This window comes from Mesorhizobium sp. G2-6-1 (assembly GCF_055809095.1).
The window spans coordinates 518,369-979,741 of sequence record NZ_CM147896.1; the positions used below are offsets into that span (position 1 = coordinate 518,369).

405 protein-coding genes, 1 tRNA gene and 37 pseudogenes (2 of these 443 only partly in view) are annotated in these 461,373 nt (G+C 56.2%); 195 read left to right on the plus strand and 248 right to left on the minus strand.

Features of this window, described 5'->3' with window-relative positions:
* The 3 genes from AC0L7S_RS02455 to AC0L7S_RS02465 all read right to left on the minus strand — a co-directional run.
* Positions 1-122 carry the start of a hypothetical protein gene (locus tag AC0L7S_RS02455; protein ID WP_473472912.1) on the minus strand. 181 nt of this gene lie to the left of the window's left edge, so the window shows 122 of its 303 coding nt (coding positions 1-122); it begins with the start codon at positions 120-122; its stop codon lies off the left edge, out of view.
* Between the two features lie 62 nt (positions 123-184).
* On the minus strand, positions 185-1,204 hold the full coding sequence (locus AC0L7S_RS02460; RefSeq protein WP_473472913.1) for a phage major capsid protein: 1,020 nt from the start codon (positions 1,202-1,204) through the stop codon (positions 185-187).
* Between the two features lie 15 nt (positions 1,205-1,219).
* On the minus strand, positions 1,220-2,392 hold the full coding sequence (locus tag AC0L7S_RS02465) for a hypothetical protein (protein ID WP_473472914.1): 1,173 nt from the start codon (positions 2,390-2,392) through the stop codon (positions 1,220-1,222).
* Positions 2,393-2,452: 60 nt separating this feature from the next.
* Here AC0L7S_RS02465 and AC0L7S_RS02470 point away from each other — a divergent pair, with 60 nt between their 5' ends.
* Complete coding sequence (locus AC0L7S_RS02470; protein WP_473472915.1) at positions 2,453-2,644, plus strand: hypothetical protein; 192 nt, start codon at positions 2,453-2,455, stop codon at positions 2,642-2,644.
* Here the strand turns inward: AC0L7S_RS02470 and AC0L7S_RS02475 are convergent.
* The 7 genes from AC0L7S_RS02475 to AC0L7S_RS02505 all read right to left on the minus strand — a co-directional run bounded on the left by AC0L7S_RS02475 (position 2,634) and on the right by AC0L7S_RS02505 (position 7,945).
* Positions 2,634-2,939: a hypothetical protein gene (locus AC0L7S_RS02475; RefSeq protein WP_473472916.1), complete on the minus strand. Its 306-nt coding sequence runs from the start codon at positions 2,937-2,939 to the stop codon at positions 2,634-2,636. The genes AC0L7S_RS02470 and AC0L7S_RS02475 overlap by 11 nt on opposite strands.
* Positions 2,936-3,148, minus strand: coding sequence for a hypothetical protein (locus AC0L7S_RS02480; RefSeq protein ID WP_473472917.1), 213 nt, complete (start codon positions 3,146-3,148; stop codon positions 2,936-2,938). Before AC0L7S_RS02480 ends, AC0L7S_RS02475 begins: the two co-directional genes overlap by 4 nt.
* Before the next feature lie 186 nt (positions 3,149-3,334).
* Positions 3,335-5,701, minus strand: coding sequence for a hypothetical protein (locus AC0L7S_RS02485; RefSeq protein WP_473472918.1), 2,367 nt, complete (start codon positions 5,699-5,701; stop codon positions 3,335-3,337).
* Positions 5,702-5,730: 29 nt separating this feature from the next.
* Entirely contained in the window at positions 5,731-6,012 is a 282-nt protein-coding gene (locus AC0L7S_RS02490) for a hypothetical protein (RefSeq protein ID WP_473472919.1), read from the minus strand.
* Complete coding sequence (locus tag AC0L7S_RS02495; protein ID WP_473472920.1) at positions 6,009-7,073, minus strand: hypothetical protein; 1,065 nt, start codon at positions 7,071-7,073, stop codon at positions 6,009-6,011. Before AC0L7S_RS02495 ends, AC0L7S_RS02490 begins: the two co-directional genes overlap by 4 nt.
* A 282-nt stretch (positions 7,074-7,355) precedes the next feature.
* Positions 7,356-7,613: a hypothetical protein gene (locus tag AC0L7S_RS02500; protein ID WP_473472921.1), complete on the minus strand. Its 258-nt coding sequence runs from the start codon at positions 7,611-7,613 to the stop codon at positions 7,356-7,358.
* A 137-nt stretch (positions 7,614-7,750) separates the two neighbouring features.
* Entirely contained in the window at positions 7,751-7,945 is a 195-nt protein-coding gene (locus AC0L7S_RS02505) for a hypothetical protein (protein ID WP_473472922.1), read from the minus strand.
* A gap of 116 nt (positions 7,946-8,061) precedes the next feature.
* On the opposite strand from AC0L7S_RS02505, the gene AC0L7S_RS02510 reads away from it, so the two are divergent.
* The 4 genes from AC0L7S_RS02510 to AC0L7S_RS02525 are packed head-to-tail and all read left to right on the plus strand — an operon-like array spanning position 8,062 to position 9,131.
* A complete protein-coding gene (locus AC0L7S_RS02510; RefSeq protein ID WP_473472923.1) occupies positions 8,062-8,469 on the plus strand; it encodes a hypothetical protein in 408 nt (135 codons plus the stop codon).
* A gap of 12 nt (positions 8,470-8,481) precedes the next feature.
* Entirely contained in the window at positions 8,482-8,739 is a 258-nt protein-coding gene (locus tag AC0L7S_RS02515) for a hypothetical protein (protein WP_473472924.1), read from the plus strand.
* On the plus strand, positions 8,736-8,945 hold the full coding sequence (locus AC0L7S_RS02520; protein ID WP_473472925.1) for a helix-turn-helix domain-containing protein: 210 nt from the start codon (positions 8,736-8,738) through the stop codon (positions 8,943-8,945). The genes AC0L7S_RS02515 and AC0L7S_RS02520 overlap by 4 nt, the downstream gene beginning before the upstream one ends.
* A 57-nt stretch (positions 8,946-9,002) precedes the next feature.
* Complete coding sequence (locus tag AC0L7S_RS02525; protein ID WP_473472926.1) at positions 9,003-9,131, plus strand: hypothetical protein; 129 nt, start codon at positions 9,003-9,005, stop codon at positions 9,129-9,131.
* Positions 9,132-9,633: 502 nt separating this feature from the next.
* On the opposite strand, the gene AC0L7S_RS02530 is transcribed toward AC0L7S_RS02525, so the two are convergent.
* The 11 genes from AC0L7S_RS02530 to AC0L7S_RS02580 all read right to left on the minus strand — a co-directional run bounded on the left by AC0L7S_RS02530 (position 9,634) and on the right by AC0L7S_RS02580 (position 15,255).
* A complete protein-coding gene (locus AC0L7S_RS02530) occupies positions 9,634-10,158 on the minus strand; it encodes a hypothetical protein (protein ID WP_473472927.1) in 525 nt (174 codons plus the stop codon).
* Positions 10,139-10,327: a hypothetical protein gene (locus AC0L7S_RS02535; RefSeq protein WP_473472928.1), complete on the minus strand. Its 189-nt coding sequence runs from the start codon at positions 10,325-10,327 to the stop codon at positions 10,139-10,141. The genes AC0L7S_RS02530 and AC0L7S_RS02535 overlap by 20 nt, the downstream gene beginning before the upstream one ends.
* Before the next feature lie 3 nt (positions 10,328-10,330).
* Complete coding sequence (locus tag AC0L7S_RS02540) at positions 10,331-10,831, minus strand: GcrA family cell cycle regulator (protein WP_473472929.1); 501 nt, start codon at positions 10,829-10,831, stop codon at positions 10,331-10,333.
* Complete coding sequence (locus AC0L7S_RS02545; RefSeq protein ID WP_473472930.1) at positions 10,831-11,232, minus strand: helix-turn-helix domain-containing protein; 402 nt, start codon at positions 11,230-11,232, stop codon at positions 10,831-10,833. Before AC0L7S_RS02545 ends, AC0L7S_RS02540 begins: the two co-directional genes overlap by 1 nt.
* Before the next feature lie 212 nt (positions 11,233-11,444).
* Positions 11,445-11,879: a hypothetical protein gene (locus AC0L7S_RS02550; RefSeq protein ID WP_473472931.1), complete on the minus strand. Its 435-nt coding sequence runs from the start codon at positions 11,877-11,879 to the stop codon at positions 11,445-11,447.
* Complete coding sequence (locus tag AC0L7S_RS02555) at positions 11,806-12,198, minus strand: hypothetical protein (protein WP_473472932.1); 393 nt, start codon at positions 12,196-12,198, stop codon at positions 11,806-11,808. Before AC0L7S_RS02555 ends, AC0L7S_RS02550 begins: the two co-directional genes overlap by 74 nt.
* Entirely contained in the window at positions 12,195-12,500 is a 306-nt protein-coding gene (locus AC0L7S_RS02560) for a hypothetical protein (protein ID WP_473472933.1), read from the minus strand. The genes AC0L7S_RS02555 and AC0L7S_RS02560 overlap by 4 nt, the downstream gene beginning before the upstream one ends.
* Positions 12,497-13,897, minus strand: a complete 1,401-nt coding sequence (locus AC0L7S_RS02565) for a DUF4942 domain-containing protein (protein ID WP_473472934.1) — start codon at positions 13,895-13,897, stop codon at positions 12,497-12,499. The genes AC0L7S_RS02560 and AC0L7S_RS02565 overlap by 4 nt, the downstream gene beginning before the upstream one ends.
* Entirely contained in the window at positions 13,897-14,034 is a 138-nt protein-coding gene (locus AC0L7S_RS02570) for a hypothetical protein (RefSeq protein WP_473472935.1), read from the minus strand. Before AC0L7S_RS02570 ends, AC0L7S_RS02565 begins: the two co-directional genes overlap by 1 nt.
* Before the next feature lie 42 nt (positions 14,035-14,076).
* The gene (locus tag AC0L7S_RS02575; protein WP_473472936.1) at positions 14,077-14,415 is read right to left on the minus strand and encodes a hypothetical protein; all 339 of its coding nucleotides are present in this window, start codon (positions 14,413-14,415) and stop codon (positions 14,077-14,079) included.
* Between the two features lie 534 nt (positions 14,416-14,949).
* The gene (locus tag AC0L7S_RS02580; RefSeq protein ID WP_473472937.1) at positions 14,950-15,255 is read right to left on the minus strand and encodes a hypothetical protein; all 306 of its coding nucleotides are present in this window, start codon (positions 15,253-15,255) and stop codon (positions 14,950-14,952) included.
* Between the two features lie 199 nt (positions 15,256-15,454).
* Here AC0L7S_RS02580 and AC0L7S_RS02585 point away from each other — a divergent pair, with 199 nt between their 5' ends.
* From AC0L7S_RS02585 to AC0L7S_RS02640, 12 genes are all read left to right on the plus strand, one after another.
* Positions 15,455-16,324, plus strand: a complete 870-nt coding sequence (locus AC0L7S_RS02585; RefSeq protein ID WP_473472938.1) for a hypothetical protein — start codon at positions 15,455-15,457, stop codon at positions 16,322-16,324.
* Between the two features lie 39 nt (positions 16,325-16,363).
* Positions 16,364-16,708 (plus strand): helix-turn-helix domain-containing protein, encoded by a 345-nt coding sequence (locus AC0L7S_RS02590; RefSeq protein ID WP_473472939.1) that lies wholly within the window; start codon positions 16,364-16,366, stop codon positions 16,706-16,708.
* A 532-nt stretch (positions 16,709-17,240) separates the two neighbouring features.
* The gene (locus AC0L7S_RS02595; protein ID WP_473472940.1) at positions 17,241-17,534 is read left to right on the plus strand and encodes a hypothetical protein; all 294 of its coding nucleotides are present in this window, start codon (positions 17,241-17,243) and stop codon (positions 17,532-17,534) included.
* 104 nt (positions 17,535-17,638) lie between these two features.
* The gene (locus tag AC0L7S_RS02600; protein WP_473472941.1) at positions 17,639-17,842 is read left to right on the plus strand and encodes a hypothetical protein; all 204 of its coding nucleotides are present in this window, start codon (positions 17,639-17,641) and stop codon (positions 17,840-17,842) included.
* Positions 17,839-18,006, plus strand: coding sequence for a hypothetical protein (locus AC0L7S_RS02605; protein WP_473472942.1), 168 nt, complete (start codon positions 17,839-17,841; stop codon positions 18,004-18,006). The genes AC0L7S_RS02600 and AC0L7S_RS02605 overlap by 4 nt, the downstream gene beginning before the upstream one ends.
* Before the next feature lie 38 nt (positions 18,007-18,044).
* Positions 18,045-18,785, plus strand: a complete 741-nt coding sequence (locus AC0L7S_RS02610; RefSeq protein WP_473472943.1) for a hypothetical protein — start codon at positions 18,045-18,047, stop codon at positions 18,783-18,785.
* 301 nt (positions 18,786-19,086) lie between these two features.
* Positions 19,087-19,887 carry an ERF family protein gene (locus tag AC0L7S_RS02615; RefSeq protein ID WP_473472944.1) on the plus strand — a complete coding sequence of 267 codons (801 nt, stop codon included), beginning with the start codon at positions 19,087-19,089 and terminating at the stop codon, positions 19,885-19,887.
* Entirely contained in the window at positions 19,884-20,519 is a 636-nt protein-coding gene (locus AC0L7S_RS02620) for a lambda exonuclease family protein (protein ID WP_473472945.1), read from the plus strand. The genes AC0L7S_RS02615 and AC0L7S_RS02620 overlap by 4 nt, the downstream gene beginning before the upstream one ends.
* Positions 20,519-20,812, plus strand: coding sequence for a hypothetical protein (locus AC0L7S_RS02625; protein WP_473472946.1), 294 nt, complete (start codon positions 20,519-20,521; stop codon positions 20,810-20,812). The genes AC0L7S_RS02620 and AC0L7S_RS02625 overlap by 1 nt, the downstream gene beginning before the upstream one ends.
* A gap of 54 nt (positions 20,813-20,866) precedes the next feature.
* A complete protein-coding gene (locus AC0L7S_RS02630) occupies positions 20,867-21,451 on the plus strand; it encodes a hypothetical protein (protein WP_473472947.1) in 585 nt (194 codons plus the stop codon).
* A gap of 183 nt (positions 21,452-21,634) precedes the next feature.
* Positions 21,635-22,093, plus strand: coding sequence for a NinB/YbcN family protein (locus tag AC0L7S_RS02635; protein WP_473472948.1), 459 nt, complete (start codon positions 21,635-21,637; stop codon positions 22,091-22,093).
* On the plus strand, positions 22,093-22,269 hold the full coding sequence (locus AC0L7S_RS02640) for a hypothetical protein (protein WP_473472949.1): 177 nt from the start codon (positions 22,093-22,095) through the stop codon (positions 22,267-22,269). Before AC0L7S_RS02635 ends, AC0L7S_RS02640 begins: the two co-directional genes overlap by 1 nt.
* On the opposite strand, the gene AC0L7S_RS02645 is transcribed toward AC0L7S_RS02640, so the two are convergent.
* Positions 22,254-22,451, minus strand: coding sequence for a hypothetical protein (locus tag AC0L7S_RS02645; protein ID WP_473474387.1), 198 nt, complete (start codon positions 22,449-22,451; stop codon positions 22,254-22,256). The genes AC0L7S_RS02640 and AC0L7S_RS02645 overlap by 16 nt on opposite strands.
* On the opposite strand from AC0L7S_RS02645, the gene AC0L7S_RS02650 reads away from it, so the two are divergent.
* The 13 genes and pseudogenes from AC0L7S_RS02650 to arsB all read left to right on the plus strand — a co-directional run bounded on the left by AC0L7S_RS02650 (position 22,374) and on the right by arsB (position 32,350).
* Positions 22,374-22,631: an HNH endonuclease gene (locus AC0L7S_RS02650; RefSeq protein ID WP_473474146.1), complete on the plus strand. Its 258-nt coding sequence runs from the start codon at positions 22,374-22,376 to the stop codon at positions 22,629-22,631. The two genes, AC0L7S_RS02645 and AC0L7S_RS02650, sit on opposite strands and share 78 nt — an antisense overlap.
* Positions 22,632-22,793: 162 nt before the next feature.
* The gene (locus tag AC0L7S_RS02655; protein WP_473472950.1) at positions 22,794-23,018 is read left to right on the plus strand and encodes a hypothetical protein; all 225 of its coding nucleotides are present in this window, start codon (positions 22,794-22,796) and stop codon (positions 23,016-23,018) included.
* Entirely contained in the window at positions 23,015-24,046 is a 1,032-nt protein-coding gene (locus AC0L7S_RS02660) for a hypothetical protein (protein ID WP_473472951.1), read from the plus strand. Before AC0L7S_RS02655 ends, AC0L7S_RS02660 begins: the two co-directional genes overlap by 4 nt.
* On the plus strand, positions 24,039-24,602 hold the full coding sequence (locus AC0L7S_RS02665) for a hypothetical protein (protein WP_473472952.1): 564 nt from the start codon (positions 24,039-24,041) through the stop codon (positions 24,600-24,602). Before AC0L7S_RS02660 ends, AC0L7S_RS02665 begins: the two co-directional genes overlap by 8 nt.
* Entirely contained in the window at positions 24,599-24,961 is a 363-nt protein-coding gene (locus AC0L7S_RS02670; RefSeq protein WP_473472953.1) for a hypothetical protein, read from the plus strand. Before AC0L7S_RS02665 ends, AC0L7S_RS02670 begins: the two co-directional genes overlap by 4 nt.
* Positions 24,962-25,187: 226 nt before the next feature.
* Entirely contained in the window at positions 25,188-25,496 is a 309-nt protein-coding gene (locus AC0L7S_RS02675; RefSeq protein ID WP_473472954.1) for a hypothetical protein, read from the plus strand.
* A gap of 407 nt (positions 25,497-25,903) precedes the next feature.
* On the plus strand, positions 25,904-26,947 hold the full coding sequence (locus AC0L7S_RS02680) for a site-specific integrase (protein WP_473472955.1): 1,044 nt from the start codon (positions 25,904-25,906) through the stop codon (positions 26,945-26,947).
* Positions 26,947-27,126: a hypothetical protein gene (locus AC0L7S_RS02685; RefSeq protein ID WP_473472956.1), complete on the plus strand. Its 180-nt coding sequence runs from the start codon at positions 26,947-26,949 to the stop codon at positions 27,124-27,126. The genes AC0L7S_RS02680 and AC0L7S_RS02685 overlap by 1 nt, the downstream gene beginning before the upstream one ends.
* A gap of 435 nt (positions 27,127-27,561) precedes the next feature.
* Positions 27,562-28,350: a class I SAM-dependent methyltransferase gene (locus tag AC0L7S_RS02690; protein ID WP_473472957.1), complete on the plus strand. Its 789-nt coding sequence runs from the start codon at positions 27,562-27,564 to the stop codon at positions 28,348-28,350.
* Between the two features lie 41 nt (positions 28,351-28,391).
* Complete coding sequence (locus AC0L7S_RS02695; protein WP_473472958.1) at positions 28,392-29,837, plus strand: hypothetical protein; 1,446 nt, start codon at positions 28,392-28,394, stop codon at positions 29,835-29,837.
* A 570-nt stretch (positions 29,838-30,407) separates the two neighbouring features.
* Positions 30,408-30,761 (plus strand): ArsR/SmtB family transcription factor, encoded by a 354-nt coding sequence (locus AC0L7S_RS02700; RefSeq protein ID WP_473472959.1) that lies wholly within the window; start codon positions 30,408-30,410, stop codon positions 30,759-30,761.
* Positions 30,761-31,288: an arsenate reductase ArsC gene (locus AC0L7S_RS02705; protein WP_473472960.1), complete on the plus strand. Its 528-nt coding sequence runs from the start codon at positions 30,761-30,763 to the stop codon at positions 31,286-31,288. The genes AC0L7S_RS02700 and AC0L7S_RS02705 overlap by 1 nt, the downstream gene beginning before the upstream one ends.
* 1 nt (position 31,289) lies before the next feature.
* Positions 31,290-32,350 (plus strand): annotated as a pseudogene (gene arsB, locus AC0L7S_RS02710) (ACR3 family arsenite efflux transporter).
* Between the two features lie 92 nt (positions 32,351-32,442).
* Here the strand turns inward: arsB and AC0L7S_RS02715 are convergent.
* A complete protein-coding gene (locus AC0L7S_RS02715; RefSeq protein ID WP_473472961.1) occupies positions 32,443-32,592 on the minus strand; it encodes a hypothetical protein in 150 nt (49 codons plus the stop codon).
* 249 nt (positions 32,593-32,841) lie between these two features.
* Here AC0L7S_RS02715 and AC0L7S_RS02720 point away from each other — a divergent pair, with 249 nt between their 5' ends.
* Together AC0L7S_RS02720 and AC0L7S_RS02725 are read left to right on the plus strand one after the other, a co-directional pair.
* Complete coding sequence (locus tag AC0L7S_RS02720) at positions 32,842-33,288, plus strand: TadE/TadG family type IV pilus assembly protein (protein WP_473472962.1); 447 nt, start codon at positions 32,842-32,844, stop codon at positions 33,286-33,288.
* Positions 33,288-35,060 carry a TadG family pilus assembly protein gene (locus tag AC0L7S_RS02725; RefSeq protein WP_473472963.1) on the plus strand — a complete coding sequence of 591 codons (1,773 nt, stop codon included), beginning with the start codon at positions 33,288-33,290 and terminating at the stop codon, positions 35,058-35,060. Before AC0L7S_RS02720 ends, AC0L7S_RS02725 begins: the two co-directional genes overlap by 1 nt.
* A gap of 19 nt (positions 35,061-35,079) precedes the next feature.
* Here the strand turns inward: AC0L7S_RS02725 and bglA (AC0L7S_RS02730) are convergent.
* The 10 genes and pseudogenes from bglA (AC0L7S_RS02730) to AC0L7S_RS02775 form a co-directional block, all read right to left on the minus strand.
* Positions 35,080-36,707 (minus strand): annotated as a pseudogene (gene bglA / locus AC0L7S_RS02730) (beta-galactosidase BglA).
* Positions 36,704-38,764, minus strand: coding sequence for a glycogen debranching protein GlgX (glgX, locus tag AC0L7S_RS02735; RefSeq protein ID WP_473474147.1), 2,061 nt, complete (start codon positions 38,762-38,764; stop codon positions 36,704-36,706). Before glgX ends, bglA (AC0L7S_RS02730) begins: the two are co-directional and overlap by 4 nt.
* Positions 38,761-40,389, minus strand: coding sequence for an alpha-D-glucose phosphate-specific phosphoglucomutase (locus AC0L7S_RS02740; RefSeq protein ID WP_473472964.1), 1,629 nt, complete (start codon positions 40,387-40,389; stop codon positions 38,761-38,763). The genes glgX and AC0L7S_RS02740 overlap by 4 nt, the downstream gene beginning before the upstream one ends.
* Before the next feature lie 3 nt (positions 40,390-40,392).
* Positions 40,393-41,838: a glycogen synthase GlgA gene (gene glgA / locus AC0L7S_RS02745; protein ID WP_473472965.1), complete on the minus strand. Its 1,446-nt coding sequence runs from the start codon at positions 41,836-41,838 to the stop codon at positions 40,393-40,395.
* 4 nt (positions 41,839-41,842) lie between these two features.
* The gene (glgC, locus tag AC0L7S_RS02750) at positions 41,843-43,108 is read right to left on the minus strand and encodes a glucose-1-phosphate adenylyltransferase (RefSeq protein ID WP_473472966.1); all 1,266 of its coding nucleotides are present in this window, start codon (positions 43,106-43,108) and stop codon (positions 41,843-41,845) included.
* A gap of 19 nt (positions 43,109-43,127) precedes the next feature.
* Entirely contained in the window at positions 43,128-45,341 is a 2,214-nt protein-coding gene (gene glgB / locus AC0L7S_RS02755; protein WP_473472967.1) for a 1,4-alpha-glucan branching protein GlgB, read from the minus strand.
* A gap of 92 nt (positions 45,342-45,433) precedes the next feature.
* Positions 45,434-47,854, minus strand: coding sequence for a glycogen/starch/alpha-glucan phosphorylase (locus tag AC0L7S_RS02760; protein WP_473474148.1), 2,421 nt, complete (start codon positions 47,852-47,854; stop codon positions 45,434-45,436).
* Between the two features lie 324 nt (positions 47,855-48,178).
* Positions 48,179-48,961 carry an ATP-binding cassette domain-containing protein gene (locus tag AC0L7S_RS02765; RefSeq protein WP_473472968.1) on the minus strand — a complete coding sequence of 261 codons (783 nt, stop codon included), beginning with the start codon at positions 48,959-48,961 and terminating at the stop codon, positions 48,179-48,181.
* Positions 48,961-50,043, minus strand: a complete 1,083-nt coding sequence (locus AC0L7S_RS02770) for an ABC transporter permease (RefSeq protein ID WP_473472969.1) — start codon at positions 50,041-50,043, stop codon at positions 48,961-48,963. The genes AC0L7S_RS02765 and AC0L7S_RS02770 overlap by 1 nt, the downstream gene beginning before the upstream one ends.
* A 154-nt stretch (positions 50,044-50,197) precedes the next feature.
* The gene (locus AC0L7S_RS02775; protein ID WP_473472970.1) at positions 50,198-51,229 is read right to left on the minus strand and encodes a substrate-binding domain-containing protein; all 1,032 of its coding nucleotides are present in this window, start codon (positions 51,227-51,229) and stop codon (positions 50,198-50,200) included.
* A gap of 371 nt (positions 51,230-51,600) precedes the next feature.
* Between AC0L7S_RS02775 and AC0L7S_RS02780 the strand changes: the two genes are divergently transcribed.
* The 3 genes from AC0L7S_RS02780 (at position 51,601) to AC0L7S_RS02790 (ending at position 55,245) form a co-directional block, all read left to right on the plus strand.
* Positions 51,601-52,827, plus strand: a complete 1,227-nt coding sequence (locus AC0L7S_RS02780) for an ROK family transcriptional regulator (RefSeq protein WP_473472971.1) — start codon at positions 51,601-51,603, stop codon at positions 52,825-52,827.
* 127 nt (positions 52,828-52,954) lie between these two features.
* A complete protein-coding gene (locus AC0L7S_RS02785) occupies positions 52,955-53,878 on the plus strand; it encodes a carbohydrate kinase family protein (RefSeq protein WP_473472972.1) in 924 nt (307 codons plus the stop codon).
* Between the two features lie 224 nt (positions 53,879-54,102).
* Positions 54,103-55,245 carry a DegT/DnrJ/EryC1/StrS family aminotransferase gene (locus AC0L7S_RS02790; protein WP_473474149.1) on the plus strand — a complete coding sequence of 381 codons (1,143 nt, stop codon included), beginning with the start codon at positions 54,103-54,105 and terminating at the stop codon, positions 55,243-55,245.
* Between the two features lie 76 nt (positions 55,246-55,321).
* On the opposite strand, the pseudogene cysQ reads toward AC0L7S_RS02790, so the two are convergent.
* From cysQ to cysD, 3 genes and pseudogenes are all read right to left on the minus strand, one after another.
* Positions 55,322-56,145, minus strand: a pseudogene (gene cysQ, locus AC0L7S_RS02795) (3'(2'),5'-bisphosphate nucleotidase CysQ).
* The gene (cysN, locus tag AC0L7S_RS02800; protein ID WP_473472973.1) at positions 56,123-58,060 is read right to left on the minus strand and encodes a sulfate adenylyltransferase subunit CysN; all 1,938 of its coding nucleotides are present in this window, start codon (positions 58,058-58,060) and stop codon (positions 56,123-56,125) included. Before cysN ends, cysQ begins: the two are co-directional and overlap by 23 nt.
* Before the next feature lie 2 nt (positions 58,061-58,062).
* A pseudogene (gene cysD, locus AC0L7S_RS02805) lies at positions 58,063-58,974 on the minus strand (sulfate adenylyltransferase subunit CysD); the annotation flags it as partial.
* A gap of 448 nt (positions 58,975-59,422) precedes the next feature.
* Between cysD and AC0L7S_RS02810 the strand changes: the two are divergent.
* Complete coding sequence (locus AC0L7S_RS02810; RefSeq protein WP_473472974.1) at positions 59,423-60,673, plus strand: O-antigen ligase family protein; 1,251 nt, start codon at positions 59,423-59,425, stop codon at positions 60,671-60,673.
* 4 nt (positions 60,674-60,677) lie between these two features.
* On the opposite strand, the gene AC0L7S_RS02815 is transcribed toward AC0L7S_RS02810, so the two are convergent.
* From AC0L7S_RS02815 to AC0L7S_RS02880, 14 genes are all read right to left on the minus strand, one after another.
* On the minus strand, positions 60,678-61,241 hold the full coding sequence (locus tag AC0L7S_RS02815) for a glycosyltransferase (RefSeq protein WP_473472975.1): 564 nt from the start codon (positions 61,239-61,241) through the stop codon (positions 60,678-60,680).
* On the minus strand, positions 61,175-61,939 hold the full coding sequence (locus AC0L7S_RS02820; protein ID WP_473472976.1) for a glycosyltransferase family 4 protein: 765 nt from the start codon (positions 61,937-61,939) through the stop codon (positions 61,175-61,177). Before AC0L7S_RS02820 ends, AC0L7S_RS02815 begins: the two co-directional genes overlap by 67 nt.
* Positions 61,939-63,600, minus strand: a complete 1,662-nt coding sequence (locus AC0L7S_RS02825; protein WP_473472977.1) for a heparinase II/III family protein — start codon at positions 63,598-63,600, stop codon at positions 61,939-61,941. The genes AC0L7S_RS02820 and AC0L7S_RS02825 overlap by 1 nt, the downstream gene beginning before the upstream one ends.
* A 248-nt stretch (positions 63,601-63,848) precedes the next feature.
* The gene (locus AC0L7S_RS02830) at positions 63,849-65,210 is read right to left on the minus strand and encodes a DUF2793 domain-containing protein (protein ID WP_473472978.1); all 1,362 of its coding nucleotides are present in this window, start codon (positions 65,208-65,210) and stop codon (positions 63,849-63,851) included.
* Between the two features lie 293 nt (positions 65,211-65,503).
* Positions 65,504-66,619, minus strand: coding sequence for a glycosyltransferase (locus tag AC0L7S_RS02835; RefSeq protein WP_473472979.1), 1,116 nt, complete (start codon positions 66,617-66,619; stop codon positions 65,504-65,506).
* Complete coding sequence (locus tag AC0L7S_RS02840) at positions 66,574-67,200, minus strand: hypothetical protein (RefSeq protein ID WP_473472980.1); 627 nt, start codon at positions 67,198-67,200, stop codon at positions 66,574-66,576. The genes AC0L7S_RS02835 and AC0L7S_RS02840 overlap by 46 nt, the downstream gene beginning before the upstream one ends.
* Positions 67,201-67,222: 22 nt before the next feature.
* Positions 67,223-68,446: an oligosaccharide flippase family protein gene (locus AC0L7S_RS02845; protein ID WP_473472981.1), complete on the minus strand. Its 1,224-nt coding sequence runs from the start codon at positions 68,444-68,446 to the stop codon at positions 67,223-67,225.
* A gap of 27 nt (positions 68,447-68,473) precedes the next feature.
* Complete coding sequence (locus AC0L7S_RS02850) at positions 68,474-70,483, minus strand: heparinase II/III domain-containing protein (protein WP_473472982.1); 2,010 nt, start codon at positions 70,481-70,483, stop codon at positions 68,474-68,476.
* 11 nt (positions 70,484-70,494) lie between these two features.
* The gene (asnB, locus tag AC0L7S_RS02855) at positions 70,495-72,522 is read right to left on the minus strand and encodes an asparagine synthase (glutamine-hydrolyzing) (protein WP_473472983.1); all 2,028 of its coding nucleotides are present in this window, start codon (positions 72,520-72,522) and stop codon (positions 70,495-70,497) included.
* 36 nt (positions 72,523-72,558) lie between these two features.
* A complete protein-coding gene (locus AC0L7S_RS02860; RefSeq protein WP_473472984.1) occupies positions 72,559-74,685 on the minus strand; it encodes a bi-domain-containing oxidoreductase in 2,127 nt (708 codons plus the stop codon).
* Positions 74,682-75,950, minus strand: coding sequence for a UDP-N-acetyl-D-mannosamine dehydrogenase (wecC, locus tag AC0L7S_RS02865; protein WP_473472985.1), 1,269 nt, complete (start codon positions 75,948-75,950; stop codon positions 74,682-74,684). The genes AC0L7S_RS02860 and wecC overlap by 4 nt, the downstream gene beginning before the upstream one ends.
* The gene (gene wecB, locus AC0L7S_RS02870) at positions 75,947-77,074 is read right to left on the minus strand and encodes a non-hydrolyzing UDP-N-acetylglucosamine 2-epimerase (protein WP_473472986.1); all 1,128 of its coding nucleotides are present in this window, start codon (positions 77,072-77,074) and stop codon (positions 75,947-75,949) included. The genes wecC and wecB overlap by 4 nt, the downstream gene beginning before the upstream one ends.
* A 192-nt stretch (positions 77,075-77,266) precedes the next feature.
* Positions 77,267-77,830 carry a sugar transferase gene (locus AC0L7S_RS02875; RefSeq protein ID WP_473472987.1) on the minus strand — a complete coding sequence of 188 codons (564 nt, stop codon included), beginning with the start codon at positions 77,828-77,830 and terminating at the stop codon, positions 77,267-77,269.
* Positions 77,827-78,813, minus strand: a complete 987-nt coding sequence (locus AC0L7S_RS02880) for an NAD-dependent epimerase/dehydratase family protein (RefSeq protein ID WP_473472988.1) — start codon at positions 78,811-78,813, stop codon at positions 77,827-77,829. The genes AC0L7S_RS02875 and AC0L7S_RS02880 overlap by 4 nt, the downstream gene beginning before the upstream one ends.
* Before the next feature lie 163 nt (positions 78,814-78,976).
* Here AC0L7S_RS02880 and AC0L7S_RS02885 point away from each other — a divergent pair, with 163 nt between their 5' ends.
* Positions 78,977-80,917: a polysaccharide biosynthesis protein gene (locus tag AC0L7S_RS02885; protein WP_473472989.1), complete on the plus strand. Its 1,941-nt coding sequence runs from the start codon at positions 78,977-78,979 to the stop codon at positions 80,915-80,917.
* 132 nt (positions 80,918-81,049) lie between these two features.
* On the opposite strand, the gene AC0L7S_RS02890 is transcribed toward AC0L7S_RS02885, so the two are convergent.
* Positions 81,050-81,643, minus strand: a complete 594-nt coding sequence (locus tag AC0L7S_RS02890; RefSeq protein WP_473472990.1) for a biotin transporter BioY — start codon at positions 81,641-81,643, stop codon at positions 81,050-81,052.
* Between the two features lie 119 nt (positions 81,644-81,762).
* On the opposite strand from AC0L7S_RS02890, the gene AC0L7S_RS02895 reads away from it, so the two are divergent.
* Positions 81,763-82,671, plus strand: coding sequence for an MBL fold metallo-hydrolase (locus tag AC0L7S_RS02895; RefSeq protein WP_473474150.1), 909 nt, complete (start codon positions 81,763-81,765; stop codon positions 82,669-82,671).
* 52 nt (positions 82,672-82,723) lie between these two features.
* Here the strand turns inward: AC0L7S_RS02895 and AC0L7S_RS02900 are convergent, their stop codons facing one another.
* The gene (locus tag AC0L7S_RS02900; RefSeq protein WP_473472991.1) at positions 82,724-83,509 is read right to left on the minus strand and encodes a DUF1499 domain-containing protein; all 786 of its coding nucleotides are present in this window, start codon (positions 83,507-83,509) and stop codon (positions 82,724-82,726) included.
* 175 nt (positions 83,510-83,684) lie between these two features.
* Entirely contained in the window at positions 83,685-85,313 is a 1,629-nt protein-coding gene (locus AC0L7S_RS02905) for a fatty-acid--CoA ligase (protein ID WP_473472992.1), read from the minus strand.
* 172 nt (positions 85,314-85,485) lie between these two features.
* Here AC0L7S_RS02905 and AC0L7S_RS02910 point away from each other — a divergent pair, with 172 nt between their 5' ends.
* Positions 85,486-85,842, plus strand: a complete 357-nt coding sequence (locus AC0L7S_RS02910) for a hypothetical protein (RefSeq protein WP_473472993.1) — start codon at positions 85,486-85,488, stop codon at positions 85,840-85,842.
* 78 nt (positions 85,843-85,920) lie between these two features.
* On the opposite strand, the gene ppdK is transcribed toward AC0L7S_RS02910, so the two are convergent.
* Positions 85,921-88,584 (minus strand): pyruvate, phosphate dikinase, encoded by a 2,664-nt coding sequence (gene ppdK, locus AC0L7S_RS02915; RefSeq protein WP_473472994.1) that lies wholly within the window; start codon positions 88,582-88,584, stop codon positions 85,921-85,923.
* 204 nt (positions 88,585-88,788) lie between these two features.
* Here ppdK and AC0L7S_RS02920 point away from each other — a divergent pair, with 204 nt between their 5' ends.
* Positions 88,789-89,124, plus strand: coding sequence for a VOC family protein (locus AC0L7S_RS02920; RefSeq protein ID WP_473472995.1), 336 nt, complete (start codon positions 88,789-88,791; stop codon positions 89,122-89,124).
* Between the two features lie 112 nt (positions 89,125-89,236).
* A tRNA-Gln gene (locus AC0L7S_RS02925) sits at positions 89,237-89,311 on the plus strand.
* Positions 89,312-89,470: 159 nt separating this feature from the next.
* Here AC0L7S_RS02925 and AC0L7S_RS02930 read toward each other — a convergent pair.
* The gene (locus tag AC0L7S_RS02930; protein ID WP_473472996.1) at positions 89,471-89,893 is read right to left on the minus strand and encodes a MerR family transcriptional regulator; all 423 of its coding nucleotides are present in this window, start codon (positions 89,891-89,893) and stop codon (positions 89,471-89,473) included.
* Positions 89,894-89,957: 64 nt separating this feature from the next.
* On the opposite strand from AC0L7S_RS02930, the gene AC0L7S_RS02935 reads away from it, so the two are divergent.
* Positions 89,958-90,689: a cation efflux transmembrane domain-containing protein gene (locus AC0L7S_RS02935; protein WP_473472997.1), complete on the plus strand. Its 732-nt coding sequence runs from the start codon at positions 89,958-89,960 to the stop codon at positions 90,687-90,689.
* A gap of 407 nt (positions 90,690-91,096) precedes the next feature.
* Here AC0L7S_RS02935 and AC0L7S_RS02940 read toward each other — a convergent pair whose 3' ends face one another.
* On the minus strand, positions 91,097-92,149 hold the full coding sequence (locus AC0L7S_RS02940; protein ID WP_473472998.1) for a phosphotransferase family protein: 1,053 nt from the start codon (positions 92,147-92,149) through the stop codon (positions 91,097-91,099).
* Positions 92,150-92,234: 85 nt separating this feature from the next.
* Positions 92,235-93,487, minus strand: a pseudogene (locus AC0L7S_RS02945) (acyl-CoA dehydrogenase family protein).
* Positions 93,488-93,688: 201 nt separating this feature from the next.
* Here AC0L7S_RS02945 and AC0L7S_RS02950 point away from each other — a divergent pair.
* Positions 93,689-94,417, plus strand: a complete 729-nt coding sequence (locus AC0L7S_RS02950; protein ID WP_473472999.1) for a TetR/AcrR family transcriptional regulator — start codon at positions 93,689-93,691, stop codon at positions 94,415-94,417.
* A gap of 103 nt (positions 94,418-94,520) precedes the next feature.
* On the opposite strand, the gene AC0L7S_RS02955 is transcribed toward AC0L7S_RS02950, so the two are convergent.
* Positions 94,521-96,839: a DUF3604 domain-containing protein gene (locus AC0L7S_RS02955; protein WP_473473000.1), complete on the minus strand. Its 2,319-nt coding sequence runs from the start codon at positions 96,837-96,839 to the stop codon at positions 94,521-94,523.
* A 430-nt stretch (positions 96,840-97,269) separates the two neighbouring features.
* Here AC0L7S_RS02955 and AC0L7S_RS02960 point away from each other — a divergent pair, with 430 nt between their 5' ends.
* From AC0L7S_RS02960 to AC0L7S_RS02975, 4 genes are all read left to right on the plus strand, one after another.
* Positions 97,270-97,836, plus strand: coding sequence for a flavin reductase family protein (locus AC0L7S_RS02960; RefSeq protein WP_473473001.1), 567 nt, complete (start codon positions 97,270-97,272; stop codon positions 97,834-97,836).
* Positions 97,837-98,375: 539 nt separating this feature from the next.
* The gene (locus AC0L7S_RS02965) at positions 98,376-99,824 is read left to right on the plus strand and encodes an NAD-dependent succinate-semialdehyde dehydrogenase (RefSeq protein WP_473473002.1); all 1,449 of its coding nucleotides are present in this window, start codon (positions 98,376-98,378) and stop codon (positions 99,822-99,824) included.
* A gap of 74 nt (positions 99,825-99,898) precedes the next feature.
* Positions 99,899-101,140, plus strand: a complete 1,242-nt coding sequence (locus AC0L7S_RS02970; RefSeq protein WP_473473003.1) for an aconitase X — start codon at positions 99,899-99,901, stop codon at positions 101,138-101,140.
* Positions 101,140-101,553 carry an aconitase X swivel domain-containing protein gene (locus AC0L7S_RS02975; RefSeq protein ID WP_473473004.1) on the plus strand — a complete coding sequence of 138 codons (414 nt, stop codon included), beginning with the start codon at positions 101,140-101,142 and terminating at the stop codon, positions 101,551-101,553. Before AC0L7S_RS02970 ends, AC0L7S_RS02975 begins: the two co-directional genes overlap by 1 nt.
* A 101-nt stretch (positions 101,554-101,654) precedes the next feature.
* On the opposite strand, the gene AC0L7S_RS02980 is transcribed toward AC0L7S_RS02975, so the two are convergent.
* Together AC0L7S_RS02980 and AC0L7S_RS02985 are read right to left on the minus strand one after the other, a co-directional pair.
* Positions 101,655-102,617 carry a LysR substrate-binding domain-containing protein gene (locus AC0L7S_RS02980; RefSeq protein WP_473473005.1) on the minus strand — a complete coding sequence of 321 codons (963 nt, stop codon included), beginning with the start codon at positions 102,615-102,617 and terminating at the stop codon, positions 101,655-101,657.
* Positions 102,618-102,659: 42 nt separating this feature from the next.
* On the minus strand, positions 102,660-103,703 hold the full coding sequence (locus tag AC0L7S_RS02985; protein ID WP_473473006.1) for an LLM class flavin-dependent oxidoreductase: 1,044 nt from the start codon (positions 103,701-103,703) through the stop codon (positions 102,660-102,662).
* Positions 103,704-103,992: 289 nt separating this feature from the next.
* Here AC0L7S_RS02985 and AC0L7S_RS02990 point away from each other — a divergent pair, with 289 nt between their 5' ends.
* From AC0L7S_RS02990 to AC0L7S_RS03040, 11 genes are all read left to right on the plus strand, one after another.
* Entirely contained in the window at positions 103,993-104,832 is an 840-nt protein-coding gene (locus AC0L7S_RS02990; RefSeq protein ID WP_473473007.1) for an extracellular solute-binding protein, read from the plus strand.
* On the plus strand, positions 104,829-105,047 hold the full coding sequence (locus AC0L7S_RS02995; RefSeq protein ID WP_473473008.1) for a hypothetical protein: 219 nt from the start codon (positions 104,829-104,831) through the stop codon (positions 105,045-105,047). Before AC0L7S_RS02990 ends, AC0L7S_RS02995 begins: the two co-directional genes overlap by 4 nt.
* 279 nt (positions 105,048-105,326) lie before the next feature.
* Positions 105,327-106,271 (plus strand): aminotransferase class IV, encoded by a 945-nt coding sequence (locus AC0L7S_RS03000; RefSeq protein WP_473473009.1) that lies wholly within the window; start codon positions 105,327-105,329, stop codon positions 106,269-106,271.
* Between the two features lie 20 nt (positions 106,272-106,291).
* The gene (locus tag AC0L7S_RS03005; RefSeq protein WP_473473010.1) at positions 106,292-107,053 is read left to right on the plus strand and encodes an SDR family NAD(P)-dependent oxidoreductase; all 762 of its coding nucleotides are present in this window, start codon (positions 106,292-106,294) and stop codon (positions 107,051-107,053) included.
* Between the two features lie 57 nt (positions 107,054-107,110).
* Positions 107,111-107,281 (plus strand): hypothetical protein, encoded by a 171-nt coding sequence (locus AC0L7S_RS03010; protein WP_473473011.1) that lies wholly within the window; start codon positions 107,111-107,113, stop codon positions 107,279-107,281.
* Between the two features lie 53 nt (positions 107,282-107,334).
* Positions 107,335-108,171: an LLM class flavin-dependent oxidoreductase gene (locus tag AC0L7S_RS03015; protein ID WP_473473012.1), complete on the plus strand. Its 837-nt coding sequence runs from the start codon at positions 107,335-107,337 to the stop codon at positions 108,169-108,171.
* A complete protein-coding gene (locus tag AC0L7S_RS03020; protein WP_473473013.1) occupies positions 108,168-109,301 on the plus strand; it encodes an ABC transporter ATP-binding protein in 1,134 nt (377 codons plus the stop codon). Before AC0L7S_RS03015 ends, AC0L7S_RS03020 begins: the two co-directional genes overlap by 4 nt.
* Positions 109,301-110,200 carry an ABC transporter permease gene (locus AC0L7S_RS03025; RefSeq protein ID WP_473473014.1) on the plus strand — a complete coding sequence of 300 codons (900 nt, stop codon included), beginning with the start codon at positions 109,301-109,303 and terminating at the stop codon, positions 110,198-110,200. The genes AC0L7S_RS03020 and AC0L7S_RS03025 overlap by 1 nt, the downstream gene beginning before the upstream one ends.
* The gene (locus tag AC0L7S_RS03030) at positions 110,190-110,993 is read left to right on the plus strand and encodes an ABC transporter permease (RefSeq protein WP_473473015.1); all 804 of its coding nucleotides are present in this window, start codon (positions 110,190-110,192) and stop codon (positions 110,991-110,993) included. The genes AC0L7S_RS03025 and AC0L7S_RS03030 overlap by 11 nt, the downstream gene beginning before the upstream one ends.
* Positions 110,994-111,079: 86 nt before the next feature.
* A complete protein-coding gene (locus AC0L7S_RS03035) occupies positions 111,080-111,841 on the plus strand; it encodes an SDR family oxidoreductase (RefSeq protein WP_473473016.1) in 762 nt (253 codons plus the stop codon).
* Between the two features lie 62 nt (positions 111,842-111,903).
* Positions 111,904-112,650 (plus strand): SDR family oxidoreductase, encoded by a 747-nt coding sequence (locus AC0L7S_RS03040; protein WP_473473017.1) that lies wholly within the window; start codon positions 111,904-111,906, stop codon positions 112,648-112,650.
* Positions 112,651-112,821: 171 nt separating this feature from the next.
* Here AC0L7S_RS03040 and AC0L7S_RS03045 read toward each other — a convergent pair whose 3' ends face one another.
* The 6 genes and pseudogenes from AC0L7S_RS03045 to AC0L7S_RS03070 form a co-directional block, all read right to left on the minus strand.
* Positions 112,822-113,781: an ABC transporter permease gene (locus AC0L7S_RS03045; protein WP_473473018.1), complete on the minus strand. Its 960-nt coding sequence runs from the start codon at positions 113,779-113,781 to the stop codon at positions 112,822-112,824.
* On the minus strand, positions 113,765-114,706 hold the full coding sequence (locus AC0L7S_RS03050) for an ABC transporter ATP-binding protein (protein WP_473473019.1): 942 nt from the start codon (positions 114,704-114,706) through the stop codon (positions 113,765-113,767). The genes AC0L7S_RS03045 and AC0L7S_RS03050 overlap by 17 nt, the downstream gene beginning before the upstream one ends.
* Positions 114,703-115,935 (minus strand): NEW3 domain-containing protein, encoded by a 1,233-nt coding sequence (locus tag AC0L7S_RS03055; protein WP_473473020.1) that lies wholly within the window; start codon positions 115,933-115,935, stop codon positions 114,703-114,705. The genes AC0L7S_RS03050 and AC0L7S_RS03055 overlap by 4 nt, the downstream gene beginning before the upstream one ends.
* Positions 115,936-117,710: 1,775 nt before the next feature.
* Positions 117,711-121,167 (minus strand): annotated as a pseudogene (gene smc, locus AC0L7S_RS03060) (chromosome segregation protein SMC).
* A gap of 57 nt (positions 121,168-121,224) precedes the next feature.
* Positions 121,225-121,950, minus strand: a complete 726-nt coding sequence (locus tag AC0L7S_RS03065; protein WP_473473021.1) for a DsbA family protein — start codon at positions 121,948-121,950, stop codon at positions 121,225-121,227.
* Between the two features lie 132 nt (positions 121,951-122,082).
* Positions 122,083-122,579, minus strand: a pseudogene (locus AC0L7S_RS03070) (DUF721 domain-containing protein).
* Positions 122,580-122,639: 60 nt separating this feature from the next.
* On the opposite strand from AC0L7S_RS03070, the pseudogene mutY reads away from it, so the two are divergent.
* Positions 122,640-123,745: pseudogene (mutY, locus tag AC0L7S_RS03075) on the plus strand (A/G-specific adenine glycosylase).
* 11 nt (positions 123,746-123,756) lie between these two features.
* Positions 123,757-124,368 (plus strand): HAD family hydrolase, encoded by a 612-nt coding sequence (locus AC0L7S_RS03080; protein WP_473474151.1) that lies wholly within the window; start codon positions 123,757-123,759, stop codon positions 124,366-124,368.
* Positions 124,369-124,448: 80 nt separating this feature from the next.
* Here the strand turns inward: AC0L7S_RS03080 and AC0L7S_RS03085 are convergent.
* Positions 124,449-125,581, minus strand: a pseudogene (locus AC0L7S_RS03085) (DNA methyltransferase).
* A gap of 163 nt (positions 125,582-125,744) precedes the next feature.
* On the opposite strand from AC0L7S_RS03085, the pseudogene AC0L7S_RS03090 reads away from it, so the two are divergent.
* Positions 125,745-126,433, plus strand: a pseudogene (locus AC0L7S_RS03090) (HAD family hydrolase).
* A gap of 279 nt (positions 126,434-126,712) precedes the next feature.
* Here AC0L7S_RS03090 and AC0L7S_RS03095 read toward each other — a convergent pair.
* Positions 126,713-127,306 (minus strand): hypothetical protein, encoded by a 594-nt coding sequence (locus AC0L7S_RS03095; RefSeq protein WP_473473022.1) that lies wholly within the window; start codon positions 127,304-127,306, stop codon positions 126,713-126,715.
* 128 nt (positions 127,307-127,434) lie between these two features.
* Between AC0L7S_RS03095 and thrC the strand changes: the two genes are divergently transcribed.
* From thrC to AC0L7S_RS03115, 4 genes are read left to right on the plus strand one after another with little or no spacing between them, the layout of a single operon-like run.
* Positions 127,435-128,832: a threonine synthase gene (gene thrC / locus AC0L7S_RS03100; RefSeq protein ID WP_473474152.1), complete on the plus strand. Its 1,398-nt coding sequence runs from the start codon at positions 127,435-127,437 to the stop codon at positions 128,830-128,832.
* Positions 128,833-128,846: 14 nt separating this feature from the next.
* Entirely contained in the window at positions 128,847-130,136 is a 1,290-nt protein-coding gene (locus AC0L7S_RS03105; protein WP_473473023.1) for a M16 family metallopeptidase, read from the plus strand.
* Between the two features lie 14 nt (positions 130,137-130,150).
* Positions 130,151-130,747, plus strand: coding sequence for a GNAT family N-acetyltransferase (locus AC0L7S_RS03110; protein ID WP_473473024.1), 597 nt, complete (start codon positions 130,151-130,153; stop codon positions 130,745-130,747).
* A 2-nt stretch (positions 130,748-130,749) separates the two neighbouring features.
* Positions 130,750-133,638: an EAL domain-containing protein gene (locus AC0L7S_RS03115; protein ID WP_473473025.1), complete on the plus strand. Its 2,889-nt coding sequence runs from the start codon at positions 130,750-130,752 to the stop codon at positions 133,636-133,638.
* On the opposite strand, the gene AC0L7S_RS03120 is transcribed toward AC0L7S_RS03115, so the two are convergent.
* Positions 133,629-134,237, minus strand: a complete 609-nt coding sequence (locus AC0L7S_RS03120) for a YqgE/AlgH family protein (RefSeq protein ID WP_473473026.1) — start codon at positions 134,235-134,237, stop codon at positions 133,629-133,631. The genes AC0L7S_RS03115 and AC0L7S_RS03120 overlap by 10 nt on opposite strands.
* Before the next feature lie 224 nt (positions 134,238-134,461).
* Between AC0L7S_RS03120 and AC0L7S_RS03125 the strand changes: the two genes are divergently transcribed.
* From AC0L7S_RS03125 to AC0L7S_RS03140, 4 genes are all read left to right on the plus strand, one after another.
* Complete coding sequence (locus AC0L7S_RS03125; RefSeq protein ID WP_473473027.1) at positions 134,462-135,268, plus strand: protein-disulfide reductase DsbD domain-containing protein; 807 nt, start codon at positions 134,462-134,464, stop codon at positions 135,266-135,268.
* A 185-nt stretch (positions 135,269-135,453) separates the two neighbouring features.
* Entirely contained in the window at positions 135,454-135,786 is a 333-nt protein-coding gene (locus AC0L7S_RS03130; protein WP_473473028.1) for an ArsR/SmtB family transcription factor, read from the plus strand.
* Positions 135,773-136,252 carry an SRPBCC family protein gene (locus AC0L7S_RS03135; protein WP_473473029.1) on the plus strand — a complete coding sequence of 160 codons (480 nt, stop codon included), beginning with the start codon at positions 135,773-135,775 and terminating at the stop codon, positions 136,250-136,252. Before AC0L7S_RS03130 ends, AC0L7S_RS03135 begins: the two co-directional genes overlap by 14 nt.
* A gap of 562 nt (positions 136,253-136,814) precedes the next feature.
* On the plus strand, positions 136,815-137,300 hold the full coding sequence (locus tag AC0L7S_RS03140) for a redoxin family protein (RefSeq protein WP_473473030.1): 486 nt from the start codon (positions 136,815-136,817) through the stop codon (positions 137,298-137,300).
* A gap of 32 nt (positions 137,301-137,332) precedes the next feature.
* Here AC0L7S_RS03140 and rnhA read toward each other — a convergent pair whose 3' ends face one another.
* The 11 genes from rnhA to coxB form a co-directional block, all read right to left on the minus strand.
* Positions 137,333-137,770 (minus strand): ribonuclease HI, encoded by a 438-nt coding sequence (gene rnhA, locus AC0L7S_RS03145; RefSeq protein WP_473473031.1) that lies wholly within the window; start codon positions 137,768-137,770, stop codon positions 137,333-137,335.
* Positions 137,767-138,729: a homoserine kinase gene (locus AC0L7S_RS03150; RefSeq protein ID WP_473473032.1), complete on the minus strand. Its 963-nt coding sequence runs from the start codon at positions 138,727-138,729 to the stop codon at positions 137,767-137,769. The genes rnhA and AC0L7S_RS03150 overlap by 4 nt, the downstream gene beginning before the upstream one ends.
* 16 nt (positions 138,730-138,745) lie before the next feature.
* Positions 138,746-139,756: a 4-hydroxy-3-methylbut-2-enyl diphosphate reductase gene (ispH, locus tag AC0L7S_RS03155; protein WP_473473033.1), complete on the minus strand. Its 1,011-nt coding sequence runs from the start codon at positions 139,754-139,756 to the stop codon at positions 138,746-138,748.
* Positions 139,757-139,870: 114 nt separating this feature from the next.
* Positions 139,871-140,602 carry an SURF1 family protein gene (locus tag AC0L7S_RS03160; RefSeq protein ID WP_473473034.1) on the minus strand — a complete coding sequence of 244 codons (732 nt, stop codon included), beginning with the start codon at positions 140,600-140,602 and terminating at the stop codon, positions 139,871-139,873.
* On the minus strand, positions 140,599-140,985 hold the full coding sequence (locus tag AC0L7S_RS03165) for a DUF983 domain-containing protein (protein ID WP_473473035.1): 387 nt from the start codon (positions 140,983-140,985) through the stop codon (positions 140,599-140,601). Before AC0L7S_RS03165 ends, AC0L7S_RS03160 begins: the two co-directional genes overlap by 4 nt.
* Positions 140,986-141,140: 155 nt before the next feature.
* Positions 141,141-142,022, minus strand: coding sequence for a cytochrome c oxidase subunit 3 (locus tag AC0L7S_RS03170; RefSeq protein ID WP_473473036.1), 882 nt, complete (start codon positions 142,020-142,022; stop codon positions 141,141-141,143).
* A 1-nt stretch (position 142,023) separates the two neighbouring features.
* Complete coding sequence (locus tag AC0L7S_RS03175; protein ID WP_473473037.1) at positions 142,024-142,650, minus strand: cytochrome c oxidase assembly protein; 627 nt, start codon at positions 142,648-142,650, stop codon at positions 142,024-142,026.
* Between the two features lie 8 nt (positions 142,651-142,658).
* On the minus strand, positions 142,659-142,817 hold the full coding sequence (locus AC0L7S_RS03180) for a hypothetical protein (RefSeq protein ID WP_473473038.1): 159 nt from the start codon (positions 142,815-142,817) through the stop codon (positions 142,659-142,661).
* A gap of 5 nt (positions 142,818-142,822) precedes the next feature.
* Positions 142,823-143,767: a heme o synthase gene (locus AC0L7S_RS03185; RefSeq protein ID WP_473473039.1), complete on the minus strand. Its 945-nt coding sequence runs from the start codon at positions 143,765-143,767 to the stop codon at positions 142,823-142,825.
* 78 nt (positions 143,768-143,845) lie between these two features.
* Positions 143,846-145,492 carry a cytochrome c oxidase subunit I gene (ctaD, locus tag AC0L7S_RS03190; protein ID WP_473473040.1) on the minus strand — a complete coding sequence of 549 codons (1,647 nt, stop codon included), beginning with the start codon at positions 145,490-145,492 and terminating at the stop codon, positions 143,846-143,848.
* Positions 145,493-145,529: 37 nt separating this feature from the next.
* Positions 145,530-146,399 (minus strand): cytochrome c oxidase subunit II, encoded by an 870-nt coding sequence (gene coxB, locus AC0L7S_RS03195; protein ID WP_473473041.1) that lies wholly within the window; start codon positions 146,397-146,399, stop codon positions 145,530-145,532.
* Between the two features lie 385 nt (positions 146,400-146,784).
* Here coxB and AC0L7S_RS03200 point away from each other — a divergent pair, with 385 nt between their 5' ends.
* Positions 146,785-147,303, plus strand: a complete 519-nt coding sequence (locus AC0L7S_RS03200) for an invasion associated locus B family protein (RefSeq protein WP_473473042.1) — start codon at positions 146,785-146,787, stop codon at positions 147,301-147,303.
* A gap of 80 nt (positions 147,304-147,383) precedes the next feature.
* Positions 147,384-148,795: pseudogene (gene tldD / locus AC0L7S_RS03205) on the plus strand (metalloprotease TldD).
* A gap of 34 nt (positions 148,796-148,829) precedes the next feature.
* Here tldD and AC0L7S_RS03210 read toward each other — a convergent pair.
* From AC0L7S_RS03210 to aroC, 12 genes are all read right to left on the minus strand, one after another.
* On the minus strand, positions 148,830-149,342 hold the full coding sequence (locus AC0L7S_RS03210; RefSeq protein WP_473473044.1) for an RES family NAD+ phosphorylase: 513 nt from the start codon (positions 149,340-149,342) through the stop codon (positions 148,830-148,832).
* Positions 149,335-149,724: an antitoxin Xre/MbcA/ParS toxin-binding domain-containing protein gene (locus AC0L7S_RS03215; RefSeq protein WP_473473046.1), complete on the minus strand. Its 390-nt coding sequence runs from the start codon at positions 149,722-149,724 to the stop codon at positions 149,335-149,337. Before AC0L7S_RS03215 ends, AC0L7S_RS03210 begins: the two co-directional genes overlap by 8 nt.
* Before the next feature lie 89 nt (positions 149,725-149,813).
* Positions 149,814-151,055 (minus strand): class I SAM-dependent RNA methyltransferase, encoded by a 1,242-nt coding sequence (locus AC0L7S_RS03220; protein ID WP_473473047.1) that lies wholly within the window; start codon positions 151,053-151,055, stop codon positions 149,814-149,816.
* Positions 151,052-151,831 carry a TlyA family RNA methyltransferase gene (locus AC0L7S_RS03225; RefSeq protein ID WP_473473048.1) on the minus strand — a complete coding sequence of 260 codons (780 nt, stop codon included), beginning with the start codon at positions 151,829-151,831 and terminating at the stop codon, positions 151,052-151,054. Before AC0L7S_RS03225 ends, AC0L7S_RS03220 begins: the two co-directional genes overlap by 4 nt.
* Positions 151,832-151,872: 41 nt before the next feature.
* On the minus strand, positions 151,873-152,169 hold the full coding sequence (locus AC0L7S_RS03230) for a hypothetical protein (RefSeq protein ID WP_473473049.1): 297 nt from the start codon (positions 152,167-152,169) through the stop codon (positions 151,873-151,875).
* Positions 152,170-152,339: 170 nt separating this feature from the next.
* On the minus strand, positions 152,340-154,253 hold the full coding sequence (gene dxs, locus AC0L7S_RS03235) for a 1-deoxy-D-xylulose-5-phosphate synthase (RefSeq protein WP_473473050.1): 1,914 nt from the start codon (positions 154,251-154,253) through the stop codon (positions 152,340-152,342).
* 78 nt (positions 154,254-154,331) lie between these two features.
* Entirely contained in the window at positions 154,332-155,252 is a 921-nt protein-coding gene (locus AC0L7S_RS03240; protein WP_473473051.1) for a pirin family protein, read from the minus strand.
* Between the two features lie 111 nt (positions 155,253-155,363).
* Complete coding sequence (locus AC0L7S_RS03245; RefSeq protein ID WP_473473052.1) at positions 155,364-155,615, minus strand: exodeoxyribonuclease VII small subunit; 252 nt, start codon at positions 155,613-155,615, stop codon at positions 155,364-155,366.
* A 2-nt stretch (positions 155,616-155,617) separates the two neighbouring features.
* On the minus strand, positions 155,618-156,544 hold the full coding sequence (locus AC0L7S_RS03250; protein ID WP_473473053.1) for a histone deacetylase family protein: 927 nt from the start codon (positions 156,542-156,544) through the stop codon (positions 155,618-155,620).
* 87 nt (positions 156,545-156,631) lie between these two features.
* Positions 156,632-157,597, minus strand: coding sequence for a hypothetical protein (locus AC0L7S_RS03255; RefSeq protein WP_473474153.1), 966 nt, complete (start codon positions 157,595-157,597; stop codon positions 156,632-156,634).
* A gap of 100 nt (positions 157,598-157,697) precedes the next feature.
* Positions 157,698-158,798: a 3,4-dihydroxy-2-butanone-4-phosphate synthase gene (ribB, locus tag AC0L7S_RS03260; RefSeq protein WP_473473054.1), complete on the minus strand. Its 1,101-nt coding sequence runs from the start codon at positions 158,796-158,798 to the stop codon at positions 157,698-157,700.
* 38 nt (positions 158,799-158,836) lie between these two features.
* Positions 158,837-159,937, minus strand: coding sequence for a chorismate synthase (gene aroC, locus AC0L7S_RS03265; RefSeq protein ID WP_473473055.1), 1,101 nt, complete (start codon positions 159,935-159,937; stop codon positions 158,837-158,839).
* Between the two features lie 202 nt (positions 159,938-160,139).
* Between aroC and AC0L7S_RS03270 the strand changes: the two genes are divergently transcribed.
* Positions 160,140-160,403: a DUF1344 domain-containing protein gene (locus AC0L7S_RS03270; RefSeq protein WP_473473056.1), complete on the plus strand. Its 264-nt coding sequence runs from the start codon at positions 160,140-160,142 to the stop codon at positions 160,401-160,403.
* Positions 160,404-160,426: 23 nt separating this feature from the next.
* Here AC0L7S_RS03270 and AC0L7S_RS03275 read toward each other — a convergent pair whose 3' ends face one another.
* The 4 genes from AC0L7S_RS03275 to AC0L7S_RS03290 all read right to left on the minus strand — a co-directional run bounded on the left by AC0L7S_RS03275 (position 160,427) and on the right by AC0L7S_RS03290 (position 163,727).
* The gene (locus AC0L7S_RS03275; protein ID WP_473473057.1) at positions 160,427-161,017 is read right to left on the minus strand and encodes a histidine phosphatase family protein; all 591 of its coding nucleotides are present in this window, start codon (positions 161,015-161,017) and stop codon (positions 160,427-160,429) included.
* Positions 161,018-161,308: 291 nt separating this feature from the next.
* Positions 161,309-162,121: an enoyl-ACP reductase FabI gene (gene fabI, locus AC0L7S_RS03280; RefSeq protein ID WP_473473058.1), complete on the minus strand. Its 813-nt coding sequence runs from the start codon at positions 162,119-162,121 to the stop codon at positions 161,309-161,311.
* 105 nt (positions 162,122-162,226) lie between these two features.
* On the minus strand, positions 162,227-163,159 hold the full coding sequence (locus tag AC0L7S_RS03285; RefSeq protein ID WP_473473059.1) for a DnaJ C-terminal domain-containing protein: 933 nt from the start codon (positions 163,157-163,159) through the stop codon (positions 162,227-162,229).
* Positions 163,160-163,256: 97 nt separating this feature from the next.
* Positions 163,257-163,727, minus strand: coding sequence for an RT0821/Lpp0805 family surface protein (locus tag AC0L7S_RS03290; protein WP_473473060.1), 471 nt, complete (start codon positions 163,725-163,727; stop codon positions 163,257-163,259).
* A gap of 142 nt (positions 163,728-163,869) precedes the next feature.
* Between AC0L7S_RS03290 and pdxH the strand changes: the two genes are divergently transcribed.
* Positions 163,870-164,487: a pyridoxamine 5'-phosphate oxidase gene (pdxH, locus tag AC0L7S_RS03295; RefSeq protein ID WP_473473061.1), complete on the plus strand. Its 618-nt coding sequence runs from the start codon at positions 163,870-163,872 to the stop codon at positions 164,485-164,487.
* A gap of 24 nt (positions 164,488-164,511) precedes the next feature.
* Here the strand turns inward: pdxH and AC0L7S_RS03300 are convergent, their stop codons facing one another.
* Positions 164,512-165,264, minus strand: a complete 753-nt coding sequence (locus tag AC0L7S_RS03300; RefSeq protein ID WP_473473062.1) for a crotonase/enoyl-CoA hydratase family protein — start codon at positions 165,262-165,264, stop codon at positions 164,512-164,514.
* 19 nt (positions 165,265-165,283) lie between these two features.
* A complete protein-coding gene (locus AC0L7S_RS03305) occupies positions 165,284-167,059 on the minus strand; it encodes an acyl-CoA dehydrogenase (RefSeq protein WP_473473063.1) in 1,776 nt (591 codons plus the stop codon).
* Positions 167,060-167,346: 287 nt separating this feature from the next.
* Here AC0L7S_RS03305 and AC0L7S_RS03310 point away from each other — a divergent pair, with 287 nt between their 5' ends.
* A complete protein-coding gene (locus tag AC0L7S_RS03310; protein WP_473474154.1) occupies positions 167,347-168,639 on the plus strand; it encodes a glycoside hydrolase family 25 protein in 1,293 nt (430 codons plus the stop codon).
* Here AC0L7S_RS03310 and arsC read toward each other — a convergent pair whose 3' ends face one another.
* Together arsC and purD are read right to left on the minus strand one after the other, a co-directional pair.
* Positions 168,640-169,053 (minus strand): arsenate reductase (glutaredoxin), encoded by a 414-nt coding sequence (arsC, locus tag AC0L7S_RS03315; protein WP_473473064.1) that lies wholly within the window; start codon positions 169,051-169,053, stop codon positions 168,640-168,642.
* Complete coding sequence (gene purD / locus AC0L7S_RS03320; RefSeq protein ID WP_473473066.1) at positions 169,050-170,327, minus strand: phosphoribosylamine--glycine ligase; 1,278 nt, start codon at positions 170,325-170,327, stop codon at positions 169,050-169,052. The genes arsC and purD overlap by 4 nt, the downstream gene beginning before the upstream one ends.
* A 138-nt stretch (positions 170,328-170,465) precedes the next feature.
* Here purD and ubiA point away from each other — a divergent pair, with 138 nt between their 5' ends.
* Complete coding sequence (gene ubiA / locus AC0L7S_RS03325; protein WP_473474155.1) at positions 170,466-171,449, plus strand: 4-hydroxybenzoate octaprenyltransferase; 984 nt, start codon at positions 170,466-170,468, stop codon at positions 171,447-171,449.
* Positions 171,450-171,455: 6 nt separating this feature from the next.
* On the opposite strand, the gene AC0L7S_RS03330 is transcribed toward ubiA, so the two are convergent.
* The 3 genes from AC0L7S_RS03330 to AC0L7S_RS03340 form a co-directional block, all read right to left on the minus strand.
* Complete coding sequence (locus tag AC0L7S_RS03330) at positions 171,456-172,022, minus strand: DUF6101 family protein (protein WP_473473068.1); 567 nt, start codon at positions 172,020-172,022, stop codon at positions 171,456-171,458.
* Between the two features lie 181 nt (positions 172,023-172,203).
* Positions 172,204-173,634, minus strand: coding sequence for an FAD-binding oxidoreductase (locus AC0L7S_RS03335; protein WP_473473069.1), 1,431 nt, complete (start codon positions 173,632-173,634; stop codon positions 172,204-172,206).
* 9 nt (positions 173,635-173,643) lie between these two features.
* Positions 173,644-174,615 carry an L-threonylcarbamoyladenylate synthase gene (locus AC0L7S_RS03340; protein WP_473473070.1) on the minus strand — a complete coding sequence of 324 codons (972 nt, stop codon included), beginning with the start codon at positions 174,613-174,615 and terminating at the stop codon, positions 173,644-173,646.
* Between the two features lie 158 nt (positions 174,616-174,773).
* On the opposite strand from AC0L7S_RS03340, the gene AC0L7S_RS03345 reads away from it, so the two are divergent.
* Positions 174,774-175,484, plus strand: coding sequence for a hypothetical protein (locus AC0L7S_RS03345; protein ID WP_473473072.1), 711 nt, complete (start codon positions 174,774-174,776; stop codon positions 175,482-175,484).
* A 14-nt stretch (positions 175,485-175,498) separates the two neighbouring features.
* Here AC0L7S_RS03345 and glyS read toward each other — a convergent pair whose 3' ends face one another.
* From glyS to AC0L7S_RS03365, 4 genes and pseudogenes are all read right to left on the minus strand, one after another.
* The gene (glyS, locus tag AC0L7S_RS03350; RefSeq protein ID WP_473473073.1) at positions 175,499-177,973 is read right to left on the minus strand and encodes a glycine--tRNA ligase subunit beta; all 2,475 of its coding nucleotides are present in this window, start codon (positions 177,971-177,973) and stop codon (positions 175,499-175,501) included.
* A gap of 107 nt (positions 177,974-178,080) precedes the next feature.
* Complete coding sequence (locus AC0L7S_RS03355; protein ID WP_473473074.1) at positions 178,081-179,067, minus strand: glycine--tRNA ligase subunit alpha; 987 nt, start codon at positions 179,065-179,067, stop codon at positions 178,081-178,083.
* A gap of 76 nt (positions 179,068-179,143) precedes the next feature.
* A pseudogene (locus AC0L7S_RS03360) lies at positions 179,144-180,920 on the minus strand (tetratricopeptide repeat protein).
* A 398-nt stretch (positions 180,921-181,318) separates the two neighbouring features.
* Complete coding sequence (locus AC0L7S_RS03365) at positions 181,319-182,335, minus strand: polyprenyl synthetase family protein (RefSeq protein ID WP_473473075.1); 1,017 nt, start codon at positions 182,333-182,335, stop codon at positions 181,319-181,321.
* Between the two features lie 159 nt (positions 182,336-182,494).
* Between AC0L7S_RS03365 and AC0L7S_RS03370 the strand changes: the two genes are divergently transcribed.
* The 6 genes from AC0L7S_RS03370 to moaB all read left to right on the plus strand — a co-directional run bounded on the left by AC0L7S_RS03370 (position 182,495) and on the right by moaB (position 186,169).
* Positions 182,495-182,719, plus strand: a complete 225-nt coding sequence (locus AC0L7S_RS03370) for a putative signal transducing protein (protein ID WP_473474156.1) — start codon at positions 182,495-182,497, stop codon at positions 182,717-182,719.
* Positions 182,716-183,507 (plus strand): tRNA1(Val) (adenine(37)-N6)-methyltransferase, encoded by a 792-nt coding sequence (locus tag AC0L7S_RS03375; RefSeq protein ID WP_473473076.1) that lies wholly within the window; start codon positions 182,716-182,718, stop codon positions 183,505-183,507. Before AC0L7S_RS03370 ends, AC0L7S_RS03375 begins: the two co-directional genes overlap by 4 nt.
* Before the next feature lie 71 nt (positions 183,508-183,578).
* Positions 183,579-184,442, plus strand: coding sequence for a S49 family peptidase (locus AC0L7S_RS03380; RefSeq protein WP_473473077.1), 864 nt, complete (start codon positions 183,579-183,581; stop codon positions 184,440-184,442).
* 83 nt (positions 184,443-184,525) lie between these two features.
* Positions 184,526-184,708, plus strand: a complete 183-nt coding sequence (locus AC0L7S_RS03385) for a hypothetical protein (protein WP_473473078.1) — start codon at positions 184,526-184,528, stop codon at positions 184,706-184,708.
* Between the two features lie 50 nt (positions 184,709-184,758).
* Positions 184,759-185,634: a 4-(cytidine 5'-diphospho)-2-C-methyl-D-erythritol kinase gene (locus AC0L7S_RS03390; protein ID WP_473473079.1), complete on the plus strand. Its 876-nt coding sequence runs from the start codon at positions 184,759-184,761 to the stop codon at positions 185,632-185,634.
* A complete protein-coding gene (gene moaB / locus AC0L7S_RS03395) occupies positions 185,621-186,169 on the plus strand; it encodes a molybdenum cofactor biosynthesis protein B (protein WP_473473080.1) in 549 nt (182 codons plus the stop codon). Before AC0L7S_RS03390 ends, moaB begins: the two co-directional genes overlap by 14 nt.
* A 205-nt stretch (positions 186,170-186,374) precedes the next feature.
* On the opposite strand, the gene AC0L7S_RS03400 is transcribed toward moaB, so the two are convergent.
* The 3 genes from AC0L7S_RS03400 to AC0L7S_RS03410 form a co-directional block, all read right to left on the minus strand.
* Complete coding sequence (locus AC0L7S_RS03400) at positions 186,375-187,235, minus strand: C40 family peptidase (RefSeq protein WP_473473081.1); 861 nt, start codon at positions 187,233-187,235, stop codon at positions 186,375-186,377.
* A gap of 10 nt (positions 187,236-187,245) precedes the next feature.
* Positions 187,246-187,596, minus strand: a complete 351-nt coding sequence (locus AC0L7S_RS03405) for a MarR family winged helix-turn-helix transcriptional regulator (protein WP_473473082.1) — start codon at positions 187,594-187,596, stop codon at positions 187,246-187,248.
* Positions 187,597-187,669: 73 nt separating this feature from the next.
* The gene (locus tag AC0L7S_RS03410; protein ID WP_473473083.1) at positions 187,670-189,034 is read right to left on the minus strand and encodes a leucyl aminopeptidase family protein; all 1,365 of its coding nucleotides are present in this window, start codon (positions 189,032-189,034) and stop codon (positions 187,670-187,672) included.
* Positions 189,035-189,766: 732 nt separating this feature from the next.
* Here AC0L7S_RS03410 and AC0L7S_RS03415 point away from each other — a divergent pair.
* Both AC0L7S_RS03415 and AC0L7S_RS03420 read left to right on the plus strand, forming a co-directional pair.
* Entirely contained in the window at positions 189,767-190,522 is a 756-nt protein-coding gene (locus AC0L7S_RS03415; RefSeq protein WP_473473084.1) for a hypothetical protein, read from the plus strand.
* 888 nt (positions 190,523-191,410) lie between these two features.
* Positions 191,411-192,187 (plus strand): tetratricopeptide repeat protein, encoded by a 777-nt coding sequence (locus AC0L7S_RS03420; RefSeq protein WP_473474157.1) that lies wholly within the window; start codon positions 191,411-191,413, stop codon positions 192,185-192,187.
* A gap of 229 nt (positions 192,188-192,416) precedes the next feature.
* On the opposite strand, the gene AC0L7S_RS03425 is transcribed toward AC0L7S_RS03420, so the two are convergent.
* The 8 genes from AC0L7S_RS03425 to AC0L7S_RS03460 form a co-directional block, all read right to left on the minus strand.
* The gene (locus AC0L7S_RS03425; protein ID WP_473473085.1) at positions 192,417-193,436 is read right to left on the minus strand and encodes a type II secretion system F family protein; all 1,020 of its coding nucleotides are present in this window, start codon (positions 193,434-193,436) and stop codon (positions 192,417-192,419) included.
* Between the two features lie 33 nt (positions 193,437-193,469).
* Positions 193,470-194,483, minus strand: a complete 1,014-nt coding sequence (locus AC0L7S_RS03430) for a type II secretion system F family protein (RefSeq protein WP_473473086.1) — start codon at positions 194,481-194,483, stop codon at positions 193,470-193,472.
* Positions 194,484-194,512: 29 nt separating this feature from the next.
* Positions 194,513-196,069, minus strand: coding sequence for a CpaF family protein (locus AC0L7S_RS03435; RefSeq protein WP_473473087.1), 1,557 nt, complete (start codon positions 196,067-196,069; stop codon positions 194,513-194,515).
* 29 nt (positions 196,070-196,098) lie between these two features.
* Positions 196,099-197,388 (minus strand): CpaE/TadZ family protein, encoded by a 1,290-nt coding sequence (locus AC0L7S_RS03440; RefSeq protein ID WP_473473088.1) that lies wholly within the window; start codon positions 197,386-197,388, stop codon positions 196,099-196,101.
* Positions 197,389-197,411: 23 nt separating this feature from the next.
* Entirely contained in the window at positions 197,412-198,149 is a 738-nt protein-coding gene (locus AC0L7S_RS03445) for a CpaD family pilus assembly protein (protein WP_473473089.1), read from the minus strand.
* A gap of 14 nt (positions 198,150-198,163) precedes the next feature.
* Positions 198,164-199,690 (minus strand): type II and III secretion system protein family protein, encoded by a 1,527-nt coding sequence (locus tag AC0L7S_RS03450; protein ID WP_473473090.1) that lies wholly within the window; start codon positions 199,688-199,690, stop codon positions 198,164-198,166.
* Positions 199,687-200,502 carry a Flp pilus assembly protein CpaB gene (cpaB, locus tag AC0L7S_RS03455; protein WP_473473091.1) on the minus strand — a complete coding sequence of 272 codons (816 nt, stop codon included), beginning with the start codon at positions 200,500-200,502 and terminating at the stop codon, positions 199,687-199,689. The genes AC0L7S_RS03450 and cpaB overlap by 4 nt, the downstream gene beginning before the upstream one ends.
* A 203-nt stretch (positions 200,503-200,705) precedes the next feature.
* Positions 200,706-201,224, minus strand: a complete 519-nt coding sequence (locus AC0L7S_RS03460) for an A24 family peptidase (protein WP_473473092.1) — start codon at positions 201,222-201,224, stop codon at positions 200,706-200,708.
* 280 nt (positions 201,225-201,504) lie between these two features.
* Between AC0L7S_RS03460 and AC0L7S_RS03465 the strand changes: the two genes are divergently transcribed.
* The 13 genes from AC0L7S_RS03465 to AC0L7S_RS03525 all read left to right on the plus strand — a co-directional run bounded on the left by AC0L7S_RS03465 (position 201,505) and on the right by AC0L7S_RS03525 (position 214,377).
* The gene (locus AC0L7S_RS03465) at positions 201,505-201,921 is read left to right on the plus strand and encodes a pilus assembly protein N-terminal domain-containing protein (RefSeq protein ID WP_473474158.1); all 417 of its coding nucleotides are present in this window, start codon (positions 201,505-201,507) and stop codon (positions 201,919-201,921) included.
* 164 nt (positions 201,922-202,085) lie between these two features.
* Positions 202,086-202,673, plus strand: coding sequence for a TadE/TadG family type IV pilus assembly protein (locus AC0L7S_RS03470; RefSeq protein WP_473473093.1), 588 nt, complete (start codon positions 202,086-202,088; stop codon positions 202,671-202,673).
* Positions 202,666-203,334 carry a TadE/TadG family type IV pilus assembly protein gene (locus AC0L7S_RS03475; RefSeq protein WP_473473094.1) on the plus strand — a complete coding sequence of 223 codons (669 nt, stop codon included), beginning with the start codon at positions 202,666-202,668 and terminating at the stop codon, positions 203,332-203,334. The genes AC0L7S_RS03470 and AC0L7S_RS03475 overlap by 8 nt, the downstream gene beginning before the upstream one ends.
* A gap of 116 nt (positions 203,335-203,450) precedes the next feature.
* Entirely contained in the window at positions 203,451-204,692 is a 1,242-nt protein-coding gene (locus tag AC0L7S_RS03480) for a phosphopentomutase (RefSeq protein WP_473473095.1), read from the plus strand.
* Positions 204,685-205,575, plus strand: a complete 891-nt coding sequence (gene mutM / locus AC0L7S_RS03485; RefSeq protein ID WP_473473096.1) for a bifunctional DNA-formamidopyrimidine glycosylase/DNA-(apurinic or apyrimidinic site) lyase — start codon at positions 204,685-204,687, stop codon at positions 205,573-205,575. Before AC0L7S_RS03480 ends, mutM begins: the two co-directional genes overlap by 8 nt.
* 36 nt (positions 205,576-205,611) lie before the next feature.
* The gene (locus AC0L7S_RS03490) at positions 205,612-206,385 is read left to right on the plus strand and encodes an enoyl-CoA hydratase (protein ID WP_473473097.1); all 774 of its coding nucleotides are present in this window, start codon (positions 205,612-205,614) and stop codon (positions 206,383-206,385) included.
* Positions 206,386-206,546: 161 nt separating this feature from the next.
* Complete coding sequence (gene rpsT / locus AC0L7S_RS03495) at positions 206,547-206,813, plus strand: 30S ribosomal protein S20 (protein WP_473473098.1); 267 nt, start codon at positions 206,547-206,549, stop codon at positions 206,811-206,813.
* Between the two features lie 803 nt (positions 206,814-207,616).
* Complete coding sequence (gene dnaA / locus AC0L7S_RS03500) at positions 207,617-209,158, plus strand: chromosomal replication initiator protein DnaA (RefSeq protein ID WP_473473099.1); 1,542 nt, start codon at positions 207,617-207,619, stop codon at positions 209,156-209,158.
* Positions 209,159-209,355: 197 nt separating this feature from the next.
* The gene (gene dnaN / locus AC0L7S_RS03505; RefSeq protein WP_473473100.1) at positions 209,356-210,474 is read left to right on the plus strand and encodes a DNA polymerase III subunit beta; all 1,119 of its coding nucleotides are present in this window, start codon (positions 209,356-209,358) and stop codon (positions 210,472-210,474) included.
* A gap of 260 nt (positions 210,475-210,734) precedes the next feature.
* A complete protein-coding gene (recF, locus tag AC0L7S_RS03510; RefSeq protein WP_473473101.1) occupies positions 210,735-211,907 on the plus strand; it encodes a DNA replication/repair protein RecF in 1,173 nt (390 codons plus the stop codon).
* 29 nt (positions 211,908-211,936) lie between these two features.
* On the plus strand, positions 211,937-212,707 hold the full coding sequence (locus tag AC0L7S_RS03515; RefSeq protein ID WP_473473102.1) for a molybdopterin-synthase adenylyltransferase MoeB: 771 nt from the start codon (positions 211,937-211,939) through the stop codon (positions 212,705-212,707).
* A 6-nt stretch (positions 212,708-212,713) separates the two neighbouring features.
* The gene (locus tag AC0L7S_RS03520; RefSeq protein WP_473473103.1) at positions 212,714-213,967 is read left to right on the plus strand and encodes an aconitase X; all 1,254 of its coding nucleotides are present in this window, start codon (positions 212,714-212,716) and stop codon (positions 213,965-213,967) included.
* Positions 213,964-214,377, plus strand: coding sequence for an aconitase X swivel domain-containing protein (locus AC0L7S_RS03525; RefSeq protein WP_473473104.1), 414 nt, complete (start codon positions 213,964-213,966; stop codon positions 214,375-214,377). The genes AC0L7S_RS03520 and AC0L7S_RS03525 overlap by 4 nt, the downstream gene beginning before the upstream one ends.
* A 12-nt stretch (positions 214,378-214,389) precedes the next feature.
* Here AC0L7S_RS03525 and AC0L7S_RS03530 read toward each other — a convergent pair whose 3' ends face one another.
* The gene (locus tag AC0L7S_RS03530) at positions 214,390-215,391 is read right to left on the minus strand and encodes a 2-hydroxyacid dehydrogenase (protein ID WP_473473105.1); all 1,002 of its coding nucleotides are present in this window, start codon (positions 215,389-215,391) and stop codon (positions 214,390-214,392) included.
* Positions 215,392-215,551: 160 nt separating this feature from the next.
* On the opposite strand from AC0L7S_RS03530, the pseudogene AC0L7S_RS03535 reads away from it, so the two are divergent.
* Positions 215,552-216,108, plus strand: a pseudogene (locus tag AC0L7S_RS03535) (SH3 domain-containing protein).
* Positions 216,109-216,201: 93 nt separating this feature from the next.
* Here the strand turns inward: AC0L7S_RS03535 and irrA are convergent.
* Positions 216,202-216,627 (minus strand): iron response transcriptional regulator IrrA, encoded by a 426-nt coding sequence (gene irrA, locus AC0L7S_RS03540; RefSeq protein WP_473474159.1) that lies wholly within the window; start codon positions 216,625-216,627, stop codon positions 216,202-216,204.
* Positions 216,628-216,880: 253 nt separating this feature from the next.
* Between irrA and fabA the strand changes: the two genes are divergently transcribed.
* From fabA to AC0L7S_RS03560, 4 genes and pseudogenes are all read left to right on the plus strand, one after another.
* The gene (fabA, locus tag AC0L7S_RS03545) at positions 216,881-217,399 is read left to right on the plus strand and encodes a 3-hydroxyacyl-[acyl-carrier-protein] dehydratase FabA (RefSeq protein ID WP_473473106.1); all 519 of its coding nucleotides are present in this window, start codon (positions 216,881-216,883) and stop codon (positions 217,397-217,399) included.
* 21 nt (positions 217,400-217,420) lie between these two features.
* Positions 217,421-218,640: pseudogene (gene fabB, locus AC0L7S_RS03550) on the plus strand (beta-ketoacyl-ACP synthase I).
* Between the two features lie 11 nt (positions 218,641-218,651).
* Positions 218,652-219,470 carry an enoyl-ACP reductase FabI gene (fabI, locus tag AC0L7S_RS03555; RefSeq protein ID WP_473473107.1) on the plus strand — a complete coding sequence of 273 codons (819 nt, stop codon included), beginning with the start codon at positions 218,652-218,654 and terminating at the stop codon, positions 219,468-219,470.
* Positions 219,471-219,553: 83 nt separating this feature from the next.
* A complete protein-coding gene (locus tag AC0L7S_RS03560; protein ID WP_473474160.1) occupies positions 219,554-221,104 on the plus strand; it encodes a putative bifunctional diguanylate cyclase/phosphodiesterase in 1,551 nt (516 codons plus the stop codon).
* 54 nt (positions 221,105-221,158) lie between these two features.
* Here AC0L7S_RS03560 and AC0L7S_RS03565 read toward each other — a convergent pair whose 3' ends face one another.
* The 23 genes and pseudogenes from AC0L7S_RS03565 to lepA form a co-directional block, all read right to left on the minus strand.
* Positions 221,159-222,169, minus strand: coding sequence for a class I SAM-dependent methyltransferase (locus tag AC0L7S_RS03565; RefSeq protein WP_473473108.1), 1,011 nt, complete (start codon positions 222,167-222,169; stop codon positions 221,159-221,161).
* A 164-nt stretch (positions 222,170-222,333) separates the two neighbouring features.
* Positions 222,334-224,481, minus strand: coding sequence for a polyribonucleotide nucleotidyltransferase (pnp, locus tag AC0L7S_RS03570; protein WP_473473109.1), 2,148 nt, complete (start codon positions 224,479-224,481; stop codon positions 222,334-222,336).
* 276 nt (positions 224,482-224,757) lie between these two features.
* Complete coding sequence (gene rpsO / locus AC0L7S_RS03575) at positions 224,758-225,027, minus strand: 30S ribosomal protein S15 (protein ID WP_473473110.1); 270 nt, start codon at positions 225,025-225,027, stop codon at positions 224,758-224,760.
* Between the two features lie 254 nt (positions 225,028-225,281).
* Positions 225,282-226,250, minus strand: a complete 969-nt coding sequence (gene truB / locus AC0L7S_RS03580) for a tRNA pseudouridine(55) synthase TruB (RefSeq protein WP_473473111.1) — start codon at positions 226,248-226,250, stop codon at positions 225,282-225,284.
* A complete protein-coding gene (gene rbfA / locus AC0L7S_RS03585) occupies positions 226,250-226,660 on the minus strand; it encodes a 30S ribosome-binding factor RbfA (RefSeq protein WP_473473112.1) in 411 nt (136 codons plus the stop codon). The genes truB and rbfA overlap by 1 nt, the downstream gene beginning before the upstream one ends.
* Positions 226,661-226,861: 201 nt before the next feature.
* Positions 226,862-229,422 (minus strand): annotated as a pseudogene (infB, locus tag AC0L7S_RS03590) (translation initiation factor IF-2).
* The gene (locus AC0L7S_RS03595) at positions 229,419-230,069 is read right to left on the minus strand and encodes an RNA-binding protein (protein ID WP_473474161.1); all 651 of its coding nucleotides are present in this window, start codon (positions 230,067-230,069) and stop codon (positions 229,419-229,421) included. Before AC0L7S_RS03595 ends, infB begins: the two are co-directional and overlap by 4 nt.
* Positions 230,070-230,101: 32 nt before the next feature.
* Entirely contained in the window at positions 230,102-231,700 is a 1,599-nt protein-coding gene (nusA, locus tag AC0L7S_RS03600) for a transcription termination factor NusA (RefSeq protein WP_473474162.1), read from the minus strand.
* Positions 231,701-231,745: 45 nt separating this feature from the next.
* Entirely contained in the window at positions 231,746-232,378 is a 633-nt protein-coding gene (gene rimP / locus AC0L7S_RS03605; protein WP_473474163.1) for a ribosome maturation factor RimP, read from the minus strand.
* Positions 232,379-232,526: 148 nt separating this feature from the next.
* Positions 232,527-233,223 (minus strand): annotated as a pseudogene (gene trmB, locus AC0L7S_RS03610) (tRNA (guanine(46)-N(7))-methyltransferase TrmB).
* A 122-nt stretch (positions 233,224-233,345) separates the two neighbouring features.
* Positions 233,346-234,508 (minus strand): annotated as a pseudogene (gene metK, locus AC0L7S_RS03615) (methionine adenosyltransferase); the annotation flags it as partial.
* A gap of 139 nt (positions 234,509-234,647) precedes the next feature.
* Positions 234,648-235,069, minus strand: a pseudogene (locus AC0L7S_RS03620) (helix-turn-helix domain-containing protein).
* 142 nt (positions 235,070-235,211) lie between these two features.
* A pseudogene (gene lnt, locus AC0L7S_RS03625) lies at positions 235,212-236,803 on the minus strand (apolipoprotein N-acyltransferase).
* A 193-nt stretch (positions 236,804-236,996) separates the two neighbouring features.
* Positions 236,997-238,070, minus strand: coding sequence for a hemolysin family protein (locus AC0L7S_RS03630; protein ID WP_473474164.1), 1,074 nt, complete (start codon positions 238,068-238,070; stop codon positions 236,997-236,999).
* 28 nt (positions 238,071-238,098) lie between these two features.
* Positions 238,099-238,584 carry an rRNA maturation RNase YbeY gene (gene ybeY / locus AC0L7S_RS03635; RefSeq protein WP_473474165.1) on the minus strand — a complete coding sequence of 162 codons (486 nt, stop codon included), beginning with the start codon at positions 238,582-238,584 and terminating at the stop codon, positions 238,099-238,101.
* A 45-nt stretch (positions 238,585-238,629) separates the two neighbouring features.
* Positions 238,630-239,622, minus strand: a complete 993-nt coding sequence (locus tag AC0L7S_RS03640) for a PhoH family protein (protein WP_473474166.1) — start codon at positions 239,620-239,622, stop codon at positions 238,630-238,632.
* A gap of 86 nt (positions 239,623-239,708) precedes the next feature.
* Positions 239,709-241,130, minus strand: coding sequence for a tRNA (N6-isopentenyl adenosine(37)-C2)-methylthiotransferase MiaB (miaB, locus tag AC0L7S_RS03645; RefSeq protein ID WP_473473115.1), 1,422 nt, complete (start codon positions 241,128-241,130; stop codon positions 239,709-239,711).
* A gap of 43 nt (positions 241,131-241,173) precedes the next feature.
* Entirely contained in the window at positions 241,174-241,983 is an 810-nt protein-coding gene (gene olsA, locus AC0L7S_RS03650; protein WP_473473118.1) for a lyso-ornithine lipid O-acyltransferase, read from the minus strand.
* Positions 241,984-242,101: 118 nt separating this feature from the next.
* Positions 242,102-242,596 (minus strand): GNAT family N-acetyltransferase, encoded by a 495-nt coding sequence (locus AC0L7S_RS03655; RefSeq protein WP_473473119.1) that lies wholly within the window; start codon positions 242,594-242,596, stop codon positions 242,102-242,104.
* A gap of 52 nt (positions 242,597-242,648) precedes the next feature.
* A complete protein-coding gene (gene tsaB, locus AC0L7S_RS03660) occupies positions 242,649-243,326 on the minus strand; it encodes a tRNA (adenosine(37)-N6)-threonylcarbamoyltransferase complex dimerization subunit type 1 TsaB (RefSeq protein WP_473473120.1) in 678 nt (225 codons plus the stop codon).
* Positions 243,327-243,463: 137 nt separating this feature from the next.
* Positions 243,464-245,638 carry a malate synthase G gene (locus tag AC0L7S_RS03665; RefSeq protein WP_473473121.1) on the minus strand — a complete coding sequence of 725 codons (2,175 nt, stop codon included), beginning with the start codon at positions 245,636-245,638 and terminating at the stop codon, positions 243,464-243,466.
* Between the two features lie 206 nt (positions 245,639-245,844).
* A complete protein-coding gene (locus AC0L7S_RS03670; protein ID WP_473473122.1) occupies positions 245,845-246,216 on the minus strand; it encodes a hypothetical protein in 372 nt (123 codons plus the stop codon).
* A 153-nt stretch (positions 246,217-246,369) separates the two neighbouring features.
* Positions 246,370-248,175: a translation elongation factor 4 gene (gene lepA / locus AC0L7S_RS03675; RefSeq protein WP_473473123.1), complete on the minus strand. Its 1,806-nt coding sequence runs from the start codon at positions 248,173-248,175 to the stop codon at positions 246,370-246,372.
* A gap of 216 nt (positions 248,176-248,391) precedes the next feature.
* Between lepA and AC0L7S_RS03680 the strand changes: the two genes are divergently transcribed.
* From AC0L7S_RS03680 to AC0L7S_RS03695, 4 genes are all read left to right on the plus strand, one after another.
* Positions 248,392-249,075 carry a DUF1223 domain-containing protein gene (locus tag AC0L7S_RS03680; protein ID WP_473473124.1) on the plus strand — a complete coding sequence of 228 codons (684 nt, stop codon included), beginning with the start codon at positions 248,392-248,394 and terminating at the stop codon, positions 249,073-249,075.
* 92 nt (positions 249,076-249,167) lie between these two features.
* Positions 249,168-249,521 (plus strand): pentapeptide MXKDX repeat protein, encoded by a 354-nt coding sequence (locus AC0L7S_RS03685; protein ID WP_473473125.1) that lies wholly within the window; start codon positions 249,168-249,170, stop codon positions 249,519-249,521.
* Positions 249,522-249,919: 398 nt separating this feature from the next.
* Positions 249,920-250,576, plus strand: a complete 657-nt coding sequence (gene msrA, locus AC0L7S_RS03690; RefSeq protein ID WP_473474167.1) for a peptide-methionine (S)-S-oxide reductase MsrA — start codon at positions 249,920-249,922, stop codon at positions 250,574-250,576.
* Between the two features lie 97 nt (positions 250,577-250,673).
* Positions 250,674-251,978 carry a glucoamylase family protein gene (locus tag AC0L7S_RS03695; RefSeq protein WP_473473126.1) on the plus strand — a complete coding sequence of 435 codons (1,305 nt, stop codon included), beginning with the start codon at positions 250,674-250,676 and terminating at the stop codon, positions 251,976-251,978.
* A gap of 15 nt (positions 251,979-251,993) precedes the next feature.
* Here AC0L7S_RS03695 and AC0L7S_RS03700 read toward each other — a convergent pair whose 3' ends face one another.
* Both AC0L7S_RS03700 and AC0L7S_RS03705 read right to left on the minus strand, forming a co-directional pair.
* Positions 251,994-252,998, minus strand: coding sequence for a cytochrome d ubiquinol oxidase subunit II (locus AC0L7S_RS03700; protein ID WP_473474168.1), 1,005 nt, complete (start codon positions 252,996-252,998; stop codon positions 251,994-251,996).
* Between the two features lie 11 nt (positions 252,999-253,009).
* The gene (locus AC0L7S_RS03705) at positions 253,010-254,371 is read right to left on the minus strand and encodes a cytochrome ubiquinol oxidase subunit I (protein ID WP_473473127.1); all 1,362 of its coding nucleotides are present in this window, start codon (positions 254,369-254,371) and stop codon (positions 253,010-253,012) included.
* 205 nt (positions 254,372-254,576) lie between these two features.
* On the opposite strand from AC0L7S_RS03705, the gene AC0L7S_RS03710 reads away from it, so the two are divergent.
* Together AC0L7S_RS03710 and AC0L7S_RS03715 are read left to right on the plus strand one after the other, a co-directional pair.
* Positions 254,577-255,503, plus strand: coding sequence for an ABC transporter ATP-binding protein (locus AC0L7S_RS03710; RefSeq protein ID WP_473473128.1), 927 nt, complete (start codon positions 254,577-254,579; stop codon positions 255,501-255,503).
* Complete coding sequence (locus tag AC0L7S_RS03715) at positions 255,500-256,261, plus strand: ABC transporter permease (RefSeq protein ID WP_473473129.1); 762 nt, start codon at positions 255,500-255,502, stop codon at positions 256,259-256,261. The genes AC0L7S_RS03710 and AC0L7S_RS03715 overlap by 4 nt, the downstream gene beginning before the upstream one ends.
* Positions 256,262-256,317: 56 nt before the next feature.
* Here AC0L7S_RS03715 and AC0L7S_RS03720 read toward each other — a convergent pair whose 3' ends face one another.
* The gene (locus tag AC0L7S_RS03720; protein ID WP_473473130.1) at positions 256,318-258,321 is read right to left on the minus strand and encodes a PhoX family protein; all 2,004 of its coding nucleotides are present in this window, start codon (positions 258,319-258,321) and stop codon (positions 256,318-256,320) included.
* 185 nt (positions 258,322-258,506) lie between these two features.
* Here AC0L7S_RS03720 and AC0L7S_RS03725 point away from each other — a divergent pair, with 185 nt between their 5' ends.
* The 3 genes and pseudogenes from AC0L7S_RS03725 to AC0L7S_RS03735 all read left to right on the plus strand — a co-directional run bounded on the left by AC0L7S_RS03725 (position 258,507) and on the right by AC0L7S_RS03735 (position 261,361).
* Entirely contained in the window at positions 258,507-259,211 is a 705-nt protein-coding gene (locus AC0L7S_RS03725; protein ID WP_473473131.1) for a phosphatase PAP2 family protein, read from the plus strand.
* Positions 259,212-259,301: 90 nt separating this feature from the next.
* A pseudogene (locus tag AC0L7S_RS03730) lies at positions 259,302-259,555 on the plus strand (helix-turn-helix domain-containing protein).
* 90 nt (positions 259,556-259,645) lie between these two features.
* Positions 259,646-261,361 (plus strand): SulP family inorganic anion transporter, encoded by a 1,716-nt coding sequence (locus tag AC0L7S_RS03735; protein ID WP_473473132.1) that lies wholly within the window; start codon positions 259,646-259,648, stop codon positions 261,359-261,361.
* Positions 261,362-261,417: 56 nt separating this feature from the next.
* Here AC0L7S_RS03735 and AC0L7S_RS03740 read toward each other — a convergent pair whose 3' ends face one another.
* Positions 261,418-262,221, minus strand: a complete 804-nt coding sequence (locus tag AC0L7S_RS03740) for a C40 family peptidase (RefSeq protein WP_473473133.1) — start codon at positions 262,219-262,221, stop codon at positions 261,418-261,420.
* 40 nt (positions 262,222-262,261) lie between these two features.
* The gene (locus AC0L7S_RS03745) at positions 262,262-262,735 is read right to left on the minus strand and encodes a CYTH domain-containing protein (RefSeq protein WP_473474169.1); all 474 of its coding nucleotides are present in this window, start codon (positions 262,733-262,735) and stop codon (positions 262,262-262,264) included.
* A gap of 125 nt (positions 262,736-262,860) precedes the next feature.
* Here AC0L7S_RS03745 and AC0L7S_RS03750 point away from each other — a divergent pair, with 125 nt between their 5' ends.
* The 5 genes and pseudogenes from AC0L7S_RS03750 to AC0L7S_RS03770 all read left to right on the plus strand — a co-directional run bounded on the left by AC0L7S_RS03750 (position 262,861) and on the right by AC0L7S_RS03770 (position 267,050).
* The gene (locus tag AC0L7S_RS03750; RefSeq protein WP_473473134.1) at positions 262,861-263,556 is read left to right on the plus strand and encodes a CerR family C-terminal domain-containing protein; all 696 of its coding nucleotides are present in this window, start codon (positions 262,861-262,863) and stop codon (positions 263,554-263,556) included.
* 3 nt (positions 263,557-263,559) lie between these two features.
* Positions 263,560-264,512: pseudogene (locus AC0L7S_RS03755) on the plus strand (HlyD family secretion protein).
* Complete coding sequence (locus AC0L7S_RS03760; protein ID WP_473473135.1) at positions 264,509-265,429, plus strand: ABC transporter ATP-binding protein; 921 nt, start codon at positions 264,509-264,511, stop codon at positions 265,427-265,429. Before AC0L7S_RS03755 ends, AC0L7S_RS03760 begins: the two are co-directional and overlap by 4 nt.
* Positions 265,426-266,568: an ABC transporter permease gene (locus AC0L7S_RS03765; protein WP_473473136.1), complete on the plus strand. Its 1,143-nt coding sequence runs from the start codon at positions 265,426-265,428 to the stop codon at positions 266,566-266,568. The genes AC0L7S_RS03760 and AC0L7S_RS03765 overlap by 4 nt, the downstream gene beginning before the upstream one ends.
* Positions 266,569-266,675: 107 nt before the next feature.
* Positions 266,676-267,050, plus strand: coding sequence for a hypothetical protein (locus AC0L7S_RS03770; protein WP_473473137.1), 375 nt, complete (start codon positions 266,676-266,678; stop codon positions 267,048-267,050).
* A gap of 36 nt (positions 267,051-267,086) precedes the next feature.
* Here AC0L7S_RS03770 and AC0L7S_RS03775 read toward each other — a convergent pair whose 3' ends face one another.
* The gene (locus AC0L7S_RS03775) at positions 267,087-267,407 is read right to left on the minus strand and encodes a hypothetical protein (RefSeq protein ID WP_473473138.1); all 321 of its coding nucleotides are present in this window, start codon (positions 267,405-267,407) and stop codon (positions 267,087-267,089) included.
* A 298-nt stretch (positions 267,408-267,705) separates the two neighbouring features.
* Between AC0L7S_RS03775 and mbfA the strand changes: the two genes are divergently transcribed.
* Positions 267,706-268,689: an iron exporter MbfA gene (gene mbfA, locus AC0L7S_RS03780; RefSeq protein ID WP_473473139.1), complete on the plus strand. Its 984-nt coding sequence runs from the start codon at positions 267,706-267,708 to the stop codon at positions 268,687-268,689.
* Between the two features lie 237 nt (positions 268,690-268,926).
* On the plus strand, positions 268,927-269,073 hold the full coding sequence (locus AC0L7S_RS03785; RefSeq protein ID WP_473473140.1) for a hypothetical protein: 147 nt from the start codon (positions 268,927-268,929) through the stop codon (positions 269,071-269,073).
* Positions 269,074-269,173: 100 nt separating this feature from the next.
* Here the strand turns inward: AC0L7S_RS03785 and cysK are convergent, their stop codons facing one another.
* Positions 269,174-270,154: a cysteine synthase A gene (gene cysK, locus AC0L7S_RS03790; RefSeq protein WP_473473141.1), complete on the minus strand. Its 981-nt coding sequence runs from the start codon at positions 270,152-270,154 to the stop codon at positions 269,174-269,176.
* Between the two features lie 614 nt (positions 270,155-270,768).
* On the opposite strand from cysK, the gene AC0L7S_RS03795 reads away from it, so the two are divergent.
* The 4 genes from AC0L7S_RS03795 (at position 270,769) to AC0L7S_RS03810 (ending at position 274,203) form a co-directional block, all read left to right on the plus strand.
* Positions 270,769-270,993, plus strand: a complete 225-nt coding sequence (locus tag AC0L7S_RS03795; RefSeq protein ID WP_473473142.1) for an aa3-type cytochrome c oxidase subunit IV — start codon at positions 270,769-270,771, stop codon at positions 270,991-270,993.
* An 85-nt stretch (positions 270,994-271,078) separates the two neighbouring features.
* Positions 271,079-272,374: a Re/Si-specific NAD(P)(+) transhydrogenase subunit alpha gene (locus tag AC0L7S_RS03800; RefSeq protein ID WP_473473143.1), complete on the plus strand. Its 1,296-nt coding sequence runs from the start codon at positions 271,079-271,081 to the stop codon at positions 272,372-272,374.
* Positions 272,374-272,796 carry a proton-translocating transhydrogenase family protein gene (locus AC0L7S_RS03805; protein ID WP_473473144.1) on the plus strand — a complete coding sequence of 141 codons (423 nt, stop codon included), beginning with the start codon at positions 272,374-272,376 and terminating at the stop codon, positions 272,794-272,796. The genes AC0L7S_RS03800 and AC0L7S_RS03805 overlap by 1 nt, the downstream gene beginning before the upstream one ends.
* Positions 272,797-272,802: 6 nt before the next feature.
* The gene (locus AC0L7S_RS03810; protein ID WP_473473145.1) at positions 272,803-274,203 is read left to right on the plus strand and encodes an NAD(P)(+) transhydrogenase (Re/Si-specific) subunit beta; all 1,401 of its coding nucleotides are present in this window, start codon (positions 272,803-272,805) and stop codon (positions 274,201-274,203) included.
* A 165-nt stretch (positions 274,204-274,368) separates the two neighbouring features.
* On the opposite strand, the pseudogene gyrB reads toward AC0L7S_RS03810, so the two are convergent.
* Both gyrB and AC0L7S_RS03820 read right to left on the minus strand, forming a co-directional pair.
* A pseudogene (gene gyrB, locus AC0L7S_RS03815) lies at positions 274,369-276,842 on the minus strand (DNA topoisomerase (ATP-hydrolyzing) subunit B).
* A gap of 164 nt (positions 276,843-277,006) precedes the next feature.
* Positions 277,007-277,582 carry an NADPH-dependent FMN reductase gene (locus tag AC0L7S_RS03820; protein ID WP_473473146.1) on the minus strand — a complete coding sequence of 192 codons (576 nt, stop codon included), beginning with the start codon at positions 277,580-277,582 and terminating at the stop codon, positions 277,007-277,009.
* A gap of 287 nt (positions 277,583-277,869) precedes the next feature.
* Here AC0L7S_RS03820 and AC0L7S_RS03825 point away from each other — a divergent pair.
* Positions 277,870-279,235: pseudogene (locus AC0L7S_RS03825) on the plus strand (cytochrome P450).
* Positions 279,232-279,525 carry an acylphosphatase gene (locus tag AC0L7S_RS03830; protein WP_473473147.1) on the plus strand — a complete coding sequence of 98 codons (294 nt, stop codon included), beginning with the start codon at positions 279,232-279,234 and terminating at the stop codon, positions 279,523-279,525. The pseudogene AC0L7S_RS03825 and the gene AC0L7S_RS03830 overlap by 4 nt, the downstream one beginning before the upstream one ends.
* A 6-nt stretch (positions 279,526-279,531) precedes the next feature.
* Here AC0L7S_RS03830 and AC0L7S_RS03835 read toward each other — a convergent pair whose 3' ends face one another.
* The 7 genes from AC0L7S_RS03835 to rph all read right to left on the minus strand — a co-directional run bounded on the left by AC0L7S_RS03835 (position 279,532) and on the right by rph (position 284,574).
* Entirely contained in the window at positions 279,532-279,909 is a 378-nt protein-coding gene (locus tag AC0L7S_RS03835; RefSeq protein ID WP_473473148.1) for a YraN family protein, read from the minus strand.
* Positions 279,902-280,774, minus strand: coding sequence for a 16S rRNA (cytidine(1402)-2'-O)-methyltransferase (gene rsmI / locus AC0L7S_RS03840; RefSeq protein ID WP_473473149.1), 873 nt, complete (start codon positions 280,772-280,774; stop codon positions 279,902-279,904). The genes AC0L7S_RS03835 and rsmI overlap by 8 nt, the downstream gene beginning before the upstream one ends.
* A gap of 332 nt (positions 280,775-281,106) precedes the next feature.
* Entirely contained in the window at positions 281,107-281,544 is a 438-nt protein-coding gene (locus tag AC0L7S_RS03845; RefSeq protein WP_473473150.1) for an EamA family transporter, read from the minus strand.
* A gap of 63 nt (positions 281,545-281,607) precedes the next feature.
* Positions 281,608-282,771, minus strand: coding sequence for a radical SAM family heme chaperone HemW (gene hemW, locus AC0L7S_RS03850; protein ID WP_473473151.1), 1,164 nt, complete (start codon positions 282,769-282,771; stop codon positions 281,608-281,610).
* Positions 282,768-283,415 carry an RdgB/HAM1 family non-canonical purine NTP pyrophosphatase gene (gene rdgB, locus AC0L7S_RS03855; RefSeq protein ID WP_473473152.1) on the minus strand — a complete coding sequence of 216 codons (648 nt, stop codon included), beginning with the start codon at positions 283,413-283,415 and terminating at the stop codon, positions 282,768-282,770. Before rdgB ends, hemW begins: the two co-directional genes overlap by 4 nt.
* Positions 283,415-283,840 (minus strand): VOC family protein, encoded by a 426-nt coding sequence (locus AC0L7S_RS03860; RefSeq protein WP_473473153.1) that lies wholly within the window; start codon positions 283,838-283,840, stop codon positions 283,415-283,417. Before AC0L7S_RS03860 ends, rdgB begins: the two co-directional genes overlap by 1 nt.
* 17 nt (positions 283,841-283,857) lie before the next feature.
* On the minus strand, positions 283,858-284,574 hold the full coding sequence (gene rph, locus AC0L7S_RS03865) for a ribonuclease PH (RefSeq protein WP_473473154.1): 717 nt from the start codon (positions 284,572-284,574) through the stop codon (positions 283,858-283,860).
* Between the two features lie 133 nt (positions 284,575-284,707).
* Between rph and hrcA the strand changes: the two genes are divergently transcribed.
* From hrcA to AC0L7S_RS03880, 3 genes are all read left to right on the plus strand, one after another.
* Positions 284,708-285,793 (plus strand): heat-inducible transcriptional repressor HrcA, encoded by a 1,086-nt coding sequence (gene hrcA, locus AC0L7S_RS03870; protein ID WP_473473155.1) that lies wholly within the window; start codon positions 284,708-284,710, stop codon positions 285,791-285,793.
* 45 nt (positions 285,794-285,838) lie between these two features.
* Entirely contained in the window at positions 285,839-286,036 is a 198-nt protein-coding gene (locus AC0L7S_RS03875; RefSeq protein WP_473473156.1) for a hypothetical protein, read from the plus strand.
* Between the two features lie 158 nt (positions 286,037-286,194).
* Positions 286,195-287,538 (plus strand): PQQ-dependent sugar dehydrogenase, encoded by a 1,344-nt coding sequence (locus AC0L7S_RS03880; RefSeq protein WP_473473157.1) that lies wholly within the window; start codon positions 286,195-286,197, stop codon positions 287,536-287,538.
* 24 nt (positions 287,539-287,562) lie between these two features.
* Here AC0L7S_RS03880 and AC0L7S_RS03885 read toward each other — a convergent pair whose 3' ends face one another.
* The 3 genes and pseudogenes from AC0L7S_RS03885 to AC0L7S_RS03895 all read right to left on the minus strand — a co-directional run bounded on the left by AC0L7S_RS03885 (position 287,563) and on the right by AC0L7S_RS03895 (position 294,473).
* On the minus strand, positions 287,563-288,339 hold the full coding sequence (locus AC0L7S_RS03885; protein WP_473473158.1) for an N-acyl amino acid synthase FeeM domain-containing protein: 777 nt from the start codon (positions 288,337-288,339) through the stop codon (positions 287,563-287,565).
* A 181-nt stretch (positions 288,340-288,520) separates the two neighbouring features.
* A complete protein-coding gene (locus AC0L7S_RS03890) occupies positions 288,521-290,830 on the minus strand; it encodes a putative bifunctional diguanylate cyclase/phosphodiesterase (RefSeq protein WP_473473159.1) in 2,310 nt (769 codons plus the stop codon).
* Positions 290,831-290,993: 163 nt separating this feature from the next.
* Positions 290,994-294,473 (minus strand): annotated as a pseudogene (locus tag AC0L7S_RS03895) (indolepyruvate ferredoxin oxidoreductase family protein).
* A 660-nt stretch (positions 294,474-295,133) separates the two neighbouring features.
* Here AC0L7S_RS03895 and AC0L7S_RS03900 point away from each other — a divergent pair.
* Positions 295,134-295,718 carry a TRAP transporter small permease subunit gene (locus AC0L7S_RS03900; RefSeq protein ID WP_473474170.1) on the plus strand — a complete coding sequence of 195 codons (585 nt, stop codon included), beginning with the start codon at positions 295,134-295,136 and terminating at the stop codon, positions 295,716-295,718.
* Positions 295,718-297,438, plus strand: a pseudogene (locus tag AC0L7S_RS03905) (TRAP transporter large permease). Before AC0L7S_RS03900 ends, AC0L7S_RS03905 begins: the two are co-directional and overlap by 1 nt.
* 188 nt (positions 297,439-297,626) lie before the next feature.
* Here the strand turns inward: AC0L7S_RS03905 and AC0L7S_RS03910 are convergent.
* Positions 297,627-298,736: a TRAP transporter substrate-binding protein gene (locus AC0L7S_RS03910; protein ID WP_473473160.1), complete on the minus strand. Its 1,110-nt coding sequence runs from the start codon at positions 298,734-298,736 to the stop codon at positions 297,627-297,629.
* Positions 298,737-299,023: 287 nt separating this feature from the next.
* Here AC0L7S_RS03910 and AC0L7S_RS03915 point away from each other — a divergent pair, with 287 nt between their 5' ends.
* Positions 299,024-299,797, plus strand: coding sequence for a gamma-glutamyl-gamma-aminobutyrate hydrolase family protein (locus AC0L7S_RS03915; RefSeq protein ID WP_473473161.1), 774 nt, complete (start codon positions 299,024-299,026; stop codon positions 299,795-299,797).
* Between the two features lie 33 nt (positions 299,798-299,830).
* Here AC0L7S_RS03915 and AC0L7S_RS03920 read toward each other — a convergent pair whose 3' ends face one another.
* The 3 genes and pseudogenes from AC0L7S_RS03920 to AC0L7S_RS03930 all read right to left on the minus strand — a co-directional run bounded on the left by AC0L7S_RS03920 (position 299,831) and on the right by AC0L7S_RS03930 (position 301,561).
* The gene (locus tag AC0L7S_RS03920; protein ID WP_473473162.1) at positions 299,831-300,874 is read right to left on the minus strand and encodes a LacI family DNA-binding transcriptional regulator; all 1,044 of its coding nucleotides are present in this window, start codon (positions 300,872-300,874) and stop codon (positions 299,831-299,833) included.
* A gap of 43 nt (positions 300,875-300,917) precedes the next feature.
* Positions 300,918-301,031 (minus strand): annotated as a pseudogene (locus tag AC0L7S_RS03925) (EamA/RhaT family transporter); the annotation flags it as partial.
* Between the two features lie 59 nt (positions 301,032-301,090).
* Positions 301,091-301,561: a MarR family winged helix-turn-helix transcriptional regulator gene (locus tag AC0L7S_RS03930; RefSeq protein WP_473473163.1), complete on the minus strand. Its 471-nt coding sequence runs from the start codon at positions 301,559-301,561 to the stop codon at positions 301,091-301,093.
* Between the two features lie 262 nt (positions 301,562-301,823).
* Here AC0L7S_RS03930 and AC0L7S_RS03935 point away from each other — a divergent pair, with 262 nt between their 5' ends.
* A complete protein-coding gene (locus AC0L7S_RS03935) occupies positions 301,824-302,915 on the plus strand; it encodes a CobW family GTP-binding protein (RefSeq protein WP_473473164.1) in 1,092 nt (363 codons plus the stop codon).
* A 7-nt stretch (positions 302,916-302,922) separates the two neighbouring features.
* Positions 302,923-303,897, plus strand: coding sequence for a WD40 repeat domain-containing protein (locus AC0L7S_RS03940; RefSeq protein ID WP_473473165.1), 975 nt, complete (start codon positions 302,923-302,925; stop codon positions 303,895-303,897).
* A gap of 221 nt (positions 303,898-304,118) precedes the next feature.
* On the opposite strand, the gene AC0L7S_RS03945 is transcribed toward AC0L7S_RS03940, so the two are convergent.
* The 4 genes and pseudogenes from AC0L7S_RS03945 to AC0L7S_RS03960 all read right to left on the minus strand — a co-directional run bounded on the left by AC0L7S_RS03945 (position 304,119) and on the right by AC0L7S_RS03960 (position 308,554).
* Positions 304,119-305,387, minus strand: coding sequence for a glycerate kinase type-2 family protein (locus AC0L7S_RS03945; RefSeq protein WP_473473166.1), 1,269 nt, complete (start codon positions 305,385-305,387; stop codon positions 304,119-304,121).
* On the minus strand, positions 305,384-305,899 hold the full coding sequence (locus tag AC0L7S_RS03950; protein ID WP_473473167.1) for a heme-degrading domain-containing protein: 516 nt from the start codon (positions 305,897-305,899) through the stop codon (positions 305,384-305,386). Before AC0L7S_RS03950 ends, AC0L7S_RS03945 begins: the two co-directional genes overlap by 4 nt.
* Positions 305,900-306,009: 110 nt before the next feature.
* Positions 306,010-307,322: pseudogene (gene guaD / locus AC0L7S_RS03955) on the minus strand (guanine deaminase).
* 14 nt (positions 307,323-307,336) lie between these two features.
* Positions 307,337-308,554 (minus strand): urate hydroxylase PuuD, encoded by a 1,218-nt coding sequence (locus AC0L7S_RS03960; RefSeq protein ID WP_473473168.1) that lies wholly within the window; start codon positions 308,552-308,554, stop codon positions 307,337-307,339.
* Between the two features lie 137 nt (positions 308,555-308,691).
* Between AC0L7S_RS03960 and AC0L7S_RS03965 the strand changes: the two genes are divergently transcribed.
* Complete coding sequence (locus AC0L7S_RS03965) at positions 308,692-309,612, plus strand: LysR family transcriptional regulator (RefSeq protein ID WP_473473169.1); 921 nt, start codon at positions 308,692-308,694, stop codon at positions 309,610-309,612.
* Between the two features lie 124 nt (positions 309,613-309,736).
* Complete coding sequence (gene dps / locus AC0L7S_RS03970; RefSeq protein ID WP_473473170.1) at positions 309,737-310,225, plus strand: DNA starvation/stationary phase protection protein Dps; 489 nt, start codon at positions 309,737-309,739, stop codon at positions 310,223-310,225.
* Here dps and xdhC read toward each other — a convergent pair whose 3' ends face one another.
* The 4 genes from xdhC to uraH all read right to left on the minus strand — a co-directional run bounded on the left by xdhC (position 310,226) and on the right by uraH (position 315,424).
* On the minus strand, positions 310,226-311,128 hold the full coding sequence (xdhC, locus tag AC0L7S_RS03975; RefSeq protein ID WP_473473171.1) for a xanthine dehydrogenase accessory protein XdhC: 903 nt from the start codon (positions 311,126-311,128) through the stop codon (positions 310,226-310,228).
* A 62-nt stretch (positions 311,129-311,190) separates the two neighbouring features.
* A complete protein-coding gene (gene xdhB / locus AC0L7S_RS03980) occupies positions 311,191-313,554 on the minus strand; it encodes a xanthine dehydrogenase molybdopterin binding subunit (protein ID WP_473473172.1) in 2,364 nt (787 codons plus the stop codon).
* Positions 313,555-313,564: 10 nt separating this feature from the next.
* The gene (gene xdhA / locus AC0L7S_RS03985; RefSeq protein WP_473473173.1) at positions 313,565-315,046 is read right to left on the minus strand and encodes a xanthine dehydrogenase small subunit; all 1,482 of its coding nucleotides are present in this window, start codon (positions 315,044-315,046) and stop codon (positions 313,565-313,567) included.
* A gap of 3 nt (positions 315,047-315,049) precedes the next feature.
* Positions 315,050-315,424, minus strand: coding sequence for a hydroxyisourate hydrolase (uraH, locus tag AC0L7S_RS03990; protein ID WP_473473174.1), 375 nt, complete (start codon positions 315,422-315,424; stop codon positions 315,050-315,052).
* Positions 315,425-315,608: 184 nt separating this feature from the next.
* Between uraH and puuE the strand changes: the two genes are divergently transcribed.
* The 10 genes and pseudogenes from puuE (at position 315,609) to AC0L7S_RS04040 (ending at position 327,223) form a co-directional block, all read left to right on the plus strand.
* Positions 315,609-317,042 (plus strand): allantoinase PuuE, encoded by a 1,434-nt coding sequence (puuE, locus tag AC0L7S_RS03995; RefSeq protein WP_473473175.1) that lies wholly within the window; start codon positions 315,609-315,611, stop codon positions 317,040-317,042.
* A gap of 11 nt (positions 317,043-317,053) precedes the next feature.
* A complete protein-coding gene (locus AC0L7S_RS04000; RefSeq protein WP_473473176.1) occupies positions 317,054-317,917 on the plus strand; it encodes a bifunctional allantoicase/(S)-ureidoglycine aminohydrolase in 864 nt (287 codons plus the stop codon).
* Positions 317,914-318,420: an ureidoglycolate lyase gene (locus AC0L7S_RS04005; RefSeq protein WP_473473177.1), complete on the plus strand. Its 507-nt coding sequence runs from the start codon at positions 317,914-317,916 to the stop codon at positions 318,418-318,420. Before AC0L7S_RS04000 ends, AC0L7S_RS04005 begins: the two co-directional genes overlap by 4 nt.
* Positions 318,417-319,010, plus strand: a complete 594-nt coding sequence (locus AC0L7S_RS04010) for a nucleoside deaminase (protein WP_473473179.1) — start codon at positions 318,417-318,419, stop codon at positions 319,008-319,010. The genes AC0L7S_RS04005 and AC0L7S_RS04010 overlap by 4 nt, the downstream gene beginning before the upstream one ends.
* A 93-nt stretch (positions 319,011-319,103) precedes the next feature.
* Positions 319,104-321,086, plus strand: coding sequence for a CocE/NonD family hydrolase (locus AC0L7S_RS04015; RefSeq protein WP_473473180.1), 1,983 nt, complete (start codon positions 319,104-319,106; stop codon positions 321,084-321,086).
* Between the two features lie 154 nt (positions 321,087-321,240).
* Positions 321,241-322,831, plus strand: a pseudogene (locus tag AC0L7S_RS04020) (ABC transporter substrate-binding protein).
* Positions 322,832-322,846: 15 nt separating this feature from the next.
* Entirely contained in the window at positions 322,847-323,806 is a 960-nt protein-coding gene (locus AC0L7S_RS04025; protein WP_473473181.1) for an ABC transporter permease, read from the plus strand.
* 215 nt (positions 323,807-324,021) lie between these two features.
* Positions 324,022-324,609: pseudogene (locus tag AC0L7S_RS04030) on the plus strand (ABC transporter permease); the annotation flags it as partial.
* Positions 324,610-324,699: 90 nt separating this feature from the next.
* On the plus strand, positions 324,700-326,325 hold the full coding sequence (locus tag AC0L7S_RS04035; protein WP_473474171.1) for an ABC transporter ATP-binding protein: 1,626 nt from the start codon (positions 324,700-324,702) through the stop codon (positions 326,323-326,325).
* A 58-nt stretch (positions 326,326-326,383) separates the two neighbouring features.
* Positions 326,384-327,223, plus strand: coding sequence for an alkaline phosphatase family protein (locus tag AC0L7S_RS04040; RefSeq protein ID WP_473473182.1), 840 nt, complete (start codon positions 326,384-326,386; stop codon positions 327,221-327,223).
* A gap of 7 nt (positions 327,224-327,230) precedes the next feature.
* On the opposite strand, the gene AC0L7S_RS04045 is transcribed toward AC0L7S_RS04040, so the two are convergent.
* The 7 genes and pseudogenes from AC0L7S_RS04045 to bcoG all read right to left on the minus strand — a co-directional run bounded on the left by AC0L7S_RS04045 (position 327,231) and on the right by bcoG (position 335,055).
* A complete protein-coding gene (locus AC0L7S_RS04045; RefSeq protein WP_473474172.1) occupies positions 327,231-328,172 on the minus strand; it encodes an alpha/beta hydrolase in 942 nt (313 codons plus the stop codon).
* Between the two features lie 36 nt (positions 328,173-328,208).
* Positions 328,209-328,991 (minus strand): carnitinyl-CoA dehydratase, encoded by a 783-nt coding sequence (locus AC0L7S_RS04050; RefSeq protein WP_473473183.1) that lies wholly within the window; start codon positions 328,989-328,991, stop codon positions 328,209-328,211.
* Positions 328,988-331,119: pseudogene (locus AC0L7S_RS04055) on the minus strand (acetate--CoA ligase family protein). The gene AC0L7S_RS04050 and the pseudogene AC0L7S_RS04055 overlap by 4 nt, the downstream one beginning before the upstream one ends.
* Positions 331,120-331,174: 55 nt before the next feature.
* The gene (locus AC0L7S_RS04060) at positions 331,175-332,338 is read right to left on the minus strand and encodes an acyl-CoA dehydrogenase family protein (RefSeq protein WP_473473184.1); all 1,164 of its coding nucleotides are present in this window, start codon (positions 332,336-332,338) and stop codon (positions 331,175-331,177) included.
* A gap of 3 nt (positions 332,339-332,341) precedes the next feature.
* Complete coding sequence (locus AC0L7S_RS04065; protein ID WP_473473185.1) at positions 332,342-333,433, minus strand: 3-hydroxyacyl-CoA dehydrogenase NAD-binding domain-containing protein; 1,092 nt, start codon at positions 333,431-333,433, stop codon at positions 332,342-332,344.
* Positions 333,430-334,059: an HD domain-containing protein gene (locus AC0L7S_RS04070; protein WP_473473186.1), complete on the minus strand. Its 630-nt coding sequence runs from the start codon at positions 334,057-334,059 to the stop codon at positions 333,430-333,432. The genes AC0L7S_RS04065 and AC0L7S_RS04070 overlap by 4 nt, the downstream gene beginning before the upstream one ends.
* A gap of 78 nt (positions 334,060-334,137) precedes the next feature.
* A complete protein-coding gene (gene bcoG, locus AC0L7S_RS04075; RefSeq protein WP_473473187.1) occupies positions 334,138-335,055 on the minus strand; it encodes a 3-dehydrocarnitine:acetyl-CoA trimethylamine transferase BcoG in 918 nt (305 codons plus the stop codon).
* Positions 335,056-335,129: 74 nt separating this feature from the next.
* Here bcoG and AC0L7S_RS04080 point away from each other — a divergent pair, with 74 nt between their 5' ends.
* Complete coding sequence (locus tag AC0L7S_RS04080; protein ID WP_473473188.1) at positions 335,130-336,110, plus strand: GlxA family transcriptional regulator; 981 nt, start codon at positions 335,130-335,132, stop codon at positions 336,108-336,110.
* 2 nt (positions 336,111-336,112) lie between these two features.
* Here the strand turns inward: AC0L7S_RS04080 and AC0L7S_RS04085 are convergent, their stop codons facing one another.
* The 3 genes from AC0L7S_RS04085 to AC0L7S_RS04095 all read right to left on the minus strand — a co-directional run bounded on the left by AC0L7S_RS04085 (position 336,113) and on the right by AC0L7S_RS04095 (position 338,813).
* A complete protein-coding gene (locus AC0L7S_RS04085) occupies positions 336,113-336,319 on the minus strand; it encodes a hypothetical protein (protein WP_473473189.1) in 207 nt (68 codons plus the stop codon).
* Between the two features lie 263 nt (positions 336,320-336,582).
* The gene (xylB, locus tag AC0L7S_RS04090) at positions 336,583-338,037 is read right to left on the minus strand and encodes a xylulokinase (RefSeq protein WP_473473190.1); all 1,455 of its coding nucleotides are present in this window, start codon (positions 338,035-338,037) and stop codon (positions 336,583-336,585) included.
* A gap of 152 nt (positions 338,038-338,189) precedes the next feature.
* A complete protein-coding gene (locus tag AC0L7S_RS04095; protein ID WP_473473191.1) occupies positions 338,190-338,813 on the minus strand; it encodes a LysE family translocator in 624 nt (207 codons plus the stop codon).
* Between the two features lie 270 nt (positions 338,814-339,083).
* Between AC0L7S_RS04095 and AC0L7S_RS04100 the strand changes: the two genes are divergently transcribed.
* The 3 genes from AC0L7S_RS04100 (at position 339,084) to AC0L7S_RS04110 (ending at position 341,867) form a co-directional block, all read left to right on the plus strand.
* A complete protein-coding gene (locus AC0L7S_RS04100; protein ID WP_473474173.1) occupies positions 339,084-339,770 on the plus strand; it encodes a L,D-transpeptidase in 687 nt (228 codons plus the stop codon).
* 208 nt (positions 339,771-339,978) lie between these two features.
* Complete coding sequence (locus AC0L7S_RS04105; protein ID WP_473473192.1) at positions 339,979-341,145, plus strand: diphosphate--fructose-6-phosphate 1-phosphotransferase; 1,167 nt, start codon at positions 339,979-339,981, stop codon at positions 341,143-341,145.
* Complete coding sequence (locus AC0L7S_RS04110) at positions 341,145-341,867, plus strand: MBL fold metallo-hydrolase (protein ID WP_473473193.1); 723 nt, start codon at positions 341,145-341,147, stop codon at positions 341,865-341,867. Before AC0L7S_RS04105 ends, AC0L7S_RS04110 begins: the two co-directional genes overlap by 1 nt.
* Positions 341,868-341,903: 36 nt before the next feature.
* On the opposite strand, the gene AC0L7S_RS04115 is transcribed toward AC0L7S_RS04110, so the two are convergent.
* Positions 341,904-343,352 (minus strand): aldehyde dehydrogenase family protein, encoded by a 1,449-nt coding sequence (locus AC0L7S_RS04115; RefSeq protein WP_473473194.1) that lies wholly within the window; start codon positions 343,350-343,352, stop codon positions 341,904-341,906.
* A gap of 551 nt (positions 343,353-343,903) precedes the next feature.
* Between AC0L7S_RS04115 and AC0L7S_RS04120 the strand changes: the two genes are divergently transcribed.
* From AC0L7S_RS04120 to AC0L7S_RS04130, 3 genes are all read left to right on the plus strand, one after another.
* On the plus strand, positions 343,904-344,113 hold the full coding sequence (locus AC0L7S_RS04120) for a DUF680 domain-containing protein (RefSeq protein WP_473473195.1): 210 nt from the start codon (positions 343,904-343,906) through the stop codon (positions 344,111-344,113).
* 181 nt (positions 344,114-344,294) lie between these two features.
* Entirely contained in the window at positions 344,295-344,630 is a 336-nt protein-coding gene (locus AC0L7S_RS04125; RefSeq protein ID WP_473473196.1) for a hypothetical protein, read from the plus strand.
* 97 nt (positions 344,631-344,727) lie between these two features.
* Positions 344,728-344,937, plus strand: coding sequence for a DUF680 domain-containing protein (locus AC0L7S_RS04130; RefSeq protein WP_473473197.1), 210 nt, complete (start codon positions 344,728-344,730; stop codon positions 344,935-344,937).
* 100 nt (positions 344,938-345,037) lie between these two features.
* Here the strand turns inward: AC0L7S_RS04130 and AC0L7S_RS04135 are convergent, their stop codons facing one another.
* The 5 genes and pseudogenes from AC0L7S_RS04135 to AC0L7S_RS04155 form a co-directional block, all read right to left on the minus strand.
* Complete coding sequence (locus AC0L7S_RS04135) at positions 345,038-346,150, minus strand: ABC transporter ATP-binding protein (RefSeq protein WP_473473198.1); 1,113 nt, start codon at positions 346,148-346,150, stop codon at positions 345,038-345,040.
* Between the two features lie 33 nt (positions 346,151-346,183).
* Positions 346,184-347,853 (minus strand): annotated as a pseudogene (gene bglA / locus AC0L7S_RS04140) (beta-galactosidase BglA).
* Positions 347,854-347,856: 3 nt separating this feature from the next.
* The gene (locus AC0L7S_RS04145) at positions 347,857-349,011 is read right to left on the minus strand and encodes a carbohydrate ABC transporter permease (RefSeq protein ID WP_473473199.1); all 1,155 of its coding nucleotides are present in this window, start codon (positions 349,009-349,011) and stop codon (positions 347,857-347,859) included.
* Position 349,012: 1 nt separating this feature from the next.
* Positions 349,013-350,025 (minus strand): annotated as a pseudogene (locus AC0L7S_RS04150) (carbohydrate ABC transporter permease).
* A 477-nt stretch (positions 350,026-350,502) separates the two neighbouring features.
* Positions 350,503-351,858, minus strand: a complete 1,356-nt coding sequence (locus AC0L7S_RS04155; RefSeq protein ID WP_473473200.1) for an ABC transporter substrate-binding protein — start codon at positions 351,856-351,858, stop codon at positions 350,503-350,505.
* A gap of 355 nt (positions 351,859-352,213) precedes the next feature.
* Here AC0L7S_RS04155 and AC0L7S_RS04160 point away from each other — a divergent pair, with 355 nt between their 5' ends.
* On the plus strand, positions 352,214-353,239 hold the full coding sequence (locus AC0L7S_RS04160; protein ID WP_473473201.1) for a substrate-binding domain-containing protein: 1,026 nt from the start codon (positions 352,214-352,216) through the stop codon (positions 353,237-353,239).
* A gap of 37 nt (positions 353,240-353,276) precedes the next feature.
* On the opposite strand, the gene AC0L7S_RS04165 is transcribed toward AC0L7S_RS04160, so the two are convergent.
* Positions 353,277-353,777: a glycosyltransferase family protein gene (locus tag AC0L7S_RS04165; RefSeq protein ID WP_473474174.1), complete on the minus strand. Its 501-nt coding sequence runs from the start codon at positions 353,775-353,777 to the stop codon at positions 353,277-353,279.
* Between the two features lie 194 nt (positions 353,778-353,971).
* Here AC0L7S_RS04165 and AC0L7S_RS04170 point away from each other — a divergent pair, with 194 nt between their 5' ends.
* The gene (locus AC0L7S_RS04170; protein WP_473474175.1) at positions 353,972-355,126 is read left to right on the plus strand and encodes a PA0069 family radical SAM protein; all 1,155 of its coding nucleotides are present in this window, start codon (positions 353,972-353,974) and stop codon (positions 355,124-355,126) included.
* 75 nt (positions 355,127-355,201) lie between these two features.
* Here AC0L7S_RS04170 and AC0L7S_RS04175 read toward each other — a convergent pair whose 3' ends face one another.
* From AC0L7S_RS04175 to AC0L7S_RS04225, 11 genes are all read right to left on the minus strand, one after another.
* Positions 355,202-355,831: a ribonuclease HII gene (locus tag AC0L7S_RS04175; protein ID WP_473473202.1), complete on the minus strand. Its 630-nt coding sequence runs from the start codon at positions 355,829-355,831 to the stop codon at positions 355,202-355,204.
* A 185-nt stretch (positions 355,832-356,016) separates the two neighbouring features.
* Positions 356,017-356,508 (minus strand): F0F1 ATP synthase subunit B, encoded by a 492-nt coding sequence (locus AC0L7S_RS04180; RefSeq protein ID WP_473473203.1) that lies wholly within the window; start codon positions 356,506-356,508, stop codon positions 356,017-356,019.
* Between the two features lie 10 nt (positions 356,509-356,518).
* Entirely contained in the window at positions 356,519-357,118 is a 600-nt protein-coding gene (locus tag AC0L7S_RS04185; protein ID WP_473473204.1) for a F0F1 ATP synthase subunit B, read from the minus strand.
* Between the two features lie 63 nt (positions 357,119-357,181).
* Positions 357,182-357,406 (minus strand): F0F1 ATP synthase subunit C, encoded by a 225-nt coding sequence (locus AC0L7S_RS04190; protein ID WP_473473206.1) that lies wholly within the window; start codon positions 357,404-357,406, stop codon positions 357,182-357,184.
* Positions 357,407-357,472: 66 nt separating this feature from the next.
* Entirely contained in the window at positions 357,473-358,231 is a 759-nt protein-coding gene (locus AC0L7S_RS04195; protein ID WP_473473207.1) for a F0F1 ATP synthase subunit A, read from the minus strand.
* A gap of 68 nt (positions 358,232-358,299) precedes the next feature.
* A complete protein-coding gene (locus AC0L7S_RS04200) occupies positions 358,300-358,701 on the minus strand; it encodes an AtpZ/AtpI family protein (RefSeq protein WP_473473208.1) in 402 nt (133 codons plus the stop codon).
* A 231-nt stretch (positions 358,702-358,932) separates the two neighbouring features.
* Positions 358,933-360,117 carry a cell wall hydrolase gene (locus AC0L7S_RS04205; protein WP_473473209.1) on the minus strand — a complete coding sequence of 395 codons (1,185 nt, stop codon included), beginning with the start codon at positions 360,115-360,117 and terminating at the stop codon, positions 358,933-358,935.
* Positions 360,118-360,427: 310 nt separating this feature from the next.
* Positions 360,428-361,867: a ribosome biogenesis GTPase Der gene (der, locus tag AC0L7S_RS04210; RefSeq protein ID WP_473473210.1), complete on the minus strand. Its 1,440-nt coding sequence runs from the start codon at positions 361,865-361,867 to the stop codon at positions 360,428-360,430.
* Between the two features lie 3 nt (positions 361,868-361,870).
* Positions 361,871-362,536 carry a tetratricopeptide repeat protein gene (locus AC0L7S_RS04215; protein WP_473473211.1) on the minus strand — a complete coding sequence of 222 codons (666 nt, stop codon included), beginning with the start codon at positions 362,534-362,536 and terminating at the stop codon, positions 361,871-361,873.
* A gap of 167 nt (positions 362,537-362,703) precedes the next feature.
* On the minus strand, positions 362,704-363,963 hold the full coding sequence (gene sbmA / locus AC0L7S_RS04220) for a peptide antibiotic transporter SbmA (RefSeq protein WP_473473212.1): 1,260 nt from the start codon (positions 363,961-363,963) through the stop codon (positions 362,704-362,706).
* Positions 363,964-364,074: 111 nt separating this feature from the next.
* A complete protein-coding gene (locus AC0L7S_RS04225) occupies positions 364,075-365,235 on the minus strand; it encodes a YbfB/YjiJ family MFS transporter (protein WP_473473213.1) in 1,161 nt (386 codons plus the stop codon).
* A 213-nt stretch (positions 365,236-365,448) separates the two neighbouring features.
* On the opposite strand from AC0L7S_RS04225, the gene AC0L7S_RS04230 reads away from it, so the two are divergent.
* Together AC0L7S_RS04230 and AC0L7S_RS04235 are read left to right on the plus strand one after the other, a co-directional pair.
* Positions 365,449-366,648 (plus strand): aminopeptidase, encoded by a 1,200-nt coding sequence (locus AC0L7S_RS04230; RefSeq protein ID WP_473473214.1) that lies wholly within the window; start codon positions 365,449-365,451, stop codon positions 366,646-366,648.
* Positions 366,649-366,657: 9 nt separating this feature from the next.
* Positions 366,658-367,020 (plus strand): DUF488 domain-containing protein, encoded by a 363-nt coding sequence (locus tag AC0L7S_RS04235; RefSeq protein WP_473473215.1) that lies wholly within the window; start codon positions 366,658-366,660, stop codon positions 367,018-367,020.
* A 12-nt stretch (positions 367,021-367,032) separates the two neighbouring features.
* Here the strand turns inward: AC0L7S_RS04235 and AC0L7S_RS04240 are convergent, their stop codons facing one another.
* The 3 genes and pseudogenes from AC0L7S_RS04240 to deoC form a co-directional block, all read right to left on the minus strand.
* The gene (locus tag AC0L7S_RS04240; protein ID WP_473473216.1) at positions 367,033-367,386 is read right to left on the minus strand and encodes an ArsC family reductase; all 354 of its coding nucleotides are present in this window, start codon (positions 367,384-367,386) and stop codon (positions 367,033-367,035) included.
* Positions 367,387-367,513: 127 nt separating this feature from the next.
* A pseudogene (locus tag AC0L7S_RS04245) lies at positions 367,514-369,888 on the minus strand (aldehyde dehydrogenase family protein).
* Positions 369,889-369,900: 12 nt separating this feature from the next.
* Positions 369,901-370,908 carry a deoxyribose-phosphate aldolase gene (gene deoC / locus AC0L7S_RS04250; protein ID WP_473473217.1) on the minus strand — a complete coding sequence of 336 codons (1,008 nt, stop codon included), beginning with the start codon at positions 370,906-370,908 and terminating at the stop codon, positions 369,901-369,903.
* A gap of 738 nt (positions 370,909-371,646) precedes the next feature.
* Between deoC and AC0L7S_RS04255 the strand changes: the two genes are divergently transcribed.
* Complete coding sequence (locus AC0L7S_RS04255) at positions 371,647-373,002, plus strand: glutamine synthetase family protein (protein WP_473473218.1); 1,356 nt, start codon at positions 371,647-371,649, stop codon at positions 373,000-373,002.
* A gap of 352 nt (positions 373,003-373,354) precedes the next feature.
* On the opposite strand, the gene AC0L7S_RS04260 is transcribed toward AC0L7S_RS04255, so the two are convergent.
* Together AC0L7S_RS04260 and AC0L7S_RS04265 are read right to left on the minus strand one after the other, a co-directional pair.
* Complete coding sequence (locus tag AC0L7S_RS04260; protein ID WP_473473219.1) at positions 373,355-374,107, minus strand: helix-turn-helix transcriptional regulator; 753 nt, start codon at positions 374,105-374,107, stop codon at positions 373,355-373,357.
* An 84-nt stretch (positions 374,108-374,191) separates the two neighbouring features.
* Positions 374,192-374,521: a hypothetical protein gene (locus AC0L7S_RS04265; RefSeq protein WP_473473220.1), complete on the minus strand. Its 330-nt coding sequence runs from the start codon at positions 374,519-374,521 to the stop codon at positions 374,192-374,194.
* Positions 374,522-374,787: 266 nt separating this feature from the next.
* On the opposite strand from AC0L7S_RS04265, the gene AC0L7S_RS04270 reads away from it, so the two are divergent.
* Genes AC0L7S_RS04270 through AC0L7S_RS04295 form a run of 6 tightly spaced genes read left to right on the plus strand, consistent with a single transcriptional unit; the run spans position 374,788 to position 381,063 of the window.
* Positions 374,788-376,104 (plus strand): polysaccharide biosynthesis/export family protein, encoded by a 1,317-nt coding sequence (locus tag AC0L7S_RS04270; protein WP_473473221.1) that lies wholly within the window; start codon positions 374,788-374,790, stop codon positions 376,102-376,104.
* A gap of 28 nt (positions 376,105-376,132) precedes the next feature.
* Positions 376,133-377,011, plus strand: a complete 879-nt coding sequence (gene rfbA, locus AC0L7S_RS04275) for a glucose-1-phosphate thymidylyltransferase RfbA (RefSeq protein ID WP_473473222.1) — start codon at positions 376,133-376,135, stop codon at positions 377,009-377,011.
* Positions 377,008-377,571: a dTDP-4-dehydrorhamnose 3,5-epimerase gene (rfbC, locus tag AC0L7S_RS04280; RefSeq protein WP_473473223.1), complete on the plus strand. Its 564-nt coding sequence runs from the start codon at positions 377,008-377,010 to the stop codon at positions 377,569-377,571. The genes rfbA and rfbC overlap by 4 nt, the downstream gene beginning before the upstream one ends.
* 13 nt (positions 377,572-377,584) lie before the next feature.
* The gene (gene rfbB / locus AC0L7S_RS04285; protein ID WP_473473224.1) at positions 377,585-378,652 is read left to right on the plus strand and encodes a dTDP-glucose 4,6-dehydratase; all 1,068 of its coding nucleotides are present in this window, start codon (positions 377,585-377,587) and stop codon (positions 378,650-378,652) included.
* A complete protein-coding gene (gene rfbD, locus AC0L7S_RS04290; protein ID WP_473473226.1) occupies positions 378,649-379,533 on the plus strand; it encodes a dTDP-4-dehydrorhamnose reductase in 885 nt (294 codons plus the stop codon). The genes rfbB and rfbD overlap by 4 nt, the downstream gene beginning before the upstream one ends.
* A 9-nt stretch (positions 379,534-379,542) precedes the next feature.
* On the plus strand, positions 379,543-381,063 hold the full coding sequence (locus AC0L7S_RS04295) for an O-antigen translocase (RefSeq protein WP_473473227.1): 1,521 nt from the start codon (positions 379,543-379,545) through the stop codon (positions 381,061-381,063).
* Between the two features lie 129 nt (positions 381,064-381,192).
* Here the strand turns inward: AC0L7S_RS04295 and AC0L7S_RS04300 are convergent, their stop codons facing one another.
* From AC0L7S_RS04300 to AC0L7S_RS04325, 6 genes are read right to left on the minus strand one after another with little or no spacing between them, the layout of a single operon-like run.
* A complete protein-coding gene (locus tag AC0L7S_RS04300; protein WP_473473228.1) occupies positions 381,193-382,383 on the minus strand; it encodes a DegT/DnrJ/EryC1/StrS family aminotransferase in 1,191 nt (396 codons plus the stop codon).
* Positions 382,380-383,354: an NAD-dependent epimerase/dehydratase family protein gene (locus AC0L7S_RS04305; protein ID WP_473473229.1), complete on the minus strand. Its 975-nt coding sequence runs from the start codon at positions 383,352-383,354 to the stop codon at positions 382,380-382,382. The genes AC0L7S_RS04300 and AC0L7S_RS04305 overlap by 4 nt, the downstream gene beginning before the upstream one ends.
* The gene (locus tag AC0L7S_RS04310; protein WP_473473230.1) at positions 383,344-384,072 is read right to left on the minus strand and encodes an acyltransferase; all 729 of its coding nucleotides are present in this window, start codon (positions 384,070-384,072) and stop codon (positions 383,344-383,346) included. The genes AC0L7S_RS04305 and AC0L7S_RS04310 overlap by 11 nt, the downstream gene beginning before the upstream one ends.
* Complete coding sequence (locus AC0L7S_RS04315; RefSeq protein WP_473473231.1) at positions 384,065-385,195, minus strand: DegT/DnrJ/EryC1/StrS family aminotransferase; 1,131 nt, start codon at positions 385,193-385,195, stop codon at positions 384,065-384,067. The genes AC0L7S_RS04310 and AC0L7S_RS04315 overlap by 8 nt, the downstream gene beginning before the upstream one ends.
* The gene (locus tag AC0L7S_RS04320) at positions 385,192-386,229 is read right to left on the minus strand and encodes a Gfo/Idh/MocA family protein (protein WP_473473232.1); all 1,038 of its coding nucleotides are present in this window, start codon (positions 386,227-386,229) and stop codon (positions 385,192-385,194) included. The genes AC0L7S_RS04315 and AC0L7S_RS04320 overlap by 4 nt, the downstream gene beginning before the upstream one ends.
* Positions 386,226-386,732 (minus strand): acyltransferase, encoded by a 507-nt coding sequence (locus AC0L7S_RS04325; RefSeq protein ID WP_473473233.1) that lies wholly within the window; start codon positions 386,730-386,732, stop codon positions 386,226-386,228. The genes AC0L7S_RS04320 and AC0L7S_RS04325 overlap by 4 nt, the downstream gene beginning before the upstream one ends.
* 347 nt (positions 386,733-387,079) lie before the next feature.
* On the opposite strand from AC0L7S_RS04325, the gene AC0L7S_RS04330 reads away from it, so the two are divergent.
* Positions 387,080-388,384 (plus strand): glycosyltransferase family 4 protein, encoded by a 1,305-nt coding sequence (locus AC0L7S_RS04330; protein WP_473473234.1) that lies wholly within the window; start codon positions 387,080-387,082, stop codon positions 388,382-388,384.
* A 2-nt stretch (positions 388,385-388,386) separates the two neighbouring features.
* Here AC0L7S_RS04330 and AC0L7S_RS04335 read toward each other — a convergent pair whose 3' ends face one another.
* Positions 388,387-389,358 carry a glycosyltransferase family 2 protein gene (locus tag AC0L7S_RS04335; protein WP_473474176.1) on the minus strand — a complete coding sequence of 324 codons (972 nt, stop codon included), beginning with the start codon at positions 389,356-389,358 and terminating at the stop codon, positions 388,387-388,389.
* A gap of 387 nt (positions 389,359-389,745) precedes the next feature.
* Between AC0L7S_RS04335 and AC0L7S_RS04340 the strand changes: the two genes are divergently transcribed.
* Positions 389,746-390,546, plus strand: coding sequence for a right-handed parallel beta-helix repeat-containing protein (locus AC0L7S_RS04340; RefSeq protein ID WP_473473235.1), 801 nt, complete (start codon positions 389,746-389,748; stop codon positions 390,544-390,546).
* Here the strand turns inward: AC0L7S_RS04340 and AC0L7S_RS04345 are convergent.
* The 6 genes from AC0L7S_RS04345 to AC0L7S_RS04370 all read right to left on the minus strand — a co-directional run bounded on the left by AC0L7S_RS04345 (position 390,500) and on the right by AC0L7S_RS04370 (position 399,723).
* On the minus strand, positions 390,500-391,291 hold the full coding sequence (locus tag AC0L7S_RS04345) for an FkbM family methyltransferase (RefSeq protein WP_473473236.1): 792 nt from the start codon (positions 391,289-391,291) through the stop codon (positions 390,500-390,502). The genes AC0L7S_RS04340 and AC0L7S_RS04345 overlap by 47 nt on opposite strands.
* A gap of 247 nt (positions 391,292-391,538) precedes the next feature.
* Positions 391,539-392,861, minus strand: coding sequence for an O-antigen ligase family protein (locus AC0L7S_RS04350; protein ID WP_473473237.1), 1,323 nt, complete (start codon positions 392,859-392,861; stop codon positions 391,539-391,541).
* Between the two features lie 457 nt (positions 392,862-393,318).
* Positions 393,319-394,644, minus strand: a complete 1,326-nt coding sequence (locus AC0L7S_RS04355; RefSeq protein WP_473473238.1) for an HlyD family type I secretion periplasmic adaptor subunit — start codon at positions 394,642-394,644, stop codon at positions 393,319-393,321.
* A 38-nt stretch (positions 394,645-394,682) separates the two neighbouring features.
* Positions 394,683-396,611 (minus strand): type I secretion system permease/ATPase, encoded by a 1,929-nt coding sequence (locus AC0L7S_RS04360; RefSeq protein ID WP_473473239.1) that lies wholly within the window; start codon positions 396,609-396,611, stop codon positions 394,683-394,685.
* Positions 396,612-396,718: 107 nt separating this feature from the next.
* Positions 396,719-398,188 carry a right-handed parallel beta-helix repeat-containing protein gene (locus tag AC0L7S_RS04365; protein ID WP_473473240.1) on the minus strand — a complete coding sequence of 490 codons (1,470 nt, stop codon included), beginning with the start codon at positions 398,186-398,188 and terminating at the stop codon, positions 396,719-396,721.
* A 596-nt stretch (positions 398,189-398,784) separates the two neighbouring features.
* The gene (locus AC0L7S_RS04370; RefSeq protein WP_473474177.1) at positions 398,785-399,723 is read right to left on the minus strand and encodes a glycosyltransferase; all 939 of its coding nucleotides are present in this window, start codon (positions 399,721-399,723) and stop codon (positions 398,785-398,787) included.
* A gap of 386 nt (positions 399,724-400,109) precedes the next feature.
* Between AC0L7S_RS04370 and AC0L7S_RS04375 the strand changes: the two genes are divergently transcribed.
* Both AC0L7S_RS04375 and AC0L7S_RS04380 read left to right on the plus strand, forming a co-directional pair.
* Positions 400,110-401,357, plus strand: a complete 1,248-nt coding sequence (locus tag AC0L7S_RS04375; RefSeq protein ID WP_473473241.1) for a hypothetical protein — start codon at positions 400,110-400,112, stop codon at positions 401,355-401,357.
* A gap of 10 nt (positions 401,358-401,367) precedes the next feature.
* Entirely contained in the window at positions 401,368-402,171 is an 804-nt protein-coding gene (locus AC0L7S_RS04380; protein WP_473473242.1) for a WecB/TagA/CpsF family glycosyltransferase, read from the plus strand.
* A 246-nt stretch (positions 402,172-402,417) separates the two neighbouring features.
* On the opposite strand, the gene AC0L7S_RS04385 is transcribed toward AC0L7S_RS04380, so the two are convergent.
* From AC0L7S_RS04385 to AC0L7S_RS04400, 4 genes are all read right to left on the minus strand, one after another.
* Positions 402,418-403,353 (minus strand): ExeA family protein, encoded by a 936-nt coding sequence (locus tag AC0L7S_RS04385; RefSeq protein WP_473473243.1) that lies wholly within the window; start codon positions 403,351-403,353, stop codon positions 402,418-402,420.
* Between the two features lie 15 nt (positions 403,354-403,368).
* Complete coding sequence (locus AC0L7S_RS04390; RefSeq protein WP_473473244.1) at positions 403,369-404,337, minus strand: CpsD/CapB family tyrosine-protein kinase; 969 nt, start codon at positions 404,335-404,337, stop codon at positions 403,369-403,371.
* Positions 404,321-405,874, minus strand: coding sequence for a GumC family protein (locus AC0L7S_RS04395; RefSeq protein WP_473473245.1), 1,554 nt, complete (start codon positions 405,872-405,874; stop codon positions 404,321-404,323). The genes AC0L7S_RS04390 and AC0L7S_RS04395 overlap by 17 nt, the downstream gene beginning before the upstream one ends.
* Positions 405,875-406,149: 275 nt before the next feature.
* Positions 406,150-406,515, minus strand: a complete 366-nt coding sequence (locus tag AC0L7S_RS04400) for a hypothetical protein (protein ID WP_473473246.1) — start codon at positions 406,513-406,515, stop codon at positions 406,150-406,152.
* 230 nt (positions 406,516-406,745) lie between these two features.
* Here AC0L7S_RS04400 and AC0L7S_RS04405 point away from each other — a divergent pair, with 230 nt between their 5' ends.
* Both AC0L7S_RS04405 and AC0L7S_RS04410 read left to right on the plus strand, forming a co-directional pair.
* On the plus strand, positions 406,746-407,669 hold the full coding sequence (locus AC0L7S_RS04405; protein WP_473473247.1) for a glycosyltransferase family 2 protein: 924 nt from the start codon (positions 406,746-406,748) through the stop codon (positions 407,667-407,669).
* Positions 407,670-408,166: 497 nt separating this feature from the next.
* Positions 408,167-408,850 carry a sugar transferase gene (locus AC0L7S_RS04410; protein ID WP_473473248.1) on the plus strand — a complete coding sequence of 228 codons (684 nt, stop codon included), beginning with the start codon at positions 408,167-408,169 and terminating at the stop codon, positions 408,848-408,850.
* Between the two features lie 156 nt (positions 408,851-409,006).
* On the opposite strand, the gene AC0L7S_RS04415 is transcribed toward AC0L7S_RS04410, so the two are convergent.
* On the minus strand, positions 409,007-409,837 hold the full coding sequence (locus AC0L7S_RS04415) for a LuxR C-terminal-related transcriptional regulator (protein ID WP_473473250.1): 831 nt from the start codon (positions 409,835-409,837) through the stop codon (positions 409,007-409,009).
* Between the two features lie 968 nt (positions 409,838-410,805).
* Between AC0L7S_RS04415 and AC0L7S_RS04420 the strand changes: the two genes are divergently transcribed.
* On the plus strand, positions 410,806-411,528 hold the full coding sequence (locus AC0L7S_RS04420) for a Crp/Fnr family transcriptional regulator (RefSeq protein WP_473473251.1): 723 nt from the start codon (positions 410,806-410,808) through the stop codon (positions 411,526-411,528).
* A 161-nt stretch (positions 411,529-411,689) separates the two neighbouring features.
* Here AC0L7S_RS04420 and guaA read toward each other — a convergent pair.
* The 3 genes and pseudogenes from guaA to AC0L7S_RS04435 all read right to left on the minus strand — a co-directional run bounded on the left by guaA (position 411,690) and on the right by AC0L7S_RS04435 (position 414,489).
* A pseudogene (guaA, locus tag AC0L7S_RS04425) lies at positions 411,690-413,253 on the minus strand (glutamine-hydrolyzing GMP synthase).
* Between the two features lie 139 nt (positions 413,254-413,392).
* Positions 413,393-414,010 (minus strand): 5'-methylthioadenosine/S-adenosylhomocysteine nucleosidase, encoded by a 618-nt coding sequence (locus AC0L7S_RS04430; RefSeq protein ID WP_473473252.1) that lies wholly within the window; start codon positions 414,008-414,010, stop codon positions 413,393-413,395.
* A 20-nt stretch (positions 414,011-414,030) separates the two neighbouring features.
* On the minus strand, positions 414,031-414,489 hold the full coding sequence (locus AC0L7S_RS04435) for a PaaI family thioesterase (protein WP_473473253.1): 459 nt from the start codon (positions 414,487-414,489) through the stop codon (positions 414,031-414,033).
* A 282-nt stretch (positions 414,490-414,771) separates the two neighbouring features.
* Here AC0L7S_RS04435 and AC0L7S_RS04440 point away from each other — a divergent pair, with 282 nt between their 5' ends.
* From AC0L7S_RS04440 to AC0L7S_RS04450, 3 genes are all read left to right on the plus strand, one after another.
* The gene (locus AC0L7S_RS04440; protein ID WP_473473254.1) at positions 414,772-415,212 is read left to right on the plus strand and encodes a DUF3995 domain-containing protein; all 441 of its coding nucleotides are present in this window, start codon (positions 414,772-414,774) and stop codon (positions 415,210-415,212) included.
* 114 nt (positions 415,213-415,326) lie between these two features.
* Positions 415,327-416,094, plus strand: a complete 768-nt coding sequence (locus AC0L7S_RS04445; protein ID WP_473473255.1) for a class II aldolase and adducin N-terminal domain-containing protein — start codon at positions 415,327-415,329, stop codon at positions 416,092-416,094.
* Between the two features lie 135 nt (positions 416,095-416,229).
* On the plus strand, positions 416,230-416,601 hold the full coding sequence (locus AC0L7S_RS04450; protein ID WP_473473256.1) for a hypothetical protein: 372 nt from the start codon (positions 416,230-416,232) through the stop codon (positions 416,599-416,601).
* 50 nt (positions 416,602-416,651) lie between these two features.
* On the opposite strand, the gene AC0L7S_RS04455 is transcribed toward AC0L7S_RS04450, so the two are convergent.
* On the minus strand, positions 416,652-417,284 hold the full coding sequence (locus tag AC0L7S_RS04455; protein ID WP_473473257.1) for an HAD family hydrolase: 633 nt from the start codon (positions 417,282-417,284) through the stop codon (positions 416,652-416,654).
* Positions 417,285-417,544: 260 nt separating this feature from the next.
* Here AC0L7S_RS04455 and AC0L7S_RS04460 point away from each other — a divergent pair, with 260 nt between their 5' ends.
* A complete protein-coding gene (locus tag AC0L7S_RS04460) occupies positions 417,545-418,501 on the plus strand; it encodes a sugar-binding transcriptional regulator (protein ID WP_473473258.1) in 957 nt (318 codons plus the stop codon).
* A 37-nt stretch (positions 418,502-418,538) separates the two neighbouring features.
* Here AC0L7S_RS04460 and AC0L7S_RS04465 read toward each other — a convergent pair whose 3' ends face one another.
* From AC0L7S_RS04465 to AC0L7S_RS04495, 7 genes are all read right to left on the minus strand, one after another.
* Entirely contained in the window at positions 418,539-419,198 is a 660-nt protein-coding gene (locus AC0L7S_RS04465) for an NrsF family protein (RefSeq protein WP_473473259.1), read from the minus strand.
* Positions 419,195-419,845 carry a sigma-70 family RNA polymerase sigma factor gene (locus AC0L7S_RS04470; protein ID WP_473473260.1) on the minus strand — a complete coding sequence of 217 codons (651 nt, stop codon included), beginning with the start codon at positions 419,843-419,845 and terminating at the stop codon, positions 419,195-419,197. The genes AC0L7S_RS04465 and AC0L7S_RS04470 overlap by 4 nt, the downstream gene beginning before the upstream one ends.
* A gap of 82 nt (positions 419,846-419,927) precedes the next feature.
* A complete protein-coding gene (locus tag AC0L7S_RS04475) occupies positions 419,928-420,449 on the minus strand; it encodes a DoxX family protein (RefSeq protein WP_473473261.1) in 522 nt (173 codons plus the stop codon).
* Positions 420,446-421,249, minus strand: a complete 804-nt coding sequence (locus AC0L7S_RS04480; RefSeq protein WP_473473262.1) for an HvfC/BufC N-terminal domain-containing protein — start codon at positions 421,247-421,249, stop codon at positions 420,446-420,448. Before AC0L7S_RS04480 ends, AC0L7S_RS04475 begins: the two co-directional genes overlap by 4 nt.
* Positions 421,236-422,120, minus strand: coding sequence for an MNIO family bufferin maturase (bufB, locus tag AC0L7S_RS04485; RefSeq protein WP_473473263.1), 885 nt, complete (start codon positions 422,118-422,120; stop codon positions 421,236-421,238). The genes AC0L7S_RS04480 and bufB overlap by 14 nt, the downstream gene beginning before the upstream one ends.
* A gap of 68 nt (positions 422,121-422,188) precedes the next feature.
* On the minus strand, positions 422,189-422,533 hold the full coding sequence (locus tag AC0L7S_RS04490; protein WP_473473264.1) for a BufA1 family periplasmic bufferin-type metallophore: 345 nt from the start codon (positions 422,531-422,533) through the stop codon (positions 422,189-422,191).
* 309 nt (positions 422,534-422,842) lie between these two features.
* Positions 422,843-423,649 carry a sterol desaturase family protein gene (locus AC0L7S_RS04495; protein WP_473473265.1) on the minus strand — a complete coding sequence of 269 codons (807 nt, stop codon included), beginning with the start codon at positions 423,647-423,649 and terminating at the stop codon, positions 422,843-422,845.
* A 307-nt stretch (positions 423,650-423,956) separates the two neighbouring features.
* On the opposite strand from AC0L7S_RS04495, the gene AC0L7S_RS04500 reads away from it, so the two are divergent.
* Both AC0L7S_RS04500 and AC0L7S_RS04505 read left to right on the plus strand, forming a co-directional pair.
* Entirely contained in the window at positions 423,957-424,781 is an 825-nt protein-coding gene (locus AC0L7S_RS04500) for a DUF547 domain-containing protein (RefSeq protein WP_473473266.1), read from the plus strand.
* Positions 424,771-425,538, plus strand: coding sequence for a TVP38/TMEM64 family protein (locus AC0L7S_RS04505; RefSeq protein WP_473473267.1), 768 nt, complete (start codon positions 424,771-424,773; stop codon positions 425,536-425,538). Before AC0L7S_RS04500 ends, AC0L7S_RS04505 begins: the two co-directional genes overlap by 11 nt.
* A gap of 40 nt (positions 425,539-425,578) precedes the next feature.
* Here the strand turns inward: AC0L7S_RS04505 and AC0L7S_RS04510 are convergent, their stop codons facing one another.
* Positions 425,579-426,235: a CDP-alcohol phosphatidyltransferase family protein gene (locus AC0L7S_RS04510; RefSeq protein WP_473473268.1), complete on the minus strand. Its 657-nt coding sequence runs from the start codon at positions 426,233-426,235 to the stop codon at positions 425,579-425,581.
* On the opposite strand from AC0L7S_RS04510, the gene AC0L7S_RS04515 reads away from it, so the two are divergent.
* The 6 genes from AC0L7S_RS04515 (at position 426,221) to AC0L7S_RS04540 (ending at position 431,569) form a co-directional block, all read left to right on the plus strand.
* Positions 426,221-426,415: a hypothetical protein gene (locus AC0L7S_RS04515; RefSeq protein ID WP_473473269.1), complete on the plus strand. Its 195-nt coding sequence runs from the start codon at positions 426,221-426,223 to the stop codon at positions 426,413-426,415. The two genes, AC0L7S_RS04510 and AC0L7S_RS04515, sit on opposite strands and share 15 nt — an antisense overlap.
* Before the next feature lie 154 nt (positions 426,416-426,569).
* Entirely contained in the window at positions 426,570-427,916 is a 1,347-nt protein-coding gene (locus AC0L7S_RS04520; protein ID WP_473473270.1) for a dihydrolipoyl dehydrogenase family protein, read from the plus strand.
* A 92-nt stretch (positions 427,917-428,008) separates the two neighbouring features.
* The gene (locus tag AC0L7S_RS04525) at positions 428,009-429,226 is read left to right on the plus strand and encodes an ABC transporter substrate-binding protein (RefSeq protein WP_473474178.1); all 1,218 of its coding nucleotides are present in this window, start codon (positions 428,009-428,011) and stop codon (positions 429,224-429,226) included.
* Entirely contained in the window at positions 429,223-429,420 is a 198-nt protein-coding gene (locus AC0L7S_RS04530) for a hypothetical protein (protein WP_473473271.1), read from the plus strand. Before AC0L7S_RS04525 ends, AC0L7S_RS04530 begins: the two co-directional genes overlap by 4 nt.
* A complete protein-coding gene (locus tag AC0L7S_RS04535) occupies positions 429,402-430,922 on the plus strand; it encodes an ABC transporter permease (RefSeq protein ID WP_473473272.1) in 1,521 nt (506 codons plus the stop codon). Before AC0L7S_RS04530 ends, AC0L7S_RS04535 begins: the two co-directional genes overlap by 19 nt.
* On the plus strand, positions 430,919-431,569 hold the full coding sequence (locus AC0L7S_RS04540) for an ATP-binding cassette domain-containing protein (protein ID WP_473473273.1): 651 nt from the start codon (positions 430,919-430,921) through the stop codon (positions 431,567-431,569). The genes AC0L7S_RS04535 and AC0L7S_RS04540 overlap by 4 nt, the downstream gene beginning before the upstream one ends.
* 49 nt (positions 431,570-431,618) lie before the next feature.
* Here the strand turns inward: AC0L7S_RS04540 and AC0L7S_RS04545 are convergent, their stop codons facing one another.
* Together AC0L7S_RS04545 and AC0L7S_RS04550 are read right to left on the minus strand one after the other, a co-directional pair.
* A complete protein-coding gene (locus AC0L7S_RS04545; protein WP_473474179.1) occupies positions 431,619-433,673 on the minus strand; it encodes an FAD-dependent oxidoreductase in 2,055 nt (684 codons plus the stop codon).
* Between the two features lie 14 nt (positions 433,674-433,687).
* Positions 433,688-435,254 (minus strand): annotated as a pseudogene (locus AC0L7S_RS04550) (trimethylamine methyltransferase family protein).
* Positions 435,255-435,349: 95 nt separating this feature from the next.
* On the opposite strand from AC0L7S_RS04550, the gene AC0L7S_RS04555 reads away from it, so the two are divergent.
* The 10 genes and pseudogenes from AC0L7S_RS04555 (at position 435,350) to AC0L7S_RS04600 (ending at position 448,768) form a co-directional block, all read left to right on the plus strand.
* A complete protein-coding gene (locus AC0L7S_RS04555) occupies positions 435,350-436,252 on the plus strand; it encodes a LysR substrate-binding domain-containing protein (RefSeq protein WP_473473274.1) in 903 nt (300 codons plus the stop codon).
* A gap of 149 nt (positions 436,253-436,401) precedes the next feature.
* Complete coding sequence (locus AC0L7S_RS04560) at positions 436,402-438,390, plus strand: oxidoreductase (RefSeq protein ID WP_473473276.1); 1,989 nt, start codon at positions 436,402-436,404, stop codon at positions 438,388-438,390.
* 331 nt (positions 438,391-438,721) lie between these two features.
* Positions 438,722-440,032, plus strand: coding sequence for an ABC transporter substrate-binding protein (locus AC0L7S_RS04565; RefSeq protein WP_473473277.1), 1,311 nt, complete (start codon positions 438,722-438,724; stop codon positions 440,030-440,032).
* 96 nt (positions 440,033-440,128) lie between these two features.
* Positions 440,129-441,001 carry a carbohydrate ABC transporter permease gene (locus tag AC0L7S_RS04570; protein WP_473473278.1) on the plus strand — a complete coding sequence of 291 codons (873 nt, stop codon included), beginning with the start codon at positions 440,129-440,131 and terminating at the stop codon, positions 440,999-441,001.
* A 15-nt stretch (positions 441,002-441,016) separates the two neighbouring features.
* Complete coding sequence (locus AC0L7S_RS04575; RefSeq protein ID WP_473473279.1) at positions 441,017-441,841, plus strand: carbohydrate ABC transporter permease; 825 nt, start codon at positions 441,017-441,019, stop codon at positions 441,839-441,841.
* A 169-nt stretch (positions 441,842-442,010) separates the two neighbouring features.
* A pseudogene (locus tag AC0L7S_RS04580) lies at positions 442,011-443,008 on the plus strand (ABC transporter ATP-binding protein).
* A complete protein-coding gene (locus AC0L7S_RS04585; RefSeq protein ID WP_473473280.1) occupies positions 443,009-443,779 on the plus strand; it encodes an L-iditol 2-dehydrogenase in 771 nt (256 codons plus the stop codon). It abuts the pseudogene before it with no gap.
* Between the two features lie 39 nt (positions 443,780-443,818).
* Positions 443,819-445,297, plus strand: coding sequence for a mannitol dehydrogenase family protein (locus AC0L7S_RS04590; protein ID WP_473473281.1), 1,479 nt, complete (start codon positions 443,819-443,821; stop codon positions 445,295-445,297).
* A 303-nt stretch (positions 445,298-445,600) separates the two neighbouring features.
* Entirely contained in the window at positions 445,601-447,187 is a 1,587-nt protein-coding gene (locus AC0L7S_RS04595) for an FGGY-family carbohydrate kinase (RefSeq protein ID WP_473473282.1), read from the plus strand.
* A gap of 186 nt (positions 447,188-447,373) precedes the next feature.
* Positions 447,374-448,768: an MATE family efflux transporter gene (locus tag AC0L7S_RS04600; RefSeq protein WP_473473283.1), complete on the plus strand. Its 1,395-nt coding sequence runs from the start codon at positions 447,374-447,376 to the stop codon at positions 448,766-448,768.
* A 140-nt stretch (positions 448,769-448,908) separates the two neighbouring features.
* Here AC0L7S_RS04600 and AC0L7S_RS04605 read toward each other — a convergent pair whose 3' ends face one another.
* The 9 genes and pseudogenes from AC0L7S_RS04605 to speB form a co-directional block, all read right to left on the minus strand.
* Complete coding sequence (locus AC0L7S_RS04605; RefSeq protein ID WP_473473284.1) at positions 448,909-449,688, minus strand: carbon-nitrogen hydrolase family protein; 780 nt, start codon at positions 449,686-449,688, stop codon at positions 448,909-448,911.
* On the minus strand, positions 449,685-450,482 hold the full coding sequence (locus AC0L7S_RS04610; RefSeq protein ID WP_473473285.1) for an ABC transporter permease: 798 nt from the start codon (positions 450,480-450,482) through the stop codon (positions 449,685-449,687). Before AC0L7S_RS04610 ends, AC0L7S_RS04605 begins: the two co-directional genes overlap by 4 nt.
* Complete coding sequence (locus tag AC0L7S_RS04615; RefSeq protein WP_473473286.1) at positions 450,479-451,333, minus strand: ABC transporter permease; 855 nt, start codon at positions 451,331-451,333, stop codon at positions 450,479-450,481. The genes AC0L7S_RS04610 and AC0L7S_RS04615 overlap by 4 nt, the downstream gene beginning before the upstream one ends.
* Positions 451,330-452,367 (minus strand): ABC transporter ATP-binding protein, encoded by a 1,038-nt coding sequence (locus AC0L7S_RS04620; protein WP_473473287.1) that lies wholly within the window; start codon positions 452,365-452,367, stop codon positions 451,330-451,332. The genes AC0L7S_RS04615 and AC0L7S_RS04620 overlap by 4 nt, the downstream gene beginning before the upstream one ends.
* Before the next feature lie 168 nt (positions 452,368-452,535).
* The gene (locus tag AC0L7S_RS04625) at positions 452,536-453,624 is read right to left on the minus strand and encodes an ABC transporter substrate-binding protein (RefSeq protein ID WP_473473288.1); all 1,089 of its coding nucleotides are present in this window, start codon (positions 453,622-453,624) and stop codon (positions 452,536-452,538) included.
* A gap of 75 nt (positions 453,625-453,699) precedes the next feature.
* A pseudogene (locus tag AC0L7S_RS04630) lies at positions 453,700-454,346 on the minus strand (amino acid ABC transporter permease).
* Positions 454,343-455,011: an amino acid ABC transporter permease gene (locus AC0L7S_RS04635; protein WP_473473289.1), complete on the minus strand. Its 669-nt coding sequence runs from the start codon at positions 455,009-455,011 to the stop codon at positions 454,343-454,345. The pseudogene AC0L7S_RS04630 and the gene AC0L7S_RS04635 overlap by 4 nt, the downstream one beginning before the upstream one ends.
* Before the next feature lie 4 nt (positions 455,012-455,015).
* A complete protein-coding gene (locus AC0L7S_RS04640) occupies positions 455,016-455,819 on the minus strand; it encodes a transporter substrate-binding domain-containing protein (protein ID WP_473473290.1) in 804 nt (267 codons plus the stop codon).
* A 90-nt stretch (positions 455,820-455,909) separates the two neighbouring features.
* The gene (speB, locus tag AC0L7S_RS04645; RefSeq protein ID WP_473473291.1) at positions 455,910-456,971 is read right to left on the minus strand and encodes an agmatinase; all 1,062 of its coding nucleotides are present in this window, start codon (positions 456,969-456,971) and stop codon (positions 455,910-455,912) included.
* Between the two features lie 199 nt (positions 456,972-457,170).
* Between speB and gcvA the strand changes: the two genes are divergently transcribed.
* The 4 genes from gcvA to AC0L7S_RS04665 form a co-directional block, all read left to right on the plus strand.
* A complete protein-coding gene (gene gcvA / locus AC0L7S_RS04650) occupies positions 457,171-458,127 on the plus strand; it encodes a transcriptional regulator GcvA (protein ID WP_473473292.1) in 957 nt (318 codons plus the stop codon).
* A 173-nt stretch (positions 458,128-458,300) separates the two neighbouring features.
* A complete protein-coding gene (gene pncB / locus AC0L7S_RS04655) occupies positions 458,301-459,605 on the plus strand; it encodes a nicotinate phosphoribosyltransferase (protein ID WP_473473293.1) in 1,305 nt (434 codons plus the stop codon).
* 27 nt (positions 459,606-459,632) lie between these two features.
* Positions 459,633-461,078 (plus strand): hypothetical protein, encoded by a 1,446-nt coding sequence (locus tag AC0L7S_RS04660; protein WP_473473294.1) that lies wholly within the window; start codon positions 459,633-459,635, stop codon positions 461,076-461,078.
* 156 nt (positions 461,079-461,234) lie between these two features.
* Positions 461,235-461,373, plus strand: partial view of an ABC transporter substrate-binding protein gene (locus tag AC0L7S_RS04665; protein WP_473473295.1) — the beginning only. The gene runs 1,163 nt beyond the window's last position; only the first 139 of its 1,302 coding nucleotides appear in the window; the start codon lies at positions 461,235-461,237; its stop codon lies beyond the right edge, outside the window.

Here is a 461,373-nt window from a genome sequence, read left to right on the forward strand (position 1 = left end):
TCTGTGCCATTGACTACGGTGCCGATTGCGGGCGTCGGTGTTGATGCATTGTCATCGTAGTAGGGCTTTGCCCCGACATACGAGAGGTCGATCCCTAATGAGGGGGTGATATTGGTAGCCATTATGGCCTCCTGAAGTTGAATATAGAGGGGGAAGAGCGGGCCGATTAAGCCCGCTCTATAGGTCACGATGCCGGATCAGAGTCGTAGAAGCGCCAGGAGAACAACGGGTTGTTGTTCGTAATTTCGCCCATCCAACCAATGTATTGCGCAATTGCGTCTTGATTGATCGGCTTCTGGCCATCGCCTTCGAACAGTTTGTCAAAGTTCCGGTTCGCGTTGTAGCGAACGCGGAATGCGTCAGTGTCGATACCGAAGGTCGTATTGGCAGGCATGGACGAGCCGATGCCACCCGCGAGGACGATTTCAGCCGTCTTGCCGCCACCAACATATTCCAGCGATGAGAAGCCAAGCTTGGCAAGCGAGCCTTCCTTCTGAATACGCTGGACCGCAACCGTTGCCGCGTCGTATGCCTCGTAATGCTCCGGCGACATGAGCAACAGATCAGCATGGCGACGGCCACGCGAACGCTGTGTCATGATGCGGTTGAGGAAAGGGCGGACGGTCGTGGAATTGACCTGCGTGCCGATAGTCGTTGCGAACGTGTCCGCATCGAATGTCGAAGTACGCCAGATGGCGTTATCCGCACGGCTGATGCCACCGTAAGTGCCAGAGTTGGTGACAATCGGAATGACGACAGCCAAGCCATTGATGGCCTTACCACCGTTTGCAGTGCCATCACCGAAAGCAGCGGTTTCCCAACCATCTTCCAGTGAACTTTCAGCAGCCTCGATATAGCTGCCCATCACGTCCATGACCTGATTTTCACCCTCGTTGTTGAGGATTTCTTCCATGGTCAGGGAGATCGGAACAGCGCCCATTTTCGGCGTGAAATACGCATCATTGAACAACTCAATGGGCGGATTGTTGAGGAAATCGTATCCCGAGTACCATTGCATGTCCTGCTTGTTGATTTGCAGGGTTTCACGAATGCGAGGGCCGGAATACGAGCGCCACAAGCCCTTGCGATTGAGAACGGCAAGTAGCGGGTTGGAGTTGGAAACAAGGTCCTGGTAGCCTCTGGAGCGTTCCTCCAAGGCCATCGAAAGCACCTGCTGATAGTGCTGGACGGGATTGATAGACATGGTTTTGGTTCCTTGTTAGCCTGCGCGGGCTTTGGCTCGCTTCAGTGCTTCTTGGATTGAGGGTGCGGGGCCTCTCCGAACATCCGGGTCTGAGCCAGCTGTGGGAGCGCCTGAAATGGATTTTTGCCCTGCCGGGTTGAGCGGACGGGCCTCTGGTACACTTGCCGGGATGACCGGCGCGGGAGCCTGGGTTGGAGCGGGGTTGAGCCGCTCTGCAAGTTGATAGGCTTCCGAAAGGTCTTTGGTTCGGCCTGAGTTCAGGAAGAATGCAATATCTTCCGAAAGGTCGTCGAACCTTGGATGCTCTTTGGCGAATGCTTCCACCTGGTTTAGCGTGGCTGCATTGCGCTGTTGCTCGAATGTCTGTGTTACATTGCCAACCTGCTGCTTAAGTGCTGCAAGTTCGCTTTTGAGGCTGGAAATCGTGCTTTCCTGCTGGCCCTGCACCTGATCGGGCGTCTGGCCCATGATGTGAGCCGCTAGTGCGCGCAACGGGATGCCGAAGTGGTCCGCTACCTTCTGGAAGCCTTCAACCGGGTCACGTGAGAACGCATTTTCGATATCAACGACGCGTTCGAGCGATGCCTTGAGATTGCCGCCATTCTTGCGGGCTATTTCGTCAAACTGTCGGACCTGCTCGTAAGCCTCGGAATCGGCCTTGTATTTCTGATGCCCCTGCTCAAGTTCACGGATAGCGCGGTGAACCTCGGCCTTGACGGGTTCCGGTGCGGTTTCCCATGCGGCCTTTGCATCGGATGAAAAGCGCGTCGGGGCTTCCCTATGCGGGCTGTTCGTGTCAACCGGCTTAGCGTCTGGTTCTGCTGCCTTTAGCTCTTTCGTGGCAAACTTGCCATCCTCCGAGCGTGTTCGGTCCTCAGTCTTTGGCTCTGTCTTGGCCTCCGGTTTGTCCTCAACTTTTGCGTCGGGCTTGGCCTTTTCAACCGGCTTGGGCTCCGCCTTCGGTTCGGCTGCGTCCTTGGCCTTCAGTGCCTCGTTGGCCTTGCGTATCGCCTCATTGGCGTTCTTCGATGGTTCGGCCTTCGCGTCTGGCTTTATTTCTGCTGCGGGCTGCTCTGCAACAGGCGTTTGCGATCCTAGCGGGTTCGGCATGTCAACGGGCGGTGTAATAGGCGCGCCAGTGCTTTCGACGGGCGCGTCTGCGCCGCCGCTAATTGCAGCTTCGGTCATTTCGAGGTTTCCTTGTCTGAGAAGGTGCTGTAGAATTGGCGGCTAGGTTTGGAGAGCCAAATGGACGGAATTGACAATATGCTGCGGGCCGCCGAAACCGCATTGAAGAGCGATACGGATCGTCTATTCTTTCCCAATGGTAGACATGAAGCTTACGAGCGCATCACTCGCTTGTGCGAACTGTCCCCCGAAAACATAGGTGAAGGCCCGATTGACCGGACGCCTAACCCTTGGTGGCGAACTACCCGCTGACCTGGGCCGCTGCCTTTTCGAGTGATTGCCGAATAGCCTTGCGATCCGGCTTTGCCTTGGTCTTGGGCCTCAGTCGTGCCGGGTCATTTCCGACTTCCAGATAACCACCAGCTTTATTAGCGCGACGCCATGCTGACTTGCTGGTGTATTCCTTGCCATCGAATGGATGGACGCCAGATGGCATTGAATCGCTGACGATATGAGGGCATGACAGGCCAGAACGCGTCTTTACCGGCTCATGCACTTTGCGATAGACTTGACGGCCATCCCCTGCGTCTACCCATTGATAGCTCATGACAGCACAATCGCCGTTACAACGCCGCCTGCAACCGTTAGCGTGGCCGTGTCTGTATATGTGCCAGTGACAGGAACAACCAATGCCTGCCCGTCACTGACGGCCGCAATGGTAGTCCCACCAACGAGCGTGACAGGCGCGCCGCCAACAGCGTTGGTAACTGGCGTTCCTGCATTGGTGATGGTTACGGGAAGAGCTGAGACTGCCATTCTACGCGCTCCCTTTTAGGATTTTCACGATCGCCGGGTTGAGTGGGGTTCCCGGTTCAGGTTCTTCGGTTTGCCAATCGGTGAATTTTCTGAGGGAAATCATGTCCCCACGATTCAAATCCTCCGCAAGAACACAAACCAGGCTTCCCTCTTCGTCTCTGCATTCAGTCCCTTTGGAAATCATTTTCATGCCGCTCCCTTTTGTTGGTCCTGTTTGGCTTTCTGTGCCATTTCAGCCTGCTTCTTCGCGTCCTGTTCGGCCTGATGATCTGCCATCTGCTGCGGGGAGAGCGTTATGCCAGCCTGTGCGGCCATCTGAGCCTGCCCTTCGGGTGGCAAGTCCTTGAACGCGATGCTTTCGGACGGCGGCTTGTGTTCGGCCTGTGCTTCCGGCTCCGGTGTCTGGAGTGCAGCGAGTTCAATCTCACGAATGCGAAGGTCTATTGCGCCCTTCTGCATGTCCTGATTATGTTTCAGCAGATCTTGCCTGCCCTTGGCGTTGAGATTGGCAATCGTAATATCAGACTGGACCTTCTTGCTCTCAGCGTCTTGCTTGGCGGCTTGATCTTTCAACCCTGCGTCGTGTTCCGCCTGCCTAGCTTTCAAGTCAGCGTCAGCTTGTTTCGCCTGCTTATCAAGTTCAACACGCTTCTGCTCGATCTCGGTCTTGGCCTTGGCTTCTTCCGCTGCCGGGTCAGGGCGTGGCTGGCTTGCTTGTGCCGTCATTTCGTCAACGGCCTCATCAATCTTGCCTTCCAACTCACGACCCGCTCTGAATGGTGCCATTGCAAATTTCAGCACCTCACCGAAAAGAGGCGCGGCTTGTGGCATCATCTGGATCATTGGGCCAAATTGCTGGATCATACCGCCAAGAGCCTGGACAAACTCTGTCCTTGCCTGTTTCTCCGCGTTCTCATCCGGTTGAATGGTTGAATCTGTCTCGATATCCAGAACGAACGGGCGTAGCTTCTGATCTTTCAGGAACTTCATCACCTGCTCGATGGTGACTGTCTCGCTGGCCTTTTGTGCCTTCTCCTTCAATTGGTCTAGCTGCTGCTGTGTCTGCTGCTGTAGTTGCTGGACCATCTGTTGCGCCTGCTCAGGGTTAGCCTGTGCCTGCTGCATCATCTGTGGATCGGACTTGGCCTGTTTGAATTTCTCGTCAGCCTGCTTCTTGATCTGCTCTGCCTGATCGGTGAATGCCTTTATCTGCTTGGCAATGTCGGCATCGGATGGGATTTCCATTTGCGACATATCAAGCAACGTCTGCTTGGAGAAGTTCTCCGCCATGATCTCCGCGGCAATGCGAACCAAATCACGGGCAATGCGAACCAATTCCGTCTGTTTGTCACGAATGCGGACAGAACCATATTGGCTCTTGAGTTGTTGCGCTCCAAGCGTCTCGCTGGCCTCTGTCGAGCCGCGCATGATATCCGATAGGCCCATGATCTGGTAAACATCGTCAATCAACTGCTTGCGAAGTTCGACCAGACCTTGAAGCGTCGTGCCAATCATGTCGATAGGTAACCACACGATCAGTTCGTTACTTCCCGACCCAAATGCGGCGAAATTGTTGATCGGGACCATAACCTGACGATCATCACTCGACTTGATCGCCGCTTCGATAGCGTCGCCAGCCTCTCCATTGCCAGCCGCATAGAAGCCACGGACCTTGAGAGCCTGCGAAAGCGCACCAATGCGGCCCGTCAGTTCGTTGATTTCCTCCAACTGATCCTTGTAATACAGCATGTCAGGAACAGGGACGAGTGAACCACGCTGTACAGTGGCGTAGGCTGGCCGTGGGCAAGGAAAGAAGCCTTCCAGTCTCAAATGTGGCTTGCCGCTATCCAGAACCTTGTCGCAGCCCTTGGCGACCCATACGACTTTGTTGTGCGTCTTGGACCAGATTTCCCAAACCTTGGCCTTTTCGCGGTTATCAGCTCCCCCACGCTCTTTATCGTCCTTCTGGACCGCGTATTCAGCATCCTTATAAGCATCGCCAGATGTGGCCTCGAAACGGTCCTTCATGGCGTCTTGATCGAGATAGGATGCTCCTGCTACCCACCCGACTTCACGCCAATTGCGGGCAGGATCGTGCAGGAAATCGCGACGGTTCTTGAAGTCAATGCAAATCTGCTCATAGTCGGTTTCGCTTTCCGACTTCGTTTCATATCTGACCCAGGCTGCACCGCGCGCCAGAATGTCCAGATCATCACGGATCAGCATCATCACGCTGTCAATGTCGGCCTTGTCGAAGCCAACGACACTTGCACGCTCTAGCAACTCTGACGAAGTGCGGTAGAGTGGGCGACGGTCCTTGAATTTTGGGACAACAACAGGCACAGGAGGCCGGGCATAGATCGACGGGCCTAAAACCTGCACATTGGCCCAAAATAGCTGGAACTCGCGGCTTCGGTCTATTGCTGATAGACGCTTTAGGTCTGCATACAGCTTGTCAATGTTGTCGCAACGGGCGTTATAGTCCTCGAATGCCGTCTTGGCATCTTCGAGCAGATTGAGCCAAGGCTTCGAGTCCTTTGGTTCGATCGTCACATCATATTCTAGATCGGGGGTGGCAACCATCAGTCGATAACCGCCCATATTGGATACGAATATGACGGCCTTTCTTCGGACCCCGCTACATGGTGCAATCCATGCTCTTCAGCGCGCATCAATTCCGCAGTGGCAATATGCGCCTTGTTTTGAAAAAACTCGACATCTCCATCGTAGGCTTCCCCCTTCATGTGGCCCCTAATGGCAATTAGATAATACCCGATACCCCCGCCAATAATCTTAACGCCATTTTCACGGATCATTAGTTCGCATTCGCTTGGCTCGTATCCGCGTGGATCGTCTTCGGTCATATGCGAATCCTCCCCTGCTTGGGCTCGGGTGGTGGCGGTATCTGATACTGGCCGGGCGGCGGAACACGCCTGATCTCAACCGCAGGCTCTGGAACAATCCGCCATGACAGCGAGAGGTATCTAAAGGCATCGGCCAAATGGCTAGACCAGTCGTGGACTTCGCTAGCCTTGAAAGCCTTCTTTTCGTCGTCCCACTCACGCCGGTATTGCTCTAAGGCAGACATGCCAGGATCTTCACATCGCGGGTGAAACACACACCGCGCCAGCGTTTGGCGGGCAGCGTTCACACCATCCAGTTTCGTTGCATTTGGAACTAGTTCGGGCTTTAGATTGTAATCGCGCATTGTCTCAACGCGCGTTCTGCCCGTTCCCCATTCCTTGACCTTGGCGTCATGAGGCACAAAATCAAGGCCGAGTTTCCAGCCCATTTCCTCGTGCTTCTTGTGTACTACATCCGCGTAGTGGTCGAGGCCAACGCCGGAAGCCGTGTAACAGTCCAGAATGAACACTTGAGCGCCAACAACCTGGAACCACCAGATTGACGTATCGTCTCGGACACCAATATCCCAAGCCCTATGAACTGGCTTGCCGGGGATAGGCTCAATTTCTGATATTCTGCCTTCTTTGCGAACCGCAACCATTTCGCGGGCATAGAACGCACCGAGAATCGCAGCGTTGAAGCTGCACTCATATTCCTGCTCGAATTGAGCGCGGCCTATATCCTCGCCATAAAGCGCAATGTATTCGGCGCGGCTTTCAATCAGTTGTTCCGGCGACAATGCGCCCGTGTCATGAACCGTCGAGACTTCTGCAAACCAACGTGGGTTTTCTTTCGCCATCTGGTACATGGCGTGTGCATGGTTTCGACCGCGTGGCGTTGTAATGAACGCTGCCGCCCCGCCATTTTCCTCAAGCATTGGCCTGTGATAAGCCCATGCAGAAGGGTTAGCCAAGGCCCATTCAGAATAGGCAATTGCGACAGGACCAGCGCCAACCGTGGCGTCATACCGGTCTGACCCAATTATCTGCCATGTTGACCCGCATTTGAGGCGGATGAACATTTCAGTGTCATTCGTGTTGTCCCTGATTTCGGGGGGAATGCTTCGTCAATCCGCCGCTTGCCTGTATTGGCGTTAATCGCCGTCCAGATAGCTTTTCGGCCCTGATTATATTCGGGCAGGCAATGCCAATATGAACCAACCCGCTTGTGTGCCAACTCGCAAAAGGCGCTAAGGACGATCTCATCCTTGCCCCATCGACGGTGAGCAATCTCGATAGCCCTGGCTGACGGTGTGTTGACGAGATATTCATGGAATGCGCGCTGATAGCCGCGCACACGGCGCTCAATTTCCATTCTTCTCGTAGATGGTCCTGAAAACGATCTCCGCAGCCTTCTCCCCGCTTGGATCAGTCAACGCAACAGACGCCAAATCTGGCAGCACCTTTTTCATCAATGCAACGCCAGCACTTACCTGCGTGGCCGACATTTCTCTCTGGCCAACCACATGCTCAATAAGCGCGTTGAGTATGTTGCTGTTTTGGATTTTAACCCGGTGTTCATCCGACATGCGGAAACCAGGCTTTCGGCCTCTTGTCGCCATTATTGTTCTCCCCGGTCTGAGCGGGTGCGTTGGGTGTGTTTACCTACACCCTTGATGAGTTAGAAATTCGCGATATTCGCAGGGCTGTGTTGCGCAGGCTGTAAGAGTAAGAAGCGCAAGGAGGATGAGCGAACGCATCAATGTATCGACACCAGTTCATAGTCATCGCCCATCATGTCGCAGATCATGCGCATGGCTTCGTCTTGTGAATGTGGCGCATGAAGGCGGTAGATGTCGCCAAGCATGTCGCACAGATGGTCAACGCCATGCTCTCTGGCGAAGTCAGCACATTGTCGCGCTAGGACTTCATCTGCTTTGGTTGTGTCTGACATTGGGCCATCCCGTCCACAAATACCCGCCCGGCCAATTCGCAAAATTATTTTGCATTATGTGTTGACATACGCCAAATGATTTGGCATATTGAACTCATCAACAAGGAGATACGGACATGACCAAGGCAGTTTTCAAACCGATCGAACGCTCAACCGCACAAGCACTGGCCGACTTCGTATGCGCGAAAAACCTAAACCAGTCGATTGAAGTTAATGGCGAGTCCTATCGGCTGGAATACATCAGCCGCAATTCAAGCCAGTTTTTCAAGTCGCGCGGCCTTAGTGCATATTTCCGCGTCGGGCGCTCTATCGTTCGCATTTCGGATCATTGGGCTAAAACACAAGGTTATGAACGCAGCCGCAAGCTGAATTGCATTTCGATCAGTGGCAAGCAGTGGGAATTGAGCGGATACGCTGAAAAAATTTACTCCACATGGAACGCTGGCCGCTTCTCATGGGAATTGATTGCCGGTCGCTGCGGCCTGTCGTCGCTTAACAAGACATGCGACCATTTCACCGCGTAAAGGAGGTTCACAGTGAACGTTTACCCAATCCCGGAATCATTGGCCGAAAAATACCACGGCTGCGGCCCGGCACTAGCTGCAATCTCAGAAGACGGAACGGTTATCGATATTCGCTATATTCGCGACCTGATTCCCTCATTCGATGGCGAAGTATCGTCAATTGAATCAGTCATAGGTGACCACCGGGTCGGCAGCGCGTCATTGAAACTCGCTAAACTCGGCAATGTTTCGGTCGGCATGGTATCAGCGTGGGAGTTCTGCGAATTATGACACCTGAACAATTTGCACAAGCAGTCCAGACACTACAGGCCAGCGAGATAATTCCCGATGGACACGGCTGGAAAACCGCCCTCGCCAAGCGTTTAGGCGTTACCAGGACAACAATCGATAATTTCGAGAGGGCAGGCACAAAACAGGTTCAAACCGATTATGCTATTTCCGCTCTGGTGGCAGGTTTAGAACCTCACGGCTCTTGAAGGGAGGCTGTGGCTTGTTGGTGCTGTGGGGTTTGCCCGCTACTGGCTTCCGCTGACATGAATGTTCTTGAGGTGTCGGTGCGCTTGAACGGGCAATTGCTTCAGGATGGGCGGGGCCTGCCACTTGAACCCCGCAAATCGCTCATTGGCTACGGCAGGCAGAATATCACCGTGTCACCGTCCTGAACTTGTTGCCGCATTTAGCGGCGAAACTCATCGACGCGCTTTGCGCCATTGTTCATTTATGACACGAAGTTTCAGGCAAATCAACCCTCGTTTCGATACCGTAACGAATTTTTATCGAATTTCGATATTATATCGGAATGATGGTATCTCACCACGAATGACCGTTATCTGTTGCATTCCTACCGCGTTTAAATCAACCGCCGCGTCAAATCGGATTGGAGGGCTATCGCGCCTCGACGCATAAACTAATTCGGCGGCTTCTTTTAGTTTCGAAGGGTACGCACGCGCTAATTCCCGCGATATGCATTTGATGGCGTAATCTATGTGGTCACCGTTACTCACGAATTCCTCAAAAGCCCGCGAATAAGCATTCCCCGCCTGTTGGGCCGCCAGCCGACGCCCTCTTTCGGAAACGGCCAGTTCGCCGGAGAGACACTCAACCTCCTGCCTGTGCGCGCGCTTCTGATTCCGCCCGTATCTCTTTGCCATTTTCATCATCCTTTCACCGAAACACCTTTCGAAGCGCGGCAATGCATTCCTTGATCTGATCCAGGCTATCACCCACCTGGTTATCGAAGAACGCGACACCGTGAAACGTCATTCTTGCCCGGCTATCTGCCTTGGCGAGTGCGGCAATCCAGTCTTCGTACTTATCCCGCGCGCGCAATGCCTGTTCGGGAGAGACGTCACCGCCTAGCCCTTTTGCCGCGAGATAGTCCATTGCCTTCGGAAACGGCTGGAAAGGATTGACGATTGCCATGTGGCGGGCAACGATCTGAACATAATCGTCGCATACCTCTACATCGACCAGATCAATATGGTGGCGGAGGTATAGCCTGCCGATCTCATAGCCTGCCAGCCTATCACCTGCTTGTGCCAATGTCAGGCCGTGCTGGCGCATTCTCGCCTCGATAGTCTGAGCCTTGCGCTCGGACACGGTTTCACGCTGCAATCGCCCATTAGGCTCCCGCATCCCGGCTTTACGTGCCCTGCCCTTGCGCTGCGCTCTAGACTTCGCTTTCGCCATGTTGGTTCCCCGTGTTTGCCGCCCGTTCCCGCTCGGCACCGCGCTTTTCTGCCGCGAGAATGAAGTTGGCTATATGCTCAACGCTGCTGTTGCTCTCCCATGTGACTTTGCCGCGTAGTTCTCTCGCAATTTCCCATATGTCTTGAGGAATGCCGCTGATGTTGCTCATCACCTAAGCTGCCATTCTCGATCGATCATCAGCCCGCTCATTGACGCGAACCAGCCGGATAGACTGGCGATTGTGGCAATCGCAGTAGGTGCCTTGAGACGGTAAACCGCAGAATAAATACAGATCACCCTTGGCCGGGCTATTGATCGGCCACTTGCACCGGCCATGCTCAAGCATCATCATGCTCATTCCTGCTGTGTGAACCTCGTTTGCAGGGAATACAGGCTCTGGAAGCGGCTCCGACCCTCCCGGCTCATTGAATATGGATGGTGAGACAATGACGCGGCGTTGCTTGGTGGCGGGCTGGCGTGTGTTGGCTGTCTTTGTCTTGCGTTGGCCCGGAGACCGGCTGAATCCGATAGCCTTCAATTCCTTGCAACGTTGCACCCTGCCGATGACAGCATTGCGGGTAACGCCCATGATTGCGCCGATTTGAGCCGCCGATAGCCCTTCACGAAGCAACTCGGCCAATTGCGCGTCTTCCTTTGGTGTCCAGAATTTCATTATGCCGCTTCCTTTCCCTGCTTTCGATACCAAGCCGACAAAGCCGCGTTGCGCTTGCGAAGCCTGTGCAGGTTGTAAAACACGACAGGATCTGCACCGGACCTTTCCTGGTGCGCTGCTATTCCGTGCAGGACGGTTGAATGTTCTCGGTCGAACCACTTGCCGATCTGAGTAGAAGAAAGCGAAGGTTTCTCTGCCTTGATGAGATACATGGCTTCGTTGCGGGCATGGACGACAGGGAAACACCTGGCAGACGACGCTATTTCCGTGATGTAGATATTGGTACGGCTTGAAACATCCTTGAGAATTTCGCGTGCCCATTCCGGCATTCCTCGACGGCGAAACATCATCAGGCCCGACACCCGTAGCTTTTCCCGTTCAACATACGTGATTCCGCTCATTTCTAGCTTCCTTTGATATGGATTGCTCAGGCCGAGGCGTCGGCTGCGTTGTTCTGTGATCCAGCGCAGGACGACAGGCTCTTGGACCTGATAGCATCGGGCGATTCTCATGGTGTCGAAGCCATGACAAAACCGGCGATAGGCTGTCCTTGCCCGCTTTGGAGTGTCCAGCCCACGTTCGGTAATGTCTTTGCCTGCGTATGGAATGAGGCTCATGACGCCACCTTCGGCCCGTAAATCGTGGCGAGTGCCGCAACCCATGTCGCGCCAGCCGGAACCTGCTTGGCAGCACTCATTTTGCGAAATTCGTCATATGAGACGTTTTCCTCAATGACGGGATAGCCAGCCCATTCAGTGCGTGCCTTCTGTTTTCTAATCTCGTATGGAGCCATAGGGCCGCGACGAAAGACAGGTGCGGCAATGCGTGGGCGCGATTGCAGTTCGATTGCCTCATGTCGCTTGCGGGCTTCGCTGGCAAATTCTGCTACCGAAGGTGCAAACCGCTTGTTCTGCCCTTCGACCTGCCCGGCTGTGTATCTCTGTGATGTCTCAACGATTGCTCGATCTGACAATTCAGCCGTTGCCCGTTCCAGTGAGGCGATGAGCGTGTCCGGGTCCGACGAGCCTTGAGGGAAAGAGTTCAACATTGCTGCCAGTTCCAGTTGCGTGCGTTGCTCCATTGAGCCTGTCCCTTGCTACGTCGATGAAATTGCGCCGCCCGGCAGCGCGCTTTTGAGGAATGTCACGCATCCATTCGATGTTGAAGCCTCGCCAGCACCGCTCAATCATGATGTCAGCGGCTTCGTTCGGATCGCTCCATTCTGAAAGCCGCTTTGCTAAAAGCTTTGCTGCGTATGGTGTGAGCGGCACCTTCTTGGAGACGCGTCGGAATTCCTCGACTGCAATGGCGTGTTCTTCATCCAAGACGGCCATGAGATTGGCGATTATCTCTGTGGCTTTGCTCATGCTGCCCTCGCTGTCTTGCTGGCTATGTCGATAAACCAGTCATAGGCGTCCTGACTGCTGCGAAGCGTGACAACCGCAGGACCGCGCCATCCGTCCGCAAAGTCTTTCTGGTTCTTGTTCAATGATTTGCCGTAGCCCCTGGCCCCGGTTTTGCATTCAACCAGCCAGCAAAAACCGCGAAACCCCACGATCAAATCCAATGGCTTGTCTGTGATAACCACGCTGCAACCGCATTCACGGAGAGCGTTGACGATCTCGGGCTCACTGGCGTCGCGGCGTGTTGCGTAGCGGTTGAGGCTCATGCCGCAGCCTCATTGGACAGTGGGGACGCTTCCCGGTTGACTTGTGCAGCCATCTTCAAAAGCCCGGTAGGGACATTTGTACCGGCTTCCGCAAAGCTTCCGACAGGCAGGTCGTACCAGTCGCCCTTTAGCTCTTGATGATCATACCAAGCCGTTGCGGGGAGGATTGAAACCAACGTGCCGCCAAGCTTCAAGAATTTCAGCGCATGGCGAATGTGCTTGATGTAGTGGCGACCGTAGAAGGGTGGGTTCATCACCACAAAATCAAACTCAGGCTTGGCCGGTTGATCGAGGAAATTTGCCGTCAGGACATTGTGACCCTTGGCTCTCGCTTCCGCTGCCCGCCCCGAATGGTATTCAATGCCAAAGACGCGATGGCCGTATTTTCTGATGGCGTCCATAATGCGGCCATCACCGCATGAAGGCTCTAGAATGCGAAAAGGTTCTGGTGGATTGTTGCGCCACTCGCTCAGATTAAACACGCCCGCGAACTCAAGCGCCTTGGCGATTACGATTTCTGGAGACCAGTAGAATTGCAGGTCTTTTGCAACCGCCGTGCTAGCTTGTGGCTTGGCGTTTTCTTCCTCAGCGTCTGGTAGGACTTCGCCGTAATATTCAGCCAATGCCCGGTTGATATCGGTTAGCGTGTTTGGCGAGAAGAACACATGCGCGTTGCCGTTGGCGAACTTGCGAATCCACAATCCACGGTCTAGCGTCTTGTAGCTTTCGATCTTTCCATATCGTTCCGGCGCGTCATAAACGCGGCCATCTAGGGTCGCGTCTTCGCCACGACGATGGGCAACGTTTATTGCGTTGAACTCGTCCCGGTCCATTAACGCCTGACCGCGATAGGCCGCGAGAGCATTCACAATATCGCGCAGCTTATCCCGGCCATAGCTTCCGCTAAAGTCTCCGAAACTCGACAGGATCAACCTCTTGGGTAAACCCTTAACGCCAATCTTCACCTTGGAATGCGATTTGTAAGCGGGATCTAGATCGGCAAAGACTTCCGCCAGACCGCGCAGGATATGATGACGCGGGCGTTCGAGATAATCGCCAAACGTCGCCTTGGCATTGTCGAATGTCAGTTCTGGCGGGTCTGCCAGCGTTCGCTCAAACAATTTCTTGTCTTTTGCACTGGCAATGAGATCGATCTGTAGACGGTTGTAAATCGCCTTCCATCCAGACGACAGAAGATTTTTGCGGATTTCGTTTGCATGTAGATAAGCCTTCCCACGCAATACCGGGTTGACATATGTACCTCCGACAGTCCCCGCCATTTCTACCGCCGTGCAAGCAGTTTCGTAGCCCTTGATCACCTCGTCCACGTTGGCGGATTTCCTGTCATATTCTTCAATGAGATCAGATACAGGACGTTGTTTGGCGATCCCGCTCATCAGCCGAACACCCAATATGCAAGCAGTCCGAACACAGCCAGATCAGCCAATATGGCAAACCAGAATAGTGCGCGGCTAACTGCCGGGGATTCCGTGCGTTCAATAGGTTCGTAGTCGAGGGGAGGCATGGCGTTCATGGTTATTCACCTCTCAGTTCTGGTGCTAACGCTTCCGCCCAATCAGCGCGGCGCATTCCCACCTTCATCCAATGTCGCGCAATCATCGCCCGAACTGTCCACGGCAAGCACAGCCTCAAGATGGACAAGACGGCGACGAAGGGTTTCGTATTCATTCCGGGCTTCCTCAATCTTTGCCTCTCGCAAGGCGTCCTTTTCTTCGCCGTCAACTCGGGTGGCTTTGCCTTCCCAAAGTTGGCGGATGCGTCTCAACTTCAGTTTCTTTTCGACGCGCCCCTTCATGAAGTCATAAGCAGCTATTTGAGCCGCCTTGACGCTTCCATACCGTCGAGGATCGAATACCTCCGGCAAGTTATTTTGCATGAACGCTGTGTCACTCATTGACTTACTCTTGTCACTCTTTGACAACACTTTGTCTGTTCCTTCTGTCACAGTTGGAGCCATGACAGAGAAAGACAAAAATACTTTTGAAAGCTTTGGACAGGCCGCGCACCGCCTCCTGCAAGATTTGGATGCGCGTCGAAATACGGTCCCCGGACACCGCAAAGGGCCGGTTGAAATTAAGCCGGGAGAGAAAGGCAGGGAGGAGCGTGCCTCTCGATCTCCCGGCATCCGCGCTGGGAGCCAACGCGAATTTGAATGGAGGGGCGGACAGTCGGGCTTTGGGGTTTGCATTTTTGAGGGTTCCACGATTGCCGACTGCCCTGTCTCGGGCGGTATCGTGGCACCAGATCGCGCTCGCCGCTTTCGCTTTGCTACGCCCCGAGGTGTTCATATTTCCATCCGCAGCCGCAGCGGTAGACTGGACGGGAGCCGTGTCAGTTCCCTTATCTCCCGTCCAGTCGTCAGGCCCGCCGCAAACTGTAATCGTGTTGCTTGGGATATATGCTTTTGAGCCTTTGAAGGGGGTCCAGATCATGCGTCTGCCCCTTTCTTGGAGCCTTGAAGCATGGCTGTAAAAATGGCGATGGAGGTCTTGCGGGTTTGGACTTTGCGGAAGCGGCTTGGCTCATACCCTCGCTCAATCTTGTAGAACGGATGGATATCATTGACGACCTCCACAAGTGTAAGGCCAATTTTCCCATTGGCGGGATGCACCCAAAATTCCCGGATCGTGTAGATGCCGCCCTTGACCAGAGGTTTATGGGCGATGCCTCCGGCATTTACAGCACTCACGCACACAACCTTGTCGCCAACTTTCCAGTCGAGGTATTGGCTCATGCCACGCGCTCCTGCTTGGGAGATTGCGCCGTCTCACCGATTTCTGGCCCGCCGTCACGGAATGGAAGCGGACCGCACCGGCGACATTGCGAGGTTTTCCGATTGTTGATTTGCAACGTGGAAAGGTTGTTGCCGCACTTGGGGCATTGGATGGAAAGGCTCATGCCGCACGGCCTCCCTCAGCCAGTTTGCGGTTATCATGGAAAAGCTTGTGGCAAGCCGCGCATATCGCGATCATGTCTTGCGCGTTTTCATTACCACGCCGGAGGTATGTTCTATGGTGGACGTGAAGCTTGCTGGCGGACGCACAGACTTGGCATTTGAAGCCAGCGCGGCGGATTACGTCCCTGCGCCGTCGCGACCATTCATCTGTTCCGAGATATTCCTGATAAGGCATCCAACGCAGCGTTTCGATCTGCTGGCGTTGTTCCTCATACCGCTCGTGCTGCTCCCGATATTCTTTGATCTGGTTCTTTCGGTAGCAATTTTTGCAGCGATGAGGGCGCTGCTTTCCGTAACGACGCGGTGCCGCATCCTGTATTTCGGAATTTGCTTTTGCTCTGGAAGTGACAACGCAAGCAGCACCGCAATCTACGCACCGAATATTGAGCGTGGCCGTCCCTGCTTTCTTGCAAACATGCGATACACCTGCACCAAGCCCGTGCTTCTCGATGATGTCTGCAATCGGCAGTTTTGTCAGCCAGTAGTCACGAGCAAGCGGCGTATCGAGATCAGGCGTTACGCGCCCCATCCATGCGGAAGCGTCGTCAAAGGTATTCATCCAACCCGCTCCTGTATGGAGCCAAAAATGTCAGGACGTAGAATGTACCTTGGGATGCCTGTGACGCGCTCAATCTCTCCCAGCCGCTTTACTGGTACAGGAGGATTCCCGCGCTCCCAACGCATGACCGTAGATTTGTCTACGGCTGGCGAGAACAACATTCCGAACTGCTCAAGGCTCATACCGGAATGGGCGGCGCGATACATCGTGATTGGTGATTTGTTTTTCATCGTGATTATTTTGTTGCATAAGTTGCAACCTATTGCAAGCGCCTTTGTTGCAACTTGATTTAACGCCGTGCTTTTTAGCAGTTGGTAATGTTGCACCATGAGCAACCCGACCAGAATTCACGCCGATAAAACGCCGATCCGCGTCCATTTTATCGTTGAGTGGGCTGAGAAGAGGCAACTGAAACAGGCCGACATAGTACGGGAGATCGGCGCGGATAAGGGCTTAGTGTCCCGATGGTTCGATGGAACCGTCCCGAAGGTTGATTACCTGGAGAGGCTTGCCGCTCTATTTGGGACAACCGTACATGGAATTTTCCGCCACCCCGATGACGATTGGCTGGCGCGGTTTTTCCATGACAAGACAGAAGAGCAGCGAGACAAGGCAATCGAAATGCTCAAACTGCTTTTCCGGGATGGCAACCAAACAGGGACTAACGGCTAGACGATCGGCTTATACGGAGCGCCGTTTTTCAACAGTAATGCCTTCCATCCCTTGGGTGAGGGCCATGGAACGCCCCATTTTTCGAGCGTCGCCTTCGTCCACCCGCCGTTTTCAGTTTGCTCAGCCAGTATATCTTATTCTGTTACCTGTTTCATAATCTTAACTGCACTCGCTTATCCGGTGTATCTGGCAAAGACCCCCAACCCCCCATGGGACTAAACCCATGAAGGACTTGGAGAATATTGCCACTCTGCACTGCGCATAGAGCCGTACGTAGAGCTGGCAGAACGCCTCTCGGCTAATCCGTCCTGTGTTTCCGAGCGGCACCTTAGGATGATCTAACCCCGCGCCGTCGCTCCCCTTACCCGTGAGCCTTAGCGGCCAAAATCGGAACGACACGCCCTTATCGCGCGTGATTCGATTTCGTGCAACAAAATAATTGCAACTTGTGCAACTTTCTTTCTCAATGTCCCTTGCGTGTGGTTGCAGCTTGTGCAACATTACCCCTACACAAACACGTAGGGAGCAGACAATGAACCAGATTGCACGCGGCGCATCAGTCAATGACATGTATCTCGTCGTTGACTTGGAAGACCGTTTCCAGGCTTCGCTTTGCTGTGGCGAACAGGAAGCCCGTAAGATCATCGACAACTTCCCCGATCCGCAGAAGCTACGTGTCCACCGCGTAACGATTGGCGAAATGGCCCGCAACGTCACTGGCGATTTCATCCAGAGCCAAGACGAGATCGAGGAAGAAACCCGCCACAACCAATACGAGGCCCGCGCATGGCAACGCCATTGCGACAGCCTGCGCTCGATTCGCTGAAAGGGCAGCGTAATGCTCACCCACCTTATCAACCACCACCCCCGCCTTATGTCCGCGCTTGTATTGGCGGGTGTCCTTGTAACGCTTCTGCTTGAGGTTCCGTCATGAGCGAACACCAGCTTAACTTGCCGTGGCGATTCGAAGGCAGCACCGTTTACGACAGCATCGGTATCCCTGTGGCTGTCGCGCTCAACTACACCAGCGTCCTTCGCGTAAATCCTGACGGCAAGACTTTCAACACTTCCGAATACGCAGGTCCGATACGGGCAGACGCTATTTGTCGGGCAATGAACGAGGCCCAATCATGAGCGCGCCTCAAGCAGCAGAGGACGCCCGCGAGGAAGCCACCAGGTGCGCGCGATACGTCAAGATTTGCCTCGATGCTGGCGAAATAGAACACGCCTACGAACTGCTTGAGAAGCGCACCCACTATGCGCGTCTCGCTCTGGAACTGGAAAGGAAAGTCGCATGAATACCCACGTCCAAACCGAACCCACCGACATTTCAGTAGTGGTTGCCGAAAACCCTGTGTCCGTTTTGATTGATGAGAAAGTCTATTCGAAATTCTACGAGCACATCAAGTCTGAAACCGATGCGTTCAAGCCCGACATCAGTACGGTGTCCAGTCGCAAAGAAATCGCGTCACTAGCTTATAAGATAGTTCGCACCAAGACGGCCATTGACGCTGCGGGCAAAAAACTCAACGAAGATGCCCGCGCCAAAATAAACGCAGTTGATATCCAGCGTCGCAAAATTCGAGGCGAATTGGACAATCTCGCTGTGTCCGTGCGCAAGCCACTTACTGAATGGGAAGAAGCTGAGGACCAGCGTGTCAACCGCATCAAGGATATGATCTTTCATATCGAGGAATGCGGGAAAGGCATCATCGGCGGCGAGCCGCAGCCTTTTGGTGTCCTATTTCACGAACTGAAAGAAAAGGTCGTCATTGACGAAACGTTCGGCGAGTTTGCCGAACAGGCCCAGGTCGCAAAACGTATCGCCCTAGACAGACTCAATGCTGCATACGAAGCCCACCAGAAGGCGGAAGCAGACCGTATCGAATTGGATAAACTTCGCGCCGAAAAAGATGAGCGCGAAAAGGCAGAGGCGGCGCGGCTTGAAGCCGAACACGTCGCCGCCGAACAGGCGCGCGAGGAGAGGAAGAAGCGGAGCGCGCTGAGCGTCAGGCGGCAGACCAGAAAGCCCGCGAGGATCGCGCCGCACAAGCTGCGCGGGAACAGGCCGAACTAGAGGCCAAGCAGGCTATCGAGCGCGCCGAACGCGAAAAGGCGGACGCAGTTGCTAAGGCAGAAGCCGAAGCAAAGGCGGTCCGTGAACAAGCCGACCGTGAACAGCGCCAACGTGAAGCGGAATCAAAGCGGCATGCCGAAGAACAAGCCGCACGTGATGCCGACAAGGCACACAGGTCGTCGGTGATGAAGGTCGCAAAAGAGGCAATCGTGGCCTGCGGCGCTGACGAAGAAACGGCCAAGAAAATCGTGCTGACCATCATCGCCGGAGAAATACCCAGCATCACATTGAGGTTCTAATCATGAGCACTGTATCAAACGCACTGACTGTTGACCACGAGCCAAGGCAGGAAGTCGCGTCTGCACCTTCGGTTGAAATGGCCCCGGTTTCAGAATCGGCGGCAATCTTTAAGATCATCGAACGCGCCGCGCGTGATCCGAATGTTGATTTGGACAAGATGGAACGTCTTATGTCCATGCGTGAGCGTGAATTGGACCGCGTTGCAAAAACCGCATTCAACGACGCCATGCAGGCCGCACAATCTGAAATGCCTCAAGTCGTGCGTGACGCTGCCAACGATCAGACGCGTTCACGTTACGCCAGGTATGAGACGATCAGCGAGGCCATGCAGCCGGTTATTACCAAGCATGGGTTTTCCCTGTCATTCGGTGAGGCCGACTCTCCAAAGGAAAACCACCTTCGCATTGTCTGTGACGTGTCGCACCGCGACGGCTTCACCAAGCAATATCACGCCGACATTCCTTTCGATAATGTAGGCATGAAGGGTAACGCGAATAAGACTGCCACTCATGCCTTTGGCTCGACCATGAGTTACGGAAAGCGGTATCTCAAGACGCTGATTTTCGACGTTGCCGTGAAGAACGAGGACGATGACGGCAATCGCGCCGGAGACAATGGCGCGACTATCACACCTGAACAGCGCACCGAATTGCAAGAACTGATCGAAACGCTTGGCTGGAATGTCCCCGGCTTCTGCGAATGGGCGAAGATTGACGCGTTGCCCAATCTGAATGCCTCGCAATTCCCGAAAGCCAAGCAGGCCCTTGAAACCAAAATCCAGCAGAAAGGGGCCGCGAAATGAGCGTCAAGATCATAAATTGTGAACAGGGCACAAGTGAGTGGCATCAGGCCCGAGCTGGTATTCCTACCAGTTCCATGTTCGCAACCGTGATGGCTTCTGGCCGTGGTGGTGGAGAGAGCAAAACCCGCGCCAAATACATGCGCCAGCTTGCCGGTGAAATCATTACCGGACAGCCAATGGAAAGCTTTTCCAATGCGCACATGGAGCGCGGTCACGAAATGGAGCCGGAAGCGCGTGATCTGTACGCCTTCGCAACGGATACACAACCGGAGCAAGTCGGGTTTATCCGCAACGGGCAAAAAGGCTGCTCGCCTGATTCATTCGTCGGCATCAATGGAATGCTTGAGATTAAAACCAAGCTGCCTGATTTGCTCATTGAGTGCATCGAACGTGGCGAGTTTCCTCCGGAACACAAGGCGCAATGCCAAGGCGCGCTTTGGGTGGCAGAACGCGAGTGGATAGACATTATCGTCTACTGGCCCGCCATGCCGGTTTTTATCAAACGCGCATATCGCGACGAAGCTTACATTTCCGAAATGTCCAAGGCCGTTGACGCCTTCAATTCGGACTTGGCGGCGCTGGTTGATCGCGTTCGCTCCTACACACAGACAAGCCAGAAGGAAGCCGCATAATGTCCGAACGTCTCGACGCTATCATTGCCCGTGAATACGAAGATCGCGATGGCAACAAGAAAAGTTCATTCACGAAAATAGGCGTGGCGTTCCCCATGAAGAACGGCGGCTATTCGGTAACGCTTGAAGCCTTGCCTCTCCCGACAATGGGCGAACGTGGCTTGGAAACGCGCATTCTCCTGATGGTTCCAAAGCCTCGCGACGACAAGCCAGCACAGCGCCAGAAATCCTATGCAGAGCAAAGCGGTGGCGGGCAACCGGGCCGTGAATTGGACGATGAGATCCAATTCTAAATGTCCTGGAAATAACCCGCAGCATCCTCCCTGCTGCAATGCGAGAGACTGGCCATGAAAATCATGTGTGACCACTGTGGAAAGGAAGCAGACAAACCGACAGGCGCGGTCAATCGCGCCCGCCATCGGGGTTTGTCGATCTACTGCGGTCGCGTATGCGCGGGCCTTGGGCGCAGGAAGGGCAAGACCAAGGCTCAATACGTCGAAGCCAAGCGCATTTATGACATGGAGTATCGCCGCAAAAACCGGGTGATGCTCAAGGCCAAAAAGGCCGAATATTTCCGTCGCACCTACGATCCGGCATCAGCCGCCGCCGAGCGCCGGAAGCGGATGGCGGCTCATGTCGAATACTGCCGCCGTCCAGAGTACCGAGAATGGAAACGAGATTACGACCGCCGATATCGCGCGGTCAAAGGGTACGGCGAATTTGCCGACTGCTTTCTTCTTGTTCTGGACATTCGCACCGAGTGCCTAAGCCAACAATCCGATTACGAAATCCGCATGTCCAAAGGGACGTTCGGCAAAACCCAGAAAAGGAAACGCGACTATGCAAGATATATCCGCAAAGAACCTGAAATCGGCCCTTTGGGACACATTGAACTCCGTCAAGGACGGCAAAATGGAACCGTCACAGGCTGACAGCATTGCCTCTCAAGCCCGCGAAATTCTGCGCACCACGAACACACAGCTTCGCGTAGCGCAGCAAGCTAAGCGCCCTGTGGCGGTGGATGTGATCGCCTTCGCGGAAAATTGAACCCAGCATCGCAATGCGCCTGCCCGATTGAGCGAATGCGTACGGGCAGGCAATACGAGGGAAATAAGATGGTTCAGAGATCGGTTAAAAACCCCGATGAACTGATGCTACTCAAGCGTTACCTTGATGGCCGAAAGCGTCCTTTCACGGTTGAAGTCACCGAAGGCCGTGATCGTTCGACTGAACAGAACCGCCTTGCATTCAAATGGTATCGCGAGATCAGCGACCAGACGGGCGAGGACCAGGAAGACGTTCGCGCGCGGTGCAAGATGGAAATCGGCGTTCCAATCCTTCGGGAAGCCCATGAGAAATTCAGAGGCACCTACGACCGGCTAATCCGGCCCCTTTCTTATCCCGAAAAGCTGGAACTTGTCCGCGTTACCGAGCTGCCAGTCACCAGACTGATGAACGTCGAACAGATGAGCCGGTACATGGATATCGTGTTTCGCCGCCATGCCGAAATGGGCGTGGTTCTGACGATCCCACCAGACAGATACGCATACGACCCGGAAAGGAAGGCAGCGTGATGACAACCATTCGCACGATACTCATGGACGAAGTTCGCTCGCTTGCTCCCAACGCGAGGGGACGCAGGGCATTTGAAAAGGCACTCCGCAAGGCCACTAATCTTGAGCTTATCGCGGCAACGGGAGTAAAGCCCCGCATTCGCGTCAAGGCCCATCGTGGTCAAGTGGTGGCGTAATGCCTCGCCATGAGTTCCCCCGCAAAGTCAAACAGGCCGCTATCGAGCGCGCCGCGGGCAAGTGCGAGAAATGCAAAGTCGCGCTCAAGAAAGGCGAGGCTGAGGTGGATCACATACTCCCCGACATTTTGGGAGGTGAGCCGATCCTCGCTAATGCGCAGACGCTTTGTAAAACATGCCATTCAGCGAAAACCGCCGACGATATCCGCCGCACTCGCAAGGCAGATCGAGCCAGAGACAAAGCCTCCGGTGCCGTTCGTCCTTCCTCATCGCTCTCTACACGCGGAAAGATCAAGGAGCCGAAGACGCTTTCAAAGCCTCTCCCTCCCCGCCGCTCTTTATACAAGGAAGCTATTTCATGACTGATCGCCCGCATTGGGACAGCCAATTCCGAGAAACGGAATGGGAACGGCAAGAACGCCAGCGCAAGATGAGAAAACAACGGCGCGATGAAGGCAAGTGTTGGCAGTGCGCCAAGCCCGTTGCCGAATGTAACTGCCCAAACATTAAGCACGAGGCTCATCATGACTGACACAACCGAACTGGAAGAACGGCTGCGGGCGTGCGCTGATGACGTCATGTGGGCAGATCACGCCGAGATACCAAAGCGGTGGTGTTCTGAAGCCGCCGACGCCCTCGCCAAGCAGCGCGAGGACATAGCAAAGCTGGTGGCTGCGTTGGAGAGAATACCGCGTTTATTGGACGACGCTTTCCGCACCACCCTGTCCGAGATTGGAGACGCGAAATGAGCCTGAATGAAAAAGCACTGGAAGCGGCAAGACAGGCGCACCTGCATTCCCGCGCTGCTGACGAACAACATGGCGACCACCTCAAAGCAGCCATCACCGCCTATCTCGCACAGGTTAATGAGCCGGTGGCGGTGAAGGCGTTAAGATGGAGTGAGTGTCGTGCATTAGGTGGTGGAACAAAACTTATTGCCAAGGATTTTTTCGGTAATGAATTTATCAGGCTGGATAATCCATCTTGGAGAACCGCAAGCGAAAGCGAAATCGAAACCTTCAAGGAAAAAACGCAAGCTCGTTATGATGCCGCCATCCGCTCCGCACTGGTAGCCACCCCCGCCGAGCCATTCCAGCAACGTGTTAAGCCTTGGATGGACGCATGTTTTGGTGAGAAAATCAGTAAAGACATAACCGAACGAAATCACCGATTTCTTGAGGAAGCCTTGGAACTCGTTCAGTCGACTGGCTGCACACAGAGCGAGGCTCATCAGCTTGTCGATTACACATTCAACCGCCCCGTTGGGGAGGCACCCCAAGAGATAGGCGGTGTGATGGTAACGCTGGCTGCGCTGTGTCTTGCCGTTGGGGAGGACATGCACCAAGCAGGGGAAACAGAACTTGCCCGCGTATGGACGAAGATTGAGAAAATCAGGGCCAAACATTTGGCAAAGCCCAAACACTCTCCCTTGCCCGAACACGCAGCCACGCCCGTCGAGCGCCCCGCGCCTGATGTGGTCGGAGAAATAGCTGCCGAGCGTAAGAGACAGATGGAGATTGAGGGGTGGACTTCCGACCACGACGATCAACACTCGTGGAAAGAAATGGCGATGGCCGCAGCATGCTACGCAAACGCGGATACAGTTGGCAGCGTTCGCCGAGGAAATGGAACACCAATCGGTTGGCCTTGGGCTGTTCCCTGGTGGAAGCCCACCACTCACCGCAGAAATCTGATCAAAGCAGGTGCATTAATCGTTGCAGAGATCGAACGTCTTGATCGCGCTGCCCTCGCATCACAGGAGGCTGACCGTGGTTGAGAGATACGATGCTTCTTCGATAATGATGTCTATAGATAATCTTCGTCTCAAACCTTCCGAGGACGGGCAGTGGGTGAGCCATGACGACTACGCAAAACTTGAGCGCGAGAACGCGGAACTGCGGGCGGAAATAGCCAAAGGCAAGGAGCAAAGCACGTATTTCAACACGCTCCACACAAACGAGTATCGCGCAGCCGAGCGCCGCATAGCCGAATTTGAGGCTGCGCTGACACGCATAAAAGGCATGGACAGCCATATCAACGCGACACCGCGTGGCAATCGAGAAGTTGCTATGGGCGAGTTTGCCAAAATAGCTGACGCCGCCCTCTCCGGCTCCGGTGATAGTGGGTGGCGGGACATATCGAGCGCGCCGAAGGACGGAACTGAAATCCTCGGTCTCTGGACATACCCCTACGATGGCGATGATACACCAACCCGTGGGGTTAAGGTTATAGCTTGGGAAGACGGATGGGCTGATGAGAGCGGGAAGTTTTCCGAGGGCGTGTTTGCCCTCTGGCATCCACTCCCACCTCTCCCACAGGAGCCACGCAAATGAACGCCAGAGACACGATTGCGCGGGAATTGCCATTCGCTGAAGCAATGACTGACGAAAATAAACTATCTTACGCGGGCGATATTATCGCTGCCCTAGCCGCCTCCGGCTTCACCATCGTTCACAAGGATGATGAGCGCAGAGTTTCTTTTGAAGAAGTCGCAAAGTGGCACGATAAACTAGCCCGCCAATGCCTCCAAGCATCGAAGGACGACCCGCGATTGAATGCCGACGACAGGCATCGAGCATTTGACGCGCACAAACACCACGCGGGAAGTGCGGCAGCGGTCAGAAACAAAATGTCTGATGAGCGACGTGCCGCCCTCCGCGCTCTTATCAAGGAGGACGCGAAAGATGAGTGAAGATATTGCTTTCGGATGGGCTGCAATAGCCCCGGATTGGGGAAGCCCACCAAATTTCATACATGTTTCAAGTGCAAGTTTCATATGCGCTGACGCTCGTGAATATATCGGAAAAGCATGGGCGCATGATGGGGAGACACCCTCCCAGGGATGGAAGCGCGCTTATCGCGCTGGTTGGCGTGTACGGCGCGTGTCTGTGCGGTTGGCATGATGGAGAACGCCCGCCATGACTAACCTCATAGCCAAGCTGGAAGGACTGACGGAGCCAAGCCGGGAAGTGGACGCGGAGATTGCTGCGTTTTTCCATCTGAAGCAACTTACCGGGCGGCTCGACGAATGGATAACCGATCCTCCGTTTACCTCCACCCTCGATGCTGCTGTTTCCCTATGTGAGCGGGTGCTGCCGGGGCAATTGGAGACGGTGTTCAAGGCCGCGTTTGACGCATGGGCGTCCGATAAATTGAAGGCCGAGGATTTCCCGCGATACGTGCTTCTCGCACTTCTCCGCGCCAAGGAGGCACAAGATGCTAAGTGAGGCGCAGAAGTTGTCGCTAGAATACGCTGCATGTGCTGAAGGCGGGTGGCCACGCGCAAAGGCGAGTGAAAGGTCTTGGGCTATCCGCTCCTACCGATCACTGGAAAGGAGGGGATTTGTCTGCGAGATAACCAACGATGCGGCTATTGTCAGGGGAGAATTGCGTTTGCATTTTGTGGCAACCCCAGCCGGTCGCGCAGCGATAGAGGGGAAAGAATGACACGGCCTCTGCGTTCTGACTTGGTGGACGACGATCCCATTACGCTTTCGGAAGCAAGTGAACTTCTGCGGGGGAAGGTATCGGTTAGCGCCTTGCGCGCCGAAATCAGGAGAGGCAACTTGTCAGTTGAGCGGATAGGCAAGAACCTGTTTACTACGCCCGCCGCAATCCGCGATATGAGGGAAAAATGCCGCGTCATGCCGAGCCGCCAAGACTCTACCTCCGAAAAGACCGTGACGGAAGCGTCTGGATCATCCGCGACAACGGCAAAGACCGACGAACTGGCTGCGCTGAAAGCGAGCGTGACCGCGCTGAAATCCGGCTCGCTGAGTACCTTGCGCAAAAGCACACCGCGCGGCCATCGGTCGGCGGCAAGTCCGATACCGTTTCCCTCGCGGAAGTAATGCGGGTTTATGTCATGGAACATGCGCCAACCGTAGCAGACCCCGCCCTTGTCGCCCGGCATATCGAGACGCTTGCGCCGTTTTGGGCAGAAAAGACGGTTGCCGGCATCAAGGGTTCATCGTGCCGAGCATATGCGCAAGGACGCACACCCGCTATGGCAAGACGGTCGCTTGAGACATTGCGCGCCGCTGTGAATTATTTTCACAAGGAATACGGGCTAGACCCGGTCCCCGCGTTCACCATGCCGCCCAAGCAGCGAGCGCGTGAAAGGTGGATGACGCGAGACGAGGCCGCGCGGCTGCTTTGGATCGCCCGCAGGACGCCACACCTTGCCCGATTCATTCTGATAGGGCTTTACACAGGAACGCGCTCAGGGGCTATCCTTGGCTTGAAATGGATGGCCTCAGTCGATAGCGGATGGATCGACATGGATGCGGGGATAATGCACAGGGCAGGAAGCAGGCAGCGCCAGACGAACAAGCGTCAGCCGCCTGCGGCACTCCCGCCGCGCCTCATTGCCCACCTGAAACGTTGGGAGGCGATGGATGGGAATATCCGACACGTCATTCACTGGAACGGATCAAGCGTCCAGTCGGTGAAAAAGAGCTTTAGATCAGCAAGGAGAAGTGCAGGGCTTGACGATGGTGTCATCCCGCATTGCCTACGGCATACATGCGCAACGTGGCTGATGCAGTCCGGTGTAGAAGCTTGGCAAGCAGCGGGATTCCTGGGGATGACCGTCGAGATGCTGGAAAGGACGTATGGTCACCATTCGCCTTCGTTCCAGAAAGCGGCGTCGAATGCAATTGCGGCAAGGAGAGTATGATGCAAACACCGCGCGAAATGTTAGAAATCCGGCTCCAAAACTTGGTTGGCCCGGTGGTTGGCATCCAGATTGTCAGCCAAGAAAGTTTGGTCGCAATGTATGATGCCGAGTTAACCCTGCGCACAGAAACCGCACAGAAACAACCGAACTCGACTGAAACGATAGTGAACGAAACGTAGACATACCGCGGCTATGACACGAACAAACCATATGATAATATCGTTCGGGACGACGGGGTCGCAGGTTCGAATCCTGCCACTCCGACCAGTAAATTCCGTAGGTTATCAACTCTTCAAATCTGGCACCCCACAGAGATATCGCTCTTTGCGACAGTGAGCGCCACTATTGCTGGGCCTTATGCCATCGACGTCAACGCTGGTCGTATTGGCCTTCTGCACCTTCGCCATCTTCCGCCCGGTAATCTATTCGATCAACGCAAGCGAAATCGCCGCACCGGATGGCACGTTAGTCATGGTTTTCCTTCACAATTTGGGTTGCAGCGCAATTGAAACGCGATCTTAACGCGTGTATCACTAATCTATATTAGTATTAGCGTGGGGTAACATAGTGACTTCTGAAATTAGCTATGACGCCAAGGCGCAAGCTCAGAAGACTTGGGGGCCTCTCCAACTGGGCATACCTCCGCTGTCGGGCATCAACCTGGAACCGACGAGTTTTTCGAAAAGGCGCGACATTTCAGGGACACCATTGAACAAGACTGGCTTGAGGATGTCGTGCCGTTCAAAGATATGGCAGACAAACGTGTTCTCGAAGTGGGCTTTGGCCCCGGCTATGATGCGTTGAAATTCATGGAACATGATGCCGAGTATTCCGGCATCGACATTACCCCTGAAAACGTCGATCGAACCAAAACCCATTTGCAAAAATTCGGTTTCAAACCAAACGTGGTGCAAGGGGATGCGGAAGCCCTGCCCTATGACGATGCTTCGTTCGAGATTGTCTATTCAAATGGGGTGCTTCACCACGTTCCCGATATGGCGAAAGCATTTAGAGAAGCAAACCGCGTCCTCGAGCCAGGAGGAACCTTCTACGTAATCCTCTATCACAAGCGGTCAGTCTTTTACCTTCTATCAGTGGTGGGCGTCCATTTCTTGACTGGTGGTTTCCTTCGAGAGAGCCTTGCCGCAAGACGCTCGAGGATAGAATTTACAAACGCCGAAGCGGCACCACTTGTGAACGTTTACTCCCGCTCGGAGTTGACCACCATCCTGTCCTCCGCTGGATTCAACGTAGTTCGAACGTCTGTCCGAAAACTCACTTGGGATGAATTGCCTGGGGCCAGTAAGCTTGGCCGGCTTTATCGCAGCGTCCCAAAATCCGTTTACGACGCGATCGGGAAATATGCAGGCTGGTATGTCATCGCCGAAGCTACGAAAGTTTAGATCATCCGTTTTTTTTGCATTGTTGCGGGAATGTTGAATTGTTGAATTGCTTTAAATGCAACCTGGCTAGAAATAGTCAGATTTATATTTTTATAGGATTGTATTTTGTAACCACTGTCGTTGGCAACATCATCTATTTGACCCCGTTCGGGATGGCTTGGCCGGCGCATTCCATATCGAATTTCTCATGGCAAAATTTCAACGTGACATTTGGGGCTGGCTACTGGATTTTGCTCCTTTTCCCGTTGGCAATGGTCCCTGCAATCGCACTTCCAGTCAGTGCTGGCATCAAACCGGTAGCGAAAACTGCCGCGCCGTGGATAGCCGAAATCGGTCGACTCCCCTATTTGCTTGTCTCCGGCGGGCTGTTTTTCTACGTTTTTTATTCTCTGTATGAAGCGCAAGCTTTTGCGCAACTAACGGCAGCCGGAAACGCAATTGATGCGGTACATGCCAGGTTCTCGGTTCTAGACGCGTTGGGATTCTGGCCGCAGATGGTTATGCAGTCGCCATTGGTGTTCCTGGCTATTTACGCAATAGTGAAAGCCACGCACAGCGGCGGGTTGTTCTGGAAGATTGCAGCAGGGGTTAGTGTTCCCCTTCTTTGCCTCGCCTTGATTTTGTTGAATATGAAATGGCCGATTGTTGTTTTTCTTCTGTTAGTCACGGTCAGCGTTCTTGCCACCTGCAAGCGGTATGTGATCCTGAAAACCGCTCTAGCATTCATTGTTGCAGTTTTCGTCTACCTGGTCATCTCGACAATTATTTTGAGGCTCGCACCCAAAGACCACACAGCGACGCAGATACCAGTCACGCTATATACTCACTCTCAGTTGCTTGATAATACCTCGCGACTAGACAAAATATCGCCTGATACATCGACCTCACCAAACTCTTTTGATCCTACTAACAAGAAAAAACTCGACCTCGTTACAAGAGCAGCTCTTTCCACGCCAAAATTACTAACGGTTGCCCTCAACAGAATGGCAGTTGCGACACCCTATTACTATGACCGATTTACAACAAACGGCGCAGTCTGCGGCACTTTGCTTGACCGGATTGAGCGGAAGCCAAGCGAATGCCAGCCTTCGAATTACATTTACACCCAGATGTTCGGAGATGATGGTTTCGATTCCGGGACAGCTCCGGCCGCTATAAACATCTATGGTTATGCATTAGGCGGTTGGGCTGGCGCTCTTTTCGAGACGACTATTGCCGGCATCTTGCTCGGGTTCCTGCTTGCCCTATACGGGCCCGCACAATCGCAACCTGTAATCATGGCTGCCTTCGTCATGGGAGGATATGCTGCCTATTTCTTGACCCAGCTACCCGTTGAGGGCGCGATTGTTTACCCGCATGGAATGCTTTGGTGGGCGATTCTGGTTTTGCTGTGGTCATTGCCTTCTGCTATTTCCAAATTCTTATTCTTGCGCAGGTTGCAATCGGATAACTCAGACAACGCCGCGATGCGCAGCAAGGCAGCATGAAACAACTCCTATTTTCCACATTCTGGGGCGTTTTTGCGGGCATGGGGACATTGTCGCTCGTGTTCGGCAGCCCCGTCGTCGGCATCGCGATGATCGTGGTTGGAATATTAGGGACAATTTTGGCAACGACAGAATATAAAAAGCGACAACGCAGACTTCAACAGTCTAATGCAGAGCCTACCTCTACACCACCCACAGTGCATTGTCCCTGAATTGTGTCGTTCGTGGGTCGATTGCCTTGATCCCGGCCAAAAGCTCGAAATCACCTGTAAGCAATGCGGCTATGTCCACTATCTCACGCGTGACCTGATCTGCTCATCGCTGGAGCGGGAATTCCTCTATCTCGATGAGATTGAGAGAGAAACACATTGCCGGGCTCGCGGCTGCAGGGGTGCTGTTCGCCTCGCCATTCCACGAAAGGGCGACACGAGTGCGTTTGTCGGTGGGATGGCGTAATGCGTCCGCCACGGGAGCGTGGCCAATCCCGAACCAGCAATGTTTGAAAAGGGCCTTGTCGAAGGCATTTGATCGTGCTAGTTGCTGCTTCAATAATTCAAGGATTATTGAAGCATGAATGAACACCAGGCTCTCGACGCTTTCGGTGCGCTTTCTCAGGAAACGCGCCTACAAATCGTGCGTATGCTCGTCGTTGCCGGCACTGCCGGACTGGCTGCGGGCACGATTGCGGAAAAAGCCGAGGTTTCACGGTCCAACGTTTCCTTTCATCTCAAGGAGCTGGAGCGTGCGGGCCTCATTTCACAGCAACGAGTGTCCCGCTCGATCATCTACACTGCCAACTATAGCGCCCTCGGTGATTTGGTGCGGTTCCTCATGGAGGACTGCTGCGGCGGGCATCCGGAAGTCTGTATACCAGCGACGGCCATTGCAGCGTGCTGTATGCCAACAATCGAGGAAACCCACTAATGGCTGACCGTGGCTACAATGTCCTGTTTCTGTGCACCGGCAATTCCGCCCGCTCCATTCTTGCCGAATCCATCATGAACGCCGAGGCGGATGGGCGCTTTCGCGCTTATTCCGCCGGCGGCGAACCCAAGGGACAAGTCCACCCGATGGCCTTGGAGACGTTGCGCGCGCTCGGTTATCCGAACGAGAACTTGAGTTCGAAAAGCTGGGATGTTTTCGCTGTATCCGGTGCGCCACATATGGATTTCGTCATAACCGTCTGTGACAATGCGGCGGCAGAGTCCTGCCCGGTCTGGCCGGGTCAACCGATGACAGCTCATTGGGGCGTTGAAGATCCGGCGGCTGTAACTGGAGAGAATTTTGCCAAGGTACAAGCCTTTTCGCAAGCCGCACGCTTCCTGAGAAACAGGATCATGGCGTTCATCAATCTACCAATCACGTCCATCGACAAACTGGCAATGCAGCGGCAATTGCGCAGTATCGGCAAGATGGATGGCTCAACGAACGCCAACCCGGAAGTCGCCTGACATGTCCACATTCGAACGCTACCTGACCATCTGGGTGTTCTTGTGCATCCTTGTGGGCATCGCACTTGGTCATCTCATGCCCGGCGTTTTTCATGCCATCGGTGCGGCCGAAATCGCCAAAGTCAATCTGCCGGTCGCCGTGCTGATCTGGTTGATGGTCATACCAATGCTCATCAAGATCGACTTTGCCGCACTTGGCCAGGTCGGGCGCCATTGGCGCGGCATCGGTGTCACGCTGTTTGTCAATTGGGCGGTCAAACCATTCTCGATGGCGTTACTTGGCTGGCTTTTCATCGGCTGGCTGTTTCGCCCTCTCCTGCCTGCCGATCAGATCGATTCCTATATTGCGGGCTTGATCATCCTTGCCGCCGCCCCTTGCACGGCAATGGTATTCGTCTGGTCGAACCTGACGCGCGGCGAGCCTCATTTCACACTTTCCCAAGTCGCATTGAACGATACGATCATGATCGTCGCCTTTGCGCCGATCGTCGGTTTGCTGCTCGGCCTTTCCGCTATCACCGTACCTTGGGATACGCTATTTCTATCCGTTGTTCTCTACATCGTCCTGCCGGTGATTGCCGCGCAAATCCTGCGCCGCAAATTGTTGTCCGGCGGTTCCAAAGCACCCTTCGACCGGTTGTTGAAAACGCTGCAACCGCTGTCGCTGGTTTCGCTGCTGGCTACTTTGGTTCTCCTGTTCGGATTCCAGGGTGAACAGATCATCGCGCAACCGGCAATCATCGGCTTGCTGGCTGTGCCAATTCTGATTCAGGTCTATTTCAATTCCGGTCTCGCCTATCTTCTCAACCGTATGAGCGGTGAAGAACATTGCGTTGCAGGCCCATCGGCGCTTATCGGCGCTTCGAATTTTTCGAATTGGCCGTCGCCGCGGCAATCAGCCTGTTCGGCTTCAACTCGGGCGCAGCACTCGCCACCGTGGTTGGCGTACTGATCGAGGTGCCAGTGATGCTGTCGGTTGTCTGGATCGTCAACCGAAGCAAGGGCTGGTATGAGCGGGGCAAAGCCATGCCGCGCCGAGAAAAGAAGAGTGCCTACCCGTAACCGTCAAGTGCTCGGTTGCCACGCCCATTCGCGACGGATTCGCGCGCAGGGCGATTGGCGCAGATCCGGCACTGATTTTTCCTAAAATAGCTTCAAGCGTCGCCTTCCGGCTCCGAATTCACCTCTTCACCTGCCGCTTCAGCACGTTTTGCTTCCTTTTCGGCCTGTTTTGCTGCTTTCTTGGCAGCCTTCTGGCGTTCCCGTTCCTTGCGTTCGTGGTCGTAATTTGGTGCTCGCGCCATTGGCAGTCCTTTCGCTTGTGATGCTTTTTCTGGGTAAATGTATTCATCGCGAAAGGCCACCTCCCAGACAAAACAATTTTTGTCCGGTGGCTGGATTCGCCCGTCCGACGCCTCCCCCTGACCCAACGCCACTGGCCTCATTTCCGGAAAAATGACGTCTCACCAAGCCAAGAAACACAACCATCATACTATCTCAGGTTGTATTTCACATTTGCAGAATTTGCGCACCATTATGCTGATAGTTCGCGCATGAGAAAAATATTTAAAAACAGCAGATTTCTACACCGCGCCACGCAAGACAAGTCCGGCACCGCTGCGGTTGAATTCGCCATCCTTGCTCCGATATTCATTCTTTTGCTACTCGGAATGGCTGCATATGGCATCTATTTCGGCGCCAGTCATTCCATCGAACAGATTTCCGCCGATGCCGCGCGGACCGCTATTGCCGGTCTCACCCCGTCAGAAAGGAAGGCGCTGGTTGCTGCATATATAGCCCGCAACGGCGCGGGTTATGCTTTCGTCAATCCTGCAAAACTGACTGTCGACGCCGCCGACAGCACCGTTGATAGCAATCAATTCGTGGTCTCGGTGAGCTATGACGCCAGCGACCTGCCAATCTGGGGCTTGTTTCGGGAACTGGCCATGCCCGCCATGACGATCAAGCGACAATCGACAATCAGGTTGGGAGGCTTTTAATGTCAGGCCGCATTACATCTCCTGCACACAGGCTGTGCAAACGATTCCTTCGAGACAAGCGTGCAAGTTTCGCGGTCATGACGGCGCTCAGCGTTCCGTTCGCGATTGTGCTGACAGCCTTTGCGGTCGATGAAGGCGCTTTATACACGGAGCGCCGGGCGGCGCAGTCCCTGGTTGATATTGCCGCAATTACGGCGGCAGCCAATATCAACAATACTGAGGCGGCAGTGCTCGCTACCTTCAAAAACAATGGCCTTCCGTCAGCCGTCCTGCAATCAAAGGCAGAAAGCTCCCGCCCAACTGATACCAGTCCGATCATCGAGATTGTACGTGGGCGATACACTGCCAGCGAGGCTGTTGCCGCACCAAACAGGTTCGAAGCAGGTAAGCAGCCCTATAATGCCGTGAAAGTTTCCCTTCAGAAAATTGGCCACCTTTATTTCGGTAATTCGCTGATGGACCCACCAGTTATTGGAACAAGCGCGATTGCCAGCACAACGGCCGAAGCTGCATTTTCTGTGGGATCGCGCCTTTTGAAACTCGACGGGGGCATCGTCAATGCCCTGCTCGGCGGGTTGGTTGGCGGCAATGTCTCCCTTAGCGTCATGGATTACAATGCGCTGATCTCCGCTGATGTCGATGTGCTTTCCTTCATCGATGCGCTCGCCGTTCAACTGCATTTGACGGGCGTTACCTATGCCGACGTTCTGGCGTCCAAGGCGACTATCGGGCAAATTGCATCCGCCATCGCCAACAGTTCCGGGCTCGACCACACAAGCAAACTGGCACTCCAAACGCTGGCCTTGCGAGCATCCAACACCACCAAGATTCCACTTGCCCATCTTGTCGATCTCGGTGATCTGGGTCATCTTTCCCTGGGGCAGAAACCAGCCGGGCTTTCGATTTCGGCAAATGCCTTGAATATGTTCACCGCAGGTGCCGCGCTCGCCAATGGATCGCATCAGGTCGAAATCAATCTTGGTGCCAACATACCGGGATTGACGTCCACAACGCTCGACATCGCCATCGGTGAGCCTGAACAATTTTCGCCGTGGTTGGCGGTGGGTGAAGCAGGCACCGTCGTGCGCACCGCGCAAACCCGCATCAAACTCAACGCATCCGTCAGCCTCGGCACTTCAAATCTTGGTGGGGGCATCAAGCTGTTATCCATCAAGGTGCCACTTCATGTTGAAGTGGCTAGCGCCGAGGCCAAGCTCACCGATATCAGTTGTCCGACAGGACGTCCCGACAGCCGCAAGGTCACGATCGCCGCACGACCCGGCATCGCCTCTTTGCGGTTGGCCAAAAGCGATGGCGCGGGGTTCGCGGATTTTTCCAAACCTCAATCGTTCCATAGAGCGCGGGTTGCCGATATCAGCATCAAGCTCTTACTGCTGTCGCTCAATCTTCTTGGAGTGGATGGGCAGGCATCGACAGCGATCACCAATATGTCGCCGACGCTGCTGACCTTCAACAACGCGGATATCGACAACAAGGCGGTCAAAACCGTTTCGACGCATGACATAACGCAATCGCTCACCTCATCGCTGATCAGCGATCTCACGCTTTCCGTCAATCTCGTCGGCTTGGGCCTCAGCCCGAACGTCCTGCTTGCAACGATAAAGCCAGCCATTGTGACCGCTCTCAGTGGCGTTACCGAACCAGTCGACACATTGCTCGATAATGTACTTGGCATGCTTGGCGTGCGCCTTGGCCAGGCCGATATCCGCGTCACCGGCGCGACATGCGGCCGCTCGGTTCTGGTGCAGTAAATCCGGCACGATATGCCGCTCAGGCAAGTTGCCCGATGAAGCAACGCAGGCCGGGCAACGACAGTGCATTGTCGCGCAAGCCAGCACCGTAGCCTGCAAAATCAACCGCTTCGACGGCGCTCAGATCTTTTGGCAGCGGCCACGTCGCCGGTTCACCGGCGAAGTTGAAAACGCACAGCAGACGCTGCTCATTATTCTCACGCACGAAAGCCAGAACATCGCCTCTTGCGTCAAGAAACCGAATGCTGCCGTCAACCAGCGCCCGGTGCTTTCTGCGCAAGGCAAGCACAGCTCTGTAATGGGTCAACACAGAATTTACGTCGCCATTTTGGACATCGACCGCCTGCGCGCGATGTTCTTGTGGAATTGGAAGCCAAGGCTTCACCGTGGAGAACCCGGCATTTTCGGCATCGCGCCGCCAAGGCATCGGCGTGCGGCAGCCATCGCGGCCCTTGAACCCTGGCCAGAAACGAATGCCATAGGGATCGCGCAAATCTTCAAAGGCGATTTCCGCTTCCTGCAAACCCAGTTCTTCGCCTTGATAAAGGCAAATCGAACCGCGCAAGCAAGCGAGCAATTCAATCGAGAATTTGGCAACTGAATTCGGGGCAGCGTTTGGGCGGGTCCAGCGCGTTACATGGCGCACGACATCATGGTTTGAAAACGCCCAACACGCCCAGCCGTCGGGTGCGGCGCGCTCAAAACCTTCCACGCATCCGCGCACATGTGCGGCGGAAAACTCCGGCCCCAGAAGATCGAATGTGTAGCACATATTGAGCTTATCGCCGCCCGAGGTGTATTGCGCCAGCGTTTGCAAGGAGCGACCCTCATCGCCAACTTCGCCGACACAGGCCCGGTTTTCATAACTTTCGAGAAGCGCACGAAAACGCTTGAGAAAGTCGAGGTTCTCCGGTTGCGTCTTGTCGTATAGATGCTCCTGATACAGATAGGGGTTCGTCTCCATATTGGTTCCGGCAACGCTGGAAGCCAGCGGCGGATTTTTGCGCAGCAGGCGGTCTTGCACATAGTAATTGACCGTATCGAGCCGGAACCCGTCCACCCTCGATCCAACCAGAAACGGACCGTTTCGAGCAGCGCATCCTGCACGTCGCTATTGTGGAAGTTGAGGGCCGGTTGCGAGGTCAGGAAGTTGTGCAGGTAATATTGGCGGCGCGTGGAGTCCCACTCCCATGCCGGTCCGCCGAAAACGGAGAGCCAATTGTTGGGTGCGGTGCCATCCGGTTGGGCGTCGGCCCAGACATACCAGTTGGCCTTGCGATTGGACCGGTCTCTGCGGCTTTCGACAAACCAAAGGTGCTTGTCGGACGAATGTGCAAGCACCTGATCGATAATGACTTTGAGACCGAGTGTGTGCGCCGTGGCAATCAGCGCATCGAACTCCTCCAACGTGCCAAACATCGGATCAACAGCGCAGTAGTCCGAAACGTCATAGCCCATATCGGCCATTGGCGACTTGAAAAACGGTGATAGCCAGATCGCATCGACGCCCAGCGAAGCGATATGTTCGAGACGCTCGGCAATGCCGTGCAAATCGCCGCTGCCATTGCCTGTCGTGTCCTGAAACGAACGCGGATAGATCTGGTAAATGGCGCAGCCGCGCCACCAATCTTTCAAATCATCGTTCACTTTGCGAACTCCATGCTTTCAAGACCTTCAGACCGGTCAGACATTTGGGCACATTCAATCATGAAAACCACGGTTCTTCCCGGCACGGGTTGCACCGGTTGCGTGGCGTTCGGTTCGCCTTCCAATGCCTGTTCCCAACGATAATTTTGGCGTTGGGGCAGCGTGAATTTGCAGGCATTTCGTTCACCATTGACCAGCACCGCCAGACGCCCACTTTCACCATTGCCATTGCCCAGCACCATGACAAGGCGGTGGCGCGCAGCGTCCTCCCAGGCCGCAGTGTCAAATGGCAAACCCGTCTCGGTCAGCCATTCAACGTCTCGCATATTTGCGCCAGCAGGTGTCTGCCCCGTCAGGAAATCCATGTTACCAAGCGCCGCCGACGCCTTGCGCACGGCAGACAATGCACGAACATATCGCTCCAGCGCTCGGTCGCGTCCCTTCCAATCCAGCCATGTTACTGCATTGTCTTGCGCATAGGCGTTGTTGTTGCCCTTCTGCGTGCGGCCGAATTCATCGCCTGCGCTCAGCATGATCGTGCCGCGCGAGGCAAATAAATTTGCCAGCAAAGCACGCTGATCGCCTGCACGGCGCGCGGCAATTTCGGGCTCATCCGTATCGCCCTCAACGCCGTTGTTCCAGGACAGATTTTCGTCGTGCCCGTCGCGGTTTTGTTCGCCATTGTTGTCATTGTGCTTGTGCTCGTAGCGCACAATGTCGGCCAGTGTCATGCCATCATGAGCGGCGATGAAATTGACTGTCCGGGATGCTTGCACGCCATCATGGGCAAAAACGTCTGACGATCCGGCTAGGCGTGTCGCCAAAGCACCAATCTGGCCGGTATCGCCACGCCAGAAGCGGCGAATGTCATCGCGGTACTTGTCATTCCACTCAAGGAATGGTGCTCCAAAATGTCCCAACTGGTAGCCATTTGCGCCAATATCCCACGGCTCGGCGATAAGAATACGATCAGCCAAAACCGGATCATTCTTCATGGCGTGAAGAAGTGGTGCGTCCGCATCGAAACGGCCTTCCACCCGCCCCAGTATCGGGGCCAGATCGAAGCGGAAACCATCGACGCCTGTATGGCGAACGAAGTGGCGAAGGCTGTCCAGAACAAGCTCGCGCACGATGGGGTGATCGCAAGCGACGGTGTTGCCAGTGCCGGTATCATTGACCAGTTTGCCGTGGTCGTCGTGGCGATAATAGGCTCGATTGTCCAGCCCACGCAGCGAGAGCGTCGGCCCAAGAATATCGCTCTCGCCGGTATGGTTGAAAACCAGATCAAGAATAACGCCGATGCCGGCGGCGCGAAGCGTGGCGACCATCTCGCGTAAGTCCGCCACTCCACCCGGCGCGAGGCGCGGGTCCAGCGCCATGAATGTTACCGGATTATAGCCCCACGCATTGGTCAAGCCGAGTGGCGAAAGGTGGCGCTCGTCAATCGAGGCAGTCACCGGCATCAACTCAACGGCATTGACACCCAGCTTCACCAGATGCTCGACCATGACCGGATGAGCCAGCGCCCGGATCGTTCCACGGTCCTTCTCAGGGATATTGGGGTGCAGCATGGTGAGGGAGCGCGTTGACACTTCGTAGATCAGGCCACCCGGCTGAAAAATGGGGCCTGCGATTGGCCCGGTCTCGCCACTTGAGGCGACAACAGCCTTTGGCATCAGCGAAGCGGTATCACCGCCCTCGCCCCGCTTGGCGCTCAGTTTTTCATTGTAGATGTAGGGGCGATCTATCTCGACGGCATAGGGATCGACCAGAAGCTTGTCAGGATCGAACCAGAGACCACGCTCCGGCTCATAAGAGCCATCGGCGCGAAAGCCATATCTCGTTGTCTGCGCAAGACCTCGGACAAAAAGCGCGTGAACGCCTTCGCCTTCGGGCTGGAGTTCAAGTCTGTCGATCTCACGCTCTCCAGCCTGATCGAAGATCGAAACCCACACACGTTCAGCCGCGCCAGACCAGACGGCAAAGCGCGTACCGCCTTGCTCGACAAGGCTTCCGAAGCGCGGTGGACCGCCGTTTGAATCGCTTGCAGTATTCAGGTGATGACGCTCGGCTCGGCGCGACCGGTATGGCTGCGAATCCCGGCAATATCATCAGCCGCTCCAATCAGATCGGCAAGCGCTTCTTGTGTCTCAATGTCATGCTTGGCCGGATCGGCTTCGTAGCGTTCGATATAGACGCGCAGCGTCGCCCCCGACGTTCCCGTTCCTGAAAGCCTGAATACAACGCGCGAACCGCCTTCGAACAATATGCGTATGCCCTGATGCTCGCTGACAGAACCGTCGACCGGATCGTGATAGGCGAAATCGTCGGCCTTGGTAATTGTCTGTCCGCGCACCATTGTGCCCGCGAGCGAGGAAAGCTTGCCTCGCAATTCATCAATCAGGGCATTGGCGCGTTTCGTTTCGACCTCTTCATAGTCATGGCGGGAATAATAATTGCGGCCATAAGTCTGCCAATGGCTTGTCACGACCTCGTGCACACTTTGATCACGCGCCGCTAAAATGCTGAGCCAGAACAGCACCGCCCACAGGCCGTCCTTTTCGCGCACATGGTCGGAGCCGGTGCCGGAACTTTCCTCGCCGCATATGGTCGCCATTCCCGCGTCGAGCAGATTTCCGAAAAACTTCCAACCGGTCGGCGTTTCATAAATTTCGACGCCAAGCTTTTCTGCCACCCGGTCAGCCGCGCCACTTGTCGGCATGGAGCGGGCAATGCCCTTGAGCCCCGCCTTATAGCCGGGGGCCAGCGTGGCGTTGGCGGCAAGCATTGCAACCGAGTCGGAAGGGGTTACGAAAATACCCTTGCCGATGATCAGGTTGCGGTCGCCGTCACCATCGGATGCAGCGCCGAAATCCGGTGCATTCGGGCCCATCATGTCGTCATAGAGTTGCTTGGCGTAGACAAGGTTGGGGTCTGGATGGTGGCCACCGAAATCCGGCAGCGGTTTGAAATTGCGTGCCGTTCCTTTTGGCGCGCCAAGCTGCTTTTCCAGTATCTCGACGGCATAGGGACCGGTTACCGCGTGCATGGCGTCAAACGCCATGGTGAAGCCGGAACTGAACAGTTTACGCAACGCATCGAAATCGAACAGCGTTTCCATCAGCGCCGCGTAGTCCTTGACCGGATCGATGATTTCTACCGTCATGCCACCAGCTTCAACAGTGCCAAGTGTGTCGATATCAATATGGTCGATGTCCGCAATCTTGAATTCAGAGATCGTCCTGGTCTTGGCAAATATCGCGTCGGTCAGCTTTTCAGGAGCCGGGCCGCCATTTTCTGCATTGTACTTGATGCCGAAATCCTCATGCGGGCCACCCGGATTGTGGCTGGCAGAAAGAATAATGCCACCGAACGCCTTGTATTTGCGGATAACATTCGATGCCGCTGGCGTCGACAATATGCCGCCTTGACCAACCATCACTTTGCCGAAGTCGTTGGCCGCGGCAATGGCAATCGCTTTCTGGATGACCTCGCGGTTATAAAAACGCCCATCCCCGCCGATCACCAGTGTCTTGCCCTTGAATCCTTCAAGCGCATCGAAAATCGACTGAATGAAGTTCTCGGCATAGTGTTCCTGCTGGAACACGGGCACCTTCTTGCGCAATCCCGAAGTGCCGGGTTTCTGATCTGAATAAGGTTTGGTCGCAACGGTACGTGTCATGCGTCATGTGGCCTTTTTGGATATTAGCGAGCGGTAGAGATCAACGTATTTGTTGGTACTTCGATCCCATGACAATTCAGATTTCATGCCCTGCCGCTGGATCGTCGCCCATATGACCGGATTGGCGTACACTTGGATCAACAGCTTGATGGAATGCAACAGGGCATCAGCATTGTCTGGCGCAAACTGGAAGCCGGTTGCCACACCTGCCGAAACGGCAGCCTCGTTAGCGTCGATCACTGTATCGGCCAGACCGCCCGTGCGCGCAACCACAGGCACGCAGCCATAGCGCAGGCCGTAAAGTTGGGTAAGGCCGCAAGGCTCGAAGCGCGACGGAATGACAATTGCGTCGCAGCCTGCCTGCATCAGGTGAGAAAGGCCCTCGTCATAGCCGATCACCACCCCGACGCGGCCAGGATGACGGGCCGCAGCGGCCAGCAGCGCACCTTCGAGACCTGAATCGCCGGAACCCAGCACCGCAAGGCGAACACCACTGCCGACAATGGCGTCAGCGGCTGCAACCAATGTGTCCATTCCCTTTTGCCAGGTCAGACGGCTGACGACACAGACGATTGGCGTATTATCTCTGTCGAGGGTAAAGCGTTCTTCGACTGCCTTCTTGTTGATCTTGCGGTCTTTCAGCGATTTGACTGTATAATTGGAAGCAAGGTTCTTGTCGGTGGCCGGGTTCCAGATATCGATGTCGATACCATTGACGATGCCGTAAAGATCATCAGCCCTCATATTGACCAGACCGTCCAGCCCCATGCCGAACGCTGGCGAGCGTATCTCTTGTGCATAGGTCGGGCTAACCGTCGTGATCGCCCAGGCCGACTGGATGCCGGCCTTGAGAAAGCCGACGCCGCCATAATATTCGACGCCGTCAAGTGTCATGGCATGTGCTGGCAATCCCAGATCTTTGAATATCTCGGCGCTGAAACGTCCTTGAAACGCAAGATTGTGGACCGTGACAAGCGACGGCGTGGCCACGGCCTTGCCAAAGCGCATGTAAGCGGGCGTCATCGCGGCCTGCCAGTCATGGGCATGGACGATGTCGGGCAGATAGCCGGAGATCGCACCGCTTGCTATGTCAGCGCCCACCTTGCTCAACGCCGCGAAGCGCCGCCAATTGTCTGGCCAGTCTGCACCCGATGCATCGCCATACGGCCCGCCTTGCCGGTCGAACAGATGCGGCGCGTCCATGACGAACAAATCAAGGCCGTTCACCTTGGTCGCGTAGATCGAGACCTTGCCGCCATGAAGTTCCCGATAGGTGAAAACCGCCTTCCTTTTCCGGAAAGCCTTCATGACGGTCGGATAACCGGGGACAAGCGAGCGCATGGCAACGCCTTTGTGCGCCAACGCTATGGGCAGCGCGCCTGCCACATCGGCCAGACCGCCGGTCTTGATCAGTGGAAATATCTCGGGCGTGACCGACAGAACTTGCATGTGGTTAAAGGCCCAATTTGTCGATCATCGGTTGCGTAATAAGGCTGATGCCCTTTTCCGAGACACGGAACCGCTTGGCATCCAGCACGGGATCTTCGCCGACGACGAGCCCCTCGGGAATGTGCACGCCATGATCGAGCACCACGCGTTTCATTCTGACATTGCGCCCGACATGGCAATCGGGAAGCATGACGACCTCCTCAAGTGTCGTATAGGAATTGATACGCGCGCCAGTAAAAATCAAACTGCGTTTGAGTGAAGCGCCGGAAACGATGCAGTCGCCCGACACCAGAGACGAAACCGCGGAGCCACGCCGTCCATCCTGATCGTGCACGAATTTTGCCGGTGGCTTCAATTCGGCGTAGGTCCAGATCGGCCAGTCCTTGTCGTAGAGATCGAGTTCCGGCGTAATGTCGGTCAGGTCGATATTGGCCTCCCAATAGGCGTCAATCGTGCCGACATCGCGCCAATAGGCTTCGTTTTCTGCGGTGGAGCGCACACAGGATTTGGCAAAGCGATGGGCAACCGCTTTGCCGCCAGTCACGACCTGCGGGATAATATCCTTGCCGAAATCCCGGCTCGAATTTGGGTCTGCCGCATCCTTGCGTAACAAATCCATCAGGAATTTCGTCCTGAAAACATAGATGCCCATCGACGCCAATGCGTGATCTGGCTTGTCGGGAATGCCCGGCGGGTCGGCGGGCTTTTCGATGAAGGAGATAATGGTGTCCTTCTTGTCGACATGCATGACACCAAAGCCGGTTGCTTCCATGCGCGGAACTTCCAGGCACCCGACCGTGACATCGGCTCCCGCCTCGACATGCTGGCGCAGCATCAGTTCGTAATCCATCTTGTAGATGTGATCGCCGGCAAGGATCACCATGAATTCAGGGCCGTAAGCCTCGATGATGTCGATGTTCTGGTAGACCGCGTCGGCGGTGCCCTCGTACCACTGCGTTTCCGAGACACGCTGGCTGGCGGGCAGAATATCAAAACTCTCGTTTCGTTCGGGCCTGAGAAAGTTCCAGCCGCGCTGCAAATGGCGGATTAACGAATGCGCCTTGTACTGGGTTGCCACCCCAAGCCGGCGGATACCGGAATTTAGCGCGTTGGATAGCGCAAAATCGATGATGCGGGTCTTGCCGCCGAAATAGACAGCCGGTTTGGCGCGGCGATCGGTCAATTCCTTGAGACGGCTGCCGCGCCCGCCTGCCAGCACATAGGCCATGGCGTCACGCGCCAAAGGTTGGGTTCGCTTTATTTCAACCATTTCTACCCTCCCACATCACTCAATCCGAAACCAATTCCAGCATGATCGTCGCCAGCGGCGGCAACAGCATTTCGGCAATCGCTGCCGAGCCTTCAGTGTGGGCATCAACTGCACCACCATTGCCCTTGCCGCTCCCACCATAATCGGCAGCGTCCGTGTTCATGATCTCGCGCCATCTGCCCGCGCTCGGCAGCGGCACACGATAATCCTCGCGCACAACCGGCGTAAAATTCGAAATGACGGCAATCGGACTGCCCTCTGGCGCCTTGCGCAGCCAGGCAAAAACCGAATTTTCGCTATCATCGACGATCAGCCAGGAAAAGCCGTCGGGTTCACAATCGCGCCCATGCAGCGCCGGGCGTGAGCGGTAAAGATAGTTGAGATCGCGCACCACTTGCCGCACGCCTTGATGCGCCGGCTCCTCTAGCAGGTTCCAGTCGAGAGCACGCTCCTCGCTCCACTCCCGCCGTTGCGCGAATTCCTGTCCCATGAACAGAAGCTTCTTGCCGGGATACCCCCACATGAACGCATAATAGGCACGCAATGTCGCAAACTTTTGCCAATCGTCTCCAGCCATCTTGCCGATCAGCGTGCCTTTGCCGTGCACAACTTCGTCATGCGACAAGGGCAGCACGAAATTTTCGCTGAACGCATAAGTCAGACCGAACGTAATGTCGTTGTGGTGGTGCTTGCGGTGGATCGGTTCCTTGCTGAAATATTCCAGCGTGTCATGCATGAAACCCATGTTCCATTTAAAGCCAAAACCAAGCCCGCCTTCATGCACAGGCTGGGACACTTTCGGCCATGATGTCGATTCTTCGGCCATGGTCATCACGCCCGGATGATGGCCATAGAGTTCCTTGTTCATCTTCTGGAGGAAAGACACGGCTTCGAGGTTTTCGCGCCCGCCCTTCTCATTTGGCAGCCACTCGCCCGCCTTGCGCGAATAATCGAGGTAGAGCATCGAAGCCACGGCATCGACGCGCAGACCATCGACATGATATTTTTCTGCCCAGAACAGGGCATTGTTGACCAGGAAAGAAACCACTTCGCGCCGCCCGAAATTGTAGATCAGCGTATTCCAATCCGGGTGAAACCCCTTGCGCGGGTCGGCATGTTCATAAAGTGCGGTGCCGTCAAAACGTGCCAACCCATGTTCATCGACAGGGAAGTGCGCTGGCACCCAATCAAGGATGACACCCAGTCCGACGCGGTGCGCACCATCGACGAAGCGCGCGAACCCGTCCGGGTCGCCAAAACGGGCAGATGGCGCATAAAGTCCGGTCGTCTGATAACCCCAGGAGGGATCATAGGGATGCTCGGAAATCGGCATGAACTCGATATGGGTGAAGCCTGCGTCAGCGGCATATGGAATCAAGCGTTCGGCAAGTTCGTCCCATGTCAGAAACGCCCCATCGGCATGGCGCTGCCATGAACCGGCATGAACCTCGTAGATCGAGATCGCCTCGCGGCGCGGATCGGCCGTCTTCCAGTAGGCACGATGCGCTTCATCACCCCATAGATGTGCAGACGGTGCAGCGGTCACCGAGGCGGTTGCCGGGCGTAGCTCCGACTTAAAGGCAAATGGATCTGCTTTCAGCGGAAGCCGCACGCCGTCAGCGTCAAGTATCTCGTATTTATAGGGAATGTCGGCACCGATATCGGGAATAAAAACTTCCCAGACACCTGTATCTTTACGAACCCGCATGGAATGGCGACGCCCGTCCCATGCGTTGAAGCCGCCGACAACCGAGACACGTCGCGCATTGGGAGCCCAGACGGCGAACTGCACGCCGGTCGCCTTCTCATGCTCGATGATATGGGCTCCAAGTTTATCGAAGAGCCTCAGGTGAGAGCCTTCGGCAATATAATAATCGTCCATCGGGCCAAGTACCGGTCCGAAGGAATACGGGTCGGTCAGCCACCATTCACCACCGGCATTGCGCGCATGATAGCGAAGCGGCTGGCGCTTGCGGATCGAGACCTTGCCTTCAAAGAACCCACCATCGTCGCGGCGGTTCAGTTCCCCGGCTTTTTTCCCGGCAAGGGTATAGGCCGAAACGACCTCTGCATCGGGAACGAAACAGCGCGCGAAAAAAGCCTTGCCCGCCTGCTGCACGCCCAGAACCGCAAACGGATTGCCATGCGTTCCAGCGACAATGGCGGCAACGTCGCTGGCGCTTGCCAGTCCATCCGTTCCACTTGCGGAAACGGTCGCGCGCGGCTTGCTCATTGAGCGGCTTGCCTCCTTCAGGTCTCCGGCCACGATATTAGCGCAATTTCCATTTTTCGCGGGAATTGCACCAACGGCCTCATGCAATCATATCAGACAGGCACGTTCCAGATTTCTTTCGCATATTGGCGGATGGTTCGATCTGATGAGAACCAGCCTACCCGCGCGACATTGTGAATGGCCATTGCGGACCATTGCGGATTTGTGCGCCAAACCGCGTCCACTTCACGCTGCATGGCGGCATAAGCGTCGAAATCGGCAGCGACCATGAACCAGTCACTGTCATAAAGGCCGCCGATGAGATCGCGATAGCGATCCGGGTCATCATGCGAAAAGACACCGGACGATATGGCCGCCAGAGCCTGCGAGAGTTCGGGCGATTTCTCGATCACCGCGCGCGGTGCATAGCCATTGCTACGGCGCTGTGCCACCTCGGCGGCAGTCAGGCCGAATATGAAGATATTATCGTCGCCGACGCACTCCTTGATCTCGACATTGGCACCATCGAGCGTGCCGATGGTCAGCGCGCCATTCAGCGCGAATTTCATGTTGCCGGTGCCAGAGGCTTCCATTCCAGCCGTCGATATCTGCTCGGAAAGATCAGCGGCCGGCATCATTATTTCAGCGGTACTGACATTGTAGTTTGGTACGAACACCAGTTTCAGCAACCCGCGAACCGCCGGATCGCGATTGATGACTTTGGCAACATCATTGGCCAGTTTGATGATTAGCTTGGCATTGTGATAGCTGGGGGCTGCCTTGCCGCCGAAGAATTTCACACGCGGCGTCCAGTCCCGTTCCGGATGCGATCGGATCTGATCATAAAGCGCCACCGCCTCGATTATGTTCAGCAGTTGGCGCTTGTACTCATGGATGCGCTTGATCTGAATATCGAACAGAGCTGACGGATCGACCTTGATGCCCATCCGCTCGGCAACCAGATTGGCCAACCTGATTTTGTTTTGCCGTTTAACGTCCATGAATTTGTCACGAAATACAGCATCGTCGGCAAATTTGTCGAGGTCCTTGATGGCATCAATATCATCGAGAAAACGGTCACCGACCGTCTCGCGCGCCAGTTCCGTCAGGCCCGGATTGCATTGAAACAGCCAGCGGCGCGGCGTGATGCCATTGGTCTTGTTGTTGATACGCGCCGGGTAAAGCTGATGCAGGTCGGCAAACACCGTTTCCTTCATCAATTCGGTGTGCAGCGCCGACACGCCGTTGATCGAATGTGAACCGACAAAGGCCAGATTGCCCATCCGTACGCGGCGCTCGCCATTTTCCTGGATCAACGAAATACGAACGATCTGCTCGTTGGAAAGGCTGCCGCCAGCGCGCGCTTCCAACAGCACCTTGGCGTTGATTGCGTAGACGATCTGCATATGGCGCGGCAACAGGCGCTCAAACAGCGGAACCGGCCAGCTTTCCAGCGCTTCGGGCAAAAGCGTGTGGTTGGTGTAGGCAAATGTGCGTTTGGTGATGTCCCATGCTTCGTCGAAATCAATGCCGTGGACGTCCATCAAAAGACGCATCAACTCGGGAACGGCAATCGCGGGGTGGGTGTCGTTGAGATGGATGGCGGCCTTGTCCGGCAGCGACTTCAGATCGCCATACTGGCTGAGATGGCGTTGCAGAATGTCCTGAAGCGAAGCGGTCGAGAAGAAATACTCCTGCCGCAAGCGCAGTTCCTGACCTTCCTTGTGCGAATCGGCCGGATAAAGCACACGCGACAGCGCATCAGCCTTGTTGGTTTCGGCAAGCGCGCCGATATGGTCGCCTGCATTGAATTTGTCGAGGAGGATCGGATCGACGGGCATGCCCGACCAAAGCCGCAACGTATTGACCCGGTTGGCGCGCCAGCCAACCACCGGCGTATCGTAAGCCACTGCCAGCACACGCTCTCCCGGCTTCCAAATATGACGCGCCGGGCCTCCATCGCTGGACGTTACCTCTTCCACAGCACCGCCGAACCCGACCTCGAATGAACGCTCGCGACGCTCGAATTCCCACGGATTGCCGTGATCGAGCCATGTTTCGGGCAATTCGACCTGCCATCCATCCTGAATTTCCTGCCTGAACATGCCGTTGACATAACGAATGCCATAGCCATGTGCTGGAACATCGACACTTGCCATGCTTTCCATGAAGCATGCGGCCAAGCGGCCAAGACCGCCATTGCCCAATGCGGCGTCGGGTTCCAATGCTGCAATCATGTCGAGATCGACGCCAAGCGAGGACAAGGCCGCGCGCATATTTTCCATCAAGCCCAAATTGGAAAACGCATCGCGCATCAGACGCCCGATCAGAAATTCAAGCGACAGATAGTAAACGCGCTTTTCTTTCTGTTCGTAGACTTCCTTCGTACCGGCGATCCAGTGATCGATGATACGATCGCGCACCACCTTGATCGAAGCCGTCAGCCAGTCATGCTGGGTGGCAACGGTCGTGTCCTTGCCCAAGCGATATTTCAGCGCCTCGAGCACTTCTGCGGCAAGTGCTTCCGGCTTCATTCCCGCAATTGCTGTCTGAGGCGTTTGGGGGAGCTTGATGTTCGTCATATATTTTTCCGGATTCTGAACTTCAGCGCATAATAGCCGACCGCTGAGGAAGGCGTGATTGCATCTGCGTACAACAGCGCAGGCGATTTTTCAATCGATTTAAAATTCCTGCTACTACGGTTGTTACCAATTCAGTTCTGCGGGCATCACGGTCAATATTGCCCCCTCTGTCCTGCCGGACAGAGGGGTGCGAAGGAACGCAAACCACTATGCAACTGTATAATTTGCGCGGTGTAACTTTTGATAGAATCGTTGATCCGCTCCAAATATTTATCGTTATGCCGCCAAGGCAGCCTCCGGTGGCGGTTTTGCTCCGGTCATGAAGGCGACAGCGTCCGACATCGAATATTTTTTGGGGTCGATCACCGTGAGACGGCGCCCCAGGCGGTGAATATGAATGCGGTCCGCCACCTCGAAGACGTGGGGCATGTTATGAGAGATGAGCACGATCGGCAGGCCGCGTTTCTTGACGTCCTGAATCAATTCCAGAACGCGTCGAGATTCCTTGACGCCGAGTGCTGCGGTTGGCTCATCCATGATCACCATTTTCGAGCCGAACGCAGCAGCACGCGCCACGGCAACGCCCTGACGCTGGCCGCCGGAGAGTGTCTCCACCGCCTGACTGATATTCTGAATTGTCATGAGGCCGAGTTCCGTCAGCTTTTCTCGCGCACGCCTTTCCATTTCCGGCCTGTCGAGCATGCGCAGCCATTGTCCGGCAAAGCCGGGTTTGCGGATCTCACGGCCAAGAAACATGTTGTCGGCAATGGAAAGTGCGGGAGACAAAGCCAGGTTTTGATAAACGGTCTCGATGCCGGCATCGCGTGCAGCCATTGGCGATCTGAAGGATATCTGTTTGCCTTCAAGCCGGATTTCACCACTGTCGGGAACGACCGCCCCCGATATCGCCTTGATAAGCGTGGATTTTCCCGCACCGTTGTCACCAATCACGGCCAGCACCTCACCCGGATAGAGGTCGAAATCGGCAGCATCGAGCGCCGTGACCCTGCCATAGCGCTTGACCAGACCACGTGCGGTAAGAATGGGTTCTTGTGCCATCACCCGGCTACCTTTCTGATCCATTGGTCAACAGCAACGGCAACGATTATCAGCGTGCCGATGAGGAGATAGGTCCATTGCGGGTCGGTGCCGATCAGCCTGAGCGCCAGCGAGAATACGCCGACGATCAGCGCGCCGAACAACATTCCAAGGATAGACCCGCGCCCTCCGAACAGTGAAACACCGCCGATCACCACCGCCGTGATGGATTCAATATTGGTAAATTGTCCCGAGGTCGGCGACACCGAACCGAGGCGGCCAATCAGCACCCATCCGGCCAGCGCACATATCAGGCCTCCCAGTACATAGACCGAAATCAACATGCGCGTGACGTTGACGCCTGCCAGTTCGGCCGCGTCCGGATCGTCGCCAACGGCGTAAACGTGGCGCCCCCATGCCGTGTGGTTGAGTACGTACCAAAGCAGCAACACCAACAGCACCATGACGATAACGCCATAGGTAAAGACTGCATTGCCAATGCGTATGCTGGAGCCGAAAAATTGCAATAGCGGGGCTTGCGCCTCGATATCCTGCGAGCGGATGGTTTCATTGGCGGAGTAGAGAAAATTCGTCGCCAGCACGATCTGCCACGTTCCAAGCGTGACGATGAATGGCGGCAGTTTCATCCGTGCGACAAGCACGCCATTCAACCAGCCGCACAGTGCGCCAACCCCGAAACCACAGAGGATTGCGATTGGCGCTGGCAAGCCATAGCGGAACGCAAATTGCCCCATGACCACTGACGAAAGCACCATGATGGCACCGACCGAGAGATCGATACCGGCTGTCAGGATGACAAGTGTCTGAGCAGCACCAACGATGCCGACAATGGCCACCTGTTGCAAGATCAAGGTCAGCGAAAATGCCGAGAAGAATTTTCCGCCGATAATCACGGCAAAAGCAACCAGCGACGCAATCAGCACGATAAGCGGCACCGCCGCCGGGCTTGAATGCAAGAAGTGCTGCAGGCGTTCAACAGACGATCGTTCTATCGTATCGAATTTGGCAATGGCCCCATCGCTGTCTGTCAGGGCATTCTCGAATTCCTGTGTCGGCTTGCCGCCTGCTGACGTATCGCTCATCCGAGCCGCCTCCCCTTGGGGTATTGCCACTTAACAGACACGCCTCGACGTGCCCGTGAGGACAAAATATCGTGTAAAAGGCTCCAGCCTCTCTCCATGCGCGAGAACCCTTGGCCCGCGCATGGGAGGACAGTCTACTTAGCGGGCAATCAGATCAACCCCAGCAGAGTTCAAGCCCCTTCTTGGTGTCGATCGAGTCAATCCCGGCGACCGGCTTGTCAGTCACCAGGGTCGCGCCCGTGTCGAAGAAGTTCTTGCCTTCGCTCGGCGACGGCTTCTCGCCGGTATCGGCAAATTTCTTGATCGCCTCAATACCCAGTGAAGCCATCAACAGAGGATATTGCTGCGACGTTGCACCAATCACCCCTTCCGCAACATTCTTGACGCCGGGGCAGCCACCGTCAACGGAAACAATGAGAACGTTGTTTTCCATGCCGACGGCCTTGAGCCCTTCATAGGCACCAGCAGCGGCAGGCTCGTTGATCGTATAAACCACGTTGATACCGGGGTCTTTTTGAAGGCAGTTTTCCATTGCCTTGCGGCCACCTTCCTCGTTGCCGTTGGTGACGTCGTGGCAAACGTTGCGCGCATCGTCTTCATCACCGATCTTGTTGGCATTCTTGGTATCGATACCGAAACCGGTCATGAAACCCTGGTCGCGCAAAACATCGACTGTCGGTTGCGACGGTGTCAGGTCCAGATAGGCAATCTTGGCGTCTTTGGCCGCATCGCCCAGCGTCGCCTTGGCCCAGGAGCCAATCAATTCGCCAGCCTGGAAATTGTCGGTTGCAAATGTTGCATCGGCGGCGTCAATCGGGTCAAGCGGGGTATCGAGAGCAATCACGACGATGCCCGCATCACGCGCCTTCTTGACCGAATCGATGATTGCCTTGGTGTCCGACGGCACCAGCAAAATGCCTTTCACACCATCGGCTATGCACGACTCGATAGCCGCAACCTGGCTCTCATTGTCGCCATCGATCTTGCCGGCATATGATTTCAGGTCGATGCCGAGTTCCTTGGCCTTCGCCGTTGCACCTTCCTTCATCTTGACGAAAAAGGGATTGGTGTCGGTCTTGGTGATCAGGCACGCACCAATGTCGGCAGCCGACGCGGACGTTGCAAAACCAGCAATTCCGATGGCCGATGCGCATAGCAGCGCGGTCTTCAAAAGAGACGTTTTCATTACTACTTCCTCCCTGATAAACGATGCGGCCCAGGCCATACCGGTAACCGCCGTGTGAGCCAGCACTCCCAGCCTTGCCCTGCACGATACAAACACCGCTCTTGCATAGTGTCAATAATTAAATCACTGTGATTTATTATTGACACTATCGTGCATATCACACATTGTGGCAGAAGAATGCCAAGGCACATCGCGTCTAACGAGGTTCATTCGGAGGTGCTTTAGGCACTTGTTTTCATGCATGTCGGTGTCTGAAAAATCGCTGCACATTTTTGGGCGACATGCACTATGGCCTGTTGAGTATCGGGGGATCTATAAAATCCGGATTCCTCTTTTTGGCCCGATGCTCCAGGATTGACGGGAGAAGCAGGTTGGAATCCAGCATTACAAGGCATGGTCCGCCTGAACCGGCTGAAAGCCGTTATCATCGCGGCACGAACCAAAGCGGAATGCGCGATCACAATGAACGGATTGTGCTGTCGCTGCTGCGCCAGCATGGCAGTCTGGCGAAATCCGATATTGCCCGGATGACCGGTCTTTCGGCGCAAACCGTGTCGGTCATCATGCGCGCTCTGGAAGAGGACGGCCTATTGCTGAGGCGTGCTCCCTTGCGTGGCAAAGTCGGGCAACCCTCCATTCCCATGACGCTTAATCCCGATGGTGCCTTTTTCATCGGACTCAAGATCGGACGGCGTAGTGCTGAACTGGTTTTGATCGATTTTCTGGGTAGAGTTCGATCGACATTGCAACTCCCATATCACTATCCAACGCCGCATGAGACCGTGGCGTTCGTCGCCTCGGGCATGGCTGAACTGCAAGGTTCGCTTGCCCCCGAGCAGGTTGATCGGATTGCGGGGCTTGGAATTGCCATGCCCTTTGAGCTTTGGAGCTGGGCCGACACGGCAGGCGCGCCCCGCGCTATCATGGACGAATGGCGCCATCATGAAGTGCGCTCAGACATTCAGGCTTTATGCGGTTTTCCGGTCTACCTCCAGAACGACGCAACCTCGGCATGCGGGGCTGAACTTGTGTTCGGCCAGGCGAATGGCATGAGGGATTTCGTATATTTTTATATCGGCACCTTCGCTGGTGGTGGCATCGTTCTCGATGGACGTCTCTATGGCGGCCCCACAGGCAATGCCGGGGCGCTCGGTTCAATGCCGGTGCCGGGGCCGGATGGCAAACCGATCCAGCTTATCGACGTGGCTTCGATTGCCATGCTGGAACGGTCACTTATCGCGGCAGGTCACGACGCCTCTTTCTTGTGGGTATCGCCCGAGAATTGGGGCGACATCGGCGCACCGCTGGACAGGTGGATCGCTGACGCCGCGCATGCCTTGGCCTACGCCATCATCTCTTCTGCATCCATTATTGATTTCGAAGCAGCAATTATTGACGGCTGGATGCCATCGGCTGTGCGCCAGCGGCTCGTTGATGCAGTTGGTGCTGTCATCGCAAATGTCGACGCGGAAGGCTTGCATATCCCGATCGTTCGTGAAGGCACCGTTGGCATCCATGCGCGCGCACTCGGCGCGGCAAGCCTTCCACTTTCCGAACGATTTCTTGTTGGTTCAACCATACTTTCCGGGAGCCTTTGAAAATGTTGATCGGGATACCCGCCCTGCTTGGCGACCAGCAAGCTCAGGCTTTACGCCAAGACGCTCATTCGCAAAGATGTATGCTCTTTCGCAAAAGTGTCATCCATCCGCATAGGAAACGAAGCGCATGATACTCTGCTGCGGCGAAGCCTTGATAGACATGTTGCCACGAGAAACCGCAGCCGGAGAACCCGCGTTTTCGCCCTATGCTGGCGGTGCCGTCTTCAACACGGCAATTGCGTTGGGCAGGCTTGGCGTACCGACCGGTTTCTTCTCCGGCCTGTCGTCCGATCTTTTCGGAACCCAGCTCAAGCAGGTACTCGAAGCCAGCAAAGTCGATTGCTCTTATGCACATACATCCCCACGTCCAACCACGCTGGCATTCGTGAAATTCCAAAGCGGACATGCCACTTATCTTTTCTACGATGAGAATACGGCCGGGCGTATGTTGGAGCCTGACAATCTGCCGGACCTTGGCAGCGAGGTCGATGCCATGCTGTTCGGTGCGATCAGCCTGATTTCGGAACCGGCCGGAAAGACCTATGAAGGGTTCATGCGGCGCGAACAAAGCCGTCGCGTCATGATGCTTGATCCCAATATTCGCCCGAATTTCATCCCGAACAGGGAAAAGCATTTGCGGCGCATTCAGGCGATGATGGCAATGGCGGATATCGTCAAATTATCAGACGAGGATCTGGACTGGTTTGGCGAAGCCGGATCGCGCGAAGATATTGTCCGTCAATGGCTTGAGCGTGGCCCCAAGCTGATTGTTGTCACGCATGGCAAAGAAGCAGTTGTTGCCTATAGCCAGAAATATACGGTCAGCGTCACACCGAAAAAAGTCGGCGTTGTTGATACCGTCGGGGCTGGCGACACGTTCAATGGCGGCTTATTGGCCTCACTTCACGACCAGAAGCTTTTGTCCAAGACGGCGATCGCGGCCTTGCCGGAAGGCGCAATCCACCAGGCACTTGGCATGGGCGTAGATGCGGCGGCTGTCACGGTATCGCGCGCCGGTGCCAATCCGCCGTGGCGTCATGAACTTACCTGACGACAAGTTCGCTGGCAGCTATTGCCAGTGATCACAATATGTTTCGAACAGCAGCGCATTTCGCCAATAACCCCGCAAGAACACCATTTTTGAGGCCGTTATCCGCACCAATTGGTAACGCGCAGGGTTATTGGCCGCATAAAGAAACGGATATGCTGCTTTTCCGATACGCCCATCTCTGGTACCAGCAGCGCGAAATCCAGAAAATCCATTTGGAAAAAGACATGCAGTTCATTGATCTTGGCGCGCAACGCGAACGAATCCACGACAGACTGAAGCTGGCGATCGAACGCGTGGTCGATGACGGACGCTATATTCTTGGGCCGCAGGTCGCAGAATTGGAAGGCAAACTTGCCGCCTATGTCGGCACCAAGCATGTCGTTGCCTGCGCCAATGGCACGGATGCGCTGCTGCTACCCCTGCTTGCCGCCGGAATTGGACCGGGCGATGCCGTCTTTGTGCCGAGCTTCACCTTTGCCGCGACAGCCGAAGTCGTTGCCCTGACCAGAGCCGAGCCGGTTTTCGTCGATGTCGAGCCAGACAGCTACAATATCGACATTGCCAGCCTTGAAGCGGCAATTTCGATGGTGAAAAGCGAAGGCCGCCTGCAACCCAAAGCCATTATTTCAGTCGATCTGTTCGGGCTATGCGCCGACTATGATTCGATTATGAAGATCGCCAAGCGCGACAGCCTTCTGGTGATCGAAGACGCTGCCCAATCCATCGGCGGTTCTGCCGGAGATGGTATGTGCGGGTCATTCGGGCATGTTGCGGGAACCAGCTTTTATCCAGCCAAACCCCTCGGCTGCTATGGCGACGGCGGGGCCATGTTCACCAATGACGATGCACTGGCCGAAAAGCTGCGGTCTTTTGCATTCCATGGCAAAGGCGAAACCCAGTACGATAACATTCATGTTGGCATCAATTCGCGGCTCGACACGCTGCAAGCGGCGATCCTGATCGAAAAGCTGGCCATCCTTGAAGATGAAATGGTTTCGCGCCAGAAAGTCGCCGCGCGCTACTTTGAGGGGCTTGGCGATATCGTCAAGGCTGCGGGTAATCGGGACGGCAGCCGCTCAGCCTGGGCGCAATACGCAATCGAGACGCCAAAGCGCGATGGGCTAAAGGCTCATCTGCAGGAAAAAGGCATTCCTTCCGTCATCTATTATGTGAAGCCGCTGCATGTGCAGGTCGCATATCGCGATTTTCCAAGAACGCCGACAGGACTGACCGTTTCCGAAGAATTGCCGCAACGCATACTGTGCTTGCCCATGCATCCCTATCTCAGCGAAGCGGATCAGGATCAGATCATCGAGACGATCCGCAACTACATTGGCTCGAACTCGGCGCAGGCAGCCGCCGAATAAGCGCGCAACTTCGCGATACCTTTATTTCATGCAGGTCGTTGTCCCAAAACCGCTGCACACTTTTGAGCGACATGCATTACGCCTTTATTTCACGCCCCCTGCCTGTCGCGATGAAATTCGGATTGGCGAAATCGACATCGTTGGGCTGGTTGCGCTTGCCATAGGTAAGCGGCCTGCCTTCGAGCGTACTGGTCATGCCGCCAGCGGCCCTGAGCACGGCATCTCCTGCGGCGGTATCCCATTCCATCGTGCGCCCGAAACGGGGATAAACATCAGCCTCTGCGGCGGCAAGCAAACAGAATTTCAACGATGAACCAACCGAAACAATCTCGGCAGCGCCAAGCTTGAGTATGTAGGCTTGCGTTTCCGGCGTGTTGTGAGAACGGCTGGCAACTACGGCCAACGGTGTTGAGCCGGTTCGTGCAGCTATCTTCTGGCGTGCAGTGATTTCATAGATATCGTTGACCCACAGCATTTCGGCACTGCCCGGCCTGCCGGAAAAAACCTTCCGTTGCACGGCGCAAACACCACGCCGATTTCCGGGACGCCATTGCGGATCAGGGCAATATTGACGGTAAAATCGGTCCTCCTGCTGACGAATTCCTTGGTGCCATCAAGCGGATCAATCAGGAAAAATACATCGCCAAGGCTCACCGGCACGATGCCAGCGGATGCTTCTTCCTCGGCAATACATGGAATATCGGGAAAGGTTTCGCGCAGGCCTGCGAGGATAATCTCTTCGCTTTCGCGGTCCGCTTGCGTCACCGGAGAACTGTCAGCCTTTTGATCGACAGCACAGCCTTGCTGGAAGATTTGCATCACCCGGCGGCCGGCCAAAAGCGCCAATCGCTCGAAGACATCGAGTACCATGTAATCGTCAGATGCCGCCGCCACTGTCATACTGATCCTGGGCAAGGTCACGCTCTATCAACCACTGTTCCAGTACCTCTACCATCTCTTCTGGCGTTTTACCCAGCGTTTTCAGATGTATCTCGGGGTTTTCCGGCGCTTCATAGGGCGAATCCACTCCGGTGAAATTCCTGATCTCACCTTTCAGCGCACGCCCGTAAAGCCCCTTTGGATCGCGCCGCGCACATTCCTCGAATGGCGTATCGACAAAGACCTCTACGAATTCACCACCTGCCATCAGTTCGCGTGCCAGCCGCCGTTCCGCCCGGAATGGCGAAATGAACGACACAAGAACGATCAACCCTGCATCCGCCATCAATCGTGCGACCTCGGCAACACGCCGGATATTCTCGACACGATCCGCATCGGTGAAACCAAGATCGCGGTTGAGACCGTGGCGCACATTGTCACCGTCCAGAATATAGGTATGGCGGCCCGTAGCGTGGAAGCGCTTGTCGAGCAGATTGGCGATGGTCGACTTGCCGGAACCGGACAATCCCGTAAACCAGAACACGGCGGGTCGCTGGTGCATGATGTCGGCGCGCGCGCGCTTATCGACATCGAGCGATTGCCAATGGATGTTGTCGGCGCGGCGCAATGAATGCAGGATCATGCCAGCGCCAACGGTGGCGTTGGTGATGCGGTCGATCAGGATGAAAGCGCCGGTTGAGCGATTGTCGGCAAAGGCATCGAACGCGATTTGCGAACGCAATGAGATGTTGACGACGCCAACTTCGTTCATGCCGAGCGATTTTGCGGCCTCATGGGCAAAATCGTTGACATTGACCCTATATTTCAGATCCGACACCGTCGCACTGGATTCATCCGTCTCGGTACGCAAGATGTAAGAGCGCCCCGGCAATAATGCATGTTCATCGAACCAGACGATGTTGGCCGCAAACTGGTCTGCCACCTGTGGACGGGCCGTTGGTGACACCAGCATATTGCCGCGCGAAACCTCCACCTCCTCATCCAGAACAAGTGTGACCGCTTGTCCGGCAATGGCCTCGCCAAGATCGCCATCGTGGGACACAATGCGCTCGACACGAGCCGATGTTCCAGACTTGGCAACGATCACCTCGTCACCTTGTGAAACCTTGCCGGAAGCAACCGTTCCGGCAAAGCCGCGAAAGTCCAGGTTTGGCCGGTTCACATATTGCACGGGAAAGCGAAACGGCATTTCAGTTGCCGCATCGTCGACTGCCACCATTTCGAGATGTTCGATCAGTGTCGGTCCGTCATACCAGTCCATATGCTCCGAGCGTTTGCCAACATTGTCGCCAAAGCGCGCCGACATGGGAATTGCCATGACCGAATTGAAGCCAAGCGACTGAGCGAAAGCCTGATATTCGCCAACGATGCGTTCAAAGACGTTTCGGTCGAACGCCACAAGATCGATCTTGTTGATCGCCAGCACGATATGCCTGATGCCGAGCAGCGAGGCAATGATCGAATGACGCCGGGTCTGACGCAGGATGCCCTGTCGCGCATCAACCAGAACGACGGCGAGATCGGCGGATGAGGCGCCGGTTGCCATATTGCGCGTATATTGTTCGTGACCCGGCGTGTCTGCGACAATGAACTTGCGCTTGGGTGTGGCGAAGAACCTGTAGGCAACGTCAATGGTGATGCCCTGCTCGCGTTCCGCCTCCAGACCGTCCACCAATAGCGCAAAATCCACATCATCGCCGGTCGTGCCGTGTTTTTGCGAATCGCGTTCCAGCGCTGCCAGCTGATCCTCGAATATCTGTTTGGTGTCAGAAAGCAGACGGCCAATCAAAGTGGATTTACCGTCATCAACCGACCCACAGGTTAAAAACCGCAGCAACGACTTGCGGCCCTGTGCTTCGAGATAAGCGCGAACACCAGCATTGCCGGCGTCACCCGTTTCCATGACATCGCGCATCGTCAAAAGTACCCTTCGCGCTTCTTCTTTTCCATGGAACCCGTTTCGTCACGGTCGATCAAGCGGCCCTGGCGTTCCGAGGTGCGGGCGGTCAGCATCTCCCCGACAATTGCCTCAAGCGTATTGGCATCAGATTCGATTGCGCCTGTCAGCGGGTAGCACCCCAAAGTTCTAAACCGCACCGACCTTTCTTCAAGGCGTTCTTGCGGGCGAAGTTTCATCCGCTCATCATCCTTCAGGATCAGCATACCGTCGCGCTCGACCACCTTGCGCTTCGCGGCCAGATAGAGTGGCACGATAGGAATGCTTTCTTGCAAAATATACTGCCAGATATCGAGTTCGGTCCAATTCGACAGCGGAAAGACACGGATCGATTCACCTGCGGAAATTCGCGTATTGAAAATATTCCACATTTCGGGCCGTTGGTTCTTCGGGTCCCATGCATGCTGCGCATTGCGGAAAGAAAAGATGCGTTCCTTGGCTCGGGATTTTTCCTCGTCACGCCGGGCACCGCCAAATGCAGCGTCGAAGCCGTATTTGTCCAATGCCTGTCTCAGGGCGACTGTTTTCATGACATGGGTGTGCGTATTCGAGCCGTGGTCGAATGGATTGATATTGTCGCGGACGCCGTCCTCGTTGATGTGAACGATCAGATCAAATCCGAATTTTTCCGCCATCTCGTCACGAAACGCGATCATCTCGCGGAACTTCCATGTCGTATCGACATGGAGAAACGGAAATGGCGGCCTGGCAGGGTAAAATGCCTTGATCGCCAGATGCATCAATACAGAAGAGTCCTTGCCGACCGAATAGAGCATGACTGGCTTGGAGAAACTGGCTGCTACTTCACGGAAGATATGAATCGATTCTGCCTCAAGCCGCTGCAGATGGGTGAGCGCGAGGGTCATTTGTAGTGTGCTTCCTTTTCCGGCGGCTTCAGCTTGCGATTTTACAAAACAACGCCATCAAACTGGCTCTAAGCAGTGTCCTGCCTGTGAAATCTTGTAACTCCAAGACCAACGAACGCCAACGTTGCCAGCGCTCTTTGCGCTTGTTGGCAGCAATGATTTTTCTACAGTTGAAGCAATTTCGGCAAAAGTCACCCCACAGTCATTTCTCAATATCGACTTCTGGATCAATGTGCTGCTAGCAACCGCGCTTCCCTCTTTCAGGAATCGCCGACACGACACCCCTCCGAACGCATTATCAATGCGGTTTTCTTCAGCAAAATTGGTAGCTTTGAGTTCGCTTCTTCGGCTTGGTCAGGCGCTTGATCCATGCGACATTGCGATTTGCCAATAGCGGCAAAATAGAATCATACAAAATTCGGTCGCCAATGACGTTGCCTCAGACGAAATTCGAATGCTGAACATTGTATTGCCTCGTGACGCCATTGGCCGCAACAATGCAATCTCCGTGTTCCTCATGGGTGCGTTGCCTGCCATTGGTGGCAGTGTAACCTCCGTCATGCTCTATGCCTTTCTCGTCTGGGGCACGATTTCGCTGCTGCTCGGCCGCTTCGAATTTCAGATGAGCAAATCTGATCGCATATTGGCGTGGACATTCACGAGTTTCGTCGTACTCGTCGTCATAACCGCCCTCCTCGGACCAAATCGGGCAGGCGCGCCCCGCGCGACCCTCTGGCTTCTTGCCTACCTCTCGCCGTGGGTGATTATTCCGCGCCTGCGGGCGAGCAAGGGCGTGGATTATCTGGACCTGTACATCGTCGGCGCGGCTTGTGGGGTCTTGGCGGCAGTGGTTTTTGCATTCGTACAAACCAACGGACTAACTATTCGCGCCGAGGGTGGGGCTGGCAATCCTGCAGTCTTTGCCATCATTTGCCTTTGCCTGATGGGCATAGGCGGATTGAACGCCGCTTCGCAAACTCCCTCACGCCAATTCCTGGCAATTTTGACAGTCGTGGCCGGGATTGTTGCCATCGCTCTCTCCCTTACCAGAGGTGTAGGTCTTGTAATTTTTCCAATTTTGATTCTGCTGGTCGTTTTTGCGCCAAAGCGTTGGGGTGCCGCGATTAAGCATCCTGCAACCATTTTGATGATCGTCGTTGCCGTATTGGTCCTGTTCAGCGTTCGTGACACTCTGTTGACGCGCCTGTCTCAAACGGTCCTTGAACTACAGCGCGTGCATTCAGGCCAGGATTCGGCAGCTATCGGAGAACGCCTGCGCTTATGGCATGCGGCGTGGATCGTTATTCAGGACTCACCGTTCTGGGGTCATGGCATTCAAAACAGGATGGCGGTTCTTGATCCGATTCTGGCGAAAGACGGTTTGCCGATCCATGCCTTTTCCCACGCGCATAATGCATTTCTTTCCTTCGCCATCGACGGCGGCGTTCTCGTCCTGGTGCCGCTGCTGGCGGTCCTATGCGTGCCGGTGGTCATCGCATGGCAAGCCAAACGTTGTTCCAAATATCGAACGCGGCTGTTTCTCGCCCTTATCGTGGTGGTTGCCTATGCCGGTTGCGGGCTAACGCAAATCATGTTCAAGCATGACATCCTGGACAGCTTCTTTGTATTCTTTGGCATCGTTGTCGCCGCTTCCATTGCCAACGATAAGCAGGAAGCGACAGCCAACCGCGCTCCGCCCGCTTGAAATGTCATCCGTCGGCGGCTGTCGATCCGTTGGCAGGATTACCCGCGCCATTGCCAACGGCTTCAACGAGCGCCGTCAACATCAAATCCGCCTGCGCAGAGCGCTGATACTGGGCTGATGCCGCAACGCCAGCCGACGAAAGAACCGCACGTTTTTCTGATGATCCGGCAAGTTCCTCAATGGCGCGTGTCAGTTCACCTGCCTTGCCCGGATCGACGTGAACCGCAGCCCCTGCCTCGTTGAGCAGTTCTTCCGATTCACCCCTGACATTGGTGATGATGGGTGTGCCGGTAGCCATTGCCTCGAACATTTTGGAGGGAATGACCGTGCGGAAAAGCGGCGTATCCTTCAATAGGATCAGTGCCATGTCGCTGAGCCGCCAATATTCGGCAATCTCGTCATGCCTGACACGGCCAACAAACATCATGTTGCTCAAACCGCGATCCAATGCGCTTTGGCGAAGCGTATCGCGCTCGGCGCCGGAACCAACGATCAGCAACGTCACCTGCGGGCACCGACGCGCCAGATCAGCGGCCACTTCGAGGAGAATGTCCAACCCATGCGCCATACCGATGGTGCCGATATAGGAGACGACAATGCGTTTCTCCAACCCCAGTTGCTGACGCAATGGGTCGGCGTGGCCGGGAAAAAGCGCGCAAGATCGGCACCATTTCTAACGACCGTGATCTTCTCAGCCGGGATCGCGCGGCTGATCAATTCCATCTTGAATGCTTTGGTGACCGCCACAATCAATCTGGCCTTGCGGTATAAGAAATGCTCGACCGAGCGGATCGCGCCAAGCAACGGCCCGTCCTTCAATGCGCCGACCGCAACGATCGAGTCCGGCCAGAAATCGCGGAGTTCGAAAACGAAAGGTCGCCACTTGATCACCGAAACAAACCACCCAGCCAGCGCCGCAAAGAACTGGGGCGATGTCGCGACCACAATATCGGGCCGAGGCAGAAATATCGCCGCTATGGTGGCGCTCAGCATATAGCTGACGAAGTCGCAAATCCGCTTGACGATGCCGGCGTTGGGGAAAATCAGCGTCGGAACACGAACAATCGTGACGCCGTCATTCGTGGTGCGTTGCCACAGCTTTTGCCTGTATCCCGCAAAAATCCTGCCCTCGGGGAAATTGGGAAAGCTGGTGAGCACCGTCACCTCATGCCCTTGCTCGACCCACCGCCTCGAATGGGCTTCGGTCCTGAGAGCCCCGGCATTGGTTTCTGGCGGAAAATTGTCAGACAACAACAGAATACGCATCAGGCGCAAAACTCCACGACAACTTCGAGCGATGCGCATTGTGCGGCGCGCCAGCACAGAACCGGGCGCGGGTGGCGCGCGCCAAATTCAGGGCTATAAAACCCCTGCTCCACCGACGCACTTACGGGTCCGTTTAGCTTGACATCGACCATGCGGCCGTCAGCGAGTTCAACTCTCCAACCTGTTTCATGCGCCACAGCACTCCTGACCGACGGGTGCAAGGGGAAGCGTCCACAAAGCTCATGCGGGCCGGCGCTTTCAATCTTGTCCGTGACCCTTACCACCGTGTCTTCGAGATGAAGCTCGCGCCTGTGGAGCGGTTGCCCGGCGAGATGGCGATAGCCATCATGTGATGCTGCCGCAAACAGGCTTTCCTCACGACACGATAGATTCACCCCAAAAACACCGGCACGGCGCCCGACCCGGAAACTTGCCCATACCTCCGATGAATTGGTCGCATCGATCGTCACCGTCGAATGCGCACAAGTGGCCCTTTCCGCTTCGCGAACAGCCCCGATCTCATAGGTCGAAGTCCCTCCATTCGTCACAAATCTTTGCCCGTCGAGTGACAGTTCCAACGACAGCGTATCGGCATGGGCATGGCCGGGTATGTAATCGGGGCCCACCCGTGCGGCATCCAGCAATGCAATCCAGCGGTGATTTGAAAGCCTGGCATAGCCGCTGGCTTCAAGTGCTGCGAGACCTTTGGGAACCACGCCTTCTTTGGTCAATCCCAGTTTACGGGCGTAGTCGGCAAGTTCAGCATATTTCCGTGCCTGTCCAAATGCCGCATCGTTGAAGAAAGCAACATCGCCGTCCGGGTGAGACATCACGCAAAACCATTCGAGCATGGAGGCCGCATATTCGTTCCAGCGCTGCTGGCTGGCGGGTTTCTCAAGAGCGTCGGGATAGATGCGGGCGAGTTGCAACAGATCCAGCACATCCTCCAGAATCAAGGCATGATACATGGGGCTGAGTTCGAAATGCCCGCCATCTTTAAGGATCTGCTCCGGGATTTCCTGTTCGAGAATGTCGAGCCCTCGCTTCAGCCAGCGGCCAGCTTCCTCGCCCTCGAAAAAAGCGCCGGCAAACACCAACGCCTTTGCATTGGCAAACAGGTGATTGCCACGCAGATGAAACTCCAGCGTGGCATCAAGTGCCCTCGCCTGCTTTGCCAGACTGTCGAGCGCACGGGGTGAGAGCGCTTTCGTGCAAAGCTGCCACGACACCCAGTTCGCGATCCGCCGCGACAGAACGTAAGGCTCCCAGCCATTACCCTGCATGGGGGCGTTTTGTTCGATCCAGCTTTCGATCAAAGCCGCGTGCCACTGTGCCCGCTCGGCGGCGTTGTCCGCCAGCAGATCATCAAAATAATGGAGATTATAGAGCCACAGCTTTGGCAAGGACGGATCATTCCATCCGGAAATTTCGCCAAGCGATATCTTTTTCCCTAAAAACAGGAACGTATCTGGTGAAAGCATCGTCACGCGCCTGCCCTTGCACGGTACCCATTGGACTGATGGCTGCCGCAGAGGCGGCGCAACGCCGTCCAGAACAGGAGACCGGGCAAAGCGCCGGGCGATTCGATTGGTGATCTGGCCCGCACGCAGATAGCGAACGGTTCGCAGCAAGCGCCCGGCATTGGACAAATTGAGTTTCATGTTATCGGGCGTTCTTCCCTGTCGCGATCTTCGATGAACAAGCACTACTGCACGACGCGGCGCGCAATCGGACCTCTATCGAGTGCAGATACCAATTCGATCCTAGGTTGGTCCAGCAAGAAACGCCGCAAACGTCAAAACCAGCCATTGTGGAAGGCTCAATCTTGAATTTCATGCGCTTCGCCTTCGTAAGAACCATGTGGTCCCGGCGAAGATGCCTGACACACTTCGCCGGTCCACCTTACGGCTCAGCCAAACATTTTGCCGTTCATGAGCACGCCTTGATCGGGATCGAATTCCAAATGCCCGAAAGCAATTTTGGGCATAGCGAAAAGTAGCTGTGCGTTGGCGGACGCCATAAGTTGAAACGCAGTGACGTCATAAGCGTATATATTTGGGTGCGATTGCAGATTGACGTATTTCCACCCGTCTTCGGTTCCGATAACCACCGATGCTGCGCCTGCGCCTATTGGCACCTCAACGCCATCGATCGTAAGTCTTTTCACATTGCCGCTATTCACGCGGATGGCTGCGGTGCCGCTTTCAACCTTGACATAGTAGCCGATCGTGAATTTTTCCGGCAGCGCCGTAAGAGAATTGGTAAATACAAGTCCATGTTGTACGCCAGCAATTGTCTGTGGTTCCACATTGGGGCTGCTCGATTGAGTGACCTGCATCACATACCATTCCGGACCGTAGCGCCGTGCGCTCGATGGCCGGATTTCTTCAATCAACTCTCGAACATTGGCGTTGAGGGCGGGCTGACCCCCACCATAGTCGCTGTTGTCGTGGATGAATCTGGCATAACTGGCAATCGTGCAACCAGACACTGGCGAAAGATAGGTCGGCGCAGACCAGCTAATACCGCCGAACACAGAGTTGTTGGCATTTCCATTGAAGCGCCCGGAATCCGGCAACAGGTTTTGCACGGTATTGCGGCCAATACGCATGTTTCCAATGACCGCCTCACCCGTGGTGCTATCAGCACGCAAAACCTCCTTCCAGGAAGTCCCGTCGCTGGAAACCCTGAAAACAAGGTCGTCATTGCCGACAAGGCCGATCTCGGCACGACCGGCATAGCCGCTTTGCAATAACAGCGACAGCACGTTGCCGGTTGTCTCCTTGTTCAATGTATAGCGCAAGTCTCCGCTACCACCTTCAGACGCCTCCATAGCCGTCCATAAAGCCTTGTTGACCTTCGCCGCAAAAGGATTGGTCGCGTCCGCCTCGGTTCCAACGCCAAGCATCGTGACATTTTGCAGTGCTGCCCCCGAAAGGTCCGACCTCTTCCAAATAGCTCCATCCCAAAAAACATACGCGTCCTCGTCGACTACATAGGCGCGCCAGCCGGTATGAGGAGCAAAAATCCAGGCACCGTCCTGAAACGCTGCGATCTTGTCTTGTTGCCCGGCCCATACGCCGCTTGCACCAGCAGCAACGATGTGGCGATCTCCATTAACGAGCACCGAGGGAGGCGCTGTCAGAGTGCGATCCAGAACTGCGAGTTGTACCAGCGCATCAAGCATGGCAAGCGCTTCATTGTGCGTGACATGTTTCTGCGCCTGGCTTGGCATGATGTAAGGCAATAGAAGATTTGGGGTGGTATCCACGGGCTTTCCTTCCGAAAACCAGAAGGATAAGTCTTCGCCAGTTTGTGGGGATGAAATATCGGCCTCAAATGGATTGCCCTCGCATTCGCAGCCGAATAACTGGAGCGGGATGCAGGGTCAGGGTTCAGGCTTTGCCCGCGATCGAAAGCACCAATAAACGGAACCTGCTACTGAAAATATGCGAAAATGATCGCCACGGCATGCAGCGCCACCTGTGTCGAACACAAATCGATCAGCCATTGGCGTCAGATAATGCAGGAATATAACGGCGGAAAGACGATCGATTTCTCGATTTATGTGTGCGTCTCAACTGACGATTTTCGCGTATCAGTCGGACAGATACCCAATTCCCCCATTCTGGTCAAAATCTGGCCGACATGATGGTCCCACGTGTAGTTGGCAAGCGCGACATCTCGCGCACGCGTGGCCATATCCTGCGCAGCGGCAGGTTTATTCACGACATCGTGCAAAGCTGCCAAAAACTCTTCCATATTTCCCGGCTTGTAGAGTTGCGCCAACGGCAAGGCCGGCGTTCCATCGGTAACCTCACCCCGCAAAACTTCGCCGATCTGGTCCAAGTCTGAGGCCACAATCGGTCTTGCCATTGCCATATATTCAAACAGCTTGGTGGGTGATCCGAAAAATGAACTGCCGTCGGCGTTTGGCATGTGCGGGGAAAGAAATATGTCGGATGCGGCCAGATAGGACGGAGCATCCTTTTGCGCAACCAGACCTGTCAATGTGACGAAGCGGGCAAAACGCTCACCGTCCAGAATTCGACGAACCTCGGCCATCTTCAATCCATCGCCAATCAGCATAAAATGCAACTTGCTTTGCTCTATCCAGTCGCGCTCCTCATCAACCAGTCGCCGGATCGCCTCAGCGAGAAAATCGACACCGTGCCAGGTACCGAATGTGCCAATGAAGCTTGCAACACGTGCATTGCTGGCAATCCCATATTGCGCACGCACCGACATACGGTCTTTTTCACTGAAGCGACCCGGATTGAAGATCGTGGGATCAATACAGTTTGGATAGACGACGATCCTTTCATTGGAGACACCTGCTGCAATGATCTCATCGCGCAAAGGCGCGGAGACCGTAACGACAAGGTCGGCACTGCGAAGTGCTGCCTTTTCGGCCGCGACAGCAACATCGTGCAATGCCAGTTTCTCGCTCCAGTTCGCTGCGGCCCACGCCTCAGAACCGTTATATTCCACAATGAGCGGAATGCGGCGTTTCTCGCGTAGCCAGGTGCCGCTAAAATTGTGAAGCGACATGCGCTGGTAAATGAAGGCGTACGGACTCTCTTGCGTCAATCCATCGATGAAGCGCTCGAAATGCCGGTTGAAGGCATAATAATTCAGTTCGGGGGAAAACTGTAAAGGCTGGGCGCGGATTTTCGGCACCACCTTGCACCCGCCTTATCCGTTGGAAGTGGCTTGACGCTTGCGTAATCCACCTCGAAATTCGCGTCAATCAGGCCGTCAATTACACCTTTGGTGTGGCCAACAGACCCGCCGGCGGCCAAGCCGAAAGAGAGATTGGCATCGAGGTACAATACTTTGTTTCCCCCTTGTGCCACAGGCAAAAAAGAGTCGTCTCCTTTAGCCAGTCGTTTCATACGCTTCTTCGCGAAGAGCAAGGCTACACGGCTAACCAACTGGTCAGCTGCTATGCGAAAAAATTGTCCAATGGCGTTAAAGCGCGAGACTGGTTGAACGCGATGGTCCGGCCAAAGGATCTGAATATTCCGGCTTCCGCTCAATGTTGCCAGTAAAAGCAGTGGTCCGGCCAAGGGTCTGGCGCTGTCATTCGCGATCGCTACGGTCATCCGGTCAGCTTTCAGGCGGCGCACCTGTGCCAGCAAGGCGCGCATACCCAGATTTCGTAGCGCGCCGACGGCGGTAAAACTGACTGGACCGTTGGCTCGCTCGATTTCCAGCTTGAACTGATCGGTGAGGGCATAATAGCTGATAACGTTATGCATGGTTGTTGCGGATATTTCTGCGCTATCGCAGTGAGCCGCTCCTCCTTCCTTTTGCCAATACCTCCGCACCAATTAACGCCAGCACGAATGTCCCGCTTGCCGCCAGCGCCATCGCAACGCCCAGTCCGCCATATGATGCCGCGAGCCAGTAACTCAATACTGCCTGCATGACGAACCCCGCCCCCCAGGCTTGCACCTGACGCCACGGAAAACCTTCAGCCGCAAGATATTGCGATAAAACTGTCACCAGCGACGTCAGCAAAACAGATGGAAACAGGGCGAGCGTCAATGGTACCGCTCTCTGGTAGGCATCGCCGAACACGAGTGTCAACATGACGGGTAACACTAATGCCAAGACAGCAAGAAGGCATGCCATTACAAGCCCCAGACGCCAGAACGCCTGCCACGCTGCCTTGTAGCGATCATGCTCGCCTGTTCGCACCAGATGGGGAAACAGAAGCAGGCCCACTGTCGCAGGGAGGAGGATCAAAGCATCCGCGATCTGCATGGCGATCGAGAATTGGCCGATCTCTTCGAGGCTGGCTTGCTGCTGCAGCGCCAGAATGCCAACGCGCATCATGAGAAAGCCGAACAAAGTGGCAAGATATGCACGCAACGCATATGAGATGCCCTGGCGAAAGAGCGCGCGATCGAAATTCAGGCGAACGTCCTGCCCAGCGAGAAGGAAGCGTCCTCCAACTGCAGAACTCACTATCAGCGCAACGACGGCTGCGACCAGAAATTTCGCGGTCGTCCCGCCAAGAAGCGCAGCAATGCCTGCAGCGGCCATCACCATGATGCCGGCAAAAATGGTCAACAGGTTGAAAAATCGAACCCTTCCAACGCCAACGGCCATGTTGGTGATGTATAAAAATCCGACCATCATGGGTGCCAGAATCACTGCCATCAGCGCCATGGACCCGCCTGCCGCACCCTCACGTGCGGGCAGGCCGATCAATTGGGGCTGGTCCAGCAACGTCACGAGAACAAGCGCGACCAAAGGCGCCAGAAACGTTGCGACATAAAGGCTGTTGATCATCAATGCTCTCAGCCGCTCGGGATGATTTGCAACGAGATAGGTGTTTGATGAATGCAGGCCCAGATTGGCGATCTGTGCGGCAATCTGGGCATAGGAAACAATCAGGAAATACTGACCGCGATCTTCAGGGCCTAGCGCACGCGCCGTAATCACGCTGACTGCGAACGGCCCGATCATGGCAAACCCGCGCGCAACAAGCGTCGTCATGATCTCTCGCAACGCGGGAAGCATATCTTATGCTCCGCAACGTTGTTGAGGCGTGATGGTTACCTTCAGCGTTGCCGGCAAACGCCCGCTTTTGCGCCAAACCAGACGACGGGTTGCAATAGCAACGCCATAGCTTGGCGAAATTCTCCCATCCTCGATGGAGGCTACCCAATCAGGTTCACCATTATAGGTGACGTTGAAACTCCTGGTGTGCGCCTGCGCAACAAATCCTGCCTCTCCATCGACGTGCAATTGGACCCCTTCAGCAAAATGCAGAGGAACGGAAACCTCGTGATCTCCATCCCCCTCAATGCGGTCGGTGATCGTCAGTGTGCCATCATCATGGCAAAGGGCAATTTCGCGTTCGACGCGAACCGCGTCCGCCAACCGCCGATAGCCAGAATGATGCCCTATAAAACGGCTCTCACTGCTTGATACTTCGAACAATGTGGCTTGCGCGCGGGCATCCTCATGCAGGTTCCACAAATTGTCTGGCGCATGAAGCCTGTTTATTTCCGCGTCATCTATCTGGGGCGTATTGTGGAAGCCCGTCGAGCGAAACGCATTCCGTTCCTCAAATGAGGATGTGTAGACATAAGAACCCGGATCGACGATGAGCGGACATTGCGAGAGCCATGCCTCAAAGGACAGCGCGTCATTGTGGCCATGACCGCCAAGCCCGGCCAATCCGACGGGTCCGCAGTCGATGAACACATGGTTGTGCCGGTCCCGCAGGACAAATACGCCGCCATCACTAAAGGACCGAGATGCGGGTGCTGCGACTTCGCCCTGCGAAGGCAGGGTGGCGCAATGCCAGAACAGTTCGGTTCCGTCGCTCTTGTGCGTCATTGGCAGAGATGCTTGCGTGAATGTGGCGGCAACCATCTCGGCAATGTATCGGTGATCGCACAACGCCTGGCTGCCAAGCGGCAGAGCGCGCCCATCATCTGCGTCGCCCCAATGGGGTGATGTTCCGTCAGGCCGGGAATAGGTGTCGGCAAATTCGGCCATTGCAATCAATCGATCCCTATAGCCGTCCGACACGCCCAGTCCACGCGCCAGTCTGTAGCGCGCTGGCAGCAGGAACAATTCGGCCACCAGACGATGATACGCCGACGATGCTTCAAAATCGACACCGTCGGGATGAACCTGAAGAACGATTTCATGCTCAAGCGAGCGCCATCCTTCGGCGGCCCAATCATTCCCGTCGCCAATATCCGCAAAAAAAAGGCCCGCAAAGACAAGCCCGGCACAATCCGCTGTCAGGTGGTTGCCGTTCACCGTGGATCGCTCGATATGGCGCGCGGTAAACGCGCCATGCAAATACAAGGACGAAAGGAAACGCGCGCGGAATTTCGACTCAGACCACGCTTTAGATTGCGCAAATACATGAAACAGCCAGGTCCAGGTCAATATTCGAAGGGCCGGCTCCATCGTGCAAGACCAATTGACACTCCACGCGTAGGGATTGGCCTCAATCCATTGGGCAAGAATATCGCGAGCCGCTATGGCATAGCGCTCATCGCCGGTCAGAAGAAATGCCTGACCTGTCGGCAGCAACCATTGCAGCCGCGACAACTCCCAGGGCCGTTTGACGTCGCTGGGCCGGTCCTTGTTCAAATAGTCGATGGAGCGGCAAAAGGCCGGTGGCCAGCGGTCCCCGGTTACGAAGTCACGGAGCCAGTCGATACGCTCACCCAGTTGCACGGGACCGGACCCAAGCAGATCGACCTCATGCGCGAGCGCAAGCTGCGCCTTCTCGAAGAGGCTTTCGGTCGCCACGGGGAATATCTCGCGAAACCGGGCGGCAACGCCAGCGTCAACGACAGCAGGATAGGCTCTGCCTGCGAGCAGGTCCCACAGGGCATCGACGTCACCGACGCCAGCCATCCGAGCAAGTTGTTTGCCGGTGATGCGACGCGCCAATGCAGGCGCAAGAACGCGGTCCGCCTCCATTGTCGCCTCATGGGCGAGACGCCTGACAACATAGCCCGGCGGCTTTCGCGCTATGCGGCCGATGCGATGAAGGAGGTCCAAGGCCGCCATATTCAGGCAGCGGCCCGCACACCGGTATCGGCTATCCAGTATTCATACCATGCCGTCAGATTGTAGAGCGTCCATATCTGCAAGCTTGTATCCAGACGCTTCGAGCGATGGTTGGCAAACAGTTCGTCAATGAAATCCGCGTTGAAGAATCCGCGCATCATCAGAGCCGAGCGCTTGATTTCGCGTTCCACACGCTCGCCGAATGAACCGCGCAGCCAGTCGGCCATTGGCGCGCCAAATCCCATTTTCTTGCGATAGATGAGTTCGTCTGGAATCACCCCTTCAACCGCTTTTTTCAGCAGGTATTTGGCAACGCCGTTGCGGGTTTTCCATTCCTCGGGAATGTCGAAGCTGAAATCAACCAACTCGTGATCGAGGAATGGCACACGTGCCTCCAGCGACACCGACATCGAAATCTTGTCAACACGCATCAATAGCAATTCGGGCAGCCGCAGGCGGAATTCATTGTGGATCATGCGGGTCAACGCATCCTGTCCCGGATGATCCAGATCGAACGCACCCAGGAATGAACTCACGACATTGTAGCTGTCGGGTACCAGGTAGGATGGATCGAGAACGCCAGCCTCGACCATCGGCTTGTGATGGTCGGATGAGCCAAGCGAACCGGGTCGCAACAAACGGTTCTTGGCCGTGTTCCAGAACACCATCGCCCCGGACCAGAAATGTTCCCGGTCATGTGCGGCGCGGTCAATGATATCGGCATAAAGCGGAAGCCGTGGATCGAGGCTGGACAACCCAACGGCGGCGCGCGCCGCCAAGCGCTGCACCGGGCGCGGCAGGTAGGAACGGAACGGCTCCCAATAGCGGTGATAGAGCTTGAGATAGCCCATATAGCCGGCATAGCCGCAGAACTGCTCATCCGAGCCTTCGCCGACCTGAACACCTTTGACGCCGCTGTCATGCGCCAATTTGGAAACGAAATGCAGCGGGATGCAGACCCAGTCGGCCAGAGGCTCGTCCTGATAGTGAATCAGGTTTTCGAGATAGCCGATCATGTCGTTTTCGTCGATCAGGATTTCCTGATGCTTGGTGTTGAAACGCTTGGCCGCAGCCTCTGCATAATCGAGTTCATTCAGTCCGGTGAAATCCTTGAAACCGACTGTGAACGTGCTGAGCGGCTTGTCGGTGAATTCCGACATCATCGCCACATTGGTGGATGAATCTATACCGCCTGACAAAAACACGCCGATGGGAACATCGGACACCATGCGCCGCTCAACGGCGTCGTGCAGGCGGCTGTGGATGCCCGACACGTAGAAATCTTCCAGTGCTGCGTCAGACAAGCCCTTTGTTTCGGAAGGGTCTATGCCCTTTCCGGGCGCAGCATGATAATGCCGATGCATCGAGATCTCGCCGTCGGACGCAACCTTCATCCAGCAGCCAGCCGGTATCTTGTATATGCCCTTGAACATGGTCATCGGTGCGGGCGTGGTCAGGAAGCTGAGATAGTGGACCATCGCCTGCGGGTCGATGTCACGTTCGGCCAGGGGATGGGCAAGTATTGCCTTGATTTCGGATGCGAACATGAACTGACCGCCAAAGACCGCGAAATAAAGCGGCTTTACGCCGACGCGATCGCGCGCCAGATAAAGCGCATCTTCTTCTGCATCATGAATACCGAAGGCAAAATCGCCGGATATACGCTCCAGCAACCCCTCGATGCCCCACTCCTCGTAGCCGTGGACGAGGATCTCGGTATCGGAATGATCGGTCCTGAAAGCGTGGCCGGCCTGTTCCAGCGGGCGGCGAAACTGACTGTGGTTGTAGATCTCACCATTGAAAGTGATCCACACCCGCTTGTCCTCATTGGGCATGGGCTGGCTTGCAAGGTCGGTGAGATCAATGAATGAAAGCCGGCGATGGCCAAAGCCGACATGCGCATCAGGTGAAATCCAGATGTCGGCGCCATCCGGGCCGCGATGGGCCATCGTGTCACGCATGGCCTCGATCATGCCGCCGTTGACCTTACCCGGCTTGCCATAGGCGAAAACACCAACGATGCCGCACATAGTGATCCTGCCTCTTTGTTGTTGCGCCGCAGCCGATCAGGAGATGATCTGCTGTTCGACCTCAAAGCTGATACGTGTGGCGAAAAGTTGATCCGCCAGTGATACCGGCCAGGCTTCGCCTTTGCGAAGGGTTTTGGCGAGCGCTTGCAACTCTTCCATCTGCCCCTTCTCAATGGTCATGTTCTTCCAGCCACCTGCTCCACCAGTCACGGTGAGTTGCTTGTAGTCGTCAAGATATAGCACCTTGCCGTCACAGAAGATTTCAGCGCGTTCCTTGGGATAGCTCTTGGCACCCATCGCCGAATAGGTGAGCGTACACACCGAGCCGTCGGCATAGCGCACCGTCGCGACAAAATTGTCGTTGCGATGCCAGTATTTTGAATCGGGAACAATTGCGGAAGCCTGTATCTCAATTGGCTCACTGCCCGTCAAGGCATTGAAAAGGTCGTAAATATGGCATGCCTCGCCAATGTTGCGTCCACCGCCTTCAGGGCCGTGAACCCAATGATCGGCAGCAATATAACCGGCATTCATGCGGTAATTGACTATGATTGGCGACGTGCGATGAGCGAGCGCCTTGCGCGCGGCTTCGATGGCGGGTGAAAAGCGACGATTGAAACCGGTCATCAGCACAGGGCCGGCAGGATTGTCATGATAAAACGCCTCGATGGGCGCAAGTTCTGCTTCGTTCAAAGCCAGCGGCTTTTCCACGAAAACATGCTTGCCCGACTTGAGAGCCGCAAGCGTCATTGAAGCATGGAGGTCGTGTCTGGTTGCAATCATGACCAGATCGACGGCAGGATCGCGCAGGACAGCTTCAAAGTCGGTGCCTGCATTGGCCGCACCAAAGCGTTCGGCGGCTGTGCTGGCCGACAGGCCCGTGCGGCTGACAATGCTATGCAGTGTGAAGTCGTCCTTGAGTTTTTGAAGGTTCGGCAGATGCATGGCCTGCGCAAAACCGCCCGCTCCGACCAGCGCCAACCCTATGCGCGTTTCCTTGGCCGCCGGTGGCGCAACCGTCAGCGTCGCGCGGCTTGCTTCTTGCCTGTCAGGATATTCCAGCAGAACGAGAAGCGGCTTTGCACCGGTCTTGCCAAGCTGGGCATAGGCTTCCTCTGCCTTGTCGATTGGATATGGGGGATGCAGCATGTTGGCGAGGCTCAACTTCCCGGTGTCGAGAAGCCGGAGATACTCGCCCATATTGCGGTTTTCGGTCCAGCGCACATAGGCTATCGGATAATCCTCGCCATCTTCCTCGTAACGGGGGTCGTAGCGTCCCGGCCCGTATGACGTCGAGATGAAGAAATCCAGTTCCTTGTTGTAAATGTCGCTGCGCGCGATGTTCAAGCCGACATCGCCGACGGCAACGACGCGTGCCTTGCGCCGGCAAGCCTGGAAGGCCTGTGCAATGATCTCGCTGCTTGCCGAAGCGGCGGTCACGATGACAGCGTCGGCACCGAAGCCATTGGTCAGCTTCACGACCCTTTCGACAATATCGCCATCTGCGGGATTGAGACCGATATCCATGCCATTTTCCATGGCTGTCGCAATACGGCCGGTGTCGATATCCGTGCCAATCACCCGACACCCGTTTGCTGACAGAATCTGCGCAGCAATCTGGCCCAGAATGCCAAGGCCAATCACGACAACCGTCTCGCCAAGCGTCGGGTTTGCGCGCCGCACGCCCTGCATGGCGATGGCACCCAGGGTCACAGTTGCGGCTGCAGGAAAATCAAGCCCGTCAGGCATCGGCACAACGAGGTTGACCGGAACCTCGATAATCTCCGCGTGATTGGCAATGCCCGCGCCCGCACAGGCCACTCTGTCACCAATCTTGTAACCGTCGACACCAGTGCCAATTGCCACGACTTCGCCTGCGGCCGAATATCCGATCGGCGTGCCGGCATCGAGTTTGCCGCGTATCTGCTTGTAGACACGCGCAACGCCCTGATCCTTCATCATTTGCAACGCGCGCTTGGCATGGTGCGGCTGTTTCAGCGCGCGCCGATAGAGTGGCAAGGCCGACATCTTGATGCCTGCCATCTCGGTTCCAACGCTTACACAGGAATTGCACACCCTGACCGCGATATTCTTAGGCCCCACCGTGGGCGCAGGTACATCCTTGAGGAAGACCTTTCCAGAGCGAACCAGCAATTGTTTCAAGACCAGACTCCGCGCGTATCAATAATGACTTTTCCGGCAAGCTGCTCCTTGCCGATGTTGAGATAGGGAGAATGGTTGACGAGCATGACAAGCACATCCGATTTCGCCACAATGGCATCGACGTCTTCGACAAAGTGAAGATTATCCTTGCCTTCTAGTGACGCTGGCATTGCCTCAACATTCGGCTCCGAGACAAGAATATCGCAATCGCTCCACGCCGAAACGGCCTTGGCTATCTCAAGGGCGGGGCTTTCACGCAGATCATCGACATTGGGTTTGAACGCCAGTCCCAGAAGACCGACCACTGGCTTGCGCCCTGATGCGGCAACGCCGTCCACGCCTGCCCGTATCTTGGCCACAACCAGATGCGGCTTGCGGTCATTGACCTCGCGTGCGGTGCGGATCAGCGGTGTCTCGTCGGGCGCCGCCTCGACGATAAACCACGGGTCAACGGCAATGCAGTGCCCGCCAACGCCCGGACCGGGCTGAAGGATATTGACGCGTGGATGATTATTGGCCAGGCGCACGACATCCCAGACATTGACATCCACCTTGTCGCAGACCCGGGACAACTCATTGGCGAAGGCGATATTGACGTCTCTGAAGGCGTTCTCCACGAGCTTGCACATCTCGGCGGTGCGGGCGCCCGTTTCGTTCAAATCGCCAATGCAGAAGATACGGTACAATTCCGCTGCGCGCTTCGAGCAGGCGGCCGTTATGCCACCAATCGCACGGCTGTTTTCAACGAGTTCAGCCAGAACCCGCCCCGGCAACACGCGCTCGGGACAGTAGGCGACATTGACGTCGCTTTCCTCATCGCTTCCAACACAGGGAAAGCGCAAATCCGGACGTTCAGCCGCCAGCAATTCCAGCACCCGGTCGGTCGTACCGGGTGGCGATGTCGATTCGAGAACCACAAGGTTGCCCTTGGACAAATGCGGCGCAACCGAACGGGCGGCGGCCCAGACAAATTCCAAGTCCGCCTTTCCATCATGAAATGGCGTGGGAACCGCAATAATGAAAACATCGGCCTGTTCGGGTGTCGTGGATGCGCGCAAACGCCCCTGCTGAACGGCAAGGGCCGTGACAGCACCGAGATCCGGCTCGACGATGTGGATCTCGCCGCGATTGATCTTGTCTACTACGTTCTGCTTGACGTCGACGCCGACGACTTCCACGCCCCGCGAGGCGATAACCGACGCGGTCGGAAGGCCGATATAGCCAAGACCCAGCACGCAAACTTTTCTTATCGTTCCGAGGCTCATAGTTGCTCCTCAATAATGTTGCGAATGCGCATGGCAGCCTGACCATCACCATATGGATTGATAGCTTGAGCCATCCGCGTATAGTGATTTTCGTCGCCGAGCAATCGCTCTGTTTCGCTAACAATCCGCTCTCGCGATGTCCCAACCAGAACAACCGTTCCAGCGTCGACCGCCTCCGGGCGTTCCGTCGTTTCACGCATCACGAGTATCGGCTTTCCAAGCGATGGAGCTTCTTCCTGCACGCCGCCGGAATCCGTTATGATGATACGGGCGCGGTCCATCAGATAGACGAAGGGCTCATAATCGAGCGGATCAATCAGATGAATTGATGGCTGATTGCCCAGCAATCTCTCCACCGGTTCGCGCACACTTGGGTTGGGGTGAACGGGATAAACCACCTGAACATCATGCTGACGCGATATATCGAGAAACGCGTTGCAGATGTTTTCAAAACCGCTTCCGAAATTTTCGCGCCGATGGCCGGTCACAAGTACGATGGGGCGCGCCGCATCGAGATACGCGAATCGTTTTGCCAGTAGTTCCCGTCTTTCAGGCAACTTCGTCTTGTGCACGGTTTGGAGAAGCGCGTCGATCACCGTATTGCCTGTCACGTGGATATGCGCTTCAGGAATACCTTCGCGGAGCAAATTCGCCTTGGAAGTTTCTGTCGGGGCAAAATGGAAGCGTGTCGCAAGCGTTGTCACACGGCGGTTCATCTCTTCTGGCCAGGGAGCCTGAAGAGATCCCGAACGGAGACCCGCCTCGACATGACCAAGAGGTAAGCGGCGGTAAAATGCGGCAAGCGAGGCAGCGAGCGTGGTTGTCGTGTCGCCGTGGACCAAAACCATGTCGGGGCGCTCTTCGTCGAGCACCTGACCGATACCCGTCAATACACCGGCCGTCACCGCGTCCAATGTCTGGTTCGGTTTCATCAGATTGAGGTCATGGTCGGGATGAATATCGAAAAGCTCAAGCACCTGATCGAGCATCTGGCGATGCTGCGCCGTCACGCAAATGCGCACCTTCAAAAGTGAACTGCGTGCCAGTTCCTTCACCACCGGTGCCATCTTGATCGCTTCCGGTCTGGTTCCGAAAACTACGAGAATGTTTTTCAGTGACGCCATATGTCGGTCTATCGTTTTCCCCACGCCACAAGTAGAAATATGCGGCGATACAACCAGAGATACTCATTTCGATGGTATCTTGATGGTGCTCATCAATGTGGAATCCAAGCTGACAGCAAGGACGGTTCACCGTCTACCGGCGCAATCAGGAATTGTCCACCTTCGAATCGTTCTTGACCGCGGCAAATTATTTCAATGGATTTCGCGAAGCGCCGCATCGCCGGATCCCCTGCCAAAAGCGGTTGCAATCAAGATTCGGACGTCCTTGGCAATGCTCATGGTGTCCAGATACCGCCTATCCGCTTGTGCGAGTTTTTCAGGCATGGACATATCGATAGCTGACAATTGTGCAATGCCTGTAATGCCGGGCCTTGCACTGAAAACCCCGAGCGATCGCCTCGCAGCGATGACTTCATTCTGATTGGGCAGACAAGGTCGTGGTCCCACCAAGCTCATGTCTCCGCGCAGAACGTTGATCAATTGGGGGAGTTCATCCAACTTGATCGACCTGAGCCGCCGACCCACAGGCGTAATCCATGACCCGGCCACTTCGTGCGAGCCAGCAACTGGAGCACCAGTCGCCATCGTGCGGAATTTGTAGCATTTGAACAATCGCTCGTCGCGTCCGACGCGAGGCTGGACGAACAATGCGCCGCCGGGCGATGATTGCCTGATCCACAAGGCAATGATCAACATGACCGGCCACAAAACCGCCAAGGCTACACCGGAGATAACGAAGTCAAAAAGCCGCTTCAACGCTCGCTCCGTTTGAACACTGCATTACCTTCACTTCCCATAAAGTCCGCGCCCGACTTCATGATCGCCTCTTTGGCCCGTCGGACAGGTTTCCAGGAGAAGGTTTCTTGAAATCCACTTGAATCGATCTCCAGATCGCGAAAAAGACGTTGCCATGCCTTGTCTTTACCCAACAACCGCAAAGCTCCACTCATGACGCTTTTCGGTACGGCGAAAAGATGAACCGGCACATTCATCCCAGCACGAAGCCACGTGATGATTTGCCGAAGACTGACAGCCTCGTCGTCGGCTATCATGAAAGATCCAGAGGTTCGTCCTTCTTTGGGCATCGTCAACAGATGAGCGACCCCATCTACCAGATTGTCCGCCGAAACGAACGTACGGCGATTATCAATCGAGGCGAACGGCAGAGGTGCCTTTGACGCAGCCAAGCGTTGCAGCAAACGCCAATTTCCCTGCGCATCTCCGCCATAGACGAGCGGGGCGCGCAAAACGACAACGGTTTTATCCAGTTCCGTTAAACCCAGAACATGCTTTTCGGCTTCACGCTTGGACTTGCCATACTGCGAAGCAGGGTTTGGGTGAGTGCTGTCATCTACCGGTTTGCCTCTCGTTTCGTCGCAAAGAGCGAAAACGGTAGACATCAAAATAATGAGTTCGACGTCACTGGTGCCAATTTGCTGCGCAAGACGTTTTGTCCCTCTATCGTTGACTTCGGTCAAAACCTCATCGGCAACACCAGGCAACGGGACCTGAGCAGCCAGATGAACAATCCTATTGCAACCCTGAAAAGCTTCCGTCCAATCAGTGTGCGCACTGATCGAACCAACGCCAAAGAAATTGACATCCCCACCCTCGAACCAGCCTTTGTCGGTCCGACCTGCCAAATTCAACCGATGACCATCGGCAACGAGACGCGTGACCAGTTTCCTGCCGACAAAACCGCTCGCACCGGTTATCAATACCCTATTTGCGTTCGACATGTGCACGTTCCCTGTTCACGATAGTCTGTGCGATATCGCAAAAGTTGAAATAACTCATGGCTGACTTGGTGCATAAGACGTAATGTCGTCTTAAGAAAGATGACGACTCGTCATTTGCGGTATCTTTCTTGCTTAACCTGCCGATTGATATGAGTGCCTCCGTATGATCTTCGACAAAATCGTTGCCAAGATACATTTCCGCCGCACTATAGCTGTGGCCAATGACCTAATCGTGGCCGCATGCGCGTTCATTCTTGCTTATGTTACCGTACTCGGGATCGAGGGAACCCTGTCACTCCCGGGGGTTGTCGAAAAGACAGCGAGTTTTGTTCTGACGAGTGCGATTTGCTTCATCATCTTCTCGACCCATCGTGGTTCATGGCGCTACGTGTCGGTCCTTGATCTGGTGACCATAATCAAAGCCAGCTTCTGTGCGGTCGTTATCTATACGGTGGGTGTATTTTTGGTTAGCCGCGGATCGAATGTGCCGCGCTCCGTGCCCGTCTTGTCGATGCTCTACCTGATAGCAGGTCTCGCAGCACCACGCCTCGCCTATAGGCTGCATCTGGAACAGAGCCTGAATCCAATCACTACGATTAGGCGGCGCTCTCAGAATACCCGTTACGTCCTGCTTTATGGTCTGAACAGTGCCGCAGACACATTCATAAGATCAACGCGCAGGGATAGTGACCGCGACGTAACCGTCGCTGGCGTTATAGACGACGGTCGTACGTCGGAATCAATGATACAGGGCGTACGTGTGCTGGGCTCCATGTCTGACTTCGAGCAGATCGTTGCGAAATTTTCGCGCCAGGGGATTCAGGTTACCGAACTCATTGTAACGGTGCCCGACATTCACCGCGAGGTTCTTGGTAAGATTGTCGAGCGAGCGACGCGGTTGGGCATCGTGGCTTCACGACTGCCGTTGTCAACTGATACCGCAGTGATCACGAAGAACGGTCTCATCGCATCAAAACCGATCGAACTGGCAGATTTGTTGGGGCGACCTGAAATAAAGACGGACCTGAAAAGCGTCGCGGCGATGATCACAGGGAAAACCGTTCTGGCGACAGGTGCGGCCGGCTCGATTGGCAGCGAGCTTTGCCGCCAGATCGTTGCCTTGGGGCCACGCGCCCTTATCATCACTGACAGTTCGGAATTCCATCTCTATCTGCTTGATATGGAACTCCGTAACCAACACCCGAACGCAAGAATCATCACACGGATCGCGGACGTTCGCGATAATTCGCGAATCTCAAGACTCTTCAAGGAATTGTGCCCCGACCTCGTTTTTCACGCGGCAGCGCTAAAGCACGTTCCAATGATGGAATTAAATCCATTGGAAGCGATCAAGACAAACCTTTTCGGTACTCGCAATGTGGCCAATGCCGCCTCGGAAGCCGGAGTTTCCACGGTATTGATGATTTCTACCGACAAGGCGGTCAATCCAACCAGTATCATGGGGGCCACGAAACGCGCGGCTGAAACCTATTGTCAGGCGCTCGACGTTTCTTCTGGCGATACGCGGTTCCAAACCGTCCGCTTCGGAAATGTTCTTGGTTCGAATGGTTCAGTGGTTCCACGCTTCCAAAAGCAGATTGCCAGGGGCGGCCCCATTACGGTCACTCACCCCGATATTGTGCGCTTTTTCATGACCATTCCAGAAGCCGTGCGATTGGTTCTGCACGCAACGGCGCGGGGATCTATTGAAGAAGCCGAACGCGGCAAGATAATGATTCTGGACATGGGTGAACCCGTCCGGATTGTCGACCTTGCCGAGCGCATGATTCAGTTGGCGGGATACAGACCGCATATCGACATCAAGATCGACTTCACGGGATTGCGGCCAGGTGAGAAGCTGTATGAAGAGTTGCTCGCCCCATCCGAGGCATCTCACGAGCAAACCGAAGCAGGTTTCATTGTTGCCAGTTCGTCAATTACCGACAAGACGTTCTTGAACCGCATTCTGACCAGTATGGAAACTGCCGTATTGAATGAAGAGAAGGACAGGGCAGTCGAATTGCTTTCACGCATCGTCAATGACTACCAACCACAGAAAGAAACGGCCACGGTTGAGTCCGATCCGGACGCGATGTCGGGCTGAACTTGGCCATACCGGTTTGCACCATGCGCCAAAATCGGCTCAGCTTTCCGTCTTTCATCAAAGCGATAAAGGTCGCACAAGCATTGTCAATTTTACCTGTGCGACCCTTCAATCTTTTCTGAAAAGTCTTTTTTACTGTTTACGCGGCAGGAGCGCCCACAGGGCCGGCACGAGGCTGGCAGCCAGTGCAACCTTGATCAGATCAGGCAAAACAAATGGCATGACGCCGAACTGGAATGCCTTTTCGACACCGATCAAGCCCGACAACCAGGCAAAGCCCATCGTCATCATGACGATCTCGGCTGCGAGAACTGCGCCGAACAATTTGAACGGGTTGCGATCCCATCCGCGGTCAGCTGCCCAACCGACAATGGCCGCCATAACCACGAAGCCGGCCAGATATCCGCCCGTCGAGCCGAGCATATAGATAATGCCAATGCCTTTTTCGGGTGTGCTTTGAAATACCGGAAAGCCCATCGCGCCTTCAGCTAGGTACAACAGCAGCGTGGCCACGCCGAGGCGCATGCCAAAGGCTGCCGCGATCATGAATATCGCGAGCGTCTGAAGCGACATATCGACCGGCCCCAGAAACACCTTGGTCTTTGCCGATAGTGTCAGCAGCAATGTCGCCGAGACTGCGAGAATGAGTTGGACTGCCAATCGGCCAATGCCCTTTTCAGGCAAGGCCAGCGAAACAAGTGGGCGCATAGTTGTTGCAATTGCCATGATCTTCCTCAATCTGTTTGGCGCCGGCGCGGTATATGCGCGACGCGTTTCCCTATATTGGCTTCCGTGCTATGCGGCAATCGCTATTGCCCGTTTTCACACCAAAGCATCGCATAATCATGAACCTCGATTTCGATAGAAGTTTCATACCGGCCTATGGGGATGCGGTGGCGGTTGCGCCAAATATTTTGCGAATCACAGCCCCCAATCCTTCTCCCTTCACGTTTCACGGGACGAATAGCTACATTGTCGGGCAAGACACACTGGCGGTTATCGACCCCGGTCCCGACGATCCGAGCCATCTGCACAGCTTGGTCGAGGCGATTGCCGGCCGGCCCGTCAGCCATATTTTTGTAAGCCATACACATAAGGATCATTCGCCGCTGGCGGCAAAGCTGAAAGCGGAAACAGGCGCGCTCATTCTGGCCGAAGGGCCGCACCGGCCCGCACGCCCTCTCCAGACCGGCGAAACCAATCCGCTGGATGCCAGTGCAGATATGGATTTCGTACCCGACAAAGCCTTGCCGGATGGCTCGCTGATCGACGGTGACGGCTGGGCGATCAGGACGATCCTGACCCCCGGCCATACGGCAAATCATGCCGCCTTTGCGCTTGAAGGACAGGGCATTCTGTTTTCCGCCGACCATGTCATGGCATGGTCGACAACCATTGTCGCACCACCGGATGGTGCCATGTCTGATTATATGGCCTCACTCGATGCGTTATTGGCACGCGGCGACGACCTGCTGTTGCCGGGGCACGGCGGGCCAGTGACCAAGCCGCAGGCCTTCATGCGTGGCCTGAAAGCGCACCGCAAAATGCGCGAACGCGCCATAATCGAACGGCTCAGAAGTGGTGATCGAACGGTTCGGGAACTGGTTGAAGCCATTTACCGAGACATCGATCCGCGCCTGCATGGGGCGGCGGCTCTTTCCGTGCTTGCACATCTGGAAGATCTTGTCGGTCGAGGATTGGTGAATACCGACGGCACTCCCTCCATCGACGGCCTCTATCAGGTTGCAAATTAACGCTCCGATCTGCCGATTTCTCGAACACGCGGTTGCGCCCTTGAATGTGATGTCACTGTGCCGTGACGACACCCGCCTGTTCGGCGACTTCCTGATCCAGTTGCGCAAGAAAGCTGACTATTCGGTCCGCATTGTCCCCCAGGTCATGATTCCCGAAACGCGAAGCCGATCTCATGTCGACAGAAGTCGTTTCGCCATCGCTGGTGATACGGATCGCTACATCGACGGGAAGATCCAGTGCAAAGCTGGTTGCTGTGGCGCTAAGGACAAGCTTGGCCATGCCATCGACGGCAACTGGCAAAGGCATGGCGACTTGCCATCCCTGACTGTGCAAAACCGTCTCAACCGCATTCACGGTTTCATCAAAGGGCAGGTCGTAGCGGCGGCCCGTTACAAGAGGGTAGGCTTGCACCTGCAAGCGACGTTCACCCGGTGTCGGCTCGGCATGGATGTTCGCCATATTTGTCTGGGAAGAGCCAAAGGCGGGCGGATCGTCAAGGTCGGTCGAGATGTCTCGCAATGGCGGATAACTGCTTACCCAGTAGGCGGCAATTGCGTAGGGGGTCAAAACCAGCATGGCGATCAGGAAGCCTGCGGTCAGGTCATGCCCGCCCCGGTCACCGAAATTCCAAAGCCTTGAAAAGGCATAGCCGGCAAGTAGAACAGCCAAAGCCGCAAGAAGGGCAACGATTGCCAGCACCCAGAGAAAAGCCGGCGTTTCGACCAGATGGTAGTGGTGACCGACCCAGACGGTCACAAGCAGCACGGCAGAAAACGTAGCGATGCCACGAGACCAGCCAGCAGCCTTCGACGTTTGCCTCTCAAAATTTTCGGTCATCGTTCGCCGCGCCCACCCTCAAGATCACGATGATTCAGGATCGAATCGATCCAAAACCATGAACGTGATCGATTCCATTTAGTCGCCCGATGCTCTAAGGCATCAAACGTCAAAACTGAACGCCTTTGACAGCAAGATCACAGTTGTATCGGGCGATCCTTTTGCGGCACCCGCTTCAAACGGTCGGCAATTGGTAGTCTTTGAACTGTTCACGCAGCACAGTCTTTTGAATTTTGCCGGTTGCAGTGTGCGGAATTTCCGCGACGAAAGCCACGTCATCAGGCATCCACCATTTCGCCACCTTGCCCTCGATGAAGCCGATAATATCGGCCTTTGACGGCTCCTTGCCGGACTTTCGCACAATGACCAGAAGCGGGCGCTCGTCCCATTTGGGATGGCGAACACCAATAACGGCGGCCTCGGCCACATCCGGGTGGCCGACCGCGAGATTTTCAAGATCGATGGTCGATATCCATTCACCGCCCGATTTGATGACGTCTTTGGCCCGGTCGGTAATCTGCATGTAGCCACTCGGGTCGATATGGGCGACATCGCCCGTGTCGAACCAGCCCTCCTTGTCGAACTGCTCCGCCCCTGCCCCACCATAGTAAGCGCGTGCGACGGCGGGTCCACGAACCTTGAGACGACCAAATGTCTTGCCATCCCAGGGATGTGCGTTGTTTTCGTCGTCAGTTACCTTCATTTCAACGCCGAATGGCGCAAAGCCCTGCGTCTTTTGAATATCAAGGCGCGCATCGCCGGTCAGGTCGGCATATTCCGGCTTGATCGTACCAAGCGTGCCAAGTGGCGACATTTCGGTCATGCCCCATGCGTGAACAACCTCGACGCCGTAATTGTCCTGGAATTTCTGCGTGATCATGCGCGGGCAGGCCGAACCGCCAATTACTACCTTGTTGAGATAAGGAAGCTTCTTGCCGGTTTCTTCCAGATATTGCAGCAACATCAACCACACTGTCGGAACAGCCGCGCTGAACGTCACTTTCTCGCTATCCAGCAACTCATAGATCGAAGCGCCATCCATCTTCGCGCCCGGCATGACAAGCTTTGCGCCAATCATGGGCGCGGCTTGCCCGATGCCCCATGCATTGGCGTGAAACATCGGTACAACCGGCAAGATGACGTCGCGCGACCCGATACCCATGGCATCGGGCATCGACGCTATCATGGCATGGAGCACATTCGAGCGGTGGCTATAGAGAACGCCTTTCGGATCGCCCGTCGTACCAGACGTGTAACACATGCCTGCAGCCGTGTTTTCGTCAAACGTCTTCCACTGGAAATCACCATCTGCCTCAGCAATCCACTCCTCATAGGACACCACATTGGGCAAGGCGGTTGCCGGCATGTTTGCCTGATCGGTCAAAACAATCACTTTGGTCAGCGATTTCACCTGTCCCGCGATCTTCTCGACCAGCGGCATGAAGGTCGGATCGACAAAGATCGCCTTGTCCTCGGCATGATTCATGATCCAGACAAGCTGCTCAGGAAAAAGGCGAGGATTGAGTGTGTGATAGATCGCACCAACCCCCATGATGCCATACCAGGCTTCAAGATGGCGGGCCGTGTTCCAGGCCAGCGTTGCAATGCGGTCGCCTAGGCCAAAGCCATCGCGCTCAAGCCGTTGTGCGACCTGCAGTGCGCGGCGGCGCAAGGCCGCATAGGTCGTGCGCAAAATGGGACCTTCGATCGAACGTGAGACTATCTCGCGCATGCCATGTTGAGCTGCCGCGTTGTCGATCAACTTGTGGCAAAGCAATGGCCATTCCTGCATCATTCCAAGCATGGTGTTCCTCCCAGCGCGCATTTTGGAACGAACCAGAAAATTGTCCAGCCTTTCGAGTACGAATGCGCCGCGTATAGGCCGAATTGTCGATATCTCGTGCCATATTGCGGCCACGGTCGCCATAAACTCTTATTGGTTGGGGTGCGCGCTCGGCCAATTGCAAGAGGTTTGCATGGACGCACAGATAGACGAAAAGGCACTGGAGAAATCGCTGGCTGACAGCCTCGAAGGCTTGGCAATGGAAACCGGCTCGGTTTCGGAAGACGAATTCGTCGAGATTGTTGCCGGCGCACTGGAAGCGGTTGGCGGAACGCTGCTCTTCAAACTGCGCATAGACCGCGAGCATGGCGGTGAACATGTGGCAGCCGCGTGTATCGGCGAAGAAAACAGCCGCCAGTTCCTGCTGCTCACATTGCCGGTCAGTGGCGGCGCTCTAAAGGTTGAAACGGCGGCGCAAAGCGCAAACCCGGTAGCCGGTATTGCTGCGGCTTACGCCGGGTTGATGGACGTGTTTCAGGTCGCCGCCTGATCAGAACCCGGTGCCACCTTCATTGGAGCGGATGAGTAAATTTGAGCGCTGGTTTTCCGGCCGAACGACCAGTGATGCTCACTCCTTGCTGATCGCTGCCTGGGCTGCTGCCAATTTGGCAATCGGCACGCGGTAGGGAGAACAGGAAACGTAGTCCAGCCCAACCTGCTGACAGAAATGAATCGAGGCGGGATCACCACCGTGTTCACCGCAGATACCAAGCTTGATGTCGGGACGTGTCGCCCTGCCCTTTTCCGCGGCCATCCGCACCAGTTCACCAACGCCATCGACGTCGATCGAGACGAAAGGATCCTGATCGACAATGCCCTTCTGGCGATAGGTTTCAAGGAACGAAGCCGCGTCATCGCGTGAAATGCCGAAAGTCGTCTGGGTCAGGTCGTTGGTGCCGAACGAGAAGAATTCGGCCGTTTCGGCAATGACGTGCGCGCGTATTGCGGCACGCGGCAATTCTATCATCGTTCCGGTAAGATACTCGATCTTGACGCCTGTTTCCTCCATCACGCTTTTGGCCACCGCATCAATGCGCGCCTTCACATAATCGAGTTCCTTCACCAGACCGACCAATGGCACCATGATCTCGGGAACAATGAGTTCGCCAGCCCTTCGGCCTGCCTCTACGGCTGCTTCAAAAATCGCGCGCGCCTGCATCTCCGCGATTTCCGGATATGATACCGCAAGCCGGCAGCCACGATGGCCAAGCATCGGGTTGAACTCATGCAGGGTTTCGGTGCGCTGACGCAATTTCTCAGCCGAGACATTCATGAGCGTTGCGACTTCGGCAATCTCCTGTTCCGTCTTGGGCAAGAACTCGTGCAGCGGCGGATCGAGAAGCCGGATCGTCACCGGCAGGCCCGCCATGATCTCGAACAGTTCGATAAAATCGGAACGCTGCATCGGCAACAGCTTGGCAAGTGCTGCTCGCCTGTCCTTTTCCACATCGGCGAGGATCATTTCGCGCATTGCGGTGATGCGCTCGCCATCGAAGAACATATGCTCTGTGCGGCAAAGGCCGATGCCTTCGGCTCCAAAGGAGCGCGCCATGCGCGCATCAGCCGGGGTCTCGGCATTCGTGCGCACCGTCATGCGCCGTGCCGTGTCCGCCCACTCCATGATGGCGGCAAAATCACCGGACAGTTCCGGCTGCAACATGGGTACTGCGCCTTTCAGCACCTGCCCGTTGCCGCCATCAATCGTAATCACATCGCCCTTCTGGAAAACGGTGCCAAGCGCGGTGAGCGTTCCCTTCTTGTGATCGACGCGCAACGAACCGGCGCCCGATACGCATGGCTTGCCCATGCCGCGCGCGACAACGGCTGCATGGCTGGTCATGCCGCCGCGCGTCGTGAGAATGCCTTCAGCGGCATGCATTCCGTGTATATCTTCAGGGCTTGTCTCGACACGGACGAGAATGACTTTGCGGCCCTGCGCCTTCATATCCTCGGCTTCGTTGGACGAGAAAACGATCTCGCCGGTCGCAGCGCCCGGTGACGCGGGAAGGCCGATGCCAATGACATTGCGTTCGGCCTTCGGGTCGATGGTCGGGTGGAGCAGTTGGTCAAGCGAAGCGGGGTCAATACGCCCAACGGCCTCCTCTTTCGAAATCAGGCCGTCTCTTGCCATCTCGACGGCGATCTTCAAAGCCGCCTTGGCCGTGCGTTTGCCGGAGCGCGTTTGCAGCATCCAGAGCTTGCCGCGTTCGATGGTGAACTCAAGGTCCTGCATGTCGCGGTAGTGCTGTTCCAGATGATTGGAAATCTCCACGAAGGAATCGAAAGCGCCCGGCATCAACTTTTGTAATGATGGCTTGTCCGATCCGGCAGCGATGCGCGCGGCTTCGGTAATGTTTTGCGGCGTACGGATGCCGGCAACAACGTCCTCACCCTGCGCGTTTACCAGAAACTCGCCGTAGAGCATGTTTTCGCCGGTCGACGGATTGCGCGTGAAGGCAACGCCGGTGGCGGATGTCTCTCCCATATTGCCGAACACCATGGCCTGAACATTGACCGCAGTGCCCCAGCTTTCCGGAATGCCATGCAGGCGCCGATAAGTTATTGCGCGTGCATTCATCCAACTATCGAAGACCGCGCCGATTGCTCCCCATAATTGCTCGCGCGGGTCTTGGGGAAACGGCTTGCCCTGCTCCTCCTCGATCCTGGCCTTGTAGAGCGCGATGACGCCCTGCCATTCCAGCGCCGTCAGTTCCGTGTCGAGTTCATGGCCAAGGCTGGCCTTCTGGTCTTCAAGAATTTCCTCGAAAACTTCGTGGTCGAGCGACAGAACGACATTCGAATACATCTGGATAAAGCGGCGGTAGCTGTCATAGGCAAAGCGCGCATCGCCAGAATCGGCGGCCAGCGACTCCACCGTCTCGTCGTTGAGGCCGAGATTGAGTACTGTATCCATCATGCCCGGCATCGAAGCGCGCGCACCGGAGCGGACCGATACAAGCAGCAGCTTCGCGGGATCGCCGAAGCGGCGGTCTGTCAGGCGGGCGATATGGTCAAGTGCCGCCTTGATCTGATCGGCAAATGCGTCGGGATAAGTGCGTTCATTATCATAATACCAGTTGCACATCTGTGACGTGATGGTGAACCCCGGAGGTACCGGAAGGCCAAGGCTGCACATCTCTGCAAGGTTCGCGCCTTTGCCGCCGAGAAGGCTCTTGTCATCTGCGCGACCTTCCGCTGCCCCGTCGCCGAAGGTATAAACCCACTTGGTCATGCCTGATCCTCAAACCTGCGGAGTTTGACGGAACCCCTTTGGAACCGCCCCGGCGAGCGATAAAATGCCGAGCCATGAAAGGCAAGGCGATCATGGCCAAGTCGGCGCCTACAATCGATTAAGAGAAATTCAGTTGGCCGGACTTGCCGTTTCCCTGCGTCAGTTGTAGAACGTATCAGGAACAAATAAGCGCAGGTTGAAATAATGAAACAGACCGGCAAGCTCGACTATCTTGAAATGTCTGCGTCCGGGGGAACGCTGGACAGCGTCAAGGCATTCTATAGCGCTGCGTTTTCGTGGTCGTTTACCGATTTCGGGCCGGCATATTCCGCATTCGATGAGGGGCTTGAGGGTGGGTTCCAGACTGATGCACCAGCCAAGCCGCTGCCTGTTCTTTATAGCGAAAACCTCGAAGAAACATTGAGCGCGGTTCAAAATGCCGGCGGCACTATCATCAGGTCGATATTTTCATTTCCCGGCGGCAGGCGATTCCATTTCGCCGATCCGGCCGGAAACGAGCTTGCAGTGTGGGGGCAATAGCCTGATCGGCACCCCAATGAAAAAACTGGTCTATGACAGTGCTTCAGCGGATTGTACTTTTGATCGGCTCTGCCTATAAGGCCGGTCGTGATCGGCAATAATCGTCGATAGTTGGGGCGTCGCCAAGTGGTAAGGCAACGGGTTTTGATCCCGTCATTCCCAGGTTCGAATCCTGGCGCCCCAGCCACACCTCTATTTTCCTATGTTTTTCAATCACTCCGTAAATATTAGAAAATGCTAAATGTTACATACGAGTGGATGATCTACATGGCACCCCGCGTATGGAAACCTACGCCACCAGCCAGCCTATATCCGGGGAGCATTTGCGCCGGGCAATGTCTTCTCATTAATCGGCCAAGCGGCCATGGTTATGACCACTGTCTGCCAATGTTTCGATGACACGGCATTCGCAGACGCGTCCGCGCCCACATTCATCAACGGTGCGCTGCAATTCCGCGCGAAGCATGGTCAGGTGTGCGATTCGGTGATCTATACCGGCAATGTGCCGCCTCGCCATTGCGTCAACCTTCGCGCATGACTGGTCAGGCTTGGCATTCATTGCCAGTAACTCACGAATGGCATCTACCTCAAAGCCAAGCTCGCGCGAGTGACGAACAAAGTTAAGCTGGGAGGTATGGCTGTCATCGTAACGGCGTTGCTGGCCTACCGTGCGCGGTGGCGAAGGCAAAAGCCCTATCTGTTCGTAGTAGCGGATTGTTGGCACTTTGACCTTGGTCCGTCTCGAAAGTTCCCCTATTGAAAAATTCATCACAGAGCCTCTTGAACCTCTAGTGACTATAGGAAGTATTGTGTCTCGGTTAAAGGAGCATTCCATGACCGATCCGTGTTGTAATTCCGAAACGGACGCCTGTTGCGCCCCGCCGTCGCTGGTGCTTCCTTCGAAAACCGTCCAGCATCAAGCCGGAGACGGATGTTGCCCGACTGGGGTTCCCGTCTTCGACGGAATGGACTCACGCTACAAGCTCATTCTTTGGACGGTCATCGGCATCAATGGAGTGATGTTTCTAGTGGAGATGGTCGCCGGCCAACTTGCCGGATCGCAGGCGCTCAAGGCCGATGCACTGGACTTCCTTGCCGATACCGTAACCTATGGGTTGAGCCTCGCCGTCATCGGAGCATCCCTGCGAACCCGCGCCACGGCGGCGCTGTTCAAGGGCCTATCACTCTTTCTGATGGCGCTTTGGGTTTTCGGTTCCACGATCTATCGGACGTTTGTCCTTGGGACTCCTAGTGCCGAAGTCATGGGCGTTATCGGCCTTCTCGCCCTTGCCGCCAATGTGGCATCTGTTCTGTTTCTGCTGCCTTACAAGGACGGTGACGCCAACGTGCGTTCTGTTTGGCTCTGTTCGCGCAACGATGCCATCGGCAACGGCGCGGTGATGCTGGCGGCAATAGGCGTTTGGGGAATGGCGTCCAAATGGCCTGATTTGATCGTGGCGGCAGTCATGGCCGGAATTTTCCTAACTTCCTCCATCCAAATCCTTCGGCAAGCGTGGAATGAATATCGGGAGGGACAACGCTCGCATCCTTTAGCTGCCGAATAGCGCAACGAAAAAGCCCGCCTGGGTGAGCGGCAGGCTTCTGGTCAAACGGTGAGGATCGGGCGGCTAGGCGTTCATAAAGATTTCGCTCACTTCACCGACGATCCTTTCGGCAAGCTCATATGCGCCAATATCAGGATCGGCCATCGCGTCGTCGATCAACCGACAGTGCTCCAGGCGATTGTTGAGGACAATCGACCGGCCTCCGACCTCAATGGTCGGATGCTTCTATCAGGCAGTCAAACGGCTCCAACGCAGCATCAAATCGCCGCAAATATTCCGGCGCCTCAGCCCGATGGCTGCATCTCCCCATCAATCGACCCAGTTTTGTCTCAGTTGCGCTACTCCCGGATACGCAGGTGAGCCGGTTAGCCAATGTTGCATGCACAAGGATGCAGTTCGGTGAGTTTTCACAACGGGTGAAGTCCGTCGATGATCTCCAAAGCGCGGGCAGCAAAGCGACCTGCGAGCGGCGCGACGTTCTCGGCATTGGCACCGGCAGCATTTCCCATGCGTGCGCGGTCGGCTATTCCCACGAAGATGACGGCGAAACGGAATAGCGCAAAGACGATATGAAATGGCAGCAGCGCGGAACCCTGCCGCGCATGGGTGAAATAGTGGTCTGTGAACTCTGCCTGTAACGGAATTCCCAACTTCTGCCAATCCAGACCCAGAATGCCACCATATTCGTCCGGCGAGGTGTGCCATGGCATGCAACAAAAACCGAGATCGGCTAGCGGATGGCCAAGTGTGGAAAGCTCCCAGTCGAGGAGCCCGATGACTTTCGGTTCCCTTGGATGGAACAGCATGTTACCAAGCCGGAAGTCACCATGGACGATGGAAATCTGGCCGTCGTCCCTGGGAAGGTTTGCTGGCAGCCAATCCACCAGCACGTCGAGCGCGGCAATGGGACCGCCAGGTGAATCGCGATACTGTTTCGTCCAGCGTCCTATCTGCCGTTCGAAATAGTCACCGGGTCGACCGAAACTTTCAAGGCCGATGGCGTCGGGGTCGATTGCATGCAACTTCGCCAGCGTCCTGGCCATGCCAAGATAAATTCCGCGCCGCTCAGTTGGCGACAAATCGGGCAGCGAACTCTCATGGAATATCCGGCCGTCGAGGTGCTCCATCAGGTAGAACGGCGTGCCGATCAGGTTACGATCTTCATGATAGAGGATTGCCCGCGGTACCGGCACATCGGTAGCGGATAGCGCATTGAGCACCCGAAATTCCCTGTCAATGGCATGCGCACCGCGCAGGATCGGCCCAGCCGGTTGCTTGCGCAAAACCATGTCGTGGCTTCCATAGCGAAGGAAGTAGGTCGGATTGGATTGGCCGCCGGTGATTCTGTCACATGAGAAGGACGCGCCAGCCTCACCGAAATGCTTCGCGAGGAATTGCTGGATCGCAGCAGGGTCAAAGTCGGGGGCTGTGGCCGTTTGTGCGTTGTTATGATCTGTCACGGGCGCGCTCCTCCTCAGTGCCCCTAAGTGTGCAGTCCCGGCATTTGATGGATTGGATTGATGATGAAACTTGCATCGTCGGCCATCATGCTACGCCGCCTGATAGCGCCATTCCATCCGGGGCAGGTTGCTCGTCTGTTGCCGTATCCCAGCGCCAGAACTGCGGCCCCTCCTCGTCGAGGGAACGATTGAGCACCATTTTGTGCACCTCATCCGCGCCGTCGACCAGACGTGCCTGGCGCGCATAACGATAAATCCATTCCAGCACGGTGTCCTTGGAATAACCCCGCGCACCGTTGATCTGGATCGCAATGTCGGCCGCGTCGTGCAGCACGTTGGCGACCTGTATTTTGGCCATGGAAATCTCTTTGCGCGAAAAGCTGCCGCGATCCATAGCCCATGCTGCCTTCATCACCAGCAGCCGGCCGATTTCGATGCGCATGGCGATATCGCCCAGCATGAGCTGGATGCTTTCCCGGTCTGCCAGCCTTTGGCCAAATCCCTGGCGCGTTGCAGCATAGGCGCGTGCAATTTCCACACACCGCTTGGAAAGGCCAAGCCAGCGCATGCAATGTGTCAACCGCGCCGGGCCGAGCCGGGCCTGCGTCACTTTAAGCCCCTTCCTTCACCGAGCAGGATGTTTTCGGCGGGAATTTCGAGCCCGTTGAATTCAAGTTCGCAATGACCACCATGTTCTTCCGGACCCATGATCTCGATGCGACGCAGGATTTTCCACCCCGGCTGATCCTTGTGGAACAGAAACGCCGTCAATCCATTGCGTGCATCGTCGGAGGTCCGCGCGATCAAGATGAAGTGGCCTGCCTCTTCTGCCCCAGTGATGAACCATTTGCGGCCCGTCACGACGTAGATGTCGCCGCGCTTTTCCGCTCGTGTTTGAATCATCGACGGATCGGAACCGCCGCCCGGATGCGGCTCGGTCATGGCAAAGGCCGAGCGAACGCGACCATTGACAATGGGCTTCAGCCAGATTTTCTTCTGCTGTTCCGTTGCGAGTGCTTCCAGCACCATCATGTTGCCATCATCGGGCGCAGCCGAATTGAAGACGACCGGCCCGAAAATCGAACGGTTCATCTCCTCATAGCATACGGCCATTCCCACCTTTCCCAGCCCTACCCCGCCGGTAGCGGATTTCAGTTGCAGGCACCACAACCCCTCAGCCTTCGCTTTGCCTCGCAAGGCGGCAAGGAGATCCTGCGAGATGTTGCCGTGAGCGTCAAAGGAGGATGGGGCACTCTCCAGCGGCAACACTTCGCTATCGACAAAATCGGCAATGCGTTGGCGGAAATTCTCAACCTGCGAAGTGATCTCGAAATTCATGGTTTCACCTCAAAGCCACCCGAAGCGCCGGCGACCAACGCAGTCTTGCCGGAATGTTCGGTAAGGGGCATAAACATGGGATCCTTAAAAAATCGAACGAGCGCTCGTTTTTTTAAGCTCAAAGAATGCATCTTGCAAGCCGGATTCCTGTCCCGGTAATTTCGGTGGTACTGGAAACGTCTGCGTTGGAGAGTACCGTCAATGAATGGAGACACCTTGACCATCTCGACTGACGTGCAGATGCTCAACCTCTTGACGATGGAAGCGATATGCGGGCGCATCCTGAAACGGAACCGCGCCACCATCAGCGTTCAAAAACCGCATCTGGCTGTTGCCAATCTTGCCCGCATCATGCAGGCGACGCTCAAGCTTTCAAACCATAGCGGCTTCCATGCGATGACGCTGCGCGATCTCGCCAGAGAAACCGATCTCAGCACGGGTGGCCTCTACTCCTACATTGCCAACAAGGAGACGCTGTTGACAATGATCCTGCTCGAGGTCTCGGACACGGTGAGCGTTACGCTGACCACACCGCCGGCTACGTTGAACGACGATCCGGTGGGCCTGATGCGATGGCTGATCGAAACCCACATCCGGCTGACGGAAGCGATGCTCCCCTGGTTCGTCTTCGCCTTCATGGAAGCCAAATCATTTCCCGTACCGGCGCGTAAATTGGCTGTCGACAGCGAACTTGCGACGGAAGCCGTATTCGAGACCGCGATCAGGAGCGGAATAGATAAAGGGGTCTTCCAGGTTCACGACGTTGAACTCGCAGCGTCGCTGATCAAACCGCTGTTACAAGACTGGTATGTCAAACGCAGCAAATACAGAAAACGGAGTGTCAAGATAGAACACTACATCGCCGCCGTTACAGGATTTGTCGAAGCAGGATTGAACGTATCCTCCCCGCCCAACGGAGCTGTCGCATAATCGATATCAAATCCGATGGTCGCGACGAGCCGGAACGTGTCGAGAGTACCAGGGATGGCTGGATAATCACCTGGCAAACACGATCCCCAGACAGGATCAATCTTCATCGGAAAATATAAACTGGACTTGTCCAGGCGCGGGTTCCGTCTTCGAGGGTGACGCGGATATAAATGGGGTTATCTCCGTCATCGTGCAGAGCCAGTGAACGGTGGAAACTGTGGGCAAAATGTGCGTTTTCATCTGGCAGCCGGAACAATTTGAAGAAGCGCGGCAGGTTCGCCGAAGCATCATATACGATATCGTCGATCCCTATTTTCTCGATCGGAATATCGAAGGAAATCAACGGCGTCTTTACCGAGAGAATGCCCGCTGCAAAATCAGACAGAACGATGTCCGCGCCGCTAAAATTGCCAGTCGTCAGCGCCTCCCAGCGGACCTCTCCCGGCCCAGTTTGAATGAGCGTTTTATCGGGGTTGAAGAAATTGATCGGAGCTGCCGCTTCGATCCTATTGCCGGAAACAGTTGCCTCGCCATCCCAGATGACTTCCCGGAAGCGGCCGCGATATTCCGCGCCTTCCCAATGCAGGCGGATTCTTCGACCCAAGTCTTCAGACGAGTAGGGGCGTAACGTCTCCGTCAATTCAAGGCCGTTGAAAATGTCGATCCGTTCGATCGGTGATTTCGCCTGCACTGAAACCGCCAGTTCTGCACCACCGTTTTTCAGATGCACGATATCGCCCATCATCGCCTCGTTCCCCGCGAAGGAAGGAGCATCGCTCAGCGCTGGATCATCGTGGTATATCGCGGCTTCCATATCGAAGCGGATTGCAAGGTCGATAAAAACACGACCGGCATCTCCGCCGCTCGTCCCATAGTGGCGCCGCTTGCGCATACAATCGAGCAATTCGGGGCGTGACAATTCAGCCAGGTTGAAACATGTCAGACCGCCAATAGCCCCGAATTTCCCCGCGCCAGGATAACTCGCGCCGGGCCGGCCTTTATGGCCGTCAGAATTGGCGACGATGCCGACCCGATAGCCTAAGCTGAATGCATCATGCACGAGCCATTCAAAAGTTCCCCACGATGAATGCACTTCCACAGATCGTTCGAAACGGCCGTCATGGGCAAGACCAATATCGGCGTAGCGCCCACCGCAATGGGCATAGCAAACAACATCGAATTCCTCATCCTGGGCAAATGCCCTGAAAAGCTCATCAGCTGTGAAACAATCGGTGTCATCCTTGTTTCCACCCTCGATCAGCGCATGGGAGGAGCGGCGAATGACGCGTCCTTCGCTGGGAAAGAACACGTTGCGATCCCCTCCAAGTGACGTATTGCCCGACCATTCATAGCCCGGAAGCGCCACGAAGCGACCAGGTTCGTCGAATTCTGCCGTGATGCGGTTCAACTCACCCCAGAATTCATCCGTGATCTGGAAATCATTACCCTGATGGCCACATGCATCGACCCAGGCTCGATCTCGGGCGAAGGCGAAATAGGCGCGCGCGCTGCCGGTGCCAATGGTCTCTTCGGACTGCCCGTGCATGTCAGCCCAATAATGCACCAATTCGCAGTCCTCGATACGCAACGGGCCGGTTTGCGCCACGATGGCGCCCGCCGCATCCTTCAGCTTGATTGCCACAGTGCAGGGTGTGTTGACCCGCAGGCCCGAAAGCTCAGTCAGAAAATCGCCTGCCTTGAGCGTTATGCTCTCAGGCAGTCCTTCGATCGGACCATTGGGCTCGAGCCGGAAGGTGTGGTTGCAGCCAGCGGATGGATTGCCCCATCTGTCCTCGCCCTTGAGTTTCAGCGAAAAGTCTTGGCCGGGGCGGCGCAATGTCGGCAGCATCGCGATGAACCGCACCGGCGGGCCCGGCACGATAGCAACACTGGGCTGAACCGGTAGAGGTTGGAAATTGAAGGTCGCAATCGGGTCCACTAGCACCCGGAATTCGAACGTATCCTCGCAGAAGGTTTGCAACCGCATCCCCGGACCGCCATGATCGGTTACCCCGAAACGGGCGGTGATCGTGTCACCCTCTTGCAGGAATCCTTTGACAACCTTGATCCATAGCGTCCTGTCCCAGGGGCGGACGTTGCCTTTCGGGTCCCAGCGGAGTTGTAGAACTGCGCCATTTGAAGCATCGACGGTGCAATATCCCGCTCCCGCTGGATCATCAAACTGCGGGCTACCCTGGTCTGAGGCGAAACGGAAGCAGATGCGCAAGCTGCCCGAATCGTCGATCCCAAACAGACCCGCCGTGTAGATGAGTGTGAACGACGCATAAGACCCAGCCTCGAACTGACCAGACGGGGAAATTTCGGCATGACCCAATTCCTCTGGCCGGATTGCATGACGCACCACGCCACTGTCGATCTCTTCCCAAGGGCGCGGTGGCGGGCAGTGCCGGTTCTCGTTCATCTCATACTCTTTGCATCTGAAAAGACGGGCGCGCCTTCCCGTTGATCGTTGGCCATCGAAATCATCCCCTCCAAAATGGAACCTACTGAAAGTGCCTCGCTGAATCGATAGATCCTGCATCAGGCCCAAAGAACATCGCGTCTAAAGGGATTCATGCAGAGTGCTTTAAGCCTTTGTTTTTGTGCATGTCGCCCAAAACCGCTGCACACTCTTGGGCGACACGCACTAACGGCCAAGCCGCACATCAATCTGATCCTTGCTGAAGAAGGAGTGTCGGCTGCCCGGACCGAGTAGTGTCACTTACGCACGCCTTAGAATGTTTCGTTTTTTTCCCGCTCGCTTTTTGTCACTTTAAAATCAGGCATTGGCTGCGTGAAGCATATCCACTCATTCCGAAATGGCAAAAGGCCTGGGGAATATGGAGATCAACTTGAAGAATGACGAACAATACCGGCAATGCAATTCGACCTGGACACCCGCATTGGCAAATCATCGGATGACGTTTGAGAGTGCTGTCGATACATCTGGAGATCAATTTCGAGCGGCAATGCGGAGTTTGCCTGGTGGGGTGACGATTGTTACTGCAAGGCACTTGAACGAAAGAAGAGGGCTTACGGTAACTGCTACATGTTCGGTGTCCAGCGAACCGCAGCTTTTGCTCGCATGTATCAACGGCCACTCTGAATGCTGTGATTTCATCATTCGTTCGGGAGCATTCGCAGTAAACATTCTCGCGGAAGACCAGATTTCACTGGCGAAGCGGTTTGCTGGCATGGACCAGCTTCATGGTGAAGAACGTTTTGCGAAGGGCGATTGGACAACAAGCCCGATCGGGTCTCCCCTGCTGGATAATGCGATCACTTCATTCGATTGCCTGTTGCATGATTTTGTTCAACAAGGCACCCACTTTGTATTTTTTGGTTATATAAAGACGATAAGCGGTATTCGTGACGCAAAAAGCCTCATTTACAAGGATAAATGCTTCCATCATGTATGATAATACTATTTCAACATCAATTATATTGACTGATTTATGTTACCGCAAATCAACTTGACACCTCAAACGCGGTGGATTTGAAGCTCGTTTCATTTGATTTCGAGATCTCCGATGCGAATTTCAGATTCGGCACACCGGCTGCAATGCACACTCCTCATAACTATGCTAAGGCCTGCTGAGTGTCAGCGTGCGAGGCTGGTGCTCAACAGACCCTCGGCCACAGGTTCAAATTCGACACGGTCAAACTTGGCCACACGGTTTGGGAAATTGGCGCCGCGGCGGCCTCGGTTCGTTGGCTGGCGAATGCTCTGGTTTTCAGCTTTGGTCCGATGATTGTCTTCCATCGCGAAGTCTGCGGCGCATGGACCTACGCCTGCAAGCTCGTTACTAAAGCACACCGCGCCTGAGTGGATTCATGCAGGGTGTTTTAAGCCTTTGTTTTTGTGCATGTCGTTGTCTGAAAAACCGCTGCACACTTTTGGGCGACATGCACTAGTGCCAAGTGAGAATTGAATTATTAGAAGGACTTGAGTGAAGTAATGACGGATATTCTGGACTACCCATCGACGCAACTTTTCATCAATGGAGTGTGGCGCGGCGGTATCGAGGGCAAGACCATCGAGATACTCGATCCGGGAACTGACGAGACAATCGGTACGGTTGCGCATGCAACGAGGGCGGATCTGGACGCTGCACTTGAGGCAGCAGATCATGGCTTCAAAGTGTGGAGCGCAATGTCGGCGTTCGAACGGTCGAAGATCATGCGCAAGGCGGCCGGTCTGTTGCGCGAGCGCAGCGACCGTATCGCCGCGATCATGACGCGCGAGCAGGGCAAGCCGCTGACCGAAGCAAAGATGGAAGTACTCAGCGGTGCCGACGTAATCGACTGGTTCGCCGAAGAAGCGCGCCGCACCTATGGGCAGATAGTGCCAGCCCGAGCATCGGCCGTGATGCAGATGGTTGTGAAACTTCCGGTCGGCCCGGTCGCAGCCTTTACACCCTGGAATTTCCCGATCAATCAAATCGTTCGCAAGCTCTCCGCAGCGATTGGTGCTGGCTGCTCGATCATCGTCAAAGCCCCGGAAGAGACACCCGGCGCGCCTGCTGAACTGATCCGCGCCTTTGACGATGCCGGCATTCCTGCCGGTGTCGTCAACCTCGTTTATGGCGTACCAGCAGAGATCTCCGAATATCTCATTCCGCATCCGGTTATACGCAAGATCTCCTTCACCGGCTCGACGCCTGTTGGCAAGCATCTTGCCGCGCTTGCCGGCCAGCACATGAAACTCGCCACTATGGAACTCGGTGGCCATGCCCCGGCGATCATCTTCGACGACGCCGATCTCGATAAGGCCGTCAAGGTTCTGGCCACCGCCAAGTTCCGCAATGCCGGGCAGGTCTGCGTGGCACCGACGCGCTTCCTTGTCCAAAAGGGCGTCTACGGCAAGGCCGTGGCCGCATTCACCGAGGCCGCCAAGGCGATCAAGGTCGGCTATGGCATGGAAGAGGGCTCACAGATGGGTCCGCTTGCCAATGAGCGGCGCATCCCCGCTCTCGAAAGCATGATTCAAGAGGCTTGCGAAAGCGGTGCGGAACTGACGACAGGTGGGCATCGTATCGGCAACAAGGGCAATTTCTTTGAGCCGACTGTTCTGTCGAATGTGCCGACTTCGGCACGCATCATGAACGAAGAGCCATTCGGGCCAGTCGCATCGTTCATGCCGTTTTCGACGCTTGATGACGCTATCGAGGAATCGAACCGCCTGCCGTTCGGCCTCGCATCCTATGCGTTCACGGGGTCCGCCACGACGGCCCAGCAGCTTGGCATGCGCATCGAGGCGGGCATGACGACGATCAACCATAATGGTCTTGCTCTTCCCGAGGTGCCGTTCGGTGGCGTCAAGGACTCCGGTTATGGAACCGAAGGCGGCTCGGAAGCGATTCAGGCATATCTGACATCGAAAATGATCTCCCATTTTGCGGACTGATCACTTTGACGCAAACAACCGGCGAGCGCCTCTTTCCTGCGTAGATACAAGCCAACGCCTCAAGGAGATCGGATTTGAAGCTGAACGACGAGGAAAAAGCCATGCTCGCCGGAGAAATGGGCTTGGCAAGACAATGGGCAATGGATCACCAGGTTAAAGTCGGGCGTATGTTCGATGCGCAAGATTTGGTGCCAGTCAGCCAAGCCCACATGATGGGTGATCCCGAGTCAGTAGGGCTGGCCGGCGTAGAGTTCGTCGAGCGGTTCTCGGCGTTGCCCGAGGCACAACGTCAGGTAAGGGTGCCGACGATCACGGACCCGCGTGGCGTCGATCTCACCTATTACGATCCGCTTGGTCAAACCGAGGAAATGGCTGACCTGGAACGCCGCTTTGTGGCCGCCTGTCGCAAGCTGGGGATCATGATGACCGATACCTGTATCAACTACCAGACAATTATGCCGCCAGTGATGGGCGATCACGTGGCCTATGGTGATACCGGCGTCGTGATCTATTCGAACAGTGTTTGTGGTGCCAGATCGAACTTTGAAGGCGGGCCATCAGCCCTTGCGGCGGGGTTGACCGGGCGAACACCGCGCTACGGGCTGCATCTCGACAAACATCGCCGGGCAACGCGCAGATATCGTGTGTGCGAACAACCGAATGGTCTGACAGACTGGGGCGTGCTCGGTGCCGTAATCGGGCGCAAGGCAGGTTCCTATTGGGAAATCCCCGTTGTCGAGGGCATTGAAAAGGCCCCGACCTCGGATCAACTCAAGCATATGGGTGCGGCCATGGCCAGCTATGGCTCGACGCCACTATTCCATATTGTTGGCATCACACCGGAATGTGGAACGCTAGCCGATGTCAACGCCGCGAACCTTCCCGTCGTTGAAATCGGCCAGGCTGACCTCGATCTCCTGCGCCAGCCCTACGGCGGGATCGGCGAAAAGGTCGATGTCGTCGTCTTTGCCGCACCGCAGCTCTCGCTGGTGGAAATGCAGCAGGTCGCCATACTCTGCCAGGGCAAAGCCATCAGCAAGGATACGGCTCTCATCGTTTGCACCGCGCCAAGCGTATATATCGACGCGCAGCGAATGGGCTACAATGAAACCATCGAAAGTTTTGGCGGCAAAGTGCTGCAAGGCACCTGCTTTTATCAACAATACGCCCGTGAGATAGGCGAGGCGAACGGCTGGAAGCGTTTGCTCTCCAACTCCGCCAAGATCGTGAATATTCTAGGTGGCTACGGCTATCAGCCAGCGTTGGCCTCCATGGAAAAATGCATCGCATCCGCAATCGCCGGAGAGATTGTCTGATGTCCATCCAGTTGAGATGCCATGTCGGGATTGGCGAAAAGGTCGAGGGAGAAGCACTGGTTGCTGACGACAACTTCTCCGCGCGCTACGATTTAAACCGGATCACGGGGGTCTTTTCCCGACCGCAGCACAAGCTTTACGGCGAAACCTATAGTGGCAGGATATTGGTGCTCAACACCGCGAAAGGTGGCGTCGCTTCGGCCTGGATGTTGCACGAAATGGCATCTCGCAACCTCGTGCCCAAGGCGATTATCTTCAATGCTGCAAACACTATCCTGGCGCAGGGTGCCGCCTTCGCCGATTTGACCATGGTTGACAGATTCGAGGATGGCGACGTCACCGGGCTAATTCAGACTGGAGATAGCCTTGTCGTAGATCCCGTCAAGGGCATTGTCACCATCACCAATCGCTAGTACATGCCGCCCAAAAGTGTGCAGCGGTTTTTCAGACAACGACATGCATAAAAACAAAGGCTTGAAGCACCCTGCATGAACCCCTTTAGACTCGTCGCGTTTTAAGGCGCCGGAGTTCCTGCCGTCGCGTCACTATTCGCTGATATTGAAGCTTGATAGCCAGCGGCGAAAGCGGCAACTGCGGGTTTTTCTGAAAACGCCTTGCTTGAGAGAACGTAATAGCAGCGGTCAGTGTCCATCTCATGGTCGTGGAGCCTGACCAGACGCTTGGTCTCGAGGTCGTTTTCGACCAAAATCATATTGGCCAGAGCTATACCCTGACCATGTGCCGCCGCGTCAAGCATTACGCCTTCGTCGTCGAAATACAGCTTGTTGGTTTCCTTTACGCAATTGATGCCGGCAGTATGAAACCAGGCGGACCAGAACCCCCCGTCGATTGGCTGAAGCAGTGTATAGCCGAGAGGACCTTCCGTCTGGCTGAACATGAACTCGCCATGCGTGCCTTCCGGTCGTCCCACCGGAAAAAGCTTGCCTGTTCCGAGTTTTTCGGCGTGAACGTCGGGCCAGGAACCGTCACCCCAACGGATGGCAATGTCGATATCTTGCCGGTCGAAATCTACAGGATCGTTGGATGCCAGCAGGTTGATCTTGATTTGCGGATGAAGCTGCCTGAACTCCGCAAGGCGTGGCATCAGCCATCGTGAAATGATCGACGCGGGTGCGTTGATGCAGAGAATGGTAGATTCGCCTGGATTGTTGATTTGCGAGTAGGCCTGAACGATCAGGGAAAGCGCTTCCGAAACGGCACCGGCGAGCAATCTTCCCTCGCGTGTCAGTTCTACCTTCCTTGGCAGTCTATGAAACAACCGGATATCGAGCAGATCCTCGAGTTGACGAATCTGCTGGCTCACCGCCGAAGGTGTAACGCAAAGTTCGTCAGAAGCTGCCGAAAAGCTCCCATGTCGGGCCGCAACGTCAAATACTTTGAACAGGTTCAAAGGAGGCAGCCGCAGTCGATGCTGCTCCTCCTTCGCCTCTGGCGGCCGGCGCGGGGATATCACCATTGGCGCGTCATCCTCCGTTCCTTCGCCCGCGACGCAGAGGCACTATCCCGTGGCGGAAACTTGTTGCACATTTTGCAGTTCATGCAGGTGCGGAACCACAGCGTAGCCAAAACGCTCCAGGGATGCGAGCGTCTCGCGTCTACCAATGCCAGCAAATCCCATGAGGCAAGCAAGATGAGTGGGTTTGAGCGCCTTGATTTCCCGGTTGAGCCTTTCGACGCAATAGCTGGCCGGGCCGATGACTGCGTTTTGCTGAAAGTCTTCGAGTGGAGGCTCGTCATTCAAAGGCATGAGACGAATGAACGGGCCGCCATCCGTTGACTTGAATCCGGTGGTCAAAGGCACGGAGGCGCGGGCAAGATCGCGCACGCATCGCGCAGCGTGCTGTGCATCGCGCTCGTCTTCGGTAACGTATATGAAGCGCATGAGGCCCAGCGGCATATCCTGGTCGGAGCCCGTGGCATTTGACCAATGTTGCGCAACGCTGTTGCGGAGTTTTAGGGCTTCATCCAAACCTCGATGACCATAGCTCATGAACGGAGTGTGCCCGCTCCGGGCAGTTCGCGCAACGATTTCCGGATTTCCGCTGGCGACGAACATTCGCGGCTTTGGAAGCCCCAGCGGGCTGACCGCAAGCTCTGTGCGCGGAATGTTGAAGTACTTGCCCTGAAAGTCTATGACGCCGGTATCCAAGCCCTGCTCGATGATCGACCACACCTCCAGCATGCGGGCGTGCCGCTCCGATATGTCAACCCGGAAGCTTTGAAACTCATGGGGCTGGTAACCGCTTCCAAGCCCGACAACAAGTCGCCCGTGCGTCAGCAATTCCGCAAAAAGAATTTCCTGGACGATACGTACCGGCTCGTAGAGCGGAAGCGCCAGCACAGCCGTTCCCAAGTTGATGGTCGACGTTTCCGACGCACAGTGGGCAATCATCATCAGCGATGATGGACAAATCGAGTGATTGGAAAAGTGGTGCTCGGCAAACCAGGCGATATCAAAGCCGAAATCCTCGGCCATCTTGACGCTGTCGACTGTGGTTTTGACGACCGAAGAGGGTGAGACGTTGCGATCATACAGTCCCATCAAGTTGAACAAGCCTAAGCTGACCACGCTGCAACCTTCTTGGTTCTTCTCAATTGGCAACAATTACACGGCCTGCCAGACGGCACCCATGTCCACTGTGACCATCCTATCGCCATTGCGCGTCGACAGACAAATTAGTTTCAGTACCAGAGCCGCAACGGACAGTAATCCATGCCACGCGCATGCGCTCAAGTTAACGATCCAGTAAGAAAATACCGCTTGCGATCACCTGCAAATTACTGAAACGCTATGCCCCCAATAAGGCTAATAATAATAAGGGGAAATCAGCATGAAATCTCAAGCCAAAGCGCTGTTTATCGTACCTGTCGTTGCGAGCCTGTTTGCGTGGCAGGCAGCGCCTGCAGCGGCGGAATCCAGCATTGTCCTCGCGTGCTATCCTGGGGCTCCGGAGAATTTCTTCAGAAGCGAGGTGATCCCGCTTTTCGAGAAGAAATACGACACGCGCGTTTCCTACCTCACAGGAAATTCAGCTGCCACCATCGCCAAGTTGCAGGCACAGAAGGGCGATCCCCAAATCGACGTTGCCTGTATAGATGACGGGCCAATGGTTCAGGCTTTCGGCATGGGGCTGCTGGAACCGTTAAACCCGTCCGATTTCTCCAATGCCGATCAAATTCAGGATGTATCCAAACTTTCCAACCAGATGGGATTTGGATGGGGACTGTTCCGGTTGGGCATTGCGTATAATCCTGAGCAATTCAAGGAAAACGATATTCCGACACCCGATAGCTGGAAGGATTTGGCCGAACCGGCTCTCAAGGGACACGTCATCGTCAGCTCTATCTCGATAAGCTATACCCAGATTCTGCTCACGCTGCTTGCCAAGACTTATGGCCAGGACACATCCGATGTCGACGCTGCGTTCAAAGGGATGGGTGAAATTCGGCCAAACGTCTTTACGTTCGACACCACTGCCGATCTGACGTCGTTTTTTCAACAGGGAGAAGCCTGGGCCGCCGTCTGGACGGACAGCGAGACTTACTCCTATGTTGCGCGCACGGATTTTCCTTTGAAATTCGCTTTCCCAAGGAAGGCACCGCGGCGATTCAAGCGGGCGTATCTGTCATTAAAGATGGCAAGAATACCGCGGCGGCCAAGGACTTCGTGAACTTTCTCATTGGCTCCGAGGTACAGGAACTGATGGCGCAAAAACTCGGGTGGCTTCCAGTCAACAAGAACGTCGAACTGCCATCAGCGATGAGTTCCATCATTGCGTCTCCAGATGGCGCGGGCGACAATATCGTCCCCATCGACTGGACATATCTCAGCAAAGAAAAGCCAGCATGGACCGAACGCTGGAACAAGGAAGTGGAAATCGAATAGTTCGCGGATCTCATATCCAGCAAATGTAAGATTTCATTTCTCATGCCAGCTTTCGGCTCCGCCATAGCTGTTTCCAGATCGGCACGGCAGCGGTCGCAATCTCTCGACCCTGCCCCCTGCTGTGGTTCACCGATCTGGAAGCGCCGAAAGCTCTGGAAACAGGGCGGTCTCGTGCATGGAGGCGGACCGTGTACGAGACGCAACAGCAAACCGGCTGGCGCAATTCGGGTGAATTTTGCTGGATGGATATAGAGCATCAAGAGATGTTGAGGGTAGTGGATGACAAGCAGCGGCAAATCATCGGAATCGCAGCACGCGTCTTCGACCGGCTTCCCTAAAGGGTGCGCCTATATCGACGGAGAATACCGCGACATCAGCGAAGCAAGGATTTCAGTTCTCGACTGGGGTTTTCTCAGGTCCGACGCGACATATGACGTGGTCCACGTCTGGGAGAACAAGTTTTTTGTCCTGGAGCGCCATCTCGACCGCTTCCTGAAAAATCTTGGCCGCATGCATTTGCAGTTGCCCTTCGACAGGGACGGTCTCGCCTCGATACTTCATGAATGCGTAAGGCGTTCTGGACTGAGCAACGTCTATGTCGAGATGATATGTACCAGAGGGCGATCGGCAAGCTTCAGCCGCGATCCGCGAGATGCCGTCAACAATTTCATCGCGTTCGCCATCCCCTTCGGCTACATCGCCAATGAGCACCAGCGCCAGCATGGATTGAACCTGGCCATCAGCGATATCGTGCGAATTCCTCCGCAATCGCTTGACCCGAGGATCAAGAATTACCACTGGCTCGATCTGGTTCGGGGCATGTTCGAGGCTTACCAGCGGGATGCCGACCACACAGTGCTCGTTGACCTCGAAGGCAACATTACCGAAGGCCCGGGCTTCAATGTCTTCTGCGTCTCACAAGACGAACTCATCACACCGGCATCCGGAGTGCTGGAGGGGATCACGCGCAGCGTTGTTCTGGACATAGCCGAACAATTCGGGGTGCAGGCGACGCAGCGCAAATTGTCTCCCGACGAATTGCGCCATGCTGATGAAATTTTTGTGACGTCAACGGCAGGCGGCATCGCTTTTGCCGCGAAAATAGACGGCAAGACGATTGGGAATGGCCAAATGGGCCGCCTGACCAACCGGCTCTACAAGCAGTATTGGAAGGTTCACAGCGATCCGGACTGGACAACGAAAGTCCACCCTTTGGCAATGTAACTGCAACAATGAAAAGCGAAATGAATCAGATGTTTGACCTGACAGATAAAGTTGCATTCATCACCGGCTCCGGGCGGGGAATGGGGCAATCACATGCTTTGGTTTTCGCGCAAAGGGGCGCCAAAGTTGTTGTTCATGACCTTCTGGAAGAGCGCGCCAAAGAAACATGCGAGCTCGTGGAGCGCGCCGGCGGCGAGTGTATCTCGATTTGTGCAGACGTTTCCAACGTGGGGGCGATGAAAGAGGCGGTCCGCGAGGCAGAAAGTGCGTTCGGGAGAATAGACATTCTCGTCAACAATGCGGGCATATCTGCGGAACGATCGGGTATCGAGGGCATCACTGAAGAGCTGTTCGACCGCATGATCGGTATTCATGTCAAGGGAACGCTATTCACGACGCAAGCAGTCATTCCAGGCATGAAGGAACGCAGATCTGGCAAGATCGTCAACATTGCCTCGATCTGGGGCATGACCGGTCATCATTTCGGTGCCACCTATTGCGCGGCCAAGGCCGCTCTCCTCGGCCTGACCAAGGCCTGGGCCAAGGAATTCGCTCCCTGGAACATCTGTGTAAACGCTGTTTCGCCGGGTGCCGTTGCCACCAAGATGCAGATTGAGGTGGACGGCGAAGAAGTAGTCAAGAAATCGGCCGACCTCATCCCGTTACGCAGGATTGCGAGGCCGGAAGAGATGTCAGCGGCGGTTCTTTACCTGGCAGCGAGTGGGTCGGACTTCGTCACAGGCCAGAATATCAGTCCAAATGGCGGTGACACGATCGTCTAGAAAATCCTGTTGGCGCAGCTCTGTGCGCTGATAGCCAACAGGGCTTGGGAGAATTAGATGCAATTCGGGATTTTCAATCTTCTGCCTCAACCAAGTGAATGTGTAAGCGTGCACCAATTGGCGGTCGAAGCGGTGGAGCAAACACGACTGGCCGAAGATATGAATTTTGATGTGTCATGGTTTTCAGAGCATCATTTTTCGAACTATTCGATGATCCCCTCTCCCTGATCATGTCAGCGTATTGTGCCGCCAATACCAGCAGAATTCAGGTCGGAACTGCAGTGCTTGTTGTTCCACTTTATCAACCGCTGCGCCTCATCGAGGAGATCGCGTTCGTCGACCAGCTTGCAGAGGGGCGTCTCGTGATCGGGATAGGCGGTGGTTATCAGGAGCATGAATTCAGCAAGTTCGGTCAAAAGCTTGAGGATTCGGCCGAGATGGTCGAGGAATTCCTTGACCTGCTTGAGATGGCTTTCAGTCGCGGCTACGTTGAATATAGCGGAAAATTTCACCAATATGGATCAACGCCGATGGCTATTCAGCCTTTCGAAAATCGCATGCCGCAGATTTTCGTTGCCGGATTGACGAAGGTCCAGAACCTGCAACGTCGAATCGTGGAACGAGGTTTCATCCCGTTTCTAAGCCAAAATCATAAGCCTGCGAGCGACATCGTTCCCATGCGCCAAGCGGTTGAATCCATCTGGAGCGCGGTCAACACGTCCAAAGCCAATATGCGCATTGCCACGCAACGCTTCATATTCGTTTCGCGCGACAAGGACGAGCAAAGGAAAGCCGCCTCTCAGGTTCTCTACACATTGCGTTTGGGCGCGGCACTCAGAAGAGGGTCGGATGGAGTTGAAAAGGGCCGGATTCTGGAGGTACCTTTCGACGGGGAACCGAGTGTAGACGATATTTTGAAGCACGCCCCGATCGGAGATCCCGATCACGTGCTGGAAGTGCTCGACAATGACATCGAGACCCTGATGCAGAGCCATCTCAGTTGCATTTTCAAGTTCGGAAATCTTCCACATGCCAGCGTGATGAAATCAATGACAGCGTTCGGCAGCGAGGTCATGCCGAGACTGGCTTGTGGTGCAACCCAAGGACACTCGGCATGAGGCAACAAGTTCCGCAAACGGCTGGCATGCAAAATGCGGAACGATTAGACCACCAGTTGTCGGAAAGCTTTCTACGCATCAGCGATCTGACCGTGGCTTATCATTCGCACCTGGCTGTCGATAATTTGACCATCGAAATCAGCAAGGGCGAAAAACTTTGCCTGCTCGGCCCGTCCGGATGCGGAAAGACGACATGTTTGCGCTCCATCGCTGGATTCCTGACACCTGGAGCCGGCGATATTTTCATCGGTGAACGCTCCATGAAAGGGCTCAATCCAGAACAGCGCAATGTCGGCATCCTGTTCCAGAATTACGCCCTGTTTCCACATTTGACCGTGTGGGACAACGTTGCGTTCGGCCTGCGAATGAGAAAACTGCCGAAGGACGAGATTTCGACGAAAGTGCATCAGGCGCTGGATCTGGTCAAACTCAGTGCAGCAGCAAACAAGATGCCGTCCATGCTGTCGGGTGGAGAGCAGCAACGCATTGCGTTTGCGCGCGCCGTCATCATCGAGCCCACACTTCTGCTTCTCGACGAGCCGTTCAGCAATCTCGATGCCAAACTGCGCAAGACCATGCAACGAGAGTTGAACGAGTTGCTGAACCGTCTGGGAATTACGACTCTTTTGGTGACGCATGATCAAGAAGAAGCGATGACGATGGCTGACCGCATCGCCGTCATGCGTGCGGGCAAGATCGAACAGATCGGGACGCCATCTGAAATCTATGATCATCCGGTCAACGAATTCGTTGCCACGTTCATCGGCGGTATCAACACGCTGAAAGGGGTGGCGGACAGTTTTGATGGCAAGACGCGTGTGGACCTGCCTGGCCTCGGAAGCATTGACATCGCGAATGCCGAAAATATCACCGGACCGGTCAAGGTCATGGTGAGACCGGAACGGTTGGAGCTTCGCGCTTCAGGCGATGCAGATGCCGGCGGCTTTGAAGCAACCATTGAGCAGGTCACCTACATTGGCAGCCGGCGGGAATACGAGGTCAGCCTCGCGGATTTCCTGGTGCAGGTTTCCATGGCGGCTGGCGAGGCAAAGGATTTCACCAAGGGGGAAAGGGTGAGATTAATATGGGATACGAATAGCAGCCTCGTTTTCCCCGATGAGACGCGCTGATGACCCAGGTCCCCAACAGAACCCTCCGTTGGTGGGCGCTGGTGATCGTACCGGCGGCGGTCTTCGCCGTTTTCTATGCAATTCCGGTTATACAGCTATTTCGGTCGAGTTTTGACAGATTCGATCCGATTCACGGCGCAATTCAAGACATAAGTGCTTCGTTTTACATAAAATTTCTTACAGATAGTTTTTATCTGGGAGTCCTGTTTCGTACAATTCGGATATCTATAACCATTACTATATTATGTATAATACTATGCTATCCTATCGCGTATTATATTGCCAGATTTGATGGAAAATTGCGCTCACTGGCGATTGTGATGCTGGTAATACCCCTCGTTTCAAGTCCAGTTGTTGTTGCCTATGGCTGGTTGATACTACTTGGACGGCAGGGAATCATCAATGACGTGCTGTTGTATTTGGGTGTTGTCGAGACCCCCGTGAAAATGATCTACCGTGAAGGCACGTTGGTTACCGGCCTTGTTTATGCCAATGCGGCGTTCATGGTCTTTGCAATTTCCGCATCAATTCGCGCTATCGACTGGAATCTCGTTCTGGCGGCATGCAGCCTCGGTGCGAGTTCGCGCAAAGCGTTTCTCTTGATCGTGCTTCCGCTTAGCCTGCCAGGAGTCATAGCCGGCAGTCTCCTCGTTTTTTCCTTGAGCATGGCGGCTTATGCAGTACCGGCTCTCATTGCCGGGCCCCAGGTGAAGGTCATGTCGACCCTCATCTATCAACAGAGCATGGCCCTGCTGAACTGGCCTTTTGCTGCTTGCATGTCGGTCATCTTGGCCGTGTGCACGACCGGCGTTCTTGCGGGGTGGCATTCCAGCCATCGGCTCTATGGCATGTTTAAGGAACGAACAAGAATGGAGGATATGAACCGCAATGTTGCGTAAGAACATCCTGCTTTCAACTTATATTATCATTGCTCAAATCTGTCTTGTTGCACCGATTGTCGCGATCGTGATGGGTTCACTGACGACGACACAATATGTTGTCTTCCCGCCTGAGGGACTCACGCTGAAGTGGTACTGGACAATTTTCGACCGTCCGGAAATGGTCAGTTCGCTTCTCATCAGCCTGTTCGTCGCGTTCGTCGCCGCAACTATGGCAGTGTTGCTCGGGTTTTTGGTCTGCGCCGCCCTTGTCCGCTTCACCTCGCGGCTGAACTGGGTGCTGTGGATTCTGGCGGTCTCATCGATGATGATCCCGTCGGTGGTACTGGGTTTCGCGTTTCTTCAGACATACACCTATTTTGGCTTTGGCGGCACAATCACGGCTTTGGTGCTGGGCCATTTCGTCCTCGTTGCGCCATTTGCAATAGTGCTCCTTGCTACCGGACTGAGGCTTGTAAACCCCACTCTGGAAGAGGCATCCAGGAGCCTTGGTGCAAATTGGTTCAAGACCTTCACATATGTGACATTGCCGCTGATGCAGTGGAGCGTGGTGGCTGGTTGGGGGCTGGCATTCCTCGTCTCTTTCAGCGACGCCTCTATTTCCATCTTCCTGAATTCGCCTCAGGTGACGACTCTGCCAGTCCGCATATTCGATGCCTTGCGCTTCTCACCGCTGGACCCCCAACTCACGGCAATCACCTCCATGCTGGCGATAGCGACATTGGTGGGTTTGTTCGCCGTTGCAAGTTTCCTGGATATCGGCAAGACGCTTGATCGCGGTATGGGCAGTTGATGCGTCATGCGCGTTTCCAAGACAAAGATCTGTTGGAAACGCACCACACAAGAAGTGGAAGTTGAACCTTTTCGGGAGAAGAGTTGATGGCTGCGACAAGAACCGCGATTGTCACGGGCGGTGCATCCGGTTTTGGAGCTGGCATTGCGGCCGCGTTCATGGGAACCGGCGTAAACGTCGTGATCGCCGATCTGAACGAGGCTGACGCCGCCGCACTTGCACAGGATTTATCCAAACAGGGAACGGTCGCGAAAGCCATAGCGTTGCGTTGCGATGTAACGAACCCCAGCGACGTTGAAAACATGGTTGCCAATGCGATCGACCATTTCGGCAGCATCAACGTGCTCGTCAACAATGCCGGAACCGTTGGCGTCGGTGGAACTCTGGAACAGACAAGCGTTGACGACTTCGACCGCATTTTCAACGTCAATTGCAAAGGTGTCTTTCTTGGTTGCCGGGCGGTATTGCCGCATTTCCGGCAGTCACAAAGCGGCAATATCATCAACATTGCTTCGGGCAGTGCCTTGCGACCGCGCGCTGGCGCAGTCGTCTATACCGCCTCCAAGGGTGCAGTGATGACGATAACGCGGGCGCTGGCCGCAGAAGTTGCGCGCGATGGCATCCGCGTCAATGCCATCTGTCCATCGCTTTCACGCACACCGCTGGCCGAGTGTTATGTCAACGACAAAAGCGATGAGATTTGGGACGGATTGGCGAAGCAAATTCCGCTCGGTGGCAAATTGGTCCAGCCACGCGACATCGCAAACGCGGTGATCTTTCTGGCTTCCGATGCTGCTTCCATGATCACTGGAAGCTGTCTGGCCGTCGACGGTGGGCTTTGCATTTAGATTCGCGCGCTTCGGACGTTCGCGGACGGCGCAAATTTTTGCAGTAAATGAGAGCATCTGTCATGACCCAACAGCCTGTAGCAATCATTACCGGAGGTGGTCGCGGAATCGGCGCGGCAAGTGCACGGCATCTGGCCAAACGCGGTTTTCACGTTGTCGTGATGTCACTTTCGGATTCCGCCTTCGGAGTTGCCACGGAACTCGATGGTGTCGCAATGTCTGGTTCGGTTACCGAAATTGGTGACCTTGAAAAGCTTGTGGCTCTGGCGCTTGAAAAATATGGCCGTATCGACGCTGTCGTGACGAGTACCGGCCACCCTGGTTGGGCCGGTACACCGCAAACGAACCTCCTTGATTATGCAGAGCACGACCATTTGCTCGACATTCCAGACGACTCCTGGCACGAGGCCGTCGAAAGTCTGATCCTTCCTGCCGTGCGCATGGCGCGGCTGGTAACTCCGCAAATGTGCAAGCAGCAGACAGGTTCGATCATCAATCTATCGGGTCTGGGTGCCGTTGTGCCGGCAACCAAATACCCCTTTGGAGCCATGATTCGGCATTCACTCGCCGGATTTTCGCAGCTCTATACAGCTCATTATGCGCGTTTCGGCATACGCATGAACAATGTTCTGCCCGGTTTCATGGAAAATCTGGAATGGAGTTTTGAACTCCAGGAGAGCATTCCGGCACGCCGGCCGGGAAAGCTCGACGAAGTTGCCGCCACCATTGCGTTCCTTGCATCGAGTGAAAGTGCTTATGTCACCGGTCAGGAGCTGCTCGTCGACGGTGGCGCAGCCAGGAAGCTATAGATGGCCCGACACGGATCAGGGCAAAATTGACCGACATGCCTTGTGAAGGCGATGTTCTTGACGTCTTTAAAGCACATCGCGTCTAACGGGATTCATGCAGAGTGCTTTAAGCTTTTGTTCTTGTGCATGTCGTTGTCTGAAAAATCGCTGCACACTTTTGGGCGACATGCACTAAGCCCTTATCTCCTGTCGCTGGAACGAGACATAAGCCACGGTAAACAGGACCATGACCGTGGAAATCATGCCGGCGATCTGTGGCCATACCAGCGCGAAGCTCAGCGAAAGCGGTAGCGGCGCACCCATCACCGCACCATTCATCTGGCTGGCGAACAGAAGGCCGAGCGAACGTGTGGCCGGGTTGAGCAGCGCCAGCGTCGCCTCACCATAGAGCACATTGGGTGAAACGCGGGCGATAGCCTGCTGCAAGTTTATCTGGTGAATGGCCGTCATGGGATCAAGCGGGTCGATGGGTGCCAGTGCTCCCGCTATCAGCGGTGCCAGCATCGGCCAAAAAACGGTAAAGACCAGCCACAGCGTCAGCGCGCACAGCGCGGATGTCGCTGGCGATTTGACCAGCGTCGAAAAGGTCATCGCCACTGCCAGCCAGACGCCGGCATAAATAAACGAGGCAAACAGGAAGGCGAGACCACGCGCGATTTCCTCGCCGCTTGGCGGCAGGCCGAGCAGCAGAATGCCAAGCCCGGTGACCATCAGCCACAGCGCCAAAAGGCAGATGGCGATGACCAGCAGGCCGCCGAGGAATTTTCCGGCAAGCAGCGCGTCGCGATAAATAGGCTGCGACAGGATACGCGACAGTGTGCGGCGGCTATATTCGCCGTTGATGGAGTCGAAACCGAGGGCGATTGCCACCAGCGGGATGAGGAAGCCGAGGAAAGAGACGAAGGACGGCAGCGGCGGCTGCGCGGTGGTGAACAGGCGCAGGAACAGGAACTGGTCTTCACCGAGCGTCAACTTGATCTGGCCGATCGCGGCGTAAACGGAGCCGATCGCCGTCAGGATGACCAGCAGCATCACCAGATGTATGCGGGCCGAGTTCATATGATCGGACGCTTCCTTCAAGGCGATCGTCGACAAGCCTGCAAAGGGCGATCCTTCACGCCGCGACATCATGGTTTTCTCCTTCGAAAAAGTGGCCATAGACCTCATCGAGACTGGATCGATGGAAAGTCATGGCCTTCAACGCACCACCGGCCTCCACCACCCGGCGCGCAATGTCGACGCGCACATCGGCATCGGCATCGACGCGCCAGTTTCCGGCTTTGAGAGGCGTCACTGTGGAGATGTGCAACGCACCTTTCAGGATCTCCGCCAGATCGATGTTGCCTGCCTCCACCTCGATCACATGGGTGCCTCCGAGCACATCGGCGGTCAGGTCGTCGACCTTACCAATCAGCCCAATGCGCCCCTTGCGAAACAGCGCCACGCGGTCGCAAATCGTCTGCATCATGCCCAGATGATGCGAGGAAAGCACGATGGTGACACCGTCGGCAGCGAGTTCGCGAATATGGTCCAGCAATTCCTGCGTCGACCGCGGATCGAGCCCGGATGTCGGCTCATCCAGGATGGCGATCTCCGCTTGTTTGACCAGCACCTCGGCCAAGCCGAGGCGTTGGCGCATGCCCCGCGAAAAAGTGGACACACGTTTGTCGCGCACGTCGGCCAAGCGGACACGCTCAAGAGCCAACGCAATGCGCTTTTCGGCGTCGGCCGAGACAAGGCCGGTCAGCCGCGCGGTGTAGGCCAGGTTTTCGCGCGCGGTCAGGTGGTCGTAAAAGCCCACCTGATCCGGCAGGTAGCCGACCCGCCGTTTCACTGCCAACGACTGTCTGAACGGGTCAAGACCAAGCACTTTGATTGTACCGGCCGTTGGTTCAGTCAACCCGAGCAGAAGCAGGATGCTCGTTGTCTTGCCGGAGCCGTTCGGCCCCAGCAGGCCGAAAATCTCACCCTTGCCGACCGTGAGATCGATGCCGTCGACCGCCGGGAAACGGCCATAGTGCTTGACCAGCCCGCTCGCTTCGATGACCGGGCTCATCTGCGTCCATACCGCGTCACGGCGAAGGCGAGCATCAGCGCTGACGCGCCAATGATACCGAGGCCAGTGATGCCCCACAGAGTAGACGTTCTGACCGTTACGCGGAAGTCGGCATTGTCAGTAGCACCGCCGCTGCCATTGGCGCGGACCGACACCTTGTAGTCGCCGGCTATGGCCTTGCTGGACGGCGTCATCGAGACGGCCACTTTGGTGGTAGAGCCGGGCGCGACCTCATCGACTTTCTGCGGGCTGAACGCCACTTTCCAGCCGGATGGCGGGCGCGCGGAAAGGGCAATTTCACGAGCCGGTGCCGAGCCGTCGTTGGAAAGCGTGAAGTTGAAGGTTCGCTCCTGACCGGCGGTTGCGTCGCCGGACAGCCTGTCTTGCGGGCCGGTGAGCGAAACGGAAGGGCGGCCGGTGATATCGAGAAGCAATTTGGTGTCGGCGTTCGCATCACCGGCAGCAGCGGCGACCACGACGGGGTATTGACCGGCCTGGGTGCGATCCGGCGGTTGTACACCGACGGAAAGAGTCTTCGATTCGCCCGCCTTCAGCGGCAGGCTGGTCAGTTCCTGTGAGCCATAGCCTGCCTTGAAGGTCACCTGGAAACCGCCGGGAGCTTTCGACAGAAGATTAACAGTCGTATCCTGCTGGCCGTCATTCTTCAGATCGACCTTGAAATCAAATGCAGACTTGGCGGTGCCGCGTAGCGATGGCAACTTCGGTGCCAGCGTCAGCTTGGCCGGCTCGGTCTTGGTCAGCGTCAACTGCATGGGCAATTGCAAGGCTTTGCTGTCGGCCTTGCCGGACACCGTGAAACTCACCGGTTTGTCGATGACACCAGCCGGTGGCGTGAGTTTTAGCGTCAGGGCGACGGCGGCGTCGGAACCGGCAATTGCCGCACTTACGGGTTTTCCGCCACCATCCATCTCCCATTTCCAGCCTGTCGGCAGCCCGTCGACACCGAATTCGACACGCTGAGGCGGCAAGCCGTTATTGGCGAGGCTGAGGTCGACACTGACATCCTTGCCAGCCTGGGCCGAGAACTCCGGATAGGGCGTGGTTAGCCAAAGGCCCGGCGGCTCATGTGTGGAAAGTGTGGGCATCGAGGCGGCTGCCTGAGCGAATGCTGCGGACGGAGCCGCGGTTGCCATCGCCATCGCCATGATGGCTACGGCCAGAACTGTGGTGGGGGTATTTATCGACGAGCAAATGCGCGCAGGAATCACGTCTGCCTCCCGCAAGGAGTTGAAATCAATTGTTTATTCTGCAAAGCCTTGGTGACTTGATGCACGGTGCATCATGGACCGATTTATGACGTGAATGGGGCAAAACGCTCTGCCAATCATCCATTCACGAAATTGTGACAATCGGAAATTCTACGTGATCAGAAACTTCCACGAGGATGACTGGATCACGATGATCAAGCACTGGATGTGGGCCAATATCCGGAACCCGCTTTTTAGTCCGATACACAAATTCTGCAAACCACGGCGTTGTATTCAGGCGTGTGAAGTCGGCAACGTTAACTATGTCCGGTCTGGATCGAAGAACGAAATCGACGAATGCATCAGCATCGACAAGGGATTAACTATGGAATCAATCCCTTCTGTCAAATCTCATCCTTATACTTTACAGAACGTAAACAACTCGACCAATTGCACCTAGACGATGGCCTGCAGGGGGACAAAGACAGATGTTCGGCATGACAAAACCCAAGACTACCAAGCCTGAAATCTTGCCGGAACTGGCGGCATTTGACATGGCCGGGTTCGAGACAGAGCTTGAAGAGGCACTCGATACGTCTTCGCAAGAAGCGATAGCTCTTGAACCTTTGGAACCTCTGCCGGATGAGGCCAGTGTGAGCACCGACAGCGTCGAAACGGTCGTGCCGGAACTGAAGCAGTCCACGAGCACCCGGACCAATCTTGCAGCCTTGGCCGCATTCGAGAGCGAAATGCGCAATGCCGCCACAAGCCTCGATGCAATGGACACCACTCTGGCCGCCATCGGCGCCGCCCACGAGACGGCAAATCGCTTTCTTGGCAATCTACGCGCCGGCATCCATCGCGCGAACGATCTTGAAGAAGCCAATACCGCCCTCTCGGCCGACAACCGCCGTCTATCGGAACGTCTGGATCAGGCAAAACATCTGCAGAGCCAGCACGAAAGCTCCGACGAGGTCAACAAGCGCCGGATCGAACTCCTGATAAAGGACTATGACGAAGCGAAAGTCGCTCTCGGCAAGTCCCAGATCGAAGTGGTCGAGGTGCGCGATGCACTTGCCGATGCCGATGGTGAGAAGACGGCTCTCATTTATGAGCTGGCAACCAAATCGACCTCGGTTGATCGTCTCACCAGAGAGCTTGAACTGCTCCGCCAGAAATTCGTAAACCAGCAGATGACAAACGCCGAACTGGAACAGCGTCACGCCGACCTCGAACGCAAGCTCGAAGAGCTATCTGCCATCCGCAAGACGGAAGCTGTGGAGATGTCGGAACTGCGCATGCGGTTCGACAATACGGAAAAAGAAAACAGGCGCCTTCAAAAGCAGTCCGACCATTCTCAGGTGAGGCTTGCCGAGACGCAAGAACGTGTCATGACGCTGGATGCAGATCTGGAAGAACTCAGGGACCGTCACGCGGCAACCAGCGAACGATTCAGATCAGAAGCTGAAGTCCTCAAGGCAAAGCTGGAAACGTCGGCCAGGAAAAACATCGCCGACACAGAAGAGATCGCATCGCTGAAACAGAAATTGGGCGAGGCGGTGTCGGCCGCGAATGTTGCACAAGCCCAGCTTGCCAGTGTGAATAGCCAGATCGAGGGGCAGCGCTCGTCTCAACCCGCGCCCGAAACCACCGATCGCGCGAGCCCGAAAAAAGGGGGCCGACATCATATGCCAGAGGGCGGCCTGCAAAAAAATCGAAAGTTCCTGCTGAGGCGACCCGCGTCAACAATCTTGAAAACCGGACGATCCGTACGCGCAAGAAAAGCAGCTAGAAACTCAGACAGCCTCGCGCAGCGTCTCAGCCGTCTGAAGGTCCACGGACACCAGTTGGCTGACGCCCTGTTCTGCCATCGTCACACCAAACAGGCGGTTCATGCGCGCCATGGTGATCGGATTGTGCGTGATAATCACAAACCGCGTTTCGGTGGATGCCGCCATTTCGTCCATGAGATTGCAAAAGCGTTCGACATTGTGATCGTCGAGCGGCGCATCGACCTCATCCAGCACACAGATCGGAGCCGGATTGGTCAGGAACACCGCAAAAATGAGCGACATTGCGGTCAATGCCTGCTCGCCACCGGACAATAGCGTCATTGTCTGCGGCTTCTTACCCGGCGGGCGGGCAAGAATTTCAAGACCGGCTTCCAGCGGATCGTCCGACTCGATCAATTGCAATTCCGCGGTGCCACCGCCAAACAAATGCGAGAACAGCCGTTGGAAATGGCCGTTGACCACCTCGAAGGCGGCCAACAAGCGTTCGCGGCCTTCCCGGTTCAGGCTCATGATCGCCTGTCTCAGCTTGCGTATGGCTTCGATAATATCTTCGCGTTCGGAAACGATGGCTTCCAGCCGCTCGGACAATTCCTTTTGTTCTTCCTCGGCGCGCAAATTGACGGCACCCAGGCGTTCCCGCTCGATTTTCAGCCGCTCCAAGGTGCGTTCTGTTTCAGCCATATCGGGCATCGGGCTGTCAGCCTCCAGCCCTGTGTGGCGGATAACCAGATGCGGCGGTGTGTTCAGCACCTCCTGAATGCGGGCCTCAACCTCTTGGCGGCGTTCATCTGCCGCTGTCAGTCGCTCCTCGGCACGGGCGCGCACTTCGCGCACCTCGGCCAGACCCTGAATTGCCGCCGTCGCCGCCTTGTCGAGATCGGCTTGCTTGTTTTCTGCTTCCTGCAAACGGTCGCCAGCCGCCTTGCGCAATTCCTCGGCCTCGGAAAGCTGCGACAACAGCGTGCGGCGGCGGGCATCGATCTCGTCAGGAGCTTCGACCAGTGCCTCGCGCTCTTCAGCCGCTTCGGCCTTGCGCTCACCAAGTGCTGCAATCTGCACTGATGCATTTTCTGCACGCACCAGCCAGTTTCGACGCTCTGTTTCTATCGCTTGCAGGCGGCGCATGCGCGCCTCCGCCTCGCGGCTTAATCCTTCATGGAAGGCGCGCGCATCGGCAAGGGCTGCGCGATCACGCGAAACATGGGCAGACCCCTGTTCAATGCGTGCCTGAAGATCGCCCAGGTCGGGGGCACTACGCAGCATGACTTCCGCTTCGGCAACCACCGCTGCTGCTTCTTCATGCTCATCCAGCGCACGCATGCGCGCTTCATTCAACGCATCTCGCCGGCTTGATAGTTCGCCAGCCGCCTTTTCAGCCTGGGTAAGCGCGTTGCGGGCCTCGTCAAGCGCACGCTGGGTATCACGCCATGTCTGTCTCGCTGCCCGCTCGTCTTCGCTTGCCTGACCAATCGCCGCCTCGGCTTTTGCCAGTGCTTCCTCAGTGCTGCGCACTTGCCGCGTTGCCGCGACTGCTTCGGCGTCGAGTTCGGCAAGCCGGTTTTTGCGCCAGGCGTTGTGCGGCAGCAGTTGGTGCGTCGGCACTGGCCATCAGACCGTCCCAACGCCACAATGCGCCCTCGCGGCTGACCAACCGTTGCCCCGGGGCCAGCATGGGCTGCAATCGTTGACCGTCAGCGGCATCCACAATGCCTATCTGTGCGAGCCTGCGGGCCAGTTGGTTTGGCGCGCGAACGACACTGGCAAGACTGGCAATGCCCTCGGGCAAGGCGGGGTCGCCGAGCTGAATCGCGCTGTCACTCCAATGCACCGGCGCGCTGCGGTCGAGCGGCACGTCCAGATCTTCGCCAAGGGCTGCGCCCAGCGCCGTCTCGAATCCACGCTCAACCTGAATTTTCTCCAGAACTGCGGGAAACAGATCGCCGCTGGCGGCATTGAGTATCTTGGCCAGGGTGCGGGCTTCGGTTTCAATTCCGGCCAGCGTTGCCTTTGCATCCTGAAGCGGCCCACGCGCCGCGCTTTCTACCGCGCGGGCTTCCGTAACGGCCAGTTCAGCGTTTTCTGCAGCCGCCTCGGTTTCCTCAAGTGCGGCAATGGCTTGCTCGACCAGTTCGCGCTTTTCAGCCGGATCGGCAAGCGTGGCAATTCGCCCTGTAATCTGCGCCAATTCGCGATCCATTTCGGCCAGTTGCCGGGCAAAACGGTCGCGTCGCTCGACGGTCTCACGCAGCGTTCGTTCAAGCTGGTTGCGCGAGGCCGCAGCCTCGGCCCGTTCGGCGGTTAGCGCCGCCAGTGCTTCCTCGCTCAGCGCCAGAATTGCCCCGGCCTGCTCAAAGGCTGAACGGATGGACGCTTCGCGCTCGGCTGCTCCAGCATTTTCACTGTTGAGCCCCGTTTCTTCTTCGGCAAGGCGCTCCAGAATCTCCGCATTGTCGCTCACCATCCGCTCCTCGCGAACAATGTCGGCGTCAAGCTGCTCAAGCCGACGGTCCAACTCGGTCTGGCGTACCCGAATGCGGCCCGCTTCCTCCTCGATCTGCGATTTCGCAATCGTCAATCGCTGTAGCACAGCCGCAGCCTTGGCTTCGGCATCACGCAAATCAGGCAGGTGATGCGCCCCGATACCCTGTTCGCGCGCAGCACTCATCTGTGTTGCGGCACGATCGCCGACGAGCGATGTCGCAGCAGCGAGTGCCGAACGCGCCTCGCCTTCCTGCGTCTTGGCCAGTGTCCAGCGAAGGTGCAGCAGCGTTGCTTCCGCCTTGCGGATATCGGCCGACAAATTCTTGAAACGCGATGCCTGGCGCGATTGCCGTTTCAGGCTTTCGATCTGGCTTTCGAGTTCGCCAACAACGTCTTCCAGACGTTCGAGATTTTGTTCGGCTGCCTTCAGCCGCAATTCGGCTTCATGGCGGCGTGTGTGCAGGCCCGAAATGCCAGCCGCCTCTTCCAAGAGAGCCCGCCTTGCCTGCGGCTTTGCCTGGATAAGCTCGCCGATGCGGCCCTGCCCGACCATTGATGGCGAGCGTGCGCCGGTGGATTGGTCGGCAAAAAGAAGCTGAACATCCTTGGCTCGGGCTTCCTTGCCGTTGATGCGGTAGGCTGACCCCGCCTCGCGCTCGATGCGCCGCGACACCTGCAATTCATCCGCATCATTGAATGCAGAGGGTGCGGTGCGGTCAACATTGTCGAGAAACAGCGTGACTTCAGCGGTATTGCGCGCTGGACGCGCACCGGAGCCTGAAAAGATCACGTCGTCCATGCCCGATGCGCGCATGTTCTTGTATGAGCTTTCGCCCATCACCCAGCGCAGCGCCTCGACAAGGTTCGACTTGCCACAACCGTTGGGGCCAACGATACCCGTCAGGCCCCGCTCGATGACAAATTCACCCGGTTCGACAAAAGATTTGAAGCCAAGGAGACGCAGGCGCGAAAACTTCATGCGCGCCTCATTTCAGGGCGAACACGAGGGCCTTCCCGCTCCGAGACCGTGTGGACGTCAGAGCATCGGGTCGAGGATGGCCGACATTTCCTCAATCGACAGCGCCCCTTTGTAGGTTTTCCCGTTGATGAAGAAGGTTGGTGTCGAGTCGACCTTGAATTCGTCGGCCCCACGCTTCTGCACCGCTCTCACTTGGTCCAGAAGTTTCTGGTCAGTCAAGCAGCTGTTAAAGCTCTCTTGTGTAAAACCGGCCAGTTTGGACAGTTGGAACATCGCATCCTTGACATTTTCGGCCGCGACCCAGGTCTGCTGCTGCGCGAACAGCACATCAACCATCGGGAAATAGTTGTCGCCAGCGCAACGCGCCAGCATGAAACCTGCCTCCGCGCGCGGGTCGAAGGGGAATTCGCGCAAGATGTAGCGAACCTTGCCAGTGTCGATATAATTCGTCTTGAGTTCGGGGAACGTGGTCTCGGCAAAATGCGCGCAGTGCGGGCAGGTCATCGAGGCATATTCGACCATCGTGATCTTGGCATCGTCCTTGCCCATCGATTTCTCGGGAAGCGCGCCGGGCTTCAACAGTTCAGCCATATCGACAGTGCCCTGCGACTCCGGGGCCTTGACGGCTGGCGTCGTGGAAGCCGTTGTGTCGGCAGACGTCGCAGGCTTGGCATCTGCTGCAACGGCTTCTTCGCCGGAATCGCTGCACGCTGAAAGCAAGACAACAGCCGGTACAGCGGCAAGCGAAGACAGAACGGCTCTGCGAGAAAAGTCACGGATCATACGAATCACCTGATTACAGTTGGATTTTGCAACGCAATGGCAAGAAATAGCGAGAGTTGGCAGGAATTAAGGCATTGCCTTGCCCAATCCAACTGCGAAACTTTACCCATTTGATCACGAAAACGCGAGAATCTATTTGCGCTGGCCGACGATGGTCGCACCGAGCCTTTCCAGCGAGGCCCGCAATCCTTCATTTTCAATGTGCTCGACCGTGTTTTCCAGACGGGTTTTCTCAGATGTCGAAAGCGGTCTCGATGCAGGCGGATTGTTCTGCTTTGCATGGGTCAGGGCCTTTTGCACCAGCTTGACACGCCCAATTGCTGTAAAGCCGAGAAACGCATTGGCTCTTGTGATGATTTCACCGGTCTGGTGTTGCAAATGAAGGGCTGCCATGCCTTCGCAGGCGATCACCAGGGTGGCCGGTTCGAACGGATCGTCCTCATGCATCCGGCGCGGCCACTGAATTTTTCCGGACGCGAACTGGCTGCAAGGCGTGAGCCGACGATTTCTTCCCATGACTGGACCAGACCGATGGAAATGCCAGCGCGTTTACGCAAGACCGGATCGAGAATGGCGCTCGCCAGATCGCTGACCGGAACGGGATTGCTGAAAGGCCGTTTCCCTGCCATGTGCTTTCTCCCGAGATGCCCTTCACCAAGTTTAGCGCAAAAGGCCAACATCGTGAACCAATGGCACCGCAAGACCTGAGCCGCAAGACCGCGCCGGGAAATGATGGCTCCACGGCTGCCAAACTGCTCGACTGGTACGATGCGAACCATCGCGACCTGCCGTGGCGTGTGGGTCCGCACGATCTTGCGCAAGGGGCAAAGCCTGACCCTTACCGGGTATGGCTGTCGGAAATCATGCTGCAACAAACCACGGTTGAAGCGGTCAAATCGTATTTTCATGATTTCGTTGCCAGATGGCCGACGGTTGATGCACTGGCAAGTGCTGGGCGCGATGATGTGATGAAGGCATGGGCCGGCCTTGGCTATTATTCGCGGGCGCGTAACCTCAAGGCTTGCGCCGATCTTGTTGCCGCGCAGGGCGGTCACTTTCCCGATACAGAGGAAGGATTGCAGCAATTGCCGGGGATCGGGCCATATACGGCGGCGGCAATTGCGGCGATTGCCTTCGGGCGTCCGGCAGCGGTTGTCGATGGAAATGTCGAGCGCGTCACGTCGCGGCTGTTTTCGATCACCACGCCGCTGCCCAAGGCCAAGGTTGAGATACGCAGTCACGTCGAGCGCATGATGCCCGTTGCCCGACCCGGTGATTTCGCACAGGCCATGATGGACCTTGGTGCAACCATATGCACCCCGCGCAAGCCCAAATGCGGGCTTTGTCCGTTGCGCGACGATTGCAGTGCCTTGATTTGCGGCGATCCTGAACGATTTCCGGTTCGCGCCGCGAAATCACAAAAGCCGTTGCGCCGTGGCGCTGCCTTCGTTGCCGTCAGAAATGATGGTGCGATCCTGCTTGGAAAACGCGCTGAAAAAGGCTTGCTTGGTGGCATGAGCCAAGTGCCGACGACCGGTTGGACAGCGCGAATTGACGGCGAAACCAGTGAAAAAGCCGCGCCTTTTCCCGCAAACTGGCGATTTGTTGGCGAAATTTCGCATGTTTTCACGCATTTCTCGCTCGAAATCAGAGTGTTTTTCGCAAAAACAGATGGCCATACGCCCCCGATCATTTCTGGTCCGCCCCAGATGAGATTTCCGGGGAAGCCTTGCCGAGCGTCATGAAAAAGGTCATCGAGGCCGCTATTCCCGGAGCCACCAGAAAGCGGACATGAGGCAAAAGATCATGCAGGAAATTCGACATATCGTTTTCGACATTGGCCGGGTGCTGGTCCATTACGATCCGAATGTTCCATTCAGCCGGCTGATCCCCGACACTGAAAAACGCAAATGGTTCTTCGACAATGTCTGCACCAGCGCGTGGAACATCGAACAGGATCGCGGGCGCAAATGGGAAGAAGCCGAGGCTCTGCTGATTTGCCAACATCCGGCGCACACGGAAAACATCCGCAACTTCCGCCGCCATTGGCATGAAATGATAACGCATTCCTATGATGACAGCGTTGCCCTGATGGAACGATTGATCGCATCCGGCCATGACGTGACATTGTTGACCAACTGGGCCAGTGACACATTTGCCGAGGCACGCCAGCGCTTTCCATTTCTCGAAAAGCCGCGCGGCATTACCGTTTCCGGTGAGATCGGCCTGATCAAGCCGGACCGTGCGATCTACGATCATCATGCTGCGTCATTCGGTATTAATCCGGCAGCGGCGCTGTTTATCGACGACAGTCAAAAAAATGTCGATGGAGCCAAGGCGGCGGGCTGGCAGGCTGTCTTATTCACGGACGCAAAAACGCTCGAAGCCGACTTCGAGCGTTTGGGGATTGCGCTTTGAATTGAATCGCTTCGCGCCCTGACTTCACAGCTTGATTCAAGGTGCGATATTTCCAGTCAGCGGATTTGGCAGGCGACGCTTTATGCGCCTGCCCGCTCCATACCCAGCCGGACTATACGGCGAAGTTCATCAATCGGGGTCAGGCCACCTGCCCGTTCATAGTGCCAGAAGGTCCAGCCGTTGCAGGCATCGAGACCCTGGACCTGGGCGCCGACCTTGTGGATCGAACCGGCATTTTCGCCAATAGCCAGCGTACCATCGGCGCGCACCTTTGCCGACCAGCGCTTCTTGGCATCGTAGAGTGTTGAACCCGGCGCCATCAAACCGGTGTCGATCAGGCTGACAAAGGCGACACGCGGTTCAGCGCGCTTGCCGGGAAGCACGGCCAGATCAGCGCGGTCCAATGGTTTCACCGCCGCGATGCGCTTGTTGGCGGCGTCGATATAGGTTTGCTCGCGCTCTATGCCGACGAAGTGACGGCCCAGCCGTTTGGCGACCGCGCCGGTGGTCCCTGTTCCAAAAACGGGTCGAGCACAACGTCGCCGGGCTTGGTCGAGGCCATCATGATACGTGCGAGAAGCGCCTCCGGCTTCTGCGTCGGATGCACCTTGTCGCCATCGTCGTTCTTCAATCGCTCGCCGCCGGTGCAGATCGGAAACAACCAGTCGGAACGCATCTGGATATCGTCATTCGAGGCCTTGAGAGCTTCGTAGTTGAACGTATAGCCCTTGCCCTTCTGCTCGCGCGAAGCCCAGATCATGGTTTCATGGGCATTCTGGAAGCGACGCCCGCGAAAATTCGGCATCGGGTTGGTCTTGCGCCAGATAACATCGTTGAGAATCCAGAACCCTAGATCCTGCATCTTGGCACCGACACGAAAGATGTTGTGATAGGAGCCGATGACCCAGATGGTGCCGTTCGGCTTCAGCACGCGGCGCGCGGCGAGCAGCCAGGCGCGCGTGAAGGCATCATAGGCCTCGAAGCTGTCGAACTGATCCCAATGATCATCGACGGCGTCCACCTTCGATTGGTCGGGGCGATGCAGGTCGCCGTCGAGTTGAAGATTGTAGGGCGGATCGGCAAAGATCACATCGACCGACTTGGCGGGCAAGCGATCGAGGGCTGCGACGCAATCCCCTTTAAGGATGGTATCCAGCCACTCGGATTTTTGAGGAGCAGGAGCAAGATCGTCAAGGAGACGCATGGCAGACATTCATTCACCCCAGGCACACATTACTGTTTACTGCCTGTTATGGTTACCGATCAGCGTAAATAATACGTGAAGCCCCATGCCGATTTGCGAAGTCTGACATGTTGGTGTATTCGGCGGCACCTGCCTAAGGTGGGCGTCCCATCCCCAACATTGCCGGATCGTCATGACAGAACCCGACCTGATTATCTTCGATTGTGACGGCGTCCTCGTCGATTCCGAAATCATTGCCGCGCGCGTCGAGGCCAGTCTTTTGACAGACGCCGGGTTTGAAATCTCGCCAGAGGAAATATCGCAAACCTATGCAGGGCTGACATTCAAGGACATTCTGACGAGGATCGAGGAAACAGCGAGCATTCCGTTTCAAGCTTCAATGATCGACCGGGCGGAAGAATTGGTCGATGCCAGGCTGCGCAAGGATGTGCGCGCCATCGAAAATGTGCATGAAGCGGTTGCGGAGGTCAGTACGGCACGCTGCATCTGTTCCAATTCACGCACCGAGCGGATCGAATTCATGCTGGAAAAGACAAGGCTTCTGCCGTTTTTTCCGGCAGGATTTTTTCGGCACTGGAAACTCCGACGCAAAAGACCAAGCCTGCGCCGGACGTTTTTCTGCATGCCGCCGAAACGCTTGATGCCGATCCGGCACGCACATTCGTCATTGAAGATTCCGTGCACGGTGTAACCGGTGCGTGCGCCGCCGGAATGCGCGTCATTGGCTTTACAGGTGCCTCACACAGCTTTCCCGGCCATGCCGATATCCTGACGGAAGCGGGTGCAGAAACGGTCATTCGCCGCTGGAGTGAACTGAAGAGCGTGATTGCGGCCCTGTCGGAATGGTCCGAGAACGCCTGACAGCGACTTGTTCTAAAAACACGCCGCGTTGAATGGATTCATGCGGCGGGCTTCAAATCGCTTCCGCTGCCATCACGGTCGATATCCCCCCTCTGTCCTCCCGGACATCTCCCCCTCAGGTGGGGAGATTGGCTAACCGCCATCGGTGGTATTTGTTGCGCAAGGCCGGTGACTGGCGAACGACGCAAGAGGCTGTCCGCTTTTCTTCATCTCGCTCCAGATTTTTATTTCTACGCGATCCCGAACGGAAAACCGCTGCACACTTTTCCTGGTATCGCTCTAATTGGCGCTTGCTACTTTTTTCCTCGGCGGGCCTTCGTCATAGCCGACGAATACCTGGTAGTTCTTGGCCGATGGCACGGGAACGGTGACATTCGGGTCGTTGAATACGAACTGGGTTGCAGCCGATGTATTACTTATCTGAACCTTGTGCTGGTGGATCTGCGAATAGAGCACGCTGGTTCCCTGAACGACCACGACGCGGATCGGCATGGTGATGGTTCCGGCCGCGCCGAGGGGGCCTGGAACAATCTTGCCGGCCACTGCGACATTCATCGTCAACATGCCACTATTGCGGTTGCAATCGCGCGTCACGTCGGTGATTGCGGCCTGATAAACGATCTTTGCCGGATCGTCCTGACCGCCCTTGGCATAGGTGTTGAAATAGGCCGTGCCTTCACGCAAGGTCACATTCGGGCAATAACCCGTCAATTGACTGGCAAGAACCTGACCGTCAACCGGCGCAGGCACCTGATTGTCGCGTGAACTGAAGAAACCGCCGCCGTCGCCTGATTGGCATCCCGTGACGGCAAGCATAAAGCCTGACAGCACCAGACCGGCGAAAAAGCGACCACTGAACGAACCAATCACCATCGACTGCACTTCCCTTTCGCAATGCTGGTATCCTATAGCAACCCGGCGACGAAAATGCGACCGACGAAAGTGATAAATCCACCATCTTGCTCTTTCCCGATCGGCAATAAAGCAACGGACGTTTCATGATGCAATATGTGAGTACACGCGGAGATGCCCCCGCCCTCGGCTTTGCAGATGCCGTTCTGGCAGGTTTGGCGCGAGATGGCGGGCTTTATGTTCCGCAACAATGGCCGCATTTTTCCGCCGCCGAAATCCGTGCCATGCGCGGGCTGTCTTATCCCGACCTTGCCATTCGCCTGCTCGCGCCGTTCATCGAGGGCGAAATCGCCATGCCGGTATTTGAGAAACTGGTGCGCGAAGCTTATGCAACCTTTCGCCACGATGCCATTTGCCCGCTTGTGCAGATCGACAAGAATGCCTTCGTGCTTGAACTCTTTCATGGCCCGACACTCGCCTTCAAGGACGTTGCCATGCAGTTGCTGGCCAGATTGATGGACCATGTGCTTGGCGAACGCGACCAGCGTGCAACCATTGTCGGGGCGACTTCGGGCGATACCGGAGGTGCGGCAATCGACGCATTTGCCGGGCGTGAGCGCACGGACATTTTCATCATGTTTCCGCATGGCCGCGTCTCGCCGGTGCAACAGCGGCAAATGACCACATCTGCGGCATCGAACGTCCATGCGCTGGCCATCGAAGGCAATTTTGACGATTGCCAGGGGCTGGTGAAGGCCATGTTCAACGACCACAGTTTTCGCGATCGGGTCATGCTGTCCGGCGTCAACTCCATCAACTGGGCGCGCATCATGGCCCAGATCGTCTATTATTTTTCATCCGCACTGTCGCTAGGCGCACCGGAGCGTGAGGTTTCGTTTGTCGTGCCGACGGGAAATTTCGGCGACATTTTTGCAGGCTACGGCGCAAAGATGATGGGGTTGCCTGTCGAGCGGCTGGTCATTGCCACCAACGACAATGACATTCTGGCGCGCGCACTTTCAAGCGGCGAATACCGGATGCGTGGCGTTGTCGCAACAACATCGCCATCCATGGATATTCAGATTTCCTCGAATTTTGAACGGCTGCTATTTGAGGCGTCCGGGCGCAAGGCCGAGACGGTCCTGCGCTATATGAATGGCCTGAAACAGTCCGGGGCTTTTACTATCGAGCCCGGTGACCTGGAAAAAATTCGCGCTGAATTCGACGCTGGCAGTGCCACCGTCGAGCAAACAGCCGAGACGATACGCGCAACGCTTTCCGCCAGCAATTATCTGCTCGATCCCCATACGGCGACTGCAGTTCACGTTGCGGCGGCGCGCTCTGCCAGCCAAACGCCGAACATCATTCTTGGCACGGCCCATCCGGCAAAATTTCCGGCAGCAGTGGAGGCCGCAAGCGGCGTTGCACCAGCGCTACCATCATGGCTTGCTAATTTGATGACTTCAGAGGAAAAATACACGGTACTTCCATCGGACACAAAAATGGTGGAAGATTACATAAGCCGCCATGCACGGGCGGCACGTTAGGGAGTTATAGTTATATGGGTGTTGAGGTAAGCCGTCTGTCGAACGGCCTGACAGTCGCCACCGAAACCCTTCCAAGCATTGAATCCGTCGCACTTGGTGTCTGGGTGAAATCGGGCGCACGCAACGAACGCGACGACGAGCACGGAATGGCCCACCTTCTTGAACACATGGCGTTCAAGGGTACGAAGCGACGATCCGCATTCGATCTTGCCTCCGAGATCGAGGATGTCGGCGGCGAGATAAATGCGGCAACCAGCGTCGAAACGACCTCGTTCTACGCGAGAGTGCTGACCGACGATGTGCCTTTGGCCATCGACCTCTTGGCTGACATTTTGCAGGAATCGGCTTTCGACCCGGAAGAACTGCGCCGCGAGCAGCATGTGATCCTGCAGGAGATCGGTGCGGCTCACGATACACCCGACGATGTCGTTTTCGACCGCTTCACCGAAACGGCCTTTCGCCACCAGACGCTTGGCCGCTCGATCCTCGGTACGCCCGAAACGGTGCAATCCTTTACATCCACGCAGTTGCGCGACTTCATGGACCGCCAGTACGGCGCCGACCGTATGGTGGTGGTTGCTGCCGGCGACATCAAGCATGACGATTTCGTCAAGCAGGTGGAAAAACAACTCGGAGGCTTTCGCGCGACCGCGAAAAGCACCACGCCGCGCTATGCCCAATATGTCGGCGGGGACTACCGCGAAAATCGCGATCTCATGGACGCGCAGATCGTGCTCGGTTTCGAGGGGCGCGCCTATCATGTGCGTGATTTCTACGCCTCGCAGGTGTTGTCGATGATCCTTGGCGGGGGCATGTCGTCGCGGCTCTTCCAGGAAGTGCGTGAGAAACGGGGCCTTTGCTATTCGGTCTATGCCTTCCATTGGGGTTTTTCAGATTCGGGCATTTTTGGCGTGCACGCCGCAACCGGGCAGAGCAGCCTTGCGGAACTGGTGCCGGTGATTGCCGACGAACTGCAAAAGGCGGGAGATGAAATCTTCCAGAATGAACTCGATCGCGCGCGCGCCCAATATCGGGCCGGTCTCATCATGTCGGCTGAAAGCCCGTCGAGCCGGGCGTCCCAGATCGCCAGGCAAATATTGCTGTTTGGCAGGCCGGTTCCCAAGGAAGAACTGATGGAGCGGTTATCTGCCTTGACCGTCAACCGGCTCAAGGATTTGTCAGGGCGGCTGTTCTCGACCAAACCCACCCTTGCTGCGGTCGGACCTGTCGGCACACTGGCACCCTATGAAGCGGTCCTTGATACGCTTCCGGATGCCCGGGCGGCCCGCAGGCTTGCCGTCTAGGCATTTGACGTCCCGTGTTCGCGCGCCCCTTCTTTCGCCGTGAACTTCCCACGCTGAAGGGCGACAAGGTGGTGCTGCGCATGCCCGCGCCCAATGACTATTGGGAATGGGCGGCCCTGCGTGATGAAAGCCGCTCCTTTCTGGAGCGCTGGGAGCCGCGCTGGATGCCCGACGAACTGGAGCGCCCCGCCTGGCGTCAACGCATAAATCACTACAGGACAGACCATGCGCAAGGCTCGGCGGTGGCATTTTTCCTGTTTGAGAAGAGCAGCGGCAAGCTGGCCGGCGGTATAACGCTTGGCAATATTCGCTACGGTGTCGCCCAATCGGCCCATATCGGCTACTGGGTTGGCGAGCGTTATGCAGGCCGCGGCCTGATGACCGATGCGGTCAATGTCGTGTCACGTTTCGCTTTCGATACGCTGAGGTTGCACAGGATCGAAGCTGCCTGTATTCCCGACAATGTCCGCTCGATCCGCGTACTTGAAAAAACCGGATTTCAGCGCGAAGGACTGTTGCGATCCTATCTCAGGATCAATGGCATCTGGCAGGACCACAATCTATACGCCCGGATTGACGACGATCTTCCGGCGGTGCGAACGAAGGGCTGATCTTGACGATATTTCCGCGAATCAGGCCGCTTTGCATCTTCATCGTCGCGACGATGATCGCATTATGCTCAATCAGCGCCGCCTTTGCCATCGAGCCGATCAAGATCGGGCGCGATGATGTGGCGCTCGATCTGTCGGGCGCTGTCGAAATCTACAAGAATCAGGGCGAGAATTTCCAGATATCCACGGCTCCTGGACCTGATGGGATCGTGCGGCGCATCGAGGTCGAGGCCAACGACAAGCGCTCAACCGGCGATTGGGCTGTTTTTGCGCTGGCCAACACGACGGATCAGCAACTCGACAGGCTGATCGTTGCACCGCATTTTCGCCTGGTGAATTCCGGCATCTTCTGGCCGGACCTCGGGTCAACACGTATCGCGGCGATCACACCGAGCGAGGGCTTCGCGCTCGATCGTCAATCCAGTCCTGACGCCGACGTGTTCCGGGTGACACTCAACCCCGGCACGGTGATCACCTTCGTTGCCGATCTTGCCTCACCCAAACTGCCCCAAGTCTATTTGTGGGCACCCGATTCCTACAAGGATTCGGTCAATTCCTATACGCTTTATCGCGGCATCGTGATTGGCATAGCGGGTTTGCTGGCCTTGTTCCTGACCATACTTTTCGTGGTCAAGGGAACGTCGATGTTTCCGGCAACGGCTGCGCTTTCCTGGGCCGTCCTTGCCTATATCTGCATCGACTTCGGATTCCTGAACAAGCTAATCGAGATATCGCCGGCCAATGAGCAAATATGGCGAGCGGGAACGGAGGTCGGGCTTGCCGCCACCTTCGTGGTCTTCCTGTTTGCCTATCTCAATCTCAATCGCTGGCATGGTCATTTCAGCTACGGTGTCCTGGTCTGGATTTTGGGACTGGCACTGATCGCGGGTATTGCCATCTTCGACCCCGCGGTCGCATCAGGGATCGCGCGCCTGTCATTCGCGACAACCGCGCTGGCCGGCCTTGGATTGATCGTCTTTCTCGGCACGCGCGGCTATGACCGCGCCATCATGCTGATTCCCAGTTGGGTCATGGTGTTATTGTGGCTGTGCGGCTCGTGGATGGCGGTCACCGGCATGATTGACAACGACATCGTGCAGCCGGCTCTCGGCGGAGGCATGATCCTGATCATTCTCCTGATCGGCTTCACCGTCATGCAGCACGCCTTTGCCGGCGGTGCACTGCATCAGGGGCTTTTCTCGGATATCGAGCGACAGGCGCTGGCCATCATGGGCTCAGGCGACATCGTGTGGGATTGGGACGTATTGCGCGACCGCGTCGTCACCCGCCCCGATATCAGTCTGCAACTGAGCCTTGCGCCAAACAGCCTCAGCGGACCGGCGCGCAACTGGTTGCCAGTCCTGCATGTGGATGATCGCGACACGTTTCGCACCACGATGGATGTGGTGCTTGAGCACCGGCGTGGACGCGTTGCGCAAAATTTCCGCCTGCGCGGAGCGGACGGACACTATCATTGGTTTGCATTGCGGGCGCGCCCCGTTGTCGGTTCCGATGGCGAGGTTATTCGTTGCGTTGGAACGATGATCGACGTGACGGAGCAGAAGAAGTCCGAAGAGAGGCTGTTGCACGATGCTGTGCATGACAATCTCACCGGTCTTCCAAGCCGCGAATTGTTCATGAACCGGCTCGAAGCGGTCATCGCAATTGCGCGCACCGAAGAAAAGGTCCAGCCGACGGTCTTCGTTGTCGACATTGATCGCTTCAAGCAGGTCAATGTCGGGCTCGGCATCTCGGCAGGCGACACCATACTGCTTACCATCGCGCGGCGCCTGCACAGGCTGCTCAAGCCAAAAGATTCGCTGTCGCGCTTTGCCGGTGACCAGTTCGCGCTGATGCTTTTGTCGGAACAGGACCCAGCCCGCATTGCGGCGGTCGCCGACGCCATCAAGCACGCCATCAGCGCGCCTATCACCTTTGCCAAGCGTGAAATCGTGCTGACTGCTTCGGTCGGGCTCATCACATGGACTTCAGGACAGGCTTCAGCCGAAGACATGGTCAAGGATGCTGAACTTGCACTCCATCAGGCCAAGCGGTTCGGTGGCGACAGGATCGAGCCTTTCCGGCCCGCATTCCGCACGGTTGGCACCGACAGGCTGCAATTCGAATCCGACCTGCGGCGCGCCATCGAACGGCGCGAATTCACGCTGGCCTATCAACCCATCATTCGGCTGGAAGACAACAGCATCGCCGGTTTCGAGGCGCTGCTGCGCTGGGATCATCCGCGCAGGGGTATGATCCCGCCTGCCGACTTCATTCCCGTTGCGGAAAGTTGCGGGGTGATTGTCCAGCTGGGTCTTTTTGCCATGCAAAAGGCCGCCGACGATCTTGCCGGATGGCAAAAACTGATCAGTGACGCGCCACTTTCGGTTTCCGTCAACCTTTCCAGCAGGCAGCTGATCCGGCGCGATCTTGTCAGCGACGTGCGCTCCGTCATCGCGCGCTCCAATCTCAAGGCGCGCTGTTTTCGCCTCGAACTCACCGAATCCCTGGTGATGGACAACCCCGAACAATCCATTCATGTCCTCAACAAACTCAAAAAGCTGGGTATTGGCCTTTCACTTGACGACTTTGGAACCGGCTATTCATCGCTGTCTTACCTGACGCGTTTTCCTTTCGACACGATCAAGATCGACAAGAGCTTTGTCGACGATGCGACGCCGAAACGCACAATGCTGCTCAGGTCGATGATCAACATGGCTCATGAGCTTGGTCTGTCTGTCGTGGCGGAAGGCGTGTCAGACCCCAGCGATGCGCTGGAATTGCGTCAAATCGGCTGCGAATATGTGCAGAGTTTCATGTTTGGGGCACCGGTGGCTGGCGAGGAAGTGCTGAGGATGCTGAAAGAACAGTATCCACTTGCTCAGGCGTGACCGGCAGCGACACTCAAATGGGCGATGTCAACGCCGATAGATGCCAATATCCGGTCATATTTGCAGTCGATATCGACATCGAAAAGAAGCTCGGCGCTGGCCGGACATGTCAGCCAGCCATTATGGGCGATCTCACTTTCCAGTTGGCCAGCCGCCCAGCCGGAATAACCAAGTGTCATCAACGCCTGCTGCGGCCCCTGCCCCAGCGAGATGGCGCGCAATATATCGACGGTTGCGGTAAGGCAGACATCGTCTGACACGGCGAGCGATGATTCCACCTGATAATCGCCAGAATGCAGGACGAAGCCCCGGCTTCGATCCACTGGCCCACCATTTTGAACAACAAGATCGCGAGCCTGAGCCGGCAATCGAATTGCCTCGCGCTCTTCCATGATGCCCAATTGTACGATCAAGTCTGGAAACGGCATATATTGCGGCTGATTGACGATGAGGCCCATGGCACCTTCGTCGCTGTGGGCACACACGTAAATCACGCAACGCGCGAACCTCTCATCTGCCATTCCGGGCATGGCAATGAGAAATTGATCGTCAAGAAAGCCGCTTTGCGGGGTTCCGATCTTTTCGCTTGGCATCTCCATGAAGCAAATCTAGCGCGTTTTTGCGGCGCATGAAAGATGAACCAAAGTCGTCGATCATCGACAACCGGGCACAATCATCACGCTAAAGCCTTTTGAATATCAGCGCACGAGGACTGCGGCACAGCCCCTGCGGCGATGCCCAACAGTACCAAGTCACGTAAATATGATGCTTTTTTCAATGCAAATGGGTTGCGTTGGTGAGGAGAGACGGCCAAATCATAGATATGCGAAGCGTGACATTTCCACTGGCCGGCCTTGTTCTCCTTGTTGGGGGACAATTGTCCGCCGTTGCATCCTCTTCGAACTGGTATGTGAGCGAGGGCGGCAAGGTGCGTATCGTCACCAGCGGCAAGCCCGATTCAGCAGGCCACCTGCAAGGCGCGCTGGAAATTGCGCTGGAGCCGGGGTGGAAAACCTATTGGCGCGATCCAGGCGACAGCGGTGTTCCGCCACAACTCGACGTCACGGAAAGTACCAATATCGCGGATGCCCAACTGTCGTTTCCCGCGCCGCAGCGCCACGATGACGGCTATGGCCAATGGGCTGGCTACAATCATCCTGTTTCACTGCCCATTACATTCGTAGTGGCAAACCCCGCGCAAAAAGCGACAATCGAGGCTGATGTCTTTCTCGGCATTTGCGACACCATATGCGTTCCGCTGCAAACACGCTTGACGATCGACCCGCAGACCGCCCCCGACGATCCGGGTGACGCGGCAGAGGTCAAGGCGGCAATGGCGGCGTTACCGCCACCGGCGAGCCCGGATTTCGGCATAAAAGTCTTGCCCGGCGATCACGAAACCCTGATTGTTGAGTCCATATTGCCTGATGGCATCAAGTCCGCCGATTTCTTCGTTGCTGGCGAAGGCGGATACATGTTTGGCCCTCCCGTGCGCGATAAAAAGGACGGCAAGACAACTTTTTCCGTTCCGATCCTCGACAGGCCAACAAGCACACCATCTCAAGGCGGGCTTCACTACATCCTCACCGGAGGCGGGAAAGCCGTGGCCGGATTGCTGCCCTATCCCTGACAGGCGCTTCGTTACAATCGACACCATGCATTTTGAAACGCGATCGCCGACGCTCATTTGACTGAGCGGGGTGCTTGCGCATTCACCATGATTCAGCATCATACTCATATTTTCACGCAGGCTTTCACCTGCCTATTTACATGCAGGCATTTACCTGCATAATGACGATGCTGATGGAGCATGCAATGGACGACATGGACAAGGTGTTCAAGGCACTGGCCGACCCCAACCGCCGCAAAGTCCTCGATGTTTTATCTGCAAATAACGGACAGGCTCTTGCCGCTCTTTGTCAGCATCTCGACATGAGGCGGCAATCGGCAACCCAACATATTGATATTCTGATCGACGCCAATCTCGTCACAACACTCTGGAAAGGCAGAGAAAAACTCCACTTCATAAATCCGGTTCCGATCCACGAAGTTTACAAACGCTGGGTCGAGAAATTCGAAAAGCAACATTTGAACCTTTTGCATGACTTGAAAACGCAATTGGAAGGAAAAGACAATGACAAAACCTGACTTCGTCTATGTGACCTATATCGCGACGACACCGGAAAAGGTGTTTCAGGCTCTGGTTGATACAGAGGTGACGCGCAAATATTGGGTCGACCCACGTGGCAATGACCTTGGGCATGTGAACGTGTCTGATTGGGAGGTCGGCTCCAAATGGGAGCACCGGCGCCTCGACGACGCCCACACCGCCGATATCGCTGGCACGGTGATCGAGAGCACGCCTCCGCACCGCCTGATTTTCACTTGGGCCCGCCCGGCGGAGTTTGACGACAAGACAAAACATTCGCGTGTGACATTCGATATCGAGCCTCATGGCGACGGGGTCGTTCGATTGGTGGTCACACATGAGGGGCTTAAGAACGATCCCAAGATGCTTGCGGGCATTTCGGGCGGCTGGCCGACGGTTCTTTCCAACCTCAAGACATTTCTTGAAACCGGGCAACCGCTTCCACATTCACCTGCAGCAAGTTGAATATTTCAAAACCCGACGCACTTTGCGAAAGGCGAGAAAACATGAGCAAGGCTTATGCATGTGGATGCGCCTGTGGCGCAGACTTGGGTGGGACCACATTGATCCCAGCCTGCCGGAATTCGACAAGATGCCAGTGACCTGAGGATTTCATGGGAGAGCCATTCGACATCTCCACACAAGGAGTTGCTCGAATGGCTCTGCTTTGTCGGACATAAGCCCGGTGCGCCACGCTTAAGCACATCGCGTCCAAAGGGATTCATGCAAGGTGCTCTAAGCCCTTGTTTTTGTACATGTCGTTGTCCCAAAACCGCTGCTCACTTTTGGGCGACATGCACTAACTTCCGGGCCATTGACGGACGGAAAATCCGACTCCCATTTTTCTTCATCTCGCCCTAGCCGCGCGAACCATTTTTCGTTATCCGTGCGATCACTGCCTAAAGCACATCGCGTCCAAAGGGATGCATGCAGGGTGCTTTAAGTCTTTGTTTTTGTGCATGCCGTTGCCCCAAAACCGCTGAACACTTTTGGGCGACATGCACTAGCGTTTTGAATGAGGATTGCGATGACGATTTCAGTTGGCGAAAAATTGCCCGATGCAACATTCAAGACGATGAGTTCCGATGGTGCGAAAACCATTTCGGCTGCCGATATTTTCGCAGGCAAGAAAATTGTTCTGTTTGGCGTGCCAGGTGCATTCACGCCAACATGCAGCAACAACCACCTGCCCGGATATCTGGAAAACCGGGACGCCATCATGGCCCGCGGGATTGACCAAATCGCAGTTGTGTCGGTCAACGATCATCACGTCATGGGTGCATGGGCGCACTTCACCAATGGCATCGGCAAGATCCTCTATCTCGCCGACGGCAATGGCGATTTTGTCAAATCCATAGGGCTCGATACCGATATGGCTGCTGGCGGCATGGGACTGCGTTCAAAGCGCTTTTCGATGATCGTGGATGACGGCAGGGTCATGGTACTGAATATCGAAAACCACCCCGGTCAGGCAATCGAATCGGGCGCTGCAAAAATCCTCGAACAATTGTAGTCGCAGGATTCTTTCTTCTCATCGTTCTACGGCTATTTCTTGTAGGGTGCCATGCCTTCCCGGGCGAGTTCGTCGGCACGTTCGTTTTCCGGGTGACCGGCGTGCCCCTTCACCCAGTGCCAGGTGACTTTGTGGCGTTTGCGCGCATCGTCAAGCGCCTGCCAAAGCTCGACATTCTTGACCGGTTTTTTGTCGGCAGTCTTCCAGCCATTGCGTTTCCAACCTTCAATCCATTTGGAAATGCCGTCCTTGACGTAACTCGAGTCGGTGTGGAGATCGACCGCACATGACACTTTAAGGGCGTTCAAGGCCGAGATTGCCGCTGACAGTTCCATGCGATTATTGGTGGTCTGGGCTTCACCGCCCGACAGTTCCCTAACCGTGTCATTGAAGCGCAGGATCGCACCCCAGCCGCCCGGTCCCGGATTGCCGGAACATGCACCATCAGTGAAAATTTCGACCTGTTTCATTTCAATCCGTATTCACGGGGAGACTGTATTGCTCGGTGGAAGCGTATCCGGCGAATATATTCTGTTGGATCGCGTTTGATGACCAGACCGCCATCGGGAATCGTCAGCCAATCGTAGAGGCGGGTCAGCATGAAGCGCAGGGCTGAAGCTCGTGCCAATAGCGGAAGGGCCGACTGTTCAGCTTCACTCAAAGAGCGAACGCTTTGATAGCCATCCAGCAGTGCCGCGCCTTTGGTGATGTTGAAAGAAAAATCCTTCTCGAAGCACCATGCATTGAGGCAGGTCGCAACATCGTAGGCGTAGAGATCGTCGCAAGCGAAATAGAAGTCGATCAGCCCCGATAATTGTTCGCCAAGGAAGAAGACATTGTCGGGAAAAAGATCGGCATGGATGATGCCCGATGGGAGATTTTTTGGCCAGTTTTTCTCGAATGCCGCGAAATCCGCATCAACCTCGGCGGACAAGCCCGCTTCGACCTCATCAGCGCGATCGCGGGCGGCATGCCAGAGCTTTTTCCAGCCGTCGATGGCAAGTGCATTCTTGCGCGTCATCGGAAAATCTGTCCCGGCAAGATGCAATCCCGCCAACGCCTTGCCAACCTCGCGGCAATGAACAGCAGCAGGACGGCGCAACCACATGCCCTCAAGGAAGGTAATGATGACCGCGGGCCTTCCCGCCAACACGCCGATTGTGGTGCCGTCCTGACGCTCAACGGGCAAGGGGCACGAGATACCCTTCTTCGCCAGATGGTCCATCAAGCCGAGGAAGAATGGCAAATCGGCTTCTTCGACGCGCTTTTCGTACAGCGTCAATATGTAGGAGCCGCTGGTCGTGTGGAGCAGGAAGTTGGAATTTTCCGTACCTTCGGCAATGCCCTTGTAGGACAACAACTTGCCGACCGGATAATTTGCCAGAAAGGCTTCAAGTTCCCCCTCGGTGACGTCGGTATAGACAGCCATGACGCTTATCCGCCTCTTACGTTGCGCCATTGACGAAGGCCATGTCGGCCGGCGTCAATTCGATATCGCGCAGAACCCGCATAACCGGAAATTCCTCGGTCTCCGTTGCCGTAATCGCCAATTCGACGGAAACGTCGAACCGCTCACGGAACGCATCAATGATCTCGCCAACGATGATCTCGGGTGCGGAAGCACCGGCTGAGAGGCCGAGTGTCGAAATATCGCCGATATCGTTCCACGGGATGTCAACGGCGCGTTGAACGAGGAGAGACATTGAGGCCCCTGCCCGCTCCGCCACCTCGACCAATCGTCTGGAATTGGAGGAATTGGGCGCGCCGACAACAAGGAACAGGTCTGCGCCAGCGGCGCTCTCCTTCACCGCTTCCTGCCGGTTCGTCGTTGCGTAGCATATCGATTCGGCAGCCGGTGCCTGCATTTTGGGAAACCGCTCCTGCAATGCCTGAATGATGTGAGCGGTATCTTCAACCGAGAGTGTCGTCTGGGTGACGAAGCCGAGTGCCGAGGGGTCGGCTGGCGCAAATTTCGCGACGTCGGCTTCCGTCTCGATTAGGGTGACAGCATCTTGCGGCAATTGTCCCATCGTGCCGATGACTTCGGGATGGCCAGCGTGGCCTATCAGAAGAACATGGCGGCCAAGACGTTGATGACGCATTGCCTGCTTGTGGACCTTTGACACCAAAGGACAGGTCGCATCGAGATAAAAGAGATCGCGCGCCTGAGCATCCGCGGGAACCGATTTCGGCACCCCGTGCGCCGAAAAAACAACCGGGCACTGGCGATGGTCGTCAGGAATTTCGGACAGTTCTTCGATGAATACCGCACCGAGGTTTTGCAAGCCTTCCACCACATAGCGATTGTGGACGATCTCATGGCGGACATAGACGGGCTTGCCGTATTTCTTCAACGCCAGAACGACGATCTGGATCGCGCGGTCAACGCCCGCACAGAACCCGCGCGGCTGGCAAAGCCGGATCGTCAAAGGCGCTTTGGCGGGATGCAGGTTCATCTGGGATAACTCGATTGGAGGCTCGATTTCAATATATTTGTTCGAGGCTGAAATGGGACGGCCACGGATGCCATGTCAAGAGCGGCACCGCTCATTGCGGCTTTGCTGATGGCTTTAGCGAAAAAGCAGGACACCTGCCAGCGCGAGTGCCAGACCGTACCAGGTTATCGCATATTGCAAATGATTGTTGGGCAACGACACGATGGTAACACCGCCGACCGGCAAGCCGCCGGGGTTGGGTGTCTTGTCTGCATCAATAAAAATGGGGACCAGTTGGTAGCCTGCCGGCAAGCCGGCGGTGGCGGCCATGACGTCGCGGTCTTTCCAGTAGAAGATGTTTTTTCTCACATCATTATCTGGGATCATCGAAGATGGTTTGGCGGCAAGAGGGTTGCGGGCAAGACCGGTGATCGTCACCTTGCCCGATATCTGGCCTTGCTGGCGTTTACCCGCTTGCTTGAGATCGTAGGGAACGAAGCCGCGATTGACGAGCACGAAGCGACCGTCATCCAGGTGAAGCGGCGTATAGACATCGAAACCGGACTGCCCCTGCCATGTCGCGAAGAAATGGCGTTCGCCATCGTGCAGGAACGTACCCGTGACGCTTACCGGTACATAATCGACATCACCTGTTGCGGCATATTGTTTTTCCACGTCTGAAAGAGGCAGCGGCTTTGCGTGCATGCGCTGGTCGATCGTATGGAGAATGCCTTCCTTCCAGGCAAGCCGCTGAACCTGCCAGGTTCCAAGCGCCAGAAGAATGCAGATGCCGACAAGCCCGAAGCCTGCTGCCAGAACGGTCTGACGCGTTGAACGACGACCTGTCTTTGCCTCAACATTGCTCATCTGCCGCGATCCAACTGACCCTCGGCGGCCTTGTTGCGATACTGCAATGTCACAAGGACACCCTTGATCAGTCGAAGCGCGGTAAGAGAAAGGATCAGCGTCAATGGAACCCAGAGGAGCAAGTGCAGCCAGATTGGCGGATTGAACGAAACTTCGGTCCAAAGTGCGAGCCCGACCACGACAAAGCCGACGATCATTATGACGAATACCGCAGGGCCATCGCCAGCATCGGCAAAAGAGAGATCAAGCTGGCAATTGTTGCAGCGCTTCCCGATTGTCAGGAAACCTGAAAACAGACGTCCCTCGCCGCAGCGCGGACAGCGTCCGCTCAACCCGGCTCTGATCGGGTCGATGGGCGGCCAGATAGCCTTGTCGTCGCTCATGGCCATACCTTACCAACAACATGCCAAATGATAAGGCGGCCACGTTGCCGCAGCCGCCCTGCTCATTTGAAAGGATTTATGCTGCGCGTTTTAAGCCTTCATTTTCGTGCATGTCGTTACCCCAAAACCGGCTTCACACTTTTGGGCGACATGCACTAATGCCCTTCGATGACTGCGCCAACCGACGCCCAAACATAGATCGACGCAAACAGGAATAGCCACACCACGTCAACGAAATGCCAATACCAGGCTGCTGCTTCGAAGCCGAAATGCTGCTTGGGCGTGAAGTCGCCCTTGAGCGAGCGAACCAGACAGACAAGCAGGAAGATCGTGCCGATGAGAACATGGAACCCATGAAAACCGGTGGCCATGAAGAAGGTCGCTCCATAGATGGAGTCCTTGAAGCCGAATGGTGCGTGGATGTATTCGTAAGCCTGTACGCAGCTGAACAAAACGCCCAGAGCCACGGTCAACACCAAGCCCCTGACAAGGCCCTTTCGGTCACCATGCAAAAGCGCATGATGCGCCCATGTCACCGTTGTGCCCGAGAGCAGCAAGATGATGGTGTTGTAGAGAGGCAGATGGAAGGGATCGAGAACTTCCATGCCCTTCGGCGGCCAGATGCCCCCGGTGAATGCGCTTCGGGCATATTGATGCACTTCGTTGGGAAACAGGCTGACATCGAAAAAAGCCCAGAACCATGCAACGAAGAACATCACCTCAGAGGCGATGAACATGATCATGCCATAGCGCAGATGCAACGACACGACGCGCGTATGGTGACCCTCATGCGCTTCCTTGATCGTATCCGACCACCAGGAAAACATTGTGTAGAGGACGATCAGCAAACCGATGAAGAAAATCCAGGGCGTTGCTATGTTGAGCCCAAAGAGATGGAACTCGTTGCCCTTCAGATACTGCATCCATGACACACCGCCAATCGCCATCACCAAGGCGCCGACGGAACCGATGAACGGCCATGGGCTGGGGTCGATGATGTGGTAGTCGTGTTCCGGTTTTGCGTGCGCGTCAGACATGTCAGCCCCCGAGATTCCCTGCGGTATTCGAATTTATCTTGTCATTTGTGTCCGCCGGTGCCGACGCGACCGATTTGTCTTCTTTGACCGGGAACATTGTGTAGGACAGCGTAATCGTGGTTGTGTCTTTCGTCTCCGAAGAATTGACGATATCGGGATCGACATAGAACACAACCGGCATATCCAGCGTTTCACCGGGCTTCAAAGTGGTGTTTGTGAAACAGAAACACTGCACCTTGTTGAAATAGGAGCCAGCCTGATTCGGGTTGACATTGAATGTCGCGCGACCGGTAATGCTCTTGTTTGACAGGTTGGTCGCGGTGAAATGCGCCTCGGCGGTTTCACCTATCTTTATGGTGATCGCGCGCTTGACCGGTTCGAATTGCCATGGAATTCCGGCGGTATTGGCATCGAAACGGATGGTGATGTCCTGGTCGAGAACACGGTCGGCATATTGGGTGGCGCGCTTTGTCGTGCCGCCATAGCCGGTCACCTGACAAAACATCGAGTAAAGCGGAACCGCGGCATAGGCCATGCCGATCATGCTGCCGAAAAAAGCAACGCAGATAGCCGCGACGACGCGGTTCGACTTGTTGTTTCCAGATTTTGTGTCTGGCTTGGAATTCACAATACGCCTCACATCGCCCGATTAAGAATAGCAGGCCCGAACTTCGCGATTGTCGCGACGTAGAAAATGATAACCAGGGCTGCCAATGCGAGACCTATAGCGATCGAGCGATTGCGCCGGGCCTTCTTCTGGCTATCGGTTACGGTGACGAGTTCAACCTTTTCCATGATGATCAGGCTCCGCCAAGAACAAACGCATGAGCGACAACACGATCGGCGAGATAGACCGCAAAGATCGCGAACAGATAGAGCAATGAATAGCCAAACAGCGCCTTGGCCGGCTTCATGGTCTGATCATCGTCCGGCATATTAAGGACTTTCCACGAATACCAGACAAAGCCCATTCCAAGGAGCACCGAGACAAGACCATATGCTGCGGTTGTATAGCCGAGAAACCACGGCAAAGCCGCTATCGGCGCGAGAATGATCGCATAGGCAAAGATCTGGCGCCTGGTTGATCGAGCGCCAGCCACATTCGGCATCATCGGGATGCCGGCGCGCGCATAATCCTCGGATTTGAACAATGCCAGCGCCCAGAAATGGGGCGGGGTCCACAAGAAGATGATCAGAAACAGGATGACACTTTCAAGGCTGACCGCGCCCGTTGCCGCAGCCCAGCCGATAACCGGCGGGAAAGCACCCGCAGCACCGCCAATGACAATGTTCTGCGGGGTCCAACGCTTGAGCCACATGGTGTAGACGACCGCGTAAAAGAAGATCGTGAAAGCGAGAAGCGAAGCCGCCAGCCAATTCACCAATACGCCCAGTGTCATCACCGAAAGAGCCGACAGAACCAAACCAAAGACCAGCGCCTCACCTGACGAGATGCGGCCTGACGGAACAGGACGGGTGGCGGTTCGCGCCATAACGGCGTCGATGTCGGCATCGTACCACATATTGAGAGCGCCGGAGGCACCGGCACCAATGGCAATCGCCAGGATTGCGATGACGGCGATGAACGGGTTCATCGTCACCGGAGCCGCGACAAGCCCGACAAAGGCGGTGAAGACAACCAGCGACATGACGCGCGGCTTCAACAGCGCGAAAAAATCGCGCGAAGTCGCTTCCGACATGCGGAAGGGCGCTTCATCAATGCGTGTTTCGTCGACCAGGGCCATGTGTACTCAAAAGTCCGATCATTCTGTTTGATGAAGACGCCGGCGAACCGGCGTCCTCGAATTCAAGACAGCTTGCGCTTACTTGATGTGCGGCAGTTTTTCCCACTGATGGTAAGGCGGCGGCGAAGGCAGCTGCCATTCCAATGTTGTCGCACCCTCGCCCCATGGATTGGCACCGGCGACGCGCTTTTTCGAGAATGCCTCGAATACACCCACCAGGAATATCAAAACGCCGAATGCGGAAATGTAGGAACCGTATGACGACACCATATTCCAGCCGGCAAACGCGTCAGGATAGTCGATGTAGCGGCGTGGCATACCCGACAGGCCAAGGAAATGCTGCGGGAAGAAGATCAGGTTGACGCCGATGAACGTGACCCAGAAATGGGTGCGCGCGATGAACGGCGAATACATGTAGCCGGTCATCTTCGGGAACCAGTAATACCAACCCGCGAAGATCGCAAACACCGAGCCCAGCGACATCACGTAATGGAAATGCGCGACGACATAATAGGTGTCATGCACGGCACGATCGAAGCCGGCATTGGCAAGCTGAACGCCGGTGACGCCGCCAACCGTGAACAGGAAGACAAAGGCGATTGCCCAAAGCATTGGCGTGCGCATGCTGATGGAACCACCCCACATGGTGGCAACCCAAGAGAAGATTTTCACGCCGGTTGGAACCGCGATCACCATCGTAGCGAAAGCGAAATAACGCTGCGCGTCGAGCGAAATGCCCGTCGTGAACATGTGATGGGCCCATACGACGAAGCCCACGGCACCGATTGCCACCATGGCGTAAGCCATCCCGAGATAACCAAAGACCGGCTTCTTGGAGAAGGTGGAAATGATGTGGCTGATGATGCCGAAGCCAGGCAGGATAAGAATATAAACCTCAGGATGACCGAAAAACCAGAACAGATGCTGGAACAGGATCGGATCACCACCGCCATCAGGCACGAAGAAGGTCGTGCCGAAATTTCGGTCGGTCAAAAGCATGGTGATGCCGCCAGCCAGAACGGGCAAAGACAACAGCAACAGGAAAGCGGTGATCAACACGGACCAGGCAAAAAGCGGCATCTTGTGCAGCGTCATGCCGGGTGCGCGCATGTTGAAAATCGTAGTGATGAAATTGATCGCGCCAAGGATCGACGAAACACCGGCAATATGGATAGCAAGAATTGCAAGATCCATGGCAGGCCCCGGCTGGCCCGACGTTGAAAGCGGCGGATACATTGTCCAACCGCCACCGACACCATAAGCGCCCGGTGCGCTCGGCACGAAAGCGGAGGTGATGAGCAGGATAAGCGCAGGCGGCAACAGCCAGAACGAAATGTTGTTCATGCGCGGGAACGCCATGTCTGGCGCTCCGATCATGATCGGCACCATCCAGTTGGCGAAGCCTCCGATCAGCGCGGGCATGACCATGAAGAAGATCATGATGAGGCCGTGCGCCGTGGTGAAGGCGTTGTACATGCTCTTGCCGCCATCAATCGCGGCGTCGCCCTGGAAGCCGTAAACCATGGAAGCCAGACCGGTGAATATCTGAATTCCCGGCTCAGCAAGCTCCATGCGCATCATGACGGAGAGAAAGCCGCCAAGGATACCCGCACAAATTGCGAAAATCAGATAAAGAGTCCCGATATCCTTGTGATTGGTCGAATAGACCCAACGCACCCAGCCACGATAGGGCTTGTGTTCATCGTGAGTTGCTGCATCTGCCATGTTCGGCTCCGTTGCCTGATCTTCTGCACTCGCGGCATCAATTGCCGGCGAGCGCCACCTTGTTTGAACTATCGACCTCAGCCATCAACGCCTTGTTGGCGCCGGGCAGGTCCGTCTTGGCTTGCGCCATCCATTCATTGTACTGCGCCTCGGAGACGACGCGGATAGCAATGGGCATGAAAGCATGGTCCTGGCCGCACAGTTCGGAACACTGTCCGTAGTACAACCCTTCTTTTTCAGCCTTGAACCACGTCTCGTTCGTCCTACCCGGTACAGCATCGACCTTCAGGCCGAAGGAGGGCATGGCGAATGCGTGAATCACATCGGATGCGGTAACAAGAACGCGGGTCATGGTGTTGACCGGCACGACCATCTCGTTGTCGACGGCAAGCAGTCGCGGATATACGGCGCGATCTTCCTTGCCCAGATCGGCACGATCGTCGTCATGAAGGACAGCCGAATTGAACGAAAGCGGATCGTCGGTTTCGTACTCATAGTCCCAGTTCCACTGGTTCGCGGTCGCTTTTACCGTCAGCTTGGCCTCTTCAGGCATCGTATATTGCGCCGTCAGCAGCTGGAACGATGGAATGGCAATGAACAGGAGAACGAGAACCGGACCGACCGTCCAGATGATCTCGATCAGTGTATTGTGACTGGTGCGCGAGGCGGTCGGATTTACGCTCGCCCGGAATTTCATGATGCAATAGGCAAGCAGAAACAGAACCAGAAGCGTGATCGGAACGATGAACCACAATGTATAGTGCTCGAACCACGTGATCTGACGCATCATGTCCGTGGCAGCCGGCTGGAAATTATATTCCCATTCCGCTGGCTGCGCCGCCTGAGCGGATGCGCCGGCGAACAAAGTGGCGGCAGCGCCAAAGCTCCCTGCAAGGAATTTTCTCATCGCCCTCATCATCTCCCCTGTGCCGAGATATCGCGGCAAGCATATCCAATAGACGCCGGAACGGGAATCCCGGACATCTCATTGGTGGTTCAAACCATACTCTGTTTCCCTCTGCAAGAAAGGAGGATAGGTAGCCGTGCGGCATTTTTGCGCGCGCCAGCCGATCTTTCGCCGTTTGAGCGGCAAAATCAGCCAAGAATCAGCGACAAGGATGGGCCGCCTAGAATGACAAAATGGGCATAGTGGCGGCGATCGAGCAGCTGAGATCGCGAAATGATGCGGAAAAACCGCATTATTGCCGCACTGGAAGTCGATTGAGCGCGATCTCGTGCTTTTACTTGGCATTGTCGCAGCTTAAAGTGCAGTGATTCGCAATGGAGCCGTCATGAATTTTCGGGTCTCGAGAGCCTTGGCGAAGGTCATCTTTCTCGCCACCTTATTGTGTGCAGGATCGGCGCTTGCGGCGCAGCCGAGCGGAACCGTTCGTTCGACTCACGGTGCGTGGTCGATTATTTGCGACACACCGGCAGGTGCTACATCCGAGCAATGCGTGATGATGCAAAATGTCGTTGCCGAAGATCGCCCTGAAATGGGGCTATCCGTGGTTGTCTTGCGCACCGCCGACAACAAGGCCGAGATTTTGCGCGTTCTGGCACCGCTGGGTGTCTTGTTGCCGAACGGGCTCGGACTCAATGTCGACGGCAAAGATATCGGACGCGCCTATTTCGTGCGTTGCTTCCAGGATGGCTGCTATGCCGAGGTCATTTTGGAAAAGCCACTGCTCGATACGCTCAAGAGCGGCACTTCGGCCACCTTCATCATTTTCCAGACCCCGGAAGAAGGCATCGGCATCCCGGTTGACCTCAAAGGCTTTGCCGACGGTTTTGCCGCCCTTCCCAAATAGGATTTTGGTGCACCGCATTGCCGAATGGAGCTGTCACGCCTACATCGGTAGGCATTGCAATGCATGAGGACAGACGCGCCATGAACAGCCTGATCGGCCAATTCGACATTTCCGATGATCGCATCAAGCAGGTGGTCGCCGACACGCTTCGCGGGGCAGACGACGGCGAATTATATCTCGAATATAGCGAGAGCGAAGCCCTGATGTTCGACAATGGACGGTTAAAAACCGCCAATTTCAACACCGATCAGGGTTTCGGGCTGCGCGCCGTTGCCGGTGAGGCAAGCGGTTATGCGCATTCCAGCGAATTGTCGGAAGCTTCGCTTATGCGCGCCGCAAGTGCTGTGTCCGCGGTGAAGGATGGCCATACCGGAACGCTGGCGGCGGCTCCTGCACGCACCAATCGTCACCTCTATAGCGACGAAAACCCGATCCCTTCGCCATCTTTCGAGGCCAAGGCCAAGCTGTTGCAGGAAATCGACGGGTGGTTGCGGGCCGAAGATCCGCGTGTTCGCCAGGTTACAGCATCGCTTGGCTCGTCATGGCAGCATATCGAGATTTTACGTGCCGATGGGCAGGTGGTGCGTGATGTCCGGCCACTGGTGCGGATGAGTGTTTCGGTGATCGTTGGTGACGGGGACCGGCAGGAAAGCGGTTCCTACGGCATGGGAGGACGCACCGGGTTCGGCGATTTCCTGATTGAAGAAAGCTGGCACCACGCGGCCAAGGAGGCGCTTCGCCAGGCTCTCGTCAACCTTGAGGCTATTCCCGCGCCAGCCGGCACGTTCGACATTGTGCTTTCAAGTGGCTGGCCGGGCGTGATGCTTCATGAAGCTGTCGGGCATGGGCTAGAAGGTGACTTCAACCGAAAAAGACATCCGCCTTTGCTGGGCTTATGGGCCAACAGGTCGCCGCAAAAGGGGTAACGGTCGTCGATGATGGAACGATGACCGAGCGGCGCGGGTCGCTGACGGTCGACGATGAAGGCACGCCAACAAACCGCACCGTGTTGATCGAGGATGGCAAACTGGTCGGCTACATGCAAGATCGGCAAAATGCACGGCTGATGGGCATGAATGCGACAGGCAATGGCCGGCGCCAATCCTATGCACATGAACCCATGCCGCGCATGACCAACACATATATGACGGCTGGCGAAATGGAGCCGGAGGAAATCATCGGCTCGGTCAAGAAGGGCATCTATGCCGTGTCATTTGGCGGCGGTCAGGTCGATATCACCAGCGGCAAGTTCGTTTTCGGCTGCACCGAAGCCTACATGATCGAAAATGGCAAAGTGACCCAACCGATCAAAGGCGCGATGCTGATCGGCAATGGCCCTGACGCCATGCATCGTGTGTCGATGATCGGCAACGATATGAAACTCGACACCGGTATCGGCATGTGCGGCAAGGCGGGGCAAGGCGTGCCAGTCGGCGTCGGGCAGCCGCATCTGCGGATGAATCAGATGACCGTGGGCGGTACGCAGGTCTGAAGAACCTGAACCGTCACACTTTTCCTGAAATCGCCTACAGCCACGAAGCCTGATTTTTGGGCAAACGGTGTTCGGGATCAATCACTTTGAGGTGCACGCCACTTTTGTCGTTCCAGCGCCACAATGCCACGCAATTTCCACCAGACGACATGGCTGAGGGATAGATGACGCCATGCCATCCTTGCTTGAGCAATTGCCGCATCAACCGATAAGTTGGCGGCCTGGCTCCGCGATCCAGCATATCGCGCCACTCGCAGAGATGAATTTTCTCGCTCGTTCCAATGGCGGAAAGTGTTGCATCGTCACGCAGATCGGCCAAGCGCGCGCCTGACAGTTCAAGTTGTGCAATCAGTGCCGGGTGCTGGACAAAACCCTGATTGTACTCGGCCCATGCCGTCGACATTTCCAGCGCGGCATAGATGGTGGGCACGCCCTTTGGGTTCCAGCGCCCGCCGAAACGGGCAGCGCCCTCGCCCGACAGTGGCAAATGCCCCCATTGCGGTACGAATGCGCGCCACAAGCGGAATTTTTTCGATGTCTCAGGCATATACGCCGGAGCGAACAGCCTCCAGATAAGCGAGAACCTTGTCAGCCTTGCCTTGGCCGACAAGATCGTAGGCGGTTTTGCCCGCCCATCCCGGAATCGGCTGGTGCTTGAACCAGATTGCCGCGCGCGATGCGTCACCGGTCATCTCGCCAGCCCCGGTCATCTCGCCAGCCATTGCCAAAATGCGCACGACCGGGCTCAGCGCCGCGTCAACCTTACGCGCGCCGGCTTTCGCAGCAAGCGTATTGCGGGCCACGCCGATCAGCCCCGCAAGCTCGGTCAAATTAACGCCAAGCACCTCGGCAACCCGCCGCGCAGACAGGAACGGCATCTGGTCATCGCCGAACCGCAAGGCCGAAGCTTCAAGAGCCATCGCTGTCATAACCAGTCTCCGTGCATAAATTGGTATTATCTTGCGCAATATATGCGCATTTTATGCTCAATTCAAGCATATTGACGATCGAGTTATCCTCATCGCCTCCTTTTAGGCTTTTCCAGCAGTGCCACGGCTTCAACATGCGGCGACCAGAGGAACTGGTCGATTGGCGTAACGCTTTTCAAGCTATAGCCGCCATCGATCAGGATGCGCAGGTCGCGCGCCAGTGTTACCGGGTTGCACGACACGGCAGCAATGAGGGGAACATCGGAGCGCGCAATCTGTTTCGACTGGTCTTCCGCACCAGCGCGAGGCGGATCGAACACCACGCCATCGAACGCATTCAACTCCTTGAAGGTCAATGGACGTCGAAACAGATCACGGCGTTCATTTGTTACCTTTTTCAACCCATCGCCGAAGCGAAACGCGCGGTCGAGTGCCGAGAGTGCCCCCGTATCCGATTCTACCGCGTGGATTTCCGATTGCCCGGCCAAACGAAGCGCGAAGCTGCCGCAGCCCGCAAACAGGTCTGCTACTCTTTTCGCCCGTCTCAAATGCCCTGTGACAAGGCTTGTCATCGCCTCTTCCGCGGCCTCGGTAGCCTGAAGAAAGGAGCCGGGCGGAATGGTCACGGCTACGGAGCCAAACCTCACGACCGGCTTTTTGGGTTCGATCACGATTTCGCCGTCAACCGACACCCGCGCCAGACCTTCGCGAATGGCGAAATCGGAGGCGGCATGGCGCTGCTTGTCGTCCATCTTCCCCGACTCATAGGCTGCCACGTCAAGGCCGGTCTCGGTTGCCGTCACGGTCAAACGGAATGATTTTCTGGTTGCGCAGATCAAGCCCGCAAGCGCGCGAAGTGTGTCGAAGCGAGCAACGATTTCCGGCAGCAGGACAGGACACTCGCTCAATGGAACGATTTCCGACGACTGATGACGGTTGAACCCGAGCAATATTCCTGCATCGGTTCGCCGTGCCGTCAGTGTTGCGCGCCGCCGTGTCTGCGGTTCGCAGGCAAACAGGTCTGCGACCTCGCAGTCGATGCCAAAACCGGTCAGGGTGTGCACAATTTTGTCGCGTTTCCACTGATGGTAGGCATTCAGGTCGAAGTGCTGGAGGGCGCAGCCGCCGCATTCCGTGAAATGACGGCAGGCCGGTTCAACTCTTAAAGGCGAGGTTTCCAATACGGCCATCAAGGTTGCGCGATCACGCTGACGCGCGGCGTTTACCGCCTCACCGGGCAATGTGAAGGGTATGAAAACCTGCCCGTTTTCCGTCTCGGCGACACCATCGCCCTGTGCGCCAAGTTTTTGAATCTCAAAACGTATGCTCATTGGTCCTTGATTCCTCCAAGCAGGAATTCGCGGTTGCCGTCGCCGCCTTCGATTGGCGAAGGGTGAAGGCCAAGGGCGCGCCAACCGGGAAGGCTTCCCAACCATGCCAGCAATTCGCCCGCAACGCGCTCGCCATCGGACGGGTCTTTCAAAAGGCCACCCTTGCCAATTGCCGCTTTCCCAGCCTCGAATTGCGGCTTGACCAGCAATAAAGCGCGCGCACCCGGTTTTGCCAGTTCCAATGCTGGCGGCATCGCCAATTTCAGCGAAATGAAGCTGACATCCGAGACGATAAAATCAGGCATATGTCCGCCAAGATCGGCAGCAGAAAGATCGCGGGCATTCAACCCTTCCAGAGATGTCACGCGACGATCATCGCGGATTTTCTCGTGCATCTGGCCGTGGCCAACGTCGATGGCGATGACATGGACGGCGGCGCGCTCCAGCAACACCTGCGTGAAGCCACCCGTCGATGCGCCAATATCGAGGACTTCGCAACCGGATGGATCGAGGTCGAAACGCTCCAGCCCTGCAAGCAATTTCAATGCGGCACGCGAGACATAGGCACGCGCCGGATCATCGACGCTGATGATCGCATCAGGCGAAACGCCTTGGCCTGCCTTGTGCACAGGCTGAGCGTCCACTGTCACAGTGTTTCGCTCAATCGCATCACGGGCACGCGACCGGCTGGCAAACAAGCCCCGGCTGACGAGCAGTTCGTCAAGTCGCTGGCGTGGGGCGCGCTGGTATGGGCTGGCTGGCGAAGGGGATTTCATCGGCCTTCATTGACGAAAGCCGGCGCCGATAGCAAGCGCCGTCAATAGGCGAAGGAAGAGCTACCGCGTTTGTTCGTCGGTTCGGCCTCGCTCGTGACAATGCCGTCGGCTTCATCTTGCGGGTTCGCGGATGGCCTGACGAGCGGCAACGCATGACTTCTCACGATCACCATTTTCGGCGACAGCTTGTAGGAAAAGCCACCGCGTATGTCGCCGATTTTGCCCGCGACAATATTCATGACCGCCTTTTCCAGTTTGCGGTCATAGCGCATTTCGGCGCTTGAATGCGTTGTCGCAACGGCGAACAGACATGCCGCTGCGCATAGGATCGTCTTCACTGCCCGCCATCTCCCCGTTCGGGGATTGTTTAACAAGGCGGCCTTGAAAAAAGCCCAAGGGAGAGGGTAAGCAGAACGTCAAAAATCAGCGTAAACAAGATGTTATGTTGATCAGCAAGCAGACTGATTCAAGAAGTTGATAAACTGAATCAAGCAAATGCCTAAATGGGTCAGGCGCGCTGGACACCAGTTTCACGCCCGAGGGCTGCAAAAACGGTGCGCACGATGCCTGCTGAATCAAGGCCCGCATCGGCGTGCATCTTTTCCAGCTTGGCTTGATCGACAAAGGCGTCGGGCAGCACCAGCGGCCGCACTTTCAGGCCGGTTTCAAGCAAGCCATCGTGAGCAAGGAAGTGCAGGACATGGCTTGCGAAACCGCCGATTGCGCCTTCTTCAACGGTCACCAGAATGTCGTGCGACCTTGCCAGTCGGCGTACCAGATCCTGATCCAACGGCTTGGCAAAGCGGGCGTCGGCCACGGTGGTCGACAGACCTGCCGCACCCAGTTCCTCGGCTGCGAGAATGCAATCATGAAGCCGCGTGCCAAATGACAGAAGTGCGACCCTGGTGCCTTCCCTGACGATCCGGCCCTTGCCGATTTCCAGCACCGAACCGCGTTCGGGCATGTCAACGCCAACGCCATTGCCACGCGGATAGCGGAAGGATATCGGCCCTTCATCATAGGCGACGGCGGTGCGCAGCATATGTTTCAACTCCGCCTCATCGGACGGAGCCATGACCACGAAGCCGGGTAGCGAGGCCAGAAATGTCGTATCGAAGGCACCGCAATGCGTTGCCCCGTCGGCTCCGACAAAACCGGCGCGATCAATGGGGAAGCGGACCGGCAATTTCTGGATCGCCACATCATGCACGACCTGATCGTAGGCGCGTTGCAGAAAGGTCGAGTAAATGGCGGCGAAAGGTTTGTAGCCCTCCGTCGCAAGACCGGCGGCAAAGGTCACCGCGTGCTGCTCGGCAATGCCGACATCGAAAGTTCTCGATGGAAAGACCTCGCCAAACAGGTCAAGGCCGGTGCCACCGGGCATTGCTGCCGTAATGGCGACGATGCGATCATCCTCATGGGCTTCCTGAACCAGTGCCTGGGCAAACACCTTGGTATAGCCCGGCGCGTTGGCCGGTGCCTTGGCCTGAGCGCCGGTGATGACATCGAAGCGGTTGACGCCGTGATACTTGTCGGCGGCGGCTTCGGCTGGCGCATAGCCCTTGCCCTTTTGCGTCACGACATGGATCAGCACCGGTCCATCGCCATGATCGCGGACATTCTTTAGCACCGGAACGAGATGTTCCAGATTGTGGCCGTCAATGGGGCCGATGTGGAAAAAGCCCATCTCCTCGAACAGCGTTCCGCCCGTGACATAGCCGCGTGCATGTTCCACTGCACGGGTGATGGCGCGATCAGCGCGTTTGCCGAGATAGGCGGTCAGTTTCTTGCCGAGTTCGCGAAACCCCTGATAGGTTCGCCCGGATGCCAGACGCGCCAGATAGGCACTCATCGCGCCGGTCGGCGGGGCAATCGACATGTCGTTGTCGTTCAAGATGACAATAAGGCGCGAATCGAGCGCGCCCGCATTGTTCAATGCCTCGTAAGCCATTCCTGCCGACAACGCGCCATCGCCAATGACGGCGATCACATTGTTTTTGCCCCCCGACAGGTCACGCGCCACCGCCATGCCAAGACCGGACGAGATCGACGTGGAAGAGTGCGCCGCGCCGAACGGATCATATTCACTCTCTTCGCGCTTGGTAAAACCGGAAAGCCCGCCCTCCTGTCTCAAGGTACGAATACGGTCGCGGCGGCCCGTCAGGATTTTGTGCGGATAGGTCTGGTGTCCAACGTCCCAGATCAGGCGATCCTCCGGCGTATTGAAAACGTAGTGTAGAGCAACCGTCAATTCGACGACACCAAGGCCGGCACCCAGATGCCCGCCGGTCTGGGAAACGACGTCGATGAGTTCCGCGCGTAATTCCGAGGCCAGTTGCGGCAAATCGCTCTCAGGCAATGCCCGCAATTCGGCAGAGACGCCTGCCTTGTCCAGCAAGGGGGTATCGGGTTTCGCGGTCAATTGATGCGCCCTATCCGTTCTTGTTGCTTACGAAGCGGGATAGGCTGGCGAAGCGGGAATGTAAATGCGCGAGCGCCATCAACCCTCAGGCAAAGGGATGAACTCTTCCTCATCGCCGGGAACGATATCAAATTTGCCGGTTTTCCATTCCTGCTTGGCCTGTTCGATGCGCTCCTTCGAAGATGATACGAAGTTCCACCAGATGTAGCGATTCGAGCCAAGTGACGCGCCACCAAACAGCATGAAATGGGCACCGTGTTCCGAACTGATGACGATTTCATCGCCCGGCTTGAACACCAAAAGGCGCTCGGCCGGGAAGCGGTCCCCGGAGATCGACACCTCGCCGTCCAGCGTATAGATCGCACGCTCTTCTGCGTCGCCGGGAATTTTTACCTTGGCACCGGGGGCCAGCCGGATGTCGGCATAAAGCGTTTCCGATGTCGCCTTGACGGGAGAGTTCAGCCCCGAAAATGCGCCAATAACAACGCGACCGCTAACCCCGTCGGCATCGAATTGCGGCAGCGTGGCACTGGCGGTATTTTCAAAAACCGGCGTTATCTCTTCCTTGCTATCTGGCAAAGCAAGCCAGGTCTGCAACCCGGATACGGACATCGGCGCGCCGCGAAGTTCTTCAGGCGTGCGCTCGGAATGGACGATGCCCCGCCCTGCGGTCATCAAATTCACGTCTCCAGGCTTGATTACCATTTCGGTGCCGAGCGAATCGCGGTGCCTGATCTTGCCGTCGAACAGATAGGTCACCGTTGAAAGACCGATATGCGGATGGGGACGCACATCTAGCGCCTTACCGGCCCGAAGGATCGCAGGCCCCATCCTGTCGAAGAAGATGAAAGGCCCGACCAGCCTGCGCTTGGCCGTCGGCAAGGCGCGGCGCACCTGAAAGCCATCTATGTCGCGTGCATTGGGAACGACCATGAGTTCGATCTGGTCGCACGCAAATTGATCGCCGATATCAGGATCGTTTCCGGGGAAAAAGCTCATGGCCAGACACCTTGCTTGAAAAGATAAATTTTAGCCTACCCAGATCATCCCGTTCAGGAAAGACGCGATAAAGCGACGAACCGTTCATTAAAGTGCAGATCGGACCACGTTCTATTCTGCGTCGAGAGGCTCGGTTCCCACAGGTTTGCCATCGCGCGACAGGCGAATTTTCTCCACCTTGTCCTCGGCCATCTTCAACAGCTTGTCGCAATGGGCCTTCAACGCTTCGCCGCGTTCATAAATGCGGATCGACTGGTCGAGCGCTACATCGCCACGCTCCAAATCCTCGACGATTTTCTCCAGCGCTTCGAGCGCCTGTTCAAAGCTCATTACCTTGACGTCGTCATTTGCTTCGTCAGCCATGCTTATCCCTTCATCAAGCGTGCGACATGAGCCGCAACCGAGAATGCCAATCCCTGCAGATCGTAACCGCCTTCCAGCAGGCTGACGAGCCGGTTGTCACAATGGCGCGATGCCCGGTCCAGCAACTCGGCTGTCGCCCAGTCAAAATCATCTTCGGTAAGATTGATCTCGGCAAGCGGATCAAGGTGATGGGCATCAAAACCAGCCGATATGATAATCAGATCCGGCGCAAACGCATCAAGTGCTGGCAAAACCCGCGAGCGGAAAGCCTCGCGAAACAGATCAGATCCGGTCTGCGGTGCCAAAGGCGCGTTGACGATATTTCCCGTTCCGACCTCATCCTTGGCACCCGTGCCCGGATAAAGCGGCATCTGATGCGTCGAGCAATAAAGAACGGAAGGATCGTCAAAAAAGATGTCTTGCGTGCCATTGCCGTGATGGACGTCCCAATCGACGATTGCAACGCGCTCGACGCCATGTCTGGTTTGTGCGTGACGCGCCGCGATTGCGGCATTGTTGAAGAGGCAAAAGCCCATCGCCGTTGTTTTTTCTGCGTGGTGCCCCGGTGGCCGCGAGGCCACGAATACATTATCGGCATGACCTTCAAAAACATCGTCAACCGCGGCGTTTGCCGCGCCAATCGCGGTCAGGGAAGCCTGCCAGCTTTTCGGGCTGGCCGTGGTATCGGCATCTATGCGGGCAATGCCGGTATCGGGAATTCCATTTCGAACACGTTCAACGAACTCAGCCGGATGCGCATAAAGAATAGTTGCCTCGTCGCCTTCAGGTGCCTGGACGCGATCCAGTGCGGCGAAGGCTTCATCATCGAGCATACGCTCGACAGCGCGCAAGCGATCCGGGCGTTCGGGATGACCGGGCGGGGTGATATGTTCAAGATAAATCGGATGGGTATAAAGGCGGGTGGTCATAACCCGATATAGGCGCGCATGACCTGTTTGGCCATGTTTTCACTCTTGTCTCAGGCAATGATCAACAGAATCCACGGTTCGGGACCATTACGCCGGCCGCGCGCCGCCCATTGAACCAAGCGCCTTGTCCTTCAGGTCGCGGAATTTGGACGAGACTTCGGCCAATTTGCGATCCCATTCGGGATCGGGAACCTGACCTTCGATGGTTTTGAAATAGACCTGCATGAGCGAAGCAATGGCAAATGGCTCGATCAATGCCGCCTTGAGCGCCCAAGCAAAGACAATGGCCAAGGCAAATGCCCAGCCGCCAAACTGGCCCGGCATGAAATAAAGAACCGCGCCCGCAGGTGCGATCATGAACAGGAAGACAAGAAACGAAACGCCCCACATGATGAGCGCGAGCCATATGGCATTCTTGACCATGACCTTGCCGTTTTGCGCATAAAGCACGACGCCCTGGCGTGCATTCTCGAAGGGCGAAGCCGCATCCATGCGGATATTATAGCCGAGGATAATTTCATCAACATAGGTCAATGACAACCGGATCACGGAGTTGACGAACTTCACCAGTCCGGCAAGTCCGGGAACGGGCAGGAATGCCGCTATGCCGCCAATCAGGCCGGTGATTGCCCGAATTGCGCCCTTTACCAGTTGATCGACAACGAAAAGGATATTGGCCTCGGCGAAACGCTGCGTCACGACGTCTTTGGCATAGGTGATCTGATCCTGCCCGCCGGGAATTTCACGACCGTCGATGAGATGCACCATGACGGCGATGTGCCCCGCCTTGACGACATAGAGAATGTATTCGCGGATCCAGTAGACAACAATCGAGACGAGGCCGAAGCCGACAACACCGCCCCACACCGCAAAAGAAGCTGGGCTACCGGGGTCTGTCGATATGTGCCCTACACCGTAACCCACGCCTGCGCCGGCACCGGTCGCGGCGATGTAGGCTAGGGTAATGGCGAAATAGACGATCATGCGAAAGACGATGAAGGGCCATGTCCGCATCATGATCGACAACGACTTGCCGATGCTGAAATCCCACATCATCCGAATCTCCCCTCACAGGCGGACTGAGGATGATTGCAAGGCGCTGGATGGTCAATTGCCCTCGACTGGCCCACACAGTCTTTTTCCCGGAATTGCCTTAGAGAATCTCGGTATTGGCGATCTTGATACCAAAGCCTTCCAGTCCGACATAGTGACGCTCGCGCGACGAGATAAGGTTGATCGAAGAAATGCCAAGATCCTTGAGGATTTGGGCGCCAAGGCCGATTTCACGCCATTCATTTTCGCGGCGCCGGGCTTCGTCATGTTCTTCGCGTTCACCGGATGCGGGGCGCTTTCTTTCCTGATGGGCAACGCCGACCGAGCCTTCACGCAGATATACAATGACGCCGCGCTGTCGCTCGCCCATTTCACGCATGATCGCATCCAGCCGATGGTCGGTGCCGAACACGTCCGTCACGACATCTTCGGGATGCAGGCGCACCGGCACGTTCTCGCCGTCGCGAATATCACCGAAGACAACAGCCAGATGCTGCATGACGTCCCAAGGCAATGTGTAAGTGTGGATTGTGGCTTTGCCGCCCGGCGTATCAATTTGCGAGCTGGCAATGCGTTCAACCAGCGTTTCCTGCCGCTGGCGATAGGCAATGAGATCGGCAACCGAAACCTGCCGTAGACCATGTTCCCTGGCAAACGCCGCAACCTGGGGGCCGCGCTTGACCGTCCCGTCATCATTGACCAGTTCCGAGATCACGCCGATGGGCGGCAGGTCGGCAAGCTTGCACAGATCAACCGCCGCTTCCGTGTGGCCCGAGCGCATGAGCACACCGCCTTCGCGCGCGATCAACGGGAAGACATGTCCGGGGCGAACGAAATCAGAACCGCCGACATTGCCATTGGCAAGATTTCGCACTGTCAGTGTCCGGTCGTCAGCCGAAATGCCGGTCGTGGTGCCATGTTTGAAGTCGACGCTGACCGTGAATGCCGTGGTGTGCGCCGAATCATTGTCGGCAACCATCGGCGTTAGATTGAGTCGCTTTGCCTCCTCCCGCGGCATTGGCGCACAGACAATGCCCGAAGTGTGACGCACGATGAACGCCATTTTTTCCGGCGTGCAATGCACAGCCGCAACAATGAGATCGCCCTCGTTTTCGCGCCCGTCATCATCCATCACCACAACGATTTCGCCGCGCTCGAAAGCGCGCAATGCATCAACGATCTGCTTCTGGTCATAGGACATTTGGTCTGGCTTCCAGTTGAAACTGCGGATGGGGGCGATCAAATGCGTCCGGTCTGGCCGCGATGACGCAGGTAATGGTCGGCTATAGCACAGGCAACCATGGCCTCACCGATCGGAACCGCACGAATGCCGACACACGGATCGTGACGCCCCTTGGTCTGCACATCGACATCGCGGCCATCCTTGTCGATGGACTTGCGCGGCGTCAGGATCGAAGATGTCGGCTTGACGGCGAAACGCGCCACAATTGGCTGTCCGGTCGAGATGCCACCGAGAATGCCACCAGCATGGTTGGCAAGAAAGACGGGCTTGCCATCGTTACCCACGCGCATTTCGTCGGCATTTTGTTCACCGGTTATGCGGGCGGCTTCAAAACCATCGCCGATTTCCACACCTTTGACGGCATTGATCGACATGAGGCCGGACGCAATATCCTGATCGAGCTTGGCATATACGGGCGCGCCAAGGCCGGCTGGAACACCATCGGCGACGATTTCGATGACGGCACCAACGGAAGAGCCCGCCTTGCGGATAGCGTCGAGATAATCAGCGAATATGGGGACCGACGCGGGGTCCGGCGTAAAGAATGGATTTTCAGCCTCGCCAACGAAATTCCAGTTCCAGTTGGCTCGGTCGATGGCTTTTTGCCCCATCGAGACGAGCGCACCACGTACGACCATGCCGGGCACAATTTTTCGCGCCAATGCGCCTGCGGCCACACGCGCTGCAGTTTCGCGGGCAGAGGAACGCCCGCCGCCGCGATGATCGCGCAGTCCATATTTCGTCTCATAAGTATAATCGGCATGACCCGGCCGATATTGCCGGGCAATTTCGCCATAATCTTTCGAGCGCTGGTCAACATTTTCAACCATCATTGAAACCGGTGTACCGGTGGTGACAAGGGTTTTTCCGTCATCATCAACGATGAAACCTGAGAGTATCTTGACCTCGTCTGGCTCGCGACGCTGGGTGACGAAGCGCGATTGGCCAGGACGGCGCTTGTCCAGTTCGGCCTGAATTTCCGCCTGCGTGAAGCGAATGCCGGGCGGGCAGCCATCGACGACGCAGCCAAGCGCTGCACCGTGGCTTTCGCCCCAGGTGGTCACACGGAAAAGATGGCCGAAGGTATTATGAGACATTTCGCTGAAGCCCTGCCCTGCCGGCAAGCAACCGGTTCAAGCCAGCCTTCTATTGGCGTTTTTTGCAAGGGTCAAACTATGATCGGCCTGTGATCGGTCTGTCTAAGCTTTGACACAATGGGCTGGTTTCTGCTCTTTTCGTTTCGCTCCACACTTGCCCGGCGCGAAGCCGCTTCGGGTACAACGAAATATGAGGTCGACAATGCATACCCTGATCGGGCGTACCCTTCCATGTGCGCTTGCCGCATTCCTGTTCATTTCGACGTCCGCCCTTGCCGAACAAACGGAAGGGCATATCGAGAAAGTCGACAAGGATACGATGACGCTCACGCTGGATGATGGCGCATCATACAAGCTTAATGCGGAAATGGACGTCGATGCGCTGAAGCCGGGCATGGACATCGTCATCGCCTATGACGTTACCAACGGCGAAAACGTGATTACCGACATGGAAATCTCGGAATAACCGAGACCGCACGGCACGAACTTTTATTCGAGCCACTGAAGGTGGCCATCCGCCAGCCTGAGAATGCGATCCTGGGGCGTGCCGATTGAGGCCGCCTCAGCCTTCTCGACTTTTTCCACCAGTCGAAACAGGGCGCGAATAACGCCACCATGGGTAACGCATACTGTCGGGACTTGCAGCGATTCGAACCATGGCCTGATGCGCTCAAGCAGCATCTGATAACTTTCCGCACCTTCTCCCGGTGGCTGAAAATCCCATTTGTCCAACCCGCGCCCGCGCGTCGAGCCCGGATGGCGCGCTTCAAGCTCTTCGATCGTGTAGCCTTGCCACTCGCCGAAATTCATTTCCACCAACCGGGGATCGGTGCGATAGCCGTCAGCATCAAGACCCATCGCAACGCGCACGCGTTGCATGGTGTGGCGCGTGCGCACCATCGGGCTTGCGACAAAATCGAAGGCATCGGGATTGTCGATAAGCTGGGCCAGATGCTGCCCGTTGCGGCTCGCTTCCTCGCAGCCGAGCGCATTCAGGTCGATGTCGGCCTGTCCCTGCAAGCGTTCTTCAGCATTCCACTCGGTTTGGCCGTGGCGCAAGATATAGACAAGCGGAGACATGGCGAACGAACGTCCTTCAGCAAAAGCCGGCATCTGTTGGAAAAGTCAGCGCAAATTTGCGCAACGAACCTAGTTATGGAGCGGCTCAGTCTTTGATAGAATCACTGAGCCGGTCCAAGTATTTTCTTCATGCAAGTCGTTGCCCCAAAACCGCTACACACTTTTGGGCGACATGCTTTTTGTTTCATGCATGTCATTACCCCAAAACCGCTGCACACTTTTGGGCGACATGCTTTTTGTTTCATGCATGTCGTTACCCCAAAACCGCTGCACACTTTTGGGCGACATGCATTAGACCGTAGAAATATCCGGTGCGTCGACGGCCTTCATGCCCACGACATGATAGCCGGAATCGACGTGGTGGACCTCGCCGGTCACGCCGCGCGACAGGTCCGACAACAGATAGAGGCCGGAATCGCCGACTTCCTCAGGTGTTACCGTGCGCTTCAATGGCGAATTATATTCGTTCCATTTGAGGATATAGCGGAAATCGCCAATGCCGGACGCGGCGAGCGTCTTGATGGGACCGGCCGAGATCGCATTGACGCGGATGCCGCGCGAGCCGAGATCAACCGCCAGATAGCGAACGCTGGCTTCCAATGCCGCTTTGGCAACGCCCATGACATTGTAGTGCGGCATGACCTTTTCAGCGCCGTAATAGGTCAACGTCAAAAGCGAGCCGCCATCATTCATGATGGCCTCGGCGCGTTTGGCGATATCGGTGAACGAAAAGACCGAGATTTCCATGGTGCGCGAGAAATTTGCACGCGTGGTTTCGACATAGCGCCCGTCAAGCTCCTCCTTGTCGGAAAAAGCGATGGCGTGAACGAGAAAGTCGATCTTGCCGAAATGACTGGTAACATCGGCAAAAACGGCATCGAGGCTTGCCGCGTCGGTCACGTCGCAATGGCCCGCAACATGGGCACCCAGTTCGGTAGCAAGCGGCTCGACGCGCTTCTTGAACGCCTCGCCTTGATATGTCATCGCGATTTCCGCGCCATGATCGACGCAAGCCTTGGCTATTCCCCAGGCAATCGATCGATTGTTGGCGACACCGAGAATGAGGCCTTTTTTGCCGGCCATTAGGCCCTGTTCACCCGCCATATGAGCGTACTCCGGACATTTGTGCTTGGAACAAGCCCTATCGCACAGGCACACAAAGCCTTCAAGCGTGCAAACGCATAGTCGGCACAGCTAAAGCTGGCAGTTTCAGTTGGTTTTGGTGCGCATCAAGGCTTCGAGATCGCTGTCACCACCTTCGGGCAGCATCAGCCGGACATGCACGTAGAGGTCTGCGTGCCCACCGGTTTTTTCCGGCAGGCCGCGGCCTTTGAGGCGCAATACCTTGTCGGAACTCGACCATGCCGGCACGTTCAACGCCAGTTTTCCAGTTGGCGTTTCCACGGCCACTTTCGCGCCCAGCACCGCGTCGCTTAGCGAAACGGGAAGGTCGGCGTGAAGGTCGCGCCCTTCGACACGGTAGCGCGGATGGCGGCGAAACCTGATCTTGACGAGCGCATCACCTGCCCCACCATAACCCTGTTCACCCTGTCCTTTCAGCCTGATTGTCTGGCCGTCTTCAACATAGGCCGGCAATTTCACGGCAATCTTGCGCCCGCCAGGAAATTGCGCCGTCACCTTTGCAGCAGTCGCGGCCTCTTCGATGGTGATGTCGAGCGTCGCATTGACATCACTGCCAACCGGGGCCTGACGCCTGCGCTCGCCTGCCCCGGCTCCCGCGCGCTGCTTGGCGAAGGCATCGCCGAAAATCTGGCTGAAAACGTCTGCGCCGCCAAAAGCCTCGGCACCCTGACCAGTGGAACGAAATTCGAAATGCGAACTGCCGGGGCCTTGCTGCTGGCGGCGAAATCCCGCAAACGGGTCTGCCCCGCCTGCATTTTCAAAGCCTTGATACAGGGGTTTGCCGTCAGCGCCGATCTCGCCCCGGTCGAATGCGGCACGAGCCTTTTCGTCGCCGATGACCTCATAGGCCTGACTGGCCGCAGCAAAACGGTCCTTCGCCTTGGGATCATCCGGATTTTGATCTGGATGATTCTTCTTGGCGAGCTTGCGATATGCCGATTTTATATCCTTGGACGAAGCACTGCGTGCAACACCCAGAACTTCATATGGGTCGCGCATAAATCCTGCCTGAAAGACAAAACGAGTTCATGGTCGCCTTGTATATGCGCCTGCATAGGAAGAAATTCCAGTGCTGCATTGCAGGCAAACCGGATAATCAGACAGCCGAGAAGCCATTAAATTGCCAAATACCCGCACCAAGCGCGCAAATGCGCCCTTTCAACAGCGCCACGCCGTCAAACCTCTCACGAGTCGTGGTAAACGACCGGCAAAGCTTTCCTCCAACTTCGGATTCGCTCAAATGGGTGATCGACCCGCGCGAACCAGTATCGGGATTGGCCCACGGCACGGCGTTGCCGGCCAATCCCTGAAGGTCGGCAGACGACACCGCATTGCGGATCGTTACCTGATCGGCAGCCAATTCAACGTCCGTCGAGGTAGACAAGGATGGGTTTTCAGGCACATTGCTGGTGATGATCGAGCGGTCGATCTCGGCCTTTTCCAGACTGAAACCGCCAGCCCCACAGCCAGATAGCAAAACGATGGCCTGGAAAACCGCAATTTTCCTGCTGGCCGATACGAAATTACCCGACTGCCAACTGTCAAAGGTCTGCGCGATACGCAACAATCGGTAGTCTCCCCGCTAGAGCGGTTCAGCTTTTGATAGAATCACCGAACTGCCCCAAGTATTTGTTTTCGCACAATTCCGGACGAAAAGCCGTTGCACCTTTTTGCTGGAATTGTTCTAAAAGATTAAAATTGAGAAAACTATGAGCGAAATGCAGTTAACATCTGGTGACTTTACCGAAAGTTCAGAGCCTTACCGGTTGTTTGCCGAATGGCTGGATGATGCGACGAAATCGGAGCCCAACGATCCGAACGGCGTTGCCCTGGCGAGCGTCGATCCTGACGGAATGCCGGATGTGCGCATGGTACTGCTCAAAGGCTTTGATGAGCGCGGCTTCGTTTTCTACACGAATTTTGAAAGCGCCAAGGGTCGCGAGATTTTAGCCAGCATGAAGGCTGCCATGTGTTTCCACTGGAAATCGCTGCGCCGCCAGGTCAGAGTGCGCGGCGCGGTCGAGGTCGTCAGTGACACCGAAGCCGATGCCTATTATCAAAGCCGCCCGCGCGGCAGCCGCATCGGTGCGTGGGCTTCAAAACAATCGCGGCCTTTGGAAAGCCGCTTCGCGCTGGAAAAGGCGGTCGCCGAATACACCGCCCGCTACGCGATTGGTGATATTCCCCGCCCCGATTATTGGTCAGGCTTTCGCATTCTGCCGCAGACAATCGAGTTCTGGCACGACCGCCCATTCCGGCTGCACGACCGCGTTGTGTTCAGCCGGACAGGTGAAGATAGCTGGAGCAAAGAGCGGCTTTATCCGTGAGGCTTGTATCAATGGCCGCGAGGATCAGGCCTTCTTGCGGTTCATAAAAGCGACAAGTGCAGCCCTTGCCTCGTCAGACTGAAGCCGTTCGCGGAAATGCTCACCCTCCTCCTTGATGCGCGCAACGAGCGCATCTTGCGAACCGCGCATCAGGTCGCGGGCAATCTTCAATGCCTGTGGCGGTTTGGCTGCGATGGTCTCGGCGGCAGCCAACGTCACCGTTTCCAGATCGTTTTCCTCGACAACATCATAGATCAACCCCGTTTCTTTCGCCTCAGCTGCCGATAATCCTTCGCCAAGGCCAAGCAAGGCAAATGCACGCTGGCGTCCAAGAATTTGCGGTACTAGCAGACTGGAACCTGCTTCCGGGACGAGGCCAAGATCGACAAACGGTGTTTTGAAAATGGTGCGTGGCGTTGCGAAAGTGAGGTCGCAATGGAGATTGAGCGTCGTTCCGATGCCGACCGCAATGCCATCGACACCGGAGACCATCGGCTTTTGCGACATCGCCAACGCCAGCAGGAAATCCCAGACTTCCGCGCCACCTTCCGCACCCGTTGCCACGGCCAGAAAATCGGCAAGGTCGTTGCCCGCCGAAAAGGCACCCGGAACCCCCAGGAATACATGGGCCCGGACCTCCGGGTCGCCATCGCCTTCAGCCAGTGCCGACGCCATTTTCGCGTACATTGCACGCGTCAACGCGTTCTTCTTGTCGGGCCGATTGATGCGGATGACCTGCACCGCGCCGCGCCGTTCGATAAGGATATGATCGGTCAAAACTCAGCACCCCTGATGATCAAGTGAAAATTAGCGCCTGTCCGGCAGCCGTGAGGCTGGAAGCGCCGCCGATAACACGATCTTTCAACGCGCCGACTTCACCAAGATGATTCTCGGCGAAAAATCTGCACAATGCGATGCGCGCTTCCGATGGATCGGCCAATGCGGCGCGGGCGAGATAGGCACCTCCCGCGGCAAGCGCCATCAATCTGAGATAAGGCGTTGCACCGGCCAGAACATCGCCGGTCGCGCCCTTTTCAAGCTGGTACTGCAAGAAGCGGGTGGTCTCCGAAAGATCGTCAAGCGCCTGATCGAGCAGGTCCGACGTCTGCCCGAACCCGGCGAGCCCCGAGGTACGGATGGCACTGGCAATGGCGATCAACTCGTCAATATAGCGGTGTACCTGCTCACCATCGCCCAATGGCAATTTGCGCGTGACAAGATCAATTGCCTGAATGCCATTGGTGCCTTCGTAGATCGGTGCAATGCGGGCATCGCGATAAAGAACAGCCGCGCCCGTTTCCTCGATGAACCCCATACCGCCATGCACCTGAATGCCAAGTGATGCCACCTCCACGCCAATATCGGTAGAAAATGCCTTGGCCAGCGGGGTCAGCAAATTTGCACGATCAAGCCAGTTGGTTCGTTCGTCACCTTGCGTCGCGCTGCCCATGTCGGTCGCATGGGCGCAGCTATAGCATATCGCGCGGGCGATCTGGGTCAGTGCCTTCATGGTCAACAGATCGCGCTGGACATCCGGGTGATGAACGATTGGCGCCATGCCATTGCCCGAATGGCTGGCTGCCTTGCCCTGGCGCCGTTCATTGGCGAAGGCGAGCGCCTTCTGGGATGCCGCCTCGGCGATGGCAACGCCTTCCATGCCGACAGCAAGCCGGGCATTGTTCATCATCGTGAACATGCAAGCCAGACCCTTGTTTTCCTCGCCGACAAGCCAGCCAACAGCGCCCGGCGTGGCGTCCTCAAAACCTTCACCATAGATCATGGTGCAAGTCGGCGAGGCATGAATGCCCAGCTTGTGCTCCAGCCCGGAACAGAAAACGTCATTGCGCGCACCAAGCGAACCGTCGTCATTGACGAAAAATTTCGGCACGAGAAACAACGAAATCCCGCGGGTGCCTGCCGGAGCGTCGGGCAAGCGCGCCAACACCAGATGAACAATATTGTCGGTGAAATCATGCTCGCCATAGGTAATGAATATCTTTTGGCCGAAGATTCGATAGGAACCATCGGAGCCGCGTTCCGCACGCGTGCGCAAAGCACCCACATCCGACCCGGCCTGCGGCTCGGTCAGGTTCATCGTGCCCATCCACGCGCCTGAAACCAGTTTCGACAGATATGTTGCCTTCAAGTCGTCGCTGGCATGTTTATCAATTGCCTCGATGGCTCCCATTGTCAGGGTCGGGCCAAGACCAAAGGCCATTGATGCGCCATTCCACATCTCGAAAGCCGCCATGGCCACCATGGCTGGCAAAGCCTGTCCGCCATGCTCTTGCGGTCCTGAAAGGGCGTTCCAGCCACCTTCGGTCCAGCGCTGGTAAAGGTCTTTCCAGCCCGGTGGCATCGTGACGATGGCGTCTTTGAGAACGGCACCTGTTTCATCACCGACCTTGGCGAGTGGTGCAATCTCGTCGGATGCGAAGCGCCCGGCTTCTTGCAACACTGCATCGACAAGGTCCTCGCTCAGTTCTTCATGCGCACCCGAGGCGAGCACATCCTTGAGACCGGAAACGTGCTTCAAGGTGAAAGCAATTTCCTCAACGGGTGCTTGATACATGCCGTTCGCTCCTGCCTGATCGTCATTTTTCTCAGATGCACCGCCGCCACAATAGCAGCGCGGGCAATATTCACGCTCTCACTACCTTTTACGTAAGCGTCAAAATATTGTCACGCGAAATCTCTGCCAGCATCACGATGGATTACATACAACATTGACATGCCATCCACCATCCTTGCCCATTCGCCACCCCCTGTTTGAGCAATAGTTTGGCGGCCAGCGTTCAACAAAGCAATTCATTAACCATACGCAAGCAAAATGGGTGATTGACCGATGGGGGCTCAGGCTTGGTATTGCCGATACACAGTCTTTTGCAGGCCGCTGTCGTTGCGGTGACTGCAACAAGTGCAACGGTCGCTGATGTTCAAGCCTCCGAATTCTCAGAACCGTGGAAGAACGCCGACCGGGCACTCGTTATCGACGCCTATGAATATAATTCCATCGACTGGAACGCACTTGTTTCGGACAAACGCATCGCCGGTTTCATCAACAAGGCTTCGGATGGCCTGCCTCCGCCTTATTTTTGTTCAGGCGATGAAGATGCGATAAGATTATGCAAGGCACTGTGGAAGCGCCATGCGGTGACGCGCGAACTGTTTCACACACGCCGAACCATCGCCAAGGCGCTTGGCCTGCAATGGGGTGCCTATCATCTTGCCCGTCCGGGAAACCCGATCGAGCAAGCCAATAATTTCATTGATTTTGCCGAGCCCGGTCCTGACGATCTGCTTGCCATCGACATCGAGGACAATGATCCCGAACGATGGATGTCGCTGGATGATGCCGAAGAATTTGTGCGCCACGTTCATCGGCGCACTGGCCGGTTTCCCATTCTTTACACCAATGGCTCGACGGCCAAGCACATCGCTGACAATCGCTATCGCTACCGGCTTCTGTCGCGCCTGCCGCTTTGGTATGCGCGCTACAAGCCCGACATCGATGTGCATTTTCCAAAGGGCAACTGGCATGGCTACGCGCTTTGGCAGTTCTCGGCTCAGGCCAATTGCAACAAGCGCAAATGCCCCTACCGTCCACCCGGAACGCCGACCGATATTGACGTCAATGTAGCTCCAATGACGGCTGCTGAGCTCAAACAGAAATGGCCATTTGGCGGGTTGATAGATGTTCCGGTCGACTACATCGCCAGCGTTCCCGTCCCAATCACACGCGCAGATGGCCTCAAAGGCGAAGTCTCCATCACCTATGCAGCCGTTGCCACACCACCAACCTTTCAAGAACTGGTCGCGACCCTTGGCTCCGGCTGGACAAAATTCCGCCAAGGCTGGGTTCTTCCGGCCATGAAAATGGATGATCGTTATCAAGAGGGAATGGCTGAATATGCGGCGGCCAAGCGCGGCGCATCCAGTTCACTAATTGCAATTGCCGAGGCGTCGCGAACAATCGCAGCGGCTGTAGATGCCGGCTATACGCCGAAGATGGCGCAAATCCAGATGCGGAGCGCGGAGCGGCGCACCAATCACGCGCAGCGGCGCACCAATCACGCGCAGCGGCGCGCTGGCGGCATCGACCCAATCAGCACTGGTTCAGTGGGACCGGAAATGCGTCCATACTGGCCGTAATCAACCCTTGGGTTGAGCTTTGACGACCTGGCCATCTTCCTTGGTGAAATCACCGATGCCTGAGCCGTCAAGAATTTCCAGAACCTTCTCGGACGGGCGCGCCAGCACCGCACCTTTCTGCGTAACGACGATGGGGCGATTTATCAGAATTGGATGCGCCAGCATGAAGTCGATGAGTTCGGCGTCGCTCCACTTGGGATCGCCAAGACCCAATTCACCGTAGGGCGTGCCCTTTTCGCGCAGAAGCTCGCGCGGGGTCATCGCCAGAAGTTCGAGGAGTTCTACAAGCCTCTGGCGTGATGGCGGCGTTTTCAAATATTCGATAATTTCCGGCTCCTCACCCGAAGCGCGGATCATGGCCAGCGTATTGCGCGACGTGCCGCAAGCGGGGTTGTGATAGATGGTGGCGGTCATTTTTTGTCTTCCCTCTCTACAGCGCGCCAACCTATGTCGCGCCGGCAAAAACCCTGCGGCCAGTCGATGAGATCAACCGCCGCATAAGCCCTTTCCTGCGCAGCTTTTACGCTAGCGCCGGTCGCCGCTACATTCAGCACACGCCCGCCATTGGCAACCAGCGCGCCGTCAATGATCGCCGTACCAGCATGAAACACTTGCACGCCGTCTGTTGCGGCGGCTTCGATATTTGCAATGGTCGAGCCCTTTTCAGGCGCGCCCGGATAGCCATTGGCAGCCACCACCACGGCCAAAGCGGCCTCGTCGCGCCAGCGCGCCGACATATGGCCAAGCTGCCCATCGGTTGCAGCGTTGAGCAAAACAAGCAAATCTTCTTTCAGGCGCATCAACAACACCTGGCATTCAGGGTCGCCGAAACGAACATTATATTCGATCAATTTCGGCCCATCGGCGTCGATCATCAGGCCGACAAACAGAACACCTGAGAACGGCATTCCAAGGTCGCTCATTCCGCGCATGGTTGGCTCGACGATGTCGCGCATGGTGCGCTCGATCATGTCCGGCGTCATGACGGGGGCTGGCGAATAAGCACCCATACCGCCGGTGTTGGGGCCGACATCTCCTTCGCCGACGCGCTTGTGGTCCTGCGCCGTGCCGAAAGGCAGCGCCGTCACCCCGTCACACAAACAAAAGAAACTTGCTTCCTCACCGGTCAGAAATTCCTCGACCACGACCTCCGCACCGGCGCTGCCGAACGACCCGTCGAAACAGGCGTCGAGCGCGGCAAGCGCCTCGTCGAGCGTCATGGCAACGGTAACGCCTTTACCAGCCGCCAATCCATCAGCCTTGATGACAATGGGGGCACCGTTTGCCTCGACATATGCTTGGGCTGCAGCCAGCTTGTCGAAGCGGCCATAGGCGGCGGTGGGAATGTCGTATCTGGCACATAAATCCTTGGTGAAGCCCTTGGACCCCTCAAGCTGTGCTGCCGCTTTTGTGGGTCCGAAAACACGAATGCCTGCGCCACGCAAATCGTCGGCAATGCCAGCAACAAGCGGTGCTTCCGGGCCGACAACGACAAGGTCAATCTGCTTTTGCGCACAGAACTGACACACCGCCGCATGGTCGCTAATATCGAGCGGAGCGATTTCGGCTTCCGCGGCGATGCCCGGATTGCCAGGAGCGGCGTATAATTTTGTCAGAAGTGGCGAGCCGGCAAGCCGCCATGCCAATGCGTGTTCGCGCCCGCCGGAACCGAGAAGAAGGACATTCATACTGGCGCACCTCACTTGTCGCGATCGCTGACAGGTCTTCCGGTATGGCTCCAACATCAGCGGGTCAAGCGTCACGCCAACTTATCAAAGACAATTCACCGTCTTGACGGCAATGGCGACTACTGCCACTCCAACGACATGGAAACGGTTCAGACGAAAACGGCGCAGGGGCGCGTTGCCGATGCCCCCTCCGATCATTGGGTGTACCGGGCGTTGCCACGCGCTGCATGGCCCTATGCGCAACTTGCACGCTGGGACCGGCCAATCGGCTGGCAGTTGCTGTTATGGCCATGCTTGTGGTCGGCAGCTCTTGCGGCCAGTTCCTTCGCCCGGCCCGGCGATCCGCTCCTGTCGCTGTTGCCCTCTCCGTGGACGCTGGTGCTTTTCCTCATCGGGGCCATTGCCATGCGTGGCGCAGGCTGCACCTACAACGATCTTGTTGACGTAGGCATCGACAATCAGGTCGAGCGCACCCGCTCGCGTCCGTTGCCATCCGGGCAAGTGACACGCTGGCAGGCCCGCATTTTCATGATTGCGCAGGCATTGGCCGGGCTGATCGTGCTGGTGCAGTTTAACGGTTTTACCATCGGACTTGGCATTTCATCGCTGGCCGTGGTGGCCATCTATCCATTCATGAAGCGATTCACCAATTGGCCGCAACTCGTTCTCGGGCTTGCCTTTTCCTGGGGCGCGCTGATGGGATGGGCGGCCGAGTTCGGCGATATTGATGGCCCGGCGGTGTTTCTCTATATCGGCGCTATTTTGTGGGTGATCGGCTATGACACCATTTACGCGCACCAGGACAAGGAAGACGACGCCATTGTCGGCGTTCATTCCACCGCGCGCCTGTTTGGCGAAAATACCAAATCATGGCTGATGGGCTTTTATGGCGGTGCGCTGATGTTTTTTGCGCTTGCCTTTGCCGCCGCGCAGGCTCCCGTGCCGGCACTGGCCGGACTGATCGCGGCAGGCGCGCATATGACACGCCAGATCGCGAAACTCGACATTGACGACCCAGACCAGTGCCTGCGGCTGTTCAGGTCGAACAACCAGGTTGGCTGGCTGATTTTTCTTGGCCTTATCGGCGGCGCCATGTGGGCGGCGCTGAAGCCGCTAATTTAGCGGTTGTTATTCGGGCGCTATGATTTCCTCACCGTCGACGACCAGCCTGAGCCCCAGATCGCCAGCGTGGCGGCGGGCCAGAAAGCGTGGACGACGTGAATTTGAAACGCGCCCCTTGCGGCGTTCCTGTGGCGGCAGGGTCTTGATCGCGGCACCGAGCGATTCTTCCAATGTGCGCGCCACGCCATCTGCTTCGATCAGCAGCATCGGCAGACCATAGGCATCGGCCCAGGCGCGCCAGTCTGCGGCAACATCATCCAGATCGTCGGCCACAAGAAGCGGCACGGACAGCATCGGATCGTTGTGAAGCAGTTCGAGCGTCACGGTGACGTTGCCATCCGGATCTTCCATGGCACGCGCGGCAACCCCGCGAAATGCCTTTGCCGGCATGGCGATGATCGCTGGCAAACCGCTCATCTCAAGTGTGCGGCGAACAACGGCACCACGACGGTCTATGGTGAATGTGACGTCGCCATAGTCGTCGCAAGTTGCGTAACTGACCACTTGCGGCAGACGAAACGGATCGAGACGCATATTGCGCCCAGCCCAAACTGGCTTCAGTCCGGTATTCATATGGTGCCTTCCTGTCTCTCCTGAGAGCCGGTTTTCCGGTTCTCTCCGGGTCGTTTTCCGACCTCGTTGTGGAAATACAGTAGCGCGAGGACCTTACCGCCGGGCTTAAAAAAGTCGGTTAAATTTTGCTGATCTGACAGATGGTTAGCGGAGTACGACCAGCGACCCTGCAATGAAAGGATCAGATAACCTTACCGGGATTCATGATGCCTGCGGGATCGAACGCCACCTTGACCCTGCGCATCAGGTCGATGGCCATTGGCGGGGCCGTTGCAATCAGTTCATCGCGTTTCAATTGGCCGATACCATGCTCGGCCGAGATGGAGCCGTGAAATGCGCGCACCACGTCATGAACGGCTTTGTTCATGGGAGGGTAAAGACGCAAGAACGCGTCTGCATCGCCACCGACCGGCTGCGAAATATTATAATGCAGATTGCCGTCGCCCATGTGACCGAAACAGACAACGCGCGCGCCGGGTTCGACCGAGGCCACCGCCAGTTCAGCCTTTTCGATGAAAGCGGGGATGGCGGCAACCGGAACGGAAATGTCGTGCTTGATGGACGCGCCTTCTGCTATTTGTGCCTCGGGTAGCATCTCGCGAAAATTCCAGAACGCCTTGCCCTGTTCGATACTGGCGGCAAGGACCGCATCGGCAACAATGCCTTGTTCAAGGCCAGCCGAAAGAATTTCTTCAATCAGTTCCCGGGCGTCATTTGCAGAACGACCCGACGAAATCTGCATCAGGACATACCAAGGATAGTCCTGCACCAGCGGACGCACCACGCCAGGCGCATGTTGGAGGGTGTAGTTGTAGGGTCGCGCGCCAATCAGTTCAAACGCGGTAAGCGCATGGCCGCCCCGATCCGAGGCAAGACCGAACAAGGCAAGCGCGGCTTCAGTGGACGCCACTCCCACAAAAGCCACTTCGTTGCCTTTCGGCTTTGGAAAAAGTTTCAAGACCGCAGCGGTGATAATGCCAAGCGTGCCTTCCGCCCCGACAAACAAGCTTTTCAGATCATAGCCGGTATTGTCCTTCTTCAGCTTTCGCAAATCGTCGAAGACCTCGCCGGTTGGCAACACCACCTCGACGCCAAGGCAGAGTTCACGGGCATTGCCGAATGCCACCACATTGGTGCCGCCTGCATTGGAGGAGAGATTACCGCCGATCTGGCACGACCCTTGCGCGGCCAACGACAGCGGAAACAGCCTGTCTTGCGCATCGGCGGCCTCTTGCAGGGTTTGCAGGATGACGCCAGCTTCAACCGTTACCGTGTTCGACAATAAATCCATTTCGCGAATTCGATTGAGACGTGAAAGCGACAAAACGACCTCCCGCCCGCTCGTATCCGGCACCTGCGCGCCGACAAGACCGGTATTGCCGCTTTGCGGCACGATCGGCGTGCCTGTCTCGCTCGCAAGCCTCATGATCCGGCTGACGTCCTCGACGCTGCCCGGTCTCAAGACCAGCGATGTGCGGCCATGCCACAAGCCGCGCCGCTCGCTCAGATATGGCGCGATGTCGTCCTGATTCTGCAGCGCATATTTCTCGCCGACAATGGCAACGAAGCGTTCGACAATTGCAGGATCGAGATGAGATGGCGCATCATTCATCGGCGCAAACTAGCCTCCAGACACAGTCATGTCACGCGGTGCAGCGGCACGCGCCAGCCGGTCGTTGATCGCCTCGCCAAGGCCGTCCATCGGGATCGGTTCGACCGCGATGATGCTGGCTCCGCTGCGGTCCAGTTCGTGAAGCCACGCAAACAGGTTGCTTGCCGCCTCGCGCATATCGCCGGCCTGCGAAAGGTTCTTCATCAGAGTGGCGCGATTGGCCCCTTGCGCGCGCACCGGCCCGAACGCCAGCAGGGCCTCGCCCTGTTCAAGAATATCGACATTCAGCCGCATTGCCGCATTCGGCGCGTAGTGCGAAGCCATCATGCCGGGCGCATGAATGCCTTTTGCGCCTCGCTCAAGCTTTCTGCCTGCCGCAAGCTCGATGTCGCTTGCCGCGATGCCACCCGGCCTGAGCAGGATCAGCCTTCCATCCTCAACCTTGATTATTGTCGATTCCACGCCGACCGGTGTTGCGCCGCCGTCAACGATCAATTTGATCTTCGGGCCCAGATCACCAGCCACGGCGTGCGCCGAGGTTGAACTGATGCGCCCCGACGAATTGGCGCTTGGTGCGGCCAGCGGACGGCCTAGCCGGGCTATCAGTTCGCCGCCGAACCCCTGGGGCATACGCAAGGCAATGGTATCAAGCCCCGCCGTCACCAGAGAATGGATGCCGAACTGCGGGCGCACAGGGACCACCAATGTCAGCGGACCGGGCCAGAATTTTTGCGCCAGCGAGCGCGACAAAGCATCGAACACGCCAATGCGTTCAGCCATGACAAGGCTGGACACATGAGCGATCAGCGGGTTGAAACTCGGCCTTCCCTTGGCTTCATATATATGTGCAACTGCCGCGCCATTTGTCGCATCACCGGCGAGGCCGTAAACGGTTTCGGTCGGGATGGCGACGATCTCGCCAGCATCGAGCAACGCCAAAGCCCGTTCCATGGCCATGTCTGCCGGAATTATTTCAGCCACGATTCTCACCTTTTTTACGTTTTGCTGCCTACATCGGCAGGTGTTTCGCGGCAAGCGCCAGTTGATAAAGCGTAAATGACTAAAATGGTAGGCTTCTGCACAAGCAGATATCAATGCGTTGTCGCTATTGTGCGTGCACAGGCTAGGGGAGCAAATTCTTGTCGAAGCGGGTCCTGACATATGGACTGCTATTGCTGGCGGTCACGAGTGGAGATGCGGCGGCTTCCTCATTTGTCACTTTTGGCAATGAGGAACCGGTGTCGACACCGTCTTTTGTGCTATTGGGCGCGCCGGAAACCACCAAAATTGCGGTTTCGGGAACATCAACGCCAGGCCAGAAGACGGCGCTCGACCCTTCGCAACAGGCTTTGCTCGCCATTACCCCTGGCAGTTGGACATCTGGAAGCTCGACACCTGGCAGCCGGACGCCGGGAAACTGGGCATCGGGAAACTGGCAGGCTGCATCCATAGCAGAGGCCGAATTGGCGGATACCCCGACCATCATCTCACCATCGATCATCGCACTTGGCGAACCGTTGCCTGAAGTGAGCTATGAGGAGGTTGCGGCTGTCCCGACTCCCGCAAACCGCGATCCGTTATTTTCACCAATGGTCATTCGCGGCGGGCTGGTCGAGGAGGTTATTTCCGCACCCCCTGCCCCGAGTGCGCCATCACGCAGACCGGCTCAAGCAGCCGAGCCTATCAGGCCCACCCTCGTGTCGCAGCCGATAGCGCCAAGCGTTGCATCTTCGTTGCGCCGCTCGCAAGACGCGGACGCACCCAAGCAGGACGAGAGACCTGCGAACCTGCCTCCTCCACCCACAGCGCCTATCCTGGTTGAACGGCCAGCACCTGCCAAAGCCGAATAGGCGGGGCTGGCTTATCACCCGGCAATTTTGGAGAAATCCGCCACCTGGTCGGTTGCAGCACGGATGCGTGAGAGCAGCGCCAAGCGGTTGGCGCGCACATTCACGTCTTCATCATTTACGTGAACCTGTTCAAAGAATGAATCAACTGGTTCACGCAATGCACTAAGTGCGAGCATGGCCCCTGAAAAGTCTTCATTGTGAATCGCTTCGACTGCTTTCTTCTCGGCCTGATTCAATGCCGCAAACAGGTTTTTCTCAAGCTGTTCGCTAAACAGCGACGCATCGACCGAAGCGGCAATGCTGGTGCCTTTCTTCTCCTCGGCAGCCAGAATATTGGCGGCGCGCTTGGTGCCCGCCAACAGGTTCTTGCCATCCTCGGTGTCGAGGAATTTTCCCAGCGCCTCGACCTTGCGCACGATCTGCAAGAGGTCGTCGTTGGAGGAATACCCCTCACCCGTCTCGCCGCTACGCGCCGATCCACCCTCTCCCACAAGGGGCGAGGGCGAGGCTGCCGCGCTGCCGCTTTCTTCCTTCTCCCCTTGTGGGAGAAGGTGGCCCGAAGGGCCGGATGAGGGGTTTCCACCCGCCAGCACGGCATCAATCAAATCATGGCGCGCACCCTGATCGCGGAGGTAGACCTTTAGGCGATCGTGGAAGAAGGAGAGGAGGTCTTTCAGAAGCGGATACTCGTCATTTTGAACTGACGCGCTAGACCGAAGCAGATTGCCGATTTCAACTGCCTGAGTGGCAAGTTGAATTAGGCGCGAGCTTGTCGCTTGATTCTTCGAAGCTTCTTCGTGACTCAATTGTCGCTGCTCAGCAATATTTGCATGGACGTGACAGAAGCGGAGCCCATGAACTAGACGTTGGGCAATTTGAAACGCCACCCCATTCTCGATCAATATCCGCACTATGCCGAGTGCGGCCCGGCGCAAGGCGAACGGGTCTTTGGAACCGGTTGGTTTTTCATCAATCGCCCAGAAGCCGACCAGCGTGTCGAGTTTATCGGCCAGCGCCACGGCTATTGATACCGGATCGGTGGGCACACGGTCGGATGGGCCTTGCGGTTTGTAATGTTCTTCGATGGCTGCGGCGACTGACGCATCCTCGCCTTGCAGCAATGCATATTTGCGTCCCATCGCGCCTTGCAGTTCGGGGAACTCGCCGACGATTTCGGTGGTCAGGTCGGCCTTGGCAAGCGCCGCAGCACGCGCCGCCAGTTTCGGGTCGGCACCGACAATCGGGGCGATCTCGCGGGCCAACCGGCGGATGCGCTCCACCCGCTCGCCCTGCGTGCCAAGCTTGGCGTGGAAGGTGACGCCCAAATGGTCAAGGCGCGCCATGCGCTGGTCGAGCGGCTTGGCGAGATCAAGCCCGAACTTTTGCGCCGACGCCGTTAGCTGGTCGAGGTCAGGCACATTGGCCTGATCGGTTTTCCAGAAATGCACCGCATCGGAAAGCCGCGCGCGCACCACTTTGCCATTGCCATAGGCAATCTCGGTGCCGCCGTCTTTCGCCTCGATATTGGCAACAAGCAGGAAACGATTGGCCAGAGTGTCGGCCGTGCCCTGCGGGCGCGCGACAAAGCACTTCTGGTTGGCCCTGATGGTGAGACGGATAACCTCCGGCGGAATGGCGAGAAAATCCTCTTCGAACTCGCCAAGCAGCACGACCGGCCATTCGACGAGGCCCGATACCTCCTCCAGCAATCCATCATCCTCGACAAGATCGAGGCCATTGGCAAAAGCAAGATTTTTGGCGTCGGCAAGGATGATTTCCCTGCGCCGGTCAGCGTCGATGACGACCTTGGCGGCTTCGAGTTTGGCGGCGTAATCATCGAAACGACGAACGATTATGGCGTCTGGCGCATGAAAGCGATGGCCATAGGTGACATTGCCGGAGCTGATCCCGTCGATTTCGAAATCGACAACGACCGGTTCCTCGGTTTCCGGCCCAAAGGTGCAAAGAATGGATTGCAGTGGTCTGACCCAGCGCAAGGCATCGCCACCACGCCCCTCAACGCCGTTGTATTCGCGCCCCTTGGGGCCGGAGGCTGCGCCCCAGCGCATCGACTTCGGCCAAGGGAATGAGCGGACAATGCCGGGCATGATGTCGGCGATGATATTTTCGGCCGCCCTGCCCTGCTTGACGATATGGGCAACGTAGAAATCACCCTTCTTCGGGTCGGAGTGCACATGCGCATCAGCAATGGAGGCAAGGCCCGCTGAACGCAGGAACCCCTGCACAGCCTGTTCCGGTGCCTTGGTGCTCGGTCCTTTGCGTTCCTCGCGAATGTCCCTGGAGCGCGCGTTGAGCCCACGGATATCAAGTGTGAGGCGGCGCGGCGTCCAGTATTCGCGCGCTGCCTCATATGTCAGCCCGGCGTTCACCAGAGCATCAGTCACCAGTTTTTTCAGATCGCCCGCAGCCTTGCGCTGCATGCGCGCAGGAATTTCTTCAGAACGAAGTTCAAGCAACAGATCAGGCATCGATGGGGCTCACGCGAAATAATGGTCCGGCGCGGCATAGCAAGTCGCCCGCCCGCTGTCACCCTTTGCACGGGCAGATCGCGACACTCGACCCCGGCGCGCCAGGTTCAAGCGGCAAAACCACCGGCTTCGGTCAGCAAAAACGCCTCACCGCAGGCCTTGGCCAGATCGCGCACGCGCAAAATGTAGCTTTGGCGTTCAGTCACCGAGATGACGCCGCGCGCGTCCAGCAAGTTGAAGACATGGCTGGCCTTGATGCACTGGTCGTAGGCTGGCAGCACAAGGCGATGTGGCGAAGCCGCGTCGCCCGGCGCGCCGGAATGAAGCAATGCTTTGCATTCGCCTTCGGCGTCTTCGAAATGCTTGTGCAACATGGCGGTGTTGGCAAACTCGAAATTGTGACGCGAATATTCCTGCTCTGCTTGCAGGAAAACATCGCCATACGTCACCTTGTCAGCTCCGTCACGGCCATTGAAATTGAGGTCGTAAACATTGTCGACGCCCTGAACATACATGGCCAGGCGCTCAAGCCCATAGGTAAGCTCACCCGCTACAGGGGCGCATTCGATGCCGCAGACCTGTTGGAAATAGGTGAATTGCGAGACTTCCATACCGTCGCACCAGCACTCCCAGCCCAACCCCCAGGCGCCAAGCGTCGGGCTTTCCCAGTCATCCTCGACAAATCGGATATCGTGAAGCAGGGGGTCGACACTGATCGCATCGAGAGAGCCGAGATAAAGTTCCTGCAAGTTTGCCGGGTTCGGCTTCAGAATGACCTGATACTGGTAATAGTGCTGCAAGCGGTTCGGATTTTCGCCATAGCGGCCATCCTTTGGCCGGCGCGAAGGCTGCACATAGGCAGCATTCCAACGCTTTGGCCCCAGCGCGCGCAGGGTCGTTGCCGGGTGGAAAGTTCCCGCGCCAACTTCCATGTCGTAGGGTTGCAAAATCGCACAGCCATAGGCCGCCCAATAATTGTGCAGCGTGAGGATCAGCCCCTGAAACGAACGGCTGGGGTGCATGTGGTCAGGCAATTCGGCAATCACGACGGCCTCGAAAGGGAGCGGCAGGTTGGCATTCCCTAGTGTGCGCATCCGCAAGCGTCAAGGCAAACGGCGCTGGCGAAGGGCTTTGCAAGGTTTGAGCAAAGCCTGAAGCGCCAGACAACATTCACCCTTTTGGTGCAGGCACCGGCTCCGGCTTGGTTTTCGGCGTTTCCTGCGCCGTATTGGATTCCAAGGGTGCCAAGCCCTTGATGAGCTTTTCCTGAACCGAAGACAGCACTTCGGGATCAGGCTTCAGATCGCGCGCATAGCTCCACTGAAATGTCGCTTCCAGCTTGCGACCGACGCGCCAGTAGGCATCACCGAGATGGTCGTTGAGCACCGGGTCTTCAGGCTTTAGCGACACGGCGCGCTCCAGTTCACGCACAGCATCGTCGAACTTTCCGGTCTTGTAATAGGCCCACCCCAGCGAGATCGACGATATAGCCATCGCTTGGCCGCAGATCGACCGCTTTTTGTATCATCTCAAGGGCTTCCTTGAGATTCATGTTCTTGTCCACCCAGGAATAGCCCAGATAATTCATCACCTGCGGCTGGTTCGGGTTGAGTTCCAATGCCTTTCGAAAATTCGGTTCGGCCTTGTGCCATTGTTTCAACCGCTCATGGGCAATGCCGCGCTGGTAGAAGATATTCCAGTTGGCAGGTTGCGGGTTTGGCAAGTTCGCGACAGCCTTGTCGTAGAGATCGGCTGCGGAACGGAAGTCCTCTTGCGAGGAATAGACGCCGCCCAGCGCCAGATAGCCACGCATGTCGCCTGGGTTTGCTTCAACGAGCGTCTTGAGGTGCGAAATAGCCTCGTCATTGCGCCCCAAGTCCGCCAGATTCAAGCCGAGCTGCAATTCCGTAGCCGACTTGAGGGGCGAGGTATCGGGAATGCGCTTGTAGAAGCTGATGGCGCGCTCTCCATCTTTCAGTTGCTCGGCAACGGCGGCCAGTTGAACCAATGTTGCGTCGCTGTCCGGCTTGAGCGCCAGCGCATATTCGAGATAGAGGCGCACGAACGGTTCGCCGCCGCCACGGTTGAGTGCCGTGGCCAGATCGAGGAGGATTTCCGCAGCACCATCCGACGGGCTGGAAACCATCGGCGCAATTTTTTCACCCTTGGTGATTTTTTCGCGTAGCGCGATGATTTCAACCTTGCCGGTCACAAACGTCTCGGCCTGATCGAGTATGGCAAGGGCCTTTTCCTTCTCGCCGTTTCTGGCAAGGAACCTTGCATAGGCTTGCGCACAGCGCACCCAGGTTTCAGGCGCAGCCCCGCCAGCCGCCGTGTTCTTCACGGTCGCTTCATAGGCTTCGGCAGCCTTGCCTTTAAGGCCAGCCACATCCGCTATAAGAGCGCGGTGATAGGATTTGAACAGGTCGAACCATTCAGGCCCCTGCAATTTGTCGACATAGGCGATGGCTCCGGCACCATCGCCGGCACCCTCCTTCGCCCACCCGGTCATGACACCCACAATCAGGCGATCAAGATCGGCCTGGAGCGAGAGCTTCAGCCAATATTGGGCCTTGGAGAAATCTTTCTTGCGAAACGAGTCGATCGCCAGCGCCAGCCGCGAGAACCGTTCCACGTCGGGCACTTCCTTGAGCTTGTCGGCATATGGCAGCGATTCGTCGAAGCGGCCCTGCGCGATCAGCGAGAGCATCAAGCTCTGCTGCAAGGATGTGTCATCCGGCGCAAAGGCCAAAGCCTGCTTGTAATAATTGATTGCGCCATCGAGATCGTTGTCACCCTCGGCAACACGCGCGGCCAGATAAGCACCGGAAAAGGATGCTATTTCAATCGGTTTCTCGCTCTCCTTGGCCGTAACCGGCTGGGCGCTCAGCGCCACTCCCGCCAACAATGCAAGGCTCGTGAGCCAGCGAACACGTCTTTGCCGCATCATATCCCTTTCTGTCGAGCAACAGCGCAACACAGGCGCAATTTGCCTCAAGAATTCACATTTCCCGGCAAAGCATGGCCTTTTTGCGGTCGCGCTTCAATCCGCAAAGACCTTACAATCGGGTTCCTCGATTAACAAACCATACTCACAGCGCAACACCGGCATCGTTTGCGGGCCAACAAGACATCGTTATGTGACGATTTTGAGAGCGGCCTCACCCACATGCCGCATGGAAAACGGTTGCCGACGGAAAACCGCTGCACACTTTTCCTGGAATTGAATATTTTCTATTACGCAATCCCGAATGGGAAAACCGCTGCACACTTTTCCTGGAATTGAATATTTTCTCTTACGCAATCCCGGACGGAAAACCGTTGCACACTTTTCCTGGGATTGCTTTAGTTCACCCGGCTGATGCAGAAATCGATGACATCGATCAGCGCCGATTTCTGCGGCGTTGCGTCAAGCGGCGCTAAAGCGTCGCGGGCGATCTCGCCAAAATGGCGCGCACGCCCGATCGTGTCGGTAATGGCACCGTGGCGGGCCATCAAGCTGGTCGCCTTGTCCAACTCCGCATCGTCGGCAACGTTTTTCTCGATTGCCGCTTTCCAGAATGCCCGTTCGGCAGATGTCCCGCGCCGATATGCCAAGATGACCGGCAGCGTCACCTTGCCTTCACGGAAATCGTCACCGACATTTTTCCCAAGGTCCTGGCTGGAGCCGCCATAATCCAACGCATCGTCAATCAACTGGAATGCGAGACCCAAGTTCATGCCGTAAGAGCGCAAGGCAGCACGATCAGTGCGCGTCGCGCCCGCAATTACAGGGCCGACTTCCGCCGCAGCCGAGAACAGTGCGGCGGTCTTGGCCTTGATCACCGCGAAGTGCTCGTCTTCCGTCGTCTCAAGGTTCTTGGCAGCCGCAAGCTGCATCACCTCGCCCTCGGCAATGATCGAGGCAGCAGAGGCCAGAATGTCGAGCGCATCGAGCGAACCGACATCCACCATCATGCGAAAAGCCTGACCGAGCAGGAAATCGCCGACGAGGACACTTGCCTGATTGCCCCATATCATGCGCGCCGTTTTCTTGCCGCGCCGCATACCGCTTTCATCGACAACATCGTCATGGAGCAATGTTGCCGTGTGCATGAACTCGACGCTGGTGGCGAGCTTGACGTGACCATCGCCCGAATATCCGAACATCTGCGCGGCAGCCAGCGTCACCATCGGGCGCAACCGCTTGCCGCCCGACGAAATCAGGTGATTGGCGACCTCCGGGATCATCTGGACGTCAGATCCGGCTTTTGAAAGAATCAATTCATTGACCCGCCCCATGTCGGACGCCGTCAAATCCATCAGGTCTTTTATCGTTGCGGTTTCCCGCTTGCTATCATCAAGGTTGAGAACGATACCCAACACGAACTCCCGTTCAATAAATGCGCGCAGTGGCACAAATCCGATAGCCAGAGTCTAAGAGGCCGCCGCAACCACGGCAAGTGGCGAATTGGCACGGTGCTACTGGCATTGCGCGTCATACGCGTTTACATCGGCATGGCAAACTGCGAACCTTGTCTCATGATCGAACTCGTGCGCACCAATGACGCTGTCATTATCTCATTTGTCGAATCGCTTATGCGCGATTCCGGCATCCAATTCCTCGTCGTTGACCAGAATATGAGCGTACTCGATGGTTCGCTTGGCATATTGCCACGCCGTATCCTGGTTGATGAAGAACAGGTCGATGCCGCGCGACGGCTGCTTACAGATGCCGGCATTGCCAACGAAATCAGCGCAAAATGACCACCGCGCCCATGCTTGATATGCCGACCCATACCGTCGATGCGTTTCACCGTGGGCGGTTTTGGCTGGTGCAGCCCGCAAATGGCGGACACCGGGCCGGAATGGACGCCATGATGCTGGCCGCAGCCGTGCCATCGGAATTTGGCGGACGGCTCGCCGATTTCGGGGCCGGTGCAGGTGCCGCAAGCCTGGCTGTCTTGACGCGCTGTGCGCAAGCCTCGGCGGTTCTTGTCGAGCTATCCGCAGAAATGGCAGCGTTTGCCGATGCTTCCCTTGCGCACCCGGCGAACGCGCATCTCGGGCATCGGGCGAGCGTTCTGCGTGCCGATGTGACGCTTACCGGTGGCGCACGCGCCAAATCCGGGCTTGCCAATAACAGCTATGATTTTGTCATCATGAACCCGCCCTTCAACGCCAGCGAAAACCGGGCAACGCCCGACGCTCTCAAGCGGCAGGCGCATGTGATGGAGGACGGGCTTTTTGAAAGCTGGATGAGGAGTGCGGCGGCGGTGCTCAAACCGGGTGGCGGTGTTGCAATTATTGCGCGACCTGAACAGCTTGGCCCAATTCTGGAAGCGATTTCGGGACGATTTGGCGGTGCGGAAATGCTGGCCGTGCATCCACGAGAGGATGCCTCGGCCATCCGTATCGTGGTGCGCGCCATTCGTGGGGCGCGCGGTCCGCTTTCGATCCGCCCGCCGCTGGTGCTGCACGATGCGACGGAGCATGGTTCGTCGACGCGCGCCGACATGGTCAGCAACGGTCTGGCACCACTTTTCAGTGGCTGACACACCGGTTTGGCATTGCCGTTGGCGCGCGAATGCCTACATGCTCCTGACCTGATACGGAGACTGCCACATTGAGACGCTTCATCAACCGCCTGCTGCCGAAAGCCTTGCGCTCCAATGCAGTCATCATTCCAGTTGTCAGGTTGCACGGCGCCATCATGGCAGGTGGCGGTCAGTTTCGACCAACGCTGTCACTGGCCTCAACCGCCGGATTGATTGAAAAGGCGTTCGCTTTCGACGCGCCAGCCATTGCCATCTCGATCAATTCGCCCGGCGGTTCACCCGTGCAATCGCGGCTGATTTTCAGGCGTATTCGCGATCTTGCTGTCGAAAAGAACAAGAAGGTTCTGGTTTTCGTCGAAGATGTCGCGGCATCCGGCGGTTACATGATTGCGGTGGCTGGCGATGAAATCATCGCCGACCCATCGTCTATCGTCGGTTCCATTGGCGTGGTTTCCGCCTCTTTCGGCTTTCCTGAACTTATGAAAAAGATCGGTGTTGAGCGACGTGTGCACACCGCCGGGAAAAACAAGGCCGTGCTCGATCCGTTCAAACCTGAAAAGAAAGAGGACATCGAGCGGCTGAAGGCACTGCAGCTCGAAATTCACGACACTTTCATCGACCTAGTCAGAGACAGGCGTGGCCGAAAACTGAAAGACGATCCCGATCTGTTCACCGGATTGTTCTGGACGGGAAAGAAGGGGCTGGAGCTTGGCCTTGTCGATGCATTGGGAGACATGCGCGGTGTCCTGAAGGAACGCTATGGCCCGAAAACCCAACTCAAACTGATTTCGGCCCAACGCGGAATTCTTGCCCGTTTCGGGTTATTTGGCTCGAATTCTGGCTTTTCGGCACCCGATATTGCAGCTTCCGCAGCGGATGGATTGATGGATGCGGCGGAAGAACGCGCACTTTGGGGACGCTTTGGCCTTTGAAAAGCCCAAAGTAATTGTTACCATGAGAAATTATCCGACCCAGTCGGCATTTGCTGCCGGCGCAGCGCCGGAGGAGTTGTAAAATGCAAGTGATATTCTTCGCCGTCGTGGGCGTTGTTGCCTATGTCGGCTATCGGACCTTCATAAAGGAAGCCGAGCGCGTGACGGCAAAAATTCGCCGCGCAGAAAAGCACGCCGCCAATGGCACGACAGGTACGCTGGTCAAGGACCCCGAAACGGGCGAATATCGACTGTCAAAAGATTGAGCACTCTGGATTTTGCGCCATCGGCCGATGATCATCGCGCGGCCAATACAATGCTGGCGCCTGCCAAGATCAACCTCGCTCTGCATGTGACGGGCAGACGCCCGGACGGCTATCATATGATTGAGAGCCTCGCCGTTTTCACGCGTTTCGGTGACCGCGTCGAAGCCACGCCGTCTGAAACGGACGAACTGGTGGTTAGCGGGCGCTATGCCCCGGCAGTTCCGAATGACGCGAGTAATCTCATTATCAAGGCACGCGATGCGTTGCGGACGCATATCGGTATTCAGGCTGTTCAACCGATCAGCATCAAGCTTGAAAAGAACCTTCCGGTCGCGTCTGGCATGGGTGGCGGTTCGAGCGATGCGGCTGCGACGTTGCGACTTCTGGTGCGCATTTGGGGCGTCGATGTCACTGATAGCCAACTGGCAGGCATCGGCCTTTCGCTTGGGGCGGATGTTCCCATGTGTCTGGCCGCACAACCCCTTGTCGCACGCGCCATAGGCGATGAAGTGGAGCTCGTTTCGAATTTCCCGGCACTTGGGCTTGTTCTGGTCAATCCCGGCGTCGCGGTCTCGACAGCCGACGTGTTCGAGAAACTGACCCGTCGCGAAAACGCCAAACTGGCACCGCTTCCGCAGCACTTCGATTTCCATTCCTTGCGAAACTGGCTGGAAATCACGCGCAACGACCTTGAACCCGCCGCGCAGACCATCCAGCCTGCCATTGGTGAGGCACTCAGTGCGCTGAACCGCGCCGGTTCAGGGTTTTCGCGGATGTCGGGATCGGGTGCGACCTGCTTTGGCCTGTTCGAAACAGGAAATGTGGCCAAGCGTGGAGCCGCTGCCATCCGCAGCCGCCATCCGAACTGGTTCGTTGCTGCGACGCGCAGCATGGCGACGGAGGCCAACACCGATGGCGGCGCTTGACGAAAGCCGGACATTCATCCCGATCCGCATCGCCGTGCTCACCGTTTCGGACAGCCGCAGCCTTGCCGATGACAAGTCAGGCCAGACATTGGCGGATCGCATCGTCGAAGCGGGGCATGTGCTGGCGGCGCGCGATATTGTCACCGATGACAGGGAAAAAATCCGCGACCGGGTTCTGGCATGGTCGAAGGACGATGGCATCGACGTTATCATCACCACAGGCGGCACGGGCTTTACCGGACGCGACGTGACACCGGATGCACTGGAGCCGATCTTCGAGAAACGCATGGACGGGTTCTCGGAAGTCTTCCACCGCATTTCATATGACAAGATCGGCACTTCGACGATCCAGTCTCGGGCGACCGGCGGCGTCGTCAACGCGACCTTCGTCTTTGTGTTGCCCGGTTCGCCCGGCGCTTGCAAAGATGCATGGGATGGCATTTTGAAAGCGCAGCTCGATTATCGCCACATGCCCTGCAACTTTGTGGAAATCATGCCGCGCCTGGATGAGCATTTGAAGCGCGGTGCAATTTAGTTTTGCTGTTGCATACAGGTTTGCGCTCCTTCGCACCCCCTCTGTCCTGCCAAGTTTGCCCAAGGTGGCATCTCCCCCTCAGGTGGGGAGATCAGCCTTCATTTTCGTCTTTCGCCAATCTCTCCCCTTGAGGAGAAAATGGGGCAACGAAGGGCGCGGATGCGGCGGCTCTGCGACAACCGTAGCCACTTTTCCACATACTGCTCTACGGCCTTCTGAAACCGGTTGGGCCGCCATACAGATACCCGATCCGCTCAATTGCCTGGCGCAGACCTTCACGCGACACCTGCATTGTATGGCCGCTGGCGTGGACGATGTTTTGCTCGTCCGTCATGATGGCGACATGGCCTTTCCAGAATACGAGATCGCCGCGCCGCAACGCGGAGAATTCCGGCCCGGGGTCAAGCGGGCGACCCAGTCCGGCTGCCTGCATGTCTGAATCGCGCACAACGTCATGACCAGTCATTCGCATCGCAAGCTGGATAATCCCGGAGCAATCAACCCCGAAGCCTGACGTGCCACCCCAAAGATAAGGTGTGCCAAGAAATTTCTCGGCAACGGCAACATAGTCAGTTTCATATTCGGTGATCGGCCTGACATGCCCCGCAATCAACGCCTTGCCCGATGCAAGTATGGCATAGTGCGTGCCACGGGTCTCAGCGGTGCCCGTTACCGTCACAGTTGACCCCATCGACAGCGTGTCGGTGCGCGGAAAGCGCAAATCGGGCCCCGGATAGAGGAATGTTCGCGCTACCGAGACAATATGAGTAGGCGCTTGCATCGGCTCGGCGACTTCTGCGGACTTGATGTAGCCGACATAGCCGTCGCGTTCGGCCTGAACCCATGCCCAACCGTCGCTGTGTTCGAAAACCAGCACATCATCACCGTGAAGAAACTGCGTGTTGACCCCCGAATCTGCTTTCGGCATCGCGTGAACATCAGCAACCGATGCACAAATACGGGCGGGTGTGCCTGCAACAAATCTATCTGCCGTCACCTGACCTTTCAAACGGGTGTCAGCCAGATCGGCACGGAAAACATGCAGGCGAGCGTCATGAGTGGTCAATGGGCGGCTTTCAGATCGGCAGTTCAAGGGCGCGTGCGATAATATCATCGCCAAAGCGTTCGACATAGAGCGCGCCGTCAACTGTCCTGCGTATGAGCACGTTGCGCTTGTCGCGTTCGTCGCGATGGCGCGACACCAGTTTCAACGCACCCATCGTATCAAGCGCGCGGGTGATAACCGGTTTCGTGACATCGAGCTTTGCGGCCAAACCACGAATGGTATGCGGGGGCGGATCAAGGTAGATCGTGAACAGGATTGCCATCTGGCGCATGGTCAGATCGTGGGCGTCGGCACGCACCGCATGCAGCGCCACCTGCTGCCACAGTCGCAAAGCCTGACTTGGACGCATCGATATCGTCATGCGGCAAGGATTGCCGAAAATTGTTTCGGTTCCGTTTCATTTTTGAGGCAAAACTATCCGAAATCGGAGAATTTCAACCGAAACGGTTCGAAATAACCCGTTCCAGCGCCCGAATTCCCTGCGCTTCCCCGCCAGCGGGACTGTGCGGGCGGGCTGTCGGGTTCCATCCATAAATATCGAAATGCGCCCAGATGCGCGTTTTCTCGACAAAGCGTTTCAGGAAAAGGGCTGCGGTGACGGAACCGGCAAATCCGTCAGGTGTGACATTGTTCATGTCGGCAATTTTGGACACAAGTTTCGCGTCATACGGCTTCCACAAAGGCATACGCCACAAGGGGTCTTCCACCTCATTCGAGGCTGCGGCCAAGTCTGTCGCCAGCCCCTCATCATCCGTGTAAAATGGCGGCAAATCGGGCCCCAGAGCAACGCGCGCGGCGCCCGTCAGTGTTGCCATATCAACAAGCAGCTGCGGCTCCTCTTCATCTGCCAGGGCCAAAGCGTCGGCGAGCACCAGCCGGCCCTCCGCGTCGGTATTTCCAATCTCAATGGTCATACCCTTGCGGCTGGTCAGGATGTCGCCGGGCCGAAAAGCGTTGGCAGAAATCGAATTTTCAACGGCGGGAATGAGCACGCGCAGCCGCACTTTCAGGCCTGCGGCCATGATCATTGACGCAAGGCCAAGAACATTGGCAGCACCGCCCATATCCTTTTTCATCAAGATCATGCCCGCCGACGGCTTGATATCGAGGCCGCCGGTATCGAAGCACACGCCCTTGCCGACCAGCGTTACCCTGGGTGCCGACTTTGGCCCCCAACGCAGATCGACAAGGCGCGGCGCTTGGTCCGACGCACGCCCCACTGCATGTATCATCGGGAAATTCTTGTCCAACAGGTCGTCGCCCGCAATCACTTTGACCTCGGCCTTGTGCAATTTTGCCAACGCACGAACCGCTTTCTCCAAGGCGTCGGGCCCCATGTCGTTTGCGGGCGTATTGATAAGGTCGCGGGCAAGAAAAACGCCATCGGCGATACGACGAATATGTGCCGCATCGGTGCCCGCAGGAGCACCGAACCGCAGCGCCCTGCCCGATTTCTTTCCGTAACGGGTGAAGACATAGCCGCCCAGAACGACAGCCAATGCGGCAATGTCAGATTTTGACGGCGGATTGGCAAACCGCCACTCGCCCTCGGGCAAGGTCAATGCCAATGCACCGACGGCAAGAGAGTTTTCACCATTTCCATTTCCGAACAACGCACCGGCAAGCTCGCCGCTCTTGCCGGGCAGCGTCAGCAGTTTTCCGGGCTCACCGGTGAAACCATTTGCCTTGGCCCACACAAGGGCTGAGAGAGGTAAACCGGTTGCTTCCAGCCCGTCCCGGCTCACGAGATAGACCGGCAGCGCCTTGTCTGAGTTCACATCGGCAAGATCGACGGGCATTTTACATCCTATGTAGCGTATGCGGAGCGGCTTTCTTAACCATCCGTTAGGGTTAAATTCGATTTCATAAAATGCAAGCAGATTCAATCGGATATGATACATTTACCGCCAAGCCCAAACGCAAAACAATTCCTGTTCACGCATTGAGCTCCTTGAAGAAATTCGTGCGTTGCCCGTACCTTTTCAGAGACAGGAGACAGAGAACGAGCAATTTTTTAAGACGCGAATCCTTGAATGGTGTGCCACGTCAACGCTAGTCGCATCGTCCGCCCATGCCATCGTCATCTTCCAACCCATGATCTTTTCAATCAACGCCAGCTAATTTGACTCGTCGCTTGGCATGTTGTTGTTGGCTATTCTTTCAAACTGTCGGGCTGTCACGCTCTTGTCACCGGCCTCATACGCGCCTACCAGCAAAATGGATTGACGACATAAGAACGCTATTTGTATTTTTGCGACCCATGCGCGAAGGCCTTTGCCAGCAATGATTGACTATTTGAAGCGTGTTGGTTGGAGCGTTGCTTGCATCGTCGCGGTTATCCTCATCACCATCCCGCTCTTTTTGGCATCGCTTAAGTCAGCGAATGGTCTGGGGTATGTTTGGTTGGCGACAAATAGTTGGATCGCTAGTTCCGAATGCGCGAAGTCGACGGGTATCCTACTTATTGGATGTGCCAAAGAGATCATCCCGTACTCTGACATGTCTGGAGGGGAGATGAAATCGGGCCACCTTTGGCGCTTGGCATATACTCGCTAATTACACAAAAATCAGTCGGTCCAGAGGATATTTCGCGTCTTAATTCGATCATCAACTATGCTGGCTTGTTTGTCCTTGCAGCCATTCTCTTTCTAGCCAGACTGCGTGCTTCAGCCGTCGCCGTGCTTGTTATCGGGCCATATATCGCCAACCAGTTTCACATGCTTTCGCCTCATCCTGCACAACTGGGAATTGCTTGCTTCGCGTCAATCTTACCATTTGCTATACTGGGTAAATTTACTTGCAGGCGAGATACCCTTATCGCGATTGTTGCGGGCCTGACAGGACTCGCGATTGCAGCATTGTTTCGCCAATCAATAGCTGGAATGGGTGTCGTGGCGAGCATTTCAGCAGTAGGGCTGTCGCTGGTATTTCGTAAGTTATCCACCCGAAGCGTCTTTGCCGCATTGGGTCTGCTGGTATGCATAGCCGTTTCGAGTTCTGCGCCCGAAACAATTCTACGTCTGCGCGATGCTATGTACACTTTGCCGCCCGCGCAGAAGATGGAAAACCACGGAATATGGCATTCGCTGTATATTGGCTTGGGTGTCGTCGATAACCCGTTTGGCATTGAATGGCTGGACGGTTCGGGCTGGGCCACTTCGCAGCGGATAGACCCAACCGTAAAATATCTTTCACCGGAGTATTACGCGCTTCTCAAGGCTGAATATTTTCAGAATTCTATCCAACTACCCCTCAGAAGTTATGACCATTTACGCCAAGAAACTTGAACTGGCTATGAAGGAGAATTTTCAGTGGGGCGAAACAGCATCACCCTCTCTCGGTGCCATGCTCTTCGGAGTCTTTTTCGTTTCAGTTATCGCCCTGGGTGTGCGTTGGAAAAAGCGGAATCAAATCCCAGGGTTTCATAGTGTTGATGGGCTTCTGGTTGTTGCCACGATATTTACTATGCTTTTCCTTGCTCAAGCCGTTCTGATACACCCGAGGATACTATATCTTTTCCCTATCCAGATGTTCGTCTTATTGCTAACCGGATACGCAGTCGAGATTCTCATTGAGATGTATCGTTCGTACGCACGGCTTTATGCAAGCAAAGGACAAGCAAAGATAGAGCACGCCTAAAGCACATCGCGTCTAAAGGAATTCACGCAAGGTGCTTTAAGCCCTTGTTTTTGTGCATGTCGTTGTCCCAAAACCGCTGCACACTTTTGGGCGACATGCACTGGGCAAGCTCAATCGCGCCACGTTCGCTGTGTTGTCAACATTGGTGTCGACCTATGTTGCCTCGCTCCGTGCGACGAATACTGTCGTTTTTGTTCATTTTTCCAATCAGGAAAATATGGCGAAAAGCGCAAGCCAACAACAATCCAGTCATCGGGGATCAGAGCAGCACACGAGAAACGCCAACAAAATGCGTCTCGCAGAACGCGCTGCGAACACGCTATACCCTCACCCTGCATAAGGTGAGGGGAAGGAGTCTCACAACCCATTGGGAATACAGACTTCCAGCAGAGCGCGTTAACCATCCGTTAGGGTTAACAGAATATTTATCGGCGCAAGAGTACGGCCTTTGAGTGGCCGCGCCAATGGATGGAGGCTTCGTCCCGATGCTTATCAAACGCATAACGACGGTCACTACCTCGCGGTTCATCACAACAATGTTTGCCGTGTCGCTTGCGGCAAGCGTTGCCGGTTGCGGTTCCACCAGCAGGATGACCACCGGTTCGATTTCCCACTCGCCGGGACAATCAACAAGTTCGATGTCATCGAGCGAATTGCGCAATGCCTCAAGGGCTTTGGGGCAGTCATATGCGAAAAACCCCAACGACAAGCAGACAGCGATGAGATTCGCAAGCCTGTTGCAAATGGACGGCGATGCCGGTCAATCGCTTGCCGTCATGCGAAAACTGGCGATTGCCTATCCGAAAGACCGCGATGTGCTTGCAGCTTACGGCAAGGCGCTCGCGGCCAATGGTCAACTTGAGCCCGCGCTGGACGCCGTTCGCCGTGCCCAGACCCCGGAATATCCAGACTGGAGGCTGATGTCGGCCGAGGGTGCCATCCTCGATCAGATCGGGCAAAAAGATGCGGCGCGCAAACTCTATCGAAAGGCACTCGATCTCAAGCCAAACGAGCCGTCGATCCTTTCTAACCTGGGCATGTCATACGTACTGGAAGGTGACCTGCGCACGGCGGAAACCTATATGCGAAACGCTGCGCAGCAACCGGGAGCCGATAGCCGTGTACGCCAAAACCTGGCGCTGGTGGTTGGTCTGCAAGGGCGTTTCGACGAGGCGGAAAAGATCGCTTCCCAAGAGCTTTCGCCCGATCAGGCGCAAGCCAATGTCGCCTATCTCAGATCCATGCTGTCCCAGCAAAACGCCTGGAACCAGTTGAAGGCACAGGACAAGAAAAAAGCCTCGGCAACAAACTGACGGTTGCCGTTGGTCGTTTCTTACTGGCTTGCCCAATATTAACATCCACGTCAATTTCGCATACCGAGCCCTGAATGATTTCGGGGCCTTTTTCTTTGCGGGATGTAGACGCCTGTAAGTCAGAGCACCGGCTCTCCATATTATTATCGGGATTGCGCCAAAGAAAAACCGCGTCGGTGAAATCCAACGCGGTTTTTTTATTGATAGGAACTTGTTCGGCTGTTCGGTGCTATTCGGACGACGAGTTGGAAGGCTGATCGCCAAAGATACCGCGATGACTGATTTGAATACCTGCCGGACCAAGGATGATCGCGAACAATACGGGCAGAAAGAAGAGGATCATCGGCACGGTGAGTTTCGGCGGCAATGCAGCGGCCTTCTTCTCGGCCTCGTTCATGCGCATATCGCGGCTTTCACTGGAAAGCACGCGCAAGGCATGAGCAACCGGCGTGCCGTAACGCTCTGCCTGGGTAAGTGCCTGCGCGACCGATCTGACCGATTCGAGCCCGGTTCTGCTCGAAAGATTTTCGTAAGCCTGACGACGCTCCTGAAGGTAGGAAAGCTCGGCATTGGTCAATACGAACTCTTCGGCGAGTTCAACGGACTGGCTGCCTATTTCGTCGGCAACCTTGCGCATTGCAGCTTCCACCGACATGCCGGACTCGACGCAGATCAGCATCAAGTCAAGTGCATCGGGCCAGGCCATCTGGATGGATTGCTTGCGTTTGCTCGCCCGGTTGCTGACGTAAATGATGGGCGCATAAAAACCCGCATAGGCAACCGCTATGCAGACAAATACTTTAACTATCATCGGCTGATCGGGCAGCTTGCCGAGAACGAAAATGTAGACCAAGGCCAAGGCCAATCCGACGAATGGCAAGACAAGGCGGAAAAACAGGAAGCGGGTCAATGGATTTTGGCCGCGAAATCCTGCCAGTTTGAGTTTCTGCATCGTGCCCTGGTCGGCAAGCAGGCGCTTCAAATCCAGGCGTTCCACAATGTTGCGCATGCCGATCGACTGTTCTTCGCGCAAACCCTTGCGCCGACGATCAGCTTCGACTGCCAGCCGCGCACGTTGCTTTGCGCGCAGCTCATCACGCTCCAGAGCAACCGATTTCATGCGCGACTTCAAAGGATCGCTGCCGAAGGCCGGCAATACGGTGAAGACAGTCGCAAATACCGCGATACCGACGAGCAACGCGATCAGAAATGTCGGATCGGTCAGTGTCCTGATAGCTTGTTCGGTCATGGGCGTACCCTGCTCAGTATTTTACGATTCGTTCTAAACATCGAAGTTCATCATCTTGCGCATGACGAAGATGCCGATGGACATCCACACCCCGGAAACGCCTAGAATGAGATGGCCGACACTGGTCGTGAAGAGCGGCATGATGTAACCGGGGCTCGAAAGATAAACGAGCAGGCCGATGATGAAAGGCAACGAGCCGATGATGGCGGCAGATGCCTTTGCTTCCATGGAAAGCGCCTGAACCTTGGCTTTCATCTTCTTGCGGTCACGAAGAACGCGCGAGAGGTTGCCCAGCGCTTCGGATAGATTGCCACCCGCCTGGGATTGAATCTGAATGACGATGCCAAAGAAACCCGCTTCTGCGCAGGGCATGGTTTCGGGCATGCGCAGCGCCGCCTCGGGGATCGACATGCCCATCTGCTGGGAATCGACGATCCTGCGAAATTCGGATTTGACAGGTTCCGGGGATTCGGCAGCTATCAGGCGAATGCCATCGTTAAGCGGAAGGCCGGATTTCACCGCACGCACGATAATTTCCAGCGCGTTGGGGAAGTCGTTGAGGAACGCCTTGACCCTGCGCGCCCGTGCGAACGACACGAACCAGCGCGGCAGGCCGAATGCGCCGGCCAGCAGCACGCCGGGAACAACGATCAAAGGCGCGCCGGCCACGAAGGCGACGACGGAAAGAACTACGCCGAAAATTATCGAGTAAATGTAGAAGCGTTCGACCGAAATGTTCAGACCGGCTTGCCGGATCTGCACCTTGAGCGGAGGTTTCTTGACGCTGCGGTCCTGTACCTTCTGCTTCTGGTCGAGTTCTTTCAAGGAATCCTGAACCGACTTGCGTCGTTTCGCGGCTTCCGCAACCCGATCGCGCGAAGCCTTGACCACGGCCCTGTCGGTCTCGGCCGACTTGATGGTGTTGAGACGCTTATCGACGTTTTTCTCGTCGCTGATCTTGTTGAAAAGAAAAGCGTAGGCCACCGCGCCGGCACTAAAGCCAGCCAGTACGATGAACGCCATTACAGTGTTATCAATTCCAAACATGGACCTTGGCCCTCACGCGCCCAAACATCTTATTCAGCGCGCTTCTCCATCGCTTCAAGTGCGATGGCGAGACGCTGTTCTTCGCCGTAGTAGCGTGCACGTTCCCAGAATTGCGGGCGGCCAATACCGGTCGAGACATGCTCGCCAAGCAATTTGCCGTTCGCATCCTCGCCTTTGATATTGTAGACGACGATGTCCTGCGTGATGACGACATCACCTTCCAGGCCGATGACTTCAGTAATGTGTGTGATACGGCGCGAGCCGTCGCGCAGGCGAGCGGCCTGAACGATCACGTCGACCGAGCCGACGATGATTTCGCGCACCGTCTTTTGCGGCAGGGTATAACCGCCCATCGCAATCATCGATTCCATACGGTTCAGGCATTCGCGCGGGCTGTTGGAGTGAATCGTTCCCATCGAACCGTCATGACCGGTGTTCATCGCCTGAAGGAGATCGAACACCTCGGGTCCGCGCACCTCGCCGACGATGATGCGTTCAGGGCGCATACGCAGACAGTTCTTGACAAGGTCGCGCATGGTGACCTCGCCTTCGCCTTCCAGGTTGGGAGGCCGGGTTTCAAGGCGCACAACATGCGGCTGCTGAAGTTGCAGTTCCGCCGAATCCTCGCAGGTGATAATGCGCTCGTCACGATCAACATAGTTGGTCATGCAATTAAGCAGCGTCGTCTTGCCCGAGCCGGTACCGCCCGAGATCACGATGTTACAGCGTACCCGGCCGATGATCTTGAGAATCTCGGCACCTTCGGGTGAAATCGCACCGAATTTGACGAGCTGATCGAGGGTCAGCTTGTCCTTCTTGAACTTACGAATGGTCAGTGCGGTGCCATCAATGGCAAGTGGCGGCGCAATGACGTTGACGCGAGACCCGTCGGGCAGGCGCGCGTCGCATATCGGGCTCGATTCATCGACACGGCGTCCAACCTGGCTAACGATGCGCTGGCAGATATTGAGAAGTTGCTGATTGTCACGGAAGCGGATGCTTGTTTGCTCGACCTTGCCGTTGACTTCGATGTAAACGTTTCTGGACCCATTGACCATGATATCGGCAATGTCGTCGCGGGCCAGCAGCGGCTCCAGAGGGCCATAACCCAGGACATCATTACAAATATCTTCAAGCAGTTCTTCCTGCTCGGCAATCGACATCGCAAAATTCTTGATGGCAATAATATCGTTGACGATGTCGCGAATTTCCTCGCGCGCACTGTCTGGATCGAGCTTTGCCAATTGCGACAGATCGATCGTGTCGATGAGCGCCGCAAACACCTGACTCTTGGTGTCGTAGTAGCTTTCACTGCGTTCCCGCTGGCCACGCTTGGGTTCCGACGCCATTGGCGGCGCCTCGACTTTACGCCGCGGCGTTGCGGCGGGTTGTACCGGCGTGTTCGCTTTTGCCGCTGCGGATGCAGACGCGGCCGGTGCAGGTGCGCTCGGGGTGCTCGGAGTGGGCGCAGACGTTACATCCGGCTTCGCAGATGGTTGCGCTGGTGGTGGTGGTGCGACCTGTGCGGATTGCTGCGCCTCGGCAGTTACTCGCGTGCGATCGTCATTGCCTCTTTTGCCAAACATGATCGATTACCAATCCCGCCGTTTGGGTGTCACTTTGCGTTGCGCTTCAGTTTGCCCAGAATGTTGCCCAATCCGGCCTTTTTCTTCGCTTTGATTTCGCTTCGGCCAGTCAGCACATGCGCAATCTCGTTGATGGATGCAACGACCGGATTCTTGGCATCCATTTCACCAAGCATGCGCCCGTTATTGGCGGCATTGCCAAAGAAAAGCGGATCGAAAGGGATAACCGCCATTGGTGTGATATCCAGTGGTTCGGTAAAATCCTGAGCCGTGATTTCCGGACGCTTGGGCATGCCCGCCTGATTGAGGATCAGCTTTGGCGGCGGATCGTTTGGCCGCAATTTCTTGAGCATATCGACCAGGTTCTTGGTATTGCGCAGATTTGCCAGTTCCGGAGTTGCGGTGATGATGATTTCATCAGCCTTCATCAGGGTGTTCTTGCTCCATCCGCTCCATATGTGAGGAACATCCAGGACAAGAATTGGCGCGCTTCGCTGTGCCGTATCGATGATCTGGGCGAAAGCGTCGGTGTCAAAATCATAGACGCGGTCAAGCGTCGATGGCGCGGCCAGCAGCGACAAATGTTCGGCGCACTGTGCCAGCAAGCGATCGAGATAAACCTCGTCGATCCGTTCAGGGGAAAAGACGGCTTCGGCAATGCCTTGCGCCGGGTCCTGGTCGAAATTGATGTTGGCGGTGCCAAAGGCAAGATCAAGGTCGGCCACAACGACTTCGGACTTGAACAGCGACGACATCGCCCACGCTACATTGTGGGCGATGGTAGATGAGCCAACCCCGCCCTTGGCGCCAACAAAGGCAATGGCGCGCCCGATCGGCTCAGCCTCGGGGTCGATGAAGATTGTCGAAATGACACTGACGATATCGGCCATCGACACTGGTGCGATGACATATTCGGAAATGCCGTTGCGAATGAGTTCGCGGTAGAGGCCGACATCATTGTAGTGACCGATAATCACCACTTTGGTGGTCGGATCGCAATGTTCGGAAAGCTGGGCCAATTGCTCCAGGAGCTGTTTGGGCTCGCTGCGCGATTCCAGAATGATGAGGTTGGGGGTCGGTGCGGACTGATAGAATTCGACCGCCGTGGCGACCCCGCCCATATGGACCTTCAAATGCGCCTTCGCCATGCGGCGGTCTTCGCCGGCCCGCTCGATCGGACCTGCGACGCCTTCGGTCTCGCAAAAGGCCTGAACCGAAATGCGTGGTATGGGTCGCAATGTTTGCATTGCGCTGATTTCGCGCTGCGACTCCTCACCACTTTCGTCGGGGGAATCATAAGCAAGATTGGTCGTTGTCATACTCTTTCCCTCACATGCCCGTCTTAGTAGGTGACTTCTTCTTTGCCTAGGAATTCATCCGAAATGCCCCGCTTGCGGTAAACTTCAAACACCTGGCTTCGGTTTTCGGCATCAATATCGCCTCGCTTGCGTGGCCCGAGAAGATCGGCAGGATTGGCGATCTGGGCAGCGAGATTGTTTTGATACGAGCAGCCGAAATTTGCGTAGTGCTTGTTTTCGGAATTTTCCAGAAGGTCTGCCGGCCACTTGCCGCATTCGTCGGTGTGTGCGCGCATCGAAGAATAGACGACCCGGATAGGTGCCGATACTTCTACTGACGATGCCCGGTAGGACGCTATGACCACCTTGTTCCTGCGGATGCCGCTGGCAACGGCCAATTTGGCAAAGTCGCGCCCGGCAGCCCGTGCGGCAAGTTCATTCGCCGAACCGGAAGGTACTGCGATTGTCAGCACAGGTGCGGCGCTCTTGTCATATTCGTCGAAAAATCCGAGCAACGACTGGCGCTGCAATCTGGTCATTCCCCGGTCGCTCGCACCGACCGGCAGGTCGAGTTTCTGATCTTTTTCCGAGATAACAATGGGATGATTGGTACGATAATCATCTGGCACCGAGCCAACGGTGATGCTGTCGCGATGGGCGCAGCCCGCCAGCAATGTGACCATGGCTACCGCCAGAAGCGGCATCGCCTTGCTTGATTTCCCGCTGTGGCCGGGCCGCATTGTCGCGGCGACGATCCGTGCCTCAAAAACTTGTTCAGACATGCCCGTTTCCCCGCTCACTTGTAAATGAAACCAACGACACCGTGGTAACGCCCGGCTGGCTTGTCGGTCTGCATGGTGCCGTAGACACGGTTGACGCGACCAAGGAACATACCGGCGCCATCGCTTGCGGCATTGAAATTATCGTCAGGCTTGGCAAGGGCGTTTCGCGCTACCGGGCGTGACAGATATGGTGTGATGATAATGACCAGCTCGGTCTCGTTGCGAACGAAGTCGCGACTGCGAAAGAGTGTGCCAAGCACGGGAATCTTGGTGAGACCGGGAAGTCCGTTCACGGCCTGGCGGACATCATCCTGAACGAGCCCGGCGATCATCATGGAACCGCCAGAAGGCAATTCGACGGTGGTATCGGCAAGACGCTTGCGCAGCGACAATGCATTCATGCCCTGGCTCAGATTGCCGTTTGACAACGACACCGAGCCCGCGGTGGTCGGCTCCGATACAGATGTCCTGACTTTCAGGCTTATGCGCCCAGCCGACAGCACGACAGGCTGGAACTCCAAGCCGATGCCATACTCGATCTTGTCTATCGAGTAGGTCCTTTGCCCTGTCTGGTTGTTGTCCGACACAGCCGATGAAACACCGGTGACGATGTTGTATTCGCCACCGACCTTGAATGTCGCTTTCTCACCCGACACCGCGGTCAGGGTCGGCGAGGCCAGTGTCTTCATCACCCCGGATTGCTCCATGGCGTTGAAATAGGCATTCAGAGCAGATGAGCCGATGCCCACGCCAGAATTCGAAAGCGGCTTGCCCAGCCCGCTGAAATTGTCGCTGATTGCGCTCCACGTGATACCGTTGGAGCCGCCATTGCCAATCATATTGACGCCAAGCTGCTTCATGACGTTGCGGCTTACTTCGGCCACCGTCACCTTCAACGTGACCTGATCCTCGCCAATGATCTGAAGCATATTGACGATCGAGCTGACCTGGCGCTCGGAATCGGGGTTGTTGATGTCAACGCCACCTTGCGCGGAGCCACCGGAAGCGGTCTGCGAATATTGCCCGGTCGTTGCTTCACCACCGGTGACGAAGATTCTCGCAAGTTGCTCGGCACGTTTGGAATCGAGTGGCGTGTCGACGGTTCCCGTCAAAACGACATTATCATTGAGCAACTCGACGTTGATTTCCGAATTCGGGATGAAGCGCTTCAGATAATCCTGAAGGCCGCTGACATCGCGTTCCACAGCAAGATCGAGGCTGACAATCTGCTCGCCATTGGGGCCGAAGACGAAAATATTCGTCTCGCCGACCGATTTGCCGAACAGGTAGATGCGCCGCGATGTACGCGTAACCGCATCGGCGACTGCCGGGTTGGCGACGAGGATATCGTAAGCATCACTTGGCAGATCGATGACGACCGACTTGTTCAAGCCGAGCTTGACGCGTTGATTTGTCTGAGACGCACCAACCGACGCCTTACCTGCCGCATTGGCAGTTACCACGCCTTGAGCGTGGACGCCTACGAACAGGAGACTGACGGATGCAGCGATTGTGATCGGTAGTTTAAGCGTGGATCTCATTTCCTTGCCCCCACTTCGGAAACTTCACCGGATTTGATCAGGCGCACCGTTCCGCGGCGGCCATTTCCGGAAACGAGATAGTCGGCTTCGTCCAAATTCGTTTCCTGCGTGTCCTTGATGGATCTCAATGCCAGCGTCAGACGATCCGCCATTTGCTGGGCCACGGTGATGATCTCGGCCTGCTGCGGTGTCAGCTCAAGGGTCGCTGTCTGGCCGACCCTTGTCCTTTTACCTTCTTCGTCTTCCTGAATAGTCTGGTCGATCGCCAGAACCCGGATGTTCTTCAAGATGGTTTCCGTGCTGAACCCGCTGCCGGTGCCGCCGGTGTCGGCGCGCCGTGTCATGATTACATCGACAAAGTCATTGGGCAGTATGAAGCCACCTGCCGATGTATCGGCGGCAATCGACGTCGCAACCGCCCTGCTGCCAGCCGGCAGGATCGAGGACATGAAGCTTTGCCCCTCGCCTATCAGCTTTGAACGCCGCAAAGGCTCCCCGGTATACATCGCCATGCGAGCGACCGAGCCTTTCAGCTTGTCTACTGCATCCGGCTCGTTGGCCCGCGTAATGAAATTGGCGTTGACGCCATCGGATGGCCACGGCTCCCACTTGATATTGTTTTCAAGTGGAACCCCCATCGGTACGTCGCCGGACAGGACAAGTACATCCTGAAGTGCAATCGATGGTTCACTTGGCCCCGAATTAACGACGACTTCCGCCGGTGGCGGCGCAACTATGTTTTTGGCGACGTATCCCGCGCCACCTGCAGCGGCAGCGGCTACGCCTAGAATAATAAGTCGAGATGCAGGCATCTGTTCGGACCTCGCCCTTGGCAAAACTTGTAGTCAAGCGAGACATTGCAGCCCTAATCGTCAAATTAGGGTTAACGTAATGCTTACGATCGTGATTAATTTAACGTTTATACAAATTGTACTGAAAGGCTGGCGTGCATAACCGCCCCAGGGGCACAGGAACGCCCCGGACACACAAAATGCTTGCGACTACGATTGAGATGTCAGCTTGAAAGCCGCTCGATAGCCCAGACAACCAGTGCGGAATCGGGAAAGGCGAGCAATCCGCCAAGGCCAAGCGCGATGCCATAAGGCACACCGGTTGCCTCGTCGGCGAAATGGTGCAGGAAGGGGTTGTTCTTCGTGAATACAGCCAGCGTTGACTTGCGGTAGAGTAAAATTGCGAGTGTCAGAAGGCCGCCTAACAGTGCCGCCGAGACAAGATATTGCACCAGCACCATGCCAAAGCCCATCCAGACTGCCGTGGCAGCCAGAAGCTTGGCGTCGCCACCACCCATGCCACCCATGGCAAAAAGGCCGAAGGTAACGGTGAGGACAAGAGCGCCTGCGGCCAGATGCCAGCCAAACACGACCCAATCCATACCGGTCAAAGGGGCGATGACAACGAAACTGGCGACAAGCAGCAATGACACGCGATTGGCAATCGTCATCGACAGCATGTCGGAAAATGCAGCAAAGAGCATGCAAAACGGAAAGATGACGAAAATCAGTGCTTCAAGCATTGGTCTCACACAGTGTGAAATCTGAAATCCATCTCACCTTAGCTTTGTTGGGTTAAGGATCGGTGTGTCGCCATCTTACTATTCTTGGCTTTGTGGCAGGCGCAACATTTGTGATGTTTGCCCTGTAATCAGCGACAATCATCATCATAAGCGCCCGACGGCGCGGGCCCATTTTTTCAAATTCAAAGGAATGCGGAGAATGAGCGAAGGGTTTAACCGTTGGTTCACCAATCTCGTTCATGTTTGGTTGAACACTCTGCCGTTCCGGGAGAACTACCCCATGTCAATGTCGAAACCTGTCTTGCTTGCAACAGCCCTCCTTACCGCCGCATACGTGTTGCCGGCAGAAGCGGGCGCAAACATAGAAGTGACGATGAATCAGGCCAAGATCGTCAAGCTGGCGCGTGCCGCCGATACGATCATCGTTGGAAATCCACTGATTGCGGATGCTTCTGTGCAAGACCCGACCACGATCGTTCTCACAGGCAAGGGCTTTGGCATGACCAATCTGGTTATCCTGGATGGGGACGGCAAACCGATCATCGACGAGCAGGTCACGGTCATTCGCCAGACGGCCTCGACCGTACGAATTTACCGGCGGTCCCAGGTGCAGACGATGTCGTGCTCTCCTTATTGCGAAAGCTCGTATAAGAGCGATGCGGAGAAAATGTCCGACGCCGAGATGAGTTCACAGTAGCCGCACCCCAAGCTTGCGTGCGGCGAAAGCACCTCCATTTTCTGGTTAGCGCAGTATTAAAAACAGCTGCGGAATTCTAACGGTCATCCAAACCAGACTTCAACAGCTTTCACATATAGTCCTTCCTGTACTGTACCAGAACCGGCAGGGACGATATGAGCACGATGTCCAATATCGAAAACGATGACAAGAAAGCGGGCAAAGCCAGCTTTCTGAAAAGATTCCGGCGCGACCGGAAAGGGACCGTCGCAATCGAATTCGCGATGCTTGCCCTTCCATTTTCGTTGCTTGTTTTTGCGATTCTGGAAAGCTGTATTTCATTTGCCGGGCAAGAGGTGATGGCAAACGCCACGGACGATATCGCCCGGGAATTGCGCACAGGTCAGATCAAGCCGCCATTGACTATGGAACAGCTGAAGCTGAAGGTTTGCGACAAGCTGGAAATCGTGGTTTCAAAAAACTGCCCCGGACTGCTTGTCGATCTGCGCCATTATCCAAGCTTTGCCGATGCGGCGACCGCGAAATTCACGATCAGCAGCGCAGGTGACATCGTGCTGATGAAGAGTGGAATTCAGGACACGCGCGGGTTCGTCGTCGACCCCGGCCTGTCCCAGTCCAAGAATATGCTGCGCGTCTTTTACAAATGGCCGGTGATTACCGATTTCATGAGCAAAACCATGGCCAACCTCAAGGATGGCGCAACTTTGCACTTTTCTTCCGTAACCTGGCAGAACGAGCCGTTTGATGACTGATCCATGTCGTCTTGACGGCAAGAAAGAGGACAAGAAAATGGCGTTTCGTGCGGGGGCACAACAGAGCATAATCGGCTTCATTTCGAGGGCGGTAAAATTCCGCTCGGATCGTCGGGGCGTGGCGGCGGTGGAGTTCGCCTTCATCGCACCAATCCTGATGATCATGTACTTCATCACGATGGAGGCGGCGCAAGGCATCGAGACAAGCAAGAAGGTCAGCCGCATCGGCAGCATGGTAGCCGACCTCGTTGCCCAACAGGATCAGGTTCAAAAGAGCGATCTCGATGCGATCATGCAGATCGCCGAATCCACATTGCAGCCTTACAATCGCTCTGAGCCGACAGTCAAAATCACCGCGATACAAATTTCCAACGACTCGGTTGCCAAGCCCACGGTTCTGTGGTCGCGCAAGGTCGTAAAGGGGGTCTATACGGCAGATGCGGCCAAAGGCACGACCACGACGGTGCCGACAACATTGAAGATAGCCGGCACATTTCTCATCCGCGTTGAAAGTGCCTTGAAATACAAGCCCATCATTACCTGGGCTGCCGGCGGCCAAAAGACGCTCGGATTGACGGATGCTTTCGACAACATATCGATGAGCGAAACCTACTATTTGAGGCCACGTGTGATCCAGACGATCAACTGCTCGAACTGTTAGAGCTGGATGAGGAAAAGCGGGCACCGGGCTTTCGCCCGCATCCGACGAATTCCGAATTGCCAACCGGCAAGCGTAAACCTATGTCTGGGCCATCAAGTTAGCACCTCAAGGCTCATATGACGCGCGCATTCATTTTTGTTCTCGATTCCTTCGGCATCGGCGGGGCGACAGACGCCGACCTTTATGGCGACGCAGGTGCCAATACGTTCGGGCATATCGCAAAGGCTTGCGCAGCCGGTGATGGCGATCGCGAAGGATTGCGCCGGGGTCCCCTTCATATACCGAACATGGTCCGTCTTGGACTTGGCAAAGCGTCGGAGATCGCCACCGGATTTTCTTTTGGCAATGAGGGAGACACGCCGCTTGCGAGTTCCTTTCACGGCGCGGCGCAAGAAATCTCCAGCGGCAAGGACACGCCGTCAGGCCATTGGGAGATCGCGGCGCTGCCTGTTCGCTTCGACTGGGGGTATTTTCCAAACACGGTTCCGGCCTTCCCCACCACACTGACCGATGCGATGATTGTCGAAGGCAAGATGGCAGGAATTTTGGCCAATTGTCATGCCGCTGGAACAACAGTGATCGAGACCTTTGGTGAAGAGCACATCGAGACAGGCAAACCGATCTGTTATACGTCTGTCGATTCGGTGCTCCAGATCGCGGCCCACGAAACGCATTTCGGGCTCAAACGGCTTTATGAATTCTGTGAGGTCGTGCGCAGGCTTTGCGACCCGCTGAAAATTGGCAGGGTTATTGCACGTCCTTTCCTGGGCGAGACAAAAGGCACATTCATACGCACGCCAAACCGCCGCGATTATTCCGTACCTCCACCAGAGCCGACACTTCTGGACCGGGTTTCGGCGAGCGATGGCCGTGTGATCGCCATCGGCAAGATCGGCGATATATTCGCCCACCGTGGGATTTCCGAAATTCGCAAAGGTGTAGGTAACATGGCAATGTTCGACAAGGCGCTCAGCGCAATGGATGATGCGCGTGCGGGAGATCTTGTTTTTGCCAATTTCGTCGACTTCGACACCGAGTTCGGCCATCGACGCGATGTGGCAGGCTACGCGGGCGCGCTGGAAGCTTTCGATCGGCGTTTGCCCGAGGCATTTCAGCGACTTCATCCGGGTGACTTGCTCATCTTGACGGCAGATCACGGCAATGACCCTACATGGCGCGGCACCGACCACACGCGCGAGCGAATTCCGGTGATCGGCATTGCCCCCGGTTTCAACGGCGGCGATATCGGCCTGCGACCGACATTTGCCGATATCGGCGAAACGGTGGCCGAACATCTTGGCCTGGCGCCCGGCCCGCATGGCTCGTCATTTTACAAATCAATAAGCGGCCATGCCTGAATTACCTGAAGTTGAGACGGTTCGGCGTGGTCTGCAACCGGTTCTGGAGGGAGCACATATCGACAATGTCGAACTGCGCCGCCCCAATCTGCGCTTTCCTTTCCCGGAAAAATTCGTCGAACTGCTGAAGAACAAGACGATTGGCGCGCTTGGCCGGCGCGCGAAATATCTGACGATGCATGTCGATGGCGGCCCAATTCTGATTTGCCATCTCGGCATGACCGGTTCCTTTCGCATCGAGGAAAGCCTCACTGGCGGCACACCGGGCGCGTTTCACCATGCGCGTTCGAAGAACGGCGCGCACGATCATGTCGTCTTCGATATCCGCTCAGCAACGGGGCAAGCCTATCGCGTCGTTTTCAACGACCCACGGCGCTTCGGTTTCATGCTGTTTTGTGAAACATCACTTGACGACCATCCGATGCTTGCCGGCCTTGGTATCGAGCCGACGGGCAATGCACTGGACGGTGCGCTTCTTGCCACGCTGTTCAAGGATCGCAAGGCACCCTTGAAAGCTGCCCTTCTCGACCAGCGCCTGATCGCAGGACTTGGCAATATCTATGTGGCGGAAGCGCTATGGCGCGCAGGTCTTTCGCCATTGCGCGGAGCGGGAACGCTGGCCAGAAACAGCAAGAAAGCGCGAACGCAGAGCGAGCGTCTCGCCCAGTCCATCCGCTCCGTCATCGCCGATGCCATTGCCGCCGGTGGCTCGTCGTTACGCGACTACATGCACACAGACGGGTCTTTGGGGTATTTTCAGCATTCCTTTGCGGTTTATGACCGCGAAAGCGAGCCCTGCATGACGCCCGGATGTGGTGGGCACATCGAACGCATCGTGCAGAGCGGCAGGTCGACATTTTATTGCCGCATCTGCCAGCATTGAGATACAGCGGACACATGACCCTGAGGAGATACAGCCATGAGCTATGAGACTATTCTCACCGAGACACGCGGTAAGGTCGGCCTGATCACGCTGAACCGGCCAAAGGCGCTGAACGCGTTGAACACCCAGGCCTTGTCAGATCTCCTTGGCGCAACCAAAGCCTTTGACGGCGACCCGGCGATCGGCGCTATCGTCATCACCGGCTCCGAAAAAGCGTTTGCTGCCGGTGCGGATATCAAGGAGATGCAGTCGAAATCCTATGTAGAGGCCTATCTCGAGGATTTCTTTGCCGGTTGGGAGGAATTTACGCGCACCCGCAAGCCGATCATCGCCGCGGTCGCGGGCTATGCGCTTGGCGGCGGCTGCGAGCTTGCCATGATGTGCGATTTCATCATCGCTGCCGACAGCGCCAAGTTCGGGCAACCCGAAATCACGCTTGGCGTCATGCCCGGCATGGGAGGCTCACAACGGTTGACGCGTTTCGTCGGCAAGTCGAAGGCGATGGACATGTGCCTGACGGGGCGCATGATGGACGCCAGTGAAGCGGAGCGGTCCGGCCTTGTTTCGCGGGTCGTAGCTGCGGACAAGTTGCTGGAGGAAGCACTTGCGGCGGCGGCAAAGGTCGCTGCCTTTTCGCTTCCCGCCGTCATCATGGCAAAAGAGGCGGTCAACCGTTCCTACGAGGTGACGTTGAGCGAGGGCCTGCGTTTTGAGAGACGCCTGTTCCACTCGATGTTTGCGCTGGAAGATCAGAAAGAAGGCATGGCCGCATTTGCCGAAAAGCGGAAGCCAAATTTCAACAATCGCTAAGCAATGTGGGTGTTATCCAAAAAGAGTTTAGTCCTAGATTGACGCGCCGGAAAAGCTGAACTATAAGCCGCATCAACTGTGGCGGCCACTTGGCTGCCCATTTGTTTTTGCGCCTTGCGGCATTTCGCGTGCGCCACTGCAGAGATCAAAAGAGAGGCATCATGGCCAACACATCATCGGCCAAAAAGGCTACGCGCAAAATCGTTCGTCGTACAGCGATCAACAAAAATCGCCGTTCGCGTATCCGGACATATGTTCGTCAGGTTGAGGAGGCTTTGGCCGCCGGAGACAAGACGGCAGCCGAAACAGCCTTCAAGGCGGCGCAGCCGGAATTGATGCGTGCCGCGACAAGAGGCGTCATGCACAAGAATACAGCTTCGCGCAAAGTTTCGCGGCTGGCTCAGCGCGTGAAGTCGCTTTCGGCCTAAAACTCTCCTTCAAGCGCCATAATTTTGGAAAACCCGGTGATTTTTGCCGGGTTTTTTTCGTGCGCGGTAAATATTAAAAATCACTGTTATAAAGAATGCTTCTGCATCGATTGCAGCTGGCACAGAATTATGGCCGTATATTCAATGCGTGGACATTCCCAGCCTTGGAATTTTATAACGCGTGTCATAAAAATCGCTTTATTTTCAATAGCTTATAGAAGGTGGTCCACAGCTTATTCACATTGAAGTGGCGCAATCGGGTACAAGTGGCTGTCAAGCAAAATATTAAAAAAAGAATCGCGCCGGCTACCTTTTTCGCCTTGTCGGGAAAAGGGTTTGAATCCCAATAGCTTTGGGGTCATGGCCCTTATTTGGTGTGTGCCGCAAATAGCACTAATTAGCCAGATTCGTTAAAAATCCGTTAGAGTCGGCCTTGCCCTTCCCGCAGCGATTTCGGTAATGTCCGTCCATCGAAAGGGATGGGCCTCGCGCCCTCAACCCAACCAAAATTGGTAGCGTTTGTGCTGCGGATACACTCTGCGGCGTGGGTTGGTTTGTCCTTTCGGTGTGAGTAAGGGGACTGGGGTAATTGAATATGACGAGTTGATTGCGCACCGGCAATTCGCCGGGCGGTTGATGCTGCGCGCATTGCCGTGGCGAGAACACAAGGGGCCGGTGGAGGCTTCTTTGACGACCACAAATGTTCAGCGACCGGCGGCGGCGATGAACAGACCTAAACGAGGATGCCAGGAGCCACGCGAATGTGCTCTCGGCGAGCATGAACAAAAGGCGGGAACTCACCAATGCAGAGCGGCATCAACAGGGAGCCTGATAATGACTTCCCTTTTTCTGGGAAAATGGTCAAAGGGAACGACATGAAAGCTTCCGGTGACGTGGACCAAAAATTTGAGCGTATCAGGGCGCAATTGAAAGCGCGCCTTGGAACAGAGGTCTATTCGAGCTGGTTCGGACGCATGAAAGTCGCGGAGTCATCGAAGGGCATTGTGCGCATGTCGGTGCCGACGGCGTTTTTGCGATCCTGGATCAACGGTCACTACCTCGATCAGATTGTCGAGTTGTGGAAGCAGGAAGACCCCGAAGTCATCAAAGTCGAGATCGTTGTCAGAAGCGCCACCCGCCTTGTGCGTGCTACCGACAGTGAAGTTGCCACCGCGCGCAAGGTTACGGCGCGCCAGACACAGACCGCTCTTTCTTCCAGCGCGTTGAGCGCAAACAAGGCAGAACGGATGCCCGGCATGCGCAGTGGCGTGGCTGACACCGAATTTCGTCAAAGCGTACTCGGCTCGCCGCTCGACCCGCGTTACACGTTCGAGTCCTTCATAGAAGGACCATCCAACCGTGTTGCCTTTGCCGCGGCACGGGCCGTGGCGGAATCGCAATCGAGCGCCGTTCGCTTCAATCCTTTGTTCCTGCATGCCACAGTTGGACTGGGCAAGACGCATCTGCTTCAGGCAATTGCCGCTGAATCTCTAAAACAGAACCCAAGATCGCGCGTCGTCTATCTGACAGCGGAATATTTCATGTGGCGCTTTGCGACTGCAATCCGGGACAACAATGCGCTTACCCTCAAAGAGCAGTTGCGCGACATTGACCTTCTGATCATCGACGATATGCAATTTTTGCAAGGCAAGTCGATCCAGCACGAATTCTGCCACTTGATCAATATGCTGCTCGACAGCGCCAAGCAGGTGGTGGTTGCGGCCGACCGCCCACCCTCGGAACTGGAATCGCTGGAACCCCGGGTTCGCTCAAGGCTGAATGGCGGCGTGGCGCTTGAAATGTCGGCACCCGATTTCACTATGCGCCTGAGCATGCTCACGCTTCGGCTCGAGGCTGCAAAAATCGAAGACCCCTCGCTCAACATTTCCGAGGAAATCCTCGATCATGTCGCCCGCACGATCACAGGCAGCGGACGCGAACTCGAGGGCGCGTTCAATCAGTTGCTTTTCCGCCAGTCGTTTGAACCGCAGATCACGATTGACCGCATTGACGAAATTCTCGGCCATATCTATCGCGCCGGTGAACCAAAGCGCGTGCGTATCGAAGACATTCAGCGTGTCGTTGCGCGTCACTACAATGTGTCCAAGACCGAACTGCTTTCCAATCGGCGTACCCGCACCATCGTCAAGCCGCGGCAAGTGGCAATGTATCTGTCAAAAGTGATGACACCGCGCTCACTGCCGGAAATCGGACGTCGTTTCGGTGGTCGCGACCATACGACGGTGTTGCATGCAGTGCGAAAAATCGAAGATCTTTCCGGTGCGGATAACACATTGGCCCAAGAGCTTGAGTTGCTTAGAAGGCTCATCAACGACCAAGCGTGACACGCGCTGACGAGCAGGGTTGCGCCCACCTCGTCAGTTTATCCCCAGAATGGCAAAGTCTGCGGCGTTAACAGCGTTCGCGGGCTTGCTTTCGGCAACATTTTCCTGTCAGTTTGAACGAAATTCCAACGAGTTCGGACTGCCGCGGGCGACCGATTCGAATACCTGACTTTTCATTCAAGCGAGCCTGTTTCGTCATGCGTGTAATCCTCGAACGGTCCAACCTTCTCAAGGCGCTTAACCACGTTCACCGGGTGGTCGAGCGTCGCAACACGATCCCTATCCTGTCCAACGTTCTCCTGAATGCTGACGGTGCCAGCCTTGAAATGAAGGCAACGGATCTTGACCTGGAGGTGACGGAGGCCACACCTGCCAAAGTCGAAAATGCCGGGGCAACAACGGTTCCCGCCCACCTTCTCTACGACATTGTGCGCAAGCTGTCTGATGGCGCCGAAGTGATGTTGAAGACCGACGAGGATGGCAATGCCATGACCGTCACCTCCGGGCGGTCCAGTTTTCGCCTTCAATGCCTGCCGCAATCGGATTTTCCCGAATTGTCGGCCGGTTCTTTTCCTCACATTTTCCGGCTCGATTCCACGGCGCTGAAAGGCCTTGTCGAGAAGACGCAATTTGCCATCTCGACCGAGGAGACCCGCTATTATCTGAATGGCATCTACCTGCATGCATTTGAGGTGGACGGGAAGCTGAAGCTGCGGTCGGTGGCAACCGACGGGCATCGGCTGGCGCGCAGTGAAATCGATGCACCGGCAGGGTCCGAGGGCATGCCGGGTATCATCATTCCGCGCAAGACGGTCAGCGAGTTGCAAAAGCTGGTTGACGCGCCCGACATTGCCGTCACCACCGAGCTTTCGGACACCAAGATCCGCTTCACGGTCGGCAGTGTCGTGCTGACATCCAAACTGATCGACGGGACATTCCCGGACTATCAACGTGTGATCCCGACAGGCAATGACAAGAAACTCACTATTGACCGCCAGACCTTTGCGGCAGCGGTCGACCGGGTTTCGACCATCTCGTCGGAACGTGGCCGTGCGGTGAAACTGACCATTGCCGAAGGACAGTTGACTCTGGCCGTCAACAACCCGGATTCTGGAAGTGCGACCGAAGAACTTGCGGCGGACTATTCGTCCGATCCGATCGAAATCGGTTTCAACGCCCGCTATTTGCTCGATGTTGCGGCCCAACTGACAGGCAGCGAGGCCGAGTTCATGCTGGCCGATGCCGGATCGCCAACATTGATCCATGACAGCAACGATGCAAACACGCTCTATGTGCTGATGCCGATGCGGGTCTAGAACGGTTCAGCTTTTGATCGAACCACTGAGCCGCTGCATTTTTTTGCTTTTGCGCAATTCTGGACGGAAAACCGCTACACACTTTTCCTGGATTGCTCAGAATATTTGTTTTCACGAAATTCCGAACGGAAAACCGCTACACACTTTTCCTGGAATTGCTCAGAATATTTGTTTTCACGAAATTCCGAACGGAAAACCGCTACACACTTTTCCTGGAATTTCTGGGATGAATCTCACTGGTTCTCCATTGCAGTAAGGCCATGACCTCGATTGAACAGAGTGGAAATCGACGCCAGCAGATTCATATAAGTAAGCTGTCACTTACGAATTTTCGTAACTATTCCGCGCTATCGCTTGACTTGCATCCGGGTGCGGTCGTTTTGACCGGTGACAACGGGGCTGGCAAAACCAATCTTCTCGAAGCCGTTTCACTTCTGACACCGGGGCGCGGTTTGCGCCGCGCGCCCTATGCCGACATCGCCCGCTCACCGGGTGATGGCGGGTTTGCTTTGCACGCCCGGCTTGATGGCCCCGATGGAGCTGTCGAAATCGGAACCGGCGTTATGGGAGGCGATGCAGCCGGAGAAGGCGGCAGGCGGATCAAGATCAATGGTGCCCAGGCACGATCCGCCGAAAGTCTCCTGGAATGGGTGCGCGTGGTTTGGCTCACCCCTGCAATGGACACGCTTTTCACCGGTTCGGCTGGAGACAGGCGGCGGTTTCTGGATCGTCTGGTTCTGGCGATTGATGCCAGTCATGGGCAACGTGCATTGACTTACGAAAAGGCGATGCGCGGCCGCAACCGGCTGTTGACTGAAAATTCGCGCGACAATGCATGGTTCGACGCCATTGAGACGCAAATGGCTGAAACCGGCGTCGCGATTGCCGCGGCAAGGGTCGAATTGGTGCGCCTTCTTGCCGCCATGATCGACCGATTGCCAAATGATAACCCGTTTCCAAAAGCCGATATCAGCCTTTCGGGTGAATTGGAAAGCCGTATAGACATGGCGGCATCGGTTGATGTGGAGGATTACTTTCGAAGCGCACTTGCCACCGGGCGCGAGCGTGATCGCGCTGCGGGGCGCACTCTGGATGGCCCACACAGATCGGACCTCGTTGTGCATCATCGTCCCAAAGCGATGCCTGCGGAATTGTGCTCAACCGGCGAGCAGAAGGCCTTGCTGGTCGGCGTCGTCTTGTCACATGCGCGATTGGCTGGCGAGATGTCGGGCATGGCGCCGATCCTGCTGCTCGACGAAATCGCGGCCCATCTCGATCCCGGCAGGCGTGCTGCCCTGTTTTCCATCCTCGAAGAACTGGACTGTCAGGCATTCATGACAGGGACAGATGCCGCTCTGTTTTCCAGCCTCGCAGGGAGAGCGCAATTCCTGACGGTCGATCATGGTGCGGCTGGCCCTACCAATAGCGACTGACAAGTATTTTCAGGAAAGCTATGGTGCAGATGATGACCGCCACCCCGCTCACCGACGAAGAACTGGAACGTTACGCGCGCCATATCGTGCTGCCGGAGATCGGCGGCATGGGCCAACAGAAATTGAAGCGCGCAAGGGTTCTGGTGATGGGGGCCGGCGGACTTGGCGCGCCGGTGCTTCAATATCTGGCAGCCGCAGGTGTGGGCACGCTCGGCATTGTCGATGATGACACGGTGTCGCTGTCGAACCTGCAACGGCAGATCATTCACGAAACCGCGTCGATTGGTCTGGCAAAGGTGGAAAGCGCCAAAACGGCGATCCTCCGTATCAATCCCAATGTTAGAGTTAACTTACATAAAGTGCATCTTACAGCGCAAAATGCCCCTGCCCTTGTTGCACCATACGACATTGTCGTCGACGGTTCTGACAATTTCGAAACGCGCTACGCGCTCGCCGACACTTGCGAGGCGCAACAACTGCCGCTGGTTCACGCCGCCGTTGGGCGGTTCGATGGTTCGGTGACTGTTTTGAAGCCTTTCGAGACAAACGAGAAGGGTTTGCAAAATCCCGGCTACCGGGATCTTTTCCCCGATATGCCACCACCGGGGCTGGTTCCGTCATGCGCCGCCGCTGGTGTTGTGGGTGCGTTGACGGGGGTCATAGGTACGCTGCAAGCAATGGAAGCCATCAAGCTGATTACAGGTATCGGTGAGCCTTTGATTGGCAGATTGATGCTCTATGATGCACTGGCGGCACGCTTCGATACGATCCGCTATACGCACTCGAAGAACCGGAAATAGAGCGACATGGCGCTGACCCTTACCCAAAACGAACAGGCTATTGCTGCCGGAAGCGACGGCGCTGCCATCGCCATGCGCATCGTGGCAGAAAGTGCGCGACTGCTTGGCGCACCGCGTCTCATTCCCGTTGCCTCGGCACATATTGATTGTGCGCTCTATCATGGGGACTCGGGAACGCTTTTTGCCGAACGGTTGGTCGACAGCGGCGCACGGGTTGCGGTGCGTTCGACTTTGAATGTCGGATCACTGGACCTGATGGGGTGCTCCCGCGTTCGCCTGGAAGAACCGCAACGCGGCATGGCGCGGCGGATGATGGATGCTTATCGCAAACTGGGCTGCGAGCAGAGTTGGACCTGCGCGCCATATCAGGCTGGGCATCGCCCCGCTTTCGGCACCAATGTTGCCTGGGGTGAATCCAATGCCGTGGTGTTTTGCAATTCAGTTCTGGGTGCCCGCACCAATCGCTACGGCGATTTTCTCGATATCGCCTGCGCCATTGCGGGCGTTGCGCCCGATTATGGCCTGCACCTGAATGAAAATCGCAGAGCGCGGCTTGTCTTCGATGTATCTGATTTGCCCGCCTCCTTTCTTTCGTCTGAAATCGCCTGGCCCATACTGGGCAGCCTTTACGGCCGCGAGGTCGGGAACGCGGTTGCCGTGATGACAGGGGTGCAAAACACTCCCAGCGAAGACGAGTTGAAAGCCTTCGGCGCAGCCGCCGCATCATCGGGAGCCGTTGGGCTTTTCCATATTGCGGGTGTGACACCTGAAGCTCCGGATACGCAAACAGCGCTTGGCACCATTGCACCTGAAAAAACTATCCGCGTCACACCTCAGATGGTGCAAGCTGCCAGAGCGAACCTTTCGACGGCGCGCGATGCCGCTGCCATTGACGCGGTGGCGATAGGCAGCCCGCATCTGTCGCTGGCAGAGTTCGGGCGGTTGAAGGACCTGATCGGCACGCGGCGGTTAAAAGTTCCAATCCATGCCTGTACCGGGCGTTACGTGGTCGGCGAATTGGAAAATGACGACACAAGAAGCGTCCTGGAAGCGGCAGGCGTTGTCATTGTTGCCGATACTTGTGTGGTGGTGACCCCTATATTGCCGGATATGAGCGGCGGTATCCTGATGACCAACTCCGGCAAATTCGCCCATTATGCGCCGGGCAATACGGGCTACTCGGTCATTTATGGATCGCTGGCCGATTGTGTCGAAAGCGCCGTCGCTGGCAAGCCGATATTCGCGGACATGCAGGTATGAGTACGCAACTCGAAATTCTGGTGTCGGGCAGCGGCGGCGAAGGGCTGGCACTGATACTGACCGCTCCAATCAGTTTTTGGGGCGGCGTCAACCCGCAGAGCGGTCGCATTGAAGACGTGCGCCACCCTCAGCACGGTGAAAATGTTGCAGGACGTGTTCTGTTTTTACCCGGAACGATCGGCTCATCGGCAGCTTCGGCGGTTCTTTTGGAACTCGTTCACAGCCGGAATGCGCCAGCGGCAATCATCATGCATGAACCCGATGCGATCCTGCTTCTTGGGCTGATCGTTGCGCGTGAAATGACTTGGGAAACGCCTTTGGCGGTTAAACTCGACTGCGAAAAGTTTGAAGCCTTCCGTGAAAAATCGGTGAGGATCGAGAGCAACGGCGCTATCAGCAAAATCGCCTGAAGGGGTGAGAGATCACGTCCGCAGCGGTAAAACCCGATCAGGTGGGCGATGCCCATCGAAGAATGTGCGTATGTTGATGATGACCTTCTCGCCCATGTCGATGCGACCTTCAAGCGTTGCCGACCCCATATGCGGCAAAAGCACGACCTTGCCCTTGGCCGACAGCTTCAGGAGCTTCGCGTTCAACGCCGGCTCATTCTCGTAGACATCGAGGCCGGCACCGGCAATCTTGCCATCTTCGATCAGCTTGACCAGAGCCTCTTCATCAATGAGGTCGCCACGCGCCGTGTTGACCAGATAGGCGTTCGGCTGCATCAGCGCCAGACGGCGCGCCGACAAGAGATGGAATGTTGCAGGCGTCGAGGGACAATTGATCGAGACAATATCCATGCGCGCGAGCATCTGGTCGAGGCTGTCCCAGTAGGTTGCCTCCAGTTCGTCTTCGACCGTTGGCAACACACGATTTCGATTGTGATAGTGGATTGAAAGGCCAAAGGCCTTTGCGCGTCTGGCAACCGCAGTTCCAATGCGGCCCATGCCGACTATGCCGAGGCGCTTGCCCCAAATACGGCGGCCCAGCATCCAGGTCGGCGACCAACCAGCCCATGTTTTTCCGTCCGGCAAGACATTGGCACCCTCGGTCAACCGTCTTGGCACTGCCAGTATCAACGCCAATGTCATGTCGGCTGTGTCTTCCGTCAAGACACCCGGCGTATTCGTGACGGTAATGCCTTTTTCCGCAGCGGCGGCGATATCAATCTTGTCGATGCCGTTGCCAAAATTGGCAATGAGCTTGAGGTTCGGACCGGCTTGGGCAATCAGTGCGGCGTCGATCATATCGGTGACTGTCGGGACCAATACGTCGGCCTCCTTGACAGCCGCGACAAGCTCGGGCTGCGTCATGGGACGATCTTCCACGATAAGACGTGCGTCGAACAACTCACGCATTCGCGTTTCAACCGGATCCGGCAGTTTACGCGTAATGACGACGAGAGGTTTCTTCTTGCCGGCCATTTTTTCCTCGACCCCGGATCCTGTTGAGACCTCTTTAACCAAGACGGGCGAAACTGCAAAGCGGTCGCGGCCCGACTTCTTCCTGTAACAAGTGGGGGCGGCGAAGACAAAGAAAAAGGGCACGGAAAGACAAGCCGGTGCCAACAACAAGGAATTCAAAGTGTCTTGGCTCGCATCGCTACGTTTGACTTTCAGTGCAGCCATGCTCGGCGGCGCGCTTATGGGCATGCAAGTGCCTGTACAAGCTGCGGCAACAACTGCACAAAATATAAGGCTCGGGCCCAGTGGCCTGCCGCTACCGCGCTTTGTCAGCCTCAAGGCTGCGCGCGTGAATTCGCGCGTTGGGCCCGGCACCAATTATTCGGTGGACTGGATGTATATGAAAGCCGGCCTGCCGATGGAGATCATCCAGGAATATGACACATGGCGGCGCGTGCGCGATGCGGATGGTTCCGAAGGCTGGATCAATCAATCGCTGCTATCAGGCAAGCGGACCGCCATCGTCGCACCCTGGCAGCAGGGCAAAGACACACGAATCAATCTTCTCGGCGATCCCAAAAAGGATGCCCGTGTCGTCGCCATCATCGAGCCGGGCGTGATAGGCTCGATCAAGTCCTGCGACGGGCAATGGTGCGAAATGACGCTTGGCGGGCATACCGGCTGGCTTAGCCAATCGGTTGTCTGGGGGCATATCCGGGCGAAAAAGTGAAAGACTGAGCCCCGCCACACACTTTTCCTAGAATTGAATGCTTTCTCTTACGCAATTCCGGACGGAATACCGCTGCACACTTTTCCTGGAATTGCTTTGAATCAGCGTTTCCGGCGGAGCCTCACGACGATATCGACATTGGCGATTTCCATGCCTTCAGGCGGTTCCGGCATATTGCCAATCGTCACCGGGCCGCTGTCGATGTCATAAACCCGGTTCTCGCCTTCAACGAAAAAGTGATGATGATCGGACGTATTGGTGTCGAAATAGGTCTTTGACCCCTCGACAGCAAGAATGCGCAGCAATCCCGCTTCAGTGAACTGATGCAGGGAATTGTAGACGGTGGCCAATGAAACAGGCACGCCAGCGGCAAGCGCCTCCTCGTGCAATTCCTCCGCAGAAAGGTGACGGTCTCCTTTTGCAAAGAGCAGATCGGCCAATGCAACGCGCTGACGAGTCGGCCTGAGGCCAGCTTCCCGCACCCGCTTATCCACAGCGTTCCTTTCTCTTTGGCCAACTGAACCCATAGACGCCAAACGATCCATCCACCCAGTCCCTAAAGCCCGATACAGGCAAATTATGGACATCAATCAAAACTATGACACACCACCAGATATATTCTGTCATAGGCATACGATCAATAGCGCGCATTGACCCGAAGAAATCAGCGGGTTAGAGCCACATTGCGGCACAATTACCGGTTTCCAACCCGAAACGGACTGTGTCACTGAAGTAATTTTGGGTGCCGGCGCGCCCGGACAAAGCAGGGGGACGATGTTGATGGCGGATTCGAAATCCAGTTACGGCTATGAAGAACTGCTGGCATGCGCGCGAGGCGATCTGTTTGGCGAAGGCAATGCCCAACTCCCCAGCCCGCCGATGCTGATGTTCGACCGTATCACGCAAATCAGCGAAACCGGCGGCGAGTTCGACAAGGGCTTTGTGCGCGCGGAGTTCGATATCAAGCCCGACCTGTGGTTTTTTCCCTGCCATTTCATCGGCAACCCGATTATGCCGGGATGCTTGGGGCTGGATGCCATGTGGCAGCTCACCGGCTTCTTTCTTGGCTGGCTTGGCGAACAGGGTAAAGGCATGGCCCTTTCCACCGGTGAAGTGAAATTCAAGGGTATGGTGACGCCGTCGGTGAAACTGGTGGAATATGGCATCGATTTCAAACGTGTGATGCGCGGCCGCCTCGTCTTGGGGATAGCCGATGGCTGGTTAAAGGCTGACGGTGAGACCATATATAGGGCCAGCGATCTGAAGGTTGGCCTGTCCAAACAGGACGCAACCGCCTGACATCTGTTCCAGGAGAGCAATATGAGACGAGTCGTCGTCACTGGCATTGGCATTGTATCCTCGATTGGCAACGACGCCACCGAGGTTCAAAACTCACTCCATGGCGCCAAATCCGGCATCAGTTTTTCGGACGAGTTTGCCGAACACGGCTTCCGGTGCCAGGTATGGGGGCGCCGACACTCGACCCGTCCACGCTTATCGACCGGCGGGCAATGCGCTTCCTGTCGAAGGGCGCGGCGTGGAACCACGTCGCCATGGATCAGGCGATAGCCGATGCCGGCCTTGAAGAAAACGACATTACAAATGACCGCACGGGCATTGTGATGGGATCAGGTGGCCCCTCGACGCGCACAATCGTCGAGGCCGCCGAAACAACATTGAAAAACGGCAGCCCGAAACGGATCGGTCCGTTCGCGGTGCCAAAGGCGATGTCGTCAACCGCTTCGGCCACGCTTGCCACATGGTTCAAGATTCACGGCGTCAACTATTCGATCTCGTCAGCCTGTTCGACATCGGCGCATTGCATCGGCAATGCATATGAACTGATCCAGTGGGGCAAGCAGGACATCGTCTTTGCCGGCGGCCATGAAGACCTCGACTGGACAATGTCGGACCTGTTTGACGCCATGGGTGCCATGTCATCCAAGTTCAACGACAATGCGTCGGCAGCATCACGCGCCTATGATGTCAATCGCGACGGCTTTGTTATTGCCGGTGGGGCTGGTGTTCTGATTTTGGAAGAACTGGAACACGCCAAGGCGCGCGGCGCCAAAATTTATGCTGAAGTTGTTGGTTACGGTGCGACTTCGGACGGATATGACATGGTGGCGCCATCGGGCGAAGGCGCGATACGTTGCATGCGCCAAGCCATTTCGACCATTTCGACAGATGTCGACTACATCAACACGCATGGAACATCGACGCCTGTTGGCGATTCCAAGGAGATGGGCGCGATACGCGAGGTGTTTGGCGACAAGATGCCCAACATCACCTCGACCAAGTCGCTGACCGGCCATTCACTGGGTGCTGCTGGCGCGCAGGAATCGATCTATTCCATCTTGATGATGCAAGGCGGCTTTATCGGCGAAAGCGCCCATATCGAAGAACTCGACCCCGAGTTTGAAGGCATGCCAATCGTGCGCAAAAGGATCGACAACGCCAAGATCGACACTGTCTTGTCCAATTCATTCGGGTTCGGCGGCACCAACGCCACGCTGATTTTTCAACGCTATTCGGCATAAAGGTCACGGGCATGGATGGATTGATGAAGGGCAAGCGCGGTCTTGTCATGGGCGTGGCCAATGACCATTCGATCGCCTGGGGCATAGCGCGCAAACTGGCCGAGCAGGGCGCGGAGCTGGCTTTCACCTATCAGGGCGAGGCTTTTGGCCGACGTGTCAAGCCGCTTGCGGAAAAGCTGGGGGCTGAACTGATCATTCCCTGTGACGTGGAAGACGGTGCTTCACTTGCTGCCACTTTCGATACAATCGAAGAAGCCTGGGGCGGGCTGGACTTCGTCGTTCACGCCATTGGCTTTTCCGACAAGAATGAACTCAAGGGTCTATACGCGGATACAACACGCGAGAATTTCGTCCGCACGATGGTCATCTCGTGCTACTCGTTCACCGAAGTTGCCCGCCACGCGGCACGTTTGATGCGAGACGGTGGCTCTATGATCACGCTGACTTATGCGGGGTCGGTGCGCGTCATGCCCAATTACAATGTCATGGGCGTTGCCAAGGCAGGGCTAGAAGCGAGCGTGCGCTATCTTGCAAACGACTATGGTCCGCGCGGCATCCGCGTCAATGGCATTTCAGCAGGCCCTGTGCGAACGCTGGCAGGGGCCGGTATTTCCGATGCGCGCCATATGTTCAGCTATCAGCAGCGCAATTCGCCATTGCGCCGCACAGTGACCATCGACGAAGTGGGAAGTTCTGCGCTCTACCTTCTGTCAAATCTCTCTTCGGGGGTGACGGGCGAAATCCACTATGTCGATTCGGGCTATCATATCGTTTCCATGCCGTCGCTGGACGAACTCAAGGGCATGGACGCCGACAAGGCGCAGATTTGAATCACACAACTTGCGTTCAGCCGGAAACACAACCTTAAGGAGATTCCTGTAAGAAATCCCCACACTCGGAGATTTCATCTATGGTGAATGCTGTCAAGAACCCGCATCGCACGCTGGTTTTTCGGCTTATTACGATTGCAAGTTCCGGAATTGGCAGCTTCGTTCTTGGCGTGTGGGGACTGAGTTTCGGGAACGGTGCTGGTGTTTCCAGCCTGCAAGCGGGCACTATCGTCTATGTCGTCGCAGCGCTGTGTGCGCTTGCCTCGGCGGGTGCTGCCATATCTTTCTTCGCGGGCATCAGCGAATCCAAAGATTATGTCGATGAAGTCATCAGCATCGACAAGATATCCGGTCTGCTGGCGCAAACCGCTATGCTTGAAAAAATCAAACAGGCGGCACTTGGGACTTTGCAAACAGGCGACCCTGTCTATCTCATCAACGTCGATGTGGATCGCCTGAAGCAGATCAATGATGCCATCGGCACCATGTATGCCGACGAGCTTTTGCTGGCATTTGCCGAGCGTCTTCGCACCCTCATGCCTGAAGGCACGACAATGGGGCGCATCGGCGCCGGGGAATTTGCAATCCTCTATCCCGATCACGCCAGCCTTGCATCAATCGAGCCTGTCGTCGAACAGCTCATCGAGAAAATGATGGAGCCGTTCCAGCTTTCCAATCATCTGCAATCGGTAAGCCTGTCCGTGGGAATCGCGGCAATGCCCAAGGATGGCGTTGACCCTGCCATGGTTCTGCGCCGCTCCAATCTGGCAATGCAAAACGCAAGAGCCTGTGGCATTGGAAACTGGTCCGTTTTTCATAACGAAATGGGTGAGGTTGCCGAATATCGGCGCTGGATCGAATCGGAACTTCAGACGGCGTTCAAGCGAGGCGATTTCGATCTTTATTACCAGCCGCAGATCGACACGGTCACAGGTCGCACCGTCGGTTACGAGTCCCTGATCCGCTGGAAGCATCCCTATTGCGGCATAATCCCACCGATGGAGTTCATTCCAATCGCCGAAGAGACTGGGATGATCGGCCCGCTCGGCGAATGGGTTTTGCGCAAGGCATGTCAGCAGTCACGCCATATTCCCGATGACTGTTTTATGGCCGTCAACATCTCGCCCGTTCAATTCATGACCAAGGGGTTCGTGAATCTGGTGCATAATGCGGTCTCGAGTGCCGGCATCGCTCCTTCCCGAATCGAACTGGAAATAACGGAGACGGCGATGATGCAGGACAGGGTGCGGGCCGCAGAGATCCTTCGCCAACTTTCCGACATGGGCATTTCCGTTGCCGTTGACGATTTCGGCACCGGCTATTCGAACCTTAGCTATCTCGTCGATTTTTCGTTCCGCAAACTGAAGATCGACAGGTCTTTTGTCAGCCGTCTCGATACGGACGCAAATTCGGGCGCTGTCGTTTCGACCATCGTCGGGCTTTCTCGTGCGCTTGGGGTCAGCATCATCGCCGAAGGCGTGGAAACCGAGAACCAGGTTACATTGCTCAAGGCAGCCGGCTGTGAGGTTGTTCAAGGCTTCCTGTTTGGCCGCCCCGGTCCATTGGAAACACTACAGCGGGAATATCACGCCATTCCTGCAACGAATGTAGTGAAGCTTGCGTCGATCGCCTGATCACAGGCCGAGGCCGAATGCGGAAGAGTCGCTATTGGCTTTCCTGGGATTGATTTAACGCCGCGCAGTCAAAACCTTGTACGTGCCGTCACGGGCAAGTTCACTGTGGCTGGAAAATGCTGCCGCCAGCGTCGTTTCATAGGGCAATTGCCGGTTTGCAACCATGAACAGACGCCCACCCGGTTTCAACGATTTCGCGGCAACCCGGATAAGCGAAGTCCCAATTTCTGGCTCGGCCGCCCGTGAACGATGAAATGGCGGGTTCATGACGATCATGTCGTAGCGAACCCCAACCGCTTCGCTCATCAGGTCGGCCCACATGAAGCGTGCCTCGCATTTGCTGCCGACATTCACGCGCGCTGCTTCCAGCGCCTCGAAATCGGCCTCATAGAGATCCAATGCCGAAATTGCAGGCGCACGCGCGGCCATTTCGGCTGCCAAATATCCCCAACCGGCGCAGAAATCGGCAACATGACCGTGCATTTCAGAAGGCAGGTTTTCGGCCAGGAGCCGGGAACCGGCGTCAATCCTGGCAAACGAAAACATTCCCGGTGCGGTATTGAAACGGCCTTCTATGTGCAGAGGCGGGTTTGCGGCGCGCAGTTGTGTTGCGGCTGCATCTGCATCGATACGCCTGAACCAGAAGGCCATGCCGTGGTATTTCGGCAAATGCCCTTCCAGTGCGACAAGGGCACCCATGCGCTTGCGCAATGATGCAATGCCATCATCCTTGCTGCCTGCAACGAGGATCAAACCACCGGGAACGACATGCTCGATGGCTTCGGCAATAAGCTGCTCGTTTTGTCCACGGTGACGCCCGGCAAGCACGAGACAAGCATTGAAATCGTTGCCTTCAATGCGTGGAGTGACCGTAAACCCTGACATTTGAAGCGCCCTGAAATGAGGACGAAAGCTCTGGACGCACTGTAGTTCTGCATCGAACCCCTCGGGAACGCGAAACCCCGGCTCCGCGCCAAGGAACAAAACGCGCCTCCCCTTTCCCATCACAGGCACGACGCCAGCCTCGAATGGATGAAAAAGCGTCTTTAATTGCTCGGCGGGCATTTGATTGGTTACTCGATGTTTAGGAGACGCTTGGATTTGTGTGACTTCAAACGAAGACGGGCGCGCCCTGCGACGCGCCCGTGTTGTTCATGTCTGGAAAACCTGCACTTGGGACAACCCAGTTGGGACAACCCAGTTGGGACACCCCAATCTCGGTTTGGCCGTCAGGCAGCACTCTCTTCGCCGCTGGCCTTCTTTTCCTGGACAATTTCCTTGCCGGTTGCCTGATCAACAACCTTCATGGAAAGACGAACCTTGCCGCGCTCGTCAAAGCCCATCAGCTTGACCCAGACCTTGTCGCCTTCCTTGACCACGTCCGTTGTCTTCTGGACGCGTTCGTTTGCAAGTTGCGAAATGTGGACCAGGCCATCGCGCGGGCCGAAGAAATTCACGAATGCGCCGAAGTCGGCAGCCTTGACGACCGTGCCCTCATAAATCTCACCGACTTCAGGCTCGGCAACGATGGTGTGAATCCACTTCTTCGCGGCCTCGATTTCCTTGGCGTTGGAAGAAGCGATCTTGATCGTGCCCTCGTCGTCGATGTTGATCTTGGCACCTGTCTTTTCGACGATCTCGCGGATCACCTTGCCACCGGCACCGATCACGTCGCGGATCTTGTCGGTCGGAATGCTCATGACTTCAATGCGCGGCGCGAATTCACCAAGTTCGGAACGTGCGCCCGAAAGCGCCTTTGCCATCTCGCTCAGAATATGCAGGCGTCCGTCCTTGGCCTGACCGAGAGCGATCTTCATGATCTCCTCGGTGATGCCGTCGATCTTGATGTCCATCTGCAAGGACGTGATGCCGCCTTCTGTTCCGGCAACCTTGAAGTCCATGTCGCCAAGATGGTCCTCATCGCCGAGAATATCGGAGAGAACCGCGAAGCGTTCGTCTTCCTTGATGAGTCCCATGGCGATGCCGGCAACCGGTTTGGCCAGCGGCACACCGGCGTCCATGAGCGCCAGCGAAGTGCCGCAAACAGTGGCCATGGAGGACGAACCGTTGGACTCGGTGATCTCCGATACAACGCGCAGCGTGTAAGGGAACTGGTCAGCCGCAGGCAGCATTGGGCGAATGGCGCGCCAAGCCAGCTTACCGTGACCGATTTCGCGCCGTCCGGGCGAACCCATACGGCCGGTTTCACCAACCGAATATGGAGGGAAGTTGTAGTGGAGAAGGAACTTCTCCTTGTACATGCCGGTCAGTGAATCAACATATTGCTCGTCTTCACCCGTACCCAGCGTCGCCACGACCAGAGCCTGTGTCTCGCCACGCGTGAACAATGCCGAACCGTGGGTGCGTTGCAAAACGCCAACTTCGGATACGATGTTGCGCACGGTCTTGAGATCACGTCCATCAATGCGCCCGCCGGTGTCAAGAATGTTCCAGCGAACGATCTTTGCCTGTAATTCCTTGAAGACTGTGGCGATCTGCTCTGAAGAATATTTCGGCTCTTCATCCTCGGCTGGAGCGAAGGCTTCCTTCACCTTGGCCTTGACGGCATCAACCGCGACATAGCGTTGCTGCTTGTCAGTAATCTTGTAAGCATCGCGGAGTTCGGCTTCACCGATCTTGAGCATTTCGGCTTCAAGCGCGGAGTAGTCCGGCGCGGTGAAATCGCGGGGTTCCTTGGCAGCAACCTCGGCCAGCTTGATGATGGCATCGATGACCGGCTGGAAGCCCTTGTGACCGAACATGACAGCACCAAGCATCAGGTCTTCAGGCAATTCCTGAGCTTCCGATTCAACCATCAGCACGGCTTCGGACGTTCCGGCAACGATCAGATCGAGCTTGGATTCCTGCATCTCGTCGACATGCGGGTTGAGTACATATTCACCATTGATGTAGCCGACGCGCGCGCCGCCAGCCGGGCCCATGAAAGGCACACCGGAGAGTGTCAGCGCAGCCGACGTTGCAACGATCGAGAGAATATCGGGATCATTTTCAAGATCGTGCTGAACAACGGTGATAACCACCTGCGTGTCATTCTTGTATCCAGCGGCAAAGAGTGGCCGAATTGGCCGGTCGATAAGGCGGGAAACCAGCGTTTCTTTCTCGCTTGGACGACCTTCACGCTTGAAATAACCGCCTGGAATTTTGCCCGCAGCGTATGTCTTTTCCTGATAATTGACGGTCAGCGGGAAGAAGTCGAGACCGGGCTTGGGCTGCTTGGCCGAAACGACCGTGGCAAGAACGACGGTTTCGCCATAGGTCGCCAGAACAGCGCCATCGGCCTGACGGGCGATCTTGCCGGTTTCGAGGATAAGGGGACGACCGCCCCATTCGATTTCTACTTTGTGGTGATTGAACATTTCTTGTCCTTCGTGAATGCGGAAAGGGTCGCGCAGTTTTTTGCGCGCAACATCCCTTTTCCTTGCTTCCTTCTCGGACAGTCACGGGCAAGACAACATGAAGCTCGTGGCATCAGGCATTGGTGCCTGTACGAGCATCCTGCAATCCTGCCCCATGACCGGCCATGGGCGGTTCCATTGTGGCCCTCATGCGCACCGGAACCGGTTGAGGCCAGCACATTGCCGGCCCAAATGCATAACCGGCGGGTTCTCCAAGGAAAACCCGCCGGAAATTCGTCAACGGCGCAGAGCGAGCTTGTCGATCAGCGTCTGATAGCGCGCAACGTCTTTACGCTTGAGATAATCAAGCAGACTACGGCGCTGGGAGACGAGTGCGAGCAGACCACGACGGGAATGGTTGTCTTTCTTGTGGTCCTTGAAATGCTCGGTCAGATTTTTGATGCGCTCGGTCAAAACAGCGCATTGTACCTCAGGTGAGCCGGTGTCGCCTTTTACGGTGGCAAATTCGGTCATCAATTCGGTCTTGCGTTCAGCAGTAATCGACATCGTATTTCTCCTTGTCTGTTGGAGTATGAAAGACGCCAGAGCCGGGATGTCGTCCAGCAAAGGCCAGTTCATGCATTGCGCCAGAGGCGATGCTGCGGCGGCGTATAGAGCAGTTTCCGTAAAAAAGCCAGAACCAAATCACTGGCCGTTTTTGCTGTACACGCGATGTCGCGCTGATAAATATCTTCAACCTCTCGGGCGAAATGGCAGGGCGCGTTCGATTTTAATATATCACTCGGCTATTGGCGTGCGAATTATCCAACAAAAACACGCTTTGGCTTGAACATGCCGTGTTCAATGCTGCCAATTGCCACGAGTTTGCCTCTCGCCGTTGCACAGGCTTCGTCCGCATCAAGAGGCGCGTCGCGCCCACGTATGACGACAGGATTACCCAGTCTGATCCGGGTTGCCGCATCGTCGCCGATTGGCACTTGTGGCAAGCAATCGAGTGCCGCGACTGTATCGACCAAAAGAGCATCGATTTCAGTGAAATCGACCGGCAGTTCAACAGTTTCAGGCGATTTCGAATCCGGCTGTGGCTCGCTGCCGAAGCGCGCAGCTTCCAGCTCGGCAATGGTCACGAAATCGTCTGCCGTGAATGGATCGACCTCGGTCCGCCGCAAATCGGCAATATATCCGAAACATTCAAGGTCGCGTCCCATATCGCGCGCCAGCGAACGCACATAAGTGCCTTTGCCGCATTCGATCTCGAAAATGGTCGCGTCATCGCCGTGCTCGATGATGGCGAGACGTCCGATTTCGATCTCCCGAGGTGGAATATCCACGGTTTCGCCGCCGCGCGCCAGATCATAGGCGCGCTCGCCGGCAATCTTGATTGCCGAAAACTGCGGCGGTGTCTGCATGATGACGCCGGTATATTTAGGCAAAAGCACTTCCACCGCTGCTTTGGATGGTCGTTCCTGCGAAGTCTTGGTCACAGGCCCTTCAAGATCGTCGGTCGAGCGTTCTTCCCCCCACGCAACGGTGAAGCGATAGACCTTGGCGCCATCCTGAACATAGGGGACGGTCTTCGTCGCCTCGCCAAGGGCAATCGGCAACATGCCGGAAGCCAAAGGATCAAGCGTGCCGGCATGGCCCGCCTTTTCTGCCTGAAACAACCATTTGATCTTGGAAACTGCGTCCGTCGATCCCATGCCAACGGGCTTGTCCAGCACAAGCCAGCCGGAAACCGGGCGGCCCTTCTTCTTGCCGCGACGGCCCATCACTCAGCATCCTTTTTATCGTCATCGCCAAGATCGCGCGCCACTTCTGGCGAGCGCAGCAATTCGTTGATCTTGGCGAAATTGTCGTAGCTGGTGTCGAGCCGGAAGCGAAATTCCGGCATGTACTTCATTTGCCGCAATGCCGATGAGGCGCGGCCACGCAAAAATTTCGCATGCTTGTTCATCGCCTCAACCACGGCCTCGGCATCCGAAGCACCGAGTGGGGAAATGAAGGCAGTGGCAATCTTCAAATCTGGAGACATGCGAACTTCCGAAACGGAAATAACCGTAGATTCAATCAACGGATCGAGGATTTCGCCACGCTGCATCGTTTCCGAAAGCGCATGGCGTACTTGTTCGCCGACACGCAACATGCGTTGTGACGGGCCGGAACGCGGAGAGTGAGACATGGTTTTCGGTCCTGAAATCCTGGGGCGCGGAATTGAACCGTGCCGCATGATTGGCGCATGGCCCGAAAATCCGAACAGGACCATCGGGGAAAATCATGCGATGCCAAAATATCGGGGCGCGGTGCGATCTCTAGACACACCGGCGCTCCAAGCGTTCGAGAGGCGATGTAAACCGCCTCCCATTTCGATTGCGCCGACGCGTTACAGCGTGCGCGCTACCATTTCGACGCGGAAGCATTCGATGACATCGCCGACGCGCATGTCCTCGTAATTCTGGAAGGCCATGCCGCATTCCTGTCCACCCGGCACCTCGCCAACTTCGTCCTTGAAGCGCTTCAGCGTTTTGAGTGTGCCCTCGTGGATGACAACATCGTCGCGGATCAGGCGCACACCTGCACCACGCTCCACCTTGCCTTCCGTGACACGACAACCGGCGATCTTGCCGACCTTGGTGATGTCGAATATTTCGAGGATTTCCGCATTGCCGATAAAGGTTTCGCGGCGCTCCGGTGACAGCAAGCCCGACATCGCCGCCTTCACGTCATCCACCAGATTGTAGATGATGTTGTAGTAGCGAATTTCGATGCCCGCAGCTTCCGCCGCAGCACGCGCCTGCACATTGGCGCGCACATTAAAGCCGATGATGGCGGCATTCGAGGTCGAGGCAAGTGAAACATCACTCTCAGTGATGGCACCGGCCCCCGAATGAACGATACGGGCTCTGACCTCTTCGGTTCCCAGACTGTCAAGCGCGGCATCAATTGCTTCGATGGAGCCTTGAACGTCACCCTTGATGACCAGCGGGAATTCCTTCAACCCGCTCGTCTGCAATTGCGACATCATCTGTTCGAGCGAACCACGCTGACCGACATGGCGGGCAACGGCAAGATCACGCGCCAAACGCTGGCGGTATTCCGTGATTTCACGGGCACGCGCCTCGTTGTTGACGACCGCAAAACGGTCACCGGCATGTGGTGTTCCCTGTAGGCCAAGTACCTCGACAGGCATGGCCGGGGGGCTTCCTTGACCTGTTTGCCATGATCATCGATCAGCGCCCTGACCCTGCCCCATTCGTTGCCGGCAACGAGAATGTCACCCGGCATGAGGGTACCCGTCTGGATCAAAACAGTGGCAACAGGACCACGTCCCTTGTCGAGCTGTGCCTCGATGACCACGCCTTCGGCGGTCCGGTCCGGATTGGCTTTGAGGTCAAGAAGTTCAGCCTGCAGCAAGACAGCCTCGAGCAATTTGTCGAGATTGGTGCCATTTTTGGCAGAAACTTCGACATCCAGCACCTCACCACCCATCGATTCGACGAAGACTTCGTGGCGCAACAGTTCCGAGCGGACTTTTTGAGCGTCCGCTTCGTGCTTGTCGATCTTGTTTATCGCCACGATGATCGGGACGCCTGCCGCCTTGGCGTGGTTGATCGATTCAACCGTCTGCGGCATGACGCTGTCATCCGCGGCCACGACCAGAATGGCAATGTCGGTCGCCTGCGCGCCACGTTCACGCATTGCCGTAAAGGCGGCGTGACCAGGCGTGTCGATGAAGGTGATCTTCTGACCATTCTTCTCAACCTGGTACGCGCCAATGTGCTGGGTGATGCCACCGGCTTCTCCCGACACGACCTTGGCACTGCGGATGGCGTCCAGAAGCGAGGTCTTGCCGTGATCGACATGGCCCATGATCGTGACCACAGGCGGACGCGATGCGAGGTCTTCGGGATTATCGGCAATGTTGAACAGGCCTTCCTCGATGTCGGACTCGGCAACGCGGCGAACCGTGTGGCCAAATTCGGTGGCGACCAGTTCGGCTGTATCTGCATCAAGCACGTCGCCGGGCTTCATGATCTGGCCCTGCTTCATGAAATATTTGACCACATCGACCGAACGTTCGGACATGCGCTGAGCAAGTTCCTGGATCGTGATGGTTTCGGGCAGTATCACTTCGCGCATCACCTTTTCACGCGGCTCATTACTATGCATCGCGCGCTTGAATTTCTCCTGGCGGCGACGCATGGCCGACAATGAGCGGGCCCGCGCATCACCGTCTTCGGACGACAGAGCGCTGTTCAACGTCAATTTACCGCGGCGACGATCTTCCTCGCCCTTGGTTTTGGTTGGCCGCGGTGTCTCAGGCGTCACGACACGGCGCACCGGAGTGAGGGTTGCACCCCGCTTTGGCTTGCTGTTTTCACTGTCGTCGGCAACAGCCGGCTCGGCAGCCTGCGGCTCGCGGCGGCGCGCTTCTTCCTCGGCGCGGCGACGTGCCTGTCCTTCCGCCTGCAACCGTGCCTCTTCCTCGGCCTGGCGGCGTAATGATTCCTCACGTTCGCGCTGGCGGCGTTCTTCTTCATCGGCCCTGCGCTTGGCATCTTCCGAGGCGCGCTGACGATCTTCGACTTCGCGCGCTTTCGAGCCCTCGAGAGCCTTGCGCCGCGCTTCCATTTCGCTTTGCGACAATTCATTCAGCACGATAGGCTCGGCTGATGCAGCCTGCTCTTTGGGCGCTTCTTGCACTACAGGCGCGGGAGCGACGACCTCCGGCTTCGGTGTAAAGACCGAGGCAGGCGTCGGCTCAGCTTTCTCGCCGGGTATGCTGAACTTGCGCTTCTTGGTTTCGACAACGACCGATTTGGTACGGCCATGCGAAAAATTCTGGCGCACCGTGCCCTGCTCAAGACCGGGCCGCTTCAGCGTCAAAGTCTTCTTCGGCGTAACGCTCAATGTCTTGTCGTCGTCCGATTTCGTATCGCTCATTCCACATCCTCTGCGACATCATCTTCGTCAGCGACGGCCGCAAGCATCGCCAAATCGTCCGGAGTACCGCCCCGGTAACGGTCGAGCGCAACCATGCGCTTCTCCACCGCTTTTCCCGCATCACCTGCAAGAACGGCAGCATGTATCACATTTGTGCCCCCCAATGCCAAACTCAAATCGGCTTCGGAGAAAAGTTTGTAGGCTAGGACCGCCGGTCCACCCAGATGAACCGTGGCGCGACGCGCCTGGCTGATCTTGCGAATACCGTCTTGCGACGCCTCATTCGCATGCGCAACGAACAGCGCCAATCCGCCACGTACTGCACTTTCAACCTTTGTGGCACCAAGGGCGATTACCCCTGCCTTGCGGGCGAGGCCCAACATGCCCAGTGCCGATCTGGAGAGCAGTTCGTCTACCATGCCACCCAAATCGGGCGGCACGACCACCTGTGCCTTGAAGGCACGCGCAAAGAGGTTCTTTGCAGCAGCCTTGTCTATATTTAGGCGATTGGCCGTGACCCAGCAACCTCGGCCAGGGAGATTTCTTTTCAGATCTGGAACAACGGCAGAGTCCGGGCCGACGACGAAACGGATCAGTTCATCCGGTTCGGCGCTGGTGCGCGTAACGATGCAGGTACGATCGTTCATCTCGTCCAAGGGGCGCTCCGACTCGACTCATCTCACGCGCCGACAGATTCGGCTTCGTCATCCCCGGTCTCGGCCTGAACTTCGTCTTCAGAAATCCAGCCGGCCTTGAGACGTGCAGCCAATACCATCTGCTCGGCGTCTACATGGGTGACACCGTAGTTGGCGAGAACTCCGGGAAACACTTTTGTCTCGCCGTCCTTGCGTTCCTTCCAACCGGTGAGATCATCGGCGGCATAGCCGGCGAAATCCTCGATGGTTTTCACGCCATCTTCACCGAGTGTCACCATCATCGCGGTTGTGACGCCGGGGATCTCGCGCAGCTCGTCCAAAACGCCGAGTTTATTGCGTTGCGCGTCGTGTTCGGCTTCGATCTTCTCCAGATATTCGCGCGCACGTGTTTGAATTTCCGAAGCCGTGTCTTCGTCAAAGCCATCGATCGACGCGATCTCGTCGGCTTCGACATAGGCCACTTCCTCGACACTGGTGAAGCCTTCGGAAGCGAGAACCTGGCCAACCATCTCGTCGACATCAAGCGCTTCCATGAACAAGGTCGAGCGCTCGACAAATTCCTTCTGACGCCGTTCACTCTCTTCCTGTTCGGTCAGGATATCGATATCCCAGCCTGTCAACTGCGAGGCAAGGCGTACATTCTGGCCGCGGCGGCCGATGGCCAGCGACAGTTGATCGTCCGGCACCACGACTTCGATGCGCTCTGCATCCTCGTCAAGAACCACCTTGGCGACTTCTGCCGGCTGCAAGGCGTTGACGATGAAGGACGCCGCTGACGGCGACCACGGAATGATGTCGATCTTTTCGCCCTGCAATTCGCCGACAACAGCCTGCACGCGCGAACCGCGCATACCAACGCAAGCGCCGACCGGATCAATCGAGCTGTCGCGCGAGATAACGGCGATTTTCGCCCTTGAACCCGGATCACGCGCCACCGACTTGATCTCGATGATGCCGTCGTAGATTTCCGGCACTTCCATCGTGAACAATTTGGCCATGAATTGCGGATGTGTGCGCGACAGGAATATCTGCGGACCGCGCTGTTCACGGCGCACGTCATAGACATAGGCCCGCACGCGGTCGCCATATTTGTAGTTTTCGCGTGGAATGAGTTCGTCGCGACGGATGATGGCCTCGCCACGTCCGAGATCGACGATGACATTGCCATATTCGACGCGCTTGACCGTGCCGTTGACGATTTCGCCGATGCGATCCTTGTATTCGTCATACTGGCGGTCACGCTCGGCTTCACGCACCTTCTGGACGATGACCTGCTTGGCCGACTGTGCGGCGATGCGTCCGAAATCCATTGGCGGCAATTGTTCGGCGATGAAATCACCTATTTGCGCATCGGGATTGCGATCACGGGCGGAGGTCAAAGCGATCTGGGTCGCATAGTCCTCGACGTTCTCGACCACTTCCGTCAGTCTCTGGAGCTTCATTTCGCCGGTTTGCGCATTGATGTCGGCGCGAATATTGGTTTCCTGACCGTAGCGCGAACGTGCAGCTTTCTGGATGGCATCAGCCATCGCATCGATAACGATCTGCTTGTCGATCGACTTTTCACGCGCGACCGCATCCGCAATCTGCAGAAGTTCAAGCCTGTTGGCGCTTACAACCATCATTTTCTCCCTGAACGAAGCCGCATTTCATACGCGGCTGCTCAATCACGTTTCAAGTTCGGTTTTCGTATCCGCAGCGTCATCAGATGGATCATCCGTCGCGCCACGCTGTTTTCTTGCTTCCTTGCGTTCCCGATTGTCCTTCGAGAGGGCATCGCGAATCAGATCATCGGTCAAAATCAACCGCGCTTCAGCAATTGCATCATATGGCACGCGCACCGACATTGCCTCGCCATAGGCCGCCTGATCGCGCTGGATGACAATGCCTTCATCGTCCGCTTCAGCAATCTTTCCCTTGAATCGCTTGCGATCTGTAACAAGCGTCGAGGTTTCCATCTTCACCAGATGGCCGAGCCATGTGGTGAAATCCGATTTGCGCACCAATGGCCTGTCGATGCCGGGTGAAGACACTTCAAGGTGATATGCCTTCTCGATCGGATCGTCCACATCAAGTGCGGGCGACACCGCCCGGCTGACTTCTTCACAATCTTCAACGGTCATGGTGCCGTCTTCACGTTCAGCCATGATCTGCAGCGTCATCCCATTCTGGCCCGAAAGCGTGACACGAACGAGACGAAAGCCAATAGCGCGCATGACGGGCTGGATGATTGACGCAATGCGCGCATCAATGCCGCTTTCGCGGATAATGCGATCGTCGCTTGTCACTTCACCTACCATCACCGTCTTTCGATCTTCACCGTTCAACTGGCAGGTAACAAAAAAGAGCGGGACCGGGTGGACCCACTCTTCGCCATACCGACCAAGAATTTGAATGGGATATAGCCGATATGGGACTGCGGTTCAAGACCGAATAGCAGGTGCCCGCCTACGAGCGTGTGAAAGTGAGATAAGCGGGCTCACGCCCTTCGCGGATCGCCTTGGCTTCATAACGCGTTCCAGGCCAGCCTGGATATGGTCGGCGCCAATCATTGGTGTCTCGCGCATCCCAGTGGAATGCGTCATGTGCCCGACAATGCAGCAGCGTCCAGTTGATATAGCTGTCTATATCCGATGCGAATCGAAATTTCCCGCCTGATTTGAGAACGCGCGCGAAACGGTCGAGATTCGTGTTTCCGACAAAGCGCCGTTTCCAATGCTTTTTTCGGCCACGGATCTGGATAAAGCAGATCGATGCCATCGAGAGAAGCCGGTGGCAGCCAGTCCAGCAGCAAAGTGGCGTCGTCATCGAACACCCTGACATTGGCGGACGGCGATCTTTCCATGACGGCCATCATCTTGGCCATGCCATTAACGAATGGCTCGACGCCGATGAAGCCGGTTGCGGGCTCGGTCGTTGCCCTATGATGAAGATGCTCGCCCCCGCCAAAACCGATTTCGAGCCTGATAGAATCAACGCTTGCCGTAAAAAGTTCGGAGAGCGGAGAAGGCGCATCATAGCGGATATCTATACCGTGGCGCGCAAGACCTTGTTGCAAAGCATCAATCTGAGACGGGCGAATGGCTTTGCCGCGCCTGCGCCCGAAGAATGCCTCGCTCCTGCGCGCCCTTCTTTCATCCGCCATCATAGCGCCAACCGACAATGTCAAACGGCGACGGATTCTCTCAGTGCCTTGACGAGATCCGTTTTCTCCCATGAGAACGAGCCGTCGCGGCCTGCCTTGCGCCCAAAATGACCATAGGCCGCCGTCTTGCCATAGATCGGCTTGTTGAGATCGAGATGCCTGCGAATGCCGGACGGTGACAGGTCCATAACTTCACGCAATGCGTCTTCGAGCAGTGCTTCATCGACCTTTCCCGTACCATGCAGGTCAACATAGACAGAGAGGGTTGGGCGACGCCAATGGCATAGGAAAGCTGGATTGTGCAACGCTCGGCAAGCTTGGCGGCGACAACATTCTTGGCAAGATAACGTGCGGCATAGGCAGCGGAACGATCAACTTTTGTCGTGTCCTTGCCGGAGAACGCGCCGCCACCGTGCGGAGCGGCCCCGCCATAGGTGTCGACAATGATTTTGCGCCCGGTCAGGCCGGCATCGCCATCGGGGCCGCCGATGACGAACTTTCCTGTAGGATTGATGTACCAGTTGCAATCGTCGGCTATCTTCAGGTCGCCAAGAGCCTCGCGGATATAAGGCTCGACAACGCTGCGCACCTTGGCAGAATCCCAACTGTCATCGAGATGCTGCGTCGACAGGACGATCTGGGTCGCCTCCGCAGGCTTTCCGTCCACATATTTTACCGTCACCTGGCTCTTGGCATCAGGGCCAAGCTTGGCGGCATCGCCGACACCTTCGTGACGTGCAGCAGCCAACAGTTCAAGGATTTTGTGACTGTAATAGATGGGCGCAGGCATCAGGTCCGGCGTTTCGCGGCAGGCATAGCCAAACATGATGCCCTGATCGCCCGCACCTTCTTCGCCCTGGCGGTCGGAGGCATTGTCGACACCCTTGCCGATATCGGGGGACTGACCATGCAAAAGCACATCAATCTTGGCGGTTTTCCAATGGAAGCCGTCCTGCTCATAGCCGATCTGGCGAATTGCCTTGCGCGCAGCGGATTTGAATTTTGATGGGTTGATGAGCGAATGACCGGCCGCATCCTGCATGACAGTGCCGGCCTTGTCCTTTTTCAGGAGTGTGTCGGGTACCCGCACCTCGCCGGCAATGACGACGCGGTTGGTTGTCGCCAATGTCTCGCAGGCAACGCGAACTTTCCACAGATCCATGCCTGCTTTCCTGGCCTCGCGATAAACGAGATCGACGATCTCGTCGGATATGCGGTCACAAACTTTATCGGGATGCCCCTCGGCCACGGATTCCGAGGTGAATAAGTAATTTAAGCGGCTCACGGGGGGTCCCCTCTTGAAGAATTACCGGACTCAGCCGATGTCGGGCGACGTCTAGCGGGCGCTGCCACCTCTCGTCAAGGTACCAGGGTCAAGACCCATTAAATGTGGTTGGAACGGGATGATCAGACGAGGGTTGATCTCAATCGAAATCGTCACTGGAAAGGGATTTGACCAGGTCCAGGATTCGACGACGCACTTTGACGTCGGAGATTTTCACGAAAGCACGGTTAAGTTGCAGACCTTCCGAACTTGAACAGAACTCCATGACCGGGGACATTGACGATGCCTCGGAAAAGCCCGGATTGGACGCGGATTCCTGACCCGGCGCATCTTCAAAAAGAAAGAGACCGGAGTTTCAAGTATTTGAGCTATGGCCTGAAGGCGGCTGGCTCCAACCCGGTTGGTCCCCTTTTCATATTTCTGTATCTGTTGAAACGTAATTCCCAGGCTCTCTCCCAGCTTTTCCTGGCTTAGCCCCAGCATGTTGCGACGAAGTCGAATGCGGCTTCCAACATGAATATCGATTGGGTTCGGTTTCTTCTTGTTCTTGTCTTCTACCATTTTTCCCTCGCCGAATTTTCCCGGCCTTTTTTTCTACTTTTTTATGCCTGAATCTATTCGGCTGCCGCGTGCCCGATGACCAAATCAAACCACTATATGAAATTCCAAGCAGGTACTATATGAGTTTCTAATATATCAAGAGTCAATTGCCTCGTAGCCTTTGTCTTACATTCAAGGCCAGTGCAGACAGCCCAAACAGCAATATGATCAGCAGCCCAATCGTGCGTTGCCTCTCCACTGAAACGTCAGCCAGCCTGTAAACAGGCACCCGTGCATCAATTATCGCCCTTGCATCAATCGCCAATGCATCGACCACTCGTCCATGGGGGTCGATAACCGCCGAGATGCCATTGTTGGCTGCACGCAACAGAGGTACGCCAGTTTCTACCGCGCGAACTTGTGCCTGCCGGAAATGCTGATACGGGCCGGGTGTGTCTCCAAACCACGCGTCGTTCGTTACGTTTACAATAATCTGAGCTGACGCTACGTCAACTGCGACGAGATCCGAAAATATCACCTCGTAGCAAATAAATGGCAGAATTCGTAAGCCACCGGGCACGGAGATCGCGTGGCGATTGTTGCCGGCCGTAAAATTCATGGGGCCCGCGACAATCTGCTCCAACCCGATTCGGCGAAAAAGGTCCGCAAATGGCATATATTCGCCAAAGGGGACCAAATGAACCTTATCGACAGCATCGACAATTTCGCCCTTGCCATCAATGGCAACGACGGAATTGTAATAACGATTGTCTGAAGCGCCCGCCGATGCCGCCTCCTCACGAACGACGCCGGCGACCAACATCTGATCATCTCCAAGCATTTTGCCAAGCGCCGTAAGCGCCTCGGGCCTCTCCGTAAGCAGGAACGGAACTGACGTTTCGGGCCACAAGATGAGCGCGGGCTTGTGATGGCCCGCTTCTGGCGGCTTGGATGACAATGACATCAAGGACGCGAAAATGCGATCGCGTACCGCAGCGTCCCATTTTTCGCTGAGATCAACCGAAGGCTGAACGATGCGAACGTCCAGAGACTGAGCATCCTTCGGCAACGGCTTGGTAAGCCGAACGTAACCAAATACGACATCGGCAGCGACAAGGATCACGAAGAGTGCAACACCAAGCCGCAAATTCTTGCGGGCGGCCAAGAGGGCTGGCAAGGAAAAAACAAAGACTGCCAGTGTATTCATCCCGACCATGCCGACAACAGAGACGCTCTGCATCAGCAGTGGGACCGGCATTGCGGCATAACCAATGGCATTCCAGGGAAAGCCGGTAAAAGAAAGCCGCGCAGCCATTCGCTCAATCCAAAAGCAAAGGCCAGCGAGGCTATTCGCCCGATATTGCCGCTCCACATCAGCCGTGCGAGGGCTGCTGCAAAACCGTAAAAAAAGGCAAGCGCCATCGGAATGCCGATCAGGGCGAAAGGCAAAGCCCAGGCAAAACTGTCGGCCTCAACAAGCAGTGCATCGCCGATCCACCAAAGCCCGGCAAGGAAATAACCAAAGCCAAACCACCAGCCGACGGCAAATGCAGGGCGCAAACGACGAAGCCGTCCTGCCGACGGCTCTCCGCTCGCGCCGTCTAGGAGCCAGACAAGGACGGGGAATGACACAAAGCAAGCCGCGAAAAAATCGTACGGGGCCTGCCCGAGGACCGCCAATGCTCCAGCCCCGAACGCGACAAGAGCACGGCGCCAGCCCCAAAGCAGAATTATCCGGCCAGCAAGGCGCTCCATGAATTCTTCCCAATCGAGCGAATCAGAGCACCGAATTTATCAGGCTGCGGCCCACACTCCAACGCCACCGCATCCGATTGTCGTCTCGCGCTAGAGCCTTTCAGTTTTTGATAGAATCACTGAACCGCTCTACGTATTTGTTTTTACGCAATCCCGATTAGTAAAACCGCTGTACACTTTTCCTGGAATTGCTCTAAGCCTGTTCGGCGCGCGTGGCCCGTTTGCGGCGGTCGCTCTTTTGGATTTGCACGATCCGCACACGCTTGACCCGACGCGGATCGGCATCGAGGACGTGAAATTCAAAGCCGGGAATTGCCTGCACGACTTCGCCGCGTGCGGGTACCCGGCCAAGTGTGTTGAAAATCATACCGCCAATGGTATCGACGGACTCGCCATGCTCTCCAGCGGCAAAACCTTCACCGATCATGGCGGCAACATCGTCAATCTCGGCCTTGCCATCAACGATGAACACGCCATCGTCGCTTCTGGTAATCATCGGCTCGTCATCGTCATGTTCGTCTTCGATATCGCCCACGACCATCTCGACAATGTCTTCCAGTGAAGCCAGACCGTCGGTTCCACCATATTCGTCAATGACCAGCGCCATTTGCGTGCGCGCCGTTTGCATACGTCCCATCAAATCGGAAGCCAGCATGGATGGCGGCACGAACAGAACCGGGCGCATAAGGCTGAGATCGCCAATCGTGCGAGACAGATCGACCTGAGCCAGTTCAAGGCGCGCTGCAATAAGCGTTTTACGCGTGGATCTGCCCTTCTTGACGCGGGCGCTGCGCGTTATGTGGGCAAGGACGTCGCGAATGTGAACCATGCCGCGTGGATCGTCGAGGGTTTCGGAATAGACCGGCATACGCGAATGGCCCGACTGCTCGAATACGCCCAGCAAGTCACCCAGGGACGTGGTAATTTCCACCGCCTCGATATCGGCACGCGGCACCATCACGTCCTCGACCCGCACCTCGCGAAGCCGAAGAATATTGTTAAGCATCGCCCGTTCGCCGGGCGAAAAAGTTTCCGCACCGATGGTCGTTTCGGCTAACGCGCCCGCGATCTCTTCACGCAGATTCGTTCCGTTGCGGTGCTTGAAAAGGCCAATAACGCGTTCAAACAGGGAAGGTCCGACAGGCGACGATTCGGCTGCAAATCTGCCGGACGTGGTACTCGGACTCGGTTCGTCGTCCGGCTGTTTCAGTGGCTTGGCCGCGCTGCCAGCGTCCGGGTGAGCGGCAGTATCAGGGTTGTCGTTCATCATCGTCCGGTTGGTTGTTCCTGTGTAGTTACGCATAGGGATCAGGAATGGCAAGCCTTACCAGCGCCGCACGCTCAATCGCTTCCATGATTTCGGCCTCGCTGTCCGTCTCGTGGTCGTAGCCCATCAAATGGAGCAGGCCGTGGACCACAAGATGCGTTATATGGTTCGCCAGCGGTTTGTTTTCCAGCTTCGCCTCGTTTGCCACCGTCTCGGAGGCAAGCACGATATCACCCAACATCGGCGGCAGTGGGGCATCGCGCAAAACCGGAAACGCCGGGAATGACAGGACGTTGGTTGCTTTGTCCTTGCCGCGCCACTCGGCATTGAGCGCGCGAATATGCGTATCGTCGGAAAAAACGAGGCTCAGTTCGCAAGGGCCGGAATGCCCCACCGCGAGTTCGGCAAAGACGGCTTTGACGGCACCATCCACGAGGCGTGCAAGCCCGCTTTCCTCAGGCCACTCGCCTGCCTCTATGGCGATATCCACAGCAAGCGGTAGCGCGAGTTGCATCGTTTGCGGCCGGTCGCCTTCAGGCATCGGATCGAACCATCGCCATCAGTTTTCGCTGCCCAAGCCACGCGCGACCTTTCCGTCGCGATCATATGCCTTGACGATCTCGGCGACCAGCGTATGGCGCACCACATCGGTCTCGTTGAAACGCACAGTGACGATGCCCGGCACACCGTCCAGAATACGCAATGCCTCGACAAGTCCCGATCGTGTATTTTGCGGCAGGTCGATCTGGGTCGGGTCGCCGGTTACGATCATGCGAGAATTCTCGCCAAGCCGGGTCAAAAACATTTTCATCTGCATCGGCGTGGTGTTTTGCGCCTCGTCAAGGATTACGGCAGCATGCGCCAAGGTGCGACCCCGCATAAAGGCAAGTGGCGCAATTTCGATTACGCCCGCAGTAATTGCACGCTCCACCTTGTCGCCGGGCATCATGTCGTAGAGCGCATCGTAAAGCGGACGCAGATAGGGATCGACCTTTTCCTTCATGTCGCCGGGAAGAAACCCCAGCCGTTCACCCGCCTCAACCGCCGGTCTCGACAGGATAATGCGTTCAACCAGACCACGTTCCAGAAGCATCGCGGCGTGGGCCACGGCAAGATAGGTCTTTCCCGTGCCAGCCGGGCCGATGCCGAAAGCTAGCTCGGATCTTTCGAGCGCGCGCATATAGGCATCCTGATTGAGCGAGCGGGCATAGATCGTCTTCTTGCGCGTTGCAATCTGTGCCGCGGAAACCTTGCCTTTGCGCTCCAGCGTCGGCAGCGTCAGCTGGTCGTCGGCAGCAATCGCCATGCGGGCGGCACCATCGACATCCGACTGCCCGATATCGACGCCTTTCTGGAGGATGTCATAAAGACTGTCCAACGCCCGGCGCGCCTGCTCGGCGGCAGGAGCGGACCCTTGTATGGTGAGCTGATTGCCGCGCGAGCGGATGTCGACACCGAGCTTTTGTTCCAACCGCGCCAAATTCTCATCGAACTGCCCGTAGAGCGCACTGGCGAGCTTGTTGTTGTCGAATGTCAGAACGATATGCGCCATATCCGAAGCGCCTGATGGAATATCAGCGGGTACACTCTTCAGGTCTTCAGCGCTCAACCGTCTCTCCTCATCTGCCGGGTGCCGGATCAGACCGGTTCGGCGAACAGGCTATTGAAGCCCGTCTTCGTGATTCGCACATCAATAATGTCACCGATTTCGGCAACCTTTTCATCAACAATTACGGGCTGAAGCCAAGGTGAACGCCCAACCTTCTGGCCAGCCTGGCGACCCGGCTTCTCAATCAGGGTGGACATCGTCTTTCCGATCATCCCCGTGGTGAACTTCTGCTGTTGCTCAAAGAGAAGGGCCTGAAGGCGCTGAAGACGCTCATCCTTGACGTTTTCGGACACCTGATCCTCCATTTCCGCACCCGGTGTACCCGGACGCGGCGAGTATTTGAAGGAAAAGGCCGATGCGTAGCCAACCGAACGAACCAGTTCCAGGGTTGCCTCGAAATCGGCGTCCGTTTCACCGGGGAAACCGACAATAAAGTCGCCCGACATGGCAATATCTTCACGGGCAGCGCGAATGCGCTCGATCAGCCTCATGTAATCGCAAGCCTTGTGGCGACGGTTCATCGCCTTGAGGATGCGGTCAGACCCGGATTGCACCGGCAGATGCAAATATGGCATCAGTTGCGGCAGGTCACGGTGGGCGGCGATCAATTCGTCGTCCATGTCGCGTGGATGGCTGGTGGTATAGCGAAGCCGCGCAAGACCCGGAATTTCGGCCAAACGGTAAAGCAACCTACCCAAGCCCCACTCGCCAGCCTTGCCGCTTTCATCTGGCCCTTGGCCATGCCAGGCATTGACGTTCTGGCCAAGCAGCGTCACCTCGCGCACCCCGGCATCTGCCAAACGCTCGGCCTCGGCAACAATTTGGGAAACAGGGCGCGATATTTCCGAACCGCGCGTATATGGCACCACGCAAAACGTACAGAATTTGTCGCAGCCTTCCTGCACGGTCAAAAAGGCGGTCACACCGCGCTTGATAAGTTCGGTGCGTTTGGGCTGCGGGAGATGCTCGAACTTATCCTCGACGGCATAGTCCGTCTCCACGACCTTACCACCGTCTCGAACCTTGGCCAGCACGTCTGGCAGGCGATGATATGTCTGCGGGCCGATAACCAGATCGACGGATGGCGAGCGCCTCAGGATTTCCGCCCCTTCCGCCTGTGCAACACAACCGGCAACGCCAATCATCATTTTGCTTCCCGCCTTGGCCTTTTCAGCTTTCAGATCGCGGTAGCGGCCAAGTTCGGAATAGACTTTTTCAGCGGCTTTCTCGCGGATATGGCACGTATTGATCAGCACCAGATCGGCATCGGCCACCACGTCGGTTTCGGCATAGCCATCAGCGGCCAGCGCATCGGTCATGCGCTGCGAATCATAGACGTTCATCTGGCAACCATAGGTTTTGACGAAAACCTTCCGGGTTGCCGATTTTGAAGTGGATAACCGGCCTGCCGGTTTGTCCTTCACATTCATTGATGTCGTATCGTGTTCCATGGCGCGGCTTCTATCGCCTTTCAGTGACAAAAAACAGCCGAATCTATGACGAAGGTCTTTGTGGCAGGGGATCGCGCAAAGTCGCCTGCATCATCTCCGTCACCTGTCGCTCGACGAGACGCGAGGTTTGCTTGCGGTTGGACTTGGCAGAGAATGCAACCGGTTCGCCGAAATGCACTTCGACATCCATTGAACCATGCGCCAGCAAATCCTTGATATGCGGCAACAGATCCTGATCTCCAATCCATGCAGCCAGTGCGCGATGCTGGCGCCCCAAAGGCAGACCGTGGATACGGGTGTAGGCAATCGACACCGGTTGAATGAACACTTCTTGCGCCGCGCCTGAGGAAATGGTCATTGAAGCAGCACCAAAGAGCGTGCTTTTGAATGGCAATAGCATGTTGCCATCGCCTGTACTGCCTTCCGCAAAAAGCACGATCGCGCTGCCGCCAGCAAGCCGCGTGGCAATGTCGTTAACCTGATCGCCGGATTTGCGCTTGCGTTCACGCTCGATAAACACGGTTCGCTGGAGCTTGGACAACCGCCCAAGCAAAGGCCATCCCTCAAGGTCCGACCTGGCGATGAAACTGACATCGGCCAACGAACCGAGCACTGCGATATCGGTCCAGGATATGTGGTTTGACGCCACCAGCAGCGGACGACGATCCGAAAGCTGGCCTTTGACGTGGACGCGAAAGCCCAGCGCCCTGAGAATCGAACGATGCCAAATCTTCAGGATGAAGGTTTCCGGCCAAAGCCCGGTTTTGAGCGATATGTATTGCAAGGGGGCAAGCACGGCTGTGCTCAGCGCAATATCTACAAATGCCAGGAAAATCCTGATCTTTCCGATCATTCAGTTTCGCCTCTCCAGCGCGCGTTACGGCGTGTGGATGAATTGGATTTTGGCTGTTTCCAATAAGTTAGAGCGGGATGCGGGCGCAAAACCGGTATCCACTTTTCCTCACCCCGCTCTAGCGGAGATCACGGCGCATGACAAGCGCACCCGTCGGGCCATTTTCAGAGGAGCGGTAATAATTGGGCCGCTTGCCAACTTCGCGAAAACCCAGGCGCCGGTAAAGAGCGATGGCCGATAGATTCGTTTCATCGACCTCCAGAAAGAGCGCCTCGGCACGCTGTGCATGGAGTTCACGCAATATGGCGTCCATCAATTGCCAGCCAATTCCCTGCCTTCGATGCGCGCGCGCGACAGCAATGGTCAGTATTTCACTCTCGCCCGCAGCCTGTCTTGCCAAGACAAACCCAACTGGTGCCTTTGAACCGAAGCCGACCTCACGCGCGGCGAAGCCGAAAACCGCATCCTGTTTGAGCAGGACGGCAAATTCCCCATCTGTCCAGGGCCGAACAAAATCCTCACGATGCAAGGCCGAAATAGCTGAACTGTCTGTCGGGGACAGGGGTTCAATCGCATAGTCCTTGCGGCGTGGCGTTATGAACGGAATGCGCATCGGTTGCGATCCTTCGATTCGCCTATGAACCATGCACGGGCGTTGTTCCGGGTCATGAACCGGACCTTGGCACGACGAAGCCAGTCTGAGGTTTGGCATCGGCCCCGCGCATGTAGAGCGGCTTTGGCCTGACAGTTGGATCCTTTGCCACGGCAAGTCGCGCATAGGTGGCGATATCGGCGCTCGCAGCCAGAGATGCGCAGTCGAAAGCACCGCCAGCAGCAACGGCGACGGATTTTGCCGCAGTGCCGGCAAGGACCGGTGGCGAGCCGGCAATTGTGCCGGAGATTTCTTCCAGCGTGGTCACAGCAGGGCCATGTTGCAAAACACCGGACTCATCATAGGATGCCATATGGATTTCGCCACGCCCGCCATCCAGCACAACAAGGACGGGGCGGCGCGGGAAAAGTGCTGCCGCCTCTGCCGCCAGCGCTTCCAATGTCGTTATCCCGACGGCTGGAATTTTTAACGCCAGCGCCAATCCACGCGCGGCGGACACGCCAACGCGCACCCCGGTAAACGAACCGGGGCCAACCGAAACCGCGATCATGGCAAGGTCGCCATATGTGGTGCCGCCTTGTTTCAAAGCGGTATCTATCACCGTCATGAGGTGTTCGGCATGGCCTTTGCCAAGATCAATTACAGCGCGCGCGCATTCTTCTCCCGTCTTGGCGTCATAGACGCAAGCAGCACAAAGATTGGCGGCACAGTCGATGGCGAGAACGATCATGAGGAGCGCAAGGGTTTTATCTCACCCTCCTTTATCCTGATTGATTCTTCGCGAGGCTGGCGAAAGGTGGAGGCAATGTCGAGCCTTAGCATTTGCAGCCAGCCTTTACAGCGCAACATCGCGAATTATTCGCTCGGTCAACCCGCCCGGTCTTTGGCCTTATATTCCAGCCTGCTGGCGTGGAGGATCGGTTCAGTGTACCCATTGGTCTGGCGCCTACCCTTGAAGACAAGATCACACGCCGCCTGAAAGGCGATGGAGCTATCGAAGTGCGGTGCCATGGGCTGGTATTGCGGATCGCCGACATTCTGGAGGTCCACGATCACGGCCATTCGCTGCAAGCAATCCCTCACTTGAATCTCCGTGCAAACCCCATGACGCAGCCAATTGGCAATGTGCTGCGATGAGATACGCAGCGTTGCGCGGTCTTCCATGAGCCCGACATCGTTGATATCAGGAACCTTGGAGCATCCGACGCCCTGATCGACCCAGCGCACGACATAGCCGAGAATGCCTTGCGCATTGTTTTCAAGCTCGCGTTGAATATCGTCTGGCGTCCAGTTTGGGCGGGTGGCCACGGGGACTGACAAAATGTCATCCAGCTTGGCCTTCGGGCGGCTTTTCAAACTTTTTTGAACAGCGTGAACGTCCACCTTGACATAGTGGGTTGCATGCAATGTCGCTGCAGTTGGAGACGGCACCCAGGCGGTATTGGCGCCAGCTTTGGGGTGGGCAATCTTTTCCACCAGCATTGCCCCCATGAGGTCCGGCATCGCCCACATGCCTTTGCCGATCTGGGCATGGCCAGAAAGACCACACTCAAGACCGATGTCGACGTTCCAGTTCTCATAGGCAGATATCCATGCCGCCTGCTTCATGTCTCCCTTGCGGATCATCGGACCGGCTTCCATCGAGGTGTGAATTTCGTCTCCGGTTCGGTCGAGGAAACCGGTGTTGATGAACACCACGCGATCTTTCGCTGCTCGAATCGCTTCCTTGAGATTGATCGTCGTGCGCCGTTCCTCGTCCATGATGCCCATCTTGATCGTGTTCTTCGCCATGCCGAGAATGTCTTCGACACGATCGAATATCTCGACTGCGAAGGCCACTTCCTCCGGCCCGTGCATCTTCGGCTTGACGACATACATCGAACCCGCCCGCGAATTCAGGCGCGCACCATTTTGTCCAATGTCATGCAATGCGATCAGCCCGCTAATGGCCGCGTCCATGATGCCTTCAGGCACCTCATTGCCATCGCGGTCCAGAATGGCCGGATTGGCAATGAGGTGACCGACATTCCTGATCAGCATGAGCGAGCGACCGGGCAATGTGATCGCAGAGCCATCGGCCCCAGTATAGCTGCGATCCGGATTGAGCGTGCGTGTGAAGGTCTTGCCACCCTTGGATATTTCTTCAGCGAGCTTACCGTTCATGAGGCCAAGCCAGTTGCGGTAGACGATAACCTTGTCTTCGGCATCGACGGCGGCGATGGAATCCTCGCAGTCCTGAATGGCCGTCAGGGCCGCTTCGATGATTACATCCGAGATATTGGCAGGATCAGTCTTGCCGATCGCGCTCGCGGGATCGACAACAATTTCGATGTGAAGACCGTTCTTCTTCAACAGAACAAGATCCGGATTGCTCGCATCGCCACGATACCCGGCAAATTGGCGGGGATCGCGCAGTGGCATCTCGCCCCTGGCCGCTTTGACCAGCAACGTACCATCGACAACAGCAAGGCTCGTGACATCCGCCCAATTGCCAGCGGCAAGCGGCACCCCTTCATCAAGAAAGTTGCGCACCCAGGCGATGACCTTTTCACCGCGCACCGGATTATATGTCTTGCTCTTTTGCGCGCCTCCAGTCTCGGGAATAGCGTCGGTGCCGTAAAGCGCATCGTAAAGCGAACCCCAGCGGGCATTGGCCGCGTTGAGCGCATAGCGCGCATTCATGACCGGCACGACAAGCTGCGGCCCAGCTACGGTGGCAATCTCGGGATCGACATTGTCCGTCGTTACCGAGAATGCCGGTCCCTCCGGTAAAAGATAGCCGATCTCTTTCAGAAATTCCTTATAGGCTTCCAGATCGATTGGCGCGCCATTGGCGCGATACCACTGATCCAGCTTGCCCTGTAGTTCGCTGCGTCTTGCCAGCAAAGCCCGGTTCCTGGGGGCAAGATCATGAATGAGCGAAGAAAAGCCGGACCAGAACTTCTCGACCTCGACACCGGTCCCCGGCAAAGCCTCGGACGCAACGAAGTCGTACAATTCACGCGCGACTTGCAATCCAGCGGTTTCGATCCGATCAGTCATTCATGCATCCCCAAACGGCCTGCCCACCGATCGTCATTCTTGCCAGCGGCGGACTTGATGACTGGCGTTTGGCACGATGGGGCCGAAGGGTCAATAATTCTAAGGTTCATAGGCATTTGCGCCACAACGAACTGTCGCCTCGATTGACGACGGCGCGCCAAATGCCGCGCTTGTGCTATTTTCACCAGAAAATCCGAAGCCTTGCCCTATTCGACCAATTCAAATTTCTGGGTCGTTTTCGACACGCAGGTAAAGCAGCAATTTTCGCAAGGCAGGTCGTTGTCTGGCCCGACACCGGCAGAGATGTTGTCATTGCCCACGATCCAGGCACCATAGCAAATGCGCTCGCCTTCGTTGCAGGTGATTGGAACCGATTTCTGCTTGTGCGGTTCAAGCATGAACACCTTGTCGTCGCCCGGCCAGACGGTGTTGCGATCCTGACTGAACAGTTCGATGGCGACGGCTTTTGAAAAGCCGTTCTTCACGAAGAAGGCCAGATCGGCGGCATGAGCCAACCCCAAGGGTGCCAGCAGAAATATGCCGACAATGGAAAGCCGCAAAATGTTTGCACGGCCCATGATTTTCTCGCGAAACGCGCCCCGTCAAGACAGCAGCAACATCGCACACAAAATGGGGGAACTGCTAGAGACCAGCGTCGATACCCCACGGCAATTTCGAAGCCATCACCAGATTTTTCAGTGGGCGGATGCTTATCGCGCCCAGTGAGCAGATCAATCGCCCATCTTCAGCGCCTGAATGAACGCTTCCTGCGGAATCTCGACCTTGCCAAACTGGCGCATGCGCTTCTTGCCCTCTTTTTGCTTGTCGAGCAGTTTGCGCTTGCGCGATACGTCGCCGCCATAGCATTTCGCGGTCACGTCCTTGCGCAAGGCGGAGATCGTCTCACGGGCGATGACCTTGCCGCCGATTGCCGCCTGGATCGGAATCTTGAACAAATGATGGGGAATCAGTTCCTTCAATTTCTCGCACATGACACGCCCGCGCTTTTCAGCCGCCATGCGGTGAACGAGCATGGATAATGCATCGACCGGCTCCTCGTTGACGAGGATCGACATCTTGACCAGATCGCCTTCACGATAATCGGTAAGATGATAGTCAAAGGAGGCGTAGCCCTTGGAGATTGATTTCAGGCGGTCGTAAAAGTCGAAAACCACCTCGTTTAGTGGCAAGTCGTAGACCAGCATTGCGCGCTTGCCGACATAGGACAGGTCAGACTGGACGCCACGCCGCTCCTGACAAAGCTTCAGGATGCCGCCGAGATAATCATCCGGGGTCAGAATGGTGGCGCGTATCCACGGTTCCTCGATCGAGGCGATCTTTACGACATCCGGCATGTCGGCTGGGTTGTGCAGTTCCTTCACCGAACTGTCGGTCAGGTTCATGCGGTAGACGACTGAGGGCGCTGTGGCGATCAGGTCGAGATTGAATTCACGCTCCAGCCGTTCCTGAATGATCTCGAGATGGAGCAAGCCCAGAAAGCCGCAGCGAAAACCGAAACCAAGTGCTGCTGACGTTTCCATCTCATAAGAAAAAGAAGCATCGTTGAGCCTCAGCCTTCCGACTGCGGCGCGCAAATCCTCAAAATCGGCGGCATCAACTGGAAACAGGCCGCAGAAAACGACGGGCTGAGCTGGCTTGAAGCCCGGCAAAGCCTGTTGCGTAGGGCGGCGGTCCTCAGTGATCGTGTCGCCAACGCGGGTGTCGGCCACTTCCTTGATCGAGGCGGTAATGAAACCCAATTCGCCGGGGCCGATCTCATCCACACTCACCATCTTGGGCGTGAATATGCCGGTGCGCTCGACCGGATATTTTGCGTTGGTGCCCATCATGCGGATGGTCTGGCCTTTTTTCATCACACCGTCGATGACACGCACCAGCACGATGACCCCCAGATAAGCGTCATACCAACTGTCAACCAGCATGGCCTTGAGCGGTTTGGTGGCGTCGCCTTCGCGTGGCGGCGGCAACTGGGTGACGATGGCTTCCAGCACATCTGGAATACCGATGCCGGACTTGGCCGAAATCAGCACGGCCTGACTGGCGTCGATGCCGATGACTTCTTCCACCTGCTCACGGATGCGCTCAGGCTCGGCGGCAGGCAGATCGATCTTGTTCAACACGACGACGATCTCGTGATTGTTGTCGATGGCCTGATAGACATTGGCCAAGGTCTGCGCCTCGACGCCTTGGGACGCATCGACAACCAGCAGGGAACCTTCGCAAGCCGCGAGCGAACGCGAGACTTCATAGGCAAAATCGACATGACCGGGCGTGTCGATCAGATTGAGAATATAGTCCTCGCCATTGTTGGCGCGATATTTCAAGCGAACGGTCTGCGCCTTGATGGTGATGCCGCGTTCGCGCTCGATATCCATGCTGTCGAGCACCTGCTCTTTCATGTTGCGCAGGTCCAGGCCACCGGTCAATTGGATCAGCCGGTCGGCAAGCGTCGATTTGCCATGGTCGATATGGGCGACGATGGAAAAATTGCGGATATGGGAAACAGGTGTGCTCATGGTCGCGGCCTTTAGCAGGGGCCGGTTCCGGCGGCAAGCGGCGCGCGCATGGGAATGGAGAAGCAATCACAAAACGGTGAAGGCTGTAACGAAGGGGAAAGCCGTTGCGAAATGAAAAGGCAGGCCAAAAAGCCGAGCCGCATGGAGGAACCGCCGATGCCCAGTTCAACAGCGAAACGCCATAGTATCAAAGATCTGTTCCCGGCAGGGGCCAGAATGACATCGGCGATTCTGGCAAGTGCGGCATTGATGGTCGCGGCAACGATTGGCACGGCTGCCAGCCAACCGCTTACCGTCGTTGAATTATTCACCAGTCAGGGTTGCTCGTCTTGTCCTCCAGCCAATGCCAATCTGGTCAAACTCTTCAAACGCCCCGGCATATTGGCGTTAAGCTTCAATGTCACCTACTGGTCTTATCTCGGCTGGAAGGACACTTTTGGCAAGCAGGCGTTCACAGATCGCCAGATTTCCTATGAACCTCCGCTTGGCCGCTCCGGTCCATTTACCCCGCAAATCGTTGTCAATGGCAACGCAGATACGGTGGGAAACCGGCTTGGCGATATTGAAAGCCTGATCTCGTCGAACGGGAAGATCAAGGGTCCGACCCTTTCGATCGGCAATGGCAAGATCAAGATTGGTGCCGGGTCCAGAGCAGGCGGCAAGGCCGATGTGTGGCTGGTGCAATACCTGCCAGGTGTTGTCGATGTGCCCGTTGCGCGTGGCGAAAACACCGGTCGCACACTTCCGCACGCCAATGTGGTGCACTCGCTTACAAAACTCGGCACATGGTCGGGCAAGACCATCTCCCTCGCTTTGCCCGCAGGCCAGAAGCGCCTGCGCGCTGCGGTCTTGCTGCAAGCACCAAAGGGCGGGCCGATCTTGGCGGCTGCCAGCGAGTAATTTCAAAGTTCGCGGATGCCGCAAGCATGGCACCGCTTCCACCGGCCCAGATCCGTTTCGGGCCATCACTACCCACCCAACAGGAGTCTAACATGACTACTTTCAACCGCTTGACACTTCCCGCGCTTGCTTTCGCAATTGTCTCCACCGCTGTCTTTGCCGGAAGTATCGCGCGCGCCGACGATGCAATGGCAACCGATGCCATGAAGCCTGCTGATGCAATGGCAACCGATGCCATGAAGCCCGCAGATGCGATGGAAACCGATGCCATGAAACCCGCTGACCCGATGGCTGCCGAAAAGATGAAAGATTGTATGGACAAGGCGGCAATGGAAACCGATTCCATGAAGAAGGACGAAGCCACCAAGGCCTGTGACGAGATGGGGATGATGAAGTCCGACGACGCCATGAGCACAGATGCGATGAAACCTGCGACATCCAATTAGTCATATGCCCGGCAAATAAAGCACGCCGAGTCGAAAGGGATTCATGCAGCGTGCTTCAAGTCATTGTTTTCATGCATGTCGTTGTCCCAAAACCGCTACCCACTTTTGGGCGGCATGCAGTAATCACACGCCGGGCAAAGCGCATTGGTCGCCCCTGTATTGTATGGGGCGACCTCTACAATTGGCGATGACATTTAATGCACGCGATTGTGACGCGCGTTGAGGTCAAAACTGCCATATCCTTGCCCTTGAACCCATTACGCTCCCCCATCGAATTGATGGGTGCCCCTTATCGAAGGAACGGGAGATTACGAATGAGAAACATAACCAAGCCAGCCGTGGCTGATCGGCTCGACACCGCAAAAGTGGCTATTACCGCCTTCGCAATTGCCTCGGCAATGTTTGTATATTGGCAAAGCCCGGCGAGATCGGCAGAGGAAGCCGTGGTCATTCCACCCCCTGCAATGGATGAACAAGCCTCCAAAGGAACAGAGACTGCAATATTTGCAGGCGGTTGTTTCTGGGGCGTGCAAGGTGTGTTCCAGCATGTGAAGGGCGTGACCAACGCCGTGTCCGGCTATGCCGGTGGCGATAAGAATACCGCTGTTTACGAGACAGTGGGATCAGGCCGCACCGGCCATGCCGAGGCCGTCGAGATTACCTATGACCCATCCAAGGTGACATATGGCCAATTGCTACAGGTCTATTTCTCGGTCGCCCACAATCCGACCCAGTTGAACTACCAGGGACCGGACAGGGGAACGCAATATCGCTCGACGGTGTTTGCACTTACCGATGCGCAAAAGAAGATTGCCCAAAGCTATATCGCGCAACTCGACAAGGCCAAGGCCTTCCCGGAACAGATCGTGACGACGCTTGAAACAGACAAGGCGTTTTATCCGGCCGAAGCGTACCATCAGGATTTTCTGACACGCAATCCGACATATCCATATATCGTCTATAATGATCTTCCCAAGATCGAAAACCTCAAGAGGGTTTTCCCGACGTTCTACAAGGACAAGCCCGCGCTGGTGATGGCCGCCAACAAGAGCTGACGACACCGCACGATGTATCTCCCGAACCTGGTGCATAAATCTCCCTGGCTGCGTCCATACGCAGTCGGGGAGATTGTTTTCAACACCGTGCTATCCAATGGATAAATCGGTGACAGATCCCGTGAATGACGACCAATTACTGGTGGCGTTGCAGCAGGCATCGTTTGACTATTTCCTGGCCGAAGCCAATCCGGATAACGGGCTTGTCGTCGACCGAACGAGCGAGGGATCGCCTGCGAGCATTGCCGCCACCGGCCTTGCCCTGACAGCATACCCAGTCGGCGTTGCTCGTGGTTTCATGAGCAGAGAACAAGCCTGCACTAGGGCTTTAACGACGCTGCGCTTCTTCTGGAACAGCCCGCAAGGCCCCGAACGCGATGCCACCGGCTACAAAGGTTTCTATTATCACTTCCTGGATATGCGCACCGGTCGCAGGGCGTGGAAATCCGAGCTTTCAACCATCGACACGGCATTGCTATTGGCCGGAGTTCTGGCCGCCGCAACCTACTTTCGCGAAGACAGCGAAGAAGAGCGTGAAATACGCAAACTGGCTGACGCGCTCTACCGGCGCACCAACTGGCAATGGGCGCAAAATGGCGGTGCAGCCGTCACCCATGGTTGGAGACCTGAGCGCGGATTTCTGCGCTACCGCTGGCAGGGTTATGACGAAGCCCTGATCCTGTACGTGCTCGGCCTTGGCTCCCCGACATTTCCGCTTCCGCCCGAAAGCTACGCGGCATGGCTGTCGAGCTATCGGTGGAAGTCAATCTACGGCCACGAATTCGCCTATGCCGGACCTCTGTTCATTCACCAGTTGTCGCATGTCTGGATCGATTTTCGCGACATTCAAGACGCCTTCATGCGCGACAAAGGCAGCGATTACTTTCAAAACAGCCGCCACGCGACCTATGTCCAGCAAGAATATGCGATCCGCAACCCGCGTGGCTTCGACGGCTATAACGAACATTGCTGGGGGGTCACGGCCAGCGACGGCCCCGGACCTGGCAAGCAAACGATCAATGGTGTGAAAAGGCGATTCCACGGCTATATGGCGCGCGGCGTGCCATTCGGGCCGGATGACGGCACGCTTTCGCCGTGGGCGGCGGTTACATCGCTACCTTTCGCACCTGAGATCGTTTTGCCGACGCTAAGATATTTTCATGATATCAATCTGGAAGACGACAATCCCTATGGGTTTACCGCCAGCTTCAATCCAACATTGAAAGCGAGCGGGAAAGGCCGTCGCGGTTGGCTTAGCCCCGACCATGTCGGCATCAATCAAGGCCCGATTGCCTTGATGACCGAAAACTACCGGACCGGGATGCTGTGGGACCTGATGCGCAAATGCCCCTATATCGTCAACGGGCTGCGCCGGGCAGGCTTCACCGGTGGCTGGCTGTAAGGTGTTGTTCCTGCATCAGTCGTAAGTCAGGTCACCCGCCTTGCCACCGAAAACACGATAGGCATAGAACGAATAGAAAATGATGATCGGCAGCACGAACACGGTGCCGACAAGAATGATGGCGAGGCTTTCCGGCGCGGAAGCCGCCTGCCAGATGGTGAGGTGATCCGGCACGACGTAGGGATAGAACGACCACGCCAGACCGGCAAAACCCAGCGCAAAAATGGCAGCCAGTGTGAGGAACGGCACGATGGCGTGACGGTCGCCTTCTTTCGGCAAATGAAACGTCTGGCGCCAAAGCCACAGAAACAATATCGCTGACACTATCGGCAGAGGCGACAGGTAAAGCATTTCCGGCCAGACAAACCATTTGTCGAAAATACGCGGGCTGGCGAACGGCGTGACCAATGACACGGCCGCCATGCCGATCACCGTCAAGACCAGCGCCGAGCGCAGCCATAGAACTGCTTTCTTCTGCAACGTGCCTTCCGTCTTGTAGATCAGCCAAGCCGACCCCATCGCCGCATAGGCTGCTGCAAGGCATAGTGCGACCAATGCGCCGAAAGCCATGGCGGCAAGACCATCATCAAGGCCGAGCACATAAACGCCAAGCATGTAGCCTTGCGACAGCGAGGCGATAAGCGATCCCGCAAAGAAAATACGGTTCCATCGATCCTTGCGCCCGGCAGGCACCTTGGCACGAAAATCAAAGGCAACGCCACGCAGTATCAGGCCAACGAGCAGCAGGAATGTCGGGATATAGAGCGCGGTCAAAATGATCCCGTGAGCCAGCGGGAAAGCAACGAGCAACAGCCCGACCGCAAGCACCAGCCATGTCTCATTGGCATCCCAGAACGGCCCGATTGCCGCAACCATCGTATCCTTTTCCTCATCATCGGCTGCTGCGAACAGGATACCGATGCCAAGATCGAATCCGTCCAGGATGACGTAAACCAGGATCGCCAGCCCCATCAGGCCGGCGAAGATGAGCGGGAGAAGAGTTGGCCAATCAAAGGTCATGGACATCATGATCACTCCCCTGCCGCTGGTTGCGAAAGCGGCGCATTAAGAACGCCGGGCAGAGGCGAAGCGTCGCCATCTTTCGTTGCCTTCACCGCCAGATGCACCAGCACACCGAGATAGGCTATCATCAAGACAAGATAGAGGATGAGATAGATCGCAAGTGTCAGTGCAACATGGCTGCCAGCGACAGGACCGACCGCATCGGCTGTTTTCAAGACGCCGGTAACCAGCCAGGGCTGGCGACCGATCTCGGTCGTGTACCAACCGGCAAGTGTCGCCACCCAACCCGAAAGGGCCATCGGCACCATCAGCAACGCCAATGGCCGAGGCAGGTGGCGGCGACGCCACAGAAAATAGCCCGCCGCCCATGACACGACCAGCATCAGCAAGCCGGTGCCCACCATGATGCGGAAGCCCCAGAATACCGGAAAGACCGGCGGGTGTTGTCCCTCGAACTGGTCAAGGCCCGGCACGACACCGTCGGCGCTGTGCCTCAGAATGAGGCTGGCACCGTTGGGAATCGTTACCTCGAAACGGTTTTTCTTTGTTGTCTCATCGGGGATAGCAAACAAAACGAGCGGAATGTTGGACCCCGTGTGCCAGTTGGCTTCCATCGCCGCGATCTTGGCAGGCTGATACTCCAACGTGTTGAGCCCGTGCTGATCTCCGACGAATATCTGAACCGGGATCAGTATGGCGGCGAGAAAAATTCCGGTGCGCAGCGCCTTCCACATCGATTCGGAGCGGTCCCCCATGAGATAGCGCAGGGCGGAAAAGCCGGCGACCAGAAACGAAACCGTCAGGCCCGACGCGATCAACATGTGAACGAGCCGGTAGGGCATGGACGGATTGAACACCACGGCCCACCAATCGGTGGCGTGCGCGACACCATCGCGCATCTCGAAACCGGTTGGGGTCTGCATCCACGAATTCAGCGCGATGATCCAGAAAGCGGAGACGGTGGTGCCGCCAGCGACGAGAACGGTCGCCAAAGTGTGGACGCGGTTCGATACGCGCCGGAAACCGAAAAGCATGATGCCCAGAAAGGCTGCTTCAAGAAAGAATGCCGTCAGGATTTCATAGGCGAGCAGAGGCCCGGCAATGTTGCCAACCTTTTCCATGTAGCCCGGCCAATTGGTGCCGAACTGGAAACTCATGGTGACGCCGGTGACCACGCCAAGCGCGAATGACAGCGCGAACACCTTCACCCATGTGAAATAGGCGCGCATCCAGGCGGTATCGCCCGTTGCGTTGTAGCGCAGTTTGAAAAACAGCAGCACCCAGCCAAGTGCTATGGTGATCGTTGGAAACAGGATGTGGAACGAAATATTCGCCCCAAATTGAATGCGCGACAGAATGAGCGGGTCCATACACAGGCTCCAACGACTCTCTCCCTCAAACGGAAAGTAGGGTACTGGGCCCTGCTCGTCAAAGCGGCGCGGAGTCACGCGGGGCGCAACGTCGCAGGGTGGGTTAAAAAATGGCCATAAATGTCAGGAGCGGCGTTGACATTGCGCGCCGCGCACCGACATTCAGGCGTCAGACAGAAATTCATTCTTTTCAGAAATCATCTTCATGCAGAATATTATCTCGATCTCCGGGGTGTCAAAAACCTATTCCAGCGGGTTCCACGCGCTGAAAAATGTCAGTCTCGACATTCAAAAAGGCGAGATCTTTGCCTTGCTCGGTCCCAATGGTGCGGGCAAGACAACGCTGATCTCGATCATTTGCGGCATCGTCAATCGCTCAGCGGGCTCTGTGACAGTGGATGGTCACGACATCGGCGTGGACTACCGCGCGGTGCGCGGCATGATTGGCTTGGTGCCACAGGAATTGACCGTCGAAGCGTTTGAGACCGTGCAGGCGACGCTCACCTATAGCCGCGGCCTGTTCGGCAAGCCCGCGAATCCGGCATATATCGAGAGTGTGCTGAAAGACCTGTCGCTGTGGGACAAGCGCGACGCCAAGGTCGTGACATTGTCCGGCGGCATGAAGCGACGTGTCCTGATCGGCAAAGCACTGGCGCATGAACCGCGTGTTCTGTTCCTTGACGAGCCCAGCGCCGGGGTCGATGTCGAGCTTCGCCAGGATATGTGGGCGATGGTGCGCCGGTTACGCGAAAGCGGCGTCACCATCATCCTGACGACGCACTATATCGAGGAAGCCGAGGAGATGGCCGACCGTGTCGGCGTTATCAACAATGGCGAGATCGTATTGGTTGAAGACAAAAGCGAACTGATGCGCAAGCTGGGCCGCAAGCAGTTGAAACTGCAATTGCGCAGCCCGATTTCTGACGTTCCCGAGACATTGGCGCGCTATGGGCTGGAGATATCGGACGATGGCGACGCCCTCACCTATACATATGACAATCTGAGTGAACGCCCGGGTGTTGCCTCGCTGATGCGCGATCTCGAAGCGACAGGCATCGAGTTTCGCGACCTCGACACTGAAAACAGTTCGCTTGAAGAAATCTTTGTTTCGCTGGTGAGGAAAGACCCATGAACCATCACGCGATCTGGGCTATATACCGCTATGAGATGGCGCGAACACTTCGCACCATTTTGCAGAGTATCGTCTCGCCGGTCATATCTACGTCGCTCTATTTCGTTGTTTTCGGCGCAGCCATCGGCTCACGTATCGACCAGATCGGCGGTGTCAGCTATGGCGCATTCATCGTTCCGGGCCTGATCATGCTGTCGCTGTTGACGCAGTCGATCTCGAACGCATCTTTCGGGATCTATTTCCCGAAATTCGTCGGGACAATCTATGAGTTGTTATCGGCACCGGTTTCCTATCTGGAAATCGTTGTCGCCTATGTCGGGGCGGCTGCAACCAAGTCCATTGCCATCGGCCTGATCATCCTTGCGACCGCTTCGCTGTTCGTGCCTCTGCATATCGAGCACCCTGTCTGGATGCTGGCGTTCCTTGTCCTGACCGCCGTTACGTTCAGCCTGTTCGGCTTCATTATCGGCATCTGGGCAGTGAGTTTTGAACAGTTGCAACTGGTGCCACTGCTGATCGTGACGCCACTGACTTTCCTCGGGGGATCGTTCTATTCCATCGATATGCTGCCCGGCATTTGGCGCACCATTACCTTGTTCAATCCGGTCGTCTACCTGATCAGCGGGTTCAGATGGAGCTTCTTTGGTACTGCCGATGTCTCGCTTTCAGTAAGCCTTGGCATGACGGTTACCTTCATGGTGGCTTGCATCGCGGTCATCGCCTGGATTTTCAAGACGGGCTACAGGCTTAGAACCTAGTGGGATGGCAAAGCGAAAGCGGGGCAAAACCCACCTTCGCTTGCTTTGTATTTTGCCTATGATGCGATCTTGCCGCCGCCCTGCCTGGTGATTGCCACGACTGAAGGCCGAACTGGCATATCGGGCTGGAAATCCGGCCAACGGGTAGATGGGTCTTCGTAGTAGGAAGGACGTGCAAACCCGTCCCAATCCTCGCCACCGTCTCCCGGATGCTGGACGGCGACGAATGCCGTTTGATCGTCGGGCGTAAACAGTGGCCCGCACATTTCCGCGCCGATGGGGACGCGAAAGAACAATTTCGAAGTGGCGCGCGCTTCGCCTTCAGTGTCGAGCGCCCACAAACCGTCGGTGCGGCCAGTGCTTTCGGGGCTGTTGCCATCGGTCGCCACCCACAATCGACCCGCCGAATCAACGGCACAATTGTCGGGCATGCCGAACCAGCCATTCGCGGTCGTTGCGGTGGAAAACGATGCACCAACTTCAGCGACAGACGGATCGCCGCATTTCAGCAAAACTTCCCACTTGCCATTGGTGGCAGCAAAATCGCCATCGTCCTCGGCGATTTCGATGATGTGACCAAACGCGTTTCTGGCACGCGGATTGGCGTTATCTACCTGATCATCCTTGCGCTTGGTGTTGTTGGTCAACATGACATAGACCTTGCCCGTGACACTGTCAGGCTGAATGTCTTCAGGCCGGTCCATCTTGGTCGCGCCGAGCAAGTCTGCGGCACGGCGTGTTTCGATCAACACGTCCGCCTGCGATGAAAAGCCATTCTCTGGAGTCAGAGAGCCTGTGCCAAAGGTCAGCGGCAGCCATTCAAGCGTGCCGTCATCGCTGAATTTCGCCGTGTAGAGCGTGCCGCCGTCGAGAATATCCATGTTGGCGGCGCGATTATCAGGGTTGAATTTGGCGTTTGTCACAAATTTGTAGACATAGTCAAAACGCTCGTCGTCACCGAGATAAAACACGACACGACCATCCCTGGAAACGATCGATTCTGCACCCTCGTGCTTGAAGCGGCCCATCGCCGTGCGCTTCTTCGGCTTTGAAAGCGGATCGTTGACATCTACCTCGACAATCCAGCCAAAACGATTGGCCTCATTCGGTTCCTTGCCAATGTCGAAACGATCATAATGCGCTGCCCATCCATAAGAGCTTCGCGGGATGCCGAGACGCTTATAATTGATAGCTTCCTTGTGCCCCTGCGGTAACTCACCCGAAAAATAGCCGTGGATGTTTTCTTCGGCCATGACATAGGTGCCCCAGGGCGTGACACCGCCGGCGCAATTGTTGAGCGTGCCAAAAACCTTGATGCCGGAGGGATCGGCATCGGTCTTGACGCGCTCATGCCCGGCGACCGGTCCCGACAGCGCCATTTCAGTGTTCGAGGTGATGCGGCGATTGAGTTTGCCATCGCGCACGATCTGCCATTTGCCGGCATCTTTCCTGATTTCAACAATGGTGCCGCCATGGGCTGCCATCTCGATGTCGACCTGTTCTTTCGTCAGCGGCTTCAGTTCGAGAACCTTCCTGCCCTCTTTCTCATTGACCTCAACAATGCCGGGAAACATCAGGTGCGGAGTGGTATATTCATGGTTGACGACGAGCAGGCCATGTTCGGGCGTGCCACGGAGCGGGATGTAACCGACATAATCGTTATTATAGCCAAACTGCTTCGCCTGCACTTCGGGCGACTGCTTCAGCGGATCAAATTCCGGTGCGTCGGCAAAGATCGGATCACCCCAGCGCAACAGCACGTCGGCATCGTAGCCGGCCGCGACATGATGCGTGTCGTCAATGCCGGCCTCAACCTCGTCGAAAGTGAAAGCAGATGTGCCTGTCGCATGCGCTTTTTCAACACTGAATAGTGCATGCGGACTAACCGTTGCCGCAATAGCGGAAACAGCCAGCGAGCCTTTGAGGAAACCGCGGCGTGAAAAGCGGGACGCAATTATTTCACCCATGGTGCGATTGTCTGTGTTGTTGGTGCCGGGGCCGTCATTTTCTTCAAGCTGGCTTGAGGGGAAAATCTGTTCTTGCGTTGCTCTTTCGGACATGGCTTTCCTCTGGCGGCAGGTGGATAAAGATATTGCTGCACGGACCGGTAGTGGTGCCCGTTGGCAATTTGCCACGCACGGCAAATCTGCTCTACCTCGTCTCGGCGATCAAGCGCCTTGACCGGAACGGATGCTTGGGAAACAAGGCTCACATGGCAAAAGCCATTAGGAGCAAAAACAGACATATGCAGACCACTGTGCCAAGGCTTTTCAAACGGGTGGAATTTCCGATGCTTGTGGCGGGCCTCTGCATTGCGGGGGCGCTCTGGGGTTTTGTAGAACTGATGGAAGTGGCTCTCGACAGCGCACCACACAGTTTCGACACCAGTATTTTGCTGGCTTTTCGCCAAGTTGGACATCCCGATATTCCGATAGGACCATACTGGCTTCACGGTGTAATGCGCGATATCACCAGCCTTGGCAGCACGATCATCCTTCTGCTGACCACGATGGCGGTCATTGCGTTTCTGCTTCTTCAACGCCAGATGCAAACAGCACTCATCGTTTTCGCAGCAGTGGCAGGCGGGCAGTTTTTATCGAGTATCCTGAAGCTTGGGATCGAGCGACCAAGGCCCGAACTCGTTTCACATCTCGTTGACGTGTCAACATACTCATTCCCAAGCGGACACGCCATGCTCTCGGCTGTCACCTATCTGACGCTTGGCAGCATCGCAGCACAAGTCGTGAAGCGGCGGGTGACGAAGATTTACGTGCTCTCGCTGGCGGTTTTGACCACGTTTCTGGTCGGCATCAGCCGGATTTATCTTGGTGTTCATTGGCCCTCGGATGTACTCGCAGGCTGGTGTGCGGGATTTGCGTGGGCCATGCTGTGGTGGCTTGCCATGCAATTTCCACGCGGACGCGACGCGTCACAGGAGAATTCACTATGATTACGTTCTGCACATTTATTATGATGTTTGACACATCACTATGAATGTATCATACATATCTTGTGCAGACTCAAACTGGAGTTCTGACCGGTGATCACTGCAGCGCAGATGCGCGCGGCCCGTGCACTGGCCGGTATCGACCAGAAGACGCTTGCCGAACGCGCCGGGGTTTCGCTTCCTACCATTCAGCGAATGGAAGCAAGTGATGGCGTGGTCCGGGGGTGGTCGATACGCTGATGAAGGTCATCCAGGCGCTCGACGAGGCCGGGGTGGAATTGATCGGCGAGAACCAACCAAGCGAGCGTGGTGGCCGAGGGGTTCGACTGAAGCCGGTGTTTTCCTAGAGCCCCGTTCAGGGTCCGCAAAAGAGAAAGCCGCGACGGCGACCGCCGAATTAACGACGATCCCTTCGCTTCTTAGCGGAAGGCAAGACTATGGCTCACAGCCGACCCAGGGCGCAGCCGACATTTTCGGAACTGTTCACGCCCAAACTTGTGACGGTGTTGCGCGAAGGCTACCGGCTTCAACAATTTCGCGCCGATGTCGTCGCCGGACTGACGGTCGCCATCGTGGCACTCCCCCTGTCGATGGCGATAGCAATTGCTTCTGGCGTAGGCCCGGAGAAAGGCCTTTTTACCGCGATCGTCGGCGGCTTCATCGTTTCACTGCTTGGGGGCAGTCGCTTCCAGATCGGCGGACCGGCCGGCGCTTTCATCGTATTGGTGGCGGCAACAGTCGAACGGCATGGCGTCGATGGATTGATCCTCGCGGCGGGGCTTTCCGGTGTCATGCTTGTTCTGGTCGGCTATCTGCGGCTTGGCACCTATATAAAATTCATTCCCTATCCGGTGACCGTCGGCTTCACCGCTGGCATTGCCATCATCATATTTGCGAGCCAGTTGCATGACTTGTTTGGCTTGACGCTGGTGGGGAAAGAACCCGGAGAGTTCGTGCCCAAACTTATCGCGCTTGGTGGTGTGGCCGACTCGATCAATGCCAGCGCCGTGTTCGTGGCAGGCTTGACGATATCCACCATCGTAGTCTTGAAGCGCTGGCGTCCGCGATGGCCGGGCATGCTGATCGCCGTAGCTCTTGGCTCGATTGCCGCCGTGGCACTCGGCCTTCATGTCGAGACCATCGGCACACGCTTTGGCGGCATTCCCAACATGCTTCCAGAACCGAAGCTGCCACAGGCTTCTCTGGACAAGATACTGGCCGTTGTACCTGACGCCGTTTCCTTCACCCTGCTCGGTGCCATCGAATCCCTGCTTTCGGCCGTTGTCGCAGATGGCATGAGCGGGCGCAGGCACCGCTCGAACTGCGAGTTGGTGGCTCAAGGTTTTGCCAATATCGGCTCGGCACTCTTTGGCGGGATTTGCGTAACCGGTACCATAGCGCGCACCGCGACCAATGTACGGGCAGGCGCATACAGCCCCATCTCGGGCATCATACATGCCTTATGCCTTCTCGGCTTCATGCTGGTGGCAGCACCACTTGCAAGCTACATCCCGCTTTCCGCGCTGGCGGGCGTTCTCGCAATCGTTGCCTGGAACATGATCGAACGGCCCGCATTCTCAGCCTTGATCAAGTCTTCGCACGGGGACGCCGCCGTTCTTCTGGTGACATTCGGCCTTGTCGTTTTTCGCGACCTGACAACCGGCATTGTCGTTGGCTTTGCCTTGGGAGCACTGTTGTTCATTGATCGAATGGCCAAGTCTGTCGCGGTCGAGGCCGATATGCCACTTGCATCCGAAGACGTTGCAGACACAGTCAACGGCTCGCGCCAAGCGTATGACGCCAAAGCCAGAAATAGCGACGATACGGTGGTTTATCGCATATCGGGTGCCTTCTTTTTTGGTGCGGCATCAACCGTAGGTTCCGTGCTCGACCGCATCGCAGACGAACGCAAAAGCTTCATCCTCGACTGTTCTGCGGTGCCATTGATGGATTCCACCGCGGCCAATGTCCTGGAAAGCGTGGCACGCAAGGCAAAAGCGCAAGGGATTCACTTCTACATAGCCGGTGCGTCGGAACGAATGCGCGCACTTTTAGGCTCCCACGGCCTCACGCCTCCGTTGGTTCACTACATGGAAACAGTCGATAGCGCACAGGCCGATATCAAGGGTGCGAAGGAAACCGTGCGAGCATGACACTACCTGCCGGACACTTAGGGTCAGGACTCTAGATCGCCGGAAGAAACTCCGCCTCATTTCGCGTCATGCGAAACCTCTTCCTCGGGGTCTTTCCACACCAGCGTCCGATAGTCGAAACCGAATTCAAGTGTCGGCTTGACGATGCGAAAATAGGGCGAAAGATCGAAATCACGCGGCGTAAACAGCGAATAATGGCGAATATGCAGGATTTCATGCTTAGAATAACGCGATCTGGCTGAAGAGCGCCCGGGTGCAAGCGTAATTTCAGGCAAAATGGGGTAGCGTATCATCTGATAGGCTTCGGCAATGAGCGTCGAACATATTGCGCGCGTCGGATCACCCGAACCGAAGGCAAGCATACGCCGGCGCCAGCGAACGGGCACGGGCGGCGCTGGCAGGAAATAGCGCAACATGTCGAAGATGTTTTTCAGATCGTAGCGCAGGCCGATCTTTTCGATCATGAACGAAACAATTCGATCACGATCATCCGGCGTCAGGCCGCTGGCCCGGCAGATGCGCGTATTATATGTGTGGTAGCGCGACAGAGGCACGGCGACACACCCCTCACCCAGCCTGACTTCGATCAAGCGCGGACGCTCCGAACCATCTTCCGGTTCCGGCAAAGCGTCGCCAATGTAAAACGCGGCATGCGACCAGGTTGACTGGGTCAGATATTTGATGGCCGCTGAAATCTTCTGGTTGCCTTCGACCAGAAGGATATCACCCGGTTCCAATGTGCGCCGCAGCGTTTCGGGGTCGGACGGCGTATAGGGCTCATAGCCGGAGGATTCGTCCTGCAATCTGTTGGCCAGCCAGCGCCCCAGTTTATCCAGCAATGTGTCGGTGGGCGCTATCATCGTTGTGCCATACCTTGCCGAACTTGAACCATCCTTTCGCTCACAACGCCATTTCCGGAAATCCGTTCAGGGCGAGCGAGGCATTGGAATATCGCAACTCGCCTGTGATCTCGCGCCCCAGCCACCCCGGCAACATGGCTGCGTCCACGGCGTCCGGTGTCTCCAGTTCGGCAACGACCAATCCAGCCAGAGCGCCGTTGAATACGTCGACCTCGTATAGGTAATTTTGGTGGCGGACATGATACCGGTTCTTGTCGATTACAGTACCAAGAGCGAATGCCCGCATCTCCTGCGCCTGTTCGAGCGGAATAGAATATTCAAATTCATCACGCTCGCGCAGATCGCTGCCAAATTTAAGCGTCAGTTTGGCGCTGCCCTCATTGCTGATCCGAACGCGCACCGAGCGTTCCGCCGATATGGCGAGGTAAAATTGGGTAATGGCAATAGTTTTGTCCGCAGCATCACGCCACGAACCGTTCTCAATCAGAAATTTTCGCTCGATTTCCTTGGCCATGGGCCAACTAAAGCGCGTGCGGGAAGGCAAATCAACCGCTGCGGCGCTGACAATGTCGTGCAATGCTCGTGCAATCGTCACAAAGGTCACTTTACCTTAATCAATCGATTGATAAAGGTAATGGCATGATTCCCGTGCCAAATACCTCGCCTGACATCGGCGACATTGCGACCTCGCCAGCCGATCTAACCCGCACAGCACTGATACGGGCGGCACTGAAGCTATTTGGCCGACAAGGTTTCAATGGCACGTCAACGCGCGAAATCGCAGCCTTGGCCAATGCCAATATCGGCTCGATTGCCTACCATTTCGGCGGGAAGAGCGGTCTGCGCGCGGCAGTAGCCGACTATATTGTCGAGACAGTCGAGACGATTGCCGGCCAAGCGATCGGTGATGTTCAGGCGCTGAAGACCGAAATCCGTGATCCGAACGCGGCACGTGACCAGCTATTTTCCGCCATTGAACGCATGGTGGCATTTTTGGTGGCGCGCCCTGAGGCCGGAGACATTGTCCAGTTCATGCTGCGTGAAACCTCCCAGCCAACCGAAGCGCTCGACCGCATCTATGAAGGCGTGTTTGAACCGACTCATCGCAAACTTTGCCAGATCTGGGAGCAGGCGAGCGGAGAGCCGGCGGACAGTGAAGCGACACGCCTCACAATGTTCACCATGATTGGCCAAATCATCTATTTTCGGATCGGACGGGAAATCGTGATGCGGGGCATGGGCTGGGACGCCATTGGCGACAGCGAAGCAAGCAAAATACTTGACGTCGTACGCGATAATTTCAGTGCTATTCTTGCTAACCGGAAGGATGTCTAGCCGATGAGTCTGCTGTGTTCGCTTCCGCTTATGGCACAGATTTTTCTGCATGTGCGCTGCCTGACCCGATAGCCGTGGGCTACGTCGAAGGCGATTACGTCTTGCTGGCGCCGATAGAAGTGGCACAGGTGAAATCCGTATCGGTACGGCGCGGCGACACAGTCCGACCGGGTACACCAATCGTTACACTGGAAAGCGTGGACGCCGAGATCGCGGTGGCGCAAGCCGAGGCGGGTCTTGCTCAGGCACAAGCACAGCTTGCCGACTTGCAGGTCGGCAAACGGCCCGAAGAAATCGCCGTTCTGCAAGCCGCTGTGCGCTCATCCAAGGCGCAGGCTGAAGAAGCCCAACGCGTTTTGGACCGCACGAAAGACCTTTCCAAACGTGGCATCGCAACTCAGGCACAACTCGACGAAGCTGCAACGGCGGTGGAAGTCGCCCAGGCGCAGATCGGCCAGAACGAGGCCAATCTTGCGGTAGCCGGTCTGCCTGCGCGCCCCGAGGAGATCAAGGCTGCCAACAGCAAGGTCAAACAGGCGGGCGCGATGCTGGCGCAAGCAAAATGGCGGCTTTCCAAGCGGTCTTTGGAAGCGCCATCGATTGGGCGCGTCAATGATGTCATTCTCAATCCCGGAGATACTGCGGGACCGGCAGCGCCCGTTATCTCCATACTTCCCGAGGGCGCAGTAAAACTCACCGTCTATGTCCCTGAAAAAATACTCTCGTCGATCAAGGTCGGTGCAGAATTTCATGTCTATTGCGACGGCTGCGAGCCGGATTTGAAAGCCCGGGTTAGCTATATTTCGCCCGATCCCGAATTCACGCCGCCGGTCATCTACTCGCTCGATAACCGGCAAAAGCTCGTCTATCTCGTTGAAGCGCTGCCTGAAGGCAAGGCCACTGCCTTGCAGCCTGGGCAAATCGTGGACGTGGCACCCGTGGATAGCGCGGAATGAACGTCATCGACGTTCATGGTCTGGTCAAACGCTATGGCGAGAAAACGGTTGTGGACCGTGTCAGCATGGCCGTGGCGGAAGGCGAGATTGTCGGCTTCCTGGGGCCAAACGGGTCTGGAAAAACCACGACAATTCGCATCATGTGCGGGTTGCTGACGCCTGACGACGGCACCGGCACAGTGCTTGGCTATGATCTCAAGACCGAAGGGCTGAAGATCAAGCGCGAAGTCGGCTATATGACGCAGAAATTCTCGTTCTACGAAGACCTTACCATTGGTGAGAACCTTGAATTCGTCGCGCGGCTCTATCGAATGCACCCGGTTGAGAAGCAAGTGGCAGATACGCTTGCAGACCTCGGCCTGACGTCGCGACGCAACCAACTTGCCGGCACATTGTCGGGTGGCTGGAAGCAGAGGTTGGCTCTCGCCGCCTGCATCATGCACAAGCCGAAACTGCTGCTGCTTGACGAGCCGACGGCTGGCGTCGATCCCAAGGCCCGGCGCGATTTCTGGGATGAGATACATCTTCTGGCCAGCAATGGCCTGACGGTTCTGGTTTCCACTCATTACATGGACGAGGCGGAGCGCTGCCATCGCATCAGCTATATTTCATACGGCAAGATGCTGGCCACCGGCACGGTTGATGAAGTGGTGCGCAATGCAGGACTTACCACCTTCATTGTGCAGGGTTCGCATCTTGGAAAAGTGGCGGCCGCACTCACCGGAAAACCAGGTGTAGATCAGGTCGCACCATTTGGTACCACTCTTCATGTGGTCGGCTCCGATAGAGATGCACTGATGGCGGCACTAGTCGGTGTCAAAACGACCTTTCCGAAGGTAAGGGTGGAGCAAGGGGAAACCAGTCTGGAAGACGTGTTCATCCAGTTCATGGCCGGTTCGAAGGATAATATGGAATGAACGGCTCCGCGATCCTTTCCTGGTCGCGGCTCAGCGCGCTGTTGATCAAGGAATTTATCCAGATGCGGCGCGACCGCGTCACCTTCGCCATGATGCTCGGCGTGCCGCTGATGCTGCTGATCCTGTTTGGATTTGCTATCAACAACGATCCGAAAGGCCTGCCGGCTGCGCTTCTTTCCATGAGTAGCGACCAATATTCACGCGCCATGATCGCGGCACTGGAAAACACCAACTACTACCGCTTCATCCATATCGCCCAGACCCAAGCCGAAGCAGACGAATTGATGGCAAGTGGCGAAGTGGCATTTCTTGTCACCATACCAGCGGATTTCGGGCAGAAGGTTGAACGCGGTGATCATCCGCAAATCCTGATCGAGGCGGATGCCACTGATCCGTCAGTGGCCAGCGGCGCGATCTCGACGCTGGGAACCATTGCCAGCAAAGCCCTGCTCAGGGCGCGCGGCAAGCAGGAAATGGAGGCGGAAACCGCGAAATCCCAGCTCGATGTGGTGGTTCACCGCCTCTACAACCCCGAAGGGATATCGCAATATAACATCGTGCCCGGCCTGCTCGGCGTTATTCTTCAGATGACGATGGTGATGATGACGTCGATTGCGCTAACGCGTGAAACCGAGCGTGGCACCATGGAAAACCTGCTTGCCATGCCCTCAAGCCCGTTGGAAATCATGCTTGGCAAGGTGCTGCCCTATGCCTGCGTGGGCGCTGTCCAGGTGGTGGTGGTGCTGATCGCGGCCAAGCTCCTGTTTTTCGTGCCTTTCGTGGGCAGTCTCACACTGTTGTTGTCGAGTATTCTCGTATTCGTGCTCGGGCTTGTGCTGCTGGGCTATACGATTTCAACCGTCTCGCGCACCCAGATGCAGGCCATGCAACTGACCTTCTTCTTTTTCCTGCCATCCATCCTTTTGTCCGGCTTCATGTTCCCCTATCGCGGCATGCCCGGTTGGGCACAATGGCTTGGCGAAGTGTTTCCGCTGACGCACTTCCTGCGCATTGTGCGCGCCGTCATGCTGAAAGGCGCGTCGTTGCCGGCGATCAGCATCGAAATTCTCTGGCTGTTTGGCTTTGTCATTCTGTTTGCAGGCCTGGCATTGCTGCGCTTTCGCCGAACGCTGGACTGAATTCCACCACAGCCACAATTCCTCACCAAATATTTCGGTTCAAGTGCGAAAGCTTGATTTGAACCGAACGGCTTTCGCGGCGTTATGCTTCGACAGGAGAAATCATCATGCGAAGCATATTCGGTTCCACGATACTCGTTCTGGCAATGGCATTCACTTCGGCGCCTGTTGGAGCGGCCTATGCCGACAATCTGCAACTGGAAATCGGCCCCAATGGCCCGAAGTTGCGTTTTCAGGAAGATTGCAATCCACGCCGGGAGCGGTGTCGTGATGATCGCCGATTTAACGAACGTCGTGGCAGGGACCGGCGTGAATGTTCGCCGGACAGAGCCTTGTTCAAGGCGCAGCGCATGGGTATCAGACGAGCCCGGATAGACCATATCGGTCGTCGTACCATCGACATTCGCGGCCGTTCGCGCAATGGAGAGCGCGTATTTGTCAGCTTTGGCCGATGGGAGCGGAGTTGCCCGGTCCTGCGCTAGAACCTGTTGGCACCAAATCAGATTTCGGACCGCTGATTATCCGAGCAATTCGCGCTGGCGCTTGGTGCCACCTGCCTTACGCCACGAGTTGAAGCGGTGCGTGGCGGCAGCGAATGAAATCTTCATTTGGCGGGCGACCGAATAGCGCGACTTGCCTTCATCGAACATGCGATAGCAGCATTCGACCCCTTCTTCGGAGAGCTTCCCGGTGACGGTCTTGTTGTGTGGGTTGGCGGGATCGAATTTGTCGACCGGTTGGCCGACCATGGCCTTGAGCCGCTCAAGATCGGATTCGATCGAGGCTATAAGATCAAGGACCGGCTTGGGATCGAATGTTGCCGGGTTCTGCTTGTCCATCTGTCGTCTGCCTTTTGTTCGCTTGTATTTCGATAGCTGACACGGTCGGAACACCGCTAAACACTTTTCCTGGGATTGCTTTAGGTATCTGTTTTTACGCAATCCCGGACGGAAAACCGCTGAACACTTTTCCTGGGATTGCTTGGTTGCCTCTATATAGGTAAACATTACCTGATAAAAAGTGCTCTTTTTCTGATAGTTGATTCAAAAAATCTGATGCTCAGTAGACCCAGTTGCGATTGACCAGCGCGTTCAGAAATATTAGTTTAGAATAATTCTAAACTAGAGTGGAGCATTCATGCTTTCCCGTGTCTTCGGTTTCGGCCGCCGTTCGTTCGACAGCCTCAGCGAACAGGAAATCCTGGCGCTTGCCGTATCCTCGGAGGAGGACGACGCGAGGATCTACCGCGCCTACGCGGATGGGCTTGCACAAGAATTTCCGCAATCGGCCAAGGTTTTCGAGGACATGGCTGTCGAGGAAGACGGTCATCGGGCGGCGCTTATCGACCTCCATCAAAAACGCTTCGGCGAGCGCATCCCGCTTATCCGGCGCGAACATGTAAAAGGCTATTATGAGCGCAAGCCCGACTGGCTGGTAAGACCGCTGGGCATCGAGCGGGTACGCGGGCATGCGCAGGACATGGAGCGCCAGGCCCATCTTTTCTATGTGGAGGCGGCAAAGCGCACCACCGACGCTTCAACCCGCAAACTGCTCGGCGATCTGGCCGCTGCCGAACAGGGCCATGAAACCCTTGCGCAACATCTTGAACAAAAGCATGTGCCGGGCACGGTGAAGGATGAAGAGGCGGCCAGCGAACGGCGGCAGTTCATCCTGACATTCGTGCAGCCGGGATTGGCCGGGCTCATGGATGGTTCGGTTTCGACGCTTGCGCCAATCTTTGCAGCAGCGTTTGCCACACAAAACACATGGCAGACCTTTCTCGTCGGGCTTTCCGCGTCGATTGGCGCAGGCATTTCGATGGGTTTTACCGAGGCGGCCCATGATGACGGCAAGCTTTCGGGGCGCGGTTCGCCGTTAAAGCGCGGTCTGGCATCGGGTATCATGACGACACTGGGCGGGCTTGGGCACGCCCTGCCCTACCTCATCCCCGATTTCTGGACGGCCACGACTGTCGCCGCAGTCATCGTGTTCTTCGAGTTGTGGGCCATCGCCTTCATTCAAAACCGCTTTATGGATACGCCATTCCTGCGCGCGGCATTTCAGGTTGTGCTTGGCGGCGCGCTGGTATTTGCCGCCGGCGTGCTGATCGGCAATGCGTGAGGCGAGCACATCTCCCACGATCTTCGTTAGCTTAAGTGACCTGTTGCGCGAATGACACAGCGGGGCGAAGCCTGCACTTACCCATGAAAAGACCCCGAATCAGCCGCATTCCCGCCACGAACCGGGGCGGTTTTGACGGAAAGTAAAGATAACGTTCACGGACTATTCATGCCTGAGTGCTAACGTATCCAAAGTTCGGAAGGGACATTCGAACATTGGGACAGGGACTCCAAGGCAATGATGATATTGGCTCATCTGCGCGGCTACGCCGCAACTATCCGCGAACTGATCGCGCCGACCTATCGCCCCGAGCGCTATTACATGCGCGGCCCCGGCCCGGCCTGTGCGCGCCGCAACCACAGCTTCAATTTGCAGGCTCACTAAGGCACATCGCGGCTAAAGAGATCATGCAGCGTGCTTGAGGTCATTGTCTTCCTGCATGCCGTTGCCTCAAAACCGCTGGCCAGCTCTCAGGTCAAAACAGTCAGGCTCCCAATCCGTCAAACAGCATGGTGGACAAATAGCGCTCGGCGAAGGATGGAACGATAACGACCATCTTCTTGCCGGTGTTTTCCGATCTTGAACCAATGACAATTGCCGCTTGAAGTGCCGCGCCGGAGGAGATGCCGACCGGCACACCTTCAAGACGCGCAACAAGACGCGCATTGGCAACCGAATCCTCATTCATGACCTTGACGATCTCGTCATAGACGGACGTATCGAGGATTTTTGGCGCAAACCCTGCACCGATCCCCTGGATCTTGTGTGGACCGGGCGCGCCGCCTGACAGAACCGGGGAAGCCTCGGGTTCGACGGCAATGATTTTTACCGCAGGCTTGCGCTTCTTCAAAACCTGCCCGACACCGGTGATGGTTCCGCCTGTGCCGATACCGGCAATCAGAATATCCACGTCGCCATTGGTGTCATTCCAGATTTCCTCAGCCGTGGTGGTGCGATGGATTTCAGGATTGGCAGGGTTTTCGAATTGCTGGGGAATGACTGCATCGGGCAATGTAGCGGCAAGTTCATCCGCCTTGGCGATCGCCCCTTTCATCCCCTTTACGCCCTCGGTCAACACAAGTTCCGCGCCAAGAAGAGCCAGCATCTTGCGCCGCTCCACTGACATCGTCTCGGGCATGGTAAGGATCAGCTTGTAACCCTTGGCAGCGGCGGCAAAGGCAAGAGCAATGCCAGTGTTTCCAGACGTTGGTTCGATCAGAGTTGTCTTGCCCGGCGTTATGCGGCCATCGGCTTCCAGGGCTTCGATCATTGCCACGCCGATGCGATCCTTGACCGAAGCGATCGGGTTAAAGAACTCCAGTTTGACGAGCAAATCGGCAACGATACCTTTTTCGCTGGCAAACCTTTCGAGGCGTACCAGCGGGGTATCGCCGATGGTCTCGGTAATGGAATTGTAGATGCGGCCGCGGCCAGAGACGTGCGCAGCCTCGGATGATTTTGTCATTGATTACGTTCCCAGGTCATGCTGGCCAGACGAGCCTTGATTGCAAAAGATACGATACAGACGAAACCTAGCCGAGTGAACCGAATGCTGAAAGTCCGTCCATTCCTAGAATGATTTTCTCATGAATTTGCAATGACCAAAATTTTCGCCTGATATGAGCTTGCATACGGCAATGATGGGTCATCCCAAGACTAGGGTCAGGACCCATTAATCTGGTTGGACTGGTATGAGCAAATTTGTTCGGATACGAGGAGAAAGCCCGCAGGAAACCACCCGGTTTTCAAGGGCTTGCGACGCTGTAGGCGGGCAAATTGGCCATATCCTTGCGAACAGTGAAACGGCTGCGACCTGCGTCGTCGAACCGCTCGACCGGGGGTGGACCCCGCTCTTCGCGCTTCTCCTTGCATCTCATTGCCGTTTCAGCCGCCATTTCAATCACATTAATGAGTCCTGACCCTAATCGCGCGGTGACACACATCCATCACCAACGCCACGCCAATAGTGCCAATCTTGCCCGTTTATGCCCTTTTACCTTGCGGATGCGGCAATAGAACCATTGCCCTTGGACGCTCTTTTCGCTATGTGCCGTTAGAATAATTTTCGGAGAGGTATTCATGGCTGACCATACGTCAACCGGTCCCGTCGAACTTGGCGCGCAGATGGACTATGCCGAGCATGAGCGCACATATCATGGCTTCACGCTGCTGGCCAAATACGGAACGCTGTTCTGCTGCTCGGTGATGATCGCAATGGCATTCGGATTTTTTGCCGGCGGTTTCTTCTCAGCTACAATTCTGTTTATTCTGATCATGGCCGTCGGCGGTTTCATTCTACGCTAACGTCCTCATCTTCGGCCCCAACTTTTGCGCGCAGTGATCAACGCTGCGCCATTCAAGGCGAGGCTCCAGCCAAAAGGATCATGCGTTGGGACAGACTGTTTTCATCCCTCATGAAGTCGATACCAACGAAAGCCGTGTCGCGGCATCACCGGATTCGGTGAAGCGATTGGTCGGTCTCGGCTTCGACGTGATCGTTGAAGCTGGCGCCGGTGCGCTCTCGCGCATTACCGACGATGAATTCTCCAAGGCAGGTGCAAAGATCGGCAAAGCATCGGATGCGGCCAAGGCCGATGTCGTTTTGAAGGTACGCCGCCCTGTAGAAGCAGAACTCAAAGGCTACAAAAAGGGCGCAGCGGTACTCGCCACGATGGACCCCTATGGCAACGAGCCTGCGGTTGCCGCACTTGCCAAGGCTGGCGTCACCGCATTTGCCATGGAGTTCATGCCGCGCATTACGCGTGCGCAGTCGATGGATGTCCTGTCCAGCCAGGCGAACCTGTCGGGCTATCAGGCCGTTATCGACGGGGCGAGTGAATATGATCGCGCCTTGCCGATGATGATGACGGCGGCGGGCACTGTTCCTGCAGCCAAGATCTTCATCATGGGTGTTGGCGTGGCCGGGCTTCAGGCCATTGCAACGGCTCGCCGCCTCGGTGGCATTGTGACGGCAACGGATGTTCGCCCCGCCGTGAAAGAACAGGTGCAATCGTTAGGTGCCAAGTTCCTTGCCGTCGAAGACGAGGAATTCAAGGCAGCCGAAACATCTGGCGGCTACGCCAAGGAAATGTCGAAAGAATATCAGGCCAAGCAGGCCGCATTGACGGCCGAACATATTGCCAAGCAGGACATTGTCATCACCACGGCGTTGATCCCCGGTCGCCCTGCCCCGAAGTTGATCTCGGCAGCCATGGTCGCCTCGATGAAACCGGGTTCGATCATCGTCGATCTGGCGGTGGAGCGCGGCGGCAATGTCGAGGGTGCAATTGCCGGCCAGGTGGTGACCACGAAGAACGACGTCAAGATCGTCGGCCATCTGAATGTCGCAGGGCGTATCGCCGCATCAGCTTCGCTTCTCTATGCAAAGAACCTTTTCGCATTCCTGGAAACGCTTGTTGACAAGACGGCCAAGGAACTCGCCATCAACCGTGACGACGAATTGGTCAAGGCCACGATGCTGACGGATGCGGGACGCGTCGTGCATCCAGCCTTTGCTGACAAGCAACCGGTGATGATTGCCAAAGCTGCACCTTCTGCGAAAACTGCCAAGGCAGCAGGTACCAAGGCTGTGAAGAAACCGGCAACTCCTAAAAAGGCAGTAGCACCCAAGAAGCCAGCGGCGCCCAGAAAACCTGCCGCGACGAAATCGAAGGGGACCGCGTGATGGACAGTTTGCAACAAGCTCTCGACCAACTCGACAAGGCGACTGCGGCTGTACGCATGGCGGTCCATGATCTGGCAAATGCGCCGGCTGCGGTCGATGCAGCGGGTGATACGGCACATGCGCTATCTGGTGGGGCTATCGATCCCTTTGTCTTCCGCTTCGCAATTTTCATCCTGGCAATTTTCGTCGGCTACTATGTCGTGTGGTCAGTCACACCAGCCCTGCATACACCATTGATGGCCGTTACCAACGCCATCTCGTCGGTCATCGTCGTGGGGGCGCTGCTCGCCGTCGGCATCTCGGCATCGGCTGCGGCAACAGGTTTCGGGTTCATCGCGCTGTTGCTCGTATCGGTCAACATCTTCGGCGGCTTCCTTGTCACGCAGCGCATGCTGGCCATGTACAAGAAAAAGGAACGGTAAAGCGCCATGAATGCGAATTTCGCTTCCTTTCTCTACCTCATCTCCGGCATTCTTTTCATTCTGGCCTTGCGCGGTCTGTCGCACCCGACGACCAGCCGAAAGGGCAATCTCTACGGCATGGTCGGCATGGGGATCGCCATCGTCACCACGCTGGCGCTTGCACTCCCGTCAGCGGGCGGATTCGGGCTGATCGTCCTCGGTCTCGCCATTGGCGGCAGCGTCGGCGCGTTGACCGCGCGGCGCATTGCCATGACCTCAATGCCGCAATTGATCGCCGCGTTCCATTCGCTTGTCGGCTTTGCCGCCGTCATGGTGGCTGCGGCGGCGATGTATGCGCCTGAAAGCTTCGGCATTGGTGCCGTCGGTGCCATTCATGGACAGGCCCTGGTTGAAATGAGCCTTGGCGTTGCCATTGGTGCCATTACCTTCACCGGTTCGGTGATTGCCTTTCTGAAACTGGACGGTCGCATGTCGGGCAAACCGATTATGCTGCCAGCTCGTCACGCGATCAATCTCCTCTTGGGTGCCGCGTTGGTCCTGCTGATCATCATTCTGGTGACCACGCAAAGTTACACGGTTTTCTGGCTGATTGTCCTTGTTTCGCTGGCGCTTGGGGTACTGCTTATCGTTCCGATCGGCGGGGCGGACATGCCCGTCGTCATCTCGATGCTGAACTCCTATTCAGGCTGGGCGGCAGCAGCACTGGGCTTCACGCTTGGCAACCTCGCGCTGATCATCACCGGTGCGCTGGTCGGTTCCTCCGGCGCGATCCTGTCCTACATCATGTGCAAGGGCATGAACCGCTCGTTCATTTCGGTGATCCTTGGCGGCTTCGGTGGTGAAACTGCCATTGCCGGGGCGGATGACGGCATCGAGCGCACGGTCAAGCAAGGATCGGCAGACGATGCCGCCTATCTGATGATGAACGCGCAAAAGGTCATCATCGTGCCCGGCTACGGCATGGCCGTCGCACAGGCGCAGCATGCCCTGCGCGAGATGGCAGACAAGCTCAAGGCCAATGGCGTTGAAGTGAAATATGCCATCCATCCGGTGGCGGGCCGTATGCCCGGCCATATGAACGTGCTGCTGGCAGAAGCCAATGTGCCATATGACGAAGTGTTCGAACTTGAAGACATCAATTCCGAATTCGCACAGGCTGACGTTGCCTATGTTATTGGTGCCAATGACGTCACGAACCCGTCGGCACGCGACGACAAATCCTCTCCGATCTTCGGCATGCCCATCCTTGATGTCGACAAGGCGCGCACCTGTCTCTTCGTCAAGCGTTCGCTCGGTTCAGGCTATGCCGGTATCGACAACACGCTGTTCTACAAGGACGGCACGATGATGCTACTTGGTGATGCCAAGAAGATGACCGAGGAAATCGTCAAAGCGATGGAACACTGATCAAGCATGACAAGATGAAAAAAGCCCGGCAAATGCCGGGCTTTTTTTACGAGGGAAAAGTTAAAGCACATCGCGTCTAAAGGGGGTTATCCAAGGTGCTTCAAGCCTTTGTTTTTGTGCATGTCGTTATCTGAAAAACCGCTGCACACTTTTGGACGACATGCACTAGATGTCGAGGTTGGCGACAGACAATGCATTTTCCTGAATAAACTCGCGTCTGGGCTCGACCTCGTCACCCATCAGCCTGGAGAACAGGGAGTCGGCACCGGCCGCATCATTGACCTTGACCTGAAGGAGTGAGCGCACATTCGGGTCGAGCGTCGTCTCCCATAGTTGTTCTGCATTCATCTCGCCAAGGCCCTTGTAACGCTGCATTGTCAGCCCTTTGCGACCCGTCGCAAAGATGGCATTGAGCAATGCCAAGGGGCCGGAAATGACCTCTGACACTTCCTTCCTGCGTAACACAGGAGGCTGAGAGTACACTTCATCGAGACGCGGCGCGTAGCGATCAAGTTGGCGCGCATCGGCTGAATTGACCAGCGCCATGTCCAGATGGACATATTCCTTCACACTGCGCACGGTCCGTTCAAGCACATAGCCGCCCGTGCCGTCATTGGACGTTGCGGTGCGCCCTATCCAGCCTCGTTCGGTGTCCTCGGCAACAATGTCGAGCCGTTTGGCGACGCGCTCCGCCATTGCGTTGGCCTTGCCAAGATCGTTGAAAATGTCGGGGTTCAGCGCACCGGCGATTGCAGCCTGCTCGACCGCAGCCCGATTGTAGCGCGTATGAAGCCCGTTGATGAGCTGGCGCACCGCCAGTGCATCATCGACTGCGCCTCGCAAATCCTGCCCCGTCCTGACCTCGCCCGAGGCAAGCGTCAGCGATGCTTCCTCCAACCCCGAACCGATCAGAAACTCCTCGAAGGCGCTTTCGTCCTTGAGATATTGCGAACTCTTGCCGCGTGAGACTTTGTAAAGCGGCGGCTGGGCGATGTAGAGATGGCCGCGCTCGATCAGTTCGGGCATCTGCCTGAAGAAGAAAGTGAGCAACAGGGTTCTGATATGGGCACCATCGACGTCGGCGTCCGTCATGATGATGATCTTGTGATAACGCAATTTGTCGGCGTTGAACTCGTCCTTGCCGATCGAAGTGCCCAGCGCCATGATCAGCGTGCCGATCATATCGGAACCAAGCATTCGGTCAAAACGCGCCCGCTCGACGTTGAGGATTTTGCCGCGAAGGGGCAAAATCGCCTGATTTTTGCGCGAGCGTCCGCCCTTGGCGGAGCCGCCGGCAGAATCTCCCTCGACGATGAAGATTTCAGACTTGGCCGGATCGCGTTCCTGGCAGTCGGCGAGTTTGCCTGGCAATGAACTGATATCGAGCACGCCCTTGCGGCGGGTCAGTTCGCGTGCCTTGCGAGCTGCCTCACGGGCTGCGGCGGCCTCAACCACCTTGGCAATCAGTGTCTTGGCTTCTGCGGGATGTTCCTCGAACCACGTTCCAAGCGCCAGGTTGACAAGGCTTTCGACAACGGGCCGAACCTCGGACGAAACAAGCTTATCCTTGGTTTGAGAAGAGAACTTCGGATCGGGAACCTTGACCGATAAAACGGCGGTAAGCCCCTCACGCGAATCATCACCAGTGATCGAGACTTTTTCCTTCTTCGATATTCCAGAGGTTTCCGCGTAGCTTGTTACCTGACGGGTTAATGCGCCGCGGAACCCGGCAAGATGCGTGCCGCCGTCGCGCTGCGGTATGTTGTTGGTGAAGGCCAGCACATTCTCGTGGTAACTGTCGTTCCACCACATCGCCACTTCGACGGTGATACCATCGCGTTCGCTACGGATCGATATCGGGTTTTCGATCAATGGCTTCTTCGCCTTGTCGAGATATTTGACGAACTCCTCAAGCCCGCCATCATAGTGCAACTCCTTGGTCACAATGTCGGCGTGGCGGCTATCGGTCAAAACGATGCGCACGCCCGAGTTCAGAAAGGCAAGCTCGCGCAGCCGGTGCTCAAGCGTCTCAAAATCGAACTCGACCATGGTGAAGGTTTCGGCAGAAGGGAAAAACTGATCTCGCTGCCACTTCGACCCTCATTCGTACCCGCAACCATTTCGGGCGCATAAGTGCCGGTAACCTTGAGTGGGGCATCCGAATTGCCGTGGGTAAAGCCCATCTCGAAGATCTGGCCGTTGCGACGGATCTTCAATCGTAGCCACGCCGAAAGCGCATTGACGACCGACACACCAACGCCGTGCAGACCACCAGAAACCTTGTAGGAATTCTGATCGAACTTACCCCCGGCATGGAGTTGCGTCATGATGACTTCGGCGGCAGAGATACCCTCGCCTGTGTGGATATCGGTCGGAATACCGCGCCCATTATCAGTAACCGTCACCGAACCATCGGGATTTAGCGTCACCGTCACAAGGTCGGCGTGGCCTGCAAGGGCTTCATCAATGGCGTTGTCGACCACCTCGTAAACCATGTGGTGCAGGCCAGAGCCGTCGTCAGTGTCGCCGATATACATGCCCGGCCGCTTTCGCACAGCGTCCAACCCCTTCAAAACCTTGATGGAATCGGCGCCGTACGCGGCCTGTTCGCCGGAGGCGTTATCGGTCTGATCGCTCATGGAAACCTGTTTTCTCGATGTCGTGTATCTCGCACGCTGAATTGTCCCGAATCGTGCGAATTAACTTCACCAGATATAAGCGTTCAAAGCCGATTTTCCAAGTTTTTCGGGCGTTTAATCACAGCCAGACGACTTTCCGGCACCGGAACCAAAGAAACGAACGGTCAACTTGCCGCGACCCGCAATGGCTTCAATGCACCACACCAGCGCTCAAGCTCATCCAGCATAACAGTCGCACCTGATGGTACATGTTCGGGAGGCTGAAACGCACCGTCCTCATCGAGAGATTTTTGATAGAATGGTAGTGCGACGGCTTCGGGTATCGGCATGATCTTCATGGTGGTGAGCAAAGGCTTGAGCGACTGGACCGAACGCAAACCACCCGACGCACCGCCGTAGCTCAAAAAGGCGGCGGGCTTATATTTCCATTCTCTTGAGAGATAATCGACCGCGTTCACAATGGCGGGTGCTGCATAGTAATTATATTCCGGCGTTACGAAGACGAAAGCATCGGCGGCATCGATCTCCTTTGCCCATGCCTTCGTGTGGTCGTTCTCATATTGCTCAAGGCGCGGATGTTTCGGCTCATCGAGCAGCGGCAATGCAAAGGTGGCAATATCGGTGATAACGGAATCGAACTTGCCATGCTCGTCTGCGAATTTTTTCAGCCATTCGGCAAATACCGGTCCGGCGCGACCCGGACGCGTGCTGCCAATGATGATGCTCAGACGATGTTTCAAGGCAAGTTCCTTCCGATATGCGGGAATCAATCGATAGACGCGACATAAGACGGTGCCAGCCTGTGGGCAAGGTGAACACACTGGTAACCATTACGATGGCAAGCGCGCGCCTCGGCGCGATAATGATTGACGCTCAGCCGCAATAGTTGTTGGCGCGCCAACTTGAAATGCCTCTGTCGCATGGACGCCCAAATTCGCGCCTACAAGAACGGTCCATTTCTTGACGAAAAACCGCTGCACACTTTTTCTGGAATTGCTTTAGATTGATCGTTTCAGCGGAGCTTTTGATGGATTTTACGCCCGCCCCCTTCGTTCCTCCTGCGCCGAAGCCGCGTAGCGCGCCGCCTTCGACCCTGGAAATGATACGAATCGTCTATCGCAACCCGCTCGAATTGTGGGGAGCCCACCTATAACGAGCCGTGGATTTCGGTTGGCGGGATCGGTGGGCCGCTGGTTATCGCCAATGATCCGGGCCTGATCCGCCATGTGCTCGTCGACAATGCGAAAAACTACAAAATGGCGACGGTGCGCCAGATGATCTTGCGGCCTATTCTGCGCGATGGACTTTTGACCGCGGAAGGCGAAGTCTGGAAGCGTTCGCGTAAGGCGATGGCTCCGGTCTTCACGCCACGCCATATATTCGGATTCGCTGCGCCCATGCTGAAACGTACGCTTGAATTCGTCGAGCGTTACGAAAACGGTTCGACATCCGACATTGCTCACGACATGACGATGCTGACCTATGACATACTCGCCGAGACGCTGTTTTCTGGCGAGATTGCGGGCGAAGCTGGCAGTTTCGCCAAGGAAATCGACAGGCTGTTCGAGACAATGGGACGGGTCGATCCTCTTGACCTGCTACGTGCACCAGAATGGCTTCCACGCATCACCCGCATCCGTGGCCGCAAGACGATGGCTTATTTCCGCAAGATCGTCACCGATACCGTGTCGATGCGCGAAGAAAGACTGAAAGCGGCCCCCGCCGGTGCGCCTCAGGATTTTCTCACCTTGCTGTTGAATGCCGAAGGGCCTGACGGGCTGACGCGTGCCGAGATCGAGGACAACATCATCACCTTCATCGGTGCCGGTCACGAGACAACGGCGCGCGCCTTGGGGTGGACGCTTTACTGCCTTGCTGAATCACCTTGGGAGCGTGAGCGGATCGAACAGGAAATCGATGATGTGTTGGCGCATGAACCTGATCCGACAAAATGGCTCGACGCGATGCCGTTTACGCGTGCAGCATTCGATGAAGCACTACGTCTTTACCCGCCAGCACCTTCGATCAACCGAGAACCAATAGAGCCTGAAACCTATGGCGAGCTTTACATTCCGCCACGCGCAGCGGTTCTGGTAATGCCCTGGGTGGTTCATCGGCACCGAAAGCTGTGGGACAAGCCCGATGCTTTCATGCCCGAGCGTTTCCACCCTGGAAACCGTGAGAAGATTGATCGTTTCCAGTACCTGCCTTTCGGAGCGGGCCCACGCGTTTGCATTGGTGCCAGCTTTGCCATGCAAGAGGCAATCATTGCACTCGCCATTCTTATGTCGCGCTTTCGTTTCGACACCACCGCACAGACAAAGCCGTGGCCGGTACAGAAATTGACGACACAGCCACAAGGCGGTTTGCCGATGCTGGTGAGCCGCCGATGACAGCCAAGCCTGCGAATACAAAAGCGATGATGGTGCATATAACGGGGCGCGTGCAGGGCGTCGGCTTTCGTTTCTGGACACAAGGCGAAGCTGAAAGACTTGGGCTGTGCGGCTGGGTGCGCAATGAAACCGATGGTTCGGTCAAGGCGCTGATCGTTGGCCCGGATCAGGCCGTGTCGGCGATGCTGGAAGCCTTCCGCAGCGGGCCGCGTGGGGCTGTCATATCTGATGTCGTTGCTGAATTGGCAGAGCCGAACGAAGCGTCCAGCAAATTCCTGATAACCAATTGAAATTACTCAATTCTGCCCCTGGAACGCATTTTTGACATGTATCGGCCACCGGCCCGGCAGCACCGCGATGATGTCGAAACGCACCGATAGCCGGCCAAAGTCGGGCTGGCGCGACAGCCATAAATCGGCAGCTCCTTCAATGCGCCGTTGCGACTGGTGACTGACCGCATCCATTGCCTCTATCAGCGTACGGCGAGCCTTCACCTCGACGATCAACACCAGATCGCCACGCCGCGCAATCAGGTCGATCTCGCCAAGTTTGGTGCGGTAGCGCCGTGCCAGAATGCGATAGCCTTTGAGCATCAATGAGGCTGCCGCCAGCCATTCACCCCTATGGCCGCGGCGATGAGCTTTGCGGCGCTTGTCGATGGTGGTGTCAGGCACCGGTGTTTTCCTTCAATTCCAGCAGACGCCTGTAGAAATCCTGCTTGGAGCCCCCGGTCATTCTTGCCGCTTCGGCGGCGGCCTTCGATGTCGGCAACTCGGCGGCAAGCGACACCAGCAACCGATCGATATCGGCTGGCGTCTGGCTGGTCTCCTCTGGCGGGCCTACGCAAATCACGATCTCACCCTTGGGCGTGTCAGAAGCAGCATAATGGTCAGCCAAAACCGCTAATGTGCCTGGCCGCATTTCCTCGAACGTCTTGGTCAGTTCGCGCCCGATCGCAGCTTTGCGCGCTCCTCCCAAGGTGGTGACCATCGCTGCCAACGTATCGGCCAGACGGCGTGGCGATTCAAAGAAAACCAAGGTCGCGGGTACGCTTTTCAACACCTCCAGCCGTGCAATGCGTTGCCCTTTCTTGACGGGTAAAAAGCCTGCGAACAAGAAGGCGTCGGATGGCAAGCCTGATGCCGTCAATGCGGCAAGCGGTGCGGAAGGTCCGGGAATTGGGACGACACGCAAGCCGCGTTCCAGCGCCTCGCCAACCAGTCGATAGCCCGGATCGGAGATCAGCGGCGTGCCGGCATCGGAGATCAGAGCCACACTTTGGCTGGCTTCAATGGCGGCAATGAGCTTTGGCCCCGCCTGGGCTGCATTGTGCTCATGATAGGCGGTGGTTCGCCGGCGAATGCCGTAGCGGTCAAGCAGCACGCGAGAAACACGCGTATCTTCACAGGCGACGATATCGGCTGCCGCCAATGTTTCCAACGCGCGCAAGGTGATGTCGGCAAGATTGCCGATAGGCGTGGCAACCAGATAAAGCGCGGCAGGCTGCGGGCGGGCGATAACCTCGCCTCCGCCTACCATGTAACTTCGCCTGGTTGTTTCACTTGTCATTTCCGCCCCTTCGCCATTCCTGTCTTGCACGCCTTACGATTGGTTGCAAAACTGTTGGCATCTTCGAGCGAATCGTCATTTCTTTGCCATAAAGCACGTCGCGTCTAAAGGGATTCATGAAGCGTGTTTAAGCCATTGTTTTCATACATGTCGTTGTCCCAAAACCGCTGCACACTTTTGGGCGACATGCATTAGTACGAAGCGAAACCAACCGAACGATGGAGGCCAAACGAACCATGCCCAACCGCTTCGATATCCTCATCTCACGTCTTGAAATAAAAAGCAGCCACGCGAGAGCGCCGTTATACCCGATAAGCGACCAGAACAGCACCAGTAGCGATAAGAGCCACGCCGAGCCAATTCGCTCCGCTCAGGCGCTCGCCAAGAAAGATCACCCCGAAAATTGCAACAAGCACCACGCTTAACTTGTCGATCGGCGCGACTTGCGCTGCATTGCCGAGCTTTAGCGCACGAAAATAGCACAGCCATGACGCGCCGGTCGCCAGACCCGACAGAACTAGGAAAATATAGGTCTTCGGCGAGATCGAATCGAGCCGCTGGAACTGGCCGGTAACTGTGATAATCGCGCCGAGGACGAGCAAAATGACGACGGTGCGGATGAGCGTGGCAAAATCCGAATTGATGTTTTCAATGCCGACTTTGGCGAAAATCGCCGTCAATGCCGCAAAACAGGCCGATAACAATGCCCAGAATTGCCAGGATGATACAGAAAAGGTCATGATCCGCCTCGCCTACTTCATCGCCAACATGCAACAGATAAAGTTGCAACGGAAGCCGCCTGTTTAACTTGCCAGATCGGCCACCACAGCATCCAGCACGATCATACCGGCTGGTGTGGCGCGCAGGCGCGAATTTCCCATCGCCGCCACCAGCCCCTCGCCTTGCAACACGGACAGCCGCGCCGGTGAAAGATCACGTCCCGAGAATTGTTCATAGCGCGCAAGGTCGATACCTTCGGCCAGCCGCAATCCCATCAAAAGGAATTCATCGGCTTCCTGCGAACGTGTCAGCACTTCTCCATCGACGACGCCGTGGCCTTTCGTTTCGACCAGACCCGCCCACGTTTCCGGCATTTTCTCGGCAATCGTTACCACGCGCGTGCCATTTTCGATGAAGCGGCCATGAGCACCGGGGCCGACGCCAATATATTCGCCATAGCGCCAATAGGTCAGGTTGTGCCTGCTTTCGGCACCGGGACGCGCATGGTTTGAAATTTCGTAGGCAGGAAGGCCGTGCTTATCGGTAATCTGCTGCGTAAGTTCATAGAGGTCCGCAGCGTGGTCGCTGTCGGGAATTTCAAACTTTCGCGCAGCGTGCAAATTGTAAAACGGCGTACCTTCCTCGATGGTGAGTTGATAAAGCGACAGATGATCAGCGGCATAGCCTATCGCCTGTTCAAGTTCTTGCGCCCATGCCTGAGGCGTCTGTCCCGGCCGCGCATAGATCAGGTCGAACGACAGGCGCGGAAAAATCTCACGCGCCAGATTTATCGCATGCAAGGCATCCGACACATTGTGCAAGCGGCCAAGAAAACGCAGATCGGCATCGTTCATTGCCTGAACGCCGAGTGAAACACGATTGACGCCTGCAGCGCGGTATCCGCGAAACCGCTCAGCCTCGACAGAGGACGGGTTTGCTTCCAGTGTTACCTCGATATTGGCGGGAACCGACCAGTTCTTTGCCACCGCATCCAGCACCGCACTCACCGTTTCCGGTTTCATCAAGGATGGCGTACCGCCGCCAAGAAAGATGCTGGTGACTTCGCGCGGTCCCGTGCGGGCACGCATCGTGGCGAGTTCAGTAGCAAAGGCGCGGGCAAAGCGTTCCTGATCGACCGGCTGGTGGCGAACATGGCTGTTAAAATCGCAGTAGGGGCATTTGGCCGCGCAAAATGGCCAATGGATGTAAACTCCGAAGCCGGGCGCTCGATCTGGAAACACGGTCAAGCCAGCCCCAGCCGCTTCTCGGCGAATTTCTGGAACGCGCGAGCGCGATGCGAAAGTGCCTCCGACTGGCCGGGCTTCCAGCCATGTTTGTCCTGCGCGCTCATTTCGCCAAATGTTTTGGAAAAGCCGTCGGGCAAAAACACTGGATCGTATCCAAATCCCAGATCGCCACGCGGAGGCCAGACCAGCGTGCCTTCGACTTCGCCGCGAAAATATTCCGTTTCGCCATCGGGGAATGCAAGGCAGATGACAGCAACGAAACGACCGGAGCGTTGTATTTGTTCTGCGACACCTGCTTCTTGCAAGGCGGTTTCGGTGCGTTGCATAGCCATCGCAAAATCACGCGTTCCATCCGGTGTTTCCGCCCAATTGGCGGTGTAGACCCCCGGCGCGCCGTCCAACGCATCGACACACAGGCCGGAATCATCCGAAAGTGCCGGCAAACCAGTCGCCCGAGCTGCGGCGAGCGCCTTTATGCAGGCGTTTTCCTCGAAGGTGGTGCCGGTTTCGTCAGGTTCAGGCAGACCGTATTCCTTTGCCGATTTCGCCTCGAAACCAAACGGCATCATCAGGTCCGCGAATTCCCGCAATTTGCCGGCATTGTGGCTGGCTATAACTATTTTCTTCCCGTCCAGCGAATGCATCAAAGGCCCCAGATTTTCGGTTCAGCAAACTCAAGCGAATTGCCGGATGGATCACGGAAATAGATGGAACGCCCGCCGTTCGGCCAGAAAAAATCTGCCTCTATGGCGATTTTTCGCTGTTCGAGATGGATCTTCCAGCACTCGATTTCTTCTAAGGTCGCAGCGAAGCAAAGATGACCGTTTCCTGTCGTTCCGTGCGGCGGCACCGGCAATCGGGCGTCAGCCGATGGAGGCTCTTTCGTCTTTTGCGCGTCAAACAGCAAAAGCACGCCTTGGCCGCATTTGAAAAATGTGTGCCTGCCTTCGACTTTCGCGATCATTTCCAACCCCAGGACGCCACCATAGAACGCCTCTGCCACGTCCAAATCAGTGACGTAGAGCGCGGATTCGAGGATTGCGGAGGGTATGGGAGAAGGCTGTACCATTTATCCTTGATGGCGTTTTACGCCACTGCCATTTGTTGCAGGCTGACCAGACGTGAAATGCCATTCTTGGCAAGTGCCATCAATTGCCCAAACTGATCTTCGGAAAATGGCTCGCCTTCGGCTGTGCCCTGAATCTCCACGATGCCGCCCTTGCCGGTCATGACAAAATTTGCGTCCGTTCCAGCAGCGGAATCTTCCGAATAATCGAGGTCGATCACCGGCTGCCCATCGTAAATGCCACAGGAAATGGCGGCTACATGGTCTTTCAGTACGCGTTGAACGCTGGTCATCTGCCGCGCCTCCATCCAGCGCAGGCAGTCGTGAAGGGCAACCCAACCACCTGTAATCGACGCAGTGCGGGTGCCGCCATCCGCCTGAATGACGTCGCAATCGACGGTGATCTGCTGCTCGCCAAGTGCCTGGAGATCAACCACGGCGCGCAATGAACGACCGATAAGACGCTGGATTTCCAGCGTGCGGCCACCCTGCTTGCCGGAAGAGGCTTCGCGGCGCATACGATCACCCGTCGAACGCGGCAGCATGCCATATTCCGCCGTCACCCAGCCCTTGCCGGAATTTCGCATCCAGCCCGGCACCTTTTCCTCAAGGCTTGCGGTGCAAAGCACATGCGTATCCCCGAACTTGACCAGGCACGAGCCTTCCGCATGTTTGGAGACGCCGCGCTCGAAAGATATGGCACGCATTTCGTCTAGCTGTCGTTTGGAAGGGCGCATTGGAGCCTCATTATTCAGTGTTTATGGAATCTTGGGCGGCTTGTAGCCCCATGAGGCTTGAGGCGCAAAGGAAAACGGGAAGCTTGCGCTGGGGCTATCGAAGTCTATATCCTTGATCCAGAGGTTAAGCCTGATGAACAAGCCGATCACTGAACCGGCCCTGCATTCGCCCACATTCCAATCACTCGATATGCGCTCGCGTGACATTTTTCGGCGTATCGTCGATTCTTACCTGAAAGACGGCGAACCGGTGGGTTCGCGCAGCCTTTCGCGCCTGCTGCCGTCTTCGCTGTCTCCGGCCACGATCCGCAATGTGATGAGCGATCTGGAACATCTCGGCCTCATCTATGCTCCCCATATTTCTGCCGGCAGGCTGCCGACACAAGCGGGACTGCGCTTTTTTGTCGATGCGTTCATGGAACTCGGCGATCTGTCGGACGAGGAACGCCGCATCATCGAGGCGCAGGTAAAAGCATCCGGCACGGACACATCGCTGGAACATATGCTGACCGAAGCCAGCCAAATGCTGTCCGGCATATCGCGCGGCGCAGGCCTCGTCCTTGCAGCCAAGAACGAGACGGCGCTAAAGCACATTGAGTTCATCCAGCTTGAGCCGCGCAAAGCGCTTACCGTTTTGGTGTCGCAAAATGGCGATGTGGAAAACCGCGTTATCGACCTTCCCGCAGGTATAACCGTCTCGCAATTGCATGAGGCGTCGAATTTCCTGAACGCCCATATTCGTGGCCGCACGCTGGTTGAAGCGCGAAGTGAAATCGCGCGCATCAATGCCGAGACGAAAGCCGCGCTCGATACGCTTTCCCAGGACCTGGTTGAAAAGGGATTGGCGATCTGGGCTGGCGCGGAAAGCGGCCTGCCAGCACGTCTTATCGTGCGCGGACGGGCCAATCTTCTCGAAAATGTCACCGCGCAGGCCGACATCGAACTGCTGAAGCATCTGTTCGAAGACATGGAAACGCAGGACGGACTGATCCAGTTGCTCGATCTGGCAGAAGAAGGCTCTGGAGTGCGCATCTTCATCGGCTCTGAAAACAAGCTGTTTTCGCTGTCGGGGTCCTCACTCGTGGTTGCACCTTACCGCGACAAGGAAGCCCGTGTTGTTGGCGCGCTCGGCGTCATCGGCCCGACCAGACTAAATTATGCCCGTATCGTACCGATGGTCGACTATACGGCACAGCTTATTTCGCGCATGCTGCGCTAGGCGGCAAAATGGCGGCACGATCTGCCGCGTTAACAGGAGGCAACAATGGCGCTGGAACAGTTCAAGGCCCAAATCAGCCTCCTGTTGGAAGAAATGGTCAACCAGCCGGAAAATCAATACGAGATACAAGAGCAGTTGCGCGAAAAACTACGCGAATTGCGCGCGATGGGTCTTCCACTGCCGACCGATCTGGTCGCGCTGGAGAAGCGTCTCGACGACGATTTCAGCGACGCAAGCGCCTGATACGCCAGTACTCGTCCTAGATCACGATGATTTAGGATCGAATCGGTCCAAAATCATGAACGTGATCGATTCCAATAAGTTAGAGCGGGATGCGGGCGGAAAACCGGTATCCACTTTTCCTGGAATTGCTCTGCCGGCTGGCTGAAAGAGGAGATGACATGAGGCTGTTGCTACTCTCGATCTTGCCTGTCGTGGTTTTTTCCGTATCCGCTTTCGCACAGGAGCCGGATGAAACCGTTTTGACCGGCGCTGCTGCCTTCGGTGACTGGCAAAATGATCAACCGGGCACCCGCCGCCTCATCTCGCCTGACGACTTGCCTGCACCATTTGCTACCGGTTCTGCCTCCAATGGAGCAAATCTTGTGAGACGGCCTGACGATGCCGTTCCTACACTGCCGCAAGGCTTTTCTGCTCAGATGATCGCCTCCGGTATTCGTAGCCCGCGTGTGCTTCGCGTCGCCCCCAATGGAGACATTTTCGTCGCAGACAGCCATGCAAACCAGATGCGGGTCTATCGCCTTGCAAAAGATGAGGCGGAACCGGTCAAGCAATCCATCTTCGCGCAGGGGCTCAACAGGCCATATGGCATTGCGTTTCACCCGCCCGGTGACGATCCCGAATGGGTATATGTCGCCAACAGGGACAGTATCGTGCGCTTTGCATACAAGAACGGGGATATGGAAGCATCCGCGCAACCGGAAACCATTGTCCAAAACATACCGAGCGGTGGCCATTGGACACGCGACATTGCATTTTCAGCCGATGGCAAGACGCTTTATCTGTCCGTCGGCTCGGCATCCAACGTCGCAGGCGCTATGGCTGCAAAGCCAACCGATGGCATCGAAGCGTGGTCGAAGCAGGCTGCCTTGGGTGCTGCCTGGGGCGCTGAGACCGGGCGGGCGGCCGTACTGGCCTTTGATCCCGACGGCAGTAACGAGCGCATTGTTGCGACTGGCCTGCGCAACTGCTCAGGCATGAGCATGCAGCCTGCAACCGGTGCTTTGTGGTGCGTCGTCAACGAGCGTGACGGCCTCGGCGACAATTTACCGTTCGATTATGCAACGCAGGTGGCGAATGGCGCATTTTATGGCTGGCCCTGGTACTATATTGGTGCCCACGAAGACCCCAGACATGCTGGAGAGCGTGCCGATCTTGCTGCAAAAGTCACACTACCCAATGTGCTGATGCAGGCCCATTCGGCACCTCTGGGTATTTCATTCTATGAAGGCACATCATTCCCCGCTGCCTACAAGGGCGATGCCTTCGTTACCTTGCATGGTTCATGGAACCGGGATGTCAGAACCGGCTACAAGGTCGTTCGGCTGGTCTTCAACGATGGTGTGGCGACCGGAGAATATGAGGACTTCATGACCGGCTTCATCCTCTCGGAAGATGAGGTCTGGGGCCGGCCCGTGGGCGTCACTGTTGCCAATGATGGTTCGCTGATTGTCAGCGAAGACGGCAATGGCACGATCTGGCGCGTCACCTATAGCGGTGATTGAGCCTGACTTGCCGCCAGAAAACCGTCAGGCCGCAGCGGAATGATATTTGGCTGTTGGCAGGATTGTCAGTGGTGCAAGTTCGCCTCTTGGCGGCTTGGCAAAAAGCATCCGCCGCTCCGTCGCATTCGAATGGAAGAACGGGAACCGTTTCAATATCCATTCACGATTGAGAGCAACATTGGCATCATAGAGCATCACCGGCACCGTAAAGGGTGGATAGGCACGCGGCGATCCTACCTGGACTGCACCGAAAATCCGCCGATAAAAAGCCGTATGTTCTTCGCGAATCACGCCAATGCAAGCTGTTGCATCGAAATGAATGCTGGCGAGCAATCCGAGACGCAAGGTGACATAGGGCAAAGCCCGATGCACAGACAGAAAATCTGGATCAGCAGCCAGAAGTGTCGGATTGATGAAACTTTCTCCACGCATCAAGCGTGGCTGAAGAAGATCACCGAATGTGCTCATTGCTGGAGCATGCGGCTCATCCGGGCTTAGATGATGGATGCGGACCGTACAAACCAGATTGTCATCCACAAAGACCCCGAAACGATAGCAATTGGGCGCATCGTCAAGTTCGTCAGTCATGATCTGGTCGCGTGAGTCGGGCAAAAACCCATTCAGATGATAGGTTTTATAGCGGAGCCGATAGATTGCCTCGAGATCTTCGCCGCTTTCGCAACGCCGGTACTCTACTCGTTCCAATAAGGCTGAAACATTACGCGCAAATGACGATACTTTGCTCGTTTCCGCCCCCACATCGCCAACGCGAACTCCTCGTTCGGTTACCGCAACAGACATGCCAATTCCCTTCTCTCCGCCGCGCTTGATGAACGTAGCGTATGGCTTGGCGCCGTAAAAGAGAAAACTGGCCTATACTTATTTACATTCAATTAAGGTTAACGGGCCGCATCGACAATGCACCTCAAGTGCCGCTGTCCGGTTGCAATGGATCAGAAAGTGGAGTGTCATCTTTGACGCGTCAACTTGCAGCGCGTTTGCCGACAGCTCTCAATTCGCGCGCGAATGGCCACGCGCTGGTCGACATCGTCTCAATGCCGGAGGCCGTCAAAGGCGACCCGAACAGAAAGCCCTGGACCAGATCCGGCTTGACACCTTGCATCAGGATTTTCAGTTGATCGAATGTTTCGACACCTTCGATTGTCACTGTCAGGCCAAGCGTGCGCGTCAAGGTGACAATACCCTTGAGCAGATCAAGCGAACTGGAATCCAAAGCCAGATCGGCAATGAACGATTGGTCGATCTTGACCTTGTCCAGTGGCAGCTTGTGCAGATAGCTCAAGCTTGAATAGCCCGTGCCAAAATCGTCGAGTGCAATACGCACGCCAAGCGATTTGATTTCCTTTATCAGTTCGCGCGTGGCCGACTTATCATCAAGCAATGCCGTTTCCGTCACTTCGATCTCGAGGCGGTTGGGCGAAAGACCCGATGCCGACAATGCATCGCGCACTTTCTGGACAACTTCGTGATTGCGGAAATCCTTTGCCGAAAGGTTGACTGATACGGTTGTGTGAGCGGGCCATTTAACGCATTCACCACAAGCGGCATTCAACACGAACGTGCTGATGTCGGAAACGATCCCCATTTCCTCGGCAAGCGGAATGAATATGGCGGGCGAAACCGGGCCAAGCTCTGGATGGTCCCACCGGCAAAGCGCCTCGCAACCCGAAATCCGCATTGTCGTCATCGATACGATGGGCTGGTAGACCACACGCAATGTTCCAGTATCGACGGCTGTGCGCAAATCGGCTTTCATCGTCTGCCGATTTCGGAAGGCAGCATCCATGGAGGACTCGAATAACCGCCAGCCCTTCTTGCCGAGTTCCTTGGCCTCATACAAAGCCAGATCGGCCTTGACGATCATCTCATCGACGTCGCTTGCTTCCACCTTTGCCAGCACCGCACCGGCGCTTGCCTGTATGCGCAAAGCATGGCCGGCAACATCGACTTCACCTTGCAGGTCTGCAAAAATCTCATCCAGCCTGCCGGCAAGGTCACTCTCGTTATCGACGCGATCGAAGAAAATCATGAACTCATCACCACCGAAGCGGCTGATCTTGACGCCAGGCGTGGAATAGGACGCAAGCTTTTCAGCCACGGCATAGATCAGGCCATCGCCAACGGGGTGGCCGAGCGTGTCATTCACATTCTTGAAATCGTCGAGATCAAGTGTCGCAAGCGCGCAATAACGCTCCTTGTTGCCCGATGCCATGCTCTCGCTGACGACTTCGTGGAAATAGGCCCGGTTCATCAATCCGGTCAGGCTGTCATAGCGCGCCATGAAGCGGATGCGCTCTTCAGCCTCGATACGCACGGTGACGTCTTCGAAGGTGATAACGCCGAGTTCCTGGCTGCCCTCGCGCGCCGAAAATTCATAGTGCTGGCCGTTAGAAAAGCCGACAAGGACCTTACGGTCCCGGCCTTCACGCAAAGCCCTGGTAAGTTGCACCTCGACATATTGGCAATCCTTTGAGGTGAGCATTCCACCTGCAACACCTCGCATCAGCAACGAATGAACAGAGCGCCCAATCACGTCATCGGGCGACTTCAACGACATCAGATGTGCGGCTTCGGCATTGGCGACCACGACACGGCCGTCCGGGCCAAGCATCACCAGACCATGCGACATGGTGTTCAGTGCCCGGTTGAAACGCTGGGCCAGCCGTTTCGATCTTTTCTCTTCACTGATGGCCGTAAAAAGGACTGTGCGAACCAGTTTCGCCATCGAATTGATGGTGAAAATAAATGGAATAATGAACAAGCCGAGAATGAAATTGTAGAAATCGCCCTTCAGCATCAACCCCAATGCGATTGGTGCGATGACGGACATGGTCAGTATGACCACCATTTTTCGCGACCCGAAATTGCGGCCGGCGATGGTGATGGCGCTGGCAAGCACCATCGAGATGGCGGCAACCTCACCGAAGAGATCCGGGGCGATGTAAAGGCACGTGAAGGCAAAAAAGCCGACCACCGCGCCGTGTATCGTTCCGGCCACAAGATAATAATTTTCCCAGGCCAACGCCGCCTGATATGTCTGTATCGTCTCCGGCTTTACCCGTTGAATCGCATAGTAGCGCCCCAAAGTGACCACCACCATGACGATGGTGAGCACGAGATAGATCAGTGCAGACGATTTCCAATAGACGAGCGTCCCAATAACTGCTTGGGAAAATGCGCCGACGATCAGGAGCCTCGCGTTGTCAAACAACGATCGGACGAAGCCCACATATACGTCTTCTGATATGTCGTCGGTTTTGTCTACGATCATGGCCTGCTGCCGCACGAAGCACCAGTCTTGCCATATTCCCCTTAAGAAAACTTTAGAGATCGCTAGATTACAGGGGCCGCAGGTAGGCGTTTTGGGTTTTTGGTGAAAAAACTGCACTTCAGGTAAACAAGACGTATCGACGGGCAGTGGTCTGGTTATTCGCTCATTCTGCGGCCAAAACATCACTATTGTCAGGTTGCTTTGCCAACCGCTCAAGCAGCCTTGCACGCTCGCCATTTGCATGTTCGACGGATTTTAGTTTGACATGCCCGAAACCGCGAATGAGCGATGGCACCGACAATAACGCTGCCGCCGCATCCATTTTTTCAGCTGTCAAAGAGCTTGCAACAGCATCGAGATCCGCCTCGTAATTTGCAAGCAGCTGGCGCTCCATACGTCGCTCGAAACTGTAGGCGAATGGATCGAGTGCGCTACCGCGCACCCCTTCATTGATGCCAAAAGACGGAAAGCCTTCATCATCCAAGGACCGAAGCTCGACTTTCGCGGATGTCCATTGGTGTCACGCCGTCCGAGGATGGGCGGCGCGAGGTGGAACTCCAGCTTATCGTAACCATCAAACTGCTTTGCCAGTTCTTCAACGAAGGAACCGTCGGTATAGAGCCTCGCAACCTCGTATTCGTCCTTTATGGCCATCAATTTGAACAGGTTTCTGGCAGCGGCTTCACTGACAACGGTCGATCCGGAGGAAATTTTCGTTTCCGCTGCGCGCAATGCCGCGAGTTTTTCGGAGTAACGTCTGGCGTAGGCAGCATTTTGATAGGATGTCAGGAAAGCAGCGCGTCGTGCAATCAGCTCATCAAGCGTTGTTTCAGCCGAGGCCAGAGACGATTTCCGGCCATGTTTTTCGACTATACCGCGCACGAAATCCGGCTGGTGTGCGGCGCGACGTCCCCACCTGAATGCCGCGATGTTCATGGCAACCGCCTGACCATTCAATTCAATCGCTTTTTCGACCGCTACGGCCGAAAGCGGCAAACCTCCATGCTGGAAGGCAAAGCCGAGCATGAACATATTGGCGCCAAGCGAACTCCCGAACAGGATCGCAGCCGTATGCGTTGCGTCGAAGAAATGCGCGTTCTCTTCACCGGCAGCTTCACGTATGGCCTTTTTCAGGCGTTCGACCGGCAGCGAGAAATCGGCAGAGCGGGCGAAATCTCCGGGCATGATCTCGGCAGTATTGGCGAGAAAGATCGTGTGATTTTCACGCACCGACGTCAAAACCTTGCTGGCGCCCGACACCACCAGATCGCAGCCGAGAACAAGATCGGCCTTGCCTGCGGAAACACGGATGGCGTGGATGTCCTCGATGGATTTCGCGATACGGACGTGGGTGAATACCGCCCCGCCTTTCTGGGCAAGACCTGCCATGTCGATCAGACCGCAGCCCTTGCCTTCAAGATGCGCGGCCATGCCGAGGATAGCGCCGATGGTGACAACACCTGTGCCACCAACGCCGTCGATCACCGCAGCCCAACCATCCTTGTCCAGTGGAAAGGCGTCGGGCGTTGGCACCCCGTCCAGTGGCTCAAAGCGACCGGCTATACCCTCGGCTTTCCTGATTTTCGCACCATGTACGGTAACGAATGACGGGCAAAAACCGTCAACGCACGAGAAATCCTTGTTGCACGACGATTGGTCGATGCGCCGTTTACGGCCAAATTCGGTTTCGACCGGCTGAATGGAAACGCAATTCGATGCAACGCCACAATCGCCGCAACCTTCGCAAACCAGTTCGTTGATGAAAACGCGCCTGTCGGGATCCGGAAACTCGCCACGTTTGCGGCGACGGCGCTTTTCCGCGGCACAGGTCTGGTCATAAAGCAGGACCGAGACGCCCCTGGTGGCGCGCAGGTCGCGTTGCACATTATCCAGTTCATCGCGATGATGGACGCTGGTACCGGCGGGAAACTCGGCATGCCCAAGATATTTTTCCGGCTCGTCGCTTACCACGGCAATTCTGTCGACGCCTTCGGCGCGAACCTGCCGGGCAATCATATCGACGCTCAGACCGCCTTCATGCGGTTGCCCACCGGTCATGGCCACGGCATCATTATAAAGAATTTTATAGGTGATGTTGACGCCGCTCGACAGGGCAAAACGAAGAGCCAGCGTGCCGGAATGATTATAGGTGCCGTCACCGAGATTCTGGAAAATATGGTCGCGCGTGGAAAATGGTGCCTGACCGACCCATTGCGCGCCCTCTCCTCCCATCTGGGTGAAGCCGACCGTCGAGCGATCCATCCATAGCGCCATGAAATGGCAACCGATACCAGCCGCCGCAACGGAACCCTCGGGCACTTTCGTCGAAGAATTGTGGGGACAGCCCGAACAGAAATAGGGCGCGCGTGCGCCGATATCCCTGCTATCGGCAAGCATCGCCTGAAATTGACGCAGATTGGCGATGCGAGCGGAAATCTCCTCGGAAGGACCAATTATCTTTACAATGCGCTCGCCGATGGCAATCGCAATGTCATTTGGATCAAGCGCCCCTTTTGCCGGGAAAAGCCAATCTCCTCGCTCGTCTTTCTTGCCAAGAATTGCTGGCTGAAGCGCCGTTCCATAGAGATTTTCACGCAATTGCATCTCGATAAGGGAGCGTTTTTCCTCCACCACGATGACGGTTTCGAGACCTCGGGCAAAGTCCGAAATGTGCTGGAAATCCAGCGGCCAGGCACAGCCGACCTTGAACAGGCGCACACCAATGCGATTGGCAGTCTTTTCATCGAGACCGATGGCATCAAGGGCTTGACGCACGTCGAGATAACTCTTGCCCAAGGTCACGATTCCGATCCTGGGCTTGCTGCCGCCGGAATAGATGATGCGGTTCAGCTTATTGGCCTGGACGAAAGCCGAGATGGCAGCGCGCTTGTGTTCAAAAAGCCGCTCCTCCTGACCCAGCATATTGATTTCGTGGCGAATTCCCATTCCACCGGGCGGCATGTCAAATTCGGGAACCACAATATCCTGGCTACCTAGCGCAACATTGACCGAGGCCGTCGATTCTGATGTTGTCCTTCACGCATTTGATCGCCGTCCAGGTGGAGGAAAAGCGCGACATGGCGAAGCCGTAAAGACCGTAGTCGATCAATTCCTGAACACCCGCCGGATTGAGCACCGGCATCATGGCATCAACGAAAGCGAACTCGGTGGCATGCGCGTTGGTTGAGGATTCGGCCATATGGTCGTCCCCCATCAATGCAAGTGCACCGCCATGCTTCGAGGTTCCGGCAAGATTGGCGTGACGAAAAACGTCGCCGGATCGATCAACGCCCGGACCCTTACCGTACCAGAGGGTAAAAACGCCGTCATATCTGCCTTCGCCCAGCAATTCTGCCTGCTGGGTTCCCCAACATGCGGTTGCCGCAAGCTCTTCATTGAGGCCCGGCTGGAAAACGATGTTGGAACCGGAAAGCTGATTTCTTGCCTTCCAAAGTTGCAAATCGAGCCCGCCAAGCGGCGAACCGCGATAACCGGAGACAAAACCTGCCGTGTTCAGCCCGGAGCGACGATCAAGTTCGCGCTGCATCAAAAGCATGCGCACGACCGCTTGAGCACCAGACAGAAAGACGCGCTCCTTGCTGAGATCGAACTTGTCGTCGAGCGCGACGTCATGAAGCGTCATCAAGCATTTCCTCAGTCGAGGTAACCCTGAAGCAGGCAACCAGTGTCAAGAATGATCGTGGCAGTGTTCATCTCCGGTCCTGAGAGGTCAAATGAAATCGACGTCACCAACAAGGTGAGAGCGGTTAAGCTATTGATAGAGTTGCCGAACCGCTCCGAGTATTTGTTGTGCTCAATCCCATAGGAAAACCTGCGGCAAGGTTTTCCATAGTGGCCACTGCGGTTTGCCATTAGCCACGCATTGTCAAAGTCCCTTGTAGCGGTGTTGCAATTATGACGAAGGTGACAGTGCGGATTGCTGCTTTCGTCCGATTGTTTCCATTTTTCCAGGATGAAGGCATGAAGACGCACCCAGCCACATCAGACTTTCGTTGCATCATCTGACGAAAGTGCCAGTTTCGGCTATTTTGGCCGCCAACGAGATGTTTTTAGAAGCCGTTCGCGAGTTGACGTGCCGAACCACGAGCGGCATAGGTTTGAGCCAAGAAAACACCCCTATCGCGATGGTGTTGCACAAGGACTGCCACAGGGAGGGAACTGGATGGACTTGTTCAGCACCATCATCGAAGGCGCATGGCACTCGCCCGGTGGACGTTTCATACTGGCTGCCGCGCTGCTCATCATCATTGCCGCAATATGGACTATCTGGTTTGACCGGCAAATGAACCTGATGGTCAGGGTTTCTCGCATCATAGACCGCGCCAACGAAACCATTGGCAAATGGATTTCGTGGATGATTTTTCTTTCGATCCTGATCAGTGCCGGCAATGCGACCATCCGCAAAGTATTCAACACCTCGTCAAATGCGTGGCTTGAACTGCAATGGTATCTTTTCGGGGCCGCTTTCCTGCTGGCTGCCGCATATACGCTGAAGCAGAACGAACATATTCGCATCGACATCATCTATGGAATGTTTCCGCGCCGGGTACAGCATTGGATCGACCTGTTCGGCCATGTCGTGTTCCTGATGCCGTTCGTCATATTGATGATCATCTATCTCACGCCTTACACCCTGCTGTCGTTTCACAGCGGCGAAATGTCGACCAATTCCGGCGGCCTGATAATCTGGCCAGCCAAGGCATTGCTTCTGGTCGGTTTCGTTCTTCTCGGATTTCAGGGCATCTCCGAGATCATAAAAAAGATTGCCATCATGAACGGCAGGATGGATGACCCCTCGCCATTCGTATCCACCCACGAACAGGTTGAGCGCGACGCCAAGACGATGATCGACGAGGTGCGCTCATGATGGAGTTCATTGCACAGAACATGGCGCCGATCATGTTCTGTTCGCTGATCGTCTTCATGCTGATCGGCTATCCCGTTGCTTTTACACTCGCAGCCAACGGTTTGATGTTTTTCGTCATCGGCGTGGAGCTTGCACCGTTCTCAAACGGCTCCATCAATCTGTCGTGGCCGCTGCTTTATGCACTTCCGGATCGTTTCTACGGCGGTGTCATGGCAAACGAAACGCTTCTGGCTATCCCGTTCTTCACCTTCATGGGCATTGTGCTTGAGCGATCCGGCATGGCGGAGGATCTGCTCGATACGATCGGCCAATTATTTGGACCGGTGCGCGGCGGGCTCGCCTATGCCGTGGTTATTGTCGGCGCGCTTCTGGCTGCTACAACCGGCGTGGTTGCAGCCTCGGTCATTGCTATGGGTCTGATCTCGCTTCCCATCATGTTGCGCTACGGTTACGACCGGCGCGTCGCCACAGGTGTCATCGCAGCATCGGGTACACTGGCTCAGATCATCCCGCCATCGCTAGTGCTGATTGTTTTGGCAGACCAGTTGGGTCGCTCGGTCGGCGACATGTATCAAGGAGCGCTGATCCCCGGCATGGTTCTGATGGGCCTGTATCTGGGCTACGTGCTGTTGCTGTCGATCATCAAACCAAAATCAATGCCAGCCCTGCCACTTGAAGCGCGCACGCTAGGTCACGGCGTGCTCTCCCTGGTGGTCGCTCTGGCCGCAACTATTGCGATTTCCTACGTCGCCTACCGCTATCTGGTTCCATCCTACGGCGGCGATGCCGACATTCTCGGCGCCACGATCGGTGTGATCTTCATCTATGTGGTCGCACTTGCAGACAAGACTTTCAATTTCAAACTGTTGTCGCGACTGGCGCAGCAGGTGATCATTGTGCTGATCCTGCCGCTGGCGCTGATCTTCCTGGTTCTGGGCACGATCTTCCTCGGCATTGCAACGCCAACCGAAGGCGGGGCCATGGGCGCCGTCGGTGCGCTGGTAATGGCCGCGGGAAAGCGGCGCCTGACACTCGATGTGGTCAAACAGGCATTGGCCACGACAACGCGCCTGTCTTCATTCGTGTTGTTCATTCTGATCGGCGCGCGGGTCTTTTCGCTGACTTTTTACGGCGTCAACGGACATTTGTGGGTAGAACATCTTCTGGTGTCGCTGCCGGGCGGCGAGGTCGGGTTTCTCATCTTCGTCAACATACTGGTGTTTTTCCTCGCCTTCTTCCTGGATTTCTTTGAACTTGCCTTCATCATCGTGCCGCTTCTTGCACCGGCCGCCGAAAAACTCGGGATCGACCTCATCTGGTTCGGCGTGCTTTTGGGCATCAACATGCAGACCAGTTTCATGCACCCGCCATTCGGGTTTGCCCTGTTTTACCTGCGTTCTGTGGCCGCGCGCGTTCCGTATCTCGACCGCATCACGGGCAAGAAGATTGCACCGGTAACAACCGGCCAAATCTACTGGGGGGCGGTGCCTTTCGTTTGCATACAGGTAATCATGATCACGCTGACGATCGTGTTCCCGCAGATGGTCATGCACTACAAGGGTAAGGTAGTTGACCCTTCAAACATTGAAATCAAGATTCCGGAATTGCCGGGGCTGGGACTGTCGCCACTCGGCGCTCCACCGCCATTTGATAGCGACGGATCAACACCCCCACTGCTCCTGCCACACCAAATCTGTTGACACCACCAAGTTTCAACTGAGCGGCATTCAGCAACAAAAAAACCCCGGAGCCGAAACTCCGGGGTTTTTGATATTGGCCAGACAAAATATCTGTATCTGGATTTAACGGTACAAGAGCGATTCGGCTTTTGGTTGAAATCTCGAACCACTCTCAACTGTTTGTTTTATTCAATCCCGGACGGAAAACCGCACTTTTCCTGGAATTGCTTTATAGTTTGCCAGCGCGCTGCTGGATCATCATGAAGGTATCGAAATTATATTCGGCGATCTGTGCCCACAGATAATGCTCCTTGCGGAACGCCGTGATCGAATCCCAGATCTTCTTGAACTCAGCATTCGATCCCACCATCTCGGCATACACTTCATTTGACTTGTCGAAACAGGCGGAGAGAATTTCCTGACTGAACGGGCGAAGCTGCGCGCCATTGGCGACCAGCGACTTAAGTGCCGTCGGGTTCAGGTAATCATATTTTTGCAACATGTCGGCGTTCGTCGCCTGGGCGGCGGTGCGCACGAGCGACTGATATGCCGGTGGCAATCCGTCAAACTTTTCCTTGTTGAACATGAGATGGACGGTTGGACCACCTTCCCACCATCCGGGATAGTAGTAATAAGGTGCAACCTTCTGGAAGCCCAGTTTCTCGTCATCATAGGGACCGACCCATTCGGCCGCATCAATGGTGCCTTTTTCCAATGCCGGATAGATATCGCCGCCAGCAAGCTGTTGGGGAACAAGGCCAAGCTTTTCCATGACCTTGCCGGCAAAACCGCCGATGCGCATTTTCAAGCCTGAAAGATCGGCGACAGTGTTGATCTCCTTGCGGAACCAGCCACCCATCTGGGTGCCCGTATTGCCGCCCGGAAACCCGACCAGACCTTGCTTGGCAAGGAACTCGTTATAGAGCTCGATGCCGCCACCATGATAGTGCCATGCATTCATGCCACGCGCGTTGAGTGCAAACGGCACGGCTGCTCCCAGCGCCCATACCGGATCCTTGCCCCAGTAATAATAACCAACGGTATGACAAGCCTCGACGGTTCCCGCCGTTGTCGCATCGGCGGCCTGAAGACCAGGTACGATCTCGCCGCCAGCGAAGACCTGAATGTTGAAGTTGCCGTCAGTTGCCTCCGACAGCATTTTGGAGAAAACTTCCGCACCGCCATAGATTGTATCTAACGACTTGGGAAACGACGACGTCAGTCGCCATGTGACCTTGGGATTGGATTGGGCGATAGCAGGCGAAGCAAGTGTTGCAGCAGTTGCAGCAGCCCCCGCGCCGGTAACGCCAGCCTTGCGAATAAATGAACGACGATCCATGGATTTCCTCCCTTTCTGAATCAATAAATTGGCCTGAACACTATGAAATCAGTTCGCTTTTGGCGACGAATATGCAGCGACAATACACAGCGAAGATGTCTAGTCCAGAGCAAGCGACGTTAGCACGGACAAAATGAATGTGTTTTGTCTTATGTGGTAAAAGTTATTGCAACTATAGTCGAAGACGTGAAGCCCCAAGTCTGGGATGGCGCAAAATTTGACATGGCAAACTTTCACCATATCGCCTATTTTGAATGACTGAAAAACCATAGGATCGAATACCGCAGATGGTTCAGCCACTCGTTGCCGTTTCCACGGATGTCAAGCATTTCGAGAATTACGCCTGGCATGCCGTGCCCCAGCAATATCTGGAGGCCGTGCTTTCCGGCGCGGGAGTGCTTCCAGTGCTGGTGCCATCCTTTGGCGAGCGGCTGGATCTCGACGAATTGTTGTCGCGGGTCGACGGCGTGATGATGACCGGCTCGAAATCGAACGTACATCCTTCGCTCTATGGTGGTGACCCCAGCGAGGCCAATGGTCCTTACGATCCGGCCCGCGATGCGACGACGCTCCCGCTGATCCGCAAAGCGGTCGATCAAGGCGTGCCGTTGCTTGCGATCTGCCGCGGCATCCAGGAAATGAACGTCGCGCTTGGTGGGTCTCTTGCCACGGAAATACAAGAACGCGAAGGGTCACTCGATCACCGTGCACCGGTGAGCGACAATCAAGATGAACGTTTCGCCATTCGCCAGTCGGTGGCAATCCAGCCGGGAAGCTGCCTTGCGAAGGTGTTCGGTGCGGGCGACATAAATGTCAATTCCATACACAGGCAGGCTATTGACCGACTCGGACCGCAGCTTCAGGTCGAGGCTATTGCCGAGGACGGGACGGTTGAGGCTGTATCGGTCCGGGATTCATCCGCATTCGCGGTGGGCGTGCAATGGCACCCGGAATATTGGGTGAAGTCCGACAGCATATCCCAAAAGGTTTTCAAGGCGTTTGGCGATGCCGTGCGGCTACACGCACTGGCAAAGACAGGTGCGTGCACAGCTGCGGAATAAAAGGGCATCACCGCGAAGGCGAAACCCGTTTTGTCATGACCGTTCCACCGGGCGACCGGTTGACTGGCGCACATGAAGTTCCGGCTTTATGAGTTCATGCGAAATGCAGACGGCTTCCCCACCGAGCTTGTCGAGCAATGCGCGTGCAGCGCGTCTGCCAACCTCGCGCTGGCCATTCCAGACCGTGGTCAATGCCGGTGTCGCGATAGCGGCCTCTTCAAGATCATCATAGCCCGTTACAGAAAAATCGACGCCGGGGACGAAACCCGCGCGCGCAATGCCGTTCATCAAACCGATGGCGACAAGGTCGTTCCAGCAGCAGGCGGCTGTCGGTTTATCCTTCAATGCCAGCAACTGGCTGGCTGCCTCGAAACCGGCCTGCTTGGTCCGCGGACCTTCGATGCGCCATGATGGCCTGATCTCCAATCCGGCATCGCTCATGGCGCGAACGTAACCCTGATAGCGATCACGGCCTGTCGACGTCTGGTCCGTGCCACCAACCATGACGATGCGCTTGTGGCCAAGCGAGATCAGGTGATTGGTCGCAAGTGCAGTGCCATAGGCGTCATCGCCGCGAAACACAGACACAAACGCACCCTCGACATCGCGGGCGATGAGAACCGCCGGCAGGCCGTTTTCCTCCGCCATGCGGATATCGGAAGCCGGCGTGTCAATGGCTGGCGACATGATAACGCCGTCCGCGCCAAGTTGCAGAAGCGTGTCGATGAATGTGCGCTGCTTGTCGAGTTGGTCGTAATGATTGGAGAGAATGAAAGTCTGGCGAGAGCGATCCAGCTCATGCTCAATCGAACGCAAAATCTCGGCATAGAACGGGTTCATGATGTCATGAACCACCACCCCGACGATGCCTGAACGTGATGTGCGCAGACTGGCGGCACGGCGATTGTAGATATAGCCGATTTCGCGCGCATGCTTCTTGATACGATCACGCGTCGAACCCGCCACAAGCGGGCTGTCGCGCAGCGCCAATGAGACTGTGGCCGTTGAAACGCCGAGCGCGTCCGCGATCGTTGAAAGCTTGATTTTCTGTGCCAGCGCCTCGTTTCCCCACCGCATTTAAACTGTTTAAAAACGGCTTATGCCACCGTTAGGTCGTAAATCATAGCCTTTTTGCAACGGTCTCCGTTTCCGTGCCGGGTGCGGCGCGATTGCGCACTCGCAAGCGATGCTCGCGGTGCACGATATAGAGACCACTTGCCACGATGTTCGCCGCAGGCCGAGATTTGGACCGGCCCGCAAGGCCAAAAGAGTTCAGATCAACAGATGTTGTGTCTACTCGCTCGTTTCAGCTTCTTCGTCGGCAAGAAGAACTTCTTCGTTCGACAGGTTCGATTCAATACGTGCGAGCAATTTGAACAGCGTTCTCTGCTCTTTCTTGTCGAGACCTTTCAATGCCTGCTTCTCTGTTTTCTTTACCGATTTTTCGATGGCATGAATTATTTCGCGCCCCGATTCGGTAAGAAAAATATGTGCCTGACGCGCATCCGCAGTCGATGCGCGCTTGTCCAGGAAGCCTTGGGTCTGCAATCGGTTGATCGTCTTGGTAATCGTTGGCGGGCGAACGCCAAGACGCTCGGCGAGAGCGCCAGGCGTCTGGCCATCTTCGCGATCCAATGCCAGCATGATCTGGTCCTGCCCGGCATAAAAACCATGCGATAAAAGCCGTGCGGCAAGTGCGGTCCTTGCCAATCTGGCGGCCGAATGCAGCCGGTTCATTGTTGCCGCTTTGTCAGCTTTGGCCATAGTCATTCCTCTCGACCGCATCCGTGGCGCAACCATAACGGCGGTAGAGCGGATGGCAATCAATGTTCAAGAAGCCGGCTTAAAAAACAAATTTGCCGGCAAGCACCAATGTACCCGCATTGGCTAATGACAGATATTTATTTCAGTTAGATGACAAAGGAATTCATCGGATTCTTTTTGGCGGTTCGGGCGATGAATTTGTACCGTGCAAAACATCGTTGGGCGTCCTATATGATGCCTGCATCCATCTTCGAGGCCTGACATGAGTGATACCCAGACGCAAATCCCTGTAACTGTCCTGACCGGCTATCTCGGCTCGGGCAAGACAACTCTTCTCAACCGCATCCTGTCGGAAAACCACGGCAAACGGTATGCTGTCATCGTCAACGAGTTCGGCGAAATCGGCATTGATAATGACCTGATCGTTGAATCCGACGAAGAGATCTACGAGATGAACAATGGCTGCGTGTGCTGCACGGTGCGCGGCGATCTGATCCGCGTCGTAGAGGGCCTGATGCGCAGGCCCGGCCGGTTCGATGCCATTGTCGTGGAAACGACGGGGCTTGCCGATCCGGTGCCGGTCGCACAAACTTTCTTCATGGACGACGACGTTCGCTCCAAAACGCGGCTGGATGCCGTCGTCGCGCTGGTCGATGCAAAGCACCTGCCATTGCGTCTGAAAGATTCGCGTGAGGCGGAAGACCAGATCGCGTTTGCCGATGTCATTGTTCTCAACAAAACCGATCTTGTGACGCCAGACGAACTGCGCGCTGTCGAGGCGACAGTGCGCGCGATCAACCCGGCTGCCCGCATCCATCACACCGAACGCTCCGGGGTCGATTTGAAGGAAGTGCTGGACCGTGGCGCTTTCGATCTGTCGCGAACGCTGGAAAACGATCCGCATTTTCTCGATCCCCATGACGAGCATGATCACGAATGCGGCCCGGACTGCGACCACGAACACCACCATCACCATGATCACGACAATCATGGGCATCACGCGCACGGGCATGGGGACGAGCACGGGCATCATGGACATGCTTCGACCATTCACGATGTGACCGTGCAATCGGTGTCGCTTCGTGGCAACGAGATGGATTCAAGGAAGTTCTTTCCATGGATTGAAAAGATCACACAGATGGAAGGCCCCAACATTCTGCGGTTGAAGGGCATCATCGCCTTCAAGGACGACCCGGAACGCTACGTGGTCCAGGGTGTTCACATGATAATCGAGGGCGATCATCAACGTGCCTGGAAGGAGGGCGAGAAACATGAAAGCCGGTTGGTGTTCATTGGCCGGGAACTCGATGCAGAGCGGTTGAAGAAAAGCTTCGATGCATGCCAGGCAGCTTGATTGAAACATGCCAACAGTTGCCCCTCTCGACCTTGAAGGTCATTGCGTTGCCGCAGTCTTTCTGGACAATGTTCCCCATTTCGCTACCGCCGAAGGAACCATTCATCGCCTTGATCATGGCCATAAGAGCGAACAGGCCAATGACGGCCTGCTGACTGCGTTTCATGATGCCGCCAATGATCGGCTGATCACGGGCGGAGAAGACGGCAAGGTATATGCTGTTCGCGCCGGTGGTGCGATCGAGGAAATAGCCAACGCCGGGCGCAAGTGGATCACCAGCGTAACCACCGGCCCCCAGGGCGCGATCGGTTTTGCATCGGGCAAGGCCGCCTATGTCCGTTTCATGGATGGCAAGGTGAAGGAATTTGCCCATCCGCGTTCCGTCGAGGGGTTGGCATTTGCGCCCAAAGGCATGCGCATTGCCGTTGCCCGCTACAATGGTGCGACACTTCATTTCCCGGCGGCTGAGGGCAAGCCCGTCGAACTTGAATGGGCAGGCGCACATACGGGAATTACATTCTCGCCCGATGGCAATTTCCTTGTCACCACGATGCAGGAAAACGCCTTGCATGGCTGGAAGCTTGCCGATGGCAAGCATATGCGCATGAGCGGCTATCCGGCCAAGGTGAAAAGCTTTTCGTGGGCCGCCAAAGGCAAGTGGTTGGCAAGTTCCGGCGCACCGGCGGCCATCGTCTGGCCATTCCATGCCAAGGATGGTCCGATGGGCAAAGCACCGCTGGAGCTTGGCACACGCGGAAACGCCATGGTGACATGCGTTGCCTGCCACCCAAGCCAGGACGTTGTCGCGATTGGTTATGAAGACGGCATGATTATCGCGGCACGGTTCACCGATGCCAAGGAAGTGTTGCTGCGCCGGCCGGGCAAGGGAGCCGTAACCTCGATGATGTGGGACAGGCAAGAACAACGCATCGCCTTCGGCAGTGCGGCTGGTGATTGTGGCGTTATAGATATTTCTGGCTGACGCATTGCCTGTATCGGCTCCTTTGATGGTGCACTGCTCATCCGGTCCGATTGCAGTTTTTCGGAGAAGGATTATCCCATGACGTCACCTTCGGGGTGCCATGCCCGGCAAGGCATTTCAATTCCTCCGAGCGGTTACGCATTCCTCGCAATCGCGATGCCGTGCGGCTTCCGAAAATGTAGAGCGCAATCGTATATGCCAGCTTAATTGAAATGCGCTGATCAGCGGATCAAGATGGCCCTCAGATCATTCACATTCGTTCCGGTCGGACCCGGCACGAACAGATCACCAATCGAATTGAACGCGGTCCAAGCATTGTTGCCAGCGAGCATTGCCTTGGCATCGACCCCAGCAGCGCGCATGCGCGAAATGGTCGAAGCATCAGCAAATGCTCCAGCATTGTCTTCCGATCCGTCGATACCGTCGGTATCTGCGGCAAGCGCATGGATGCCTTCGATACCATCAATTCCAACGGCAAAAGAGAGGAGGAACTCGCTGTTACGGCCCCCTTTGCCCCTGGCCTTGATGGTTACAGTTGTCTCACCACCCGAGAGCAGAAGGACCGGCTTGTTGAAAGGCCGGTTGCGCGCAGCAACCTCACGCGCAATCGCGGCATGAACAGCACCTACTTCGCGCGCTTCACCTTCGATCGAATCCGACAAGATGACCGCTTCAATTCCTTGGCGCTTTGCCTCGGCGGAGGCCGCTTCGAGCGAGACGGCGGCGGATGCGATCACGCACACTTCGTTTCGGGAAAACATCGTATCGTTGGGTTGCGGCGCATCTGCCTCTGTTGAGTTGATGTGCGCCATGACCGAAGCCGGCAGTTTCATGCCATAGGTTTCAATGGATTTCAGCGCATCTGCGCGACTGCCGATATCCGGCACTGTCGGCCCCGAAGCAACCATAGCCGGATTGTCGCCCGGAATATCCGATACCACCAATGACACGATTTTTGCCGGATGGGCGGCGGCTGCCAGCCGACCACCCTTGATCGTGGACACATGCTTTCTAATGGTGTTCATCGCCGCAATAGGTGCGCCGGACGCAAGCAACGCTTCGTTGACGGCAATCTCGTCGGCCAGCGTCAGACCGGGTGCCGGTGACGGCAACAGCGCCGATCCACCACCCGAGATTAGCGCGACGACGAGATCGTCATCAGTCAATCCGCTGACCATTTCGAGCAAGCGGCGCGCTGCCTCCAATCCCGCCGCATCAGGAACGGGATGAGCAGCCTCGATCACTTCAAGGCGCTCGGTTTTTGCACCGTAACCGTAGCGTGTGACGATCAACCCTTCCAACGGACCATCCCACACCTTTTCGAAGGCCGCTGCCATCTGCGCCGATCCCTTGCCTGCACCGATGACAATCGTTCTGCCTTTCGGGCGCTCGGGCAAATGGTTGCGAATGGTCCGCTCGGGATCAGCGGCGGCAACCGCGGCATCAAAGATAGAGGTCAAAAAGCGTTTGGATTCCATGCAAAGGGTCACTCTTCTTCTTTGTCTGTCGAAGCAGGCAGTGCCATTTTCTCGCGAGCTTGGCCAAGATAATCGCATAAGGCATCGACAACGACGCCATGATCGTTGCGTTCGGGCAAGCCCGAGACGGTAATCGCACCAACAACGCCTGCACCGTCGACGCTGACGGGAAAGCCGCCTCCCGCGAGTACATAGTCAGCGATATCGAGCGCCTCGCCGATTTTGAAGGTGCGGTCAGCACTGCCACGCTCCAGCACCATGCGATATGTACTGGCCAGGAAAAGCTTCACGACATTTACCTTGCGACGCGCCCATTCGGGATTGGAACCGTTGGAACCTGGCAATGCCGCATAAAACAGCGGTCGGTCGAAAGTCCGTATGTCGACGATGATCGGCCAATCTTCCTCAAGCGCGCGCGCTCGAATGGCTGTACCGATTTCGAAAGCCACGCCTTCATCGAATGCCTTGAAGACAAGTGTCGCCTCCTGGCGTTTGATGGTCTCAATGTCGGCGGCCACAGTCATCGGCATTCCTCCAAAAACGTCGCCAGACGCTTTGGCCGATCACTGCCGTCGGGTCAAGCAGGAGTTGGGAACAGGAGTGCGCAATCAGAGAGGATTTCGGATTCGGGACATTAGGCTGGCATATCGCGCTTGGCTTGCTGACCTGCGACATAGACTTCGCGCACCGCGCGATCATCGCCCAGCGTTTGCAGCAGGAATAATTCCTCGGCCAATGTTTTTACCGTCTCCATTCTCAGGCGCATGGCCGGTGTGGCCCCGGCATCCAGAACCACGATGTCCGCGTCGGTGTCTTGTTCCAGCGTTCCGATATTTTCCGTTAATGAAAGTGCCTCGGCATTGCCGCGTGTCATCTGCCAGAACGACTGGAACGGATTCAGCTTCTCACCTTGCAAGGCGATGACCTTGTAGCTCTCGTCCATGGTGCGCAGCATCGAATAGTTGGTGCCACCGCCGACATCGGTTGCAGCAGCAATACGGACAGGGTTCTGGCGCATGCGCAAGCGTTGGTAGGCAAACAGCCCCGAGCCAAGGAACAGGTTCGAGGTTGGGCAAAATACCGCAACGGACCCTGCTGATGAGAGCCCGTCCGCTTCGCGTTCAGACAAATGGATGCAGTGGCCAAACAGGGATTTTGCACCAAGCAGGCCGTAGTGCTCGTAAATATCGGTGTAGTCTTTCGACCACGGATAAAGTTCTTGCGTGAAGACGATCTCTGCGTGGTTTTCCGATAGATGCGTCTGGATGTGGAGGTCGGGATATTCGCTGGCCAGCGCGCCAGCCATTTCCATCTGCTCAGGGGTCGAGGTGATGGCAAAACGCGGGGTTATCGCATAAAATTGCCGCCCCTTGCCGTGCCACTCGCCAATCAGCGCCTTGGTGTCGTCATAGCCGGATTGCGGCGTATCCAGAAGAGCGTCCGGCGCATTGCGGTCCATCATCACCTTGCCGGCAATGTTGAGCATATTGCGCGCATGCGATTCGGCAAAAAGGCCTCCGCCGACTCCTTGTGGACGGAGCAATAGGCCGCCACGGTCGTTGTTCCATGACGCAAGATTTCATCGAGGAAAAGACGTGCGATGCGCCGACCATGCTGCGCGTTGTGGAACTTCGTCTCTTCGGGAAATGTGTAGGTGTTCAGCCAATCGAGCAGTTCGGCGCCATAGCTGGCAATAATCTGCATCTGCGGAAAATGCGCATGGGCGTCGATAAAACCCGGTAGCAGAAGATGCGGACGGTGGTCGATTCTGTGCGCATCTTCGCCTGCCTGTTCGCTGACTTCGGCGTAAGTCCCGGCAGCAACGATCTTGCCACCTTGAATGAGCAAGCCACCATCTTCTTCGTAGCGGTAGGCGGAGGCGTCATCAACGCTTTGCGGCCACCGAAGGAACGACAGGGTGCGGCCGCGCAAAAGAGTGGTGGTCATTGGCAAGCTGCCCGTTATTTCTTTGTTTCTTCAAACCACGCGACGAGAAGCTGGCGCTCCTTGTCCGTGATCTGAGTGACATTGGCTGGCGGCATGGCGTGGCTTCGCCCTGCCTGCAGATAGATTTCGCGGGCGTGTTCTGCGATGCCGGCATCACTGTCCAGCATCACACCTTTTGGCGCATGGTAAATCCCCTCATAGGACGGTTCCTGCGCGTGGCACATGGCACAGCGGCCAAGAACCGTGTCTCTGACCGTCGAGAAATGTGGGGATGCAACATAGGCTTGTTCGGCTGCCGACACCTTTGGCTCGCCTGTCAGGATTTTTGGAACAGTCGACAGCCAGATGATAACGATGAACAGGATGCCAGCCAGCAACCATGTCCAGGTCGGATTTCCCTTTCTGGCATGGTGCGTATTGAAGAAATGGCGAATGAGAACGCCAATCATGAACACCAGCGATGCGATGACCCAACTGAACTCAGTTCCGAACGCCAGCGGATAGTGGTTCGACAGCATCAGAAACAGAACGGGCAGTGTCAGGTAATTGTTGTGCAGCGAACGCTGTTTGGCGATTTTTCCGTATTTCGGATCGGGTTTGCGCCCGGCAATCAGGTCGGCAACGACGATCTTTTGATTGGGGATGATGACCATGAAAACATTGGCGGACATGACCGTGGCCGTTATCGCGCCAAGATGCAGAAAGGCCGCCCTGCCGGTAAAGAGATGCGTCAGACCCCAGGCGATAAAGACAAGCACGCAATAGAGCAACAGCATGAGCCCCGTATCGCTCTTGCCAAGAAACAACTTGCATAAAAGATCATAAGCAACCCAGCCGACGCCTATCGTCGAAAGCGAGATAGCAATGCCCACCGGAACAGAAACATCCAGCACATTCGGATCTATCAAGAACAGGTCGGCACCGGCGTAGTAGACGATGCACAGCAGTGCGAAGCCCGACAACCAGGTCATATAGGCTTCCCATTTGAACCATGTCAGGTGGCCGGGCATTTCGGCTGGTGCAACCAGATATTTCTGGATGTGATAGAAGCCACCGCCGTGGACTTGCCACTCTTCGCCAAAGGCACCGACAGGCAGACCCGCGCGCTGACGCAGCCCCATATCTAGCGCGATGAAATAGAAGGACGAGCCAATCCAGGCGATGGCCGTGATGACATGCAGCCAGCGCACACCGAAAGACAGCCAATCCCAGAATATCGCAAAATCAAGCATGCTCCGTCCCTTCCTGCCAGACTGGCGACTTTACGGCCTCGCACATAAACGAAAAGAGGCAGGAAACACGATGACTTTCAAAAAAATGGAAAATAGTAGTTTTGTCTTTCGCCGTTTCATAAGAGCCACGAAAATATATGGCCTATCTCGACAATATATCCGTTTTTGTCCGGGTTGTAGAACTGGGCAATCTATCGGCTGCTGGCCGCGATATGCGCATTTCACCGGCTGTCGCTTCCAACCGTATCAAGGAACTTGAAAAACACCTGGGCGTCAGGCTGTTCAACCGTACGACGCGCCAGTTGATGCCGACCGAGCATGGCACTGTCTTTTATAGCGGGGCCAAACAGGTTCTGGATGCGGTAACGGAAGCTGAAGCTGCTGTTTCAGCACTTTCTGGCCAGCCACGCGGCACTATTCGTGTCACCGCTCCACTGGGCCTCGGTCGCCGTTTGATTGCCTCAGGCATTCCCGATTTCCACGACAAATACCCCGACATCGAGGTGAGGCTCCGGCTTTCGGATCATAATGTCGACATCATGAAGGAAGGCATCGACGTCGCGTTCCGGCTTGGGATCATTGAAGATTCATCGTTGCGCATGCGCGGCATAATGGATTGCGAGCGCGTTCTGGTCGCCGCCCCTCAATATCTGGAAGCACGCGGTATGCCGGTTGACGCACATGAATTGCTCGCCAGGAAACACGACTGCCTGATGCTGCGTTATCCCGGTTCACGAGAATTTTTCTGGGTGTTGCAGATGCCAGGCGGACCTCAGAAATTTGAAATGCATGGACCTTTCGACAGCGACGATGGGGACGTCTTGACCGGCTGGGCACTTTCCGGGCGCGGCATCATCAACAAGCCGCGCTTTGAGGTTGAACCCTATCTGAAGGATGGCCGCCTTCAGGTGATCCTTGCGCAAACACCTCCCACACCCGTTCAATTTGCCGCCGTCTATCCGCACAAGAAATTGCAGGACCCAAAAGTGCGCTTGCTGCTCGATTTCATGGCCGAACGCTGCCAGCGGCTCATTCGCGAGATTTTAGCCAAAGCATGACGGAACAAAACCGCGCCAATCCCGTTACAGATTGGCACCGGATACATTGCGGCGCACGCGTATCATCACGTCTTTTCGCCTTTTTCATTCCGATCCGGATGTCGAAAAAATTCAGGAGACTGACATGGCCAATTTCGCCACCAAGAACGATCTGAAGTCCAACACCAAAACCACTGCAATAGCCGTTCTCAACACACGGTTGGCCGATGCCATTGACCTGGCGCTCCTTACCAAACAAGCCCACTGGAACGTCAAGGGACCGCAATTTATCGCTATCCACGAAATGCTGGACATGTTCTGCACGGAAATCGACGGACATGTCGACGTCATTGCCGAACGGGCCGTGCAATTGGGCGGCACGGCGCATGGCACGTCACAGGCTGTAACGAAAGCCAGCACATTGGCAGCCTATCCAACCGACATTCATAAAACGAAGGATCATCTGGCAGCCCTGATCGAGCGCTATGCATCCGCTGCCAAATCAGCACGTGCTGCAATTGACGAGACGGACGAGGCGGGGGATGCCGACAGCGCCGATATCTTTACCGCCTATTCGCGTTCACTCGATAAATTGCTGTGGTTTCTGGAAGCCCATACGCAGGAACAGGAATAATCACTGTGCGCCGGTGCGCGCTTCCGATGCAGGCGCATTTGATGCGCAATTGGCCAGCGCGGTCATGATTTCAGCGGCGGCAAGGGCTGCAATTACATTTGGCCGCTTGTCCTTCACCGTCTGACCGCCGATTGGTGACACCAGGCGCGAGAACTCTGCGTCGGTGCCATTAGCGGTTTTCAAAAACCAGTTCTTGAACGTGGCCTTCTTGGTTTTGGAGCCGATCATGCCGACATAGGCCGCATCGTCGCGCCTCAATGCTTCAGCCACGATCAGGAAATCGAGGGCATGGTCGTGGGTCAAAACAGCAAATGCCGCTCCCGCTGGCGCGGCGCGCACCACTTCCTCCGGCATAGGCGTCAATCTGGTTTCAATTCCCGATGGCAGGCCCGTCAGCGCGTCTGCGCGCGTGTCCACAACTATCGGGCGCACTGGCATGAGCGCGCATGTTTGCGCCATTGCGTGACCGACGTGACCGCCACCGAAAATGTAGATATGCGGGCGGACGGCATCTTCACTCTCGGCTTTTTTCATCAACTCCGATTCAAGCGCCGCGCTTCCCAGCCGGATGAGCACTTCGACACGCCCTCCACAGCACTGACCTATTTCAGGGCCGAGTGGAACATCCAGAGTCTCGTGAACATCTTCCTGATCAGCCCCGGCTTTCAATTGGGAATTTCTATGTGGGGTCAGGTCCGGCAGCGACAGGATATCTCTCGCCTTGTCGATTGCCATGAATTCAAGCTGGCCACCGCCAATGGTGCCGTAACTCGTAGTCGCCGATACAAGCATCGTCGCGCCGGTTTCGCGCGGCGTTGACCCTTTCGTGCCTGCCACTTCAACCAGTGCAAAGCCGTTGGCTGTTGCAAGAAAAGTTTTCAGGCTTTGCAAATTTGATGTCATGTTCATTTTCCCACTTCGGGAATATAGCAAATCGGCGTTGGAACTTCTCGCCACGACATCAATCAGGCAGCACCGCGAAACTCCGCCTTCACCTTCTCGATGGTCATCAGCACGCATTCGGGCGTGGCGGGGGCATCAAGGCGCGGGCATATCTTGTGATCGGCAACGCTTGCAACAGCGTCGGACAATGCATGCAGAACCGACATGCCAAGTGGGAATGGCGGCTCACCCACAGCCTTTGAGCGATGTACCGCCGGCTCGAAGTTCTCGGACCAGTCGGCCAGTTCGACGTTGAATATCTTTGGCCGGTCCGACGCCAACGGTATCTTGTAAGTCGAGGGCGCATGGGTGCGCAGCCGTCCCTTGTCATCCCAGACCAGTTCCTCGGTGGTCAACCAACCGGTGCCTTGAATGAACCCTCCTTCCACCTGGCCAAGATCAATGACCTTGTTCAGTGAACGGCCGGTTTCATGCAGGATATCGGTGCGCTCGATGACATATTCGCCGGTCAGCGTATCGACCGACACTTCCGAGCAGGCAGCACCATAGGCGAAATAATAGAATGGCCTGCCCTGTCCTTTTTCGCGATCCCAATGGATTTTCGGCGTCTTGTAAAAGCCAGCCGCCGACAATTGGATACGGGCGACATAAGCCTGGCGAACCAGTTCGGGAAAGGTAATCTCTTCATTACCAATACGCACGCGATTGGGCAGGAAGACGACCTGATCCTTTGGCACCTGATGCGCTTGCGCAGCAAAATCTATCAACCTGTCCTTGATCTGGCGGGCGCCATCCTGCGCAGCCATTCCGTTGAGGTCAGAACCAGAAGATGCCGCAGTTGCCGATGTGTTTGGCACCTTGCCGGTGGTGGTCGCCGTGATCTTGACCTGATCGAGGTCAATCTGGAATTCCTCCGCCACCACCTGGGCGACCTTCACGTAAAGGCCCTGCCCCATTTCGGTGCCGCCATGGTTCAAGTGCACCGAACCGTCGGTATAGACATGGACCAGCGCCCCGGCCTGATTGAAGTGAGTTGCGGTGAAGGAAATGCCGAACTTCACCGGCGTCAACGCCAGTCCGCGCTTGATGAAGCGGTTCTTTGCATTGAAAGCATCGATCTTGCGGCGACGCCCGGCATAGTCGGAACTCTCCTCAAGCTCGGCGATGACACGCTGGATGACATTGTCTTCAACAGTTTGATGGTAAGGCGTTACATTGCGGCCACTTTTGGTATCACCATGCGGCGCATAGAAATTCAGTTTGCGAATTTCCAGCGGGTCCTTGCCCACCGCAAACGCAACTTCGTCGATGATGCGCTCGGCACCGACCATGCCTTGTGGCCCGCCGAAACCTCTGAAAGCCGTGTTCGACACGGTGTTGGTGTATAGCGGTGCTGAAACGGCGTTCACCGCCGGCCAGTAATAGGCATTGTCGCAGTGAAACAGCGCCCGGTCGGTAACGGCACCGGACAGGTCAGCCGAAAATCCGCAGCGCGCGCCGAATATGAAATCGACGCCAAGAATGTTGCCCTCGTCGTCGAAACCGACGTCATAGTCGACAACGAAATCATGACGCTTGCCTGTCGCGCTCATGTCGTCGTCGCGATCTGGCCTGATTTTGACTGCGCGGTTCGATCGCTTTGCGGCGATAGCCGCGATGGCGGCAAACTGGTTCGACTGCGTTTCCTTTCCGCCGAAGCCGCCACCCATGCGCCTTATCTCGACGGTCACGGCGTTCGACGGCACGCCAAGCGCATGCGAAACCATATGCTGGACTTCGCTGGGATGCTGGGTCGAGGAATAAACGGTGACGTCGTGATCCTCGCCGGGTACGGCAAGCGCAATGTGACCTTCAAGGTAAAAATGGTCTTGTCCGCCAACGCGCATACGGTTGGTGATGCGGCGCGGCGCATTCTCGATCGCCTTTTTTGCATCGCCGCGTTTCAGATGCAGCGGTTTTGTGACCAATTTATCCTTTAGAGGGTCGAGATTGCCGATGTCGGTGACGAAGGGCAGTTCTTCATACTCGATTTTCGCAAGCTTACAGGCGCGCCGTGCCTGTTCGCGCGTCTCGGCGATTACCGCGAAAATGGGCTGACCGAAAAACTCCACCTTGTTTTCCGCCAATACCGGTTCGTCATGCAGGCCGGTTGGCGAAATATCATTCTCGCCGGGCACATCTGAACCAGTCAGAACATCAACGACGCCGGATGCGCTACGCACCGCGGACAAATCCATCGAAACGATGTTGGCGTGAACGGCGCTCGATAGGCCAAGGCAACCGTGCAATGTGCCGGCAGGTTCCGGCATGTCGTCGATGTAGACAGCCGTTCCCGTGACGTGTTTGTGGGCTGAATCGTGGCGTTGGGAAGTCGCAACCCCGCCCGTGATCTTTTCGGCTTTGATGCCTGGCGTGTGTTTTGTCATGGTCATGTCCTCACGCCGCCTGATGCCGCGAAACCTGAAGCGGCGCACCAGTTCCTTGCGTTTCAGCGAAGAAGCGGCGCAACAGGTTGCGCGCCGCCATCATGCGGTATTCTGCGGATGCGCGCATGTCGGAAAGCGGGGTGAAATCCTGCGCATAGGCATCGAGCGCTGCCTCGACAGCCGCCTCGTTCCATGCCTTGCCGAGAAGTGCTGTTTCCACCGCCTTTGCCCGCTTCGGTGTCGCCGCCATGCCGCCATAGGCGATACGGATAGAGGCGACCGTGCCGTCGCTTGCCAGCGCCAAATGGAAAGCGCCAAGTGCTGCGGTAATGTCTTCATCGCGACGCTTGGTGATCTTATGGGCTGCGAAATATTCGCCCCTGGCTGGAACCGGCACATGCACGGCTTCAACAAACTCGCCGGGCTGGCGATCCTGCTTGCCATAAGCGATGAAGAAATCTTCCAACAGTATTGTGCGTCTTTGCTTACCTTTACGCAGAGTCAACCGTGATCCAAGCGCGATCAATGGTGGCGGCGAATCGCCAATTGGCGATCCATTGGCGATGTTGCCGCCGATCGTTCCCATATTCCTGACCTGTTCACCACCGATGCGATCGATGAGCGGGGCCAATTGAGGAATGTGCGCGGCGAGCAGGTCGAAGGCTTCGGTGTAGGTAACACCGGCGCCGATGGAAATGACGCCATCGCTTTGCGAGATCGATCGCAACCCCTCCAGATCGGCTATGAATACGGCGGGCGCGATATCGCGCATGAACTTGGTCACCCATAGGCCGACATCGGTGGAGCCGGCGACAATCGTCGCCTTCGGCTCGGCTTCAAGAATGGCTGCAAAATCATCGACATCGGCAGGTATGATCAGACGGCCCTTTCCCTGACCAATTTCCACCCGTGCGCCGTCGTCCATCTTAGCCAGCCGTGCCAACACCGCCGAACGCTCGCTTGCCAATGGATCGTTGGCGACCGTGCCATAGCTGGAAATGGCATGAGCCGCGCGGACAATGGCCTCATAACCGGTACAACGACACAAATTGCCCTGTAGCGCCTTTTCTATGTCGGCGTTTGAAGGGTCTGGGTTCCGCATCCACAGGCCGTATAACGACATAACGAAACCTGGCGTGCAGAAACCGCATTGCGATCCGTGAAAATCCACCAGCGCCTGCTGGACAGGGTGGAGATTGCCGCCTTCCCCGTGCAGATGTTCGACAGTCACCACATGGCAACCGTCAAGCGAACCCATGAAACGGATGCAGGCATTGACGCTTTCATAGACTAGTTCAGACCCGACGCGCTTGCCAACCAGAACCGTGCAGGCACCGCAATCGCCTTCCGCGCAGCCTTCCTTGGTTCCGCGCAGGCTTTTTGCCAGCCGCAGGTAATCGAGAAGCGTATCGTCGGGTGCTAGTGTTGAGAGCACGACGTCGCGGTCATTCAGAATAAAGCGGATTTCACCACGTAGATTAACGCCAGTCATGGTTTAGCTCCCCCTGTATGTCGAATAGCCGTAGGGCGAAAGCAGGAGCGGCACATGATAATGCACATTCTCGGCCATGCCGAAGCGAATTGGGACGCGATCAAGAAAGGCCGGATCCGGCAATCTGGTTCCAAGCTGGCGCAAATAATCGCCTGCGGCAAACACCAGCTCATATTCTCCGGTATGAAAATCGTCACCTGCCAGAAGCGGTGTATCGCAGCGGCCATCGGTATTGGTAATAACGGTCTTGATGTGTGTGCGTGTATCACCGGCAATGCGGAACAGTTCGATTGAAAGACCGACTGCCGGCCTGCCAGTTGCCGTATCAAGGACGTGCGTTGTCAGACGCCCGCCTTCAGCTTTCGACGTTCCACCCAATTCATCGCCTCCCATTCCAGTACACATCAACACATGACAACGGATTGTGCGCCAATTAAAGCCGTAGCATAAGACCCGGTCGACCAAAGCGGCCCAAAAACACTTTCAAATTTTTTGAGGGGAATGCCCGCATCCTGTTTTGCTAGTCTTGGGTCACGAATTGCGTAATGAGGAGCACTGAACCATGCGTTACCAACGCGACATGCGCGGCTATGGCGCGAACCCGCCTGACGCGAAATGGCCCGGTAGTGCAAAGGTCGCGGTACAGTTCGTTGTCAATTACGAAGAGGGCGGCGAGAATTGCGTTCTTCATGGCGACAAGGCCTCCGAGGCATTCCTTTCCGAAATCGTCGGTGCGGCACCCTGGGTTGGCCAGCGCCACTGGAACATGGAATCGATCTATGAATATGGTGCACGCGCGGGCTTCTGGCGCCTGCACCGGCTGTTTACGCAAGCTGAGGTTCCCGTCACCGTCTACGGTGTCGCCACCGCTCTTGCCCGTTCGCCGGATCAAGTGGCCGCAATGCAGGATGCCGGGTGGGAAATCGCGTCACATGGGCTGAAATGGATCGACTATCGCGACTATTCAGCCGACGATGAGCGCCGCGACATACAAGAAACGATCAGGCTGCACACCGAAGTGACAGGCGAACGACCTGCCGGTTGGTATACCGGGCGCACTTCGGTCAACACGGTCAAGCTTACATCTGAAGTCGGCGATCTTGCCTATATATCCGACACATATGACGACGATCTGCCCTATTGGCTCGACCATGACGGCCACGGCAATGCCATTTCACCGCAACTCGTCATTCCCTATACGCTCGATGCCAACGACATGCGCTTTGCCACGCCACAAGGTTTCAATTCCGGCGACCAGTTTTTCAGCTATCTGAAAGATGCTTTCGACACACTTTATGCCGAAGGCGAAACAGGGCATGCCAAGATGATGTCGGTTGGCCTGCATTGCAGGCTGATAGGCCGTCCTGGGCGAGTTGCAGCGCTGAAGCGTTTTATCGACTACGTGAAGAGCCACGAAAACGTGTGGCTGGCGCGGCGCATCGATATTGCCCATCATTGGCGCGAACACCATCCCTATAAGGTGCCATCGCTTCACCCATCAAGAATGGATAAGACAGAATTCGTCGACAGTTTCGGCGGCATATTCGAGCATTCGCCATGGATTGCGGAGCGCGCCTACGATCTGGAACTCGGCCCCGCACACGATACAGCGGGCGGCGTCCATAATGCGCTTTGCCGCATTTTCAGGTCGGCAAGCCAGGCTGAGCGGCTTGGGGTCCTCAATGCGCATCCTGATCTAGCAGGCAAGATCGCAGCGGCGAAGCAGTTGACGCCAGAATCAACCAAGGAACAGGCTTCTGCTGGCCTCGATGCATTGAGCGACGCGGAAAAAGAGCAATTTTCAACGCTCAACACCACCTATGTCACGAAATTTGGTTTCCCCTTCATCATAGCTGCGAAGGGACGAACCAAAGCCGAAATTCTTGCGGCGTTCGAAGCTCGAACTGGAAACGACCAAGACACCGAATTCAAGGCCGCATGCCGTCAGGTCGAGCGTATCGCCTTGTTGCGCCTGAAAGATATTCTACCCCAATAGGGTTTCAACCGATGGATATGAACACCATGGCCGACCGGACCTATTATTCGCCAAGTGGCGGACATCCTTCTCAAACCGAACTTCTCACCGACCGCGCGGTGTTTACCGACGCCTATGCCGTCATCCCGAAGGGTGTGATGCAGGACATTGTCACAAGCTGCCTGCCATTCTGGGAAGGAACGCGGGTATGGGTGTTGTCACGGCCACTGAGTGGTTTTTCCGAGACGTTTTCGCAATATATCGTCGAAATCGCTCCGGGCGGTGGCAGTGACCGACCCGATCAGGACGACAGCGCAGAAGCGGCTCTGTTCGTGGTTGAAGGTAGCGTAACCATATGGCACGGCGAAAAAGAGCATGTCCTGACGCCCGGCGGATTCGCCTTTTTGCCACCAGCCAGCGGTTGGAGCGTGCGCAATCGAGGTGACAAGCCGGCCCGCTTCCATTGGATCCGAAAGGCCTATGAGGCGGTTGAAGGGCTCGATATGCCACCGGCATTATTTGCCAATGAACAGGATATCGTACCTACGCCGATGCCCGGAACTGAGGGTAAGTGGGCAACGACGCGGTTTGTCGATCCGAGCGATATGCGCCACGATATGCATGTGACGGTCGTTACGCTGCAACCCGGCGCGGTCATTCCCTTTGCCGAAACTCATGTCATGGAACATGGGCTTTATGTGTTGGAGGGCAAGGCCGTCTATCGCCTCAATCAGGATTGGGTTGAAGTCGAAGCCGGTGATTATATGTGGCTGCGCGCCTTTTGCCCGCAGGCCTGCTACGCGGGCGGACCGAGCAATTTCCGCTACCTGCTATACAAAGACGTGAACCGCCACGCTAAACTTGGCGGAACATTCAATTCGAGGCCCATTCCATGACACCAATCACTGCCAAAGCTCTGACCCGAGAAAATTTTGCGCCATTCGGCGATGTCATCGACACCGATTGGGACAATCATTTTTCCATCAATGGCGGAAAGTGCGAACGCTATCACGCCCTTGCAACCGCCGAAGCAACAGGTTCGAACGCCCACGTGCTGATTTCGATTGCGTGCGGCACACCTTACGAATTCCCGCTGAAACTCACCATGGTCGAGCGTCATCCTTTGGGAAGCCAGGCATTCATCCCGCTGTCACCACGGCCATTTGTTGTGGTCGTCTGCGATGATGGTCCAGATGGTCCCGGCACGCCGCATGTCTTCGTCACCGCCCCCGGACAAGGCATCAATTATACCCGCAACCTGTGGCACGGTGTGCTAACGCCGATTGGCGAGAAACAGGATTTCATCATTGTCGATCGCGGTGGCGACGGATCCAATGTCGAGGAATTTTATTTTTCGCATCCTTATGAAATCCATCTTCCACAAGGGTTTCAAACATGAGCGACGTCTCGCTTATAGATCGCCTGCTCGACGTCATCGAACAGGACATAATACCAAAAACCGCACAAGGCGTTGCCCAAGGGAGCAAATTGTTCGGCGCGGCGATCCTGCGTAAACGAGATCGCTCATTGGTGCTGGCGGAAACCAACAATGAAATCGAGAACCCGCTCTGGCACGGCGAGATTCATTGCCTCAAATGCTTTTATGAAATGCCCAAAGCGGAACGTGTCGACACCAAGGATGCAATTTTCGTTGCAACGCATGAGCCATGTTCTTTGTGTCTGTCGGCAATTACATGGGCGGGTTTCGATAATTTCTACTACCTCTTCAGCCATGAAGATTCGCGTGACAGCTTCGCCATCCCCCACGATTTGAAGATCTTGAAAGAGGTATTCACCCTCGATCCGGGCGGCTATAACGCCGAGAATGCCTATTGGAAGAGCTTCTCCATTCGTAAACTGGTGCAAGCGTTGCCCGATGGTGAACGCAAGCGTCTTGAAAGCCGGATTGGAGTGGTCGCCAACTGCTACGACGAATTGTCCGGCGTCTACCAGTCAAACAAAACGGAAAACGATATTCCACTCAATTGAGGACCATTGCCGGGCTATGTGGTGGATTCGAGCCGCTGGCGACTTGAAATAACATGATGCTTCGTGCCTGACTGTCAGCATGGAGCATCAGGTATGAAGACCGTTACCGACTTTCCTCGCAAAATCGTCGAATTTCCCGATATGGGGATCGTTATGCCCGACGGCTGCCGGTTATCGGCACGGGTATGGATGCCAGCCAATGCCGACGATGATCCAGTTCCGCTAATCCTCGAGCACCTGCCATATCGCAAGCGCGATGGAACCAATTACCGCGATACCTTGACCCATCCGTATTTCGCCGGACACGGCTATGCATGCATGCGCGTCGATATGCGCGGCAATGGCGATTCCGAAGGTTTGATGGACGACGAATACACCGATCAGGAGTGGCAGGACGCCTGCAACGTCATTGCCTGGGCCGCAAGCCAACCCTGGTGCAACGGCAATGTCGGCATGATGGGCATTTCCTGGGGTGGTTTTAATGCGTTACAAGTTGCGGCCCTGCAGCCACCGGCGCTGAAAGCGATCATCACCATCTGTTCAAGCGTCGACCGCTATGCTGACGATATTCACTACAAGGGCGGCTGCCTGCTCGGCGAAAATTTCGGCTGGGCAGCAACAATGCTTTCTTATTCATCGCGCCCGCCCGACCCTGCAATTGTGGGAGACCGCTGGCGCGATATGTGGCTTGAGCGCCTCGAAAACCAACCGTTCCTCGCGCCGCTCTGGCTTTCGCACCAACATCGCGACGCCTATTGGAAACGCGGATCGGTTTGTGAGGATTATTCGGCCATCAAGGCTGCCGTCCTGTCGATCGGTGGTTGGCACGATGGCTATCGCAACACCGTGAGCCACCTTGCGGCGAACATCCAAGCGCCGGTGAAGGGCATCATAGGCCCCTGGATTCATAAATATCCCCACTATGCAGCGCCCGAACCACGCATCGGATTTTTACAGGAAGCCTTACGTTGGTGGGACCATTGGCTGAAAAACATTGATACCAGCGTTGAGGCCGATCCAGCATACCGCGCCTATGTGATGAACAGCGTGCGGCCAGCCCGCTGGCACCCGGAGCGCCCCGGTCGCTGGATTGCCGAACCGATCTGGCCATCGCCGACAATCACCCGGCAACGGCTTAGTTTGATGAAGGCGAAGAGCCCACCCGTCATCGTCGCATCGCCACAGGACTGCGGCCTCGCCGGAGGCGAATATTTCCCATTCACATTTGGTCCCGAGCTTCCGGGCGACCAGCGCCCCGACGATGCGCTGTCGGTCTGCTTCGATCAGCCCGCGCTTACTGAAGCTCTCGACATTGTCGGCGCTCCCGAACTCCACGTTCGTCTCAGTTCAGACAAGCCGCAGGCCAATATCGCCGTCAGGCTTTGCGATGTTCACCCCGACGGCGCATCCGAATTGATCACATATGGCGTGCTCAATTTGACCCACGTGAATACGCATGAAGACCCGCAGGCGCTGGTGCCCGGTGAAACGGTTTCGGCGCGCGTGATACTCGACCAATGCGCCTATCAAATCCCTGTCGGGCATCGTTTGCGTGTCGCTGTTTCCAACAGCTATTGGCCAATGATCTGGCCATCAGCGGAACCTGTTTGCCTCACTTTGTCCGAAGCTGCGCTCGAATTGCCAGTGCGGCCTCTCGCCACAGACGAACAAGTCACTTTTGCTTCTCCCGAAGCCGCCAGCCCGTGGGCAACAGAGACTGTGCGGCCTGCCAGTTCAAAGCGCCACATCCGCCGTGATGAAACCTCCGGCGAGGTGGTTTTGACGATCACAGATGACTTCGGCGAAGTGCGAGACCTTGACCACGACCTCATCAGTGGTAGCATTGTACGAGAAATCTGGACCATTCGGCCTGACGATCCGTCATCAGCCCAGGTCGAAATTCATTGGACGCAAATGCTTGCACGAAATGACTGGTCAGCACGCACAGAAACCTTCGCGGAAATGCAATCAACTTCAAGCCACTTCATCATACATGCCCGTATTGAGGCCTACGAAGATGAAGCTTTTATTTTCAAACGTAACTTCGATAATCAAACGCCGCGTCACAACCTGTGATTGATGGGCGATTGATCCACATTGACCACACCATTTACGCCAGACGATGTCGCATACGGTCTTGCGTCCGGCTTTCACCTTCGCCCATTATTCAACTACAATGAAAATTCAGAACAGACCTTAAGGTCGAACCAACAGAGTGAGGATCTCAAAGATGTCCAAAGAACTAGAATTCCTGAGCCAGTATGTTGCCACCGGCAAACTTAGCCGTCGTGATTTCCTCGGCCGTGCTGCTGCGCTCGGTGTCAGCGCCGGCGTTGCAACCACAATGCTCTCCAAAGCTGCGCGCGCCGAAGGCCCGGTAAAGGGCGGGTCGCTCAAGGCCGGCATGCAAGGCGGCGAGATCCACCAATTCGCTCGACCCTGCGACATTCCTTAGCCAGGTGTCGTTTACGTTCGGCAAAAGCTGGGGAGAAACGCTTGTTGAACTGACCCCCGACGGTGGACTCGAAAACCGTATCGCCGAAGAGATCGGGTCATCCGACGATGCCAAGACCTGGACATTGAAGATCAGGAAAGACATCGAGTTCCACGACGGCAAGACACTTACACCCGAAGACGTGATGGCAACGCTTGAACGCCATGGTGACGAGGATTCAAAATCTGGTGCGCTTGGCATCATGAAAGGTATCGACACGATCAAGGTGGATGGCGGCGACGTTGTCATCACGCTCAAGGATGCCAATGCCGACCTGCCCTATCTGATGGCTGACTATCATCTTGTCATCCAGCCAAATGGTGGCAAAGACAAGCCTGACGCAGGCATCAGCGCCGGCCCTTACAAGGTGACGGTCGATGAACCGGGTGTGCGCTATGGCGGCGAAAAATTCGCGAATTACTGGCAAGGCGACAAGCTCGGCCATGCCGACCAGATCGAAATCATCGTCATCAACGATGCGACGGCACGCATCGCCGCCTTGCAGGGCAATCAGGTCCAGATGATCAACCGCGTCGAACCCAAGGTGGTCGATCTGGTCAAGCGCGTACCGGGCGTGACCATCCAGAACGTGTCGGGGCGTGGTTTTTACCCCTTCAACATGTTCTGCGACACCGCACCATTCGACAATAACGATCTCAGAATGGCGCTGAAACTCGCAATGGACCGCGAAGATATGCTCCAGAAGATTTTGCGCGGCTACGGCAGCGTCGGCAACGATATGCCGATCAATGAAGCTTATCCGCTGTTTTCCAATGACATCGAACAGCGCACATTCGATCCTGAAAAGGCAGCGGAACTCTACAAGAAGTCAGGTCATAGCGGTTCGATCCTGCTGCGCACATCAGATGTCGCCTTCCCGGGTGCTGTCGATGCCGCACAGCTTTATCAGCAAAGCTGTGCGAAGGCCGGCATCACGATCGATATCAAGCGCGAGCCCGGCGACGGTTATTGGTCGGAAGTCTGGAACAAGAAGCCCTTCTCGCTTTCTTACTGGGGCGGGCGTCCAACGCAGGACCAGATGTATTCAACGGCCTATATCTCAAGCGCGGACTGGAACGATACGCGCTTCAAACGGCCGGAATTCGACAAGATGGTGCTGGCCGCGCGTGCCGAACTCGATCAGGACAAGCGCAAGAAGATGTACCGTGACATGGGCATGATCATGCGCGACGAGGGTGGCTTGATCGTACCGTTCTTCAACCAGTTTATCGATGCTACCGCCAAGGGCGTCGAGGGTTGGGTCAAAAACCCGGCTCAGGAGATGTGCAACGGCTACGCATTGGCACTGTGCTGGCAAGCAGCCTGATCCCAGGTCACGCAAATGGGATCGTCGATCATCAAGCTAATTGCCCAGCGTATTGCGCTGGGCATGGTTCTCCTCGTGGCGATCTCGGCAGTCATTTTTGTCGGGACGCAAATTCTTCCCGGTGATGTGGCCCAGTCAATTCTTGGCCAGTCCGCTACGCCGCAATCGCTTGCCAATTTGCGAGAGCAGCTTGGTCTGAACGACCCGGCATATGTTCGCTATTTCAGTTGGCTGTGGGGAATGCTGCATGGCGACATGGGAACCGCGTTGTCCAATGGACAGGATATTGCCGCCTCGCTTGGCGGTCGGCTGAAAAATACGCTGTTTCTTGCCTTTTGGGCCGCTGCGGTTTCGGTGCCGCTTGCCATTATTCTCGGGCTCATCGCGGTGCGTCACAAGAATGGGTTTGTCGACAAGCTGATTTCCGGCCTGACGCTTGCGTCCATTTCCCTGCCCGAGTTTTTCATCGGTTATCTGCTGATCTACTTCGTCGCGGTCAAACTGCAATGGTTCCCAAGCGTTTCGACGGTTTATGAAGACATGTCGTTTCTTGACCGGCTCAGAGCAATCGCGTTGCCGGCAACGACACTGACGCTGGTGGTGCTGGCGCATATGATGCGCATGACACGTGCGGCGATCCTCAATGTCATGCAGTCGGCATATATCGAAACGGCAGAACTGAAAGGATTGTCCGCATTCGATATTATTCGCCGGCATGCCTTTCCAAACGCCTTTGCGCCGATCGTCAACGTCGTCATGCTCAACCTGGCCTATCTGGTCGTCGGCGTGGTCGTCGTTGAGGTGATCTTTGTCTATCCGGGTATGGGGCAATATCTGGTCGATCATGTTTCCAAACGTGACGTACCGGTCGTGCAGGCTTGCGGGCTTGTCTTTGCTGCCGTCTACATCTGCCTCAACATCGTGGCCGATATTGCCGCCATCATGTCCAATCCACGTCTGAGGCACCCAAAATGACCGCAACCGTGGAAAAGAAATCATTCAGGTTCCCCCGCATTCCAATCAGCGCCTGGATCGGCCTGACTGTCACTGCAGCATTCGTCTTTTTCGTGATTTTCGCGCCCTGGGTTGCTCCATTCGGCAATGCCGAGATCATTGGCGATGTTTGGGAGCCGGCTTCTGCAACGCATTGGCTGGGCACGGACAATCTTGGACGCGACCTCCTGTCACGCATGATCTTCGGCGCGCGAACGACAATCACGATTGCCGCGCTTGCGACCGTGCTTTCCTTCACACTCGGCTCCGTTCTCGGCTTTACCGCCGCAGTGGTCGGTGGCTGGTTCGATCAACTCCTGTCGCGCTTCGTTGATCTTCTCATGTCCATTCCCACGCTGATTTTTGCGTTGGTGGTGCTTTCGGTCTTGCCGGGGTCCATCCTTACGCTGATCCTCGTCATGGGCATCCTCGATTCAACACGTGTCTACCGTCTGGCGCGGGCCGTGGCGGTCGATATCAACGTGATGGACTATGTGGAAGCAGCCAAGCTACGTGGAGAAGGTCGCATCTGGATCATCTTCCGTGAGATATTACCCAACGCCTTGTCACCGCTGGTTGCAGAACTCGGTTTGCGGTTCATCTTTGCGGTGCTGTTCCTGTCGTCACTTTCCTTCCTCGGTCTCGGCGTTCAACCGCCTGATGCGGACTGGGGAAGCATGGTGAAGGAAAACAAGGAAGGCATCGTCTTCGGTATTCCTGCTGCTCTTATACCTGCCGCAGCAATCTCAGTCCTGGCGATTTCGGTCAACCTCGTCGCGGACTGGGTTCTCAACCGTACTACCGACCTCAAGGAGGCCGTGGCAATGGATAAGAACGAGCAAGCGGTCACCAGCACCAGCGGGCCTGAAAGAAAGATGCTCCTGGAGATACGCAATTTGCGTATTGAGGCAACCGTCTATCCGCCGAGTGGCGATCCCGAAAATGTGGTGATCGTGGACGATGTTTCACTCACCTTGGAACCTGGCAAGGTTCTGGGGTTGATCGGAGAGTCCGGTGCGGGCAAATCGACGATCGGTCTGTCCGCCATGGGCTATGGCCGTGGCGGCGTGCGCATTACCGGCGGTGAGGTTATCCTCAACGGACGCGATATCCTCAAAGACGAGAGCGGCTTTCGAAAATTACGTGGCAACGAGGTGTGCTACGTTGCGCAATCTGCTGCGGCTTCTTTCAACCCGGCACACCGGCTGATGCGCCAGGTGACGGAGGCGACGCTCAAGCACGGCGTTTCAAATCGGGTGGAGGCCGAGAAGCGCGCGGTTGAATTGTTTCGAGAACTCAGCCTGCCCGACCCTGAGAATATCGGCGAACGATTCCCGCATCAGGTTTCGGGTGGACAGTTACAGCGTGTCATGACGGCAATGGCGCTTTGTTCGAAACCCGATCTCATTATTTTCGACGAACCGACAACGGCGCTCGATGTAACCACGCAGATCGACGTACTCGCGGCCATCAAGAAAGCGATCCGCGATACTGGCGTTGCGGCACTCTACATTACCCACGATCTGGCTGTCGTTGCTCAGGTTTCAGACGAGATCATGGTGTTGCGTCACGGCAAACTTGTGGAATGGGGCGGCACCCAACAAATCATCAAGGAGCCGCGCAAGGAATATACCAATGCGCTCGTTTCGGTTCACTCCATCACGCACGAGGAGCATGAACCGACGCAGACACCGATATTGTCGGTAGAAAACGTGACGGCTTCTTATGGGAACAGTTCCATCAAGGTTCTCAAAGACGTGTCTGTCGATATCCATCCGGGCCAGACTCTCGCTGTTGTCGGTGAGTCCGGTTCTGGAAAATCGACGCTGGCACGTGCGATTACCGGCCTGTTGCCGCCGGAGCAGGGCTCTGTCACGTTTGAAGGGCGCGCACTGGCCAACCGGCTTGCCGACAGGCCGAAGGAAGACTTGCGTCAATTGCAGATGATTTATCAGATGGCCGATGTGGCGATGAACCCGCGCCAAACCGTGGGAACGATTATCGGACGGCCGCTGGAATTTTATTTCGCCATGCGAGGCGTGGAACGCGATCGGCGGGTTGGCGAACTTCTCGACAAGATTGAGATGGGAACTGGTTTCCTCGACCGCTATCCGGCCGAATTGTCCGGTGGTCAGAAGCAGCGCGTGTGTATTGCGCGCGCGCTTGCGGCCAAGCCAAAATTGATCATCTGCGACGAGGTGACTTCCGCGCTCGACCCTCTCGTTGCAAACGGTATCTTGAAGCTTTTGCTTGGCCTCCAGAAGGAAGAGGACGTTGCCTATCTGTTCATTACACATGACCTTGCCACGGTGAAATCCATCGCCGATTCGATCGCGGTCATGTTTCGCGGCGAGGTGGTTCGCTACGGACCCAAAAGCGAAGTTCTCACTCCGCCCTTTGACGATTACACCGACCTTCTGCTCTCGTCCGTACCCGAGATGGAAATTGGCTGGCTGGAGACAGCCATCAAGGGCAGGCGGATGGAAAGCGCAGGAAACTGATCTGTCCAGCACCGGTTGAACAGGTCTCGCATACATACCGACGAAAGCGTAATTTGCCATGGCGCTTAAAGCCAAGCTCCTTCTCATTATTCTGGACGGCGTTCCCTACAGGAATTGGCGTCGTCTGATGGGCAATCTTGAAGGCTGGGTTCAATCTGGTGACGCGCGCGTGTGGAAGATGCGGGCGGTCCTGCCATCAACATCGGCGTGCTGCTATGCGTCTATTCATACCGGCGTGCCGCCACAAATTCACGGCATCCATTCCAATGAAGTGCGCTTTCGAGTGACGCAACCTGACCTGTTTTCCGAAATTTCGAATGCAGGAGGCACAACAGGTGCGGTGACACATTCCTATTGGTCGGAGTTTTTCAACCGATACCCGTTCGATCTCGTGCGCGACATGGAATATGATGAGGTTGACGGCCCGATTACTCACGGTCGTTTCCATACGATGACCGGCTATAACGCCAAAAACCAGATGACGCCAAGCGATGTCGATCTGTTCGCCACATTGACAATGCTGGCGGTGCGCTTCGGCATCGACTACGGCATCCTGCATAGCTGCACGCTGGACTCCATGGGCCATCGCTTCGGCCATGACTGTCACGAAATGGACCACGCCGTCTTTGCCATGGATGCGATGCTTGCCGCCTTTCTGCCGCGTTGGCGCGAAGCTGGATATGAAGTCATTGTCACGGCCGACCATGGGCAAACCGACCGAGGTCATCATGGCGGCCATGAAGATTTGCAGCAGGATTTTGCGCTCTATTATTTCGGCAAGGCCCGTGGGCCAAAAGAAGACGTCTTGCTCGATCAGCTACAGCTTGCGCCGACAATTCTGAAACGCCTTGGCGTCAAGATTCCGGCAACAATGAAAGCCAAGCCGTTTTTGACCTGAACCCGCATTACCACGCCCATTCGCCGCGTCCCAATGCACGCACCGCTTCGATGGTTCGGGTGAAACTCGCGCGTGCGCGGCCAACACTGTGCCGCGCTCTTAGATAGCCATGCACCAAACCGGGCTCCTCGACCCACAGGGCGCGGCCACCCGCCGCCACTATCCGATCGCGATAAGCCTCACCATCAGATGAAAGCGGATCGCACTCAGCAGTGAAAACGACAGTTGCAGGGAGATTTTCGAAATTCGTATCGGCAAGTGGGGCCATAGTTACATCGCCCGTGCGGTCTTCCCCTCCACACCGGATATGCGTGTAGAACGCGACGTCGCGGGCGGTCAGCATAGGGGCTTCGGCATGCTTGAGGTAAGAGCCTCGTGACTGATCGCCGCCCAAAGCCGGATAGATCAGAACCTGGCCGAGCGGGCTTCGCGCATGTGCGCGCGTGGCGTGGCTAACCATGGCGGCGAGATTGCCGCCGGCACTGTCACCGCATAGCAAGATGTTGCGGGCATAAGTGGTTGCGGCCCATTCGAAAGCGCTCATCGCGTCATCGAAATCGGCTGGATGACGATGTTCTGGCGCCAGCCGATAGTCGACGGAAATAACCTCGAACCCCGTTCGGTGACAAAGCTCGGCACAGACATCATCATGGCTTTCCAGCCCACCCACGACGAAACCACCACCATGGAAATAGATCACGATAGCTGAATCGTCGGCTGTCTGCGTCTGATAGATTCGGACAGGGATTTCATGGGTCGGGGTCGAAATCGCCGTGGTTTTTGCCGTCACACCTTCTGGATATCCCGCAAAAAACTCGCGGCACATGCGGTCATAAATTTCTCTTTGCCGATCGACTGTGTAGTCGATGGTTTCTGGCGGATAATAGACATTGGTTCGTTCGATGAACGCCCATGTTTCTGCGTCGATCAGCTTGGCATAGTCGGCCATGCGGCGCGTGCCTTCGTGCAATGTCGACAATTTCGTCTATTCACCCTTCCAGACCGGGTCGCGTTTCTCGGCAAAGGCGCGAAAGCCCTCAAGATTATCTTGTGAGCCGTAGAGCCTGTCGACGGTTGGCAATTGCCGACGTGTAACCTTGTTCATTGCATCCTGAAATGTGAGCGCTTCTGCTGCCCGCGCCGTTTCCTTGATTGCAGCAAACACCAATGGCGGACCGCCAGCCAGAAGACGTGCAATCTCCCATACACGTTCCTCCAGCTTTTCCTTCGGCAACACCTCGTTTACCAGCCCCCAACGATGAGCTTCCTGAACATCCATCCAGCGACCGGTAAACAGCATATCCATCGCAACATGATATGGGATGCGCTTGGGCAACTTGATGGTAGCGGCATCGGCAAGAGTGCCGGCGCGGATTTCAGGCAAGGCAAATGAAGAATGATCCGAGGCGTAGATAAGGTCGCAGGACAAAGCCAGTTCAAAACCGCCGCCAACCGCCATTCCATTGACGCAAGCGATCACCGGCTTGTTCATGTCGCGCAGCTCCTGCAATCCCGCAAAGCCGCCAACGCCATAATCCCCATCGACGGCATCGCCACCGGCTGCGGCCTTCAAATCCCAACCAGCGCAGAAGAACTTGTCGCCAGCGGTCTTGACGATGGCGACGCGCAGGTCCGGATCGTCGCGAAACGCCTTGAAGGTTTCTCCCATCTGGCGCGATGTATTGAGGTCAATCGCATTGGCTTTCGGTCTATCCAGAGTGACCTCCAGAATGGTGCCTTCGCGGCGTGCTGAAATAATTTCGGTCATGATGCCTCCCTCGAAACCAGCAGTGCGTCGGCGATCCATGCGCCCGCGCCATCTTCACAAACAATGAGCGGATTGATATCGAGTTCCTCGATGCTTTCCGCGTTGGCCGCAACGAATTCGGCGATAGCCGCGACAGCGGCGACTGCGGCTGCGAAATCCGCTTTCGGGCGTCCGCGATAACCGTCCAGCAACGGGAACAGTTTCAGCGAACGCAGCACCATATCTATGTCGCCGCTGCCTGCGGGCAATAGCAATGTGGCGCTGTCCTTCAACAATTCGACCAGAACTCCGCCGCTGCCCAACGTCATCATCGGACCAAAAACCGGATCGCGCGTAAAGCCGACAATAAGTTCGGCGACGCCGCCTTGCACCATGCGTTCGACATAGAGACTGGTTCCCAGATCGACAAGATCATGAGCGGCGGCTTTGACGGCATCGGCAAGTTTCAGATTTAGCCGAACCGCGCCTAGTTCGGATTTGTGGGCGACCCCGAGTGCCTTGAGCGCCACGGGATAGCCAAGCCGCTCGGCAGCCTCAGCGGCTTCTACTGCCGTTTCGACGCGAATACCTGACGGAACCGGCAATCCTGCGTTGGCAAGCAGTGTCTTGGCCTGAGCTTCGTCCAGCGCATGGCGTGAGCCGCTTTCCTCCCTGTCCCGCCGGACATCTCTGCCACTAGGGAGAAGATGGGCGATTTCGACGTTCGCGCTAAAGATGATTGGTCGCGAAGCGGGGCAGTAACGGTCTTCTTCCACGCCGCCCCGATGAAGGCTGCGGCTTCAGCAGCGTCGAACGCCTCGACAATTCCGTGTAGTGGAACAATGCCACGTTGAAGCAGTTGCGTTGCATGTTCCTCGGGCAAGTTCTCCAGCATCGACGCAACGATAGCACCTTTCGCGTTGTTGGCCTTCAAGGCCGCCTCAAATGCACTTACCGCCGTCCACCAATCGGCATCCGAACACCTATCGTTGCGCGGAAAATCCAGCACCAGCATATTGAAGTCAAAGCCACCCGCCACAAAGGCGGAAAAGGTTTCCTTCATCGCGGCTTCATCGTTCCAGATGAAGGTGTGGTAGTCGAGCGGATTGGCCACAGCCACCAAGGGACCAAGTGTTGCCTTGACCTTTGCGTGATGTGGAGCCGTGAGGGCAGGAAACCCTGCTATTCGCCCCTCGGCGGCATCTGCCATGACAGATGCCTCGCCGCCCGAACAACTCATCGAGGACAGCCGCGTTCCCGGCAAGGGACCAGTGGCGTGAAGCAATTTCAGCGTTTCCAGAAATGTAGGAATAGAATCGACACGCGCTATGCCGAGCCGCCGCAAAAATGCATCTGACGCGGCGGCCGAGCCCGCGAGTGAAGCGGTGTGCGAAACGGTACCGGCCCGTGCCTGCTCCGAGCGGCCGACTTTCATGGCGACAATGGGCTTGTTCAATTCGCGCGCACGGGTAGCCAATCGTTCAAAGCCAGCGATATTGTCGAAACCTTCAATATGCAGGCCAAGCGCAGTAACGCGGCTGTCTTCGATCAGCCCCAGCGCCATTTCCGACAGGCCCGTTTGTGCCTGATTGCCTGCCGTCATCAAAAACGCCACTGGCAGCCCACGCTTTTGCATAGTCAGATTGCAGGCAATGTTGGAGGATTGGGTGATTATGGCAACGCCACCTTCATCCGCCTCCAGCCGCTTGCCGCCGTGCTGGTCGGGCCAGAGCAAAGCACCATCGGCATAATTGATGAGGCCATAGCAATTGGGGCCAATGATCGGCATCGCTCCTGCGGCAGCGACCAGTTCGCACTGCAACCGTTCACCATCAACATCGTCATTGCCCGTCTCGCGAAAGCCAGCGGCAAAGCAGATGGCACCACCTGCACCGCGTTCGGCCAGTTCGCGAACCACCTCGACGGTTAAATGCCTGTTGACGCCAATGAACGTTGCGTCCGGTGCTCCCGGAAGATCGGCAACCGAGCGATATGCCGGGACGCCATGAACATCGGTCTTGGTTGGATGGACGGGCCAGATAAACCCGTCGAAACCCATTTTGAGGCATTGCTCGACAACGGCCGCAGCTTGGGTGCCGCCGAATACGGCGATGGACTTCGGGCGCAGAAGACGCTCAAGACGGTGCATCACATGTTCTTGCCCCTCTCCCATTGCGGGGAGGTAAGGACCGGCATCATTCCCGTCATCCTCCGACCGCCCTCAGCAATGCCCTGGAAATGATGTGGCGCTGGATTTCGGAAGTCCCTTCCCATATGCGTTCGACGCGCGCATCGCGCCAGATGCGCTCCAGCGGCAGATCGTCCATCAGCCCCATACCGCCGTGAATCTGGATCGCTTCGTCGGCGATGAAGGCCAGAACTTCCGTCGCCTTTAGTTTGGCCATAGCCATGTCCTGATCGGTGACGGTGCCCTGATCATATTTCCAAGCAGCCTCGAATACCAACAGCTCGGCGGCCTTCAACTCCGTCGCCATATCCGCCAGCTTGAAAGACACACCCTGGAATTTACCGATCTGCTGGCCGAACTGCTGGCGCTGTGCGGCATATTCTATGGAGTGAGCGAGCGCCCGTTCAGCGCGGCCAAGACAGGTTGCGCCGACCTGAAGCCGTGTCGCGCCAAGCCAGCTATTGGCAACTTCAAAGCCCTTGTGGACTTCGCCAAGCACCTGTTCCTTGGGCAGGCGGCAATCATCGAATTCGAGAATGGCATTGGTATAGCCGCGATGCGAAACATTGCGATAGCCGTCGCGCACGGTGAACCCCTTGGTGCCCTTGTCGACAAAGAAGGCAGTGATCTTCTTGCGCTTGCCGCGTGGTGTTTCCTCCTCACCCGTGGCCATGAAGCAGATGGCGAAATCGGCAAGATCGGCGTGGCTGATAAAATGCTTGGTGCCGTTCAAAATCCAGTCGTCGCCATCCAGAACCGCACTTGCCTTCATGCCGCGCAGATCCGAGCCAGCGCCCGGTTCTGTCATGGCGAGGCAGTCCCATTTTTCGCCCCTTATGCAGGGGAATAGATATTTTTCGCGCTGCTCGGGCGTGCCAGCAAGCAGGATGTTGGACGGGCGCGCCACGCAGGTCCAGTGGAGCGCGTAGTTAGCCCGGCCAAGCTCCTTCTCGTAGAGAAGCCAGGTTAGCGTATCGAGACCTGCCCCACCGACGTCGGCCGGCATATTGGCAGCATAGAGACCGGCGGCGATTGCCTTGGCCTGCAATTCCTTGATGAGTTCAACAGGTAAATGCCCATTGCGCTCCACCTCTTGCTCATGCGGATATAGCTCGTTCTCGACGAAGGCGCGGGTTGTATCGACGATGAGATTTTGTTCTTCCGACAGGCCGAAATCCATGATTCAACCCTTCTTCCGGGGCGCGGATTTTTTCTTTGGTTTCTCGGCTTTGGCCTTTTGCGCAGCTTTCGAAGCGCGCGGCTGCGTCCTCTCCGCTGCAAGGCCCGCAAGTTTTTTCGTGTAGTCCTTGTGCAGCGTGCCGGCGCCCCAACCCTTGCCCTTGTTCTGTTTCGACAAGGCTTCCATGATCGCAACGAGATTGTCGTCACGTATTTTTTCAAGCTGGCGGATCGAAAGGCCATGTGCCTGTTCGTCAGACTGCGTGGCGATGAGATCGACAAGTTCATCGTTGAATTCGGGCACGTCCATCAGCTTGGTCCACGGCCATTTCAGGCACGGACCGAACTGCGCCATGAAATGGCGCATGCCTGCCTCGCCACCGGCGACACGGTAGACCTGGAACATGCCCATCTGCGCCCAGCGCAAGCCAAAGCCGTAACGCATGATGTCGTCGAGTTCCTCAACCGTGCAGATACCGTCCTTGATCAGCCACAGGGCTTCACGCCACGCCGCTTCCAGCAGACGGTCGCCGACAAATGCCTCGATCTCCTTGCGAATGACGACCGGCTTCATACCGATCGAGGCGTAAATTTCCCTAGCGACCTCGATTGCCTCGGGAAATGTCTGGTCGCCGCCGACGACTTCGACCAGCGGCAGGAGGTAGACCGGATTGTATGGATGACCAACCACCAACCGCTCGGGATGTTTCTTCATCGCCACCTGCATGTCGCTCGGCTTGATGCCGGAGGTCGATGAACCGATGATGGCGTTGGCGGGTGCGTGAAGATCAATTTCGGCCAGCACCTTGTGCTTCAAATCCAGCCGCTCGGGTACACTTTCCTGAATGAAATCGGCATTGGCGACTGCCTCGGCTATCGTCTTGGCAAAAATGAGCTTGCCTTCTTTTGGCAAACCATCCGGCAACATTTGCTTGTAGGCGCGCCGCGCGCCCTTCATGATCTCCGCCACTTTGCGTGACGCATCCGGATCGGGATCGAATATGGCCACGTCGATGCCGTTCAGCAAAAGGCGCGCCACCCAACCGGCGCCGATAACCCCGCCACCGATGACGGCAGCATTTTGAATGGTGCTCATTTGGCAACTCCGGCTCTTGCTTTGGCTGTTTCAGGATCGACAAGCGAAACACGCTCACCGGCGCGAATGACTGCCGGGTCGTAAGCCGTGCGGGCGAACACTTCGAGGACGTAAGGGCGGAAGAATTCGATCGGAAACATGTCATAGTCGGGATCGAAGCTCGACTGATCCCAACGCTCGCAAAACTGGTCGCAATCATCAAAATAGGGATGACCGGCGAAGCGGTCGCGCGCATGCGGATTGCCACCAAGGTGATGCGCGTAATAAAGACGCTGAAAATCGCCGTGCTTTTCTACCACCCAGGTGCATTGCTCACGCACGAAGGGCTTCAGGATCGCAGCGGCATATTCGTCGTGATTGTAAGGTGCATAGATATCACCGATGTCATGCAGGATCGCACAGGCAATCCAGTCGGTGTCGGCGCCATCGCGCCATGCGCGGGTTGCAGCCTGCAAGGAATGGCCAAGGCGCGTGATCTTGTAACCCGACAGGCCTTCATCGAGTTGTACCATCGCATCGAGCAGACGCTCGCCGGTTTTGGCGGCATAGTCGATCTCATGGGCCGTCAGGAATTCATAATCCTGCTTGTCGCCATCTTTCATGGCCGTAAACTTTACCGTTGTCATAGTGATCGATTCCAATAAGTTAGAGTGGGATGCGGGCGGAAAACCGGTATCCACTTTTCCTCATCCCGCTCAAGCGGCTCAGGCTGCCAGCGGCGCGCGTTTCACGAGATTAAGTTTCTTGCGCACTTCCTCCGGCCCGATGACCCGTGCGCCCAAATTCTCAACAATGCCGACCGCTTTTTCGACCAGTTGTGCATTCGTCGCCAGCACGCCCTTTTCGAGCCAGAGATTGTCTTCCAGACCGACGCGGACATTTCCGCCAGCCAGCACCGAAGCCGCCACATAAGCCATCTGGTCACGCCCGATGGAAAAAGCCGACCAATTCCAGGTCGACGGTACATTGTTGACCATCGCCATGAATGTGTTGAGATCGTTGGGTGCGCCCCATGGAACGCCCATGCACAATTGTACAAGCGCGTCAGGCTTCAGGACTTCCTCTTGAACGAGCTGCTTGGCGAGCCACAAATGGCCGGTGTCGAATGCTTCGATTTCCGGTTTGACGCCAAGTGCCGTCATCATGGTGCCCATGGCGCGCAACATGCCGGGCGTATTGGTCATGACATAGTCGGCTTCCGCAAAATTCATGGTGCCGCAATCCAGCGTGCAAATCTCTGGCAGGCATTGGCGCACATGTTCGATGCGTTCGGCAGCGCCGGCCATGTCGGTTGCCTTGTCGTTCAATGGCAGCGGATTTTCGGGCGAGCCGAATACCATGTCGCCGCCCATGCCAGCAGTCAGGTTCAGCACCACGTCAATTTCGGCATCTCGAATGCGCTCGGTCACCTCGCGGTAGAGATGCACATCGCGGCGCGGCTTGCCCGTTTCAGGATCACGCACATGACAATGAACAATTGCGGCTCCCGCCTTGGCCGCCGCGATGGCGGAATCGGCGATCTGCTCTGGCGAGCGTGGCACATGCGGGCTGCGATCCTGTGATCCGCCAGAGCCTGTGATGGCGCATGTGATGAAGACCTCGCGATTCATGGCAAGTGGCATAAAATTTCCTCCTGTTGGCGGAAACGATCATCGCGCCACTTGCGAAACGCTGCGTTACAATTTACGAAATTTGCATGGCAAAAAGCGAAAACCCAACAATCTTTCAAGCCGAGCGCGCACCGCTGCGTGTCACATTTCTGGTATTTTCCGGGTCGTCGATCATGTGCGTTGCATCGGCACTCGATCCATTGCGCGCCGCCAACCGCATCACCGGCAAGACATTGTTCGATTTCAAGCTGGTGTCGATGACCGGCGAAGCGCCTGTTACCACATGCGGTTTGCCGATCGCCGTCAGTGGTCGCTTCGATCCGAAATCGCAGACCGACATGCTGGTCATCATTGCTGGCTTCGGCACGCAACACTATGCAACGGCCGCTTTTCTATCCGGCTTGCGGCTGGTGGCGCGAACGGCGCGCGCCTGCGGCGGTGTCGAGGCCGGAACATGGCTGGTCGCACGCGCCGGATTGCTGGAAGGCCGGGCAGCAACAACACACTGGGAAGATCTCGAGGACTTTGCTTCCGCCTTTCCTGGTGCCGATGTGCGCCCGGATCGCTATGTTATCGACGGTCCGGTTTTCACATCCGGCGGCGCATCACCAACCTTCGATCTCATGCTGCATCTCATTCGCACGCGGCTTGGCATGGCAGTGGCGCTGGATGTGGCCAGCGTCTTCATCTACGATCAGGCACGCTCGGCAACGGATGCCCAGCCGCTCGTCTCACTTGGTCGCCTCGACGGTTTCGATTCCAGATTGGCCAATTCGATCCGGTTGATGGAGTCGCATGTCGATCAACCCCTGACCATTGCGGCAATTGCCAAACGTGCAGGTGTTACCGCGAGAACGCTCGAGAACATCTTTGGAAAGGCAATAGGCGAGACGCCCGGTGCCTATTATCTGCGGCTTCGGCTCAGTGTTGCGCGACGGCTGGTGGTGGACACGCGCATCCCCATGACAGATATCGCCGGGCGGACCGGCTTTTCGTCCGCCGCTACATTTTCGCGGGCGTTTTCCAGCGCTTTTGGGAAAGCGCCTGCACATTTGCGGAAAGTTTGAGTTCAGGTGCGCTCGACGCTTTCGCCGTTCGTATGAATACGCGCACGCATCTGTTCTGCGAGATGTGTTTCAAAGCGGCTGGCAACCGCACGATCCCATTCGTTCAACGCCTGCAAATCCGCACCGGGCGGAATGGCAAATAGATGGTCGATGATCGAGCCTGTCACTTCTCTGGATAGAAGAGCGTCGATTTCACGTTCGTGTTGCATATCGTGTCGCCTCCTTTCGGTTCGTTGTTTGAACCGTAATATACGAAGCTCGTGACGGCGTTATGAAGGCGAGATAATGGCATTTGATGGGCATGCCGGAGGTTTTTTCGGGCACTGCATCTGCCCGAAAGCGCAGGCATGGCGAACCACTAGATCACGATGATTCAGGATCGAATCAATCCAAAATCATGAACGTGATCGATTCCAATAAGTTTGAGCGGGATGCGGGCGGAAAACCGGTATCCACTTTTCCTCATCCCGCTCTAAACCCCGACGTTCCTGAGTGCCGGATAGAGTGCACGATACCGCTGATGGGCATCAGCGTAGGCATCGGTCAACGCCGCGTCGGGATCGATGGTTTCGCTCGTCTCGGGCGGCCTGCAAATGGCAAACGGATCACAACTGCTTGCAGCTATCATGCCAAGGCGTGCGGCACCGAAAGCCGCACCAAAATCACCGTCGCCCGGCACAGCGACGGGAACACCGAGCGCCGTTGCAATAGCCTTTAACCAGTAGCGTGAACGTGAACCTCCGCCAATGGCAGTAACGCGATCCAGCGTCGTGCCGGCCCTGGCCAAAGCCTCAAGATTGTCGCGAAAAGCAAACGCGACACCCTCAAGCACCGCCTGCGTGAGCACAGCGCGGCTCGTCTCATGCGCGATACCGGTGAACGCTCCGCGAATGGCGGAATCATTATAGGGGGTGCGCTCCCCCGACAGATAGGGAAGGAAAGAAACGCCACTTGGCGCATTCAATGTGTCGCCAAGCTCCGTTGTCAAATCCTGCGCGTCTTTGCCAGTGATCTGACAAAGCCAGTTCAGCGAATCCGTCGCGGACAGGATGACGCCCATCTGATGCCAGGTATCGGGCAAGGCGTGGCAGAACGTATGCACCGCGCTTTCAGGGTTGGGCAGATAGGTGCTGTTGGCTGCAAACAAGACACCTGACGTACCAAGCGAGACAAAAGCGTGGCCCCCGCCCACCGTACCCATACCACACGCTGACGCGGCATTGTCGCCAGCGCCGCCAGCAATTGGAATGCCTGCCGCCATCCCCCATTTCGAGGCAAGCTCGCCACGCAATGCTCCGGCTTTTTCAGTTCCTTCAACCAGTGTTGGCATTTGGTCTTCTGAAAGATCGGTCGCCGCCAGAAGTTCACCGGACCAGCACCGCTTTTCTACATTCAGCCACGCTGTTCCGGCTGAATCCGACATTTCGGAAATATGCTCGCCACTGAGCCAGAGCCGTAAATAATCCTTCGGCAAAAGAACCTTGGCAACCTTGGCAAAAAGCTCAGGCTCGTTGTTCTTTACCCAGACCAGTTTTGGGGCGGTGAAGCCCGGAAAAACGATGTTGCCGGTTATCTTGCAAAAACGCGGGTCGCCGTCCAGTGCTGCCGCCTCGTGGTGGCTGCGTGTATCGTTCCACAGGATGCAAGGCCGCAGCACATGGTCGTCGCTGCCAAGGAGTGTCGCCCCGTGCATCTGGCCCGAAAGACCTATCCCCTTGACCGCGGCAAATTCTTTTCCATGAGCCGCCTTCAACTCGCCGATAGCCGCCTCGCAAGCGCTTATCCAATCTGCGGGGTCCTGTTCGGACCAACCCGCATGCGGTCGCGACACGTCCAGTGATCCATGACCAGAGCCAACAATGTTCTGGTCCGCATCGATCAACAATGCCTTTACGCCCGAGGTGCCCAGATCAAGGCCAAGATACATGATCAATCCTCCCGCATCCCTATGGCTTTATCTCTCCGGCAGCGGGCCCAGTTGCCCCCACGCGCCCAACCGGCAGACCAGCCAATCGCTTATTTTCGATCAGCGGTATTTATTTCGGATACTGTAAAAATTACCTGGTTGCCAGACAAATGTTAATTTGCGGAGCGCATCGCCACCGTGGCAATGCCAGCACCTACCAGCAATGTGCCGCCGGTTCGGTTGAACATACGCAGTGCCTTTGGATTGCGCACGACATTGCGTACCCGCGCCGCAACCAACGCGTAGCCGAAGGCATTGGCGAAGGCCAGCATCAGGAATGTGGCCTCGAAAATCACCATCTGGGTCAGAAAATCACCATTCCGGTCGATAAATTGCGGCAGAAAGGCAACAAAAAAGGTGATGCTCTTGGGGTTGAGTGCCGTGACCAACCAGGCATGCCCCATCATCTTCATCACTGAGACGGCGTCCGTACGCGGTTCGGCATTCAACGTGCCGCCAGCGCGAAACAGTTTGATACCAAGGTAGATGAGATAGGCCGCGCCAGCCATCTTGAGAACGGCGAACACTTTTGCCGATGCGGCCAGCAACGCGCCGACACCCAGCATGGACAGTGTCATCGCGGTGAAATCGCCAAACGCGACGCCAACCGACATTGGCAACGCAGTGCGCCAGCCTTGCCCAAGCGCATAAGACACGACCAGAAGTATTGTAGGGCCGGGTATCAGCAAGAGGATTGCCGAGGCAGCAGAAAATGCGAGCCAGATTTCGAAAGCCATCAGATGCACCTCAACGACACGGGTGAGAATAGATCAGCAGGCGAGAAGATTTGTAAAGAGCAAGCCTTGCACCCGCGTAGCGAGCTGCATTGGTGCCGGAACCTCTCGCATTCACGCTTTGTCAACCATGATGGCCGAAAATGGGCGCTACAACTATAAGATGCTGTTTCAGAGAGCATTGTGGAGTCGAGTTGCATGCATAGTTTTCCGCAAGATGTGTCACGGGGCGACGAACACCCCGACCAGACCGGTAAGTCGGTCACACGGCGCATGGTTCTTTCAGGCATAGGTGCAGCGACGTTAACGGGCATGAGTGGTTGCTCCCAGTCGGTCGACATGCCGGCGCTTCAACTCGACAATATGACGACCGGTTCGGTGAAGCCGGTTCGGCCTGCCATCAGCGTCGACAAGCAGATCACCAGCCCCGATGTCATGTATGCCGCGCTGACGGATAGCGGGTTTGCCTTGCCAGCCATTCCCTATCAAAAGGTCAAAGCGGAATACCGACGCCAGATCGTGGTTGACCCAACCGGTGAATTACCCGGCACCATTGTCGTTCACCTCAAAGAACGCCTCTTATATCTTGTTCAACCCGGCGGCGATGCCATCCGATATGGCGTCGGCATCGGCAAGACCGGGTTCAGTTGGTCGGGCCGTGCCCAGATACAATATGGCAAGGAATGGCCGACATGGACGCCGCCATCGGAAATGATCGCGCGAAAGCCTGAATTGGTGAAATGGCGCGGCGGACAGCCCGGAGGGCTGAACAACCCACTCGGCGCTCGTGCGCTTTACATCTACAAGGATGGTCAGGACACGGGCTACCGCATCCACGGTTCGCCTGAGTGGTGGAGTATCGGTAAAGCCATGTCGTCGGGTTGCGTGCGTCTCATCAACCAGGACATCATCGACCTCTACAGCCGCGTTTCCAAAAGAAACCCGGTGGTCGTGATCTAGTGCATGTCGCCCAAAAGTGTGCAGCGGTTTTGGGACAACGTCATGCACAAAAAAGGGCTTAAAGCACCCTGCATGAATCCCTTCAAACGCTATGTGCTTTAGAGTCCTGCCCCCTAGGCCGTAGCTGCGGCAAAAACCTCACATCTCCCGTTGCGCTGAAACGCCAGACAGGCGAAAATCGCCCCAACTTGCTGCCGGGAGAACCAAAATGCCGGAAACATTCGTGATCGCGCAGGGCGGCGGCCCGACAGCCGTCATCAATCAGACGCTTGTCGGGGCAGTCCTGGAAATCCGCCAACGGCATCCTGGAGCGCGTGTTCTGGGGTCACGCCACGGGGTTCGCGGTATTCGAGATGGCGCCTATGTCGACCTTGGCGATATGCGCGAAGATCAATTGCGCCTCATCGGCAACACACCAAGTGCCGCGCTGGGCTCAACCCGCGACAAACCCGACGCCGCCTATTGCGAAACCATCCTGAAGGGGCTGACAAAAGCCGGAGCCGATGCGCTCATCTATATCGGGGGTAACGATACGGCAGGAACGCAGCAAATCCTTTCGAATGCGGCGAACGGCAAAATGGCTTTCGTTCACGCACCTAAAACCATCGACAATGACCTTGAGGAAAACGATCACACACCAGGGTTCATATCGGCTGCCGAATTCGTAGCTGGTGCCTTTTTGTCCGTCGATCTCGATTTTCGCGCTTTACCCGGCATTTATGTCGGCATCGTCATGGGGCGTCATGCCGGCTTTCTCACAGCCGCCGCCGCGGCGTGGCGAAGCGATGAAAACAGCGGTCCACATCTTATATATGTGCCCGAGCGCGCATTTTCCGTGAAGCATTTTGTTGAAGATATCAAGGCAACGCTGGCTCGCCACAAGCGTTGCATCGTTGCCGTATCCGAAGGTGTCAGCACGGCGGATGGCAAGGCACTCGTCGAAAGCCTGGTGCCGGCTGAAAAGCTGGAACGCGATGCGCATGGTAACGTCAAGCTTTCGGGCAGCGACTTGCCGGCGGCGCTCGAACGCGCTCTGGCCGACAACCTTCCCGGTGTGCGGGCGCGGGTTGATGCGTTGGGCTATCTGCCGCGCGGCTATGTTGGCGCAATCAATGCGGTCGATAGCCAGGAAGCATTTAATGCGGGAGCCTTTGCGGTCGCGGTTGCCGAACAGGGGGGCGGCTCTGTGGCATTGCAATTTGATGGCCAAAAAACCGTTGTGAAGAAAGTGCCGCTCGACAGCGTAGCCGGGAAAACACGCCACATGCCCGACAATTTCATGGTTACCGGCGAGAACCGGCTTTCCGACACCGGATATGCCTATTTGCGGCGCCTCGTGCCCGCCAAATATCAAATTGGGCAGCCATTCGTCTGATGTCCGACTGGTTTACCAAACGAACCGTCGATGCGGCGACAACGATGCTCACCGAGCCCTTCGTCAATGCCTATATGCGCGCCAATATCTGGCATGTCAGCGGGCGCGATATGGATCTGCTCGTCGATACAGGAATGGGCATCTGCCCGCTCGCACCCGAAATCCCGACCATTGATGGCAAGCCGTTGCTGGTTCTTGCCACCCATATCCATCTCGATCATGTTGGGTCGATGCACGAATTTTCCCTGCGGGCTGGGCCTGCTCTCAGCGCACCGGAGTTCGGCACGATGCGCGATGCCGCCACTTACGCCCATATGTTCAGGGATATGGAAGACCCGGTTTCAAAGTCGCCCTGCCCCGGTTGGAATGCGGGAAGCTATACAGTAGAGCCCGCGCCACTCACGCGCACGCTGGAAGATGGCGATATTATCGATCTTGGCAACCGGCAGTTCACAGTCCTGCACTTGCCCGGGCATTCTCCTGATTCAATCGGTCTCTACGATGCACTAGACGGCACTTTCTTCAGCGGCGATGCCATCTATGACGACACATTAATCGACGATTTGCCGGATTCGGACCGCACTGCCTACCGCCAAACAATGGAAAGACTTCACGATCTACCCATCAATGTCGGCCATGGCGGGCACGGGCCATCCTTCGACAAGACGCGCATGCGTGAAATCGCGACCAGCTATCTGCGGCAGGCGGAAAAGGATAGTTGACTTGGCGAATGGTAACACCACCCGCCATTTCAGCCCTCACCCGGCAGCTTCGTCCCAACCACTGACGGCTTTGACTTCAAGAAAATCTTCCATGCCCCATTTACCGCCCTCGCGGCCAAGACCCGATTGCTTGTAGCCACCGAAGGGACTGCCAAATGGACGGTTGGCACCATTGATCTGGACCATGCCTGCCTTCAATTTTCGTGCCACGCGCTGAGCCTTGGCCTGATCGCCTGACTGCACATATCCCGCGAGGCCGTATGGCGTGTCATTGGCGATGGAAATGGCATCCTCTTCGGAATCGAACGGGATCATCGCCAAAACAGGGCCGAAGATTTCTTCGCGCGCAATAGTCATGTCGTTATTGACGTCGGCAAAAATCGTTGGGCGGACATAATAGCCTCGATTGAAGCCTTCCGGCCGGCCAAGCCCACCTGCGACAAGGCGCGCGCCTTCCTTGATGCCCTTTTCGATCATGCCTTGCACCTTGGTGAACTGAACCTCGGACGAAAGCGGACCGATATGGTCGCCATCCTGCGCCGGATCGCCAACTTTCACCTTTGCAGCAACTTCCGCTGCCAAACCGACCGCTCGGTCATAGACGGGACGTTCAACCAACATGCGTGTCGGCGCGTTGCACGATTGCCCTGTATTGTTGAAGCAATGAGACACGCCACTGGCAATCGCATTTTCAAGATCGCTATCGGCAAAGACGATGTTTGGCGATTTGCCGCCAAGTTCCAGCGCCACGCGCTTGATCGAATCCGAGGCCGCTTTGGCAACGGATATGCCCGCACGCGTCGAACCGGTAAACGACATCATGTCAATGCCGGTATGGCGCGACATTGCCTCGCCAACGCCCGCACCATCGCCATTGACCATGTTGAAGACGCCAGCCGGAAGCTGGGCTTCCTCGATAATCTCGGCGAAGACGATAGACGACAACGGCGCAATTTCGGAAGGCTTCAACACCACGGTGCAGCCAGCCGCGATGGCCGGGATGACCTTCAACGTCACCTGGTTCATCGGCCAGTTCCACGGCGTGATGAGACCACACACCCCGATCGGTTCGTAGACAATGTGCTCACTCGCATTGCGTTCGCTGAGCGGTGTTTCGAAAGTGAACGCTTTCAGCGTCCGAATGAATGACTTGATATGTCCCGCACCACTGGCAGCCTGCGAGTTCAATGCAAGCTTTATCGGCGCGCCCATCTCCGAGGAAATCGCCTGTGCCATATCCTGCATACGCCGGCTGTACGCGGCCAGCACTCTTTCCAGCGCCTCGACCCGTTCTTCGCGGCTGGTCTGGCTCCAGCCTTCAAATGCGTGGCGCGCGGCTGCAACCGCCTTGTCAACGTCAGCTGGCGACCCCAGCGAGATGACCGCGAATGGCTGTTCATCGGCCGGGTTAATGACCTCCATATCCTTCGGCTCAACCGGAGCGACCCATTTTCCATCAATGAAGAAATTTGTCTTGCGTAGCATGAGGGCTCCTTCTGGCTCCGCCGATCTGAAGCGGGCGCATGTGTCATTCAAGCGAACTATCCGGCCAGCCTTGTAGCGCCCCATTGCACGCGCACCAAGCCTCACTGGCATTGAGATAGTGAGGCCAGCACCATCGCGCTGTACAATCGGCGGGTTACTTTCTTCAAATGTGGGCGCACATTCGCGTTCGAAGGGGAGAAAATCCGGTAATTTCTCCTTGGCCTCGCAAGAAAACCATCAGCCGAGATTCGTTTCCTGCTTTCATTAGACGGCTTACGTTGACGGTCTGTATCGAGATCGGTGAACAATCACCTGAAACTCTTTCCGCCAATCAAGGCGTGACTGCGAATGCTCATTGATTTCATTGTATTTTTTTGCCCGTAAATGACATATCAACGATTTCAAGGACGATCCGGTTGGTCCAGCGATGAACATTTTCGTGATTGGTAATTGCCCCCTTCCTTGACCAAATCAGCGTTGTCCGAACGACGGTGATTCCTCCCAAGACACGTCGCCAGACGGACGTAGAAATTAAGATATGGAGTTTTGAAATGAAAAAGATCGCTCTTACGGCTGCTGCCCTTCTCGCCATTTCCGGTTCTGCTTTTGCGGCAGGCAGCGACCACTACGGTTCGCAGGATGTAAACCAGCTTCCTGTCACCAGCGTTGACAATTCCCACACGGCTTCCGTGAAAACAACGGTGAATTCGGATGCCACATCGTTCACCGATCACTATCGTCTTCACGACGGCAACAACTAAACTGTAGACGTACATTCCAAAAGAGCGGTGGGCGAACCCCATCGCTCTTTTTATTTGAGCTCATATTCGCGCAAGCAGCGTGCTTGCGCTTTTCCGCCATCCATAACGCAATCTGGCAATATTGGACGTCAGCTATTTAGCTTGTGGATGCAGATTCCTTGAAGCCGCCGGGTAAAAATGCGTGATGCCCGACTCGCCACATTTTGCAGCGCCACATTTTTTGCGCCAGGGCTTCGAGACTGCCAAAAACGATCCGGCAATCACCCAAACCTGCGGCCTCGTAAAACCTTGCCTAGGCCGATTTATAAGCCTTGCCTGGGTCGATTTTTTCGGCGGCTCACGTTCACGCATTGCACAGAAAGAAGTGAACACTGAAATGAAACTTTTTTCGCACCCTGAGTCTCGACAATTCATCCCATTGTTTTCATTTCATATTTCTTTCCAAGATGGGATTTTCTGCGATTTTTATCCTCACGTCATTCGGCTCAACATATACGATTTCGTGATTGGTAAGTGAGCGCCGGGTTGCCCAAATTGGAGTGGTCCGAACGACGCACCATCCTCCCAAGACGCGCCGTTTGACGGACGGGAAAACCAACATTTGGAGTTATAAAATGAAAATGATCGCTCTTACCGCCGCCACTCTCTTCGCCATTTCCGGTTCAGCCTTTGCTATGGGCAGCGACCACTTCGGCACACAGGATGTCAATCAGCTTCCCGTCACCAGCATTGACGGCACCTACACGGCTTCCATAAATGCTCCGGCAACATCGGATGCCAAGTCGATCACCGGTGACTATCGTCTTCACGGCGGCAACACTTAAGCCGTTGACCTGCATTCCAAAAGAGCGGTGGGCAAATCCCCATCGCTCTTTTAATTTGTGTATCTGCCAGTGCGTAAATTATGGTTGTGTGGAAAGCCGCTCAAGCCGCCTTTGCGGCGATGGTCTGATATGTGAATGACCTGCCATCAGCATCAAATATGTGCAAATCCTCAGAATTCGCGGCAAGTTTGAGTACACTACCTCGCTTGACCTCGGCATTTCCCGGAAGCTTGGTTACCAGCGGCTGATCGGGACGGCCAATATCGATATAGACAAGCTGGACCTCGCCCAATTGTTCGACATAGTCGACTTTCCCCTCGAACAGATAGTCCTTCTCCGCCGCGACAAACAAATCTTCCGGCCGGACGCCGAAGCTGATCGACATTCCCTCCGTTCCAGCGGGGGTTGAAATCGGGATCGTAACCTTTCGGCCGCCAATATGGCTGATCGCAGTCTTGCTTCCCGCCTTGTCCAACGTCGCTGGCAAGATGTTCATGGCCGGCGACCCGATGAACTGCGCGACGAACAGATTGCCGGGATTTTTGTACAAATCCATCGGTGTGCCGATCTGTTCGACATAGCCGTCTTTCAGCACAACAATGCGATCGGCCAGCGTCATCGCCTCAACTTGATCATGGGTGACGTAGATCATTGTAGTTTGGGGCATGGATTCCTTGAGCTTGGCAATCTCGATGCGCGTTGCCACGCGCAGCGCAGCGTCAAGGTTCGACAAGGGCTCGTCAAACAGAAACACTTTCGGATTGCGCACAATTGCGCGCCCAATGGCGACGCGCTGACGTTGACCACCCGACATGGCTCTTGGCAAACGGTCGAGGTAGTCCGTCAGTTGCAGAATTTCTGCCGCTTGCTTCACCCGGCGGTCGATCTCAGCCTTGTCTTCCCTGGCGATCTTCATGCCGAAGGCCATATTGTCGTAAACCGTCATATGCGGATAGAGCGCGTAAGACTGGAATACCATGGCGATACCGCGCTTCGACGGCGGCACATCATTTACGCGTTCACCTGCAATGGTGAGATCACCTGAAGTGATTTCCTCCAGTCCGGCAATTGTTCTCAGCAGCGTCGATTTCCCACAGCCGGAAGGCCCGACAAAGACGATGAACTCTCCCGACTTGATGTCAAGGTCGATGCCATGAAGAACATCAACATTGCCATAGGACTTTTTCACCTGTCTTAGCGTGAGATCAGCCATGTTTTGCTCCCGTTAATTGGGGTCTATTTAATATCATCGCCCGAACCAGGCACCGTAACCATCCAGACGAATGACGCCCCCGCTTAACTGGCTGCTAAAGCCATGCCCCTGCAATGGTTGCAAATCCTGCCCTGCGGGAAGTTCAAACTCGGTCGGCGTGCTGGCCAGATTAAAGACGCAGACGATCTGCTCGTTCTGGTGATTGCGGGTAAAGGCAATCGTATCGCCCCGGCTGGCGATGAAGGCGATATCACCCTTGGCAAGTACCCGGTGTTGACGGCGAAAAGCAAGAAAGCGACGATAGTGCTCCAGTAGTGATTGTTCATCATCCTGTTGCCGGCTGACAGACCGGGCCAGATGCTCCGGCGGAACGGGCAGCCACGGTTTTGCCGCGGAAAATCCGCCATTTGTGGCATCGGCCTCCCAAACCATCGGTGTGCGGGCACCATCACGGCCCTTGAATTCCGGCCAGAAACGTATCCCGTAAGGGTCTTGCAAGTCTTCAAAGGCGATATCGGCTTCACCAAGGCCGAGTTCTTCCCCCTGATAGATACATACCGATCCGCGCAGGCACAGCAACAGCGCGGAAATGACCTTGAGATAGGCTATCGGGTCGATTTCGTCGGCGGCCCAGCGCGAAGCAGGGCGCATCACGTCATGATTGGAAAAGCCCAGCATGACCAGCCATCGCTGGCAGCATTGTCGAAGGCTTCCAACACCGAACGAACCCGCGCTGCACTGATCTTTTCAGGCGCGAGAAAGTCGAAGGCGTAACACATGTGAACCCGGTTCTCGCCAGCGGTGTAAGCAGCCACCACTTCCAAACCTCGCTGTGCATCACCAACCTCACCCACGGCGGCCGCTGCCGGATACTCATCAAGCAGCGAACGAAACCGTTCCAGAAAACCGAGATTTTCCTGTCGGCTCTTGTCGTAGAGATGATCCTGGTGATTGTAGGGATTGACCGTCGGTGCGGTTTGATTGTTGCGCTGGTCGGGCGGCAGCGCGGGATTATCTTCCAGACCTTGAGAATGAAAATAGAAATTAATGGTGTCCAACCGGAAACCATCAACGCCACGCTCCAGCCAGAAGCGCGTAACGTCCAGCAATGCGTCTTGAACATCCCGATTGTGGAAATTGAGATCCGGCTGCTCGGCAAGGAAATTGTGCAGATAATATTGCTGGCGTCTCGTGTCCCATTGCCAGGCGGAGCCGCCGAATATCGACAGCCAGTTGTTGGGCGGCGTACCGTCAGGCTTGGCGTCGGCCCACACATACCAATCGGCCTTGGCGTTTGTGCGGCTTGACCGGCTTTCCTTGAACCAGATGTGATCGTCTGCGGTGTGTGAAATGACCTCGTCGATCATCACTTTCAGCCCCAGCCGATGCGCCTCGACTACCAGTGCATCGAAATCCGCCAGCGTGCCGAACATCGGATCGACGTCGCAATAATCGGTGACATCATAGCCGAAATCACGCATCGGCGACTTGAAGAAAGGAGAAATCCAGATTGCATCGACGCCGAGCGCGGCCACGTAGCCAAGTCGGGACGTAATTCCCTTCAGGTCACCGATGCCATCGCCGTTCGCATCCTGATAGCTGCGCGGATATATCTGATAGATCACCGCACCTCGCCACCAATCCTTGTCGATGGCCGGATGTGGACTTTCAATTCCAGTGATCTCGGTAGTTACTGCCTGCATGGATCAGCCTCCCTTGACCGAGCCGGCGAGAAGGCCGCGCACGAAGTAGCGTTGCAACGAAAAAAAGACGATCAACGGCACGATGATGGTGACGAAAGCCGAAGTCGTCAGGATTTCCCAATCCCCGCCGCGTGACCCGAGCAGCGCGTTCAGCTTGGCGGTGAGAACGATCTGATCTGCCTCGGTGCCAAGGAATACCATTGCCACAAGCAGGTCATTCCAAACCCACAGGAACTGGAAAATGGCAAAGGACGCAAGCACAGGAAACGACAGCGGCAGCACGATCTTGATGAAAATCTCGAAATCGCTGGCCCCATCGATACGCGCCGATTCCATGATTTCACGCGGCAATCCGGCTATGTAGCTTCTCAACAGATAGATCGCGAACGGCAACCCGAAACCGGTATGCGCCAGCCAGATGCCGAGATAGGTCTTTACCGGCACACCGAAAAACAAACCGATCCCATTGTAGAGTTTGAGCAGCGGAATCAGGGACATTTGCAATGGCACGACAAGCAGGCCGATTATGACTGCAATCAACAGCGCGCGTCCTGGAAAACGCATCCATGCGAGCGCGTAGGCTGCGAACGCTGCTATGAGAATTGGAATGATGGTCGCTGGGACAGTCACGGTCAGCGAATTCATGAAAGAGCGCCCAATACCTTCGGACAATAACACCGTGCGATAGTTATCGGTGGTGAATTTCGGCGGTGCTGACGAAACGAAATATACACGTTGGCCGCGCTCGCCCTCGAATGCCTTGGGCGAGGCCATGAGAAAACTGCCATCCTCGTTGAGTTGCAGCGTTACGCCATCTCCCAGATCGGCAATAGCATTGGCATCAAACCGGGTTGGCTTTGTCGATCTGATGCCGAAGGCACTGATATGACGCTTTGGTCCATCGCCAAAGACATTGCCTTGCAGCAAGAAACGACCGTCGCGCTCCACCTGTTCCGAGGCCGGAGGTAATCGGCCCGCTTCGGTCTGGCTCGAACTCACGAACGAATTCCACCAACCCGACGCGATAATCTGGTCCTTGTCACGCAAGGAAGAGACCAAAATGCCAAGCGTCGGTATGGTCCAGATGACGACAAAGAACAGAACGGCGAGATGGACGCCAAAACGCGCAGCGAAAGATTTTCCGGTCGAGCTTGCCATGTCAGTGCCCTCCCGTCTCTTTATTGGCCTGGCGGATATTCCAGACCATGATGGGAATAACCGCAATCATGATGATGATGGCGATGGTTGCGCCACGCCCGAAATCGCCGCCGCCGCGGAACATCCAATCGAACATCAGATTGGCAAGCACTTGCGAGTTCCATTGTCCATTGGTCATGGTCAGAACAATGTCGAACACCTTCAAGACAAGAATGGTGATGGTGGTCCAAACCACCGCGATCGTGCCCCAAATTTGCGGGATCATGATCTTCCAGAAAATCTGGAACGGATTTGCACCGTCGATCACCGCCGCTTCCAGCGTTTCTTCCGGAATGCCGCGAAGTGCGGACGACAAAATGACCATGGCAAAGCCGGTCTGAATCCAGATCAGGATAATCATCAGGAAGAAATTGTTCCAGAACGGTATCGATATCCAGACCTGTGGCGCTCCACCAAAATACTGCGCCACGGCATTGAGAATACCGATCTGTGTCTGGCCCGCGCCACGATATTCATAAATGAATTTCCAGATGACGCTGGCACCAACGAAAGAGATGGCAAGCGGCAGGAATATCAGGCTCTTGGCAATGGTACCCCACCAGATCTTGTCGGTAAGGACAGCGATTATCAGGCCAAGAAAGGTGCATGCAGCAGGCACAACCGCAAGCCACAGCACATTGTTGAGAACCGAATTGCGGAACTCACGATCACCGATCGCCCAGGCGTAATTGGCAAGGCCGACAAAACTGGTGCCGCTGCGATCCATGAAAGAAAGTCGCAATGTCTCGATCACCGGATAAATCAGATAGACAGTCAATATGAGCATGGCCGGGCCGACGAACAGCCATGGGCGGATCAACCCCTGACGGCGCAAATTATCGACGGCCGCAGCCCCTGAAACGCCACGGGAGGGAAAACCATGTCGAGCAGTTTGTTGGCTCCCCAAAAATAAGCGACGCAGCCACTGACACCCACAATGATGACAAAAACGGCCGAGAAAATTTGAGCTATCATAAGCCCTTCCCCCTGCATCAGTTTCGGCTTCGATTAGAGCGTTTCAGTTTTGATAGAACCGTCGAGATGCTTTAAGTATCTGTTTTTACGCAACTCTGGACGGAAAACCGCACAACACTTTTCCTGGAATTGCTCTAGGGCCTGTTGAGTATCAGCGCACGAGGCTGCGTTGGCGCTGAAATCGTTGCTGAACAGGAGGAAAGCGCAAGGAAGTGTGTGCCACTTTCGAGCATTTCCGACGTATTCAGGAGCGATTTCAGCCCAACCCCAAAGGGGCCGCGTGCAAATGAGCCATTTTTGCGTCGCTCGTCGTCGAATATGCCCTGCATGTCCTTCCTTCTCGCTCCTTGAACTGGGCTCATTTTCACTGCGGCGCAGCCCGTTCGGTGATACTCAACAGGCCCTAGCTTGATCAGACCGATCCGGGTCTGGAAAAGACCCGGATCGGCGCGCCTTGGGAGGCTGCGCTCACCCCGCCTACTTGATGGCGTCCCAGCTCTTTTGAATGTCGGTTGCGACCGCTTCGGCAGACTTGCCGCCGACCAGATCGACCATTCCGGTCCAGAACGCGCCAGCACCGATTTTACCCGGCATGAGATCTGAACCGTCGAAACGGAAAGTCGAGGCATTGGCCAGAATTTCACCCTGCTTGCGCAGCGCATCGCTGCCATAGGCATCCTTGTTGACGGACTTGAACGGTGTGACGAAACCGCCTTGAACCATCCATATTTCATGTGCGAGGGGCATTTCGAGGAACTTGACGAAGGCGCGCGAAGCCTTTGAATCCTTGGTGATCATAACAAGGGTACCAGCGCCGAGAACCGGCGTGCCGAGATCGGGTTTGTCGGCGTAAGGCGGGTAATAGAAGAAATCCGCATCGACGCCCAGCTTCGTGCCTTCGGGGAAAAACGAGGGGATGAAAGAAGCCTGATGGTGCATGTAGCACTTCGGAGGCACGGCAAACAGGCCCTTGGGGCTGTCACGGAAATCTGTTGCGGCAACGGCAGCCGCACCTCCATTGACCATCTTGTCGTTGGTGGCGATCTTGCCGAAAATCTCGATGGCATTGACAACGGCTGGATCGTTGAAAGGAATTTCGTTCTTTACCCATTTGTCATAGACTTCAGGCGTCTGGGTGCGCAGCATGATGTCTTCCACCCAGTCAGTAGCCGGCCAGCCGGTGGCGCCACCGGAGCCAAGGCCGATGCACCACGGCGTGCCCCCGTCAGCAATGATCTGTTGCTCAAGCGCTGCAAGTTCTTCCTGTGTTTTAGGAACCTTGTATCCGGCTTCGTCGAAATTATCGGGCGAATACCAGACAAGCGATTTGACATCGGCCTTGTAGGGAAATGCGAAGAAACCCGGTTTGCCGTCCTTGTCGTTATAAGTGCCAAGATCGACCCATGACTGGCCGGCACCGTAATTGTCCTTCACCCAATTGGCGGTTTCGTCGCCGAGCGGCGTGAGCAAGCCTTTGGAGGCCAGATCCTGTATCAGGCCGGGTTGCGGCAAAATGGCTATGTTCGGCGGGCTGCCAGCCTGCGTGTCAATAACGATCTGCTGCTCGTAATTTTCAGACGAGGAGTATTTGATCTCAACACCGGTCGCTTCGGAAAAATAGGCAAGGACGGTTCGTATCAACCCTTCGTCCTCACCGCGCCACGGCCCGAAGATCGTCAGCGTCTCGCCCTTCAGATCGACTTTCTTGAGGTTTTCATAATCTGACCAGTTGAAACGCGGGTCCTCGCCCGGCTTGAACTTCAAATCCGCGTGCGCAGGTGCGCTGAACGCAAGTGCGACGAGCGCGACGCCGGTCAATAGCATCTTTTTCATCAGCATTCCTCCCAGTAAGTCATAAAATGCCGTCCGGAACCTCCATTCCGTGCACCGATATCGCTTCATCATGTCTATTCAAAAACAGACACACACAGAAGCAATATTCAAAGCGCTTTGGCTTTTCTCATCTCGCCATTGAATAATCGGAGAGTCAAGTCACTTCGACACTAATCGATTATAATTTCGCAATTTCATATACTAACACTGCGATGCAGCATCATTTTTTGCATTGCAGCAATAATTTCGACTTCAAACTGCGCCTGTCGCTGCTATGCTGCCAACAGCCGTCGGCAGATGAACAAGCACATACGCGCCATGATTTTAAAGCGCTTTGAAGGATTGGAACCCACCTTTGAACCTGAAACAGCTGTCGCATATGCTGTCACTTTCACAAACCACGGTAAGCCGCGCGCTCAATGGCTATCCCGAGGTCAGCGAAGAAACGCGCCGACGGGTCATGGATGCCGCCAAGCGCCACGACTACCGTCCAAATCCCAGTGCGCGCCGATTGGCCACCGGCAAGACGGGCATGATCGGCTACGTTCTTCCAACCGGCAAGGAGGTCGACATCGATCCGCATTTCGTCGAGTTTCTATCCGGCCTCGGTGATTATGCACGCTCGCATGAGCTTGATCTCGTACTCTCGCCGGCCGACGCGGACGATCAGGAGACGACATACCGGCGCATTGTGGCCAACCGGCAGGTCGATGCCGTTTATATCTCCTCACCACGACCAGTGGATAAACGCGTTGCGCTGCTCGATAGGCTGGGTGTTCCTTTCATCGTTCATGGTCGCTCCGAGGGGCATGATTTCGACTATTCTTATATCGACATCGACAATGAGGGAGCTTTCCAGGAGGCCACGCGGCTACTGCTGCAACTCGGCCACCAACGCATCGCCTTGATCAATGGCGACAACCGCGAAACATTTGCCATTCACCGTGAGCGCGGCCTACGTCAGACCCTGGAAAATAGCGGGTTAACGCTTGACGACAAACATTGCCTGTCACTGGCAATGACGGAAGAAAACGGCTACCGCGCGACCAGGCGCCTTCTCGAATTTGCGAACGCGCCCACTGCGATCATCTGCTCCAGCCTGATCATGGCGCTTGGTGTTGTTCGCAGCGTGCGCGATCTCAACATGACAATACCCGGCGATATATCACTGATCGCCCATGACGATGTTTTCCCTTGGTTGAGGCCCGAGAATTTTTCGGTACCACTTTCCACGACGCGCTCCTCTATCCGGGCTGCTGGTGCGCGCGTTGCGGAACGGCTGGCCGCACGCATTTCAGGATTGGAGAGTGGAGTTCATGGCGAGATATGGCCGGTCGACCTCATTGTCCGCGGCTCGGTCGCCAAAGCGCCATCTGCCTAACCACACCATCATTGGAAATTTCCACCCGGCATTGATTTCACGCAGCCGGTTCGATCTCGGCACGTAGCGTTTTTACAGCAAGGCCGCGTGCAATTGCCTCTGTGCTAGACGCATTCTTCGACAAGACAAGTGCCTGCTTCCTCGGGATGAGCAGCCCCTGAGCCAGGGCGGCTGGCCGTGAAAATGCACGCGCCAGGAATGGCATTCGGTGAGCTCGCGAGCGCGAAAAGCGTGCAGGAATAACCGCCTTGGCAATATGGGCTGAAATGTCGTCCATCCAGCCATCCGGCAAACGTGCGCCGGGCTGCAAGACAAGCAACCATTCGCTTTTGGCGCGATTTATCGCTGCACCCAGATCGCCGCTTTCTTCAACCACGCAGCCCGCATGTTCCGCCACTTCGCGCGTACGATCCGCAGACCCGTGATCGAACACAATTACGTCGCGCACCATTCCCTCAACCGCGCCGCCAATGAGGGAAACGAGTGTGCGCGCAAGGTCTTCTTCGTCGTTACCGGTCTCGATCAATACGCTGAGCATTCGCGTCACATAGCTGAAAGGCTGTGCCAGCACCAGTTTCCATGCCGCACGATGCGAGTGAACGCCCCGCTGCCATATTGTCAAATTTGGCATTCACACCATAGTTCTTGTTTTGTTCTCATTTTTCGGATAGGAATAATTTCATGACAATTGCGATTCGACAGGCAAAAAGCACACCTTGGGAGAAAGCCAGGATGGAACAGATTGCGCGCGCGGACATTGCGGCTCTCGGCCCCGGACGGGCAGAGATGGCGAATGCGATGATTGAGGAAAGCGGCTTACGTGTGCGCCCTGTGCGCAATCGTGGCCGTTCGGCGGGTATCAACCCATCTGGCCGGTTCGAGCCGGTAAGCAGGCACGTATTCGACGACGGGTGGAATTCACTGGAGGAATTACCTCCCTTCAAAACCGAAGTACAGGTGGAAAAGCCGCGCACCATCATTACCCGAAACGACTCGCCCGATATTTCATTTGACCGCTCAATCAACCCCTATCGCGGCTGCGAACACGGTTGCGTCTATTGTTTCGCGCGGCCGACACACGCCTATATGGGGTTGTCGCCTGGACTGGATTTTGAATCGAAATTATTTGCAAAGCCAGATGCTGCACGCCTTCTCGAAAAGGAACTGTCCAAACCGGGGTATCAGCCGCGCACCATCGCCATCGGCACCAATACAGACCCTTATCAGCCGATCGAGAAGCAGTACCGCATCATGCGTGAAGTTCTGGAAGTTCTTGAAGCGCGCGATCATCCGGTCGGCATCGTTACGAAATCGGCACTGGTCACGCGCGATATGGATATACTGTCTCGAATGGCCGCACGCGGGCTTGCGAAAGTGGCGCTTTCGGTAACAACCCTTGACCGGATGTTGGCGCGAACTATGGAACCACGCGCCTCGACACCGAGCAAGCGACTGGAAGCGATCCGGCAATTGTCAGATGCAGGCGTTCCGGCTTCGGTGATGGTGGCACCCATCATTCCAGGACTCAACGATCCGGAAATCGAACGAATACTCGACTCGGCTTATGCTGCTGGCGCGCGCGAAGCGGGTTATGTCGTGCTTCGCCTTCCCTTGGAGGTAAGCCCCATCTTCAAGGATTGGTTGTTGCGTCACTACCCTGATCGTTACCGGCATGTCATGTCGCTGATCCGTTCGATGCGAGACGGCAAGGACTACGATTCGCAATGGGGCAAGCGAATGAAAGGGGCCGGGCCTTACGCATGGCAAATTGGCCGCCGTTTCGAGATCACCACCAAGCGGCTTGGGCTCAATAGCGAGCGGCGCAAGCTACGTACTGACCTGTTTGTCGCCAACGCAGGACAAGAAAAACAACTCGTGCTGCTTTGATGGTGACCATCGCTCAGGCGGTGCCCGTATCGAATCTGAAATTCGCACAACACCCCTCGATCAATGGTGCGAATTTCAGATTCGGGACATCGGTAGATCCGGTATCGGACGAAACGTCTTGCGATGATGGTTTGTTGCACCAAAGCGGTGCAGTGCTTCCAGATGATCGGCGGTGCCATAGCCACTATTGCGCGCCCACTGATATGCAGGGTGGCGCTGCGAAAGTATACGCATGATGCGGTCTCTCAGTGTTTTTGCGACGATCGAACTCGCGGCTATCTGGGGAACGCTTGAATCTCCACGGACAATCGCCGAGCACTCACAGGCCAGACCGGGTGGAATATCCCTGCCGTCAACATAAGCAGGCTCGGACCTCGCCAGACCGCTGATCGCCCGGCGCATGGCATCGAGCGTTGCATGCCTGATTCCAAGATGATCGATCCTGCCGGCAGACGAGGCTGCGAATGCAACATGACTGCACCGCATGATTTGATCGGCAAGCAGCATCCTCGAAGGCGCCTTGATCTTCTTGCTATCGTCGAGCGAACCGAGCAATTCGGGCGATAGCGCCATAGGATCGAACCAGACAGCAGCGACCACCACGGGTCCGCAAAGAGCACCTCGCCCGACCTCGTCACATCCAACGACGGCTGGATATTCGCTTGCCCTCTCAGCTAGAAATGGTCTCACGATTTTACGCGCCATGCTTGCCCCTCATGACGACAGTGCGTCCTACCCGGCAGCAAGGGCAAGCCCCGTTTCCAATTCAAACGCACAATTCACGGGAAAGTGGAGCCGGGGTTCAACCCGCGACAGTACAGGATCATGATGATTTCGGATTGAATCGATCCAAAAATCAATCCAACCCATCAGATACCGGGCCAAAACACCTAGTTCAGCTTGGCTTTCACGTCCTGCAGCGACGACTTGAACAAATCGGCGCTGATCTTGGCGTCCACCTTGTCAGCAAGAACTTTGCGCGCGGCTTCAACTGCGAGATCAACGGCACTTGCACGCACTTCATTGATGGCCTCGCGTTCTGCCTGGCCAATCTTTTGCTCGGCAAGGAGTGCGCGACGGGCGACGTAATCTTCCGTCTTCTTTTTGGCGTCTTCCGCAAGAACGGCAGCTTCATGCTTGGCTGCCTCAACGATCGCGGCAGCCTCCTGCTCGGCTTCCTGGCGCTTCTTCTGGTACTCGCCGAGCAGCGCCTGTGCTTCCTCACGAAGTTTGCGCGCTTCGTCCAGTTCGGCGCGAATCTTGTCAGCACGGCCGTCCAGTGATTTCGACACCATGGCGGGCACTTTGATGTAGATGCATATGCCAACGAATATCAGAAGCGCGATGGTCGCCCATAGTGTCGCGAGAGATGTTGCGTCCATTGCTTTTCCCTCAGCCAGCCACGGATTTCACAGCAGCAGCAATGCCCGCCTTGTCGGCTTTGCCCACAAGTTGCTCGATAATCGCAGTTGCCGTGCTTTGCGCTATGGAACCGACGTCCTTCATAGCGTCAGACTTGATCGACGCAATGCGCGCCTCGGCCTGCTCCAATTTCTCATCCAGACCGACCTCTACATCCTTGCGGGTTGCCTCTGCCTCGGCCTTGGCAACATCGCGAGCTTCCTGACCGATCGCATTGGCGCGCGCCTTTGCCTCCGCCAATTCCTGCTCATAGGTAGCAACGGCAGCATCCGCCTCTTCTTTCAGCTTTGCCGCCTGATCCAGATCCTGAGTGATACGGCTGCTTCGTACATCCAGAATGCCAGCAAGGCGCGGCATGACGATGCGCTTCAGGAACAGGTAGAACAGTCCGAATGTAATCGCCAGCCACAATATCTGCGACGCGAATGTGGAGGGGTCGAAAGGCGGAAATGCAGCCTCATGTCCCCCACCATGCGCAACTTCAGTGCCCGCATGCGTGTCGGTGCCATGCGCTGCGTCACTTTGCATGGCTGGCGCTGTCTCTTGCCCATAGGCTGGTGTCACGAACATCACTTGTTCCTGCTATTTGGGCCATCCGCATGGCTGCGGTTTGGCCCCGCTTTCAACGGCAGATCAACCGAACAGTGCAAGCAGCGCAATGAGCAGCGAGAAGATGCCCAAAGCTTCGGTCACGGCGAAGCCGAAAATCAGACGCCCGAACTGACCGTCGGCTGCCGACGGATTGCGCAATGCTCCAGCGAGGTAGCTACCGAAGATGTTGCCAAGGCCAACGGCTGCACCACCCATTCCAAGGCAGGCAATACCAGCGCCGATATACTTTGCTGCTTCAACTTCCATTGTTTCAACTCCTTCGTGGATTCTCGATATTGGTTTCGTCGACGCAGACCGCCTGCGTGCGATTTTTCAGTGCCCCGGATGCAGGGCGTCGTTCAGATACATGCAAGTCAAGATGGCAAAAACATAGGCCTGCAACGCGGCAACCAACAGCTCAAGCCCTGTCAGTGCAACAGCCATGGCCAGCGGCAAAACCGCGCCAGCGACACCAACCGCCCCCATCGCGCTCAACGACACGACGAAGCCAGCGAAAACCTTGAGTGTAATATGGCCTGCGAGCATGTTGGCGAACAGACGAACCGAGAGGCTGACCGGACGCGACAGGAATGAAATCACCTCGATGCCGACAACGAGCGGCATCAGCACCATCGGCACGCCGCTCGGCACAAACAGCTTGAAAAAGCCGAGACCGTGCTTGGCAAAGCCGTAGACCACGACGATGCCAATCACCAGTATGGAAAGCGCAAAGGTCACGATAATATGGCTTGTGACCGTGAAGAAATATGGAAACAGGCCGAGCAGATTGGCGACCAGAACGAACATGAACAGCGAAAACACGAAAGGGAAAAACTTCATACCCTGCGAACCGGCAGAATCCTTCAGCATCGAAGCCACGAATTCATAGGTCATCTCAGCCGCGGATTGCCACCGTGAAGGCACAAGCCGCCGACCCGACGTGGCGAAATACAAAAATGCCGAGGCAAGCACCACCACGATGACCATGAACAAGGCCGAATTGGTAAATGACAGATCATAGCCGCCGATTTCGATCGGAATGATCTTGGCGATATGGAACTGGTGGATCGGATCGACCTTGTCAGCTGCCACTTTTCTTCCCCACGCAAGCCGCTCGCGGCTTTTCCATCCAAATCAAACGCCGCATCTGCCGGCGCGGCCTACTCGTCCTTTGAGCCTGACTTCGGCTCACTTTGCCCGAAACCAGCTATCAACCCTGCCGAGCGCAGGACATTGAGAACACCGGCACCAAACCCCAGGAGGAGGAAAACTATCAGCCCCCAAGGCGATGTTCCAGCAACACGGTCAATCATCCAGCCTAAACCGACACCCACTGCTATTCCGGCGATAAACTCGCTGGAAAGCTTGAATGCCTGGCCATACCCGACCGCACCGCCAGCTTTCGCTTTGTCTTGCCTCTCAAGCTTTTCCGGCAACCTTGTCGCAAGCGATGCTTCAAGTTCACGCCGGCGGCGCTCAAGTTCGTCGTCCTGGAAGTTCCCTTTGGGCTCATTTTCCCGGTCGGTCTCTCCGGTTCCGGCTGGCCCATTCTTGTCGGCCATCGCAACCTCCCTGACCGGCAGAACGTCGCCGTTGGTCCGCATCCAATTTGCGGGCAACATAGTTAGAGGGCTCGCGCCCGTCAAGCCACGGCGCAGGTTTCAAAGGCAAGTATTTTGCTGTTTAAAAACAATACCTTACTGGGGTGCGACATCGTGCCCGGCGCGAGGAGACAATTGCGGCGGCAAAATCTCCATGTACATGTACCCTTCTCAAAGCACTGGTGCGCGCCTTCAACTCCAGCCGCCACCGTAGGTACGATAGAAGATATGCAGCCCTATCTTTGTCATTTTATGCATGGTGCGCGCCCAGGCCGGATGGACATAACTGGCATAGTAGTGCGTTGCAGACCCCACTTCGGGGATGAATATCTTGCCAGCGGTGACCGCCATGGCGATATCGCGCGCCGTCTTGTAGTGTGACGGGCTGGTGATACGTTCCTTCCTGCCATCACAGGCAAAGGAAAACTGGCAGCGATTGAACCAATTGTCGTTTTGATAAACGACACCGCAGATCGACTTGGGATAGGCTGGGTTGCGAACACGGTTCAAAATGACCTGTCCAACCGCTGCCTGGCCGCGTAGAGTTTCGCCACGGGCTTCAAAATAAATCCCGTTTGCCAGGCAAGCCTGTTCCGGCTTCGAGAAAGCTGTCGCGGGAAGCGGGTTCTCCAGCCATGCATGGTCGCCCTTTCCCATAGGTGGAATGAAGCGCCCATGGCCTGGCTTTTCGTCTTTGAGCAGTACCTCGAAGGGCGAAGCCTTGGCATAGTCCGGTTCTGCTGGCGCGTAGGCCGTGGCGAGAATGTCGGCATTTTTATTGGTGACCAATTTTGCCAGCATCGCCGGCACGCCTGGATCGCGCTTTTCCACTTCGCGAATGTGGAAGGCGGCGGCAATCTCGACTTCCTTGCCCTTGATTTTGGGTTTGGCGAAAGCCAGCTTCAAGCCGCTATCCATGCTCGGACGCAGCAGTGAACTCGTGCGTTGAAAAATGGAACCGGCGGAGAAATTTTTCGGCGGCGCCATTGGCGCTATCTGAACCAGACGACCGCCCTTGTCTGCGCGCATGACGCGCTCCTCGTCCGGCGTGTCGCTCAAAGTGCCCGTCTTGTTGCGGAAGGCAACGGCACCGACACCCGGCAAATCGACGCCGGCGCCCGAGATCGAACCCGTCGTCACATCGGAACTGGCAAACGGCATGTCTGCTTCTTGCGTCGATCCTGCGACTGATTTTTCGATGTAAGAATTCCAGCGTGCTTCGTTTCCAAGGCCGGAAACCAGACTGGTCATATCCTGATAGGCCGCCACGGTGGGGAAACCAATCCAGATTCCAAGCCCTATAACGACAGGAGAGAAAATGGAACGCTGCTTGCCACCGGTCATAGCGACCGGCCGCTTCGATACACGTCGATGCACGGATTACTCTCCAGAACTCTACTGAAACCCACTGCAATGACAATGATGGATTAACCTTGATGGAGCGTTAACGGCAGCCGATCCCATTGGGGCTGGAGGATGACAGGCGGTGCTACCAAGCAAGCACCCGCGCAAAACCAGCACCGGCGACGCGGCTTTTGATAGAACCATTGGCCGCTTCTGGCATTTGTTTTGACGAAATTCCGGACGGAAAACCGCTGCACACTTTTCCTGGAATTGCTTCTGGCATTTGTTTTGGCGCAATCCCGGGCAGAAAACCGCTGCACACTTTTCCTGGAATTGCTCTGGGTTAGCTGCGCTTTTTTGCCCGGCCGGCAAAGGGATTGTCCGCAGTTCGCAAAGCCATGCGTATCGGCACGCCATGAATGTCGAATGCCTCACGCAAATTGTTCACCAGATAGCGGACATAGGACTGGGGCATGGCATCGGGGCGCGAACAGGAAACAACAAACCCCGGCGGGCGTGTCTTGGCCTGCGTGACATATTTGATTTTCAAGCGCCGACCGGCAACGGCGGGCGGCGGATGATGCGCCAATATGGCTTCAAGCCAGCGATTGAGCTTGCCAGTCGAAACCCGGCTATTCCAGATGATGTGCGTCTTGATGACGGCGGCCATCAACTTCTCCAAGCCCCGCCCGGTTTCGGCCGACACGGGAACCGCCTGGATTCCACGCACCTGCGGCAAAAGCCGCTCGGTCTTTTCGCGCAGTTCCGCCAGAACCTGTTGTGGATCGTCGATCATGTCCCATTTGTTGAAAGCGATGATGGGCGCGCGGCCCTCGCGCACGATGAGATCGACGATCTGAAGGTCCTGCTTCTCGAATGGTATGGTCGCGTCGAGTACAATGATGACCACCTCGGCAAAGCGGATGGCACGCAAACCGTCAGCCACTGACAGCTTTTCCAACTTTTCCTGAACTTTGGCCTTGCGGCGCATGCCAGCCGTATCAAACAGCTTCATGTGGCGTCCGCCCCAGTCCCAGTCGACGGAAATGGAGTCGCGGGTAATACCCGCTTCCGGCCCGGTCAGCAGCCGCTCTTCACCAATCAACGCATTGATCAGCGTTGATTTGCCCGCGTTTGGGCGGCCAATGACGGCGATGCGCAAGGGTTTGGTATCGTCGTAAGGCTGAACCTCCTCAACGCCGCTATCGCCAATATCTTCGCCAATCAGCACATCGCTGACAGCGATCTCGTCGTCGTGATCTTCATCTTCTTCACCAAGGGCAAGGGCGGCACCAAGCGCCTCTATCACCGCGTCGCGCAGGTCGGGCATGCCTTGCCCATGTTCGGCGGAGACGGGTATGGGTTCGCCAAGCCCCAGTTCCCAGGCCTCCAACAGGCCGCCTTGGGCTCCGCGCGCCTCGGCCTTGTTGGCAACAAGGACGACGGGCTTGCCCGAGCGCCTCACAATTTCGGCAAATGTCCGGTCATCGGGAACAAGCCCGGCCTTGGCGTCCACCATGAAGAAGATAAGATCCGCCTCACGGATGGCGATTTCCGTCTGCGCCCGCATGCGACCGGGCAAACTGGCCGAAGGCGCATCTTCAAAACCAGCCGTATCTACCACGTCGAAAGCCAGATCATAGAGCTTTGCCGCATGAACCCGGCGATCACGGGTTACGCCCGGCGTATCGTCGACAAGCGCGATTTTCTTTCCGACAAGGCGGTTGAAAAGCGTCGATTTGCCGACGTTAGGCCGACCGATGATGGCAACTGAATAGCCCATTCATCACGACGCGGCGCCGGAGCCACGAATCAACTCGGCCATTAATGTGGCGCGCTGGCGGGCATTGCGAGGTGCGGCCTCGTCGGCCGCGATCTGCTCGAACAATTTCAGCGCATCTGCTGCCTTGCCCTCTTTCCAGGCAGCCAGACCGAGCGCCTCGCGTGCAGCGTGGCGCAACGCGTTGCCATCTGCCGTCAACACCTCGACGCGGCTGGAGACATCGGCAAAAGAACCATGATCCACCAACAACAGCGCCGCCCTCAGCCTTGCCATATCGCGAATGCTTTCGGCAATTTTTGTGTCGGCTGCTACCGCGTCCAGTTCCTTTACCGCGGTGGCGGTATCGCCCTTATCGGCCTTGAGGGTTGCCGCGCGCATCCGCGAAAGCAGCGGATAAGCGCCATAGCCATCTTTCTCCAGCTTTGCGAATGCCGCCAATGCGTCCGCATCCTTGCCGTCATTGGCAAGCTTGAGTGCCTGCGAGAAGGCATCACCCGAGCGATTGGCACGGACTTCGTCCCAATAGCGGTAGCCAACATAGGCCGACGTTGCCAGAACCACGAGAACGGCTATGCCAATCATAAGGGGACCAAAGCGATTCCACAGCGCTTTCGCCTGATCTTTGCGAAGCTCGTCGTTGACTTCACGAATAAAACTGTCGTCCGCCATATTCAAACCATTGCTTTGCCGCCGGGCGGCTGATTAGCCCCGCGTTTTAGCGAAATTTCGCCAGCATGGAAGGGGTAGTCATGCAAATTCGCGTCCAACACCATAGAGAAGGCCAAGAACCGCTCTTAAAATACCCGGCGGCTATGCCGGCAAAGCACGCGGCGCACTCATACTGCTTCTTCCACACCACCGCTATCGAGGTACTTCCGATCGATATCGGGCAATGGTTCACCGTCCAGCGTGGCTTCAAAAGCATGAAGGCGTTTGTAGATCGAGAGAAGCTCGACGATCGTTGGCCAGGCATTGACCAGATACTGGAAGGAAGACGAGACCTGACTGAATGCGGTAGCAATCTGCTGCCATATGCCCAGCGTTATCGTTCCCGCAGCGATGGTGGGGATGAGGATCACACTGGAAAAGATCGCGTCGGCCTGCTGGAACCCGGAGCGAACGACGTTGAAATAGGCATAATGAAAATAGAGCGTGAAATAATTGCGCCGCACATGCGAGAACAATTCCCTGACAGTCGGCGGCTGCGCCCTGGCTTCGTCATCTTCACCATAGACCAGTTCCTTGCGGTATGCCGCTTCGACGCGCTGGTTCTTGAATTCCAGGCCCGGAAGCTTGATGCCCGTAACCATCAGCAAAACCGTCCCGAAAATCGACCAGCCAACTGCCGCTATGACCAGCGAGTATGGAATTTCACCCACCAGAGGCAAAACCTTCACATGCGATGAAAGCTGGGCGAGAAGCGGGAGGAAGGCAATCAAGGTCATCGCTGAATCAATGAGGGCAACGCCAAGCCCTTCCATCGTGGTGGAAAAGCGCATCGTGTCTTCCTGAACACGCTGCGATGCGCCTTCAATGGTCCGCAATTTCTGCCAGTTCGCCATGTAATAATGGTTCATGGCGGTGCGCCAACGGAAGATATAGTGGCTGACGAAAAAGCGGGTGACGACGAACAGCCCCATACCGCACGCACCAATCCAGGCGTAGATCCAAAACATCGAATAGAGTTCGCCAGGGCTGACGGAACCTGCCGTAGTGATGGCTTTTTGAAAAAGGTCGAAGAATGGCCCGCGCCAATTGTTGAGAGCGACATAGATCTGCACCGACAGATATGTCGAAAACAAAATCAAAGCCGAACCGAGGATCGACCAGTTCTGCCAGGGGTGGTTGGCGTAAAAACGCCAGAAAAAATAGAACGCGGCGACCATGAAACCGAAATAGATGTAAAACCAGAGAAATGGCCGGGTCCAGAATACCGGAATGCCCAGAACTGGCGGCGCGCCTGAAACAGCGGGAGGCAGCCCAACAAGAGCGCCAAGTTGTTCACCGCCGAAAAACCAGAACAGAATTCCTGCAAGAGACCAAAGAACGGCTGAGATGAAAAAAAGCTTCGGTTTCGGAAAAAACGATACAAACACTCAAGTATTGTCCTTATTCAGCGCGCAAATCAGCGTCGTTGCCTTGGGCGGGCATAAGGTCACATTTCGATTTCAAAGGAAATGCCGACTTGTACGCCAGCAAGATCACAATCATGGCAATTTTGGCACCGTTGACCAAACAACCATGCCCGACACGACAAGAACCACTGCGGCAACGATGGATGGCGCGAAGAAGTTACCGGTCCATCCGGCGAGCATTCCTGCGGCAACCGGGCCAACAATCTGACCGACACCAAATGATGCCGTCATCAGCGCAAATACCCGCCGCTTTGCCTGTGGGGCAAGCAATCGGCCCACCTGCAAACCGATCGCGGTAATGGCAATAAAGGTCGCGCCCAGCAAAACACCGCCAAGCAAGGGACCGATGCGCCCGCCAAGTGCAACGCTTGCGGTAACGCCGACAGCTTCGACGAGGCAACCGGCCACATAGGCCGCGTAGAGCCCGATCCGTGCGGCAATCTTTTGCCAAATCCAGACGGAAGGAAAGCCGGCAAGCCCGGTGGCCAGCCAAACCATGGCCTCAAAGGTCCGGCTGCCCCCACCTTGGCGCACTATCGCCACCAGGAAGGTCGCGGTGATCACATAACCAAAGCCGAACAAGCCATATGCAAAGATGATCTTGGCCAACGCCTTGTCCTTGGGCAGGGCGGATTCGCGTCCGGCAGCAGCATCGGCAACAGGTCCGCGATCAATCAGCAGCGCGACGGCAGCACAACCGGCAACCGAAATCACCGCCGACCAGAACCAACCCGCCGTCCAGCCGGCATGTTCGCTCACCAGCAGCGCCATCAACGCGGACGACACTGCAATTCCCAGTCCAACGCCCCCGAAATGCAAAGCTTGCAGAGCATTGCGATTTGTAGCGGCAAGATGACTGAAGACGATGCTCGCCATAAAGACCATGACGAATGCGCTGGCGATGCCCGCCAAAAACCGGATGATCAAAAATGGTGCCATTGCATCGGTCAACCCCATCATGCCCGCCAGCACGGTGCTGGCTGCAAGCGCGCCAAACATCAACAATCGTTCGCGCCCATGCGCCCAACCGCCGGCAGCGACCAGCGCGCCGACAAGATAGCCAAGGTAATTGGCGGATGCGATCAGGCCGGCATCAAATGCCGATAAATTGAGTTCGTCCATCATACCGGGCAAAATCGGCGTATAGACAAAGCGGCCGATACCCATGGCGACAGCCATGGCAATCATGCCGGCAAAAGCGGAGCGCAAGGGAGATGACGACGATTCGCTCATGGCAGCGCACAATATGTATGACGCGTTGCGACGCAATCCGGCTTCAATTGGGCCAGATGCAATTCAACTGGAAAACCGCCACGTCATGCATTGAGGTGGAAAGAACGATTAGGCAGGTCTATGTAGAATGGACAGTTCCACAATTGCAGGCTTTCCCATGACGACACATTCCGAGGCCGCTTCGGCACATATCGACCCCAAAAACTCGACCGGTTGGCAGAAGTGGCCATCAAGGTCGGCCTGCAATTGCAACCGGGCCAGGATCTGGTTTTGACATCGTCGATTGCCGCGCTTCCACTGACACGCAAAATCGTCGAACATGCCTACAAAGCCGGGGCCGGACTGGTAACGCCGATCTTCAATGATGACGAGATCACACTGGCGCGCTTTCGCCATGGTGCCGATGCCGGCTTCGACCATGCGCCGGGATGGCTCTATGAAGGCATGGCCAAGGCTTTCTCGAACAACGCCGCGCGGCTGGCTGTGCGCGGGGACGATCCATCGCTTTTGTCGGAGCAGGACCCGGCCAAGGTGGCACGCGCCAACAAGGCCAACTCAATCGCCTATCAACCGGCCCTGGAGAAAGTCACCGGCTTCGACATCAACTGGAATATTGTCGCCTACCCCGAAACCGCATGGGCACGCCAGGTGTTTCCCGGCGAGAGCGACGCGGCGGCAGTGGGCAAGCTGGCCAATGCCATCTTTGCAGCCAGCCGGGTGGATGGGGACGATCCCATCAGTGCCTGGACGTTGCACAATGCGGTGTTGAAAAAGCGCACCGAGTGGCTGAACGATTATCGTTTTCATGCGCTGCATTTTTCCGGCCCCGGAACCGATCTGACAGTCGGGCTGGCCGATGGACATGAATGGATGGGCGGCGCTTCGAGTGCCAAAAACGGCGTCACCTGCAATCCGAACATCCCGACCGAGGAAGTCTTCACCACGCCCCATGCCAAACGCGTGTCAGGCCATGTTTCGAGTACCAAACCGCTGTCTTATCAAGGCACGCTGATCGACAACATTTCGGTGCGCTTTGAAGAAGGCCGCATCGTTGAGGCCCAAGCCTCGAAAGGTGAAGACGTTTTAAACAAGGTGCTCGACACGGACGAGGGTGCGCGCCGGTTGGGCGAAGTGGCATTGGTGCCCCATTCGTCGCCAATTTCGAAAAGTGGCCTGTTATTTTTCAACACGCTGTTTGACGAGAATGCCGCCTGCCACATTGCGCTTGGCCAATGCTATTCCAAGTGCTTTGTCGGTGGAGCCGATCTGACGCCCAATGAGGTTGCGGCACGTGGCGGCAACAAGAGTTTCATTCATATCGACTGGATGATCGGCTCGGACCAGATCGATATTGACGGCGTTCATGAGGACGGTCGCAAGATACCTGTCATGCGCAAGGGCGAATGGGCATAGAGGCGTGGTATGGCAGCAAAACCTGAGATCACGATAAAGCGCGTCTATGAACAACCAGCCGACAGCGACGGGCAGCGTGTGCTGGTCGACAGGCTGTGGCCGCGCGGCATCAAGAAGGAAGACGCCAAGCTGACACTATGGCTCAAAGAGATCGCGCCAAGCAACGAACTGCGCAAATGGTACGGTCATGACCCGGAGCTATGGGACGAATTCCAAAAGCGCTATCGCACCGAACTCAAGGACAAGGGCGATGAGTTGAAAGAACTGCGGAGCCTGTTTGCCAAGGGCAAGGTGACGCTGCTCTACAGTTCGCATGAAGAACGCTACAACAATGCCGTCGCGTTGGAACATTATCTGAAACAGACGCAGTGAACCGGCAGCTTATCACGCGGTTTTGAGCGTTGCCGCGTAAATGTCCGGCTTGAAGCCAACCAGCAACTGGTTGCCAAGATCGAGGACCGGCCGTTTTATCATGGTCGGGTTCTCAAGCATCAGCGCCTTGGCGCGGGCGGGCGTCAAGTCATGCTTTTCACCATCGGGCAAAGCACGAAACGTGGCGCTGGCCTTGTTGAGCAATGTCTCCCATCCGACCTTGCCTATCCATTCATCCAGCTGGACCGCTTCCAGACCTTGCGCACGATAGTCATGGAAAACATGGGCCACGCCATTTTTCTCCATCCAGACACGCGCCTTCTTGATCGTGTCACAATTGGGAATGCCATACATGGTTGGAGTCAAAATCCTGGTCCTTGGTAATTGATGGTATCGGGGGTGCCTCTGCGAGAAGCCGAAACGAGATTGCTTTCATTAGTTTTTGAGCAAAATGCAGGCGGAAAACCGGCAACCGCTTTTCCTTGATCCCGCTCTACTCGCCATAAGGCACCCAGATGTTTTTAACCTGAACGGCGCGTGACAGGAACGCCCTTCCCTCACCGAGGTGCGGGTCAAACCAGTCACGCTGCACCGTCTCGGTCCAGACCTGCTTGAGATTGCCGCTTGAGGCTTTCTCAATTTGGGCCGCGGTTTGCTTGTTGCCAAAATACCAGATGCCGTCGACTTCCTCATGTTTTGCCAGTTCAAGCGCCAGCACATCACGTTCGCCGGTAACGATATTGACGACACCAGCGGGCACATCCGAGGTTTCCAGAACCTGATAAAAATCCGTCGCGGCAAGTGCCTGCCTGGATGATGGAAGCACCACGACGCGATTGCCGGTCACTATGGCCGGCGCAAATGTCGAGACAAGGCCAAGCAGGCCGAGGCTCTCAGGACAGGCAATGCCAAGGACACCGAGCGGCTCGTTCATGGCCAGTGCAACGCCACGCAATGGCGGCTTGTGAACCGTTCCCTCGAATTTGTCTGCCCAGGCCGCATAGGAAAACAGCCGCGATACACTTGCCGCGACTTCCCTGGCCGCTTCCTTGCCGCGTTTACCGGTCATGGCCGCGAGGCGGTCAGCGAATTCGCGGCTGCGCGCCTCCAGATTTTCGGCAATATAGTAGAGTATTTGCGCACGATTGTGCTCGCTTGCCGTTGCCCATGACGCGGCCTTGCGCGCGGCTTCCACCGCATTGCGGATATCCTTGCGATTGCCTTCGCCGACTTCACCCACCAATGTCCCATTTGGGGAAAGGATAGCTTTCGAATAGCCGCCGTCAGGCCGCGCCTGCTTGCCGCCAATGTAAAGCTTGGCCGTGCGGTCGATGAACGCGGCGGCGACCGTTTCTCCATTGGGCACAGGTGTTGCCGTCTCGACAATCGGCTTGGCTTTGGCTAGCCATTTTGGCTTGCAATAGGCTGACAGTCCTTCGCGCCCGCCTTCCCTGCCAAAGCCGGATTCCTTGTAGCCGCCAAATCCGACGCCGGCATCGAACATATTGGTGCCATTGATCCAGACGACACCGCAGCGCAATTTCGGCGCGACATCAAGCGCGAGGCTAAGCGTTTCGCTCCAGATGGTTGCGGCCAGCCCATATTCGGTGTTGTTGGCAAGTTCCACCGCCTCTGCCGGGGTGCGAAACGTCGAACCCACCATGACAGGTCCGAAAATCTCGACGCGCGACACAGTCGACGCGGGATGCACGCCAGTCAGCAGCGTCGGTGGATAAAAACAGCCCGTCGCCGGAATTGCGGCCTTTGGCTGATGCAATTGCGCACCTTCCTTGACGCCGGTTTCCACCAACGACCTGATCCGCTCCAGTTGCACCGGGTGAACGATTGCGCCGATATCGACCGCCTTATCCAGCGGATCGCCAACGCGCAGCGTTTCCATGCGGGCCGTCAACTTGGAGATAAATTGATTGTGGATGCTTTCTTGCACCAGCAATCTCGATCCGGCGCAGCAGACCTCGCCCTGATTGAACCAGATGGCATCGACCACGCCCTCAACCGCTGCATCGAGATCGGCATCATCAAAGACGATAAACGGCGACTTGCCGCCAAGCTCCAGCGTCAGGCTCTTACCTGAACCGGCGGTTGCTTCGCGGATGCGGCGACCCACTTCCGTCGAACCGGTAAAAGCGATCTTGGCGACGTCCGGATGATTGACGATGGCCTCGCCGGTCGCACCATCGCCGGTAACGATGTTGACGACGCCGTCGGGCAGGCCAGCCTTCTGGCAAATTTCGGCAAACAATATGGCGGTCAAAGACGTATATTCAGCGGGTTTTAGAACGACCGTATTGCCCAGCGCGATGGCCGGGGCAATTTTCCACGCCAACATCAAAAGCGGAAAATTCCACGGGATGATCTGGCCGCAAACGCCGAGCGGTTCCTTGTCGGGAAATTCGCTTTCCATCAACTGCGCCCAGCCAGCGTGATGGTAGAAATGGCGAATAACCAATGGAATGTCGATATCGCGAGTTTCGCGGATCGGCTTGCCGTTTTCCAGCGTTTCGACAACGGCAAACAGGCGGCTGTGGCGCTGGATCAAACGGGCAATCGCATAAAGATAACGGGCGCGCTGATGGCCGGGAAGTGCCCCCCATGCAGGCTGCGCCTTGGCAGCGGCCTTGACCGCGGCATCAACATCGGTGGCGTTGGCCTGTGCCACGCGGGCCAGCACCTCGCCGCTCGCCGGAGCCACCGTCTCAAAGCTCTCGCCGGACTTCGCTTTTTCCAACTGCCCCCGATGAACAGTCTGGTTTCACCGCCAAGCCCCTTGATCCAGGCATGCGCCTCCTTGTCGCTTTCAGGCGCGGGACCATATTCCATCGTGTCCAGAATTTCTGCGATCGTCATAAATATTCCCCGTCAAGCCATGGCATGGTGGCTGAGGGCCGCATAGCGACCGGTTACATAATGTTCGAGTTGGCGCTCGATATCGGCCAATAGCGACGAGGCACCGAAGCGGAATAGATTCGGCTGCAACCAGTCATTGCCGAGTTCTTCCTTGACCAGCGCCAGATAGGCGAGCGCATCCTTGGCCGTCGAGATGCCGCCAGCCGGCTTGTAGCCGACGATATGGCCGGTCGTCTCGCGATAGTCGCGGATAGCGCGCAGCATTATCAAGGTAACCGGCAATGTGGCGTTGGTTGTTTCCTTGCCGGTCGAAGTCTTGATGAAATCAGACCCGGCCATCATAGCCACCCATGAAGCCCGCGCGACATTGCGCAATGTCTGCAAATCGCCCGTCGCCAGGATCGTTTTCATATGCGCCGCGCCACAGGCTTGTTTGCAAGCCTTCACCTCGTCGTAGAGAGCCTGCCAATTCGCGGTCAGCACATGCTCGCGCGTGATGACGATGTCGATTTCAGAAGCCCCATCGGCAACCGACGCTTCGATCTCTTTCAGCCGCGTGTCGAGCGGCGCAAGACCGGCGGGAAAGCCAGTGGATACCGCTGCAACCGGAACATTTGAACCACGCAACGCTTCAACTGCAGTGGCGACAAACCGATGATATACGCAGACAGCTCCGGTGGTGATGGTGCGTTCCGCCAGCCCCAACGCCTCTTGCAGATCGGCGCGCAACGGATGGCGTGCCTTGGCGCACAGCCTTTGCACACGCCCTGTCGTGTCGTCGCCATTGAGCGTTGTCAGGTCGATGCATTGGAGCGCCCTGACCAACCAGGCTGCCTGCCATTGTTTCTTCACTGTGCGGCGACCGGAAAGGGAGGCCGTGCGCCGTTCAGCCGCGCTTAAATTGACGCGAACACGATCGACCGGATCGATCGAGAAAGGAACTCCCGGATTGTATGGTTGCGGCTGATTGGCGAAGACATGTGAGCCTTCGCTCGTTGCGCTCCGCTTTTCAACGTTCATTTAAAACTCCAGTACCGCTGCACACTTTTCGGGATCATGACATGTTTTTTACCTAAGCATGATCTTATCCGAAAACCGCTGCACACTTTTCGGGATCATGACATGTTTTTTACCTAAGCATGATCTTATCCGAAAACCGCTGCACACTTTTCGGGATCATGACATGTTTTTTACCTAAGCATGATCTTATCCGAAAACCGCTGCACACTTTTCGGGATCATGACATGTTTTTTACCTAAGCATGATCTTATCCGAAAACCGCTGCACACTTTTCGGGATCATGACATACATAACCGACAACGCATTTGTGCAATGCCCGATGCACAGTGGCAAGCCTGTCGTTACGTCAGGCGGCAACGCCCGCTCCTGTTTAATGTATCAGCCTCAACGACCCATCCCAAAATTCACCATATACGCCCCTCATTTTTGGGTGCTTGGCATTCTCACGGCTCAACGATATGATGCGGATATGGACTTGCAGCCTGCTTCATGCGGGCTGAGCGAAAGGCTTTTCACGTTGCAGCGTTGGGGCAATGCAGCTTGGAACTTCTTTCATTTGTATGGGCGGGGAATCGGAACCAAAATTCCGGAAAACATAATCTACAATCAGTCACACCCGTTGTGCGTCATGCAATGGCGCGCACAGATCGGTGCGTCTATCGAAGGGGGCTTCAATTCCTTTTCGCACCTCCAAACATCATTTCCCTACATCATGTTCAACCAGACCAGGGGTAGCAATTGAGTGATACGATCACGGGCGTTCTTGACTGGCTCTCAAGCCGACCGGACATACAAAGCCTGAGGGCTGCGGTCTGCGACCTCAATGGCATCATGCGCGGCAAGCGCATTCCCGTCGATCAGGCAATAAAGGCGCTCGAAGGCAAGTTGCGCATGCCCTATTCGGTCAGTGGCGTCGATGTCTGGGGCGAGGATATCGAAGGCAACAAGCTGGTTTTTTCGACCGGTGATGCCGATGGCATCTGCCAATGGACGGGGCGTGGCATCTTGCCAATGGAATGGACGGCCTATCCGACCGCTCTCATTCCACTGTGGTTAAGTCACGAAGACGGCGCGCCGTTTCTTGGCGATCCGAGACGTGTGCTTGCCCGCATTCTGGACCGCTACCGCGCCCTTGGTTTGACGCCTGTCGTTGCCACCGAACTGGAATTCTATCTGGTTGATCCGAAATCAACGCGCCCGAGAGGACCTGTTTCACCTGTCACCGGACGGCGGCTCGATTCCGATGCTGCCCTGTCTATCGACGAAGTGGATGATTTTGAAGCATTCATGCACGACGTTTACGAAGCCTGCCGTTTGCAAGACATTCCTGTCGATACGGCAATCGCGGAAAACGGCGTTGGACAATTCGAGATCAATCTCAATCACGTTGCCGATGCCATGCGCGCTGCCGACGATGCGGTGCTGTTCAAGCGCACTGTCAAGGGAATTGCCCGCAAGCATGGCTTCATCGCCTCATTCATGGCCAAGCCCTATGGCAAGCGCGCGGGCAACGGCTTCCATGTTCATTTCAGCCTGATCGACACTGAAGGCACAAATGTCTTTGATGACGGCAGCGATCAGGGTTCGGAGTTGATGCGCAACGCTGTAGGCGGCGTGCTGGCAGCCATGGCGGAAAGCACTATCGTATTTGCGCCGCATTTCAATTCCTATCGGCGGCTGCGGCCGAAATCCTATGCACCTACTACTGTAGCCTGGGGTTACGAGAACCGTATGGCAGCCATCCGTATACCGGGCGGTCCCTCGATCGCGCGACGCATCGAGCATCGCGTGTCGGGTGCGGATGCCAATCCCTATCTCGTTCTTGCAGCCATTTTGGGTGCCGCGCTTGTCGGCATTGACCGTCAGCTATCCCCCGGCGATCCGGTTACCACGGATGTCTATGAACGCGATTTGCCAAAACTGCCGCCGGACTGGGCGTCGGCAATTGCCAGCTTTGAGCATGGTGAGCTGGTGACGGAGATTTTCCCCGATGTGCTGCGCGCATCTCTTATTGCCTGCAAGCGTCAGGAACTGGAGACATTTGCGTTACGGGTCAACAATTTCGAGTTCGAAACCTATCTGGAAAGCGTTTAGCTTTACAATTGCATATGGGTTTGCGTTCCTTCACCCCTCTCTGTCCTGTCAAGTCGGTCAAGGAGTGGCATCTCCCCCTCAGGTGGGAAGATTGGCCAGTCGCTATTGGTTGCACTTGTTGCGGAACGTCAGTGATTGGCGAAAGACAATAATGAAGGTTGATCTCCCCACCTGAGGGGAGATGTCCGGCAGGACAGAGGGGGCAATATACACAGTGATAGCCGCAGAACTGAATTCGCAACTTTAGTGTTGGGGAAATTTCAGGAATAATTTGCAGCGGTTGTCAGCCGGAGATCGAGCACCGGTGAACCTCGAAACCCGGCACCTCTTTCCGGTAGGATATTATACCGCCCTACATATCGCTGCCGTTGACGGGCGATATCCTGATCTTGCCTGCCTGGTGATCGCGAAAGCGAGCGGCAGCTTCGGTGCGATTGTGTATGCCAAGCTTGCTGATGATATTGTGGAGATGGATCTTCACCGTATGCTCAGACAGCTTGAACTCGACGGCAATCGCCTTGTTTTGAAGCCCACGTGAAACCATTTCCAGAATTTGCATTTCGCGCGGCGTCAAATCGGCAATGCGATTGGCCCTGCCCGACATTTCAAGGGACAAATCTGATCCTTGCGGCACTGATGGCGAACCAATCGCCATTTTCTTCGCATAGGAATGCATCATCGTAACGGGGAAATATTCTCCACCACGCAACATGAGCCGCACGACGGAAAGCCACAGATCGAGCCTGAGGTTCATGGGAAGAACGCCACGAACAAACTGAGATTCGCAGACATCTGGAAAGCTCAGGGCCGGGTCCTGATTATCCGGTTCAATCAATGCGACCAATGCCTGCGGGTGCTGGCGCTTCAGTTCTGCTGATACGCGCTCTGCCGTTCGCAAAAGGGCGGGATCAATAAGGATCAACGCAACAGGATAATCGAAAGGAAGACAGGCCAGTTCGACACGATCAACCTGTTTGATGTCGAGCCAGGGAAATTCCCGATCAAGCGCATAGATCAAGCTTTCAGAGATCGCTCCATGCGGCGTCACGAACAGAATTACCTTTCGCGACTCGAATATTTTCCCAACTGCGTGCTTTCCATTCATTGGCGCTTCGCTCGTTGCTTCCATTGGCCAGGCTCGACTTCTTCTTTTCTGCGTTTTTTCCGGGTCGTGTGGCTCAAGTCACCCTCACAGCAGGCCAGCCCATAACAGTGCCGCCATTTGCGCCATAACGCGTTGATCTGTCGCCAACGATATTGCAGCTTGGTAAGCATCGCGACGGCGCAATAGGGTTGATGTTCTACTCAAACGTGGGATGCTGGCGGAGATGCTGCGTTCATCTGTCTCATCCAAATGAACTAGCCAGATCAGTCGGGCGTTCTCGATCATTTGGACTGAGGGCGTGAAAAACATCCACAATAGCGCAAAAAAGACGCCATCCGCCCATGTCTCAATGAGACTTGAGTACCAGACACGACGATTTTGCGGCGAATACAAGGCGATATGCAAACCGTTCACGACCAACTCGACCTAACGTCATGTCTTTTCGCCTCGTATGTAGGCTCCGGTATCCTGTTTGGCTGATCTCGCAACTCATGCACACCAAAATGGATGAGCCATCCTCTCCGATCTAAACCTTAGCAAGGGCTAGATAAATTGGCACATTGGGGGCATCCCGGTAACGCACCGGGTGCGCGAAATGCCCGTCGCAGATGAAATGAGAATGCGACGGCGTATTGAGCGGGCACGAACCTGCTTCCAACCCGGCAAGCCTGGAGAAATCGATGAGTGCCATTTGCCGCCACTTTGTAAAGTGCATGCGCCGTCTCACATTGGCAGGCATGATCTTGTTTGGCGTCGTTGCATATTGCCTCCCTGCGATGGCCGGTGGTGGCGCGCTTTCTCCGCAAACCAAATTGCGCGTGAGCGTGTTGCAGTGGATGCCGATGAAGGGAAGCTACGAAGAATGGCCCGCACTGGGCGGCGAGTTCGTCGTCTCGGATGATGGCACCATCGTCTTGCCGGTCATTGGGGCAATCCCGGTCGGCGAGATGGATTCCATGAAACTCGCCGCAGAAATCGCCAAGCGAATCCAGACCAAGACCGGGCTGGTCGACAGGCCCGACACCACGGTTGAGATCCTTGAATATGCGCCAATCTATGTGGTCGGTGATGTGGCCAGGCCGGGTGAGTACAAATTCCGTAGCGGGTTGTCCGTCTTGCAGGCGCTGGCATTGGGCGGCGGCGAACGCCGTGTTACTGCCCGACAGGTGACCAACCAGATCGGTCTCGTTGGAGAATTGCGCGGCCTTGAAATTCAGATTCTGCGTGCAAAGGCCAAGATTGCGCGTCTGAAAGCCGAAGCTGCGGGGGCAGATACAATTCAATTCCCGCCGAACCCGCCCGGCGCCGATAGCGAGCTTGCCGCCGAAATATCCAAACAGGAAACAACCATTCTCAAGGCACGCGCCAAGGCGATCGAACGCCAGGCCAAATCATTTACGGAACTCCAGGCCTTGTTTGCAGCGGAGATCGACGCGCTCAAACAAAAAGCCCAGGCATCCGACGACGGCATAAAATCCGCGGAACGGGAACTCGATGGCGTGAAAGTCCTTGTTGGCAAGGGATTGGCGGTCGTCTCGCGCCAGTCGAACCTCGAACGCCTGGTGGCGGGCTATCGATCCGACCGTCTCGATCAGGTCACAGCGGAAATGAGAGCAAGGCAAAACATCGCCGAGGCCACGCGCAATCTCGAAGGCCTGCACGACAAGCATCAGACGGAAGTCGCCTCCGAAATGCAGGACGAACAGGCGCGTCTGGAGCAACTCAAGCTCAAGCGAGACGTCTCACAGGGCCTGCTTCTCGATATGCTTTCATCATCAACGAGCCGTACAGCCGAAAGCACTGAACAGCCGACTCTCAGCTATTCGATCACGCGCTCGAATGACGGCCAGGAAGTCACCATGCCAGCAGAGGAATCCACTGCCTTGCTGCCGGGTGATGTCGTCAAGGTTGTTTCGAGCCGGGTGGGTCTGGCAACAGGCGACAGCTTGCCGGAGAACTTTTTGACGGAAAACCAAGCCGGAGAAGCTGGCCAATGACCACGGGGACACCGATGATGGGGGCGTTGTGAAGGGGATCATTCTCGCGGGCGGCAGCGGCACACGCCTATACCCGCTGACCATTGCCGTATCGAAACAGATATTGCCTGTCTACGACAAGCCGATGGTTTACTATCCGCTGAGTGTGCTGATGCTGGCTGGCATTCGCGACATTCTCATCATTTCGACGCCACGCGATCTTCCAAGTTTCAAGGCCCTGCTGGGCGATGGTTCCGACTTCGGCCTCAATCTTTCCTACACCGAACAGGCTAATCCCAACGGCTTGGCCGAGGCTTTCATACTCGGCAGCGATTTCATCGGAAACGACAACGTGGCCATGATACTTGGCGACAATCTGTTTTTTGGACACGGATTGCCGGATGTGTGCCGCGAAGCTGCGTTGAGATCGACCGGGGCGACCGTTTTCGCCTATCACGTCGATGAGCCTGAACGTTATGGCGTCGTCGATTTCGACAAGGCGACCGGCAAGGCCATTAGCATCGAGGAAAAACCCTCAAAGCCTAAATCCAACTGGGCGGTGACAGGGCTTTATTTCTACGACAATGATGTTGTCGAAATCGCGAAGTCCATCAGCCCATCGGCGCGCGGCGAACTTGAGATAACCACTGTCAACAACATCTATCTCGAACGAGACGCGCTGCATGTGTGCCGTCTCGGGCGCGGCTATGCGTGGCTCGATACGGGCACCTATGACAGCCTCTACGATGCCTCGTCCTTCGTGCGCACCGTCGAGCGCCGCCAAGGGGTGCAGATTGCCTGTCCCGAAGAGATTGCGCTCGACATGGGCTGGCTTGAACCGGAAAAAATTCTGGAACGCGCCAATATGCTTGGCAATACGTCCTATGCCGCTTACTTGCGCAACCGCGTCGAGGAAATCGTGCAATGAGCCTCGAGATCAAACCGCTCGACCTTGAAGGCGTGCTCGAAATCCGGCCAAAGAAATTCGGCGACGATCGTGGTTTCTTTTCCGAAACGTGGAATTCGCGCCATTTTCACGACGCTGGCCTGTCGCTGAATTTCGTTCAGGACAATCATTCGTTCTCGGCAGACATTGGAACCTTGCGAGGGCTGCACTACCAGATGGCCCCCCATGCACAGGACAAGCTGGTGCGTGTGGTTCGCGGCGCGATCTACGATGTCGCCGTCGATATTCGCCCTCGCTCGCAAACCTTCGCAAAATGGGTCGGACTAGAGGTTTCAGCCAAGGCGTGGAACCAGATCTTGATACCCAAGGGCTTCGCCCACGGTTTCCTGACGCTCGAACCAGACACCGAAGTCATCTACAAGACGACGGACTACTACGCTCCCGATCACGATCGTTCGATCCGCTTCGACGACCCGCAGATCGGCATCGCATGGCCAGCAGTTACATCGCAATTCACACTGTCCGAAAAGGACCGCAACGCCCCACTACTGGCAGGCGTGGCGGGCCTTACCCTCTCATGACAGGCGCGCACCCATGAACATACTCATCACCGGCGGCGCCGGATTCATCGGTTCGGCATTGTGCCGCTATCTCGTCAGTGATCGGCAAAACCGGGTCGTCAATCTCGACAAGCTGACCTATGCGGGCAATCTCGCATCGCTGCGTTCGATTGAAAATCTGCCCAATTACCGTTTCGTCGAAGGCGACATTGGCGACGAGGCGCTGGTGGGTGCCATTCTGCAAGCCGAAAAAATCGATCACATCATGCATCTTGCAGCCGAATCCCACGTCGATCGTTCCATCGACGGGCCAGCGGCCTTCATGGACACCAACATCATCGGCACCTTTCGCCTGCTTCAAGCCGCACTGAAATATTGGAGCAGTCTTTCAGGCAGTGCTGCCGAGACATTTCGTTTCCATCATATTTCCACCGATGAAGTGTTCGGCGATCTGCCGCTCGATTCCGGCTCGTTTCGCGAGGACACGCCCTATGCGCCCTCCTCGCCCTATTCGGCATCCAAGGCTGCGTCCGATCATCTTGTGCGCGCCTGGCACCATACATTCGGCCTGCCTGTCGTTTTGTCGAACTGCTCCAATAATTACGGCCCGTTCCATTTTCCCGAAAAGCTCATTCCGCTGACGATCCTCAATGCGATGGAAGAACGGCCGCTTCCCGTCTATGGCAAGGGTGCCAATGTGCGCGACTGGCTTCATGTCGAGGATCACGTCCGGGCGCTTAGCCTTGTCGCCCGTCAGGGGCGTATCGGGGAAAGCTACAATATTGGCGGCATCGCGGAGCGCACCAATCTTGGTGTCGTCGAAACAATTTGCGATCTGCTCGACAACAGGATGCCACGCAAGAGCGGCGCGCCGCGGCGCGATCTCATCTCCTTCGTGGCGGACCGCCCCGGACATGACCGGCGCTACGCCATGGATATTACGAAAATTCAGGGCGAACTGGGCTGGAAGCCGCTTGAAAGTTTCGAAACCGGATTGGCGCGAACCATCGACTGGTATGTTGGCAATGAGTGGTGGTGGCTTCCTATCCGCAACGGCACTTATGCTGGACAACGATTGGGTAGCCTGGCGGCGGCGCAATGAGACTCCTCGTTACGGGCAGAGCCGGGCAAGTCGCGGCCAGCCTTGTCGAGGTCGGTGCAAACCATCCCGAATTCGAGGTCATTGCCATTGGCCGCCCCGAACTGGATTTGACAGAGCGCACATCCGTTCTTCGCTCCATCGCGGCTCATCGTCCCGATGTCGTGGTTTCGGCGGCCGCTTATACCGCAGTCGACCGCGCCGAGGACGAACCGGAACTTGCTCACGCGATTAACGTGGATGGTGCCGCCGCAGTTGCCGAGGCCGCCGCACTGGTTGGTGCGCCGGTCATCCACCTGTCTACGGATTATGTATTTTCCGGCGACAGCCACAGCCCTTATTGCGAGGACAATGAGCCCCGCCCCAACACGGTTTACGGCACAACCAAGCTTGAGGGCGAGAAGGCCGTCGCCAAGGCCAATGCGAACCATGTCATTCTTCGCACGAGCTGGATTTACAGCCCGTTCGGGGCGAATTTCGTCAAGACCATGTTGCGGCTGGCCAGGGATCGCGACACGATTTCCGTGGTGGCAGATCAATGGGGCAACCCGACATGTGCGCTCGACATCGCCGAGGCGCTTCTTCAGATCGCACCGAAAATCGAAAGCGAAAACACCGGTATCTACAATTTCAGCGGTGCGGGCGAGACGAACTGGGCCGGATTTGCGCGCCATGTGTTCAGCGTCAGCCAGGATAATGGCGGACCATCTGCTGACGTGAAGGACATTGCGACGGCAGATTATCCAGCCAAAGCCAAGCGCCCGGCAAATTCACGTCTGTCATGCGCGAAAGTACAGCACATATTCGATGTCCATGCTGTCGATTGGCACTCCAGCACCGACAATGTCGTTCGACGCCTGATTGCTGGCGAAGGCGAGGGGTGAGGAATGGGAATGATCTATACGACGATCAAGCCACCTGAGGAGCCTGAGCGGCAGAGCTATTCGCAAATCCTCAAGTCGACGGCGATGATCGGCGGCTCTTCCATCGTCAATATCGGGTTCTCCATCATCCGCAACAAGGCAATGGCATTGTTACTGGGGCCGTCGGGCGTCGGCCTGATGGGGCTTTACACTTCCATCATAGACCTGACGCAGACATTGGCCGGGCTGGGCATCCCGGTGAGCGGTGTGCGCCAGATCGCCGAAGCCACCGCCACCGAAGATGAGGAGCGGATCGCGCGCACGACAGTCATGCTGAGACGCATTTCGATCGTGCTCGGACTAGCTGGTGCGCTGCTTCTCGGTCTATTTTCGGTGCCTGTCTCGCAATTCACCTTTGGCGACAATGTCCACGCCAGTGCCGTAATGCTTTTAGGTGCCGCCGTTTGTCTTCAACTGATTGCAGCCGGACAAATGGCGCTGGTTCAAGGCATGCGGCGGATATCGCATCTGGCGCAGATCACCGTGCTTGGAGCGTTTTTCAGCACCGTGATCGGCATTCCGATGGTTTATTTCTTTGGCGAAAGCGGCATTGTTCCAGCCCTTGTCGCCATGGCGGTAGCTTCGGTTCTAACCTCGTGGTGGTACGCCAGAAAAATCAGCATCAAACCGGTCACGCTCTCGACCCGCGAAGTCGGGCAGGAAGCCGCAGCACTCTTAAAGCTCGGCGTGGTGTTCATGGCGAGCGCCTTCCTGACAACGGGGGCTGCTTACGCGATCCGGCTGATCGTGCTGCGTCAGGAAGGGTTTGAGGCCGCCGGTCTTTATCAGGCCGCCTGGGCGCTCGGCGGCCTTTATGCCGGCTTCATCCTGCAAGCCATGGGAACCGATTTCTTTCCGCGCTTGACTGCGGTTGCCAACAACAACAGCGAATGCAATCGCCTCGTCAATGAGCAGGCACAGATCAGCATTTTGCTGGCCGGTCCCGGATTGCTCGGAACACTAACCGTCGCGCCGCTGGTGATGACCGTATTTTATTCGCATGAGTTCGCGCCAGCGGTGAACCTGCTGCGCTGGATCTGCCTTGGCATGATGCTTCGTATCGTTGCCTGGCCGATGGGGTATATCGTTCTGGCCAAGGGCGACCGCAAAGTCTTCTTCTGGACCGAGGTCGCGGCAACCACCGTTCATGTCGGCCTGGCATGGCTGCTCGTGCCACATGTCGGCCTGACGGGTGCCGGCATCGCCTTTTTTGGGCTCTATGTCTGGCATAGTGCGTTGATTTACATCGTCGTGCGCCGCCTCAGCGGGTTTCACTGGTCGACAGAAAACCGCATCCTTGGCCTTATTTTCCTGCCCGCGACTGCAATTGTTTTTGCCGGGTTCATGGCGCTGCCATTTTGGCCAGCCACCGCAATCGGCCTCGTTTTCACGCTCTGCACTGGGCTTTATTCGCTGCAACGCCTGGCGACATTGCTGCCTGCGGAAGCGCTGCCAGCCATCGTTCGCCGTTTCATGGTGAAGGTGAAGTAGAGCGCTTTTCGCTTTACAGCACATCGCGTCCAAAGGGATGCAGGGTACTTTAAGCCTCTGTTTTCGTGCATGTCGTTGTTCCAAAACCGCTGCACACTTTTGGGCGACATGCACTAATCCCGCTCGCCTTCAGGCAACCGCAGAGACCTGCCCCATTTTGCCCAGAACCTGCTCGATCGAATCGACCACCCTGGCAATTTCTGCTTCGGTCATCTGGGTATAAAGCGGCAGGATGATCGAACCGGTCTGCGCAGTTACACTGTTTTGCAGGCTCGACCCCTGACGAAACGCCTCGGAATGCTGATAAGCCGTCTCAAGGTGGATATTCATGATGCCTCGGCGGGTTGAAATGCCCAGATCAAGACAACCTTGCATGACTTCACGCTGATCGACACCGCGTGGCAAGGCCACGCAATAGCTTTGCCAATTGCTTCGGCACCATTCGGGTTCCAATGGTGCCACCAAACCCGCAATGCGCCCAAGACGTTCACTATATTCGGCGGCGATCTCCCTGCGCCGCGCAACGATTTCAGGAAGCTTGCGCAACTGTTCGCGCCCGATAGCAGCCTGCACGTCCGTCATGCGATAATTGAAACCGACCTCAGGATAGGTTTCGTAGATGACGGAGCTTGAACTGTGCCTGACCGTGTCAGCAACGCTCATGCTGTGCTGACGCCATAAGCGGAATTTCCGATCATATTCGGCATTGGCCGTGGTCAGCATACCGCCATCGCCGGTGGTAATCACCTTGCGCGGATGAAATGAAAAGCAAGCTATATCACCATGCGGTTTGCCAATTTTCTCCCATTGGCCATTCATCAGAATCTCGCTGCCAATGGCGCAGGCTGCGTCCTCGATAACAGGGATTGCATGGCGCCTGGCAACATCCATGATCTTGCTCAGATCGCAAGGCATGCCAAGCTGATGCACGCATAGAATAGCCTTGGTGCGCGGCGATATCGACGCCTCTACAAGCCCGGCATCGATATTGTAACCATCAACGGAGATATCGACGAAAACGGGTTTCGCGCCACAATAGACGATGGCATTGGCGGTAGCGATAAAGGAATGACTGACGGTGATAACCTCATCGTCCGCTTCCACCCCAACCGCCTTCAGCGCCAGATGTAGTGCCGTCGTGCAATTGGAAACGGCGCAGGCATGCGGCGCGCCGACGGTTTCTGCGAATTCGCGCTCGAAGGCTGCGACTTCAGGCCCCTGCGTCACCCAACCGGAAAGAATAACGCGGCGCGCTGCATCGGCCTCCTGCTCATCGAGAACAGGTTTGGCTACGGCAATCTGGTTGAGGGGCTTGCTCATTCGGCGGCGACCTGTGCTGTTTCCCGTTCCGCGCGCCACCAGGCAACGAGATCGCGAAGACCGTCATCAAGGCTCGTGGTGGCTTCGAAACCCAGCATCGTCTTGGCTTTCGAGGTGTCGGCCAGTCGCCGTGTCACACCATTTACGGTGCGCGCCGTCACATGCTCGGGAGCCAGTGAAGAGCCCATGACCGCGCTCAACCTTTGCGCCAATTCCAGCAGGCTAACTTCGGTACCGCTCGCCACATTGAAGACCTCGTCAGTGACATCGGCCTTGGCCGCCAGCATATTGACGCGGGCAATGTCGTGGACATGAACGAAGTCCATCGTTTGCAAGCCGTCACCATAGATCAGTGGTGCCTTGCCTTCCGCGAGGCGCTCCATCCAGCGGATCAGGACTTCCGTATAGGCGCCATGAACATCCATGCGCGGGCCATAGACGTTGAAGTAACGCAAGGCCGCATAGCGCAAGCCATACATTTCGGCAAAGGATCGCAACAGGCCCTCGTTAAAGGCCTTGGCCGCGCCGTAAATGGTGCGGTTGTTATAGGGATGATGTGCTTCGGTGGTGGGGAATGTTTCGGCAAGACCAAGCACCGAGGCAGATGATGCCGCCACGACCTTCGAAACTTTCGCCTCAACGGCTGCCTCAAGCACGTTATAGGTGCCGCCTGCCAGAACATCGAAGGCAAGCCGTGGTTCCTCGGCGCATTGCGTGATGCGGATCGCGGCCTGATGGAAAACGATATCCACGCCCTCGAAAAGCTTGGCCAGCAAGACGCGATCACGAATATCCCCATCGACGATGGTGAGCGGAAACGCCGCCATTGCCTGCTGCAAATTCTCGCGCCGCCCGCGCACGAAATTGTCGAGGATAATGATTTCGCCCGGCTGTTCCTGCGATGCGAGGTCGGCAATGTGAGACCCGATCAGACCGGCACCCCCGGTAATGAGAATCCGTTTACCCTTCATTGCCTTGCTCCAGTTTGTCTTGTTGGCCGCGCACTGTTTCCGATTGCGGACGCCAGCGTAAAAATTTGGCAGGTACGCCTGCGACAATCGCAAATGGCGCCACATCTTCGGTTACCACCGCACCCGCACCTATGATGGCTCCCTTGCCGACGCTCACGCCCGGCAGGATGGTTGCGTTTGTGCCAATATCAGCCCAGTCGCCAATGCGAACCGGCCGAATTTCAAGATCGGTACGGATGATCGGCACGTCCGCTGGCAAGCCGTTGTGCTCGGAGCCGAGGATTTTCGAACCGGGACCAAAACCAACCGACTCGCCAATGACGAGATCGCGCGCATCCAGAAACACCTGCGGACCAATCCACGTATTGTCACCGATGACGCAGGTTCCGTCGAACCGCCCTTGGACAATCGCTTGCGAGCCAATGAAAACGCCTGCACCGATCTCAAAGGTTTCGATGTGCCTGAAGCCGGCGTTCGAACCCACCTGCAAGCCAGCGCCGCAGCGAAGTGCCAGCGCACGCCATATCGTGCGCCTCATGGTCGCGTCGATAAAACCGTCACCGGACATAAAACGCTGATAGAGATCAATCAGGCCCTTGGCATCATAAGCATCGCGTAAAGCACCCACGAGGCCAGTAACGAAATCCGGTTCCGGCACCGCCGATTTACGGCCATGCACTGCCGCAACGATACGTCCCGGCTGTTCGATCTTACCCAACACGCGCCGCCTTTGGCGTTGCCGCCATGGTCGCATCGGCGACCGCTTGAACAACCGTCTCGATTTGTTGCGAGGTCAGTTCCGGATAAAGCGGCAATGACAGAACCTCGTGCGCGGCGCGCTCGGAATGAGGAAAATCACCTTCCTTGTAGCCGAGATCCTCGTGCGCACTCTGCAAATGCACCGGGATTGGATAGTGCAAACCGCTGGCGATACCGACAGCGTCGAGGCTCTGGCGCAGGCTTTCACGATCAGCCGTGCGAACAGCATAGATATGATAGACGTGGCGTCGGTCGAGCAATTCCGTCGGCGTCTCAACCGTTGCAACTTCAGCGAGCAAAGTCGAATAGAGACGCGCATTGGCCCGGCGCGCAGCAGTCCACTTGTCGAGGTGGCGCAGTTTGACACGCAAGATTGCACCCTGGATGCCATCCATACGGTAATTGAAACCCTTCAATTTGTGATGGTAGCGCTGTTCCTGGCCCCAGTCGCGCAACATGCGCACCTTCTTGGCAACGGCATCGTCATTGGTAACGACCGCGCCGCCCTCGCCACAGGCTCCCAGATTTTTACCGGGATAGAAACTAAAGCAGCCTGATGTCCCCATGCTGCCCGAACGCTGGCCCTGATATTCCGCGCCATGCGCCTGACAGGCATCTTCAATAACCGCAATGCCATGGCGCTCGGCAATCTCCATGATCGGTGCCATGTCGACCATCTGGCCATAAAGATGCACGGGCAGGATGGCCTTGGTGCGTGGCGTGATCGCGGCTTCGATCTGGGCGGGGTCCATCGTATAGGTTTTCGGGTCGATATCGACAAACACGGGACGAGCGCCAACATAGCAAATTGCCGAAACACTGGCGACAAAAGTAAAAGGAACGGTGATGACTTCATCCCCCGGTCCGATGTCCGCCGCCAGCAGCGTCAGGTGGAGGGAACTGGTTCCGGTATTGACGGCGATTGCATGACGCGTCCCGCAAAAGTCGGCAAACTCCTGTTCAAAGGCTGCCACCTCGTCACCCAGCACATATTGGGTCGAAGCCAGCACACTCAGCGCCGCCGCATCCACTTCTTCCTTGATGCTGGCATATTGTGCCTTGAGATCGAGAAAGGGGATCATGCTACCTGCCTGATTTTTTCGAGTTCAATAACGCGGCCGCGCTGCGCCAGTGACTGGCTTGCGGCTTCGAGAATACGCACGACACGCAACCCTGCCTGCCCGTCGGCGATCGGCGTTTCACCGTGTTCCACGCAATGAGCGAATTCGCGCAATTCGGTGCTGAGCGCTTCTTTCACGTTCAGGTGCGGTGCCCACATATCGCCGGTCCGATAGCCGACCAGCGCCTGATAAACCTTTTCGCCATTGGCTTGCGGATTGCCGTTGAGGGTGATGCCCTTGTCGTAAACCTTGATCTTTTCGCTGGGCTCCAGATCGTCATAGACGATCATCCTGCGACTGCCGCCGATCAGGGTGCGGCGAACTTTCACGGGAGCCAGCCAATTGACGTGGACATGGGCGATGAGGTTCGTTTCAAAAAACAGGTTGAGATAGGCGATATTTTCCGGTTCACCGGGAACGTGGCTGACACCGGTCGCGGACACGGCTACCGGCCTCTCCGGCAACACGTAATCCATGATCGAAAGATCATGGACCGCCAGATCCCAGACAACGCTGACATCATGCTGAAACAGGCCGAGATTTACCCGGACTGAATCGTAATAGTACATATCGCCAAGACCGGTCTCGACCAACTCACGCATCTTCTGGACGGCACCGGTGTGAACAAAGGTGTGATCGACGGCCAGCACCAATTTGCGCCGGATGGCCTCCTCAACAAGCCGCTCTGCTTCTTCCGAGGATGATGCGATCGGCTTTTCCACGAACACATGCTTGCCGGCCATCAGGGCGCTCATGGCAAGCTTGAAATGCGACGACACCGGCGTTGCGATTGCCACGGCATGGATGCGCGGATCACGCAGCACTTCGTCATAATTATCGGTGATTTTCACGCTAGGATAGCGCGCCGCCACTGGAGCCAGACGCTCTTTGTTGAGGTCGCACACGGCGACGAGTTCGACGTTCGGGACCTCCGCAAAATTGCGGACAAGATTGGGGCCCCAATAGCCATAGCCTATTACCGCCACGCCGATCATAGGGAATCTCCCACAGCCCGCACAATCAGCGGCGCATCCTTTGTCCTGCCAACGACGGCAGCGGGGACACCGGCAACGATCGTATAGTCGGGAACATCGCGCGTCACGACAGCGCCTGCGCCAACCAGTGCTCCCTGGCCAATCGTCACACCGGCCAGAATGGTCGCGTTAGACCCTATCGACGCCAGTGCCTTCACTCTGGTGGGAACCACCGTCCAGTCGGCTTCGCCTTGCAAGCCGCCGCCAGCAGTCACGGCGCGCGGATGGGTATCGTTGGTGAACACGACGCCATGCCCGACAAAGACACCGTCTTCGAGTGTCACGCCTTCGCAAACGAAACTGTGACTGGAGATCTTGCAGTTTTGGCCGATCACCGCGTTCTTCTGGATTTCGACAAAGGTTCCAACTCGCGAACCCGCGCCAATGCTGCAACCATACAGATTGACGAGATCGGGGTGATGGATGACAACATCGTCTCCGAGTGTGACATTCGTGGCAATCATCGTGGCGACACTCCATGGTCATCGTCGCGGATTGAATTGGTACTCAGCGACAACAGACCCCGGGCAAAATTGCCGACTATTATTGGTGTCGCGATGAGGCGCATCTATCCGCGGATACCCTGCGGTATCTCTACATTTCTCACAGACAATGGAGTTCTCGAGCCACGGGAGTAAATTCGGCAAAACGCCGAACGATCCTATACAAAAGGGGTAACGCCGCCTCACTTCAAACTACAGCTTTATGCTTGGATATTCTCCCAACCATAAGTTGATCGAAGCGAGCATAAAATATACATTAAACTTTATGGATTTCTTCGCTCGATATTGAACATCCCAGGAAATAAATATTGCGTATTCTTGTATATCCCCATGACCTGTCGATTGGTGGCAGCCAGATCAACGCAATAGACCTGGCATCGAGCGCTTCGGCAGCGGGCCATGAGGTCATCGTCTACGGTATTCCCGGCCCGCTCGTTGAATATATCAAGATGCGAGGATTGCGGTTTCTGCCGGCTCGAACCCTGCCCTATCGCCCGGCACCGTCACGTATCGCCCAGATAGCGTCGATCGTGCGAAAGGAGCGGATCGACATCGTCCACACCTACGAATGGTCGAGCTGCCTCGACGCCTATTATGGCGCAGCCTGTGTTTTGGGAACGCCACTTGTCTGTACCGTGTTGAGCATGGGAGTGCCTCCCTTCATCCCTGCCTCCGTACCACTCATCATGGGCACGGAAGAACTCGGCGATGACGCCCGCAAAGTACAACGCAGCGATGTCTGGGTTATTGAACCGCCTATCGATACCGAACGTGACAGTCCGCAACTCGACGGGTCTGCCTTCAGGAACAAGCATCAAATCGCAAATGACGACTTCCTTATTGTCAGTGTATCGCGACTGGCTCTGGACCTTAAAATCGACGCGCTGGTTCGTGCAATCGACGCGGTAGCCCTACTTGCAAATCGGCACCCAGTGCGGTTGGTTCTGGTCGGCGACGGCCCGGCACGCGCTGCGCTCGAGTTGAGAGCCAACGCCGTCAACGAAGAACATGGGCGTGAAGTCATCATTTTTCATGGCTCAGATATGGATCCTCGCGCGGCCTATGCTGCCGCTGATCTCATACTCGGCATGGGCAGTTCAGCCTTGCGTGCAATGGCAATCGGACGCCCCGTAATCGTTCAGGGAGAGCAGGCATTTTCCGAAATATTCGACCCCTCCACACAAAAGCTGTTCATGTGGCAAGGCTTTTTCGGACTGGGCGAGGCGTCTTTCGACACAAGCGACCTCGCCGGGCAAATCGAAACACTGCTTCACGATCCCGCCTTGCGCGAAACACTTGGCCGGTTCGGGCGGCAGGTTGCTGTCGAACGCTTCAGCCTCATTCGGGCGGCAGAGCTACAGCTTGACATATACCAAAAGGTTTTGAGCACGCGCCCTCGCTGGAAAATGAGAGAGGCACTCTATTGCGCATGGCTTGCCCTGAAACTGGAAATTCAAAATCACAACCCTGCGCAAAAACGCAAGCGCACCGATCTCGAACGCTATATATTAGCCGCTGCCAGCGCCGGATCGTGGCCACCTGAAAATCTCCCCTGTCGGTTCAGCGGCATGACCGCTCGAACAAGGGCTGACACCAACATCATCCTTGGCTAATGTTATAAAACCGGGGCGACAAATTCGTGTTTCGGCTCATGCATCAGATCGTCGGCCACCACTGCCGGTTTGCGCAAGCGGCTTCGCACTGCCCGCCATGATCTTCGCACAGCCGTTACAGCGATCTTGCCGGTATGAAGAGGGTAGACCTGCAGCGCAGCCAGTACGAATTTTGACGCAGATTTGCGCTTTCCAGCATTGAACATATAGATGGCGACGTCGATCAACAAAAGCGATCGCACCTTCGGCATCGTCTCCAATATCTCGCGGTTCTTGTTGATGATCCGAAGCAACCCTATCGTCTGCTTCCTGCTGTTCGACGATATGCCATCAGACGAGATGAAACCCAAAACGACCGGCTCTATATCTTCAAAAACCTTTGTGTGCTGCACCAGGCGGGTCGCGAACTCCCAATCCTCATTGGCTCTTGCACATTCATCGAACCAAACACGACCGGGATAGCAATCTTTTCTGAACAGGGCGTTTTGCACACTGATGCGGTTTTCGCTCAGCAGACGGACACGTTGATCCTCGTCGAGGCGCAAAGGCCGGGCCGGTGATGGCGCATAGGCGATTTTTGCCGGCCCGAAGTTGAAAGCCTCATCGCGTCCATAAAGGATCTTGGCGCCAGTCACGACGCCAATAGTGTCGGGAAGACCCTTGAACAATGCAAGTTGCCGCTCCAGCTTGCGTGGCAGCCAGATATCGTCGCTGTCTTGAAAGGCGATATATGTGCCCTTGGCTTCAGCCAGGCCGGTATTGCGTGCAGCACCCGCCCCACCGTTCGTTGCACGCCTCACATAGCGCACCCGTTCGTCATCTATAGCGCGCACCAGACCCTCGATATCCTCGCTCGAACAGTCGTCGACAACGATCAATTCCAGATCGCCGTAAGACTGGGCAAGCACGCTATTGACCGCCGCAGCCAAAGTCCGCGAACGGTTAAAGGTCGGCAGTATGACTGAAACCCTCACAGTCAAATTGATCTCCATTCGCGCTTCATATGCGCTTCGCCATATTTCCCAACGCCGCATAACAGACGCATCACACAAGCGGTTTTTTTACGCACAAATTTCTTTGGCCGCGCGCGGCGGCGCAGTCGCTTGCAGTTCACGGCGACAAGCTGTTGCTGGCAAGGGGTAAGCACCACCTTCAAAGGGACGAGACCTCTACCCGAAATTTCGGGTATATTGCGTACCCGGAAGGCACGATTTTAAGGTACTGTCATGTTTGGCGGACTGGGCCATCTAACGGGCAGCAACCAGAACGTCACAAAGGCGCGACCAAGCCGACCAACCGATACCTGTTCGCCACCATTTGGGTATGAGGTGCTTATCTTGGATCATAGGAAAATCGCGAGGATGGCGACACTGCTTTTTGCAGTGCTGGTTTCTTTCGCGCTTTCAGCCAGCCCATTGGGTGACAGGCTGAGCGATCTGAAATCACGATGGCCCAGCGCAGCAAATACCGGCCCTGAGTTTGGCACAATTTTGCGTCCGATCAATGGAACGGTGGTCATGTCCGAAGACGGCCAGGTTCTGGAAGATGTCCTGATCACCGGCAATGTGATGATCGAAGCGGAGAATGTCACGCTCAGAAACTGCAAGATCGTTTCTGACACGCCCTACCATGTCATTTCTGCAGACGCCGCCGTCGGTTTCACGCTCGATCATTGCGAGATCGATGGAAACGGAAGTTCATCCAATGGAGTGCTTGGAGAAGGAACTTTTCTCGGCAATTACATTCACGGCGTTGAAAACGGCCTGAACCTTACCGGACCGTCTACAGTCAGGGATAACTACATCCATATCGGCTCAACGATGATGGAGGCCCCGCATTATGATGGAATCGAGATCAATGGCGGTGGTAACCACGTCATAGTTCACAACACCATCGAGAATACGGAAGGCCAAACGGCCGCGATAATGATGAATAATGAATTCTCGGGAATGGAAAATATAATCATCGACGACAATTTCGTCAGCGGCGGCGGCTATACGATTTATTGCGACAGTTCGCGAAACAGCAATATTGTCAAAGGAAACACCATTCGCATCAGAAATAACTATATTGCCCAAGGCACATACGGCCCGTTCGCGCTCTATGATTCCGGCATCATCCCGACTGAAAATTACAATGCCTTGACCGGCAAGCAACTCTAAAAAGTTCGAGATTGTCGAGACGGACATTGTCTCGCCGGCCCGACTCGCGTCCGAGCTTGCTGAGCGGAAACGAGGAGATAATGCCGTTTTCGATGGCGTCATCATGAATGGCAATGATATGGCGTGCCGGCCATGGCCGATGATCAAGCACCGAGGATGCGTCAAACGCCGTCACCTCATAGAGCTTGCGCTCCCGGGGGTGATAATAGAAAAACCGATAGCCATGTTGGGCGATCTTTTCGTACCAGGTCAGCGAGGGCAGACCGAGCAGCAGGATCAGGATATCGGCCTTGCCCGCCGCCAGGAACGGCATCGCACCATCTATTACGTTTGGCTCAAAGCCCGCGACGTTTATCTTCAGCACTGAAAGGTGGTTTATGCCTTGCCGGCGCAATTCACCTGACAAGGTGCGGACGGCAACGACTTCCGCGCCGGGTACATTCACACTGCTCAAACGGCTCATCCAGGTGAGTTCGGTTGTCTCGAATGTGGACTCGCCATCAACATTGGAAAATGCCAGTTGATGGACTGTCACACGACCAGTTGCACCATTGCGCGCAATGTTCCGTTTCAACGTTGCAACATTGGCCCCACTGGGTTCAAACGCGTGGACTGCGGCGCATTGCAGGCCCGTGGCAAACAGCGTGAACTGACCAATGGCAGCCCCGACATCGGCGACGATCCAGTCGGGTCGGGCTATGCTTCGCAAAAAGGCGAACTCCGGGTCGATCAAGTCGCCGAACATGACAAGTGTCGTCGGGGATTGACTTGGATAGGCGAACTCAAGGGTAGCCCCCGACCGCAATTGAATGTGGCTTCGTTTTGGTCGCGTCAGACGCAGTCGAACAAGGCGGCTGGAACCTAGAAGCGTGGCCCTCAGGCCAACCACCTGCACACCCCACCGAAACTTGTTCGCTATCGATCCTATCCGGGCAACTATAGCGTTGAGCTTATGCCATACGGGCATTGGCTGTGCCCTAAATCCCAATCGATCATACGACATTAGCAGGTTCCCCCAGCTTGGAAGAAAATTCCTTGTCGCCCGCATGAGGTCGGCGAACTGGCCTATCGCGCCGTGAACGGACTCCTTGTTTGACATCACTGTCCAGAAACCAAAGCCCGCTGCCCATCAAAAAGACAAACAGCACATATGTCGCGTTCCAGAAGTGAACCATCCAGCCGACAAGGAACAGCCCGGTCATGGCGGTGATGTAGGCTATCCGATAGATTTGGAGTTTTTCGTCAAGACCACTCTTGAAGCCTATGGCCAGGATTGCCGAGAAGAATGCCAGAAGCATGAAGAACCCGGCCGGAAGGCCATAAACGATGGCATTGTACAGCCAGAACATATCGATGCTGGGCGGCATCCAGGAAGGACGATCCCACTCGCCGAATCCTACTCCGAACAGAGGATGGTTCAATGCCGACTGCGAGCCAAAATTCCAGATCAGGATTCGAAAATATGCTGACTGGACGTCCAGTGCGAAGTACCAGAAAAGGATCGCCGCCAGCGATCGATTTGCCAGGATCTGAACCGCCATCACCGCAGCAAACACCAGCGCGATCAGAATTTTCCATCGAGCCTTGCTGCTGCGCAACACCCAGTTCCACAACATCAGCGCGATCTGCATCGCCATTGCACTGATCGGACCGGACGACAGCGACAAACCGGCTGTAATGCCGACGATCATGGTTTTGGTCCATCGGCGAGCGGCAGACACCTTGTACCCTAAAACCATATGGGTGAGTGCGAGCAAGCTGCCACAACACACCCCAAACAAAATTGGATGTTCGAAAACCGCCTGAACACGCCGAAGATCGAGGCGGGCCTCCTTGAGTGCGAGAGGATGCGAGGGCAGGATTGCCGCGAAAAGCTCCAGAGCGATATTGCGGCCAGAGAAAGCCTCGAAAACAGCGAATGGCAGCAAAGCCGCGACAATCCAGAACAGAAAACGAACCACATTGTAGAAATCATTGGCATTGCGAATGTAGCATCGCGCCAACAGGTAAGCGCCCATCGTCTCGACGAACAGCACGCCACCGGGCTGCATTGCAAAGGCCCCACCGTGAACCATGGTCAGGCTAAGCGCACCCCAACTGCAATACAGGAGCAAGGCAATGTCCGTGACCCTGATGCGCCCGGCCTTGCCGTTCAACCATGCGATGAAGCACGGCACGACAACGACAATCAAAACGATACGGTAGAGGGACAAACGCATCCCGCCGATCTGAAATATCCAGGGTATGAACAACGAGACAAGAAAAATGGAAACCAGCAAGGCCGGCATTTTCCGCTCAGGCTGTTTCGAGGTCATCTCGCGGCTGCGGCCGGATTTTCTACCTTCACAGGCTGTCGCACCTCTTCTTGAATCGCGACTGGTGCGCTTTCGCAGGTTTCGGCGAGCATAGAGTGATGCGTTGTTCAAACTGGCTCGAGCCCGCATACTATCGCACCCCCTACCAACTCATTTTACAATCAGACCATTCCAACTAACGCATTGGATATGAAGGGTCATGTTACTGTATCAGAGTGTGCTTTGTCGGTTGGGACTATGTAAAGATGACTAATAGGGAGGGTATCGGATGCCTTCGATCTATCTGCGCCCTTCGTATTGCCACACCGGCGATACCGACGATGCAGGGTGTAGAACTGCTTGCGGCGATCTAAACCCCCATCCGTATGGGCCTAGCCATAATCGTCTAAACCGATCTACCTCTCCACGGCCGTAGATTCCCGCTTGGAGGCTGTAGCGGCAATGGATCGATGCGAGGCTATTGCTCCCGGAACGCTTTGTTAAAGGAATCCAGAAGTGGGCGCACAAGGTAGCCGACAAGGGTGCGGTCGCCGGTCGAAATGAAGGTCTCAACCGGCATTCCAGGGTAAATCTGCGCCTTCTTTATTTCCGGCGGAAGCACTTCGGCGATCTTCAATCTGGTCATGTAATATGGCTGGCCGGATTTCTGGTCGACGATGCGGTCGGCTGATTTGTAGATCACTTCGCCACGCACCTGGGGAGTGGTACGCGCATTCAGGGCGCTGAACATCATATGCGCCTCCTGTCCAAGACTGATCGAATCGACATCGCGCGGGCTAATGTGCGCCTCGATGATCAATTCGCTGGTCGTTGGCAAAAGTTCCATGACAACTTCACCCGGCTTGATGACTGCATCTTCGAAATTGTACACTGAACGCACGATAATCCCGTCCGTGGGGGCCTTTACCTGGGTCCGCGCAAGGATAGCTTCGGCGGCGTTGATCTGCTCTTGAAGGTCAGCCAGCGAGGAGCGCGTTGTGTTCAGTTCGGTGACGGCCGTCTCGACACGGGACGTGGCCAGACGTTCGATTTCGACGCCAGCCTCGGCAAGCTGCGTGGCAGTACCTGCGATCTGCGATTCGATCGACCCGGACTGACCAACCAGCGAAGCGCTGCTGCGCAACAATTCGGTATATTCGCTACGGCCGGTCAGTCCCTTGTCGAGCAGTTTCTTCTTGCGTAGCGCTTCTTCCTGCACAATGTTCACCTGCTCGTCGACAGCCTTCTTCTGTGCGCGAAGGCCCGTGACGGACTCTTTCAACGTCTCGATTCTCTGTTGCAGGATTTTGCGTTCCGCGCGATAGCGTGCCAGCCGGGCTTTGAACTCCTTGCGCTGCTGCGCGATTACATCCTCCACATCCAATCCCCCGGAGGGGCGCTCCAGGTCCTGAGGCATGTCGATTTCGTCCAGCCCGTCACGTTCGGCTTCAAGCCGCGCGGCCTTGGCCCGTTCCACGATCTGCTGTTTGACGAGACGGTTGGCCTGCGTGGTGGCTTCGGTCGCGTCGACAACGAAAAGTGTATCGCCTTTCTTGACCCGGTCGCCTTCCTTAACGAAAATCTTGCGCATGATCCCGCCTTCGAGATGCTGGATCATGATATTCTGGCCGGATGCGACCACGACACCCGGCGCGATCGCCGCGCCAGCCAGAGGAGCGGTAACTGCCCAAAAGCCAAACACACCAATGAACATGAATATCGTTACATAGCCGACGGCAGCGATTTTGTTCGTACGCGTCTTGATCTTACGCTGCCAGCCATAGGCATGGATATCTTTTCGCATCTCTATCTCTCAATCGTGTGGGCTGCGAGAGGCCCACATCACGTGCGGAGCCGTGCGCGGATCGGTTCATCGCGCGTGCTATAGCTGCCGGTCTCCGAATTGGCCGGAACCGGCGGTGTCGTCGGTCGTGGAGCGGGTTTCTTCTGTCCCTGCGCCAGAAATTCCTTGAAGTCCTGCGTCGGCGCAAACAGCTGTACCTGGCCGTCCCGGAGCATCAGAATCTTATCGCATTTTGCAACGATTGCGCGGCGATGCGTTATGATCAACACCGTTCTTCTTTGCAGCCGGGCATTGGTAATCGCCCGCTCCAGCGCCGCCTCGCCTGCGCCATCCAGATTGGCGTTCGGCTCGTCGAGGACAAGCAGTCTGGGATTGCCATAGAACGCACGCGCCAGCCCGATCCGCTGCCTCTCACCACCTGAAAGACGTATTCCGCCCGGCCCGATGAGGGTGGAATAGCCATTCGGCAACCCAAGCACCAATTGATGAACATATGCGCGCTCGGCCGCCTCGATAATTTTTTCGTCCGACGGTTCGGTGTCGAAACGCGAAATATTCTGGCTGATCGTTCCGGGGAAGAGTTCCACCTCCTGCGAGAGATAGCCGATATGGCTGCCGATTTGGTCAGGATGCCAGTTTTGAATGTCGGCTCCGTCTATGCGCACGATCCCGGTATCTGGCTTGGTGGCGCCAACCAGCAGGCGCGCCAGCGTCGACTTGCCTGCCTGGCTTGGTCCTGTAATTGCGATCACCTCGCCGGCATTCACCGCAAGTGTCATCGGTTTGATCAGAGGCGGCGCGCCAGGTGCTGCGTTGGGCGGATAATACACGACCTGATCAAGGTTCAGCTTGCCTGACGGGGTCGGCAACTCCACATAATCATGGTGCTCGGTTGTCTCTTGTTGTTCTAGGGCCGACATGCGTTTCCATGCCCGGTTCGCTTCGATGATCTGACGCCAGCTTCCGATAATCTGGTCGAGAGGCTGAAGTGCACGCCCCGAGATCAAGGATGCAGCAAAGATCATGCCTGCGGTCATCTCTCCATGCAGGACGAGATAGGCACCCGCGCCAATCACCGCCAGTTGCAGCACCATGCGGATGGTCCGCGACATGCCCCCGTAAAATGCGTTGGTTCGCGCAACCTTGTCGGATGCCTGGAGCGAGTCCGAGTGGCGATTGCCCCACGTCTCGATCACGTTCGAGACCATTCCCATTGCGCGAACGGTTTCGAAATTACGTGCAAATGTCTGGGCGGAATACATCGTCGCGGCATGCGTCTCGCCTGCCTCCCTGCCGCTGACGCTTGTCGCGGCCTGGTTGAGCACCGCCACCGCAATCAAAATGAGTGCGCCAAAAAGCGTGATGGCAAACAGCAACGGATGAACAAAATAAAGCAAAACGATAAAGAACGGCCCGAAGGGCAGATCGAAAAGAGAAAACAGCGCACGCGATCCGATGAATGTTCGTATGGTCGCAAGATCGCGCAGTGGAGGAATATCACCCAGACTGGCTCGTGGTCCATTCATGGCCGCGAGGAACGCTGTCGGGCCCAAGCGCACGTCAAAGCGGGCCGCGAACCGGCTTGCATAGAGCGAGCGGACAATCTCCAATATGCCAAGGACTGACAGAGAGATTACCGCAAACAGCGTCAGAAAAATCAGCGTGTTCATGCTCGAGGCAGGTAAGATCCTGTCATAAACCTGCAGGAGATATAGCGGCGACACCAGCAGCAGAACATTTACCACTGCCGAGAACACGCCAATCTCGACAAGGCTTTTCGACAAAGCCGCGCTGCGGTTCGTAATTTCCACACCGGCGTCTGTCGAAATGCCAGCGTTTCTCGAAATATAAGCTTTCCTCAAACCGTCAAGTCGCGACCGAATGGTCGCATAGAGGGCGTTGCCTGTTGGCCGCACCTCCATCTGGAGGCGTGATCGAAGCTGGCCGAAATAGTCCGGAAATTGCACGATGATGCAGTCCTTTTCCCGCTGTGGTCTGAAATGGCGCCGACACGCCTGATCTGTCAGGGTTGCGCCGGCGCCTCAGATAACGGTTCTTTCGTGAGCCTCTCAGATCACGCAAAGAAATCGGAGTGGTGCCCACCATTCCAGTGGTCATTCGTCCAGTCGTAGTGGTCGTGACTGGAACTCCAGTCGTGGTAACCATGGTCGTTCGAAGCGCTGCTGGCCTCCTTCGACTTCCAACTCCAGCTATGGCCCGAATCTCCGCGGCCGCCCTTGGCCCCGGATTCCGAACCACCGGACGTGCCGGCGTCGGCCGCTACCTCGGTCGTGCTGGCGGCGTTGGTATGATCCGTATTCGTGGCGTGGTCACCGCGGTCACCTCCGCGATCACCGCGATCACCTCGGCCACCAAAGTGCCAGTCGCGGCCACCACCTGACCAGCCACCACCCCACCAGCCGGAATGGCCTGTACCGCCAGAGGTACCTGTATCGTGCGTCGAACCGGAGTCCGTCCCAGCATCGGCTACGCCACCAGAGGCGTGCGACCCGCTGGAGCTACCTGGATTGGACGTCTGGCCGGAACCTGAACCACCGGAAGTGCCACCAGCGTTTTGCGTTCCACCCGAGGTATCAGGTTCGTGCGTGTCGCCGGAGGTATCAGGGGTATGTGTTTCGCCAGAACCCGAGCCATTGGAGCTGTGGTCATCTGTCGTTCCGCCAGACCCGGCTGCGTCGTGGGAGGTATCGTCGCCATTGCCTGTTCCGGTTGAAGACGTATGATCGCCAGCAACGTCTGTCGATGTATCATGTGCCGTTTCACCCGCCGGAGCAGGATCGCCTAGCAAAGCCCCCGTCGAGGCGTCGACATTTCCGGTCTGCACCGGATCATTGTTGTTGATTGCGAAGTACCCCCACTCACCTTTTTCCATATGATTGTTGGTGAAGGTGACGTCGCTGATACTTCCTCCGCCGAATTGTCCGTCGGAGTAAACGGTATAGCCACCACCGGCGAGGTGATTGTTGTCTACATTGATGTCCGAGATCGGTCCGAAATAGTTATCGATCATGATGGCGGCTGTCTGGCCGTGGTCGTTTATGATCGTGTTGTGGACGATATCGACATTGGAGACGCCACCGTCGATCTGGATGCCGTCGTAGTGCGGAGAGCCGGACGCCTTCAGGTCGTGAATGTAATTGTCCTGTATCAGCGTCGGGCCACCGGTAACATTGATGCCATTCTCGACATTGTAGATATCGTTGCGCAAGAATGTGCCGGCACCTTGAATTCCGTGCGAGCCTTCATTGCCGTTACCGACGCCGTTGATCTCGCAATCCTGAATTACCGTACCGGAAGCACTGCCCTTGACGTCAACCACGACATAGTTGGCTGCGGTTATACGACAGTTTTCAAGCGTCACATTGTCTGCGTTGATGGTAACGACACCTTTGATATCGAGACCGCTGATAACAACGCCGTCAGTGTTGATGATAAGATCGCCTGACGGTGTAAGTATCACGCCGTCGGGGAGGCCGGTGTTCGAGGCATCGGGAAAACCCGAAAGTGTGGATGTTGTAGCCATAGATTGTGGTCCTTTTCTCCCCGCCCGGTAAGGATCAAACGCCTGAGACGCACGAAATAGCGATGACGCTATATGAGGGCCGACTAAACGATCAGTCGGCTTGGCCGCAAATCACTAAATATAAAGCGCGAATATGCACGAAGCGCCCAAGATGCGCCGTATTTCTGGCATGATCCCCACACTCGACTTGAGTTTACTGTGAAAATTCGTGTCGAAGTCGTGGCTTACGCGCTCCCGAAGTGCATTAGCAATCACGGAAACACCAACGCGCCCAAAAACTCGTGTCTCAAAATTGCAAGAATAAAAAAGGGATTCGATTTTCACCAATCCTCCATTTCGGTGTCCAAGCCGAATCACCTCACACTTGAACATACATTGGACTTGCACAGATTTAACCGAGGGATTTGCACTCTGGGATAGCTATTTCGATCTACTCTTTACTCTGAATATTAACCAAGACACTTCCTCGATCCAGCCGCGTTGTTGCTGGCGTGTGTCTGAATGAGAGAAATATCCAGTGCAAACTCCTGGCCAGCGAACTCTTGGCCAGGCGAACGCCAGACCATATGTGGCACGCCGTGGTGCCTATCGCTCGGCTATCTCGTCGCTGGAATGGAGGGTTTGGCTATTGGCTGTGGCAAGCCATGTCCTGGAAACAGGAGCGCGGCGCGAAACGCTGCACGATGCGCCGGGCCGAACCCTGAACGTATCGCCTCGCCGACGATAAGCGCCAGCCTGAAGGCTGCGGTAGCAAGCATGCCGTGGCGGCGGTCATAATCGCGAATGCGGTTGACTGTCATGAGGGCTGACAGGAATGGACTGCTTTGATAGTCGCCACCAATATGGACCGCTTGCGCGCGCGGTACATAGCTTACCGACAGACCACATTCGCGTATCCTGCGCATGTAATCGACTTCCTCGCTATACAGGAAGAAGCTTTCATCCCAATCACCGACCGCGAGGCGCGCACGCGCCGAGATCATGAGAGCAGCACCGGTCGCCCACTCGACCGATCCGCCCCGACGATAAAGGTCTGGATCATTCACCGCTTCGCCGAGACCGAATTTTGCTGCAAGCGTTCCTCCAATCACGGATTCGGCCCAGGCGGTTACCAAAGATGGTTCGCGCCGCAACGACAGGGCAATCTCACCGGACTCGTGAAGGATCTGCGGCACGGCAACACCAACGGAGTTATTGGCAAGGTATTCATACAAGACGCGCGCCGTTCCGGGCAGAAGCCTGATATCAGGATTGAGCACCAAAACATCCGTATTGCTTGTGATGGTTGCGACAGCCGCGTTGATGCCAGCCGCATAGCCGGCATTCCTGCCCGTCTCGATTACCCTTGGCTTGACCCGGTGGGATCTGGCAATCCCCACCGAAGCATCGTGAGAATCGTTATCAACGACTATGACCTCGACGCGCTCTATTCCCGTGCAACCGGCAGCCAGTGAATCCAGCAGACCTGGCAAAACATCTGCACTGTTGTAGGTGACGATAACCACGGCCAGCGAAGCCGGGTCGGGTGATCCCATCTTGTCATCGTTGATTTTCTTCACGCCCTACCTGCCCTGCCACCGCTGCCGGCCACCATTTTGCAAATCTGCGACTTTCCAATGCGCAACTATCGCTTACTCCCACGGTCGCTTGCAATGGTCACCACTGGCGTAGAACCGCCCGCCTCTTCTGTCTCTAAAGGTGCCTGCGACGTAGGGCGCGTAGTCCTATCGGAGTAAGCACAGATTTATCGCGCAACCCAGCGGACGCCCGAATAAGCCTTTCAGGGCGATGGTTTATTTGGCCAGAATTTCTAGCATTACAAAAACTCATTGCGCGAAAGCGGCCGGAGTTGGCCGGGACGCTCATCGGGGCACCCACAGAGTTATTCGGGCAATGATTGTACTTGTAACAGGAGAGTTTCTTGGCTGGCAATCCAGATCCAAAGCGACCAGACTCAAAGGCAATTGTCGCCGAGCGTAGCGAGATTTTTCCGCTTGACCGGTTGCGCGCGCTTGGCGCGGCATCGCCATCAACACGCATCAAAGTCGACCAGTTGATCGAGCTGGCCAAAAACGGCCTGCCACGCATGTACCGCAAGGGTTCATTCGCCCATACCGTTCGCGCCGTGAAAACCCACGACGGCCTCACAGTCAGGCCGGAAGGCGACAGTCTGCGCTACGCCATTGACGTTGCATTGGGTCTTTCCTTCACCAGCGAGGACGAACAGCGCAAGATACTGAATGGGGCAACAAGTGCCGATCTGGTGCGCACAACGGCAACCAGAGCGGAGTTTTCCAAAGACCCCGGGGCTGTCGCGCTTGCCGCATGGACGGCTGCGGAAGCAACAGACACTTATGCAGCACCGCTTTTTGCCAAACTGTCCAGTTTGCTCAGGTCTGGAGCGCCGATTGCAACGGTTGATTGCGCCTGGATATTGCTTGCTGCATTGGCCGCGCGTCACCTTGGCGACACGCTCGACCTTATCGCAATGGCCCGTCAGCGATTGATTGGAGAGCAAGCGGATTCCGGTCTGTTTCCGCATGGGCTTCCGGCCAATTCCAATGGACGCTTGCGCGCGCATGTCGGTTGCTTTGCCGATCAGGTTTATACGATCCAGGCGCTGGCGCGTCTCTTCGTGGCGCAGCAGGACGGTGAGGCGTTGGCTGCTGCCAATGCCTGTGCCGATAGAATTTGCGCGCTACAGGGGCCGGCTGGCCAATGGTGGTGGCACTACGACGTCAGAGATGGCGGAGTAGTCGAGGGATACCCCGTTTATAGCGTTCACCAGCACGCGATGGCGCCGATGGCGCTGCTTGACCTGCGCGAAGCCGGTGGAAACGATCATCTCAGCGCCGTCATAAAAGGCGTTCGCTGGCTCGACGAGCATCCCGAAATCGCCACACCGCTGATTTGCGAAGAACATGGCGTCATCTGGCGCAAGGCAGCACGGCGCGAACCGATGAAGGCCGCAAGGGCAATTTCGGCTGCCGTAACAGCAATCAAGCCAGGTCTGAGGGTGCCGGGGCTCGACACAATATTTCCAACGACCTTCGTCGATTACGAATGCCGCCCATACGAACTGGGCTGGCTCCTTTACGCCTGGTTGTCCGGAGGCGTCGTCGCGCGCCTCAACAATCGGGATTTGAAAATGGTCATCTCGAACTCCTGAGGAGGCTCGAATGCGCACAGATCGCCAATTGCTATTCGGTGTCTATCTTGACGCAATGCGCATGGAAGACGTTCTGGCGCGCTGCAGCACGGCGCTTGTCACGCGCAGCCGCGTTCTGGTCGGCGTTCTCAATGCGGCCAAGGTGGTCAATCTGCGCAAGGATTCCTTGCTGCGCAATTCGCTGCTTGAATGCGATATCCTGCTCGCTGACGGGCAATCGGTCGTCTGGGCCAGCAAGATCCTGCGCCGGCCGCTACCGGAACGCGTCGCGGGGATCGATGTGTTTGAACAACTCCTCACGCTTGCCCATAGAGAGGGCCGGTCGGTATATCTGCTAGGCGCGCGCGCGGACGTGTTGCGGCAGTTGGAAGAGCGTCTTTGCCAACGCTTCCCGGGATTACGGATCGCCGGAAGCCATCATGGCTATTTCGACACAGAACAAAGCGGCCAGATCGCTGACGACATACGCCAGTCCGGTGCCGACATGCTGTTCTTGGGCATGACATCGCCGAAGAAGGAAATTTTCCTCGGCACTTACGGGCGCACGCTCGATGTGCCGATCCTGCACGGGGTCGGCGGCTCCTTTGACATCATGGCCGGCATCACAAGGCGCGCGCCACTGGGCTGGCAACAATCCGGTCTGGAATGGGCATACAGGGTTTTGCAGGAACCGCGCCGTCTGTGGTGGCGCTATTTTTCCACCAATGCCGCGTTCCTGGCCTTGACACTGCGAGAACTGGCTTTCCCAGCGCGCGCTTTCAAGACGGAACGCGACATCACCTCGCGGCCCGCACTTGGCGGCGTCCGGCGCTAGAACGTTTAAGCGCCTGATCGAACCGCAAAGCCGCTCGAAATATCCATTGTTTCGCAGTCGCGGGCGGAAAATGAAGGCCAATCTCCCTACCTGAGGGGGAGATGTCCGGCAGGACAGAGGGGGTAAAAGCAGGGCCCCGCAGTCCCGTCTGTCGCGTTGATTTCATCAAAAGCTGCGCCGCTCTAAGCGTTATCTTTTTACGCAGTCGTGGAAGGAAAACCGCACCGCACTTTTCCTCAAATTGCGTTAGCGAGCCGCAGCCGCGCTCCCGCTCATTGCCTGAATTTTCCGGTCGGCAATAACCTGGCTGACCAGTTCGGTATCGACTATCTTCTTGTCTTCCGCATATGCATAGACAAGCGCGTAGTCGCAGATCTGGTTTATGATGCGGGGCAAGCCTTTGCTTGCCGCAGCCACCACTCGGCAAGCTGCCGGCGTGAATATTTCGTGCGCAGCCCCCGCAACCTTGAGACGGTGAAAAATGTAGTCCGTCACCGCATCATCAGGCATGCCGGACAGGTGGAATTGCGCAGACACGCGTTGCGCGAACTGGAGCATCCTGGGGTTGCCTATAATGTCATTCAACTCAGGCTGACCAACCAGAACGATCTGCAACAATTCGTCGACTTCATCATTCAGGTTCGACAAACACCTGAGTTCTTCAAGCATCTTGGCCGAGAGATTCTGGGCTTCGTCAAAAATGAGAACGGTGTGGCGGCCAAGTGCGCGTTCCGCACGCAAGAACTCTTCCAACTGCTTGAAACGCGCGACATAAGGCACACCTCTGGTCAGCGGCTGGTCAAGCGATGCCAGCACCCAATGCAGCAATTGCCCCCTGTCAGCATGGGCATTCGAAACCAGACCGATACGCAAATCTGGTGCCGCCGCGCGCAACATATGCCGGATGAGGGTTGTCTTACCGGCCCCGACCTCGCCTGTTATGACGCTGATCGGCGCAAAAGTTGCCAGCGCATAGTCGAGCATGGCGTAGGCGCGACAGTGAACAATCGACCAGTAGAAATAATTGGGATCGGGAACGAGGCTGAACGGCCTGCCCTCAATACCGAAAAACTCTGAATAGATCAGCAAACTGCTGACATCGGATGATGCGCGTCCATTGCGCAAACCCTGGTTCTCAAACTGCGCACCGCCTGCCGACGTTTGTATTTGTCGATTGTCCACTCGTCAGGCTCCTTCTCAGTAGCCGTATTTTTCTGGGGCATATCTGCACTTGTTCAAAACGGTGCCCAGCAGATTGGTTTTGTCGGAAAGTTCGCGCTCACAGAGATCAATCTCGGACTTGGTGCTTTGCTCTGCGGCAACGACAAGAATTGCGCAGTCGACATTCGGCAGAAAGCTCATGACATCGTCATTGGCCAGCATTGGCGGGAGGTCGAAGACGGTGACATCGGGCTCCAGTTTCCGCTTGATGTCCTTCATCACCTGTCCGGCTTCCGGGCTTTGCAGAAGTTCTGCCGCCATGCGCACGGGCCGTTTGTTGGAAGCAATTGCGATGTTTTTGCCATAGCGCGAGAAGGTGTCTTCGACGCCGGTCCGGCCTCTCAGGAAATCCTCCATGGACGGAGGCGATTTGACACCAAGAACCTCGGCAACCTGCGGGCGGCGCAAATCCAGATCAACGAGAGCGGTGCGGCAATCCTTTTGATTGGCCAGGCTGAATGCAAGGTTCAAACTGGCAACCGTCTTGCCGCAACGTGCAGTCGGCGATGTTACCAGGACAGTGCTCCAGTTGTTCTGGCGCAACAGATGCAAGACCTTGGTGCGCAATATGTCGAACGCGACGTGAGCGGGATTGGAACGCCCCACAGTCACAAGGCGCCCTTGCTCAACCCGCCACGGGTCAGGTCTGCCGGCCGGCAGCTTGTCCCAAACAGAGGCCGTGACAGTATTCACGGCCGGACGGGGCAATTGCGGCTTGGGCAGCGCTGTCTTCATCTGCGCCCGAGCGGCGACTGGAACATCGCCTGTTCTCGGCTCACTGGTCCTGGCAGCACTCTGCACTGCGCTTACATGTTGCGGCGCTCCCTGTTGTGCTCGGGCTTTGGTGAGCGCGGTCTGGATGCGCTCCATGCCTTCCGTTTTCGCACTTGCCAACACGTTCGGGTCGCCTTCCTGTTCTATTTCCACTTCAGGCCACCCCGCCACTGATGGCACCGGAGATCATGTTCCTGGCAATCATGGCAATTGACGTCGAAGCGTTCAGCCCGATGCCGAGCGCCAGCGCAAAGCTGCCACTTGCCGCCAGTCCCAGCCGCCAGCGCTTGATCCTTGAACTCTTTTCTTCGGGGCTCAGTATATAGGGAATGGTCGCCAAGGGCTGGGCTTGCAAGAGTTCGGCCAGTTCCGCGGGGCGACGTATCGTCTTGTTCATCAGTTCAAGCAAGATCACCAGGCCACCGCCGAACCCAATGCCTGAAGCGAGGCCGAAGCCGGCAATACGTATCCTGTTCGGGCTTACCGGTTTTTCCGGCGCAACCGCCGGCTCCACCACCGAAAAGCGCCCGCCTTTGGAGCGCACTTCGATCTGTTCTCCGGTTGACGCCTGCGCCTGCAAAGCGGCTGCCGAATTGTATTGCGCCTGTATGTTGGCGCGATTGCGCTCAAGCGCATTGAGCTTTGTCTCGTTGCCTGGCGTTGCGGCTATCGAATTTGCAATGGTCTTCAGGTTCCTGGTGATCGACGTGCGTTCATCAGTGAGGTAGTTCAAGCGCTCATCAATGTCGGAAAGCTGGATGTCAAATTCGCTGGGTCCGGTCCTGCGCGCGGCATCATTTGCCTGATTGGCGCGCAAACGATCCTGCAACGCGGCAATGCGCGAGCGAAGCGCAACAATGTTCGGGCTGGTTTCGGAAAAGATTGTAAGCTGGTCGGCAAGCGCCCGGTTCATATCCGCAAGCATCTGCTGTTCGGGGCTTAACGGCCCGACATTTTCAACCTTACCCGTGCTTTGAAACATCTCGACAAGGTTGTTGCGGCGGCTGCGCAGGCTTGCCTCCTCGCGCTCCAATTGGGAAAGCCGGTCCTGCAAGCCACTTTGCTGATTGCGGCGAAAATCGAGGCTTTCAGGCAGTGCATCCTTGTTGGCATTCTTGAACTTGAGAATGGTGGCTTCCAGGTCGCTCAATTCCTTGCCAAGTCGGGTTACTTCCTGATCGAAGAATAGCATCGTGTCACCTGCACGGCCGGTGCGCAGGCTGACGTTCTTGCTGAGGACATACTCGACCAATTCGTTAACGACCCGCGCCGCCAGATCAGGGTCTTTGGCATCAAACGAAACCGCGAAGACGGTGGCGCCTTGACCCGTCCGTAACGAATCCAGCTGAACCTGATCAAAACGCGTCCGCTTGCGCATGTCTTCAGCGATATCGAAGGCCGACATGGTCGCCGCCTCGTCGCCATAGATGTTCAGCCTCATCGCCAATGCCTGGAGGTTGTCCTGGGTGATGATTTCCTGCTCGATAATTTCGAATTGCTCGACGGCACCCGTCGGCACTGTCGAGCGCGCCATTTCCGTAGGGATCTGCGGTGCTTCGACCAGAATTTTTGCGCTCGCCCGGTAGAGCGGCGGCAGGAAAAGCGCCAATGCCACTCCAGCCAGCGTAAAAACAGCTATGATCGCGGCTACATACGGCAAGCGCCGCAGCAGAAGCGAAAGGTAGAAACGGGTATCCAGATCGCCCATTGTTTAGCCCAATAGTCTTGCCTGATGAGATGCCGATGATCCATTGTCGAGCCTCGCAGCGCCAAGCGATAGACCGCTGATAGGCGTTTCGGGCATCGACACACGACACGCCCCCTAATCCTTTTGGCCAGCCGCTCGCGCCTATGGCCTATACAAAAGGTTCTAGTCCGTGCCCGCACGCAGCTTCTCGGTCACAATCTGTGCCATAGCGGTTCAGTTTTGATTGAACGGCACCACGCTTTTCGCAAACAGCTCCAGCGAACATCCGTTTCATATCAAGCCGAGCTTCGTTGAGCGATCTCTACGCCATTGTCGCGCGCAAACTGAGCCACCGTCTCATGAAGGCCGGCGACAAACTCTTTCTGTCCTTGCAAGAGTGCTATGCGCTGCGCATATCTGGCCATCGAGTCGGTCAGCCCCTCGACCTTTTGCGACATGTCCGGCCTACCTTCATTTTCCAGGACCTCCATGGAAAATGCAGCATTGTCGGCCGCCTTTTCGCGGCGGGCGTTAAGCCCGGCGCGCTCATCTTCGATCTCTGCAATCAAACTGGCCAATGTGTTCGACAATAGCTGCATGCGAGCGGCATCCGTATCGTTATCGCGTGCGGGATTTCGTACCTTGAAACCAAATAATGCCATCGACACTCCCCCATTCATACCTGACCGCGGAATAATCCCAAGACACCCAGCGGAATGTATCCCACAATATTATTGCGATAATTACCATAATATAATTATAACTTGTTCATTCTATGCGAATGTTTATTTAAAATATGCATATATTACTTATTTTTGTTGCGTGTTAATTTGATTTGTGTTTAATTCCGCTCAAATGTCATCTTCTTATTCCGGATCTGGATAGGTAATTTATGACTTCGCCTCTCAGTCTGAGCGTGATCATTCCTCATCTTAATGAGCCGGACGATCTTGCCCGTTGCCTGCGCTCCCTCGACGCGCAACGGAGCGACAATATTGCCTTCGAGATAATCGTTGTCGACAATGGTTCGCCCGAACCGCCGGAGGCGGTTTGCGCTGCTGTCGGCGATGTTCGCCTGGAGCGTGAAACCACGCCGGGACCGGGACCCGCCAGGAATCTCGGAGCCAAACTGGCGCGCGCCGATCTTCTTGCCTTTATCGATGCCGACTGCGTAGCGGCGCCCGGATGGGTGCACGCGATCGTCACCTTCATGGACACGCACCCTGATATCGGATTCCTTGGCGGGGATATCGGCATCTTGCCTACCGATCCAGCGCGCCTGACCGCGGTGGAAGCATATGAGAGCATCTATAGCTATCGAGCCAGCGAATATGTCACGCGCTACGGTTTTGCGGCGACAGGAAATATGGCGGTTCGCGCCAGCGTGTTTCAATCCGTAGGTCCGTTCGGCGGAATTGCGACGATGGAAGATACCGAGTGGGGGCAGCGTGCCACCGCGCGCGGCTTTCGCATTGCATTCCGGCCCGAAGCGAAAATTTTCACCGCGTCCTGTAAATCTTTTGGCGAACTGGCGCGGCGATGGGACAGGCACGTCGCGCATGAGTTCCGAAAGGTCAAGGGCCATCCGGTTTCTATCTTTCGTTGGATTGTCACGAGCGCAATACTCGCTGCATCTCCGCCGGCTGAATTGCCATCCATCCTTCGTTCCAGGAAGATTTCTGGCATCCGCACCCGATGGTTGGCCTTGCTGTGCTTGAGCCGCATTCGCTTCTACCGCGCCCGGCAAATGCTCAGCCTAGCCTGGAAAGACAATAGCTCAACGATGGTCAAGACGTGGAATCGGGAGAACTCCTAGGTCCACACCCCCATCCGGGTACGAGTTGCGCCAAAAGGCTTACATTGGCGCATCATAGATCGTGTGTGCTTCAACCCTCTGGCGATGCACCGGGTGAGACAACACACAATTCAGCTTAGCTACAAGACCTGCTTGGCGATGCATATTGCTACATTGGTGAAGTACTCGTGAGTTTAGGGTCATATCCCCTCAACTTACAGGGACGTGATATGCATTATCACCGTCCCGATTAGCCCCATGATGGTGCTATATTCCTGTTTTTTCTTCAAAAATAGCTCGTATTTCTTATCCATTTTTAATCTCTAAATCTGATCTAATATTTATCTAGATCGATTTGTCTAAAGTCGATCAATTGCTGAATTAAGATATTTCTAGTTAATATTCTGTTACTTGGGATCAATGAATGAGAATTTCGTCACGTTGGTAACGAATTTCTATTCTCTCTTTTTTGATTTCCAAAATTCTATTGTGCATTTGCACTCCATTGGGGGCGTTTCATGCTGGAAGATATTTCCAGAACGCGTAGTCGTGACTTGGCGTTTGTCGAGCCGGCATCTGAGAGAAAGCCGTGGTCGCGACTTGCTTCTCAAGGAACAAAACGGGGCTTTGACATTGTCGCCACTCTTGCTGCCGCGCCCGTTGCGCTTGCACTGGTGGGAACATTGGCGTTGCTCGTCAGATGTGATGGCGGCAATGCATTTTACGGCCAACCCCGTGTCGGCAAGAATGGCAAGACCTTCACGCTGTGGAAACTGCGCACAATGGTGCCGAATGCGGAAGAGACGCTGAGCCAGTATCTCAAGGAAAACCAGGCAGCCCGCATCGAATGGGACACCAACCAAAAACTCCGCAATGACCCGCGCATCACGAAAATTGGCGCATATTTGCGAAAATATTCGGCGGACGAGCTCCCCCAATTGCTGAATGTGCTCCTCGGACACATGTCGTTGGTGGGACCACGCCCAATGTGCCTGGAACAGCGCGCCCTTTATCCCGGCACGGCATATTTTGAACTGCGGCCCGGACTGACCGGCCTATGGCAAATCAGTGACCGAAACAATTGCACATTCATCGAGCGTGCCACTCACGACACGCGCTATGCGCGCATCATGTCATTTGGAACAGACATTCAGATCATGCTTCGGACCGTCGGTGTGGTCCTGCGTGGAACGGGGATCTGACGCCCGGGCACCGCCCCCTGCCCTACCGGTAGTCAGAAAAAGGGGCCGCCAATGCATTTCTGCATGGCGGCCCTGCCCCGGTCAGAATAGTAGGGCAAATAGTCGAACTACTTAAATTTTATCTCGCCTTCCTGGCGCTCTTTCTGCGTCAAACTCTCAGGAATGAATTGCCGGACGGCTGACGGAAGCGCTTGGCTCATATTGCCTTGACGACGCAAAATCACCCGGAAACAGATCGTTGATCTTGAAAGCAACTTCTGTCCTGTTCGTTGCCTTGAGTTTTTTCATGATGTTTCGGATATGCACCTTGACTGTGCTCTCGCGGAGATTCAACTCATAGGCAATGATCTTGTTTGCCTTGCCGCGCCGCAGAGCTTCAACGACTTCTGCTTGGCGCAGGGTAAACATTCCACCCATAGGCCTGGCCGCTTCCGTTCCCGACTCCAGATATTGGCGCATTGCCATCACGCTGCTGGCGGGGACGAAAACACCTCCGGCAAGCGCGAGACCAATTGCTTCAATACATACCTGGATGTTCACCGATGCCGGGATATAACCCTTTGCACCGCATTCGAGCGCCTTTACGATTTGCGGCAACTCGTCTCCATCGGCGAGAACGATAACCGGTACACCTTCAAATTCGGCGGACAAGCCCTTGATCTCGTCGGCAACGGCAGGATCGCAAATTTTCCCACCACCCACATTGAGCAGGATCGCCGATGCTTGCGGGCACTGCGGACGCGCCTTCTTCCATTCTTCAATAGACTCGAATGCAAGGACATTCATCCCCACCTTCTGCGCCGCCACGCTTTTCACAAAGCATTCACGCCCCAGCGCTCTCGAATCGATCATAACAACTGATTTAACAGGTTGCGTGACCGTTTCTTCTGCAGTTTCGTCGTCATTGATTTCGTGATTATTTTCCAGTGAATTACATTGCAGGTTTATTGGTAGATGATGCCCATTGGTTTCAGCCAATAAATTCATGACAAATAGCTCCTGTTCCCCCTGCAGCACAAGTACTACAGGTTACCTAGCCCCTTCCGCTTGCCAAACAAAAACCGGCCACTGGCGAAAACGCCAATGGGAAACCCTGCACCTAAAATGCAGGCTCGTTGATTGTTAAGCGGCTATTGCACAATGAAAGAATAGATAAAAAGATGGTACTAGTCATTAATTTAGGTTAAGAATGGATTAATTTTGTGAATTCAGGTTTCCGACACCTAGATGAGCGCATTTTTTTCGACTACTTTGCGGACTAAATTCCATCTTATTCTAATAAAATGCCAGCTAATTTACACAATTGACTATAATTACCACTCATATCGATGGATCATTGACTGCTTGCTCCAACATAAGAGCAACATAGAGTCTACCCCAAATTTATCTTCTCTTGGAAGAACCTGTCCAGTATGGATAGCCTGCGCCCTAGGGGATTTGATTTACCTTCCGCATAGTGAAGCCTCGACAATGAGGCATTGCTATCGCGCTTGTGGAAAAATTACACATGCAGGCGTCGTACCAAAGTTATTTTTTATGAATCTCACTGCGGATATCAGTATAAATGGTCAATAGTACTGGCGTATTTTTTCGTGCATGCGCGCATATAATCGACCAGGGTATGGTTTATTACCATCAACACCGGCGGCCAGCTTTTCTTGAATATGCGTCGTTTGTCATCGAGCATCGTTGAACGAGCGGCGATGTATCTTGTGCCTCAGCGCGTCGCGCCTGTACCGTTTCATTTAAATGCGGCCAGGAAATATTTTTCTTTTTTTCGAAGTTTCTCGACGCTGCAGCAACCTGCGCGGCTGGAAACGAGAAACATATTCGGTTGCCCCTGCGTAATTGATGTACACTAACTAATCCAGATTAGTTCTATAAGCGTAACTTCGACATTATAATTCAAGTTGGATACAATTGCGGTAGAATTGGGGAGCGGGCGGCCCGACAAGATGGCATCTCATATAGACGCTATTTCCAGGAAAATTGGGGCATATGCAACGCTGGCTCCTCAAGACGTGGCGATGCTGGAGTCCTTGCAGGGGCCGAAAACGATTATAACGGCGGGCAAGGAGGTGATCTACGAAGGTCAGCAGCAGCACGGCGCTTATATTCTACATGACGGCTGGGCCTGTTCCTACAAGCGGTTGCGCGATGGTGCCCGCCAGATTATCGAGATTCAGCTTCCGGGCGATTTCCTTGGACTTCGCAGCATCATGTTGCGGGCTGCAGATCAAAACGTAGTTGCTCTAACCAATGTCGAAATCAGCAAAATCAGCACAGAACGCCTATGGGAAGCATTTCGCCTGACGCCACGGCTGGCTATGGCGTTGTTATGGGCCGTTTCACGCGACGAGGCGATGGTCACAGAACATCTCGTGTGCATCGGCAAACGCGATGCGATGTCTCGAACCGCACACTTCCTTCTCGAACTTGGTGCGCGCATGGAGCTCATCGGTCTGGGAACCCGCGACAGCTATCTATGCCCTCTATCCCAAAGCATCGTTGCCGATGCTGTGGGCATTACAGCCATCCATCTCAATCGCGTTCTTCGCCATCTTCGCGAGGCAGAACTCGTGGTATTCAGAGACGGCGTCGTGACCTTCCTTGACCGCGCGCGTCTCGCTCACATGTCCGACTTCGACATTTCCTATCTCGACATGAAAAACCCATGAAGCGGCTAAGAACCAGGGCATATCGACCATGCCGGCAATGTGGTGACGCGCCCCGCTATGTCACTTAGCCGAGCCGGGCTTGTTCCCACTCGTTCATCCGGCAATAGCAAGCGCATGGCAGGCCAACGTCCACTGGTATCACACGAACGCCGCTATTTTCCTCATTCCCACTCGATTGTGCCCGGCGGCTTCGACGTAACGTCATAGACGACACGGTTGATGCCCTTCACCTCGTTGATGATGCGGGTGGCAGCGCGGCCGAGGAATTCCATGTCGTAGTGATAAAAGTCTGCCGTCATGCCATCGACAGATGTTACCGCACGCAATGCGCAGACAAATTCATAGGTGCGCCCGTCGCCCATCACGCCAACCGTCTGTACCGGCAACAGCACGGCGAAAGCCTGCCAGATCGCATCGTAAAGACCCGCCTTGCAGAATCTCGTCCAGATAGACTGCGTCAGCCTCGCGCAATATCTCGAGTTTCTCGCGCGTGATGCCTCCCGGACAACGGATGGCCAATCCCGGACCGGGGAACGGGTGGCGTCCGATGAAGCTCTCGGGCAGACCAAGTTCCTTGCCGAGCACCCTCACCTCATCCTTGAACAATTCCCGCAGCGGTTCGACCAATTGCATATTCATGCGCTCAGGCAGACCGCCGACATTGTGGTGCGATTTGATCGTGACGGAAGGACCGCCTGTGAAAGAGACGCTTTCGATGACGTCGGGATAAAGCGTACCTTGCGCCAGAAAATCCGCGCCCCCGATCTTCTTCGCCTCTTCCTCAAACACTTCGATGAACAGACGCCCGATGGTCTTGCGCTTCTTTTCCGGGTCGCTTTCTCCCTCGAGCGCCGAGATAAATCGGTCGGCGGCATCCACCACCGTCAAGGGCAGGTTGTAATGCTGGCGGAACATGGCAGCTACGTCCGCAGCCTCGTTCTTGCGCATCAATCCGTGGTCGACAAGAATGCACGTCAGTTGCTCGCCAGCCGCCTCATGGATGAGAAGCGCGGCCACAGAGGAATCGACGCCACCCGACAATGCGCAGATGACCTTGCCCTTGCCGATCTGTTTGCGGATCGTCTCAACCGCATGTTCGCGATAGGCGGCCATCGTCCATTCGCCCTGAAGGCCGACAATATTATGGACGAAATTGCTCAGCAGTTTTGCCCCGTCGGGCGTATGCACGACCTCCGGGTGAAATTGCACTGCATAGAAATTGCGGGCATCATCGGCAATTGCCGCAAACGGCGCACCGGTCGATGTACCAACCACCTTGAAGCCGGGTGGAATGGTGGTCACGCGGTCGCCATGGCTCATCCACACCTGATGTCTGGTGCCCTTGGCCCAGATACCCTCGAACAACACGCAGTCATCCTCGATATCGAGAAATGCACGCCCGAATTCACGTTCATGGCCAGCCTCAACATTACCGCCAAGTTGCGCGCACATCGTCTGTTCGCCGTAGCAGATTCCCAGAACCGGAATGCCTGCCTTGAAGACTGCGTCTGGTGCGCGCGGGCTGCCAATATCAACAGTGGAATGGGGGCTGCCTGAAAGAATGACGCCGCGGGGGGCAATGCGTTCAAAGGCCTCGTCAGCCAATTGGAAAGGCACGATCTCGCAATAGACGCCAGCTTCACGCACACGCCTTGCGATCAACTGCGTGACCTGGCTGCCGAAATCGATAATGAGAATGGTGTTGGCGTGATTGTCTGTCGTCATGGCAGGCCTTTAAAGAAGAACTTGAGTCGGTGCAATGGCTTACGCCATGTTGTTGACAATGAGAATCCGCAACTTCACGCATTGATTCATGCAATGCGCATTGCAGGCTCATATTCCTGACAATTGTGAAGCGCCGCCCTCAGAGCGAAATCCGACCCGTGGACAGCGCACGCTCAAGCGCCAGAACCGCACCAGCCAGTTTCTCATCGATGCGTTGTAGATATTCAGTCCAGTCGCCAACATGTTTCAACTCGCTGGCACCGTCGGAGATGCCGCGCAGGGCGACCAGTGGAACGTCGAATATCTGGCAGGCGCGCAGGCAGGCATATGTTTCCATATCCACCATGTCTTCGCTTACGTCACTATACGCATTGCCCGAGATGATCGCCGCGCCCGTCGACAGGGTCGCCTCCTTCACGCCAGCGATCCGGATGGGCAATTCGATCGTGGCGGGCTGATCGAGAAATGGCGTGATGCCTTTTTCAAAGCCGAGCGGCGAGGCATCCATGTCGCGATAACTCACCGAAACCGCCTGATAGATTTCTCCCTGTTCCAGCTTTTTCGAACCCGCCGAACCGAGCGAAACGACAAGATCGGGAAGCGTATTTTCACCTTTCAATCGCGCCAGTTCCGCACCAAGCCTTACCCCTGCCTCGACGGGGCCGACGCCCGTCATCAATGGAACGAACAGACGTTTGAGGTGCGGGCCATATTCGGCTTCGGCTGCCATAGCGAAGAGAACCTGCTTGCCGGCCATTGGAGTTGCGCCCGGCCTGCTCAACCCTCAATGCCTTCACGGCCTACAACGGCCATCATCGTGCCGGTCATGGTGGCGATCAAGCCTGCCTCCCCGTCAGCGTCGAACGCGTAAGCCTGACCGTCCGCGACAACAATGGTGCGACCGGGCTTTGTCACGGAACCGCGAAACAGGAAGCGGTCGCCCTTGCCCGGCGCAAGCAGATTGACCTTGAACTCGATGGTCAGCACGCTTGCGTCTTCGGGCATAAGTGAGAAGGCGGCATAGCCGCAGGCCGAATCCAGTGCGGTCGAAATAACACCTGCATGCAAAAATCCATGCTGCTGAGTGAACTGCGGCGCATAGGGCATTTCGATTTCAACGATGCCCGGCGTTACCAGCGTCAGTTCGGCACCGATGGTCGCCATCGCCTGCTGACGCGCAAAAGATGCCCTGACGCGCTCCTCGTAATTTCGAGCCGGCACGATTTTAGCCGCCATCGCCATCTCCCCTGCCTTCACGGAACGTGCTTATTGCAGAGGTCTCCGTGACAGGCAACTGCCTGACGCGCATTGTATCGGGCAAACCAAGCACGGCACTATGTCGCGCCGCTGCATGGTAGGCGGCATCATAATTCAAGCTATAATTACGGTCATGGAACATCCCGGCATTACTGTTCCACGCGTTGTGCCTGACCGGGAGATCCAGTCATTCGGTTTTGCCGCGCAAGCAATGAAGCCGCCAATTTACAAGCATTTCCACCACCAACGATTGTTACCCTCATGATCGCACTTGCCTTCGCATTGTCCGGCGTCCTGCTTCTCATCACTACATTGCATGTCTATTGGGGTATTGGCGGCATCTGGCCCGGCAAAGATTCGGCATCTTGCGCCCATGCGGTGATCGGCTTCAAAGATGTCGATGAAATGCCAAGTCCGTTTGCATGCTTTAGCGTTGCGGCATGTCTTGGCATGGCGACACTTTGGCCTGTCGCACTGGTGGGAATTTTTGCAACACCATTTCCAATGGCCGGGCTTGGCGCAACCGCCCTGCTTATTTCGCTGGTGTTTCTTGCCCGCGGAATTGCCGGCTTTACACCGGCATGGCGGCGATTGACGCCTCAACAGCCATTTGCAAACTATGACGTTCGTTTCTTTTCACCGCTTTGCCTCGTCATCGGATTGGGATTTGGCTTCCTTGCTCTCGCCCAGTTCGGTATCTAACCGTTATCGGCCACAGGTTTGTTAGCCAAACAGAGTTCACCAGCTGGTTCAGGATTTTGTGGTTGCCGTTGGCGCAAACTCGCGCCATCCTTGGTCTTCAATGAGGATTTTCCAATGAGCGTTACCCGGCTACAACAGGAAACACTGACCAATTTGCCCTTCTATGAAGAGCGTGTGGATCTCGCGGCAGCCTTTCGCTGGACCGCGCGGCTCAATATGCACGAGGCCGTGGCCAACCACTTCTCGCTCGCCGTCAATGATGACGGAACGAAATTCCTGATGAACCCAAATCAGATGCATTTTTCTCGCGTCAAAGCCAGCGACATGCTTTTGATCGACGCCAACGACCCCGAAACCCTGAACGGTCCGAATGCGCCCGACCCAACGGCCTGGGGGTTGCATGGTGCGATCCATCGCAATGTGGCGCACGCGCGCTGCGTCATGCACGTCCATTCCATTCACGCCACGGTGCTTGCCTCGCTGGCGGATTCGCGGCTACCGCCAATCGACCAGAACTGCGCCACCTTCTTCAATCGCCATGTGGTGGATGATTATTATGGCGGGCTGGCATTTACCGAGGAAGGTGAGCGCTGCGCGACGCTGCTTGCCGATCCGAAGAACAAGGTGATGGTCATGGGCAACCACGGCGTACTTGTCATTGGAGACAGCGTTGCCGATGCCTTCAACCGCATGTTCTATTTTGAACGCGCGGCCGAAACCTACATCAAGGCGCTGTGGACCGGCAGGCCGCTGCGTGTCTTGTCAGATGAGATTGCCGAGAAGACTGCATGCGAGTTGGACGGGTATCCCGGTCAATCCGACAGGCATCTGGCCGAACTAAAAGCTATCCTCGACGAAGAAGAACCTGTCTACCGGAGTTGATCTGGAGCGGTACGAGATAAAGCGGGCGACCTCTTTGAGCGGATGGCTGGCCATCGGGGATTGCGATACGCCCTCAACGAACCGAGCGCGTTATTCCATCTCAGGTGGCTCCGGCTACTGAACCGAGGGCGAAAATTGCTTGGCGTTTTCAAGATTCTCTACTGGTTTGCGACGATACTTGGCCTCACGACAGCGGTCTTGGTGACGGCAAGCCTGTTCATTTCCGATTACCCGCCGCAAGCTTCGGGCTTCCTTTACATCAGCCTTTTTGTGAGCGGCATTTTTCTTGGCCTATCCGTCCTGACATTCGGGGTACAACGCCATGTCGGGAACATTGCGAAACTGACAGCGGGCAACGACCAAGAAAGCGCGCTGGCGCTAAAACTGCAGGTGTTTCGCCTCCAGATCTATCTCGTTTGCGGCGGAGCGGTGCTCTGCGCTTTCCTGACGATCGCAACTTTCGCGATCCTGGAAAGGATCAACCAAGGTTTTGCGGTGTTTGGCTGAACACGATCAGGCATTGAACCAAGTCGACAACCACTTTTCGTCCCGATGCCTCAGAGCCCAAGCTCTGCGCGCAATTCTTGATGCGTGTTGACGATTATAGCGCCCGGCGGCCCGTCCATCGGCCGCTCCGGCCAGAATATAGTTCTCATTCCGGCGGCAAGGCCGGCTGAAACACCAGTCCAGCTATCATCGACGGCCACCGCGTCATGTGGCGAGACACCGGCCAGAAAAGCTGCCCGCAGGAACGGTTCGGGATGCGGTTTTCCCTCACGCACATCGTTGCGGCTCACCGTTTTCATGCCGGGATAAGATATTCCGGCGATCCGTAAATTCGCATCGACGACCATCCGGTCGGAATTGGACACCACCGCCTGCTCCACACCGAGTGCCTTCAGGTCGCGAAAAATCTCGATCGCTCCCGGACGCGGCTTCAAGGTTTCGACAAGCGGCAAATAGTGGTCATATTTGCGCATGATCCATTCTTCAAAGGGCAAAGCGAGGCCATATTCGCTGCACAGCATGTCATAGACGGGGGCTGCTGCGATCCCGACGACGCGCTCATGCAAATCCGTCGGCGGCGCAATTCCGACATCTTGCAGGGCCGAGATCAGTGCCATCTCATGCAACGGTTCACTGTCGACGAGCGTACCGTCCATATCCCAGAAAACTGCTTTCGGCGTCATGCCTGATCCCCTTTGATGAACATCGCGCCCTCACACAACCGAATGACATTCACACAAACCGGGTGGAATAAAATCTCTGTCGCTGGATTTGGCTTGCTACCCAATTGCCACAAGGAACGGCACCTCCAAGATGAAGTCTGATGCAGACTTTAGCGAATAATTGCTCTTAACGTAGACAATTGCACAGGAACGTGTTCCCTGCAAAGGTGGACGCCAGATGGCGGATAAGACGCCACTTTCAGGCGCAAAATGAGGTTTGCATGAATATTCGCCAGGGCAGCACCGATAACAGGCTCGACGACGCGGCACGCGCCGGGTGGCTCTATTATGTTGCGGGCAACACGCAAGACCAGATTGCGGCCAAGCTTGGCATCTCGCGCCAGACAGCCCAGCGTCTCGTTTCACTGGCAGTATCGGAGGGCCTCATCAAGGTGCGGGTCGATCACCCGATCTCCAATTGCCTCGATCTGGCCAGCCGCCTTCAGGAACGGTTCGCACTCGATCTGGTCGAAGTGGTGCCAAGTGACCCGGATTCGTCATCCACGACGATTGGCATCGCCGAGGCCGCCGCGGCGGAAATCGAGAAGCGGCTGCGCTCAATTGATCCGATTGTCATGGCTATCGGCACGGGGCGTACATTGAAGGCGGCAATCGAGCAATTGCCGCCGATGGAATGCCCGCAGCACAAGGTCGTATCGCTCACCGGCAATATTGCCCCCGATGGCTCTGCGGCTTTCTACAATGTCATCTTCACGATGGCCGACAGGATCAAGGCACGTTCATTTCCCATGCCGCTACCCGTTATCGCCTCTTCACCCGAAGAGCGCGAAATGCTGCTTCGTCAGCCTATGATCCAACCAACACTCGAACTGGCAGCGCGAGCGGATGTCACCTTTCTCGGCATCGGTGATCTAGGGCCGAAAGCACCGCTCTATGAAGACGGCTTCATCACCGAAAGCGAATTGAAAGCGCTACAAAAAGCGGGCGGTGTCGGAGAAATTGTCGGATGGGTGTTCGATCGTGACGGCAAGTTTATCGAAGGCATCACCAATGAACGCGTTTCATCCGCACCAATCCCGTCGCGAGATACATCCCTGGTCGTTGTACTGGCTATGGGAGAACGCAAACTGCCCGGCATTCTTGCTGTCGTGAAACGTCGTCTGGTCAACGGCCTCATCACCGATGAGCGCACGGCAATGGCTCTGCTCTCGGCTTAACTGTATCACCATCTGGAGATTTTATCCGTGCAATCGCTCAGGCCGCTTGGCCAGCACTGCTTGCGCGTATGCGCAAGCTCAACGCCCCGCCAATGGCCATCATGAATAAAGCGGTTCCGAGGTTGAACGCGAGGACCATCACCGTCGCGTCCAGCGGGTGCAGCAGAGAAAGTGCGGTTGAGGTGATGCCCGCAACAGCGAGGCTACCCAGCAGGATCACACCGGTCGGGCGCAACGCAATAACATGGCGAAGCATGGCCAGCATTGCCAGTGATAGCGGCAGGCTGGTGAGGACAAGCGTTGCAAAACATCTCGCCGTCTCGCCCAATTGCATACCCTCTGGCGAAAGAGCCACCCAGTTCGTCAAGCATTGGTATCCGATGGTCGATAGCCAGCCGACCAAGGCGGGAACCGGCAGAAGCAGCCAGCCGCGCGACCTGTCCGGCAGGCTCGCCATGAACGCCGCTATCGTGGCAAGTATGCCGGTGGATAGCGATCCGGCCACGGCCAGAACGAAGCGGGTGTCCGCAAAGCGTTCGAGAAGATTTGGCCGCGCGCCATGGACAAGTGCAAGAAGCGAAATAATCAGCGCCGCCAGTGCAAGCCAGCCAAGAGCCCGAACAAATGGCGGACGCAAACGGCGAACCGGCGTCAAATTGGTTGTCAGAACCGCGATAAGCTCAGGAGTCGAGGTCACATTTCGCTCCTATCGGTCAGAATTTTACGAAGATTGATCAAAGCCCGGTGCATCGATGCTTTGAGCGACCCGACAGATATGTCGCTGACAGCAGCGGCTTCATGCAATGTCAGCTCCTTGATTTTCAGTAGATGCACGGCGTTTTTCTGGCCTTCTGGCAGGCTTTCGATTGCTTGCGCCAATCTCTGGCGATCCGAAATTGCATCTATATCGGTTTCCGTCTCAGGCAATATTTCTTGCTCAAACGTAAGTGATTGTTTCAACACCTTCTGGCGTCCTTGCCTGCGCAAACGGTCGACGAGGCGGCGATTGGCAATGGCAACCAGCCACGGACCGAAGGGGCGCATCGGATCGTAAGTGGCCCGTATCGTATGAACCGTCAACAATATGTCCTGAACAGCATCTTCCACGTCGCTAAGTTGCGCATGTCGGCGCGACGCAAGCGAACGCAGATATGGCGTAATATCTTCAAGCAGGCTGCGATATGCGGACCCGTCACCAGTCTGCGCCCTTGCCATGAGTATCGACCAGTCAACATCGCGCGACGCCGGTTGCGGGCAAGCACCGCCCTGTTGCTGTTGGCCGACACTTTGCGACCCGCCGACAATTCTCAGCGAGGGCATGCGGTCTTGCGAACCGGTGTTCATGACACCGGCTCGCTTGTCAGGACGGTGAGCCGATCAACCTTCATTGCAAAAAGCCTGATGTCTTTCACGGCACCAGTCCTTATCACAGGCGAGAAGACAAGCGGGGAAACATCCGCGCAACAACGAGCCTGTCAAGCGACAGCGGCCCCGCGCCAAGCGCCATGATCGCAAGGGCAAGTGCGGCCCAGTAAAGATGAAAATTTGCCCAGCCATCGGGAACCACAAGCTGGATCACACCGGTCATGATCAAAAGACCTAGCGCGGTAAACCTCGTAGCCAAGCCAAGGATCAGGAGGATCGGCAGCACGATCTCGGCCATTCCCACCAAATGGGCCACCACAACGGGCATGGGAAAGCCAATCTGGCTTCCAAAAATGTGCAGTTTGAACTCTTCTGCAAACAGATAGGCGGCACTGGGCGAAAGCGACAGAAACCCGTCCCAGCGGGTCAGTCCTGAACGATAGAACGGCAGCGCCAGCGCAATGCGCAGCACGATCGGCGCCACCGCATGGCCTATTGTCGCAAGCCAGACCAACGCCGTACCTATCAAGACTTCGAGTTTTCCATGGCCTTGCGGGTCTGAACGAGTTGCCGCGTGGTTCATTGTTTTTCCCCCGTGATGGTCTGGCTGGGCTCATTCTCCAGGCGCCAGCCAGTAAAGACGCCTGCGTCAATCAATGCAGAGAGATTGCCGGCAAGATCGAAAGATTGGTTCGTGCTCATGCAGGCTTTCGCTGCGTCGATAACCGTCGCACCGGAAGCAAGCGCAATGAGGAAATCCGCACCGCCGACGGGAAAAAGGCGAGCCGAGACAGTGGCATCGGGGCGAACAATGAGGGTGTCCTCGCCGCCCGTGCTCAACTCGACTGGCACAGGAACGCCGTCGGCCGCATTCATTTTCCATATGGTAAGAGCCGGCAGAGGTGACCTTGTGATGCGCAGAGAAGGATGAATGGTGAAGCATATGGAATGAAGCTGATCGGGCGCGATCCGCATCAGGTCACCAGCGTCTATCGGCGTCGCCTCTGGCGCGTGATAGGCCTCAACCCAGGCGCGCTCGATACGGGCGACATCGGAAAGATAGGGCAATGACGCCGCCGGTTCAAAACTGGCGACAAAATCCGCAAAACCCTCTCCATATTCCAGCAATATCGGAGAAACCGGCGGATTTTCGACGACAAAAGCGCGCGCCATTGCCTTGAAAAACTCTTCACCGACAATTCTGCAGACAACCGGATATGCGCTCTTGAGCGCCTCGACCAAACCTACGACAACATTGTTGCGATAGACAGAAAACCGGCGAATGCTGGGGCGGCCATCCGGCCCAACCAGTCCGGGCGGCATCGGCAATGATGCATCGAGCAATGCAGTACCAAAGGCACGCTGTCGTTCAGCCAACGGCACGGCGTATCTCCTTGTCCGAGGGCTTGATGATTGTTTCGGCGCGCTGGGCTTCGGCCAGAAGAACCGGCCATGGCGGCAAGTCGTCATCCCACTCGATCAATGTCGGCGTCGGCCCCAGCAAGTCGATTGTGTGCTGGAAAAGATCCCACACCAATTCATCGACGGGGCGGTTGTGCGTATCGATCAACAATGGCGCGCCGTTCTCGTCCGCTTCTTGCGTATGCCCGGCGAGATGAATCTCTTGAACCTGAGCCAAGGCGTAGCTGCTGATATAATCGAAAGGATCCCAGTTCTGGTTGATCGAGGCGACATGGACGTTGTTCACATCGAGCAGCAGACCGCAGCCTGTGCGGCGCGCCACCTCGGCAATGAAATCAATCTCAGAAAGCGTGCTTTCCTCAAACGCCAGATAGGTCGACGGGTTTTCCAAAAGCATCTGGCGGCCAAGAGCCTCCTGCACCTCGTCTATATGATCGCAAACGCGTTCGAGCGTCTCTTGCGTATAAGGAACCGGCAGCAGATCGTTCAAGAAAGTCGTATCATGCGTTGACCAAGCCAGATGCTCGGAAAAAAGGCCCGGCTGGTAGCGCTCGATAAGGCTTTTCAATCTGCCAAGGTGGTCGCTATCGAGTGGGCGGTCAGCACCGATCGACAGGCCGACACCGTGCAACGAAAGCGGATAATGCTCACGAACTGCGGAAAGATAGCGATGCGGTGGCCCGCCTGCGCCCATGTAGTTTTCGGCATGAACCTCAAAGAAGCCTACCGGCGGAATGTCCGACAGGATCGTTTGATAATATTGCGGCTTCAATCCGACGCCAGCGCTTGGCGAAATTGACGTTTTATCGAACACATGCGGCTGCGGTTCCATATTGTCCTCCGAATTCCTGAATGCGCCCGGACGATTTTGGGTTCGCCCGGACGCAAGACTGGTGAAGATCAGGCCTGAGGCTCAAGCGTTCCGTGACCGCTTGGCGTGGTCATGTCGGTGCATGATCCGGCCGGGGTCAGCTTGAAGGCATTGCCCTGATAGTCGACCGTGCTTGTGCCCGCGCATGTGGTACCAGCACCTGCAAAGCAATCATTCTCGCCCTTCAGCGCGACACCATAACATTTCTCCATCTTGCCGGAACCGACTTCGGCCTTGGTCTTTTCCTGCATCTTCATCATATCGGCTTCAGACATTGTGCCCATTTCGGCAGCATTTGCGGAAACAACCGCGGCCTGGCCGAGCGCTGCAGCAAAGGCGCTTGCGACGATGGCTGACATCACTCGATTTGACATTCGGGATCCTCCAATAGGGGTTGGTTATGAAATCAAGCGTCAAGCTTGACGAACAAGCCGATTATGGCCTGTCCATTTCAGGTTCGTTCAGTTCATGGAAAAGGTTTCGCACCTTCAGTTCACATCAGCGTGAGCGCACAGTGTACGCCCAGCCAGGTGCTTACCCGCGCAATGCCACACGCTTGGGCCACGTGCTTGGGCCAAATGCTTGGGTCGCACGCCTGGAGAGTTTCATGCTGAGCGCTGTTTGCCCTTGTTTTCATGCATGTCGTTACCCCAAAACCGCTGCACACTTTTGGGCGACATGCATTAGCGACCGGGCAGGATAAGCGACCAGAGCAGTTGCCGGGGCTTGTCGTCACGATATTGCGCCAACCCTATTTCCATCTGTTCATGCCCGAGTTTCGGCTGGGCGATATAAGTGCCAAAAAGCCGATCCCATATCGGAAGGTTGAAGCCGTAATTCGAGTCTGTCTCTGCATGGATGGATGAGTGGTGTACGCGGTGCATGTCGGGCGTGACGATCAATCGCCTCACGATCCTGTCCACGCGCAATGGCAATCTGACATTCGAATGATTGAACATCGACGTCGCGTTCAGCGTGATTTCGAACAGCAGGACAGCCAATGCCGGCGCACCCAACGCGATGACAACGCCCATTTTCCAGGCCATCGACAGGAGAATTTCGATCGGGTGAAACCGCAGGCCCGTAGTTACATCAATGCCGGTATCGGCATGATGGACGCGATGAATACGCCACAGGATCGGAATCTTGTGGCTCGCCACATGTTCAAGCCAGACGGCAAAATCCAGAATCAGAAACGATATGACGCCGGCTATGACGGGGCTGACATTCAACAGGGTGAAAAGACCCCATCCCCTGCTTTCGGCGAAAAATGCCGCGCCAACCGCGGCAGCGGGAAACACGACGCGCAAGGTCAAAGATGAAATCACCACCAGCGATAAGTTGGTGAACCAGCGTTTCGTCTTGATGGCACCTGTCAGTTCCGGTCTTTCCAGACGAGGCGACCATAGTTCGAAAATAGCCATTGCGAGAAAGACGGCCAGAAATATCAAAAGCCGCACACCTGCTTCCGAGGTTACAATGTCAATCATCGCTCATCCATTATCAAACCCTATGCTCTTTGCAGGGTCTCCCACTCATCCCGGCGGTCGAAAACATCATGACCACATGCAGCGTCACTTGACCACCGGATGGTTTGCTACGCGGCAGTAATTGTCCTGTGCAAGTGGTTCACAGTTCGGTGATTGTCGAGAAAGATGCGGTCAACTCGACGTGACTTTGCTGTTTTGATGTTGCCGCCCGAGGCAATTCGCGCTCTCTCAATGCCTCGTATCCGTCGTTACTGTGACGATCCGGGTGACGATCTGGTCAAATTATCAGTCGATATGCGAGGTTCATTTGAAAACCCCATCCGCAATTTCACGACGTCAAATTCTGGGAATGGCTGGCGCATCGGCTGTGGTGTGGGCGCTTCCCGCGATTGCGGCATCACCGCTGAAAGCACTTGCGCCGCGAGGCAGCAAGAGCGTCGATCACAAAAATTTTGCGGCAATCCTTGCGAAATTCGTGAAGCGCGATGCCCAGAAATATAACCGCGTTGATTACCGGGCGTTCAAAGCGTCAGGCGAAAGCGCCATCAATGCTTATGTGGCAATGCTCGAAAGTGTTGATCCCACAACGTTGTCGCAAAACGAAGCCCATGCCTTCTGGATAAATCTCTACAACGCCAAGACGCTGGCTGTCGTTCTTGAAAGATATCCCGTTTCCTCGATCAGAGACATCAAGCTTGGCGGCGGCGGTATCTTCGGCAGTGGCGGCCCCTGGTCGAAGAAACTGCTGCGCGTCAAGGGAATGGAATTGTCGCTGGACGATATTGAGAACCGTATCGTCAGGCCGCTATTTGCCAATCCGCTCAGCCATTACGGGTTGAATTGCGCGTCCTATTCCTGCCCCAACCTTGCCAAAGCAGCCTATACCGGCAAGAACATTCGCAGTTTGCTTTCGCAAGGCGCTGGTGATTACATCAATCACAAGCGCGGGATCGACATCTCCTCGAAAAAAATCACCGCCTCCAAGATCTACGACTGGTACGCCGCCGACTTCGGAGGAGAAGGTAAGCTGAAGGTGCACTGGACCCAATTTGCAACTCCGAAACTAGCTGCGCAAATCGAGACGGCGCGTATCGGATCATATGCCTATGATTGGTCGCTCAATGATGTCTGAGAACGCCGAAAAAACGCCGCCAAATGACGTGGGCGAAGCGGCCCCGGGTACATCCTCACGGTGGCGCTTCCTGCCTGTCATTGTCGTTTTGAGCGGTCTTGCCATTGGCTATGCGACGGGGTTGCAGCACTATCTGACGCTGGATTTTCTGGCCGAAAGCCGGGACGACCTGAAAGCGTTCGTTGAAACCAATTACGCCGCATCCTTGTCGGGCTTTCTTGTCATTTATGCACTTGCGGTTGCATTCGCGTTTCCGGCGGCATCCATTTTGACGATCTTCGCCGGCTTCCTGTTTGGCTGGCTCATCGGCGGCATGACGGTAGCGCTCGGCGCAACGGTCGGCGCGACCGCTCTCTTCCTCGCCGCACGCACGGCCTTTGGTGACTTTCTTCGCAAGCGGGTCGGCGGTGTCGCGGCCCGTTTTGCCGACGGTTTTGAGAAGAATGCCTTCGGTTATCTGCTCATCCTGCGGCTTGCGCCGGTCTTTCCGTTCTTCATCGTCAACATTGCGCCCGCCTTGTTCAAGGTCAGCACCCGCAACTACATTGCCGCAACTTTCATCGGCATCCTGCCGGGAACATTCGCCTATGCCTATCTCGGTCAGGGCGTGGATAGCGTTCTGATTGCCGCCAAATCGGCAGGGCAGCAGGCATCGGTCAGCGATTTGGTGACGCCGGAAATTACGCTGGCCTTTGGCGCTCTGGCGCTGGTTGCAGCTATACCGCTTGTCATCAACAAGATCAGAAATCGCGGATAGGCTTGAACCGTCTCGCACTCGGATCAGAATGCTCGACACTTCAGGTCCGCTTCGCCGTCTCCTCATGTGAACCAGCATCGTTATCAACGGCTTCACCAAAAACGCGCCACCCCCACCACCAGCGGATCACCGTGGTCACTACGGCCATCGCCGCGAAAATATAGGCAAGAGCAGCAAACGCCGATGGAAACAGGCACATGGCGACGAAAACGCCGATCGTTTCCGCGCCCTCGGTCAGGCCGCCGACAAACTGAATTCCCTTGCCCGGATAGGCTTTGATCGCAACGCCGCGCTTGTGACTGATGGCGGCAAAGGCGAGGAAACTGCTGCCGGTGCCGATGAATGACAGCAGCAGTGTCGTAGCCGCAAGCCCGTTACTGACAGGGTCGGCAAGGGCAAAGCCCAGCGGCACCGCGCCATAAAAGAAGAAGTCGAGCGCGATGTCCAGAAACGCACCGCGATCTGTTGGGCCGTTATGCCTTGCCACAGCTCCATCGAGACCATCCAGTATGCGATTGACGAGAATACAAACCAGCGCTGGCATGAAGGCCGACATGGCAAGCAGCGGAAGCGCTGTCATCCCCACAATGAAACCAACCAACGTGATCTGGTCGGCACCAACCCCCTTGCCACCGAGAAACTTCGCCACAGGTGCAAGCACTCGGTTCTGGAGACCAATGAGATGGCGGTCGATCAAGCCAATTTCCTTTCAATTGAAATGTGTGGTTCTCGAAATATGCGGCTGGGGGAAAGCCGCAATCGGCTCAGCAGTGGTTCCAGCTATCTTGCCTTCACCTTCCAGCAAACACCAATCGCCAGCGATGGTGGCTCACATTCTCGTTATCGCGCAACAAAAAGCGCAGGTCCGGCGAATTAGTGTATTGGATGACATCTCCTTGAAAAGCTCCTGCCAGAAGAGAAAACCCTGATATGACACAAACGAGCGCGAACGATTCAAACGCAATCGAATGCGATATCTGTGTCATCGGCGGTGGGTCGGGGGACTGAGCATCGCTGCGGGTGCTGCCCAAATGGGCGCGAAGGTCGTGCTGATCGAGTATGGCGAGATGGGCGGCGACTGTCTCAACACCGGTTGCGTGCCCTCCAAATCGCTCATTGCAGCCGCTTCGGTTGCCCATGCGAGCCAGGATGGAAAACCAATGGGCATTGGCTTTCCGAAGCCAAAGGTCAATTTCAAGGATGTTCACGATCATGTTCATGGCGTCATTGCGGCCATCGCACCGCATGACAGTGTTGAACGCTTTGAAAGCCTTGGCATTCGTGTGTTGCGCGAGCGCGCCAAATTCGCCAGCCGCGACGAAGTTGTAGCTGGCGCGCACCGTGTCCGCGCGCGGCGCTTTGTCGTGGCAACCGGCTCACGCGCATCGTTGCCGCCTGTCAATGGTCTGGCAGAGGCAAAGCCGCTTACCAACGAAACCATATTCGACCTGACCAAACTGCCCGAACATCTGATCGTCATCGGTGGCGGCCCGATCGGGCTTGAACTGGCAATGGCGTTTCGCAAACTGGGCGCGGCGGTAACAGTGATCGAGCGTTTCACCATTTTACCGCGCGATGAACCGGAAGCGGCGGTCATTGCGCGCAACGCGCTCAATTTAGCCGGTGTCGTCTTGCACGAAGAAGCCGCCATCGAGGATGTGCGCAAGGACAAAACGTCCGCCATCGTGGAATTCACGCATCAGAATGAGCGCAAATCCGTAACCGGAACCCATCTTCTGGTCGCGGCCGGGCGCAAACCGAACACCGAAGACATGGGGCTTGCCGAAGCCGGTGTGGAGTTCGACGCGCGCGGCATCAAGGTTGATGCGCGCCTGCGCAGCACCAACCACAAGATTTTCGCCGTTGGCGATGTCGCTGGCGGGCCGCAGTTCACGCATATTGCGGCTTATCACGCTGGTATCGTCATTCGAAACGCCATGTTTGGCCTGCCATCAAAGGTCGATTATAAAGCCCTACCCTGGGTGACCTATCTCGACCCAGAGATCGCCCATGTCGGGCTGACTGAGGCGGAAGCGCGCAAGTCCCACACCACCGTTCAAACCCTGATCGAGCACTTTTCGGGCAATGACCGGGCGCAGACGGAGCGCGCCACCGGCGGTTTCATCAAGCTGGTGTTGGGTCGGCGCGGCAAAGTGCTCGGTGCAACGATTGTCGGCCCACATGCGGGAGAACTCATCGGCCTGTGGTGTCTGGTCATTTCGCGCAAACTGTCGCTTTCGGCGGTCGCTGGCACCGTATTGCCCTATCCAACGCTTTCAGAAATTTCAAAACGTGCGGCCGGTTCCTACTTCACCCCAAGCCTTTTTGGAGCGCGTGTTCGCTGGTTCGTTGGCCTGATTCAAAAATGGTTGCCCTGACTTTCGCCCCTCACCATGAAACTGCACTCAAGCATTACTGACCAGATACGGGATATGAAATGACGACGAAACCAAATGGACAAGGCTCATTGATCGGGCGCCGCGAATTCCTTGCACTGGGCGGTGCCGGCCTGGCCTTTTCCCTGTCAAGGCCGGCCCATGCCTCAGATGGCAGCCAATGGTCAAAAATGCTGTCCCAGGCCAAGGGGCAAACCGTCTATTGGCACGCATGGGGAGGCGACACACGCATCAATGCCTATATTGCGTGGGTATCAAGCACGATGGAAGAACGCTTCGGCATCGTGGTGAAGCATGTGAAAGTCGAAGACACGGGAACGGTCGTTCAAACGGTCGTTGCCGAAAAACTGGCAGGCAAAATGGAAGGCGGCTCCGTCGATCTCGTCTGGATCAATGGCGAAAACTTCGCATCGATGAAGCAGCAGGGTCTTTTGCAATCGTCCGATTGGGTCAGTGCGCTGCCAAACTTCCAATATGTCGATGTGGCAGGAAAACCCACCACCATCAACGATTTTACCATTCCAACCGACGGCCTTGAAGCGCCGTGGGGAATGGCGCAACTGGTATTTTTCTACGACAGTGCGGAACTCACAGAGCCGCCGCACTCGCTGAGCGGATTGGTCGAATGGGCCAAGAAACATCCCGGGCGCTTTACCTATCCCCAGCCGCCGGATTTCGTCGGATCGACATTTTTGAAGCAATGCCTGCTTGACCTCACGCCTGAGCGCGAGGTTCTGTCCAAACCAGTCGAACAGACAAATGCCGCTCAAATCATGGAGCCGCTCTTTGCGCTCCTCGACGATCTGCACCCTGCACTTTGGCGTCAGGCGCGGGCGTTCCCGCAAAGTTCAACCGCGCTTCGCCAATTACTGGCCGATGGCGAGATCGACATTGCTTTCGCCTTCAACCCGGCAGCCGCCTCAAATGCAATCGCATCGGGTGAACTTCCCGATACGGTGCGCAGCTTCGTCTTTGAAGGTGGAACCATCGGCAACACGCATTTCGTGGCAATCCCCTTCAATTCGAGCGCGTTTGCCGCTGCCAATGTCGTTGCCGATTTCCTCATGTCGCCGGAAGCACAAGCCAAAAAGCAGGACCCTTCCGTGTGGGGAGATCCGACGGTGCTTGATCTGGCGGCACTCAAGCCGGATGACCGGGCGCTCTTCGATGCCCTTGATCTGGGCATCGCCACCTTGAGGCCGGATGAACTGGGCAAGACATTGCCGGAACCTCATCCGACATGGATGGTATCCATCGAACAGGAATGGCTGCGACGCTACGGAGCGAAATGAGAGCCGGGTTCAGCCTTCCGGCGGCAGCACCGCCACTGGTGGTCGGCACCTTTGCGATCATTGTCGCTGCCGGTGTCGGCGGCACGCTATTGCCTGCGCTCGGCTATTTTCCGGTTCTGGGCGGCGACCAGTTTTCGCTCGATCCAATACGCTCGCTGCTTGCCATGCCGGGGCTGTGGCGTTCATTTTTCTAAGCCTGTGGACCGGTCTTGCCGCCTCGGCATTGTCGTTCATGGCGGCTATCTGTTTCGTAGCGGCATGGAGCGGAACGCGCCCGTTTCGGGTGATGCTGCGTCTGGTTGCGCCACTTTTGTCGATACCCCATGCGGCGACCGCCTTCGGTCTGGCATTCCTGATCGCGCCGTCTGGATGGCTGCTCAGGTTGATCTCGCCGTGGGCGACAGGGCTGACCATTCCGCCCGATCTGCTCATCCTCCAGGACCCCTTGGGTATTTCCATGATCGCGGGCATGATCATGAAGGAGGTTCCGTTCCTGCTTCTGGTCATTGTTGCGGCACTTCCGCAATCCGACGCCACACGAAGGGCCGAAATTGCGACCAGTCTCGGATACGGTCCTTTCACCGGCTGGATAAAGGCCGTTCTACCCGTCGTCTATGCGCAGATACGCCTGCCCATCTACGCGGTCATTGCCTATGCGACATCGACCGTCGATATCGCGTTGATCCTCGGTCCGACGACGCCGCCGCCGCTTGCGGTTCAATTGCTCAAATTGATGACCGACCCCGATCTGGCCACGCGTTTCCAGGCAGCAGCCGGTACCTTGCTGCAAGTCATTGCAACGCTATCGGCCTTCATGATCTGGCGCGCTGGCGAGTGGGTTTTTTCGCAATGGTCGCGCAAACGCGCCGTCGATGGCCGACGCAGCCACGCCGACGGATTTCTCGGCCTTATCACCCTTGCGATCATGCTGACCGGGGCACTTGCGGTGGTGATCGGCCAGGCAGGCTTGATCATTTCCTCCTTCGCAGGGCCATGGCGGTTTCCAGAGGCGTTACCGCGCTCGGTGACCCTGTCACACTGGACAAATGTCTGGCCGATCACCGGAGGACTTCTTTGGACGACGGTTCTGCTGGCTCTCGCCGCTGTCGCCATCAGTCTGGTCTTGGTCGTCGCCATCCTTGAGGCTGGAAAACGCAATGGTCGCTATCAGGACAATGTCGTTGCCGGCATTCTCTATGCGCCGATGCTGGTTCCGCAGGTGTCGTTCATGTTCGGCCTAAAATATCTTTTCTTGCAACTTGGCCTTGGGTTGACCTTCGCTTCTGTACTGCTTTCCCATGTCGTATTCGTATTGCCGTTCGTCTATCTGTCGCTTGTGGCGCCGTGGCATGCATGGAACCAGAAAATGGGCTTCGCGGCGGCCAGCCTCGGCGCTTCGCCGCGCCGTATATTCTGGACGGTTCGCATGCCGATGATGCTGGGGCCGTTGCTCGCAGCAGCTGCAATCGGATTTGCCGTATCGGTTGCGCAGTATCTGCCAACCGTCATCATCGGCGCGGGGCGGTTGACGACCATCACAACGGAAGCCGTGGCTCTGGCATCGGGCGGCGACCGCCGGATAATCGGCGTTTTCGCCATCCTTCAAACCTTGCTGCCGCTGGTTGTGTTTGCGCTGTCGGTTGCAATACCAGCACTGATCTGGCGAAACCGCCGGGGCTTGGCTACAAGACGATGACCGCTATTCCGCTTCAGAACCATCAGATGCAGGGCCTGCTGCTGGAAGAGGTCTGCATCTCCATTGCAGGGCGCAGACTGGTGGACATTTCCGCGCATGTGCAAGCCGGAAGCGTGTTGACCGTGATGGGACCATCGGGGTCTGGAAAATCGTCCTTGCTGGCCTTCATCGCGGGCTTTCTCGATCCCGCGTTCAACAAGCGTGGACGGGTCTGCCTGAACGGCAAGGACATCACTGCACTGGCACCTCACCGGCGCAGGCTTGGCCTGATGTTTCAAGACGATCTTTTATTCCCGCATTTGTCGGTGGCGGGCAATCTTGCATTCGGTCTCGCAAGAGATTTGCCAGACCGGAAGGCCCGCATCGAGGAAGCCTTGGCCGAGGTTGGCCTTGCCGGCTATGGCGAGCGTGACACAGCCACCCTTTCCGGAGGTCAGCGGGCGCGCATTGCATTGATGCGCACATTATTGTCGGACCCGTCCGCGCTTTTGCTCGACGAACCGTTTTCAAAACTGGACAGGGATTTACGCAGCCAGGTTCGCGACGTCGTCTTTACAATGGCACGCTCGCGCGCGCTTCCTGTCTTTCTGGTAACGCATGATCAGGAAGATGCCGAGCAGGCAGGCGGTGATAAAGTCGTTCTATAGAGCAATTTTGTGAAAATGTGCTGCGAACCGTTGTATGTCGCGGAACCTCTCAGACCCTCATTGCAAACCTGATGGCGTCATAAATCGCGGCGTGGATGTTGCGCGAGGCGACCGCGTCGCCAATGCGACAAAGAACGAAACCGCCCTGTGGATTGCTGGTCGGAAAGATTTCACCGCCGCCAACCAATCGCTCGTAATCTATTGCGCCGAGGTTTTTCGATAACGGCTTTAGCGCCAGATAAAGCTCATCAAGCGGAAGCGTCCCATGTTCGACCACCACCTGATCGACGCGCCGTTCACCGCGCCAGCCTTCGGAAAAATCGGAGGCAAGTTCAGCGACAAGCTGGTTGCCTTCGCGCCTCACCGAATGAAGGCGTGTGTTGATGGTGATGGTCACGCCTTTTTCCTGGAATGTGCGCATATAGGGCACATGGTTCATGCCGCCCATTTCAGGTGCAAAGAAGCGTTCGGGCGACACCAGTTCCAGATGCGATCCGGCATTGGCGATCAGCTCGGCCGCGCTCATGCCCTGATGACCGCCGTTGTCATCATATAACAAGACATTGTCGGCAGGCTTCGTGCTACCGGCAATGATATCCCAACTCGAAGTCACAAGTTCGCTACCCGCTTCAAGTGGCGGGTTCTGCGGCAAGCCTCCCGTCGCAATCACCACGATGTCTGGCTGTAGCGCCGTGACATCTTCACGTTCCGCCCAGATGTCGTAGCGCGTCTCGACACCGAGCCGCTCAAGTTCAGCCAATCGCCAGTCGACAATGCCGATCAATTCCTTGCGGCGCGGGTTTTGCGTTGCCAACCGGATCTGGCCCCCGGCATGGCTGGCCGCTTCAAGAACCGTCACTTCATGCCCGCGTTCAGCCGACACTCGCGCCGCCTCCAACCCCGCAGGACCGGCACCGACGACGACGACCTTCCGGCGCTGGCCATTGGTCTTGCCAATCACATGCGGAATTTCCGCCTCGCGCCCCGTCGCGGCATTGTGGATGCACAGAGCTTCGCCGCCTTCATAGATGCGGTCAAGGCAATAGGTAGCGCCAACACACGGCCTGATCTCGTGTTCACGCCCTTCCATGACCTTCTTGACGATGTGCGGGTCAGCGATATGCGCACGGGTCATGCCGACCATGTCGAGCTTGCCCGATGAGATGGCGTGGCGCGCCGTGGCAACGTCGGAAATACGCGCGGCGTGGAAGGTCGGAAATTTCGTTGCCGCCCTGATCTCACCGGCAAAATCGAGATGCGGTGCCGAGCGCATGCCTGCCACCGGAATGACCTTGGTCAATGCGGCATCCGTCTCAATCGACCCGCGAATGATGTTGAGGAAATCAATCTTGCCCGAAGCGGTCAGACGGCGCGCAATATCGATGCCTTCCGCCTTTGACAGACCTGCCGCAAAATCCTCGTCGGCGACAAGACGAATACCGACAACGAACTTCTCTCCAACGGCGGCACGCACCGCATCAAGCACCATCCAGGTGAAGCGCAACCGATTGTCGAGGGAGCCGCCAAATTCATCGTCGCGATGATTGGTGGCGGGCGACCAGAACCCATCCATCAGATGGCCATATGCCTCAAACTCGATGCCATCGAGGCCCGCCGCCTGACAGCGCTGGGCAGCCGAGGCATAGTCGCTGACAATGCGCTGGATATCCCAATCCTCTATCGTTTTGGGAAAGGCACGGTGGGCCGCCTCGCGCACTGGCGAGGCCGATAATACGGGAAGCCAATCGGCCTTGTTCCATCCCGTGCGCCGGCCAAGATGGGTGAGCTGGATCATCACCTTGCAGTCGTGCTCATGGCACGCATCGGCAACTTCGGAAAGCCACGGAACGATCCTGTCGTCATAGGCATGGAGATTGCCAAAAGCGGCAGGGCTATCGCGGCTGACAATCGCCGAGCCCGCCGTCATGGTCAGCGCCATACCGCCCCTGGCCTTTTCCGCGTGATAGAGCCGGTAGCGCTCCTTGGGCATGCCGTCTTCCGAATAGGCCGGCTCGTGGCTCGTCGACATGACCCGGTTTTTGAGCGTCAGATGCTTGAGCTGATAGGGCCAGAGCAGTGGATCACCAGAAGACGTAACCGACATTCGCAGACCTTCGTTCAATACCAGGCGTCCTGCACCCCGGCCTTCTTGCGGCCGATATAATCTTTCAGCGCGTCGTCGATGGCTACATCCAACGGCGGCGCTTCATAGTCGGCAAGCACTTTCTTCCAGCGCCGATTGGCGCGGATGGCAGCATCTTCGGACCCGGCAGCCTCCCATTTTTCGAATGGCTCGTTGTCAGCGATATCGGAGTCCCAAAACGCTGTCTCATAATTCGCCAGCGTGTGGGCGCTGCCAAAGAAATGGCTGCCCGGCCCCACTTCCTGAAACGCATCCATGGCAAGCTGGTTGTCGTCGATCTTGATACCGTCGAGATAAGTATGCAAGGCCCCGCAAAAGTCCGTATCCATCACGAATTTCTCATAGGACATGGAAAGCAGTCCATCGAGGAAACCGGCCGAATGCAGTATGAAATTCGCACCGCATTGTGCTGCCGCGAGCATCGACATGGTGCCCTCGTTCATGGCTTGCGCATCCGGCAGTTTGGACGTGGTGAAATTGCCGGAACAACGCAGCGGCAATTTCAAGCGCCGCGCCAATTGCCCGATGACCATCGAGCCGATGGCCGGCTCGGGCGTGCCGAATGTCGGCGAACCAGAGCGCAGCGACATTGAGGACAGGAAGTTTCCGAAGATCACCGGCGCGCCGGGGCGCTCCAACTGGGTGAGCGCGCATCCAGCCATGGTTTCGGCCAGCGATTGTGCGATTGCGCCGGCATTGGTCACCGGCCCCATGGCACCGCCAAGAATGAACGGTACGACGACCGCCGCCTGATTGGCGCGCGCATAAGCCCGCAAAGCTGTTGTCATGGAACTGTCCCAGACCAGCGGCGAGTTGACGTTGACATTGCCAAGTATCACGCAATTCTCATCAACGAATTTTTCACCGAAAACGAGACGCGTCATGTCGATCGAGATCTTCGGCGCGACTTTCCGCCGTGACCGAGCCCATGAAAGCGCGGTCGGAATATTTGATATGGCTATAGACCATATCGAGGTGACGTTTGTTGACCGCAACATCGACCGGTTCACAAATCGTTCCGCCGGAATGGTGCAGCCAGGGCGATGCCTGCGCCAGCTTCACGAAATTGCGAAAATCCTCAATCGTGCCATAGCGGCGGCCCTTGTCCATATCCATGACGAAGGGCGAACCGTAAGCTGGCGAGAACACGACATTCTTGCCGCCGATCACCACCGAGTTGGCAGGGTTGCGTGCATGCTGGGTAAATTCAACAGGAGCCGTTTTCAGGATTTCACGCAGCATCCCCGGCTCGAATTTGACCAGCGCGCCGTCGATCTGCGCGCCCGCGCGCTTCCAGTGTGCCATCGTTTCCGGATCATCGCGAAACTCGATGCCGACCTCGGCAAGAATGCGGTCCGCAGTTGCCTCGATGCGGAGAAGATTTTCCTCGGACAAGACGTCATAGGTGGGAATGTTGCGTATGATATAGGGGCGGCCCAAGCCTTCGGAGCCGTGCGAACGCAATTCACGGCGCGCCTGGCGTCCGCCACCGCGCTCACGTTTCGGCGCTACTGCTTTGTCTGCAAGCTCAGCCACGCTCATGATTGTCTCCCAACACGTTTGCCTTGTGTGAAATTACTCCTGATAAATGCATCTGTGACGCTGGAAAATTTTCATCAACTCGATAATATGAGCTTATGAATAGCCTTCGCAAACTCCTCCCCTCGGCGGGAAGCCTCTTCGTCTTTGAAGCTGCTGGCAGACTGATGAGTTTTACATCGGCGGCCAAGGAACTGGGCATGACGCAAGCAGCCGTTTCCTACGCCATCGGTCGGCTTGAGAAGCAATTGGCAACCTCGCTCTTTCATCGCGAGCACCGCCGCGTACGCCTGACCGAAGCAGGAGCCCGGTTCTTCGCCGATGTTTCCCTTGGTCTTTCCTATGTTCAAAAATCGGCTGAGGAATTGCGCTCGGTTTCGACGGGCACGCATGTCACGCTGTCCGCATCCACCGCCTTCGCGGCATTCTGGATGGTGCCGAGGTTGCAAAAATTCCGGGAAGACCTGCCTGGCGTGGATTTGCGCATCCAGACATCGGATCGCGATCTGGATCTTGTCGCGGAAGGCATACCCCTTGGAATCCGGGCTGGCGATGCACAAGACTGGCCCCATTATGAGCTTCTTCCATTCGCGCCGGAGGAAATCCACGCGGTTTGCAGTTCAACCTATCGCCAACGCCACGGCATTCCCGACGCGGTCGAAAGCCTGCTGTCGCACACCCTGATACATCTGGAAGAACCCTACCGGCCGGCAACGACATGGAGCGATTGGTTCGAGTCCGCCGGGATCAATGGGCGGCTCACTCCAAAGGGCCTCCAGATCAATGATTACGTGCTGGTCATTCAGTCGGTCATCGCCGGTCACGGTATCGCCCTTGGCTGGAACCACCTGTCCAACGGGTTGATGGAAAGCGGCGTTCTGGAGCGCGTAACAAACCACGTTCTGTCCACCGGCAAGTCCTATTATGTGGCCTGGCCCAAAAACCGGACACTGACCGCCCAGGCACTGAAGGTTCGTGACTGGCTGCTTGCGCAGCGATGAGTTGACGTCCTTTCGCAAGCATCTCGAATGATTTTTACTTATGCGAAAGCGTCTTTGCGCGACACGAAGCGTCGCATTGCGCGCAGCCTTTGGTAACGCCAGGAATATGCTTCGGGCGATACATCTGATCATAGGAGCGGAGACTGCGAATGGAAGGGCGAACATTCACACGTCTGTTCACACCGGTGAAACTACGCAGCAAGACGCTGAGGAACAGGATCGTCTTTGGCGCGCACACGGCAAATATGGCACTCAACGGCCTGCCAACCGAGCAGCATGTCGCCTACTACGCCGAGCGAGCTATAGGCGGGGCTGCAATGATTGTCGTCGAGCCGATGCCGGTCCATGCCGCTGCCGTCCTGACGCGCGGAAATTTTCGCCATTCAAGTGATGATGTCGTTCCCCATTTCAGAAAAGTCACCGACGCCATCCGCTCAAATGGCGCGATTGCCATCCAGCAACTCTACCATGTCGGGCAGCATGGCGACGCTGACAATTCGTTCCATGCCAATTGGTCGCCATCCGGCCTGCCAAGCTTTCACGATTCCGATGGATCACACCGAATGAGTGAGGCCGAGATCGAGGAAACGATTAACGGCTTTGTGCAGGCGGCGCGGCGATGCCGTGAAGCCGGTTTTGACGGCGTTGAAATATGGGCCGCCTACCACGCGCTTCTCGATCAGTTCTGGACACCCTGGTCAAACCTTCGCGATGATTGCTGGGGTGGCAGTCTCGAAAACCGCACCCGCTTCAGCCGGGAAATTGCGATGCGCATTCGCAAGATGTGTGGCGACGATTTCATCATCGGCATGGCCGTCAATGACGAGCCTGATGTGGAGGTCGCACTTGGTCGGGAATCGCTTGCGGAAATCATTGCGCTGCATGACCGCGACCACCTTGTCGATTATGTTACCTGCGGCACCGGCAGCTATTTCGACTTCAACAAGTTGATGCCGACTTTCATCTACCCCGAAAAACTCGGGGCCGACCTTGCCAGCGTGTTGAAGGGTGCCGTCAGCCACGCTCTTGTTACAGCCGAAAGCCATATCCGCACGCCGGAAAACGCCGAAAGCGTTCTCAGTGAAGGCAAGGCCGATCTCGTATCGATTGTTCGCGGCCAGATTGCCGATCCGCATCTTGCCAACAAGGCGGCTGCGGGTCGCCCTGATGACATTCGCGGATGCCTGTCGTGCAATCAGATGTGCTGGGGTCGCCGGTCGCGCGACTACTGGATCAGTTGTGTCGTGAACCCTTCTGCCGGACGGGAATGGGAATGGGGTGGCGATCGTTTTTCACCGGCCCAACAGCGAAAACGAATTCTGGTTGTCGGCGGTGGGCCGGCCGGCCTCGAAGCGGCGCGTGTCTCTGCCGAACGTGGTCACAATGTCGTTCTGGCAGAAGCATCACCGCTGCTTGGCGGGCAATTCAGGCTTGCAGGTCTTCAACCGCGCCGCGCCCAGATCCTCGATCTCATCTCCTGGTATGAGCGTCAATTGAGCGCGTTGGGGGTGGATGTGCGCACCAATTCCTATCTGGATGCCGAGGCGATTGAAGCGGAAAAGGCTGATGAGGTCATTTTGGCCACTGGCTCGCTTCCTACCGAAACGGGCTTTCAAAAAGCGCTGCCTCAGTTTGCAACGCTGCCGGGTCTTGAAAATGGAAACGTGTTTTCCGCTGAATCAATCATGGTGCGTGAAGCCCGCCCGGGCAAACGGGTTATTGTTCTCGACGAGGGTGGCAACTGGAAAGGTTGCGGCACAGCCTGGAAACTTGCCGAGGACGGGCACGAGGTGGTTCTGGTGACGCCGGACGCACTTGTCGGCAAGGAACTTCAGCGGACCGCAGCGGACTTTCCGCTGCGGCGCAATCTGACCAAACTTGGCGCGCGCTTCATGACCGAGTGCGCCATCATTGAATGGACGGGAACGGCGGCGCGCGTAATTTCCCTGCTCGACGAGCATGAGCAATTGATCGAAGCGGACGCGATTGTCTTCGCATCCGCAAATCACGCCGAGGACAGTCTTGTCAGTGATCTCGAAGCGCGCGGCATTGCGTTTTCTACAATCGGTGATTGTTCAGCAGCGCGACAGGCGCCATATGCCATCCATGATGGCCGCAAGATCGCACTGGGTCTTTGAAGTCCCAATAGATTTGATCAAGCTCATATTTGATCGAAATCGGGCGAATTGTTCGAAATAAACCTCTGATCCGCCGATTGTGGAATCTTTAACGTGACCGCTAATTGAAAATGGCGGCGCGAATGCATGTCCGTCGCCGCGCATCGCCACACAACTCGCAGATGCATTGCCCTGCACGCCCGTGCCAAACAGGCACGCCACTCAGAAAAGCAAAGCAAGCGACGTTTCAATTTGCACTGCAACAACGATTTTGGCTTGACATAAATCATATTAAATGAATAATTGCTCACAGCCAAGGCAAATGCTCACCTTGGAATTTGGGAGGATTTAGATGAAACTTCACTCGCTCATTCTCGGAATGTGTTCGGCCAGCGTGCTTGCTTTTTCAGCGCATGCCGAATCCATCACCATCGCCACCGTCAACAATGGCGATATGGTCCGCATGCAAAAATTGACCGACGACTTCACAGCCAAGAACCCCGACATTGAACTGCAATGGGTAACACTGGAAGAAAACGTGTTGCGCGAACGCGTCACCACCGATGTCGCCACCAAGGGCGGCCAATATGATGTGATGACGATTGGTACTTACGAGGTTCCGATCTGGGCCAAGCAGGGCTGGCTTCTACCGCTCGAAAATCTCGGCCCGGATTATGACGCTGCCGACATCATTCCAGCCATTGCTGGCGGTCTCTCGGCTAACGGGAAACTCTACGCAGCGCCATTCTACGGCGAAAGCTCCTTTGTCATGTACCGCAAGGACCTGATGGAAAAAGCCGGGCTGACCATGCCCGACGCGCCAAGCTGGGACTTCATCCGCGAGGCCGCCGACAAGATGACCGACCGCGCCAATGGCATCAACGGCATTTGCCTTCGTGGCAAGGCCGGCTGGGGCGAGAACATGGCATTCTTGACAGCCATGTCGAACTCATTCGGCGCGCGCTGGTTTGATGAAAACTGGCAGCCGCAGTTCGACCAGCCCGAATGGAAGAAGACGCTGCAATTTTATGTCGACCTGATGAAGGCCGACGGCCCGGAAGGCTCATCGTCAAACGGCTTCAATGAAAATCTGGCGCTGTTCCAGCAGGGCAAATGCGGCATGTGGATCGACGCGACCGTCGCTGCATCCTTTGTCTCCAACCCGACGGACTCGACCGTTGCCGACAAGGTCGGCTATGCTCTCGCGCCCGACAATGGCCTTGGCAAACGTGGTAACTGGTTGTGGGCCTGGTCACTCGGCATTCCTGCCGGCACCCAGAAAGCTGAAGCTGCCGAGAAGTTCGTGGCCTGGGCAACCAGCAAGGAATATCTCGATCTCGTAGCGTCGAAGGAAGGCTGGGCCAATGTGCCTCCCGGCACCCGCACCTCGCTTTACGAAAACCCTGAATACCTGAAGGCAGCACCCTTCGCCAAGATGACGCTGGACTCCATCAATTCCGCAGATCCGACAAGCCCGACCGTCAAGCCGGTCCCGTATGTCGGCGTCCAGTTCGTCGCCATCCCCGAATTCCAGGGGCTTGGCACGACAGTTGGCCAGCTGTTTTCCGCGGCTCTGGCTGGACAGTCCAGCGTCGACGACGCCCTTGCCGCTGCACAAACCGCAGCCGTTCGGGAAATGACCCGCGCAGGCTACATAAAATAAGGCATCCTCCCGATGCCTGGCCGCCCGATTCCCAGTCCGGGCGGCCATTTTTGAAACGCTTCGAAGATCAATCTGTTTGAACGCAGGGTGGGTGCCATGGCTACTCGACAAACCCGCACGCTGGCGCGCTTCATGATGGCGCCATCCGTAGTCCTTCTCCTGATCTGGATGGTCGTGCCACTGGCAATGACACTGTGGTTCTCATTCCAGAACTACAATCTTCTCAACCCTGGCAATGTCAGCTTTGCCGGCCTGTTCAATTACAAATTTTTCTATTCCGATCCGGCATTCTTCCAGTCGATCTGGAACACGCTGGTTATCGTCGTTGGCGTCCTGATGATCACGGTCATCGGTGGAATTGCGTTGGGCCTTCTTCTTGATCAGCCGATCTTCGGACAAGGCATCGTCCGCATTCTTGTCATCTCGCCGTTCTTCGTCATGCCGCCTGTCGCAGCACTGGTGTGGAAGAACATGATCATGCACCCGCAATATGGTGTGTTTGCCGATATTGCGCAGTTCTTCGGGCTGAAACCGATCGACTGGTTTGGTCAGTATCCGCTTTTGTCGATCGTCATCATCGTTGCCTGGCAATGGCTGCCCTTTGCCACGCTTATCCTGCTCACGGCGTTGCAATCGCTCGACGATGAACAGAAGGAAGCGGCCGAAATGGACGGAGCCGGCTTCGTCAGCCGCTTCATCTACCTGACGCTGCCACACATAGCGCGCGCCATCACCGTGGTCATCCTTATCCAGACCATCTTCCTGCTTGGCATCTATGCCGAGATCCTGGTCACCACCAATGGGGGTCCGGGTTATGCGTCAACCAACCTGCCATTCCTGATCTATCGCACCGCACTTCTTGGCTACGATGTGGGCGGCGCGTCGGCGGGCGGCATCATCGCAGTCGTTCTTGCCAATGTCGTTGCCATTTTCCTGATGCGCGCGGTCGGCAAGAACCTGGACAAATAGGCGAGGAGATAATTCATGGCACGCGCAGTCTCAACCCAATCAAAGATCGGCTGGACGCTTTTCGCCTGGGTGGTTGCCCTGCTGATCTTCTTTCCCATCCTCTACACCATCATCACCAGCTTCAAATCGGAGACGGAAGCCATCGCCGGCTTCAATCTGATCCCATCGGGAACGCTGGAGAGTTATGGCGAAGTGCAGTCGCAATATAATTACTTCAAGCCGTTCCTGAACTCCGTGATCCTTTCGGTCGGCTCTACCATTCTTGCGCTTATCATCGCCATTCCGGCGGCATGGTCGATGGCTTTTGCGCCGACGAAGCACACCAAGGACATCTTGATGTGGATGCTGTCCACCAAGATGATGCCTGCGGTCGCGGTGCTGGTGCCGATGTATCTCATCTTCCGCGACTGGGGGCTGCTCGACAGCCGCATCGGCCTCACGATCATGCTGACACTCATTAACCTGCCGATCGTGGTGTGGATGCTCTACACCTATTTCCGCGAAATTCCGGGTGAAATTCTGGAAGCCGCGCGTATGGACGGCGCCACGCTGTGGGGCGAAATCGTCTATGTGCTGACGCCAATGGCCGTGCCAGGCATTGCCTCGACGCTTCTTCTCAACATCATTCTCGCCTGGAACGAGGCATTCTGGACGATCCGCCTGACAACGACCAATGCAGCACCATTGACCGCGTTCATTGCATCGTTTTCCAGCCCGCAAGGTCTGTTCTGGGCAAAGCTGTCAGCGGCATCGACGCTGGCCATCGCGCCGATCCTCATCATGGGCTGGTTCAGCCAGAAACAGTTGGTTCGGGGCCTGACCTTTGGAGCCGTGAAGTAACAGGTGCCGCGATTGCGCGGTACCACCTGAGCATCGGAGCGAAAAGTGACCACCGTTTTTCGCAATGCCCCGATGCTCGATCAAAATGAAAGAGCATCCCTTGTGCGCCCAATTGGACGCACCGCGCTCTGGAAAATCGACGGACGAGAACCCCTTGCGGGAGGACAATATGGGTAACATCACGCTGAAAAATGTCTCCAAATCGTTCGGGGCAACGACGATCATTCCCAATATCGATCTCAACATCGAAGATGGCGAATTCGTTGTGTTCGTCGGGCCTTCCGGCTGCGGCAAATCAACCCTGCTGCGGTTGATTGCGGGGCTGGAAGACACCAGCGGCGGCACGATCAGCATTGACGGGCGTGACGTGACCGGAGAAGCACCGGCAAAACGCAAACTTGCCATGGTGTTCCAGTCCTACGCACTTTACCCGCATATGTCGGTGGCAAAAAACATTGCCTTCCCGTTGAAAATGGCGGGCGAGAGCCAGTCGGTCATCGACAAGAAGGTCAGTGACGCAGCGCACGTCCTCAATCTCACCGATTACCTCGAGCGACGCCCCGGCCAACTTTCCGGCGGCCAGCGCCAGCGCGTTGCCATCGGGCGCGCCATCGTGCGCCAGCCTTCTGCCTTCCTGTTTGACGAACCCTTGTCCAATCTCGATGCCGCCTTGCGCGGCACGATGCGCCTCGAGATCAGCGAACTGCATCATCAGTTGAAGACCACGATGGTCTACGTGACGCATGATCAGGTCGAGGCGATGACGATGGCCGACAAGATCGTTGTTCTGAATGCCGGAAATGTCGAGCAGGTCGGTTCACCGATGGAGCTTTACAAGACGCCGAAAAACCTTTTCGTGGCGGGGTTCATCGGCTCACCCAAGATGAACCTGATCGCGGGCGCACCAGCCGCCAGGCACGGTGCCAAAACGATCGGCATCCGGCCTGAGCATCTCAAGATTTCCACCAAGGAGGAGATTGGAAAGCCGTTGTCGGCGTCGCCGAGCATCTGGGCTCCGACACGTTCCTTCATGTGCAGACGGACAGCGTCGGCGCACTGACCGTGCGTGCGGACGGTGAATTGTCCGTGCGCCACGGTGACACGCTCTACCTGACGCCCAATCCGGAAAAGCTGCATCGCTTCGGTGACGACGGGAAAGCGCTGTAAATGCGCCTCAAGGGCAAATCCGCGCTGATTACGGGTTCGGCGCGTGGCATAGGACGCACCTTCGCGCAGACCTATGTGCGTGAAGGTGCAACGGTCGCCATTGCCGACATCGATCTGGAAGCTGCTCGGAAAACCGCATCTGAAATTGGCGGCTCTGCCTATGCAATTGTTCTGGACGTGACAGACCTCTCGTCTATCGCGTCAGCGATCAAGGCGGTCGAGACAAAGGCGGGTGGGCTCGACATTCTCATCAACAATGCGGCCTTGTTCGACCTCGCGCCTATCGTTGAAATCAGCAAGGCAAGCTACGACAGGCTGTTTGCCGTCAATGTCTCAGGCACGCTGTTCATGCTGCAAGCCGCAGCGCGCTCGATGATTGCCAAGGGTAAAGGCGGCAGGATCATCAATATGGCCTCTCAGGCGGGGCGGCGTGGCGAGCCGCTTGTCGCGGTTTACTGCGCAACAAAGGCTGCCGTCATCTCACTGACCCAATCCGCCGGGCTCGATCTCATCAAACATGGCATCAACGTCAATGCCATAGCGCCCGGCGTGGTTGACGGCGAACACTGGGATCACGTCGATGCATTGTTTGCCAAATATGAAAACCGCCCGAAAGGCGAGAAGAAGCGCCTCGTCGGCGAAAGCGTTCCCTATGGCCGTATGGGCACGCCAGACGATCTCGCCGGCATGGCCGTTTTCCTCGCCAGCGATGCAGCCGATTACATCGTTGCCCAAACCTACAATGTCGACGGCGGTCAGTGGATGAACTGAGCCCACACGCTCCGCACGGGACGACGGAAGGAACGAGCCATGACCATCAAACTGTCATCCGCCACGCTCGCGGACTTGCCTGACAACGTCGCGGGGCCAAAATATGATCGTGCGACTCTGACCCCCGGCATCCTGCATTTTGGCGTTGGCAATTTCCATCGCTCCCATCAGGCCGTTTATCTTGATGACCTGTTCAACTCGGGCGTCGGCCACGACTGGGCGTTGGTCGGCGCCGGCGTATTCGAGGGCGAAAAAATCGGGCGTGGCCTGCTTGCCGAACAGGATTGGCTGACCACAGTCGTCGAGCAGGACGAAGGCCATATGAGCGCGCGCGTTACCGGCGCGATGATCGATTTCATCGTACCGGGGGATACAACGGCCATAATCCAACGGCTTATCGAACCGTCCATCAGGATTGTCTCCCTCACCATTACCGAGGGTGGCTATTTCATCGATCCGGCGTCCGGACATTTCAATCCAACCCATGCCGACATCGTTGCCGACGCCCGAAATATCACACAGCCGAAAACAGTGTTCGGCATTATTCTCGCCGGTCTCATGCGCCGACGCGCCGATGGCATTGTGCCGTTCACCATCATGTCGTGCGACAACATTCCCCATAATGGGCGCGTCACGTCTGACTGTGTCATCGGGCTGGCAAAACTGATCGACGAAGACCTGGCCGTCTGGGTTTCTGAAAATGTCGCCTTCCCCAACAGCATGGTCGATCGCATCACACCGGCAACGTCGGACCGGGAACGTGGCATTCTTGCCAATGAGTTTGGGGTGCAGGACAGTTGGCCGGTGTTTTGCGAACCGTTTCGGCAATGGGTTCTGGAGGATCATTTTACCGATGGCCGGCCACCGCTGGAAACCGTCGGCGTGCAATTCGTGCCGGAGGTCGCCCCTTACGAACTCATGAAAATACGCATTCTCAACGGTGGCCATGCGGCTATCGCCTACCCGGCCGGGTTGATGGATATCCATTTCGTGCACGAAGCCATGCAGGAACCACTTGTGCGTGGCTTTCTGGCAAAGCTGGAGCGGGAGGAAATCATTCCAACCGTGCCGCCGGTTCCCGACACCAGTCTCGTTGACTATTACCAACTCATCGACAAGCGGTTTTCCAACCCCAAGATCGGCGATACGGTCCGCCGGCTTTGTCTCGACGGCTCCAACCGGCAGCCAAAATTCATCATCCCGACGATTGCCGATCGGTTGAAGGAGAACAAAGGCATTTCAGGCCTCGCGCTGGAATCGGCATTGTGGTGCCGCTATTGTTTCGGCACCACGGATTCAGGTGCCACCATCGAAGCCAACGATCCCAATTGGGAACGGTTGCAGGCAAGCGCGAAGGCGGCGAAGGATGCCCCCGGAACATGGCTTGCGATGGATGATATATATGGCAATGTCGGGCGCTCACCTGTCTTTGCTGCCGCCTTTACCCATGCGCTGAATGAGCTTTGGGCGCTGGGCGCGCGCGAAACCCTGACGCACTATCTTTCCGACCGACTTTGACGGACAAGCGCTTCTCCTAAGTTTACAGTTACATATTGGTTTGCGCTCCTTCGCGCCCCTCTGTCCTGCCAAGTTGGTCAAGGAGTGGCATCAATGGCGATTGGCCAATCTCCCCACCTGAGGGGGAGATGTCCGACAGGACAGAGGGGGTAATATTCACATTGATAGCCGCAGAACCGAATTCGCAACTGGTGTGCTAACGCGCCTTTGGCTGCTTGCTTCGCAGGTATTGAACCTTATAGTCTCGCATAGACGGCAACCGGTTGAGGCGATTGCCGATCTGGATCGAGCGAGATAAGACCATTGAAGAGCGGATATGTCTGCGCCGTCGATGTTGGCACGGGAAGTGCGCGGGCAGGTATTCTCGACTGTTCCGGTGCTGTCCTTGGCCGGGCAGAACACCCAATCGCCATGCACCAGCCTCGCACTGACCATGCCGAGCATGATTCACAAGACATCTGGAATGCTGTTTGCGCTGCTGTGCAGGCAGCGCGCGATAAGGCAGGCATAGCAGCGCACGACATTGTCGGCCTTTCATTCGATGCGACCTGTTCGCTGGTCGTGCGTGCGAAAAATGGCGGACAACTCACCGTTTCAACAAGTGGGGAGAGCCGGTGGGACACCATCGTATGGCTCGACCATCGTGCCATTGCCGAGGCCGATGAATGTAGCGCAACCGGCCACGCGGTGCTTTCCCACAGCGGCGGTGTCATGTCGCCCGAGATGGCGACGCCGAAGCTGATGTGGCTGAAACGGCATCTACCCGAAACTTGGGAGCAGGCAGGCTACATCTTCGATCTTGCCGATTTTCTGTCGTGGAAGGCGACAGGCTCGCTTGCCCGCTCGCAATGTACGCTCACCGCCAAATGGACCTATCTGGCGCATGAAACCGACGGCTGGCGAAGGGATTTCTTTGCCAGCGTCGGATTGGACGACCTTTTCGACCACGGCAGTCTGCCGCAGCATGCAAGCCCGGTCGGCGCCAATATCGGTTCGCTCCTGCCAAGCGCCGCCACTGACCTTGGCCTGACGCAACAATGCCGGGTCGGAGCGGGCGCGATAGACGCCTATGCCGGTGCGCTTGGCGTGCTGGGCGGCTTTGCCGAGGATGGCGACGACATCACCCGGCATCTGGCGCTGATTGCCGGCACCTCAAGCTGTGTCATGGCCATGTCAGCACAAGCGCAGTCCTTGGCCGGTTTCTGGGGCCCCTATTATGGTGTGGCGCTGCCAAAGCTGTGGTTGCTGGAAGGCGGACAATCGGCCACCGGGGCACTGCTTGACCATATCATCCGCTGGCATGGTGCGGGCGGCAACCCGAATGCGAGCACCCATGCAAGAATATGCGTGCGGATCATGGAAATGCGCGAGGTGGAGGGACTTGACCTCGCCGGTCGCTTGCATGTGCTGCCGGATTTTCATGGCAACCGCTCACCATTTGGCGATCCACGCGCGCTTGGCGTCATCAGCGGGCTGACGCTCGATTCCTCTTTCGACAGCCTGTGCAGGCTTTACTGGCGCACCTGCGTCGCCATTGCGCTTGGCGTGCGCCATGTGCTGGAAACGCTGAACGAGAACGGCTATCTGATCGACACGCTTCACGTCACCGGCGGACACACGAAAAACCCGTTGTTGATGGAACTTTATGCCGACACCACCGGATGCAATGTCACCGAACCCCTGGTTGATGAGGCCGTGCTGGTCGGAACAGGCATGATCGCGGCGACGGCTGCGGGCCTTTTTGATCATCTCGAAGCTGCCTGCGCGGCGATGCGCCAGCGCGGCAAGACACGCCAGCCCAACCGGGCAGCGGCAGCGCGCTTTGATCGGGACTACCGCATTTTCCTTGAAATGCATCGCCAAAGACAGGCGCTCGACGCAATCAAATAGCCAGCCTTGCCCGTCACGCATTGCGCGAAAAACGGCTGTGGCTCAACGATTATGGCGTCAAAGCCTCTTGTTTTCGCGGCAAAATGAGAGCAAATCCACAATTCTGCGCAGGAAATTCCGTTTCTTGCGCTGAAAATGCGCGGTTTCCGGATAAAATCCGACGCACCGCATTCGGAAAGTGCAACAATGAGTGCGATTGAAGCCGGTGCGCCAGCACGGGAATATCTCTGGCGTGACGAGATAAAAGCGACGCTTGCACTGGCGTGGCCGATGGTGCTTACCAATCTCGGGCAAACGGCGATGACGGCCACCGATGTCATGATGATGGGACGGCTGGGACCGAACGCGCTGGCCTCCGGCGCTCTCGGTTCGAACCTCTATTTCATGCCGATGATTTTCGGACTTGGGCTGATGCTCGCCACCTCACCGATGATGGCGAGCGAGCTTGGCCGCAAGAACCATTCGGTGCGCGACATTCGCCGCACCGTTCGCCAGGGCCTGTGGCTGGCGGTTTTCATCTCGATCCCGATCTGGATGTTCCTGTGGAATGGTGATGCCGTCCTGCTCGCCATGGGGCAAAACCCGGACCTGTCGCACGATGCGGGCGTTTACCTGCGCTGGCTGCAATGGGCGGTATTGCCGTTTTTCGGGTATATCGTGCTGCGCTCGTTCATCTCGGCGCTGGAACGCCCTCGATGGGCGTTGGTCATCGTGTTTGTGGCCGTCGCCAGCAACGTCCTCTTCAACTGGCTTTTCATGTTCGGCAATCTGGGCCTTCCCCGCATGGGCATCGCCGGAGCTGGCGTTGCAACCACGCTTTCCAGCTTGATGATGTTTGCAGGCATGGTTGCGGTGGTTGTCATGGAAAGAAAATTCCGCCGCTATCGTCTGTTTGGCCGTTTCTGGCGAGCCGACTGGCCGCGTTTCAATGGTCTTCTCAAGCTTGGTCTGCCGATTGCAGGTATCCTTGCTTTTGAAGTGACGATTTTCAATGTGGCTGGCTTGTTCATGGGTTTGATCGGCGCGGCATCTCTCGCGGCTCACGCTATCGCCATGCAGATCGCCTCAATCTCATTCATGGTGCCGATGGGGTTGAACCAGGCCGTGACCGTTCGGGTTGGCCGGGCTCATGGTTCGCGCAACGCCAGTGCCGTCAGCCGTGCGGGCTGGACCTCTTATGTTATCGGCGTCGGCTTCATGGCATCGATGGGAATGGTCATGATCACGGCGCCACATCTTCTGATCAGCGCCTTCATCGACGTCAACAATCCGGTAAACAACCACGTCATAGCACTTGCCGTATCGTTTCTGACATTTGCAGCACTCTTCCAGATATTCGACGGCGCGCAAGCCGTTGCCTCCGGTATGTTGCGTGGGCTGCACGACACCAAAGTGCCAATGGTCTATGCGGCCATCGGTTATTGGGGTATCGGACTGCCTCTTGGGGCGTTGCTGGCATTTCACTTCGGTCTGGCCGGTATCGGCATATGGATAGGTCTTGCAACGGGGCTTGCCGTTGTTGCCGTTCTGCTTCTTGCACGGTGGCTGCGGCGCGACCGATTGGAGCAGTTCCGCTATTGATAAAAGCCTCCAAACCACTCGACATTTTTACGCAATTCCGAACGAAAACCGCTACACACTTTTCTTGGAATTGCTCTTTAAAGATTATGTTTTGCGCAATTCCGAACGGAAAACCGCTGCACACTTTTCCTGGAATTGCTTCAGCCGAGCCTGAGATCGGTAAGGTAAGGATTTTCATCCCGCGCCTGCTGGTACATATCCGGTTCGAGATCGGCAATCAGCAGTTCCTCGACGTCCGGGCCAGCGGCTGCCAGCATATTGCCGTCAGGTGCGGCGATGCCGGAAAGACCGGCATAGGCAAACAAGGCATCTGACATGCAGTGATTCACATAAGCGACGAAAACCTGATTTTCGTAGGCCCGAACCGGTATCATCTTTCGCGCTATGAATTCGGCATGATCGCTTGCTGGCAAGGCCGTCGGCACAAGGACCGCCTGGGCTCCGGCCATTGCCAACCGGCGGACATTTTCCGGGAACTCAACATCGTAGCAAACCAGCACGCCGATCTTCAAACCACCATGTTCGAAGATGCAAGCGGTGGGGCGTTCCGGTTTGAACAGGTCGCGTTCATACGGTCCATAGAGATGTGACTTGCGATAGACAACCGGCGGCTTGTCGCCATCGATAAACATGGCGCTGTTATAGACGTCATCGCCGATCCGTTCGGCAAATCCGGTCAGGATTGAAATGCCCAGGTCACTTGAGACTCCGGCCAGATGCTTCCAATTCTCACCATTGGGAGTTTGCGCGAGCCTGGCCATTTCCGCGCCAGCGCCATAACCGCATATGGCAAGTTCGGGAGCGACGAGCAGGGATGCGCCCTGCCCGGCAGCTTTACGCGCGGCGTTTTCCAGCTTCGCGAGATTGGCCGCGACGTCGCCCGGAACTGCCTGCATCTGGAATGCCGCGATACGCATCACTTGCCTTCCGAGCCCATTGCGCCAAGCAACCGCCTGATGTCGCCGAAGCGCGCAATCGAACCGAAAACGAGGGCGGCAACGGCCACGAAGAACACGGAGACAGACGCCATGGTTGGCGTATAGCCATAGCGCAGCGCATTGAAAATCTTGATTGGCAGCGTCTCCGTGGTGAACCCGATCGTCATATAGGCAACGATGTATTCATTGAGCGAGAGAACGAAGGCAAAGGCATATCCAGAAACCAGATAGGGCAGGATAAGCGGTAGCACGACAGTCTTGAGGACCGTCTTGTCATCGGCCCCCATCGTCGCTGCAGCCTCCACCAGCGAGCGGTCAATGGAGGCGAAGCCAAGCGACAATGTTACGAGCGGCAGCGTTACGAAGAAAATTCCGTGGCTGATGATGGCCGTGAAGAACTGGCCGAACAGGCCGACCGTCGCCCAAAACGTCAAAAAGCCAAGGGCGGTGATAACCGGAGGCAGGATGAAGGGTGCCAGCCCCAGCACCTGAAAGATATTCGCCCACGGTGCAATGCGTCGCCACAGGAACCATGCAAGCGGCAACGCGATTGCGACCGCCATTGCTGCCGCACAGATGGCAAGCGTAACCGAATGGATCAATGCCAGCCGCCAGCCGGAATCGGTAAATATCTGCCCGTACCAGGCAAATGAAAAGCCGACCGGTGGAAAGCTGAGTGTCTGCTTCTCATTGACGGAAACGCCGGCCACCACAATCAGCGGTGCCGCCAGAAACAGCGCCACAGCCAAGAAATACAAGCGGCGCAGCGCGGTCATAATGCGTTCTCCTTGCGACCCACCAGCAATGTCAGCCCGACAAAGGCGAGCGATATCAGCACGAGGAATACAGCCATTGCAGCGGCAAACGGCATGTTCGACTGATAAATCGCCTGATCGGTAATGAGCACAGACAATGTCCAGTGCTGCGGACGACCGAGGATTTGCGGCAACAGATATGAGCCGAGCGCAAAGACAAAGACCATGATCAATGTCGCGACAAGCGTGTTGCGCAACGCCGGGGTGACGACGTTGAGAAATGCGCGAACCGGGGAGGCTCCAAGCGTGCGCGCTGCCTCAAGCAGCGTTGGGTCAAGCCGCACCAGCGCCGGGTAAAGCACCAGTATGGTGTAGGGCAGCGCCTGATAGACCATGCCGGTCAAAACCGCGCCGAAGCTCGGCAGTAACGCCACCGGTTTATCCATCAAGCCAATCGCCACGAAAAGGTTGGTGATGCCTGCGGTGCGCGAAAACAGGGTTGACCAGGCAAAGCCGATAATGACCTCCGACAATGACAGCACGGACAACAGGCCGACCAGCCACAAGGTCTGTACCTTACGCGGGCATTTGGTCAGCATGTATGTGAACGGAAAGGCAATGACGACACAACAGATGGCGACCGCCACCGCAAGCATCAGCGAAAAGCCGAGGACCGAACCGAAAAACAGCGACAAGAAGCGTGCATAATTGTCGAAAACGAAGTCCGGCGTGTAGAACCCGGCAGGGTTGCGCTTGAAGAAACTCACCGCAATCATCGTCGAGAAAGGAACGACGAAAAACACCAGCAACATCAGCGCCGGGAAAAACAGCGGCGTATAATCGGCTACCGATCTGGGCGCTTCGCGTCTCATTGTTTCAAGACCACGCAACTTTCCGGCGGCAATACGAGGCCAACGCTTTGACCTACGCTGAATTGTGGCCGTTCACGCGGTGTGGCGACCGCTATGATGGTGGTCGCGCCAACCTCGACAAAGGTCTCTACGGTGCCGCCGAGATCGCGCACAAAACTCACCTTGCCGGAAACCGCCCCCGCTTCGGGGGCGGCAACGCGCACGTCTTCGGGGCGGATCGACAACGAGGCTTTTGCCATGCCGTCAGGCATGGAAAGACCGGGAACAGCATTGCCCAGAACCATCGTCCTGCCTGCGTTGTCGCGCTCTATCGGAAGCAAATTGGTGATACCTATAAAGTCTGCGACGAACGCATCTGCGGGTTTGCGGTATATCTCGACGGGCGGTGCAGCCTGCAATATCTTGCCCTTGCCCATGACGACGACGAGATCGGCCATGGTCATGGCCTCACGCTGATCATGGGTCACGACGATGGTGGTGATGCCGAGTTGTTGCTGCAACTGGCGAAGTTCCACCTGCATGGTTTCGCGCAGCTTGGCATCGAGCGCCGATAGCGGTTCGTCGAGCAAAAACAGCTTGGGCGATAAAGCCAGTGCACGGGCGATGGCAACGCGCTGGCGCTGGCCGCCCGAAAGCTTGGCCACTGGCCGGTCAGCGAAACCCGGCAAGGCAATCAGTTCGAGGAGTTCATCGACACGCTTTTTCTGATCCGGTTTCGATGCGCCGCGAATGCGCAACGCATAGGCAATGTTGTCGCCCACACTCAGATGCGGAAACAGTGCCAGCGACTGGAAGACCATGCCGAGATTGCGCTTGTGGGTGGGGATTGGCGTGATGTCATCGCCGTCAAGGACGATAGCGCCATGGGTCGGCTCTTCAAGCCCCGCGATCATCCTCAATAGCGTGGTCTTGCCGCAGCCTGACGGGCCAAGCAGACACACGAATGTGCCATGCGGCACCGCGAGGTCAACGCTGTCGACTGCACGAAAGTCGCCAAATTTTTTGGTGATGCCCTGAATGGAAAGGCCGGACATGATTTCTCCCTGCCAGAGATGGCTGGCACCGTGGCGCTTGCGCTATCCTACAACGGTGCGCTTCAATTGGAACCGGAGCGGTTCGGCCTTTGATAGAAACGCCGTGCCGACAGTGCCAGAACTGCGAGGAAACCAAGTGTTTCCCCGCAGATTTTGTCGGTATGCCGGTCAGCCGACAATCAGCTCCGTCCATTTCTGATTGAGCCAGTCGGACTTCGTTGTGTAAAGATCGTAACGTGGAATGATCGGCTCGATTTCCGACGACACCGATGCAAACTCATCCGGCGTCAGATCAAGCACGTCTTTCTTGAGCGTTGGCGCGGTGCCAACCTTGCGTGACATCAAGCCCTGCACCGATGGCTGGCTCATATAGTCGATGAACACATGAGCTTCTTCGGCCTTGGTCGAGGCGCGCGAGATGACCCAGTTGCCGGAATCCTGAATGCCGCCTTCCTTGGGGAAGGTGGATCTCACCGGATTGCCATCTGCTGCGGCAAGACCGGTGACGTCATGATAATACTGGCCCATCGGGATTTCACCGGATTTCAAAGCCTGCTCGAACTGGGCTTCGTCGCGATACCAGAGGCGCACATTCGGCTTGACCTCTGCCAGTTTATCGAACGCCTTGTTCAAACCCTCTTCGGTGTCGAGCGCATTGGTGCCGCCCATATAGGTCTTGGCCGTCACCTCAAGCAGGAAGGAGTTCGAGACCAGCGCCAACAGGCCAAGCTTGTCTTCGTTTGCCGGGTCCCACAGGGCTGCCCATGAGGTCGGCGCTTCCTTGTAAACGTCGGTGTTGGTGACAAGGGTGATGTACCAAGCGACGGCCCCGACACCGGCGGTGCGGCCATCGGGATATTTGTTGACGAAGCGCTCCAGCAGATCGCCGCCATGCTTGATCTTCGACATGTCAATCGGCGTCCACAATTCGGTGGACTGGCCTTTGAGCGTCGCGACTTGCGACATCATCGAAAGATCGGCGGGTGCCTGGCCTGCCTTGGCGGCCTGTTCAAGCTGGACCAGCCATGCCTCGCCGGTCGGTTCGGCCACCGATTCCACGGCAATGCCGGTCGCCTTGGTAAACTCGGGGAAGATGTGTTCATCGAAGGACTTCTTGAAGTAGCCGCCATAAACGCCAACCTTTAGCGACTTGTCCTGCGCGCGCAGGATCGAGGGCATGGCAAGCAGGCTGGCTGCGGCTGCGCCAGCACCCAGAACGGTGCGGCGGTTGATGTTGGCACTCACGAGATTTTTCATGGTCATTCTCCCTTCTTAGCCGGTACACTACCGGATTTCCTGTTTATCGTAGAGTTCCCGCAATGGTCCCCGGCCTTAATTTGCGAGTTCGCGCTTCTCCAGAATGCGTGCATATTGCGTCAGCGGGTAGCACAGCACGAAGAAAATCACCGCCACCAATCCATAGACAGTAAACGGCTCGAAGGTCGCGTTGGTGATGGCGTTCGATGTCCTCAAAAGCTCTTCAAAGCCGATGATCGAAGTCAGTGCGGTTCCCTTGATGAGCTGTACCAGAAAGCCAACAACCGGTGCCCGCGTAATGGTGAAAGCTTGCGGCAGGATGACAAGGCGCAATTCCTGCACACGGTGCAGGCCAAGACTGGCCCCGGCGTCCCACTGGCCAAGCGGCAGCGCTTCGACGCCGCTGCGCCATATCTCGGCGAGGTAGGCGCTGGCGAAAAAGTGAGCGCAAGCACGGCCGCCGTCCATGGCTCGATGCGAAAGCCCAGCATCGGCAGGCCGAAAAACATCAGAAAAAGCTGCATCAGAAGCGGCGTTCCCTGAAACAGCGCAATATAGCCGCTGGCGAAACGGCGCGCCCAATTCCGCTTTGATATCCGCAGCATGAGGATGGCGATGCCGACAACAATGCCACCGACGAAGGCGGCGACTGAAAGCACAATCGTCCAACGTGTGGCGAACAAGAGATTGCGCAGGATGTCCCAGAAGGTGAACTCGATCATGTCACACCTGCCGACAAGGTACGCCGCCCGAGCGCAACCAGAAGACGCCGCACCACCACCGACAGGCCGAGATAGATCACCGTCACCATGAAGTAGGTTTCGAAGGCGCGGAACGTGCGAGCTTGAAGCATGTCCGCTTCGTAAGTTAGGTCGCGGACGGCGATCTGCGAGACGACGGCGGATTCAAGCATCATGATCACCACCTGGCTGGTGAGCGCTGGAAAGATGACCTTCAGCGCCTGCGGCAACACGATTTTGACGAACACCAGACGTGGCCGCAAGCCCAAAGACAAGGCAGCTTCCCGCTGCCCTATCGGCACCGCGTCAAGACCGGCGCCAACGATCTCGGTGGTATAGGCCGCCATGTTCAGCGTCATGGCGAGAATGGCGGCCATGATCGGGTCGAGCCTGATGCCCAAGCTAGGCAGGCCGAAGTAGATGAAGAACAGTTGCACCAGAAAAGGCGTGTTGCGGATCACCTCGACATAAACGCCGATCGCGCGGCGCAGAAGCTTATAGCCACTGCGGCGGCCAGCTGCGGCAAGTATGCTGATCAGCGTTCCGGCCAGCGTCGTCACGACGATCAGGAAGACCGTCATGCCGGCACCGCGTGCGATGGCGCCAAGCGCGCCATCAAGCCAGCCAAAGTCGAGGCTGTAGGACAAATTCTCAGTCCTTGAGATTGTCAGGATTGAGCGGCGTCTTCAGCCATGCCTTCGAACTTTCGTCCAGCTTGCCATCTGCCAGCATCTTGGCAACCGCGTCGTTGACCGCCTTTTTCAGCGCATCTTCGTTCTTGTTGAGACCGATATGCGAAGGCGAGGTCAGCAACTGGAATTTCTGTTCCGGCTTCAGTTCTTCCTGGCGCGCCAGCACTTGCGCTCCGACATCGTTACCGACAACCATCAACTGCGTCTGGCCCGAGATGAAGGCCTGAATCACCGCATTGTAGTTATCGAAACGCTTGATATCGGCATCGGCAGGGGCCGCCTCGGTCAGCGAAGTGTCTTCCAGCGTGCCTCGATTGACGGCAATGGACTTGCCGGCGAGGTCTTCCTTGTCTTTGACCTCCATCGCGGCAGGGCCGATCACCGCGATGTAATAGGGTGCATAGGCGGCGGCAAAATCGATGACCTCGGCGCGCTTCTTGGAATAGCCGACGCTCATCAGAATATCGGCGCGGTGATCATTGAGGTAAGGAATGCGGTTCTGGCCGGTGACGGCAACGGTATTGAGCTTCACCTTGAGCGTATCGGCGATGTATTGGGCGACGTCGATATCATACCCCTTGAGGCTCATATCGGCGCTGGCCGAGGAGAAGGGTGGAAAATCTGCAAACACACCGACATTGATGACGCCAGCCTCGGTGATATCGGAGAGCGTATCGGCATTGGCCTGCGAAACGCAGAATACCGTTCCGGCAGCGAGGAACATGGCGGCGATGGACGACGCAAGATTTCTATGCTGTTTCATTTTTCTGGTTCCCTTCTGGAATGTTTGTTTTTGATGCCGGCCATCGTATCCAGGTCAATGACCGCATTGGGGTAGATCGACTTTTCGGTGTCATGCTCCGGCGCGTGTGAGTGCGGGACTGAACACCATCAGGCTGAGAATTTCGAATAAAACCTGTGCGCCGGCATGTGCCGTGTTGGTGGTCGCATCATATTGGGGCGCGACCTCGACGACATCGCCGCCGACAATGTTCAAGCCTTTCAGGCCGCGAAGGATTTCAAGAACTTCGCGCGTTGTCAGGCCACCGATCTCCGGCGTTCCGGTGCCGGGCGCGAAGGACGGATCGAGACTGTCGATATCGAACGAAACATAGGTCGGGCCGTCACCGACAATCTTGCGCGCGCGCTCCAGCACGGCCGGAATACCAAGCCCGGCGACCTCTTCGGCGTGAATAACCGTCATGCCGGACTCGTAGGTGAACTCCCACAGATATTCCGACGAGCCACGAATTCCGATCTGTATGGTGCGGGTGGGATCGAGCACACCATCAAGCACGGCATTGCGGAACGGCCCGCCATGATGAAACTTGGTCAGATCGTAGGCACCGCCCGTATCGCAATGCGCATCGATGTGGATCATGCCGACCGGCTGTTTCTTGCCGACGGCTTTCAAAACCGGATGGCTGATCGAATGGTCGCCACCGACCGATAGCGGAATGACGCCTGCGTCTACAATCTGGTTGATGCGATGTTCGATATCCTCGTGGCTAAGTTCCAGACGGTAGCGGCTGCGGAACGGAACGTCGCCAATGTCGGCAACCTTGAGTTCATAGGTAGGCGCGCAATCAAGTACATGATTATAGGGGCCGATCCGTTCAATGGCGCGCATTGCCCGAGGCCCAAAACGGGAACCGGGGCGATTGGTGACGCCCAAGTCCATCGGCACGCCAATCATGGCGACTTGCAGATCGCCGAAATCGGGATTTTCGACGGCTATCTCGCGGTAGGGCGCGGCAAGAAATGTCGGCAGGCCTGAATAGGGGGCAACGCGTGTGCCGCTTGCGGAAAATATCTTGTCGGCAACGCGCCGGAACTTCGGATCGAACAATTCGCCGCCGTGGCTTTCGGCATATTTGGCGCGCAACGCATCGAGCTTGCTACGATCAAAACCCATATTCGCATCTCCTCCTTGCGACACGGCCTGCAATTTCGGTTGCCCGAAGCGCGAAAAGCGCCTGCAGCATTCAATGCCGTCTGTTCATGGCCGCCTGTTCCTGCCGATCCGAGGGAATTGTCCGCGAGACCCAATGGAAAAGCAATTGATATTGTTGTAGCCTGATCTGTGAGAAATTCTCACAATAGATGGCAACCCGATGGCCAAGAGACTGCCGCCACTCAATCCTCTGCGCGCTTTCGAAGCAACGGCTCGCCATGCTTCACTCACAAAGGCTGCGGGAGAGCTTCACGTCACCCATGGCGCGATCAGCCACCAGATCAAGGCACTGGAACTATCGCTCGGCGTCAAGTTGTTCGAGCGGGCAGGTCAACGCCTCAAACTTACCCCGCATGGCGCAGAATTCCTGCCTGCAGTCTCGAATGCATTCGATGGCATTGCCGCAGCCACGCAACGCATGACGCGCCCAGCCAGCAGCGGCACACTTTCGCTTTCCTGCGTCCCCGCACTTTTGTCCATGTGGGTCATCCCGCGTCTTGGAAGCTTTACGGCGCGATATCCCGATATTCGCCTGACATTGACGGGGTCGAATGACGAGCAGGATATTCGCTCGCCCGACATCGACCTTTGCATCCATTACGGCAATGGCGGATGGGGCGATTGCTGGATGCGCAAATGGTCCGGGTTGGAACTGTTCCCGGTCGTAAGCCCAACGCTCATCAACAACCGGCCCCTTCGGTCCATCGGCGATCTTGCCAACCATGTCATCTTGCACGGCGACGACGGGCGCGAATGGCACACATGGCTTGCCGCCGCCGACGCGCTCGATCTGGAACGTGGCCGCAGGCAACATTTCAGTGACGCTCATCTGTCCATCGGTGCAGCGCTGCACGGACATGGGGTCGCGCTTGGCGATACGGTAACGGCGAGCGGTCTTCTTGCGCGCGGGCAACTGGTTGCCCCATTTGGTCTGTCCGTACCGGCGGTGGACGATTTCTATGTTATCTGCCGCAATGAAATGAAGTCGGCACCTATCGTTCAGGTCTTCATAGACTGGTTGTTTGCCGAGAAAGAGGACGCCGACGGGCGCGCCACCCGGCCGGCTGCGGCGCGCGGCGGTATTCGCAGGAGGCGGTCCACCCGCCAGATCGGTTGAACCAGACTGATTGCCTTGCCAGACTGATGACCTTGCAAAACTGGTGGCCTGGAAGTGTGCCGCACGGAACTTTTTGTCAGGCCAGAGCGCAAAGCGGGCAGCGTTTGCCGAAAAACGATGTTATGAGGCGCGTTGCGGGACCACGGAACGAGCAGCAAAGGCGACGTTCATAAATGGCCAAGACTGACATTGCACGGCGCGTCTACAATCATGCCTGGAAGCTCGATCCAATCGTTCGCAGCCTGCTCGATACGGATTTCTACAAGCTTTTGATGCTGCAGATGATCTGGGGCATGTACCCCAAGGTCGACGCGACGTTTTCGCTCATCAATCGTGCCACTCGAATACGCCTTGCCGACGAGATCGACGAAAGCGAATTGCGCGAGCAACTTGACCATGCGCGCACGCTGCGTTTTTCCAAGAAGGAAATGATCTGGCTTGGCGGTAACAATTTCTATGGCCGCAAGCAGATATTCGAGCCGGAGTTCCTTGCATGGCTGGAAAATTTCCGGCTTCCCGAATATGAGCTGGTACGTCGCGACGGCCAGTATGAGCTGACGTTCTCCGGGCCGTGGATGTACACCACCTTGTGGGAAATCCCGGCGCTCGCAATCATCAATGAACTGCGTTCGCGTGCGGCGATGAAGGGCTACGGCCCCTTTGCGCTTGATGTCCTTTATGCGCGCGCCAAGGCCAAGATGTGGGCCAAGACTGAGCTGCTCAAAAGCCTTCCCGACATCAGTATTTCGGATTTCGGCACGCGGCGGCGCCATTCGTTCCTGTGGCAACGCTGGTGCGTGGAAGCACTGAAGGAAGGGATCGGCCCGTCATTTACCGGCACGTCCAATGTGCTGCTTGCGATGGATACGGACCTTGAAGCGCTTGGCACCAATGCGCACGAACTGCCGATGGTGGTTGCCGCGCTCGCCAACAATGAGGCTGAGTTGAAACAGGCCCCCTACAAGGTTCTGCAGGACTGGCAACGCTACTATGGCGGCAATTTGCTGATCGTGCTGCCCGACGCATTTGGGACCGCAGCCTTTCTTCACGATGCGCCCGACTGGGTTGCGGACTGGACGGGCTTTCGCCCCGATAGCGCGCCGCCAATAGAGGCCGGGGAAAGAATCATTTCCTGGTGGCGGGAAAAGGGCAAAGATCCGATGGAGAAGTTGCTGATCTTTTCCGATGGGCTTGAAGTCGACACCATCATCGACACCTATCGCCATTTCAACGGCAAGGTGCGCATGGCGTTCGGCTGGGGCACCAACCTCACCAACGACTTCGAGGATTGTTCCCCCTTCAAAACCGACCAGCTGACCGCCATTTCGCTCGTTTGCAAAGTGACGGAAGCCAATGGGCGGCCTGCGGTAAAGCTTTCCGACAACCCGGCCAAGGCAACCGGCGATGCGGATGAGATAAAGCGCTATCTTCGTATTTTCGGCGAGGAGGATCGCGCCGAACGCCTCGTCAAAGTATAGCACGGGCACTGGAATGGTTCTGCGGCGATGACATTTTTCCCGTCTTCCAAGTTATTTGGCAAAGACGCCGCAACAATCCGGACCTTATCCTTGAGCGTCTGGGCATGGACGGCGCTGCTGCACCCCGACACGGCCTTTGCCCATGCCTCGGATCGCGGGCATGTCCTGCTTTTACCGACCGGCTATTACGTTGCCGGAGGCGCATTTGCGGTCGGCGCCTCATTTCTCGTACTGGCACTTTTGCCAGCCGACAGGCTGGATCGTTTCTGGCGCGGGCGACAGCCATTGTTTCACATTGGAGACAAAGCCCGCGTCGCGGTCAGCCTTCTGTCTTTTGCCGTCTTTGCAATTTTATTGGCCGCCGGGCTATTTGGAAGCCGTGATCCTTTATCCAATCCGCTGCCACTGACAATCTGGACGGTGCTTTGGGTCGGGCTTGCGGTGGTGCAAGGCATCGTCGGTAATATCTGGGCATGGCTCAACCCGTGGTACGGGATATGCCGACTTCTCTCACCGCTCATCCGCCGCCATTTTCAACCACGCTATCCCGATTGGCTCGGAAGCTGGCCAGCCGTCATCCTGTTTCTTGGATTTGCATGGTTCGAACTTGTCTATCCCGCCCCGGACGATCCGGCGCGGCTGGCGGTCGTTGCCGGGTGTTACTGGTTCGCCAGCCTCATCGCCATGCTTATCTTTGGATATCAGGAATGGAACCGCCGCGGCGAATTTCTCAGCTTGTTCTTTGCCATGATCGCACGGTTTTCCATCATCGAGCGAGACACGGAAAAGCGCATCGCCTTGTGCTGGCCGGGGGCGAAGCTGCTTGATGGCAAACCACGCGATGCGAGCGGCGTCGCCTTCATCCTTCTGGTGCTTTCCTCAGTATCGTTCGACGGCTTTTCCAAGACGTTTTTCTGGCTGGGTCACAACGGCATCAATCCGTTGGAATATCCGGGCCGCACGGCCATGATGGAAATCAGTTCCACCGGCCTGATTGCGCTCTTCCTGTTGCTTGCGGCGATATTCCTGTTTGCCGTTTTCCTGGGCCAGTTGATGGCAAGGAGCGGGCTGGCGCTTGCAAAAGCGAGCGGGCTGCTCATCTGGTCGATCGTGCCAATCGCTTTAGCTTATCATATTGCGCACTACCTGACGGTGTTTCTGGTCAACAGCCAATATGCCGTTGCGGCATTTTCCGATCCCTTCGCGCTTGGCTGGAATATTTTCGGCACGGCAGGCATCCAGATCGAGGCAGGCATCATCACCGGTGCGGATTCGGCATGGATGCTGTGGAATATACAGGCTGGTGCGATCATTGCCGGTCATGTGCTGGCGGTGATCGTGGCCCACGGCCTCGCCTTTCGCCTGCACTCGGTTTCGTCGCGCGCAACGCTCAGCCAGTTTCCGCTGACCCTGTTGATGATCGGTTATACCGTTTTCGGTCTCTGGCTTTTATCAACCCCGACAGCAGGATAGGGTCGAGCGCCTGAAGGTAACCTTGGGGTAGCAAGGCGACTTGCCATGCTCATGCTTTGGTGGTTTAGCTTTCATCCATGCAATATTCGCCCTCTTGCGATGGATACCGCGCTGCGCTCTATTTGACGTTCAAATCTCAGGAACAGGGGACCGACCATGACTGACCGGCAAGGATTTTTCGACCTTTCCAAGACAGGTATTACCCGTCGCACGGCGTTGAAAGGATTGGCTGGCGCCGGTTTGATTACCGCGCCCGGCTTTGTGCGCTATTCGCAAGCGCAAAGTGCTGCTCCCA

Coding starts and splice junctions, on each gene's coding strand:
- rfbB (WP_473473224.1), top strand. CDS start 377,585: ATGAACATACTCATCACCGGCGGCGCCGGATTCATCGGTTCGGCATTG.
- AC0L7S_RS02680 (WP_473472955.1), top strand. CDS start 25,904: ATGCCGCGTCATGCCGAGCCGCCAAGACTCTACCTCCGAAAAGACCGT.
- AC0L7S_RS03105 (WP_473473023.1), top strand. CDS start 128,847: ATGGGTGTTGAGGTAAGCCGTCTGTCGAACGGCCTGACAGTCGCCACC.
- AC0L7S_RS04085 (WP_473473189.1), bottom strand. CDS start 336,319: ATGCAACACGAACGTGAAATCGACGCTCTTCTATCCAGAGAAGTGACA.
- xdhB (WP_473473172.1), bottom strand. CDS start 313,554: ATGACAAAACACACGCCAGGCATCAAAGCCGAAAAGATCACGGGCGGG.
- thrC (WP_473474152.1), top strand. CDS start 127,435: ATGCAATATGTGAGTACACGCGGAGATGCCCCCGCCCTCGGCTTTGCA.
- mbfA (WP_473473139.1), top strand. CDS start 267,706: ATGCTTTCCCGTGTCTTCGGTTTCGGCCGCCGTTCGTTCGACAGCCTC.
- AC0L7S_RS03255 (WP_473474153.1), bottom strand. CDS start 157,597: ATGTGGGATTTCAGCATCGGCAAGTCGTTGTCGATCATGATGCGGACA.
- cpaB (WP_473473091.1), bottom strand. CDS start 200,502: ATGCCTGCATCTCGACTTATTATTCTAGGCGTAGCCGCTGCCGCTGCA.
- xdhA (WP_473473173.1), bottom strand. CDS start 315,046: ATGACTGGCGTTAATCTACGTGGTGAAATCCGCTTTATTCTGAATGAC.
- AC0L7S_RS03460 (WP_473473092.1), bottom strand. CDS start 201,224: ATGCTTGAAGCACTGATTTTCGTCATCTTTCCGTTTTGCATGCTCTTT.
- AC0L7S_RS03680 (WP_473473124.1), top strand. CDS start 248,392: ATGACATCGGCGATTCTGGCAAGTGCGGCATTGATGGTCGCGGCAACG.
- AC0L7S_RS03565 (WP_473473108.1), bottom strand. CDS start 222,169: ATGCCCGCCGAGCAATTAAAGACGCTTTTTCATCCATTCGAGGCTGGC.
- AC0L7S_RS04560 (WP_473473276.1), top strand. CDS start 436,402: ATGGAAGGGCGAACATTCACACGTCTGTTCACACCGGTGAAACTACGC.
- deoC (WP_473473217.1), bottom strand. CDS start 370,908: ATGAACGTTGAAAAGCGGAGCGCAACGAGCGAAGGCTCACATGTCTTC.
- AC0L7S_RS02890 (WP_473472990.1), bottom strand. CDS start 81,643: ATGGCAATTGCAACAACTATGCGCCCACTTGTTTCGCTGGCCTTGCCT.
- AC0L7S_RS04045 (WP_473474172.1), bottom strand. CDS start 328,172: ATGGCCGACTATGCCAAGCTGATCGACGCAGAAACATGGGCGTTCATC.
- AC0L7S_RS03420 (WP_473474157.1), top strand. CDS start 191,411: ATGTTTGCCGTGTCGCTTGCGGCAAGCGTTGCCGGTTGCGGTTCCACC.
- AC0L7S_RS03830 (WP_473473147.1), top strand. CDS start 279,232: ATGACAGCCAAGCCTGCGAATACAAAAGCGATGATGGTGCATATAACG.
- AC0L7S_RS04620 (WP_473473287.1), bottom strand. CDS start 452,367: ATGTCCGGCCTTTCCATTCAGGGCATCACCAAAAAATTTGGCGACTTT.
- rfbD (WP_473473226.1), top strand. CDS start 378,649: ATGAGACTCCTCGTTACGGGCAGAGCCGGGCAAGTCGCGGCCAGCCTT.
- AC0L7S_RS03530 (WP_473473105.1), bottom strand. CDS start 215,391: ATGGCCGGCAAGAAGAAACCTCTCGTCGTCATTACGCGTAAACTGCCG.
- rbfA (WP_473473112.1), bottom strand. CDS start 226,660: ATGTCTCACTCTCCGCGTTCCGGCCCGTCACAACGCATGTTGCGTGTC.
- AC0L7S_RS02725 (WP_473472963.1), top strand. CDS start 33,288: ATGTCAGGCCGCATTACATCTCCTGCACACAGGCTGTGCAAACGATTC.
- AC0L7S_RS03080 (WP_473474151.1), top strand. CDS start 123,757: ATGCAGGAAATTCGACATATCGTTTTCGACATTGGCCGGGTGCTGGTC.
- gcvA (WP_473473292.1), top strand. CDS start 457,171: ATGGCCAAGAGACTGCCGCCACTCAATCCTCTGCGCGCTTTCGAAGCA.
- AC0L7S_RS04475 (WP_473473261.1), bottom strand. CDS start 420,449: ATGAACCACGCGGCAACTCGTTCAGACCCGCAAGGCCATGGAAAACTC.
- AC0L7S_RS03805 (WP_473473144.1), top strand. CDS start 272,374: ATGGACAGTTTGCAACAAGCTCTCGACCAACTCGACAAGGCGACTGCG.
- AC0L7S_RS04115 (WP_473473194.1), bottom strand. CDS start 343,352: ATGCTACGCAAGACAAATTTCTTCATTGATGGAAAATGGGTCGCTCCG.
- AC0L7S_RS04350 (WP_473473237.1), bottom strand. CDS start 392,861: ATGACCTCGAAACAGCCTGAGCGGAAAATGCCGGCCTTGCTGGTTTCC.
- AC0L7S_RS03525 (WP_473473104.1), top strand. CDS start 213,964: ATGAGTACGCAACTCGAAATTCTGGTGTCGGGCAGCGGCGGCGAAGGG.
- AC0L7S_RS04015 (WP_473473180.1), top strand. CDS start 319,104: ATGAAGACCGTTACCGACTTTCCTCGCAAAATCGTCGAATTTCCCGAT.
- AC0L7S_RS04145 (WP_473473199.1), bottom strand. CDS start 349,011: ATGGCAAGCTCGACCGGAAAATCTTTCGCTGCGCGTTTTGGCGTCCAT.
- glgA (WP_473472965.1), bottom strand. CDS start 41,838: ATGCAAGTTCTGTCGGTCACGCCCGAGATATTTCCACTGATCAAGACC.
- AC0L7S_RS03875 (WP_473473156.1), top strand. CDS start 285,839: ATGGCGCTGGAACAGTTCAAGGCCCAAATCAGCCTCCTGTTGGAAGAA.
- AC0L7S_RS02620 (WP_473472945.1), top strand. CDS start 19,884: ATGAGCGTCAAGATCATAAATTGTGAACAGGGCACAAGTGAGTGGCAT.
- ybeY (WP_473474165.1), bottom strand. CDS start 238,584: ATGCAACTCGCGCTACCGCTTGCTGTGGATATCGCCATAGAGGCAGGC.
- AC0L7S_RS02775 (WP_473472970.1), bottom strand. CDS start 51,229: ATGAAAACGTCTCTTTTGAAGACCGCGCTGCTATGCGCATCGGCCATC.
- AC0L7S_RS04570 (WP_473473278.1), top strand. CDS start 440,129: ATGGCTACTCGACAAACCCGCACGCTGGCGCGCTTCATGATGGCGCCA.
- purD (WP_473473066.1), bottom strand. CDS start 170,327: ATGAATGTCCTTCTTCTCGGTTCCGGCGGGCGCGAACACGCATTGGCA.
- AC0L7S_RS03035 (WP_473473016.1), top strand. CDS start 111,080: ATGGCTGCGACAAGAACCGCGATTGTCACGGGCGGTGCATCCGGTTTT.
- AC0L7S_RS03410 (WP_473473083.1), bottom strand. CDS start 189,034: ATGCCCGTCGATCTTGCCGATGTGAACTCAGACAAGGCGCTGCCGGTC.
- AC0L7S_RS04000 (WP_473473176.1), top strand. CDS start 317,054: ATGGATATGAACACCATGGCCGACCGGACCTATTATTCGCCAAGTGGC.
- AC0L7S_RS02910 (WP_473472993.1), top strand. CDS start 85,486: ATGGACGCACAGATAGACGAAAAGGCACTGGAGAAATCGCTGGCTGAC.
- AC0L7S_RS03465 (WP_473474158.1), top strand. CDS start 201,505: ATGTCAATGTCGAAACCTGTCTTGCTTGCAACAGCCCTCCTTACCGCC.
- AC0L7S_RS04190 (WP_473473206.1), bottom strand. CDS start 357,406: ATGGAAGTTGAAGCAGCAAAGTATATCGGCGCTGGTATTGCCTGCCTT.
- AC0L7S_RS03240 (WP_473473051.1), bottom strand. CDS start 155,252: ATGAGCTTTTTCCCCGGAAACGATCCTGATATCGGCGATCAATTTGCG.
- AC0L7S_RS02580 (WP_473472937.1), bottom strand. CDS start 15,255: ATGAGCCAATACCTCGACTGGAAAGTTGGCGACAAGGTTGTGTGCGTG.
- AC0L7S_RS04355 (WP_473473238.1), bottom strand. CDS start 394,644: ATGCGAAAAGATATCCATGCCTATGGCTGGCAGCGTAAGATCAAGACG.
- irrA (WP_473474159.1), bottom strand. CDS start 216,627: ATGGGTTCAGTTGGCCAAAGAGAAAGGAACGCTGTGGATAAGCGGGTG.
- AC0L7S_RS04170 (WP_473474175.1), top strand. CDS start 353,972: ATGGAACAGATTGCGCGCGCGGACATTGCGGCTCTCGGCCCCGGACGG.
- tsaB (WP_473473120.1), bottom strand. CDS start 243,326: ATGATCGTTCTCGCCATCGACTGTGCCGCCAATCTTTGTGCTGCTTGC.
- AC0L7S_RS03305 (WP_473473063.1), bottom strand. CDS start 167,059: ATGTATCAAGCACCCGTTGAGGAAATTGCTTTCACCTTGAAGCACGTT.
- AC0L7S_RS03640 (WP_473474166.1), bottom strand. CDS start 239,622: ATGGCGCATATCGTTCTGACATTCGACAACAACAAGCTCGCCAGTGCG.
- AC0L7S_RS04340 (WP_473473235.1), top strand. CDS start 389,746: ATGGCGACACTGCTTTTTGCAGTGCTGGTTTCTTTCGCGCTTTCAGCC.
- AC0L7S_RS04625 (WP_473473288.1), bottom strand. CDS start 453,624: ATGAAAAATCTCGTGAGTGCCAACATCAACCGCCGCACCGTTCTGGGT.
- AC0L7S_RS02740 (WP_473472964.1), bottom strand. CDS start 40,389: ATGACACGTACCGTTGCGACCAAACCTTATTCAGATCAGAAACCCGGC.
- AC0L7S_RS03775 (WP_473473138.1), bottom strand. CDS start 267,407: ATGGACAAGCAGAACCCGGCAACATTCGATCCCAAGCCGGTCCTTGAT.
- mutM (WP_473473096.1), top strand. CDS start 204,685: ATGCCTGAATTACCTGAAGTTGAGACGGTTCGGCGTGGTCTGCAACCG.
- AC0L7S_RS03245 (WP_473473052.1), bottom strand. CDS start 155,615: ATGGCTGACGAAGCAAATGACGACGTCAAGGTAATGAGCTTTGAACAG.
- AC0L7S_RS02525 (WP_473472926.1), top strand. CDS start 9,003: ATGAATGTTCTTGAGGTGTCGGTGCGCTTGAACGGGCAATTGCTTCAG.
- AC0L7S_RS03030 (WP_473473015.1), top strand. CDS start 110,190: ATGTTGCGTAAGAACATCCTGCTTTCAACTTATATTATCATTGCTCAA.
- AC0L7S_RS02595 (WP_473472940.1), top strand. CDS start 17,241: ATGAACCAGATTGCACGCGGCGCATCAGTCAATGACATGTATCTCGTC.
- AC0L7S_RS04565 (WP_473473277.1), top strand. CDS start 438,722: ATGAAACTTCACTCGCTCATTCTCGGAATGTGTTCGGCCAGCGTGCTT.
- AC0L7S_RS03960 (WP_473473168.1), bottom strand. CDS start 308,554: ATGCTTGATTTTGCGATATTCTGGGATTGGCTGTCTTTCGGTGTGCGC.
- AC0L7S_RS04380 (WP_473473242.1), top strand. CDS start 401,368: ATGCGCACAGATCGCCAATTGCTATTCGGTGTCTATCTTGACGCAATG.
- AC0L7S_RS02840 (WP_473472980.1), bottom strand. CDS start 67,200: ATGCATAACGTTATCAGCTATTATGCCCTCACCGATCAGTTCAAGCTG.
- AC0L7S_RS04520 (WP_473473270.1), top strand. CDS start 426,570: ATGGGCGCGAAGGTCGTGCTGATCGAGTATGGCGAGATGGGCGGCGAC.
- AC0L7S_RS02885 (WP_473472989.1), top strand. CDS start 78,977: ATGATCTTCGACAAAATCGTTGCCAAGATACATTTCCGCCGCACTATA.
- AC0L7S_RS02505 (WP_473472922.1), bottom strand. CDS start 7,945: ATGTCAGACACAACCAAAGCAGATGAAGTCCTAGCGCGACAATGTGCT.
- AC0L7S_RS03050 (WP_473473019.1), bottom strand. CDS start 114,706: ATGAGCCCGGTCATCGAAGCGAGCGGGCTGGTCAAGCACTATGGCCGT.
- AC0L7S_RS03950 (WP_473473167.1), bottom strand. CDS start 305,899: ATGACTGTGGCCGCCGACATTGAGACCATCAAACGCCAGGAGGCGACA.
- AC0L7S_RS02625 (WP_473472946.1), top strand. CDS start 20,519: ATGTCCGAACGTCTCGACGCTATCATTGCCCGTGAATACGAAGATCGC.
- AC0L7S_RS04495 (WP_473473265.1), bottom strand. CDS start 423,649: ATGATTGACATTGTAACCTCGGAAGCAGGTGTGCGGCTTTTGATATTT.
- AC0L7S_RS02540 (WP_473472929.1), bottom strand. CDS start 10,831: ATGAAATTCTGGACACCAAAGGAAGACGCGCAATTGGCCGAGTTGCTT.
- AC0L7S_RS03210 (WP_473473044.1), bottom strand. CDS start 149,342: ATGCCTGAGACATCGAAAAAATTCCGCTTGTGGCGCGCATTCGTACCG.
- AC0L7S_RS04615 (WP_473473286.1), bottom strand. CDS start 451,333: ATGAGACGCGAAGCGCCCAGATCGGTAGCCGATTATACGCCGCTGTTT.
- AC0L7S_RS04005 (WP_473473177.1), top strand. CDS start 317,914: ATGACACCAATCACTGCCAAAGCTCTGACCCGAGAAAATTTTGCGCCA.
- AC0L7S_RS04155 (WP_473473200.1), bottom strand. CDS start 351,858: ATGAAAAAGATGCTATTGACCGGCGTCGCGCTCGTCGCACTTGCGTTC.
- AC0L7S_RS04295 (WP_473473227.1), top strand. CDS start 379,543: ATGATCTATACGACGATCAAGCCACCTGAGGAGCCTGAGCGGCAGAGC.
- rimP (WP_473474163.1), bottom strand. CDS start 232,378: ATGGTAGGTGAAGTGACAAGCGACGATCGCATTATCCGCGAAAGCGGC.
- AC0L7S_RS03140 (WP_473473030.1), top strand. CDS start 136,815: ATGACGATTTCAGTTGGCGAAAAATTGCCCGATGCAACATTCAAGACG.
- AC0L7S_RS03935 (WP_473473164.1), top strand. CDS start 301,824: ATGAGTGATACCCAGACGCAAATCCCTGTAACTGTCCTGACCGGCTAT.
- AC0L7S_RS02950 (WP_473472999.1), top strand. CDS start 93,689: ATGAATGGAGACACCTTGACCATCTCGACTGACGTGCAGATGCTCAAC.
- AC0L7S_RS03695 (WP_473473126.1), top strand. CDS start 250,674: ATGGATAAATCGGTGACAGATCCCGTGAATGACGACCAATTACTGGTG.
- pncB (WP_473473293.1), top strand. CDS start 458,301: ATGGCCAAGACTGACATTGCACGGCGCGTCTACAATCATGCCTGGAAG.
- AC0L7S_RS03720 (WP_473473130.1), bottom strand. CDS start 258,321: ATGTCCGAAAGAGCAACGCAAGAACAGATTTTCCCCTCAAGCCAGCTT.
- AC0L7S_RS03125 (WP_473473027.1), top strand. CDS start 134,462: ATGCGAAGCGTGACATTTCCACTGGCCGGCCTTGTTCTCCTTGTTGGG.
- AC0L7S_RS03745 (WP_473474169.1), bottom strand. CDS start 262,735: ATGGCCAAGGAAATCGAGCGAAAATTTCTGATTGAGAACGGTTCGTGG.
- AC0L7S_RS03040 (WP_473473017.1), top strand. CDS start 111,904: ATGACCCAACAGCCTGTAGCAATCATTACCGGAGGTGGTCGCGGAATC.
- rpsT (WP_473473098.1), top strand. CDS start 206,547: ATGGCCAACACATCATCGGCCAAAAAGGCTACGCGCAAAATCGTTCGT.
- AC0L7S_RS03165 (WP_473473035.1), bottom strand. CDS start 140,985: ATGAGCGACGACAAGGCTATCTGGCCGCCCATCGACCCGATCAGAGCC.
- AC0L7S_RS04270 (WP_473473221.1), top strand. CDS start 374,788: ATGAGTGCCATTTGCCGCCACTTTGTAAAGTGCATGCGCCGTCTCACA.
- AC0L7S_RS04585 (WP_473473280.1), top strand. CDS start 443,009: ATGCGCCTCAAGGGCAAATCCGCGCTGATTACGGGTTCGGCGCGTGGC.
- AC0L7S_RS03215 (WP_473473046.1), bottom strand. CDS start 149,724: ATGACAGCGATGGCTCTTGAAGCTTCGGCCTTGCGGTTCGGCGATGAC.
- AC0L7S_RS04180 (WP_473473203.1), bottom strand. CDS start 356,508: ATGGACGCAACATCTCTCGCGACACTATGGGCGACCATCGCGCTTCTG.
- AC0L7S_RS03920 (WP_473473162.1), bottom strand. CDS start 300,874: ATGCGGTGGGGAAACGAGGCGCTGGCACAGAAAATCAAGCTTTCAACG.
- AC0L7S_RS02585 (WP_473472938.1), top strand. CDS start 15,455: ATGGAAAAGCTTGTGGCAAGCCGCGCATATCGCGATCATGTCTTGCGC.
- AC0L7S_RS03065 (WP_473473021.1), bottom strand. CDS start 121,950: ATGATCCGTGACTTTTCTCGCAGAGCCGTTCTGTCTTCGCTTGCCGCT.
- AC0L7S_RS04095 (WP_473473191.1), bottom strand. CDS start 338,813: ATGGCTTTCGAAATCTGGCTCGCATTTTCTGCTGCCTCGGCAATCCTC.
- AC0L7S_RS03655 (WP_473473119.1), bottom strand. CDS start 242,596: ATGCGCATTCCGTTCATAACGCCACGCCGCAAGGACTATGCGATTGAA.
- AC0L7S_RS02480 (WP_473472917.1), bottom strand. CDS start 3,148: ATGGCAGTCTCAGCTCTTCCCGTAACCATCACCAATGCAGGAACGCCA.
- AC0L7S_RS04070 (WP_473473186.1), bottom strand. CDS start 334,059: ATGACAACGGTAAAGTTTACGGCCATGAAAGATGGCGACAAGCAGGAT.
- AC0L7S_RS03375 (WP_473473076.1), top strand. CDS start 182,716: ATGACCACCGCGCCCATGCTTGATATGCCGACCCATACCGTCGATGCG.
- hrcA (WP_473473155.1), top strand. CDS start 284,708: ATGAACAAGCCGATCACTGAACCGGCCCTGCATTCGCCCACATTCCAA.
- AC0L7S_RS04370 (WP_473474177.1), bottom strand. CDS start 399,723: ATGGGATCACCCGACCCGGCTTCGCTGGCCGTGGTTATCGTCACCTAC.
- AC0L7S_RS04545 (WP_473474179.1), bottom strand. CDS start 433,673: ATGTCGGTTACGTCTTCTGGTGATCCACTGCTCTGGCCCTATCAGCTC.
- AC0L7S_RS02490 (WP_473472919.1), bottom strand. CDS start 6,012: ATGACCGAAGACGATCCACGCGGATACGAGCCAAGCGAATGCGAACTA.
- AC0L7S_RS03200 (WP_473473042.1), top strand. CDS start 146,785: ATGAATTTTCGGGTCTCGAGAGCCTTGGCGAAGGTCATCTTTCTCGCC.
- AC0L7S_RS03765 (WP_473473136.1), top strand. CDS start 265,426: ATGAACGGCTCCGCGATCCTTTCCTGGTCGCGGCTCAGCGCGCTGTTG.
- fabA (WP_473473106.1), top strand. CDS start 216,881: ATGGCGGATTCGAAATCCAGTTACGGCTATGAAGAACTGCTGGCATGC.
- AC0L7S_RS02765 (WP_473472968.1), bottom strand. CDS start 48,961: ATGGCACAAGAACCCATTCTTACCGCACGTGGTCTGGTCAAGCGCTAT.
- AC0L7S_RS03880 (WP_473473157.1), top strand. CDS start 286,195: ATGAGGCTGTTGCTACTCTCGATCTTGCCTGTCGTGGTTTTTTCCGTA.
- AC0L7S_RS02640 (WP_473472949.1), top strand. CDS start 22,093: ATGACAACCATTCGCACGATACTCATGGACGAAGTTCGCTCGCTTGCT.
- AC0L7S_RS04460 (WP_473473258.1), top strand. CDS start 417,545: ATGAATATTCGCCAGGGCAGCACCGATAACAGGCTCGACGACGCGGCA.
- AC0L7S_RS03285 (WP_473473059.1), bottom strand. CDS start 163,159: ATGCGCGACCCATATGAAGTTCTGGGTGTTGCACGCAGTGCTTCGTCC.
- AC0L7S_RS04035 (WP_473474171.1), top strand. CDS start 324,700: ATGCTCCTGGAGATACGCAATTTGCGTATTGAGGCAACCGTCTATCCG.
- AC0L7S_RS03220 (WP_473473047.1), bottom strand. CDS start 151,055: ATGAGCATACGTTTTGAGATTCAAAAACTTGGCGCACAGGGCGATGGT.
- ispH (WP_473473033.1), bottom strand. CDS start 139,756: ATGAACCTGCATCCCGCCAAAGCGCCTTTGACGATCCGGCTTTGCCAG.
- AC0L7S_RS03685 (WP_473473125.1), top strand. CDS start 249,168: ATGACTACTTTCAACCGCTTGACACTTCCCGCGCTTGCTTTCGCAATT.
- AC0L7S_RS02825 (WP_473472977.1), bottom strand. CDS start 63,600: ATGAAACTCAATTTGTCCAATGCCGGGCGCTTGCTGCGAACCGTTCGC.
- AC0L7S_RS02475 (WP_473472916.1), bottom strand. CDS start 2,939: ATGAGCTATCAATGGGTAGACGCAGGGGATGGCCGTCAAGTCTATCGC.
- AC0L7S_RS02530 (WP_473472927.1), bottom strand. CDS start 10,158: ATGGCGAAAGCGAAGTCTAGAGCGCAGCGCAAGGGCAGGGCACGTAAA.
- AC0L7S_RS04175 (WP_473473202.1), bottom strand. CDS start 355,831: ATGGCGCGTAAAATCGTGAGACCATTTCTAGCTGAGAGGGCAAGCGAA.
- AC0L7S_RS04515 (WP_473473269.1), top strand. CDS start 426,221: ATGGCGGTCGATCAAGCCAATTTCCTTTCAATTGAAATGTGTGGTTCT.
- AC0L7S_RS02685 (WP_473472956.1), top strand. CDS start 26,947: ATGCAAACACCGCGCGAAATGTTAGAAATCCGGCTCCAAAACTTGGTT.
- AC0L7S_RS04065 (WP_473473185.1), bottom strand. CDS start 333,433: ATGAGCACCATTCAAAATGCTGCCGTCATCGGTGGCGGGGTTATCGGC.
- AC0L7S_RS02770 (WP_473472969.1), bottom strand. CDS start 50,043: ATGAGCGATACGTCAGCAGGCGGCAAGCCGACACAGGAATTCGAGAAT.
- AC0L7S_RS03095 (WP_473473022.1), bottom strand. CDS start 127,306: ATGGTGATTGGTTCGTTCAGTGGTCGCTTTTTCGCCGGTCTGGTGCTG.
- AC0L7S_RS03355 (WP_473473074.1), bottom strand. CDS start 179,067: ATGCGCACACTAGGGAATGCCAACCTGCCGCTCCCTTTCGAGGCCGTC.
- AC0L7S_RS02655 (WP_473472950.1), top strand. CDS start 22,794: ATGACTGACACAACCGAACTGGAAGAACGGCTGCGGGCGTGCGCTGAT.
- AC0L7S_RS03710 (WP_473473128.1), top strand. CDS start 254,577: ATGCAGAATATTATCTCGATCTCCGGGGTGTCAAAAACCTATTCCAGC.
- AC0L7S_RS03725 (WP_473473131.1), top strand. CDS start 258,507: ATGCAGACCACTGTGCCAAGGCTTTTCAAACGGGTGGAATTTCCGATG.
- AC0L7S_RS02990 (WP_473473007.1), top strand. CDS start 103,993: ATGAAATCTCAAGCCAAAGCGCTGTTTATCGTACCTGTCGTTGCGAGC.
- olsA (WP_473473118.1), bottom strand. CDS start 241,983: ATGATCGGAAAGATCAGGATTTTCCTGGCATTTGTAGATATTGCGCTG.
- AC0L7S_RS02615 (WP_473472944.1), top strand. CDS start 19,087: ATGAGCACTGTATCAAACGCACTGACTGTTGACCACGAGCCAAGGCAG.
- AC0L7S_RS04110 (WP_473473193.1), top strand. CDS start 341,145: ATGTCCGACTGGTTTACCAAACGAACCGTCGATGCGGCGACAACGATG.
- glyS (WP_473473073.1), bottom strand. CDS start 177,973: ATGCCTGATCTGTTGCTTGAACTTCGTTCTGAAGAAATTCCTGCGCGC.
- AC0L7S_RS02980 (WP_473473005.1), bottom strand. CDS start 102,617: ATGGTGATATCCCCGCGCCGGCCGCCAGAGGCGAAGGAGGAGCAGCAT.
- wecC (WP_473472985.1), bottom strand. CDS start 75,950: ATGAGCCTCGGAACGATAAGAAAAGTTTGCGTGCTGGGTCTTGGCTAT.
- AC0L7S_RS04505 (WP_473473267.1), top strand. CDS start 424,771: ATGATGTCTGAGAACGCCGAAAAAACGCCGCCAAATGACGTGGGCGAA.
- AC0L7S_RS03335 (WP_473473069.1), bottom strand. CDS start 173,634: ATGAATGATGCGCCATCTCATCTCGATCCTGCAATTGTCGAACGCTTC.
- AC0L7S_RS04215 (WP_473473211.1), bottom strand. CDS start 362,536: ATGGCGGACGACAGTTTTATTCGTGAAGTCAACGACGAGCTTCGCAAA.
- AC0L7S_RS04490 (WP_473473264.1), bottom strand. CDS start 422,533: ATGTCAAATCGAGTGATGTCAGCCATCGTCGCAAGCGCCTTTGCTGCA.
- AC0L7S_RS03750 (WP_473473134.1), top strand. CDS start 262,861: ATGATTCCCGTGCCAAATACCTCGCCTGACATCGGCGACATTGCGACC.
- AC0L7S_RS04225 (WP_473473213.1), bottom strand. CDS start 365,235: ATGAGCGAATCGTCGTCATCTCCCTTGCGCTCCGCTTTTGCCGGCATG.
- AC0L7S_RS02810 (WP_473472974.1), top strand. CDS start 59,423: ATGCTGAACATTGTATTGCCTCGTGACGCCATTGGCCGCAACAATGCA.
- AC0L7S_RS02880 (WP_473472988.1), bottom strand. CDS start 78,813: ATGTCGAACGCAAATAGGGTATTGATAACCGGTGCGAGCGGTTTTGTC.
- AC0L7S_RS03390 (WP_473473079.1), top strand. CDS start 184,759: ATGCTGGCGCCTGCCAAGATCAACCTCGCTCTGCATGTGACGGGCAGA.
- AC0L7S_RS03480 (WP_473473095.1), top strand. CDS start 203,451: ATGACGCGCGCATTCATTTTTGTTCTCGATTCCTTCGGCATCGGCGGG.
- AC0L7S_RS03860 (WP_473473153.1), bottom strand. CDS start 283,840: ATGGTACAGCCTTCTCCCATACCCTCCGCAATCCTCGAATCCGCGCTC.
- AC0L7S_RS04540 (WP_473473273.1), top strand. CDS start 430,919: ATGACCGCTATTCCGCTTCAGAACCATCAGATGCAGGGCCTGCTGCTG.
- AC0L7S_RS02935 (WP_473472997.1), top strand. CDS start 89,958: ATGACCGATCCGTGTTGTAATTCCGAAACGGACGCCTGTTGCGCCCCG.
- AC0L7S_RS03430 (WP_473473086.1), bottom strand. CDS start 194,483: ATGTTTGGAATTGATAACACTGTAATGGCGTTCATCGTACTGGCTGGC.
- AC0L7S_RS02550 (WP_473472931.1), bottom strand. CDS start 11,879: ATGTTGAACTCTTTCCCTCAAGGCTCGTCGGACCCGGACACGCTCATC.
- AC0L7S_RS03135 (WP_473473029.1), top strand. CDS start 135,773: ATGACAAAACCTGACTTCGTCTATGTGACCTATATCGCGACGACACCG.
- AC0L7S_RS02760 (WP_473474148.1), bottom strand. CDS start 47,854: ATGAAGCCGGAAGCACTTGCCGCAGAAGTGCTCGAGGCGCTGAAATAT.
- AC0L7S_RS03910 (WP_473473160.1), bottom strand. CDS start 298,736: ATGGATCGTCGTTCATTTATTCGCAAGGCTGGCGTTACCGGCGCGGGG.
- AC0L7S_RS04060 (WP_473473184.1), bottom strand. CDS start 332,338: ATGGATTTCGGCCTGTCGGAAGAACAAAATCTCATCGTCGATACAACC.
- bcoG (WP_473473187.1), bottom strand. CDS start 335,055: ATGCCACTTGCCATGAATCGCGAGGTCTTCATCACATGCGCCATCACA.
- AC0L7S_RS04025 (WP_473473181.1), top strand. CDS start 322,847: ATGGGATCGTCGATCATCAAGCTAATTGCCCAGCGTATTGCGCTGGGC.
- AC0L7S_RS04420 (WP_473473251.1), top strand. CDS start 410,806: ATGGCATCTCATATAGACGCTATTTCCAGGAAAATTGGGGCATATGCA.
- AC0L7S_RS04395 (WP_473473245.1), bottom strand. CDS start 405,874: ATGGGCGATCTGGATACCCGTTTCTACCTTTCGCTTCTGCTGCGGCGC.
- AC0L7S_RS02465 (WP_473472914.1), bottom strand. CDS start 2,392: ATGACCGAAGCTGCAATTAGCGGCGGCGCAGACGCGCCCGTCGAAAGC.
- AC0L7S_RS04120 (WP_473473195.1), top strand. CDS start 343,904: ATGAAAAAGATCGCTCTTACGGCTGCTGCCCTTCTCGCCATTTCCGGT.
- AC0L7S_RS03370 (WP_473474156.1), top strand. CDS start 182,495: ATGATCGAACTCGTGCGCACCAATGACGCTGTCATTATCTCATTTGTC.
- pdxH (WP_473473061.1), top strand. CDS start 163,870: ATGAGCGAAATGCAGTTAACATCTGGTGACTTTACCGAAAGTTCAGAG.
- AC0L7S_RS03025 (WP_473473014.1), top strand. CDS start 109,301: ATGACCCAGGTCCCCAACAGAACCCTCCGTTGGTGGGCGCTGGTGATC.
- AC0L7S_RS03715 (WP_473473129.1), top strand. CDS start 255,500: ATGAACCATCACGCGATCTGGGCTATATACCGCTATGAGATGGCGCGA.
- AC0L7S_RS04600 (WP_473473283.1), top strand. CDS start 447,374: ATGAGTGCGATTGAAGCCGGTGCGCCAGCACGGGAATATCTCTGGCGT.
- AC0L7S_RS03160 (WP_473473034.1), bottom strand. CDS start 140,602: ATGAGCAATGTTGAGGCAAAGACAGGTCGTCGTTCAACGCGTCAGACC.
- AC0L7S_RS02705 (WP_473472960.1), top strand. CDS start 30,761: ATGGCTGACCGTGGCTACAATGTCCTGTTTCTGTGCACCGGCAATTCC.
- AC0L7S_RS03010 (WP_473473011.1), top strand. CDS start 107,111: ATGCAATTCGGGATTTTCAATCTTCTGCCTCAACCAAGTGAATGTGTA.
- dnaN (WP_473473100.1), top strand. CDS start 209,356: ATGCGTGTAATCCTCGAACGGTCCAACCTTCTCAAGGCGCTTAACCAC.
- fabI (WP_473473107.1), top strand. CDS start 218,652: ATGGATGGATTGATGAAGGGCAAGCGCGGTCTTGTCATGGGCGTGGCC.
- AC0L7S_RS03185 (WP_473473039.1), bottom strand. CDS start 143,767: ATGGCCCTGGTCGACGAAACACGCATTGATGAAGCGCCCTTCCGCATG.
- AC0L7S_RS03045 (WP_473473018.1), bottom strand. CDS start 113,781: ATGATGTCGCGGCGTGAAGGATCGCCCTTTGCAGGCTTGTCGACGATC.
- AC0L7S_RS03515 (WP_473473102.1), top strand. CDS start 211,937: ATGATGACCGCCACCCCGCTCACCGACGAAGAACTGGAACGTTACGCG.
- asnB (WP_473472983.1), bottom strand. CDS start 72,522: ATGTGCGGCATCGTTGGTGTTTTCGCCTATGGCAAGCCGGGTAAGGTC.
- AC0L7S_RS04300 (WP_473473228.1), bottom strand. CDS start 382,383: ATGAGCAAGCCCCTCAACCAGATTGCCGTAGCCAAACCTGTTCTCGAT.
- AC0L7S_RS04200 (WP_473473208.1), bottom strand. CDS start 358,701: ATGGCCGACAAGAATGGGCCAGCCGGAACCGGAGAGACCGACCGGGAA.
- AC0L7S_RS04430 (WP_473473252.1), bottom strand. CDS start 414,010: ATGGCCGGCAAGCAGGTTCTCTTCGCTATGGCAGCCGAAGCCGAATAT.
- AC0L7S_RS03020 (WP_473473013.1), top strand. CDS start 108,168: ATGAGGCAACAAGTTCCGCAAACGGCTGGCATGCAAAATGCGGAACGA.
- AC0L7S_RS04050 (WP_473473183.1), bottom strand. CDS start 328,991: ATGACCGAAATTATTTCAGCACGCCGCGAAGGCACCATTCTGGAGGTC.
- AC0L7S_RS04185 (WP_473473204.1), bottom strand. CDS start 357,118: ATGTTCGTGACACCAGCCTATGGGCAAGAGACAGCGCCAGCCATGCAA.
- AC0L7S_RS03705 (WP_473473127.1), bottom strand. CDS start 254,371: ATGGACCCGCTCATTCTGTCGCGCATTCAATTTGGGGCGAATATTTCG.
- AC0L7S_RS03930 (WP_473473163.1), bottom strand. CDS start 301,561: ATGGCCAAAGCTGACAAAGCGGCAACAATGAACCGGCTGCATTCGGCC.
- cysK (WP_473473141.1), bottom strand. CDS start 270,154: ATGACAAAATCATCCGAGGCTGCGCACGTCTCTGGCCGCGGCCGCATC.
- AC0L7S_RS02565 (WP_473472934.1), bottom strand. CDS start 13,897: ATGAGCGGGATCGCCAAACAACGTCCTGTATCTGATCTCATTGAAGAA.
- ribB (WP_473473054.1), bottom strand. CDS start 158,798: ATGTCCTATGACCAGAAGCAGATCGTTGATGCATTGCGCGCTTTCGAG.
- AC0L7S_RS02535 (WP_473472928.1), bottom strand. CDS start 10,327: ATGAGCAACATCAGCGGCATTCCTCAAGACATATGGGAAATTGCGAGA.
- AC0L7S_RS03700 (WP_473474168.1), bottom strand. CDS start 252,998: ATGACCTTTGATTGGCCAACTCTTCTCCCGCTCATCTTCGCCGGCCTG.
- AC0L7S_RS04440 (WP_473473254.1), top strand. CDS start 414,772: ATGATCGCACTTGCCTTCGCATTGTCCGGCGTCCTGCTTCTCATCACT.
- AC0L7S_RS02920 (WP_473472995.1), top strand. CDS start 88,789: ATGAAACAGACCGGCAAGCTCGACTATCTTGAAATGTCTGCGTCCGGG.
- AC0L7S_RS03940 (WP_473473165.1), top strand. CDS start 302,923: ATGCCAACAGTTGCCCCTCTCGACCTTGAAGGTCATTGCGTTGCCGCA.
- AC0L7S_RS02820 (WP_473472976.1), bottom strand. CDS start 61,939: ATGCGTATTCTGTTGTTGTCTGACAATTTTCCGCCAGAAACCAATGCC.
- AC0L7S_RS04080 (WP_473473188.1), top strand. CDS start 335,130: ATGGCAAAAAGCGAAAACCCAACAATCTTTCAAGCCGAGCGCGCACCG.
- AC0L7S_RS03180 (WP_473473038.1), bottom strand. CDS start 142,817: ATGGAAAAGGTTGAACTCGTCACCGTAACCGATAGCCAGAAGAAGGCC.
- rdgB (WP_473473152.1), bottom strand. CDS start 283,415: ATGCATTCGCTGGACGGGAAGAAAATAGTTATAGCCAGCCACAATGCC.
- AC0L7S_RS04235 (WP_473473215.1), top strand. CDS start 366,658: ATGGCAGCAAAACCTGAGATCACGATAAAGCGCGTCTATGAACAACCA.
- rpsO (WP_473473110.1), bottom strand. CDS start 225,027: ATGTCGATTACTGCTGAACGCAAGACCGAATTGATGACCGAATTTGCC.
- dps (WP_473473170.1), top strand. CDS start 309,737: ATGGCCAATTTCGCCACCAAGAACGATCTGAAGTCCAACACCAAAACC.
- ppdK (WP_473472994.1), bottom strand. CDS start 88,584: ATGACCAAGTGGGTTTATACCTTCGGCGACGGGGCAGCGGAAGGTCGC.
- AC0L7S_RS02500 (WP_473472921.1), bottom strand. CDS start 7,613: ATGGCGACAAGAGGCCGAAAGCCTGGTTTCCGCATGTCGGATGAACAC.
- ubiA (WP_473474155.1), top strand. CDS start 170,466: ATGGAAACGGTTCAGACGAAAACGGCGCAGGGGCGCGTTGCCGATGCC.
- AC0L7S_RS03005 (WP_473473010.1), top strand. CDS start 106,292: ATGAATCAGATGTTTGACCTGACAGATAAAGTTGCATTCATCACCGGC.
- AC0L7S_RS02900 (WP_473472991.1), bottom strand. CDS start 83,509: ATGACCGAAAATTTTGAGAGGCAAACGTCGAAGGCTGCTGGCTGGTCT.
- truB (WP_473473111.1), bottom strand. CDS start 226,250: ATGGGCCGTCGCGGCAAGAAGAAGGGCCGCCCGGTTTCCGGCTGGCTT.
- AC0L7S_RS04260 (WP_473473219.1), bottom strand. CDS start 374,107: ATGAATGGAAAGCACGCAGTTGGGAAAATATTCGAGTCGCGAAAGGTA.
- fabI (WP_473473058.1), bottom strand. CDS start 162,121: ATGGCGGGTGAACAGGGCCTAATGGCCGGCAAAAAAGGCCTCATTCTC.
- AC0L7S_RS04445 (WP_473473255.1), top strand. CDS start 415,327: ATGAGCGTTACCCGGCTACAACAGGAAACACTGACCAATTTGCCCTTC.
- AC0L7S_RS04660 (WP_473473294.1), top strand. CDS start 459,633: ATGACATTTTTCCCGTCTTCCAAGTTATTTGGCAAAGACGCCGCAACA.
- puuE (WP_473473175.1), top strand. CDS start 315,609: ATGCGTTACCAACGCGACATGCGCGGCTATGGCGCGAACCCGCCTGAC.
- AC0L7S_RS03435 (WP_473473087.1), bottom strand. CDS start 196,069: ATGTTTGGCAAAAGAGGCAATGACGATCGCACGCGAGTAACTGCCGAG.
- AC0L7S_RS02645 (WP_473474387.1), bottom strand. CDS start 22,451: ATGGCATGTTTTACAAAGCGTCTGCGCATTAGCGAGGATCGGCTCACC.
- AC0L7S_RS03810 (WP_473473145.1), top strand. CDS start 272,803: ATGAATGCGAATTTCGCTTCCTTTCTCTACCTCATCTCCGGCATTCTT.
- AC0L7S_RS02600 (WP_473472941.1), top strand. CDS start 17,639: ATGAGCGAACACCAGCTTAACTTGCCGTGGCGATTCGAAGGCAGCACC.
- AC0L7S_RS04435 (WP_473473253.1), bottom strand. CDS start 414,489: ATGGCGGCTAAAATCGTGCCGGCTCGAAATTACGAGGAGCGCGTCAGG.
- xylB (WP_473473190.1), bottom strand. CDS start 338,037: ATGTATCTTGGCCTTGATCTGGGCACCTCGGGCGTAAAGGCATTGTTG.
- AC0L7S_RS03440 (WP_473473088.1), bottom strand. CDS start 197,388: ATGACAACGACCAATCTTGCTTATGATTCCCCCGACGAAAGTGGTGAG.
- arsC (WP_473473064.1), bottom strand. CDS start 169,053: ATGACCGCCACCATCTATCACAACCCCGCTTGCGGCACGTCGCGCAAT.
- msrA (WP_473474167.1), top strand. CDS start 249,920: ATGTTTGTATATTGGCAAAGCCCGGCGAGATCGGCAGAGGAAGCCGTG.
- AC0L7S_RS04345 (WP_473473236.1), bottom strand. CDS start 391,291: ATGTTCGGCGACTTGATCGACCCGGAGTTCGCCTTTTTGCGAAGCATA.
- coxB (WP_473473041.1), bottom strand. CDS start 146,399: ATGAGAAAATTCCTTGCAGGGAGCTTTGGCGCTGCCGCCACTTTGTTC.
- AC0L7S_RS04590 (WP_473473281.1), top strand. CDS start 443,819: ATGACCATCAAACTGTCATCCGCCACGCTCGCGGACTTGCCTGACAAC.
- AC0L7S_RS02660 (WP_473472951.1), top strand. CDS start 23,015: ATGAGCCTGAATGAAAAAGCACTGGAAGCGGCAAGACAGGCGCACCTG.
- AC0L7S_RS02495 (WP_473472920.1), bottom strand. CDS start 7,073: ATGTTCATCCGCCTCAAATGCGGGTCAACATGGCAGATAATTGGGTCA.
- AC0L7S_RS03795 (WP_473473142.1), top strand. CDS start 270,769: ATGGCTGACCATACGTCAACCGGTCCCGTCGAACTTGGCGCGCAGATG.
- AC0L7S_RS03630 (WP_473474164.1), bottom strand. CDS start 238,070: ATGAACGACAACCCTGATACTGCCGCTCACCCGGACGCTGGCAGCGCG.
- AC0L7S_RS04405 (WP_473473247.1), top strand. CDS start 406,746: ATGACTTCGCCTCTCAGTCTGAGCGTGATCATTCCTCATCTTAATGAG.
- AC0L7S_RS02905 (WP_473472992.1), bottom strand. CDS start 85,313: ATGCTTGGAATGATGCAGGAATGGCCATTGCTTTGCCACAAGTTGATC.
- AC0L7S_RS03000 (WP_473473009.1), top strand. CDS start 105,327: ATGACAAGCAGCGGCAAATCATCGGAATCGCAGCACGCGTCTTCGACC.
- ctaD (WP_473473040.1), bottom strand. CDS start 145,492: ATGGCAGATGCAGCAACTCACGATGAACACAAGCCCTATCGTGGCTGG.
- rfbC (WP_473473223.1), top strand. CDS start 377,008: ATGAGCCTCGAGATCAAACCGCTCGACCTTGAAGGCGTGCTCGAAATC.
- AC0L7S_RS04470 (WP_473473260.1), bottom strand. CDS start 419,845: ATGAACACCGGTTCGCAAGACCGCATGCCCTCGCTGAGAATTGTCGGC.
- AC0L7S_RS03900 (WP_473474170.1), top strand. CDS start 295,134: ATGAACCTGATGGTCAGGGTTTCTCGCATCATAGACCGCGCCAACGAA.
- AC0L7S_RS03330 (WP_473473068.1), bottom strand. CDS start 172,022: ATGAATACCGGACTGAAGCCAGTTTGGGCTGGGCGCAATATGCGTCTC.
- AC0L7S_RS02790 (WP_473474149.1), top strand. CDS start 54,103: ATGCAGTTCATTGATCTTGGCGCGCAACGCGAACGAATCCACGACAGA.
- bufB (WP_473473263.1), bottom strand. CDS start 422,120: ATGGAACCGCAGCCGCATGTGTTCGATAAAACGTCAATTTCGCCAAGC.
- AC0L7S_RS02570 (WP_473472935.1), bottom strand. CDS start 14,034: ATGAACGCCATGCCTCCCCTCGACTACGAACCTATTGAACGCACGGAA.
- AC0L7S_RS02510 (WP_473472923.1), top strand. CDS start 8,062: ATGACCAAGGCAGTTTTCAAACCGATCGAACGCTCAACCGCACAAGCA.
- AC0L7S_RS04640 (WP_473473290.1), bottom strand. CDS start 455,819: ATGAAACAGCATAGAAATCTTGCGTCGTCCATCGCCGCCATGTTCCTC.
- xdhC (WP_473473171.1), bottom strand. CDS start 311,128: ATGACATCAAATTTGCAAAGCCTGAAAACTTTTCTTGCAACAGCCAAC.
- lepA (WP_473473123.1), bottom strand. CDS start 248,175: ATGAGCACACCTGTTTCCCATATCCGCAATTTTTCCATCGTCGCCCAT.
- AC0L7S_RS03670 (WP_473473122.1), bottom strand. CDS start 246,216: ATGGGCCGTGCAAACATTTTGCGGCTTTCCATTGTCGGCATATTTCTG.
- nusA (WP_473474162.1), bottom strand. CDS start 231,700: ATGGTTGTAAGCGCCAACAGGCTTGAACTTCTGCAGATTGCGGATGCG.
- AC0L7S_RS04325 (WP_473473233.1), bottom strand. CDS start 386,732: ATGATTGCCACGAATGTCACACTCGGAGACGATGTTGTCATCCATCAC.
- AC0L7S_RS04320 (WP_473473232.1), bottom strand. CDS start 386,229: ATGATCGGCGTGGCGGTAATAGGCTATGGCTATTGGGGCCCCAATCTT.
- AC0L7S_RS03225 (WP_473473048.1), bottom strand. CDS start 151,831: ATGAAATCCCCTTCGCCAGCCAGCCCATACCAGCGCGCCCCACGCCAG.
- pnp (WP_473473109.1), bottom strand. CDS start 224,481: ATGTTCAATCACCACAAAGTAGAAATCGAATGGGGCGGTCGTCCCCTT.
- AC0L7S_RS04610 (WP_473473285.1), bottom strand. CDS start 450,482: ATGACCGCGCTGCGCCGCTTGTATTTCTTGGCTGTGGCGCTGTTTCTG.
- AC0L7S_RS03170 (WP_473473036.1), bottom strand. CDS start 142,022: ATGTCTGACGCGCACGCAAAACCGGAACACGACTACCACATCATCGAC.
- AC0L7S_RS03490 (WP_473473097.1), top strand. CDS start 205,612: ATGAGCTATGAGACTATTCTCACCGAGACACGCGGTAAGGTCGGCCTG.
- AC0L7S_RS03250 (WP_473473053.1), bottom strand. CDS start 156,544: ATGACCACCCGCCTTTATACCCATCCGATTTATCTTGAACATATCACC.
- rph (WP_473473154.1), bottom strand. CDS start 284,574: ATGCGCCCTTCCAAACGACAGCTAGACGAAATGCGTGCCATATCTTTC.
- AC0L7S_RS03785 (WP_473473140.1), top strand. CDS start 268,927: ATGATGATATTGGCTCATCTGCGCGGCTACGCCGCAACTATCCGCGAA.
- AC0L7S_RS03735 (WP_473473132.1), top strand. CDS start 259,646: ATGGCTCACAGCCGACCCAGGGCGCAGCCGACATTTTCGGAACTGTTC.
- AC0L7S_RS03445 (WP_473473089.1), bottom strand. CDS start 198,149: ATGTCTGAACAAGTTTTTGAGGCACGGATCGTCGCCGCGACAATGCGG.
- cysN (WP_473472973.1), bottom strand. CDS start 58,060: ATGCGCGATGTCATGGAAACGGGTGACGCCGGCAATGCTGGTGTTCGC.
- AC0L7S_RS02930 (WP_473472996.1), bottom strand. CDS start 89,893: ATGAATTTTTCAATAGGGGAACTTTCGAGACGGACCAAGGTCAAAGTG.
- AC0L7S_RS03965 (WP_473473169.1), top strand. CDS start 308,692: ATGGCCTATCTCGACAATATATCCGTTTTTGTCCGGGTTGTAGAACTG.
- AC0L7S_RS02955 (WP_473473000.1), bottom strand. CDS start 96,839: ATGAACGAGAACCGGCACTGCCCGCCACCGCGCCCTTGGGAAGAGATC.
- AC0L7S_RS04165 (WP_473474174.1), bottom strand. CDS start 353,777: ATGCTCAGCGTATTGATCGAGACCGGTAACGACGAAGAAGACCTTGCG.
- recF (WP_473473101.1), top strand. CDS start 210,735: ATGACCTCGATTGAACAGAGTGGAAATCGACGCCAGCAGATTCATATA.
- AC0L7S_RS04575 (WP_473473279.1), top strand. CDS start 441,017: ATGGCACGCGCAGTCTCAACCCAATCAAAGATCGGCTGGACGCTTTTC.
- AC0L7S_RS02715 (WP_473472961.1), bottom strand. CDS start 32,592: ATGGCGCGAGCACCAAATTACGACCACGAACGCAAGGAACGGGAACGC.
- AC0L7S_RS03475 (WP_473473094.1), top strand. CDS start 202,666: ATGACTGATCCATGTCGTCTTGACGGCAAGAAAGAGGACAAGAAAATG.
- AC0L7S_RS02590 (WP_473472939.1), top strand. CDS start 16,364: ATGAGCAACCCGACCAGAATTCACGCCGATAAAACGCCGATCCGCGTC.
- AC0L7S_RS02470 (WP_473472915.1), top strand. CDS start 2,453: ATGGACGGAATTGACAATATGCTGCGGGCCGCCGAAACCGCATTGAAG.
- AC0L7S_RS03890 (WP_473473159.1), bottom strand. CDS start 290,830: ATGATCGTAGACAAAACCGACGACATATCAGAAGACGTATATGTGGGC.
- aroC (WP_473473055.1), bottom strand. CDS start 159,937: ATGTCTCATAATACCTTCGGCCATCTTTTCCGTGTGACCACCTGGGGC.
- AC0L7S_RS03275 (WP_473473057.1), bottom strand. CDS start 161,017: ATGTCTCCGCTTGTCTATATCTTGCGCCACGGCCAAACCGAGTGGAAT.
- AC0L7S_RS03150 (WP_473473032.1), bottom strand. CDS start 138,729: ATGGCTGTCTATACCGACGTCACCGAGGGGGAACTTGAAGCCTTTCTG.
- AC0L7S_RS04315 (WP_473473231.1), bottom strand. CDS start 385,195: ATGATCCCCTTTCTCGATCTCAAGGCACAATATGCCAGCATCAAGGAA.
- AC0L7S_RS03740 (WP_473473133.1), bottom strand. CDS start 262,221: ATGATAGCGCCCACCGACACATTGCTGGATAAACTGGGGCGCTGGCTG.
- glgC (WP_473472966.1), bottom strand. CDS start 43,108: ATGGTTGAAATAAAGCGAACCCAACCTTTGGCGCGTGACGCCATGGCC.
- AC0L7S_RS02575 (WP_473472936.1), bottom strand. CDS start 14,415: ATGAGTGACACAGCGTTCATGCAAAATAACTTGCCGGAGGTATTCGAT.
- AC0L7S_RS03470 (WP_473473093.1), top strand. CDS start 202,086: ATGTCCAATATCGAAAACGATGACAAGAAAGCGGGCAAAGCCAGCTTT.
- AC0L7S_RS02785 (WP_473472972.1), top strand. CDS start 52,955: ATGATACTCTGCTGCGGCGAAGCCTTGATAGACATGTTGCCACGAGAA.
- AC0L7S_RS03425 (WP_473473085.1), bottom strand. CDS start 193,436: ATGACCGAACAAGCTATCAGGACACTGACCGATCCGACATTTCTGATC.
- AC0L7S_RS04105 (WP_473473192.1), top strand. CDS start 339,979: ATGCCGGAAACATTCGTGATCGCGCAGGGCGGCGGCCCGACAGCCGTC.
- AC0L7S_RS02605 (WP_473472942.1), top strand. CDS start 17,839: ATGAGCGCGCCTCAAGCAGCAGAGGACGCCCGCGAGGAAGCCACCAGG.
- AC0L7S_RS04135 (WP_473473198.1), bottom strand. CDS start 346,150: ATGGCTGATCTCACGCTAAGACAGGTGAAAAAGTCCTATGGCAATGTT.
- AC0L7S_RS02635 (WP_473472948.1), top strand. CDS start 21,635: ATGGTTCAGAGATCGGTTAAAAACCCCGATGAACTGATGCTACTCAAG.
- AC0L7S_RS02560 (WP_473472933.1), bottom strand. CDS start 12,500: ATGAGCCTCAACCGCTACGCAACACGCCGCGACGCCAGTGAGCCCGAG.
- AC0L7S_RS04400 (WP_473473246.1), bottom strand. CDS start 406,515: ATGGCATTATTTGGTTTCAAGGTACGAAATCCCGCACGCGATAACGAT.
- AC0L7S_RS03520 (WP_473473103.1), top strand. CDS start 212,714: ATGGCGCTGACCCTTACCCAAAACGAACAGGCTATTGCTGCCGGAAGC.
- AC0L7S_RS03130 (WP_473473028.1), top strand. CDS start 135,454: ATGGACGACATGGACAAGGTGTTCAAGGCACTGGCCGACCCCAACCGC.
- dnaA (WP_473473099.1), top strand. CDS start 207,617: ATGCAGAGCGGCATCAACAGGGAGCCTGATAATGACTTCCCTTTTTCT.
- rsmI (WP_473473149.1), bottom strand. CDS start 280,774: ATGGTAGGCGGAGGCGAGGTTATCGCCCGCCCGCAGCCTGCCGCGCTT.
- speB (WP_473473291.1), bottom strand. CDS start 456,971: ATGGGTTTTGATCGTAGCAAGCTCGATGCGTTGCGCGCCAAATATGCC.
- AC0L7S_RS02975 (WP_473473004.1), top strand. CDS start 101,140: ATGTCCATCCAGTTGAGATGCCATGTCGGGATTGGCGAAAAGGTCGAG.
- AC0L7S_RS02520 (WP_473472925.1), top strand. CDS start 8,736: ATGACACCTGAACAATTTGCACAAGCAGTCCAGACACTACAGGCCAGC.
- AC0L7S_RS02895 (WP_473474150.1), top strand. CDS start 81,763: ATGAACCTCGATTTCGATAGAAGTTTCATACCGGCCTATGGGGATGCG.
- AC0L7S_RS04455 (WP_473473257.1), bottom strand. CDS start 417,284: ATGACGCCGAAAGCAGTTTTCTGGGATATGGACGGTACGCTCGTCGAC.
- AC0L7S_RS04305 (WP_473473229.1), bottom strand. CDS start 383,354: ATGAAGGGTAAACGGATTCTCATTACCGGGGGTGCCGGTCTGATCGGG.
- rnhA (WP_473473031.1), bottom strand. CDS start 137,770: ATGAAACAGGTCGAAATTTTCACTGATGGTGCATGTTCCGGCAATCCG.
- AC0L7S_RS02815 (WP_473472975.1), bottom strand. CDS start 61,241: ATGGCGCATGGGTTGGACATTCTCCTCGAAGTGGCCGCTGATCTGGCG.
- AC0L7S_RS03665 (WP_473473121.1), bottom strand. CDS start 245,638: ATGACTGATCGGATCGAAACCGCTGGATTGCAAGTCGCGCGTGAATTG.
- AC0L7S_RS03450 (WP_473473090.1), bottom strand. CDS start 199,690: ATGAGATCCACGCTTAAACTACCGATCACAATCGCTGCATCCGTCAGT.
- AC0L7S_RS04365 (WP_473473240.1), bottom strand. CDS start 398,188: ATGGCTACAACATCCACACTTTCGGGTTTTCCCGATGCCTCGAACACC.
- AC0L7S_RS03770 (WP_473473137.1), top strand. CDS start 266,676: ATGCGAAGCATATTCGGTTCCACGATACTCGTTCTGGCAATGGCATTC.
- AC0L7S_RS02545 (WP_473472930.1), bottom strand. CDS start 11,232: ATGAGCGGAATCACGTATGTTGAACGGGAAAAGCTACGGGTGTCGGGC.
- AC0L7S_RS02720 (WP_473472962.1), top strand. CDS start 32,842: ATGAGAAAAATATTTAAAAACAGCAGATTTCTACACCGCGCCACGCAA.
- AC0L7S_RS02555 (WP_473472932.1), bottom strand. CDS start 12,198: ATGAGCAAAGCCACAGAGATAATCGCCAATCTCATGGCCGTCTTGGAT.
- AC0L7S_RS02675 (WP_473472954.1), top strand. CDS start 25,188: ATGACTAACCTCATAGCCAAGCTGGAAGGACTGACGGAGCCAAGCCGG.
- AC0L7S_RS02700 (WP_473472959.1), top strand. CDS start 30,408: ATGAATGAACACCAGGCTCTCGACGCTTTCGGTGCGCTTTCTCAGGAA.
- AC0L7S_RS02630 (WP_473472947.1), top strand. CDS start 20,867: ATGAAAATCATGTGTGACCACTGTGGAAAGGAAGCAGACAAACCGACA.
- AC0L7S_RS03845 (WP_473473150.1), bottom strand. CDS start 281,544: ATGACCTTTTCTGTATCATCCTGGCAATTCTGGGCATTGTTATCGGCC.
- AC0L7S_RS04100 (WP_473474173.1), top strand. CDS start 339,084: ATGGTTCTTTCAGGCATAGGTGCAGCGACGTTAACGGGCATGAGTGGT.
- AC0L7S_RS04530 (WP_473473271.1), top strand. CDS start 429,223: ATGAGAGCCGGGTTCAGCCTTCCGGCGGCAGCACCGCCACTGGTGGTC.
- der (WP_473473210.1), bottom strand. CDS start 361,867: ATGGGCTATTCAGTTGCCATCATCGGTCGGCCTAACGTCGGCAAATCG.
- AC0L7S_RS04555 (WP_473473274.1), top strand. CDS start 435,350: ATGAATAGCCTTCGCAAACTCCTCCCCTCGGCGGGAAGCCTCTTCGTC.
- AC0L7S_RS03120 (WP_473473026.1), bottom strand. CDS start 134,237: ATGGAGATGCCAAGCGAAAAGATCGGAACCCCGCAAAGCGGCTTTCTT.
- AC0L7S_RS03915 (WP_473473161.1), top strand. CDS start 299,024: ATGGTTCAGCCACTCGTTGCCGTTTCCACGGATGTCAAGCATTTCGAG.
- AC0L7S_RS02965 (WP_473473002.1), top strand. CDS start 98,376: ATGACGGATATTCTGGACTACCCATCGACGCAACTTTTCATCAATGGA.
- AC0L7S_RS03405 (WP_473473082.1), bottom strand. CDS start 187,596: ATGACGATATCGATGCGTCCAAGTCAGGCTTTGCGACTGTGGCAGCAG.
- AC0L7S_RS03760 (WP_473473135.1), top strand. CDS start 264,509: ATGAACGTCATCGACGTTCATGGTCTGGTCAAACGCTATGGCGAGAAA.
- AC0L7S_RS03885 (WP_473473158.1), bottom strand. CDS start 288,339: ATGTCTGTTGCGGTAACCGAACGAGGAGTTCGCGTTGGCGATGTGGGG.
- moaB (WP_473473080.1), top strand. CDS start 185,621: ATGGCGGCGCTTGACGAAAGCCGGACATTCATCCCGATCCGCATCGCC.
- AC0L7S_RS02460 (WP_473472913.1), bottom strand. CDS start 1,204: ATGTCTATCAATCCCGTCCAGCACTATCAGCAGGTGCTTTCGATGGCC.
- AC0L7S_RS02985 (WP_473473006.1), bottom strand. CDS start 103,703: ATGGGACTGTATGATCGCAACGTCTCACCCTCTTCGGTCGTCAAAACC.
- glgB (WP_473472967.1), bottom strand. CDS start 45,341: ATGAGCAAGCCGCGCGCGACCGTTTCCGCAAGTGGAACGGATGGACTG.
- AC0L7S_RS04410 (WP_473473248.1), top strand. CDS start 408,167: ATGCTGGAAGATATTTCCAGAACGCGTAGTCGTGACTTGGCGTTTGTC.
- AC0L7S_RS04040 (WP_473473182.1), top strand. CDS start 326,384: ATGGCGCTTAAAGCCAAGCTCCTTCTCATTATTCTGGACGGCGTTCCC.
- AC0L7S_RS04415 (WP_473473250.1), bottom strand. CDS start 409,837: ATGAATTTATTGGCTGAAACCAATGGGCATCATCTACCAATAAACCTG.
- AC0L7S_RS02845 (WP_473472981.1), bottom strand. CDS start 68,446: ATGACGACGCTTGTTGCGCGCGGGTTTGCCATGATCGGGCCGTTCGCA.
- AC0L7S_RS02670 (WP_473472953.1), top strand. CDS start 24,599: ATGAACGCCAGAGACACGATTGCGCGGGAATTGCCATTCGCTGAAGCA.
- AC0L7S_RS03595 (WP_473474161.1), bottom strand. CDS start 230,069: ATGAACGATCGTACCTGCATCGTTACGCGCACCAGCGCCGAACCGGAT.
- AC0L7S_RS04130 (WP_473473197.1), top strand. CDS start 344,728: ATGAAAATGATCGCTCTTACCGCCGCCACTCTCTTCGCCATTTCCGGT.
- miaB (WP_473473115.1), bottom strand. CDS start 241,130: ATGGAACACGATACGACATCAATGAATGTGAAGGACAAACCGGCAGGC.
- wecB (WP_473472986.1), bottom strand. CDS start 77,074: ATGGCGTCACTGAAAAACATTCTCGTAGTTTTCGGAACCAGACCGGAA.
- AC0L7S_RS04010 (WP_473473179.1), top strand. CDS start 318,417: ATGAGCGACGTCTCGCTTATAGATCGCCTGCTCGACGTCATCGAACAG.
- AC0L7S_RS03270 (WP_473473056.1), top strand. CDS start 160,140: ATGCATACCCTGATCGGGCGTACCCTTCCATGTGCGCTTGCCGCATTC.
- AC0L7S_RS03385 (WP_473473078.1), top strand. CDS start 184,526: ATGCAAGTGATATTCTTCGCCGTCGTGGGCGTTGTTGCCTATGTCGGC.